Source organism: Streptomyces sp. AP-93 (assembly GCF_022808175.1).
Lineage (GTDB): Bacteria > Actinomycetota > Actinomycetes > Streptomycetales > Streptomycetaceae > Streptomyces.
The window spans coordinates 1-451,284 of record NZ_JALGBX010000002.1 but is presented as its reverse complement, the minus strand read 5'-3'; the positions used below and the strand labels follow the sequence as shown (position 1 = coordinate 451,284).

Genomic DNA, 451,284 nt, shown 5'->3' with positions numbered 1-451,284 from the left:
GGCGACGCGTTCCGCAAGCGCTACCGCGAGATGGACATCCTGCTCGTCGACGACATCCAGTTCCTCGCGAGCAAGGAGTCGACGCAGGAGGAGTTCTTCCACACCTTCAATACGCTCCACAACGCCAACAAGCAGATCGTGCTCTCCTCCGACCGGCCGCCCAAGCAGCTCGTCACCCTGGAGGACCGGCTCCGCAACCGCTTCGAGTGGGGTCTGATCACCGACGTCCAGCCGCCCGAGCTGGAGACCCGTATCGCGATCCTGCGCAAGAAGGCCGTCCAGGAGCAGCTCAACGCCCCGCCGGAGGTACTGGAGTTCATCGCCTCCCGCATCTCGCGCAACATCCGCGAGCTGGAGGGGGCGCTGATCCGGGTCACGGCCTTCGCGAGCCTGAACCGGCAGCCGGTGGACCTGGGCCTGACCGAGGACGTACTGAAGAACCTGATCCCCGGCGGCGAGGACAGCGCGCCCGAGATCACGGCGACGGACATCATGGCCGCCACCGCCGACTACTTCGGGCTGACCGTGGACGACCTGTGCGGCTCCTCGCGCAGCCGCGTGCTGGTCACCGCCCGGCAGATCGCCATGTACCTGTGCCGGGAGCTCACGGACCTCTCGCTGCCCAAGATCGGGGCGCAGTTCGGCGGCCGCGACCACACCACCGTCATGCACGCGGACCGCAAGATCCGCGCTCTGATGGCGGAACGCCGCTCCATCTACAACCAGGTGACCGAGCTCACCAACCGCATCAAGAACGGCTGACGCCGGCTCTGTGTACGTGCCGACCGGGCGCCGTCGAGGCCCCTTCAAACGCTGTGAGAGGGCGCTCCCGGGTTACTTCGGGGGCGCCCTTCTTCGTGCGTGCGCCCCTGACCTGTTCGAATACGCCCCCTCGGGGGCAACTCATCCACAGATTGGGCGACTTTCTTCCGTCCACAGCCTGGGGACGGCCCGCGCCACCCACAAGACTGTCCACAGGGCCCAGGTGTGAGGCACCATCAGGGCTGGTCAGACCCCTGTGGAATTGTGCGCAACGACTATCCACAGGCTGTGGACGAAAATCTCGTCCACAGGTCCGTCCACCGCGTTGTCCACCGGCGGTCCACAGCTTCCCGGGTCCTGTGCACAGGATCAGACGACTTCCCCACACCGTTGTCCACTGTTCGGCAACGAGGAACCCTCCGTCACCGCCCCGAGTGAAAGCGGTCACACCGAAGTCGACGTTTGGGCTGTGGAGTACTCGGGAAAACCTGGGGACGCACCTGTGGACTAGTGAGGGTCATCTGGGGATGGCCTGTGCAGAACTTTTTGTTCTCCACAGAGACACCCGGTTGTCCACCGGTGTCACCCACAGGGTGTGGGGATAAAAAACACGGGGTGACCTGCAAAAACACTGTTATCCACCGTTTCCACAGGCCCTACTACTACCCCCATAGAGAGTTAGCCCGGTTTCGGTTTTCAAGCAGGTCCTGTGCACAACTCGGTGGATCGCCCTCCCCGACACCTCGCTCCCGACTTGACCGCCGGCAGCGACGACTGTCGGCGCCGTACGTCAGACTGGTCCCCGGCATCGGTCGAGGCATCGACGAGCCGACGACGAAGGCCGGCAGGACGAGCGAGCAACAGCAGGAGGCGGTTTCCGGTGAAGATCCGGGTGGAGCGCGACGTACTCGCGGAGGCGGTGGCCTGGGCTGCCCGTAGCCTCCCGGCCCGGCCGCCGGTGCCCGTTCTCGCGGGCCTGCTGCTGAAGGCCGAGGAGGGCAAGCTGTCCCTCTCCGGCTTCGACTACGAGGTCTCGGCCCGGGTCTCCGTCGAGGCGGACGTCGAGGAGGACGGCACCGTCCTGGTCTCCGGCCGGCTGCTCGCCGACATCTGCCGGGCCCTCCCCAACCGCCCGGTGGAGATTTCCACAGACGGTGTACGGGCGACCGTGGTCTGCGGCTCCTCCCGCTTCACACTCCACACCCTGCCTGTGGAGGAATACCCGGCGCTGCCGACGATGCCCACCGCGACCGGCACCGTGCCCGGCGAGGTCTTCGCCTCCGCCGCGGCCCAGGTCGCCATCGCCGCCGGCCGCGACGACACGCTGCCCGTGCTGACCGGTGTCCGCATCGAGATCGAGGGCGACAAGGTCACCCTGGCCTCCACCGACCGCTACCGCTTCGCGGTCCGCGAGTTCCTGTGGAAGCCCGAGGACCCGGAGGCCTCGGCCGTGGCCCTGGTGCCCGCCAAGACCCTCCTGGACACCGCCAAGTCGCTCACCAGCGGCGACACGGTCACCATCGCGCTGTCGGGCTCCGGCCAGGGCGAGGGCCTCATCGGCTTCGAGGGCGCCGGCCGGCGGACCACCACCCGCCTCCTCGAGGGCGACCTGCCGAAGTACCGCACGCTCTTCCCGACCGAGTTCAACTCCGTCGCCGTGATCGAGACCGCCCCGTTCGTCGAGGCCGTCAAGCGCGTGGCCCTCGTCGCCGAGCGCAACACCCCGGTCCGCCTCAGCTTCGAGCAGGGCGTGCTGATCCTGGAGGCCGGTTCCTCCGACGACGCACAGGCTGTGGAGCGCGTCGACGCGAAGCTGGAGGGCGACGACATCTCGATCGCCTTCAACCCGACCTTCCTGCTGGACGGCCTGAGCGCGATCGACTCGCCGGCCGCGCAGCTGAGCTTCACCACGTCCACCAAGCCGGCGCTGCTCAGCGGCCGCCCGGCGGTCGACGCCGAAGCCGACGAGGCGTACAAGTACCTGATCATGCCGGTCCGCCTCTCCGGCTGAGCCCGGACACGACGCGGCAAGCCCCTCGGGCCCGTCCCCGCTCCCCGCGGGACCGGGCCCGAGGGCGTTCCGCCTCCCGCCCGCGAAGCCCCGTAGCGGCTCCACAGGAGCCCCAGCGGCCGCGCAGGAGCCCGTACGGAGCCTCGTGCGCGGCCCGCCGCGCGCCCCGGCGCCGACACCCGGAGTGCCCGTGGCGCCGGGCGGCACGGCCCGGCGTAGGCTCGGCACGGGGGGATGTCCCCGGGCAGGGGAGCACCCCGGCACAGACGGCCACAACGCTTAAGGAACCACCTGATGGAGCTTGGTCTCGTCGGTCTCGGCAAGATGGGCGGCAACATGCGCGAGCGCATCCGCCGCGCCGGCCACACCGTCATCGGATACGACCGCAACCCGGACCTCGCCGATGTCCACAGCCTGTCGGAACTTGTGGACAGCCTGCAGGCCCCCCGCGTGGTGTGGGTCATGGTCCCGGCCGGCGCGGCGACCCAGTCCACCGTGGACGAGCTCGCCGGCCTGCTCTCGCCCGGCGACATCGTCGTCGACGGCGGCAACTCCCGCTGGACCGACGACGAGAAGCACGGCGCCGAGCTGGCCGCCAAGGGCATCGGCTTCGTGGACTGCGGCGTCTCGGGCGGCGTCTGGGGCCTGGAGAACGGCTACGCGCTGATGTACGGCGGCGACAAGGAGCACGTCGCGGCCGTACAGCCCGTCTTCGACGCCCTCAAGCCCGAGGGTGAGTTCGGTGCCGTGCACGCCGGCAAGATCGGCGCCGGCCACTTCGCGAAGATGGTCCACAACGGCATCGAGTACGCCATGATGCAGGCTTACGCCGAGGGCTGGGAGCTCCTGGAGAAGGTCGACTCGGTCACCGACGTCCGCGAGGTGTTCCGGTCCTGGCAGGAGGGCACGGTCATCCGTTCCTGGCTGCTGGACCTGGCCGTGAACGCGCTGGACGAGGACGAGCACCTGCAGCAGCTGCGCGGTTTCGCGCAGGACTCCGGTGAGGGCCGCTGGACGGTCGAGGCCGCGATCGACAACGCCGTGCCGCTGCCCGCGATCACGGCCTCGCTCTTCGCGCGCTTCGCGTCGCGCCAGGACGACTCCCCGCAGATGAAGATGATCGCCGCGCTGCGCAACCAGTTCGGCGGCCACGCGGTCGAGAAGAAGTAATCCACAACCGCTCCACAGGTCCACAGCTTGCAGGTCGCAGGCCCACAGCCTGTGGAGCGGAGCACGGCAGAGCAGCAGGAAGCCGGGGGAGGTCGGCGCCGTATGCACGTTTCGCATCTCTCGTTGGCCGACTTCCGCTCGTACGCCCGGGCCGAGGTTCCCCTCGACCCGGGCGTCACCGCTTTCGTGGGCCCCAACGGGCAGGGCAAGACCAATCTCGTCGAGGCCATCGGCTACCTCGCGACCCTCGGCAGCCACCGCGTCTCCGCGGACGCCCCGCTCGTGCGGATGGGCGCCGAGCGCGCCGTCATCAGGGCCGCCGTCACCCAGGGCGAGCGGCAGCAGCTCGTGGAGCTGGAGCTGAATCCGGGCCGCGCCAACCGGGCCCGGATCAACAGGTCCTCGCAGGTCAGGCCGCGGGACGTACTGGGCATCGTGCGCACGGTGCTGTTCGCCCCCGAGGACCTGGCCCTGGTCAAGGGTGATCCCGGCGAGCGGCGCCGCTTCCTCGACGAGCTCGTCACGGCCCGCTCGCCGCGCATGGCGGCCGTCCGCTCGGACTACGAGCGGGTGCTCAAGCAGCGCAACACCCTGCTGAAGTCGGCGGCGATGGCCCGCCGGCACGGCGGCCGCTCCATGGACCTGTCCACCCTCGACGTGTGGGACCAGCACCTGGCGCGCACGGGCGCGGAACTGCTGGCCCACCGGCTCGACCTGCTCGCGACCCTGCTGCCGCTGGCGGACAAGGCGTACGAGCAGCTCGCGCCCGGCGGCGGACCGCTGGGCGCGGCCTACAAGTCCTCCGCGGGCGAGCAGGTGGACAGCGGCGAGGCCCGCACCCGGGAGGCGCTGTACGAGGTCCTCCTCGGCGCGCTGGCCGAGGTGCGCAAGGGCGAGATCGAGCGCGGGGTGACCCTGGTCGGCCCGCACCGCGACGACGTGGTGCTGCGCCTCGGGGAGCTGCCGGCCAAGGGGTACGCGAGCCACGGCGAGTCCTGGTCCTACGCACTGGCCCTGCGGCTGGCCTCCTACGAGCTGCTGCGCTCGGAGGGCAGCGAGCCGGTGCTGATCCTCGACGACGTGTTCGCGGAGCTGGACGCGCGGCGCCGGGAGCGGCTGGCGGAGCTGGTGGCGCCGGGCGAGCAGGTGCTGGTGACGGCGGCGGTCGACGACGACGTGCCCGGGGTGCTGGCCGGGACCCGGTTCGCGGTGTCCGGCGGGGAGGTGACCCGGCTGTGAGCGGCACGGAGCAGGAACAGCCCCCGCAGGACCCGCCGCGCAAGGCGGCCGAACCCTCCGGCGTGGACCTGGCGCGCCAGGCGCTGGCGGCGGCGCGCGAGCAGGCGCGGGCCCGCGGCAACGCGGCGCAGCACAAGAAGGGCCGCCACCAGCCGGGCCTGCGCTCGGGCGCCCGCGCGGACGGCCGGGACCCGATGCCGCTGATGGCGGCGCTGGACCGGCTGCGCACGGAGCGCGGCTGGGAGATGCCGATGGCGGTGGCGGGCGTGATGGAGCGCTGGCCGGAGATCGTCGGCCAGGACATCGCGACGCACTGCGTGCCCGACCGGTACGAGGACCGCGAGCTGGTGGTGCGCTGCGATTCCTCGGCGTGGGCGGCGCAGCTGAAGCTGCTGGCTCCGCAGCTGGTGGCCCGGCTCAACGCGGACCTCGGGCAGGGCACCGTCCGGCTGATCAAGGTCCACGGCCCCGGCGGCGGTCCGAAGCGGTACGGCCCCTGGCGGGCGCCGGGGAGCACCGGCCCGGGGGACACCTACGGGTGAGTGCGTACGCCTGACCCGACGTGTCGGACCGCGCGCGGGCGGCCTGCGACGTGTCCGACCGCGCGCGGGCGGCCTCGCAGGCGTGCCCGCGCGGTGACCCGTACGGGTGAGTAGGGATCCGGCGGCCACCCGCATGGACGGCTCTGCGGGTGGTGTCCCTCACGGTAGCGGGAGGTTGACAGCCCGAAGCGCTCAATGCCCGTGTGAGCCTCTTTGAGCCCCTCCCCGGATATGGGGAGTCGGAGAGAGGAGTTTCCGGGCGGCACATGCGGACTCAGGTACCGGCAAACGCCCATTCATGGGGGTGATACCGGTAGACTGAACGAGAATCCCGCGCACGCGCGGGATCCAGTCGAGTAAAGCTGACCACCGCTGACAACGCAGATCGACGCAGCCGCTCCCGCTTGCATGCATGCCGGCCCGGAGTATGGCCTGTGCTGTGCCAGAAAGGGCGCTTCGTGGCCGATTCCGGCAACCCCAACGACAACCAGTCCACAGTCGGCCAGAACGGCGAGGTCACCTCCTCGTACGACGCCAGTGCCATCCAGGTCCTCGAGGGCCTGGACGCGGTCCGCAAGCGGCCCGGCATGTACATCGGCTCGACCGGTGAGCGCGGGCTCCACCACCTCGTCTACGAGGTGGTCGACAACTCGGTCGACGAGGCCCTGGCAGGGCACGCGGACACCATCGACGTGACGATCCTCGCCGACGGCGGCGTGCGCGTGGTCGACAACGGCCGCGGTATCCCGGTCGGCATCGTGCCGTCCGAGGGGAAGCCGGCCGTCGAGGTCGTGCTGACGGTCCTGCACGCGGGCGGCAAGTTCGGCGGCGGCGGCTACGCCGTCTCCGGCGGTCTGCACGGCGTCGGCGTCTCCGTCGTGAACGCCCTGTCGACCAAGGTCGCGGTCGAGGTCAAGACCGACGGTTACCGCTGGACCCAGGACTACAAGCTCGGTGTCCCGACGGCGGCCCTGCTGAAGAACGAGGAGACGTCCGAGACGGGCACCTCGGTCACCTTCTGGGCCGACGGCGACATCTTCGAGACCACCGAGTACTCCTTCGAGACGCTCTCGCGCCGCTTCCAGGAGATGGCCTTCCTCAACAAGGGCCTGACCCTCTCGCTGACGGACGAGCGCGAGTCGGCGAAGGCCACGATGGGCGCGGACACCGCCGATGAGACCGACGACCAGCAGGCGCGCACGGTCAAGTACCACTACGAGGGCGGCATCGTCGACTTCGTGAAGTACCTGAACGCGCGCAAGGGCGAGCTGATCCACCCCACCGTCATCGACGTCGAGGCCGAGGACAAGGAGCGCATGCTCTCGGTCGAGATCGCGATGCAGTGGAACTCGCAGTACACCGAGGGGGTCTACTCCTTCGCGAACACGATCCACACGCACGAGGGCGGTACCCACGAAGAGGGCTTCCGTGCGGCGATGACCGGCCTGGTCAACCGCTACGCGCGGGAGAAGAAGTTCCTGCGCGAGAAGGACGACAACCTCGCCGGCGAGGACATCCGCGAGGGTCTGACGGCGATCATCTCGGTGAAGCTTGGCGAGCCGCAGTTCGAGGGCCAGACGAAGACCAAGCTGGGCAACACGGAGGCGAAGACCTTCGTGCAGAAGGTCGTGCACGAGCACCTCAACGACTGGTTCGACCGCAACCCGAACGAGGCCGCGGACATCATCCGCAAGTCGATCCAGGCGGCCACGGCGCGCGTCGCGGCCCGCAAGGCCCGCGACCTCACCCGTCGCAAGGGTCTGCTGGAGAGCGCCTCGCTGCCGGGCAAGCTGTCGGACTGCCAGTCCAACGACCCGACCAAGTGCGAGATCTTCATCGTCGAGGGCGACTCGGCCGGCGGCTCGGCCAAGTCCGGCCGGAACCCGATGTACCAGGCCATCCTGCCGATCCGCGGCAAGATCCTGAACGTCGAGAAGGCCCGCATCGACAAGATCCTCCAGAACACCGAGGTCCAGGCGCTGATCAGCGCCTTCGGCACGGGTGTGCACGAGGACTTCGACATCGAAAAGCTCCGCTATCACAAGATCATCCTGATGGCGGACGCCGACGTCGACGGCCAGCACATCAACACCCTGCTGCTGACCTTCCTGTTCCGCTTCATGCGGCCGCTGGTCGAGGCCGGTCACGTGTACCTGTCGCGCCCGCCGCTGTACAAGATCAAGTGGGGCCGCGACGACTTCGAGTACGCGTACTCGGACCGCGAGCGCGACGCCCTGGTCGAGCTCGGCAAGCAGAACGGCAAGCGGATCAAGGAAGACTCGATCCAGCGCTTCAAGGGTCTGGGCGAGATGAACGCCGAGGAACTGCGCATCACCACGATGGACGTGGACCACCGCGTGCTCGGCCAGGTCACCCTGGACGACGCCGCGCAGGCCGACGACCTGTTCTCGGTGCTCATGGGTGAGGACGTCGAAGCCCGGCGCTCCTTCATCCAGCGCAACGCCAAGGACGTTCGCTTCCTCGACATCTGAGTCGGCTCAGCTGACCGCCTGAAAGGACCTTTGACCAGCAATGGCCGACGAAACCACGCCCACCGCCGCGGAATCCGCGGAGGAGCAGCCCGTCGTACGCATCGAGCCCGTCGGGCTCGAGACGGAGATGCAGCGCTCCTACCTCGACTACGCGATGTCCGTCATCGTCTCCCGCGCGCTGCCCGACGTACGGGACGGCCTCAAGCCGGTCCACCGTCGCGTGCTGTACGCGATGTACGACGGCGGCTACCGGCCCGAGAAGGGCTTCTACAAGTGCGCCCGCGTCGTCGGTGACGTCATGGGTACGTACCACCCGCACGGTGACTCCTCGATCTACGACGCCCTGGTCCGCCTGGCCCAGCCGTGGTCGCTGCGCATGCCGCTCGTGGACTCCAACGGCAACTTCGGCTCCCCGGGCAACGACCCGGCGGCCGCGATGCGCTACACCGAGTGCAAGCTCATGCCGCTGGCCATGGAGATGCTCCGGGACATCGACGAGGAGACCGTCGACTTCACGGACAACTACGACGGCCGCAACCAGGAGCCGACCGTCCTGCCGGCACGGTTCCCGAACCTGCTGATCAACGGCTCGGCGGGCATCGCGGTCGGCATGGCCACCAACATCCCGCCGCACAACCTGCGCGAGGTCGCGGCCGGCGCCCAGTGGGCGCTGGAGCACCCGGAGGCCTCGCACGAGGAGCTCCAGGACGCGCTCCTCGAGCGGATCAAGGGCCCGGACTTCCCGTCGGGCGCCCTGGTCGTGGGCCGCAAGGGCATCGAGGAGGCGTACCGGACCGGTCGCGGCTCCATCACGATGCGCGCGGTGGTCGAGGTCGAGGAGATCCAGAACCGCCAGTGCCTGGTGGTCACGGAGCTTCCGTACCAGACCAACCCCGACAACCTGGCGCAGAAGATCGCCGACCTGGTGAAGGACGGCAAGGTCGGCGGCATCGCCGACGTCCGCGACGAGACCTCGTCCCGGACCGGCCAGCGCCTGGTGATCGTCCTCAAGCGCGACGCCGTCGCCAAGGTCGTGCTGAACAACCTGTACAAGCACACCGACCTGCAGACGAACTTCGGCGCGAACATGCTGGCGCTGGTGGACGGCGTGCCGCGCACGCTGTCGATCGACGCCTTCATCCGCCACTGGGTGACGCACCAGATCGAGGTCATCGTCCGGCGCACGAAGTTCCGCCTGCGCAAGGCGGAGGAGCGCGCCCACATCCTGCGCGGTCTGCTCAAGGCGCTGGACGCGATCGACGAGGTCATCGCGCTGATCCGGCGCAGCAACACGGTCGAGATCGCCCGCGAGGGCCTGATGGGCCTGCTGTCGATCGACGAGATCCAGGCGAACGCGATCCTGGAGATGCAGCTCCGCCGCCTCGCGGCCCTGGAGCGGCAGAAGATCGTCGCCGAGCACGACGAGCTCCAGGCCAAGATCAACGAGTACAACGCGATCCTGGCCTCCGAGGAGCGCCAGCGTCAGATCGTCAGCGAGGAACTGGCGGCCATCGTCGAGAAGTTCGGCGACGACCGGCGTTCCAAGCTGGTGCCCTTCGACGGCGACATGTCCATGGAGGACCTGATCGCCGAAGAGGACATCGTCGTCACGATCACCCACGGCGGGTACGTCAAGCGCACCAAGACCGAGGACTACCGCTCGCAGAAGCGCGGCGGCAAGGGCGTGCGCGGCACGAAGCTGAAGCAGGACGACCTCGTCGACCACTTCTTCGTGTCCACCACGCACCACTGGCTGCTGTTCTTCACGAACAAGGGCCGGGTCTACCGGTCCAAGGCGTACGAGCTCCCGGACGCCGGCCGCGACGCCCGCGGGCAGCACGTGGCGAACCTGCTGGCCTTCCAGCCGGACGAGAAGATCGCCCAGATCCTCGCGATCCGCGACTACGAGGCCGCCCCGTACCTGATCCTGGCCACCAAGGGCGGCCTGGTGAAGAAGACGGCGCTCAAGGACTACGACTCTCCCCGTTCGGGTGGCGTCATCGCCATCAACCTGCGGGAGACCGAAGACGGCAGCGACGACGAGCTGATCGGCGCCGAGCTGGTGTCCGCCGAGGACGACCTGCTGCTCATCAGCAAGAAGGCGCAGTCGATCCGCTTCACGGCGACCGACGACGCGCTGCGCCCGATGGGCCGCGCCACCTCGGGCGTGAAGGGCATGAGTTTCCGCGGAGGGGACGAACTGCTCTCCATGAGCGTGGTCCGGCCCGGTACGTTCGTCTTCACCGCGACCGACGGCGGCTACGCCAAGCGCACGCCGGTCGACGAGTACCGCGTCCAGGGCCGTGGTGGCCTGGGCATCAAGGCCGCGAAGATCGTGGAAGACCGCGGCTCGCTCGTCGGGGCGCTCGTGGTGGACGAAACGGACGAGATTCTCGCCATCACGCTCAGCGGTGGTGTGATTCGTACGCGCGTCAACGAAGTACGGGAGACCGGCCGTGACACCATGGGCGTCCAGCTGATCAACCTGGGTAAGCGGGATGCCGTCGTCGGCATCGCCCGCAACGCGGAGGCCGGTCAGGAAACTGACGAGGCCGACGACAGCGAGAACGAGATCGGGACCGAGGCGGCTGTCGAAGGACAGGCCGCCGAGGCCGCCGAGGGCACGGAGCCCTCGGCTGGGGAGCACGAGGAGTAAGCGTGAGCGGAGCCACGGGCGCCGGACCGGCCAACACTGGAGCGAACGGTGCTCGTGGCCCCGCCGCGGACTCTCAGGGGGGAACCGTGACGGACACCCGAGGACCGCAGTCGCCTCAGTCGCCTCAGACTCAGGCCGGGGCCGGGGCCGGCCCTCAGCCGCCGTACCACCCGCCGCAGGCGTACTCGGTGCCCCAGGGCCCCGGGGCGCCGCGGGGGGCGGGCGACCCCGGTGCGCAGCGCAAGCCGCGCACGGGGGCCCGTATGGCACCCAGGACGCGCAAGGCGCGGCTCCGGGTGGCCAAGGCCGACCCCTGGTCGGTGATGAAGGTCAGCTTCCTGCTGTCGATCGCGCTGGGCGTCTGCACGATCGTGGCGTCGGTGGTGCTGTGGATGGTCATGGACGCCATGGGCATCTTCTCCAGCGTCGGCGGCACCATCAGTGAGGCGACCGGCTCGAACGAGAGCAACGGCTTCGACCTCCAGAGCTTCCTGTCGCTGCCGCGCGTTCTGATCTTCACGTCGGTGATCTCGGTCATCGACGTGGTGCTCATGACGGCGCTGGCGACTCTGGGCGCGTTCATCTACAACCTGTCGGCGGGCTTCGTCGGCGGTGTGGAGCTGACGCTCGCCGAGGACGAGTAGGCCTCCGAGGACGGGGCGGATGACCTGCGCAGACGGGCCGCCGCCATCGATTTTGGAGTCACCGGGTCTGTGCGCTAACCTTCAGAAGTCAGCGCGCAGCGCGGATGGGGCTATAGCTCAGTTGGTTAGAGCGCATCCCTGATAAGGATGAGGCCACAGGTTCAAATCCTGTTAGCCCCACAGTGTCGAAGACCCCCAGGCCCATGGCCTGGGGGTCTTTGTCGTTGGGCCAGTTGGTGGAGGAACAGGTCACCGATCGGTATCGGTCGGTGTGTATTGTTGGGCGCCAGAAGTCTCCTACGTCAACGAAAGACGAGGTCGCGCGGTGAAGAAGCTGCTCCTGGTCGCACTGGCCGCCATCGGCGGGCTCCTCGTGTACCGCCAGATCCAGGCGGACCGCGCCGAGCAGGACCTGTGGACGGAGGCAACCGACTCCGTGCCTTCTGGTTCCGGTGTGTGAGACCCGAGGTTGATCCCAGAGCCCCGACTGCCGCTGCGGTCGGGGCTTTGTGCTGCTCTGTGACGAATTATTGCGATATGCAAAGAACTTGCTTGCGCTGGCAAACTCGGGGTGGGTGCGTGTGATGGGTGGGGTACGTCGGGTACGGACGACCGCTGCGGCGGCGCTGGCCGCCCTGGCCGCCCTCGGGCTGGTCGCGGCGCTGCCGGGGGCCGCGGCCGCGGCGGGGACGCCGCAGCCGGTGCCCGCCTACCGCGGCGCGGACGGGGCGCAGGCGGTGGCGGGGAAGCCCTCCACGGCCGGGGCCCCGGAGCTGAAGGCCGGCGCGGTCTACAAGGACTCGATGGCGCCGGGGGAGCGGTACTACCGGCTCAACCTCGACGACAGTTCGACCGTGTACGTCTCCGCCGTGCTCCAGCCCCCGGGCAGCGCCAAGGTCAGCTACAGCGACGGCCTGACGGTGGACGTCCTCACCATCGAGAACCGCTCCTGCATGAGCGGCCCGGGGCGAGCGGACTTCGGTTACGACCCAGTGCCCCTCAGCGCCGTGGGAGCCCGCGTGATGCAGGAGGACGCCGGCTGTCAGACGGGCGGCACCTACTACGTCAAGGTCACGCGCGAGACGGCCAAGGACGGGGACCGGGCGGCCTGGCCCCTGGAACTGCGGGTCCAGCGCGAACCGAAGCTCGGAGGCAGCAACGCGCCCGTCGCCGCCCCCAGCGTCTGGCCCTCCGCCTCCCCGACCCTGCCCGGCAGCGACGCGGCTCCGCGCTCCGGCGGCACCGGCTTCAACGACGCACGGGCGCTGGGCAGCGGAGTCTGGAGCGACGCGCTGCGGCCCGGCCAGACCCTCTTCTACCGGGTGCCGCTCGACTGGGGGCAGCAGCTGGGCCTCGCGGCCGAGCTCTCCGCCGGCACGCTGACGAAGGACTCCGGGTACGCCTCGCCCGGGCTCTCCGTCGCGCTGTACAGCCCGTACCGGTCCCTGATCGACGGCGAGGACGCCTCGTACGACGGGAAGCAGGCGGGGCTCACCCTGCCGCGGACACCGCCGGTGGCCTACGAGAACCGCTTCGCCTCCGACCGGAAGGTCGGCTCGGTCCGGGTGGCCGGCTGGTACTACGTCGCGGTGACCATGGCGGGGAAGGTCGGGGATTTCACCCAGGAAGCGGTTCCCGTCCCGCTGACCCTGCGCACACAGATCATCGGCGATCCGGGCAAGGCCCCGGCCTACGCGGAGGACCTCGCGGCCGCGGGGTTCGGGGTGGGGGCCGAGGACCGTACGGCGGCCAAGGACGGCACCACGGCCGTGGAGGCCGATGCCGCCGCCGCGAACCGGTCGGTGATGAGGGTGGTCGCGAGCGCCGGCTTCGGCATGGGGACGCTGCTGCTGCTCGTCCTGGGCGGTTGGATCCTGCTGGCCCGGCGGCGTTCCGCCTAGGACGGGCGCCCTAGATCTGGGTCAGGGCCCAGATGCCGACGGCGAAGCACAGTACGGCGGCGAGCAGGATCCCGGCGGTGACCTTCGCGGGCGGGGGCGCGAGGGTGGTCGCGCGGGGTACGGCGGGAGGAGCCGGCTGCGGCTGCGCGTACGGATGCGGGGCCGTCTGCGGCTGCGGCTGCGTCTGCGGAGTCGGGCCGACGGCGGCCAGGGGCGGCGGGAGGTGGAAGCTGCCCGTCTCCGAGGGACCGAACACGCCGAGGGGAGCGGTGACGGGCGTGGGGGCGTCGGCTGGCTGCGCGGGCACGGTGGTCGGTGCCGTCGGCGGGGTCTCGTACGCGGGTTCCTGGAGTGCCCGGGGCGTGAAACCGGTCGGCACCGGGCCCAGTTGGTCGAACACCTCGACCGGATCCCCGTCCGGGCCGGGCGGCGGCAGCAGTTCCACGGCCTCGGCGAGGGCCCTGCGCGCCCCGGTGGCCGTCTGGAACCTGCTCCGGGGGTCCGGCTGGAGCAGGGCGGCCAGGACGTCCCACAGCGGCGCGGGAACGCCCTGGGGGGCATCGGGGGTGCCGTGGGTGAAGAACTGCTCCACGAGGGCCTGGGAGTCGGGCTTGGCACCCTGGAGGAGATAGAGGCCGACCAGTCCGACGGCGAACAGGTCTGCGGTGAAGTCAGGTTCGGAGCCGAGGAGTTGTTCGGGCGCGAGATAGCCCGGCGTGCCGACCACGTAGGCGGTCTCGGTCAGCCGGGGCTCGCCCTTGCGCATGGCGATGCCGAAGTCGGACAGCCGCAGGTGCGGCCGCCCGGTTCCAGTGGCCTCCATCAGGATGTTGGCCGGTTTGATGTCGCGGTGGACGACACCCTCCGCGTGCACCGCCGCCAGCCCCGACAGGAGCTGGTCGAGCAGGGTGCACACGAACCGGGGCGGCAGGGCCCCGTAGTCCCCGATCACATGGGCGAGGGATCCGCCGGCGACGAGGTCCATGGTGAAGAGGACCTTGTCGTCGTCCGCCGCCCAGCTGGCCGGGGCCAGTACGTGCGGGTGATCGATCCGCAGCGCCTGCTCGCGGACGAACCGCAGCAGGGTGTGGGCATCGCTCTGCAGGAGGACCTTCGCTGCGACGTAACGGCGGCGCCGGTGGTCCCAGGCACGCCATACGGCGCCTGCGCCGCCACGTCCGATCGGGTCGATCAGTTCGTACCGGCCGGCGAAGATCTCACCCATTGCTGCGCCCGTCCCCCGTCGTCAGCTGTGTCCGTCGCGTGCTTCGCGATCGTCGCGTGTCAGTTCTGATGCGCCTCGTAGTGCGCGACGGCGTCGGAGGTGCGGCCCGCTCCGTACACCCGGAGGAACTCTGCCAGTTCCGGGTGGGTCGGGGCGAGGGTGTCCGCCGCGTCGATGATGTCGCCGGCGGCGGAGACCGAGCGCAGCAGCGACTGGATCTCGCGCACGACGCGCTTGACGGTGGGTGCGCCGGAACCGGTGGCGGCCTGGCTGGTGCTGTTGCTGAGGACGGAACCTCCCTGGGTCTTCTTGATCTCGTCCATCCGGTCGGTGGCCTCTCCCGCGCTGACGCTCCCGTCGGCCACCTGGCCGGCGAGGTCCTGGAGGGCCTGAACCCGCTGGACCACGGCGGGGTTTCCGATCTTGGCCCGCTGGCCGCTCATCAGCTGGGACAGCATCGGCGCCGACAGCCCGAGGACGGCAGCGAGGCGGGCCTGGTTCAAACCGAGGTCATCTATGAGCCGGCGGAAGAGCGCGCCGAGCGGCTCCCCGTACCAACTCCGCTGGAGTTCCCTGGCTCTGGCGGTCGCCTCTTGCTGTACTGCGTCCACTCTTACTACTCCCCTTCGCTGGTGCGAACCTCGCGAGCATCTTACGGAGAGTGGTCGCGGGGCGGGAGTCCCTATCATTTTGCGGGATGAGGGGGTACACCCGGTACTCTGTCCTACGGAACGGTCACTCCCTCCCGGAGCACGGCCGTGCCCGCATCCGGGGCCTTAGCTCAGTTGGTAGAGCGCTGCCTTTGCAAGGCAGATGTCAGGAGTTCGAATCTCCTAGGCTCCACAATAGAAATGCCCTCTGACCTGCGGAAACGCAGTGTCGGGGGGCATTTTTCGTCGTCCGGAGCCGGTCAGCCGGTCAGTCGGTCAGCCGGTCAGTCGGTGACGAGGTCGTCCGGGGCGGAGCGGGCGATCTCGGCCAGGGTGTCCAGGGCCTGGGTGAGGACGTCGGCGTGCGGGGAGGCGAGCCCCAGACGGATCGCGTTGGGGGCGTTGTTGCGGCCGACGGCGAACGCGGCGGCGGGAGCCACTCCGATGCCGTGGCGCGCGGCGGCCGCGACGAAGGTGTCCGCGCGCCACGGGCGGGGCAGCTGCCACCAGCAGTGGAACGAGCACGGGTCGCTCTGCACCTCGAAACCGGCGAGATGGCGGGCCGCGAGCTCCTGCCGTACGGCGGCTTCCCGCTGCTTGGCCTTGACGAGCGCCTGCACGGCGCCGTCCTGCTGCCAGCGGTGGGCGGACTCCAGGGCGAACCGCATGGGGGTCCAGCCGCCCGAGCGCAGCGACGTACCGAGGTCGCCCGTCAGGGAGCCGGGGGCCACCACGAACCCGAGGGTCAGCCCGGGCGCGATGCGCTTGGACAGGCTGTCGACGAGAACGGTGCCCTCGGGGGCCAGCGCGGCGAGCGGGGGCAGTTCGTCGCGGAGGAAGGCCCAGACGGTGTCCTCGATCGCGGGGATCCCCAGCCGCAGCAGTACCTCGGCCAGCCGGGCCACGCGCTCCGGGGGCATGGTGAGCGAGAGCGGGTTGTGCAGAGTGGGCTGTACGTACACGGCATTCAGCGGCCCGTTGCGGTGGGCCTCCTCGACGGCCTCGGGGATCAGCCCGGAACCGTCCATGGCCAGCGGCACGAGAGTGATGCCGAGCCGGGCCGCGACGGCCTTGACGATGGGATAGGTCAGCGCCTCGACCCCGAGCCGGCCGCCCGGCGGCACCAGGGCGGTGATGACGGCCGCGATGGCCTGGCGGCCGTTGCCGGCGAAGAGCACCCGCTCCGGTTCGGGGCGCCAGCCGCCGCGGGCCAGCAGGTCGGCGGCCGACTCCCGGAAGGCCGGGAGGCCGGCGGCGCCGATCGGCCGCAGCGCGTCCCCGAGGACGTCGGGCCGCATCAGCCCGGCGAGGCCCTCGGCCAGCAGCGCCGTCTGCTCGGGCACCACCGGGTAATTGAGTTCCAGGTCGATCCGGCTGCCGGCGGGTTCGGTGAGTGCGGGGGCGGCGGGGACGTGGGACGACTCCGCGCGGACGAAGGTGCCACGGCCCACTTCGCCGAGCGTGAGGCCCCGGCGGGCGAGCTCGCGGTAGACGCGGGCGGCGGTGGAGCCGGCGATGCCGTACTGCTGGGCGAACTCGCGCTGCGGGGGCAGTTGGTCGCCAGGCCGGAGGATTCCGGTCCGGATCTGGTCGGCCACCGCGTCGGCGACGCTCCGGTAGTCCTTCACGGCGCATTCCCCTCATTGGATTGCGCCCGATCCAATCACAGAATTGCACCGAGTGCAATATTGAGGATTGCCTCGGTGTGCTCGGAGCAATATGATCCGAGCATTGCTCCGAGCCTGGTCGGAGAACACGGCATCGAATGAGGGTTTCCATGGTTGAACTGAGCGGGGTTCTCGGCGTGATGGTGGTGGCTCTCGGGATGGTGCTCACCCCCGGCCCGAACATGATCTATCTCGTCTCGCGCAGCATCACGCAGGGCAAGCGCGCCGGGGTCACCTCCCTCGGCGGCGTGGCCCTGGGCTTCATGGTGTACCTGCTGGCCGCGAACCTGGGTCTGTCCGTCGTCTTCATCGCCGTACCCGAGCTGTACTTCGCCGTGAAGCTGGCGGGCGCGGCCTACCTCGCCTACCTCGCCTGGAACGCGCTCAAGCCGGGCGGCCTCTCCGTCTTCTCCCCGCAGGAGGTCCCGCACGACTCCCCGCGCAAACTGTTCACGATGGGCCTGATGACGAACCTGCTCAACCCGAAGATCGCCATCATGTACCTCTCGCTCATCCCCCAGTTCATCGACCTGGACAAGGGTCACGTCCTTCTGCAGGGCATCGTGCTCGGCTCGATCCAGATCGTGGTCAGCGTCGCGGTCAACCTCGGCATCGTCCTGGCGGCCGGCACCATCGCCGGCTTCCTGGCCCGCCGCCCGTCCTGGCTCAAGGTGCAGCGCTACATGATGGGTTCGGTCCTCGGCACCCTCGCCTTCACCCTGGCCCTCGACACCTCGGGCCCGGCCTGACCGGGCGGGGCGGTGTGCGGAGCGGGCCCGTAGGCAGAGCAGAGCAGAGCGGGCCGGTCGCGCATGCGCGACCGGCCCGCTCCCGCCGTTCCCCGACCTCAGCTCGGCAGCTCCCGGGCCTTGCGGTACGGCGAGAAGAAGACCAGCAGCCAGCTGACCGACAGCACCGCCGCGCCGGCCCACAGGGCCGAGCGGACGCCCACGGTTTCACCGAGGACGCCGGCCAGGACGGAAGCGATGGCCAGCGAGCCTGTCAGCAGGAACCGGAAGGTGGCGTTCATCCGGCCGAGGAGGTGCGTGGGGGTGGCCTGCTGCCTGAACGTCACCTTGAGCACGTTGTCCGTGCCGACCTTGAAGGTCATCAGCAGGTACGCGCCGCCCGCCGCCCAGAGCATCGGCCCGCGGTCGATGAGCGGGATGACGAACCCGGCAGGGGCGACACACAGGCCGGTGACCCACATGGCACGCCCCTCGCCCAGCCGGCGGCTGATGGCACGGGCCGAGACCGAGCCGATGAAGACCCCCGCGCCGGCCATGGCGAGGAACAGGCCCAGCGCGTACTCCGGCAGCCCCAACTCCCGTACGAAGAGCACCGGCAGCACGGTCACGATCATCTGGAGGGCCAGGTTGGTGAGCGCACCTTCCAGCGCCAGCGGGCGCAGCAGCGGGTGGCCCAGGACGAACCGGGTCCCCTCCAGGATCTCCCGTCCCAGGTGGGTGTCCGGACGTCGCACGGGGCGCGGCTCGGGGGTGCGCACCCCCAGCAGGCAGACCGCCGACCACAGGAAGGTGACGGCGTTCACGGCGAGGGCGAGGGGGGCCGTGAGGAGCTGCACCAGGTAACCGCCGACGCTGCGTCCTGACACCTGGTTGACCGCCTGCATGGCCACCAGCTTGGCGTTGGCCTCGGCCAGCTGGTCCCGCCCCACCACGTGCGGGAGGTAGCTCTGGTTCGCGACGTCGAAGAAGACCGTCGCGAACCCCGAGACCAGCACCACCACGTACAACTGCCCGATGGTGAGTACGTCCAGCCACCAGGCCACCGGCACCGACCCGAACATCGCCGCCCGGACGAGGTCCGCCGTGATCTGCAGCCGCCGCTTGCGCATCCGGTCCGTCCAGGCACCGGCGGGAAGTCCGATCAGCAGAAACGCGACCGTGCCCAGCGCGGCCAGTGCGCCCACTTGGCCGGGCGAGGCGTCGAGCACCGTCACGGCGAGCAGCGGGACCGCGAGATAGCTGATCTGCGTGCCCAGGACGCTCACCGCGGATGCGGCGAAGACGTAGCGGAAGGGCTTGAGGCGGAAGACCGAAGGGGCGGACACGACGGGTGCGTCCTGCCTCGTGCCTTCCTCGCCGGGGGCGGTGGTGGTCATGGCGAAGGTCCTTCAGCTGGTCCGGGGGGTGGGGGGAGGTGGCGGGAAGGGGCGACTCACACGGTGAGGAAGTGGATCTTCTGCTCCGCCTCGAGGCAGCGGGCCTCCGCGTCGGCCGCGTCCCGGCCGCTCGACAGGACGTAGCCCGAGCTGCAGTCGGCGAGGGTGTTCAGCGGCGGCACCACGTCGCCGGGGTTCTTCGCGACGACGGCCCCCGTCTCCAGGGCGCTGATCTCGGCCAGCAGCGGAAGGTAGACCCCTTCCAGCTCTCCCGGGGCCAGTCGCGTGACCACCGCCGGGTTGTCCTCGTCCACCACGACCTCCCGGATCTCCCCGGGCGCGGGGGTGAAGAAGCGGATGGCCGCCCCGCCCACCGGCTCCGGGCAGCTCGCGGGCAGCTCCTCGATGCCGAGCGGCACGGTCAGCATCATCCGGGCCAGGTCGGTTCCGAAGGCGCGCCGCACCAGCTCCGGCAGGGCGTGCCCGCCGAGGCGTGCGTGGGACTCCAGGACCCGCGGGCCCTTGGGGGTCAGCACGAACTCGCTGTGCGAGGGCCCTTCGGTCAGACCCACGGCGTCGAGCAGTCCTACGGTCAGCTCGCGCAGCTCCCCCATGTACGGCTCCGCGATCCGGCTCGGCGTGGACACGGCCCACTCCACGTGCCGTTCGTTCACCTGGTACTCGGAGCAGCCGATGGGCACGTGCCGGCCCTCGTGCGAGAAGGAGTCCACGGAGACCACCGGTCCGTCCAGGTATTCCTCGGCGAGCGCGGAAGTCAGCCCGTCGGCGGCCATCACCGCCCAGGCCGCCAGGACTTCGGCCTCGCCGTCGGCCCGGTGGATGTGGCGGCTGGCCGCCCCGTCCACCGGCTTGAGGACGATCGGACCGTCCAGCTCACGCTGGAAGGCCACGGCCCGCTCCGCGTCCCGCACCACCTCGTACCGCACCGGACTGAGCCCGTGCCGCTCCAGGGCCTGCCGCGTCAGGGCCTTGTCCTTGAGGGTGCGGGCCGTCGCCTCGCTCACGCCGGTCAGACCGAGCGCGTCCACCACATGGCCCACGCTGATGCCGGCGGGCTCGGAGGTGGTGATCACCCGGTCGAAGGGCCGTTCCTCGTGCAGGGGCAGCAGGACGTCCAGGACCGCCGGGCCGTCGGTGATCGGGGCGTGCACGATGAGCTCGCAGTGCTGCGCGATGGACGGCTCGTACATGCCCTCCTCGTGGACGAGCACCACGTCGATGCCCAGTTCCTTGGCTCCGGCGATGGGCGCGGGTCGGCCGCCGACCCAGGCCACACGGAATTTCCCGGTCACAGTGTCCTCAGTTCTCGTGTCTCGTGTCTCGTGCGGAACTCGTGCGAAATGAAGGAGGGTCGCGCGGACGGTTCAGGAGAGACCGAGGGTTTCCGCCATGATCCGGGCGACCAGGTCGTAGCCGTGGTCGGTGTAGTGGGCCCGGTCCACGTAGACCCAGTCCTGCTGCGTGACGGCGGCGGCCACCACGGGGTTCAGGTCGAAGAAGCGGATGCCGAGCTTCTCGCAGCCGACGCTCAGCTTCTCCGCGAAGGCACGGGCCACGGCCGGGGTGGAGATGTCCCCGTAGAGGGCCTCCCAGGTACCGAGCTTGGAGATGCGGTCGATCTCGTCGAAGAGCAGCTGCTCCTGGGGGGAGTGCTGCTCGCGCATCCACAGGGCCATCGGCTGGAGCACGTACGTGAGCCGCGCCTCGGGCGCCAGCAGCCGCCAGGTCTCCAGGTGGCGCAGGGTCAGCTCGGCGGCGGCGTCGATGACCTGGGAGACGTCGCGGCGGACGTCGTCGTGGGTGGAGATGGTGGCGCGGCGCGGGGCGGAGCGGAAGCCCATGCGCTTGTTCGCCTTGCGGTTCTCCGCCCGCAGCTCCTCCATCTTCTCGAAGTACTCGCCGCAGAACCAGAAGGCGCCGTGGTCGCCCTGCTGCCACTCGGGGAGCCGGCCGACGGTCAGGTCGTTGAGTCCGGAGAAGACGACGACCTCGTCGATCTCCGGGAGGAGGTGCCGGTGGAGCGTGAACAGGAGCATTTCCTGCGTGGAGTTGTAGCAGCGGCCGCCGAAGTTCAGCCACGGCGCGGACGGCGCGTGCTCGGTCCACAGCCGCGAGGCCAGGGTGTGCGCGTCGCTCGTGGCGCCTATGCCCATGACGGTGGAGCTGCCGGAGATGATGCGCACCGGACCGCTCGTGGGGATGTTCCCGGCCGCGGAGGCCGTCGCGCCGTCCGGGCCGTGGGAGATGCGGAAGCCGGCCCGGTCGGTGTTGATGACGTCGGAGCGGTAGTCGGCCCGGTGGAAGTACATGAGGTACGGCAGGTAGCGAGCCTCGCCCCGGTCGTCGAAGCGTCCGTACTCCTGGGACTGGGGGGTCAGTTCGTCACGATGCAGTGCCATGGGGAGAGGTCCTTGTTCGGGGGCGTACGAAGGGTGCGTACGAAGGGAAGGAGGGGGGAGCGGACGGGAGGGGCCGGATCCCACGCGGTGACGCGGTGAGGCGGTCAGCGGTCCAGTCCGCAGGGCACCTGGAGGGGCTGTGCCTCCGCGGGCTCGGGTACGCATTCCAGGGAGACGCGGGAGGCCGTGGCGATGATCGCCTCGCGCACTTCCCGCGTGCTGCCGCCGCGGAAGCGGAACCGGGCGCCCACGTGCTCGTAGCCGCCCACCTTCGGCAGTACCTGTCCGGGCTGCGGTACGACCTGCGCGTACGCGAAGGCCCCGTCGGCATCCGGAATCCGGGCGGCGACGATCCTGCAGGGCGCGGGGACCGGCGAGGGCACCAGGAGCCAGCCGCCGAACCTCCCGTCGGGAAGTTCGGGCAGGACCGGGTCGTTGCCCAGCTGGATGGCGGCCGCGGCCGCCATCAGGTCGACTCCGTGCACTTCGCGCCAGATGAAGGGGATCTCGGCCCCGCCGACCCGCCAGCCCGCTTCCAGGAAGGTCACCCGTACCGACCCGTCCTCCTCGGTGCCGACGAACACCTCCAGGTGGAAGACCCAGGGGTGGCGGCCGCCGAGGGCCTTGGCGGCGGCGGCGGTGAAGGCGCCGATCGGCTCCAGCAGGGCCGGGTCGTCCTCCTCCACGGAACCGAGGGCCGCGCCCGTGGTGAATTCCGCGCAGGTGTTGACGTACCGGGAGGCCCGCCACGGACCCAGCGCGGTCCCGGTCCACAAGCCGTCCACGTGGTAGATGGCGTCGCCGCAGAACGTCTGGACGATCCTGTCCTCCGGCTCCTGGGCGTCCAGCACCACCAGGTCGTCCGGGGACCGGAGCGTGAGCACTCCGCGGCTGGCGGTGCCGCGCCGGGGCTTGACCACCAGAGGCCAGCCGTGGTCCTGGGCGAACCCCTTGACCGCCGCGGCGTCCGGGGCGTCGGCGAAGGCCGGGGTGCGCAGCCCCGCCGCGGCGACCGCCTCCGTCATGATCAGCTTGTCGCGGAAGCGTGCCAGGCCCGTCATGTCCTGCCCCGGGCAGCCGAGCTGCGCGCGCAGCTGGGCCGCCGTCTCCAGGTCGCCCTCGTTCAGCGCGACGACCAGGTCCGGGGTGCCGAACCTGACGGTCAGGGTGTCCGCCGCCCGCCGTACCTCGCGCAGGTCGTCGGTGGCCCGCACCGTGACGGTGCCGGCCGCGGAGACGGGAACCGACGCGCGGCCCAGGCCGGTCGTCACGTAGGTGACGCGGTGGGCACGGTGGTCGATGTAGTCCTCGTACCGGGCGTAGTGGTCACGCCAGCGGTGGATGACGAGGATGTGGGGAAGGGGAGCGGTCATCACGCTTCCGATGTCTGGGGCCTTCAGCAGGCGACGGCGAGTGGTGCGGGGACGGCTCCGGTGGCCGGGGTCCGGGGACCCGGCCACCGGAGGGCTGGTGAGGCCGGTCAGGCGGTGCGGAAGCGGATGCGCTCGTTGACCGCGTCGCACTTGGCCACGGCGTCGTCGGCGTCGGTGCCGGAGGCGATCACGTAGCCCGAGACGCAGTCGATGACCGTGAGCAGCGGAGGAACCTCCTCGCCGGGGTTCTTCGCGATGAAGGCCGCGACCTCCTTGTCCGCGAACTCGTCCAGGTGCGGCAGGAACACCTGCGGCACCTCGCCCTCCGGCTGACGCCGCAGTTCGATGTCGAGGTCCTCGTCCAGCTCGATGGCGGAGATGGTCCCCGGTTCCGGAGTGAAGAAGCGCACCGCGGCGCCCCCGATGGGCTCCGGGGAGGTCTCCGGCAGGGTGTCGATGCCCAGGGGCACCGTGAGGAACCAGCGGTTGAGGTCGCAGCCGAACGCGCGGCGGACCAGCTCGGGGGCACCGCTGCCGGCCAGCCGGGCGTGCGACTCCAGCACCCGCGGGCCCTTGGGGGTCAGCACGAACTCGCTGTGCGAGGGACCCTCGGTGAGGCCCACGGCGTCCAGCAGTCCGACCGTGAGCTCGCGCAGCGCGGCGAGGTGCGGGACGGCGACCCGGCTGGGGGTGGACACCTCCCACTCCACGAAGCGCTCGTTCATCCGGTACTCGGAGTAGCCGATGGGCACGTGGCGGCCTTCGAAGGAGAACGAGTCCACGGAGACCACGGGGCCCTCCAGGAACTCCTCCGCGATGACCGTGGTGATCCCGGCCTCGGCCAGCCGGTCCCAGGCCGCGGCCGCCTCTTCGGGCGTCGAGGCGGGGTGGATGTGCAGGCTGGCCACACCGTCGGTGGGCTTGAGCACGATGGGCTCGCCCACCTCGGCCGCGAACGCGGCCGCCTCCTCGGCGGACTGCACCGAGCGGTAGCGGACCGGGCTCAGCCCGTGCTTGTCGAGGAGCTCGCGGGTGAGCACCTTGTCCTTGAGCGCGCGGGCCGTGGCCTCCGTCACCCCGGGCAGGCCCAGGGCGTCGACCACGTAGCCGGTGGACTCGGCGGCGAACTCGGTGGTGGTGATCACCCGGTCGAAGGGGCGCTCCTCGTGCAGCGGCCTCAGGACCGCCAGGATCGCGGGACCATCGGTGATCGGCGCGTGCACGATGCGCTCGCAGTGCGCACCGACGGCCGGGTCGTAGGCGCCTTCCTCGTGGACGAGCACCACATCGATGCCCAGTTCCTTCGCGCCCGTCACAGGTGCCGGACGACCGCCGACGACGGCTATGCGGAACATCTCTTGTTACTCCTTAACGTCCGAGCCGCGGCGCGGACTTGTGTGTCCAGGGGGGGCGGCTGCGTCTCAGCTGGCGTAGCAGCGGCGCAGCCAGCGGGCGGTGGAGGCGAGGGCGGGGGTGAAGGCGCGCCGCCGGTGGACCACCCGGTAGTTGTCGAAGACGAGGAAGTCGCCGGGATCCAGGGTGATGGCCGAACCGCGTACCTGCCCCAGTGCCTGGTGCAGGGAGCGGAGGTGCTGCTCGGCCTCCGCGGAGATGCCGCGGGTGGTTCCCGCGTCATAGCGCACGCGGTGGCGCCCGGTGGCGTCCCGCTCGAGCAGCGGGGCCTCGTCCAGTAGCTCGGGAGACTCGGGGAAGTCGTTGGAGTCCGGGGCACCGACCACGAAACCGCGCCCCTCCAGCGCGCGCAGCACGGCCGGGTCCAGCAGCCGCACCATTTCTTCCGCGGCCGCTATCTCCGTCGGTACGCGTTCCTCGTTGCGGGCCGTGTAGAACGTCAGGTACTGGGGGACGTAGCCCCGCGGGTCCATGCCCGGCTCCCCGAAGGGCAGGTGCGGGTTGTCCGTGTGCCAGAAGAACTCGGAGTCCGCGCCCCAGGAGCTGGTCGTTCCCGAAGCGGCCGGATTGGGGACGACGTTGCGCATGAGCCGCCCCAGGTTCTCGTAGTTCACCGCGTACGGGGTCATCCCGAGCAACTGGATGAGCCCGAAGTGGACGGCGTTGACGAGGGACAGGGCGGGTTCGTCCCCGTACCCGCTCACCGGGGTGGCGGGAAGGTCCTGTCGGGGGAGGTTGCTCAGCGTCAGCGCGTGTGCACGGCTGACCCGGAAGGACTCCAGGGCGTCCAGGATCTGTCCCGGCAGGTGCTGCCGGAGGACGTACGCTCCTATGGAGGACAGGATGGCCTGGTTGTCGTCCGAGTCGAGGACGGAGGAATGCGTCCGCGCCCCGATCTCTTTGCCCAGGACGTCCCGGGTTCCGTCATCGAGTCGGAAGCGGGTGATCCGGAGGGCGTCCGATGCCGACTCCTCGGTAGGAGGATGAATCATGTTCTCTTTCCGCTCGGGTCGTAGTCGGTGTCGACGCGCTCACCTACGGACCGGAGCGACCGTCCAGTAGGACTCGGCGTCCCGTTGGATACGGCGCTGCATCGGGTCGCGCAGCAGGCGCTGAACGGCACCGACCGGGGTGACGATCAGGTAGTAGGCAAGGAAGAGCAGCGGTTTCTTCATGGATCCGTCTCTCGTGGGGTACGCCGCGGATCGGCGTCGGGAGCTGTGGTGAAGGACCGCCGGGTCAGTCGAGGGGGATGTCCTCGCGCCAGTCGCCGGCCTCCTGCCACTGCGGCTGATCGGCCTTGCTCAGCAGGAACGACCCCATGGCCAGGTAGTCGATGTTGGTGCGCATGAAGCAGGTGTAGGCATCGGCCGGGCTGCTGACGATCGGCTCGCCCCGCACGTTGAAGGACGTGTTGACCAGCACCGCGCAGCCGGTGGCCGCCTTGAAGGCCGTCAGCAGTCGGTGGTAGGGCTCGTTGTTGTGGGCCGACACCGTCTGGACCCGGGCCGAGCAGTCCACGTGGGTGACCGCCGGGATGGTGGAGCGCGGCACCTTCAGGAGGTCCAGGCCGGACGCTCCGTCCAGCTGCGCGTCGGCGTCCGGGATGCGCAGGGCCTGCGCCACGGGCGCGACCACCAGCATGTACGGGCTCTCCTGCTCCAGGTCGAAGTAGTCCTTGACGTCGGTGTCCAGGACGGAGGGCGCGAAGGGGCGGAAGGACTCCCGGAACTTGATCTTCAGGTTCATCGCGGACTGCATCTTCGGTGACCTCGGGTCCCCGAGGATCGACCGAGCTCCCAACGCCCGGGGCCCGAACTCCATGCGACCCTGGAACCAGCCGACGATCTTCTCGTCGCCCAGCACCTCGGCGACGCTCTCGGCCAGCTTCTCCGGGGTGAGGCGCTGATGGGGGATCCCCTCGCGCTCCAGGTACGCCGCGATCTCCTCGTCGTCGTACCCCGGGCCGAGCAGCGAACCGCTCATGCCGTCCCGGCCGCCGCCCAAGTGGGCTCGCTCCGCGCCGGATTCGTGGGCCACGGCCAGTGCGGCACCCAGGGCCCCTCCCGCGTCACCCGCGGCCGGCTGGATCCACACCTCGTCGAAGATGCCCTCCTGGATGATCTTGCCGTTGGCCACGCAGTTGAGCGCCACACCGCCGGCCAGGCACAGCCGGGACTCGTTCGTGCGCTCGCGGGCCGTGCGGGCCAGCTTGATCACCACGTCCTCGGTGACCTTCTGCACCGAGGCGGCGAGGTCGAACTCCCTCTCGGTCAGCGGGCCTTCGGCGTCGCGGCGCGGACCGCCGAAGAGCTTCTCGAAGCCCCGGCCGGTCATGACCTCGCCGCGCAGGTACTCGAAGTAGCGCATGTCGAGGCGGAAGGAGCCGTCGGGCTTGATGTCGATCAGCCGTTCCCGTATGACCTGCTCGTAGCGGGGCACTCCGTAGGGTGCGAGCCCCATGAGCTTGTACTCGCCGGAGTCCACCTTGAACCCGCAGAAGTAGGTGAAGGCCGAGTACAGCAGGCCGAGCGAGTGCGGGAAGCGGATCTCGGCCAGGGAGTCCAGCCGGTTGCCCTGCCCGTGCCACAGGGTGGTGGTGGCCCATTCGCCGACCCCGTCGATGCACAGCACGGCGGCCGACTCGTACGGACTGGGGAAGAAGGCCGAGGCCGCGTGCGACTCGTGGTGCTGCCGCGCCCGGATCTCCGGTACGCGGCCCAGCCCGAGATCCTCCAGGCGTCGGCGCACCTCGCCGGTGGCGTCGCGCTTCCACTCCTGCCACTCCGGCATCGTCCGGGCGAAGGAGGAGTAGGCGCGGGGGGCGGCCGCCGTGAAGGTGGAGAGCACCCGCCGGTACTTCAGGGCCGGGTCCTCGTAGTACGCGACGGCGGAGACGTCGTCGAGGGTCGCGCCGGCCTCTTCGAGGCAGTAGGCGATCGCCCGGGCGGGGAAGTCGGAGTCGTGACGGCGGCGGCTGAATCGTTCCTCTTGTGCCGCCGCCACGGGGACCCCGTCCGCGACCAGGGCCGCGGCGCTGTCGTGGTAGTAGGCGGAGAGGCCCAGAACCAGATCGGTCATACGGAAAAGCTCCTTAGCGCATGAAGCGTCTGTCGGGGGCGGAGGCGCTCTGGGCGCGCCGCTGTGCCTGCCGGGCGCGGAATCCGGAGGGCGGCGTGAGGGACCGGAATCCCGTGCGCACGCGGGCCCACACCTCCGGCGCCAATGTGGCCGGCACGGTGGACATCAGGGTGTCCACGGCGTCTGCGGCCCAGGCGGAATGACCGGTGGAGACGTTGTCGATGGTGTTGTGGATGTCCACGAAGCGGGTGCTGAACCGGTGCGTCTTGAGGGCGATCCGGGCCCTGCGGTACGAGCCGCCCACCCCGGACAGCTCCATCGCCAGGTTCAGGCCCAGGACCTCGGGCAGGAAGGTGCGCGGGAACCGGCCGATGGCGAGCCAGTAGACGGGCAGTTCGAAGGAGGAGTCCTGGAAGCCGGACCACTGGGCGAACTCCCTGGACCCGGAGGGCGGCACGTCCACGTCCATCTCCGCCAGCACCTGCCGGTAGATGAGGGGGTGGTTCAGGTGCGGCTCGCCGTTGCCGAGCTCGTCCCAGTACGTCTCGAAGAGCGAGAAGCCGATCTCGGAGGACGCCTCTTCGTAATCGGTGAACCCCTGCAGCCAGGCCCCGTCGATCAGGGTCAGGGGAGCCAACTGTGCGGTGGAGTGGATCAGTTCCTGACGGGACGGTACGGGGACCTCGTGCCCCTCCGCGAACTCCGCCCCGTGCCGGTCGTGCTCGGCGGCGAGCCACGGCCGCAGCCCCTCGGCCGGCCACGCCTCGGGCAGGTGCATCCCGCTGCGCCCGATGCCGAGCCCGGAGCGGGCCAGCCAGCCCCGCACGTACCGCTGCGCCCAGTGGTGCAGGGCCGGGGTGGCGGTGCGCTGCTGGAGCATCCAGTACGCCTCGCGGATGTCTCCCGGGACTCGGCCCTGCTCCTCGGGCTCGGACGCAAGGGACGGCAGGTTGGGCGCGGGCAGGGCCGGTAGGGAACGGCTCGTCCGGGCGGCGTCGTCGTCGCCCGCGCCCTCGGCGGCGTGCTCCCGCGGTGGCAGCGAGTCGATCCAGCGGCTGATGACCTCCAGGTCCTCGGGTGAGAACACCCGGAACATGGGTCCCCGCTCCCCGACCAGACCGCCGACGAGCGAACTCGCCTCGGAACGGCCGGGCTTGACCATCCGGCTGCGGGCCAGGACGCTCAGGAACGGCCCGGCATCGGTCAGGCAGTCGGTGAGCCAGTGGGAGAGCGGCTTGCCCTCCATGGGGAAGTCGTGGTGGTAGACGGCACCCTCGCGGGCCCGCAGCCGCATCAGCTCGGCCATCCCGTGGGCGGGATCGAGGGAGGCCTCAAGGCGGGTGTAGAGGTGTGCGCCCCACGCCTGGAGCGCGCCCAGCGCCCAGCGGAAGCCGTCGGCGACGCGGCCGGCCCGGTCTCCCCCGGTCTCGGCCCCGGCCTCGGCCCCGCTCTCGGCCTCGTCTTCGCCCACGGCGCCCAGGGCGTCGATGGCGGCGAGGGCCTGCTCGGTCGCGGTGGGACCGCCGGGCTCCCTGGCGGTGCTCGGGTCGATCAATTCCCAGGCCGCGTCGTGCGGATGGGCCTGCTTGACCAGGGCGAGTGCGGGCAGCAGTCCCACTGCGCGCAGGCAGAGGTCGGCGCCGAGGATCTCGGGCCGGAAGTCCTCCGGACGGCGCCCGAGGGTCAGCAGCACCGACGGGACGAAGAAGGCGTCCTCCTCGATGCGCTGGTCCTGGGTGAGCCTGGCTGCGGGCACGGCGTACTCCGCCAGCCGCAACCGCCGCAGCAGGGCGAGGTAGGCGGAGCCGCGCGAGGCGTGCGGGTGGCCCGCGCCCACGTCGGAGGCGTACAGGCTGAGCGTGCGCAGGGTCGGCAGGCTCTCGAAGTTGCCGGGGGCGCTGAGCCACTGGAGCCAGGCCCCGGACAGCAGGGCGAGCGGAGCGTTCGACAGCGCCGCCCGCCGCACCAGGGCCTGCCGGTCGCCGGCGGTGGTGGCACGGTCCAGCAGGCCGGTGAAGCGGGTGGTCTCCCGGGCGGCCCACTGGGAAGCGTGGGCACGGAGCTCGTCGAGGCTTTCGAGCAGCCCGCACTCCGGCTCGAACCGGGCCAGTTCGGTGCGGAGTTCGTCCAGGAGCGGGCCGCCCGGCAGCAGGCACTCCGGGTCGGCTGCCCGGGTGTAGACGGCGCGAGCGATCGGTGAGGTGGCGTGCACCTTCTGGATTCCTTTACAGATAATGTCGGCCGGTCGTCCCCGGCGAGTTCCGCGGCTCCGAAAAGACGGTCGGCACTCAGAACATCGGGTAAATGGAGGCGTCGTTCTTCTTCCGGCGCTTGCGCCCGAAGAGCTTTTCCTTAATCGTTCGCCACAAGGACATGACAGAGCTCACCCCCTTTCGATGATTTTCGGCCAGAGCGAAGGTGGCCGCAGGCTTAATGTGACCGGAATCTGGATTGTCAGGCGGGGAAAATGGATCCCCGGTGCGTCTTGTGCTGGGCGGCCTGGGCCACCGGGCGCACCACCAGGCGATCGACGTTCACGTGCTGCGGCAGGGCCACGGTGAGCGCCACGCACTCGGCGACGTCCTCGGCGCGCAGCGGCCGGTCCACACCGGCGTAGACGGCGGCCGCCTTCTCCGCGTCGCCGTGGAACCGGTTGAGGGCGAACTCCTCGGTCTGGACCATCCCGGGGGCGATCTCGACGACCCGGACCGGGGTGCCGCACAGTTCGAGGCGCAGGGTCTCGGTGAGCGCGTGCTCGGCGGCCTTGGCGGCGCTGTATCCGGCGCCACCCTCATAGCTGACGAACGCCGCCGTCGAGGTGATGTTGACGATGGTTCCGCCGTCGGACGAGGCGAGCAGCAAGGGCAGCAGGGTCCGGGTCACGTGGAGGGTGCCCAGCACGTTCACGGAGAACATCCACTGCCAGGACTCTCCGGTGGCCTCGGCCGTCGGCTCGGCGCCCAGCGCCCCGCCTGCGACGTTGACCAGCAGGTCACAGTGGTCCAGAGCCGCGAAGGCGGTGCGCACTGCCGCGGGGTCGGTGATGTCGCAGGCCACTGCCGTGCCACCGGTCTCCTCGGCCAGCCCGGCCAGCCGTTCGGCGCGACGGGCGACCAGGACGACGTGGTAGCCGTCCTTGGCCAGCCGCTGCGCGGTGGCCTTCCCGATTCCGCTGCTGGCACCGGTGACGACCGCTGTGCGGGTCATTGCGTTCCTTCTGAGGGGGTTCGAACCGAGGGGTTCGAAGGGCTGGAAGAGGGTGGGAGGGAGGTGCGGGGCTGCCTAACCCCAGGCGGAGTCGCTGTACGGGGCGATCGCCTTGTGGGAGACGTTGTGGGAGGCCTTGTGCGGGGCCGAGTGGGCTGCATCCGCGGCCACGAGGCCGGAAGCGGAACCGAGCAGGGCGAAAATCAGGGCAGAGATGGCGCCGGTCAACGTCTTATCTTCTTCCACCAGTGAGACGACTTCGGGAATGAGGAAATTCCTCTATGCCCCGAAAAGGTTGCGGCTTCCCTGGGCACCCCTTGAGACTTCCACCCCGGTCGCGCCGTCGACAATGAATAACGGCAAGATCTAGATGCAGTGCAGAAAAATGCAAGGGGACGTTATGTGTATAAGTGCTGATGAAGGGTCATTGAACGGGCACGCGGACATCTGCGACCGTGGCGTGAACGCGTACCGAGACGCGCTCCGAGGTGGTCGCGCGTCGGGTGAAATGCCGTCCTGCATCGTGGAGATGGGACTGATCCGCCCCTCACCGGAGACCGGGCAGTGCGTGGCGGTCCCGCCCGACGTGGCCCTCTTCGGCATCACCCAGCCGATCGAGCGCACGATCCTCGACAACCAGCACCGGCTGGCGGCGATGCGGGTCTCGCTGTCCCGGCTGGAAGGCGTTTACCTGGAGGCCCAGGAAGGCGATGCCCTCGTCCGGCGGCTCATCGGAGCCGATGTCATCAGTACAGCCTTGGAACAGGCCGTCAGCAACTGTGTCAGCGAGCTGCTGACCATGCAGCCCGGCGGCGGACGCGCCCCCGCACTGCTGGCGGAGGCGTTGCCCCGGGACCTCAAGCTCGCCGCCCGGGGAGTGCGCCAGCGCACGCTCTACCAGCACTCGGTCCGCACTCACGGCCCGACGCTGTCCTACGTGGAACAGATCACGGCTGCCGGAGCCGAGGTCCGCACGTCGGAGGAGCTGTTCGAGCGGCTGATCGTGTGTGACCGCACGGTCGCGTTCATCCCCAGCGTCCTCAGCCGGAGCACCGAAGCCCTCGTGGTCCGCCACCCCGGCATCGTGCAGTACCTGGTCAGGTCCTTCTCGCACGAGTGGGCCCGAGCCGAACCGATGCTCATGCACCCCGGCTCCCCCCTGGACATCCTGACCGAGGGGATCCGCCTCTCCGTCTTGCGCCTTCTCGTCACCGGGTTGCCCGACAAGGCCATCGCGAGCCAGCTCGGCATCAGCCTCCGCTCGGTGGCCAACCACGTGAAGAGGACCTCTGAGGTCCTGGGCAGCCGCAGCCGGGTCGAGATGGGCTACCTGCTCGCCGTCCGCGGGATCGTGGAGCCGCCGAGGGGCACGGGGGTCGACGCAAGGCCGGGGGAGGACGTGGTCTGACTCCCGTTCCGGTCCGTCGGCCGACGACGTCGGTGAACTGCCCCCGGAGCAGGTCGCACGAATGCTGGAGGCAGACTTGGACCGGGTCTGCGGAGAGCGGGCCTGCCGGTCGTCCGGGACCGGAGTCAGATCCAGGAACAGTGAGATCCAGGAACAGCACCTCAGGGGCGTTCGGGCGTGCGACGGCGCCCGCGCACGAAACCACCTTGCCGCACCGACTCGGGAAACAGGCGATTCGATCACCATGAAGAACGGCCACACCGCGCTGACGATGCAGGACGCGATCCTCACCCTGCAGAAGTACTGGAGCGACAACGGCTGCATGATCACGCAGCCGTTGAACACGGAGGTGGGGGCCGGAACGGCCAACCCGTCCACGGCGCTGCGGGTGATCGGGCCCGAGCCCTGGAGCGTCGCCTACGTCGAGCCCAGCGTGCGGCCTGACGACTCGCGCTACGGCGAGAACCCGAACCGGCTCCAGACCCACACCCAGTTCCAGGTGATCCTCAAGCCCGACCCGGGCAATCCGCAGGAGCTGTACCTGGGCAGCCTCCAGGCGCTCGGCGTCGACCTGAGCGCGCACGACGTGCGGTTCGTGGAGGACAACTGGGCCTCGCCCGCGCTCGGTGCCTGGGGGCTGGGCTGGGAGGTCTGGCTGGACGGCATGGAGATCACCCAGTTCACCTACTTCCAGCAGGTCGGCGGGGTCACCCTGTCCCCGGTGTCGGTGGAGATCACCTACGGCCTCGAGCGCATCCTGATGAACCTCCAGGGCGTGTCCCACTTCAAGGACATCCTCTACGCGCCGGGCATCACCTACGGCGAGGTGTTCGGCCAGAACGAGTACGAGATGAGCCGCCACTACCTCGACGACGCCGACGTCGACACCAACCACAAGCTCTTCGAGGCGTACGCGTCCGAGGCCCGGCGCATGATCGACCTCGAGCTGCCCATCCCGGCCTATACGTACGTGCTCAAGTGCAGCCACACCTTCAACGTGCTCGACGCGCGCGGCGCGCTCAGCACCACGGAGCGGGCCAAGGCCTTCTCCCTGATGCGCGGGCTCACCCACGAGTCGGCCAAGCTGTGGGCGCAGCGCCGCGCGGTACTGGAGTACCCGCTCGGAGTGGCGGCCGCGCCGGCCGCCGCCGTGCGGGCCGCGCTGCCCACGGTGTCCAGCACCGAGACGCTGCTGTTCGAGATCGGCATGGAGGAGCTGCCGCACGCCGATGTCCGCACCACCACCGACGCGGTGCGCGAGGCGGTCACGGCCAAGCTGGCCGCCACCCGGCTGGGGCACGGCCCGATCACCGCGATGGCGACGCCGCGCCGCATCGTGATCACGGTCGACGGCGTGGAGCCGCGCGAGCCGGACACCGCCAAGACCGTGCGCGGCCCCAAGGCCGCCGCCGCCTACAAGGACGGCGCGCCCACCCCCGCCCTGCTGGGCTTCGCCCGCAGCCAGGGCGTCGACCCGGCGGACCTGCGGGTCCTCGACGTCAGCGGTGTCGAGTACGTGGTGCTCACCCGCGAAGAGCCGGGCCGACCGGCGGTCCAGGTGCTCAGCGAACTGCTGGCCGAGGTCGTGTCCGGGCTGCGCGCCGGCCGCAACATGCGGTGGAACGACCCGACCCTGTCGTTCTCCCGCCCCGTCCGCTGGCTGCTCGCCCTGCTCGGCAGCACGCCCCTGCCGGTCGCCGTCTCCGCGCTCGCCTCGGGCAACACCACCCGGGTCCACCGCACGGCCCCCGACCCGGTCGTCCAGGTGGCGTCCGCCGAGGGCTACGCGCACCTCCTCAAGATGCACGGCATCCTGCTGGACCGCGAGGCCCGCCGCGACGTGGTGGTGCGCGGAGCCCACGAGTCGGCGGCAGAGGTCGGCGGATCCATCGACGTGGCCGGTGAAGCCGGACTGATCGACGAGATCACCGACATCGTGGAGTTCCCGCACCCGGTCCGGGGATCCTTCGACGAGAGCTACCTCGACCTGCCCGCCAGCGTCCTGACCACCGTGATGCGCAAGCACCAGCGCTACCTGCCGGTGCTGGACGCGGGCGGGCGCCTCATGCCCCACTTCATCACCTTCGCCAACGGCACGTGCGACGACGACGTGGTGCGTTCGGGCAACGAGGCGGTGCTGCGGGCCCGTTACGAGGACGCCGCCTTCTTCTTCCGCGCCGACCTGAAGGTCTCCCCCCAGGAGCTCCGCGGCCGGCTGGACAAGCTGACCTTCGAGGACCGGCTCGGCACGGTCGCCGACCGCGCCGACCGCATCGCCGCCCTCGCCCTCGGCCTGGCCGCGAAGGCGGGGCTCGACGAGGACGCGCTCGCCACGGTGCGCCGCGCCGGTGCGCTGGCGAAGTTCGACCTGGCTTCCCAGATGGTCGTCGAGTTCTCCGGCCTGGCCGGAGTGATGGCCGAGGAGTACGCACGCCACGCCGGGGAGTCCGCGGAGGTCGCGCGAGCCCTGGCCGAGATGGAGCTGCCGCGTTCCGCCGGCGGCGCGCTGCCCGCCGGTGACGCGGGCGCCATACTGTCGCTCGCCGACCGGTTCGACCTGGTGACGGGCATGTTCGTGATCGGCGCCGCGCCGACCGGAAGCTCCGATCCGTTCGGTGTGCGCAGGGCCGCCATCGGTCTGCTCAACGTGCTGCGGAGCACTCCCGCGCTGGCCGGCGTCCGCGTGAACGAGGCGCTTCGCGCGGCGGCCGAACGCTTTGCCGCCCAGGGCGTCGAGGTGCCCGCCGAGCGGCTCACGGAGGCCGCCGAGCTGATCACCCGTCGCTACGAGCAGCAGCTCACCGACGCCGGACACGAGCACCGCCTGGTCCAGGCCGTCCTGGTGTGGGCCGATCGCCCCGCCCACGGCGACCGCACCCTGGCCACGCTGGAGCGTCACGTCGGCACCGAGGCGTTCGACGGGCTCACCGCCGCACTCCAGCGCGTGGTGCGCATCCTCCCCGCAGACGCTGCGGAAGGCGGCGCGGACGCGGTGGACCGTTCCCCGCTGACCGCTCCCGCCGAGCTGCGCCTCGCCGAGAGCGCGCAGGCCGTCCGCGCGTCCCTGACCGGCCGCGAGGACGACCTCGCCGCGCTGATCGAGGTCTCCGCCCCGCTGGTCGTCGCGATCAACGCCTTCTTCGACGACGTCCTGGTGATGGACCCCGACCCGGCGGTCCGTGCGGCCCGGCTGGCCCTGCTGGACGACGTGGCGCGACTGGCCCGTACGACCCTGGACTGGCGCGCGCTGTAACCGGCTCTCGACAGCCGTGAGCTGAGGCCCCCTGCCCGGAGCACACGCCGGGCAGGGGGCCTTTCGCGTTAATCTCTGCCCGGTTGGGCGGTATGACGATCATTCAGCAAGGCCGATGTTGAGGAGATCCCGGATGACTGTGGATGCGAAGACCACCGAGAAGGCCCTGCGGCTCCGGGCGTTGGGTGAGGGCGTACTCGTCCTGCCCAATGCCTGGGACGCGGGCAGCGCGGCCGTGATCGAGTCGGCCGGGGCGGCGGCCATCGCCACCACCAGTGGGGGCGTGGCCTGGTCGATCGGGCGCGGGGACGGGCAGCACGCGACGGGGCCGGAGATGCTGGCGGCGGCCGCGCGGATCGTGGCGGCCGTGGACGTCCCGGTAACCGTGGACATCGAGGGCGGCTACGAGGACGTCGCGGCCACCGTGCGCGAGGTGGTGGCGGTGGGCGCCGTCGGGATCAACCTGGAGGACTCGAAGGCGGCCGACGGTACGATCCACACCGCCTCGGAGCAGGCCGAACGGATCAGCGCCGCCCGTGCGGCGGCCGTCGCGGCCGGGCTGCCGGAGCTGGTGATCAACGCCCGTACCGACGTCTTCCTGTTCGGGATCGGTGAGGAGTCCGGCCGTCTCGCCGACGTACTGGCACGGGTGGAGGCGTACGCCGCCGCCGGGGCCGACGGGATCTTCGTGCCGGGGCTGCTGGACCTGGACGCCCTGAGCGAGATCGCGCGGGGTCCGCTGCCGGTCAACGCCATGGCCGGGCCGGGCGGTCCGTCCGTCGCCGAGCTGGCGAAGGCCGGGGTGCGCCGGGTCAGTGTCGGGACCGGCGTGGCCCAGGCGGCGTATACGGCGGCCCGCGCCGCGGCGGTGGAGGTGCTGGAGCAGGGGACGTACGGGGCGCTCGACGGGGCGGTCGACTACGGCACGCTCAACGGCCTCTTCGTGAAGTAGGGCCCTGACCGCGCCCTGCCCCGATGTTTCACGTGAAACATCGGGGCGGGCGTCACCGGCGCCGGCCGGTCCGCAGCAGCGTCGCGGCCACCACGAGCGCCGTGACCATCAGGCCGGTCCCGATGCCGAAGGCCAGGTGGTAGCCGGAGGTCAGGGCGGCGGCGCGCTCGCGGCCGGTGGAGAGCAGGGAGTCGGTGCGGGCGGCCGCCAGGGTGGAGAGGACGGCGACGCCGAGGGCCATGCCGATCTGCTGGGTGGTGTTGAACAGGCCGGAGGCGAGGCCCGCGTCCCGCTCGTCGGCGCCGGACATGCCGAGTGCGGTGAGGGCGGGCAGGGCCAGGCCGAAGCCGGCGGCGAGCAGCATCACGGGGAGCAGGTCGGTGACGTAGTCGGCGTGGACCGGGAGCCGGGTCAGCAGGCCGAGGGCGGCGACGAGCAGGGACAGTCCGGCCAGGAGGACGCCCCGTTCGCCGAAGCGGGCGTTCAGCGGGGCCGAGGCGAAGAGGGAGACCCCGCCGATGACCACGGCCGCCGGGAGCATCGCCAGGCCGGTCTCGGCGGCTCCGTAGCCGAGCACGTTCTGGAGGTACAGGGCGACCAGGACCTGGAAGGAGAACAGCGCGGCCACCATCAGCATCTGGACCAGGTTCGCGCCGACCACGGTCCGCGAACGGAAGATCCGCAGCGGTACCAGCGGGGTGCGGGCCTTGGCCTGGCGTGCGGTGAAGCCGGCGAGCAGGGCGACCGAGAGCGTGCCGAGGCCGAGGGTGTGCGCGGAGATCCAGCCGTAGCGCTCCGCCTCGACGACGGTGAAGATGCCGAGCATCGGGCCGGCGGTGACCAGGAGGGCGCCGATGACGTCGGCCCCGGCGCGCAGACCCGGCCCGGCATCAGCGCGGTCGGCGGGGAGCGCGGGCAGGGCGAGCGCGAGGGCGGCGAGTCCTATGGGCAGGTTGATGAAGAAGATCCAGTGCCAGTCGAGGGCATCGGTCAGGACGCCGCCGAGCACCTGGCCCAGGGAGGCTCCGGCCGCGCCGGTGAACGAGAAGACGGCGATGGCCTTGGCCCGCTCGCGGGGTTCGGTGAACAGCGTGATCAGGATGCCCAGGCTGACGGCCGCGGCCATGGCGCTGCCGAGGCCCTGCAGGAACCGGGCGGCGATCAGTACCTCGGGGGAGCCGGCGAACCCGGCGAGCAGGGAGGCTCCGGTGAAGACGCCGGTCCCGGCCAGGAACATCCGCTTGCGGCCGATGAGGTCGCCGAGCCGGCCGGCGAGGAGCAGCAGGCTGCCGAAGGCGATCAGGTAGGCGTTGACGACCCAGCTGAGTCCCGCGGGGGTGAAGCCGAGGTCGTTCTGGATGGCCGGCATCGCGACGGTGACGATGCTGCCGTCGAGGACGGTCATCAGGACGCCGGTGGACAGCACCCCGAGGGCGGTCCACCGGGAGCGCAGCCCGCGCGGTGCGGCCGGGGAGGAGGCGGCGGAAGCGATGGGAGAGGCGATGGGAGGGGCGGCGGGAGCGGAAGTGGCAGGCATCTGTGTCCCCAGTCGGTGAGCGGTGAGCGGTGGGCTGACTTGGTAAGACCGTATCAGATAGTTCTGTTGCAGACGATCTGTTGGGGACTGAATTGCTAGACTGGCGGACATGACAGCCATGGCGCCCGCACAGAACGAGCCGGACCTCTCCTTCCTCCTGGACCACACCAGCCACGTCCTGCGCACCCGGATGGCGGCGGCGCTCGACCGGATCGGGCTCACGGCACGGATGCACTGCGTGCTCGTGCACGCCCTGGGGGAGGAACGGACGCAGATCCAGCTCGCCGAGATCGGTGGGATGGACAAGACGACGATGGTCGTCACCGTCGACGCCCTGGAGAAGGCCGGCCTGGCCGAGCGGCGGCAGTCCAGCACCGACCGCCGGGCCCGCGTCATCGTCGTCACCGAGCAGGGCGCGGCCCTGGCGCAGGAGAGCAGCCGCATCGTCGACCAGGTCCACGCGGACGCCCTGGCCTCCCTCCCGGACGCGGACCGCGAGGCCGTGCTGCGCGTGCTGAACCTGCTGGTGAAGGGCGATCTGGCAACCCCGTCGGAGAGCCCGAGGCCGGCTCGCAGGGCCCGCCAGTAGCAGCGCCCCGGTGTCCACTGGTGTCCACCGGGGCGCTCACTGGTGTCCACCCGTATCCCCCGGATGGCCCTGTCACAGGGCCGTCCGGCGCCTTCTGACAGAGAGTGGGGACAAGGCACTCAGCCAAGGGGGGCACCACCATGCCGGAGGCGTACGCACATGGGACTGTTCGACTTCATGAGGTCCGACAAGAAGAAGGAACAAGCCGAGAAGGCCGCGGAGAAGGCGGCTGAGCAGGTGCAGCAGCAGGCCGCAGCCGCTCCGGCAACCCCGCCGGCGATGCCCGCCGACACCGGGACCAAGTACACCGACTCGGCAGCGGCGACCAAGGCGGCCGCCGAGCGCATGGCGGCGGCGGCGCCGCCCAAGGCCGCACCGATGCCGCCCAAGGCCGCACCGGCACCCCCCGTCGCGCGGCCCGCCCCGCACACGCCCACGCCGGCCTCCGCCGCGCACAAGGCGGTGCCCGCGGCCCCGATGCCGAAGCCCGCGCCCAGGGCGCAGCGCACGTACACCGTCCGCTCGGGCGACTCGCTCTCCGCGATCGCCCGCCGCGAACTCGGCAACGAGGGCCGCTGGCGCGAGCTCTACGCGATGAACAAGGGCGTCATCGGCTCGAACCCCGACATGATCCACCCGGGGATGAAGCTCAACCTCCCCAGCTAGCGGAACGAAGCACGAAAGCACGAAGCACGAAAGCACGAAGCACGAGAGTGGGGCCCGGATCCTTTCCAGGATCCGGGCCCCACTCTCATCGCGTGTTCCTCAGCGGTGCTTGCGCTTCGCGTCCTCCGCGTCGATCCGCTCCTGCGCGGCCTCGGCCTCCTCTTCCAGGCCGGACACGAAATCCGACGTCCCGGCGTCGCGCTCCTTCGCCGCCAGCTCGTCGTCGAAGGAGGCGGGCGCCTCCTGCTCCCGCGCCGACAGCTCGGTGGCGGCCGGCGGCTCGACGAGCCAGTCCGGGTTCGACTGCCGGTCCCACCAGCGCCACGCGGCATAGGCTCCGCCGGCCAGGACGCCGACCACCGCCACGCCCTTGAACAGGCGGCCGCAGCGCGCACGCCGCTCGTGGCGCCGTACGAGCTTGTGGACCTCCTTGGCCGATACCTGGCCGCGCAGCGCCGCCAGCGCCGCCGTCGACCGGGAAGCGGCCTCCTCGGCCACCGGCTGGGCCGCCGCGAGGGCGCTCTCCAGACGCGGCTGCGTGTACTCCGCCGCGTGCCGGGCGGCCAGGCGGGTCTGCTTCACGGCCTTGGACGCGGCCCGGTCCACATTCGGCGGCACGTGGGAGCGTGCTGATTTGATCATGGGCTGTACGTGGCAGTCGTACGTCTGGCGGGCTTGTTTGGCAGCCTCGCCGGCCGCGTGCGACACCTTCGGTGCGAGCCGTTCATTGGCTTCGTGGGCGTAATGCACCGCAGCGTCCTTGGCGGATTCCGCGTACGGCGCCACCACTTCCGCTGCGTGCCGCGCCGTATCCCTGGCACTTGATGCTGCCAGGCGCACGCTTTCCTTGCGGGTCACAGGATCCTCCTCCTCGGTGGCGGACACAGTTCACCTTTCCACCCTTTGTCGGATCATGCCTCCCATAACGCCGCCCGGCATGCGTGACAGGGCATACGGGTGGACGATTTCCGTCCGGTGCAGCTCTCCGTGCGAGGATCTGAAACCGACAGTGATGACGAGAGGAAGGCAGATCCGTGGCCGAGAAGCTCTACGCCACCCTGAAGACCAACCACGGCGACATCGAGATCGAGCTTCTGCCGAACTTCGCTCCGAAGACCGTGCGCAACTTCGTGGAACTCGCCACCGGCGAGCGCGAGTGGACGCGTCCCACCGACGGTCAGAAGACCACGGACCCGCTCTACGACGGGACCGTCTTCCACCGCGTCATCAGCGGGTTCATGATCCAGGGCGGCGACCCGCTGGGCAACGGCACCGGCGGCCCCGGCTACCAGTTCGCCGACGAGTTCCACCCCGACCTGGCCTTCACCAAGCCCTACCTGCTCGCGATGGCGAACGCCGGCCCGGGCACCAACGGCTCGCAGTTCTTCATCACCGTCGCCCCCACCGCCTGGCTGACGCGCAAGCACACCATCTTCGGCGAGATCAGCGACAAGGCCAGCCGGAAGATCGTCGACACCATCGCCGCAGGTCCCACCAATCCGCGCACCGAGCGGCCCCTCGACGACGTGATCATCCATTCCGTCGTCATCGAGAAGCGCTGAGCGCAGGGGAACCTTTCGGCCCCGCCCGTCCGTCCTCGATACGTACCGGACGGGCGCGGCGGATCCGCCGCCTCGCCGCCGACCGAGGGGACCGATGGACACCGACCGTCTTCCGGGCTGCTACCGGCACCCGGACCGTGAGACCGGGATCAGCTGTACGCGCTGTGAGCGGCCGATCTGCCCCGAGTGCATGATCAGCGCCTCGGTCGGCTTCCAGTGCCCCGAGTGCGTCCGCGGGGGCTCGGGAACGGGCCACGGGCCCGCGGCCAACGCTCCGCGGACGATCGCGGGCGGGGTGGTGGCCGCGGATCCGCACCTGGTCACCAAGATCCTGATCGGGATCAACGCGGCCGTGTTCCTCGCGGCCCAGATCTTTCCAGGGCTGGTGATCCAGGCGGAGCTGCTGGGCCGGTACCGGGAGCAGGTGGGCTGGCCGCTCGAAGGCGTCTCCACCGGCGAGTACTACCGACTGCTGACCTCGACGTTCCTGCACACCGCGCTGTGGCACGTCTTCGGCAACATGCTCGCCCTGTGGTTCATCGGCGGGCCGCTGGAGCAGGCCCTCGGCCGGGCCCGCTACCTCGCCGTGTACCTGCTGTCGGCCCTGGGCGGCAGCGCCGTGGTCTACCTGCTGACCGAGCCGAACGTCGCGACCCTCGGCGCCTCGGGCGCCGTCTTCGGCCTGCTCGGTGCCACGGTGGTGCTGTTCCGCCGGATGCAGTACGAAATGCGCCCGCTGATCACCATGGCGGTGTTCATGCTCGTACTGACCTTCGTGCCGGGGCTGAACGTGTCCTGGCAGGCCCATATCGGTGGCCTCGTCACCGGTGTGCTGGTCGCCTCGGGCTTCCTGTGGCCCGCCAAGGACATGGGCGCGCGGAATCGCAAATTCGTCCAGTGGGGCACCTGTGTGGCGGTGTTCCTGCTGGCCACAGCCCTGATCGTGATCCGCACGGCTGAACTTTCCGTACTCAACTGATCACACCGGCGTCAACTCTCCACAGAGTTATCCACAGATCTTCTGTCTTTTCCTCAGGTGTGGATGACGCTGTGGATAACTCATGGGGAGAGCTTGCGGAGCCGGGCTACTTCCACTGCGTAGAGACGCCGAATCCTGCCGCAATGAAGCCGAATCCGACCACAATGTTCCAATTTCCGAGAGCTTCGATCGGAAGCTGGGTCTCGGACAGATAGAAAACGACGATCCATGCGAGGCCGACCAAGAAGAACGCCAGCATGACCGGGGCGACCCAGTTGCGGTTCGTCAGCTTGATCGACTGCGGCGTCCGCGAGGGGGGCGGCGTGTAGTCGTCCTTCTTGCGGATACGTGACTTCGGCACGAGGGGCTCTCCTGTCGATGGGCTGGGGACCTTGCCTGCCCCGGGCGTCCGTTAGCGTAGTGGACCTGTGGCGTTGAAGGAGAAGGGTACGTTGAGCAATTCCGACGACTCCTCCGCGGGTCCCCGTCGCCGTGCCAGACCGGTCCGGCTGCTCACGGCCGCCGTTTTCGCCCTGGCCGGCTTGATCTTCGTCACCAGCTTCAACACCTCCAAGGGTACGAACATCCGGACGGACGCCTCGCTCCTCAAGCTGTCCGACCTGATCCAGGAGCGCAGCCAGAGCAATCTGGAGCTGGAGAAGAGCACCGCCACCGCACGCGACCAGGTCGACGCCCTCGCCGAGCGCGACGACGGGAGCACCAAGGCCGAGGACGCCAGGCTGGCCGCCCTGCGCGCCGCCTCCGGCACCGAGGAGATCGCCGGCAAGGCCGTCACGGTCACCCTGAACGACGCGCCCCCGAACGCCACGGCCCGCATCCCCAACGTGCCCGAGCCGCAGCCCAACGACCTGGTGATCCACCAGCAGGACCTCCAGGCCGTGGTCAACGCCCTCTGGCAGGGCGGCGCCGAGGGCATCCAGGTCATGGACCAGCGCCTGATCTCCACCAGCGCCGTGCGCTGCGTGGGCAACACCCTGATCCTCCAGGGCCGGGTGTACTCGCCCCCGTACAAGGTGTCGGCGGTCGGCGACCCCGGCGCGCTGAAGAAGGCCCTCGCGGCCTCCCCGGCGCTGCAGAACTACCAGCTGTACGTGAACGCGTACGGGCTCGGCTGGAAAGTGGACGAGCACAAGGCGCTGACACTGCCGGGCTACTCCGGCACAGTGGACCTCCACTATGCGAAGCCGCTGGAGTCCGCCACCCCGTGACCGTGACGTCGACGTGCCGCGCCTGCTGGTACGGACGTTCAGCGAGGTGTGCCTGACCGCGGGCTCGCTCATCGTGCTCTTCGTGGTCTACGTCCTGCTGTGGACCGGGGTCAAGGCCGACCAGGCCATGGACGGGGAGATGGCCCGCATGCGCGACCGCTGGTCCGCGGCGCCCGCGGCCGCCCCGCAGCCCGCCCCCGCTCCCTCGGGACCACCGTCGGCGGCCCCGGCCGCACCGGAGAGCGCCGCGTACCCGCCGGGCCGGGCCTTCGCCGAGATGTACGTCCCGCGCTTCGGCCCGCGCTGGAACAAGCCCGTCCTGGAGGGCACGGGCACCGAGCTGCTGAAGAAGGGCCTGGGCCACTACGCCGGCACGGCCCGGCTCGGCTCCACCGGGAACTTCGCGGTGGCCGGCCACCGGCGCACGTACGGGGACCCCTTCAAGGACATCCCCAAGCTGCGCCCCGGCGACCTGGTGATCCTCAAGGACGCCACCGGCTGGTACACGTACACCGTCCGCGCCGAAGCGCTGCGCACCCTCCCCACGGAGGTCGGCGTGGTCGATCCGGTGCCGAGCCGCTCGCCCTTCACCGGGCCGGGCAAGTACCTGACGCTGACCACCTGCGACCCGGAATGGGGCCACAGCCACCGGCTCGTGGTCTGGGCCGAACTGACCGGTATGCGGACCCTCGCACAGGGCTCACCGGAGGGTTTGGCAAGGTGACCCTCCGCGCCGGGCGGGTGGCTTTAGGCTGTGGACGTACCGCCCCTGCGGTGCGTTGAACGATCGTGGACGAAAAGGACACAGGCGGCATGTACGGCTGGATCTGGCGGCATTTGCCGGGTAACGCGTGGGTACGCGTGGTGATCTCCCTCGTGCTGGTGCTCGCGGTGGTGTTCGTGCTGTTCCAGTACGTCTTCCCGTGGGCCGAGCCGCTGCTTCCGTTCAACGATGTGACGGTGGACGAGGGATCGGGAGCGACTCCGTGAGCGCGCGCATTCTGGTTGTCGACAACTACGACAGCTTTGTCTTCAACCTGGTCCAGTACCTCTATCAGCTCGGCGCCGAGTGCGAGGTGCTGCGCAACGACGAGGTCGAGCTCGCCCACGCCCAGGACGGCTTCGACGGCGTCCTGCTGTCCCCGGGTCCGGGCACGCCCGAAGAGGCCGGCATCTGCGTGGACATGGTCCGCCACTGCGCGGACACGGGCGTACCGGTCTTCGGCGTCTGCCTCGGCATGCAGTCGATGGCCGTGGCCTACGGAGGCGTCGTCGGCCGGGCTCCGGAACTGCTGCACGGCAAGACCTCACCGGTGGTCCACGAGGGCCTCGGCGTCTTCGAGGGACTTCCCTCGCCCTTCACCGCGACCCGCTACCACTCCCTCGCGGCCGAGCCGCCGACCCTCCCGGACACGCTGGAGGTCACCGCGCGGACCGAGGACGGGATCATCATGGGTCTGCGTCACCGCGAGCACGACGTCGAGGGCGTGCAGTTCCACCCCGAGTCCGTGCTGACCGAGTGGGGCCACCGGATGCTCGCGAACTGGCTGGTGCGCTGCGGTGACGCGGGCGCGGTGGAGCGCTCGGTGGGGCTCGCCCCGGTGGTGGGCAAGGCCGTCGCGTGACGGCGCTCGCGCCGTCCGCGCCCACCGAGGGCCGGGCAGCGCGACGCAGGGCAGCGCAGGAGGCCGCGAAGCGCACGCGCGCGCGGGGCGGGGGCAGGGGCCGGCGGCGCAGGCGGCCGGCCTCGGGCGGACCGGTGGTGGTCGTCAGCAGGCTCGCCGGGGAACTGTTCATCACGCTGGGCCTGGTGATGCTGCTCTTCGTCGGCTACCAGCTCTGGTACACCAACTTCCTCGCGGGCCGGACGGCCGATGACGCGGCCGGCTCCCTGCTCGAGAACTGGGACCGCGATCCGGCCGGGGCGGCCGCCCCGCCGGTCGCGGCGGCATTCGAGCCGGGCCAGGGCTTCGCGATCCTGTACATCCCGAAGCTGGACGTGAAGGTGCCGGTCGCGGAGGGGACGAACAAGGCGAAGGTCCTCGACAAGGGCATGGTCGGCCACTACTCCGAGGCGCCGCTCGCGACCGGGATGCCGGCCGACCGCCAGGGCAACTTCGCGCTGGCGGGCCACCGGAACACGCACGGGGAACCGTTCCGCTACATCAACCGGCTGGTGCCGGGGGACAAGATCGTGGTGGAGACCCGGGACGCGTACTACACGTACGAGACGAGCGCGCAGCTCGCGCAGACCCCGCCGTCGAACGTGGCGGTGATCAAGCCGGTGCCGGCCGGATCGGGATTCACTGCCCCGGGCCGGTACATCACGCTGACCACCTGTACCCCGGAGTTCACCAGCACCTACCGGCTGATCGTATGGGGCAGGATGACAGCTGAACGCCCCCGCAGTCAGGGTGCTCCGCCCGAGCTGACCAGCCCGTAGAGGATCCGCAGTGTCACGTGCCGCACCGCCCCCGCACCGCAGCGCCGTCGCGGGGTTCCTGAGTCTGCTGGGCGAGGTCCTGATCACAGTGGGCCTGGTGCTCGGGCTGTTCGTGGCGTACTCGCTGTGGTGGACGAACGTCCTGGCCGACCGGGACGCCTCCGCGCGCGGGGACGCGGTGCGCGCGCAGTGGGACCGGGCGGCGCCCTCGCAGGCGGCCGCGGCGCCGGGCGCGCTGGACACCCAGGGCGGGATCGGCTTCCTGCACGTGCCGGCGATGAAGAACGGCGAGGTGCTGGTCAAGCGGGGCACCGCCTCGGAGGTCCTGAACGACGGTGTCGCCGGCTACTACACGGAGCCGGTCAAGTCGGCGCTGCCGTGGGACCCGGCGGGCAATTTCGCGCTGGCGGCCCACCGCGACGGGCACGGGGCCAAGTTCCACAACATCGACAAGCTGAAGAACGGCGACGCGCTCGTCTTCGAGACCCGCGACACCTGGTACGTGTACAAGGTCTTCGCGGAACTGAGCCAGACCTCGAAGTACAACGTGGACTCGATCAGCCCGGTCCCCAAGGAGTCGGGCCGCACGGCGCCGGGCCGCTACATCACCCTGACGACCTGCACGCCCGTGTACACCTCGAAGTACCGCTACATCGTGTGGGGCGAGCTGGTCCGCACGGAGAAGGTCGACGCGAAGCGGAGCCTTCCGGCGGAGCTGCGCTGACGGTGTGGATAACTCTCGTTTGAAAGCGACAGGCTGTCGCTTTCAAAATCAGCGCAGTACCTGGAGCCGTACACCGGCACTCCAGGCCTCCAGAAGGCCCCTGTGGACGGCTGTTACGCCTCCCAGAGCGGCGATGGCCAAGGACTCGCGCGTGAAGGCGCAGGTGGCCACGTAGAGGGCCACGTCGGCCTGACGTAGGACCTTGGAAGCGCCGAGGAACTTCTGCATCTCACCGCTGAGGACGTGGCGGAACGGGGCGAAGTTCTTGCACTGGACGGCGACCACCCGCCCGTCGGCGGTGCGGGCGGTGATGTCGACCCCGCGGTCGCCGCCGTGCCGGCCGTACAGCTCGACGTCGGTGCACCCGTCGCGGCGCAGCAGGCCGGCGACGTGCTGTTCGAACTCCTTCCAGGTCATGGCGTCGATCGTGCCGATGACTCCGGTGAGGGCCTTCACGTCCTGGCCCCGCTGGAGGCGGCTGAGCTGGAGGTCGTGCTCGACGAGCCGCTGCTGGATCTGCTGGACGTCCTCCCGGAGGGAGATCAGCTCGTGGCGCTGTTCGCCGGAGGTCTCGATGAGGACGTTCAGCATCGGCACGACGGTCTTGCCGAGTACGTCGGTGATGCGACTGTCGATCCGCTCGTCGAACTCGTCTCGGCGCAGCCTGTGGATGGAGTTGTCCACAGGACGCGTGCGGACCTCGTACTCCGAGTCGAGGAGGTGCGTACGGACCTGACGTGCGACTTCGCTGTCCCTGAGGAGCATTCCGACGTTGAGGACGGTCCGTCGGCTGTAGATCGTGAGGCTGCGTCGTTTTGAGAGTGACAAGTTGTCACTCTCAAAATCCCGCAGTTCGGAACCTCGGAGCACGGCCATCCCGTTGCCCGCGAGCTCATCCCGATGACGCTGAACGAGTTGGCGGATCGCTGTCTCCGCGACCTCGTAGAACGTTGCCACCATCGCAGTCGTCACATGCAGCCCGTCCGGCAGGAGGGACAGCGCCTTCACCTTGTCCAGGGCTTCCGTCCGCTCCAGGACGCTCGTGCGCAAAGTCCTGGACTCCAGCAGCACCGATTCGTTGATCACGACCTGTCCCTTCCCGGGCGGGCTCTGCTGCCCGTCCCCGTCCGGGCTAACGGATTTCGTACATATGAAGACACGTACGAAAAATGGGTCGGGCCCCTCTCGTGGAGAGGGGCCCGACCCGTTGGTGCCCGTTGGTGCTCGTTGCTGCGCGGTCAGCCGCCCAGGCCTCCGAAGAAGCCGCCGTCGCCGTCGTTGCCGTCGTTGCCGTCGTTGCCGCCGTTCTGCTGGTTCTCGGGCACCGTGTTCACGTTGATCACCATGCCGACGGTCGCCGGGCTGCCGACAGCGGGGTCCGTGCTCAGGATCCTCGCCTTGCCGTCCGAGGAGCCCGACAGGACGGATCCGAAGACCAGGCCCTTGGCGGCCAGCAGATCCCTGGCCTGGTTGACGGTCCTGCCGACCAGGTTCGGGACCTGGAGCTGCTCGACCGGCTTGGCGACCGAGATGTTGACCGTCGAGCCGACGTCGACCTGGCTGTTGATGCCGGGGTCCTGGCCGACGACCGTACGGGGGGCCGTGCCCGGGGGCGCGTCGACCTCCGTGACGCTGCCGAGCTTCAGCTTGAGGGCCTGCAGGGCCTTCGACGCGTCGCCCTGGCTCTTGCCGGTCAGGTCCGGGACGGTCACCTTGGAGATTTCCTTGGCCACCGTCAGCGCGATGGTGCTGCCCGCCTCGACCTGGCCGCCGCTCTTCGGGTCCTGTCCCAGGACGGTGCCGGGCGACGCCTCGGACTCCTCCAGCGTCTTCGTGACCTGGAAGCCCTTGTCCTTGAGGGTCTTCTCCGCGGTGTCGAACGGCAGGCGGAGGACGTCCGGTACGGCGACCTTGGGCGCGCCGGTGGAGATCTTCACCTTGATGACGGAGTTCTTGTCGACCTTGAGGCCCTCGGCCGGGGACTGCTCGCAGACGCTGCCCTTGGGGGCGGTCTCGCAGGGCATCTCCCCGTCCTGCTGGACGACGAGACCGACGTTGTCCGCGTTGGCCTTGGCCGCATCGAGGGTCTCGCCGATGAGCTTGGGGACCTCGGGCCGGTTGTCGGCGGTGGTGCTGAAGATGGAGCGCCCGATCAGGATCGCCCCGACCAGGACGAGGATGCCGGCGGTGACCAGCAGGATCGTCGAGGCCTTGCTCTTCTTCTGCGGACGGCGGCCGCGGCCGCCCTGGTCGTAGCCGCCCTGGTCCGCGTATCCGTTGGTCCCGTATCCGCCGTCGCCCGGGGGCATCGGCGGGAGCATGGAGGTCTGGTTCGGGTCGGCGGTGCGCAGGGCGGTGGTGGGCTGGTCGTAGCCCTGGTGTCCGTAGCCGTGCCCCTGGTCGGGGTAGCCGTAGCCGGCGGCGCCCATGGAGGCGGTGGCGGCGACGGGCTGCCCGTCGAGGCAGGCCTCGATGTCGGCGCGCATCTCGTCGGCGGACTGGTAGCGGTAGTCGGCGTCCTTGACCAGCGCCTTCAACACGATCGCGTCCATCTCGGGCGTGATCTCGGAGTCGAAGTTCGACGGGGGCTGGGGCTCTTCCCGTACGTGCTGGTAGGCGACGGCGACCGGGGAGTCGCCGATGAACGGCGGCCGGACGGCGAGGAGCTCGTACAGCAGGCAGCCGGCCGAGTAGAGGTCGGAGCGCGCGTCGACCTGCTCGCCCCTGGCCTGCTCGGGGGAGAGGTACTGGGCGGTGCCGATGACTGCGGCGGTCTGCGTCATGGTCATGCCGGAGTCGCCCATGGCGCGGGCGATGCCGAAGTCCATGACCTTGACCTGGCCGGAGCGGGTCAGCATGACGTTGGCGGGCTTGATGTCGCGGTGCACGATGCCGGCGCGGTGCGAGTACTCCAGCGCCTGGAGGATGCCGATGCACATCTCCAGGGTGCGCTCGGGCAGCAGCTTGCGGCCGGAGTGCAGGAGCTCGCGCAGGGTCGAGCCGTCGACGTACTCCATCACGATGTACGGGATGGAGATGTTGTCGACGTAGTCCTCGCCGGTGTCGTACACGGCGACGATCGCCGGGTGGTTGAGCGATGCGGCCGACTGGGCCTCGCGGCGGAACCTGGCCTGGAAGGACGGGTCGCGGGCGAGGTCGGCACGCAGGGTCTTGACGGCGACGGTACGGCCGAGCCGGGTGTCGTGGGCGAGGTAGACCTCGGCCATGCCACCGCGGCCGAGCACGTGGCTCAGCTCGTACCGGCCGCCGAGGCGACGCGGCTCTTCCATAACGTTGCAGCCCTCTCCGTCAGTCCCGACCGCACCGGTGTGTGGTCCGGCGGTGTGCTGTTCGCGCAAAGGCTACCGGCCGATCGTCGGTGATCGGTTCGTGACCACAGGCTGATACCGGACCGGTACCGTACGCTCGGATCCAGGCGGGAACAGTGACCCGGATCACCTCTGCGGTGCCCCTTGCGGCTCTCGCGTGGCCTTCGGCCCCGCCCGTCACCCCTTGTTGCTCTTGAGTACGGCTTCCATGACGGCCTTGGCCACGGGGGCGGCGAGACCGGCACCGCTGATGTCCTCGCGGTCCGCGCCGCTGTCCTCGATGACGACGGCGACGGCGACCGGCGAGCTGCCGTCCGGGTTCTCCACGTAGGAGATGAACCAGGCGTACGGGCGCTTCTTGTTGCCCTCGCCGTGCTGGGCGGTGCCGGTCTTGCCGCCGACGACGGTGTTCTTGATCCGGGCGGTCCTGCCGGTGCCGTTCTCGACGACGTTGACCATCATGTCCCGGACCTTCTTCGCGTTCTCGGCGGAGAGGGGACGGCTCATTTCCTGCGGCTCGTGCTTCTCGACGATGTCGAGGCCGGGCGATTCCAGCTGGCTGACCATGTACGGCTTCATCAGCTTGCCGTTGTTGGCGATGGCGGCGGTGACCATGGCCATCTGCAGCGGGGTGGCCGCGGTGTTGAACTGACCGATGGAGCTCAGCGCGTTGCCGTCCTTGCCCATGGTCTTGTCGTAGACGCTGGCGAAGGCGCGGACCGGGGTGTCGATCTTGTCGTTGTTGAAGCCGAACTTCTCGGCGGTCTTCACCATGTTGTCCCGCCCCACCTTGTCGCCCATGTTGGCGAAGACGGAGTTGCAGGAGACCTGCATGGCGTAGTTGAGGGTGGCCTTCCCGCAGTTCGGGGCGTGGTTGACCATCTCGGTCCTGGTGCCCGGGAGGATGTACGGGTCCTCGGTGTCGGTCGGCGCGTTGACGTCCGTGACGACGCCGTGCTCCAGGGCCGCGGCGGCCGTGACCACCTTGAAGGTGGAGCCGGGCGGGTAGGTCTCGCGCAGGGCGCGGTTGACCAGCTTCTTGTCCTCGCTGTCCTTGAGCTCGACCCAGGCCTTCTCGTCGGTCTTGGAGTTGCCGGCGAAGGACGTGGGGTCGTACGAGGGGGTGCTGACCAGGGCGAGGATCGCGCCGGTGCGCGGGTCGATCGCCGCGACGGCGCCCTTCTTGGTGCCGAGCTGCTTGAAGGCGGCCTGCTGCGCGGCGGCGTTGAGCGTCGTGACGACGTTGCCGCCCTGCTTCTTCTCGCCGGTGAACATGCCGATGGTGCGGTCGAAGAAGAGCCGGTCGTCGTTGCCGGTGAGGATGCCGTCCTCGAGGGACTCGAGCTGCGTGGAACCGAAGGCCTGCGAGGCGTAGCCGGTCACGGGGGACCAGAGCGGACCGTCCATGTAGGTCCGCTTGAACTTGTAGTCGCTGCCGTCGGTGACGGCCGAGCCGGTGATCGGCTTGCCCTCGACGATGATGTTGCCGCGCTCGGTGGCGTACTGGGCGATCTGGACCCGGCGGTTCTCCTTGCGGGTGCTCAGATCCTCGGCCTGGACGTACTGGATCCAGTTGGTCCGCACGAGCAGTGCCAGGACGAGCAGCCCGCAGAAGATCGAGATGCGGCGCAGGGGCTTGTTCATGACGGGCGGACCACCTGGGTCATCTCGGAGTCGGGGGACGGTGCCGGGGCCGGGGCAGGGCGGCGTGCGGTGTCGCTGATCCGGATGAGGATGGCGATGAGGATCCAGTTCGCGAGGACGGACGAGCCGCCGGACGCGAGGAAGGGCATGGTCATGCCGGTCAGGGGGATGAGCCCCATGACTCCGCCGGCGACCACGAAGACCTGGAGGGCGAAGGCGCCGGAGAGGCCGATCGCGAAGAGCTTGCCGAAGGGGTCGCGGGCGGCGAGGGCGGTGCGCACGCCCCGCTCGATGATCAGGCCGTAGAGCAGCAGCATGGCCATGACCCCGGCGAGCCCGAGCTCTTCGCCGACGGTGGAGAAGATGAAGTCGGAGTTGGCGGCGAAGCCGATGAGGTCGGAGTTGCCCTGTCCCCAGCCGGTGCCGAGGACTCCGCCGGAGCCGAAGCTCATGATCGACTGGGCGATCTGCTCGCAGGCTCCGGCGTCGAGGCCCCTGCGCTGCCAGCAGCCGAAGGGGTCCAGCCAGGCGCTGACCCGGGCTCCGACGTGGCTGGAGAAGCCGGCGACCACGACGGCGCCGCCGACCGACATCAGCAGGCCGATGATGATCCAGCTGGTCCGCTCGGTGGCCACGTACAGCATGATCACGAACATGCCGAAGAACAGCAGCGAGGAGCCGAGGTCGTTCTCGAAGATCAGGATGAGCAGGCTCACCGCCCAGATCACCAGGATCGGACCGAGGTCGCGGCCGCGCGGCAGGTAGAGGCCCATGAACCGGCGGGAGGCCAGGGCCAGGGCGTCGCGCTTGACCATCAGGTAGCCGGCGAAGAAGACCGCGAGGACGATCTTCGCGAACTCTCCCGGCTGGATGGAGAATCCGGCGACGCGGATCCAGATCTTGGCGCCGAAGACGTTGGCGCCGAGGCCGGGGACGAGCGGCAGGAGGAGCAGGACCAGGGCCGCGATCATCGAGATGTACGTGAACCGCTGCAGGATGCGGTGGTCCTTGAGGACCAGCAGGACACCGGCGAAGAGGGCGATCGCGAGGGCCGTGTACAGCATCTGGCGGGGGGCCGACTCGGAGAAGGCGCCGAAGGAGCGCTTCGCGAGGTTCTGCAGGCGCTCGGACTGGTCCAGCCGCCAGATCAGGACGAGGCCCAGCCCGTTGAGGAGCGTGGCGATCGGCAGCAGCAGCGGGTCGGCGTACTTGGCGTAGCGCCGTACGACGAAGTGGGCGATGCCCGCCAGGACGGCGAGGCCGAGCCCGTAGGTGAGCATGCCCGGGGGCAGCTTTCCGTCGATCGACAGGCCTGCGTTGGCGTAGGCGAAGATCGGGATGACCACGGCGAAGACGAGCAGCAGGAGCTCGGTGTTCCGCCGGCTCGGCAGCTCGATGGCGCCGATGGTGGTCGTGTTGGTGACAACGCTCATGGTGTGGCGGGCCCCCTGTGCCCGCGTATGTCTACTGCTTCTCGCACTGGCCGACGACCTGCTGCTCGGCGGCAGTCAGGACGGGGCCGGGTGTTTGGTTGCCCTGGGCCTCGGCGGCACGCCGCTCCTCGTCCTTCTTGCACGCGGAGGCCTGGGTGCCGAGCTCGTCGATCTTCGTACGGGCCGAGTCGAGGCTGGTCTCGCTGATCGTGTCCACGACCTGCTTGCGCTTGAAGGACGGCAGGTACTTCAGTTCGATGTCGGGGCGGTCGGTCTCCACCTTGGAGAGCTCCATCGGCCCCAGTTTCTGGCTGATCCCGCGGAAGAGCGCGACGTGGTCGTCCTTGACCCCGACGTAGAACTGCGTCTGGGTCCAGCGGTAGCCCGCGTACAGGCCGCCGCCGATGACACCGAGGACCACGAGCAGCATCAGCGTGCGCGTGGTCCACTTGCGGCCCTTGCCGCGGCGCCTGCGGGGGTGGTCGTACGTGTCCTCGTACCCGGAGTCGCCGTCGTACGGGTCGGGGTCGCCGAAGCTGCCGTACGCGTCGGCTCCGCCGCCCTGTCCCTGGGCGCCGTAACCGCCGTAACCCGAATCCTCGCCGCTGCCGGGGGGGCCGAAGGCGCCGGCCTGCGGGGGGGCCTGGCGGCCGAGCCCGGAGGCGCGGCCGGCCGGTGTCTGCATGGCGTTGCCGCCGTCGAAGAGCTGGTGGTGCTGGTTCTCGGCGACCGCGCCGACGACGACCGGGGTGTCGTTGACCTGCGCGGCCAGGGTGTCGTTGCTGTCCGTGTCGAGGACGTCGGCCACGATGCAGGTGATGTTGTCGGGGCCGCCGCCGCGCAGCGCGAGCTGGATGAGCGAGGCCACGGTCTCGCGGGGGCCGTGGTAGTCGGCGAGGGTCTCTTCGAGGGTCTGGTGCGAGACCACGCCGGAGAGGCCGTCGGAGCAGATCAGGTAGCGGTCGCCGACCCGGACCTCGCGGATGGAGAGGTCGGGCTCGACGATGTCGCCGCTGCCCAGGGCTCTCATCAGCAGGGAGCGCTGGGGGTGGGTGGTGGCTTCCTCTTCGGTGATCCGGCCCTCGTCGACGAGGCGCTGCACCCAGGTGTGGTCCTGGGTGATCTGCGTGAGGACGCCGTCGCGGAGCAGGTAGGCGCGGGAGTCGCCGACGTGGACCAGGCCGAGGCGCTGGCCCGTCCACAGCAGGGCGGTGAGCGTGGTGCCCATGCCCTCGAGCTGGGGGTCCTCCTCGACCATGACGCGCAACTGGTCGTTGGCGCGTTGTACCGCCGTGCTGAGCGCGGTGAGCATGTCGGAGCCCGGGACGTCGTCGTCGAGCTGGACGAGGGCGGAGATCACCTCGGAGCTGGCGACTTCACCGGCCGCCTGGCCGCCCATGCCGTCGGCGATCGCGAGGAGACGGGGACCGGCGTAACCGGAGTCCTCGTTGCCCTCGCGGATCATGCCCTTGTGCGATCCGGCGGCGAACCGCAGGGACAGACTCATGCGCACCTGCCCTGTCGACGCCTCGGGGTACAACCGGTCTCGAGCCACACTGCCCACCCTCCGGCCTGGAGCGCGCTCGGGTCCGTGTCCCCGGTGGGACGGACCGCTGCGGCTCGCTCGCTCCGCTCGCTCATTCTCGTACTACTTCCGCAGCTCGATGACGGTCTTGCCGATGCGGATCGGGGCGCCCGGCGGAATGGGCGTCGGGGTGGTCAGCCGGGTCCGGTCGAGATACGTGCCGTTGGTGGACCCGAGATCCTCGACGATCCACTGGCCGTCACGGTCGGGGTAGATCCTGGCATGCCTGCTGGAGGCGTAGTCGTCGTCCAGCACGATCGTGGAGTCGTGGGCGCGGCCCAAGGTGATCGTCTGGCCGGCGAGGGCCACCGTGGTGCCCGTGAGCGTGCCCTCGGAGACGACGAGTTTGGTCGGCGCACCGCGGCGCTGGCGCTGCTGCGGTGGGGCCGCCGGCTGGCGGCCCTGCTGCGTCGGGGCGCCGGAGGCGCCCCCGCCGCGTCGGGACCCGCGCTGCGTGACTCTCGTACCGAAGAGATCGCTGCGGATGACCTGGACGGCCACGATGACGAACAGCCACAGAACGGCCAGGAAACCCAACCGCATGACCGTCAGGGTCAGCTCTGACATTGCCCCCGCTTACCCTTCGGCTTGCCGGTAAATGATGGTGGTGGAGCCCACGACGATCCGCGAACCGTCGCGGAGCGTAGCGCGGGTGGTGTGCTGCCCGTCCACCACGATGCCGTTGGTGGACCCGAGATCCTGGATCGTCGAGGGCGTTCCGGTCCGGATCTCACAGTGCCGGCGCGATACGCCGGGGTCGTCGATCCGCACGTCGGCTTCGGTGCTTCGGCCGAGTACGAGCGTCGGGCGCGAGATCTGGTGGCGGGTGCCGTTGATCTCGATCCAGTGGCGCCGGACGGCGCCGCCGGTGGGTACGGGGGCCGGTCCGCCAGGTCCGGCCAGTCCGCCGGGGCCCGGCCGGCGCGCACCGGGGCCGCCCGGGGGCGGTCCGGCGGGCATGGGCGGCGCGGCGGTCGGAGGGTATCCGTAGCCGCCGGGCTGGGCCGGGGGGTGGCCCTGCCCCTGGCCTGGACCGTGCTGGCCGGGGGACTGGGAGGTGCTGGAGGCGAGCGTGCGGCTGCGGACCCGGTAGAGCCCGGTGTCCAGGTCGTCGGCCTTCTCCAGCTGGACCTTGATGGGGCCCATGAAGCTGTAGCGCTGCTGCTTGGCGTAGTCGCGGACGAGGCCCGCGAGCTCGTCGCCGAGCTGGCCCGAATAGGGGCTCAGGCGCTCGTAGTCGCCCGCGCTCAGCTCCACGATGAAGTCGTTGGGGACGACGGTGCGCTCGCGGTTCCAGATGGTGGCGTTGTTGTCGCACTCGCGCTGGAGGGCGCCCGCGATCTCCACCGGCTGGACCTCGGACTTGAACACCTTGGCGAAGGTGCCGTTCACCAGACCTTCGAGTCGCTGCTCGAACCGCTTCAGGACTCCCATGGGGCACCTCCTCCGTCGTTGTCGCCCTGTACTGCTTACTGATCGTATCCACGCATGGCGGATTCGGGTGGTTCCCCATCGGTCACGTGCGCATGAGTGTTGGTCCTCACAAGCGATCGTAGGGGCGCCCCGAGGACAGTGTCCCGCACCGGCGGGCGAGTACGGGAGGGGCGGTCGTCGGCGGGAGCCGGGAGAGCACGAAAAGCGATGTGAATCCACCCCATCCGACGTGCTAATGTTCCGATGTCGCCAGGGGAACGGCCCGCAAGGGAAGAACCGCTGGTAGCCACTTGCGCGAGTGGCGGAACGGCAGACGCGCTGGCTTCAGGTGCCAGTGTCCTTCGGGACGTGGGGGTTCAAATCCCCCCTCGCGCACAGATGGAAGAGCCCCCGCTCCGGAGAGATCCGGAGCGGGGGCTCTTTCGTTGTGTCCGGGGTGTGGGCAGGGGGTTTGGGCGGGGCGTGACGAGGGTCTCGGGTGGCCGTGCGGGCCGGGAGGATCCGGAGCCGCTTCCGGGCCGTGCCCGACGCCTTCGGCCGGGAGGGGAGTCCGGTCTGAGTCCGGTCGTGGACCGAGCCCCGCCCCGCGGTCCGGCGCGGAAGCGTGATCGTGCGCGAATTCAAGACCGATAAAGAGCCGGGCAATTCACGGGGCGGCGGACTCCGGCCGGGTTGTCGCCGGGTTGTCGTCGGGTCGTCGTCGGTTTTTCGTCGGGGGGTAAACGCGGAGGGGGAGCGCAGTATCCTGGCGGAATGCGTATCGGAGAGCTGGCGCGGAGTACCGGAGTTTCGGTAGCGACGGTCAAGTACTACACCCGTGAAGGGCTGTTGCCGTCCGGCGAGCGGACGAGTCCGAACCAGGTGAGCTACTCCGAGGGGCACGCGCACCGGCTGCGGCTGATCCGGGCGATGCTGGAGGTCGGCGGCCTGTCGATCGCCGCCGTCCGCGAGGTGCTCGGCGAGGTCGACTCCCCCCACCGCACGGTCCACGGCATGCTCGGCGTCGCCCAGTCCGCGGTCTCCCGCGCCGTGGCCGAGCCGAGCCCGGAGGACGACTGGGCGGGTGCCGAACGTGCCGTGGAGGACCTGGTGCGGCGGCACGGCTGGGTGGTCAAGCCCGCGAACCCCGGCTGGAAGGCGCTGGTCCAGATCGTCGTGACCTACCGCGACCTGGACCGGGGCGATCTGCTGGCCCTGCTCGACGCGTACGCGGCCGCGGCCGGACCTCTGGCCGACGCCGAGCTGGCCGTCCTCGCACGGGTGCCCAGTACGGACGGCAAGGTCGAGGGCGTCGTCCTCGGCACCCTCCTCGGCGACGCGGCCATGTCGGCCCTGCGCCGGATCGCTCAGGAGGATGCCTCCGGGCGGATGTCCGCCCGGGCGGGGGATCAGCCGCTGTAGGCGTCGGCCGCTGTAGGCGTCGGCCGCTGTGGCGAGTGCCGGTGTGGCGAGAGCCGGGGCCGCCGGGGTCAGGTGGTGCACGTGGGCGGGCGGTACGTTCCACAGCACCGTCTCGGTGCGGAACCGGTGGCGCCGCAGCGTGCGTTCCAGCACGGCCTGGGTTCCCAGCGTGCGTGCGCGGGTCTCGCCGGAGGTGAGCGCCCGGCGCAGCGGCGGGATGCCGGCGTACGCGAAGAAGGAAAGGGTGCCGCCCGGATTCAGCGCGCCGAGCAGCTGCCCGAGGATCTCCTCCACGACGGCGGCCCGGAAGTTCGCGAAGGGCAGGCCGCACACGATCGTGTCGTACGAGCCCAGTTCGTGGTCCTGGACCAGTCCGGGCCGCAGGCCTATGCGCGGGTCGCCCCGGTAGGCGTGCCGCAGCAGATCGGCGAACCGCGGGTTGGGCTCGATCAGGTCGAGGGTGTCGAGGGGGCCCAGCGCCGGCTGGATGTGGCGGGTCACGGCGCCCGTGCCGGGGCCGACTTCGAGCACGGTCGCGGCCGGCCGGGGCCGGGGATCACGTAGCGGGTGAGGGCCCGGGCCAGTAAGGGACTGCTGGGAACGATGGCTCCCGTGTCCCGACGGGTCCGGGCGAACTCCCTGAGGAACAGCATCACGTCGGTCATGTGTGCCCGCCTAGGCTGATAGGTGATAGTGAATCTATCGATAGCTTAGGTTACTGTCGTGGGGAAGGCGCGCTCGGCAGACGCCGAACCGACGCTAATGACCCGCTGACCTGGGGTCATCACTCACCTTTGACCCGGCGGATGCCTCGAAAGAGGTAGCGCCGGCCGCCCGGACCCTCGTGGCCGGAGCCGACGGATGGAGGGAAGGCAGTGGACATCGCCTCACTCGTGACCTGGGTCGACGTCACCTCCGGCCTCGCGGGGAACCTGTCGGGCGCGGCCTGCTGGGCGTACGCGGTCCTGGCGCTGACGACCCTGCCGCCGCTGCTGCCGAACAACGTGCTGCTGATCACCAGTGGTGTGCTCGCGGCGCGCGGGGAGATGTCGATCGTGCTGGTCGTGCTGTCGGTGGGGGGCAGCGCGCTCCTCGGCGACCTGCTGATACACCGGTGCGGCCGGCTCCTCGGGGACCGGGCGCGCCTGGGCGCCGTGGTGGCGCGCGGGCGGCGAGGCGAGCTCTTCGAGTGGATGTCCGGGCAGGTGCACCGGCGCGGCATTCCCTTCCTCGTCGGCGTGCGCTTCCTGCCGAGCGGGCGGTTGCTGGGCGGGCTCTCGGCGGGCGCCGCGGGCTACCCTCTCGGCAGGTTCGCCGCCGGGGCCGCGCTCGCGGAGCTGGTGTGGACCGCCTGCTCCGTGGGGGTCGGCTATTTCGGCGGCGCCGTCAGCGACGACCCGGTCCGCTCGGTGGCCGTGGGTCTCGGGCTGTCGCTGGCCTTGGGCGTGGCCGCCTCGCTCGCGCAGCGGCGCACCACTGGCCGGCTCGCCGTTCCCGTGGGGAGTGCGGCCCGGACCGTGCCGGCCCGGACCGTGCCGGCCCGGACCGTGCCGGCCCGGACCGTGCCGGCCCGGGCCGTCCCGGCCTCGGATGCGCCGAAAGGGGTATAGGGAACGATCCGAATGCGTATTCCGCGCAATTACCGGCTCTGGAAGAGTCTGAACCGAACCTGCGCGGGGTCGAAACAATTCGGCAAGCCTGAGCAAGAGCGATACCAGCCAGGGGGAGAAAATTGTTTGCCGGCATCGGATCATTCGCCGCGCGGCGTCGCACATGGGTCACCGCCACCGCCACCGCCACCGATACCGCCGCTACCGCCGACGCGGTCCACGTCGCCGAGGCCGGGCGATGACCACGGACCGGCCCGCCGGTGCGTCCATGTCCGGGCGCGCCGCCACTGCGAAGGGTTCCGAGGAGCCGGAGGCGGACATGGCCGCCGGCTCCCTCGGCCCGACGCCGAAGACCGCCCCGGAGGGCAGGGTCCCCCGACCTCCCTCCGGGGCCGCCCACGGGCCCTCGACCGGGCCGGCTTCGGCTGGCCCGGCGACCCCGCAGGCAGTGCCGCGCCCCGGCCCCGGACATCCCCCGGTCCGGGGACGGGGCGTGGTGCTGGCCCTGACAGGGGGCCCGGAGGCCCCGGTCGAGGCGGATCGGGGGGAGGCCGATCGGGGGGAGCGTGCCCCGGCCGAGGCGGACCGGGGGGAGCGTGCCCGCGTGGAGCGTGCCCGGGCGCAGCACGCCGGTGCCGTCGCCGCCTGCGTCACCGCCGTCCTGGCGGCCCTGTTCGGCGACTGGGGGAGCTGGTCAGCGCCCCTGGGCGACGGCCTGCCCGGGTTTCCGCTGCCCTGGGGGGTGAAGGCGGGCCCGCCCGTGCTCCTGGTCTCGCTGGCCGGCGTCTTCGTCGGCTGGGCCGGCGCCCCCTCCTTCGCCCGGACCTGGGCGCACACCGCGGCCGGGCTCGCCGCCGCCACCGGCCTCCTGGCGCTGCCGCGGTCCGGCTGGGGGGCGGACGGCGTCCGGGCCGCGCTCGCGGAGGCCGCGCACGCGGGGCTCTTCGGCGTGGCCCTGGGGTGGGTACCGGCCCTGGCCGCCCTCGCCGTCACCCTCGGCGGGCCCGCGGTGCGTCCGGCACCGCGTTGAAGAGGCTGCGCCGGGAGACTTTCGTTGTGGGGGGCGCGACTAAAGAGGGCAGCCCGGTGGCGGGATGGTGTCTAGGGTCGGCCGGGTGGATGTGACGGCGAGGCTGCGTGCGGGATGGGACTGGGTGAAGGGGCCCGAGCCCTGGACCCGGCGGATGCTGGCGGGGGATCTCGCGCTGGCCGGGGTGCTGGTGCTGCTCGGGGTGGGGGTCGAGGAGCTCGACAAGGGCTCCACGGCCCGGATGCTGGCCAGCGCCGTGTCCGTGGTGGTGCTGACCCTGCTGCGGCGGCGGCTCCCGGTGCTCACGCTGGTGGTGGGCTCGGCCGTGGGCGCGTACCTTCCGGGGGCGTTCCTCGTGGTGATCCCGCTCGGCTGGTCGGCGGGGCGGCGCATCGTCGGCGTCGGGCGGGCGCTCGGCGCTTTCACCGCGGCTTTCGCCGCGGTGGTCGGCCTCTCCGTGGTCAAGGAGTGGTCGCAGGGACAGCCGGTGCTGATCGTCGTCTTCGGCACGCTGATGTTCCTGGCCATGGTGGTCATGCCCGGTCTGGCCAGCCGCTACTGGTCCCAGCGCAGCACGCTGCTGCGCGCCCTCCAGGAGCGCAACACCCAACTGCTGCGCGAGCGGGCGATGGTCGCGGGCCAGGCCCGACTGCGCGAACGCCAGCGCATCGCCCAGGACATGCACGACAGCCTCGGTCACCAGCTCGCGCTGATCTCGGTGCACACCGGTGCGCTGGAGGTCGATCCCGTCCTGACCGACCGGCAGCGGGAGGCGGTGGGCGTCCTGCGCCAGGCCTCGGTCGCTGCCATGCACGAGCTGCGCGAGGTCGTCGGGATCCTGCGGGACGGGGTGGAGGCGCCGCTGCCGGTCGAGGAGGCGCAGCCCGCCGCGCGCGGGGTGGCGGGCATCGCCGGGATCGTGGAGTCGGCGCGGAGCGCGGGGACGGACGTACGGCTCACCACCGCGGGGCAGCCCAGGCCGCTGGTCGCGGCGTGTGACCACGCGGCGTACCGGATCGCGCAGGAGGCGCTGACCAACGCCTACAAGCACGCGCCGGGCGCGCCCATCACGGTGGAACTGCGGTACGAGGACGACTCCTTGGTGGTGGAGATCGCCAACGGTCCGGCCGCCGGTCCGGGTGCCGGTGAGGTGGTGTCCGGCGGGCAGGGTCTGACCGGGCTGCGCGAGCGGGCCCGGCTGGTCGGCGGGATGGTCTACGCGGGGGCCGCGGAGGGCGGCGGGTTCCGGGTGGCCGGGGTGCTCCCGTACGGGACCGAGCCGGCCGGGGCGCAGCAGGCCTGGGCGGAGGAGGTCGCCGACGACTTCGGACAGCGGGGGCGGGGCGGCGGGCAGGGTCCGATCGACTGGGACGCGGTCGACCGGAAGCTGCTGAGCGGGAGCGGACGGGCCGGGGGCGTGACGCTGGGCTGCGGGATCGCGGTCGCGGCCATGGTGGTCCTGGTGATCGTGATCGGGGCCGCGGTGGCGTTGCTGGTGGGCTCGGTCGGCGACGCGATGCTCGGCAAGGACGAGTACGACGCCGTCCACGTGGGCGAAGCGGAGGACGCGGTGCGGTCGAGGCTGCCCAGTGGGGACAGCGTCCTGACCGAGGGGCTCGACCGGAAGGGGCCGCCGCGTCCGCAGGGCGCGACGTGTCTGGCCTTCCTGGCGGACGACGACACCGACCTGGGCAGCGACAGCGTTTTCCGGTTCTGCTTCAAGGACGGCAAGCTCGTCGACAAGCAGGCGTACCAGGCCAAGCAGTAGGAGCTCGGGTGACAGCCAAGGTGATCCGCGTGGTGATCGCTGATGACGAACCGCTGATCCGGGCCGGGATCAGGATGATCCTGACCTCGGCGGCGGACATCAAGGTCGTCGCCGAGGCGGCGAACGGCCGGGAGGCGGTGGAACTGGCCCGGGCGCACGGCCCGGACGTGATGCTGCTGGACATCCAGATGCCGGTGATGGACGGGCTGACGGCGCTTGCCGAGCTCGGGCGGGCGGCGCCGGAGGTGCGGGCGCTGATCCTGACCACCTTCGGGGAGAAGGAGAACGTGCTGCGGGCGCTGAGCGGCGGCGGCGCGGGGTTCCTGCTGAAGGACTCGGCGCCGGGCGAACTCATCGGCGCGGTGCGGGCGGCCGCGATGGGTGACGCGTACCTGTCCCCGGCGGCGACCCGGCACGTGGTGGACCAGCTCGCGTCCGGCCGGACGTCCGGCCGCGATGCGGAAGCGCGGCGCCGGGTGGCCGAACTGAGCGAGCGGGAGCGAGGGGTACTGGCCCTGCTGGGGGAGGGGCTGTCGAACGCGGAGGCGGGGCGGCGGCTGCACATGAGCGAGGCCACGGTGAAGACGTACGTGAGCCGGATCCTGGCGAAACTGGAATGCGAGAACCGGGTACAGGCGGCCCTGCTGGCCAGGGACGCCGGGCTCTAGGTACGGTCGGGCCGAAATCCGATGGCGATCAGGGGGCGGGGCGCATGACGGCGGTAGCGCAGGAGCGTGGCGTGGGACCGGAGTCGACGGTACGGATCCCGGTGGTCGAGGGGTTCGCTCCGCGGTACTCGGCGGGGTCGGCGGCGCGGGCCGCCGGTTCGCCGGCCGGTTCGCCCGCCGGCTCTCCCCGGGAGGCGGGCAAGGCGCTGCGGACACGGGTGCCCCGGGCGGCGCACGCGCGGTTCGAGGCCCCGGCCGACCGGCCGGACGCGGTGCGGGCGGTGGAGGAGTCCAACGTCGGTCGGGTCGCCGAGCTCACGCCGATACGGGTCGGCCGGATGGCCGCCAACCCCTTCACCTTCCTGCGCGGGGCGGCCGGGCTCATGGCCCACGACCTCTCCGGCGGTCCCGTGACCGGGATCGGCGCGCAGATCTGCGGGGACGCCCACGCGGCCAACTTCGGCCTGTACGGGGACGCGCGCGGCCGGCTGGTCATCGACCTCAACGACTTCGACGAGACCGTCTTCGGCCCGTGGGAGTGGGACCTCAAGCGGCTGGCCACCTCGCTGGTCCTGGCGGGCCGGGTGGCCGGTGCGGACGAGGCCACCTGCCGGGCGGCCGCGCACGACGCGGCGGGCGCCTACCGGCGCACGATGCGCCTGCTGGCCAAGCTGCCGGCCCTCGACGCGTGGAACGCCATCGCGGACGAGGAACTGGTCTCGCACACCGACGCCCGTGACCTGCTGGGCACGCTGGAACGGGTCTCGGAGAAGGCCCGCAACAACACCTCCGCCCGGTTCGCCGCCAGGTCCACCGAGCTCACGCCCGATGGGGGCCGGGCCTTCGTGGACGCGCTGCCCGTGCTGCGCCGGGTCGGCGACGGGGAGGCGGCGGCCGTGGCGGCCGCGCTGGGCCCGTACCTGGAGACCCTGCAGGGCGACCGGCTGCCGCTGCTGGCCCGGTACGCGATCCACGACGTGGCCTTCCGGGTGGTCGGCACGGGCAGTGTCGGTACCCGCTCGTACGTGGTGCTGCTGCTCGACCACCGGGGTGAGGCGCTGGTCCTCCAGGTGAAGGAGGCCCGTCCCTCGGCGCTGCTGCCGCACCTGCCCGGGCTCGGCTTCGTGTCCCCGCCGGAGGAGCACGAGGGCCGCCGGGTGGTGGCCGGGCAGAAGCGGATGCAGGTGGTCTCCGACATCCTGCTGGGCTGGACGACGGTGGAGGGGCGACCCTTCCAGGTCCGCCAGTTCCGCAACCGCAAGGGCAGCGTGGACCCGGCGGCGCTGTCCGCCGACCAGTTCGACGACTACGGGCGGATGACCGGAGCCCTGCTGGCGCGGGCCCACGCGCACAGCGCGGACCCGCGGCTGCTGTCCGGGTACTGCGGCAAGAGCGACGAGCTGGACGCGGCCATCGCCGGCTTCGCCGTGGCCTACGCCGACCGGAGCGAGGCCGACCACGCGGTACTGGTGGCGGCGGTGCGGTCGGGGCGGATCGCGGCGACAACGGGAGTCTGAGCAGCCGGGGTCTGAGCGGCCGGACCCGGGACCCGGGCCCGCAGCCGGATGTTTCACGTGAAACCGGTGGATGTTTCACGTGAAACACCCGGGCCCCAGGGCCTTAGGCTGGCCGGGTGAGCGAGCAGACAGTTCCCGAAGCGTCCGAGCCCGGCTCCGGCGAAGGCCCCGGCCCCGCTGCCGACGAGCGGCCCGAGGCGCGCCTGGAGCGCGCCGTGCGGGCCGCCGAGCAGGCGCTGATCGAGTTCGAGATCGCGGTGGAGACCTTCCGGGTGGAGGTGGAGAACTTCTCCCGCCTCCACCACCAGAAGCTCGGACCGATGTACTCGCGCCTCGATGAGCTGGACGCCCTGATCGCCGAGGCGAAGGCGGCGAGGACCGGGGACCCGGAGGACCTGCGACGGGCGCGCGATGCCCGCTCGCTGGTGATGCCGATGCCCGGGGTGGACGAGCTGTTCCACGACTGGCTGGACTCGGACGGGATGTCCGACGACGCCTCGGCGATGCTCACGGACCGCGCGGTGCGGCCGCCGGAGCGGGTGCGCCCCTCGGAGGAGGTGCGCCGCCTCTACCGCGAGCTGGTCCGCCAGGCGCATCCCGACCTCGCCCAGGACGAGGCCGAGCGCGAGCGGCGCGATGAGTTCATCGCTCGGGTCAACGCGGCCTACGGGCGCGGTGAGGAGCAGGCGCTGCGCGAGCTGGCGCAGGAGTGGGCGGCGGGCCCGGCGCCGGCCGAGCCGCGGCTGAGCGAGAGCGAGGAGCTGTACGAGCGCCTGGAGTGGCTCTCGCGCCGCAAGGAGCTGCTGTCGGTGGTGGCCCGGGACCTGGAGGAGAGCGCGATCGGGTCGATGCTGAGGATGGCCCCGGAGGACCCGGACCGGCTGCTGGAGGAGATCGCCGAGCAGCTGCTCGGCGACGTCGAGAAGCGTGAGGCGGAGCTGGCGGCGCTCGCCGCAGAGTGAGGCCGCGGCTGGGCCCGAGGCCGGGACCCGAGGCTGGGGCTGCGGCGGACGGGCCGGCCGGCCGGGTCGGATAGGTTGGCTCAGCTATCCGTGACGAGAGAAGGCGACAGACATGAACTCCGGACCGCTTCCCTCGGTGGCCGCCTCCGCACTGCCCTCCGAAGCCTTTGTCCTCGACGTTCGCGAGAACGACGAATGGGCGGCCGGCCATGCCGAGGGTGCGCTGCACATCCCGATGAGCGAGTTCGTGGCGCGCATCGGTGAGCTGACCGAGAAGATCGAGGACGAGCGCCCGGTCTACGTGATGTGCCGGGTCGGCGGGCGCTCCGCCCAGGTGGCCCAGTACCTGCGGGGCCAGGACATCGACGCCGTGAACGTGGCCGGCGGCATGCAGGACTGGGAGGCCGCGGGCCGCCCGGTCGTCACCGACGCGGGCGCCCCGGGCTTCGTCGTCTGAGACGGGCCCCGTGCGGCGCCGGGCCTAGGCGAGGGGGTGGGCGGCCAGCAGGTCGCCCAGCGCCTCCTCGTGGGCCGCGGCCGGGCCGAGCTGGAGCTCCAGCTGCTTGGCCCAGGCGTGGTAGCGGTGCAGCGGGTAGTCGGTGTCGGCGCCGAAGCCGCCGTGCAGGTGCTGTGCGGTCTGCACGACGCGGCGTACGCCCTCGGAGGCCCAGATCTTGGCCACGGCAACATCACCGGCGCTCGGCAGCGGTCCGCCCGCTCCGCCCGTGGAGGCGTCGAGCCGCCAGGCGGCCTGCCAGAGGGTGACCTCCATGGCACGCAGGTCGATGTAGCGGTCGGCGGCCTGGACGGCGACGGCCTGGAAGCTGGCCACCGGGAAGCCGAACTGCTCGCGCTTGCTCGTGTACCGGCTGGTCATCGTGAGCACGTTCTCGCCGAGGCCGAGCGCGAGCGCACAGGTCCCCGTGGCCAGGAGCTGGCGCAGGTGGTCCCAGGCGCCGGGAGCTTCGATCAGGTGCGCGGCCGGGACCCGTACGCCGTCGAGGGTGAGCTCGGCGAGCCGCTCCCCGCTGGTGGAGTACTGCTCCGCGAGGGAGAGGCCCTCGGCGCCCCGGGGGACGAACGCGAGGACCGCCTCGCCCTCCCCGGTGTGGGCCGGTACGGCGGTCCAGTCGGCGCCGTGCGCCCAGGCGACGGCCGTCTGGAGGCCCTCCAGGACCCAGGTGTCCCCGTCCCGCCGTGCGGTGACGGCCAGTTCGGCCGGGTCGTGGCCGCTGCGGCCGTGCGCGGCGACGGTGAGGACGACGCTGCCGCGCCCGGCGCCGGGCAGCAGGGCGCCGGTCAGCTCGGGGCTGCCGTGGGCCTGGACGGCCATGGCGGTGGCGCAGTGCTCCAGCAGCGGCACCCGTGCCAGTACCCTCGCGGCCTCGCGCAGGACCAGGCACAGGGCGATGGCGTCGAGTCCGGAGCCGCCGTGCTCCTGGTTGAGGACCAGGCTCAGCAGGTCGGATTCGGCGAGCTTGGCCCACAGCTCGCGGTCGAAGTCCTCGGCCACCGCCCTCGGCGTGAGTGCGGGGCTGGGCACGCCGTCGGGGGCCACGTCCGCGAACACGGCCTTGGCCGCCTCGACGGCGGCCTGCTGCTCCTCGGTGAAGGTGAAGTCCACTGCCTGTCCTCCCGCGTACCCGGATCGCGCTCTGCCTGACGGTGCGTCAAGATAGAACACGTTCCTAAAAAAGCACAGCCTGAAAATTTGACAGGGGGGGGGCGGCAGGGGGCGGCAGGAGGGGCGCCGGGAGCATCCCGGCTCAGCGGTCGAAGTCGATCTCCACGTCCTCCGACACCGGGTGCGACTGGCAGGCCAGCACGAACCCGGCCTCCGTCTCCTGCTCCTCCAGCGCGAAGTTGCGGTCCATCCGCACCTCGCCCGAGACGACGAACGCCCGGCAGGTGCCGCACACCCCGCCCTTGCAGGCGTACGGGGCGTCCGCGCGGGCCCGGAGCACCGCGTCGAGCAGGGACTCGCCGTCGCGCACGGGCCAGGTGCCCGAGCGGCCGTCGAGCCGCGCGGTGACCCGGGCGCTGGTGGTGTCGGCCGAAGCGGTGCGGACGGGCGGGGCGGTGTCCTCGACGTGGAAGACCTCCTCGTGGACCCGGGTGCGGAGCACGCCGAGCGAGCGCAGTGCCTTCTCCGCGCCGGTCACCAGACCGTAGGGCCCGCACAGGAACCAGCCCGTCACCTCGGCGACCGGCAGCAGGGCGGGCAGCAGCTCCGTCAGCCGCTCCTCGCCGAGCCGGCCCGAGGGCAGCCCGGCCTCCTGCTCCTCCCGGGACAGCACGGTGACGAGCTGGAACCGGTCGGGATAGCGGTCCTTGAGGTCGGCGACCTCCTCCAGGAACATCGTCGAGGCCGCGCTGCGGTCGCTGCGCACCAGGCAGAACCGGGCGTCGGGGCGGGCGGCGAGGAGGGTGGCGGCGATGGACAGCACCGGGGTGATGCCGCTGCCGCCGACGATCGCGGCGTAGTGCGCGGCGGGCGGCGCCGCCGCGAGGTCCAGGACGAACCGGCCGGCCGGGACCATCACGTCCAGGACGTCCCCGGCGGCGATCTCCTTGTGGGCGAAGGAGGAGAACTCCCCGCCCTCCACCAGCCGCACCCCGACCCGCAGCGTGCCGGGGCCGGGCGCGTCCGCGGCCGGGGCGGGGGAGCAGATCGAGTAGGTGCGCCGCACTTCGGCGGTCCCGGCCGCGGTGGAGCCGCCGCGGCGCAGGGTGAGGTGCTGACCGGGTGCGTGCCGGTATTCGGCGCGCAGCTCCGGCGGGACGGCCAGGGTCAGGGCCACGGAGTCCTCGGTGAGCCGGTCGACCGCCGTGACCGTCAAGGTGTGGAACGCGCCGTGGCGTGCGGGGCGCGCCGACGCGGCGGACGCCGGGCCGGCAGGCGACACCGGCGTGGGCGACGGCGGTGACACGGCCATCTACAGCTCCTTGAAGTGGTCGAACGGTTCACGGCAGGCGGTGCAGCGGCGCAGCGCCTTGCATGCGGTGGAGGAGAACCGGCTGAGCAGCTCGGTGTCGGTCGATCCGCAGTTCGGGCAGCGGACGGACAGGGTGAGCGGAACCGGTCCGCCGGCGGCGTGCGGCCGCGGCGGGGCGATGCCGAACTCGGCCAGTTTGCGGCGGCCTTCGGCGCTGATGTCGTCGGTGGACCAGGCGGGGGCCAGCACGGTCCGCACCCGGACCTCCGCTATGCCGTGATCGGTCAGGACCCGCTCGATGTCGGCGGACATGGCCTCGATGGCCGGGCAGCCGGTGTAGGTGGGGGTCAGGGTGACCTCCACGTGGCCGTCCTCGTGCATCCGCACGCCGCGCATCACACCGAGCTCGGCGAGGGTGAGCACGGGCAGTTCGGGGTCGGGGACGGAGCCGGCCAGCGCGGCCAGCTCCACCTCCAGCCGGGTCCTGTCGGTGCCGGTACCGGCGGCGCCGGCACTGGTGCCGGTCACCACGATGCCCCCGGGTGGCTGCGGTGCAGGTGCTGCATCTCCGCGAGCAGGCGGCCGAACGACTCGGTGTGCAGTCCCTGCCGGCCGGCTCCCGCGGCCCAGGCGCCGTGCCGCGGCCCCTGGGGCAGCTCCAGTCCGGCCCGCTCCAGTACGCCGCCCAGCGCGGCCAGCCAACGGCCTTCGAGCGCGGCCCAGTCGATCCCGTCGATTCCGTCGAGCCCGTCCACCGGCCGGAACATCTCCCCGGTGTACTTCCACAGCCCGTCCAGACCGGCCTGCATCCGGCGCCGGCTCTCCTCGGTGCCGTCGCCGAGCCGCAGCGTCCACTGCTCGGCGTGGTCGCGGTGGTAGGCGGTCTCCTTGACCGCCTTGGCGGCGAGCGGCGCGAACGGGCCGTCGCCGAGCGCCAGTTCCCCGTAGAGCTCGTGCTGGTAGAGCGAGAAGTAGAGCTGGCGCGCGATGGTGTGGGCGAAGTCGCCGTTCGGCTGCTCGACCAGCTGGAGGTTGCGGAAGGACCGCTCCTCGCGGAGGTAGGCCAGCTCGTCCTCGTCGCCGGCCGTCGACAGCAGGACGCGGGCCTGGCCGAGCAGGTCGAGGGCGATGTTGGCGAGCGCGACCTCCTCCTCCAGGACGGGGGCGTGGCCCGCCCACTCGGCGAGGCGGTGCGAAAGGATCAGCGCGTCGTCGCCGAGGGCCAGGGCCGCCGCCACGGCGGACGTCCCCGATGCGGTGCTTGCCTCGGTGCTCGTCACAGGTGCTGCACCCCCTCGGGGATCTCGTAGAAGGTGGGGTGCCGGTACGGCTTGTCGGCGGACGGGGCGAAGAACGGGTCCCGCTCGTCCGGGGAGGAGGCGGTGATCTCCGTGGAGGGCACCACCCAGATGGAGATGCCCTCGCCGCGCCGGGTGTAGAGATCGCGGGCGTTGCGCAGGGCCATCTCCGCGTCGGGGGCGTGCAGGCTGCCCGCGTGTGTGTGCGAGAGGCCGCGCCGCGAGCGGACGAACACCTCCCACAGGGGCCAGTTCTGCGTCATACCCGAGCCTCGCTTCCGATGGTCGCCGCGGCGGCCGTGGCCGCCGCCTGCTTCTCCGCGTACGCCGCGGCCGCGTCGCGCACCCAGGCGCCTTCCTCGTGTGCCGCGCGGCGCTGTCCGATCCGCTCTTCGTTGCACGGGCCGTTGCCCTTGAGCACCTCCCAGAACTCCGTCCAGTCGATGGCTCCGAAGTCGTGGTGCCCGCGCTCCTCGTTCCACTTCAGGTCCGGGTCGGGCAGGGTCAGCCCCAGCGACTCGGCCTGCGGGACGGCGATGTCCACGAAGCGCTGGCGCAGGTCGTCGTTGGTGTGGCGCTTGATCCGCCAGGCCATCGACTGCGCCGAGTGCGCCGACTCGCCGTCCGGCGGGCCGAACATCATCAGCGAGGGCCACCACCAGCGGTCGACGGCGTCCTGCGCCATCGCGTGCTGGGCCTCGGTGCCCCGGGAGAGGGCGAGGAGCAGCTCGTACCCCTGGCGCTGGTGGAAGGACTCCTCCTTGCAGATCCGGACCATGGCCCGCGCGTAGGGCCCGTAGGAGCAGCGGCAGATCGGGACCTGGTTGGTGATCGCCGCGCCGTCCACGAGCCAGCCGATCGCGCCGACGTCGGCCCAGGTCAGCGTGGGGTAGTTGAAGATCGAGGAGTACTTCTGCTTCCCGGCGTGGAGCTTGTCGAGGAGCTCGTCGCGGCTGGTGCCCAGCGTCTCGGCGGCGCTGTACAGGTACAGACCGTGGCCGGCCTCGTCCTGCACCTTCGCCATCAGGATCGCCTTGCGGCGCAGGGAGGGCGCGCGGGTGATCCAGTTCGCCTCGGGCTGCATGCCGATGATCTCGGAGTGGGCGTGCTGGGCCATCTGGCGGACCAGGGAGGCGCGGTACTCGTCGGGCATCCAGTCGCGCGGTTCCACCCGCTCGTCGGCCGCCACGGCCGCGTCGAAGGCCGCAGCGAGCTGCGCGCCGAGGTCGGCGGTCACGCCGATCCCCGCGTCCCGCCCTGCGTCCTGCCCTGCGTCCCGCCCCGCTTCCGGGGTCACTGCCACCATCACGGCCCCCTGTCAGAGGTCTTTTCCCGCCTCGTCCCGCCCGACCGACCGATCGTTCGGTTCATGCTCTTCAATGGTGGGACGAGGGCCCGTAGGGTGTCAACCTCTGTGGTCAACCCTGTGGACACCGGATGATCGGGGCGGGATGGATTCGAACGAGCGCGAGCCCCTAGAGGGAGCGGCTCCACCCCCGTCCAGGGCGCCCGGAATCGCCGGCCTGTCCACCCCGTACCGGGTCGTCACGGCCCTCGCGCTCGGCGCGGTGGCGGTGGCCGCCTGCTGGCACCTGGCCCTCGTCTTCCTGCACGTGGCCCCGTCCAACACGGTCAGCAAGCAGCACGCGCGCATGATCGACGGCTGGATCTACCCCGAGTTCGAACAGAACTGGAAGCTCTTCGCCCCCAACCCGCTCCAGCAGAACATCGCGGTGGAGGTGCGAGCGGAGGTGCGGACGGACGAGGGCCTGCTGGTGACCGGCAACTGGCGCGGGCTCTCCGCCGAGGACGGCGCGGCCATCCGCCACAGCCTGCTGCCGAGCCACACCGAGCAGAACGAGCTCCGCCGGGCCTGGGACTTCTTCACCACCTCCCACGACGAGGACAACAAGTCCACCGGCGAGCGCGGCGAACTCTCCGAGCAGTACCTGCGCCGGATCGCCCTGGACCGGCTGGACCCGCGCACGCCGGCCGACACGTCCGTGGGCAAGGGCGGGCGCTTGGCAGAGGGCCGGATCGTACGGATCCAGCTGCGCGGGGCGACGACGGAGGTCCGCGCGCCCAAGTGGTCCGACGAGAAGGCCGACACCCAGACGTACTACCGGGAGCTGCCGTGGTGGACGGTGTGACGGGGGCCGGTGTGAAGGGGCTCAGAGCCTCCGCCGGCCGGGCGCTCGCCCAGGTCAGCGGGCAGGCGCTGGGGCCCTACCAGAGCGCCGTGGTCCGCATCGGCTTCGCGGGCACCTGGCTCTTCTTCCTGCTGCGCGAGTTCCCGCACCGCCACGAGCTGTACGGGCCGGACGGGCCGTGGAGCTGGGAGCTGGCGCAGCGGCTGATCGACACGAACCGCGCCTTCACGGTGCTGATGTGGTCGGACTCGGCGCTCTGGTTCGAGATCGTCTACGCCGTGGCCGCGCTGTCGTCCGCCCTGCTGATGCTGGGCTGGCGCACCCGGGCGACCTCCGTGGTGTTCATGGTCGGCGTGCTGTCCCTGCAGAACCGCAGCGTCTTCATGGGCGACGGCGGGGACAACGTCATCCACCTGATGGCGATCTACCTCGTGCTGACCCGGTGCGCGCAGGTGTGGTCGCTGGACGCCCGCCGTGCCCGGCGGCTCGGCGCGGCCTCGGCCGGGCGGGCGGGGCCGGTGCTGTGGGGCGTGCTCGGCGCGGTGTTCGCGTACGGGGCCGCGACCGGGCGGTTCAGCACCGGCTGGCTGGTGGTCTTCACCTCCCTGTGGGTGCTCGCCGCGCTGTGGTGGATGGTCGACCGCTACGAGCCGGAAGGGGAGGGGCGGGCGGTCCTCGACGTCCTGGCCAACCTGCTGCACAACGCGGGCATGCTGGTGATCATGGCGGAGGTCTGCCTGATCTACGCGACGGCCGGGTGGTACAAGATCCAGGGTTCGCGGTGGCAGGACGGCACGGCGCTGTACTACCCGCTGAACCTGGACTACTTCACCCCGTGGCCCGGGGTCTCGGCCTTCCTCGCGAGCAGCGGCACGCTGGTCATGCTGCTGTCCTACGGGACGGTCGCGGTCCAGGTGGCCTTTCCGTTCACGCTGTTCAACCGGCGGATCAAGAACGTGCTGCTGGTGATGATGATGCTGGAGCATGCGGGGATCGCGGTGCTGCTGGGTCTGCCGTTCTTTTCGTTGGCGATGATCGCCGCTGACGCGGTGTTCCTGCCTACCGGGTTTCTGGTCTGGGTCGGTGGGTGGGTCGCTGCGCGGCGGGTTCGTGGTGGGCGGCGCGTTCCGGACCCGGAGTCTTACGCGGATCGGGATCCGGAACCGGAGCCGGAGCCGGCGCTCCCCAGCACGGTTCCGCGCTGAGGCTCGGCCCTGCGGGGGCGTGTCCCCTACCCGCCCTTCGCCCGTTCCCCGGGCTCTGCCCGGACCCCGGTCCTCAAACGCCGGCGGGGCTGGAGATGCCCCCCGGGCGCTCTGCCCGGACCCCGGTCCTCAAGCGCCGGACGGGCTGGAGGGGCTCCGCCCCGGACCCCGGTCCTCAAACGCCGGACGGCTGGATTGGCGGCGGGGTGGGGACCGTAGGCTCGGCGGTATGAGTGAGCAGCGTGGGGACTCCGGTGAGGGCGAGCGGGACTGGCGGGAGGCCGCCGAGCGGGAGGACCTCGTGCTCCTCGACGGGTTTCACGCGCTGAAGCACGCCCTGCGGTTCGGGGCGGACGTGCGGATCGCCGTCGCCGACGACCCGGAAGCCGTACGGGGCCTCGCGCACGAGCTGGCCCGGGACGTGGAGGCGGACGTCGCCCGGCTGGTGCGGCGGGCACCGCTCAAGGGGCTGCTGGCGCGGGTGCACCCCACCGGGGTGGCGGCCCTCGCGGTCCGGCCCGGCCGGGCCGAGGGACGGGCCCGGCTCGACGCACGGCCCAGGACGGCCCCGATCGTGCTCCTCGACAATCCCCGCAACCTGGGCAACGTCGGCGCCGTCGTCCGGCTCGCCGCCGGCTTCGGCGCCACCGGCGTCGTCACCCGGGGGGATCTGGACCCCTGGCACCCCAACGTGGTCCGGGCCGGCGCGGGCCTGCACTACGCCACCACCGTGGACCGGGTGGAGCTCGACGCGCTGCCGCCCGGCCCGCTGTACGCCCTCGACCCGGAGGGCGAGGACATCCGCGCCCTCACCCTCCCGGACGAGGCCCTGCTCGCCTTCGGCTCCGAACGCCACGGCATCTCGCCCGAGCTGCGCGCCCGCGCCGATCACCTGGTGTCCCTGCCGATGCGCCCGCAGGTCTCCAGCTACAACCTGGCCACCAGCGTGGCCATGACCCTCTTCCACTGGGGCGGGCCGAAGCCCTAGGACATCAGCCCTGGCGGCGGACCTCCACCACGCGGAAGCGGTTCGACACGAAGGCGCCGTCGCACAGCGCGGCGTTCGCCGCCGGGTTGCCGCCGGAGCCGTGGAAGTCGGAGAAGGCCGCGGTCTGGTTCACATAGACCCCGCCCGTCAGGTTCAGCGAGAGCTGCGCCGACTCCTCCATGCAGACCTCCTCGATGGCCCGCTCGGTGTCCGCGGACGTGGTGTACGCCCCGACCGTCATGGCGCCCTTCTCGCGGACGGTGCGCCGCAGCAGTTCCAGGGCGTCCGCCGTGGAGTCGACCGCCACCGCGAAGGAGACCGGGCCGAAGCACTCGGAGAGGTAGGGGGCGGAGTCGTCGGGCTTGGACGAGTCCAGCTTGACCATCACCGGCGTGCGCACGACCGCGCCCGGGAACTCCGGGTTCGTCACCTCGCGCGAGGCCAGCGCGACCTCGCCGAGCCCGGCCGCGGCCTCCAGACGGGCCTTGACGTCCGGGTTGACCAGCGCGCCGAGCAGGGCGTTGGCCCGCACGTCGTCGCCGAGCAGGCCGCCGACCGCGCCCGCGAGGTCGGAGACGACCTCGTCGTACGTCTTGTGCCCGGCGTCCGTCTCGATGCCGTCGCGCGGGATCAGCAGGTTCTGCGGGGTGGTGCACATCTGGCCGCTGTAGAGGGACAGGGAGAACGCCAGGTTGGACAGCATCCCCTTGTAGTTGTCGGTGGAGTCCAGGACGACGGTGTTGACGCCGGCCTTCTCCGTGTAGACCTGCGCCTGGCGGGCGTTGGTCTCCAGCCAGTCGCCGAACTCGGTGGACCCGGTGTAGTCGATGACCTTGATCTCGGGGCGGACGGCGAGCTCCTTGGCGATGCCCTCGCCCGGACGCTCCACGGCCAGCGCGACCAGGTTCGGGTCGAAGCCGGCGTCGGCGAGGACCTCGCGGGCCACCTGGACGGTCAGCGCCAGCGGGAGCACGGCGCGCGGGTGCGGCTTGACCAGCACGGGGTTGCCCGTGGCCAGGGAGGCGAAGATGCCCGGGTAGCCGTTCCAGGTGGGGAAGGTGTTGCAGCCGATCATCAGGGAGATGCCGCGCGGCACGGCCGTGAAGGTCTTGCCCAGTTCGAGGGGGTCCTTCTTGCCCTGGGGCTTGGACCAGTCGGCCTGCCCGGGGACGCGGGTCTGCTCCTCGTACGCGTAGGCGATCGCCTCCAGGCCGCGGTCCTGTGCGTGCGGGCCGCCCGCCTGGAACGCCATCATGAAGGCCTGGCCGCTGGTGTGCATGACGGCGTGCGCGAACTCGTGCGTCCGCGCCGAGATCCGGGCCAGGATCTCGATGCAGACCAGGGCGCGCGCCTCCGGTCCCGCGTCCCGCCAGGCGCCCATGCCGGCCCGCATCGCGGGCAGCAGCACCTCCGGGTCCACGTGCGGGTACTCGACGCCGAGCTCCAGGCCGTAGGGGGAGGTCTCCGCGCCCGTCCAGCCGTCGGTGCCGGGCTGCCCGAGGTCGAGCCGGGTGCCGCGCAGCGCCTCGAAGGCGGCGAGGCCGTCGGCCGGCGCGGTCTCCCCGTACGCCTTGGGGTGCTCGGGGTGCGGGGACCAGTAGGCGCGGCTGCGGATCGTGGCCAGCGCCTGGTCCAGGGTGGGCCGGTGCTTGGCGGACAGCTGGGGGACGGTGAGCTCGGCGGCCATCAGGGACCAACTCCTCTTTGAGCCGGGCGGGATCAGGCGATCGGGGCGGGCAAGAAGGGATGAACAAGAGCAGACTGGAGTTAGAGTAACCGAACGATCGGTCGGGACAAGAGGGCCCGGCAGGCCTGTGGACAAGTCGGTGCGGGAGGATCTGGGCATGACAGCAATCGAGCGGTCCCGCACAGTGGCGGTCGTCGGCGCCGGCACCATGGGGCAGGGCATCGCCCAAGTCGCCCTTCTCGCAGGTCACCGCGTGCTGATCTACGACATCAACGCCCCGCTCGCCGCCGACGCGGCCGGATTCGTCCAGGACCGCGTCGAGCGGATGGCCGCCAAGGGCCGGCTGGACCGCGCCGAGGCCGAGGACGCGATCGGCCGGATCGCATCGGCGGCCGCGCTGGCGGAGCTGGCCGGCGCGGCCCTCGTGGTGGAGGCGGTCGTCGAGGACGTCACCGTCAAGCGGGCACTTTTCGCGGCGCTCGAAGAGGTGGTCTCCCCGGAGGCGCTGCTGGCCACCAACACCTCCTCCCTCTCGGTCACCGAGCTCGCCGCCGGACTCGCGCACCCCGGCCGCTTCCTGGGCCTGCACTTCTTCAACCCGGCCCCGCTGCTCCCGCTGGTCGAGGTGGTCTCCGGGTTCGCGACGGACCCGGCCGCCGCCAGCCGCGCGTACGCCACCGTCCTGGGCTGGGGGAAGACGCCGGTGCGCTGCGCCGACACCCCGGGCTTCATCGTCAACCGGATCGCCCGGCCCTTCTACGCCGAGGCCTTCGCGGTGTACGAGGAGCAGGGCGCCGACCCGGCCACCATCGACGCCGTGCTCCGCGAGAGCGGCGGCTTCAAGATGGGCCCCTTCGCGCTGACCGACCTGATCGGCCAGGACGTCAACGAGGCCGTCACTCGTTCGGTGTGGGAGTCCTTCTTCCGCAGCCCCAAGTTCACCCCTTCCCTCGCGCAGCGCCGGCTGGTCCAGTCCGGCCGCCTCGGCCGCAAGTCGGGGCACGGCTGGTACCCGTACGGCCCGGACGCGAAGGCCCCGGCCCCGCACACCGCCGGCCCCGAGGACGCGCCCGCGAAGGTGACCGTCGTCGGTGACCTCGGACCGGCCTCGGGCCTCCTCGACCTCCTGGAGGAGGCCGGGATCGAGGTCACGGCCGTCGAGCACGGGGGCCCGTACATCCAGCTCCCCGGCGAGGGGCAGCTCGTGCTCGCCGACGGCAAGACGGCGATCGAGTTCGCCGACGTCGTCTACTTCGACCTCGCCTTCGACTACCGCGGCGCCACCCGGATCGCGCTCTCCGTCAGCGAGGACACCAGCGAGCGGACGCTCGCCGAGGCCGTCGGACTGTTCCAGAAGCTCGGAAAGAAGGTCTCCGTCATCGGCGACGTCCCGGGCATGATCGTCGCCCGGACGGTCGCGATGCTGATCGACCTCACCGCCGACGCCGTCGCACGCGGGGTGGCGGGCGCCGAGGACATCGACACGGCCATGCGGCTCGGGGTCAACTACCCGGCGGGCCCCGCCGAATGGCACGACCGGCTCGGCCGCGACTGGGCGTACGACCTGCTGCACCACCTCGACGAGCGCTGCCCCGGCGGCCGGTACGCGCCGTCGCTGGCGCTGTACAAGCTGGGCTACGCGGCGGGCGAGGGCGAGGACGAGGGCGCTGACGAGGGCGCTGAGGAGGACCTCGACGGCGGGGGCCTCGACGACGAGGCGGGGGAGACGGAATGACCACGGCCAAGCGGGACACGTACACCCCCGAGACGCTCCTGTCCGTCGCCGTCCAGGTCTTCAACGAGCGCGGCTACGACGGCACCTCGATGGAGCACCTCTCCAAGGCGGCCGGCATCTCGAAGTCCTCGATCTACCACCACGTCGCCGGCAAGGAGGAACTGCTCCACCGCGCCGTCAGCCGGGCCCTGGACGAGCTCTTCGCGGTCCTGGCGGAGCCGGGGGCGATACGGGGCCGCGCGGTCGAACGCGTCGAGTACGTCACGCGCCGCACGGTCGAGGTCCTCGTCGCCGAGCTCCCCTACGTGACCCTGCTGCTGCGGGTCCGCGGCAACACCCGCACCGAGCGCTGGGCCCTGGAGCGCCGCCGCGAGTTCGACCACCAGGTCGCGGAGCTTCTGAAGGACGCCGCCGCCGAGGGTGACCTGCGTGCGGACGTGGACATCCGGCTGGCCACCCGCCTGCTCTTCGGCATGGTCAACTCCCTGGTCGAGTGGTACCGCCCGCACCCGGGCACCACCCCCGACCAGCTCGCGGACGCCGTGGTCAGCATGGCCCTGGACGGCCTGCGCACGCAGCGCTGAGGGTCCGCGGGCCGGGTCAGCGCGGGCGCGCCCGGTACAGGTCGCGGAGCAGGGCGATCTCGGCCCCGTGGTGCAGCAGCTCCTGGTTGACCCACCACACGACGTCGACGAAGGCGTCCTCCGGATCGCTGCCGTGGGGATAGCTGGAGTACCCGACCGTGTCCAGCGCGCCGTCGTCCACGGTGAGCAGTGCCGTGCGCCAGGCCGCGGCGGCCGCGTCGAAGGCGGCGACCGCCTCCACGGCGCCGCCCGGCACCGGGTGGACGTCCCGGGTCAGCGAGCGGCTGCCGGCCACGTGGTCGGCGCGCAGGGCGATCATCTCGCCGAGGTGGCTGAGCCGCCACGCGATCGTGGTGACCGGCGGCGGCCAGGGGTGCGGGTAGGCCGCGGCGTCGCGCCCCCAGGGGCCCGCGCCGGCCAGCAGGGTCGCGCGCGGCCCGGGCCCGGCCGCGCGGGCGCGCACGGACCAGCAGTCCGCCACCGGCTCCCAGAAGTACTCCTCGTCGGTCATCGGGCCGACCTCGGTGTCCGAACCGTCCCCGCTGTCCATGACGGGCCCCGCCATGCGGGCCGTGAGGCGCTCGCGGGCGAAGTCGAACTGATCGAGCAGGGGGACGATGCGGGGCGGGATCACGGGGACTCTCCGGTGCTGGACGGCTCGTCCCGGGGCGGGGGGACGTCTCGACGACCCGCCAGACTGCCATGGCCGGCGGCCTTCCGCGCCTCGATTTCCGTCCGGCCGCGCAGCCGCCACAGCAGGACGGCGCCGGCCGCGACGGCCAGGGTCAGCGCGCCGTAGCCGTAGAGGAGCGTCAGGTCCGGGCGGTGGGCCAGGCCCACGCGGAGGCCCAGGAAGAGGGGTCCCGCGGTGTACACGGCGTCCCACCGCAGATGGTGGGCCACCCAGCGCACGAGCAGGAACGCCCAGAAGCCGAGCACGGCCCACGCGGTGAGGTACGGCCACGGCGAGCCCGGCAGGGGTTCCAGGGGCGTACCCGCTCCGGCGCCCGCCCAGCGGTGGGCCGCGTAGCCCAGGACCACCACGAGGGCGGTCATGGCCGAGGCCCAGCACAGGGAGCGCAGCGGCTCGGGCAGGCGCTGCGCGCGAGGGGGCGCCGGGGCGGTGTCGGGCGTGGTGCTGGTGTTCATGTCCGGGCAGACGCACCCCCGGGGCCTCCGGTTGTCAGACGTGAGGAGGAGGTCCCCGGCCGGAAGGGCTAGAGGCCCCTCGGGGGCGGACTTCAGTCCTGCCTCGGTCCTGCCTCGGTCCTGCCTCAGTCTTCGGTGATCGTGGGGCCGGCGGTCTGGTCGCGGGCCAGGAGGTCCGTTTCCTCGAAGACCAGCAGAGTGCGCGTGGAGAGGACCTCCGGGATGGACTGGAGGCGGGTCAGGACCAGCTCGCGCAGGGTGCGGTTGTCCGGGGTGTGGACCAGGAGCAGGACGTCGAAATCGCCGCTGACCAGGGCGATGTGGGCCGCGCCGGGGAGCTCGCGGAGCTGTTCGCGGACCGTGCGCCAGGAGTTCTGGACGATCTTCAGCGTGATATAGGCGGAGGCGCCCTGACCTGCGCGTTCGTGGTTGACGCGGGCGGTGAAGCCGCGGATCACCCCGTCGTCGATGAGCCGGTTGATCCGGGCGTAGGCATTGGCCCGGGACACGTGGACCTGCTCGGCGACGGAGCGTATCGAGGCGCGGCCGTCCGCCTGGAGCAGCCGCACGATCGACCGGTCGATCGGGTCGAGGGGGCGGGGCGGTGCCGTCGGCGGCCCGGGGGATACCGGCGGTACGGGTGCGCCCCCGAGTGCGCCCCCCGCCGGGGAAGCCGCCCCGGAACCCGTTCCGGCCATTTGTTCATCCGTCATCGCCCGATGCCTGCCTCTCCTGGACGTCCTGCACCCATACCAGGGCGTCGGCGCCACTTTGTCCACAGCCTGGCGCCGCCTGTAGCCAAATTGCCCGGACAACCGAACAATCGGTAGGTGAGGGGCCTCACACCCGAGGCCTCCCTGCCCGCTTCCCACGAGGAGGTGTACGCCGCCATGACGGTCCAAGAGCTGCCCGGTGCCGGTGCGTCCCACCGCTCCACCCCGCCGCCCGCCTGGAGGCCCCGTACGGATGCCGCCCCGCTGCTCCCGGACCCCGAGCCGTACCGCGTGCTGGGCACCCCGGCCGCCGACCGGCTCGACCCCGAGCTGATGCGCCGGTGCTACGCCGAGCTGGTGCGCGGCCGCCGCTACAACGCCCAGGCCACCGCCCTCACCAAGCAGGGCCGTCTGGCCGTATATCCCTCCACCGTCGGCCAGGAGGCGTGCGAGATCGCCGCCGCCATGGTCCTGGAGGAGCAGGACTGGCTCTTCCCGAGCTACCGCGACACCCTCGCGGCCGTGGCGCGCGGACTGGATCCCGTACAGGCCCTGACGCTGCTGCGCGGCGACTGGCACACCGGGTACGACCCGCGCGAGCACCGGATAGCCCCTCTCTCGACTCCCCTGGCCACCCAGCTGCCGCACGCGGTCGGCCTGGCGCACGCCGCCCGGCTGCGCGGTGACGACGTGGTCGCCCTCGCCATGGTGGGCGACGGCGGCACCAGCGAGGGCGATTTCCACGAGGCCATGAACTTCGCCGCCGTCTGGCAGGCGCCGGTCGTCTTCCTCGTGCAGAACAACGGCTTCGCGATCTCCGTCCCGCTGGCCAAGCAGACCGCCGCCCCGACCCTGGCCCACAAGGCCGTGGGGTACGGGATGCCCGGCCGCCTCGTCGACGGCAACGACATCGCCGCCATGCACGAGGTGCTGTCCGAGGCGGTCCGGCGGGCCCGGTCCGGCGGTGGACCGACCATGATCGAGGCCGTCACGTACCGGATCGAGGCCCACACCAACGCCGACGACGCCACCCGCTACCGGGGTGACGCCGAGGTCGAGGCCTGGAAGGCGCACGACCCGGTCGAGCTGCTGGAGCGCGAGCTGACCGCGCGCGGGCTGCTGGACGAGGCGGGCATCAAGGCCGCCAAGGACGCGGCCGAGGCGATGGCGGCGGCGCTCCGCGACGGGATGAACGCGGAGCCCGTGCTCGACCCGATGGACCTCTTCGCACACGTCTACGCGGAGCAGACCGGCCGGCTGCGCGAACAGGCGGCCATGCTCCGTGCCGAGCTGGACGCGGCCGAGCAGGAAGAGAAGGACGGATCATGACCACGGTGGCGGTGAAGCCTGCGACCACGAAGCCGGCGACCATGGCCCAGGCCCTGAACCGGGCGATGCGCGACGCGATGGCCGAGGACCCGGCGGTCCACGTCATGGGCGAGGACGTCGGGGCGCTCGGCGGGGTCTTCCGCATCACGGACGGCCTCGCGAAGGAGTTCGGCGAGGACCGCTGCACGGACACCCCGCTCGCCGAGGCCGGGATCCTCGGCGCGGCCGTCGGCATGGCCATGTACGGGCTGCGGCCGGTCGTGGAGATGCAGTTCGACGCCTTCGCGTACCCGGCCTTCGAGCAGCTGATCTCGCACGTGGCGAAGATGCGCAACCGCACGCGGGGCGCGATGCCGCTGCCGATCACCATCCGGGTGCCGTACGGCGGCGGAATCGGCGGGGTGGAGCACCACTGCGACTCCTCCGAGGCGTACTACGTGGCCACGCCCGGCCTCACCGTCGTGACCCCGGCGACGGTCGAGGACGCGTACGGACTGCTGCGCGCCTCGATAGCCAGCGACGACCCGGTGATCTTCCTGGAGCCGAAGCGGCTGTACTGGTCCAAGTCCGACTGGTCGCCCGAGGCGCCCGCGGCGGTCCCCGGGATCGGCACGGCGCTCGTCCGGCGGACCGGCACCAGCGCGACGCTGATCACCTACGGGCCCTCCCTGCCGGTGTGCCTGGAAGCGGCCGAGGCGGCCCGCGAGGAGGGCTGGGACCTGGAGGTCGTGGACCTGCGCTCGCTGGTCCCCTTCGACGAGGAGACCGTCGTGGCCTCCGTACGCCGGACCGGCCGCGCGGTGGTGGTCCACGAGTCCGGCGGCTTCGGCGGACCGGGCGCGGAGATCGCCGCCCGGGTCACGGAGCGGTGTTTCCACCACCTGGAAGCGCCCGTGCTGCGCGTCACCGGCTTCGACATCCCGTATCCGCCGCCGATGCTGGAGAAGCACCACCTGCCCGGCGTGGACCGGATCCTGGACACCGTGGCCCGTCTGCAGTGGGAGAACTGATGCCGCAGGTCATGGAGTTCAAGCTGCCGGACCTGGGAGAAGGACTCACCGAGGCGGAGATCGTCCGCTGGCTGGTGGCGGTCGGCGACGTCGTCGCCATCGACCAGCCGGTCGTCGAGGTCGAGACGGCCAAGGCGATGGTGGAGGTGCCCTGCCCGTACGGGGGCGTGGTCACCGCCCGCTTCGGCGAGGAGGGGACCGAACTGCCCGTCGGCGCCCCGCTGATCACGGTGGCGGTGGGCGTGGAGTGCGGGCCGGCCGATGCCGTCGCCCCCGAGGGGGCCGCGGACTCCGCGAACGCGCCCCGGCCCTTGATCGGTTACGGCTCGGACGACTCGCGCCCGGCGCGTCGGCGACGGGTGCGACCCGTCACCGCCGCGGTGTCGGCGCCGGTGGCTCCGGCCGTACCGGTGGTTCCGGCCGTACCGGTGGTTCCGGCAGCGCCGGTGGCTCCGGCCGTACCGGTGGCTCCGGGCGGGCCCGTGCCGGTGATCTCGCCGCTCGTGCGGAGGCTGGCGCGGGACGGCGGGGTCGACCTGCGCGGGCTGTCGGGGTCGGGGCCGGACGGGCTGATCATGCGGGCGGACGTCGAGGCGGCGTTGGCGGCCCTGCGTGCGGCGCAGGCTGCTGCCGTTCCGGTGGCAGCTCCGGCCGCTCCGGCCGCGCCGGCGGCCCAGGGTGACCGTGTGCCGCTCAAGGGTGTGCGGGGCGCGGTCGCGGACAAGCTGTCGCGCAGCCGGCGCGAGATCCCGGACGCCACCTGCTGGGTCGACGCGGACGCCACCGAGCTGATGGCGGCCCGGGCCGCGATGAACGCCGCGGGCGGCCCCAAGATCTCGGTGCTCGCGCTGCTCGCCCGGATCTGCACGGCGGCCCTGGCCCGCCACCCGGAGCTCAACTCCACGGTGGACCTGGCGGCGAACGAGATCGTCCGGCTCCCGGCCGTGCACCTGGGCTTCGCCGCGCAGACGGAGCGGGGGCTGATGGTCCCGGTGGTCCGGGACGCGCAGGCGCGCAGCGCGGAGTCGCTGTCGGCCGAGTTCGCCCGGCTCACGGAGCTGGCCCGGGCGGGCAAGCTGGCCCCGGCCGACCTCACCGGCGGCACCTTCACCCTGAACAACTACGGGGTGTTCGGGGTCGACGGCTCCACGCCGATCATCAACCACCCCGAGGCGGCGATGCTCGGTGTGGGCCGGATCATCCCGAAGCCGTGGGTGCACCAGGGGGAGCTGGCGGTCCGGCAGGTCGTTCAGCTGTCGCTGACCTTCGATCACCGGGTGTGTGACGGTGGCACGGCGGGCGGCTTCTTGCGGTACGTCGCGGACTGCGTCGAGTCGCCTTCGGTGCTGCTGCGCAGCCTGTAGCTCCGCGGGTGGGGCGGGGGCCGGTGCGGGTGGTCTGCCCTGGGGGCGGAGTCCGCGCAGCGACCCTTGCCGCTGCGCGGGGCGAAGTCCCCTACCCGCCCTTCGCCCGTTCCCCGGGCTCTGCCCGGACCCCGGTCCTCAAGCGCCGGACGGGCTGGAGGGGGGTGCCGGGCTGCGCCCGGACCCCCCTGGGGCTCCGCCCCAGACCCCGCGCCTCAAACGCCGGCGAGGCTGGAATTGCCCTACGGGCAATCCAGCCCGCCAGGCCGAAAGGCCGGGCGGGGAGCAGCTCCGCGCAGCGGCAACCGTGGGCAACCGCGCGGGCGGTGGGTCAGGTGGTCAGGAGCAGCTTGCCCACGTGGGTGCTCGACTCCATGACTCGGTGGGCCTCGGACGCCTCGCTCATGGGGTACGTCGCGTGGACCACCGGGTGGATGCGGCCCGTCGCGACCAGGGGCCACACGTGTTCCCGTACGGCCGCGACGATCGCCGCCTTCTCCTCCAGGGGCCGTGCCCGGAGCGTGGTGGCGGTGATCGCCGCACGCTTCGCCAGCAGGGCGGCCAGGTTCAGTTCCGCCTTGACCCCGCCCTGGAGCCCGATGATCGCGAGGCGGCCGTTCACGGCCAGCGCGTCCACGTTCCGGGTCAGGTACTTCGCGCCCATGATGTCCAGGATCACGTCCGCCCCGGCGCCGTCCGTGGCCGCCCGGAGCTCTTCCACGAAGTCCTGCTCGCGGTAGTCGATCAGGATGTCCGCGCCCAGCTCGGCGCAGCGCGCCAGCTTCTCCTTGCCGCCCGCCGTGACCGCGACCCGTGCGCCCACGGCCTTCGCGAGCTGGATCGCCATCGTCCCGATGCCGCTCGATCCGCCGTGCACCAGCAGGGTCTCGCCCGGGCGCAGGCCGGCCACCATGAACACGTTCGACCAGACCGTGGAGACGACTTCAGGGAGGGCCGCAGCCGTTACCAGGTCCACTCCCGCCGGGACCGGCAGGAGCTGGCCCGCCGGGACGGCCACCCGCTGCGCGTACCCGCCGCCGGAGAGCAGCGCGCACACCTCGTCGCCGACCGACCAGCCGGACACCCCGGGCCCGATCGCGGAGATCCGCCCGGAGCACTCCAGGCCGGGATGGGGGGAGGCGCCGGGCGGAGGGTTGTAGAAACCCTGCCGCTGCAGGACGTCGGCGCGGTTCACGGCGCTCGCCGCCACCTCGACGATGACCTCGCCGTCGCCGGCCACCGGGTCGGGTGCTTCGGCCCACACCAGGGCCTCGGGGCCGCCGGGCTTTTCGATGGTGATCGCATGCATGGCCGGAGGCTACCGCCCGGGCAGTGCCCTCCGGCGCCGGACCAAGCTAAGAGATGCTCCGCAATTCGCGGGCTCCGGTTCGCTACGATCGGTAGCGGCCGAGAAGACGGCCAGTGTGAGTCAACCGCGTGAGGGGCTGACCACCGGCTTGCCGGTGCAGCGCCTGCGGCAGCCCGTTGAACTGCGGGCCTCTGCTCACCGAATTCCGGAACGGCCCCGAGCAACCCCGGATGAGCCACCGCCAGGTGATCACGTCGGAGCGCCCGGACCAGCTGACCGGATGCAGTCCGTACATCCTTCGGGGATTGCGGATCAAGTCTTAGTCCGCCGATCCCAGTACCACGGGCGGCGAACTCGGCGGGACCGCGCGGACGATGGTGATCACGCGGTCCGTCAGCTGGAGGGGGCTCGCGTGCGGATCGTCGTACGGGAGCAGGCGGTGGCCGCGCAGGACGCTGACGACCAGGTCGTCGGTGTCCCGGACCGATTTGCCGACCTCCGCGCGGTTCACCGGACGCTCGATCAGATCGAGTCCGCTGCCCTGCTGGATGAGGTTTTCCATCACGGTGCCCGCGCTCGGGCTGAGCACCGAGAGCCCGAGCAGCCGGCCCGCCGCGCTCGCGCTGGTGATGACCGCGTCCGCGCCCGACTGCTTCAGCAGCGGTGCGTTCTCCTCTTCCCGGACGGCCGCCACGATCTTCGCGCCGCGGTTGAGCTGGCGGGCGGTCAGGGTGACCAGGACCGCCGTGTCGTCGCGCTGGGTGGCGATGACGATCTGACGGGCCTTCTGGATCTCGGCGCGCAGCAGGACTTCGGAACGCGTGGCATCGCCGACGACCCCGGTGAATCCCTCCGCGTTGGCGATGTCGATCACCTTGGCGCTCGGGTCGACGATGACGACCTGCTCCTTGCTGAGGCCGGTGGCCAGCAGGGTCTGGAGGGCGGAGCGGCCCTTCGTGCCGAAGCCGACGACGACCGTGTGCTCACGCAAGTTCTTCCTCCAGCGGCTGAGCCGCCACTCTTCCCTGGTGCGTTCGGTGAGGACTTCCAGGGTGGTGCCGACCAGGATGATCAGGAACAGCACGCGCAGCGGGGTGATCAGCAGGATGTTGACCAGCCGCGCGCTGTCGCTGTACGGGACGATGTCGCCGTAGCCGGTCGTCGACAGGGTGACGGTCGCGTAGTAGACGCAGTCGAGGAAGTCGAGCTTCTCGTTGGCGTTGTCGTGGTAGCCGTCGCGGTCGATCCACACGATCAGGACCGTCAGGAACATCACGAACAGCGCCATCAGCAGGCGCCGGGAGACCTGGCGGAGCGGTTTCTCGACGATGCGCTTGGGCAGTTTGATGCGGCGCGAGACGAGTTTCTCGTCGGCGCCGCGTGCCATCGCGTCGGATCCGTGAAGTTTCACGTGAAACATCCCCCCGAGGCCCACGGGAGATCGATGATCTCCAACTCCTGTCCGGAACGCGCCCCGTTCGGGGGTACGACGGCCAGCGCGTCCGCGGCGGCCACGCCGCGCAGCATCGCGGGTCCGTTGTAGCGCAGCGGTACGGCGTGGTCCTCGGTCAGCAGGACCGGTACGAGCCGGGTGTCGTGCGGGTGGCCCGGTACGTCGCCCTCCACCGGCACCACGTACCGGGGGCGCGGACGCCGTCCGGCGAGGGCGCGCAGCAGCGGCTCGGCGAGGGTGAGCAGCCCGGAGACGGCGGCCAGCGGGTTGCCGGGCAGGCCCACCAGGTGGCGGCCGTCCGGGTGCTCGCCCAGGCGGGCCAGCAGCATCGGGTGCCCGGGGCGTACGGCGACCCCGTCGACGAGCAGTTCGGCGCCGGCCTTGGCGAGCACGGGGTGGACGTGGTCGACGGGGCCGGAGGCGGTGCCGCCGGTGGTGATGACCACGTCGGCGGCGGAGCCGGTGACGGCCGCCAGCAGCGCTTCGGCGCCGGCCGGGTCGTCGCCGAGCCGCCGGACGGCGATGACCTCGGCGCCGAGCCGGGTCAGCCATGGGCCCAGCATCGGGCTCAGGGCGTCACGGATGAGGCCGTCGTGCGGGGGGCCCTCGGTGAGCAGTTCGTCGCCGAGGACCAGGATCTCCACGCGCGGCCGGGGGCGGGTGGTGAGCTCGTCGTACCCGGCGGCCGCCGCGAGGCCGAGGACGGCCGGGGTCACGAGGGACCCGGCGGGCAGCAACAGGTCGCCGGAGCGGCACTCCTGGCCGCGCGGGCGGATGTCCTGGCCGGTGGCGACGGGCCGTTCGGCGTACAGCAGGGTGCCGGCCTCGCGGGAGTGCTCGCTGCGGATCACGGCGGTGGTGTCCGCGGGGATCCGTGCGCCGGTGGCGATCCGTACGGCCTCGCCGTCCGCGAGGGGTGCGGGGCGGTCGCTCCCGGCCAAGGCGCTCTCGCCGGGGCGGATGGTCCAGGGGCCGGGCCCGGCGACGGCCCAGCCGTCCATGGCGGAGGTGTCGAAGGACGGCAGGTCGCCCAGGGCGTCGAGGGGTAGGGCCAGCACCTCGCCGAGGGCGGCCGCCAGGGGGACCCGGTGGGTACGGCCGCGGACGGCCGAACCGGCGCGGGTCGCGGTCTCCCGGGCCCGGAGCCAGGTCGCGGCGCGGTGGCCGCCGCCGCTACCGCCGCCGCTGGTGGCTTCGGCGCGGGGGTCGCGGCTGACCAGCGCGAGGGCCTGGTCGAGGGCGCGGTCGGCGTCGGTGCCGGGGCCGGTGCCGGGGTCGGCGGTCATTCGGAGCCGGTCGCTTCGGGACCGGTGGCCTCGGCTTCCGCGGCCCAGCGCAGGGCCAGCTCGGCGGCCTTGCGGGAGGCCTCGGCCACGGCCTGCGCGGGGTCGGCGCCGGTGGCTTCGGCGTGGGCGGCCGCGTAGCCGACGAGGAAGGTCGTCAGCGGGGCGGCGGGCCGGGCGACGCCGTGCGCGGCGTCACGGGCGAGGTCGAGCAGGGTCTTGGTGTCGACGGCGACGTCGATGCCCAGCTCGTTCTTGACGGCGGTGATCCATTGCTCCAGCACGGTTCCATGCTCTCTGATTCGGGCGCGGGCGGCGGCGAGATCGTCCCAGGTGTCGCAGTCGAAGGAGGCGAGTGGCGCGGCCGCGGTGACCGGGGCGAGGTCGAGTTCGGCGGTGAGGGCGCGCAGGGGGAGGCCGTGCACGGAGCCGTGTTCGGTGGCCAGCAGGGCGATTTCCCTGCGCAGGGGCTCGGCGCGGTACGCGGCGACCAGGGGCTGGTCGCGGCCGTCCGGGTCCCGGAGCAGGGCTCCTTCCCGGGCGGGGTGCTCGGGCGCGTCGAGGGCCTCGAGTAGGGAGTGGACCGTTTGCCGGTCCAGGAACGGCAGATCGGCGGAGAGTACGAGGACCAGCGGGGCGGTGGTGTGCCGCAGCCCGGCGTCCAGCGCGGCGAGGGGGCCGCCGCCGGGGGGGTCCTCCCGGGCCCAGTGCACGGGCCGGGCCGTCGGCCTGCGGCCGGCTACGACGACGGTGGTGGCGGCGTCTGCGCAGGCGTCCAGGACGCGGTCGAGGAGGGGGCGGCCGCCGACCAGGAGGCCGGGCTTGTCGGCTCCGCCCAGTCGGCTTGCGGCGCCGCCGGCCAGGACGATGGCGTCGTAGGTCATTCCCCGAGTATGAGGGGGGTTGGGGGCGGATGGGCTTCGGCGTTTACCGGGTTCTTAACCCGCTGGCCCGCGGCCCGGCCGCGGGTGCTCCGCGAGGCGGGGCGAAGCCCCCGCAGCCACTCTGGCCGCTACGCGGGGCGAGGCCCCCGCAGCCACTCTTGCCGCTGCGCGGGGCGAAGTCCCCTACCCGCCCTTCGCCCGTTCCCCGGGCTCTGCCCGGACCCCGGTCCTCAAACGCCGGACGGGCTGGTGGGGGGTACCGGGCTGCGCCCGGACCCCCTGGGGCTCCGCCCCGGACCCCGCGCCTCAAACGCCGGCGGGGCTGGGGGATGCCACCGGGCGCTGCCCGGACCCCGGTCCTCAAGCGCCGGACGGGCTGGAGGGGGTGCCGGGCTGTGCCCGGACCCCCTGGGGCTCCGCCCCGGACCCCGGTCCTCAGACGCCGGACGGCTGGATGTGCGGGCGGGCTGGAAGGCCCCGGGCCCCGGTCCGCGAGAGCCGCACGGCTGGGTGTGGCCGGCGCAGGTTTGGGCGTGCGGGTCATGTCAGTGCACGTGCAGGGCACACCGGCCACAATCCAGCCTCGCCGGCGTTTGAGGCGCGGGGGTCCGGGGGCTGGTCCCCGGCAACGGCGCCGCAGGTTCGGCATGGTGCCGCTGGTTCCGCGCGGCCCCGCTGGTTCCGGAACGGTGTCGCAGGTTGTGCGTGGCGTCGGGCGGGTGGCGCATGGGGGCGGGGCCGCCCCGGGGATGGGGGCGGCCCCGGAAGGGTGGGTGGGGTGGGGGGTTAGAGGTAGGGGCCCGAGCGGATGGCGCCGTGGGGGCCGTCCTCGTCGTCCTCGTGGGAGGAGCCCGGCGGGAGGGCGCGGCGCATCTGTTCCAGCTGGGCCCGCGCCGCCATCTGCTGCGCGAACAGGGCCGTCTGGATGCCGTGGAACAGGCCTTCCAGCCAGCCCACCAACTGGGCTTGGGCGATGCGCAGTTCCGCTTCGGAGGGGATGGCCTCTTCCGTGAAGGGGAGGGAGAGCCGTTCCAGTTCCTCCACCAGCTCGGGAGCCAGGCCGTCTTCCAGTTCCTTCACCGACGCTGCGTGAATGTCCTTGAGACGGACCCGGCTGGCCTCGTCCAGAGGTGCGGCGCGTACCTCTTCCAGGAGTTGCTTGATCATGCTGCCGATCCGCATGACCTTGGCGGGCTGTTCGACCATCTCCGTCACCGGGACCTCGCGCGACTCGTCATCGGCGCCGCCGACCGGCATCCCGTCCTGCCCCACGATCAGGCCGTGCGGGGGGCTGTCCTGCGACCGTTCACTCCTCGGCATCTCCATGCCGTCATTCTCTCGCACACCTTCGTATTCACACGGTGTGCCCCCGCACGGGCGTGATCCACCCTGTGCGGGGGCACCAACTGGGGTACCAATTGGGACAGCAACGGGGACAGCAGCGGGCGCCGGAGCGTCAGACCTCGCGGCGGGCCAGTGCTCCGCTCGAACGGGTGACCAGGGCCGCCAGCAGCGCCGCGCCCACCGGGACCACGATCAGCAGCCCGCCCAGCGTGGTCCACGGCACCGCGATCGGGATGTAGGGGACGGCCTCGGAGGCCGCCTCGTAGCCGTTCTCGATGCCCGAGCGGACCAGGTCGGCCGCCGCACGCTGCTCGGTGAGCCGGAGCCCGACCGCGGGCAGGATGCCCGCCGCCGAGCCGAGGAGCACGCCCATCAGGGCGACCACCCCGCACTGGAAGCCGCTGAGCGTGCGCCGCACCCGCGGGGGTGCGCCGACCGCCGCCAGGGTCTTCAGGTCGCCCTCGGCGTCCGCCTGGGCCAGTCCGGTGGCGATGCCGGCCGCGCCGATGGTGACCAGGCCCGCGAAGATGGTCAGGACGAGCATGGCCAGGCTGTCGTCGCCCTCGTAGCCCTTCTCGATCCGTACGCTCGTGTCCAGGCCCAGCTTGTCCAGGGCCCCGTCGAGCCGCTGGCGCTGCTCGGAGCTCGCGTCTCCGTCGAGGGTGAAGTACGAGCCGAAGGGGACGCTGGTGATGCCGGCGCTCTTCGCGGCCGAGGGCGGCAGCACCAGAGCCAGGCCGTAGCCCTTCGTCGAGTCGGGCACCTGGTACGCGGCGAAGACCTTGTCCTTGCCGGGCGGCGGCTCATCGGGAGCGGAGCCGGGGGCGGGCTCGCCCCGGCCCGTGATCAGCCGGACGGTGACCTTGTCGTCGCGCACGTTCTGCTTCTTGAAGGAGACGGCCTTGCCCGCCTTCAGCGCGGCCGCGGCGCCCGGATCCCCGACGCCCAGGACGGACATCAGCTTCTCGTCGGCGACGACCACGGAGTACTGGACGCCGAAGCGGTCGTACTGGCACCGCCAGTCGCTCCGCAGTTCCTTCCGCTCGGCCAGGGAGAACGACTCCGGTCCGTTCACGGCCGAGTAGAGGGGGCAGCGCTGCTCCTTCGGGATGATGACCTCGGCCTGCCCGCACTCCGCGTCGTCCCCGTACGGGGAGCAGCCCGGCTTGCCGACGACGAGGCGGTCCACGTCGGCCCGTACGGCCACCGGGAGTTCCTTCGACAGCGTCTCGCGCATCGCGGGCACGTCCCGGTACGCGGTGTACTCGTTGGTCTCGATCAGACCGGCGTCGTACGGGAGCTGGGCGACGTACTCGTGCCGGTACTGGATCTCCTTGCTGTGCTGGTACGTGGCCACGGCGACGGTCCCGGCGACAGCGGCCAGTACGGCGGCCACGGCGGGCGCGGTACGCCCCCGGTTGCGGACGGCGTCGCGCAGCGCGAGGCGGGGCGACAGCGGCAGCCACCGGCCGGCCCGGCCGAACAGGCCGACCAGGGTGGGGGTCAGGGCGACGACGCCGAGCTCGGCGATGGCGCTGCCGCCCGCGACGACGGTGACGCCCATCTTGGAGACGGAGCCGAACAGGGCGATGGCGGCGCCGGCCGCGATGGCGATCAGGCCGAGGACGGGCAGCACCCGGTTGGCCCGGCGCACGCCGCGGCGGCCGGTGAGCGAGGCCAGCACGGTCTGCCGGGAGGCGTTGACGGCGGGGACGATGGCGGCCAGCAGCCCGGTCAGGACGGCGAGCAGGCCGATGGCGAGGAGCTCCAGCGGGCGGACGTCGAAGCTGCCGAACCGCTTGCCGATCGTGTCCTCCAGGACCGGGCGGAGCCCGACGGTGAGGGCGATGCCGAGCGCGGTGCCGGTGACGGCTGCCGCGGCGCCGATGACGAGGCCGCCGGAGAGCACGATGGCCCGGATGTGCCGCCGGTCACCGCCGTTGGCGCCGACCAGGCCGAGCTGGCGGCGCGAGCGCCGGGCGCCGACCGCGAAGGCGGGTCCGGCCAGCAGGCAGATCTCCAGCATGGCGAGGCCGACGACGGTGGAGACGATGGCGAGTTCGGTGGCTCCGATGGTGGCACCGGGCCGCCACATGTCCCTGGGCTGCTCGGTGTAGAGCGGCACTTCGGAGTCGGCCGGCGGGTCGAGCAGCACGACGCGCGATTCGACGAGGAGGTGCTGCTTGGCGTTGGCCTCCTTGACCATGTTCCACGTGAAACCTTCGCCGCCGACCTTCACCAGGTACGCGTCCCGGGGTTCCAGCCCGTTGCCGCCGGCCGCCTTCCGGTCCCGGTCGAGCGGGGCCAGCAGGGTGCCCGGCAGGGCCAGGAGCTGGGAGTTGTGCAGGTTGTCGGGCAGCTCGTAGACACCGACGATCTTGTACGAGGTGGTCGACTCGCGCGGGGTCACGCTGGAGCCGAGGAAGTACCCGGACTCCTCCAGGAAGGCGCCGGTGGCGAGGATCTCGCCGGGAGCCTTCGGCAGCCGTCCGCGCTCCAGCGTCCACAGGCCCTTGACCAGCGGGCTCGCCGGGTCCACCTCGCGGAGCTCGGCATCCAGGATCCCGTGGCGGGTGCGGACCTTGGCGTAGGCGGTGCTGTCCTTGACGGACTGGGCTCCGGCCGGGAGTTCGGGCGCGGTGGCGGCCTCGTCCCGGCCGCCCGCGCTCGGTTCGTACTTGTCGAAGCCGCCGACCGGGGCGTAGCTCTGCGCGTCGGGGCTCTGGTAGATGGCCGCGCCCATGTGGGTCGAGGACACCTTGGCGTCCGCGGCGCCGAGCACCCGCCCGACGCGCTGCTCGGGGGAGAGCTCCGAGCTGCGCACGGTGAGGTCGACGGCGCTCACGCCGACGATCGGCAGGGCGATCATGGCCAGGACGAGGGCGCTGCGGCCCTTGGAGCGCCAGGCGTCGCGGCGGGCTATCCGGATCGCCGCGATCCAGGAGTGGTACGAGGAGATCACTGAGCGGCCGCCTGCCCGGAGAGCAGGGAGTCGGCCTGGCTGCGCAGGGTCTCGTCGACGACGCTGCCGTCGCGCAGGAAGACCACGCGGTCGGCCCACGCGGCGAAGCGCGGCTCGTGGGTGACCAGGATCCCGGCCGCGCCGGCGTCGCAGCGCGAGCGCAGCAGGGCGAGTACGGATTCGCCGGTCTCGGAGTCCAGGGCGCCGGTCGGCTCGTCGGCGAGGACGAGGCGGCGGTCGCCGACCAGTGCGCGGGCGATGGCCACGCGCTGCTGCTGGCCGCCGGACATCTCGTCGGGGAAGCGGTCGGCGAGCTGCCCGAGGTTCATCTCCTCCAGGGCAGCCAGCGCGGAGACGCGGGCCTTGCGGGCGGAGACGCCGTCGAGTTCGAGCGGCAGGGCGACGTTCTCGGCGGCGGTGAGCGCCGGGATCAGGTTGTAGTCCTGGAAGACGTACCCGATGCTGCGGCGGCGCAGGGCGGCCAGCTGCTTGCGGCTCGCGGTGGTGATGTCGGTGCCCTCGACGATCACCTTGCCGCTGCTCGGGGTGTCGAGTCCGCCGGCGAGGGTCAGCAGCGTGGACTTGCCGGACCCGGAGGGGCCCATGACGGCGACGAGTTCGCCGGGGTACACGGAGAGGTCGATCCCGCGCAGGGCGTGCACCTCGGTGGCGCCGCTGCCGTGGATGCGGACGAGCTGGTCCAGCTGCAATACGGGCTGGTCGGGCATGAAGGGTTCCCCCCTGGGACGTGGAGCGGTGGTTCAGACCCGCCGCGTACGGGCGGTACGGGAAAGAGACCGGTCGGTGGTCGTGGGCTTGGGCGTGGGCGTGGTGGGGACGGTGGTGCCCTCGGGTGGTTCGGCCTCGGCCGGCGCGCGCTCCCCGCGCGCGGACAGCCGTACGAGCCGGGACTCGCAGTGGTCGAGCCAGCGGGCCTCGGCCTCGGTCTGGAAGATCAGCTGTTCCAGGACCAGCAGCCAGGCGATGTCGTCGCGCTCGCTGCCGCGCCCGCTCTCGATGGCGGCGAGCGCCTGCGCCTTGAGCCGGGTGTAGTCCTGCATGGCCTGGACGGTGGCGTGCCGCTGGGCCTGGATGACGGCGCGGATGTCCACACCGGGCGCGCCGACGGCCATGGCGAGCTTGATGGCGAGCTCGTCCCGGGGCGGGTTGGCCCGGTCGACGGGACGCTCGTACCACTCGCGCAGTTCGCCCCGCCCGGTCTCGGTGATGGCGTACAGGGTGTGCCCGGCCGTGTCCTCACCGCCGGGGGCGACGAGGCCGTCGCGCTCCAGGCGGGCGAGTGTGGTGTACACCTGCCCGACGTTGAGCGGCCAGGTGGAACCGGTGCGGGACTCGAATTCGGTGCGCAGCTGGGAGCCGTACCGGGGGCCCCGTTCCAGCAGGGCGAGGAGGCCATGGCGGATCGACATACTCAGTATGTATACCGAGTATGTGCCGCTCCGCAACCATCCTGGGGCCTACGCCGCAAGGGGGACCCGGGGCGGGAGCGGGGGGCGGGGCCGGGGCTACATGCCCCGGCGCAGCCGCATTCCCATGAATCCGAGACCCAGTCCCATCAGGGCGAATCCCGTTCCGAGCGGCAGTATGTGCGCGGCCAGATCGGCGGCCCGCTCGTTCGGCTCGGTGCCGAGCGCGCCGACCACCGGGGCCTCGGAGGGGGTCGCGGGAACCGCCGGGACCTGCTCGGTGCGCGGACGCGCCGGGACGGGACGCGCGGCGAGCACGGTCTCGGGATTGGCGGGCTCGCCCACCGGCCGCCCGGGCCGCTCCCGCCCGGCCCCGGCGGAACTTCCGGCGAGGTCCTCGAAGGCCCGGTCCGCCGCGTCGGCCACGTCCGCATCCGCGGGTGCGGCGGCGGCGACGGAAGCGGCAGAAGCGGCGGCGACGGAACCGGGGGCGACGGCGGAACCGGGGGTGAAGACGTAAGCGGAGGCGAGCGGAAGGTCGCGGGCGAAGGTCGAAGCGGAAGCCGAAGCGGAGGCCGGGGCGGACGCGGAGGCCGCCGCGTGTGCGGGCGCCGTGATCAGCAGCGTGGCGGTCGCCAACGCTGCCCCGGCGGTCCAGCGCAGCGCGCGGGCGTAGGTCACGGACTCAGATTTACATAACCGGACAAAACCGGCATCCCGGACAGGTCGTTCGGGATGCCGGCCCGCTCAGAAGGTCGGATTCTTCACGGATCCGGACCCGCACAGGCTCCGGTAGCCGGCGTCGTTGAACGCCGCGACCTCCACGCCGACCCGGTCGATCCCGCGCTTGTCCTGGAGGGTGGTCTCCCAGGTCTGGCTCTTGCCGGCCCCGCGCTTGTTGAAGCGCCAGGGCCATTCGTGCGAGCCGCCCTGGTGGTCCAGCGTGTAGAGGTGGACCCCCGCGACGCGGGCGTCGTCCGCGGTGTCCACGGACGTGAGCTTGATGTGGATGAGGGTGGAGCGGTTCAGCCAGGTCCAGTCGGCGCTGCCGTAGGCGCCGGTGGTCTCGCAGCTGGACGAGGCGCCGGCCGCCGAGGCGGGCGCGACGGCGAGCGCGCCCACCGCCAGTGCGGCGGCGGTGAGGACGCGTACGAGGTTGCGCGCGGGGTGGTGCAAGAGGACTCCCGGAGGTGCGGCGGGTGTGTCCTGCGCGTATGTATCAGAACCGCCGCCCGACGGGCGAACCCCGCTTCACTCCTCCGTGGCGCACCCCTCAGTGCCGGACCACTCCCCGATCACTCCGGGTTGCCGGTCGAGATGTACAGGGTGAAGGTGGTGTCCTTCGGGTCGATCGCGTCGCCGCCGGCGGGGTACTGCTCCACGACGGTCCCCTCGCCGTAGACCGCCTCGTCCCTGGGCTTCGGGTCGTACTTCCAGCCGCCGGCCCGGATGCACGCCTTCACCGAGACCTCGTTGATGTACCGGAAGTCCGGCGCCACCACCTTGGTCGCGTCGGTGTCCTTCCGGGGCTCCTTGCACTTGGACTCTTCGATCGTCCGCGAGAGGTCCGGCCCCTTGTGCCCGGCCTTCGCCGGGGCGGACGCCGAAGTGGAGGCGCTCGGGTTGGTCGGCCCGCCCTTGTCCTTGTCGTCTCCGCCCAGGTCCAGCGCGGCGATCAGCCCGCCGATGGCCACCAGTGCCACGACGACGGCCCCCACCACGACCGGGGTGTTCTTCTTCTTCCCGCCGACACCGCCGACACCGCCGACACCGCCGACACCCCCGACACCGCCGGCCCCGCCCGAGGCCGGACCCTGCCCGCCCTGCGCCGAGACCGCGTACGGCGGCGGCGTCGCGGCCGAGTACGGCGCCGGGGTCGGCGCCTGCTGGTGCATCGGCTGGTGCAGGGGCTGCTGCTGCGGGTACCCGTACGCCCCGGACTGCGGTCCCGGCGGCGGCGTCGGCGCGTACGCGGACGGCACCGGGGTGTGCGGCGCCTGGTACGGCTGCTGCACCGAGTGCGGCGGGGCCTGCAGGGCGGAGTCCACCGGCGGGAACACGGCCGAGCCGAGCCCGGCGCCGCTGTTCGTCGGGTGCGCGCCCGGGACGATGACCGGTGCCCCGGTGTGCCCGGCGCCCGCCACCCGCGCGACCTCGTCGAGCATGGCGGCGGCGGTGGGGAAACGCTCGTTCGGGTTCTTCTTCAGGGCCCGCGCCACCAGCGCGTCCATCGCCGGGGTGACCGAGCGGTTGATGGAGGAGGGCGCGACCGGCTCCTCCTGCACGTGCGCGTACGCCATGCCCAGGGCCGAGTCGGCGGCGAAGGGGACCCGCCCGGTCAGCAGCTCGAAGAGCATGATGCCCACCGAGTACAGGTCGGAGCGGGCGTCCACGGCCCGCCCGAGCGCCTGCTCGGGGGAGAGGTACTGCGGGGTGCCGACGACCATGCCGGTCTGCGTCATGGAGGTGACCCCCGACTGCATGGCCCGCGCGATGCCGAAGTCCATGACCTTCACCACTCCGCGCCGCGTCATCATGACGTTGCCCGGCTTGATGTCGCGGTGGACCAGCCCCATCTCGTGGCTGCTCTCCAGAGCCGCCAGCACGTCGGCCGTCACCTTCAGGGCCTTGTCGGCCGGCATGGCCCCGTACTGCCTGATGTCGCCGTCCAGGACGGAGCCGAGCGGCTGCCCCTCGACGTACTCCATGACGATGTACGGCATGACGGCGCCGTCGGCCATCGAGGGGTTCGCGAAGGAGACGACGCCCTCACCGGTGTCGAAGACCGAGACGATGTTGGTGTGCGACAGTTTCGCTACAGCCTGAGCCTCGCGGCGGAAGCGTTCGCGGAAGGACTGCTCGCGCCCGAGCTCGCTGTGCAGGGTCTTGATGGCGACCTGACGGTCGAGCGCCGAGTCGTAGGCGAGGTAAACGGAGGCCATGCCTCCCTCGCCGAGCAAGTCCCTTAGCTGGTAACGGCCACCGGCCAGAGAGCCGCCCGCGTACTGGCCCTGAGTGCCGTCCTGGCTCATGACTGTTGCTTCCCCTCGGGATGTGTCCCCACGCCTCTGGCCGGGCGCATGTCGGCCTCAGTCTGCCGGAGGGCAAGCACACGTCAAGCCAGGTTCCCGTTCCGTGACCACAAGGCCACAGGGGGTCCACAGGCGGGCCGAGGCGCGTGCTTGTCCGAACGGTGAGCGGTTCTGAGGCTGTAGCGTTCGTCGGAGCACACGACGAGGACCTACCGCTGAGCGGCGGCCGAGACAGACGACGGTGAGGACTGATGGCACCCGAACCCGAGGGGAGCGGCGCCGGGATGGCGGAAGGTCCCGAGCACTGGGGCGCGGGCGGCCTGGTGGGTGACGGCCGTTACCGGCTGACCCACCGTCTGGGCCGAGGCGGCATGGCCGAGGTCTTCGCCGCGGAGGACGTCCGGCTGGGCCGGACCGTCGCCGTCAAACTGCTGCGCCCGGATCTGGCCGAGGACCCGGTGTCCAAGGCCCGCTTCACGCGCGAGGCACAGTCGGTCGCCGGCCTGAACCACCATGCCGTGGTCGCCGTGTACGACTCGGGTGAGGACCGTGTCGGGCCGAACGTCGTCCCCTACATCGTCATGGAACTGGTCGAGGGCCGCACCATCCGCGACCTGCTGATCAGTGCCGAGGCCCCGGGCCCCGACCAGGCGCTGATCATCACCTCCGGCGTGCTCGAAGCGCTCGCGTACTCGCACCAGCACGGCATCGTGCACCGTGACATCAAGCCCGCCAACGTGATCATCACGGATACCGGCGCGGTCAAGGTGATGGACTTCGGCATCGCGCGTGCCCTGCACGGCGCGCAGTCGACGATGACCCAGACCGGCATGGTCATGGGCACGCCGCAGTACCTCTCGCCCGAACAGGCCCTCGGCAAGGCCGTGGACCACCGCTCCGACCTGTACGCGACGGGCTGCCTGCTCTACGAACTCCTCTCGCTGCGGCCCCCGTTCACCGGGGAGACCCCGCTGTCGGTGGTCTACCAGCACGTGCAGGACGCGCCGATCCCGCCCTCGCAGCTGCCGGAGGGCGGCAACATCCCGCAGGAGCTCGACGGGCTCGTCATGCGCTCCCTCGCGAAAGACCCGGACGACCGGTTCCAGAGCGCCGAGGAGATGCGCGGGCTGGTCCAGTACGCCCTGCAGATGCTGCACGACCAGGGGCCCAACACCGGCACCTGGAACACCGGCCCGGTCACCATGGCGCTGCCGCACGGCCGCGGCCCCGCGCAGACCACGGCGATGGCGACGCCCGGCCAGGGCCAGCCCCCGTACGGCTCGCACTCCAACACCTCGCAGTTCCAGCAGCCGATGGTGCCGCCGCTGAACCCGGACGACGGCTCCGCCTACCCCGGCGGGGGCGGGAACCACGGCGGGAACGGCGGGAACGGCGGGTACAACGGCTCCGGCGGCTACGACGGGTACGACGACCGCTCCGGCGGTGGCGGCAACTGGAAGCTGTGGCTGTTCGCGGTCCTCGCCGTCCTGGCGGTCGCGGGCGGTGTGGCGTACGCGGTCAACGGCCTCGGCGACAAGAAGGAACCCAGTACGAGCGTGACCCCGCCGGCGTCTTCCGCGTCTTCCTCGGCCGGTACGACGCCGGAGGCCTCGACGCCGGAGACCTCGACGTCCAAGTCGGCGCCGGAGAGCTCGTACTCCTACACGCCGCCCCCGAGCCGCAGCAAGACCCCGACGCCGAGCTACTCGTACTCGCCGACGCCGACGCCCACTCCGACGCCCACCCCGACGCCGACGCCCACCCCGACGCCCACGCCGAGCCCGTCGAAGCCGACGCCGCCGACGCAGAGTCCGTCGAAGTCGCCGCCCGAGGACGGCGGGGTCGGGGAGCCCGGCGAGTAGTAGCCCTGAGTCATGAAGAACGGCCCGGCGGTCCCTCTCGAGGAGGTGGCCGCCGGGCCGTTCTTCATGGGACCAAAGTCCCAAGGGGGTTGCTCAGAGCGCGTGCTGGTACTGCCGGTCCAGATTGCCCGCGAGGGTGTGGACCGTGACGAGGTGCGGCTCGATCCGCATGTAGACGGGGTCGAAGACCGCGCCGTCCACGAAGTGCGGACCGGGGCCGAACAGTTCCAGTTCGGCGGTGGTGGGTTCGACCAGGTTCGCGGTGCCGGTGAACTGCACCGACCACAACTGGGACTCGCCGGAATTGAAGTTGTCGGCTCCGTACGAGACCACGCTGCCGTTGCAGGCTTGGTGATATCCGAAACCGGCGTGCATTCTCAGGACGACCTTGCCGTTCACCACGATGTGGCGCGCGACGGCGAGGAAGGGCAGCGCGCGCATGCTGGTGGCGGCTCGGCCGTACGGCACGCGGCGCAGCAGTTCGATTGCGTGGAGTTCCTCTGGGGACATGTCATCCACTGTCCGGTACCGACACCGTGCCGGAAAAGAGGAGCCCGCCCCGCACATCGGGGACGTTGGTCCCGAATTAAACAGCGCGCCCCGTGGAATCGTGCGACCACGGGGCGTAACGCTGTGTAGCGAATGCGGGGCGTGCGGGCGGTTAGCGCCCCTTCTCGGCCTGCAGGCGGGCCACGTACGCGGCGGCCTGGGACCGGCGCTCCATGCCGAGCTTGGACAGCAGGCTGGAGACGTAGTTCTTGATGGTCTTCTCGGCCAGGTGCAGCCGCTCGCCGATCACGCGGTTCGTCAGGCCCTCGCCGATGAGGTCGAGGATCTTGCGCTCCTGGTCGGTGAGGTTGGAGAGCCGGTCGTCGCCCTTGCCGTTCTTGCCGTCGCGCAGCCGCTCCAGCACCCGGGCCGTGGCGACGGGGTCCAGCAGGGACTTGCCGGCCGCCACGTCACGCACCGCGTTGAGCAGCTCGTTCCCGCGGATCGCCTTGAGCACGTAGCCCGAGGCGCCGGCCATGATCGCGTCGAACAGTGCTTCGTCATCGGCGAACGAGGTGAGCATCAGGCACTTGATGTCCTCGTTCTGGGAGCGCACCTCGCGGCACACCTCCACACCACTGCCGTCGGGCAGCCGGACGTCGAGGACGGCCACGTCGGGGCGGGTGGCGGGGATGCGGACCAGCGCGTCGGCGGCCGTACCGGCCTCACCCACGACCTCGATGTCCGATTCCATCGACAACAGCTCGTGAACACCCCTACGCACCACTTCGTGGTCGTCCAGGAGGAATACCTTGATTTTTCCGTTTTCGCGCACGAACTCAGTTTCACACACTCACCCCTTCCCTGCCGGAGACGAGCGGGATAACGTGCCGTTGTTCCGGCCCCCTGCAAGGCTGTGACCAGTGGTTGTTCCCGGTTCCGCCGATTTACTTGGAAATCCAAGCAAAATCGCAGGTCAAACGGGGTTTCGCAGTTATGCGACGCACTGGGTAACGTGCATTGCGCAGGGCACTCGCCGGGGCACCTGTCACGCCTGAATCCCAGACCCGAAGCGCACCCACCCCGTGCGCGGGCAGAGATCCAGGTGAGCCGCACTGGTCCCCGGAGAACCCGGGTGCCGGACCGACGGAGGAGCAATCGTGACCGTGGAGAGCACTGCCGCGCGCAAGCCGCGCCGCAGCGGCACCAAGCGGCCGGCCGGCGCGGCAAACGCCGCCAAGCCCGCCGCTGCCACCGCGAAGACGCATGACGCCGAGCCTCAGCTGGTACAGCTGCTGACGCCCGAGGGGGTGCGCGTCGACGTCGCGGAGAATCCGGACGTCGCGGAATTCGCGCCCTTCGTCGCCGACATCACCACCGATGACCTGCGCGGTCTCTACCGCGACATGGTCATGACCCGCCGTTTCGACGGCGAGGCGACCGCCCTCCAGCGCCAGGGCGAGCTGGGCCTGTGGGCCTCGCTCCTCGGCCAGGAGGCCGCCCAGATCGGCTCCGGCCGGGCCCTGCGCGACGACGACTACGTCTTCCCGACGTACCGCGAGCACGGTGTCGCCTGGTGCCGCGGGGTCGACCCGACCAATCTCCTCGGCATGTTCCGCGGTGTGAACCACGGTGGCTGGGACCCGACCACCAACAACTTCCACCTGTACACGATCGTCATCGGCTCCCAGACGCTGCACGCGACCGGGTACGCGATGGGCGTGGCCAAGGACGGCGCCGACTCGGCCGTCATCGCCTACTTCGGCGACGGCGCGTCCAGCCAGGGCGACGTGGCGGAGGCCTTCACCTTCTCGGCGGTCTACAACTCGCCCGTGGTGTTCTTCTGCCAGAACAACCAGTGGGCCATCTCCGAGCCCACCGAGCGCCAGATGCGCGTGCCGCTCTACCAGCGCGCGCAGGGCTTCGGCTTCCCGGGCGTCCGGGTGGACGGCAACGACGTACTGGCCTGCCTCGCGGTGACCCGCTGGGCACTGGAGCGGGCCCGCCGGGGAGAGGGGCCCACCCTGGTGGAGGCCTTCACGTACCGGATGGGTGCGCACACCACCTCCGACGACCCGACGAAGTACCGGCGCGACGAGGAGACGGCGGCCTGGGAGGCCAAGGACCCGATCCTGCGCCTGAAGGCCCACCTGCTGGCCACCGGAGGCGCCGACGAGGCGTACTTCGAGCAGCTTGAGGTGGAGAGCGAGGCGCTCGGCAAGCGGGTGCGCGAGGTCGTGCGCTCGATGCCCGACCCCGACACGATGGCGATCTTCGAGAACGTCTACGCGGACGGGCACGCGCTCGTCGACGAGGAGCGCGCGCAGTTCGCCGCCTACCTCGCGTCCTTCGAAGGCGGGGAGTGACCGTCATGGCCGTACAGAAGCTCACCATCGCGAAGGCGCTCAACGACTCCCTGCGCAAGGCCCTGGAAGAGGACCCCAAGGTCCTGATCATGGGCGAGGACGTCGGCAAGCTCGGCGGCGTCTTCCGCATCACCGACGGACTGCAGAAGGACTTCGGCGAGGAGCGGGTCATCGACACCCCGCTCGCCGAGTCCGGCATCGTCGGCACCGCGATCGGCCTGGCCCTGCGCGGGTACCGGCCGGTCGTGGAGATCCAGTTCGACGGGTTCGTCTTCCCGGCGTACGACCAGATCGTCACGCAGCTCGCGAAGATGCACGCGCGGTCGCTCGGCACGATCAAGATGCCGGTCGTCATCCGTATCCCCTACGCGGGCGGCATCGGCGCGGTCGAGCACCACTCGGAGTCCCCGGAGGCGCTGTTCGCGCACGTCCCCGGCCTGAAGGTGGTCTCGCCGTCCAACGCGAGCGACGCCTACTGGATGCTCCAGCAGGCCATCCTCAGCGACGACCCGGTGATCTTCTTCGAGCCGAAGCGCCGCTACTGGGACAAGGGAGAGGTCGACGTCGAGGCCATCCCCGACGCGCTGCACGGCTCGCGGGTGGCCCGTACGGGTACCGACATCACCCTGGCGGCCTACGGGCCCATGGTGAAGGTCTGCCTGGAGGCCGCCGCGGCCGCCGCCGAGGAGGGCAAGTCGGTGGAGGTCGTCGACCTGCGCTCGATGTCCCCGGTCGACTTCGACGGGATCCAGGCGTCGGTGGAGAAGACCCGCCGGCTCGTGGTGGTCCACGAGGCGCCGGTGTTCCTCGGTGTGGGTTCGGAGATCGCCGCTCGCATCACGGAGCGGTGCTTCTACCAACTGGAGGCGCCCGTGCTGCGCGTCGGCGGCTACCACGCCCCGTACCCGCCGGCCCGCCTGGAGGACGAGTACCTGCCGGGCCTGGACAGGGTGCTCGACGCAGTCGACCGCTCGCTGGCGTACTGAGGAGAGCCCTGCGATGACGATCCGCGAATTCAAGATGCCCGATGTGGGCGAGGGCCTCACCGAGGCCGAGATCCTCAAGTGGTACGTCCAGCCGGGTGACACCGTCACCGACGGCCAGGTCGTCTGCGAGGTGGAGACGGCGAAGGCGGCCGTCGAGCTGCCGATCCCCTTCGACGGGGTCGTGCACGCGCTCCTCTTCGAGGAGGGCGTCACGGTCGATGTCGGCCAGGTCATCATCTCGGTCCAGACGGCCCCCGGCGAGGAGGCTCCGGCAGCGGCCGAGGCCGTCGCCGCCGCTCCGGCCGCCGCCGAGGCGGAGCCCGAGGCCCCGGCGGCCCGCCAGCCCGTCCTGGTCGGCTACGGAGTCTCCACCGCCTCTACGAAGCGCCGCCCGCGCAAGGCTGCGCCGCAGCCCGCGGTCGCCGCGCAGAACGGCACGGGCGTGGCCCAGGCGGCCCCGGCGGCCAAGGCCGCCCCGGCCGTCGTGGTCCCGGCGCAGACCGGCGCGGACAAGGCGCTGGCGAAGCCGCCGGTGCGCAAGCTCGCCAAGGACCTCGGCATCGACCTGGCGGCGGTGATCCCCACCGGCGACGGCGGGGTCGTGACCCGCGAGGACGTGCACGCGGCGGCCGCGGCGGCGATCGCCCCGCAGACCGTGGCTCCGGTTCCGGCTGCCGTAACGGCTCCGGATCCGGCGCAGGCTCCCGTACAGGCCCCGGCCGAGGTGCCCGTGGCCGGGTCCGCGACCGCCCGGGAGACCCGTATCCCGGTCAAGGGCGTCCGCAAGGTCACCGCCCAGGCCATGGTCGGCTCCGCCTTCACCGCGCCGCACGTCACCGAGTTCATCACCTTCGACGTGACCCGCACGATGAAGCTGGTCCAGGAGCTCAAGGAGGACCCGGACCTCGCGGGGCTCCGGATCAACCCGCTGCTCCTGATCGCCAAGGCCGTCCTCGTGGCGATCCGCCGCAACCCGGACGTCAACGCGTCCTGGGACGAGGCGGCCCAGGAGATCGTGCTCAAGCACTACGTCAACCTGGGCATCGCGGCGGCCACCCCCCGCGGGCTGATCGTCCCGAACATCAAGGACGCCCACGCCAAGACGCTCGGCGAGCTGTCGCAGGCCCTGTCCGGGCTGGTCGCCACGGCCCGCGAGGGCAAGACCTCCCCGGCCGACATGCAGCACGGCACGATCACCATCACCAACGTCGGCGTCTTCGGCGTCGACACCGGTACGCCCATCCTGAACCCCGGAGAGTCCGCGATCCTCGCGGTCGGCGCGATCAAGCTCCAGCCGTGGGTCCACAAGGGCAAGGTCAAGGCCCGCCACGTCACCACGCTGGCGCTGTCCTTCGACCACCGCCTCGTCGACGGCGAACTCGGCTCCCGCTTCCTCGCGGACATCGCCGCCGTCCTGGAGCACCCCCGCCGTCTGATCACCTGGTCCTGACGGCCCGGCGGACCGGCCTCCGGGAATTCCACCCGGAGGCCGGAAATCCGTACCAAACTGCCCCTGACGTGCAGAAAGTCTTTGAAGAACGTCTCCGTCCGGTGTGATCATCGGCCCATGCACTTCCGCGCTGCCACCGCAGACCCCACCGACCTGGACCGCGCCCTCGCCTACCCGGCCGACGGCCCCGTCCCCGCCCTCACCCCCGAGAAGATCCGCGAAGAGCTCGCCGCGGGCCGGATGCGCCCCGAGTGGACCTGGATCGCCGAGGACGAGAACGGCGAGGTCCTGGCCCGCGCCCTGTGGTGGGGCCGCGCCGACAGCGAGCGCCCGATCGCGCTCGACTGCCTCCAGGTACGGAGCACCGCGGCGGACCCGGCCGCCGTCGCCGCCGGGCTGCTCGCCGCCGGGCACGAGGCCTTCGGTACGTTCCCCGACTACAACATCTCGCTGCCGCGCGACTGGCGCACCTCCCCCGACGGCCTGGCCGACGCGGTCGCCTGGCGCCGGAAGGCGGCTGCCTCCTCCGGCCTGGTCCGCGAGATCGAGCGGCTCCGCTTCGAGTGGACCCCGGCCGCCGCAACCGCCGGGCCCACCGGCCGGCTGGTCTTCCGCGAAGGCACCGACGAGGAGTTCCTCGACGCCTTCGTCCGCCTCTCGTCCGGCAGCCTGGACCTGCACACCCAGAACGAGCTGCGCACCATCGACGCCGAGGAACTGGCGCGCGACGACATCGAGTTCTACACCGACTGCCCGGGCGAGCGCTCCTGGTGGCGCCTGGCCCACCTGCCCGACGGCACGCTCGCCGGAATGGCGATCCCCTCCGCGACCCCGTACCACCGCAACGTCGGCTACCTCGGCGTCGTCCCCGAACAGCGCGGCCAGGGCCTGATCGACGAGATCCTCGCCGAGATCACCCGCTTCCACGCCTCCGAGGGAGCCGACCGCATCACCGCCACCACGGACACCGTGAACGCCCCGATGGCAGCCGCCTTCACCCGCGCCGGGTACGAGGTCACGGAGATCCGCCTGGTCCTGGAGGCGGCCCAGGGGGCCTGAACGCGAGGGTTCCGGGAACCGCGGGCCACGGCGGGCTACTGATCACGGGCCACGGGCCGCGGGCGAGGATGGAGCCATGCTGCACGAGATCGATGACATCGAGGCCGAGCGGTCCAGGCTGTCGCACCGGCCGGTATTCGATTCCGCGCCACCCGTCCTCGCCCGCATGGACCTCGTCGTGGACGGGCACCCGGTGCGGTTCGCGAGCAGGCTGCGGGAGGTCCTGGACGCCGCCCTGCACATCGCCGCCACGGAGTCCTTCGACGGAGACGACGACCTGCCCGTCGACACCGTGCCCGGCTGGTTCGCCGGCGTCTGCCGGGGCGGCGGCCTCCCGGAGCCTTTCGCGGCCCGCGGGCGCGACGGGTACGCGGTGCGGACCGGCGGCTCGCCCTGGGACCTGCAGAACTGGCTCTCGCGCTTCGACCCCGACCTGGAGGTCAGGGGCTGGTCCTGGTGGGACCTGACGGCCTCGCCCTCGGGGGACGGGGTCCTGCGGCTCTGGGTGGACACCTGGGGCGAGCCCTCCTTCGCCTGGGAGGAGCTGAGGTGGCTCGCGTACACGGCCGGAGCGCGCTGGGTGCTGGATCCGGTGGTCGAGAAGCGGGAGGTCTGGGCGGGCGCGGCTTCCGTGGCCGAGGACGACGGGACCGGGCTGGTCTTCGACTGGTCCCCCGGCGACACCACCGTCCGCTGGAGCGGCCCCGCCGGGGACGTCGAGAAGGCGTACGCGCTGCCGCCGCGCTCCGTCCTGTCCTGGCAGGAAGGCGGCCACAGCGTGGTGCTCGTCGTGGAGGCGCTGGACTGCGCGCCCTTCACCCCGTCGGACAACGCGGTGGTCTACGGGGCCGACGGCTCGGAGCGGCTGCGGCTGCGCCCGCCGCGCGAGCTGACGTACGAGGCGAGCGACATGCACGGCTTCTACGATGCCTTCGCGCAGGGCGGGCGGCCGCTCCTGATCATGGTCACGCGCAACGCCGGTGATTTCCACGGCCGCATCGACCTGGAGACCGGGGAGATCGTCGACACCAACACCTGGCGCTGACCTGCCCGGCTGCACGCGGCCCGGGACGTCTTGTGGCATGCGCAGGCCCGCCGGAGCCGGAAGTGACTGCGCACGCGGGCTCCCGGGGGTACCCTCCCCGCCGGGAGAGGGGTGGGACCGGGTGTCCTTCGCGGAGTTGCAGGTGTGTGCCGTCGAGGCGGCCGACGTCACGGGTGGCGTGTGCGTGGTGCGGTGCATCGGCGGTGTGGCGCGGTCCGGGCAGGTGTTCGCGGCCGGCGGGCTGCGGACCAGGCTGCGGGGGATCGAGCGGTACGGGCGCACGGTCGGGTCCTTCGACGCGGGGCACGTGGCGAAGGTGCGGCTCACGGGGCCCGTGGTCGCGCTGCTCGCCAGCGGGCAGGTGCTGACGTACGTACCGCCGGACGGGCACGCGCTGGCCGACCTGGAGGATTGGCTGGCCACGGAGCCCCCGTTGCTGGAGGAGCCGCATTCGGAGACGCTGCGGTGCCTGGCCACGGTCTCGATGCAGAACGAGGAGCTGCCCGAGGGGGTGCGGCTGCGCTGGGCCCGGGTCGCGCTGGCCGCCCTCGACCGGCTGGGCCGGCCGGAGGAACGGCCGTACGTACACGCCTACTTGATCCGGTACCTCGGGCCGGGCGAGGACGGGGATCCCGACCGGGACCCCGCCGCCCTGTGCCGGGACGTGCTGGCCCGCTTCGAGCTGACCCCGGCGCAGGCGGCCGCGCAGGCCCGGGTCTGGCGGGACCTGCCGCGCCCCGACATCCTCCGGCTGCGCCGCATCAAGAACCTGCTCGGCTGCACGGAACCGGCCCGGCCGTACCTCGCGGCGACCGACCCCCTGGCGGCGGCGGTGGACGCCTGGGCGGCGGTGCGGCCGGGGCTTCCGTAGGGCGTGGCTTCCGTAGGACGTGGTGCGCGGTCGGCTTCAGCGCGGTGGGCTTCAGCGCGCCGCGCTGCCGAGCACCTTGGCCGGGGTGAGGCGGATGACGACCCGGACGTCCTCGGCCGGGGCGTTCGCATACTCCGCGCCCGCGCCCGGTCCCTCGTACTCCTCCGCGAGGCGGACGGCGACGGCCCGGCCGGTGTCCTCGGTGATGGTGGCGGTGCCGCGGATCTCGGCGTAGAGGTCGGTGTTGGCCAGGTCGAAGACGGTGAGGCCGATCCGGGCGTCCCGTACGACGTTGCGCTCCTTGCGGCGGCCGCGCACGGTGGAGATCAGGATCTCGTCGCCGTCCCGGGTCACCCACACCACCGAACTCTGCGGACTGCCATCGGGGTTGAGGGTGGCGAGCACCGCGGGGTGCGGGGCGTCGAGGAGCTTTCGGACGGTGTCGTTGAGCACAAGAGTCATGGGGGAACGGTAATCGGGGCGCCCGCCCGCCCCCTAGCGACTTTTGCGCGGGTGCGGCGACTGGGGCAGGTCGGCCGGCCCGGCTCCCGGCCGGCGCGGCTCCCGGCCGGCCCGGCTTCCCCGCCGGGCTACGGTCACCCCAGGAGAAGGGCGCTCCATGCGCTCACGGGCGCTCCGCGCGCCCACGACCACTTGGGGGGAAGCCGTGTCCGCAACGGCTGCTGCGCACGCACGAACAGACCGGCTGGCACGCATACCGGAGGTCGACGCCCTGCGCGGTTTCGCGCTGCTGGGCATCCTGCTGGTCAACGCGCTGATGATGGCCGGACCGTACGGCCCCGGCGGCGCCGTCGACCCGGGCGCCTCCGCGCTCGACCGGACCGTCGAAGGCATCATCCAGACCTTCGCGGTCGGCAAGTTCTACCTGATGTTCTCGTTCCTCTTCGGCTACAGCTTCACCCTCCAGCAGGACTCCGCCGCCCGCGAGGGCGCGAGCGCCGTTCCCCGGATGCTCCGCCGCTCGCTCGGCCTGCTCGTCCTGGGCCTCCTGCACGCCGTACTCCTGTACACCGGCGACATCCTCATGACCTACGCGCTGCTCGGCCTGATCCTGATCGCCGCACGCACCTGCTCGCCCGGCACAGCCCTGCGCGCGGCCCGGATCGTGTACGGATGCACGAGCGCCTTCCTGCTCCTCCTGGGGCTGGGCTCCCTGTTCATGTCGGACGCCGAGGCGGCCGGACTGAACGAACTCCCCGCGGAGTTCGCCGCACTGGTCGCCGACTACCGCGGCGACCCGGCGTCCGTCGTGCGGGCCAACCTCGGCCAGCTGCCCGACGCGCTCCTCGCCGTACCGCTGATGGGCGGCTTCGTCCTGACGGCCTTCCTGGCCGGCCTGTACTGCGGCAAGCGCCGCCTCCTCGCCGACACGGGACGGCACGCGGCCCGGATGCGCCGCATCTGCGTGCTCGGCGTCGCCGTGGGCCTGCCCGGCAGCCTCTTCATGGCTCTCGCCGCCGGCGGCGCGCTCGGTCCCCGGTGGTTCCTCTTCGGCTCGGTCGTGGGCATGGTCACGGCCCCCGCGCTCACCGCCGCGTACGTCTGCGGCATGCTCCTCTTCATGAAGACGGCCCCGGGCGGGCGCGTGGCCCTGCTCCTCGCCCCCGCCGGCCGGATGGCCCTGACGAACTACCTGAGCCAGTCCCTCGTCATGGCCCTCGTCTTCACCGCCTACGGCCTCGCCCTGTACGACCGCCTCGGCGCGGCCGTCGTCGCCCTCGGCGCGCTCGCCCTGTACGGGGCCCAACTGGCCCTCAGCAAGCACCTGATGGCCCGGCACCGGTACGGCCCGGTGGAATGGCTGCTGCGCGTGGTCACCCTCGCCCGGCTCCCGCGGAGCCGTGACGAGCGCCGCAACCCGGTGGCGTCCTGAGCGGTGATCGACAAAGCTGGGCGCATGGTTTCGGTAGTGCAGAACGTGGCGATCGACTGTGCGGATGCCTATGGGCTGGCCCGCTTCTGGAGCGGCGTGACGGGCCGCCCGCTGGATCCGGACGCCAAGCCTGGTGACCCGGCGACCCAGGTACTGCTGGCGCAGGGCCCGGCGCTGTACTTCAACGAGGTGCCCGAGGCCAAGACGGTCAAGAACCGGATCCATCTGTGCCTGCGCCCCGAAGTCTCGCGCGAGCTGGAGGTGGACCGGCTGCTGGACCTCGGCGCCGTCCTGGTCGCCGACCGCCGCGAATCCGACGGCTCGGGCTGGGCCGTCCTCGCCGACCCCGAGGGCAACGAGTTCTGCGTCCTGCGCAGCGAGTCCGACAAGGCCGCGATGGAATCCCGGCCGTGAGCTGAGGGCTGGCGCCGTCAGCGCCGCAGATCGAGCAGCATCACGTCACGCAGGTCCGCGTCCGCGTCGGTGCCCGCGTCGGCGCCCGCGTTCCCGCCCGCGTCGGCGCCCGCCCCCGGGGGCCGGGCCTCGCCGATCTTGCGGTACCCCCACGCCCGGTAGGCGGCCGAGGCCGCCCCGGCCTCCTGGTGGACCTTCAGGAGCACCCGCTCGGCCGTGATGCCGTCGAGCAGCGCCGTGTGCAGCCGCCGCGCGACACCCTGTCCGCGCCACGGCCCGCGCACGGCGAGTTCGATGAGCCCGAAGGTGCGGCGGCCGTCCTCGCGCCGCATGGCGGCGGACACGGGCTCGGTGAGTTCGTCCCACCACACCGCGTCGGGCGCGAGCGTCCAGCCGTAGGCCATGCCGGCCGGCTCGCCGCCGGGGGTACGGGCCAAGGCCGCGCGGAAGGCGGGCTTGCGCGTCTGCACGGCGAAGCGGCGGAAGGCGGCGGCGACGTCCTCGTCGGTCTCGTGGTACGGAGCCTCCGCGAACGCCTCGGCGTAGACCAGCCGGAACGCGTCCGCGGCCCGCACCGCGGCCGGGCCGTCCATGCGCTCCGTCGTGATGATCCCCTGCTGCGTCACGTGGCTCCTTCGGGTGCCCGCCAGGGGATGTTGCGCCAGGGGCTCGCCGGGTCGGTGGTCAGGGTGAGGTGGGTGGCCAGCACGCCCGTGTACCACTCGCCGAACTCCTCCTCGTCGAAGTGCAGGCAGCGCCCCAGGGCGTACCCGGCGGAGAACTCCTCCCAGGAGCGGTACATGGCCCTCGCCGTCTCTCCGGCGTGCAGTACGCCGTGTTCCGCGTCGGCGAGTGTTCCGTAGCGGGTCCCGAGGCCCCAGCGGGCCATCTGCGAGGCCCGGCCCTGGTCCCAGCCCTCCACGGAGCGGACCCAGCCGTCCTCGGGCAGCAGCCCGTCGGCGCGGAAGCGCTGCTCGTAGCGGGCGATCCGGCCGATCAGCCGCTGCACGCCCGTCACCTCGCCCTCCACCTCGGCGGTGGGGCGGGGCGCGGCGACGGTGACGCCGTCGGGGGTGAGCTGCGGTTCGGCGGCCCGTTCGGCGCTGCGGCGCAGGGTGGAGGCGGCGGCGTGCCGCCAGTGCTCCACGTCCACGGGGCCGGCGAAGTCGGAGGCGAGGACGCGGCGCACGCGCAGTGCGAACTCCCAGACGGGGCTGACCATCTCGGTGGCCAGCAGGCGCCGCAGCGTGTCGTGCCACTCTTCGGCGCCGGTGATTCCCCAGCCCTTGCGCAGGCGTTCGCGCTCCCGGGTGTACCCGTTGCCGTGGTAGGCCAGGGCGTTCCAGAACTCCCCGTTGGAAACCGCGAGATGGGCTCCGACGGCGAGCCCGTGCGCGACCGGCCCGTGCAGGGGGCCGCCGACGTGGAGGGCGTGCACGGCTCCGGGGGCGAGGCCCCAGGCCGGGGCCACGGCGTCCCAGTGGGCGCGCCAGCGGGCGAGGTCGGCGGGGGTGGTGGTGAGGTAGGCCTCGGACGGGGTGCCGGGGTTCACGGCGAGGTGGGGCGGGTCGGCGGAGTCCCAGGCGTTCGCGAACCAGGCGAGCGACCTGGGCAGGTACACGGTCTGCGGGTCGGGTACGGGGAGCATCCCGCGGGTGTGGACGACGAGGCAGCGCCGGTCGGGGGTGGGGTGGAAGCGCGCCGTCGTGGGCTCGGCGTCGACCCGCGCCCGGGACTGCGGCAGGAACAGCTCGCTCCGGGCGAGGGCGTCCAGGTACCCCGACCAGTCCCCGCGCGCCTTGGCCTCGTACAGCTCGCGCTCGATGGAACTCGGCGCCGTCCACCCATCCATGTGGATCACCCTAACGGGGGATCCCATGCCCTCAGTGGGCGGCCGCCAGCGTGAGGTGGGCCGCCGGGCGAGGTGCCAGCCTGTGGGGCTGGTCCTTTTCCCAGCGGCCTCCTCCCGAACCCGTCGTGCGACGTTAATCGCAACGGGCTCTCCAGTGACTGCCGTGAACTTCGGATCGGCGGCCAACGTGGATGTCTTCGTGGCAGGTTGAGCAGACCACGAGGGTCTTGCGTCGTTTCCTGGCCATGAGGACGGCCCAGTTGGGTTGTTCCTGCCCGAGCCGGTCGAGGTCTGCGAGCCTGCGGATCTGATGGACCTGGATTTCTTCGGTCCGACCGCACAGCTCGCAGAACCCGGCCAGCAGCCTTGTCGTCAACTCGCGTCGGCGGGGCCTGGGCCGGACAGGATCGTGGTCCGTGAGGACCGCGAACTTCTGCCGTTTGAGTGGAATGCCACCGAACTGCGCGACCAGCGGTTTCCTGCTCGGGGCGCGGGCGATGCTGGCCTGGAGGCACTTGCGGAGCCCGGCCGGGGTGTCGATGGTGACCTTGTACTTGCGGGCCATCTTCGACATGGTCGAGCGGTGCTTGTTCGCCAGGGAGCACAGCAGCGAGGACTGCATGACCCAGTGCAACCGGTTCAGTCGGACGACGTCGCCGGCCAGCAGGTAGTACTGAACGATTCCGCGGTACTTGGCGCCGTAGATGCTGACGATGGTGTAGTCGTCGTAGTTCAGCATCGAGGTCTGCCGCGAGGGTCTCCCGCGTGCCAGGTATGGAGCGCATTTCGCCTTGATCACATCTTTGGGAACGTGCAGTGCAACGGTTCCGTTGACCGCCCGGCGCTTTCGCCGGGGGCCGTTTCGCCGTTCCGATCTGCGGTCGTCCCTGCGGATGGTGATCTCGTAGCCGAGAAATCGTGCCGCGCCTGTTCTGGCGTGGGTGATCAGCGTCTTCTCCTGGGACAGTTCCAGCTTGAGGTCTTCTCGCAGGAACTGGGCCAGGCGCTGTCTGATCTCTTCGGCTTCGGCTTTGGGTCCGGTGAACCCGATCAGGGTGTCGTCGGCGTATCTCACGTAGCGAAGGCGGCGGTATCCCGGGTCGGTCATGTCCTGGCTCGGGAGACTGTGGAGCTGCTTTCGCAGAGCACGCACTGCAGTGTGGTCACCGCGTGTACGTGCCCGTTGGACAGCCGCTTCGACCCGGCGGTATTCAGGGTTCCTCTCCCTGAGTTTCCCTCGGGTGTATTCCGGGATGAGGATTGTTTCGATGAAGGTGTCCAACTTGTGCAGGTAGATGTTGGACAGGATGGGCGAGAGAACCCCGCCCTGTGGTGCGCCGCTGAGTGCGGCGTTCCATGTCCAGTCTTCCAGGTATCCGGCTTGGAGCATGTTTTGCACGAGCCGCAGGAACCGGTTGTCTTGGATTTTCTCGCTCAGGGTGTCGAGCATCACCTGATGGTCAAGCGAGTCGAAACACTGGGCGATGTCGCCCTCGATGAACCAGGCTGTCCCGGTCCAGGTTTTTGCCACGTCACGTAATGCTGTGTGGCATCCCCGTCCGGGGCGGAAACCGTGGGATCGGTCGGAGAACCGGGGCTCGTAGTACGCCTCCAGGAGGAGGCGCATCACTTCGCCGACCAGCTTGTCCGTCCAGGACGGCAGGCCCAGCGGCCTCGTCTTCCCGTTCTTCTTCGGGATGTAGGTCCGCTTCACCGGCTGGAATCGGAAACGCTCGTGGCGCAGCGCATCAATGATGCGTCCGATCTTGGCCAGCGACATGCCGTCTGCGGTTTCCCCTGAGCCCCCGGGTGTCATCGCCCCCTTGTTGGAGTAGATGCGCCCATGGGCCAATAGATACAACTGCGGGTTGAACATCTGTCGATACAGTTCATTGCATGGCAGGTTCCGCCTGCCGCGTTCACGGAGGATCTCAAGAACCGCTTCGGCGTTCTGCATTTCGCATACCTCCCGGTCTCGTTGATCCCATGTGTCACCTGTGTCCCTTCGCCCTGCTTCCGGCTCTCCCGGACTCCGAGACAGGTCGTTACTCCTGTGACTACTACGGACACTCCGTCACCGTGGGGCTCGCGCCCTTTAGGTGATCCCTTGGTTCATCTGAATGTACGTTCTAGCGCGACTTAGGCGCCCCACTCATCTCCTTGAATCCCCTCACTGGGGATCGCCCTGCTCCCTGGAGTTGTGCCAGCAGGCAGATATTACCGGCACAGAGAACAGCGTCGGTGTCAGATAACTTTCCGACGGATGCGTCTTTTAATCGACTGGAGATTAGGGTTCAGGCAATCCAGCTTTCGCCATATCGCACGGGTCTCGCGATGCACCGTCCCTGATATCTGGACCCGGTCACCGCTTTCCTGACATGCTACGGTCCCCTTTGCCTTTCGACTCCGGGTGAGTCATTCGACCCAGGGATATCCTCCAAATCCCTCCCGGCTGAGCCGGGGATACATTCAGACGCCTCCAAGGCGCACTCCGCCCACACGGTCTTGCCGACGACCAGGTCCGTGCATCCCCAGTGCGCGGAGAGGGCTTTGACGATGTGCAGCCCGCGCCCGAACTGGTCGTGGTCGGCGAGTGCCGCTCGCGGTTCGGGGCGGCGCTCTCCTTTCGGATCGGTGACCTCGATCCGGAGCACTGCTCCGGTGAGGCGGACCTCGACCCGGAAGTACCGGTCCCAGACGGACCCGTGCAGCAACGCGTTGGTGGCCAGCTCGCTGGTCAGCAGCGCCGCGTCCGCCGCGAGCTCGGGCTGCCCCCACGCCACGGCGAGCCACGCGGTGTGCCGGCGGGCGGTGGGTACGGAGTCCTGGCGGGGCGGGTAGTTCCGTACGTCGTGACGTTCCATGACCGTGCACCTCCGGTACGGGCGGTGGCATGCCGGTGCCGTCTTGTGGGCAGCCCGGTGCGCTTCCGCCAACTGACTCTGTGCGGTGAGTAGTTCGTTACTGACCGTAGGGCGGTGCGCGCTCCAGGTGCAAGTGATTCAGGGAACATGGTCCCTGAATAGGTGACGGGGTCGACTTCCGTCGGAAGGTGGCGCGAGACTTACGCCGTGAACCGTGGAATGCGAGAGCCCGAGGGCAACCGGGTGTCAACGGTGTTGGGGCGCAGGCTGGGTGGCGAGCTGTACAAGCTGCGTATGGCAGCAGGCAGAACCCAGGCCCAGGCGGCTGGGGAGATCACCGCGACACCGACGAAGATCGTGAAGATGGAGAGCGGCTGGGTGCCCATGCGGGACCCGGACATCCGAGTGCTGTGCGAGTTCTACGGGGTGACGGACGCGGGGTTCGTGAGCGGTCTGCTGGACTTGGCCCGGCTTGACCGTGAACGCCGAAAGGTCAAGGGCTGGTGGCACCACGTCCCCCGGGTGGGCGGACTCGGCGAGTACGTGGCGATGGAAGAGGTCGCGACCTACATCCGCACCTGGCAGCTGGCACTGGTGCCAGGGCTCCTGCAGACCGCGGACTATGTGCGGGCTCTCGGTGTTACGTCCGACTGGACAAACCCCGACGAGATCGAGGTGCTGGTGCAGTCGAGGCTGAAGCGGCAAGCACGGCTCTGGGGTGAGAAGCCGGCGGGGTTCCACGCGGTGCTCTGGGAGGCTGCTCTGCGTCAGCAGATCGGTGGCCCCGACGTCATGCGAGCACAACTCGACCACCTCGTGGAGATGGCACGACTGCCCCACGTCCACGTCCAGGTGTTGCCCTTCCGAGCAGGGGCACACCATGCCGCCGGCGGCGCGTTCAACGTCCTGTCGTTCGCCGAACCCGGGGCGCTGGACGTGGGCTATGCCGAGGGCATCGCGTCTACTGTGTGGGCAGAGGGGGCGGAAGCCAGCGAGAAGTACACCCGGACGTTCGAGCGCCTGACACGCATGAGTCTCGCTCCGCAGGCTTCCATCGACCTGATCGAAGCGATCAGTAAAGGTACGTAGACACGTGATGAACTTCGAATTCAAGAAGTCCAGTTACAGCGAGGGCCAGGTCAACTCGGAGTGCGTTGAGGTGGCGACCAACGTGGCCGGAACGGTCGCCGTCCGGGACAGCAAGCAGGACGACGGGCCGGTCATCCGGGTCACCGCCACCGCGTGGGCCGCCTTCGCGGCGCAGGCGGGCGAGTGACCGGACTCCTCCTGGATCCATCGCCGCTTGGCAGCCAAAGCCATCGACAAGAGGTGCGTGCGTACATGGAGAGCTTCGAGTTCGTGAAGTCCAGTTACAGCGACGACCAGGCCGATTCGGAGTGCGTCGAGGTGGCGACCAACGTGGCCGGAACGGTCGCCGTCCGGGACAGCAAGCAGGGGGACGGGCCGGTCATCCGGGTCACCGCCACCGCGTGGGCCGACTTCGCGGCGGCGCAGGCGGGATGACGATCCGCACCGATCGGCTGACGCTGCTGCCGCTGGAGGCCTCGCACGCCGAGGAGATGGCCGGGGTGCTGGGTGATCCGGAGCTGCACCGCTTCATCGGCGGGGCTCCGCTCGCCGTGACGGAGCTGCGCGCTCGCTACGAACGGCTGGCCGCCGGTTCGCCGGATCCCGACGTCTCCTGGTGGAACTGGGTGGTCCGGCTCGACGCCGAGGACTGCCTGACCGGTACGGTCCAGGCGACGGTGTCCGGGGAGGTTGTCGAGATCGCCTGGGTCGTCGGTACGCCCTGGCAGCGCCGCGGCATCGCCACCGAGGCGACCCGGGCGATGGTCGAGTGGCTCGGGGAGCATGCCGTCGTGCGCACGGTCATCGCGCACATCCACCCCGCCAACGTGGCCTCCGCCGCCGTCGCCAACGGGGCGGGACTCGTCCCCACGGACCGGTGGCAGGACGGCGAGATCCGCTGGGAGGGGCCCGCCTGACGGGGCATCGCCCGAGGGTGACGGTGGACACGCAGGTCAAGGGCGTACGTAGGCCGGTTGCGCGGCGTGTCCGCGCGGTCGGTGCGGGGGCTCGGGTTGCGGGGGCTGACGGGGTGTCGGTGAGTGGGCTGGGACACGTCCCATGTCACGTCCCACGTCATGTCACGCCCCGGCACGTCCCATGTCGGGGTTCCTCGACAGGAGAGATCCGTTGCACCGCATCACGCGCTACACCGTCCCCGCCGCCCTCTGCCTGACCCTGCTGACCGCGTCCCCCGGTCTGGCGTCGTCGTCGGCGAAGCCGCAGTCCGCCGCCGCGTTCGTGGCGGCCGCGCCGGCCGGGAAGGCCATCCCCGGTACGGAGGCCCTGCTCGCGCAGGTGCAGTCGTTGGGCGGGGTCGGCGGGCTGCTCAAACCCGTCACCGATCTGCTGGCCGCCGTCCTGAAGTCCCCCGACGGCAAGCTCCCGGAAGCGGACCTGGCCGCCTTCAAGGAGAAGATCGACGCCGCGATCGCCGAGCTGAAGAAGAGCCTGCCCGCCGCCCCGGCCGTGCCGGTACCGGTTCCGCCGGTGGACGCCATCCCGGTGGACCCGCCGAAGCTCCCGGTCGAGGTGCCGAAGCTGCCCGTGGACGCTCCGAAGCTCCCGGTGGAGGCTCCGAAGCTGCCCGTCGAAGCTCCGAAGCTCCCGGTGGAGGCTCCGAAGCTGCCCGTCGAAGCTCCGAAGCTCCCGGTGGAGGCTCCCGCCCTCCCGGTGGAGGCTCCCAAGCTGCCCGTCGAAGCCCCGAAGCTCCCGGTGGAGGCCCCGGCCCTCCCGGTGGAGGCTCCGAAGCTTCCCGTGGAAGCCCCGAAGCTCCCGGTGGAAGCCCCGGCCCTCCCGGTGGAGGCTCCCAACGTGGACGCCCCCAAGCTCCCCGTCGACGCCCCGAAGCTTCCGGTAGCGGCCCCTGCCGTCCCCGTGGACGCTCCGAAGCTGTCCGTGGCGCTCCCCGTCTCCGCCCACAAGGCCAAGGCCAAGCCCGCCGCCGGCCCGCTCGACCTGGCCACCGGTGCCATCGACAAGCTCAAGGGCTCCGTCGACGGGCTCACCAAGGCCGCCGGTCCCTGCGGCTGCTCCACCGACGCCAAGGCCAAGGCCACCGACGTGGTGACCGACCTGGTCGCCGCCCTCGTCGCCCTGCTCACCGGCCTCGGCCTCCCGGGCCTGCCCCCGCTCCCGGTCCCGGCCCCGCCGATCCCGGTCCCGGTCCCGCTGCCCGTCCAGTAGCTGCTGCCGCACCCCCGGCCCCGGCGCTGCCCGCCCGTGAGCGGCAGGGCCCCGCCGGGGTGATCGCGGCCGAGCAAGGCCCGCCCCCACCCCGGCGCTCGCGGTGGAGCGCGGCCCGCATCCGGCCCGGCACTGCTCGCCCTTGGGCGGCCGCGCTTCCACCCCCGGAGCTCGCCGCCGAGCGGCAGCACCCCCGAGCGGGCGGCGCCGCCGGGGCTCGCCGAGCAGGGCGGCGTCCCCGACCCGGGGGGCCCGTTCACCGAGCGGCCAGCGCCCCCGTGTGCCGCCGCGCGACCGTACGGACCCCCTTGACGTGCCCTGCGCGCAGGTGGACGCTCCCGGGGCTCGGATCCGTACGGTGCGTTTGGGGGGCCGGAATGCCGGAGCAGTCGGAGGGGCGTGTCCAGACGGCGGGGGAACTGCGGGCGCTGCTCGCGGCGCGCGGGGCGCGGTGGTCCGTGAGCGAGCACCTCGCCGACGGGGATCCCGTGCCGAGGCCCGCCCTCGGCCTGGGTGCGAGCACGGCGGAGGCAGCGGAGCTGACCCCCGCCGAGGCCGCGCCGCCGGTGGACCTGCGGAGCCTCGTGGGCCGGGTCAGCGGCAATCCGCACCTCACCCGGCGCAGGAGGGCGCACGGGCTGCTCCCGGGAACGCACCCCCTCGCCGCTGCGCGCCCCTCCGCCGTGGACTGGCGGAGCCGGTGGGGGTGGCCCTGGCTCACCAAGGTGAAGGACCAGAACCCGTGCAGCGCCTGCTGGGCGTTCGGGGCGGCGGGCCTGGTGGAGTCGATGGCCCGCATCGAGCACCACGTGTGGGCCGAGCGGTCCGAGGGGGACGTCCACGAGGGGATGAAGGCCCCCTGTGGGCAGACGGGCAGCCCCGAGGCCGCCCTCGACTGGATCCGGACCAACGGCGGACTCGCGGACCCGGGCTGCCGGCCGTACTCGCCGCCGCCCCCCGGCACCCCCGTCGACCGCCGGGAGGCCTGGCGGGCCGAGTACACCCCGAGCTGGGACCGCTCGGGCCGGACCGTCCGCATCACCGGGGGGCACGTCCTGCTCGGCGACGTGGAGCAGCAGAAGGTCTGGCTGGACACGGTGGGCCCGCTGACGGCCTGCTTCGACGTGTACGAGGATTTCTTCGGCCTCGGCTCCGGCGTCTACCACCGCACCGGCGGCCACCTGGCGGGCGGCCACTGCGTCCTGATCACCGGCTACGACGACGCGGCCGGCTGCTGGCTGTTCAAGAACTCCTGGGGGACCGGGTACCACGTGGGCGGCTACGGCCGGATCGCGTACGGGGAGGCGCGGATCGACGACTGGGCGAAGTGCGGGCTGCAGGACACCAACATCGACCCGTGGAGCAAGCGCCGCCTGCACACCGGCAACATCTACGAGAGCGGCAACGGCCGCGCCCACCGCAACTTCGAGATGGCGGCCCTCAGTGGAGCAGGCGGAGCAGGCGGAGCCGACGGGGGGTCCCTGAGTCACTGGTGGCGCGAGGGCGAGGCGCCGTTCGCCTGGATCCGCGCCCAGAGCTTCGCCTCCGACGCCTCCGGCCAGCCCGCCTTCACGGGGACCACGTACAACCGGAACATGGAGTCCCTGCACGTCACCACCGGCGGCCGGCTCCGCCACTGGTACTACGAGCACTTCGCCGGCGCCTGGCGCGACGGCGGCGCCTTCGGCCCCGGCGACGCGGCGGTCGGCTCGACCCCGGCCTTCATCCAGAGCGACTACGGTGCGCCCGGCAACTTCGAGGTGGTCGTCCGTACCGCCGACGGCCGTCTGGGCCACTGGTGGCGGATCAACGGCGCCCCCTGGACGTGGAACGACGGCGGCCGGTTCGCCTCCGGCATCGCGCACTTCGGCCCGGCCCTGGTCCAGACCCGCTCCCGCCACCTCGACCTGGTCGCCACCCGCACCGACGGCCGGATGCAGCTGTGGTGGCGCGACGACCCGAACGGGTTCGTCTGGCGGCCCGGCGAGATCTTCGGTTCCGGCATCACCTCCGCGCCCTGCCTGATCGAGGGGCAGCACGGGGCGGCCGACGAGGACACCGCCGGGAACTACGAGTTGTGCGTGACGGGCGGCGGCGGCCGCGTCGAGCACTGGTGGCGCGGCAACGCGGGCGGCGCCGCCTGGCAGCGCTCGGCCGTCTTCGGCCACGACGTGCTGGCGGTCACCGGGATGCTCCAGGGCAGCTTCGGGTTCAACCTGGAGGTGATCGTCCTGCGCACCGACCGCCTGCTCCAGCACTACTGGCGCGACGGCTCCGGCTGGCACGAGGGGGCGGTGATCGGCCCGGCCTAGGCCGCCATGGGAGAGGAGTGGCCCGCGTGGAGGTGCGCGAGGTGGTGCTCGCGCCCGGTGAGCCGTACGAGTTGCGGCCAGGATCCGCTTCGCGCAGGTCCGGCCGCCGTATCCGGACGAGGCCGCGTACGACGAGTTCGTGCTGGACGTCACGGTGCGGTGAGGGTCCACATGGTGAACCCGCTGGTGGTCCACATCGTGGACGACGCCCAGGTTGCACCTCTGTTGTATCTATGCTGTGCGCATGTCACCCGCCCGTACCGCCGGTACCAACCTGACCGCTGCCGAACGCGTCTACCAGCACGTCAAGCAGGCCGTGCTCGACCGCCGCTACGAGGGTGGGGTGCTGCTGACCGAGGGCGAGCTCGCGGTCGCCGTCGGGGTCTCGCGCACACCGGTCCGCGAGGCGCTGCTGCGGCTGGAGACCGAGGGACTGCTCAAGCTGTACCCGAAGAAGGGCGCCCTCGTCCTCGCGGTCTCCGCCCAGGAGATCGCCGACGTGATCGAAACCCGGCTGCTGGTCGAGGAGTTCACCGTCCGGCAGGCCGTACCCGCCCCGGCCGGGCTGCTGGAGCGGCTCGCGGAACTGGTCGAGGAGCAGCGCCGGCTCGGTGACGCGGGCGAGCTCGGGGCGATGATGGCCGTCGACCGGGCCTTCCACGCGGAGATCGTGCGCAGCGCCGGCAACCAGATCCTCTGCCGCCTCTACGACCAACTGCGCGACCGCCAGCTCCGCATGGGCGTGGCCCTGCTGCACGCGCACCCCGAGCGGGTGGAGCGGACGCTGGCCGAGCACCGGGAGATCCTCGACGCCCTGCGCGCGGGCGACGCCGACACGGCCGCCGCGGCGGTACGGGCCCACGTGAGCCGGGTCGGGGAACTGGTGCGGGGACCCGCCCGATGAGCTCCGCGAGTTCCGCAAGTTCCGCGAGTTCCGCGGGCTCCGCGTCCATCGCCTCCCCTGGCGCCTCCCCCGTCGCCTTCAAGGACCCGCCGGGCGGCCGCAAGGCGGTGCTCGTCTGGTCGATCGGCGTCGCCGTCTACTTCGTGGCGGTCATCTTCCGCACCAGCCTCGGCGTCGCCGGGCTGGAGGCCGCCGACCGCTTCCACGTCAACGCCTCGGCGCTGTCCACCTTCTCCCTGCTCCAGCTCCTGGTCTACGCGGGCATGCAGATACCCGTCGGCCTGATGGTGGACCGGCTCGGCACCAAGAAGGTGCTCACGCTCGGCGCCGTGCTCTTCACCGCCGGCCAGATCGGCTTCGCGCTCTCCCCCTCCTACGGGATGGCACTGGCGGCCCGCGCCCTGCTGGGCTGCGGGGACGCCATGACCTTCATCTCCGTGCTGCGGCTCGGCACCCGCTGGTTCCCGGCCCGCCGGGGCCCGCTGATGGCGCAGCTGGCCGGCCTGGTCGGGATGGCGGGCAACCTGATCTCCACGCTGGTGCTGGCTCCCGTGCTGCACGGGGTCGGCTGGGTACCGGCGTTCGCGGGCAGCGCGGTGGCGGGGCTGGTGGTCCTGGTCCCGCTGGTGCTGTTCCTGCGCGACCACCCGGAGGGACACGAGCCCGCGCCCTCGGCAGCCTCCGGCGCGGGGGGATTCGTACGGCGCCAGATCGCCGACTCCTGGCGGGAGCCGGGCACCAAGCTCGGCCTGTGGGTGCACTTCACGACGCAGTTCCCGGCGATGGTGTTCCTGCTGCTGTGGGGGATGCCCTTCCTCGTCGAGGCCCAGGGGCTCTCGCGGACCACCGCGGGCGGCCTGCTGACCCTGGTGGTCGCCTCGAACATGGCGCTCGGCCTGGTCTACGGCCAGATCGTCGGCCGGAGACAGTCCTCCCGGATCCCGCTCGCCCTGGGCACGGTCGCCCTCACCGCACTGCTGTGGGGCTCGGTCCTGGCCTACCCGGGGGACCACGCGCCGATGTGGCTGCTGATCGCGCTCTGCATGGTGCTGGGCACGTGCGGGCCGGCGTCGATGATCGGCTTCGACTTCGCCCGGCCCGCCAACCCGGCGGAACGTCAGGGCACCGCCTCCGGAATCACCAACATGGGCGGTTTCGTCGCCTCGATGACGACCCTGCTGGTGGTGGGCCTGCTGCTCGACGCCACCGGGGACAACTACCGCATCGCGTTCTCGTCGGTCTTCGTCCTGGAACTCCTGGGCATCGCCCAGATCCTGCGCCTGCGCGGCCGCGCCCTGGCCCGCGAACACGAGCGGGTGGCTGCGTGCATCGCCCCGGTCACCCCGCCGGCCCCGGTTCCGGCCGCCACCGCCGTGGCCGCCGCCGGGGCCGGCGCCCCCGTCGGCACCCCTGCCGACCCGCGGCCGGCCCGGTGACATCCGGTGCCGGCCCGGCATGCGCGCAGGCCCCGTACCGCCGTACCGGGGAGGACGGGTCCGGGTGGGACAGACCCCCGTCCTTTCCCACCCGTACGCCCGTCCACTCCGCGGAGTCGGGTTCAGGCCAACGCGTGCCGAGCCTATGAGGGCTCCGCGCGGCCGCGTGTGCAGTGCGCGCAGGGAGCGTTGACAATCCGCGCAGCGGGTTTGACGGCCGGCTAGGCCGTGGCGCCGGGCGCGGCGCCGGGCGTGGCACCCGCCGCGGCCTCCTCCGCCACCGCGCGGCGGAACTCGCTGGGACTGGCCCCGTACGTATCGCGGAACAGCCGGCTGAACACCGAGGCGTTGGTGAATCCCCAGCGCAGGGCCACGGTGTGGACGGGGACGGCCGGCTGCCCGGGATCGGCGAGGTCCTCGCGGCAGCGCTCCAGCCGGCGCCGGCGGATCGTGGCCGCGACGCTCTCCCCGCGCTCCCGGAAGAGCAGCTGGAGCCGGCGCAGCGACATGCTGTGCCGGTCGGCGACCACGGACGGGCTCAGCTCGGGATCGCCGAGGTTGTGCCCGATGAAGGTGTCGATCCGGGTCAGCAGCGCCCGGGTCCGGCTCTCCTCGGACAGCTCGTCCTCGGCGCCGATCCGCCCGGCGAGGCAGGCTCCGGCCAGGTCGAGGGCGACGGAGCCCAGCTGCTCCAGCTCGGCGGGCGCGCACTCCTCCCCGTGCGCGGCCAGGGAGCGCATGTACTGCGCGAGGATCGCCCCCATGCCCCGGTCGGCGGGGATCCGCTCGGCGAGCACCCGGTCCACCCGGTCCGGCCGCAGCGGGAGCGCGGTGCGGGGGAGCGAGAGGATCACGGCCCGGACCGGCTCGGTGCCCGGGACGCCCGACTCGAAGGGGTGCGAGGTGTCCCACAGCACCAGGTCCCCCGAGAAGGGCCCCGAGTCGTGCCGGTTCTGCGCGATCCACATGGACCCGCTGGTCACCAGCCCCAACTGGTACTGCTCGGGGTCGCTGCTGCGGACGTGCGCCGCCGTGCGCCGGGCGCGCAGCGGGGCGTAGCCGAACTGCGACACCTGCACGCAGCCCAGGTCGAGCACGGCGGCCTCCGCCTGGAAGTCGCCCGCGTGCTCACTCCTGATCGACGTGGACACCAGCTGCTGTGCCACCACGTCGGAAAACCAGTCGAACCGGTCCGCTGCCGGTACGGCAGCGGACGAAATCACCGACCACACCAGGGGTTCTCCGGCCTACGGAGTCACGGAGCCACGGAGTCACGGAGTCAGGCCGTCAGGGAGTCACGGAGAAGTTGGCCAGGATGGCCTCGGCCAGCGCCGGGTCGCCCTCCACCTTCACCCGGTCGGCCACGGTGTGCGCACGCACCCGGCCGGCCGCGAGGCGTACGTACGTCTCCCAGTCCAGGGTCAGCGTCACCGCGGGCCCCAGCGAGGGGGCCTTGTCGATGGTGCCGCGGCCCTCCGCGTCGACCCGTACGGTCCGCATGAACTCCAGCGCCCCGTGCACGTCGATGACCACGGCCGAGTTCGCGGGCGCGCCCGCCTTCTTCGCGACCACCTTCGGCAGCCCGGCGAGCAGGACGTCCCGGGCCACGTAGGCCCCCGGCGAGTCCCAGTTCCCGGGTGCGCCCAGCGCCGCCCGCAGGTCCTGCTCGTGGATCCACACGTCGAACGCGCGCAGCCGCAGCGAGTGCTCCAGCGTCGCCGGCTCGCCCAGCGGGCCGCGGATCACCGTGTCCGGTTCCCGCTTCTCGTTCCGCAGCTGCCGGGAGCGGCGGATGATCGTGTACTCCAGCTCGGAGGTCATCTCGGGCGCGGTGTGGTGCCGCCGCACGTCGACCTGCACTTCCATGTACCGGGAGAACTCGTCGACCACGTGCCGCAGGTCCCGCGGCAGGGTGTGGATCGGCCGCGGGTCGCCCAGCTGCTCGCACTCGATGCCGATGACGTGGGACACGACATCGCGCACGGACCAGTTCGGGCAGGGCGTCGCCCGGCTCCACTCGCCTTCCGTCAGCGGAAGGACCAGCTCGGATATCGCCTCGATGGAGTGGGTCCACGCGTCGGCATAGGGCTGAAGGCTGGGATGCGGATGGACGGTCAACGGGACCCCTCGCGTGCTGTTCATTGGCCTGTTGGGCGCGTTGGCGCATTGGCGCGTTCTGGAAGCTTGTGCAATGGCTTCAAAACTACGCTGCCGGTGAGCACCCCGGCAGTGCTTTCGTGTGACGATCGTAGGCCCGAGTTGACGGCTTGAAAGCCAGGACGGTGGTACTGTGCGCGCTTCCCTGATCCAAATCGCGGTGAATGAGGGGGAGTCGGTGGTTTCCCGCCGCTCCCGCGTCGCTGACCTCGTGCGCGAACAGTCCGGCTCGGACCTCGTCGTCCTGCCGGAGTTGTGGACCGTGGGCGCCTTCGCCTACGAGCAGTTCGAGACAGAGGCCGAGCCGCTGGACGGGCCGACCTACGGGGCCATGGCCGCGGCCGCCCGCGACGCCGGGGTCTGGCTGCACGCCGGCTCCTTCGTGGAGCGCGCGGGCGACGGCTCCCTCTACAACACCGCGCTCGTCCTCTCCCCGACGGGCGAGCTCGCCGCCACGTACCGCAAGATCCACCGCTTCGGCTTCGACCAGGGCGAGGCCGTCCTGATGTCCGCGGGCGAGACCCTGACCACGGTCGCCCTGCCGGAGCAGACCCTCGGCCTGGCCACCTGCTACGACCTGCGCTTCCCGGAGCTGTTCCGCGGCCTGGTCGACGCCGGGGCGACGACGCTGGTCGTCTCCGCGGGCTGGCCGGCCCGCCGCCGGGGCCACTGGACGCTGTTGAACCGGGCCCGCGCCGTCGAGGACCAGTCGTACGTCCTCGCGTGCGGGACGGCAGGCACCAACGGGGGCGTGGAACAGGCCGGCCACAGCCTGGTCGTGGACCCGTGGGGCGAGGTCCTCGCGGAGGCGGGCCCGGGGGAGGAGGTCCTGACGGTGGACCTCGACCCGAAGAAGGTCGCCGAGACCCGCGAGCAGTTCCCGGCCCTGAAGGACCGCCGCCTCGGCCTCTGAGCCCGCCTCTGAGCCCGCCTCTGAGCCCGCCGAAGGGCCCGTGGCCCGTGCGTGCCGAGGCCCTCGTACGCCTACTCCGTGGACATCCCCGGCTCCCGGTACGGCGAGGACGGCTTCGCCAAGGCGGACCTCGGGCTGTACGCCGGCGCGGGCCCGCTCAAGGACTGTGGCCGCGGCGACTGCGACTGAGCGGGACCCTACGACTCATCCGGGCCCTCCCGCTCCTTCTCCGCCATCCGGATCACGCACACCGCGACGGCGACGAGCAGCGAGGCGTCGGCGTCCTCGCGGACCACGTCGACGGCGTACGTCTCGCGGATCCGGTACCACTGGCGGGAAATCAGCGCGAGCAGTTCCCCTTCGTACTCGACCTTGAACTCCCGGTCCAGGATCCGCCCGCTGACATCGAGCTCGGTGCCCTCGCCCAGCACCACCGAGTAGTGGTTGCGCAGCAGCGAGAACCGCTTCTTGCGGATCACCGCGAGCCGCCGCTCGTCGCGCTCCAGCGTCATCGCGTCGCGCAGGGCGAAGAGCTTCTCCCGCAGCGTGATGAGGATCCGCCCGTCGGGATCCTTCAATTCCAGGGTGTCCCGGAACCGCAGGGCCTTGCCGTCCACGAGGAAGGCGTGCCGGCCGTCCTCGTCCTCGATCCAGTAGTCGTCCCCGATGGCCAGCATTTTGTCCCGTACCAGGTATTTCACGCCCTCATCGCTGCCCGCGATAGGTTCCGGTCATGCCACTCCTCTACGTGACCGACCTGGCGTACCCGGCGCGCGGCCGCCGCTACGGCGACGAGGACGTCTTCCTCACCGCACGCCTGCGGAAGCACTTCCCCCTCGCCCTGTGCCACCCCCTCGACGCGGAGGCCCTGCTCCCCGCCTTCGACACCGTGGTCATCCGCAACAGCGGCCCGGTCCTCCACCACCAGGAGGCCTACGACTCCTTCCGCGCGGCCGCCCTCGCCGCCGGGACCCGCGTCTACAACCCCCTGACGGGCCGCGGCGACATGGCGGGCAAGCAGTACCTCGTCGACCTCACCGCCTCCGGCCACCCGGTCATCCCCACGATCGACGACCCGGCGCACCTCCCGCTCCTCCCCGCGTCCCCCTCGTACGCGGTGAAGCCGAAACTGGGCGCGGACTCCATAGGCCTGACCTTCACCCCGCACCCGGACTGCGCCCCGGGGGAGTTCCTGATCCAGCCGCGCATCGACTTCTCCTACGAAGTCTCCTTCTACTTCGTGGACGACACCTTCCAGTACGCCCTGTACGCCCCCGACCCGGCCCGCCGCTGGGAACTGGTCCCCTACGACCCCACCCCCGCGGACCTCTCCTTCGCCCGCACCTTCATCGCCTGGAACACCCTCACCCACGGCATCCAGCGCGTGGACGCCTGCCGCGCCCCCTCGGGCGAGCTCCTCCTGGTCGAACTGGAGGACCTCAACCCGTACCTCTCCCTGGACCTCCTCCCGCCGCAGACCCAGAACACCTTCATCGCCTCCCTCGTCCGCTCCCTGCGCGACTTCGGAGCCTGACGCCGTCCCGCGGGGGCGGGGGAACCGGCCGGCAAGGGGTGGGCGCGAGGCCCCCGCGTCAGGTGTGACGCACACCACACCCTCTCCGAGGGTCTGCGTCGGCGGTGGGACGACACCGTCGTCCCGCCGCCGACCCAGAACGAAGGAAGGCATGACCGAGCTCCCCGCGCGGCAGTTCTCGCTGCCACCACCGCGCTCGCGACGACCGGCGGTCTGCTGTCGGGCGCGACCGTCGCCGCGGCTGCCGCCACGGCGACCGTGACCTGCAAGTCGCCCGTCTTCACACGGCAGTTCTACGCGAACACGACCTTCTCCGGTACGCCGAAGAAGACCGACTGCGACTCGAAGATCGATCAGAGCTGGGGCACCGGCACCCCCGCCACCGGGCTGCCCAGCGACAATTTCGCCGTGCGCTGGACGGTGACCCGGGACTTCGGTTCCGGCGGCGCGTTCTCGATCCCCGTCGAGACCCGGGACGGACTGCGCGTCTACCTCGACGGCGCGCGCAAGGTCGACATCTGGAAGAACGTCTCGACGACCCAGAAGCAGACCGTCAACGTCACCATCCCGTCCGGGACGCACACCCTCCGCTTCGATTTCGTCAACTGGACCGGCATGGCGAACGTCAAGGCGGACTACCTGCCGCGCACGTCCGCGACCGTCGACAAGGTCAAGCCCCTCGTGCCGACGGGGACCTCCCTGTCGTACTCCACCTCCACGTACCAGGCGAAGTTCGGCTGGACGGCGAACAAGGAGATGGACCTCGCGGGCTACCGCGTGTACCGCCGGCTCCAGGGCGGCACCTACGGCAGCACGCCGCTGGCGACGACGACCGCCACCTCGTACACGGACACCACGCTTCCGGAGAACGGCGCGGTCTACGCCTACGAGGTCCGCGCGTACGACAAGGCGGGCAACGAGTCCGCGGGTACGGCGGACAAGTACGTCACCACCGTCGACGCGAGCGCTCCCGCGGCGCCGAAGGGGGTCGAGAACGCCTGGAAGCCCGGCTACTCCGAGAAGGTCGGCCTCTCCTGGTACGGGAACACCGAGGCGGACCTCGCCGGGTACCGCGTGTACCGCTCCACCACCGGCCGGCCGGTCGCGCTCACGGCGGCGAACCGGGTGAGCGGCGACCAGCCGCTCGGCGGCGGCTGGTTCGAGCAGCCGCTGCCGCAGACCGGGGACACGTACTTCTACGTCGTCACGGCGGTCGACACGCACGGCAACGAGTCGGCGGCCTCGGGCACGGCGGAGTTCTACACGCGGGACACGACGGGTCCCGTGGACACCGCGTACCACGCGAAGGCGGTCGAGGACGAGCGCGGGGTCACGCTGACCTGGGACAAGTCGGCGGTCACCAGCGCGGACTTCGCCGGGTACACGGTCCTGCGCTACGACAGGCCGCGCACGCAGCCCGGGCGCACGGTCGCGGTGGTCGGCAAGAACATCCGGGGCACGTCCTTCACGGACACGGCCCCGCCGCCGGGCGCCACGTACTACTACTCGGTCGTGGCCGTGGACGGCGCGGGCAACGGAGGACCCCCCTCCGACGAGATGGCGGTCACCGTCGCCGGAAACAGCACCCCGCCGCCCCCGGTGACGGGTACGACCGCCACCGCCAAGGAGAACGGCGTCTCGCTGAGCTGGGACGCCAGCGGTGACCCCGGGCTCGACCACTACCGCATCCTGCGCGGCACGCTGGTCGACGGCCAGTGGGTGTACGCGCCCCTCCAGGACGCCTGGACCCTCAGGCCGTGGGAGTTCACGCAGACCCACCACCTCGACCGTACGGTCGCCGACGGCGAGCAGGTCCGCTACGGCGTCGTCGCCGTCGACCAGTACGGCAACCAGCTCACCCCCGAGACCGGCGCCTCCCTCCAGGACGTCACCGAGCTCGACCTGCGCCCCGACTCCGGCGCCGCCCCGGCCGTGGGCGACAACACGCTCGGCAACCTGCACGGCGACGTGTACGGCTCGGTCCGCTGGTGGGGTGGCGACACGGGCGCCAACGGCAGCAAGGTGACCGGCTACACCGTGTACCGCTGGAACCGCTCGACCCGCGTCTTCGACAAGGTCGACGTCCAGCCGCGCGGTAACGACACCAGCTGGTCGTACGTGGACACCACCCTGCCCAAGGGGACCACCACGTACTACCGCGTGACCGCCACCCTCGCCGACGGCACGGAGACGGCCGCCCGCGAGACGGCGATCGCCTCGCTGGACTAGAGCTTGCTGGTGTCGAGGTCGATCCCGAACGGCTCCGGGAGGCGGACCGAGGTCCCGAAGGGGTGAGGGCCGTCGACCTCGGTGTAGCCGAGGCGCCCGGGCTCGGAGAACAGGGTGACGGTCTTCTCCATCCGGTCGACCAGGAGGTAGAGCGGGGCACCGTACTCCGCGTACCGCTTGCGCTTCACGACGCGGTCGGTGTCAGCGTTGGACTCGGAGGTCACTTCGACGATCAGCAGTGTCTGGTCGGGTACGAGGGCGTCGCCACCCTTGGCGAGGCCCTCCGGGACGACCGCGATGTCGGGAACATACCAATTGGGGGATCGGGGAAGGTCCAGGTTGCCGGACCCGGTCACGCACCCGAGTTCGCGGACCCGTCGATAGAGCTGGTACCGGATGTGCTCCGCGGCATGTTCGTGGTCCCACGTCGGTGGTGTCACGGCGTCCCCGCCCCCCTGGATGACGCCCTCGACGATCTCGACGCGGTCGCCCTGCATGTGCTGGATGGCGTACTTCAGCGCGCGCTCGGGATCGATGCCCTCGCCGTAGTGGTGCGCGGTGGTCATACCGGAAGCCTCCTTGGACGCCTGTGGCCAGCTTCCCACGGGAGTTCCTCGTCCCGCGTCACCTCTGGGGGTACGCCTACGCGGGGGTGGCACCCTTGGTGCATGAATTCTGCCGCGCCCGCACCCCGTCGCGCCCGAGTCCGTGCCCCCGAGCTGATCGGCAAGGGTGGCTGGCTCAATACCGGTGGGAAGGATCTGACCCTCGCCGACCTGCGGGGACGGATCGTCATCGCCGATTTTTGGACCTTCTGCTGTGTGAACTGCCTGCACGTGCTCGACGAGTTGCGCGAGCTGGAGGAGAAGCACCGCGACACCGTCGTCATCGTCGGCGTGCACTCGCCGAAGTTCGTGCACGAGGCCGAGCACTCCGCCGTCGTCGACGCCGTCGAGCGGTACGGGGTGCACCACCCCGTGCTCGACGATCCCGAGCTCGCGACCTGGAAGCAGTACGCCGTCCGCGCCTGGCCCACGCTCGTGGTGATCGACCCCGAGGGGTACGTCGTCGCGCAGCACGCCGGGGAGGGGCACGCGCACGCCATCGCGAAGCTCGTGGAGGAGCTGGAGGCCGAGCACGAGGCCAAGGGGACGCTGCGGCGCGGGGACGGGCCGTACGTGGCGCCCGAGCCGGTGGCGGGGGACCTGCGGTTCCCCGGGAAGGCGCTCGTGCTGCCCTCCGGGAACCTGCTCGTCTCCGATACGACCCGGCACCAGCTGGTGGAGCTGGCCCCCGACGGGGAGAGCGTCGTACGGCGCATCGGTGGCGGGGAGCGCGGCTTCGGGCCGGAGTCGTTCAGTGAGCCGCAGGGGCTGGCGCTGCTGCCCGACGGGTCCGTGGTCGTCGCCGACACCGTCAATCACGCGCTGCGGCGGTTCGACCCCGTGACCGGGGCCGTGGAGACCGTCGCCGGGACCGGGCGGCAGTGGTGGCAGGGGTCCGCGACCTCGGGGCCGGCCCTCGACGTCGACCTGTCCTCGCCGTGGGACGTGGCCTGGTGGCAGGGCAAGGTGTGGATCGCCATGGCGGGCGTCCATCAGCTGTGGACCTGGGACCCGGAGAGCGGCGCCGTGGAGGTCGCCGCCGGGACGACCAACGAGGGGCTGCACGACGGGCCGGCCGCCGAGGCCTGGTTCGCACAGCCGTCCGGGCTGGCGGCCACGGAGGACCGGCTGTGGATCGCCGACTCCGAGACCAGTGCGCTCAGGTACGCCGAGGTGACCGACGGCGGCTATGCCGTCCGCACCGCCGTCGGATCCGGCCTCTTCGACTTCGGCCACCGGGACGGCGACGCCGCCCAGGCGCTGCTCCAGCACCCGCTCGGCGTCACCGCGCTGCCCGACGGGTCGGTCGCGGTGTGCGACACCTACAACCACGCCCTGCGGCGCTACGACCCCGCCACCGGGCAGGTCACCACCCTCGCCACCGACCTGCGCGAGCCCAGCGATGCCGTGCTCGCCGGGGACGACATCGTGGTCGTGGAGTCCGCCCGGCACCGCCTGACCCGGCTGCGGCTTCCCGAGGAGGCCGTACGGGTCGACGCGGTCGCCCACCGCACGCAGCGCACCGCCACCGAGGTGGCCCCCGGCACGCTCCGGCTCGACATCGTCTTCCGGGCGCCGAGCGGCCAGAAGCTCGACACCCGCTACGGGCCCTCCACCCGCCTGCTGGTCTCCTCGACGCCGCCCGGGCTGCTGACGGCGGGGGAGGGGGCCGGGACCGACCTGTTCCGGGAGCTCGCACTGAACCCGGAGCTGACCGACGGCGTCCTGCACGTCTCCGCGATGGCCGCCTCCTGCGACGACGACCCCGAGAACGAGTACCCGGCCTGCCACGTCCACCAGCAGGACTGGGGGGTGCCGGTGAAGGTCACCCCGCAGGGCGTCTCCCGGCTCCCCCTCGTCCTCGCGGGAATGGACGAATAGCATTCACTTGCGAATTCACCACCCGTGCGACTCGGCCATTTTCCCGTAGTGCGCGCGGGGCGCGATCTGGATACCTGTTCGATGGCCGTGGATCATATATAAGGACCGCAAGGAACCCTCTTTCGAGGGACGGTGCGGCCCGAAATGGAGCACTAGGATCGTCGCCGCCGTCCGCACGTGAAATTTCACGGGCGGATGGGCACGCACGGGCGCGACCCGGTCGCGCGCGTGCGGCAGTGGGTGTCGGGCCGGCGCGTTGGGGCCGGTCAGCAGCGAGAGGTGGTTCACCGGTGGCCATGTACGAGAACGGCGCGCCTGCGCATTCGATCGCGGAGGCGGTGTGGGTGAAAGCCCGGGCGAGCGATGCTTTCAACAACTGCGTTGAAATTTCACGGATCGGTGACGGAGGGGTCGCCTTAAGGAACTCGCGCTACCCCGAGGGTCCGGCCCTGGTGTTCACGCGTTCGGAAATCCTGGCGTTTCTGGATGGTGCGGTGAAGGGTGAGTTCGACGGGATGACTGTCTGAAAATGCTTGGCCCGGGCTTGTGGTGGCTGCATGTGCCCCTGACGATTGCCGCGAGACGGAAATCCGCCTCCGGATATCTAGGAGCACGTGTGGCCGCCAAGGCCTTTGGCATCGTTCACGCCGTCGGTTCCAGCGCGCCGGCCCCGGTGGCGGGCGCCTCGGCGCAGGTGCCCCGGCAGCTGCTCGGGGCCGCTCTGCGCACCCACCGCAAGGCCGCGGGCTGGACCTTGGTCCAAGTCGCCGCCCACGGGGTGGTCAGCTCGCCCTCCGTGCTGAGCCGCATCGAGAACGGCATGGACAACGCCGCCATCAGCCGGGAGCGGGTGGAGCGGCTGCTCGACTTCTACCAGGTCCGGGACCGGGTCCTGCGTGATGCGGCGGTCCGGCACCTGGAGGAAACCCTCAACGGGCGGCAGCGGTGGTGGTCGGACTACCGCGATGTGGTGGACCAGACGCTGGGCGACCTGCTGAACGTGGAGAGCACCGCCCGGGAGATCACCTCCTTCGAAGCGGTCCACATCCCCGGTCTGCTCCAGATCCCTTCCTACGCCGAAGCCGTCATGAAGGTTCCCTACCTCGGGGGCGAGGTCGACGCCGCGAAGGTCAAGCGGCGGATGGACGTCCGTCGGCGGCGCCAGCAGGTCCTGGACGAGGACGATGTCCCCGAGTACTCGGCGATCATCGACGAATCCGTGCTGCGGCGCTGGGTCGGTGACAAGACGGTGATGAGGGAGCAGCTCAGGAAGCTGTACTCCTTCGCGGAGAACCGCTCACGGGTGCACATCCGCATCCTGCCCGCCCGGAACTGGAAGGACGCCTCGCCGGTCACCACGTCGATGTCGCTGTTCAAGTTCCCCGATGGGGCAGGGGACGACATGGTCTACGCCGAGGCGTCCAACCTCGGTGCGCGGTGGCTGAAGGCCGAGGAGATCGACCTCCACCGGGCTTCCCTGGAGCAGGTGATGAAGTACAGCCTCGGGAAAGCCGAGAGCCTTGCCTTCCTCCAGCTGCTCATCGACCAGCTGCTCATCGACGAGTGTGCGGACTGACCGACTACGGGATGCGTGCCACGCCGCCGTATCCGATCCATTCCCGGGTCGACTGGCGGGGGGAGAGCTCGGCGTCGGGATACCACTCGGACACCTCCACGGGTGCCTCGTGGCGGAGCATCTCGAAGCCGTCGAAGAAGCGGCCGACCTCCTGCAGCGAGCGGACCTGCCCCCACGCGCCTCCCACCGTCTCCCGCATGAACGCGGTGACCCGCTCGCGCAGGACGGGGTCGTCGCTGGCGAGCTGCGAGATGACCAGGTAGCTGCCGGCGGGCAGGTGCCGGGCGACCTCGCGGACGAGCTGCCAGGGGTCGTCGGAGTCCGGGAGGCAGTCGAGCACGGAGACGAAGAGGGCGGCGACCGGCTCGCCGCCCTCCAGGAGCCGCTCGATCTCGGAGGTCCCGAAGATGCCCTCGGTGTCGCGGATGTCGGCCTCTATGACCGCGGTGGTGGCCAGGTCCTCTTCGAGAAGGAGCCGCCCGTGGGCGTGGACGATCGGATCGCGATCGATGTAGAGGACGCGTGCCGAGGGGTCCGCCCGCTGGGCGGTCTCGTGGACGTTGGGGCGGGTGGGGAGCCCGGAGCCGTGGTCGAGGAAGCGTCGGACGCCTCGTTCGGCGGAGAGGTAGCGCACCGCGCGCGTCAGGAAGGCCCGGTTGATCCGGACCACCTCCCTGGTGGAGGGCGCGATGCGCAGCAGGTCCGCGCAGGCTTCCCGGTCGGCCGGGTAATTGTCCGTACCGCCGAGGAGGTGGTCGTACATTCTGGCAACGCTCGGTTTGCTGAGATCGAGTTGGATGGCCTGCTCCCCGCATTGCGCTGCCCCCGCACACCGCTGGACCGGTGGCGGATCACCTTTGCGCAGGCCCGACATGCTAGGAGCAATAGCCTCTCGGGACTACCCGGCCGTGACACAAATCGGCCGGGGAAGCGGAGTTTGCATATGCCGTTGGAATGCGGCGGCGGCGGGGGCCTCCACGGGCGGGCCGGACCCGGTCGGGGAAGATGGCGCGATCTGATCGGCGGTGGTCACGGGTTCGAGCGTGAGCCGGCGCGGTGGGTACGGGTGGGCCGGGCCGGCCCGGTCGGGAACCGGCCCGGCCCCGGCCGTCAGGTGCGGCGGATCCGCTGGTACGTGACCGAGGTCCGGTCGGCCCACACCGCGGGCGCGCACATCCAGAGCGCCTCGGGGGGTGCCCCGAACCAGACCACGCCGGTCACCGTCGCGAACGTCAGGGCGGAACTCCAGCGCACGACCACCGAAAGGGTGGAGGCGATCGCGGTTTGGGCGGTGAGGTGGATCGGAATGCTAATGTCTGGCGGCACTGGAAGACGGGAAATCAGCTTCCGGTAAAAACGTTCGATCAACTCGTACTCCTCTACACGGGATGGGCGGTTGGCTCGGACGGCGGGGCCCTGAGGAGTCGACCCTCGGGGCCCTTTTCGTGCGCTCCGGTCCGCAGACAATCACGCGCGGCGGGTAGTCGCCACGGTGTGACTCCACGTGAAAACAAAGGGTGCGGTTCCGCTTCATTTCGCCGAGGGGCATTCCGCGCTCAGAAGATATAAGGATGGGGAGCCGATATGATCGCCAGCCGGTCCCGAACCGGTCGGAAATCTTCGACAATCTTCGACCGGGGCTCCCGGCAAGGCGGCGGCCCGTGCAAGCGGAGCCGGTTCCGGCTTTTCGATGTTCACTCGATCGGTGCAACCCGGGCTGTCGCCACCACGCGCCGGTGCACATCCACGGGCCCGCGCCCCCGGACGTCGCTCCAGGCCGGAGACGGTGCGGGGCCGGAGCGGAATGGAATCGGCCGGAGAGCATCGAACTCCAGCCGTGTCAAGGTTCCTTGACAGCTCCTCATGTGTCAAGGAGCCTTGACAGTCGCTTCGTTGATGAAAGGGGCCGGACATGCGCTGGGTTGACGAGGGAGGCCGCCACGAGGGACACCTCGCCGCGGTGCTCGCGGACGGGAGCGAGCCGGGGCCCGCGGCCGACGGGAACACCCTGTGGTGGGTCTACAACGGCGCCGACGCCCCCCGCGCCATCGGTGTGCGGGGCGCATGCTCGTGCGGCTGGCGCGGCGGTCCGGTCCACCCGATCGACTTCGGCGACGACATGGCGACCGAGGGGTACGAGGAGCGAACCGGCCCGTACGCGGACTGGGACTTCCACGTCACGCAGGTGGAGGGGGTCGTGCCGCCCGACGTGGACGAGCTGCTGGCTTCGCTGCGGCAGCGCATCGGGGAGCTGAGCGCGAGCGGGCAGGCCCTCACCGCGCTGAGGGTCGCGGCCCGCGTCGAGAGGACGGGCCGCGAGACCGGCGTGGAAGCGGTGCGCTCCGGGCGCCGCCAGCTGGTGCGGTGGGAGGCGATCGGCAAGGCGTACGGGATCAGCCGCCAGGCCGCGCAGCAGCGCTTCGCCCGCCACGTCCAGGACTAGGCCGTCTCTTTCGGATCTTGCCTGGCCCGGACCTCGCCGCGCACCGGAAGGGCCGGGCCCCGGCCTTGGAACCGCCGTCGGACCCGGCCCCTTCGCCCTAGTTCTCCAGGAACGCCAGCATGACGTTGGCCAGCAGGTACGGGTCGTCCGCGCCGCACAGTTCGCGGGCGCTGTGCATCGAGAGGATGGCCACGCCGATGTCGACCGTCTGAATGCCGTGCCGGGCCGCGGTGATCGGGCCGATCGTCGTGCCGCACGGCATCGAGTTGTTGGAGACGAAGGTCTGCCACGGGACGCCGGCGCGCTCGCAGGCGCTCACGAACACCGCGCGGCCGCTGCCGTCGGTCGCGTAGCGCTGGTTGACGTTGACCTTCAGGATCGGGCCGCCGTTGGCGCGCGGGTGGTGCGAGGGGTCGTGCCGCTCCGCGTAGTTGGGGTGCACGGCGTGGCCGGTGTCCGAGGAGAGGCAGATGGCACCGGCGAAGGCCCGCGCGCGGTCCTCGTAGGAACCGCCGCGCGAGAAGACTGAACGTTCCAGCACGTTGCCCAGCAGGGGCCCGTCCGCGCCGGTGTCCGACTGCGAGCCGTTCTCCTCGTGGTCGAAGGCGGCCAGGACGGGGATGTGGTCGAGCGTGCCGGCCGTGGAGGCCGCGACGAGGGCCGCGACGGCCGCGTGGACCGACAGCAGGTTGTCCATGCGGGGGCCCGCGAGGAGCTCGCGGTCGCGGCCCAGGTAGGCCGGGGGCTCGATCGAATGGACCATCAGGTCCCAGCCGGCCACGGAGCCGCGGTCGAGGCCTTCCTCGTCCTCCAGGAAGGCGATCAGGTCGCCTTCGTGGACGTCGCCGAGGCCCCAGATCGGCTGCATGTGCCGCTGCTTGTCCAGCTTGAGCCCGTCGGTGTTCACCGACCGGTCCAGGTGCACGGCGAGTTGGGGTACGCGCATCAGCGCACGGTCGATGTTGACGAGCCGTTCGGTGCCGTCGAGCAGGGTGAGGCGTCCGGCCAGGCCCAGGTCGCGGTCGAGCCAGGTGTTGAGCAGGGTGCCGCCGTAGATCTCCACGGCGATCTGCCGCCAGCCCTGGGCGCCGGTGTCGGGCAGCGGCTTGACCCGGAGGTTGGGGGAGTCGGTGTGCGCGCCGATGATCCGGAACGGGGTGTGCGCGGCGGCGCCTTCGGGCACGTACCAGGCGATGATCGCGCCCCCGCGGAGTACGAACTTGCCTCCCGTGCTCGCGTCCCAAGCGTCGGTCTCGGCCAACTGCCTGAATCCGGCCTTCTCCAGCCGCTCGGCCGCATTGGCCACGGCGTGGTACTGCGACGGACTCGCCGCCAGGAAGGTCATCAGGTCGTCGGTGTGGCCGCGGTCGAAGCGGGCGGCGGCGGGAGAGCTCATATGGTTCACCTTAACGACGGTCGTGTTCGTCATGGCCGGACTCGGCGGATAGCCGGAGGAGGGCCGCGGGGGGTGTGTCCCGGGGCACCCGGTGCTCGTCAGCCCGGCGGACGGTCGAAGCGGCGCTGCAGCTGTCTGCGCTCGCCCCGGCGGATGCGCGGGAGCATTTCCGGGGTCTGCGCGGAGCGCTGCGCGCGCCTCTTGCGTCCGGCGCAGAAGATACAGGCCTCACCGGGAGGGGCGTCGGGATCGATGGGTGCGCCGGGGTGCTCGGAGCAGCCGGAGGCGTTGCGCGGCCGGGACAGCTCGCGGGCCACGATGAAGGCGCGGTGCAGGTCGTCGGCCATCGCGACGAAGTCCTCGGGGGGCGAGGACAGGCTCAGGTGGAAGCGCCGCTCCTCGACCGTGCGCAGGCAGCCGTGCAGCGCCTGGAGGTCGTACGGGGGCTCGGGCACGGGGTAACCGAGCCGCCGCTGCTCCGCGGCGGGCGGGGCGGCGGACGCGGCCCGGGCGCCCTGCGCGCGCAGTCCGAGGCGGCGCCGGTCGTTGCAGATCAGGCAGCGTCCCCAGCCGTCGGGCGCCTCGGGGTCCAGCGCGCCGTTGGGGTGCTCCGGGCAGCCGGTGTAGCTCTTGGCGGGGGCGAGCCCGGCGGCGGTCTGGAAGGCGGTGTAGAGGGCGTCGGCCACCGATTCGTACTCGGTGGGGTGGGCGCCCTCGTAGAGCTCCTTGAGGTGGTCTCCGAGGCTGCCCACGGCGGACTGCAGCTCCTTGAGGGCATAGGGGCGCCCGGTCGGGACCGAGTACCCCCTGCTGCCGCGCTGCTGCTCCTGTGGACTCATACCCACGAGCGTCCCACGAACCACCGACATCCCGGGAACCCCGCAGCCCACAGGCGGTACGGGGCTGCGCAGGGGAGCCGGAGCCGCGCGCACGCCGACGGCCGGGCCCCCGTGCGGAGGGCCCGGCCGTCGGCGCGTACGTACACCGCGTACAGCTGGGGGGAGGCGGGGACGGGCCTTAGAAGGCGGCCTCGTCGAGCTCCATCAGGGTGTTGTCGACGGACTCGGCGAGCGCGCGGGCCACCGAGACGCCCGGCAGGATCTGGGAGGCGAAGAACTTCGCCGCCGCGATCTTGCCGGTGTAGAACGCCACGTCCTTGGCGGAGGCGGCCGGCAGCTTCTCGGCGGCCACGGCCGCGCCCTTGAGGAGCAGGTAGCCGACGACCACGTCACCGGAGGCCATCAGCAGCCGGGTGGTGTTCTGGCCGACCTTGTAGATGTTTTTGACGTCCTCGCCGGTGGCGGTGAGGTCCACGATCATCTGGCCGACGATGGCCTCCAGGTCGACGGCCGCCTTGGCGAGCGCGTCGCGGGCCGGGGCGAGGTCCTCGCCGCCGGGGCCCTCGGCCAGGAACTTCTTCATCGTCTCGGAGAGGACGTTGAGGGAAGCACCCTGGTCGCGGACGATCTTCCGGAAGAAGAAGTCCTGGCCCTGGATGGCCGTGGTGCCCTCGTAGAGGGTGTCGATCTTGGCGTCGCGGATGTACTGCTCGATCGGGTATTCCTGCAGGTAGCCCGAGCCGCCGAAGGTCTGGAGCGACTGCGCGAGCTGTTCGTAGGACCTCTCGGAGCCGTAGCCCTTCACGATCGGCAGGAGCAGGTCGTTGAGGCCCACGAGGGAGGCGGTGTCCTCGCCGGCGGCCTGCCCCAGCTGGATCTCGTCCTGGATCGAGGCGGTGTACAGCACCAGGGCGCGCATGCCCTCGGCGTACGCCTTCTGCGTCATGAGCGAGCGGCGCACGTCGGGGTGGTGCGTGATGGTGACCTTGGGGGCCGCCTTGTCCATGAACTCGGCCAGGTCCGGACCCTGCACGCGCTCCTTGGCGTACTCCAGCGCGTTCAGGTAGCCGGTCGACAGGGTCGCGATGGCCTTCGTGCCGACCATCATCCGGGCGAACTCGATGATCATGAACATCTGGCGGATGCCGTCGTGCTTGTCACCGATCAGCCAGCCCTTGGCGGGGTGCTGGTCGCCGAAGGTCATCTCGCACGTGTTGGACGCCTTGAGGCCCATCTTGTGCTCGACGTTCGTCGCGTAGACGCCGTTGCGCTCGCCCAGCTCGCCGGTCTCCCGGTCGAAGTGGAACTTCGGGACCAGGAAGAGGGAGAGGCCCTTCGTGCCCGGGCCGTGGCCCTCGGGGCGCGCGAGGACGTAGTGGAGGATGTTCTCCTCCATGTCGTGCTCGCCGGAGGTGATGAAGCGCTTCACGCCCTCGATGTGCCAGGAGCCGTCGTCCTGCAGGACCGCCTTGGTGCGGCCGGCGCCGACGTCCGAGCCGGCGTCCGGCTCGGTGAGGACCATCGTGGAGCCCCAGCGCTTCTCGACGGCGAGCGCGGCTATCTTCTTCTGGACCTCGTTGCCCTCTTCGAAGAGGACGCCGGCGAACGCCGGGCCGGAGGAGTACATCCAGACGGCCGGGTTCGCGCCCAGGATCGTCTCGGCGAAGGCCCAGATCAGGGAGCGGGGCGAGGTGGTGCCGCCGATCTCCTCGGGCAGGCCCAGGCGCCAGTACTCGGAGTCCATGAAGGCCTTGTAGCTCTTCTTGAAGGACGCCGGGACGGGCGCGGTGTTCGTGGCCGGGTCGAAGACGGGCGGGTTGCGGTCGGCGTCCTCGAAGGAGGCGGCCAGCTCGTTCTCTGAGAGCTTGGCGATCTCGCTGAGGATCGTCTTGGCGGTCTCGGTGTCCATCTCACCGAACGGGCCAGTGCCGTACACGTTGTCGCGGCCGAGTACCTCGAAGAGGTTGAACTCGATGTCGCGGAGATTCGACTTGTAGTGCCCCATGGCGACGGCTCCGTTAAGGCTCGGTGAGAGTGGTTCCTCGTGCATACCAATCGGTAACGTAATGATGCTACCCACGGGTAATAACGGCAACCCTTCCGTGGTGACTGTGACCAGGGTCAAGTTCGAGCTCGCACCGGACGCTCCGGCTCCCGGGCCCCTGGACCACTCCCCATTGCAGCCCCGGCGCGTCGAGCAGGGCTAGGCCCCGGCCGGATTCGCCGTCCCCCGCCGGAGCTCGAAGCCCACTGACCGGAACTCGACGTCCCGCCGGGCCACCGCCTCGGTAGGCTTCGGGCCATGTACGGCTACGACCAGAACGTGAGCGCGGGGCAGCAGGGCGGCTACGCCCAGCCCCAGCAGGGCTACGCGCAGCAGCAGCCTCAGCAGCCGCTGTACCCCGAGCCCTCGCCGCCCTCCCTCGCGGACGCGGTACGCGCCTTCACGACCGGGTCGCTGTCCGCCGAGGACTTCCAGCAGATCTTCGCCTCCTCGAAGGTCTACTGCCCGCGCGGCGACACCCCGGGATTCCTCGCGCTGCACAACACGCAGCAGCCGGTCATCCCGATGTTCACCACGCTCAAGGAGCTGCGCCGGTACGCCGGCAAGGAGTCCAAGTACTTCGTGATCACCGGCGCCGAGGTGATCGACCTGCTGCCCACCGGCTACGGCTTCGTCCTCGACATGGAGGGCGACCACCGGATGGTCTTCGACGCGAAGGCGGTCGAGCAGATGGTCGACTTCGCCATGCGCCGCATGTACGGCTAGAAGCCGACGGTCGGGCCGGTAGGGGGCGGACATGCTGCGCGTGCACTTCGAGGCCGAGGACCTGCTCAACGTCACCTTCGCGAGCGAGCCCCAGCCCCTGGTGGAGCTGGCCCTCGCGCTGGTCGCCGCGCAGCGTACGGACCAGCAGGCGGTTTTCGGCCGCTGGCGGAGCCTCGCCGCGCGGGAGCTGCCGGGGCGGGTGCGGCCGCTGTTCGACCTGCTGCGCCCCGACGGCGACAACCCGCAGTTCGTGGAGCCGTACGTGCGCAGCCTGGAGGAGGGCCTCGCCGTCATCCGGGACCGGGTCCCCTTCCTCACGCCGGAGGGGCTGGCCCGCGCCGCCGTCCGCGCGCCCGGGTCTCCGTCCTGGCTGCGCGCCCTGTGGGGGCAGGACCGGGAGGCCCGGGAGCAGCTCGACTCCGCGCTCCGGTCCGCGTACGACGTCCTCATCGCCCCGCACTGGCCGCGGATCCGGCAGTCCTTCCAGGCGGACGTGGCCTGGCGGACCCGGCTGCTGGCCGCGCACGGGATCAAGGCCTGCCTGGCGAGCACGCACCCGGAGGCCGACTGGTCGGGCCTGGTCTTCGAGGTGGGCCGGCCGCCGGACTACGAGGTACGGCTCGGCGGGCGCGGGCTGGTGCTGATGCCCTCGCCGTTCTGGACGGGCCGCCCGCTGCTGGACGATCAGCCGGACGGGACGTACGTACTCCTCTACCCGGCGCTGACCCCCCTGCCGCTGGTGTCCCCGGACCGGGCGGACGGCGCGCTTGACGCGCTGCTGGGGCGGACCCGGGCGGCCGTGCTCCAGCTGCTGATCGAGCAGCGGACCACCTCCGAGCTGGCCCGCGACCTCCACATCAGCCTCCCGTCGGTCTCGGAGCACACCCGCACCCTGCGCGCGGCGGGCCTGATCACCACGGCGCGGGACGGCAAGGCGGTCCTGCACTCCGCGACGGCCCTGGGCGTGGACCTCCTCCACAGCGGCGCCTGAGCGCAGCTTTCGGCGGTACCCGAAAGGATCGCGGCGGCGGCCGGGAGTCCCGAACATCAGTGCTGCGGGGGGAAGCCCGCTCCTACTGACAGGGGGACCGTGATGGCACGTACGTCCTTACGCACGAAGCTCGGATCAGTGGCGGCCGCGGGGGTGATGGCGCTGGGTACGGGGGTCCTGGCGGCAGCACCGGCCGAGGCCGTCGCGACCTACTGCCCGAGCGGGTACGCCTGCATCTACTGGGGCACCACCGAGGGCAGCGGGATCCGCGACATGTGGAAGTACGCGGGCGTCTACAAGATCTACTCCTACGAGGGCACGCACCTCGTCAAGAACAACCAGACCCACGGCTGGAAGATCTGGCTGTGCCACAACACCAACGGCACCGACTGTGACGGCGTGTGGCCGGGTCAGTCGATCCCGCTCAACATGACCCCGTACAACTCGGTCTCGATCCAGCCGTAGGCCCTTCGAGCCGTAGGCCTTCGGGCCCTGCCCGAAGGGATCGCGGCCGGCGGCCGCGACTCCCGAACACCGGGACTGCGGGGGATGCGCGGGGGGTCCCCCACAACCCCACTCGATTTCGATCTCGATCGATCCGGATTTCGACCTGAGGAGCCAGCCATGATTCGTACGCGCAAGACTTCGGCCACGCGTGCAGGGCTTCGTGCGAAGGCGGCCGCCGTCCTGGCGACCGTGGCCCTGACCATGGGCGTGGGCGTCCTCGCCGCGGCTCCGGCCGAGGCGGCGCCGGCCCACTGGTGCCGGTTCCACCCGACCTGCGACTGACGGGCCGCGCGCCGAGCGCGCAGCAGAGGGAACCTGAGACCCCGGGGAATTCCCCCGGGGTCTTCTCTGTTCTGTCGAGTGGCAGAAAGTTCGGGTTTCAACTAAACTCGACGCCAGAAGGAGGTTCCGACCATGCCTGCAGTGACTGTGGAGAACCCGTTGACGCTCCCGCGCGTCGGGGAGCCGGCCCAGGAGACGACCGCCCGCAAGGTGCTGGCCGTCACGACCGCCCCGGGTGGCTTCGAGGGTGAGGGATTCCCGGTGCGCCGTGCGTTCGCCGGGATCAACTACCAGTACCTCGACCCGTTCATCATGATGGACCAGATGGGCGAGGTGGAGTACGCCCCGGGCGAGCCCAAGGGCACCCCGTGGCACCCCCACCGCGGCTTCGAGACCGTCACCTACCTGATCGACGGAACCTTCGTCCACCAGGACAGCAACGGCGGCGGCGGAGTCATCAACGGCGGCGACACCCAGTGGATGACCGCCGGCAGCGGCCTGCTGCACATCGAGGCTCCGCCGGAGTCGCTCGTGGTGTCCGGCGGGCTCTTCCACGGCCTCCAGCTGTGGGTGAACCTCCCCGCCTCCGACAAGATGATGCCCCCGCGCTACCAGGACATCGGCGGCGGCCAGGTCCAGCTGCTCTCCACCCCGGACGGCGGCGCCCTGCTCCGCGTGATCGCCGGCGAGCTGGACGGCCACCAGGGCCCCGGCATCACCCACACCCCGATCACGATGATCCACGCGACGGTCGCACCCGGCGCGCAGATCACCCTCCCGTGGCGCGAGGACTTCAACGCCCTGGCGTACGTACTGGCCGGGCGCGGCTCGGTCGGCGAGGACCGGCGGCCCATCCACACCGGGCAGACCGCGGTCTTCGGCGAGGGCGGCTCGCTGACCCTGCGGGCCGACGAGGGCCAGGACTCCAACGCCCCCGCGCTGGAGATAGTCCTGCTCGGCGGGCAGCCGATCCGGGAGCCGATGGCGCACTACGGGCCGTTCGTGATGAACAGCAAGCACGAGCTGCAGCAGGCGTTCGACGACTTCCAGGCCGGCCGGCTGGGCCGGATCCCCACCACCGAGCGGACCGGCCTCGGCCACCGCGGAACGGGCGAGGCCGCGGAGGACTGACCCCGCCCCCCGGGGTGACGCCACCCCGGTGGCGTCCGAGCCCCGAGCCCCCCGTACGGCGAAGCCCCAGGCCACCGGCCCGGGGCTTCGCCGTGTAGTGCCCCGGCACGTCAGCGCGTCAGCGCCGGAGGGACTCAGCGCCGAAGCGCCTCTGCCGGTTCGATGCGGGCGGCGCGCCAGGCGGGGTAGAGGCCGGCGAGGACTCCGGTGAGGAGGCCGAGGAGGGGTGCGGTGGCGACGGTGGCGGGGTGGATGACGGGGGTCCAGTCGCGGATGACGGCGATGCTGACGACGGTGAGGGTGCCCAGGGAGGTGCCGACGAGTCCGCCGAGTGCGCCCAGGGCGCCTGATTCGGCGAGGAATTGGGTGGTGATGTGGCGGCCGCGGGCGCCGAGTGCGCGGCGCAGGCCGATTTCGCCGGTGCGTTCCAGGACGGCGACGAGGGTGGTGTTGGCGATGCCGACGGCTCCGATGACCAGGCAGATCCCGGCCAGGATGAGAAAGAGCTGCTGAAGGTCGGAGGTGACTCCGGAGCGCAGGGTGCGGGGGTCTGGTGGTGGGACGGCTTTGAGGTATTCGGGGTGGTCGGGGCGTAGTGCGGTGGGGGCGAGTTGGGCGACCTGTTGGGCGGCGCCGATGTCGGTGGCGATGAGCATGGTGGTGCCGCTGCTCTCGGGTGGGCCCCAGATTTCCTCGGCGGTGGTGCGGGGGATCGTGACGGTGAGGAGGAGGTCGGATTTGCGTTTGACGTCGTTGATGATTCCGATCACGGCGAAGGGCTCGGAGCCGATGAAGACGGCCGGCCGGGTGTCGAGGGTGGTGATGCCCAGGCGTGCGGCGACGGAGGAGCCGAGGACGGCGACGCGTTGCTTGGTGCTGGAGTGGTATTCGTCGTAGAGGCGGCCCTGGGCCATGGTGGGGGCGGCGGCCTGTAGTGCGCCGGGTGAGGCGGCGATGACGCCGGTGTTGTCGCCCTCGCCGGTGGTGCCGCCGACGGGGGCGGAGCGGACGCCGCCGTCGGTGTCGTCGAGGCGGACGGTGTAGAAGACGCCGGCGTGTTGGACTCCGCCCAGGCGTCCGACGCGTTCGTCGGCGTCGGCGGGGAATCCGGGGCCGGCGAAGTTGTTCTTCTCCTGGGCGATGTCCTCGATGGTCACTTCGGTGGCGGTGAGGAGGTTGAAGCGGGCGTCGATCTGGGAGGAGGTGGTGGCGGTGAGGCCGAGGACGGCGACGAAGGTGCCGACGCCGAGGACGGTTCCGAGGGCTGTCAGTGCCGAGCGGGCCGGGCGTTGCAGGATCCCGGCGAAGGCCTCGGAGACGTTGTCGCGTGCGGTGAAGCGGGAGGGCTCGACACGGACGGCGGCGCCGGACGGTCGTCCGCGCACGAGCCGGCGGAGCTGGGGCAGGCGGGGCAGGTTCATGCGGGGGCCTGTTCGCGCAGTATGCCGTCGCGGATCGCCACACTCCGGCCGCCGTGCGCGGCGACTTCCTGGTCGTGGGTGATGACGAGGACGGTCATTCCGTCGGCGTGGAGTTCGTCGAGGAGGGCCAGGACGGTGTCGGCGTTGACGGAGTCGAGGTTCCCGGTGGGTTCGTCGCACAGGAGCAGGGATGGGCGGGCGACCAGGGCCCGTGCGATGGCCACGCGTTGGCGTTCGCCGCCGGACAGGCGGGAGGGCAGCGCGTCGAGGCGGTGGGCGAGCCCGACCCGGGTGAGGGCCTCACGGGCGCGGGCAGGACGCTCCTTGCGGGGGACACCGTTGTAGAGCATGGCGAGGGCGACGTTCTCCAGGGCCGAGCGGTGTGGCAGGAGGTGGAAGGACTGGAAGACGAATCCGATGCGGCGCCCGCGCAGGGCGGTCCGGTCGCTGTCGCCGAGCGCGCCGGTGTCGATGCCGTCGATGAGGTAGTGGCCCTCGGTCGGTGCGTCGAGCAGACCCGCGATGTTGAGGAACGTCGACTTGCCGGAACCCGAGGGGCCGACCACGGTGACGAACTCCCCGCGCTGGATGGTGAGATCACACGGCTTGAACGCGGCCACCGGCGGGGGGCCCGGGTAAGTGAGACCCACTTTCCGGAACTCGATGACGGGCGGCACGGCCTCGGCTACGGCCTCGGCCACGGTCATGAACCGCCGCCGTTCTTACCGCCGTCGGCCTTGCCGCTGGTCTGTTTGTTCGGGACGCCCGGGTTGACTCCGATGACGACCGAGTCGCCGTCCGCGAGGGCGCCGTCGCCGGTGGGCCGGATCTCCACGTAGCCGTCGCCGGTCGTCCCGGGCCTTATCTCGACCCGGCGCTGGGCTCCCGTACCGTCCACGACGGTGACACTGGTACGGCCGTCGGTCCCGGCGGAGACGGCGGTCACCGGAACGACCAGCGCGTTCCCGTCGGTCGCGGCGGCCTCCACGGTCAGCCGTACGTCCTGGCCCGCGAGTTTGGAGTCCAGCGCGGCGACGGGCCGTACGAGCATCTCGTACCCGCTCGGACCGCCGGGAGCAGGAGCCTGCTGGCCCTGCCCGTCCCCCTGGCCGCCGTTCGGCGCGGCGGGTGGCGCCGACGCGGTGTCCGCGACCGACAGCACCTCGGCGGCCACCGTGACCCCGCTGGTCTCGGAGAGGATCTCGACCTTCTGCCCGGCGCGGACCAGGCCCTTCTGGTGCTCGGCGAGCTGGCCCCGTACGACCAGCGCGCCCGCGGACAGGGTCATCGCGGCGCCGCTGACCGGCGAGCCCGGGCGGACGCTGACCGTGTCGGCGCGGGCGGGGAAGGACTCCAGGAAGACGACCTCGCCGGCCGGGACCATGGGTCCGGCCGCCGCGCGGGCCTCGGTGAGGCGCTCGCGGGCCTTGGTCAGGTCCTCCTGGGCGCGCGCCACGGACCGGGCAGCGTCCTGACCGGACCCCTTGCCACCGGTACTCCCCGAACCCGAGGTGCCCTTGGAGCCCTCGGCGCCCGAGGAACCCGTACTCCCCGTACCGCCCGAGGAACCCGTGTTCGCGGCCTTCGCAGCGGCCTTGGCGTCCTCCACGGAGCGCTCGGCCGAAGTGACCGCGTCCTCGGCGGACTTCACGGCCTCACCCCGGTCGGCGACGGCGGGCAACGGGTCGTAGCCGATCGACTTGTAGAAGGAGGCCAGCGCCGCCTTCGTACCGGCGCCGAAGATGCCCGACCGGTCGGATCCCGTTCCGTGGCCGAGCCCGGCGAGGGCCTTCTGGAGCTGCTTCACGTCGTCACCGGTGGCACCCGGCTTCAGGTCCCGGTACACCGGCAGCGCGCCGGGCAGGGCGAAGACGGGACGGCCGGACACCTCCAGGAGCACCTTGCCCGCCCGGACGGGATCGCCCGGACGAACGGCGACCTTGGTCACCACGGGAGGGCCGGAACCCTCCCCGCCCGCCACCGCCGGGGTGACCTGGACGGCCTGGGCGGAGGTGACCGTGCCGCGCACGATGACGGTGTCACGCAGCACGCGCTTCTCCACCCGCGCGACGAGCACGTCCAACGGCGGCGGACCGGCCTCGGCAGCGGTCTGCGCCGGCGACTTGATCACCAGCGAGGCGGCGACACCGGCGGCGGACAGCAGTACGGCCCCCACCGCGACGGCCGCCACCCACGTGCGACGCCGGGACAGACCGGCGGAGGGCTCAGCGCCTTCGGACTCCCCGGCGGGCTCTGCGGGGCTTATCTCCGCCATGGGCCCTGTGGCCCCCGTGTCCCCCGTCATCCGGTGGCGCCCTGCCCGCTGGTCACCGACTGAGGCCGGCCACCGCACTTCTTCAAGGCGTTGCCCCCCTCCGGTGACTCCTTCAGGCCGAGCTCTTCCATGTCGTGCTGGGCAGTCTTCGGATCGGGATCGGGGAAGTTCGCCACCCCGTTCGCCCGCATGCAAGCGGTGAACGTCTTCGCCGCGGCGAGCTCTTCGGGGGTCGCCGGCGGAACCGACCGGCGGCTCTCGCAGGCGGCTTCGGCTTCCTTGACCTTGGTCAGATCCGCCTTGCTCGAATCCACGACCGGAATACCGGAATCCGTTTCCTTCATCGGCAGCCCCTTTTCCTTGAGGCACTGGAAAAAGTCGGCCTGCTTCGGATCGACCGCTCCCTTGGACCGCCCGGATTGCGGAGCAGAAGTGGAGGGCGAAACGGAGGGTGAAGCGGAGGGCGAACCCGAGCAGCCGGACAGCAGAAGAACGGTCGAAAGCAAAGCTGGGGCGGCCACAAATCGGGCTCGTCGGAATGGCACAGCAGTCCTCCTGAGGCATCGCGTATCACCGACACCCTAAGTGACAAACGCGATCGCGTTACCTGTACTCGAGTGCAGGTGGGAATCACGCCATGGCGTGATCGCGCACCTGCACTCAAGGGCAGTTGTAAACGCCCGCCATGGCGTGATCCACTCGTTGACGGTCAGGGCCCGGCCTGCAATGGCCTAGACCTCGACCATCGAAAGTCACAACGCCTTTAATGAAAGAGATGACTGATGAAGCTTCGTAATTCCCTGCGCGCCGTCGCGGCTGCCGGCCTGATTCTCGGCACCATCGGCGTCAGCGCCGGTACGGCCTCGGCCGCCGGCAAGGACGGCTGGCTCACGTCCGGGGAGTTCGGCCTGTTCTGCTTCCAGAACCAGCAGAACTCGGTCTTCGACCTCTACATCTCTGACACGAACTTCGCCGACGACTCCTTCAAGGGTTCGCAGAGCTGCGCCGGATCCACCACGAACGACAACACCGAGTCCTACTCGAACCAGGACTCCTTGCGGTGGAGCGTGCACACCGACTGGAACGGTGGGGGCACCGACGGCTTCATCCCGGCCGGCTACAAGGGCAACGCCAGCTCGACCTTCAAGAACACCATCTCCTCCGCCTACATCGCCTAGGCACATCCGCCTAGACCTCGCAAGCGACACGGCAGCTCCGCGCGTATACGCCGCGCGGAGCTGCCGTGCTCCGCATCCTAGCCGTCCCCGCATCGGAGTTTTATGTTTGCGCCGCGTCCCGTACCTACTGCCCTGACGGTGTCCACAGCCGTGCTGACGCTCCTTCTGACCGGGTGCTCACAGTCGGGCGGCGGCGACTCCGGCGAGGAACCCTCGATCGGCGCCGTGCCGGTGCTGCTCGAAAGCAAGACCCTCGCCTTCCCCCTGGCCTCCTACGAGCCGAACGCCCAGCAGAGCGGGCTGCTCGACGAGGCGCAGGACGTACTCATCGACCAGTGCATGCGACGCTACGGGTTCCGCTACGAGCTGCGGCGGTCGGCCGGCTCGGCGGCCACCGGCGACGAAGGCCGACGGTACGGACTCTCCGATGCCGCCGAGGCGGCCCAGTACGGCTACACGAACCCGGAGATCGGCCGCACCCAGAAGCCGCCGCAGAAACCCATGGGGCCCAACGAGAAGCTGGTGCTGGGCGGCCTGGAGGTAGACCCCTCCCTGCCGGTCCCGATGAACCAGGAAGAAGCGGAGAAGTCCGATGTGGCGGCCACGGTCGTCGGCGGGCAGAAGGTCCCGGCCGGCGGCTGCCGGCGCGAAAGCTTCCTCAAGCTGTACGCGCCGTCCAAGGACTCGGTGGACATCATGGTCTCGCAGAACTTCCGCTTCGACGGCTACGCCCGCTCCCAGGAGGACAGCCGGGTCCGCAAGGCCATCAAGTCGTGGAGCGAGTGCATGGGGAAGGCCGGGTACACCGTGGACAGCCCGATGGGCCCGCCACCCGGCATCGACGACTCCAACTTCAGCGGCCCGAAGGCGATTGCCATCGCCAAGCAGGACGTGCAGTGCAAGAAGGAGACCAACCTGGTGGGTATCTGGTACACGGTGGAGACCGCCTACCAGAAGCGGCTGGTCGAGCAGAACGCCGAGACCCTGGACCGGGCGAAGAAGCAGCTCGACGAGCGCATCAAGCTCGCCGCCTCACTGATCGCCGCGTCCTGACCCGTGGGGAAGCGAGCAGCCCGGCCGACCCCTGTCGCGGTACGGCGCCGTAGGAGTAAACGCGCCCTGGCGGCCGCAGTCGTGGCGGCGGCGGCCTGCGCCGGGGCGGGGGCGGTCATCGTGCTCCGGCCGATACCGTCCGAGCCGCCGGCGCAGCAAGCGCTGGTGGAGCCGAGCGGGAGCCAGGCGCCGACACCCACGGCCTTACCGTCCCCCACGCCCTCACCGTCCCCCTCGGCCTCGCCGCCGCCGTCACCTTCTCCGTCGGCAACTCCCGGCACCGCCGTGCCGGATACCGGCCCGGGCACCTTCAAGGTCGTGCAGGCCCAGGGCAAGGCCCAGGGGCAGGGGCGGATCCGGCGCTACCGGGTGGAGATCGAGGACGGGATCCAGCTGAACGGGCCGCAGACCGCGCGAGCAGTGGCCGACGTCCTCGGGCATCCGCGCGGCTGGACGAGGAACAAGGCGTACGGATTCCAGCTCGTTTCCTCGGGGCCCGTGGAGTTCACGGTCAAAGTGGCCACGCCCGGGACCACCGACCGTCTGTGCGATGTGACCACGCCGGAGAGCCGCGGCAACGTGAACTGCCGGACAGGACACACGGTGGTGGTCAACCTGAAGCGCTGGGTGCAGGGTTCCCCGCAGTTCGACGGGCCGGTCGAGGAGTACCGGGCACTCATCATCAACCATGAAGTGGGCCACGAAATAGGCCGCGGGCACGAGGGCTGCGCCGGTCCCGGCGCACTCGCACCCGCGATGATGCAGCAGATCAAGGGGCTGGGTTCCTGCCGGTCAAACGCGTGGCCGTACGACACGAACGGCCGCTATGTCCGAGGGCCGTCCGTGCCGTGATCATCTCCGCATCCGTGTCCGGTGGGGCAGGTGGCGATCCGGTGATGCACTGCGAGTACGCACGTCTGGACGCGGGATAGGCCGCCCAGTTTGCCGCGGATGTTCTCCAGATGAAATTTCACCGTACGAACAGCCATCTCGAGACTCTCCGCGAGCCCATCATTCGAGGGGCCCCACGCCATCAAATAGAACACCTGGAGTTCCCGATCGGAGAGATCGAATATGCGGGGTAATCCCTGACGTATCCATCCCGTTTCCTTGTCGCACTGGTCCCGTTCGTTGAGTTGGCAGAAAGTGCAATGTGGACTCAAGTAATCTGCACCTTCCGCAAACAAGGAACCCCAGGAATTTACTTCAGCTTAACCTTCCGATATAGGTCGACACATTGGTTATTTTCCACATTACTGACGGGTTGTCACCGTCGGTTCCTCTGAAAGGAAAAGGGGCGGCGCTCCTACCGGTCCCGGGGCGCGTCCGCACCCAGCAGTCCGATCAGCCGCGAGCTGCTGTCGGCGCCGAAGCCCGCGGCGACCCCGCGGCGGTACAGGTCGGCGTGCGCGGCCAGGATCCCGGTGTCCACACCGGAGTCGGCGGCGGTGTGGAGGATGTGCTCCACGCTCGCCGCGCACATGGCGAGGCGCTCGTACGTGCCCTCGTGCGCGTCCGCGTCGATCAGCGGGGCGCCTCCCTCGTAGAAGCCGCGCATGCTGTCGGCCGTGTAGCCGGCGTACGGCACGATGTCCGCGGCCGTCAGGCCGTTGGCCCGGGCGACGGCGAGGGCCTGGTACCAGCCGGTGTACGCGGTCCAGAACATGATCATGTTGAGCTGGTAGTAGAGCTGCGCGTACCCGGGGTCGGAGCCCCGGTAGTCGGTGGCGGCGAGCACGTCGAGCGCCTCGCGGTGAGCCGCGTAGACCTCCTCGGGGCCGCTGACGAAGATCGAGGACCCCTCCTGGCCGATGCCGCCGGGCGGTACGTTCACCCCGCCGGTGAGGTACTCGGCCCCGCGCTCCTGCACCCAGCGGGCGGCCGCCCGGGCCTTGTCGGGCACGTCGGAGGAGAGGTTGGCCAGGACCCGGCCGCCGAGGTCGGCGTCCCCGAGGGCGGTGTACAGGGCGTCCACGTCGATGAGGCTGAGCACGGTCAGCCCGCTCGCCGCGACCGCCTCGGCGGCGCTGCCGGCCCGCCGCGCGCCGCGCGCCACGAGCTCGGTGTCCTTGCCGGGGCTGCGGTTCCAGACGGTGACCTCGTACCCGGCGTCCAGGTAGGCGGCGGCCATGGCCTGACCCATGGGGCCGAGTCCGATGACGGTGACGGTGGGGCTGGCGGTGACCTGGTTCATGGCAGAGCTCTCCTCGGTGTGCCGGTCATCCATCACTAGAACGAACGCTCTATCCAGCGCTCGGAACGAACGTAGCACGCACTGGAACGAACGCTCTATCTAGATCCCGGGGTAGGGTTTCCTCCATGGCAGCAGCAGAGGTGAAGACGGCGGACGGACTCGGGACGCGGGAGCGGCTGGTGCGCACCGCCTCGCGCCTCCTCCAGCACGGCGGGTACGAGAACACGCCGGTCAAGCAGCTCGTCCGCGAGGCGGAAGCCACCCTGGGCTCGCTCTACCACTTCTTCCCGGGAGGCAAGCAGGAGCTCGCGGTCGCCGCGATCCACTTCGGCGACGAGGAGTTCGCCGAGATGCTCCGCTCCGGGCTGTCCGCCCACGCGGACCCGGTGCGCGCCGTGGAGGCCGTCGCGGAGCTGCTCGCCGGGGCGCTGGAGGAATCCGACTGGCGCGACGGCTGCCCCGTGACGGCCACGGCCCTGGAGTCGGTCGGCCGCCTGCCGGAGCTCCAGGCGGCCTGCGCCCGGGCCTTCGCGAACTGGCAGGAGCTCGTCGCCGCGAAGCTCCTGGCCTGCGGCCACCCGGAGGCGGAGGCACGCGACCTGGCGGTCACCGTGATCAACACCCTGGAGGGCGCCGAGATGACCTCCCAGGTCACCCGGGACCGCACCCCCCTCCTCCTGGCGGGCCGGCACCTCGCGCGCCTGGTCTCCTCGTACGCCTCCGGAACCGCGCAGGGGGGATCGGAGTGATCGTGGTGCTGTCCTGCTGCCTGAGGAAGGAGAGCGCGGCCTGGTTCCGGCGGCCCAGGGCGTAGCCGGCCGCGGCTGTCGCTCGTCCCTGCCTCTGCACCGCCCTTCGGCCTTGCTCCGCCGGGTCTTTCGTCGGCAATCGGGTCGCCGGTTCTCCCTTTGCGGCACTCGCGCCGCCGATTGCCCTGGTTTGTCGGCTATATCTGGATCATCTGGTCTGGATCTGGTGTGACGACCGGCGGGCCGGCCGACCGCCCGTCCCCGCGTGGAGAGCAGGAGCAGCCCGTGAGTACGTACGACCTGTCGGCGGCGCGTCGGCGCAGCGCCGAGCTGGAGGAGCGGATCGCCGCCGATCCGGGGAGCTTCCGGGTCCTGACCGGGGACCGGCCGACCGGGCGGCTGCACCTGGGGCACTGGTTCGGGACCCTGCAGGGCCGGGTACGGCTCCAGGACCTGGGCGTGGACACCTTCGTGATCGTGGCCGACTACCAGGTGCTCACCGACCGGGACGTGGCCGACCGCCTCGGCGAGCACGTCGAGGAGCTCGTGCTCGACTACCTGGCCGCCGGGATCGACCCCGAACGCTCCACGGTCTTCGCGCACAGCGCGCTGCCCGCCCTCAACCAGCTCCTGCTGCCCTTCCTCTCGCTGGTGTCGGTGGCGGAACTGCGCCGCAATCCCACCGTCAAGGACGAGATCGCGCACTCCCGGCAGGCGTCGGTGAGCGGGCTGATGTTCACCTATCCGGTGCACCAGGCCGCCGACATCCTCTTCTGCAAGGCCGGCGTGGTGCCCGTGGGGCAGGACCAGCTCCCGCACCTGGAGGTCACCCGCACCATCGCCCGCCGCTTCAACGAGCGCTACGGGGCGAACGGGCCGGTCTTCCCCGAGCCCGACGCCCTGCTGTCCGCCGCGCCGCTGCTGCTCGGTACGGACGGCACCAAGATGAGCAAGTCCCGGGGCAACGCGATCGCCCTGTCGGCCACCGCCGACGAGACCGCCCGCCTCCTCAAGGGCGCCAAGACCGACGCGGTCCGCCGCATCACCTACGACCCGGCCGCCCGCCCCGAGGTCTCCAGCCTCGTCCTGCTCGCCGCGCTGTGCCAGGGCCGCGACCCGGAGTCGGTCGCGGAGGAGATCGGCGACGGCGGCGCGGCCCAGCTGAAGAAGGCCGTCACCGAGGCCGTCAACGAACACCTCGCCCCGCTGCGGGCGCGCCGTACGGAGCTGGCGGCCGACCGGGGCCACGTACGGGACGTCCTGCGGCGCGGCAACGAGCGCGCGAACGCGGTCGCCGAAGCCACCCTGGCCGAGGTCCGCACCGCGATGGGGACCACGTATTGATCAGGCGGCCTGATCAGGCGGCCTGATCAGGCGGTTTCCGCCGTGTACCGGGACCGCAGCTCCGAGACCACCCCGAAGAAGGCCGCGGTCAGCGGTACGGCCAGCAGCATCCCGAGGATGCCGGCGACGCTCGCTCCGGCCGTGATCGCCAGCATGACCACCGCCGGGTGCATCTGCACCGTGCGGCTCTGCACCATGGGCTGGAGGATGTACCCCTCGATCATCTGGACCGCCAGCACCACGCCCAGCGCCCACAGGCCGATCACCCAGCCGCGGTCGGCGAGGGCGACGAGGACCGCCACGGCGCCGGAGAGGAAGGCGCCGAGGTAGGGGATGTAGGCGGTCACGAACACCAGGGCGGCCAGCCCCACCGCGCCGGGGACCTGCAGGATCAGCAGACCCGCGCCGATCAGCACGGCGTCGACCAGGGCCACGAAGGTGGTCCCGCGCATGAAGCCCTCGACGGCCTCGTACGCGCGCCGCCCCATCGCTTCCATCAGGTCGCCCGAGCGGTTCGGCACCATCGAGCGCAGCGTGCTGACGGCACGGTCGGAGTCGCGGAGGAAGAAGAAGATCAGCACCATGGCCAGCAGGGCCGTCGCGAGCATCGTCGCGACCACGCTGAGCCCGGTGACCACGCCCGAGGCGGCCGTTCCGCCGAACTTGGTGAGCAGGTCCTTGGAGTTCTTGGCCACGTCCTCCAGGGAGGTGCCGAGCGCCCCGAAGTGCTTCGCGAGGTCCGCGCCGGCCTTCCGCAGGGAGTCGATGATCTGGTCGCCGGTCTCGATGAGCGCGAGGACGACGATGTAGCCGGCCCCGCCGACCACGGCGGCCACGGTCAGGCAGGTGAGGGCCGCGGCGAGCGAGCGGTTGACCTTCATGCGGACCAGCCGCCGGTGCATCGGCCCGAGCAGGGCCGTGCCGAGCACGGCGAGCAGGACCGGCGTGACCACCGTCCGGAAGACGGTGCAGAGCCACACGACGAGCGCGAGGACGGCGGTGGCGAGGAGGACGACGACACACCAGGCGGCGAGGCGGCGTACGGGCTCGGGCAGCAGGGGAGTTGTCGGCACGGCTCATCCAAACACGTCGGGGGCCCGCCGTCCGGAGGTCAGTCCAGCGGGTCGGTCTCGGGTTTGGAACGTTCGTTCAGTACGAACCACGTGGACTTGCCCTCGCCGCGCGGGTCGACGCCCCAGTCGTCCGCGAGCATCTCCAGCAGCAGGACGCCCCGCCCGCTCGACGCCATCTCCCCGGGGTGCCGCTTGTGCGGCAGCTCGTCGGAGGCGTCCGCGACCTCCACCCGCAGCCGGCGGGAGCCGAGCTCGCCGACCGCCTCGGCGATCAGCAGGGCGTCCCCGTCCGTGTGGACCAGTACGTTCGTCAGCATCTCGGAGACCATCAGCACCGCCGCGTCGACCTGCTCCGGGTCCGCCCAGTCGTGCAGCAGCTCCCGGATCTGCTGGCGGACCCCCGCGACCCGCTCCGGCTCCGCCTGGGCGACGGTCGTCATGGTGCGCCGGGCCGGCCGCGACGGGTGCAGCAGCGGGGTCTCGCAGCCGCAGCCCTCGCCCTCGCGGCAGAGCAGGACCACGGCGATGTCGTCCTCGCGCCGGTCGGCCAGCGGACCGGTGGTGTGGTGCGAGGACGGGCCGTGCACCGCCTGGACCAGCAGGTCGGCCAGCCGCTCCAGGTGGCGGGGCTCCGGGTCCTGGGGGTCGGGGACCTGCGACTCCAGGATGGCCCGCAGCCGGGCCCAGCCCGTGTCGAGGTCGTGCCCGCCCGTCTCGATGAGCCCGTCGGTGCAGAGCATCATCGTCTCGCCGGGTTCCAGGGTGAACCGCGTCGTCGGGTAGTCGGTGTCCGGCACGATGCCGAGCGGCAGCCCGCCCGCCGTGGGCCGCATCAGGACCGTGCCGTCGGCCATCCGCACCGCCGGGTCGGGGTGCCCGGCGCGGGCCACCTCCAGCAGGCCGGTCTGCGGATCGCACTCCACGTAGAGGCAGGTCGCGAAGCGCGGGCTCTGGAAATCGGAGTCCCCGCCGCCCATGCCCCCGCCGCCTCCGCCCGTGCCCGGGCGGCCCGTGTCCGACCCGGTGTCCTGCTCCGAGCACAGGCCCGCCAGGAAGCGGGAGGCGCGCGAGAGCACCGCGTCGGGCCGGTGGCCCTCGGAGGCGTACGCGCGCACCGCGATCCGGAGCTGGCCCATGAGCCCGGCCGCCCGCACGTCGTGGCCCTGGACGTCGCCGATGACCAGCGCGAACCGTCCCGACGGCAGCGGGATCATGTCGTACCAGTCGCCGCCGACCTGGAGCCCGCCGCCGGTCGGCACGTAGCGCGCGGCGAGGGTCATCCCGGGGATCTCGGGGCCGAGCTGGGGCATCATCGACCGCTGGAGGCCGGTGGTGAGCTCTCGCTCGGATTCGGCCACCCCGGCGCGCTGGAGGGCCTGCGCGAGCATCCGGGCCACCGTCGTCAGGACGGAGCGCTCGTCGGGCGAGAAGGACACCGGGTGTTTGAACGCGGCCATCCAGGCGCCCATGGTGCGCCCCGCGACGATCAGCGGCAGGAAGGCCCAGGAGATCCGGTCGAAGCGCTGGGCGAGCGGCCAGGTGGTGGGGAAGCGCCGCTTGTAGTCGTCGGGGCTCGGGAGGTAGATCGCCCGCCCGGTACGGACGACCTCCGCGGCCGGGTAGTCGGTCTGCAGCGGCATGTCCGCGAAGGGGCCCTCGTCCCCGGGATCGTGCCCGTGGTGCCCGATGATCGACAGCCGGTCGCCGGACACGCCGAAGACGGCCAGACCGTCGGGGATGAACCCGGGCATGGACAGCGAGGCCGCCACCCGCAGGACCTCGGCGGTGGAGCGGGCCTCGGCCAGCGCCCGCCCGGCGTCGAGCAGGAACGCCTCGCGCGAGCGGCGCCAGTCACCGGTGATGGGGGTGTGCACGGCCGTGGTGCCGGGCTGGGCTTCGGCTATCTCCTGGATCGTGCCGATCAGCTCGTAGTCGAGGCGGCCGTCCGGGGCGCGGTTCTCCAGCGGCTTCGAGCGGCTGCGCACGGTGCGCAGCACGCGCCCGTCCTCGTCCATGATCCGCAGCCGGGCCTCGGCGAGGGTGCCCTCGGCGACCGCGAGGTTCACGATGCCGTTGATCTCGTTCCAGTCCACCGGGTGGAAGCGCGAGCGCACGGCGACCTCGGGCAGCTGGGCGGGCTCGGCGGGCAGCCCGAGCAGCCGGGCGGCCTCGCTGTCGAGGGTGACCGTCCCGGAGGCGTTGTCCCATCGCCACAAACCGGTCGCGATGGCGGCCAGGACGTCCTCTGTGCGCACCTGGTCATCTTTACAGGTCATCCGCCTGGCGTGCCTGTTCACACCCCCGGCGGGCTGGCCCGCACGGGCTCCCGCCCCGGACGGTAACCTTGGGACGGTTGAATCCACCCTGGTATCACGTAGAACTGGATGACTGATGCATCGGTACAGGTCCCACACGTGCGGCGAGCTTCGTGCCTCCGACGTCGCCTCCGACGTCCGGCTGAGCGGCTGGCTGCACAATCGTCGAGACCTGGGCGGCATCCTCTTCATCGATCTGCGTGACCACTACGGCATCACGCAGCTCGTCGCCCGTCCCGGCACGGCCGCGAACGAGGCGCTGAGCAGCGTCACCAAGGAGACCGTCGTCCGCATCGACGGCAAGGTCGTCTCCCGCGGCGCGGACAACGTCAACCCCGAGCTCGCCACCGGCGACATCGAGGTCGAGGTCACCGCGGTCGAGGTGCTCGGCGCCGCCGCCCCGCTGCCCTTCACCATCAACACCGACGACGGGGTGAACGAGGAGCGCCGCCTGGAGTACCGCTTCCTCGACCTGCGCCGCGAGCGCATGCACCGCAACATCATGCTGCGCTCGGCCGTCATCGCCTCCATCCGCTCCAAGATGGTGGCCCTCGGCTTCAACGAGATGGCGACCCCGATCCTCACCGCGACCTCCCCCGAGGGCGCCCGTGACTTCGTCGTTCCGTCCCGCCTGAACCCGGGCAAGTTCTACGCGCTCCCGCAGGCGCCGCAGCAGTTCAAGCAGCTGCTGATGATCTCCGGCTTCGACCGGTACTTCCAGATCGCGCCCTGCTTCCGCGACGAGGACGCCCGCGCCGACCGCTCGCCGGGCGAGTTCTACCAGCTCGACGTCGAGATGTCCTTCGTCGAGCAGGAGGACGTCTTCCAGCCCATCGAGCGGCTGATGACGGAGATCTTCACCGAGTTCGGCAAGGGCCGCCCGGTCACCTCGCCGTTCCCGCGGATCCCCTTCCGCGAGTCGATGATGAAGTACGGCAACGACAAGCCCGACCTGCGTTCCAAGCTGGAGCTCGTCGACATTACCGACGTGTTCGAGGGCTCGGAGTTCAAGGCGTTCGCCGGCAAGCACGTGCGCGCCCTGGCCGTCCCGGACACCGCCGCCCAGCCGCGCAAGTTCTTCGACGGCCTCGGCGAGTACGCGATCTCGCTCGGCGCCAAGGGCCTGGCCTGGGTCCGCGTGGGCGAGGACGGTGCGCTGACCGGCCCGATCGCCAAGTTCCTCACCGAGGAGAATGTCAAGGTCCTCACCGAGCGCCTGGGGCTTGCCGCAGGTCACGCCGTGTTCTTCGGCGCGGGCGAGTTCGACGAGGTCTCCAAGATCATGGCGGGCGTCCGCGTCGAGGCCTCCAAGCGCGCCGGGCAGTTCGAGGAGGACGTCTTCCGCTTCTGCTGGATCGTCGACTTCCCGATGTTCGAGGCGGACGAGGAGACCGGCAAGATCGACTTCTCCCACAACCCGTTCTCCATGCCGCAGGGCGGCATGAAGGACCTGGAGGAGAAGGACCCGCTCGACATCCTGGCGTGGCAGTACGACATCGTCTGCAACGGCATCGAGCTGTCCTCCGGCGCCATCCGCAACCACGAGCCCGAGGTCATGCTGAAGGCCTTCGCGATCGCCGGTTACGAGGCCGAGACCGTCGAGCGCGAGTTCGCGGGCATGCTGCGCGCCTTCCGCCTCGGCGCCCCGCCGCACGGTGGCATCGCCCCGGGCGTGGACCGCATCGTGATGCTGCTCGCCGACGAGCCGAACATCCGCGAGACCATCGCCTTCCCGCTCAACGGCAACGCGCAGGACCTGATGATGGGCGCGCCCACCATCCTGGAGGAGTCCCGCCTGCGCGAGCTGAACATCGCGCTGCGCAAGCCGGTGGAGACGAAGACGAGCGAGCCGGTCGACAAGGCAGTCAAGCCTCACCAGTAGGCCGTAGTACGAAAGAAGGGCCCGGGATCCGTTACGGATCCCGGGCCCTTCTTCTGTGTTTCTAGAACTTCTCCAGCAGGCCCTTGAGGAGGGCGGCCGAGGTCACTTCGGCCGGTGCGGGGCCGGCGTGGAAGAAGCCGGCGTTGTCGGCGTCCAGCTTGCGCAGGAAGTCGAAGGCCTTGGCGTCGTGCTCGCCGAAGGCGACGAACTGCCAGTGGATGCCGGGGGCGGTGGCGGCCGCGTCGGCGATCGCCTGGCGGGCGGGGCGGACGTTGTCGGGCGCGCCGTCCGTCTGGAACACGACCAGGGCCGGGCCCTCGCCGCCGTCCTTCTGGTAGCGCTCCACGACGGCCTCCACGGCCACGTGGTAGCTGGTGCGGCCCATCCGGCCGAGCTCCGCGTGGCGGGCCTCGACCCAGGCCTCGTCGTACGCGTCGAGGGTGAGGTCGGCGGTGCCGTCCACGTCCGTGGAGAAGAAGACCGTGTGGACGGTGGCGTTCTCGTCGAGGTGCGCGGCGAGGGCGAGGGCGTGGTCGGCGAGGTGCTGGACGCTGCCGTCCTTGTAGAACGGGCGCATCGAGCCCGACCGGTCGACCACGAGGAACACGGTGGCGCGGGCGCCGGCCTTGCCCTTGGCGCGCAGGGCCTGCCCGGCGGCCTTGTACGCGGCCGCCAGCGGGGGCGCCTGCCGCTTGAGGGCGGCGAGGGAGTGGGCGGGGCCGCCTGCGGCGGCATCGGCGGTGAGGAGCTCGGCCTCGGCGGTGTCCTCGGCCTCGGCCTCGGCCTCGGCCGCAGCAGGCTCCACCTCGGCGGTGTCCTGCGCCTGCGGCGCCTCGGCATCGGCCGCGAGGGGCTCCGCCTCGGCAGCGGGCTGCGGCTCCGGCTCGGTCTCGGTGTCCGCTTCCGGGGCCGCTACGTCGGCCTGCGGCTCGGTGTGCGCCTCGGGCGTGGGCTCCTCCTCGGGCGCTGCGGCCAGGGCCGGGTCGGCCTCGGACTCGGCGGCGAGGGGCTCGGACTCGGCCGGCTCCGCCGGGGCGGCGACAGCGGCTGCGTCCGCCTCGGGCTCGGCCTCCGCCTCGGCGGCCGGAGCGGCGAGCGGCTCGGCTTCGGCCTCCGCCACCTCGGCGGCGGCCTCGGGCGCGGTGGCGTCCGCCTCGGCCGCGAGGGGCTCCGGCGTTGCCTCGACGGCCTGTTCGGCCTCGGGCTCGGCTGCGGCCTCGGCCACAACCTCGGGCTCGGCCTCCGCCTCGGCTGTGACCTCGGGCTCGGCTGCGGCTTCGGCCACATGCTCGGGCTCGGTCACAGCCTCGGCGACCGGGGTCTCCTCCTCGGCGACCGGTTCCGCTTCGGCGGCGACGGGCTCCGCTTCGGCGGCCGGGGCCGTCGGGGTGGACGGCGCCGCGGGGGCTGCCGGCGAACCTCCGGCGGGGGAACTCCGGCGGGCCTCCGGGACCGTGGGGTCCGGGTTGGGGGCCGGGGCCGGGGCCGTGAGCACCGTGCCCGGTTCGAGGTCCCGGGGGGTGGACTGCGGGGGAACAGTGGGGTTGTCGAAGGAGGCGGCGACCAGCTCGGCCGCCGCGTCCAGGGGGGTGCGTTCGGTCTGGCTCGGGAGGGCCGCCGAAGGGGTGCCGGTCGTCTCCGGAACCGAATCAGAGGTCCGTCCGAACACCTTGCGCAACAAGCTCCGAATACCCATGGGCCAGGCCTTTCGCATGAGTGCGTGCGTCATTTGTCCGTGAGGCGCGGTAGATCCCTGCCCAGAGTGGACACGTAAGGTTATCGGCCCCTTGGCCGGAACTTCGGGAGGGGCACCTTTCGTGGCGCCCACTGCTCAAACACACCCCTTCCGCCTCCGAACTGCCGCCCCGACGTGCCGGATTCACCGGGCGTTCACCCAGCGGCCGCCGCTTCGGCGCAACCCGCCCATAGCGTCACCGACGGATTGTTCCGACACGTTGTCGGGGACCGTGCATCTACGGAGGACACTCGTGCGCAAGCTCCTGCCGCTCATCGGCACTTCTCACGGGGGCGGCCGTTCCGCTCTCACCTGCCGCTACCGCTGCGGCGACGCCTGCTTCCACGAGGTGCCGAACACCAGCGACAACGAGTACGCCGGCGATGTCATAGCCCGCGCCTACTCCCGCCGCGCGATGCTCCGCTCCGCCGCCGTCGTCACGGTCGCCTCGGCCGCCGGTACCGCCATCACGCTGAGCGGCAACGGCTCCTCCGCCTCCGCGGACCCGACGGTCGAGGCGCAGCGCGCCGGCGCCGCCGGGGTCAACGCCGCGGGCGCCCGCGGTCTGCGCTTCACGCCGGTCGCGCCGAACACCGCCGACCAGGTCACGGTCCCGGAGGGCCACGAGCAGAACGTGGTCATCCGCTGGGGCGACCCGATCGTCAAGGGTGCGCCGGGCTTCAACCCGGACAACCAGACCGCCGCCGCGCAGGCCGGTCAGTTCGGCTACAACAACGACTTCCTGAGCCTGCTCCCGCTCGGCGGCGACTACGAGCGCCAGCAGCTGCTCGTGGCCAACCACGAGTACACGGACGAGCAGCTCATGTTCAAGGCGTACGACGCGGCCAACCCGACCCGCGAGCAGGTCGAGATCGCCTGGGCCGCGCACGGCCTGTCCGTGGTCGCGGTCCAGGAGGACCACCGCAGCGGCAAGCTGACGGCCATCAGCCGCCACCGCCTCAACCGCCGCCTGACCGCCACCAGCGAGTTCAAGCTGACCGGCCCGGCCGCCGGCTCCGAGCTGGTGAAGACCTCGGTCGACGCCACCGGCACCAAGGTGCTCGGCACCCTCAACAACTGCGCCGGCGGCACCACCCCGTGGGGCACCACCCTCCACGGCGAGGAGAACTTCAACCAGTACTTCGGCAACGCCGGCCTGGTCACCGAGCCCACCCAGGCCGCCCGCCTGAAGCGCTACGGCGTGACCGCCGGCGCCACCGAGCGCAAGTGGGAGCGGTTCGACAAGCGCTTCGACGTCGCGCAGGAGCCCAACGAGTCCCACCGCCACGGCTGGGTCGTCGAGCTGGACCCGTACGACGTGAACTCCGTCCCGCGCAAGCGCACCGCGCTCGGCCGCTTCAAGCACGAGGCCGCGCAGCCCCGCCTGACCGAGGACGGCCGCCCGGTCGTCTACATGGGCGACGACGAGCGCTTCGACTACTTCTACAAGTTCGTCTCGTCGAAGCAGATGAAGAAGGGCAGCTCGCGCGCGGCGAAGGAGCACAACCTCACGCTGCTCGACGAGGGCACCCTCTACGTCGCCAAGCTCACCGGCGACACCCCGGCCGCCGAGATCGACGGCTCCGGCAAGCTCCCCACCGACGGCGAGTTCGACGGTTCCGGCGTGTGGATCAAGCTGGCCACCGGCAACGTCTCGCATGTCGAGGGCATGACCGCCGAGGAGGTCTACGTCTTCACGCGTCAGGCCGCCGACAAGGTGGGCGCCACCAAGATGGACCGCCCCGAGGACGTCGAGCCGTCCCCGCGCACCGGCCGCGTCTACATCGCACTGACCAACAACAAGGACCGCGGCGCCGCCGGCAAGGCCCCCGCCGACGAGGCCAACCCGCGCAACGGCAACAAGCACGGCCAGATCCTGGAGCTCGCCGAGAACTTCGACGACCCGGCCGGCGACGGGTTCGCCTGGCGGCTCTTCCTGGTCGCCGGTGACCCGAACGACCCGGCGACCTACTTCGCGGGCTTCCCGAAGGACAAGGTCAGCCCGATCTCCTGCCCGGACAACGTGGCCTTCGACCCGCACGGCAACCTGTGGATCTCCACGGACGGCAACCAGCTCGGCTCGCACGACGGCCTGTTCGGTGTCGCGACCGCCGGGGAGCGCCGCGGTGAGCTGAAGCAGTTCCTGACCGTTCCGCGCGGCGCCGAGACCTGTGGCCCGATCATCCAGGACAAGCGCGTTCTGGTCGCCGTCCAGCACCCGGGTGAGCTCGACGGGGCGTCCGTCGAGAACCCGCAGTCGGTGTGGCCCGACGGACCCGGCAAGATCGTCCGCCCGGCGGTCGTCTCGGTCTGGCGCAAGGACGGCAAGAACATCGGAGTCTGACGTCTGAGCCGAGGTGAGTTGACCTGCGCGGGGGCGGTGGATGTTTCACGTGAAACATCCACCGCCCCCGCTCAACTTCCTTCCGGCAGGCGCCCGACCGGCAGCAGGAGCGTGGTCACCGCGCCCCCGTCGGGGGCGTTGGAGAAGCGCAGCTCGATCTCCAGGACCTCCGCCTGTCCGGCGGCGATGGTCAGGCCGAGCCCGTGGCCCCGTCCGCGTCCCGGATCTCCGGTGCGGAAGCGCCGCGGGCCCTGCGCGATCAGTTCGGCGGGATAGCCGGGCCCGTGGTCCCGTACGGTCACCAGCGGGCCGGTGACGGTCACTTCGATCGGCGGCTGCCCGTGCTTGTGGGCGTTGACCAGCAGGTTGGCCAGGATCCGGTCCAGCCGGCGCCGGTCGGTGAGCACCACCGCGTCCCGCTCGATCCGTACCGCGACGGGCAGCCTGGTGCTCGCCGCCGCCCGCTCCACGGCGCGGCCGAGCTCCACCCGGGCCAGGTCGGCGCGTTCGACGCCCGAGTCCAGCCGGGAGATCTCCAGCAGGTCCTCGGTGAGCAGGTGCAGAGCCTTGAGGCGGTCGTTGATCATCTCCTTGGGCCGGCCCTCGGGGAGCAGCGCGGCCGCGGCCAGGGATCCGGTGAGCGGGGTGCGCAGCTCGTGCGCGACGTCCGCCGTGAACCGCTTCTCCGCCTCCAGCCGGGCCTGGAGCGAGGCCGCCATCGAGTCGAGGGCCTGTGCCACGTCCCGGACCTCGTCGCGGGAGCGCGGCCGCGGCCCGTCCCCGCCGGCCGGGAAGCCGACGCGTGCGTCGAGGTCCCCGGCGCTGATCCGCCGGGCCACTGCGGCCGTGGTGGCGAGCCGGCGGCTGATGCGGCCCGCGAGGAAGAGACCGGCGAGGGCCACCACTCCGGCGGCGAGGAGGGCGGAGAGCAGGATGGCGGCGTCGGTCTCCCGGAGCCGCGTGCGGGTGCTCTCGTAGGGGACCCAGACGGCGAGGGGCTTGCCGTCGGCGGGTCCGGCCGCCCACATCACGGGTTTGCCGTCCTGGGTGCCGGTCATGCTGCCCGTCAGTCCGCGCGCGACCAGCTCGCGCAGCGGGGCCGGGAGGCCCGGAGGGTCGAGGGCGCTGTTCCCGTCGCCGTGCGCGGTGCCGTACTCGTACTGGCTCAGGGCGTAGTCCAGCTCGCGGTCCACGTCCTTGCGGACCTCGCCGACGAGCTGGCGGGCGACCACGTTGTGCACGAGGATGCCGAGCGCTGCCGCGACGGCGCAGCACACCGCCGTGGTGGTCATGGCGATCTTCCAGCGCAGGCTGCTCGTCCGGAGCATCGGGATCGCGCCTCCTCAGCCCGTGCCGGAGCCCGTGCCCGGGGTCGGGGCGGGGCAGGGGGAGGCGTCGCCCTGGTTGGGGCACTCGTCGAGGGTGAGCTGGTCGAGGTTCATGATCCCGGCCTCCGGGTCCCACACGTAGTCGGAGATGGAGACCTTCTTCGGGTTCGAGGTCGGCTCGCGGACCGCCAGGTGCTCGGCGGCGACCTCCACGCCCTCCAGGACGCCGCGCCGGGACAGGATGCGGGCGATCGTCCCGTCGTCCTGGACGGTGTAGACGCGCAGCTCGCTGACCCGGCCGTCGATGTCGAGGGCGGTGATCAGCTCGTCCGTGCCGTTGCCCGTCACATCGGCCAGGACCGCGGGCCGGACGGGACAGTCGGGGCCGCCGTCCACAGCCTGTGTGCAGAGCGCGATGCGCTGGATCGCCCGGGGGTCGACGAGCCGGCCGGTGCCGGCGTCCGCGGTGGTGGCGGCGGTGATGTCGGCCCGTACGACGTCCACGGCGTTCACGCCCCGCATGGACAGGTCGGGGACCTTGGCGAGACCCGGCACGGCGGTGGCCGTGCCGGGCTGCTGGCCGGGGGCCGGGGGGTCGGGGCGGATGTTCTTCCACAGGGTGCGGGGGGCGTGGGCCGTGCCGAGGTCGCCGTCGCTCTGGAGGCCCTCCACGTCGGCGCAGCCCGTGGTGGCCGCCAGGGTGGCCGTGGCGGCCGTGAGGAGGATCGCCCGGCTGCGCCGGCGGAGGCTCATGTCCCGATGCTCCCTCGTGAGGGCGGGGTGGGCCCGGGGGCGGGGCCATTGGGGGGACGCGGCGCCGCCGCTGCCAGGGGCTCCGCCCCCGGACCCCCGCGCCTCAAACGCCGGCGGGGCTGGGTTTGGGTCCGGCCCGGTGGGTGCGCGCGGCGCTGCTTGCCAGGGGCTCCGCCCCCGGGCCCCCGCGCCTCAAACGCCGGCGGGGCTGGATCTATCACGCGGGGCTGGATTTGGGCGGGGCGGGTGGTGCCGTGCGGCGCCGTTGCCGGGGGCCAGCCCCCGGACCCCCGCGCCTCAAACGCCGGCGGGGCTGGATTCGGTTTACCGGGAGCCGCCGGTGGGGTCCGCGATGGCTCTGGCTGCTGCCAGTTCCTGGCGGACCGGGGAGAGGACGGAGGATTCGTCTACCTCGGGGGGTGGGGTGGGGCGGAGCAGGGTGGGGGTGTCGACTCGGCGGACGCCGTGGGCCAGGGCTCGGAGGTCTTCGGCGATCGCCTCGACCTCCCGGGAGCCGGGGCGCTGCGCGCCGTGGTTGACGCGGACGCGGGCGGCCGTCGTCGCGTCGACGATCCGCTCGACGGCGACCACCAGCGGCCACCACGCGGCGGCCCGTTCCCCGGTCGGCGGCGGCTCGGTCAGCGCCCGCTGGAACTCGCTGCGTACGCCGGACAGGTCCCGGTAGATGCGGCGGCGGGCCTGCAGCCGGGCGGTGCGGGCCGCCCGTTGGCCCGCATCGGTGTCGGGGTTGGAGCCGAACGCGCGCTCCACGTACCGGGCGGCGTCGTCCACCGTGTCGGCGAGCCGGTCGCCGATCCGGGTGTGCCAGCTCTCGGGCCAGAGCATGTACCCGGCGATCAGGGTGATGGCGCAGCCGATCAGGCTGTCGAGCAGCCGCGGCCGGACCAGGTCGAAGCCCTGGTGGTTGAGCAGGTCGGAGAGGAGCAGGATGACCGGGGTGATCGCCGCGGTCTGGAAGGCGTAGCCCTTGACCGAGAAGACGGGGATGAGGGCTGCCAGGACCACCATGACGGGCACGTCCCACCACCCCCGCGGCACCTCCGAGAGCACCGCGGCCGCGACGACGAGCCCGCCCGCGGTGCCCAGCGCGCGCAGCACGGCCCGGGAGAACACCGAGCCGAAGTCGGGCTTGAGGACGAAGGTGACGGTGAGGGCGACCCAGTAGGAGCGCTCGATCTCCACCACCGAGACGAGGGACTGCGCCAGCCCGATGCACAGCGCGAGCCGCAGCCCGTACCGCCAGGAGGCCTCGGAGAACATCATGTCGCGCACCACCCGGCGGGCCCGGACCCGCAGCGCGGCGGGCCGGCCGAGGCGGTCGTCGACGTCTGGCATGTCCGGCTCGGCCAGCGGCACGATCGTCGCGGCGTGCCGCAGGGCCGCGTCGATGGCCCGCTCCGACTGGCCGTCGGGCGCGGGCAGGTCCAGTACGGGAATGTCCGTGCGGCCCTCCTCGACGGCCGTCGCCAGGTCCCGTACGGCCGCCGGGATCGCCGGGGAGAGGGGTCTGCGGCGCAGGTGCGCGGCGGGCGCGGCCTCGACGAGCGGGATCAGCACGTTCAGCTGGGCCAGCATCCGCACGAGCGAGGGACTGTGGCCGTGCACCCGGGTCCGGCGGCCCAGCACCAGGTCGTAGGCGTGGTTCAGGGACTGGGTGACCTGCTGGCGGCGCGCTTCGTATTCGGGGCCCGGTCCGCCCGCGGCCTCCAGGGTGTCGGCCAGGGCCCGGTAGGCGGCGGCTACGGCGGCCCGCTCCGGCAGCCGGCCGCGCAGCGGCCAGCCCAGCAGGGTCAGCAGCAGGACGAACAGCCCGCCGGCGCTCAGCAGCAGGGGGGCCGTCCACCAGGGACTGGGCATCGGCAGGCCGGCGCCGACGACGGCGTTCAGCAGGAGCAGCAGTCCGGAGACGGAGGCGACCGTGCCGATGGAGGAGATCATCCCGGAGACCAGGGCGATCAGGGTGAGGACGCCGACCGCGACCCAGCCGTGCCCGAAGACCAGGGTGCCCAGCGCGACGCCCACGGCCCCGAAGAGCTGGGGCACGGCGATGTTCAGGATCCGCATCCGGTAGGCGTCCGCGGTGTCGCCGATGACCCCGGACAGGGCGCCCATCGAGACGAGCGCGCCGTACTCGGGCTCGTCGACGGCGAAGCCGACGGCCAGCGGCAGGGCCATGGCAATGGCCGCGCGCAGCGCGGCGGCCCAGGGGATCGGCGCGGAACTCGGCCGCAGCCCTTTCAGTAGCCAGGCGGGCGGGGCCAGTGGACCGAACCGTCCGGCGCTCTGCCCGGCCCGTGCTGTCCGCCCGGCTCGCCCGGCCGGTATGTCTTCGGTGCGTTCGGTGCTCATTCCCGCTTCCGTGCCGCCGCTCGTGAATCGGTTCTTCTGTGTTGCTCTATGGATTCTTCTACGGATTTGCGTGCCAATCCGCCCGTTCAGAGCTTATGGGGTGCCGCGGCGCAGTCGGCCCGTCACCCAGGCGGCCAGCGCGGCGGCCAGTCCGGCGGCCAGCACCACCCAGGCGGTGGTCCGCAGGAACGCGGTGAGCGCGTCGTACACCGCTTCGGCGGCCGCCCGGTCGATGTCGGCCGGCAGGTCGTCCAGGGTGAGGCGGCGGCACAGGACGACGGCCGCCCACAGCAGGACGGCCCCGATGGCCAGTCCCAGCCCGGTGGCCATCACGGCCCGGCGGCGCCGGACGGCGACGGCGATGGCCGTCGCGGCCAGCACCAGGGTGAGCACGGGGAGCCAGACCCCGGCGATCTGCAGCATGCGGAAGCCCTTCCGGAGCGCGCCGAGGTTGTCGTACTCCATGACCTTCACCGAGACGTGGGTCTCGGGGATGCGGTCGGCGAACGGCACCCCGTTGTCGACGAGATCGGCCTTCACCCGGGCGATCACGGGTGCGAGGTCGATGGTCACGGCGTTGCCGTCGCCGGTGGTGAGTGCGTGGAAGAAGGCGCCGTGGGCGGCGCGGTTCGCGGCGTCCCAGGCGGTTTGGTAGGCCGGGGTGCCGACGAAGGAGCGCAGGGCCTCGCCGAGCAGGGCGTCGACCCCGCCCTGGAAGGGGCCGGCGTCGATCTGTCCGGAGAGGGCCCGGCCGGCCTGGGTGACGACGAGGTTCTGCACGGCGGGATCCGAGGCGAGCGGGGACATGGCCGCGGTGTAGCGGTCGGCGCTGCCGAGCTCGCGATCGGCCCAGTACGCGACGGCGCTCGCGGGCACCAGCAGGGCCACGAGCGCGATGAGTACCGCCGAGAGGAAGGTCCGCACGTCACCAGGGAAAGGGGGCCGGGCGCACGGCGCGAGCCGGGTTGCTGCGGCCGGGTGGTGCGCGCCGGGCCGTGCGGGCCGGGCGTGTCTCTCTTGCCCAATCTAATCTGGACATCTAATATCCAGGTTATGAAGATGAGTGAGGGCGTCGAATGGGCCCTGCACAGCTGCCTCAACCTGGCCTGGAGCGGTGACGGCCGGGCGGTCTCGGCAGCCCGGCTGGCGGCCTGGCACGAGCTGCCCGCCGCGTACCTCAACAAGCAGCTCCAGGCCCTGGCCCGGGCGGGCATCGTCACCTCCACGCCCGGCCCGCGGGGCGGCTTCCGCCTCGCCCGCCCGCTCGACTCCATCTCGCTCATGGACGTGGTCGCCGCCGTCGAAGGGCCGGACGAGGCCTTCCGGTGTGCGGAGATCCGGCAGCAGGGACCCGGCGGCGGCGATGAACCGCCCGCGGCCGACTGCGCCATCGCCCACGCGATGGGCCGGGCCGAACTGGCCTGGCGCCGCGCACTGGCCGCCCAGAACCTCGACGAGATCCGGCAGCAGGCCGAACGGCAGGCCCCCGAAGCCCCCGAGCGGCTCCGCGCCTGGCTCGCCGCCGCCCGCTAGGCCGTCCCCACCCTTCGGACAACTGACCCAGGAGCTTGGAATGACGCGCAGCATCACCAACCCGGCAGAACTCCACGACCCCACCGGCTACGGCTACAGCCACATCGTCTCCGCGCCCGGAGAGCAGGTCTTCATAGCCGGCCAGTACGGCTCCGACCCGGCCGGCCACGTCGTCTCCGACGCGTTCGACGCCCAGGTCGGGCAGGCCTTCGCCAACCTGCGCACCGCCCTGGAGGCCGTGGGCCTGGGCCTCGGCAACGTGGTCCGCATCGGGACGTACGTCGTCGGGCACGACCAGGAGAAGCTGCAGGTGCTGCTGAAGCACCTGCACGCCGCCTGGGGCACCGAACTGCCCGCCCAGACGCTGATCGGCGTGGCCGCGCTGGCCCTGCCGGACATGCTCTTCGAGATCGACGCCGTGGCGGTGCGGGCGGCCCCCGGCGCGTAGCCGCCCGACTGCTCCGGTTGCCGGTCCCGGGTTGCGGGTGTGCCCTGGAGGATGGAGAGAGGAGCCCGTCATGGCACATGCGGCACCCACCGCCCCCCGGGGGCACCGGCAGCCGGCGTCCGGTACGGCGGCCCACACGAGCAGGTCGGCCCTCGCGCGACCGCTGCTCATGGGACTGGTCTACGGCGTCTACGCCGCCTTCATGAAGCGTCAGATGGGGCCCGTCGACGCGGGCAACGTCTTCTACGGGATCCTGTGCGGCGCGATCTTCGCCGCCTGCCTGGTGGCCCTGGCCCGGATCGGCCCGCGGCTGGCGCAGGAGCCGCACGCGGCGGCGTACGGGATCTTCGCGGGCATCTCCTTCGGCTACCTGTACAGCCTGGCCGGCGAATCCATCCTGAAGAGCTCGGGCCTGGGCCTGCTCGTCGGCGCGGGCGTCGGCGCCGCGGCCTTCTACCGCTACCACACGCGCAACGCCTCGTAGGCCGTCCGGGGTCGCCCGCGTACGCCGGAGCCCCGGCCCCCGCCGCGTGCGGGGGCCGGGGCTCCGGCATACGTCACTGCTGGGGCCAACTCGGCCGAGCGGTACTTTCGGCGGACCAAAAGCGGACAAAAGGCCGAGGTGGGTGGGCGGGTGGGTGACCGAGACTGAACGAGGCGCCGGTTCCCGCGCTCCGTGGTCGAACCTCACGTGACCACTCTCCGTTGCCGAGGGCGCGGGAACCGGTGCCTCCCCATGTCGTGATGCCGGCCCTGCGCGATGCCCTACACGGCCGTGTCGTCTCCGGCAGGGGGCTCGGCCGTGGTCTGGGCGGTCTTGGCGGACTCGGGTTCCTGCTGGCGTGCGGGCGGGGCCGGCGGGGAGAAGCGGGCGGCCTCGGCGCGGAGCATGGCGTTCAGGGCGAGGTACGGGTCGAAGGGCATGGCGGAACCTCACGGGGTTTCGGGGGTGTGGGGGGACGCGCGCCGAGGGCACTCGGGGGAGTGGGTGTGCCGGGTGTGCCGGGTGATCCGGGTGTGCCCGGTGAGCCCCGGCTAGCCGGCCGTGCCGGGCGCGCGGTGCTGCTGCTCGGCCTCTCGGCCCCGTCAGCAGCGCAGGACCACACTCCGGGCCGCCCGCAGGGATGCCGCGGGTGCGAGCGCCCCCGTCGGGTCCGGGACCGGCTCCGACGGGCCGGACCGGGGATGTTTCACGTGAAACACCGGCCGCTGCAGTCCCCGTACGCCGGGGACGCCGCGCGCGGGCACCCGTACCGCCACACGTACTTCCGGATCGCCGGCCGGATCGGCCGGTGCCTCGGTGGGTTCGGCCGGGGCGGTGGGAGCGGGGCGGGAGCCTTCGGCCGCCGCGGAGGACGAACCGGATCCGCCGAAGCCGAAGAGGCACATCAGCACGACGCAGAGCACCGTCAGGGCAGCCGTCATCGGGGCCCTGTCCGGTGCCGTCGGCGCACGCCGTGTCCCGCTCATGCGGAGGGTGTGCCCCGACACGCGGGCGGACTCTCCACCGGGACCGCAGCGTCCCCCGACCGGGGGACGAAGACACCCCCCACGGCTGTCAGGTGGCCGCAGGGGGTGTCCGTCTTTCGGGGGACACCGCCGGTCAGCGCAGGCTGCGGCGGTGGCCGGTGAGGCGGGCCAGGACGGCCGTTTCGCCGCTGACCAGCCGGAGTTGGGCCCGGCCGGACGGCCCGCCCCGTCCGGAGATCCCGGGGGAGACCCGGGTGACGGTGAACACGGCCGTACGCCGGTCGGCGCGCGCGACCTCGATCGTCTGCCCACGCCGGAGTTCGCCGAGCCGGGGGAGGTCTGCGGAGACCACGGCGGTGCCGGCCGCGCCCGGTGCCGGGCTCACGGAGTCCCACACGGCGCTGTCCGGGACGGGGGGCTTGGCGTCGGCGGCGCCGGGCTGGAGATCCGCCGCGTACGGCCCGCCCCCTGGCGGGGTATCGCCCGCTGGCGGGGTACCGCCCGCCAGCGGCAGGTCCGTTCCGAGGGCCGGGATGAGCAGGCGCAGCGGCAGCGAGGCCGGCAGGGCCGTGACACCCGACCGTCCGGGCCGCCGGGAGCCCTTGCCGGTGGTGTGCCCGCCGGAGTGCTCCAGCTGCCGGGCCAGCCTGCGCGGGCCGGACAGCCCCAGGACCCGCGAGGGCAGGGCGTCGCCCGCGGTCGGGGCGGCCGGCCGGCCGCCTTCGCTCGTGCGCAACACCCCTAGGCCGGTGCACAGCAGAGCCACCGTCAGTACGCCGACCACCCACTTGGCGCGGGGCATGGGAATCCCTCCTGGTCCGGCTCGGGCGGCCGGTCCCGAGAGCAGTGGACCCTTCCCCGGCCCCCGGAGGGGCGCGTAACACGGCGAACTGACGGCAAGTCATCATCGTGCGGCCCTCCCTCGGGGACGTCTTCGCAGATGGCGGCCGGTGGGCGGGGGCGGGACCGGGTGTGCGGGGTGTGCGCCCGAACGGGTGAGAACGTCAAGGGCGGACCTCGGGCGTGTCGGAACCGTGGCACGTTCTGCCACATGCGAAAACCTGTCAAGCGGGCCGATGTGCCGGGCCGTCGGCCTGAGTTGCGGGGGTGGTCCGGGCGGCTTGTCCTTGGATCATGAATGATCCATACGCATATGCCCTGGTCATGGGGTCCCCTTACCTTCCGAACCTTTCGGACCTTCCGACCCGGTCCGCCTCGGACGGCCCGGCCGCGGCCGGGGCCGATGCAGTCGCCCCGGCCCCCGCCGATGCCCCGGTTGCCGATGCCGCCTTCGCCGGCGTCCGGCCGTTGCCCAGGAAGCGTTCCGAGGCGGCCTCCCGCAGGGCGTCCGCCAGACCGTCCACCACGCGCCGCTCCCGCCAGGGCCGCCCGGCCGCGCTCACACCCGCTCCGCCGTCCGGGCGGGCTGCCGGGCGGGAGGCAGGACGGGCGCCGCAGCCCGGGTGAGGTACCCGGCGCCGAGCGGCGGGCCGTCCAGCTCGGTCGTGGCGGCCGCGGGCTGGAGCTCCGACAGGCGCCGCAGCAGGCGCGGGGCCAGCTCGGGGCCGACCGCCCGGGCCAGTGCCGAGGCTTCGGTGGGGTGTGCGTGCACCCAGCCGATGTGGCGCAGCCCCGACCAGCCCGGTTCCTCGGCGGCCTCCGCCAGGGCGCGGGCGGCCGGGGCCAGCGGCAGCAGGCTGACCGTCGCCGGAGCGCCCGGCTCCGGCTCCCCGGCCGGATCCCCCGCCGGGGCCGCCCGTACGGACTCGGCGACGGCGAGCCGGGTGAAGGCGGGCCGGGGCAGCTCCGCGTGGTCGGCCAGGTCGCTGACGGTCGGGGCCAGGCAGTGCACCCCGGCCGGGAACCCGTCCCGTACGGCCGCGGCGGCGACCGTACGCCCGGCCGGACCCGCGTCTCCGACGGTGACCAGGTGGAATGCCGTACGCCTCCCCCCTCCGGAGGCGAGGGGCAGCAGCGCGGCCGCGGTGGCGGCGGGCTGCTCCACGCACCAGACGGCGTCGAAGAGGCCGGCGGGTGCGGTGGACCGTGCGGACGGCGCCGACCGGGCGGGTGCGGCGCCGGCCAGGACCTCGGCGCCCCGGCGCGCGTCGAGCCGGGCCGCGAGGAGGTCCACGTACTCGGGATACAGCCCGGTCAGCTCGAGCTGACGGGCCAGCAGGAGCCTGCTCTGCCGCACGTCGGTGCCGGTGAGCAGGGTCAGGTGGTGGCCGCGGCCGAGCAGCTCGGCGGCGAGCCGGATGCCGGTGGGGCTGGCGGCCCCGGCGAGGGCGATGTGCACGGCGGACTCGTTTCGAAGGAGGTGGGCGCGTGCGTCTACGCGGTGGTGGTGCTTCCGGGGACTCCGGAGGCCCCGGGGGCCCGGGCGGCCCCGACGGGCTCGACGGTCCCGACGGCCCGGCCGGGCTCGGCGGCCCGGGTGGCCCGGGTGGCCCCGGCGGTCTCGGCGGCGGCCGGGACGGGCGGCAGCGGTGTGGTGACGGTGACCTCGCCCGGGATCGCGACCCGGGCGAGGAAGGCCCCGCGCTCGGGACCGGCGCCGATGACGGAGAAACAGACGGAGTCGCCCGCGCCGACCAGGCCGTTGACCACGTCGGTGTAGAAGAGCACCGGGGTTGCGGAGGTGACGAGGTTGCCCAGTTCGCGGGCGTGCGCGGGGGCCTTGCGGGTGTCCAGACCGGCGAGCTGGTGGTAGTTCTCGACCAGGGCCGGGCCGGCCTGGTGCGTGTAGATCCGCCGGACCTCGTCCACGAACCCGGGGCGGTGGGCGTCCATGGTCTCCTGGTTCAGCATCATGCCGCGCGAGTAATAGCGGGCCAGCTCCGGTCCGTTGAGTCCGAATGCGGAGAGCTCGGCGGACCCGGGAAAGCCCGGCGGGTGGGCGGCGCCGCCGCCGGGGTAATGGATGAGCGGATCGCTGAATCCGGGCTCGCCCCCGAAATCGAGGGAATCGCGCGAATAGAAACCGAGCCCGCCCTCGAAGCTTTCGTCCCGCTCGAATACGAGCGCGGTCGCGGCATCGGAGAACAGCGCCCCGGAACACCACAGGGTGTGCGCGAAGGGATGTTCCCCGTCCGCGCCGCTGTACTGGGAAATGATGCCGTTCTCGTCGATTCCGATGGGGCTCGCGGCGTTGTACGAGACCACGAGCGCGCGGCGGGCCCCCGTCCGGGCCAGGTGCGCGGCGACGCGGGACAGCCCGCCGCAGCCGGCGCCGAGCTGGAAGGGGGGCACGCTGTCCGGGATGCGCAGGCGCCGCAGCAGGTTGAAGGCGTCCTGGTCGAGCATGATCTCGTACGGGGTGCAGGTGGCGACGAAGACGGCGTCGATGTCCTCGGGCTCGGCGAGCGCGGAGCGCAGGGCCGCGGCGGCGACGTCGACGACGGTGTCGAGCGAGGCGAAACGCTCCCGGTCCCAGCTCTTGGAGGTGACCCCGAGTATGCGCTCGATATCCGTGCCGCTGATTTCCTCGCCGGCCCGCTTGCGGTGCGGGATGTGCGCGAGCCGGGCCCATTCTTCTACGGAGATGACCTCGCCGATCTGGGCGCCGATACCGGAAATCCGATAGGGGAACGGGTACGCGTAGGCGGCGGGTGCGGGGGCATTGGCCGTTTCCGAGGCAGACATGCTTCTCCGGTCCGTGGAATCCGATGGGGACGGCTCCAGCGAACACCAGGGAGCGGACGGGGAGAAGGGAATGCGGGGGGTGCAGTGGTGAAAGCGTTGAATGCGGAGTCCGGCCCGGGACGGGCGTCGTGAGCGGGCGGCGGGTGGCCAACGCCTGGCTGGGGGACCTGCTGGCCGAGGCCGGGTGGAGCGGGGCGGAGCTGGCGCGGGCCGTCAACGCCCTCGGGACCCTGCACGGGCTGGCCCTGCGCTACGACCGGACCGCCGTCGCGCACTGGCTGTCCGGCACCCGGCCGCGCCGGCCCGTGCCCGAGCTGATAGCCGCGGCGCTGACGGAGCGCTGCGGGCGGCTGGTCACCGTGGCGGAGGCCGGCCTCGGCGCGGACTCGCAGGGGCCCGGCGTACGGCCCGGCCCGGGGGCGCCGGCGGCCGCAGACGGGGGTGAGGGGCTGCTCCGGCTCGCGCTCCAGGCCAGGGCCGACGTCGATCCGCACAGCAGGCCGCCGCTGCTGCGCAGCCCGTACCAGCCGGCGCCGGTCCCGGACCCGGTGTGGGCCCAGGACCCGGGGGAGGGCCGCCGCGGGGAGGCCGCCGCGGGTGCGCGTACGGGCACCCGTACGGGTACGGGTACGGGCATGCCGGAGCTCGCCGCGCGGCGGCATCTCGCGGCCCACGCGGAGCAGTTGAGGGCCCTCGCGGGGAGCTTCTCGGGCCTCTACCTCACCCACGGCGGCGTCCACACCCGCGCCGCCCTGGCCGCCTGGCTGGCCCAGGACGCGGGCGCCTTCGCGGCCCGCCGGACGGACGGCCCGGGTTCCGCCGCACGCGGCCGGGGGGTGCCCGGCCGGGGGGTGCCCGGGCCCGGGTGCGGGGCCGCCGACGTGTGGCGTGGGTACGCCCAACTCGCCCACCTGCTCGCGGAGATGACAGCTGACTCCGGCTACCACGGACTCGCGCAGGAGTACCACGGCATCGCCCTCGGACTGGCCCGGCAGGCCGACGACCGGCGGATGTACGCGATCACCCTGCGCGCGATGAGCGCACACGCAGGCCGGCTCGGGCAGCCCGCCCACGCGGTGCGGCTCGCCCGGACGGCGGTGGAGACCGCGCCCGCCGACGGCGAGCCCGGCACGCTGGCGTTCCTCCTGGTCCAGCGTGCGGCCGCGCACGCCCACGCCGGCCAACGGGCCGCCGCCGCCGCGGATCTGGCCGCCGCCGACCGGTTGCACGGGCTGCACGCGGCGCAGCCGCCCGACGGGCCCTTCGACTCGTACGCCCGCGCCGATCTCGACTTCGCACGGGCCCGGACCCACCTCGCCCTCGGCGAGTTCCCGGCGGCGGCCGACGCCCTGGAGCGCTCCCTGCGCGGCCGCGCGGCCGGCCAGCACCGGGCCACCGCACTCACGCACGCCGCGCTCGCCGAGACGCTGCTGCGCCTCGGGCACCTCACCCGGGCCTGCGAGCACTGGCGGGCGTTCCTCACGGCCGCCCCGGCGGTGCAGTCGCGCGCGGTGCGCGAGGCGCTCGGCCGGCTGCTGCGCGACCTGACCCCGTACCGGCGCACGAGGGAGGCGGTCCCGATCGTCGCGATGGCCCGGGCGCTGGCGGAGAGGCTGCCGTGAGCGGGGTGCGGGAGCGCGGCGGGCCGCTCAGCGCGGGGTGGCGGCGGTCCGGCGGTAGCGCACCTCGTGCACCGGGAAGCCGTCCGACTCGTCGACGAGGACTCCGCCGTCGGGGCGGAACCCGGCGCGCTCGTAGAAGCGGCGTGCCCGGGCGTTGCCTTCGAGCACCCACAGCCGCACCGCGGGGTAGGGCGCCCGGCGCAGCACCTCGGCCAGCAGGGCGCGGCCGACGCCGGTGCCGATGACGTCGGGCCGCGCGTACAGGGTGTACAGCTCGCCCTCGTCCGGCGCCACACCTTCGGGATCCGTGCCCCGTGCGGGGCCGAAGGCGGCCCAGCCGAGGACCGCGCCGTCCGGGCCCTCGGCCACCAGGTTGGTCACGGCACCGGCCGGATCGGCGAAGGCGGCTCGCCGCTGCTCCGCGTACGCGGCGACGCTGAGGCCGTCCAGGTAGGACTGCGGCATCAGTCCGGCGTAGGCGTGCCGCCAGCTGCTCACGCGCACGGCGGCGACGGCGTCGATGTCGGGCCCGGTCATCTCGCGTACGGAACAGCGGGGCTCATCCCTGCCGGTGGTGTCGTCCATGCGGGGGAGTGTGCCAGTGCGGTCCGGCGCCGGGCACCGGGATTTCAGGGCCGGGGACGGGGCTGTCGAGCAGCCCGGGTCTGTCGAGCAGCCCGGGGCCGTCGAGCCGCCCGGGGGCCGTCGAGCCGCCCCGGGCAGGGAAAGCGGCCTTCGTCACGGTGACCGCCTCCCCCTCAGGGTGGACCGAGACCGGCCGAAAGGACGAGGCCGGACGAGGGGCCGGGCGGCCATTCTTAAAGGGGAAGCAAAACCCCCAGGCCGGACTGTCCCGAGCAACCGGCCCCGTACCCCGCGAAGGAGCGCCATGCCGGCCACCGCCCCCACCCTGAAGTCCCTCGTCCGGCGCGTATGGCGGGGCCTGAACCGTCCCGCGGTCGCCGTCCTCCTGGAGTCGGAGAACCTCCTCGTGCACACCCCCGGGGCGGGCGCGGTCTGGCCCCGCGGCAGCAGGCAGGCCGTCGCCTGGTACGTGGTGGGCCCGGCCGGCGACGTGGTGGACGTCGAGCTGGTGACGATGGACGGGACGCAGTCCCGGACGAAGGCCGTCCTCGCCACCGGCATCGAAACCCACCACACCGGCGTCACGGTGACGGTCCCCGACCTCGCCCCGGGCCGCTACCTCGTCCTGGTCACCTCCACCACGGGCACCCTCGACGCCTACAGCCAGCCGGTGACCCTCAGCGCTTGAGGTCCCGCAGGGCCGTGTTGAGTTCCAGGACGTTGACGCGCGGTTCGCCCATGAAGCCGAGGGTGCGGCCCTCGGTGTGGGCCTTCACCAGCTTGGCCACCTCGGCGACCGGGAGGCCGTTGCGCTGGGCGACGCGGGCCGTCTGGAGTTCCGCGTAGGCCGGGGAGATGTCCGGGTCGAGGCCCGAGCCGGAGGAGGTCACCGCGTCCGCCGGGATCTGGGCGAGCCGCGGGGAGTAGCCCGGGACGGTGTTGTCGAGCAGGACCTTGGCCTTGGCCTCCTGCACCGACTTCAGCAGCTCCGGGCTGTCCGCCGCCTTGTTGGTGGCGCCGGAGACCAGCAGCTCGTACTGGGTGTTGACGGTGTTCTCGGCGAGTCCCGCCGCCGGGCGGCCCTGGAACCAGCGCAGGTCGTCCCCGTACGACTGGCCGATCAGGGAGGAGCCGACGACCTTGCCGCTCGCGTCCTTGATCTCGGAGCCGTTGGCCTTGTGGCCGAAGGCGGCCTGGGCGATGCCGGTGACGGCGAGCGGGTAGAGGACCCCGCACAGCACGGTCAGGACGAGGAGGGCGCGCAGCCCGGCGCCGAGCAGGCGGGCGGTGTTGCCTACGGAGTTGTTCATGAGGTCACTACGTTCCTAAGTCAGCAGAGCCCTGAGTAAGCAGAGCCCTAAGTCAGCAGAGCCCTGGTTCAGCGCAGGCCGGGGATGAGGGAGACGACCATGTCGATGAGCTTGATGCCGATGAACGGGGCGATGAGGCCGCCGAGTCCGTAGAGCGTGAGGTTGCGGCGGAGCATCTTGTCGGCGCTGGTGGGCCGGTACTGGACGCCCTTCAGGGCGAGCGGGACCAGGGCGATGATCACCAGCGCGTTGAAGATGACGGCGGAGAGGATCGCGGAGTCGGGGGAGTGCAGGCCCATGATGTTGAGCTTGTCCAGGCCCGGGTAGACCGCCGCGAACATGGCGGGGATGATCGCGAAGTACTTGGCGACGTCGTTGGCGATCGAGAACGTCGTCAGGGCTCCCCGCGTGATCAGCAGCTGCTTGCCGATCTCCACGATTTCGATGAGTTTGGTGGGGTTGGAGTCCAGGTCCACCATGTTCCCGGCTTCCTTGGCGGCCGAGGTGCCGGTGTTCATCGCGACGCCGACGTCGGCCTGGGCGAGGGCCGGGGCGTCGTTCGTGCCGTCGCCGGTCATGGCGACGAGCTTTCCGCCGGCCTGTTCCCGCTTGATGAGGGCCATCTTGTCCTCGGGGGTGGCCTCGGCGAGGAAGTCGTCGACGCCCGCCTCGTCGGCGATGGCCTTGGCGGTCAGCGGGTTGTCGCCGGTGATCATGATGGTCTTGATGCCCATGCGCCGCAGCTCGTCGAAGCGTTCGCGCATGCCCTCCTTGACCACGTCCTTGAGGTGGATGACGCCCAGGACGCGGGCGCCCTTGGCGTCCTCCAGCGCGACGAGCAGCGGGGTGCCGCCGGCGCCGGAGATCTCGTCCACCTTGGCCCGCGCGTCCGGGGCGACCGTACCGCCCTGCTCGTCGACCCAGGCGATGATCGAACCGGCCGCGCCCTTACGGACCTTGCGGCCGTCCACGTCCACGCCCGACATGCGGGTCTGTGCGGTGAAGGGGATCCATTCGGCGCCGGTCAGCTCGCCCTGGTGGCGTTCGCGCAGGCCGTACTTCTCCTTCGCGAGGACCACGATGGAGCGGCCCTCGGGGGTCTCGTCGGCCAGCGAGGACAGCTGGGCGGCATCGGCCAGTTCGGCGGCGATGGCGCCGGTGACGGGCACGAACTCGGAGGCCTGGCGGTTGCCGAGGGTGATCGTGCCGGTCTTGTCGAGGAGCAGGGTCGAGACGTCGCCCGCGGCTTCCACGGCCCGCCCCGACATGGCCAAGACGTTGCGCTGGACCAGGCGGTCCATGCCCGCGATGCCGATGGCGGAGAGCAGGGCGCCGATGGTGGTGGGGATGAGGCAGACCAGCAGCGCGGTCAGCACGATCATCGACTGCTTGGCGCCCGCGTACATCGCGAACGGCTGGAGGGTGACGACGGCGAGCAGGAAGACGATGGTGAGGGACGCCAGGAGGATGTTCAGCGCGATCTCGTTCGGCGTCTTCTGCCGGGAGGCGCCCTCGACCAGGTTGATCATGCGGTCGATGAAGGTCTCGCCGGGCTTCGTCGTGATCTTGACGACGATCCGGTCGGAGAGCACCTTGGTACCGCCTGTGACGGCGGAGCGGTCGCCGCCCGACTCGCGGATGACCGGGGCCGATTCGCCGGTGATGGCGGACTCGTCGACCGAGGCGACGCCTTCGACCACGTCACCGTCGCCGGGGATGATGTCGCCGGCCTCGCAGACCACGAGGTCGCCGATGCGCAGCTCCGTGCCCGGGACCTGTTCCTCGACGGCGCCGTTCATGCGGCGGGCGACGGTGTCGGTCTTGGCCTTGCGCAGGGTGTCGGCCTGGGCTTTCCCGCGGCCCTCCGCGACCGCTTCGGCGAGGTTGGCGAAGATGGTCGTCAGCCACAGCCAGACGGTGATCGCCCAGCCGAAGAGGTTGCCCGGGTCGGAGATCGCCAGCGCGGTGGTCAGTACGGAGCCGATCAGGACGACGAACATGACCGGCGACTTGATCATGACGCGCGGGTCGAGCTTGCGGACGGCGTCCGGGAAGGACTTCAGCAGCTGCTTCGGGTCGAAGATGCCGCCGCCGATCTTGGCCTTTTCGGGCTTGTGACCGCTGGGCAGGTCCCCGTGCGGGGCTCGGGTGGGGGTGGCGGTGCTCATGAGGCGAGCCCTTCGGCGAGCGGGCCCAGCGCCAGGGCCGGGAAGTAGGTGAGGCCCGTGACGATGATGATCGTGCCGACGAGCAGGAAGGTGAACAGCGGCTTCTCGGTGCGCAGGGTGCCCGCGGTGGCCGGGACCGGCTGCTGTTCGGCGAGCGAGCCGGCCAGGGCCAGGACGAAGACCATGGGCAGGAAGCGGCCGAGCAGCATGGCCAGACCGGTGGTGGTGTTGAACCACTGGGTGTTGGCGTTCAGGCCCGCGAAGGCCGAGCCGTTGTTGTTGCCGGCCGAGGTGTAGGCGTAGAGGATCTCGGAGAAGCCGTGCGCGCCGCCGTTGGACATGGAGTGCCCGGGGGTGGGCAGGGCCATGGCCAGGGCCGTGAAGCCGAGCACCAGGGCCGGGGTGATGAGGATGTAGCAGGCCGCGAACTTGATCTGGCGGGTGCCGATCTTCTTGCCCAGGTACTCGGGGGTGCGGCCGACCATCAGGCCGGCGATGAACACCGCGATGATCGCCATGATCAGCATGCCGTAGAGGCCGGAGCCGACACCACCGGGCGCGATCTCGCCGAGCTGCATGCCCAGTAGCTGGATCCCGCCGCCGAGGCCGGTGTAGGAGGAGTGGAAGGAGTTGACGGAGCCGGTCGAGGTCAGCGTCGTGGCGACCGAGAAGATCGCGGAGGCGCCGATCCCGAAGCGGGCTTCCTTGCCCTCCATCGCACCGCCCGCGGCCTGCAGCGCCGGGCCGTGGTGGCCGAATTCCGTCCACATCATCAGGGCGGTGAAACCGAGCCAGATGGTGACCATCGTGGCGAGGATCGCGTAGCCCTGGCGTACCGAGCCGATCATCCGGCCGAAGGTGCGGGTGAGGGAGAAGGGGATGAGGAGGATCAGGAAGATCTCGAAGAGGTTCGAGAAGGGGGTCGGGTTCTCGAAGGGGTGGGCGGAGTTGGCGTTGAAGTAGCCGCCGCCGTTCGTCCCGAGTTCCTTGATGGCCTCCTGCGAGGCGACCGCCCCGCCGTTCCACTGCTGGTTCCCTCCCATGAACTGCCCGACCTCGTGGATGCCGGAGAAGTTCTGGATGACCCCGCAGGCCACCAGTACGACCGCGGCGATCACCGCCAGCGGGAGCAGGATGCGGACGGTGCCGCGGACCAGGTCCGACCAGAAGTTGCCGAGTTCGCCCGTGCGGGAGCGTGCGAAGCCCCGTACGAGGGCCACCGCCACGGCCATGCCCACGGCGGCGGAGAGGAAGTTCTGCACCGCCAGGCCACCGGTCTGCACGAGCGGGCCCATGGCCTGCTCACCGGCGTACGACTGCCAGTTCGTGTTCGACACGAAGGAGGCGGCCGTGTTGAAGGCCTGGTCCGGCTTGATGGAGACGAAGCCGAGCGAGCCGGGCAGGTGGCCCTGCAGGCGCTGGAGCAGGTAGAGGAAGAGGACGCTCACCGCGGAGAAGGCGAGGACCGAGCGCAGGTACGCCGGCCAGCGCATCTCGGCGTTCGGGTTGGCGCCGACCGCCTTGTAGATCCACTTCTCGGGGGCGTAGTGCTTCTTCGAGGAGTAGACGTGGGTCATGTAATCGCCCAGGGGGCGATAGGCGAGGGCCAGGGCCGCGACGAGCGCGAGCAGCTGGAGCACCCCGGCGAGGACGGGACTCATCGGCGCTAGAACCTCTCCGGGAAGACGAGGGCGACGACGAGGTAACCCAACAGCGCGACGGCGACCAGCAGGCCGATGACGTTTTCGGCGTTCACAGCTTGGCCACCCCCTTGGCGACGAGGACCACCAGCGCGAAGACCGCGATCGTGATGACGACGAAGGCCAGATCGGCCATCGTGAGCTCCCGGAGGGTTCGAGGACGGGCGGTTTTAGGACACCTCTGAGTGGAACGCCTTTTCGGCTGCTCACAGGCTTCCTTGATGGGGCCCATACGCCCGTTGGCGCGGCCTTGACGGGTCCCTAACGCGGGTGGACGTGCCGTGCGCTCAGAGTAAGTGGATGTGTATGGATATGCCCGGTATGTAGCGGTACTCGCCGAGGGGGTGAAGGGCCAAATTCCGTATGTTGGAAATCTGTTTCCGGCATGCGGTACTCGCGTTATGCTCCGGTCGTCGTCCGCACCCGGAAAGCGAACCCCTGCCAGGAGGAATGCCATGTCCGAGAGCCGTGCCGAGAGCCGTGTCGAGACCCGTGCCGAGTCCGGTGCCGAGACCCGTGTCGCCCTGATCACCGGTTCCTCCTCCGGGATCGGCGCCGGCATCGCCCGCAGGCTGGCCGCGGCCGGCATCCGCGTGGTCCTGAACTCGGCGCGCAGCGAGAGCGCGGGCAAGGCGCTCGCCGCCGAACTGCCCGACGCGGTCTACGTGCGCGGCGACGTCGCGGACGCCGACGACGCGCGGCGGATCGTCCGGACGGCGATCGACACGTACGGACGGCTCGACATCCTGGTCAACAACGCGGGCGTCACCCGGTTCATCCCCCTGGGCGACCTGGACGCGGCCGACGCCGACGCGTGGCGCGAGATCTTCGAGGTCAACGTCATCGGCACCTGGCAGATGATCACCGCCGCCACCCCCCACCTGCGGGCGTCCGGGGCGGACGGCTCCGGCGCGGGCCCGGTCGTCATCAACATCTCCTCGGTCTCCGCGACCCGCGCGCTGGGCAGCTCCATCCCCTACGCCGTCAGCAAGGCCTCGGTCAACCACATGACCCGGCTGCTGGCCTCCCAGCTCGGACCCGCCGTCCGGGTGAACGCGATCGCCCCCGGCCTGATCGACACCCCCTGGTACGAGGGCGAGGACCAGGTCTGGGAGAGCTCGCGGGAGTGGATCACGCAGAACACCCCGCTGCGCCGCGTGGGCACCCCCGAGGACGTGGCCGAGGCCGCGCTCTACCTGGTCGACGCCGCCTACACGACCGGCGACGTGCTCACCGTCGACGGCGGCCGGCACGTCGTCTGACGCACCCGGCCCGCCATCCCCACCGGATTCCACATCGTGGACAACTACCCTCGGAATATGAACGCAGAAGCCGACGCACGCGACGCCGCCACACCGGCCACCTCCGCAAAGGCCAAGGTGAAGGCCGACGACCGCAGTCACGTCTTCCACTCCTGGTCGGCCCAAGAGCTCATCGACCCGCTCGCCGTGGCCGGTGCCGAGGGTTCCTACTTCTGGGACTACGACGGCAACCGCTTCCTCGACTTCTCCAGCGCCCTCGTCTACACGAACATCGGCTACCAGCACCCGAAGGTGGCCGCGGCCATCGCCGAGCAGGCCGGCAAGCTCTGCACCGTCGCCCCCGGCTTCGCCGTCGACGTGCGCTCCGAGGCCGCCCGGCTGATCGCCGAGCGCACCCCGGGCGACCTCGACAAGATCTTCTTCACCAACGCGGGCGCCGAGGCCGTGGAGAACGCCGTCCGGATGGCCCGGGTGCACACCGGCCGCCCCAAGGTCATGTCCGCGTACCGCTCGTACCACGGCGCCACCTCCACCGCGATCAACCTGACCGGGGACGCGCGCCGCTTCGGCAACGACACCGCCACCGCCGGCGTCGTGCACTTCTGGGGCCCGTTCGCCTACCGCTCGCCCTTCTACGCGGCCACCCCCGCCGAGGAGTGCGAGCGCGCGCTGCGCCACCTGGAGGACACCATCGTCTTCGAGGGCCCGCAGTCCATCGCCGCGATCATCCTGGAGACCGTCGGCGGCGCCCCCGGCGTGCTCGTGCACCCCGACGGCTACCTGGCCGGCGTCCGCGCGCTCTGCGACCGCTTCGGCATCGTCTTCATCCTCGACGAGATCATGGTCGGCTTCGGCCGCACCGGTACGTGGTTCGCCTCCGAGCATTGGGACGTCACCCCCGACCTGATCTGCTTCGCCAAGGGCGTGACCAGCGGATACGTCCCCCTCGGCGGGGTTGCCATCTCGGCCGCCATCGCGGAGACCTTCGCCCGCCGGCCCTACCCGGGCGGGCTGACGTACTCCGGGCACGTGCTGGCCTGCGCGGCCGCCGTCGCGACGATCAACGTCATGGAGGAGGAGGGCATCGTCGAGCAGTCCGCCCGCACCGGCGCAGAGCTGCTCGGGCCGGGCCTCGCAGCCATCGCCGAGCGCCACCCGTCCGTCGGGGAGGTCCGGGGGCTCGGCACGTTCTGGGCCCTGGAGCTCGTACGGAACAAGGAGACGCGCGAGCCGCTGGTCCCGTACAACGCCGCGGGCGCGGACAACGCGCCGATGGCCGAGTTCGGGGCGGCCCTGAAGAAGGCCGGCCTGTGGCCGCTGCTCGCCGGGAACCGGATCCACCTCGCGCCGCCCTGCAACGTGTCGGCCGAGGACGTGGAGAAGGGGCTGCGGATCATCGACGAGGCCCTGACGGTGGCCGACGCGCACACGGTCTGACCTGCGCAGATCGTACGGTTGCCCAAGCCGTGGGTGCCTGTTCTCAGAGGATTCGCTCCCTTACGAACGGCATGGAGACGTGCTGGAATCAACAGGCACCTACGGACCGGGATGCACGTCAGTCCCGGGGCGGTCCACGCGGGGAATCGGCGTGACCGAACGGCGGGGGGCGGGCTGCGCGTCCGCCGGACGCCGGGCGTACGGGATCCAGACGACCGGACTCCGTGTTCCCGAGTACCCGAAGGAAGACAGCGCATGAGCAAGCACATCCTCGCCCAGAACCAGTACGGCAAGGCCGAGAACCGCATCGTCAAGGTCACCCGCAAGGGCAGCGACGGTTCCTGGCACGAGATCCGCGACCTCAACGTCTCCGTCGCGCTGCGCGGCGAGTTCCGCGACGTCCACCTCACCGGTGACAACGCCAACTGCCTCCCCACGGACACCACCAAGAACACGGTGTACGCCTTCTCCAAGGAGCACGGCGTCGCCTCCCCCGAGGCCTTCGGCATCCTGCTCGCCAAGCACTTCGTCTCCTCCCAGGCCCCGATCCGCGAGGCGCAGATCCGCGTCGAGGAGTACGCCTGGGAGCGGATCCCGGTCCCGACGCGCAAGGAGCAGCACTCCTTCGCCCTCAAGGGCACCGAGGTGCGCACCGCGCAGATCACGTACAGCGAGACCACCGGTCTCCAGGTGATCTCGGGTCTGAAGGACCTGACCGTGATGAACTCGACCAACTCCGAGTTTCACGGCTTCATCAAGGACAAGTACACGACGCTGCAGGAGGCGTACGACCGCATCCTGGCGACCAAGGTCACCGCGCGCTGGGCGCACTCGGCGCTCGCCGCCGACGACGCCGAGTACGACTGGGACCAGTCGTACAAGAAGGTCCGCAAGAACATGCTGGAAGCCTTCGCGGAGACCTACTCGTACTCCCTGCAGCAGACCCTGAACCAGATGGCCGAGCGCGTGCTCGACAACTGCCCCAAGGTCAACGAGGTGCGCCTCAACCTCCCCAACAAGCACCACTTCCTCGTCGACCTGGAGCCCTTCGGCCTCAAGAACGACAACGAGGTCTACTTCGCGGCCGACCGCATGTACGGCCTCATCGAGGGCACCGTGCACCGCGACGGCGTGCAGCCGGTGATCGCGACGAGCGACTGGATCGTGGCCTAGCGCCCGCTCCGCACCGACGGTAGACGGTAGTTCGGCCCGGACCGCGTCGCGGGGTCCGGGCCGTTCCTCGTTCTCACGCGGGGGAGTCCTCCCGGGCTCCCTCCCGGGCCTCCGGGGAGTCCTCCGGCTGCCCCACGAGCAGGTTCCAGCGCCCGGAGCGCCCCGTCAGCGTCGTCACCGACGCCGGCCGCACGTCGAGGCGCCAGAAGGCCGCCGCGGGCAGCTCCAGGGCCCACACCACGGCCGCCCGTACGACGCCTTGCCCGACCACCGCCCGGTGCGTGCCCGGCGCCAGCGCGCCCAGGTGTGCGCCGACCCGCGCGATCAGGGCCTCCACCGACTCCCCGCCGCCCGGGGGCGCGTACGAGGTGTCGGTCATCCACCGCCGCAGCCCCTCGGGGTCCTCCCGGGCCACGTCGTCCATGGCCCGCCCGGCCCAGGCGCCGTGATCCTGGCCGCGCAGCCCTTCGTGCCCCGGGCTGGGATCCCCGTACGGGAAGCGGTGCAGGCGCCCCGCCTCGTCCAAGGGGAGACTCACGAGCCGGACTCGTACGGTGGTGGGGTGCACCGTCCGATTGTCCCGGGGTTTCGCATCGCGTTCAACCGTCGGCCACCTGTCCAGCGCGGACATGACAATCCCTCAAGCGAGCGTCTTCCTCTCAGGGCAAAACCCTTATGAAGGAAGAACATTGACCCTACGTTCGGCCGCCCGCGCCTCCGCACTCGTGCTCTGCACAGCACTCGCCGCGTCCGCCGCGCTCCCGGCACAAGCCTCCTCGGCACACGCCTCCTCGATCAGCGGCATCCGGCCCAAGGCGGAGACCGCGCCGCTGTACGACGACGAGGCCGGCGGCGACGCCAACGCGGACGACCCGTCGATCTGGCGCAACGCCGCCGACCCGGGCCGCAGCCTGGTGATCGCGACCGCCAAGCAGGGCGGCCTGCGGGTCTACGACCTGGAGGCCCGGCAGGTGCAGTCGCTGCCCGCCCCGGCCGGACCGGGCGCCGACGACGCTCCCGGCCGCTTCAACAACGTCGACCTGCTCAACGGCCTGCGGCTGGGCGGCGGTCGCGCCGACGTCGCGGTGGTCAGCGACCGGGGCAACGACCGCCTGCGGATCTACCGGATCGACCGGAACCGGCCCGGCGGCCCGCTCACCGACGTCACCGACCCGGCGGCGCGCCCGGTCTTCTCCGCCGACCAGGCCGAGATCAACGAGCAGAAGACCGCGTACGGCCTGGCCACCTGGACGGACCGGAAGACCGGCCGGTCCTACGCGGTGGTCAGTCAGCGCAACCGCACCCGGATCGCCCTGCTGGAGCTGGTCGCCACCCCCGCCGGCACGGTCGACTACCGCCAGGTGCGCACGCTCGACCTGCCGGCCTCCTTCCGCCTGCCGAACGGCGCCGCCTGGACGCCCTGCGGCGAGCCGGGCGAGCTGCCGCAGGTCGAGGGCATGGTCGTCGACCCCGCGGACGGCACCCTGTACGCGGGGCAGGAGGACGTCGGCATCTGGCGCATCGACGCGGGCCTCACCGGCACGCCGAAGCTGATCGACAAGGTGCGCGAGTACGGCGTCCCCGGCACCTACGACGAGGAGACCGAGGAGTGCGCGCCCGGCGCCGATCCCGGCTACGGCGGCAAGCGCCTGACGGCCGACGTCGAGGGCCTGACCCTGGTCACCGAAGCCGACGGCGACGGCTACCTGCTCGCCTCCAGCCAGGGCGACGACACCTTCGTCGCCTACGACCGCGAGCGCGAGGACCGCAACGAGTTCGAGGGCGCCTTCCGGATCACCGCGGCCTCCGCCGCCCTGGACGGCTCCGAGGTCTGCGACGGAGCCGCCGCCCTCAACGCCCCCCTCGGCACGCGCTACCCCCGCGGCCTGCTCGTCGTCCAGGACGGCCGGGAAACCCCCGGCGACGGCGACCGCGAGGCGACCGGCTTCAAGTTCATCGACCTCGGCGAGGTGGTCGACGCCATCGACTGACTCCATCGACTGGCGGGACGGCGGGTAGGACGGCGGGCGACGGGTGGGACGGAGCCCTCCTGAGACGACTCTGTAAGGCCGCCATAAAGAGCGGTACGGTGGCGGACGACAAGACGACGGTATGACGGAAGTCCGGTTGAGAATCCGGCACGGTCGCGCCACTGTGAATCCTCCCGGAGGGGGAGGAAAGTCAGACCCGCCACCGTCGTCGCAAGCACCACTGACCGGGACGCGTGTTCCCTCTGGAGGCTCTGCCATGGCCGACTCCGCCGTGCCCACGACTGCCACCCCCCTGGCCGTCGCACCCATCTCCCTCTCCACCCTGGCCCCTTGGGCGCTGTTCGCCGGTGTCCTGATGCTGGTCCTGCTCTACCTCGTCGGCGCCGAGCAGGGCGCCACCGCGATCTTCGAAGGCGACACCATCCACGAGTGGATGCACGACGGTCGCCACCTCCTCGGCTTCCCCTGCCACTGATCCACCGATCCGCAAGGGACCGAGAACTCCATGAACAATCCCCTTTCCCCCCGCGTGCTCCTCGTCCGGGGCATGCTCGCCGGCCTGCTGGCCGGTGTCGCCGCGTTCCTCGTCGCGTACTTCCTCGGTGAATCCCAGGTCGACGCGGCGATCGCCATCGAGGAAGCCGGAGCCCACGACCACCACGGCGAGGCGGCCCCGGTCAGCCGGGCCCTCCAGGCCACGGCCGGGCTGGGCACCGGCACCCTGCTCTACGGGATCGCGCTCGGCGGCATCGCCGCGCTCGTCTACTGCTACGCCCTGGGCCGGATCGGCCGCTTCGGCCCCCGGGCCACGGCGCTGCTCGTCTCCGGCGGTCTGTTCGTCACCGTCACCCTGGTGCCGTTCTTCAAGTACCCCGCCAATCCGCCCGCCGTCGGGGACCCCGAGACCTCGGCCCAGCGGACCACCCTCTACGTCCTGATGCTCGCGCTCGGCCTGCTGCTCGCGGCGGCCGCGCTGATCCTGGGCCGGCGCCTCGCGCCGCGCCTGGGCAACTGGAACGCCTCGGTCGCCGCCTCGCTCGCCTTCGTGGCGGCCGTCGGCATCGCCTACGCGCTCCTGCCCGGCATCAACGAGGTCCCGGAAGGCTTCCCGGCGGCGCTCGTCTGGCAGTTCCGGCTCGCCTCGCTCGCCATTCAAGCCGCGATGTGGACCACTTTCGGCCTGGCTTTCGGATTTCTTGCCGAACGGGCCCTTGCCCCCGCCCTTTCGCCCAAGGAGGCTGTACAGCCTGCGAGTTGACGTCTTGCGTGCAAGTGACTGAGAGGCTGGTGACGGCGCGGTGACGACGGCGACCCGAGAGCTCGGGGACCACCGAAGACCCAAAGGCCGTCGGAAGGGGCCGTACCGTCCGCACCGGCCGCACTGGCCGAACCGGCAGCAGCGGCGCGAGGTGCGGGAGTGGCGGGGCTGGACGGGCGCCGCCCCGTTCTGGCTGAACGCGGTGCTCCTGCTGCTGACCCCCTTCACCACCGTCACGCTCCTCGCGCAGGTCGGCATCATCGCGGGCCTGACCGCCATCGCCGGTCTGGCCCGCCACCTCTGGTCGGGTGACTACGGCCATGCGGCGATCCACTCCGCCGCCGCACTCATGGGTGCGGCGGCGGTGGCGGTCGTGGTGGTCTGACCGGGGGCTAGCCCCCGGACGGCTGTCCCGGCTGCCGGATGTCATGGCGGCAGACGCTCAACCATCCTCGTTTCATGACCACTTACCGCAGCAAGACCGTACTCGTCGCCCTCTGCGCCACGGCCGTGGCGGCCACGCTGACCGGCACCGCAGGCGCCACGGCCACCGCCGCCACCACCAGCCGCGCCACCGCGCCCGCCCCCCTGGCCTGGGCGGCGTGCACCCACGAGGGCCACCTCGACGGCCAGCAGTGCGCGAAGCTGTCCGTCCCCCTCGACTACGCCGACCCGGCCGGCCCGCAGGTCGAACTCGCCGTGTCCCGCCTGCCCAGCACCCGTCCCGCCGCCCGGCGGGGGACGCTGGCCGTGGTCCCGGGCGGGCCGGGCGGCTCGGGCGTGCAGCGGCTCTCGCAGAAGGGGGCGGCGCTGGCCGGGCAGTTGGACGGTGCCTACGACATCGTCGCGTTCGACCCGCGCGGAGTCGGCGGCAGCGTCACCGCCGCGTGCGGCCTGGACGCGGCCGACCGGCGCCTGACGACCTTGCGCTCCTGGCCCGCCGCCGACGGGGGGATCGCGGAGAACGCCGACCGCTCCCGCAGGGTGGCCGAGGCCTGCGCCGCGAACGGCGGTGCGGAGCTGCGCAGTTTCACCACCGCCAACCAGGCGCGCGACATGGACCGCTTCCGGGAGGCCCTCGGCGAGCGGAAGCTGTCCGTCTGGGCCGTCTCCTACGGGACCTACGTGACGGCGGTGTACGCGCAGAAGTTCCCGGGGCGCACCGACCGCCTGGTGCTGGACAGCAGCGGTGATCCCGACCCGAAGCGGGTCGCGCGCGGCTGGCTGGCGAACATGGCCCAGGGCGCCGACGACCGCTTCCCCGACTTCGCGGCCTGGGCGGCGGACCCGGCGCGGGCGAAGGAGGGGCTGCGGCTCGCCGAACGCCCCGACGAGGTGCGCCCGTTGTTCCTGGCGCTGGCGGCGGAGCTGGACCGTTCCCCGAAGCCCTCGAACGTGCCCGGGCTGCCGCTGACCGGCACGATGCTGCGCCAGGCCCTGCAGACCGCCCTCTACGGCGACGCCCAGTTCCCCGCCTTCGCCCGCCTGGTGCGCGCGGCTCAGGACCCCAAGGCCGTCCCGGAGCTGCCCAAGGAGCTCGCCGGGGTGCTGCCCGACACGGACGCGGCGCTGATGGTGGGGGTCATCTGCAACGACGTGGAATGGCCGAGGAACGTCTCCGGGTACGAGCGGGCGGTGGCCGCGGACCGGGCCGCGCACCCGCTGACGGCCGGGATGCCGGCGAACATCACCCCGTGCGCCTTCTGGAAGGACGCCCCCGCCGAACGACCCACCCGCATCACCGACCGGGGCCCCTCGAACATCCTGATGGTCCAGAACCTCCGCGACCCGGCGACCCCGTACGCCGCCTCGCTGAAGATGCGCGAAGCCCTCGGCCCGCGCGCCCGGCTGCTCACCGTCGACCACGGCGGCCACGGGGTCTACCTGGGCAACGGCAACGCCTGCTCCGACCGCACGGTCACCGCGTACCTCACGACGGGGGAGCGTCCCCTCCGGGACTCCGCGTGCCTGTCCTGAAGATCCGGTCCAGGTGGTGGCGCAGCACCGCGACGGCCGACTCGGGCCCCCGCTGGCCGACCAGGATGCTGGTGCCCATGGTCGCCGCCATGGCGAGCAGGCTGATCGCCTCCGTGCGCGCGTCGGCGTCCGGGTCGGCCAGGCCGGATTCCTGGGCCTGGCCGATCAGCCCGGCCACCGCGTCCTCGGCGGCGTCGGGGTTGTCGATGAACGGCTGGGCGGCGAGGGCCTCGTCGGTCACGGACAGGATCGAGTATGAGCTGTAGAGGAGGTGGAAGGTGCGGCTCTCCTCGTCGGTCGGCAGGGAGGCCAGCAGCAGCGCCTCGATCGTCGCGCGCGGGCCGGGGTTCGGGCCGGCGGCGGCGAGGCGGGCGCCCACCCGGGCGGTGAAGCGGTCGGTCAGGTGCTGGAGCCCGTAGAAGAGCAGCTTCTCCTTGGTCTGGAAGTAGTACTGGACCAGGCGCAGGGAGACCCCCGCCTCGGCCGCCACGTCGCGCATGCCGACCGCGTGCAGTCCGCGCCGTCCGGCGACGCGGATGAGTGCCTCGGCGATCTGGGTGCGCCGTTCCTCGTGGTCCACGCGTTTCGGCATGTTCTGGTGTCTCCGCCCGTGGGTGCTCGTCGGTGCTCGTGGGTGCTCGTGGGTGATGAGCCCGCGGCTCGTTTTCATGGTACCGCCGTATCAACATCATGGTACGGTCGTATCACGAAAGAACGGATTCCTCGATCCTCCAGGAGGTCCCCCCGTGCCCGAGACCCCTACACCTGAGAGCGTGCCCCGTGTACGCCGCGACATCGGCCGCTACGTGAGCGACGAGCTGCGGAGCCGCTACTTCGCAGCCTGCGACGCCCTCTACGCGAAGGGGGCGCCCGCCCGCTCCGAGACGGACGTGGAGACGAGCTTCGGGACCACGCACGTCTACCGCTACGGTCCCGCGGACCCGGCGGCGGAGTCCCGTACGCCCGTCGTCCTGATCCACGGTTCGGGCGGCTGCTCGGCCCAGTGGTACCCCAACACCGCCGCGCTCAGCGCCGACCGGCCCGTCTACGCGCTCGACACCCCCGGCGACCCGGGCCGCAGTGTCCACCGCGAGCCGATGTGGCAGCCCGAGCGCGCGGCCCAGTGGATGGACGAGGCCCTCGACGCGCTCGGCCTGGACCGGGTCCACCTGGTCGGCTCCTCCTACGGCGGCTGGCTGGTCATCAACCAGGCGCACCTGCGCCCCGGCCGGCTCGCCTCGGTCACCGCCCTGGACCCGGGCGGCCTGGAGAAGGTGGGCCTGCGCTTCTTCGTGTGGATCTTCGCCAGCCTCTTCGCGACCTACGCTCCCAAGGCGCTGCGCCCCCGCCTGGCCAAGTGGCTGGAGCAGCCGGTCCTGGTCGTCCCCGAGCTGCGCGCGATGATCCAGGCGAGCGTCCGCGCCTTTCGGATCCGCCGCCCCGCGCCGCTGCCGCTCTCGGACGCGGAACTGGGCACGATCCGCACGCCGTTCTACCTGATCATGGGAAAGCGGAGCCTGCTCGTGCACCCGAAGCGCCAGCTGGAGCGGGTGCCGCGGGTGATCCCCGGAGCCCGCGCCGAGATCGTCTCCGCGACCGGGCACGGCCCGCAGATCGACCACCCCGAGCTGGTCAACGCCCGGATGCTCAGCTTCTTCGAGGACGTCGACTCCCTCGACCCGGCCGCGCGCGAAGCCGCGTAGCAGGGTGTCGGCTCAGCCCGCGGCGGTCCGGAAGCGGAGCCGGTACTCCGTCGGTGTGGTGTCGAGCGTGCGCCGGAACGCCCGTACCAGGGTGTCGGCGGTGCCGAACCCGCAGGTGGAGGCGATCCGTTCGAGCGTGGCATCGGTGGCTTCGAGCTGGCCCCGCGCCAGCTCCACACGGGCGGACTCGATGTAGGCGGCCGGGGTCATGCCCAGCTCGGACGTGAAGATCCGGGCCAACTGCCGCTCGCTGACGTGCGCGTACGCGGCGATGTCGGCCAGGCTGAGCCGGCCGCCGAGGTGCCGCCGAATGAAATGCCGCAGGTCCTCGCCGCGCCGTGTCGCGGAGACGGGCTCCAGCGGGACGCTGAACTGGCTCTGTCCGCCCGGCCGCTTCAGGTACATCACCAGCTGCCGGGCCACGCGCAGGGCGACCCCCTCGCCGAAATCCTCGGCGACCAGGGCGAGCGAGAGGTCCAGGCAGGCGCTGATCCCGGCGCCGGTCCACACCTCGCCCTCCCGGATGAAGACCGGGTCGGCGTCCACCTCGACCGCCGGGTGCTCGGCGGCGAGCTGCCCCGCCGTGGACCAGTGCGTGGTGGCCCGCTTGCCGTCGAGCAGCCCGGCCGCGGCCAGCAGGTGCGCCCCCACGCAGACGGAGGCGACCCGGCGCGCGCGCCCGGCGAGCGTCCGCACCCAGCCGACCACCTCCGGGTCGGTGAGGGCGCGGACGCGGCGCTCGGCGTCCACCTCGACCGCGCCGGGCACCAGGAGCGTGTCGATCCTCCGCGCGGCGGCCTCACCGAAGGTCAGGTCCGGCAGGATGCGCACCCCGGCCGAGGTGGTGACGGGATCGAGGGTCCGCGCGGCCAGGACCACCCGGTAGCCGGCCGCGTCGTCGGTCTCCCGCGGGACGAGGGAGAACACCTCGGGCGGTCCGGTGACGTCCAGCAGGTCGACGCCCTCGAAGAGCACGATCACGATCAGTCGTGCGACGGGCCCCAGGGGCGCGGAATCGAGGTCCAGCCGGTGTCCATTGGTCTCCATCGGTCTCCATCGGTCTCCATCGGTCTCCATCGGCGCTCACGAGCAGATGTGTTCAACGCTAACACAAATGGTAAGTGTTGATTACGAAACCCTGCGATGTCATGCGCCCCAGCCCCCGTCTCCCCAGGCCGGATCTGTTAGCGCTGCTACCATCGACGCCATGTCAACGGCCCGAGAGCGCATCCTGGAAGCCACCGCGGAGCTGCTCGCCACCAAGGACGCACCGGCGATCTCCACCCGGGCCATCTGCGACCGGGCCAAGGTCGGCATGCCCGAGATCTACCGCCAGTTCGGTGACAAGGAGGGGCTGCTCACCGCGGTGGCCGACCTCGGCTTCGAGCGCTTCCTCGCCAACAAGAGGCGCAATCCGCAGACCGGTGATCCGGTGGCGGACCTGCGCACGGCCTGGGACAGCCACGTGGCGTTCGCCCTCGGCAACCCCCACCTCTACCGGCTGATGTTCACCCCGGCGGGAGCGGCCAAGCCGCAGGCGATCGCCGAAGCGCAGGCCCTGCTCCTGACGGCCGTGGAACGGTGCCGCGACGCCGGCCGGCTGCGGACGGCCCCGGCGCTGGCCGGCCGGTCGATCCTCTCCGCGAACGTGGGCGTGTGCCTGATGGCACTGTCCTTCCCCGAGCTGTACGGGGGCCTGGACATCTCCCAGTCGGTACGGGACGCGGTGATCGGGAAGGTCACCGGCGACGAGCGGGAGGACACGAGGATCGGCGCCGCGACCGTCCTCGCCCAGGCCCTGGTCGACACCCTCACCGGAGCGACCCCGCCGTGACATCGTGGTCCCATGGCCATCGAAATCCGCCCGGCTTCGGTCTTCGAGGACGTCCGGACCCTGATCGGTCCGAAGTCGCCCGGGGCCAACGTCTGCTGGTGCCTGAGCTACCGGATCCCGTCCAAGCTCAACAACGAGCTCCGCGGACCGGCCCGCGGTGCGTACGTCGCCGAGCTGTGCCGGGCCGGGACCCCTTTGGGCGTGCTCGCCTACGACGGTGACGAGCCGGTCGGCTGGGCCGCCGTCGCACCGCGCTCCGACACCTCCTTCGCGCGCAGCCGGAAGATCCCGTACGTCGACGACCTGCCGGTCTGGTCGCTGTGGTGCATCCGCGTACGCCCCGGTCACCGGAAGAAGGGGGTCTCGCACGCCCTCATCGCCGGTGCGGTCGAGTTCGCCCGGTCCCACGGCGCACCGGCGATCGAGGCGTACCCGATCGACAGCGGTGGTGCCCGGGTCGACCTGACCATGGCGTACGCCGGGATCCGGAAGAACTTCGAGCGTGCCGGATTCACCCACGCCGCCGACACCACCTCGGTACTGGCCGGTCATCCCCGGGTCCTGATGCGGCTCGACCTGCGCTGAAGGCGTCCGGCGCCGCACGCCGCTACGCCCGGCCGCCGCGGATGAAGCCGCCGACCAGCTCGACGAACTCGTCCTCCTTCTCGAAGAAGACGACGTGCCCGGCCTCGATCTCGGCGTACGTGCTGTGCGCGATCGCGGCGTGCAGTTCACGGCTGTTCTCCACCGGGATCGTGATGTCCAGGGTGGCGCCGATGACGAGCGTCTCGGCCTCGATGAACGGCAGCAGACCGCGGATGTCGACACGGGTGTCGAGGTCGACGTGGCGCAGGGTGCCGGGGGTGGGGGGCATGTTCGGGATCAGGAGCTCCACCTGCTCGCGGCCGATCGCGTTGAGGAAGCCCCGGCTGAAGCCGGTCATGGCCACGGAGCGGCCGAAGGCGGCCGGGTCGGATGCGCCGAGCTGCTTCCACAGGGTGAAGAGGTTGCGCAGGTACTCGTCCCCCTCGGTGTGGGCCCAGCCGGCCACCAGGATCAGCCGGCGCACGAGGTCGGGTCGCAGCGCGGCGACGGCGGCGGACACGGGCGCGCCCATGGAGAAGCCGAGCAGGTCCACCGGCCCGGTGCCCGCGTCCTCGATGACGGCGATGACCTGCGCGGCCAGCCCCTCCACGGTCAGCGGGCCGCCGTCGTCCGTGGTGCGGTCCGTGCCGGAGAGATCGGGGGTGATCACGGTGTGGCCGGCGGTGAAACGGGGCAGCGTCTGCCCCCAGTTCACGGCGGAACCGCCCGAGCCAGTGCCGTGGACGAGGACGAGCGCCGGGCCGGTGCCCGTGCCGGTGCCGGTGCGGTCGTAGGAGACCTCGGCGTCGGCCACGCGGACGGTGGCGCTCACGGTGGTGCTCACGGTGGTCTCGGTGCTCAGCGTCGTGGACATGGCTGCTCCTCCTGGTGCGTCGGGCGCCGGGGGCGTCTCCCCTCCGGCTCCGCCCACACTGCCGCCGCGCGGCCGGGGGCGGGAGAGACCCCTCGAACCTGGGACCGGCGATCCCTGGATACGGGGCACACCGCGGGACACACCGTGCCGCAGGGGTCCGGCAGGATGATCCACATGACGATCGATCGCCGTGAGCTCGCCGACTTCCTCCGCCGTTCGCGCGAGCGGGTGCGCCCGCAGGACGCGGGCCTCACCGCCGGGCCCCGGCGGCGTACGCCCGGGCTGCGACGCGAGGAAGTGGCCCAGCTCGCGGGCATGTCGGCCGACTACTACATCCGGCTGGAGCAGGCCCGCGGCCCGCAGCCCTCACCGCAGATGCTGTCCGCCCTGGCCCGCGCCCTGCGCCTCGGCGACGACGCCCGCGACCACCTCCACCTGCTCGCAGGGCACCGCCCGCCCGCCGCGCGGCTCGCCGGCGACCAGGTCGGCGCGGGCCTGCTGCACCTGCTGGACGCGTTGCCCGGAACTCCGGCGCAGGTCCTGAGCGACCTGGGCGACGTACTGGCCCAGAACGAGCTGGCCCGCACCCTCCTGGGCGGCGTGTGCACGGTGTCCGAGCACGGCCGCAACGTCGTCTGGCGCTGGTTCGCCGACCCGTCCGCGCGGGACGCGTACCCGGCCGGGGAACACGAGCAGTACAGCCGCCTCCACGTGGCGGACCTGCGGGCGGCCGTCGGGCGGCGCTCCTCGGACCCGGCCGCCACCCGTCTGGTGGAGCGGCTGCGGGAGGCCAGCGAGGAGTTCACCGCCCTGTGGGAACTGCACGAGGTCGCCGTCCGCCGCCACACCCGCATGCGGGTGATCCACCCGGTCGTCGGCCCCGTGGACCTCGACTGCCAGGTGCTCCTCGCCCCGGAGGGCGACCAGCGCCTCCTGCTCCTGACGCCGCCGCCCGGCACGGACGCGGCAGACCGCCTGAACCTCCTCCGGGTCGTCGGCACCGAACAGTTCGCGCAGCCCGGCTGACCCGCCATCCTCGTAAACCATCTTTCTCCGCACATCATCCCAAAGTGCACCCCACCGGGTCTGGTGTTGAGATGAGGCGATGCCCGGCGTCGACCCCCGCAGAACGGAGCGAGAGATGGCCAACCTCCCCTTTGAGAGCCTCCCATTTGAGGACGTGACCGACTTCGAGAACGCCGACCGCGGATTCATCGGCGCACTCGTGCCCGCCGTGGTCAAGGGCGCCGAGGGCCGCACCGTCTGGGACAACGACGCCTACGGCTTCCTGAAGGCCGACTGCCCCGACACCGCGAACCCCAGCCTGTGGCGGCAGGCGCAGCTCAGCTCCAGACAGGGCCTGTACGAGGTCGCCGACGGCATCTACCAGGTGCGGGGCCTCGACCTCTCGAACATGACCCTCGTCGAGGGAGAGCGCGGGGTCATCGTCATCGACCCGCTCATATCCGCCGAGACCGCCGCCGCCGCGCTCGCGCTGTACCGCGAACACCGGGGGGAGCGCCCGGTCACCGGCATGATCTACACGCACTCGCACGGCGACCACTTCGGCGGCGCCCGCGGCGTGCTCCCGCGCGGCGCGGAGGAGGGCGTGCCGATCCTCGCCCCCCAGGGCTTCCTGGAGCACGCGGTCAGCGAGAACGTGTACGCCGGGAACGCCATGACCCGCCGCGCCGTCTTCATGTACGGGGACCGGCTGCCCAAGGCCCCCGACGGCCAGATCGGCGCCGGCCTGGGCATGACCACCTCCACCGGCACCATCACCCTCATCCCGCCCACCGTGGACATCACCTCCACGGGGCAGGAGGAGACGGTCGACGGCGTGCGGATCGTCTTCCAGCTCACCCCCGGCACCGAGGCGCCGGCCGAGATGAACTTCCTCTTCCCGGACAGGCGGGCGCTGTGCCTGGCGGAGAACGCCACGCACAACATGCACAACATCCTGACCCTGCGCGGCGCCGTGGTCCGCGACTCCCGGATCTGGTCGCGCTACCTCGACGAGGCGATCGACTACTTCGGCGACGGCTACGACGTGGCCTTCGCCTCCCACCACTGGCCCACCTGGGGCCGGGAGAACGTCGTCGCGTTCCTCTCCGCCCAGCGCGACCTGTACGCGTACATGCACGACCAGACCCTGCGCCTGCTCAACGACGGCCTCACGGGACCCGAGATAGCCGAGGAACTGCAACTGCCGCCCGCCCTGGAGAACTCCTGGCACGCGCGCGGCTATTACGGCTCCCTCTCCCACAACGTCAAGGCGATCTACCAGCGCTACCTCGGCTGGTTCAACGGCAACGTCGCGACCCTCTGGGAGCACCCGCCCGTCGAACTCGCCGAGCGCTACGTCGAGTCGATGGGCGGCCGCGAGGAGACCTTGACGAAGGCCCGCGCCTACGCCGACTCCGGCGACCTCCGCTTCGCGGCCACCCTCCTCAACCACCTGGTCTTCGCCGCGCCGGGCCGTACGGACGCCAAGGAGACCCTCGCGGCCGTGTACGAGAAGCTCGGCTACGGCGCGGAGAACGGCCCCTGGCGCAACTTCTACCTGACCTCCGCCATGGAACTGCGTCAGGGCGAGAACGCGGCCCTGCTCGACACGGCCAACCCCGAGATGGCGATGGCCCTGACCACCGAGATGCTCATCGACTCGATCGCCGTCCGGATCGACGGTCCCCGGGCCTGGGACGAGGACCTCACCATCGACCTCGTCCTCACCGACGAGGGCCGCCGCCACCGTCTCACCCTCCACAACGGCGCCCTCACCCACCGCACCGTCACCGAACCCCGCACCGAGGCGGGCCTGACCCTCACGCTCACCAAACCCCAGCTGCTGGCCGTCCTGGCGGGCCGGGCCCCGGACACGATCTCCACCACCGGATCCCCGGCCCTCCTCAGCCGCCTGTTCTCCTACGTGACGAAGCCCGATCCCGCCTTCCCGATCGTCACGCCCTGATGTCCTGAGGCCCTTCGGCCCTGAGGCCCCGGCGGTACGGGATCAGGCCGCGCGGCAGAGGTCCGTGGGGCCGGCCGGGGCCGAGGCGCGGGCCACGGTCGCGGGAACGGGGGCGGGGACGGCGGTACGGGCGGCGGCCGCCGTCTGCGAGCGGTGCTGCGCGAAGACGACGAGGCGCAGCACCGCGAACCGCGCGGCACCGGCGAGCGCGGAGGCGGACAGGTAGACGACCTGTTCGCGCAGGGCACTGGGCGACGTGTCGAGCTGCCGCAGCACGAGCATCGCCGCGCAGGTCACCGCGTACGCGGCGGCCGCGGATCCGGCCGACTGCGCATGCTGGCGCCGGGTCGCCCGCCCGCCGGCGCCGAAGGTGAAGCGGGCGTGCAGTTCGGTGGCGAGGAGCGTGGAGACCACGGTGATCAGGGCGTTGGCCAGGATCCAGGGAATCCAGGAGGCGAGGGCCGCGACGGCGAAGCTGGAGGCCGTCCCCACCCCTCCGCCGAGGAGCACGAAGCGGGAGAAGGCGGTGAAGGCGCCGGACGCCCCCTGCTTCCGGCTCTGCACTGTCTCCATGATCCAACCCCTCCGACGGCGACTTCGTGAACGTGCGTGCGGACTGTGGGCCGCGGGCCACGTGGCGCGCCGCCGTGGTGCCATGATGGCACATCAATGGCACCACGGCGAGGCTTTTATGGCGCTACCCGCGCGGCCGGTGGCGCCATGAGGGTGTCGGCGTCTGGGAAGGTCGCCCGTACGGCCCAGCGAAGGAGGGTGGCGGCGACCCCGCCGCTGTGTGGCCCACGTCACAGGATGTTCCTGTCAGGAATCGGTTCGCTGTCCCGCTCAAGTCACCGAGAGCCCAGCGAACCGACAGGAGCAACACATGAAGCACCGCATCCTCGTCCTCGGTGCCGGCTACGCCGGGGCCCACGTGGCCGGGAACCTGGCCCGTCGGCTGTCGCCGGAGGACACCGAGATCACCGTGGTCAACGCCGTGCCGTACTTCGTCGAGCGGCTCCGGCTGCACCAGGTCGCGGCCGGCCAGGACATCGAGACCCGGAAGCTCGCCGACGTCTTCGCGGGCACGGCGATCCGGCTGCGCCTGGCCCGGGTCACCTCCATCGACCCCGGCCGCCAGGTCGTCGCCGTGGCCGACGCGGACGGCGATGGGGAACTCGGCTACGACACCCTCCTCTACGCGCTCGGCAGCCACGGAGACGACCGCGGTGTCCCCGGCGCCGCCGAGCACGCCTTCGACGTGTCCGCCCGGCCCTCGGCGCTGCGCCTGCGCGAGCGCCTGGCCGGACTCGGGGAAGGCGGGAACGTGCTGGTCGTCGGCGACGGGCTGACCGGCATCGAGGCCGCCACCGAGATCGCCGAATCCCGGCCCGGACTGTCGGTGACGCTGGTCGCCCGCGGAGAGCTGGGAGCCCAGCTCTCCGCCGGAGCCCGCACCCACCTGCGCCAGGCCTGCGACCGGCTGGGCATCACCGTCCTGGAGCACACCGGCGTCGACGCCGTCGAAGCGACGCGGGTGCTGTGCGCCGACGGCACCGCCCTGACGTCCGAGGCCACCGTGTGGACGGCCGGGTTCGCGGTCGACCCCATCGCCGCCGCGGCCGGGCTGGAGGTCACCGAGAACGGCCGGATCCTCGTCGACCGCACCATGCGCTCGCTCTCGCACCCGAACGTCTACGCAGCCGGCGACAGCGTCTTCACGATCGGCGAGAACGGCCGGCCGCTGCCGATGTCCTGCGCCTCGGCCGGTTACACCGGCATGCAGGCCGTGAAGGCCATCGTGGGACGTCTGACGGGCAGCAAGGTCGGACACGTCAAGCTCGACTACCTCGGCAACCACATCAGCCTCGGGCGGCGGGACGGAATCATGCAGCTGGTCGACCACGAAGCGCGGGTGAAGCCGAAGTTCATGGGCGGCCGGGGGGCCGCGCGGATCAAGGAGGGCATCCTCAAGGTCTCGCTGTGGGCCAACTCCCACCCGACGTTCTGCATCCCCAAGCGCCGGCGCCGCCTGACCGCCGCACCGGCCGGGCCCACGGAGAACCACGCCCCGTACGAGCCGAAAGCCCCCGCGCACAAGGCGGTTGCGTAGCCGCCTAGGGTGACTCGCATGGACAGTACGGGCGTTGACCGCTTCGACACCAGCCGGTTCGAGGCCAGCCGGAACCGGCTGGCCTCGCTGGCCTACCGTCTGCTGGGCTCCGCCGCCGATGCCCAGGACGCCGTGCAGGACGCGTTCTTGCACTGGCAGGCCGCCGACCGGCAGCGGATCAAGGTGCCGGAAGCCTGGCTGACCAAGGTCGTGACGAACCTGTGCCTCGACCGGCTCCGCTCGGCACAGGCCCGCCGCGAACGCACCGTCGGCGCCTGGTTCCCCGAACTGCTCCTCGAGGGCGACCCGATGCTCGGCCCGGCCGACACCTTCGAGCAGCGCGAATCGGTCTCCCTGGCCGTGCTGACCGTCATGGAGCGCCTGTCACCCGTCGAGCGGGCCGTCTACATCCTGCGCGAGGCGTTCTCGTACGGCCACGCGGAGATCGCCGAGATCCTCGACATCACCGAGTCCGCGAGCCAGCAGCACCTGCACCGTGCCCGGACCCGCGTCACCGCCACGCGCCGCCGCGGCGCCGGCGACGTCGACCCGGCGTCCGCCCGCAGGATCGTCGAGGAGTTCCTCGCCGCTGCCACCTCGGGCCGCACCGAACGGCTGGTGTCACTGCTCACCGACGACGTGATCGCACTCTCCGACGGCGCCGGCCTGGCCGAGAAGCTGCTGCGGTACGACACTCCGCAGCGCGTGGCCGCCGTCATGCGGGGCGGCTTCAAGTCCACCCCCGCGAAGCAGCGGCTCGCCGGCGGCGCGACGGCCCTCCACTACGCGGTCGTCAACGACGCCCCCGCCGTCCTCTTCGTCCTCGGCGACCAGGTCCTGGGCGCCGTGACCTTCGAGGTCACCGACGACAAGATCGCAGCGGTGCGCGGCATCGCCGCCCCCGCCCGCCTCGTCCGCCTCGCCGAAGCCTGGCGGCGGCACGCGCCGGGGACGCCGCTGATCGCCGAGTGGTGACATCGGGCGGGCCTGGTCAGCGGGGCCGGCGGGAGTGGATCAGTGCCCGCCCGCCCAATGCCGTGCCGGCCAGCCCGAGCAGCAGGGCCACGTAGGCGCCACCCAGCCCGTTGCCGGTGCCGAGTCCACCGTCGGCGGTGGCCGCGACCAGCCCGCCGAGGACGGTGGCGACCAGCCCCGCGACGACGGCCGCCGCGGCTCCGAGTGAGCCGTTGGCGGTGCCGGGACGACCGGCGGGCCGGGTCACCGCCAGCACGGCGACGATCACGGCGGCCAGACCCAACAGCCCGCCGGTGGTGGCTCCGAGCCTCCCCAGGCCGAACTCGGTGACACCGGCGGCGAACAGGCGGTGAGCGGACATCAGGATGCTCCTTCTCTTCCCACGAATGGATGTGGTGGGAGCATGTCGGCCCGGGCCCCGGGACGTCGTCCGGCAGCCGCAGACACTTCGCGCTACCGCGCCCGCGGCAGGTGCCGCGGAGCTACTGCGTGCGTGGTAGCCGTCCGCTCGTCCGGGAGCGGGATCCGCCCGCGGAGGCCACGGGCTACGGTGCGCGCATGAGCAAAGGACGGTTCCGCGTACGGGCCGGTGTCAGGGACTGGCTGATCGCCCTGGGCGTGGCGGCGGCGCTGCTGGTCACCGGTCTGTCGGGGCAGCACTCCGCCACGGGCCTCGGCCTGCTCGGCTACGCGCTGTTGGCGGTCGGCGGCCTGGCGCTGGCCGCGGGCCGCCGGGCGCCGGTCGCCGTCCTCGCCGTCACCGGGCTCTGCGCGGTGGGCTACCAGGCGGCGGGCTTCGACGTGGCCGCCGTCGCGTTCCTCTTCGCGGTGTACGCGGCCATGCGGGCGGGACACCGCATCGTCACGGTGGCGGTGAGCGTGGCCGTGCTCGCCGCCCTCCCCCTCGCGGCCCTCGTCTCGGGCCCGCACGACACGGGCGAGGCGTTCGCGCAGGCCCGGGGCGCCCTCCAGATCGCCTGGCTCATCGCGGCCGCAGCCGCCGGTGAAGCCCTCCGGCAGGCCGAGCAGCGGGCCGACGAAGCCGAGCGCACCCGCGAGGAGGCCGCGCGGCGTCGCGCCGACGAGGAGCGGCTGCACATCGCGCGGGAGCTGCACGATTCGCTCACCCATCAGATCTCGGTCATCAAGGTGCAGTCCGAAGCCGCCGTCCACGTGGCCCGCAAGCGCGGCGAAGAGGTCCCGGAGGCCCTCCTCGCCATCCGGGAGGCCGGCCGGGAGGCGTCCCGGGAGCTCCGGGCCACCCTGGAGGCCCTGCGCGACGACGACACCACCCCACCGCACGGCCTCGATCACATCCCCGAACTGGTGGAACGGGCCGGCAGGACCGCCGGTGTCCGCGCGACCCTGACGATCCGGGGCCGGCAGCACGACGTACCCGCCGCGGTGGGCCGTACGGTCTACCGGATCGTCCAGGAGTCCCTCACCAACATCGCCCGTCACGCGGACGCCACCACGGCATCGATCCACATCGACTACCGTCCGGACGCCGTCGCCCTCCGGGTCGACGACAACGGCAAGGCCACGCCGGACTCCGTCCCGGTGCCCGGCATCGGACTGCTCGGGATGCGCGAACGCGTCACCGCCCTCGGTGGTCGCCTCCGGGCCGCACCGCGTGAGGCGGGCGGTTTCACCGTCCGGGCCGAACTCCCCGTGGAGCGCGCCTCGTGATCCGTGTCCTGCTGGTCGACGACCAGGCGCTCATCCGCAGCGGATTCCGCGCGTTCCTCGACCTCGAGGACGACATCGAGGTCGTGGCCGAAGCCGCCAACGGCCGGGAAGGCCTGGCGCTCGCCAGGGAACTCCTGCCCGACGTCGCCCTCATCGACATCCAGATGCCGGTCCTCGACGGCATCGAGACGACCCGGCGCATCGCGGCCGACCCGGCACTGACCGGCGTCCGCGTCGTCATCCTCACCAACTACGGCCTGGACGAGTACGTCTTCGACGCCCTGTCCGCAGGCGCCGCCGGATTCCTCGTCAAGGACATCCTTCCGGAGGACTTCCTGCACGCCGTCCGCGTGGCCGCGCGCGGTGACGCCCTCCTCGCACCCTCCATCACCCGCAAACTGATCAACCGATACGTCACCCAGCCGCTCCCCACCGACAACGGCACGGCCTTGGAGGACCTGACGGTCCGCGAACGCGAAGCGGTCGTCCTGGTCGCGCACGGCCTGTCCAACGACGAGATCGCGGCCCACATGGTGATCAGCCCACTGACCGCGAAGACCCACGTCAACCGGGCGATGACCAAACTCCACGCCCGCGACCGCGCCCAGCTCGTGATCCTCGCCTACGAATCCGGCCTGGTGGTTCCGAGCAGCCGGCCGCCCCACATCGGGTAGGCGGTCCTGGACCGTCAGCCCCCGCCGGGGGTGCCGTGCGGGGAACGGCATCGGGGCGCACAGTGGGAGAGGGCTCTTTCACCGGGAGGTTCCGTGCACCGGGTGCGGACGCGCTGGAAGCCCGGGCAGGTCACGGGACGCCTGGGTCGTCACTCCCTGAACACGGGCCCCGGCCCGAATGCGCGTCCCCACCCCGGGTAGGTGCATGGCATGTCCGGTCACCACGTCGACGGCACCCTGTCCCTGCTGCTCCACGGCTACGCGTGGGCCCCGGATCTGCGCCGGGCCCATGACGGCGCGCCGCTGGTCCACACCCGTCTGACGGGGCGGCCCGCGGTACTGCTGCACGGTCCGGAGGCCGTCGCCCTCTTCTACGACGAGTCCCGCGTCGAGCGGCACGGCGCGCTGCCGTCGCCGGTGCTCGACACCCTGTTCGGCAGGGGAGCGGTGCACACCCTGGACGGGCCGGACCACCGGGAGCGCAAAGAGCTGCTGACGTCGCTGCTGATGTCACCCGTGGCGATCGGCGGCCTGACCGCGCGGGTGGAAAGCGGCTGGCGCGAGGCCGTGTCCCGCTGGGACGGCCGTGAGGTGGTGCTGTTCGACGAGGTGGCGGCTCTGCTCGCGGGGGCGGTCTGCGACTGGGCCGGTCTGCCGGTCACACCGGACGCGGCCCGCGAGATCGCCGAGGACTGCGTGGCCATGGTGGACGGGTTCGCGACCGCCGGGCCGCGCCACGTACGCGGCCGCCGCGCCCGGCGCCGGCAGGAGCAGGCCCTCATGGCCGCCGTGAACCGCGTCCGCGCGGACGACCCGCGCTTGGTCGCCGGGACGGTGCTGGAGACGGTCGCCCTGCACCGTGGGCCGGACGGCACCCTGCTCGATCCGCACACGGCGGCCGTCGAGCTCCTCAACATCATCCGTCCGACCGTCGCCGTCACCTGGTACGTCACCTTCGCCGCACACGCCCTCCACCGCAATCCCGGCCTGCGGGACCAGCTGCGCACCGACGGTCCCGCCCGCGCCCGCGCGTTCGCCCACGAAGTCCGCCGCTTCTACCCCTTCGTGCCCTTCATCGCAGGCCTGGCCGCCCGCGACCTCACCTTCGCCGGCGACCAGGTCCCGGCCGGAACGCTGCTCCTCCTCGACGTGTACGGGCACCATCACGACCCCGCGCTGTGGGAGCAGCCCTACCACTTCGTCCCCGAGCGCTTCCTCCACCGCGAACCGGGCCCCGGCGAACTGATCCCCCAGGGCGGCGGCGACGCCCGCACCGGCCATCGGTGCCCGGGTGAGGACATCACCCTCGCCCTGCTCGCGGCTCTTTCCTCCGCCCTCGCCCACACGGACCCCGCCGTACCGCAACAGGACCTGTCCATCCCCCTGAGCCGGATCCCCACCCGGCCCCGCAGCGGCTTCGTCATCGAGGCCGCGCCCCAGGTGAGCAGTCGGCACGCCTCACGCTCGTGATGTCCGCGGACCGGGAGCCGCGCCAGACCCCCGGTCCCCGGCGTGGCCTGAGCCATGGGGGAGCCGCCGCTGACCTGCGTAAGGCCGGCTGAGGCGGCGGACCGATTGCCGTCAGTCGTTCTCGCGGCGCGCCGCGGCCGCGGTTGCCGTGCGGCACCACCGGATCGCGAGCAGCAGCAGGCAGACCACGGTGAGGACCCACACCGCCGCGAAGGCCCAGATCAGGGCCGGGGCCGAGGTGGCCACGGCCCGTACGAAGAGCGCCGCGCAGGCGACGCCGAGGAGCGCGGTGTACAGGCCCAGCCCTCGGGGGCGGTGCCAGTCCCGCGGGACCGCCCAGGGGCGGATGCCGCGGCGCAGGGTGCGCAGCCGACGGTCCAGGAGCTGGTCGGCGCGCAGGTCCTGTTCGATGTCGCCCAGGATCTTCAGTTCCTGCTGCGAGAGTTCAGGGCCGTCCATCGCGGGGCCCCCTCTCCTGATGGGGTGCTGCCTTCGCCTTCTGCCGTGCGCTTACCCGTGCCGTGCCCGCGCACGCCCCGCGCCCGCAGGTCAGGAGCGGCGGGGCCGGCAGGGCCAGGGGGCCAGTGGGGCCGACGGGGCCGGTCAGGCCGCGGAACCCGCGGGGCCGGCGATGCTGAACACCGCGCCGTCGGGGTCCCGCAGGGTGACCTCGTGGGGGAAGGGACCGGAGTCCGGCCCGAACACGGTACTGGCACCCCTTGCGAGGGCCGCCTTCACCGCGGCTCCGAGGTCGGGCACCCGGAAGTGGACCTGCCAGCGCGGCCGCAGATGCGGGTCCGGAGCCTGCGCGAGCGTCCCGCCGTGCAGGCGCGCCACCGTCCGGCCCGCGTGGCGCAGCAGGATGCGCTCGCTCTCCTCCGCGTACGCGACCTCGCAGCAGCCGGCGTGCTCACAGGCCCACTCCAGGACCTCGCCGTAGAAGATGGCGGCGTCGAAGGCGTTCCTGGTGCGCAGTTCGAGCCAGGCCGGAGCGGCGTCCCCGCCCATACCCCAGTCGGGGATGGCGTCGCCCTGCCAGATCCCGAAGACGGCCCCGTCGCGGTCCGAGGCGAGCGCCGCCCGCCCGGTGCCGAAGGCCAAGGGGCCCACGGCGACGGTTCCGCTGCGTTCGAGGACGCGTGCCGCCGTGACGTCGGCATCGTCCACGGCGAAGTACGGAGTCCAGACCACGGGGGTCGAGAGCTCCGGGGGCAGGGAGCCGAGGCCGGCCACCGGAATCCCGTCGGCGAAGCCGACGGAGAACGCCTCTCCGAGCCGGACGGGTCCGAATTCCCAGCCGAGAACCGCCCCGTAGAACTGCTGCGCGGCGGCGAGATCGCGGGACAGCAGGCTGACCCAGCAGGGTGCGCCGAACGTTTCGTGACTCGATGTCGACACGACGTCTACCCCATCCGCTGGTGCGCCCCGGAAGCCCTTCCCACGGTACTCGGGGGCGCTCCCCGGACGGTAGGCAGGCGCGCGGGGCGTGGCCCGTCCGTGAAGCCGTGTCCCCGGCGTGAGGGAGGGAAGACTGAGGTGGAGGGGGGAATCGAACGAGGAGGGGTGGGCCATGGACACCAGTGGTCGGATTCCCCGCGTGGTGGTGGGCGTCGACGGATCCCCGGCGTCGTACGAGGCGCTCCGGTGGGCGGTGCGGTACGCACGCCTGATCGCGGCGACCGTGGACGCCGTGGCGGCCTACGAGCTGCCCGGCGCGATCGGCTGGTCGGCTCCGGCGGTGGACGCCGAGTTCGACGAAGCGCAGAGCAGGCTGGCCATGACCCGCGAGATCGAGAAGGTGCTCCTCCAGGTCGGCGAGGTGCCGATGGAACAGCACCTGGTGCGCGGCGGCGCCGCGAGCGCGCTGATCGCGGCATCGGCCGGCGCCAAGCTGCTGGTCGTGGGCAGCAGGGGCCTGGGAGGGTTCGCGAGCCTGCTGCTCGGTTCCGTCAGCCAGCAGTGCGCTGCGCACGCGTCCTGCCCGGTCGTCATCGTGCGCCCGGACGCGACGCGTGACGACGAGTCCACCGACCGTGCCTGACCGGCCTGCCACCGGTCCCGGCCCCGCTCCCTCATGAACAACCGGAAGCACCATGACGAATCAGAACCCGAACCCGAACCCGAACCCGAACCCGAACCCGAACCCGAACCCGAACCCGACTCCGAATCTGAAGACCGGTCCGCCCACCCACCCGTTCCCCAGGGATCCCGCGGATCCGCATCCAGCGCCTCCGACGCACCCGTGGCCCGGCGATCCCGAGGCACCCCGGCCGGCACCCTCGCCCGTTCCGGGCCCGGAGCCGGAGCCGGAGCCCGACAGGCCGGCGTCCCCGCCCCTCCAGGGACTTCGGAGGTGACCATGCCCGCCAGGAAGGGGCTCGCGGAGTACCGGCGGCGGCGTGACTTCTCGAAGACCAAGGAGCCCAAGGGGGCAGCGGCACCGCCCGTGAGCCTGACGCGCCGGACGCGCGGGACGAGCGCCCCTCGTTCGTCGTGCAGATCCACGACGCGACCGCCCTGCACTTCGACTTCCGGCTGGAGGTGGACGGCGTACTGAAATCCTGGGCGGTGCCCAAGGGCCCGTCCAGCGACCCGCACGACAAGCGGCTGGCCATGCCCACCGAGGACCATCCGCTCGAGTACCGGGAGTTCGAGGGCGTCATCGCCGAGGGCGAGTACGGCGCGGGCAGCGTGATCATCTGGGACGAGGGCACCTACCGCAACCTCTCGGCCGGCCGGGACGGCACCCGGATCCCGTTCGAAGAGGCGCTGGCAGCCGGCCACGCGAGCTTCTGGCTGGACGGCCGCAAGCTGCACGGTGGCTACGCCCTCACCCGCTTCCGCAACGCCGACGGCGAACGCGAAGCGTGGCTGCTGGTCAAGCACGCCGACGAACGCGCCTCCGCGAAGGGCACGCCGGACCCCTGGCGAGCCCGGTCGACGCGCTCCCGGCGCACCCTGAGGCAGATGGCCGAGGCAGCCGGCGGGCAGCCGTGAACAGCCTCCTGGACCGGCCGCCCGACCGCCCGGCCGCCCGAGCCGCAGCAGGACCTGCTCCGCCGAACGCCGAACGCCCCGCCGGGAGGAAACGATGCCCACGACGAACAGCATCCGGGCGGGCAGCCGCACCATCAAGGTCAGCCGCCCGGAGAAGGTCCTGTTCCCGGGGGACGGCATCACCAAGGCCGACCTCGTCGCCTACTACCGCACGGTGGCCCGCCGGATGGTGCCCCACCTGCGGGCGCGCCCGCTGATGCTGGAGCGCCATCCGGACGGCGTCGACGGCCAGGGCTTCCTCCAGAAGGAGATCCCGGGCCATTTCCCCCCGTACGGGAAGCAGCCCGGTGGCTGCACGAGCTGCTGGACGAGCTGCGACTGCCCTCGCTGCCGATGACCACGGGCTCGCGCGGCGTCCACGTCATCGTGGCGCTGGACCGGGGCGCGTCCTTCGACGACGTACGCGCCTTCGCACACGACCTCGCCGACCTGCTCGTCACCCGGCATCCCGACCGGCTCACCACCGCGCCACGCAAACAGGCCCGCGGGGACCGGCTCTACCTGGACGTCCAGCGCAACGCGTACGCGCAGACCGCCGTCGCGCCCTACGCCGTCCGGGCCCGGCCCGGAGCCCCGTCGCAGCGCCACTGAGCTGGGACGACCTCGACGACCCGGACCTGCACGCGCGCCGCTGGACCATCGCCGACGCGGAGGGCCTCCTGAAGGCAGACCCGTGGGCCGGCGCCCCGCGCGGCCGTTCCCTGACCGCAGCCGTCCACCGGCTCGCCGAACTGTGACGCGGGTTTGGCGACGGGCCGGGCGGAAAGAAGCCGGGCACGGAAGGTGGAGGGCCCGGATGGGGTGCTGCACCCGCCTCCCGGCCACCTTCACGGCATCGGGAGGAGTCGCGAGGACGGGAGACGGCGATGGGCGATCTGGTGTGGGTGCCGCAGTCCTGCACGCTGCCGACCGAGGAGAGGCCGCTGCGGGTCGCGGAGTGGGACACGCTGCTGGCCGAGCGGATGACCTCGCTGTCCCGCCCGGCGCTGCGCCTGAGCCTTTCCCTGGCCGCGGGCCCCGACGTCGAGGAGGCCGTACGTGACCTGCTGGAGCGGGAGAGCGGCTGCTGCTCCTTCTTCGCCTTCACGGTCAGCCCCGGCGAGGACGTGATCGGGCTGGACATCGAGGTCGGGCCCGAGCACGAGTCGGTCCTGGACGCCCTGGTGGCCCGGGCAGCGCTGCCGTAGCTGCTCCTGCGCGGCCGAGGGCTCGGGGGAGGGCCCGGGGGAGGGCGACGCATACGGCTGCCGGGCAGCCGGCGGACCGTAGAAGGCCCGGCGCGGGCCGCCGCTAGGGTCCCGGTATGACCGTCGCTCGTTCCCTCGCCCTGTTCGCCGTCGCCGCCCTCTTCGAGATCGGCGGGGCCTGGCTCGTCTGGCAGGGCATCCGCGAGCACAAGGGCTGGATCTGGATCGGCGCCGGCGTCATCGCGCTCGGCCTGTACGGGGTCGTGGCCACCTTCCAGTCCGACGACGACTTCGGCCGCGTCCTCGCCGCCTACGGCGGGATCTTCGTCGCCGGATCCATCGCCTGGGGCATGGTCGCCGACGGCTACCGCCCCGACCGCTACGACGTCATCGGCGCCCTGGTCTGCCTCGCCGGCATGGCCGTGATCATGTACGCGCCCCGCAGCCACTGACGACGCGATCACTCACCACGGGTTTCCCGGCGGAGGCTGCGGTCACCGCGCGGTGAGGAACCGCGTCACGATGCCGGAGGTCTCCTCCGGATGGGTCAGCAGCCCGCCGTGAGCGGCCCCGGCCACCTCCGCGAACCGCCCGTCCGGCAGGGCGCCGGCCGCCGTGCGGCCCGTGTGCGGCGGGAAGTACAGGTCGTGCTCGAACGCCACCACCAGCGCCGGCACCCGGATCCCGGCGAGCGCCGCCATCCGGTCCGGGTCGCGCAGCCACCCCCACGACGCGGCGGCCTGGCCCGCCTCCCCGTCGTGGGAGGTCCACACCGACTCCTGACCGCCCAGCAGCTCCCGCCAGACGGCCACCTGCTCGGCGTCGTCGCGCAGCACCAGTGGCGGCAGCGTGCTCAGCAGCGTCTGCAGCGCCGCGTACGCGGGCGGCAGGTGCCCCAGCAACCCGACCAGCTCCGCCTCCGCCTCCACCACCGCGTCGAGCAGCCCCCGCAGCGGCCCGGCCCCGCCCATGAGCACCAGCGAGCCGACCAGGTCCGGCCGCGTGCGGGCGAGGAGTTCCGCGGTGAAACTGCCCAGCGAGTACCCGACCACCGCCGCGCCGGCGATGCCCAGGTGGTCCATCAGCCCCGCGAGGTCACCGGCCAGATCGGCCATCGCGTACGGCGCCGGCGGCGCGTCCGACGGCGCCACGCCCCGCGCCGCGTAGGTCACCACCTCGAACCCCGCCGCGACCAACTCGTCGCGCAGTCCGCACAACTCCCACGTCACCGGCGGCATCCCCGTCCCGCCCGACAGGACGACGGGCCGGCCCCGCCCCCTCCGCTCGTACGCGATCCGCACCCCGCCCACGACCACCGACTCCACGTACGTCGCCCCCTGATCCGCCGCCCGGTTACCCGGGCAGGATGCCCGCCGGCGGCAGAGGAGTCCATAGTTTCGTGAATTCAGCATTCGCTGTACTGTCGAAGCGTGCTCACCGTCGCCCCTGACATCGAGGTGCTGGCCCGCTTCGGCCGCGCGCTCGCCGACCCGATCCGCTGCCGCATCCTCCTCGCGCTGCGCGAGGCGCCGGCCTACCCCTCCGACCTCGCCGACGCGATCGGCGTCTCCCGGACCCGTCTGTCCAACCACCTGGCCTGCCTGCGTGACTGCGGCCTGGTCGTCGCCGTCCCGGACGGGCGCCGCACGCGCTACGAGCTTGCCGACGCACGCCTCGGCCACGCCCTCGACGACCTGCGCTCCGCCGTCGTGGCCGTCGAGAACGACAAGACCTGCCCGGACGCGGAGACGAAGGACTGCTGCTGATGGCCTCCATATCCATCGGGCCCTCGCCGGCCCGCCGCGACGCGCTCGCGAAGCGAATACGTCTCCTCGTCGCCGCGACGATCACCTACAACGTCATCGAGGCGGCCGTCGCGCTCACCGCCGGGACGCTCGCCTCCTCCACCGCCCTGATCGGCTTCGGCCTCGACTCCGTCATCGAAGTGTCCTCCGCCACCGCCGTCGCCTGGCAGTTCTCCGCCCGCGACCACGCGGTACGGGACGCCCGCGAGAAGCGGACCCTGCGGATCATCGCGGTCTCGTTCTTCGCCCTCGCCGCCTACGTCACCTTCGACGCCGTCCGCGCACTCACCGGAACCGGCGAAGCGCAGGCCTCGGTCCCCGGCATCGTCATCGCCGCGCTCTCCCTCGCGGTGATGCCGTTCCTGTCCGCGGCCCAGCGCAAGGCCGGCCGCGAGCTCGGCTCCGCCAGCGCGGTCGCCGACTCCAAGTAAACCTTGCTCTGCACGTACCTGTCCGCCGTCCTCCTCGTGGGCCTGGTCCTCAACGCCACCCTCGGCTGGACGTGGGCCGACCCGCTCGCCGCCCTCGTCATCGCCGCCATCGCTCTCAAGGAAGGCCGCGACGCCTGGCAGGGCAAGGGCTGCTGCGCCACACCCGCGGCAACGGCCGCACCATCCGTCACTGCCACCACGGACCCCTGCGGCTGCCGCCCCGGCTGCGCCTGCTGCGACGACTGAACCGACCGCCACACCAGTCGGCGCTCCGACGGGGCGGCGCCGTGGTTCAGGTCAGGACTGCGGCGGCTTGCCCTGGTCGGGATCCGAGCCCAGTTGCTGCTTGAGCTTCTCCTGGGCGGTGTCCACCTGGGAGCTGTACTTTCCCTGGGTCTTCTCGTCGACGAAGTCGCCGGCTTTGTCGATGCCCTGGCCGGCCTGGGCCTCGTGGCCCTTCAGCATCTGCTTGAGCTTGTCCATCATGGACATGGGGCGTCCTTCCCTCGGGCGGGGTCTCTCGCACTGCCAGGATCAACCACAGCCCCCGAAGCCGCATCCGGGACCTCGACCGTTGAACAGCGCCGCTGCGATCTCGCCGGCGCCTCCGGTGTCGTGGACGACCCGTACCCCTGGCACGCACGCACGCTCGACCGGGTCCCGCCCGACAGCAGCATCGCGGTCACCGGGAGCGGCCCGACGGCGGTCGACATCGTCGTGTCGCTCGCCGCACGCGGGCACACCGGCCCGATCACGCTGCTGCCCCGCAGCGGTGTGCCGCCCCACGTCTGGCAGCGCCCGGTCGCCCACCGGCCGTGACACGTGACCGCCGAGCGGGTGGCGGCGCTGCACCAAGAACACGGTGCCGTCACCTTCGAGAACCTCATCGGGCTGCCACGCACCGAACTGGCCGACGGGGTAGAGGACTTCGAACCCTCCGCGGCCGAACTGCTGGGGGCCGAGACCGAGGATCCGGTCCGGCGCCTGCGGCCGCAACCGGCCGCCGTCGACGCCCCCCGGGCATCCGCAAGATCGAGGCGGCGGACGGGGAGTTCCGGGTACAAGACGACGACGCCAGCGCACCCAGCGCCCCCAGGCCCTCGTACAGGCCCTCGTGGTCTCCACCTCGGGCTACTTCTTCTACCTGTGCCTGCGCGTCGGCGGCCCCATCCTGCTGCCGATGCTCGTCCACGGCCTCTGGGACACCAGCCTGGTCTCCCACCTCGTCGGCGACGAACCCCAGGCATCCCCGGGCATGGTCCTCGTCATCCTCCTCCAGGTCGCCCTCATCGTCGTGCTGCTCGTCAAGCACCGCACGATCGACCCCGCCCCCCTGGCCGAGGCCGAGGCCCGAACGGCTTAGCCGCCTGGCTGTCGCCGTGCTGTGCCTCCCCGGCGTACGGCGGTGCGCGCGGCTCGTACCGGACGGTGGCCGGTAACCGACGCCGCATGCCCGGCAGTACGGGAGCATGCGCGGTACCCGTACCCCGCCCCTGAAGGAGAGACCGTCATGTCCCGCACACCCACCTTCGTGGTCGGCAGCGATCACGAGGCGCGAGCCACCCACGGTCACGACGCCACCCGGTACGTGCAGATCGGATCGCTGACCAAGGTCGTGACCGGCACCGTCCTCGTGCGCCTGGTGCACGAGGGGGTCCTGGGCCTCGACGACCCGGTGGAGCGGTGGCTCCCGGCCGTGCCGGGCACCGGCATCACCCTGCGCAACCTTGCCGACCACACCTCGGGCCTGCCCCGGCTGCCGCCGCACGTACGGGGCCGGGACCCGTACCGCTCCTTCGACCAGCCCGCGCTCGTCTCCGTACTGCGCGATCTCGACCGCGTCGTCACCGCACCGGCGGGACAGGAAGAGGAGTACTCGAACCTCGGATACGCGGTGCTGGGGGCCGCGCTCTGCGCGGCGGCGGGGCTGTCCTACGAGGAACTGGTCCGCGACCTCGTCCTCGATCCCCTGGGCGTCGGGGAGATGACGGCGTACCCGCCGGACGAAGGACGGCTGCTGGCGACCAGCCGCTGGGGACGCCCGGTCAAGCCGTGGACGATGTCGGGGGCCATCCTCCCGGCCGGGGGCCTGTGGGCCACTCCCACGGCCGCCGCCCGGCTGGTCGCCGGACTGCTCGTCGACCGGGTTCTCGGTGAGCCGGCCCCCTCCTGGCAACGGACCGGCGGAGTGACCTGGCACAACGGGGCCACACGCGGCGCCTCCGTGTTCGCGGGTGTGCTCACCGACGGCCGCTGGGTACTCGTCCACCGTCTCGGCGGTTCGCCCACGGCCACTGACCGGATGGGGGGCGAACTCCTCGCCCGGCGCAAGCGGTGACCAGAGGTAGGCGCGCATCGGGGGCCCACGAGGCGCGCGGCGGTAGCCGGACCGCCGATCGGCAGCCTGCCGCGCGGCACAGGGCTGCGCGGGGTACTCGACCGCGCGTGCGCGCAGGCCGGGTTCCAGCCCCGCATCGCCTTCGAGGCAGCCGCTCCGTTGTTCCTTGCGCAGCTCGCCGCCCGCGGTCTCGGCGTGGCGGTGGTTCCGGCTCTCCCCGCGGGCGCGGCGTCGGCCCTCGGGCTGCGGACACTGGAGATCACCGAGCCGCCGCTACGCGGCCGGGTCGCTCTGGCCTGGCGGGCGGACGGCCCCTCCGATCCCGGCTGGTTGACCGGCCATGACCGGTCAGAGCCGGAACAGCACTCCGTGCCAGGTCCAGCCCGCGTCGAGGACCGCCTGGCGCAGGGGGTCCTTCATCTCCCGGGTCTCGAAGCGGAGCGTCTCGACCCGGCGCTCGCGCCCGTCGGGCCCCGTCTCCTTCCCCCATACCCGGTACACCGCGTTCGCCGGCCCGCGGGAGCGCTGCCCGAGGACGTGCTCGCTCAGCGAGACCTCCCACTGCTCGTCGATGGCCCGCACCTCGTGCTTCGCCGCGTCCAGGCGCATTCGGGTCCAGAGCCGCACGCGCAGCTCCGGGAGCCGGCACTCGGCCACCAGGTCGCCCTCCTTCGGGGTCCCGTTGCGTACGGCGAAGGGGACGCCCGGCCCGTTGAGCGCCAGGAGCGCCGACCGGACCTCCAGGGGCGTACGCGGTGCGACACCCTCGTCGGGGCGCCGGGTGCCGAAGTAGTGGTCCAGGAGGCCCATGGCTACGCTCCCGCCCCGGTGTCCGGGCGAACCGTGCGCACGAACTCCTGGAAGTCCCCCAGGACCTCGTCGTGCTGGGCCGCCGTGGCGGTCAGGGCCAGCCGGATCACCGCCCGCCTGCGCGGGTCCCGGACATCCGAGAAGCTCAGGAACACCTGCGACTGGACGAGGTCGTGCCGCATGTCGCCGACGACGGCCGAGAAGATCAGCCGCTGGGTCAGGGCGGGCGCGTCCGCGGACCCGACCTCGCGGCGGTGGGCCACCACGACCGGCCGGACGGCCTCGCGCAGGCGCTGCGCCGACTCGTCGGCGAGTTCGGCCAGGGTCGCCGAATCCTGCGGGACCTCGCCGGCGACGGTGATGTTGGCGGTGAACCCGCGGTCCGGGTGTGGATGCACTGCGGCGAAGGCCACCCCGGGGACGTCGACGCCGTCCGGGGGCGCCGCCGGGAGCCAGCCGTCCGGTAGGCGGAACTCGATCGGTATCGGCAGTGTCATGGGCATCGTGGGCCCTCCTTACGCAGGGAAGTACATCAGAAGACCCAGCCGCCGACGGTGTCCTTGACCGAGCCGGCGGCATTGCCGAGCGCGTCGACTCCGTCCCCGACCACGTCGCCCACCGCCTCGGCCGCGTCGCCGACGCTCTTGGACACCTTGTCCGGGTCGACCGTGAACTCGAGACCTACGGATCCGCCCAGGGCGGGGGAGAGTCCTACCTTGCCGCCGACCTTGTACACGCCGTCGTCGTTCTTCTCGAAGCCCCATTTGGCCTCCGCGCCAGGACCGGCCCACCCCTCGGCCGTGGCGCCGAAGCCGATGCCGGCGACCTCGCCGCCTCCGGCGACGGAGGCCTTCGCCCCGGCGAACGCCTTCGCGTTGACGACGACGCCGTCCTTGCCCGCCTTGAGGCCGGCGCTCGCCTCTGCGCCGGCGAAGCCCTCGGCCCGCCCGTAGACGCCGGCGTAGGGACCGTACTCGGCCCGCCCCTCGGCGAGCCCGCGGAGTCCCACGGACGCCTCGGCCTTGGCATTGAGGCCCGCGTCGGTGAAACCGAAGTTCGCGGTGGCCCGGGCGCCTCCGTAGGCGTCTGCGACCCCGGAGAGCTTCCAGTCCCCGTTGGTCGTCGACCCTTCGGCGTTGACGTGGAAGAGGTCGGCGGCGGCCTTGACCGAGCCCTCCTTGCCGTACTTGGGGCCGGTGACCTTGAACTCGGCGCCGGGTCCCTTCGCCGAGGCCGTGCCCTCGGACGTCCATCCGTCGGTCTTCGTCGCGGCCTCGTCCGCCTTTGCTGCCCCGGCCTTCGCCAGGTCCCCCTCGGGGTGGGCGTTGAACCCGTTGAAGGTGGCGTCGTCGCCCTTGCCGAAGGCGTCCTTGTTGCTGTCCACAACGGCGGCGCTCAAGGCGGTCTTGACGGTCTGGTCGGCCTCGGAGACGGCCTTCACGCGGTCGTCGATGTGCTGCTGCCATGTCGCGACAGATTCGCGAATGATGGTCTGACCGTCGGGATCGTGGTGGTACGCGCTGCGCTCGGCGGGTGTGAGCCTGGAGTAGTCGAAGCCGATCCGCCCCTGCTCGGACACGGTCATGCCGGCGGCTATCGCGTCGTCGCGAGCGCTCTCGAGCTTCTGCTTGAGATCGGTGAACATGTCGTGGGCGTCCCGCAGCAGGCTCGCGATCGCCTTGGCCTGGCTCTGGGCCGCGGCGTACTCGTACCGGGTGGCCGCGAATTTCGTCTGGGCGGCGCCGGCGCTCACGCCGGCCCAGCCCGGGCCCATGGTGATCTTCTGGACGGTGTCGCCGTAGCGGATCTCGACCTTGTTCAACTCGCCGGCCATTGCCTCCCACTTGGAGGCGGCCGTCGTCAGCAGGCCCAGGTCCGTGGTCATGACTTCGTGGTAGGTCAGCACCGCAGCCCCTACAGGTTGTTCAGTTTGGACTGGGACAGAAGCTGGTTGCCCACGCCGGTGTCATTGCGTACGAAGAGACCCGAGGCGCCGCGCAGCGCGTTCTTCTCGGCTGCCAGACGGCCCATCAGGGTTCTCACTTGCTGGTCCCACGTGTCCGCGACCGTCTTCAGGCCGGCGGCGGTCTCCCAGCCGCCGAAGCCCTTGTGCGCGGAGCTGGTGGAGTCGTCCGCGTGCTCCGCGGCCTTCTTGGTGTTGGGCTCCAGCTCGTTCTCGATGGTGCCCGCCGCCGCCTTCTTCTGCTCCGGCGTCGAGGCGAAGTCCGGTTTCCCGCCGCCCGGTCCTGACGGCTCCGGCGGGATGCCGTTCAGCTGCGTACGCACCTGCTGGTCCGCGCCGCCCGCAGGCACACGCCCCCACTCCTGAGCAGAATCCGCGGCCATGGCGCCCCCCCCGTGTCGGCAGATTGTGATCATAGGATGAGTGCCGTCCGGCTCTGCAACCCCCCTCGCGCCGAACGAAAGGGGGACACGGACTGTCCACTCCCCCTCCACCCCAACTCCCCACGGGAGCCACGAACGAGGTCGGGACGCCCCGTTCGCCGAGCATTGAGTGGCTGTACCGGCCTCGGAGGCGCAGGGATCCGTGTCGCCCCGGCAGTGCTGCACGGGTACTCGGCCACCCTCGACACCGAGGCGGCTCCGGGGTCGCCTTGTCGGTCGGCTCGGGTGAGGGGGCAGGGCGGAATTCGTGCGGCGCTTGCTCGGCCGTGTCTTCCTGCTGGGACGCCGGGCACGCCCTCGCCGCCTGGGTGTTTCCTCAGATGAGCCTCAAGGTCGCGTCACGATCACGCATCGCCGCAGGTCGAAGACGCACTGAAGGTCCGCTTTCGGCGTGAACATGATCATTGTCGACTGTTAGGTTCCCGGCTCATGCACCGCCGCGACCTGGCGGGAGCAAGCATGAAGTGACCTGGGGGAATGATGAAGAGAACTTCTCGAAGCCCGGCAGCTACCACATCACCATGAACCAGGGAATCTACCTGGGTGGCGGGGACCGTGAGGCCGCCTACACACTGTCCATCAAGGTGAAGCAGGGCACCGCCGGTTCCATGACCGACTTCCAGCGCGTCGTCTTCTCCTTCAACGCCGACGACTGGACCTGCGACGCCTACGACACCGGAAAGACGTGCTCGGGCTGATGCGGAGCCGCATGAGTGCGAAGGCCGCCCGCCGGGTCATCGGCGTGGCGGCCCTCGCCGTACTCCTGGTCGCCGATCTCGTGCTGTCCGACCGATCCACCCAGAACCGGGACGCCGGCCGGGTGGAGCAGGCAGCCGAGCGGGCCCCGGAGATCTGCCCCGAGAAGGCGACAGAGAGTCTGCGCTGCCACCGGCTGTCGACGGGCGTCTGGGCAGTCGTCTATCCGCCGGTCGAAGCCCCCAGGCAGAGCACCGCCCCCGCGGCGCCCGCAACTGCCGCCGGTGAGCCGGTGCTGTGGGACGCCGGCGGCCCCGGTATCCGACCCCTGGACGCGGCGACGGCCCGCCGGTCCCTTCCGGCCTGGCTGCACGGCAGCACCGTGGTCGCTCTGGTCGAGCCGTGGGTCACGAACACCGTCCTGGAGACCTGCCTGAAGACGGTCGAGGAGATCGCTGCCGGCGATGCCATCAGCGACGAACGGCGTGACGACTGGTCGCGGCGGTACCAGCGGGATTGTCCACTGGAGGAGTTCCGCCTCGATCCTCGTGAGTACGCCGAATCCTTCCGCGAACTCCAAGCCAAGGAAGGTGTGTTCCGGGGGGTCTACGCGCAGTCGTTCGGAGCGGTACGCGCCACCGGCGTGTTCACCGAACTGGCACGCAACCACGGCTGGGCCGTCCTGGACGCCCCCGCTCCGCCCCCGGGAACGACCGCCCCGGCGCTGCTCGGCGACCGGGCGGCAGCAGTGGAGAAGGGCCTGCTGCCCCTCACGGAATGCGGATCGGCCCCGCCGTCCGACCCGGCAGCGGCAGCCGCCTGCACGCAGCGGCTGCACGCCCTCCTCGTGGACATGGGCGCGGGTGCCAAGCGTCCGACGGGCCCGAACGCCGACGACTACGCCCGAATGACGGGTCTGCTGTCCCTGTCGGCCGACTTGGAGGGGAACGCGGCCCGGCTCAAGGGCCTGATGGCCGCCTGGCCGAAGTTTTCCGACGCCGACCAGGACCTCCTGGACAAGGGCAGCTTCCACTTCACCCGACGGTATGGAGACGGGCAGGTGCTCGGCGAGTTCGTCGGCTACCTGGCCAACGTCTGCCCTGCCTATCCCGGCTGGGGACACGGCACGGGTGCCCCCGCGGACAAGCCGCTCGCCGCCGCGCTGACGCGCATGCACTACCCGTGCTCGGCTGCGGCCCCGGTCGACGGGACCAACTGGAACCTGCCGAAGCCGGCGGACATGCCCCGCCTCCTCGTGGCGGCCAACGCCGAGGATCCGGTGACCCCGCCCACGGCCGCCCAGGCCTGGCGCACGGCGCACCCGTCGGCGGAATACGTCGAATACCGCTACGGGGGTCACATCAAAGCCCCCGACGAGGCGGATGCGCGCATCGCCCGCTGGATCACCGGACTCGGCAGCTGACCCGCACCCGCCGCCGGTCCCGTCCCCTACGCACACCGCGTCGGGGACGGGTGGACGGTCAGCCCGGACCACGGGCGCCTCATTCTGATGTTGCTTCTGCTCTGTCCGGCGCCATACCGCAAGCGCGACCCTCCGGGACGTTCCGAACCTGGCGGTCAATGGCGGGTCAATGGCGGGGCTCGGGCAGGCAGCGCTTGTCGATCTTGTAGATGTACGTGTCGTGCGGGTTGACCATCTGGGTTCAGTGGGCTTGCGCGGTCGGGCCGAGGAGGGCCGGTGGCGGGATTGCCGTAGGGGACGTTGATGTCGGCCTCGGTGAGCCGGTCGTCGGGGTGGGTGATCAGGTGTCCGCCGATGTTGAGTTCGGTGTCGACCTCGAAGACCTCTGCTGGTTCGACTTCGGCCTCGAAGGTGTCGCGTGCACTGAGTGCGTACTTGACGTTCTTGTGGGTGATGACCTGGCCGCGGTCGAGCAGGGGAGCGGCGGGGGTGCGTGGTGTCATCGTGCTGGTGCTCCGGGAATCGGCGAGGAGGGGAAGCAGCGAGGAAGGAAAGCAGCGAGGAGGGGAAGCAGCGAGGTACGCGCCGCTCAGCGAGCGGTCCGCGGTGTGGGGGCGAGGGGCCGGCCCAGCCCGTGGGCGGTGGCGATCTCGTACGCGAATGTCGCCGCGGCATGGTCCAGCATCGGGAATCCGGTGGAGATGTAGCAGGTCGGGCCGGCGGTGCCCCGCGGCGCGGCCAGTGCCTGGTGCAGGTAGGTGACCCCGTCCGGCTGCAGCAGGTCGCGCTGCTGCCAGCGCTTGAGGTCGCCGAGGCAGAAGCACAGCGGGCTGCCGACGAGGAAGGAAACGGGGGCGCCGGGAACGTCGTCGGCGAGCTCGCGGAGGTTGTCGGCGTCGGCACCGACGCTGGCGACGAAGCGCAGACCGTACGCATCGATGTCGGCGCCGCCGAGCACCGGCCGGCGGGCGTCGGTCGCCAGGACGACGCTGTCACAGCGGGCGAGCAGCTCCGTGAGCGAGGAGCACGGCACGACGGCGGGCCCTGACTCCAGCCGGCACAGCTCCAGCATCCGCTCGACCGCCCCGGGCCCCGGGTCGAAGGCCGCGCAGCTGTCGATCAGCCCGGCGCGCTGGAAGGCGAGGGCGGTGTAGAACCCGACGCGGCCGGCTCCGACGATGCCCAGCCGCGGAGCCGGCGCCTCACCTGGGCTGGAGGCCTGCCGGCCCAGGAGGATCCCGACGGCTGTGCGCAGGCTCGACAGCGCGGCCACGTCGAGGACGCCCATCACGTAGTGGTCCCGGGGATGGATGAGCAGGCACTTGCCCACGGAGATCTTGTCGGGGACCTCGGTCCGCGCCTCGTTGGTGCCGATCACCTTGACGGTCATCTGCTGCCCGTCGCTGTAGGGCATGACCCTCAGATCGCCGGGGACGCCGTCGAAGTAGAACAGGTCCTTGTCCCCGAAGGACGTCGCGCCACCGTCGGCGTCCGCAACGCTGGTCAGCATCTTCCCGGTGCGAGCCGTCAGCTCGCCGATGTGGTCGACGAGGATCCGGTGCACCAACGTTTCGTCCAACGAAGAGGGCCCAGATCTGTGACCTGGGCCCTCTTGGCGGAGCGAATGACGGGAATCGAACCCGCGCTAGTACGTCAGAGGCGGTTGATGAAGAGACCGGCGTCGACGGTGTGGTCGACGGTGCCGGGTGCGCCGGTGGTCACTTCGGTGGTGGCGAACTGGCCGGTGGGCGCGGTGTCGGGGACGGCGTCGGAGTTGAGGTCACCCGGGGCTCCGACGGCTTGCACCGGCGACCAGACCAGGCCGCTCGCGGCAGGCGGGCGACGGGAGTTGATCACGCTCGTGTCGGCGGTGGACTTGTCGAAGCGGACCTTGTACTTGGTGTTGGGGCGGACGCCGTGCTCGGGGCCGAAGTAGTAGGCGCCGTCGGCGCCGGTGCGTACGGTGGCCAGCAGGCTGCCGTCCTCGGCCAGGAGCTGGACGGTGACTCCGGGGATGCCGGGCTCGTCGTCGTCGACGCTCTGGGCGCCGCCCTTGTTGCGGTCGTACCAGACGCGGCTGCCGATCTGGACGGCCGGCTCGTCGCAGAGGACTTCGAGGTCGCCGAGGCCGTTGGCCTTGCCGAAGCCGCCGTCGAGCGGGTCGTTGAGCTTCTGGAGGGTGAAGCCCTGTTCGCCGGGGTTGGCGCCGCGGCTTCCGGTCAGGCGGTCGAAGTAGGCGGTGCCGCCGGTGAAGAACTGACTGGCCGGGTCCATGGCGGTGGAGGCGATCCGCTGCTCGCGGAGGTGGAGGCCGATGGCGCCCTGGGCGGTCTCCAAGTGGGCGTTGGGCACGAAGTCGCCGGGGTAGAACTCGACGACGTTGGCGGGCTGGCCGCCGTTGGGGCGCGTGGGGGCGTTGTTCGGGCAGGCGCCCGTGCCCTCCCACTCGAAGGTGCCGTTGGGCTTACGGCAGGCGCGGTTGAGGTCGCCGCCGGAGTCGGTGATGCCGCTGTTGGTGTAGGAGGGGTTGGCGTTGGGCATTTCGTGCCCGCCCATGTCCGCGAACCGGTCGCGGAAGCCGAGGACCATGTCGCCGTTGCTCTCGATGGCGATGTCACTGAGCTCGGGCTCGGGGTGGGCGACGAGCTGCTGGGGGAAGGTGGAGGCGCCGGCCGTCCACGGGAACCAGCGGTTGAAGCCGGGGACGCCGACGTTGACCTCGCCGCGGGGGAAGGTGAGCGGCTGCTGGAGGATCGGCGCGGGGGCGAAGGTCGCGGTGACGGGGTTGTACGTCCACACGACCGCCCTGAGGTTGGCGGCGGCTTGGGAGGACTCCGCGGAGCAGACGCCGCCGACGTAGACGACCCCGTCGCGCACGCCGAGGCCGAAGGGCCGCCAGTCGCCGGCCGCCTGGCAGCCCGGGTTGGGGATGGCCACGGACGTCAACGGCGCGGCGGCCGTCGGCTGGGTGGCGTTGTACGTGTACAGCCTGCGGTCGGCCAGGTTGACGGCGAACAGCTGGCGGTTGTCCTCGGAGATGTCGATGTCGCCGAGCGATTCCTTGCCGACGACGCCCACGAAGGGGCCGTCGAAGCGGACCGAGTCCTGGTGCGCGGTGGTGCCGGCGTTCGGGACGGTGGTGAAGAGGGTGGTGGCTCCGCCGTCCCGGGGGGTGACGTAGATGGCGCCCTGCCCCGAGGGGCCGTAGACGGTGTGCCGTTTGGCGTGGGCGCCGGTGAAGATGCGGCGCTGCTGCTTGTGGTAGGCCACACCGTAGGTGTTGCCGGTGTCGGTGCGGGTGGCGAGGGCGGTGGTGTTGCCGGGGTTGCTGTCACCGCGTTCGCGGAACGGGAAGGTGACCGTGGTGCGGACGCCACCGGACTTGGTGGCGGCGACCTGGCAGACCGTACTCAGACGGGCGTCGTCCTCGCACCAGTCATCCGGGTTGCGCACGCCCATGGTCAGTTCGGCGTCTCCGTCGAGCACGTCGATGATGGCGGCGTTCGACGCGAGGCCGCCCGCGGCGCCGAAGGTGGGCTGGAGGAAGGAGCCGTTGGGCATCTTCATGCGTACGTAGTACTTGCCGCCGGTGAGGACGGTGTTGGGCGGGAAGACCGCGTATCCGTCGGGGCCGGTGACCGCGGTGACCACGTTGCCCTCGTAGTCGGTCAGCTCGACGGTGATGCCGGCTGCCGGGAGCTCGGAGGCGGGATCGTGGCGGCCGTTGGTGTTGGAGTCGCGGATGACTTTGATGCGGGCCGTGCCGTCCGCCGGGTCCGCTCCGGCCGCGGGTTGCTGTAGGACTCCGGTGGTCAGGGCAAGACCGGCGGCCAGCGCCACCATGGCCTTCCTCAGGGCTTTCACAGCTCTTCCTCCATGTCACACACAGTCGTGATGAACACGTTGCGTGACCATGATCTTGGGGTGTTGATCTTTCCCGATAGGCCCCGTCGGCAGATTCGCACTTTTGAGTGACTTGCCGCTGGACGGGGTGAGATGTGCAGAACGGATTCAGCGGTGACCTGCGAAAACGCTACTGCCGAGGGGCTTTTCGGGGCTGAAGCCCGGAAGGATGAGGAAAGCCCCGGACGCGGTGGCCGTGACGAAACGCATCAGGTCGTCGCCGTCGTCCAGGCGCCGCTGGGTGGCGGTGAACGTGCGCAACCGCCGCTGGAAGCCGACGAACAGCAGCCCTTGGTCCACGGGGCCGTTGCGGTAGCTGTAACCCCGGCGCAGCATCCGGCCGCTGCCCGTGGCGTTCGGATTGGCCCGCCGTGCGTGCGCCATGGCAGGCACCAGGTAGCGGCCGCGCGCCGACTTCGCCGCCAGATCGAGCCGATCGGCCGGAGCCCCGCCGCTCAGTGGTGCGCCATCTGCCTTGCGCCGCCCGATCACCTCCTCCTGCCGGGCCGGGGACTGGGCGAGGAACTCGGGTACGTCGATGCGCAGCCTCCGTACGACGGCGATCGTGGCGTCGGCCAACGGGGCGGGCTCGGGCAGCCACACCTCCCGCTCCAAGTCGGCGCGGGTGCCGGGGTTCTCGATGCCGTCCGGGAAGCCCAGCAGATTGCGGACCGCTCCTGCGCCCGGCGGCCGGAATCCGGTCTGCGACCAGCGCTGCGAGGCGCCCGCGGAGGTCAGTTGGGCACTCAGGCGCGTATCGGCGAGAACCGCGGCTACGGGGTCGCTCGCACACGTCTGCACCAGCAGGTCGCCACCCCATGCCCGCGCGGTCCGCTCCTCGCCGGCGAAGGCTGGCAACTCCAGCCCGCCGGCCACGTCCTGACGGGCGAGGGCGAGGAGTCGCGGTCCCGCGCCGACCGTCACGGTCAGGTCCCCGGCCTCCAGCCCGAGGGCGATCCGGGGCTTCCCGGTCAGCTCCAGGACGGCTTCGCCCAGGCGTGCGGCCACCCGGGCGGGGTCGGCTTCCCGGGGGAGGTCGTACACCGACACCACGGCGTGGGTCTGCGGTTGCACCGGGCGGTCGACCCCGGCCTGGCGCGGGCCCGAGGCCAACACCGCGCCGGGCGGCTGCCCGTCTGCCGGTCGCGGACCAAAGGCGGGGGGCGTCGGGGCGCCGGACCGGCACCCGCTCAGTGAGACGACGGCCGGTAGCGCGCCCAGCAACGCACGTCGAACCACCGAAGGGTTGTCACTCTGCGTGGTCATGTGAGTACTCTACGCACGACTGATCGGCCGCCGGTCCGCTGCGGCCGGCCCCGCCTGCCCGGATGAGGACGTCACGCCGTGTCCGCTCCCCACCTGCGACTCCGCTTCCTTGCCGTGCTGTTGGCATGCGCCGCGACGGCCGCCTGCAGTCCGCGCGCAGCCGGGCCCGCCGACGATGCCCCCCGCGCCCCGGCCACGATCCGTGTCCCCACCGAGGCGCCGACCATCACCGCCGCCCTGGAGCGGGCACGCCCCCACGATCTGGTCCTGGTCTCCCCGGGCCGCTACCGCGAGACCGTCCACATCCGTACCGGACAGGTCACGCTGCGCGGCACCGACCGCAACCGTGTCGTCATCGACGGCGAAGGCCGGCGCGGCAACGGCGTCGTGGTCACCGCCCCCGGCGTGACCGTGGAGAACCTCACCGTCCGCAGCCACCTCCAGAACGGCGTCCTCGTCACCGGGCTGCAGAACGGAGGCGAAGGCATCGGCCGCGGCAGCGACGGCTATGACCGCCTCGACCCGGCGGCGAACCCTCCCCTGAACGGCTTTCGCGTCCGCTACGTCACCGCCGCCAACAACGGCCTCTACGGCATCTACGCCTTCAACGCCCGCCGCGGCACCATCGAGCACAACTACGCCTCCGGAAGCGCCGATTCCGGCCTGTACGTCGGCCAGTGCAAGCCCTGCGAGATCCTGGTCCGCGGCAACATCGCCGAGCGCAACGCCGTCGGCTACGAGAACACCAACGCCAGCGGCCCCCTGTGGGTCGTCGGCAACCGCTTCACCGGCAACCGGGTCGGGATGACCGTGGGCTCCGACTACCTCGAGGCCCTCACCCCTCAGACCGGTGCGACCATTGTCGGCAACCTCATCGCCGACAATGCCGCCCCGGACACCCCCGAACAGGCCGACGGCGGTTTCGGCATCGGCCTGGGCATCGCCGGCGGTCGCAGCAACACCATCCAGCGCAACCGCATCACGGGCCACCCCCGCGCCGGCCTGATCCTCTCCTCGTCCGAGGACATGCCCCCGATGGACAACAGGGCCACGGGCAACGTCTTCGCCGCCAACGCCCTCGACGCCGCATACCTCGCCTCGGCGCACGCCCCCGGCAGCGGGAACTGCTTCGACGGCCTCCTGGGGCGCACTCTCCCCGAGGACCTGGCGGACACCATGGACTGCCCCGGTACGGGCAGACCCACCCCAGGCCCCCAGACGGCAGTGCACACCCCGCCCGCCCCGGTCGGCCTGCCCTTCCTCGATGTCCCTCTTCCCCCTGCCCAACCGCAGTGCCCGCAGGCAGCCACGGCTCCCGCCGCTCCCGCCACCGGCAGCCCGGAGCCCGTCGACCCGGCGACCGTTCGGCTGCCCGCCGCGACCTTGCTCGCCGCGTACAGCCGGGACGGCCGATGACCCGGGTCCGCGCTGCGGTGGCAGCCGCGCTGACCTGCTGGCTCGCCCTGACCTCCTGCTCCGGACCGGGACGGCCCGACGCCGAGGACGGCGCCCCCCGGCCCCTCACCGCCGAGGAGGCCGACCGCGTGGCGCTGGCCCGCTTCGCGACGTACCGGCGCGGCACGGGAAACGTCACCATGACCATCCCGTCCCGGGGCCGGACCGTCACCCTCACCGGCCGCATCGACTGGCGCCGCCACCTCGGCTACGCCGAAATCCGCGCAGACTCCGAGTCGTCGGCCCGAGAGCTCATCCAGTGGAACTTCACCAGCGTCACCACGCGCCCCGACTGGCCCGGCGGCCTCCCGAAACGGCCCCCCGCGACTGGCTGGGAGACGCACCGCCTCACCCCGCACGGCTCCCCGCTCGACGCAGCCCTTCTCCTGCTGCTCAACTTGGGCACCGACCGCCCCGACAACGCCCAACTCCTCGCCCGTAGCAGCGCGCGCCTGGTCAGGCAGGACCACGTTGCCAAGGCCCCGGTCATCGTCGTTGCCGGTCCCGCCGCCCCGACCGCCGGGGCCGACCGGTCCGAACTCGGCAACACCCGCTACTGGATCGACGACGACGGCCGCCTGCTCCGCTTCAGCGCGCGGGCCGGCGGGGAGAGCGCGTGGATGACCGCGGAACTTCCCCAGAGCCCTGCGGACCCGCTCCCGTCACCGCCGCCCGCACTCACCCAGGCCGCACTCGCCCCACCGAGCTCTCCACCCGCCACGCCTAGTTGAACCCCGCTCCGGCAACGACGAAGGCGCTCGCGGTCCAGCCCGTCGTGGTGGCGCGCCCCCGCCGGCCTGTGATCGACCGGCGGGGCGGCAAGCACCGGTACTACTTCTCGATGACGTACTCCGAACGAATGTGGAGACCACTGCGGGGGTCGAACGTCCACCCGACCCATTCAGCGGTTCCCCGGTCCTTCAGGCACCGCTCCCAGTTCGGGCCGTCGAACGGTGCGTACCAGTCCTCCCAGCGATCGGAGAGGTCGGTGAACGCGTAGTTCGGCGGGAACTTGTCGACCGTGCCATGTCACGCTCGACCGCGCCGTCCAGCCACTTGTTGGCGGCGTCCCAGAGCTTCTGACCGCTGTAGTGGACCGCCGCGTGGTACTCGCGGCTGCTCACTCGGATGGCCTTCGTGTCAGCCTCGGTCAGCTTCGCCTCCAGCGCTGCGCGGATCTTCTCGGGCAGTGTGCAGAGCATTGCGCCCCGGTCGTTGCGTGGGACCAGACGCAATTCCTCCGCCGTCAGCTCGGCCTCGTCCGCCAGGGCGACGGTGCGCTGGTCATGGGTCAGCCCTTCATCGGGGTCGCGTGCGCGATGATCTTGCCAGAGCTTTGCAGCGAAGGGTAGTCGAGTGACTGCATACCGTAGCCATCGGTGCCGTCGGGAAATCTCCTGCGCGAAAGGGCCTCCGGCCAGCGCAGCACGGGTGGGGCGCGGACCCGTCGGCTTGACGTTGTGGGGCCTGGTGACCGCCTCGGGGACGCCGACCTGAAGCACTGGCCACCCGCCCTGCCAGGCCCTTCGCGTGTGCAAGGGGATTCAGCCGCGCTCTTCCTCTTCGGACTCCATGCGCCGGATTCCCTCGTGGGTGAGGGTGACCATCGCCGGGATGTTGCCCGGTTCCCAGTCGACGGTGATCAGGCCTTCGCCCGCCAGGTAGGTGCAGGCGGCGGCCAGGTCCTGTTCCGGTACGTCGAGGTCGCGCCGCAGCTGTGCTCCGGTGATACCGAGGAGGCGATTGCCTTCGACGGCTTCGTACAGGACCCGGAGCACCTGGTCGCGGTAGGTCTTGCGTTCGCGCAGTGTGGCCATGACCGCGTCCTCTCGTGTGCGGGAGTGGGCTCCGGGGCCGTCGGGGCTCTCAGGTTTCGTCGGAGTGGGCGCCGGTGCCGGCGGGGGTCCGGCTGGCTGCCAGCCAGGTGCGGGCGGGGCCGGCGGGCGCTGCGGTGTCCACGGTGAGGTGGAGGCGGGTGTCGCCGTCGAGGCCGGGATAGCTGCGCTGTTCCGCTGCGGCGAAGCGGTGACGAAGCGCGTCCGCGACTGCTCGGGCGGCTTCGGGTGTGTGCGCGATGATCCGCACTTCGGCGCTTCCGAGTGACGGCAGTGTCTGGGTCTCGATGTACTTCACGTGGGCGTGATTCCCTTCGTGGCGGGCGAGAGGCCGGCGAGCGGGGGCGCCGTGGCGCCCCGCCCGCTGCCCCCGGTCGGAGGAAGGTCTGTTCCTCACCGGTCGGCACCCGTGTGGTGGGCTCGACGACTGGTGTCGTCCGGCAGACCGGGAGGTCTCGGCAGGGGGTCGCTGAAGTGGTAGGCCTCGATCCGGGCATCGTGTTGGGCGTTGAGCAGGTGGATCAGGCGCATTCCGATGCCGGTCGCGAGGATGGTCAGGGCGATGAGGACGATGGTCTCCACGTGGCTCATCTCCAGCCGTTCCCGGGCAGTGGCAGGGTGCGTCGGTCCATGGGGTTCCCGAAGGGGGACATGCAGGCCCCGCCTTCGCTCTCCCAGCCGGCTTCCTGGCGCTGGGCGTCGCGGATGCCGCGCCCGATGGCGGCTTCGTTGGCCATCAGGACGCTCGCGGTGAGGTCGCTGCCGGGGATCGCGGCGGCGGCCATCAGCCGGGCCGCGGCGGCGGGCTCGGTCTCGGGCGGGATGACGAGGAGGTCCCAGCGCCCCACGGTGTAGGAGAGCAGGATGAGCTTGTCGGGGTCCTGTTCGGTGAACCAGGCCACGTGCAGCGTGCGCCCGTCCGAGGGCACCGTGTGCGGTACGGCGGGCCAGCGGATGGGGTTCACGGTGACGCGGGTGATGCGCCCCCAGGGTTCCTCCAGGGCGGCGGCGAGCGGTGGAAGCTCGGCCTCGAGGTCGCGGGAATGGGGCCACCAGGCCCCGTCCAGCTGGCCGGCGAGCATGGTCTTCGGGGTGAGGGACAAGCGGGCCGGGAGGGCCGGGAGCTCTGCGGCGAGGCCGCGGGGCGCGGTCCGGTCGCGGGTCGTGGTCATGATGGGACCTGCCCCCGGACTGCCCGTCGGCAGCCCGGATTTTAGGCAATCGCCAGGAATGACACCTGCGTGAAAGCCGGTGCGCGAAGTACTCCAGGTGCTTTGACTGTACGCCTGTTCGGTGGACTCTGACCGGCGTGACCAGCCATTTTCCGGCGGCCGGCGGAGCGGGCGGCGGGACCATCGTGGAACGCCGGCGGCACCATCGTGGAACGCCGGCGGCACCGTGCACGTCGCCGACCTGCGATGACGCGCGGCCGCACCCCGTGGACGCGGACCGAGCTGCCCGCGCGGATCAGCGTATTGACCAGGCGGCGCTGCCGACCCGACAGCCTGAATCCCGGGCCGCCGGGTGGACCGTACACTCGGCCCATGGGTCGCACACGTTCCTCGAGGCAGTGCCTGCAGCAGGCCGCCTCCGGGATGCGCCCGGCCGCCGGAGTTCCGACCGTCGTCGACCCGGCCGGCACGGCCTTCGCCGCGGTGCCCGAGACCCGCCGTACCGCCCTGCACGGCCACGGCTAGCGCTTCGCGCCTCCGGCTCCGGCTCCTCCGCTCCACATCACCACAGCAGCTTCCCGGCATGCCGCCGGCGCTGCCGCCTGGCTACGGCCGCATGCCCGGGCCCGCGCCCCCTCGAAGGGACCATTGTGAAGCTGAGCGAATTGCTGGCCGGGCAGGAGCACCACGTTCTCCAGGGTGATCCGGACACGACACTGATCACCGCGGGAACCACCTTCGACGCCGACCGGGTGACGCCGGGCTCGCTCTTCATCGCCGTACCCGGACACCGGGAAGGCGGCCCCGGCGCCGTCTCACCCGCCCTGGCCAGGGGTGCCGCCGCCGTACTCGTCGACGGCGGTGAAGGCGACCTGCCGGCCACGGCGTGGCCCCTGGGCACCTGCGCCGTCCGGGTACCCGACACGCGGAGGGCCGCCGCGGTGGTGGCCTCCCGTTACTTCGGCGAGCCCGGGCGGCAGATGGACATGGTGGCGATCACCGGCACCAACGGGAAGACCTCGGTCTCGTACATGGTCGAGTCCGTCCTGCGGATCGCCGAAGGCTCCAGAGTCGGTGTGATCGGAACCGCCGGAAGCAGGATCGGCGACGAGCCGATCCCCATGCCGCCATCGGTGCTGACCACGCCGGAATCACCCGACCTGCAATACCTGCTGGGGTACATGCGCGACCGCGGGGCCGCCGGCGTGGTGCTGGAGGCCACCTCGATGGCGCTGCTGACGCACCGGGTGGACCGTACGTTCATCGACGTCGGGGTCTTCACCAACCTGACGCAGGACCATCTGGACGACCACGGAACGATGGCGGACTACCGGGACGCCAAGCTGCGGCTCTTCCAGGGCCTGTGCCGGCGTGCGGTGGTCAACGCCGACGACCCGGTGGGCGCGTCCATCGTGGCGATGATGCCGGGTGCGGTGACCACGTACGCCCTGGACCGTCCGGCCGACTACCGGGCCACCGACCTCGTGGTGAGCGCCTCGGGTACGCGGTTCACCCTCCACCACGACGGACGTGCCTACCCGACATCGATCCCCGTCCCCGGCCGGTTCTCGGTGGCCAACGCGCTGGCCACCGTGGCAGCCTGCCACGTGCTGGGGCACGAGCTGGCCCCCCTGGTCGACGCGCTCGACCGGATGCCGCCGGTCCCGGGCCGGATGGAACGCTTCCGGACCCCGCTGGGCACGTCGGTGATCGTGGACTACGCGCACTCGCCGGACTCCCTGGACAAGGTCCTCACCACCATCCGAGGCTTCGCCCGCGGCCGGGTGATCACGGTCTTCGGCTGCGGCGGGGACCGCGACACCACCAAGCGGGCCGAGATGGGCCGGATCGCCGGGACCCATTCCGACCTCTGCGTCTTGACCTCGGACAACCCCCGCAACGAGGACCCCGAGGCCATCCTGGACCAGGTTTCCTCCGGCCTCACGGCGACCGGCACCCCCTTCCGGCGCTACGCCGACCGCCGCCAGGCCATCGCCTTCGCCCTGTCCGCGGCGGGCCCCGACGACACGGTCCTGATCGCCGGCAAGGGCAGCGAGCCGCACCAGATCGTCGGCGAGGAACTGCTCCCCTTCAGCGACATGGCCACGGTGCGTGAACTGGCCCAGACCTAGGCCGCGCCCGCGCCCGCTGCCGTTCCGAGCGGGACGGCAGCGGAGGCGCAGACGGCAGCCCGACCGCGCGGGCCACGCGCTGCGGAGGTCCAGCCCGTTGTTCAGGGCGTCTCGTCGTGCAGGTCCTCTTCGCGCAGCAGATCGTCCTCGCGGCGGCGCGAGGTGTCCTTCTGCCCCTGCTTCTGGCCCTGCTCGCGAGACGACTTGCCCGGCTGCGGGTGCGCCGGGTCGCCGGGGCGATGGTGAACCTGCGCCTCGCGGCCCTTGCCCGGCTCCTTGGACTTGTCCTGCGTACCGCCCATGACGGCGACTCCTCTTGATGCGTGGGGTACGGGATTGATTCCTCCGAATCACGCTGACACGCACAGTGATGGCCTGCATCATTTCGCATACGAAGCGTGGCGCACGGGTGGCGCCCGTACTCGATGCTGCCGAGCGAGAGCACGGATTGCTACCGGTATCCGGCCGCCGGTGACTACGGGTCGACGAGGAGACAGTCGGTGATCAGGACGCCCCCAACAGCCGTCTGCACACCCCGCTCACCACCGCCGAAGCCCAATCTGACGCGCCATTGGGGTACTTGTGGCACGGGAATGGCACGCGGCCCCGAGGGAACGAGAGAACAAATAGGCCCCAGGTCTGTGACCTGGGGCTCTATGACGTGTGGGGCGTCCATATGGCATCTGACCTGCGGGAACAGCCTGTCGAGGGAGTTGCCTCTAGGGTCCGCCCGTACCCGTCTTGACCGCTGTTCGCCGCTCCGAAGGGCACGGATAGGGCACGCGTCCGTTGGTCTGGGTCGTGAGGCGCGTCCCTGTCTCCCCGGTTGCGCCTTTCCTCCCGAGAGCGTGAGGCAAGGCGCAAGGTGATCTGGGTAGGAGACTGCTTGCGTGTTCCCTCCTGGTTCCGTGAGGGGAGGCGCAAGGAGATGGTCATGGAATTGCTGTCGGTGAAAGAGGCTGCGGCCATGCTCGGGGTGGATGATTCCCGTGTCCGTCAGTTGCTGCATGACGGGAAGCTGCAAGGGCAGCGAGTCGGTGGTCGTTGGCTGGTTGCCGGGGACAGCGTCCGGGATCGCAAGGACCGGGGCCCTCGTTCGCGGAGACCGCTGTCGGCCCGCAATGCATGGGGCGTTCTGGCGGTGCTGGACGGCCATCAGCCGGTGAGCCTGTCTGATGCGGAGAAGTCCCGGGTGAGGACGCGGTTGCGGAACCTCCTTGCCCACGGGCAACTGTCTCCGGCCCTGCTCCAGGAGCTTCTTGCCGCCCGCGCCGAGGTTCGCTCGTACCGTGTTCATTCAGGCGTACTGCCGGTTCTGCTCGCCGCTCAGGATGTGGTGAGGGGAGGAGTGAGCGCCGCGGCGCAGGTGGGGGCGGACTACATCGCTCTCGGCCGCGCGGAGATCTACGTACATCCCGACAGGGTCGACAGACTGGAAGCCGAGTTCGGCATGGTCCGTGATGAAGGGCGGGGCAATGTCGCGGTCCGAATTCCCCCGGCGGAGATGTGGTCGTTCCTGACCTCAAGGTCTGACACACCCGGGCAGGGTCACGACGTCCCTGCCTCAGTAGTGGCGGCCGACTTGCTGGACCTCCATGAGAGCCGAGCCGACGCTGCCGCAGCTGGGTTGCTTGATTCTCTGCTGACTCGCTACGCGCAGCCTCGGAAGGTGTGATCATGGCGGCTGATTTGCCCGACGTACGACTGGAGTCGGACCTGTTCACCGGCCGCTGGTGGAATTGTGGGGCGTGCTGTTCGACCTTGCGGAGCAGGTGCCGGATGCCTGGTCGCTGATCGGTGGGCAGATGGTGCTCCTGCATGGCCTGGAGCACGGTCGGACCCCACCGGCGGCGAGCGCCGACCTGGATGTCCTGGCTGACGTGCAGTCGGACCAGCAGAGCTTGCGTCGTTTGGTTGCGGTGCTGGAACGGCTCGGATTCTCCCCTGCCGGCAGGTCGCCGCAGGGCCATCTGTTGCACCGCCATCAGCGCGGTGTGGAGCCGCAGCGGTTGGTGGTGGATCTGCTGGTGCCTGACAACCTCGGCCCCCGTGCAGACCTCACAACGACGCCGCCCGGCCGCACTCTGGAGGTGCCGGGCGGCCGGCAGGCTGCGCAGAGAACCGAGGCTCTGAGCGTGCAACTGAGGTCGCGGACCGGTCGGATCCGACGCCCCAGCCTGTTGGGTGCGATCGTGGCGAAGGCTGCAGCGGTGAGCATCAAGACCGCTTCACCGGAGCGCCACTACCGCGATCTGGCGTTCTTGCTCTCCTGAATAGGTCTAGGCAACGCGAAAGCCCCAGGTCGTTGACCTGGGGCTTTGCTGTGGAGCGGATGACGGGAATCGAACCCGCGCTATAAGCTTGGGAATCACTCGATACTTGGATGTCGGCATGGCCTTTGACCTGGGGAAACGTCCACAGGTGGCCCCGTTCTGGCCGCCTCGTCAGGGCCATTGTTGACCGCTCTCTACCGCCCTTACTGGCACGTTGTGGCCCGTTGTGGCACGCAGTGCTGCGGTGTGGCGTTCACCTCATGTGGATGGACCAGACGTGCTGAGCAGCTCCTCGACGGCCTTGCGCATGTTCTCGTCTTGGACGAACCCTCGCCAGCCACCGTTGGAGCGCAGTCGCTGGTCACGGGCGGGCACGTCGCGCAGGAGGTGTGCGGCGGGTCGGGCCGCGTGCCCGATCCGGGCCAGGTACCGCACTGCGGGAAGCATGACGGGCAGGTAGGTCCCCTCGGCCAGATCTCGCACGACCGCCGCCAGAACGGGGACGGTGTTGACGGTATCGCCGGTGGCAGCCCAGAGGGCGTGCGCGGCCTCGACGCGGGTCCAGGGGTCGGCATCGACGGTCGTCGCCCTGAGTAGGGCCGCATGGGGTGCGGCATGCGCTCCGAGACTGGCGAGCCTGCGCAGGTCCGGATGCCGGAAGCTTCGCTCGGCGACGCTGCGGCCGAGCAGTTCCTGGGCTGGTCCGGGTTCGCCGCAGACCTTCCAGTACGCCCACGCCGCACGTTCCCGATGCGATCCGTTGCCGCGCGTTCGGATCAGGAGCAGGTCCCGCGCTTCGTTCCCCGCCGTTCCGATTCCTGCCAGGGCCGTTGCCGCCGCGGTCCAGGTCCGGTCGTCCTCCAGCAGCATGAGCAGCCGTGGAACCGCCGCCTCGGCCACGGCGCCCCATCCGGCCAGTACTTCGCAGAGCCGGTTGAGGAGAAGGCTGTCGGTGGCCGTATCGAGCCGGTCGCAGATCGCCGGAAGGAGCAGCTCGGCGTAGTCCGAGAGGTCAGTCAGAGCCTCGGGGAGCGAGGGGAGGTGGGAATGGTGCCAGTCGGTCGAGGGGTAGTGGGCGGAATTCGACGCAAAGCCGGATCGTGTGCCGACGATCAGCTCGGCCAGGCCGGGCAGGCAGCGCGGATCGTTCATCCGGGCCAGAGCCCACAAGGCGGCCTCGCCGACGGTCTCCCGTCTCCGTGTGGTGCGGGCTCCGGTGTCGGACACCAGTGTGGCGAGATCGTCGGCGTGGGCGGCGGCTGCCGGGCCGAGGCAGGCCAGCAGCTCGGCAGCCCGGAAGCGGGCCTCGGGGGCGGGATCGTTCAGCCGTGCGACGAGACGTGGAACGAGTTCAGCGGCCGGTGAGCGCCACCGGGACAGCAGTCCGCCCGCCTGGGCCAGGGCGCCGATCCGCTGCTCGTCGTCGTGATGGTCTGCCAGCAGGCCGAGCGTGAAGGTGGGGCCGGGCCCGGTGATCAGTCCTGCAGTCCAGCGCTGGACACCCTGCACTCCGGTTGCTATCGCGCTGGTGTGGCGCCACAGCTCGACGCTCGGGTCCCGGACCGCTTCGAGCACGAGGTCCAGCCGTCGTGTGGCCAGGCCCGGATCGCGTGGGGCGAGCGCGTGCACGGCCGCCAGGCGGATCTGGGCTTGTGGAGCGTCGAGCAGCTCATGGAGCAGGTCGAAGACCCCTGCGTCGCGCACGCCGGCCGGTGCACGCAAAGCAGCCTGACCCAAGGCGAGAATCAGCTCAAGGCGGCTCGACGGATCTCCCTCCGCCTCCCAGGACCGCAGCAGCGCAGGCAGAACCAGTTCGCCAGGGCTGTCGCAGGCCCCGACCACGTCGGCTGCGGCTCGCCGGATTTCCGGCTCGGGGTCGTTCAACAGCCGCAACAGTTCGGGCAGGGCCCGTTCCCATGCCGGTGCCCAGTCCGGATCAAGGAACCGGACTTCGACCCGCCCGGCTTCCGCTGCCAGCATCCCCACAAGTTCCAGCATCGCGCAGCGGCTCGATACCTGTGGTGTCGCAGCCAGGCGCAGTACGAAGGGGAGTGCGGCCGAGGCGGCGGAGCAGACCCAGCCGCCCTGGTGGAACAGCAGGTTGAGCAACTCGGATGCCGCTTCGTCGGCATCGCCCGCATCCGGACCGGCGCACCGGCGAAGCAGGTCCGGAACACCCTCGGCAGAACCGTAGTTGTGTTGTAGCCCACCCCAGTTGACCGCATCCACGCCCACCCACATGCCGCGACCCTACCGGCCCGGCCAACCACGATGCTCAGGTCGTCCATGCAGGCCCAGAGAGGTCCAGACAACGAAGAAGGCCCAGGTCGCTGACCTGGGCCTTCCCTTCTTGCAAGACCGGATGACGGGAATCGAACCGACCGTGGTTTTGGCGGGCTGCGGCCCAGCGACCCTTGCCCATCAGCACCTCCGGCACCTGTTCGGGCCGCGATCGCTCTGCCGAGTGGCGCCATAGCGTCAAATGCCGACGACGGTTTATGCTCGGGCCGTGCGAGCTATGAGCGACCCCCTGAACGACGCCGAGAAGACCGACCTGGACGAGGCCCTCAAGGCCGTCCGTAGAGCCGAGCAGGCCCTCGTGCGGGCGCAGGCACACCTCAACCGCACGGCGGGCCGTATCGGCTCCGCCGACCGCTATGGGCAGAAGGCCGCGGTAGGCCGCCGCGTCGGCTGGTCCCGCCAGCACGTCACCACCCTCGCCAACGCGTACCGGGCGGGCGAACTGGACCAGGAGAAGAGGACCGGAGCCGCATGAGCACCGCGCCCCAGCCGTCCGCCATCCCGCAGCCCCCCACCCAGCCCGAGGCAATTCGCGCCGCCCTCGCTCAGGTCGCCCCGCACTTGATTGCCGACTTCGACCGCGACCGCGCGGCCGGCACCGCCCGCGCCCGCGCCGAGGTATCCGCCGTTCCTCTCCGTACCTTCACCCAGGCATGGGCCGTCGAGGTGGCCATCGCCCGGCACCCGGAGGTCGCCGCCCGGCTCCGCGCGCTCGAGGCCCGTGCAGGCGAAGTCACCGACCTCGGCGAGGCCCGGGACATCGCTGCCGAGATCAGCCGCATCCGCAACACCGCCGCCGCCGAGGCAGGCATCCGTACGGCTGGCGGGGCCGCCCGGTGACCGACGACTGTTGGGTGTGGGAGTACGCCCCACGCCGAGGACGAGGCCGGCTACCCGAAGACCGTCCGCGACGAGGTGAAGGCCGTCGCCGACCAGATCATTGAACTCGCCAACCTTCGGCATCGACCCGTCCGAACTCGGCGAACCCACCCCCGGTACGGCTCGCCGCCACATGCTCCCCTCGGGCGGATGGTTCGAGACCCAGGCGCTCCCCGGATGAGGCCACGCCTCCTCGCCGTGGTCCTGGTCGTACCGCCACCGCACCTGCTCTGACATTCCGCATGGAGTTCTGGCGGTAGGCCTGCGCCGCGGCGATGTGCTCGCCCTTCCGCCAAGCAGGGCTTCGACCGGGCGCAATGACGGCGTGGCAGTCGACGTGATGCCGGGTGGCAGTGGTGGGGAGCGTTTGGCGGGTGATCACTGGAAACCCGTCGCCCTTCCTCTCCCTCAGGAGCGATGGCATGTCACAGGTACGAGCCAACGGTGTCGATCTCTACTACGAGCTCGTCGGCGAGGGTGACCCGCTCGTATGCGTCCACGGGTCGTGGAACGACCACACCAGCTGGAAGCCCGCCATCGAGGCCGACATGCGAGCCTCGTTCACCGTGGTCGTCTATGACCGCCGCGGCCATGGCGGCAGTGAATCCGTGCCGGGCCAGGGCACGCGGCGCCAGGACGAGGACGATCTCGCCGCGCTGATCGAGGAGCTCGGGCTCGCCCCCGTGCACGCCGCCGGCAATTCGTTCGGCGCGTCGATCGTGCTCGCGCTGGCCGCACGTCGCCCCGAGCTGTTCCGCAGCCTCACGCTGCACGAGCCGCCGCTCATCGCCGTCGTGGCGGACGACCCCGCCTCCATGGCGGAGCTTCAGCCGACGATGCTCTCCGTCGACGCCGCCATGGACCACCTGCGCAAGGGTGAGAACGAGCAGGGCGCGCGGCTGTTCGTGGAGGAGGTCGCGCTGGGCCCCGGCATGTGGGACCAGCTACCGGAGGAATTCCGCCGGACGTTCGTCAACCACGCCCCCACGTGGCTGGACGAACAGACGGACCCCGGCTGGGCGGCGCTGGACCTCGACGCACTCGTCGCCTGCACCATGCCGGTGCTGCTGAGCGGCGGGTCCGAGAGTCCGGTCGTCTTCTCGACGGTGCTCGACCGGCTGGCCACGGCCATGCCCCAGGCGAAGCGGCAGACGATCGAGGGGGCGGGGCACATTCCCCACATCACGCACCCGCGCGAGTATGTCGACGCGCTGACCACGTTCACCGGCGGAGCTTGATGTCGGGCCAACCGCCATGCTGGGGGCGCGAATCCATGCAGCCACACAAGTGGGTGAAGTGGGTCTCATGAACCGCGTTCCGCGATGTGAGACGGCGCTTCGCCGACGCGGTGCGAGTGGTGCACCAGAAGGTCTTCGGCCAGGGCATTCCCGAGAGTCGGGGGCCGGCGGAGGGCACGGCAAGGCCGGAAAGGTCTAGACAACCAGGAAGGCCCAGGTCGTTGACCTGGGCCTTCCTGTCGAGCGTCTTCCGGAGCCTCTGCCCGCTCCGGTTCTGACCGCTGTTGACCGCTCCTAAGGGCACGGTTGGGGCACGCCCCCATGATGGTGGCCACGAGCGCGCTGAGTCGCCCGGAATGCCTACGAGTCGGCGCCGCGGGTCGGCGGCTGTCGCCCCCGGATTGCTTCCGCAACCGGTCAGCCGCATGGGCTCGTCGACCGGGCCATGGGGTCCCAGCCTTCTTGGTCGCCGAGTCCGCGCAGCCAGAAGGCCTGGCCGGCCTCGGCCTCCACCAGAAGCTGTGCGGGTCGCCTGTCATCCGTGGTCGGTCGTCATCCGGACTGTCAACTGCCCGTCATTACCCCTGACGTAATCGTTTTCTCTGGCGCCCTCGAAGAAGCTTGATCCATCGAAGCGATCAAGTGATCACGAACGGGGAACGACATGAACATGCGGCGGTACACGCGCACCGGAGTGTTCGCGGCGGCCACTCTCCTCGCAGGCCTCACCATCGGTGCCGCGCCGGCCACCGCCACCGCCGAGGGCGGCGAGTGCGCCGAGGTCCGCGAGAAGGTAGACCGGCTCGAAGGGCGGATCACCCCGAACGCCTGCGCCTTCATGAAGCGGCAGATCGTCTTCGGCGAGGCCCCCAGCCTCCAGACCTACCTGGACATCTTCGACGAGGAGGCCAGCCTCTGGGAGGCCGGCGGCAAGCCCCAGCGCGGCCACGAAGTGATCGGCGCCTCGATCGGCAACTCACTCCGCCTTGTGCCGGACCTCCGCTACCGCGGCACGAACGTGGTCGCCGACGGCGCCGTGATGATGTTCGGCCAGCAGAACACGGTCACCCTCAAGGGCCACAAGGTCAGCTACCCGCAGATCGCCCGCAACGTCCTCGGCGATGACGGCAAGACCATCCAGGCCCGCCGCTACTACGACCGCTACGAGCTGTTCCAGGTCTTGCCCGAGTCTCAGCGGCCCCGCCCCCTCTTCGCCGGCATCGCCGACCCGGCCGGCCCCGGCCCGCGCGGAGCGGCCCCCGACCGGTTCCACGCCCAGGAAATCCCCGCCCGCCTCGCCGCCTGGAACAGCGGGGACGCTGCCGCGCTGGCCGCCCGTACCGGCAACGCCAAGCTGGCCGGGCCCGGCCTGGACCGGTCGCTGACCACCCAGGAGGGCAAGACCGCCTACCTGCAGCGGCTGTTCGAGAACACTGACGTCGAGTTCAAGGCGGGCCAGGTCGCCTTCGGCCGCACCACCACCTACATCGAGTGGCATGGCACGATGACCGACCCCAACGGCACCGACCCCAACGGCACCGACCCCAAGGGCACCGACATCCCCTTCGGGATCGTCGAGCGCATGGGCCCGAAGGGCGAGTGGGAGCTCTACTTCGACACCCTGCCGGTGATCGCGGACGAGGACGAGATCCGCGGCCTGTTCAAGGCGCTCGCGAGCTAGGGCGGTCGTGCACCGGCCGCTCCCTGAGTAGCCCTCGCCCGGACGGTGGTGTACAGGCTGCTGACCAGCGCGGATCAGCGCAGCCCGTGTGCGACGGCGGTGTCCTGCGGGCCGAGTCCGCTGGCGGTGAGGGCGGTGAGGGCCAGGCCGGTGGCCGTCGGGCTGGAGTAGGGCTCGTCCGGGATACGGGGCCAGCCGCCGTCGGCCCGCTGGGAAGCCAGGAGTGCCGGGGTGGCGGTGCGGCTGGCACGGTGCGGGGCAATCGCCGACCCGGTCTCGGCGGCGCCGTAGGACGGCGGGAGGTACCAGTCGGAGGGGCCCGGTCCGCCCGGTCGGCTCCGGCCAGCCAGCAGCGACTCGGCGAGCAATCTGGAGCACCATCAGGGCAGTTATGGCACGCGAATGGCATGCGGGCCGGGAGAGGTCCAGACAACGAAGAAGGCCCAGGTCGCTGACCTGGGCCTTCTTGCAAGAGCGGATGACGGGAATCGAACCCGCGCTATAAGCTTGGGAATCTACGACGCCGGCACAGCGATAGTCCGTCTGACCTGTGCTTTTCCCCTGCGCAGTGGGTCGCTACTGCGGTCACTCCGAACCCGTGATGACCGCTGTTTACCCCTCTGAAGGGCACGGATGGGGCACGCCCTCGCCGGACACATGGCCCGGGAGCTCCCTGGGCGACTTACGCCCCCTGCAAGTCCGGTCCTCCGGCGGTGGCGCACGCCGGTGTTGCGCGAGCAAGCGGGCCACGCTGCAGATGCCCAAGCAACCCCCACGTGCGTACAGGGCTGCCTCACCCGGGTCGTTCGTCCGGCGAGAGTCTCATCGGAGCAGACTCACAGAACCGGTGTGACTGGTGGGGGTGTGCCGAACTGGTTTCCTCGGTCAGGCGGGGGCAGGCCAAGAAGTGCACCGGCCGGGCTGTGATCGTGCCAAGAGACCTGCGGTTGATCCAGGCAGCGGACATTCGCGAGTGGCGTACCCACGACGTGGTCGACGTGGGCGGGCACAGGATTGGCGCGCTGGAGGCCATCTACGTGGACACCAGCACCGACGAGCCGGCCATGGCCACCGTGCTGGTGGGGCTGCCCACCCGGCACCGGCTGGTCTTCGTTCCACTGGACGGCGCGATCGTCGGGCCGGGCTACGTCAGGTCGACTACGACAAGGCGCTGGTGAAGAAGAGCCCTTCGATCGGCACGGACGACGTCCTGCCCGCCGAGGAAGAGGCAGCCATCTTCCAGCACTACGGCCTCACCCACCGGCCCGGTGCGGGCGGGGAGCGGAAGCTCGCCCGCCGCTGAGCCCCCACTCGCCCGAGGAGGTGTCCACGTCGTGAAGGTTTTCTTGATCCTGGTTATCGTGGCGATGGTGCTGGGCATGCACCGGCGGCGTTCCGGACGCCGCCGACTCCGCTGAGAAGGGTGCGCTCCGGCGGCCGGGTGACCTTCTGCACCTGGCCTGTGCTGCGGGGATAGCGGTGGGTGACCGTTCGGGATGCGCGGGAGCGGGGACGCTGTTTCGCTGGTGGCATCCGCTCCCCCCCCAGATCTCAGGAGTGATCATGAGCGTTGCAGGCGAGTCCGGCAGCCGTGCCCAGCAGATGCGTGACCAGGTCAAGAAGATCGAGCAGGCCGCGGAGCGTGCCACCGACCCGGCGGAGCGTCAGCGGCTGAAGGAGAAGGCCCGCCGGATCGAGGAGCAGAGCAAGAAGGAGAGCGAGCGGGGCAGCGAGGGCATCGACCCCATGTGACCACCCAGCACATCTACCGGCCGGTGGCTGCCCGCGCGATCCTCTGTGCGCGAGGGAGACATCGGCCGGTGTTTTGTGGCCCAAGTGCCGGGGATTAGTCGCAGGTCCGGGCCGGTGGTCAGGTGCTGAGCAGGCAGTCGAAGAAGGATCGGTACTGGCGCAGGGGCAGGCGCAGGTCCTCGGCCGCGACCGCCTCGCCGCGGTGCCACTGGCGGAGCTGTTGCGGGGGCCCGAGCATGCCTGTGTCGACCGCTGCTGTCCGCTCTGAAGGGCACGGTTGGGGCACGAGTGCGGACGCCCGTCCACAACCCCGAAGCGGCCCACCGGACGGCGGCAACACGCCCAGAGGGAGCGGCGGGGCCAGCCGCCAGGGCTGGATCAGATGCCGGACAGCGTCGTCGCCAGTGACTGGAACCAGGCGCCGTGGGAGAACGGCTCGGGCGGGCCCACCTCCATGCCGAGTTCGGCCGCTGCCAGTGCGTAGTCCCCCTCGTCCAAGGGGAGGGCGAGCAGCTCGTGGAGTTCGCCCACGAGCCGCGCGACCACTTGGGGGTGGGTGGTGTCGGCGTAGTCGGCGACGGCGGCGTCGTGATCGGGGAACTCGTCGACGATGTCCTGCGAGAACCAGCCCCCGAGCAGTTGCGCGGTCTCCGGGAAGCGCGCGTGCCACTCCCAGTGCGTCTGCGGGGACGACGGTTCCGGCACGTAGCCTTCCTCGATGCTCTGCTTCAGGTGGTCGGCCAGCACCATCAGCCAGTCGCCGATCTCCGACTGGGGCATCCCGGTGTCCGGGATCGCGTAGAACTCGCCCAGGCCCTGCCGGATCCGGCCCGGAGGGTTGCGGCTGTACTCGCGCAGCTGGCGCTCCGCCTCCGCGATGGCCGAGGGGCGGGTGTGCCAGGTGTGCCGGAGGTACGCCTCCAGTGCGCGGCTGCGCCGCTCCGGGGTGTCGTCGGCGGGCTGCCCCAGGTAGGCGCGCATCACCTGCTCCAGCTCGCCGTACCGGCGGTCGTGTTCGAGAGGCTTCATTGACATGTGCGTGCGGCCCCTACAGGTAGAACGGGACGGTCGTGCGGACGACGAAGCCGTGCGGGCTCGACGGTTCGCGGCGCAGCACGACGCGGGCCGCCCGGACGTCGACGGGCCCGTGCCCGGCCAGCAGGTCGGCTTCCAGCTGGACCCTGCCCACGGGCTCCTCGCGGGAGGGCCAGGCGGCCTCGACGGTGAGGCGGGCCCGGGTGTTCTGGGCGAGCCAGCGGTGGATGGCCTGCTCGTTGGCGGTCACCACCTGCTGGGTGGCCCACTGGGCGGTCTCGCGGTCGGGATAGGAGGCGGAACGGGTGAGCACAGGGGCATCCTCTCAAATCGCCTGGTCAGGTGCTGCGCGCGTAGGGATCGGCAGCCGGATCAGTAGTCGGCGAAGTTCCAGAACATGCCCACTTCGGTGTCCGCGACGACGATCAGGCCGTAGTCCTCGGAGTAGACGCTCAACGGGCTGTAGCCCCAGTTCCGCGTCGTGAAGTCGAGGGTGCCGGGGACGCGTCCGGGCCTGTTGACGTTGGTGTGATACGTCGCGGTGTCCCCGTACCGCGCGAGGATCGTGCGTGCCATGGCCCGCAGTTCTTCTTCGCTCTCCGTGAAGCGCTTGAGGCTGGACAGGGTGCAGCCGTCGTCGGTGAGGGCCAGGAGCAGGTTCTCGGCACTGGCCCGGTCGATCTCCCGGAGACGCGGTGCGATGAACTCCGGGGGGTGGGCTGGGAAGTGGTACGAGGGGGACCGCTCGTACCGGCCTTGCGCCGCATCGTCGAGAGCGGCCCAGCCCCGCGGGTCGGGGACCCCGTCCATCAGCGCGATGACATCGAGGACCCAGTCCTCGTGGCGGCGTGGGCCCGTGGCGTCGTAGGGGTTCGCGTCTTCGAAGAGATGGCGGACCGCGGCTTCCCAGGATCGCTGGTCGACGGGCATGTGGTGGCGGCCTTTCCCTGCGGAGTGCTACGGCTTGTAGGGCATCGACGTCATGACGGTGAACGGCGGGGTGCGACTGCTGTCGTACCGGATGCGGGTGTCGATACCGTTCACGTCGACTCCCGTGGCGTTCAGGCCGCCCTGCTTGTACCCGGACAGCGGATCGTTCGGATCCACGGGCTGCTTGCTCACACTGCGTCCGCTGGTTTCACCGTTGGGCGCCGTTGCGTAGAACGGCTTGACGTCGCCGTCGGTCGGCGGCGGCGGACCCTTGATCCACGCCTCGATACGAGCCTTGTTCTGGTTGAGGTTGTACTCGGTCAGATCCTCCGCCCGCCGGTGGTCAGGGAAGGAGGAGGAGCTGCCGATCCCCGGCCTGCCGTGTGGCCAGGTCGGTGTTGTGCGGGCGTTCTGGTCCTGCTGGTCGCGCAGTCGCTGCGCCAGCTGCTCGTCCGTCTTGCCGACGTGCTTGTCCAGCGAGTGGCCGTCCGCCGAGTACTCGTTGGCGCCGAGGTTCAGGTCGTAGTTCCCGTTCGAGTCGATCTTCAGCCAGATCTGCGAGTCCTTGAACTCTTCCAGGGACCGCATGCCGAAGCCGTGCGCACGGGCGACGCCGGCCTCGAACTTGGGGGCGCTCAGGTACGCCTCGTCCAGCGGCGCTTTCAGCGCCTCCATGCGGGTGGTCAGGCCCCCGAGGATGCCGGTGTACGTGTCGACGATCCGGTTCAGCTTGGCCGTATCGATGTTCAGTACGGTCTTGACGTCGAACGAGAGGATCAGGCCCACCCCCTTGCCGAGGGTGGAGGTGACGGTGCCGAGGATGTCCTTGGGGTTCTTGGGCTTGGTCAGGTCTTCGGCGATCTCCTTGGCGGCCTTCAGCATGGCGCGCTCGAGCTCGTCATTGACGTCGCGGTTAAGGTCGACGGCGGCTTCCGCGTACTCGCGCAGGATGGTGGCCATATTGTCGGCCGTGTCCTTCAGCACGGACAGCACGGGCTGGCTGTTCGTGGGGAAGCGGGGCGTGCGGGGGCCGGAGTCGGTGGTGTGCGCCCACTGGTAGCCGTGCCGCGACTGTCCCCATGACGTGCCGCCCCACAGGGCGCTGCAGAAGGTCCGCATGGCGGCTTCCCAGTCGGCCTGCTGGTGGTTGGTGATGGTGCCGACGGCCTGGGTGAGCTGGTCCGCCACCACCGTCGCCGTGACGGAGACGTCCATCCAGCTGTGGCACAGGGAGTTGAGGTAGTGCTGCTGTGGGAAGGGGTGGACGTCCGCCACCCTGCCGGCGCGGAACACGTGCTTGCACAGCGGCTGGAGGAGGTCCCGGACGACTTCGGGTATGGCTTCCATCAGGCCGCGCAGGATGTCGTCGCCGCCGTCGTCGTCACCCCATTTGATGTCGGGCAGCGGGTCGAAGTTCGGGGCCCTGTCTATGACCGTGGGCCGCGGGCGTTGTTCGGCGGTCTTCCCCGGCTGGGGATGGGCTGCCGCGTCCGCCTTGGTGTACGCGTTGGCCGTCTCGGTGAACCCGACGGCGACGCCGCCGACGCTGAGCACGGAACGGCCCCAGACCTCCAGCCAGCGGTCGCCGATCTTCTTGTACGCCTGGGCGAACCTCTGGGCCTCGGTGCCGGCGCCTCCGGCGTCGGGGTACTGGCCCAGCTCGTCCAGCAGTTTGTTGGCACCGCGCACCAGGAGGTCCTGCTGCGAGGCGACCCGTCCGGAGACCGACCAGAGGTCGCTCGGCTTGACGTCGATGGAGCCGCTCCCGCCCGGCGACGGGGCGGGGGACGGCGTGGGTGAGGGCGAGGGGCCGGCCATCAGGCGCCGCTTCCCCAGCCTTCGAGTACGGACCTGTTGGCCGCGGCGTAGTTGAGGTGCCCCTTGAACACGACCTCGTGGAGCCAGGCCTGGGCGGCCTTCAGGTCGTCGGCGGAGCGGCTCCACCGGTCCAGCTCGTCGATGAAGGCCTCCCGCGCCTCGCCGTCCCAGCCCAGGACGGCTTTGGTGGCCCGCCCGTACAGCGTGTCGAGCTTGTCGTTGAGGACGCGGAGGATCTCCTCCAGGTCTCCCGAAAGGCGTTGCAGGGTCGCGAAGTCGACGGTGATCCGGTCTTCGTCCGGCATGGTGCTGATCCCCCGTGGTTCAGATGTCCAGAAGTCGGCTCGTCGGCCGGCCGGCGTCCGGCGCGGGCGCCGGTTCGGGCACGGTGAGCGAACGGGCCGCGGCGGACACGTCCTCTCCCTCCTGCGACCGCCGGAACGAGGCCAGGACCTCGAGCTCCTGCTCGGTGAAGCCGTCGCGCGAGGCGCGCATGGCCGCTTCGAGGAGGACCACCACCTTGCGGATGCGCACGGCGTCCTCGGCGACGCCACGGTGCAAGGAGCGGTACGCGGTGGCAGTAGGCCCCTGCCAGCCTGCGGCGATCTTGTCGACGACCCCGTCCATGCTGCGGATCTGCTGCTCCAGATAACGCTGCATCTCGTCGAGGTCGTTCGCCAGCCCGGTGAGGCCGTCCTCCGAGACGCCCAGATCGGCGTTCTGCATCCTGAACCCCCACCCGTCGCGCCATTCGTAAGACTGTCTCCACGTACAGGTGTTCACTTTAACGGGCGGGTTCTATGTCGACCGATGGCAGGAGTCGTGGAGGTCCGGGACAACGAAGAAGGCCCAGGTCGCTGACCTGGGCCTTCTTGGAAGAGCGGATGACGGGAATCGAACCCGCGCTATAAGCTTGGGAATCACCCGGCACTTGCATGCCTTTATGGCCGCTGACCTGGGATATCGTCCATGCGGAGCGTCGTCTGGCAGATCGCCGAAGACCTCCTGTTGACCGCTACTTACCACCGCTACTGGCACGTTGTGGCACGGCCACCGAGTCAGCGTGGCCCACGCCTTGCGCCAGGCTGCCATCACTGCCGGCTCCGGTCCTCGTTGAGGACGTCGAGGGAAGGGCAGGGCCACATGGAAAGCATCGAGCAAGCACGCGAGCGGATCACCGCACGCCGGCGTGAGCTGCTCACCGAGCTCGCGGACACCGATCGTGCTCTTGCGAGGCTTGATACCGCCGTCATCGTCTCCCCCTGGTGGAGGGCGCCCAGCGGCCCGGGGAAACGGGGCACCGCCTACCACCGCGACAACCCCGCGAAACCGTACCGGAAGTGCCTGCCCGGAAACCCCCAGCGGATTTCCCTGTACGAGGCCGGGCTGGCAGGACTGAATCCCTGTCGGGCTTGCTACTCGTGATCGCAGCCTCACCGCCACCTGAAGTCGGCGAGGCCGCGGTGAATCCGGTGCGCGTCGCAGGGCTGCGGGAGACTGGTGCCCCCTACAGAGAGGGGCACTCGGTGTCGATGGACCGACGGCCGATGGATCTTGCGGCGTACGTGGAGCGCACACGGAGCGGTCCGTGCTTCGTCTGTGCCTTCCTCGCCGGGAACCCGGGCTACTCGCACGAGACGGTATTGGAGGATGCCGATCACGTAGCGTTCCTGGACAGGTGGCCCACTGTGCCAGGCAAGGTTCTCGTTGCACCGAAGGCGCACGTCGAGCACGCCGTGCGCGACCTGGGCAAGGAGGCTTACACCCGGCTCATGCTTTTCGTCCGGGAGATCGCCCTTGCCGTCGAGGCCGTCTACGAGCCGGAGCGGACGTACCTCTACTCGCTCGGCAGCCAGCAGGGCAATGCGCATCTGCACTGGCACGTGGCCCCCCTGCCGGCCGGCATCCCGTACTCGGAGCAGCAGTTCCACGCTCTGATGACGGAGAACGGTGTCCTGCCACTTCCGCCGGACCAGGCGGCCGAGACGGCCGCACGCCTGCGCGAGGCGCTCATCGCCAGAGGGACCGCCAAGGAGGGGTAACCGCTGTTTCGGGAAGGCCAATTACCAACCCAGTGTGGAGCCGCACATGGCGCAGATCACCGAAAGCGCGTCCCGCGATGCAGGTCGGCCGGGGACGCGTGTGGTGCGGGAAGGGGCTTCCGGTCGGGGGTCTTGCGAGTCCAGGCGCGCGAGGCGCTGCAAGGGTGAGAGGTCTAGACAACGAAGAAGGCCCAGGTCGCTGACCTGGGCCTTCTTGCAAGAGCGGATGACGGGAATCGAACCCGCGCTATAAGCTTGGGAAGCAACGCCGATCGGGCTGCCGATATGACTTCTGACCTGCGGATACACCCCTTGGTGGAGCCTGTCACGAGGTTCCGTCTACGCCCTTGGTGACCCCTGTTTACCGCCCTGAAGGGCACGGATGGGGCACGCGCTCGGGGGCAGCGAGGACGAGAGGTTGTTTGGGGCTTCGCAGTCCGTGGCTTCTTGGGGACAATTGCGACCGATCGCATCGGCCTGGCAGCGCACCACCGCTCCTGAGCAGTAAGCGGCCATGATGAACTCCATCGACGTGTGGAACCCGTACGCCTCGTCGATCTCGAACAGCACCTCAGCTATGCCGGGCTTGGCGTCCGGTTTGAAGGTCGGGCGCACCATTGTGGGGAGGCGGCCCCCAGACGACGTCTCGGTCCTTCCCTGGGTGTCGGGCTACTTGCCACTAGTTCCTCTGGTCTCTTCGTGAGGGGCGTATGCAGTGGGCGTATGCCCCTCGCCGTTTCCAGGGGTGCCGCCTGAATCTCAAGAGATCGCTAAACAACGGACTCTTCGCCCTCTAGGATGCTCATCCGATGAGCGCGATGGGGGGCTTGATGACAACGCAATCATTTTCCGAAAGCAACGTGGCTGATGAGCGCGAACGGGTGCTGGACGCCGTGTTGGGGCCAGTCAGCGAGGCGTACTACGCCGAGCGCGTCCGATCAGGCAGCGGAGCGCGAGCCAGGGCGCAGGCAGCCCAGTCCACTGTCACGTTGTTCGCGGGCGGCATCGTGGCGGCGCTGACTTTCACCCAGCTCGCTAACCGGCCGTTGAGTACTCAGTTGGCAGGTGTCGGAGCGGTGGCCATGTGGTTGCTCGCTGCCGTCCTCTATCTGCGTGCAGTGGCGCAGCCGGTCGGGGCCCTGGCCGGGCCGAGCCATGCGCGCGATCGCCTGGACCTGCTCAACGCCGTGCTGAAGAGGGCTGACGACGAAGCCGCTCAGGTCGACAAGCGACAGAAGCATGCGAACTGGGTGGTCATGGGAGCGTTGGCCGTCAGCGTGTTTACGATCGGGCTCGCGGCCATCGGAGGTCCGAAGGAGGAGAAAGCCTCCGGATCGGTTGTCGTCTCGCCTGCGTACGCGCAGAGTGTCCGGGCGTTGTGTGCCAATAAGGGCGAGCGAATCAGTGGCCGGATCGACAAGGCCTCGCTCGGCACTCCATTCGTGAGCATCACGGTCGCCTCCAAGGAATGTGGTGGCAGGACGGACAAGGAAACCGAGCTGGTGATACCCAAGTCGGCCATCCAAGCAATTGCAATGGAAGGGGAATGACCACCGACATGGGTGCGGTCTTCCATCTCTTGTGCTTCACGCCGCTTGTACAACGCGAATCCGCGCTTGAGGCCGTGCGATCCGTGCACGCCAAAGGCGATCGAATAGACGGCATCTTCGTGTTGGGCTCCTGCGCCGACGAGCCACGACACGTGACGTCTTCCGAGACTGATGAATTCATCGACACGGTGATGTTGGAGTGCCTGGAGGCCGGCGCAGACGTTTTACCTCCGGTGGTGACCGTGCCGGGACGGCACGACATCCGCCAGCTTGGACCCGGCCACGGCATGCTCACCAAAGCGCTCACCCGCTATTGGGGTGACACCGAGCGAGGGCTGTGGCGGGGTGATGAGGAAGACATCGTAGAGGCCGTTCGTGATGTCTCGTTGGGTGGCTTCGTCGCGTGGTCCGAACGGCACGCGAACTTTTCGCAGTGGCGATCGGGCGTTCTGCCAGGCGAGGGATCCGTGAGGCTCGGAACGAGCCCGAGCACCCTCGGCATCGTTGTCGCGAATACCGTCTTCCGCATGGGGGTACCCGACGGCACCGCCGAACTGGCCACCTGCACCTTGGGACAACTGGACAGCGCGGTCGGTGGAGAGTACCTCCAGTGGGCCGGCGCGAACGACCTCACGTTCGTGGTTGCGGGGCACTCCGCCGTCGTCCCGGCGTCACTCACACCTGTGCTGCCGAAAACTGTGCTGATCGCTCCCGACGGGGAGTCCGCCCGGTCCGGTTCGGCTGCGCGGTGGCTGGTCACTTCTCACGGTACGACGCGCCAGCACAGGCTTCTGCGCGTGGAGATTGCGGCTGCTGGGGTGCCGAGGGTCCGTGACCTCGCGGCACCCCCCGCTGAGCAGCCGGTCCCCCTGCCGAGCATCAGGCACGCTCGAAACCGCATCGCGATGGCGCGCCAGACCACACAGGAGACATATGACGAGCAGACCGCGGTGGAGGAGTTCTACCAGCAGATCGGCACGGGGCGAATGATCCTGGTAGCCGTCTCGGGCATCCACGGCGAGAGCGGCGGCCCCATCGACACCGACACGCTCACCCGGCAGCTGACACAGGCTGTGTACGGTGTTGTGCCCGATCCAGCGCCCACCATTTCCGAGATCTGGAGCACCGCTCTCGCCGAATTGGGCTCGCGAACGGTTGACCAACACGTCGCCGAACTGCGCGGCGCGGATCAGGAGTCCACGACGGCCGCACGTCGTATCCTGCAGGCCCCTTGGTGGCGCATCTACGACTTCACGGCGACCGACATCTTCTCGTCGGTCATCGAAACCGACCTGCAGACCGCAGAGACCAACATATTCGTCAACGCCTTGGTGCGGAAACCCGCAGCTGGCAACGCTACGGTCGAGGCGGTGGCCATGCACGGCAACCCCACTGCGCCCGAAGCCCTCAACTTCACCATTCCCGCGGATGACGACCTCACGCCACGCGCTCTGTGGTTTCGCAGGCTGAAAGCGGAACTATTGACCCATCCCACGGTCTTCATGGCCGCCACCCCCAGCAGCCGGTCGCTGTGGAACGCTCTCGCCCTGACTCAGCCGCAGACCGAGGCGGAGCACTTTCCCCGTTTCCTCATCACAGGACCGGGTGCTGACGCGGACCGCGCTCGGATACGACAGGCCGGTCTGACATACATTCAGGTCCCCCCGCACGAGTTTGCCCTGCAGCAACTGCGGCCGGGACTGGAGATACTCCAGCAGGGCAAGAGACGACTGGCGGATATTCGGGTCGGTGCACGACGGGGCTCCGGAATTAAACTTGTCTCGTCCCTCGTAGACAACGCGCCGGCGGGCAGTGTGGAGTTCCTTAAGGGCCAGGACCCGACGTGGGGTGACGTCAAGGACGGCTTTGCCGTGAAGCTCTCGATCGCCGACCGCATCCGTGTCAGTGCGCAGCCAGCAGAGGACGGAAGGCACAGGGTCGTCCTGGTGGAGGGCCGGGCCGGCTCCGGCAAGACCACAGCCCTCATGCAGTATGCATACGAGCTCCATCAGGCAGGGCGAACCGTGGCCTGGATCGACCGGGAGGCAACCGATCCACTGGCGAACCTGAAGGCCCAGGCCCTCACGATGTCGGCGGACGCGATTTTCGTGGACGATGTCGACATCTTCGGACGCCTGGGTGCCTCACTACTCAGGGAGCTCAGTAACGGTGGCAGAGCGCTGGTTGTCGCGGCGATCCGTACGACCCGCTCCGACGAACTGGACGTCACCTTCCAGTCCCGGCGGGTGTCGGCGGACGAGCCCTTGAAGGACGAGGACCTGGGGCACATCGTCGACGTGCTGCACGCGCACGGACTGCCGGGGATACTCAAGCGGCAGAGACTGCGGCCCGAGAAGATCGACAAACTGCGGGAGCTGTGCGACCGCAGTCTGCTCGTAGCCATGATCCAGGTGGTCACGGGTAAGCGCTTCGAAGAGAAGGTCGCCAGTGAGTACCACGAACTGGATCCCGAGCAAGTCTCGGTCTACGCGACCGTCTGCGTCTTCGAATCCGCCATCGTCTTCAAGAAACGTGGCATCGAGCAGGAGGACCTGCTTCAGATAGTCTCCGGGCGGGGCGCCCCCAAACCATCACTGAACCGGGCGATCAACCGGCTCGTGGACAGGCGGTTTCTCACCCTTGCCCCCGACGGGACCGTACGGTGCCGTCAGCGCACCATCGCGGACACCGTGGTCGAGACGGTCCTCAAGAAGAACCCGATTCAGCTGGCCAGTGTCGTCGAGTACCTGCTGAGGTTCTACGCGCAGTACGGGGCCGACATCCGCGACAACGACGACCCCTACCGCAGGATCCTGATCCGGCTACTTAACCACTCCCTCATGGTGTCACTCCGGCTCAAGCCCACACAGGTCCGGGATATCTACAGCACTGTGCACGAATTGCTGCAGGACAACTTCCACTATTGGTTGCAGCGAGGCGAGTACGAGCTCGAACGGGGTGATCTCGGCATAGCCGAGAACCATCTGGAAACCGCCCAGGGATGTGAAGGAGGAGCGTCCGATCATTTCGTCCTCACCGCGTGGAGCGCGATACGACTGCGCCGGTCCGCGCAGAGCCCTGCCGACGGCAGCCTGCGTGACCGTGCGTTTGAGGCCATAAGTGTGCTGGAGGATGTCACACGGCTCCGTGGCGGCGCCTCTCCACACTCCTTCTCAGTGATCGCGCGACGGGGTACCGAGTGGGTAGAGGCGTGTGAGGTGTCGCTGTCCGTGGGCCAAGTCGACGACACTCTCCGTCGGATCCTTGCAGTCGTCGCGGCAGGTCGACGGTTCTGCAAGGACAACCATGAATTCATGCGCGTCGCCGATGAGTTCGAGCCAAAGTTGAACCGACTCTTGGAGCGCAACAAGGGCATTCCGCTGTAGTGCTCGACAGAGACGCCCTCGATTGCCACCAGGGGCTCGTCTCACTGCGACGGGCAGGTCGCGCGCCGCCTGCGCGCCAGTGAAGTCGCCGTTCCCGTGGCGGTGGTCGGAGGTGCGTGCTCCGGGGTGGCCCGCGCGATCGCAACCTGGCTCCTGTCCAGCCTTCTCACCGGGAATGACCGGCGTTAGTGCGAGTTACGCCCCGGTGGGCACGGTCTGGGAGTCAGGCAGCGAACCGGGCTGCCCGCTCGCGGAGTTCCTGGGCCTCCGGCACCCCGCTGTACCGCCGCAGGCGGACCCGCATGTCCTGGAGGGCGGCCTGGACCTTCACGGAGCGGATGCCGTCCGCGCAGTCGAGGAAGTCACGCCAGGTGGCCATGGCGCCGTCGACGTCGCCTTGGCGGAGGCGTACGCCGCCCAGGTCGGCCAGGACGATGGCGCGGGTGCGGCGGCGGTCGAGGCCGTGGATGTCCAGGGCGAGGTGGAGGTGTTCCTCTGCGGCGTCGAGGTCTCCGAGGCGGGAGAGGATCATGCCGGACTCGTGGGCCCAGCGGCCGGGGGAGTAGTGCGCGGCCCAGGAGTCTCCGCCTGCGGCTGCCGGCTTGCCGATGGCAGCCTCGGACATGGCGAGGTGCTTGGTGGCCATGCGGCGGTCGTCGTCCTGTGCGGCGGCGTTGGCGAGGGTGGCTTCGTAGTAGGCGACGGCGCGTGGGTTGTCGAGGTTGCGTCCGTACTCCACGCAGGCTTCGCCGAGCTGGACGGCCTCGGCCCGGTAGCCGAGGTCGACGCACTGGACGGCGAGGCCTCGGAGTGCTGTGGCGGACAGCTCGGGGTCGCCGGCTTCGGCGGCCAGGCGGAAGGAGTGTGCGTAGTAGCGCTGGGCGAGCCCGCGCAGTTCGGGGGTGTCGCCTTCGTCCTGGGCCATCCAGCCGGCGAGGTGGACGAGCTGGGAGGTGGCGGCGAACAGGTCCCGGCCCGTGGCCTCCGTGAAGCGCCCTTCGAGCCAGGGGGCGACGTCCTGGGTGAGGTATCGGACGGCCAGGTGGCGGGCGTGGCCGCCGCCGAGTTCGGAGGCCGAGTCGCCGAGGGACTTCACCATGTGGCGCACGGCTGCGACCTCGCCTTGGCCGACTCGAACGGCGCCAGCGGAAGCGGTCTTGGTCCGGCGGGTGATGCTGTCCATGTCGGGCAGGCCGAGTGCGGACAGCGCGTATCCGCTGGAGGCGAGGATGAACTCCCGACGTTCCACGTCGCTCCTTCCCAGGTGCAGGACTGATGCAACGGTATCCGCGTGGGGTGCCGCAGGCATGGGCTCCGGAAGGTTGATCGCCTCGGGGGCCAACCCCAGCACCTGCGCGATGTAGGGCCACCAGTGGTCGGGAGTCCGCTCTCCCTCGATCCAGCGCCGGGCGTGCTGGCGCTGCAGGCGCCTCGGATCACCGCTTTCCGCCAGGCCAAGGGCGCGCGCCAACTCGGAGGGTCCCCAACCTCGTTCCTGGCACGCCTGCTTGATCAGATCCGCGACGGCCGGGTTCCTCGGCACCCCGTCACCCTCCCCACCTGGATTACGCGGGATTACGCAGGACTACATCCTGAGCCCTGTCCCGCGAGGGCGGACCGCCGTTGACTGAACATCACCCCGCAGATCTCCGAATGGCTCGAACAGTCACTGTTCAGGGCCTGTTGGCGCCTGCCCGGACCGGTGAGAGGAACTGATGGTGGCGATGACCGCTGACAGCGCACGGACCCGTACGATCCCGCCCTCCCAAGTGGTCGGCGCCGCTCGGCACCCCGCCGTCCGAGAGGCGGGACGGTGAGCCGGGCTCCGTTATCCGACCCGCTGGGGACGGTCCTGAGCTGGGTGTGGGCGCTCGGCACGGCTGCCGGCCTCGCGGTGGTCGGAGTCATGGCCCAGGCCGAGTACGCCTCCGCGCAGGCGCCGTTGGCGCATCCGGCGCTCAGCGCCGACGACGTCCCTCCGGCCGACAGCGCCGGATAGACCCTCCGGCCCCGGCCTGTCCTCCCCGGCCGGGGCCGGAGCCCAGCCGCTCTCCCGCCGGCACGCAGGCCCTTCGGACTGCCTAGTCGGCGTACGTGCTCTGCATCACCAGTGAAGGGAAGCCGATGTCCAGCCAGCACAGCAGCGACGCGCACCCCCTCCTCACGTCGGTCGCGTTCAGCGGTCCCGACAACACGGGGAAGACCAAGCAGATCGGAATCCTCGCCCGGCGCATGGGCCCGGCCGCCACGTCCGCGGGCCCGCTCGACCACTACGACCCGCGCTGGGGGACGATCAAGGCCGAGGGAATGGCCCGCTGGTGGTTCGAGACCGGTGCGGTTCAGGAGGTCGCCGACGTCCTTGCCACCTCCTACCTGGAGCGCTCCCGGCACCCGTTCTCCGCGCCGGTACGCCTGCTGGACCGGGGCATCCCCATGCTGGAGGCATCCGTCGCCGCGACGGTCGCCGTACGGGAGGACCTCGGCCCCGCCGAGGCCGCCGACCGTGCCCGGCTTCTCCTGGCTCCGTACGAAGCCGATCTGCGGGCCGCTGAGGAGAGCGAGTACGCCCTCGTCCTCCTGCACTGCGACGACCCCGAGGAAGGCACCCGCCGGAGCCTCGCCCACGAGGTGACCGTCACCGACGCCTACGCGGCCTACCAGCGCCACCTGCACGAGCAGATCGGCCGGCTCGTCGCCGACGGCCGCTTCCCGATGTCGATCCGCATCGGTGACCGGCCGACCCTCGCCATCCAGGACGAAGTCCGCCAGCTCCTGGCGCCCCTGCACCCGAACGTGCCCAGCCGTGCCCTGTCCGGCGTACACGTCACCGCGCTGGGCGGCATGTCCGAGAGCGGCAAGAGCACAGCCGGCGAGTACCTGCGCACCCACCACGGCCACGCCCGCCTCAAGATCGGTCACCTCATCGAGGACGCGGCCGGCCGGGCCGGCATCCCCGACCCCTACCGGCTGGGCTCGGTCGTGCAGGCCGAGCTGATCGTGGACGCGCTGGACCGCTACTGCCAGGCCCACCACTTCCTCGACTCCGTCACCATCGAGTCGCTGCACGACTTCGACTCCACCGCCGAACTCGCCCGGATGCTCGGAACCCAGCTCACCATCGCCTACCTGGAGGCCTCCGAGGCCACGCGCACACGGCGGGGCCTCGCCGGGGCCCAGGACGTCGCCGACCGTGACGTCGTCAAGAGCGCACGAGGCGCGGACAAGATCGCCTCCATTGCCCACGAGGTCATCGGCAACGACGGGCCGCGGCTGGAACTGGAACGCCGCCTGGACCGCATCGCGCTCGACCGCCGCTGGCCGGAGCACCAGCCCAGCACCATGCCGGTCAACGCCCTCGGACTCCCCGTGCACCTGGAGTCGTACCTGGCCGCGTTCCTCGACCGCACCACCGGAGCGCGTCCACTGATCGACCTGCTGGCCGTCACTGGCAGCGGCGCCCGGGGCAAGTACCAGCACGGCTGGAGCGACCTCGACGTGTTCGTCGTAGCCGATGCTTCCTCCCTCGACGGGATGCGTCAGATCCTCGCGGAGCTGGAGGCCGAACTCGGCGGGGTGAAGCTCGGCCTGACCGTGCTGACCCGAGCCGAGTGCAGGGCCGGCGCCGTGACCTCTCGGCTCCTCCATGTCCTCGCGCTCATCGGCAGCGGGGCCCTGGTCCCGCTGTGGTCCGCCCCCGGCCTGACTCTGCCCGCCCCGGACGCCGCCACCGACGTGGACGTGAGCCTCCGCGACGGGATCCAGGCAGCCGTAGAAATCCGACGCCAGCTCCTCAAGGGGGCACCCGACCTCCGCGACCTCTACAAGGTCACCGCGCTGCTCGCGAAGATCCAGCTCCGCTTCACCGGGATCGAGTGCCCCTCCGACGGCGACGCCCTCACGGTGCTCCTCGACGCCAAGCGGCAGGACACGAACATGGTCACCACCGCCCGTACCGATCGCTCGGCCGCCGAAGCGCTCGCGGCCATGGTCCTCCAGACCTGGTTGGACACCCTGCCGGGGACGGCGCGGTGAGCGCGGCCGGCCGGCTGCCCCTGGCCCCAGCGGCCACCTTCCACAAGGCGGCGGCAAGCCGCGAGCAGGGTGCCACCGAGGCGAAGGGATGGGCACAGCTCGCTCCCCGCATCGAGGTCCCGGCCCTTCACGGACAGATCTTTCTTCCGGACAGGCAGCTCCTCGCCTACGAGGACGTCTTCGCCACCGGCCGGTGCGAGCTGCTGATGGGTGACGTCATTGCCCTGGCCGACCGGGACCCGGCTGAGCGACCCCGCCTGAACCACTTGGTGGACGGCGTCTGCGCCGACCTGCGGGCGGCGGCCGAGGAGACCGGGAAGCGCGTGCCGCTGGCCGACTGCGTTCCGGACCTCTACCTCGACCGGATCCGCCCCGGAGGCCGGCTGGACCGCTGGCACCTGCGCCGCGACCTACCGATCGCCCTGCCCCACACCGAAACGACCCTCACCCTCCGGGAGCTGGCCGACTTCACCCTCACCGCCAACGGCAGGCAGCTGACGCTCAACGCCGCCGACATCATCGACAGCCTCCGCCACGCCTTGGCCCCCGACCGCCGCTGGCTGGCCGGTCTGACACAGGGCGACCCGACGGAGCCCAACGTCGCCGATCCGCTGTGCTGGCTCGACTTCGAGTTCGCCGGCCGCAACACCGCTGTCGGCGAAGCCGCCAACCTGCTCTGGTACTTGATGGCCCTGGGCGGCTGGCTCGTCCCCGACTACCAACCCGATGTGTACGCCCGCACCCTCCGCCTCGCCCTTCCGCCACAGACCCGCCCCCGCATCGAACACCTGGAACTCAACCAGCGCAGCCGGCACATCGATGTCCGGTACTCCTGGAACACCGGCCCCGGCCGCAGTGCGGCCATCATCCGGGCCCTGGACGGTCTCCGGGGAGAGGGCGGCACCGCCCTGGAGGAGATCCACGCCTTCCTCGCCCTCCGCATCCTCGGCGTCATTCCGGCAGCCCGGCTGACCGGACATGACCTCCTGCTCGTGCTGATCAAGCTCGCCGAAAGCCAGGACCCGCTCACGACCCTCGACGCGTTCTTCACCACCACAGGCACCTCACCCCAACCCCGGTGAACGGAGCAGCCATGTCCCTGCCCCTGCTTGAGATCCCCCTGCAGGCCCGGCCGCTCCAGGGCCGAAACGCCCTGGTGACCGGCGGTGCCACCGGCATCGGCGCCGAGATCGGTCGGGCCCTCGCCGCCGCCGGAGCCACTGTCGCCGTCAACCACCTCGGCCAGGACGCCGACGCCCATGCCCTCCTCGGCGCCTTCGAGCGCGACGGAAGCCCCGGCATCGCGGTGAACGCCGACCTGACCGACCCCACCGCCGTACAGACCATGGCCGACCTCGTCCGCGCCGAGATCGGCCCCGTGGACATCCTCGTCAACAACGCCGGCTCCTACCCCCGCGTCCCCTGGCAGGACACCGACGAAGCCGCCTGGAACTACTCCCTCGACGTGAACCTCACCGCCCACTACCGCACCTGTCACGCCCTGACCCCCGGCATGATCGAACGCCGCTGGGGCCGGATCGTGAACATCGGCAGCGTCAACGCCCGAGCCGGCCGCACCAACCTCGTCGCCTACAGCACCGCCAAGGCGGGCCTGCTGGGCCTGACCCGTTCCCTGGCCCGCGAGCTCGGCCCGTACGGCATCTGCGTCAACACCGTCCTGCCCGGCGCCATCGAGGTGGAAGCCGAGACCGCCATCCCCGCCCATCACCGGGCCCGCCCGGAAGACCAGATCAACCGCCAGTGCGTCCCGCGACGCGGACGCCCCGAAGACGTGGCGGCCCTGGTGGCGTTCCTCGTCGGCCCGTCCGCGTCGTTCATCACTGGGCAATCCGTCCACGTCGACGGCGGCTGGCTGCTGCACTGAGACGCCAACAAGCAAGGAGACAGACCGAAATGAAGGAACGAGTCCGAGCCGTTCTCGTCACCGCGGACGACACGATGCTGGTCATCCGCCGCACCAAGCCCGGAATCCCCGTGTACTGGGTGCTACCCGGCGGCGGGGTCGAGGAGAGCGACGAGTCCCGGGAGGCCGCTCTCCACCGGGAGATCCATGAGGAGATCGCGGGGAAGGCCGACATCGTCCGCCTCCTGCACACGATGGAGTCCGATGAGGAGCGTCAGCTCTTCTACCTCGCCCGCATCGCGACGTGGTCCTTCGAGGACCGCACCGGCCCCGAGTTCAGCGCCGAGGGACGTGGCGAATACGCGCTGGAGGAGATCCCGCTGACCGTGGAGGGGCTGGACGGCATCGACCTCAAGCCGGAGGAGATTGCCCACGTCCTGCGGGACGCCATTGGTGCCGACACGCTCGGGGCCGGAGTCGGGGTCTAGCCGTACGACCATGCGGACATGCCACCGGGGCCAACGCTGAGTTGCGTTGGCCCCGGTGACATCGACGGATACGTCCTGTTCCTTCAGGGAACATTCCGACCGTTCCTTCGGGGAACACGTGCTGTGTTCCCCGAAGGAACATGCCAGCCTTCGGGCTACCGCCTGCTTCGACGGGGTGGTTGTTGTAGCGAGGGACTGAGGGCAGTTGCGCTCGAACCTAGGCGGGCGGTGCTCGCGGTATCGGGGTGAGCGGGACTTTCACCTGCTACGCCGACGTGGCGTTGCAGCCTCCAGGTCAGGATGTTGCTGATCGAGGTTGCGGTGTCGAGTTCTTGTCGTCGGGTGACTTCGGTGAGTAGGACGGTCGGGTCGTGGCCGGCCTTCTGTACGTCGGTGAGGGTGGCGGCCAAGGCGGGCCAGCTGGGCTCGGTGAGGATCTGCTCGGCCAGGTCGGGGAGAGCTTGGCGGACGAGGGCGGCCTGTTGCTGCTGCACCGTGATGGTCAGGCGGAGGCCCCGCTGGTGGATCACGGTCAGGGGCTGGATGGCAACGGCTTGGTAGACGGCGTGCAGGTGTCTGGCTGCTTGGCGGACGGCTTCTGCTTGCTGGTCGTGGTGGCGGGTGTGGTGCCAGTGCTGGGCTGCAACGACTGCCAGGAGGAGGGCGTCGAGGAGGATCGCGAGGAGGGCTCCGTCCTTTGGTGCGGGTTCGCGAACGATCGCCTTGATTGCGCGTCGTGTGGCCTGGGCCTGCTGGTGGCGGGCGCGGATCCGGGAGCGGCTGGCCCGCTCGAAGGCGGTGGCTGCCTGGGCCAGCTGCGGCTTGTAGCTGGCGGGGACGATGAAGGGGAGGGCGTCGAGGGTTTCGGCGAGCACGGTGATGTGCGCCTGCCCTACGGCGTCGTCGGCCTGGTCGAGAACGTCCGGGATCTGGGCTGCGGCGTTGGCGACCTGCTGCCATGCCGAACGTCGGCGGCCGGAGTGCCAGCTTGTGGGTGCAGGGTCGGTGGTTGCGAGGCGTTCGCTGATCTTGGGGTAGGAGAGGTCGGGGCCGAGGGTGGAACCTGAGAACCACACGGGTTCGCCCTTGGCGTTGGTGTCGTTGGGGAGGGCGACTTTGTAGCCGCGGATGTCGCCGGAGGGGAAGTGCTGGATGTCCACGAGCACCTTGGCGCCGCGGAGAATGGTGAAGAACTCCTCGGTGCTGGTGGCTGCCGCCGCAGCGGTGCGGACGTTGGTGCGCAGGCGCTCGCGGGGGGTGGTGGCGTTTCCGGTGCGGCGGGCTTTTTCCTGCTCGGCGCGGGTGGGGCGTTTGGCAGCGGTGCGGTCGCCACGGACGACCTGGTGCAGGCCGTACTCCTTCTCGATGGCGGCGCATTCCTTGTCGGCGTGCAGGTAGTCGTTCCAGTTCCGGGGCTCGCGGAGGTCGCCCCGGACCTTGGTGGCGACGATGTGGATGTGGTCCTCTGCGTGGCGGACGGCGACCCAGCGGCAGGCGTCGGGGTCGCCGGCGGGGGCGATGCCGGTGGCGTTGAGGATCCGTCGGGCGGTCGTCGCCCACTGCTCGTCGGTGAGGGCCGGGTCTTCGGGTGCCGTTCGTACCGAGCAGTGCCACACGTGCTTGGCGGGTGCACGGTCGCCTGCCTGTTTCACGCGCAGGTCGAGGACGGTGGCGAGCTGGGCGAGTGTGGCGGTCTCGTCGCGGCCGGGGTCGGGGGTGAAGTCGTCCCACGAGGCGACCAGGTGGGGGTCGGTGTGCTCGTTGGCGCGGCCGGGCCCGTAGAGGTAGCGCAGGACGCCGTGGGTGTCGGCGCCCGCCTTGCCGATCTTCGTGATCAATCAGGCCGCCGCCTTCGATGTGGCTGCGTGGTCCGCCGCCACATCGATCGATGTGGCGGCGTCACGGGCCAGGCCGAGGATGCGTCCGGCTTCCACGAGGAGAGCTGTGTCCCCAGGGTGTGGACGGCCGCCGGAGTTCAGCTTGGCGGTGATCTGGTTGATGTTCTTGCCGATGGCGGCGACCTGGAACCGCAAGGTGGCGAGCTCGTCGATCAGGTCGTCGTGGAAGGTCCGCTGGCCGGGCAGTACAAGATCACCGGCAAGGTGGGCCATGACGACGGCGCCGACGTAGTGTGCGCCGGCCAGGTTCAGGCGGCGGGCTTCGGCGAGGATCTCGGTGTGCTCGTCGGCGCTGTAACGGACATCGACACGCAGCTTGCGCTGCGCTTTCTGGCGGGCGCGGCGGCGGGCGACCCGGTACAGCGCGGCCTCGTCGGTGGCCCGTACGACGACGGGCGGGCCGGCGTCGGCGGCACCGGCCACCTCCTGCCCCGGTGCGCCCTCGCGCCGGGGTTCTGCCTCCGCCACCCCCGGGGCGGAGGCTGTGTTGGACCGGCCCTTGGACGGTCCAACGCCATACCTTGCTGCCTGGTCTGGGGCTGGGGTGCGGGTCTCATGCTGCTGGTGGACGGTGGGGCCGGGGATGTGTCGGTCGGGCATGCCGGGCCTTTCCTCGAAAGGTGGGGTTGCTTCAGCGAGCGGAGTGGGGGGAGGTGCCTGTGCCCACCCGCAGCGTCGGTGCGGGTGGGTAGGCCGGATCACTGGACGGCGGCGGCGTTCAGGTCCAGCTCGGCCTGGATGATGTCTTTGGCCTTCTCGGCAAGGTCCTTGTTGATGGTGAAGCCCTTGTCGCGGACGGCGTCCTCGATGCGACGGCGGGAGGCGTTGCCGGCCCGGCCATGCTGAGCAGTGCGGCCTATCTCGACGGCCTGCTCCAAGGTGGCGCTGGGCTTGATTCCCGCGCGCTTGGTCGGGGTGTCGATTTCCGCCTCTTGTTTCCGCGCGGGATCGGCCCCATCCAGGCCCGCCGCCAAGGGGGTTGGCGCAGCGGAGGCGGGTGCCGGCGCCTGGCGAGGTTCGGGCACGGCGGCGGACTTGTGGCGCGTGAGGGCTTGCGTGTCCGCGGTGTTGTGGCGGGTGGCGGGTTGGCGTTGGACGAGCAGGTAGAAGTGGACCGCGCCTGCCAGTGCGAGCGGGGCGATGGCGGAGATGGCGCCGACGGTGATGTCGTCCAGTGGGAGCCCGGTGTGGCGGGCTTGCTGGTTGAGGCGGATCGCGTGGAGCACGTTGGCCCAGATGCTGGTGGCGGTGGCGAGTGCGACCAGCGTGGCCACATAGAGGCGGGCGCGCAGGGGTCCGGCGTGCAGGACCAGGAGCGCGCCGATGCCCAGGGCGATGAAGCCGTCCACGAGGAGGGGAAAAATGTAGGTGAGGGCTGGGTGGACGTGGCTGGCGGCGGCCATCTGGCGCAGGGCGTCGTAGGACAGTGCGAAGGCACCGAGGGACATGAGGGCGACCCCGGTACGGATCGCCAGGGCCAGTCGGGGGCGAGCCGGGGATGGGGTGGGGGAGGACGAGATGGCGTGCGAGGGCAAGCGTGAAGCTCCAGGGAGGGGTGGCGGGGTTCGCAGGGGTGGTGGCCGTGATGGGTGTGGACTCGTCCCACTCGTCCCCGTGCTGGTCAGGGCAGGTACGGGTGATCGCATGATGTCGAGTCGACTCGTTGCACGGGTCGGAGACCGTGCGCGGGGGCGGTAGGCGAGACGAGTTGGTACGAGTCGGTACGGGTGCCCACCGGTCCCATCACGAGGACCGGTGGGCGGGCAGGTGCGGGCCTTGCCTGGGGCGGTGTGGCGAGGTGAGCGGCCTGCTGATGTCGAGTCGACTCGTTGCGGCGCCTTGACTCGTCCCAGTGCTGACCTGCGCGGGGACGAGTGGGACGGGACGCGGAGGGTCAGGCGCCGGTAGCGGGCTGGGCCTCGGCTGCAGGCTTGTCCGGCGGGCAGTACCGGCTCCAGGCATCCGCGAACTGCGTCGGAGTGAAGCCCTTGGCCTGGTTCCCGTCCGGGAAGCGGCGGTTGGCCGAGCGGATGCCGTAGTCGTCGAGCAGGATCTGCAGGCCGCGCGGGGTGAGTCCCCTGGGGCTGTGCTCGGACCACGGCGCCTCAGGGTCGGCGTTGAGCAGGTCCAGCAGGCGGCTGGTCCGCAGAGCCGGCGGATTGCCTTCGCTCGCGAAGGCGAGGCGGATGTCCGTGAGGATGCGGATCTTCAGTCCCCCGTCCTCGTCGCGACCGGACTCGTAGTCCGTCATCACCTTGCACGCGGCACGGGCCATCCTGGGCCATTCGCCGCCCGCGAGGTCGGCGACACTGATCAGCGGCTCCCAGGTGTCCGCCGCGCGGTCTTCGACAGGAAGCTTGGGTACAAGGGCCCTGGCCTCGTCATGCAGGCTGCCGAGCCAGCCCACCAGCCGCTCGCGAAGTTCCTGGACCATCAAGTCGTCCCGGCCGTATCGCCAAGGAGTTGCCTCCTCGTTTTCGGTACGGCGGCGCATACGGATGACCACGGACCGGTCCATGATCGTGTCGGGCAGGTCTCCGATGCCGGCTAGGGCGGCCATGGCGTAGGTGGAGAACTGCTGTACCTCGTGGTTGGGGCCGGACACCCGCAGGGTGGGCCGGTTGCGCATGTGGCCCGCGTTGAGGAGGCCACGCATCTCCTCGTTCTTCTCGGCGACCTTCGCCGACCCGAAGATCGTGTCGACCTCGTCCACCATCAGGGTCGGCGGGTTGCCACCGTCGATCGAGCGGAAGATCGCCGCAGCTGAAGCGCTGACAGTGATCAGCGGATCGTGCACGGACGCGTGGAGGACTTCCAGCAGCCGCGACTTCCCGCACTTCTTCGCCGGCCCGACCACCGCCAGGCGCGGTGCGTGTTGCCACGCCGTCTGCAAGTGGGTCGCAGCTGCCCACAGGGTGGTGGCGGTCAGTGCTTCTTCGCTCGGCATGACCACGTAGCGGCGGATCGTGGCTCGAAGCTCGTTCAAGAGTTGCTCCCCGATCGGTGCCTCGCCAGGATGCTGCGGGTCCATCGGTGGATCGCTCGGACGGCCAGGTACAGCGACGGGCGGCCATATTGCCTTTGCCGGTGTCTCATCGATGGCAGGGGGCGTCGGCTTCAAGAGGGCGGCTCCTTTGCTGGTGGCTGCACTGCTAGGCCACCTTGCGGAAATTGGGCAGGAAACCCGGCGAGGCCGGGGGTGTGGACAACACAGCCACACCCCATGCGGAAAAGTCCAGGGTTCACTCTGCTTTCTCTCAAAACTTGTGCCCGGCACATGGTGGTGGTTCCGGAATCCCAGATGAGGAATCGGGCCGCAAAGTCGGTGATGGTCGGCCTATCGCTCACAGCAGACGGGAAACTGTTCCCATATGGCTGCGGCACAAGCTACAACACACCAATGCCTCCACGCTCACTTGAAATCGGCCCTGCCGGACGGGCCGCAGCCCGCGCCATCGAACGCACCCGCGTCGCGCGCGGCTACTCGCAGCGCCAGCTCGCAGCCCGCGTCCTCGCGCTCGGCCGGCCCATGACCTTCACCGCGCTCTCTCGCATCGAACGCACCGTGCGGCGCTGCGATATCGACGACCTGGTCGCCATAGCCGCTGCCCTTGGAACGCCGCCACAGGCGCTCCTCGCCGACTGGCCCACAGAGCTCCTGTCGGCTGGCGAGGCCGCAACATAGCCGACGATCCCCGGTCAGCCAAACCGGGGATTCTCCGGACCATTGGTGTTCCCGGTGCACCTTCTCGCTCCGGCCCGTGTCAGAACTCTTTCCATTTTGCGATAGGAAGCTCTTGCGTCGATCTTCGATACCCCCTGCCCGAAAAGACCTCGCTGCCATCCAGGGGATAGGTGAGGCGGGAGGGAATGCCGCGTCCAGTGAAACCCCTACCGTGAAGGGAGCCAATTCCGCCGACCGTCTGCTCACGGTCGACGAGGCCGCGGGGCGCCTTGGAACCGGTGTGCGCTTCATTCGACGCCTCATCTCCGAGCGCCGCATCGAGTACGTCAAATTGGGCAAGCACGTCCGCATAGCCGACAGCGTCCTGACCGCCTACGTGGCGGTGCGCACGGTCGCGCCCGTCCGCACCCGGCGGGCGGGCTACGGGACGGCTGCCTGATGCCTCCAGCCCGTAAGCGAGTTCCCCGCCGTAGCTTCGGCGCGATCCGGAAACTGCCCTCGGGGCGCTACCAGGCCCGCTACCCAGGCGCGACCGGCATCCTCCGTGCGGCCCCTCAGACGTACGAGACCAAGCGCGACGCCGAGGTTTTCCTCGCTCAGATCCAGGCCGACCAGTCACGCGGTGACTGGATCGACCCGACGGTCGGCGAGGTGCTGTTCGCCGAATACGCCCGGCGCTGGATCGACGAACGCGGCATCGCCCCCACCACCGACGAGCTGTACCGGCGGCTGCTGCGCATCCACCTGGAGCCTGCCTTCGGCAGCCAGTACGTCAACACCATCAGCCCTGCCAAGGTGCGGACTTGGCGTGCGGAACGGCGTACGGCGACCGGTGCGACCACCACGGCGAAGTCTTACCGGCTGCTGAAGGCGATCATGCAGACCGCCGTCGAGGACGAGTTGATCCGTCGGAACCCCTGCTCCATCCGCGGCGCGGGCCGCGAGGACGCCGATGAGAGGCCAGTCGCCACCATCGACCAGGTCTTCGCGCTCGCCGAGGTCATAGGTATCCGCTGGCGACTGATGGTGCTGCTGGGCGCCTTCGCCTCCATGAGACCCGAGGAGCTGGCCGAGCTGCGCCGCGGCGACATCGACCTCGACACCGGATCCGTACGCGTCCGACGTGCGGCTCCGGAGCTGAACACCGGACGCCGGGTGATCGGAGACCCCAAGTCCCGAGCGGGCAAGCGGGAGATCATGCTGCCCGGCTTCGTCCTCCTCGACGTACGCCGGCACCTGGACTGGTACGCCCAGCCCGGACCCGAGGGTCTGGTGTTCGTGGGGGAGAAGGGCGCCGCCCTGCGCGGCACCACCTTCGGCCGCAAGTGGCGCAAGGCCCGCGACGTGGTCGGCATGCCGAAGGAGTTCCGCTTCTACGACCTCCGCCACACCGGAAACACCCTCGCGGCGGACACCGGCGCCAAGCTGAAGGACCTCATGGTCCGCGCGGGCCAGTCGTCCGAGCGGGCCCAGCTGATCTATCAGCACTCCACCAAGGCGCACCAGCGCACGCTCGCAGACAACATCGACGCCGACGTCCGCCGCCAGCGTGGGGAGCCACCCGAGAGCAGGGCGAGATCTGCAGCAGTCCGTGTGCTGGTTCCCCGCCCGCCGATGGGACCGCAGTCCAGGCGAACGATGTGATCCGTCCGGCTCGTCGGTTTGGTTCCTTGCCAGGCCGGCGAGTCGCTTTGGGTGACTGGCCGATGCCCCTCGTCAATGGCCCTCGGTCGGTACGTCGAAAAGGCGCACGGTTCTCCGTGCCCGAGGGGCTAGAGGTTGGGCGGTGATGATGTCCTCGGTGCCCTCATCCGTGGAGGTAACAGATGTGATCAGGGAACCTGGCATGGTCACCTCGGCAGCTCCGAGCGGTACGGGATGCCCACAGATGTCGAGGCTGAACTCCGGCTCGCTCAGGGACAGCTCTACCCGCTCGCCGACCGCCAACAGCGCGGCAGCGACTGGGGGGAGATCTGCGGGGCGCGGGAAGGTCCACTGGGACAGTGAGGGCGGCACCTCGGCGGTCTGCCCGGCGAGAAGCTGGTGTGCCAGGAGGATGTTCGCCCAGTCGCCCGGGGAGACGGACTCGGGAACACCGAAAGGGGTGCCCGTTCGCCGTTGGACCTCGCAGAGCTTCTCCATGAGTGCGATCTCGTCGTCCAGGGCACTGCTGCTGATCGTTTTGCTGCTCACATCACCGCAGGGCACAGATGGTCCGACGGGCTTGTTATGCAGGTACAGCTGGAACCGGTGGGGCGGCCGTGCCTGCCGAGCGAACCGGAGCAGGGACAACCTGTCGCTGGGCTGCATGTCGGGTACGGGTGACAGAGACAGGTTCGTGCGCGCGGTTCGATCGTGCTGATCCAGCCGGAGGACGATCTTCAGCGATCCCGTGCGGTCGGTTCCAGTGGCAACGGCTCCACGCCTTCCCCTGTGGCCCACCTGGAGGTCTACGGTCAACGAGGCCAGCCGACGGCCGTCCTCGTCCTCGATCACGGCCCGTGCGGGGATGCTGAGGCCCGGTACTTGCCTCGGCCCGAAACGAAGCAGTGCAGAGGCGTGCGGGGGCTCGTTGTGAATGCCAAGGCCTGCAGGAAGATCAAGGACGACACGCGCGAGATGGTCTCCGGTCAGCTCCACGGGATCGCCGAAGTCCAGGAATTGATCCCAGGCCGCACGCGCGTCGCGCCCCTCAGGGGTGTCTGGGAACGCGGCTTTGAGGCTGAGGGTCGTCGGTCGGTCTGTCTCGGCGCCCGGGTAGGCCGGCTCCATGGAGATGCTCTCCCCATTGGGCCCGGCTGTCACGGAGAAGCGGTAGTGAGGCTCGGTCTCGTTGAGTCGCGTAACGGTCTCCCCGACGCGGGCGACGGCGTCTGCCCCGTCTGACACGGCAACAAGCTGCCCGGTAGCGAGTTGGCGCATGATCTCGTGCGTGGTCCAGAAGCCTTCGTGGAGGTAGTAATTCGCGAAGGCCGGCTGCTCCAGTTCCCTTGCCCTCAGCCAGTTCAAGCCGTACCAGGACAGTGGGAACGGATGCCGGGAACGCAGTCCTTCGAACCAGTCCAACTCCGCGGGACTCTGGTCGATCGGCACCACCAGTGTCCAGCTTGTTGGCCCGTGCTCAGCGGCACGGGCCAAGGAATTCTCGACCTTCCGGCGGCGGGAGTGATCCAGCCTTCCCGTGAACGACTTCATCTCATAGATCGCCAGCGTGCCGTCATCTCGACGGAACAGGGCGTCACGCCCGCCATCGCCCCCCGACCCATCGATCCGAAGCACATCCTGGTTGAGCAGGCTCAGCAGCACGGCCACCGCCGTCTCGTAGGAATCTGCCTGCTGCGCCACCTGTTCCCAGCGCGATGCTCCACTCGCCATGCAACCCTCCTGCTTCCAGTCTGCCGCGCCTCCGCAGTCTCCGGGGGCAGGATTGTCAGGCAACGTCCTCGCTCTCTGGAGGGGCGAGCCGAATGCAGGGGACGTTCAACCTGACGCACCGTTAGGGCAGTTATGGCACGCGAATGGCACGCGGGCCGGGAGAGGTCCAGACAACGAAGAAGGCCCAGGTCGTTGACCTGGGCCTTCTTGCAAGAGCGGATGACGGGAATCGAACCCGCGCTATAAGCTTGGGAAGCTCATGTTCTACCATTAAACTACATCCGCGCAGTGATCCAGTTGCCTGGAGCGCTATCGTTTCTCACCCTACCCCATGATCGACCCCTGGTGAATTCGCCCCGGGAGTGGTGTCGCGTGCGGGGTGTACGGAGGGTCGTGGGGGCGGGAGTTGGGGCGTACCTTGTGTGTGCGGAGCGGCGGCTGGAGTGGGTCTTGTTCATCCCCTAATGTGGCGATTCATCGCAGTACGGCTGGTTGGGGAAAGGGACTCGATGGAGCACACCGTCGTCCGTTGTGCCGAAGGGCACGTGTTCAGCACCGCTTCGTTCCCGCTGCAGCACCTCGGTGCCGGCCGGATCGGGCCGGGACGGCTGCTGCGGTGTCCGCGCTGTGCGCGGCTGCGGCATGCCGTGCCCGTGGGAGCGGCGCCGAAGCGGTAGACAAGAGGGAGACACCGGCGCGCGGGGTTCCGTCTCGATTGGGGCGGCCCGCGCGCTCTGCGTATCCTCGGGACGTGCTTCTCTCTGATAAAGACATCCGGGCCGAGATCGACAGCGGACGGGTTCGCATCGACCCCTTCGACGAGTCGATGGTGCAGCCCTCCAGCATCGATGTACGTCTCGACCGGTTCTTCCGGGTCTTCGAGAATCACCGGTACGCGCACATCGACCCCGCGGTCGAGCAGTCCGACCTGACCCGGATGGTCGAGCCGGAGGGTGACGAGGCGTTCATCCTTCACCCGGGTGAGTTCGTACTCGCGTCGACCTACGAGGTCATCTCGCTGCCCGACGACATCGCCTCCAGACTGGAGGGGAAGTCCAGTCTTGGGCGGCTGGGGCTGGTGACCCATTCGACGGCCGGGTTCATCGACCCGGGGTTCTCCGGGCACGTGACGCTGGAGCTGTCGAACCTCGCCACGCTGCCGATCAAGCTCTGGCCGGGTATGAAGATCGGACAGCTGTGTCTGTTCCGGCTCAGCTCGCCCGCGGAGTTCCCGTACGGGAGCGAGCGGTACGGATCGCGGTACCAGGGCCAGCGCGGCCCGACGGCCTCGCGGTCCTTCCAGAACTTCCACCGGACCCAGGTGAGGCACGAGGCATGAGTGACGGAGTGAGTGGCGGAGTGAGTGCCGGAGTGAGTGGCGGAGTGCGCGAGAACCTCGATTACGAGGGGTTCGGGCGGGCCGTGCGCGAGCTGGCGCAGACCATCGCCGACGACGGGTACGAGCCCGACATCATCCTGAGCATCGCCCGGGGCGGCGTCTTCGTCGCGGGCGGTCTGGCGTACGCGCTCGACTGCAAGAACATCCACCTGGTGAACGTGGAGTTCTACACCGGGGTGGGCACCACCTTGGAGATGCCGGTCATGCTGGCGCCCGTGCCCGAGGCGATCGACTTCACCGACAAGAAGGTGCTGATCGCCGACGACGTCGCCGATACCGGGAAGACGCTCAAGCTCGTCCACGACTTCTGTCTCGGACACGTCGCCGAGGTCCGGTCCGCCGTGATCTACGAGAAGTCCCACTCGCTCGTGAAGTGCGAGTACGTGTGGAAGAAGACCGACGAGTGGGTCAACTTCCCCTGGTCGGTCGAACCACCCGTCGTGAAGCGTGAGGGACAGGTCCTCGACGCCTGACCTCCGCCACGTGAAAGAGGGGCCCGTCGCGCGGTGCGCGGCGGGCCCCTCCGTGTTTGTGTGCGTGCGCTAGATCGTGCCCAGCTTGATGATCGACAGGAGGGCGATCAGCTGGATCGCCGACGCGCCCAGGGCCTTCGGCCACGGCAGGTCGTGCGATTTGCTGATCAGGGAGGTGAAGAGCGCGCCGGCCGCCACCCAGGTGGCCCAGCCCAGGATCTGGACGAGCATGTTGTCGCCGCCCAGGAACATGGCGAACAGCAGGCGCGGTACGTCCGTCAGGCTCATGACCAGCATCGACAGGCCCACCGTGGGCTGCCACGATCCGTCGCCGCCCAGCTGGCGGGCCAGCGTGTGCGTGACGGCGCCGAGGACCAGGCCGCAGATCACGAAGGCCACGCCCGCCGAGAGCACGATCGGGAAGGCGTTGGGGAGGGTGGCGTTGATGACGTCGTTGCGGGTGTCGTCGAGGCCGAAGACCGCGAGCAGCCCGTAGAGGAAGGTCACGATCAGCGCCGGCCCCCAGACGGCGTAGTCGCGCATCTGCAGGAAGGTCTGGCCCGGGCGCGTCACGATGCCCCGGAGCAGTTCCTTCCACGGCAGCCGCGGACCGATGGGGGCGGCGGCCTGTGCCGCGCCCGCCTGGTAGGTCCCGCCCTGGGTGTACGCGTACGGGTCCTCGCCGATGGAGAAGGCCTGGGTGTAGCCCGGGGAGTCGCTCGGACCGCCGGCTCCCTGGCCCGGACCCGGGCTGGGGGGATGGCCGTAGCCGTATCCCTGGCCATGGCCCTGGCCGGCGTTGCCGCCGTGCGGGTCGAAGTATTCGGGCTCGCCGTGGCCCCCGGGAGCGGCCTGCTGCGGCCACTGCTGGGGTGCGTAGGGCTGCTGGCCGTACGGTGCGGGCGCCTGGGGCGCCTGCTGAGAACCGTACGGCTGCTGCCGCGGGGGTTGTTGCGGGGTGCGGTTGTTGTCCCGGCCGCGTCCGATCCTGAATCCAGCCACGTGATCGAAAGTACCCGCTCCCGGGCGGTCCGGTGGCCGGGCCGGGGGAAGAAGCCCCCTTTGCGGCTGAGCTGTGACATCCCCTAGGGGGTACCTGGAGAGCCGTCTCGGGGTGGGTTCGAGGTGGGGTCGGGGTGGGTTACGTGGCTGCGCGGCAGTCTGCTGATTCCTGTTACATCTCCGACGGAATACGGACATACCGGCTCCGTAACTTCGTAGACGTAGCCACCGCCACGAAGCACGAACGAGCACGAGAAGAGCCCCGTCATGCGCAGTCCGCACCGTCGCACCACCCTCCGTACCGCCGCCGTCGTGGCCGGTGCGGCCGCCGTCCTCGCCCTTCCGGTGGGGTCCGCCTTCGCGGATTCCCCGGCAGTACCGGACCCGCAGGTCCTGCCCGGCGTCGAGCAGCCGTCCGTGGACCCGCAGCAGCCGCAGGTGGACCCGAGTGTCCCGCCGACCACGCCGCCGACCACGCCGCCGACCACGCCGCCCACCACGCCGCCGACCACGCCGCCCGTGAAGCCTTCGCTCCGGGACTACGTCACGACCGTGAAGCTGGCCGACGGATCGGTCGCCAAGATCTACAAGTTCGGCGACGGCCACTTCGAGGCCGACATCTTCTCCGGCGGCACCAAGCTGGACACCCTGGTCAGCAAGGGCGGCAAGCCTGCCCACGGCCAGAACAACGGGCTGCACGTGGTCCTCCAGCCGAACGGCACCGTCACCTCGTGGATCGAGGGCGCGACCAAGCCGGTCGAGAAGCCGAAGCCGGTGGAGAAGAAGGAGAAGGCGGAGAACTCCGTGCAGGTCGCCATGCCCGACGGGCGCAACGCGCGGCTGATCGACGGCCCGAAGGGCAAGCGCGTCGAGCTCTCGATGCCGAACGGGAACCTCCTCGGGACGCTCGACCTGAAGCACCCGACCGCGACGAACGACGGCTGGACGTACAAGCTCGTCCAGGACGGGAAGCGCGTGAAGTTCGTCGTCATCGACGGCAAGAGCGGTGGCAACAGCTGGGTCTACGACTTCGCCAGCGGCAAGCTGATCGAGACGTACAAGGTCGCCAGGCCCGCCAAGCCAGTCGACAAGGTCGAGAAGGTCGAGAAGGTCGACAAGGTCGAGAAGAAGGCCGTCGAGCGGGTCGTGCCCAAGGGCGGAGTGAAGGCGGGCGCCGAAGGCATGGTCCCGGTGGCGGCGGAGGCCGACGGGCAGACTCCGCTGCTGCTGGCCGCCGGCGGGGGCATGGCCGCGGTGGGTGCGGCCGGGCTGGGCTTCGCGGTGCTGCGTCGCAGCCGGAGCGAGCGGTCCTGACCGCGCTCTGCCGGTGAGGGCGGCCGGGCGGGGGCTCGGCCGGTGCGTGGGGCTTTCCCCCACCCCCCCTTCCCGAAACCGGGGCTCCGCCCCGGACCCCGTACGGCGGAACGGCCCGCCCCCACAGGGGACGGGCCGTTCCGGCGTTCAGCGTTCGGTGCCGCGCGGGCTACTTCGCCTCGGCGTCGGTCTCCGGCTCCGGCTCCGGCTCCGGCTTCCCCGTGTCCTTCGCCGCCGGCTCCGCCGGGGTCTCCGCCTTCGGCTCGGGCGCCTTGACCTCAGCCTCAACCACCGGCTCCGGCTCCGGCTCAGGCTCCGGCTCCTCGAGCGGCTCCGGCGTCTTCACCGAGTCCAGCAGCAGCTGCGCCACGTCGACCACCGTGACGTGTTCCTTCGCCTGGCCGTCGTTCTTCTTGCCGTTGATCGAGTCGGTGAGCATGACGAGGCAGAAGGGGCAGGCGGTGGAGACGATGTCCGGGTTCAGGGACAGGGCCTCGTCGACGCGCTCGTTGTTGATGCGCTTGCCGATCCGCTCCTCCATCCACATCCGCGCCCCACCCGCGCCACAGCAGAAGCCGCGCTCCTTGTGGCGGTGCATCTCCTGCTGACGCAGGCCCGGCACGGCCGACATGATCTCGCGCGGCGGCGTGTAGACCTTGTTGTGCCGGCCCAGGTAGCACGGGTCGTGGTACGTGATCAGCCCGTCGACCGGGGTCACCGGCGTGAGGCGGCCCTCGTCGATCAGGTGCTGGAGCAGCTGCGTGTGGTGGATGACCTCGTACTCGCCGCCGAGCTGCGGGTACTCGTTCGCGATGGTGTTGAAGCAGTGCGGGCAGGTGGAGACGATCCGCTTCGCCGACTTCGGCTTCTTGGTCTCCGGGTCCGCTTCGCCGTCCTCGTTGAGGGACTCGCCGAACGCCATGTTCAGCATCGCGACGTTCTCCTGAGCCAGCTGCTGGAAGAGCGGCTCGTTGCCCAGGCGGCGCGGGGAGTCACCCGTGCACTTCTCGTCGCCGCCCATGATCGCGAACTTGACGCCCGCGATGTTCAGCAGCTCGGCGAAGGCCTTCGTGGTCTTCTTCGCCCGGTCCTCGAGGGCGCCGGCGCAGCCGACCCAGTAGAGGTAGTCGAACTCGGAGAGGTCCTCCGCGTCCTTGCCGATGATCGGGACCTCGAAGTCCACCTCCTTGGTCCACTCGACGCGCTGCTTCTTTGCGAGGCCCCAGGGGTTGCCCTTCTTCTCCAGGTTCTTGAGCATCGTGCCCGCCTCCGACGGGAACGCGCTCTCGATCATCACCTGGTAGCGCCGCATGTCGACGATGTGGTCGATGTGCTCGATGTCCACCGGGCACTGCTCGACGCACGCGCCGCAGCTCGTGCAGGACCACAGGACGTCGGGGTCGATGACCCCGTTCTCCTCGGCCGTGCCGATCAGCGGGCGCTCCGCCTCGGCCAGCGCGGCCGCGGGGACGTTGGCCAGCTGCTCCGGCGTCGCCTTCTCGTTGCCCTCCATGTCCTTGCCGCCGCCGGCCAGCAGGTACGGGGCCTTGGCGTGCGCGTGGTCGCGCAGCGACATGATCAGGAGCTTGGGGGAGAGGGGCTTGCCCGTGTTCCAGGCCGGGCACTGCGACTGGCAGCGGCCGCACTCCGTACACGTGGAGAAGTCGAGGATGCCCTTCCACGAGAACTGCTCGACCTGCGAGACGCCGAAGACGTCGTCCTCGCCCGGGTCTTCGAAGTCGATGACCTTGCCGCCGCTGGTCATGGGCTGGAGCGCGCCCAGCGCGACCGCGCCGTCGGCGTTGCGCTTGAACCAGATGTTCGGGAAGCCGAGGAAGCGGTGCCAGGCCACACCCATGTTGGTGTTCAGCGAGACCACGATCATCCAGATCAGCGAGGTGCCGATCTTGATCATCGCGGTGAAGTAGATGGCGTTCTGCAGAGCGCCGAGCGACATGCCCTTGAAGGCCAGCACCAGCGGGTACGACACGAAGTACGCCGGCTCGTACGAGTCCACGTGGTGGATCGCGCCCTCCAGGCCGCGCAGGCACAGGATCGCGAGGCCGATGGTCAGGATGACGTACTCGACGAAGTACGCCTGCCAGGCCTTCGAGCCCGTGAAGCGCGACTTGCGGCCGGCCCGCGAGGGCAGCGACGCGAGGCGGATCCCCATCAGGATGAGGATGCCGACCACGGTCATCAGGCCGATGAACTCGATGTAGAGCTCGAACGGCAGGAAGCCGCCGATGATCGGCATCATCCAGTCGGCCTGGAAGAGCTGGCCGTAGGCCTGCGCCAGCGTCGGCGGCAGCGTCAGAAAGCCGATCGCGACGAACCAGTGCGCGAAGCCGACGATGCCCCAGCGGTTCATCCGGCTGTGGCCGAGGAACTCCCGGGCAAGGGTGAGCGTTCGGGACTTCGGGTCGTCCGTACGGCTGCCGGCCGGTACGGGCTGTCCGAGCTTCACGAAACGGTAGATCTGCGCCACGGCTCGGGCGAGCAGCGCGACGCCGACCACGGTCAGGACCAGCGACACGATGATCGCGGCGAGTTGCATGGGAGGGCTCCTCGGGCGGCACTTACTAAGCGGTAACTTATTCAGTCAAGGCTTGAGGTTACCCAGTCCCGACGCCGCAATGTAGCCGAGCGCGCGGTGATCTGCGTCGCTCGCCCCCCGCTGCGACGGGCTGCGTCCGCGTCGCGTCCGCGCCGCTTCGCCGCCCGCTCCCCGCCTCAGGGCCGCCCGTGCCGCCAGGCCGCCCGCGGGGTCTGCGCGAGGATCGCCAGGTCCATTCCCAGCCAGTGGTTCTCCACATAGTGCCGGTCCAGCAGGTCCATCTCCTCCCACGGTAGTTCCGAACGTGCGCTCACCTGCCACAGCCCGGTCATCCCGGGCCGTACGAGGAGCCGCTCGGGCCGGTCCGACGGGCTGTTTCCGGGGCGCGGCCCGACCAGCGACATCTCGCCCCGCACCACGTTGAGCAGCTGCGGCAGCCGGTCCAGCGCGCACCGCTCCAGCGCCGCCCCGGCCCGCCCCTTGCCCACGCGCAGCCGCCACGCCCGGTAGGGCCGCCCGGCCAGGCCCGCCGCGGGTTCGCGTACGAGGACGCCCGCGCCCTGGGTCGCGTACAGCAGGGCGGCGGTCAGCAGCAGCGGTACGAGGAGCACCCCGATCAGGAGCGCCGCTCCGGCGAGGTCGAGCACCCGCTTGGCCGATGGCCCGGCCGGCCATGGCCCTGGCCGGGCGGGGAGGCGTCGCAGCAGCAGAGGCATGCCAGCACGGTGCCGTACGCCTCCGGCGGTGTGGGGGTGCCGCGCGGCCGTGGTGCCCCGTTCGGGTGCGGCGCCGCCGCTGGGGCTCCGCCCCAGACCCCGCGCCTCAAACGCCGGCGGGGCTGGATTGTGCCTGCGGCCGCGGAGCGGCGTATGCGGTGAGCGCGAGTGGTTGCGCGTAAGTGCAGCCTAAAGGTTGAGTCTCCTCGACTCACCTCTGTTGACACCGGCGGAGGGGTGCGGCACTCTTGAGTCTGTTCCACTCAAGTCAGCTGGAGGAATCAAAATGGCACGTGCGGTCGGCATCGACCTGGGCACCACTAACTCCGTCGTCAGCGTTCTGGAAGGCGGCGAGCCCACCGTCATCACCAACGCCGAGGGCGCCAGGACCACGCCGTCCGTCGTCGCCTTCGCCAAGAACGGTGAGGTCCTCGTCGGCGAGGTGGCCAAGCGCCAGGCGGTCACGAACGTGGACCGGACCATCCGCTCCGTCAAGCGCCACATGGGCACTGACTGGAAGATCAACCTGGATGGCAAGGACTTCAACCCGCAGCAGATGAGCGCCTTCATCCTGCAGAAGCTGAAGCGCGACGCCGAGGCGTACCTGGGCGAGAAGGTCACGGACGCGGTCATCACCGTCCCGGCCTACTTCAACGACTCCGAGCGCCAGGCGACGAAGGAGGCCGGCGAGATCGCGGGCCTCAACGTCCTGCGCATCGTCAACGAGCCGACTGCCGCCGCCCTGGCCTACGGCCTCGACAAGGACGACCAGACCATTCTCGTCTTCGACCTCGGTGGCGGCACGTTCGACGTGTCCCTCCTGGAGATCGGCGACGGCGTCGTCGAGGTGAAGGCCACCAACGGTGACAACCACCTCGGTGGCGACGACTGGGACCAGCGCGTCGTCGACTACCTGGTGAAGCAGTTCCAGAACGGTCACGGCGTCGACCTGGCCAAGGACAAGATGGCGCTCCAGCGTCTGCGCGAGGCCGCCGAGAAGGCGAAGATCGAGCTGTCCTCCTCCACGGAGACCTCGATCAACCTGCCCTACATCACGGCTTCCGCCGAGGGCCCGCTGCACCTGGACGAGAAGCTCACGCGCTCGCAGTTCCAGCAGCTCACCGCGGACCTGCTCGACCGCTGCAAGGCCCCGTTCCACAACGTCATCAAGGACGCGGGCATCAACCTGTCCGAGATCGACCACGTGGTCCTGGTCGGCGGCTCCACCCGCATGCCGGCCGTCGCCGAGCTCGTCAAGGAGCTCACCGGCGGTCAGGACGCCAACAAGGGCGTCAACCCGGACGAGGTCGTCGCCCTCGGCGCGACCCTCCAGGCGGGCGTGCTCAAGGGTGAGGTCAAGGACGTCCTGCTCCTCGACGTGACCCCGCTGTCCCTGGGTATCGAAACCAAGGGCGGCATCATGACCAAGCTCATCGAGCGCAACACCACGATCCCGACCAAGCGGTCCGAGATCTTCACGACGGCCGAGGACAACCAGCCGTCCGTGCAGATCCAGGTCTACCAGGGCGAGCGCGAGATCGCGGCGTACAACAAGAAGCTCGGCATGTTCGAGCTGACCGGCCTGCCGCCGGCCCCGCGTGGCGTCCCGCAGATCGAGGTCTCCTTCGACATCGACGCGAACGGCATCATGCACGTCACGGCCAAGGACCTCGGCACGGGCAAGGAGCAGAAGATGACCGTCACCGGCGGCTCTTCCCTCGCCAAGGACGAGGTCGACCGCATGCGCCAGGAGGCGGAGCAGTACGCGGACGAGGACTCCCGCCGCAAGGAGGCGGCCGAGTCCCGCAACCAGGGCGAGCAGCTCGTCTACCAGACGGAGAAGTTCGTCAAGGACAACGAGGACAAGGTCCCGGCCGACGTCAAGGAAGAGGTCGAGGCCTCCATCGCCGAGCTGAAGGAAAAGCTCAAGGGCGAGGACGCTGCCGAGATCCGCACCGCGACCGAGAAGCTCGGTGCCGTCAGCCAGAAGCTCGGCCAGGCGATCTACGCCGACGCCGGTGCCCAGGCCGCCGGTGGCGCGCCGACCGGTGACGCCGGCCACGCCGACGCCAACGACGACGTCGTCGACGCCGAGATCGTCGACGACGAGAAGCCGAAGGGTGGCGCGGCCTGATGTCGGAGGAGACCCCGGGCTTCGACGAGAAGCCCGAAGTCCCCGCCGACGCCGCGCCTGACGACGCCGCCGAGCCGAAGGCCGCAGCTTCCTCCAAGGAGGAGGCCGCGGCCCCGGCCGGGGACTCCGCAGCAGCAGCACTGGATGTCGCTCTCCTGGCCCAGCTGGACCAGGCCCGTACCGCGCTCGGCGAGCGCACCGCGGACCTCCAGCGGCTCCAGGCGGAGTACCAGAACTACCGCCGCCGGGTGGAGCGGGACCGGATCGCCGTCAAGGAGATCGCGGTCGCGTCCCTCCTGACGGAGCTCCTCCCGACCCTGGACGACATCGGCCGGGCGCGGGAACATGGCGAGCTGGTCGGCGGCTTCAAGTCGGTGGCCGAATCGCTGGAGACCGCCGCGGCCAAGATGGGTCTGCAGCAGTTCGGCAAGGAGGGCGAGCCCTTCGACCCGACGATCCACGAGGCCCTGATGCACTCGTACGCGCCGGATGTCACCGAGGACACCTGCGTGGCGATCCTGCAGCCGGGGTACCGCATCGGCGAGCGTACGATCCGTCCCGCGCGGGTCGCGGTGGCCGAGCCCCAGCCGGGCGCGGCGCCGAAGTCCGAGGCGGCGGAGGCCGGGTCCCCGGCGGACCCGTCGGCCGCGTCGGACCCGTCGGACAAGGACGCGGATGCCCCCGAAAAGGGCTGAAGCTGCGGCGCCCTTTGCACGACGTGTAGGACAAGAAGTGGCGCGAGAGGAGGGACACCGGGGATGAGCACGAAGGACTTCGTCGAGAAGGACTACTACAAGGTCCTCGGTGTCCCGAAGGACGCCACCGAGGCCGAGATCAAGAAGGCGTACCGGAAGCTCGCCCGCGAGTTCCACCCGGACGCCAACAAGGGCGACGTCTCGGCCGAGGAGCGCTTCAAGGAGATCTCCGAGGCGAACGACATCCTCGGCGACGCCAAGAAGCGCAAGGAGTACGACGAGGCCCGCGCCCTGTTCGGCAACGGGGGCTTCCGCCCCGGTCCGGGCGGGGGCGGCGGCTCGTTCAACTTCGACCTCGGCGACCTCTTCGGGGGCCAGCAGCAGGGCGGCGCGGGCGGCGGCTTCGGCGGCGGCGGCCTGGGCGATGTCTTCGGCGGCCTGTTCAACCGCGGCGGCGCCGGCGCGGGTGCGGGCACCCGTACCCAGCCGCGCCGCGGCCAGGACATCGAATCGGAGGTCACCCTCTCCTTCACGGAGGCGGTGGACGGGGCCACGGTCCCGCTCCGGATGTCCTCGCAGGCGCCCTGCAAGGCCTGTTCGGGCACCGGCGACAAGAACGGCACGCCCCGCGTGTGCCCGACCTGCGTCGGCACCGGCCAGGTCTCGCGCGGCAGCGGCGGCGGCTTCTCGCTGACCGACCCCTGCGCGGACTGCAAGGGCCGCGGCCTCATCGCCGAGACCCCGTGCGACATCTGCAAGGGCAGCGGGCGGGCCCGCAGTTCCCGGACCATGCAGGTCCGGATCCCGGCGGGGGTCTCCGACTCCCAGCGGATCCGGCTGCGCGGCAAGGGAGCTCCGGGCGAGCGCGGCGGCCCGGCCGGTGACCTGTACGTGGTCGTGCACGTGGACGCGCACCCGGTCTTCGGCCGCAAGGACGACAACCTCACGGTGACCGTTCCGGTGACCTTCGCGGAGGCGGCGCTGGGGGCCGACATCAAGGTTCCGACCTTGAACGGCCCCTCGGTGACGCTGAAGCTGCCCCCGGGCACCCCGGGCGGCCGCACGATGCGGGCCCGCGGCAAGGGAGCGCTCCGCAAGGACGGCACCCGCGGCGACCTGCTGGTGACGGTGGAGGTCGCCGTCCCGACCGAGCTGAACGACAAGGCCCGCGAGGCCATGGAGCTGTACCGCGAGGCGACGGAGTCCGAGGACCCGCGTTCCGCGCTGTTCGAGTCCGCGAAGGGAGCATGACATGGACGGCCGCCGTAGGAGCCAGTACCAGCTCACCGATGAGACCCCGGTCTACGTGATCTCGGTGGCCGCCCAGCTCTCGGGCCTGCATCCGCAGACCCTGCGCCAGTACGACCGCCTCGGCCTGGTCTCCCCGGGCCGTACGGCCGGGCGCGGCCGGCGCTACTCGGCCCGTGACATCGAACTGCTCCGCACGGTGCAGGCGCTGTCCCAGGAAGAGGGCATCAACCTGGCCGGCATCAAGCGGATCATCGAGCTGGAGAATCAGGTCGCCGCGCTCCAGCAGCGCGTGGCCGAGCTCTCGACGGCCGTCGACGGCGCCGCCGCGGTCCTCCAGCAGCGCGAGGCGCAGGTGCACGCCTCGTACCGGCGCGACCTGGTCCCGTACCAGCCCCCGCAGCCGGGCAGCGCCCTGGTCGTCTGGCGGCCGGCGCCCAAGCGCCCGCTGGACTGACGGCGCCTGGACCGACGACGCCCTGACCGCGAGAAGGCCCCGATCCGCCGGATCGGGGCCTTCTCGTCGTTCCGGCGCCCCCGGTACCCCCCCCGTCAGGGGCTCCAGGGCGGTCCAGGACCTCCTGCCGGGCCCGCGGCGGCGGTCCGGGGCCCGCGGCGGCTACTTGTCGTCGAGGATGCCCGACTGGGCGATGAGGAAGCCGAGCTGGGCCCGGCTGCCGCTGCCCAGGGCGGAGGCGAGCTTGGCGATGTGCGCGCGGCAGGTCCGTACGTTCATCCCCAGCCGGCGCGCGATGGCCTCGTCCACGTGTCCCTCGATGAGGAGCTGGGCGATGGAGCGCTGGACGCCGGAGATCCCGGCGGGCGTGTGCTCGTAGGTCACCTCGTCGCCCAACGGAACGGCTCGGCGCCACAGTTGCTCGAACACCTTGATGAGGTACCCCACGACTCCGGGGTGGCGCAGCTCCAGCGCCACGCCCCGGGCGTCGCCGGCCGGGATGAATGCCACGGTGCGGTCGAAGATGATGAGGCGCTCGATCAGTTCCTCGAGGGTGCGGATCTCGACCTTCCCGGTGGAGATGCGGTCCGCATAGGCGAGCGTGCCCTGGCTGTGCCGCGCGGTGTGCTGGTAGAGCGTGCGGATGCTCACCCCGCGGTTGGTCACGTTGGTGCCGCGCTCCAGGGCTTCGGACAGGGCGAAGGGGGGACGGGCGCCGCCCGGCTGGACCGTGAGGACCTCGGTGTGGCACTCGGCGGTGGCCAGGTCGAGCGCGGCGTTGATCTGTTCCAGGCCTTCGAGCGGCGTGATGGCGTGGGAGTTCGCGGGACTCCGGGCGCTGATGGCGAGGAACGGCTCGAATGCGTCAGTGAGGTCGACGGCGCTGCGGCGGCGCTCCTGGATCTCCTGTTCGAGCGGGTGGAGGCGTTGTGCGAGTGCGACGGAGGGGGGAACCGCGCGGAGCTGGTTCGCGTCATCGGGGTCGGGTCGCAGCAGGCCGAATTCGAGCAGGCAGGGGGCGTTGCCGACCTCGCTGCGCGGCACGCGGCCGGTGCTCAGCGCCGCCGCGTACAGCCGTGTTCCCTCGGTGCACATACAGGTGACCGGGTGGGGATGTGTCGGGTTCGTGTCGGTATTGGGCAAATCTCCACCCCCCAGGGTCCTGAACATGTAAGAACATGATGCATCGTCCCTGTGGCACTGACGTGCCTGAATGAGCCATCGTCTGACACGCGGGGGAGAGGATTCCATCAAGTGAGGACGAAGCCGACCATGTTCAAGAGAATGCTTCGCTCGGCGCTTGCCGTTGTTTTCTCCGCCGTGGCGGTCTTTGGGGCAGCCAGTGCCGTCAACGGGGACGCGGGAAGCGCTCGAGCCGATTCGGGTCCGAGTTCGGCACCGGCGGGCAAGTCGGACATCAGTTGGGACACCATGCCCACCCGGGTCTCCTGATGACCCCCGACGACCACGGCTTCCGCCGTGAAATGGCATCGGCATACCGCTCAGGCTGGCAGTTCATCGATCTCACCAGTGCCATTCCTTACGCCGGTGACTCGCTGAGGGTCACCCTCTTCGGCCAGCCGATCATCGTGGTGCGGGAAGAGGACGAGGACGTCCGTGCCTACCGCTGTCTGCGCCGTCCCCGAGGCGCACCGCAGCCCGTCCGCTGCGAGATCCGGTACGGCATGGTCTTCGTCAATCTGGATCAGCGTGATCATCAACTTTTCGAGCCCGAATCCGCCGCCACCCCCCGCAGTGCCTGAAGCGATTCCCCTGTCGTCGCAGATCGCTCAGGCACTACCCCCACACAGCGACGCCATCGTGGACCTGACCACGATGGCGTCGCTGTGATGTCCGTGTCCAGTGGTTGAACCGGACATCGTTGAACCGGACACCGTTGAACCGGACATCACTCAACCGGACTGCACTCAACCGGACAGCGTCGGCTACGCGCGCCCCATGGCCCGGTCGAGGGTGATCTCCACGACCACCCGGTCCGGGTTCGGCGAGGGCATCCGCCCGTACCGCTCCGCGTAGCGCCGTACCGCCTCCGCGACCGAGGCCTCGTCCGTACGGACCACCGCGCGGCCCTCCAGGGTCGCCCAGCGCCGCCCCTCCAGCTGGCACACCGCCACCCGGGCCCCGTCCTGCGGGTCGCCCTGCGACGCCAGCACGTTGCGGACCTTCTTGCTGCCCTTGTTGCTGATCACCCGTGCCAGCCCGGCTTCCGGGTCGTAGGTCACGCCCACCGGGACCACGTGCGGGCTGCCGTCGGGACGGTGCGTGGTCAGCGTGCAGACGTGCCGCTCCCGCCAGAAGGCGAGGTACTCGGCCGTCGGGTTGAGTACGTCATGAGCCGTGGCGGTGCCGGACGTGTGGGAAGGCGACATGCGCGAAGGGTACGTCCCGCGACCTTGAGTGGAATAGACTCAACTTTGTGCAGGTTGCCCATGTGAAGCACGAGAGCTGTACGAGCTGTACGGAAGGGAGAAGGCGCACGTGGATGCCGAGCTGACCAACAGGAGCCGGGACGCGCTGAACGCGGCCACCACCAGGGCCGTCAAGGACGGGCACGCGGACCTCACGCCCGCGCACCTGCTGCTGGCGCTGCTCGCCGGCGAGGACAACGAGAACATCACCGATCTACTCGCCGCGACCGACGCCGACCAGGCAGCCGTACGTGCCGGAGCGGACCGCCTGCTCGCCGCCCTGCCCAGCGTCACGGGCTCCACCGTCGCGCCCCCGCAGCCCACCCGCGAGCTGCTCGCCGTACTGGCGGAGGCCGACGCGCAGGCCGGGAAGCTCGGCGACGAGTACCTCTCCACCGAACACCTGCTCATCGCCGTCGCCGCCAAGGGCGGCGCCGCCGGAGAGCTCCTTTCCGCCCAGGGCGCGACCGCGAAGAAGCTGCGCGACGCCTTCGAGAAAGCAAGAGGAGGGCGGCGGGTGACCACCCCCGACCCCGAGGGCCAGTACAAGGCCCTGGAGAAGTTCGGCACCGATTTCACGGCGGCCGCCCGCGCGGGCAAGCTCGACCCGGTCATCGGCCGCGACCACGAGATCCGCCGCGTCGTCCAGGTGCTCTCGCGCCGTACGAAGAACAACCCGGTGCTCATCGGCGAGCCCGGCGTCGGCAAGACCGCCGTCGTCGAGGGCCTGGCCCAGCGCATCGTCAAGGGCGACGTCCCCGAGTCCCTGAAGAACAAGCGGCTGGTCTCCCTGGACCTCGGCGCGATGGTGGCCGGTGCCAAGTACCGCGGCGAGTTCGAGGAGCGGCTCAAGACGGTCCTCGCGGAGATCAAGTCCAGCGACGGCCAGATCATCACCTTCATCGACGAGCTGCACACGGTCGTCGGCGCGGGCGCCGGCGGGGACTCCTCCATGGACGCGGGCAACATGCTCAAGCCCATGCTGGCCCGCGGCGAGCTGCGGATGGTCGGCGCGACCACCCTCGACGAGTACCGCGAGCGGATCGAGAAGGACCCGGCGCTGGAGCGGCGCTTCCAGCAGGTGCTGGTGGCCGAACCCTCCGTCGAGGACACCATCGCGATCCTGCGCGGGCTCAAGGGCCGCTACGAGGCCCACCACAAGGTCGTCATCAACGACAGCGCGCTCGTCGCCGCGGCCACCCTTTCCGACCGCTACATCACCTCCCGGTTCCTGCCCGACAAGGCCATCGACCTCGTCGACGAGTCCATGTCCCGGCTCCGCATGGAGATCGACTCCTCGCCGCTGGAGATCGACGAGCTCCAGCGCTCGGTCGACCGGCTGCGCATGGAGGAGCTGGCCCTGAACAACGAGTCCGACCCGGCCTCGCGCGAGCGACTCGACAAGATCCGCAAGGACCTCGCGGACAAGGAGGAGGACCTGCGGGGCCTCACCGCCCGCTGGGAGAAGGAGAAGCAGTCCCTCAACCGGGTCGGCGAGCTCAAGGAGCGCCTGGACGACCTGCGCGGCCAGGCCGAGCGCGCCCAGCGCGACGGCGACTTCGACACCGCCTCCAAGCTCCTCTACGGAGAGATTCCGGCCCTGGAGCACGAGCTCGCGGAGGCCACCGAGGCCGAGGCCGAGGTGTCGAAGGACACCATGGTCAAGGACGAGGTCGGCCCGGACGACATCGCGGACGTGGTCGGCGCCTGGACCGGCATCCCGGCCGGCCGCCTCCTGGAGGGCGAGACCCAGAAGCTGCTGCGCATGGAGGAGGAGCTGGGCCGGCGCCTGATCGGCCAGGGCGAGGCCGTGCGCACCGTCTCCGACGCCGTACGCCGCACCCGGGCGGGCATCGCGGACCCGGACCGGCCGACCGGCTCGTTCCTGTTCCTCGGGCCGACGGGCGTGGGCAAGACGGAGCTGGCCAAGGCGCTCGCGGACTTCCTCTTCGACGACGAGCGGGCCATGATCCGCATCGACATGTCGGAGTACGGCGAGAAGCACAGCGTGGCGCGCCTCGTCGGCGCCCCGCCCGGCTACGTGGGCTACGAGGAGGGCGGCCAGCTGACGGAGGCCGTCCGCCGCCGCCCGTACTCCGTGGTCCTCCTGGACGAGGTCGAGAAGGCCCACCCCGAGGTCTTCGACATCCTGCTCCAGGTCCTCGACGACGGGCGCCTCACGGACGGCCAGGGCCGCACCGTGGACTTCCGCAACACCATCCTGATCCTGACCTCGAACCTGGGCAGCCAGTTCTTGATGGATCCGTCCACAGGTGTGGACGAGAAGAAGGCCCGGGTCCTGGACGTGGTGCGGGCCTCCTTCAAGCCGGAGTTCCTCAACCGCCTCGACGACCTGGTGGTCTTCTCCGCCCTGAGCGGGGCCGAGCTGGCCCACATCGCCGAGCTCCAGATCGGCCGCCTGGCCAAGCGGCTCGCCGAGCGCCGCCTCAACCTGGACGTCACCTCTGAAGCCCTGGCCTGGCTGGCGGACAAGGGCAACGATCCGGCGTACGGCGCCCGCCCCCTGCGCCGCCTCATCCAGACGGCCATCGGCGACCGCCTGGCCAAGGAGATCCTCGCGGGCGAGGTCCGCGACGGAGACACCGTCCGGGTGTCCGTGGCGGGCGACGACCTGCTGGTCGGCAAGGCGCTCTGACGGCTGGCCGGCACGCCTTGAATGGCCATCCATCCCCCTTATGGGCGCCCTACGCCTGTCCGCCCGGAGCGGATCGTGACTGTGGGGGTGGACACGGGGTAGGCGCGATGGGGGAGGATGGCCGCATCCGCACGAAGGGAAGTCACACGGTGAGCATCGACCCGGCCTCGATTCCGAACTTCGGAGGGCAGCAGCCCGATCCGCAGGCCACAGGACCGGCGGGCCCCGTCGTCCCCGACCAGGACCTCGTGAAGCAGCTCCTGGAGCAGATGGAGCTCAAGTACGTCGTCGACGACGAGGGTGACCTCGCGGCGCCGTGGGAGGACTTCCGCACGTACTTCATGTTCCGCGGCGAGGACGAGCAGCAGGTCTTCTCCGTGCGGACCTTCTACGACCGCCCGCACAAGATCGACGAGAAGCCCCAGCTCCTCGAGTCGATCGACGACTGGAACCGCCGCACGCTGTGGCCCAAGGTCTACAGCCACACGCACGACGACGGCTCCGTCCGCCTGATCGGCGAGGCGCAGATGCTGATCGGCACCGGCGTGAACCTGGAGCACTTCGTGTCCTCCACGGTCAGCTGGGTCCGCGCGTCGATCGAGTTCGACAAGTGGCTCGTCGAGCAGTTCGGCCTGGAGAAGGACGTCGACTCCGCGGACAAGAAGTCCGACGAGGACGGCGAGGGCGGCTCCGAGACCAACTAGGTCCCGGTCCGGCCCCTCATGGCGCCACCCTCACGGCGCCACCCCGGACGCGAGCAGCAGGTACGGCCCGTATCCGTACGAGAGCCCGGCCAGCACCCCGGTCACCACGACCGCGGTGCGCGGCCGGGCTTTCGCCATGAGGGCCGCCGCCGGCAGCAGCAGCGGGAACGCGGGCATCAGGAAGCGCGGCTTCGATTCGAAGAAGCCCGCGCCGCCGTAGGTCATCGCCAGCAGCACGCCCGTGTACACGAGCAGCGGCAGCGGGATCCCGCGGTCGGCCGCGAGCAGCCCGGCGAGCACCAGCGCGGCCGTCAGCAGGACCACCGTCACGGTCGTGGCGAGCTCCACCTGCCCGATGCCGGACAGCGCGTGCCGTGCCGAGCGCAGCGCGCCCGCGCCGAAGTCGAAGCGCGAGCCCCAGCCGCTCTGGACGGCGAAGTAGCCGCCGAGCGGATCCCCCCGGCGCACGCCGACGAGCAGGACGTACGAGGCCCAGCCCGCGGGAGCGGCCAGCCCGGCGGCCCACACCGCCGCGGGCGCGCGGCCCCGCCGCCGCCAGATCTCGTACGCTGCGGCCGCCGTCACCGCGGCGGCGACCGCGATCCCGGTGGGCCGGGTCAGCCCCGCGAGCACGGCGAGCCCCGCCGCCCACCCCCAGCGGCCGCGCAGCAGGGCGTACAGGGCCCAGGCGGCGAAGGCGGCCAGCAGGGCTTCGGTGTAGGCGAGGGTCAGCATGAGGGCGTGCGGCAGCGAGGCCCACAGCGCGACGAGCAGCACCCCGGCGCGGGCCCCGAGCAGGTGCGCCCCGACCCGGTGCACCCCCACGGCGGCCGCGCCCGCGGCGATCCAGGCGACGGCGAGCGCGGCGACGGCCGGGGAGCCGGGCAGCACGGCGGCGGCGCAGCGGATCAGGGCGGGGTAGAGCGGGAAGAACGCGGAGTCGCTCTGGACCGAGCCGATGCCGGGATAGATCTGGGTCCGCCCGTAGCCGTACTCGGCGACCCGCAGGTACCAGACGGAGTCCCAGGACTCCCCGAGCACCCGTACGGGGCTGCGCCCGGTCCACCAGGCCGCCACGGCGACCGCGAGCACCCCGGCCCCGCGCACGGCGGCGTACACCCCGAGCGCGAGGACGGCGCCCGGGATCCCGGCCCGGGGGCCGCTGCGCGTGCCGGTCCGTTCGCCGTCCGCCAGCGTCTCCGGCTCCGTCGCCATGTATCCCGACCTTCCTGGTCGCGCGTGAGTACGCTCATCCGATGATGAGAGCTTCCGGCACCTTCAAGGTCGTCAGCTTCACCCCCACGGCGCTCACCCCGGTGCCCCAGGTGGAAACAGGTCTCCCGGTCGGAGTCGCCACTATGGAGAAACACTACGAGGGCGAGACCCTCACGGGCCGCTCGGCCACCCTCTTCACGGCCGCCTTCGACGAGGGGTCGGGCATCGGCAGCTATGTGGCCATGGAGTCCTTCGAGGGCGCCCTGGCCGGCCGCGAGGGCGCCTTCAACTTCGTCCACTCGGCCGCCACGGACGGCGGCCCCCACCGCGCCGCGGAACACTTCGCGATCGTCCCGGGCAGCGGCACGGCCGCCCTGGCGGGGATCACCGGCTCCGGCGGCCTGCGCGTCGCGGAGGACGGCACCCACCACATCTGGTTCGACTACGACCTTCCGTAGCCGGCCGGGCCCGGCCTCCCGCGGTCCGGCTCGGGCGCTCACCATCGCTGAAGACGGGAAGCAGCCTCTCGCAGGACGTCGTCCCGCTTGCAGAAGGCGAAGCGGACCTGGCTGCGACCGGCGGCCCGGTCGTCGTAGAAGACGGAGTTGGGGATGGCGACGACACCGCAGCGCTCGGGGAGGGCTCGGCAGAAGGCGTAGGCGTCCTTCTCGCCGAAGGGGGTGATGTCGGTCGTGATGAAGTACGTGCCCTGGGGCTGGTAGACCTCGAACCCGGCCGCGCGCAAGCCGTCGCCGAGCAGGTCGCGCTTGCGTTGCAGGTCGGTGCGGAAGCCGTCGAAGTACGCGTCCGGCAGGCGGAGCGCCTCGGCGATCGCGTACTGGAACGGGCCGGCGCTGACGTACGTCAGGTACTGCTTGGCGGTCCGGACCGCGGAGACGAGAGGGCCGTCCGCCATGACCCACCCGACCTTCCATCCGGTGAAGGAGAAGGTCTTGCCGGCGGAGGAGATGGAGACGGTGCGCTCGCGCATGCCGGGGAACGTCGCCATCGGGACGTGGGTGGCGCCGTCGAAGGTCAGGTGCTCGTACACCTCGTCGGTGACGACGAGCAGGTCGTGTTCGACGGCGAGCGCGGCGATGGCGCTCTGCTCTTCGGTGGTGAGGACCATGCCGGTCGGGTTGTGAGGCGTGTTCAGGAGCAGGAGGCGGGTCCGTGGGGTGATCTTGGATCGCAGTTCGTCCAGGTCCGGGCGGAAGGACGGGGCGCGCAGGGTGAGCGGTACGCGCTTCGCGCCGGCCATGGCGATGCAGGCGGCGTAGGAGTCGTAGAAGGGTTCGAAGGCGATCACCTCGTCGTCGGGCTCCAGCAACGCGAGCATGGTCGCGGCGATCGCCTCCGTCGCCCCCGCGGTGACCAGGACCTCCGTGTCCGGGTCGAAACCCAGGTCGTAGAAGCGGCGCTGGTGGTCTGCGATCGCCTGGCGCAGCTCCGGGACGCCCGGGCCCGGCGGGTACTGGTTGCCGCGGCCGTCGCGCAGCGCTCGTACGGCAGCCTCACGTACAGACTCCGGGCCGTCCGTGTCCGGGAAGCCCTGGCCCAGGTTGATCGCGCCCGTCGCCGTCGCCAGCGCCGACATCTCCGCGAAGATCGTCGTCCCGAGTCCGTCCAGCCTTCGGTTCAGCAGTGGTCTGGCGCTCATGTCTCCACCGTTCTCACTCGGGTACCCGTCGATTCTCCGGAGACCATCCTCACTCATCGCCGGTCGTGGCTTCGCGTGGTTGTGCCGACGGCTCCCGGAGAACGCCGGCCTTGGCCGAGATGTCACGCAGGAGCGCGTCCCGTAGGGCGTGCAGCGTTTCGGTCTTGGACATCAGGAGTCGTGCCACGGCGTGCGGGGGCTCGGCCATCGTGTGGAAGTCGGTGCGCGTGAACTGATCGGGCCAGGTGACCTCCAGGCGCTTGAGGGTCTTGGCGGAGATCTCGCGGCCGTTCTGGTCCTGCGTCAACTGCGTGATCTCGCTGCTCCGGCTTCTGAGTTCGTGAAGCAGCCACAGGCTGTCGGCGTCCTCGATGGGCCGTACCGCCACGACATTTCTGAGAGGTGTCGCCGGGCGGCGCGTCACGGCGATGTGCGCGCCGTCGGGACGGGTACTCAGCATGAAGGTGCCGGGAGGGTGTGCCTCGCAGGTGTCCACGGGGCTTCGCAGGCGAAACCTCTCCACGTGGGGGACGGGGAGGTCGAAGAGGTCGCTCGGAGCGATTGCATCGACGGTGGGTGCCGTCGGCGCGACGGGGAGCGAGCGTTCGGAGCCTTTGCCCGTCTTCGGTCTGGCGACCTCGGCGAGCGTTCGTGTGTGCCAGGGGGGATCTGCCGACGCCCAGTCGTCGTGGAGGGCGTCGGCCAGTTCCACGGCCTTTCGCGCGGTGTCCTCGTAGAGGGAGGTCATCTCCTCGATGAGGGCGAAGGCCCGGTGGTACGCGGTGACGACGTCCGGCGGGGGCAGCGGAAACAGCATGCGGCGCAGGGTGTCGAGGCTGACGGTGGGCTCGACGTGCGCCGTCACGTCCTCGGCGATCCGGGCCTTCGCCGTGGGCGTCTGCAGCCAGATGCGCAGCCACCGCACGATGTGCGGATCAGAGCGGATGATGCCGATCGACCTGGCCGCCGTCCACCCCGCGTGCTCGGCGGTGACCAGCGCGGAATCGCCCACCCGTCTGACGAGTACGACGGCCAGGTCGCCCTCCTTGAGGGTGGCCCGGGTGGTCGGGTACGTGCCCGGCGCACACGTAGGGGTCCGGGGCGAGAGGATGCTGCCGTCCTGGACGAACGTCGAGCTGACGACTCCGGGAGTCCGATCGGCGGGCCCGTCGTCGAGGAAGCCGGAGGTGGTGAAAACGTCCCTACGGGCCTCCTCGATCTTGATGGAGGTCGTCGGCCAGACCGCCGTCGGCGGAGCGCCCTGGTGGGCGTCGGCGTCCATCAGATCTCCTCCAGGATGTCGAGCAGCTGGATTTCCAGTTGATCCATCTGCTCGAACTTATTCACCAGTTCGAGCTTGAGCTGCTCGATCCGGCTCCGTGTGTCCCGTGTGGGACCCGGCGGCTCCACGGCGTAAGAAGTCGGCATCAGGCCGTACTCGCGGTCGGCGATCTCCGTGGTGGAACAGCTTCGGGACCAGCCGGCGGCGTCGTTGTACGGCGTGGCCGCGGCGCCGTTCTCGGGGAGGCCGCGCCAGGCAGCGAGGGTGGTCAGGATCAAGGCCGTGTTCTTGTCGCCCAGCCTCCGCGCTCTCGAATCCGGGACCGGTTCGAAGGCGCGCCGCGCGTTGATGAAGAGCACCTGCCGGCGGCGGTCCAGGACGCCCCAGCCCGGGCGCGCGCTCTTGTCCCTGTTGAGCACCCACAGGCAGGCGGTGGCCTGGGTGTGACCGAACACGCGGGGCGGCAGGGCGATCACGCATTCGACGAGATCGTCACGCAGGAGGCGCTCCCGAAGCCTTCGGGTGACGGGCTGTCGACTGTTGGCCACGTTGTCGGCCATCAGGAAGGCGGCGCGTCCGGCCGGAGCCAGTGCGTGCGCGATGTGCTGGATCCACGCGGAGTTGGCGGATCCGCGGGATGGTGGTTCCTCCGGCCATCGGGGATCGACGGGGACCGGGGGCGCCGCCGGCCGGCGGGCGTTCTGCTCCGTCCTGTCCTCCGGCACCCAGTCACGCTGGTTGAAGGGGAGGTTGGCCAGGACGATGTCGTGGGGCTCGGGTTCGGGCTCTGCGAGGCTGTCCCCGGGCGGGAAGACGTGGGCGGTGATCCCCCGCACGGCGAAGTTCATGCGGGCCACCTGCGAGGTGTGGGCGTGCTGCTCCTTGCCCCGCAAGGACATGGCCGGGGCCAGCCCGACGCGGTCGTGGACGTAGCGGTGGCTCTCGACGAGCAGTCCCCCCGAACCACAGACCGGGTCCAGCACTCTGTGCCCGTCGCGGGGGACGGCCGCACCGACCATGAGGCCTGCCATGTCCTTCGGCGTGAAGTAGTGGCTGCCCTCGGCCTGGTCCGCGGAGAGGTCCCGCAGGCACTGATCGAGCAGGGGGCCGACCCGCTGGGTGGAGCCGATGATCTGGACGAGCGCGTGCAGCGCTCCCTCGGAACCCTGGGGCGGAACGGGCATCAGGTTCCTGGTGCCCGTATCGACGCCCTGGACGTCGGGTGCGGGAAGCCAGTGGGCCAGACACGTGCCCACGGCGGCGCGGATTCCCGAATCGCGCCCTGCCGGCTGACCCAGCAACCACGACCAGGTCGGCACGCCGGTGCCGGGAGCGGCGTGCGCCCTCCGGCTCAGGTAGAGCAGCCCGAGGACCAGACGGGTCGCGTCGGAGGCGTTCATCAGCCGCGAGAGGTGGGCGCGGTGTCGACGTACCTCCACGAGCACCTCGTCGAGCGAGGAGGGGTCCTCGGCCTGCACGCGCCCTCGGAGGGCACCCGTGTCGCTCACGAGCCCACCACACCCAGGGCGCCCATGACCACGATGAGGAGCGTCAGGGAGCCGGCGAAGGTCAATGCTCCGGTCTTGAAGGCCGCCGTGCGACGCCCTCCTTCGACGATGGTCACGAAGCTGCCGGCCAGAGCGGCGACGAGCGCCGCGAGGACCGCGATGATCACGTACATCAGCGTCAGCTGCACGTGGTTCCTTCCTGAGGCTGGAGGGATCTCCCGATGGATGAGTGGGCCGTTGATCACCGGCTTCACAGGAAGGACGGTAGGAGACGCAGGCCTCGCGCCGGAGGGTGCACGCTGTTTGGGAATTCCTAGGCGCGCGCCCGGAGTTCACGCACTTTTATGGAGTGCACGTCGTTTGGGACGCGAGGCGGTGAGGTCGCGTCGGTGTCGGGGAAGCTCTGGACTTGCTCAAGTGTGCTTTGGGCCGGGTACGGCGGGGGCATCCCCCCAGCACGCGGGACGAAGGGGATCCCGCACCCCGGGGTACCGGGGCGGCAGAGAGGGGTCGGGGGATGATCCTCGGAGTAGTGATCTTCGTGGTGGTGGCCGTGGTGATCGTCGCGCTGGTGGTCAAGGCCAGCCGTGCCGGCGGCTGGAGCAGCAGCAGTGGCAGCAGTGACAGCAGCGGTGGCGGGGGCTGGTGGGCCGGGGGCGACTCGGGAGGTTCCTCCTCGTGCAGCTCCTCCTCGTCCTCCTGCGGCGGCGGCGGAGGATGCGGTTCCAGCTGACACGGGGCAGCATGGATCCATGGCTTACGCCGCTTCCGCCGTCCGGCCACCTTCGCACCGCGTCCCGCATGGGTGAGGCGCCCGCCGGGCACAACTTCCGTCGGGCGTCTTCTTGTTCGGACGTCACGGCCGCGCATTACGGCGTACGGGCGGCATGTCGTTGAACACGTGAACTGTGTAGCCCCCGAGGGGATGTAAACCCCTGCAACTTGGGTAAAAACGCTGTGAGTGCCGTGCCTTTCATGATTCCCTCGGTTGAGTAGACCAGTCCTCGGACCTCCCTGGACTTCCTGTGGACCCGTGCCGGTGTCCCCCCACCCGTTGACTACCGCTGGCGGGCCCCGGCCCATCTCCCTCGCGCGTTTGCGGAGCCGACTCATGCTCACGACCCTCCAGACCACCTATACCGACACGCGTGCCGCTGATCTCGCCTGGGCCCTGGGTCGGGAGCGGCTGCCCGCCCTGGCCGTACTGAACCTCGAACTGGGTGGCGCGAAAGTCGAGTTGCGCCTGCTCGGGGCCTCCCACCAGGTGCTCCTGGAGGAGGGCGACGTGCTCTGCTCCGAGACCGTCGCCTGCATGCCGGGCAGCAGCACCCCGCTTCCGCTCGGCGTGGCCAAGCGCGTCGGCGACTGGGAGTACGAGTTCGCCGCGCGGGTCGAGAACCTCTCGCGCGGCTCCTTCGCCGGCCGGGCGCAGGAACTGCTCGCGCTGGTCGCGGACCACCCGAACGGGCTCGCCGGCACCTTCCCCGGCAGCCCGCACGCCTTCACCGCCATGCTCGCGCAGCGCTACGAGGGGCAGGTGCGCTGGCGGACCTGGCACGCCTACCCGCAGGAAGGGCAGTTGGTGGCCACCCGCACCCGGGTCGGCGTACGGACGACCGGTCCGGCGGCGGCGACGGCGACGGGCGCGGGCGCCTCCGCGACGGCCGCCGCGGAGGCGGCCGTGGAGTCGCCGGCGCTGATTTAGGGGTGCCGGGGTCGCGGGGTCGCGGAGTTGCCGGACGGTTACGCCAACTGCCCGAACCAGTGCGCCACTTACACCCATGTGGGTGACCGGATGCGAGCAGGCGGTGACGTACGGTTCGCTTCATGATCGACCGTTCCACCCCGCGCGGGGTGCTTCGCACCCGGTGGCGCCGCCCCCCGGCTCCGGAGCCGGGGGGTGTGGCCCGCGTCCCGGCCGCCCTGCCCGTACGGCCCAGGACCGGCCGACTCCTCGTCCTGGCCACCGTCTTCGTCTGCGCCGCCTGCGGGCTCGTATACGAACTGGAGCTGCTCGCCCTCGGCTCGTACCTGATCGGCGACTCCGTCACCCAGGCGTCGGTCGTGCTGTCCGTCATGGTCTTCGCCATGGGCGTCGGATCCCTGCTGGCCAAGGCCCTGCGCGCCCGCCCCGCCTTCGGCTTCGCGCTCGTGGAAGCGGGCCTCGCCCTGCTCGGCGGGCTCTCCGCCATGGCGCTCTACGCCAGCTTCGCGTGGCTGGGGGAGTCCCGGCCCGCGCTCGTCGCCTTCTCCTTCGCCATCGGCGTCCTCATCGGCGCCGAGATCCCGCTCCTGATGGTCCTCATCCAGCGCATCCGCAGACAGGACGCGGGCGGCGCCGTCGCCGACCTCTTCGCCGCCGACTACGTCGGCGCCCTCGTCGGCGGCCTCGCCTTCCCCTTCCTGCTGCTGCCCGTCCTCGGCCAGCTCACCGGCGCGATGCTCACCGGAACCGTCAACGTCATCGCCGGAGGCGGCCTCGTCCTGTGGCTGTTCCGCCGGGACCTGAGCCGCCGCGCCCGCTGGCTGCTCGTCGCCGTCAACGTCACCGTCCTCAGCGTCCTGGGCTGCGCCACCGTCCTCGCCGACGACTTCGAACGCGTCGCCCGCCGCGCCGTCTACGGCGGCGAGGTCCGCGTCGCCGTCCAGACCGGCGTCCAGGAACTCGTCCTCACCGGCCCCCCGACCGGCTCACCGCGCTCCCTCGACCTCTTCCTCGACGGCCGCCTTCGGGTCAGCGGCTACGACGAGTACCGCTACCACGAGGCCCTCGTGCACCCCGCGATGACCGGCCCGCACACCCGCGTCCTGGTCCTCGGCGGCGGCGACGGCCTCGCCGCCCGCGAGGTGCTGCGCTACCGCGACGTCACCTCCGTCACCGTCGTCGAGCTCGACCCCGGAGTCGTGCGGCTCGCCCGGACCGACCCGATGCTCTCCGCGCTGAACGGGCGGGCGTACGAGGACCCGCGCGTCGGCGTCGTCACCGAGGACGCCTTCCGCTGGCTGCGCGCACCCGCCGCCCGGAACCGCTTCGACGTCATCGTCTCCGACCTGCCCGACCCCGGGATCACCCCCAGCACGAAGCTGTACTCGCAGGAGTTCTACGGGCTGGCCTCGCGGGCCCTGCGCCCCGGCGGGCGGCTCGCCGTCCACGCGGGGCCGCCCGGCACCAGGCCCCGTACCTACTGGACCGTGGAAGCCACCCTGCGCGCGGCCGGCCTGCGCACCGCCCCCTACAGCGCGGGCGGCCGCCTCTCGGGCTTCGCCGCCGGCCCCGACCGGGTGCTCGGCGCCGCCTCCGCATCCACCGCGACGCTCCCGCAGGACTGGGGCTTCGTCCTGGCGGCCCGCGAGGGCGTGCCCCGGCTGCGGGTGGACCGGGAGACGCCCGCCCTGCGCTCCCTGTCCACGCAGTCCCTGGCCGACGCGGCCCGGGACACGGAGCGCACCCGGGTGGCGGGCCTCCCGCCTTCGACGCTGCCGCACCCGAGGTACTCGTAGCCGGGGTCTCGCGCAGCCGGGGTACTCGCGTAGCCGGGGTACTCGGAGCAGGGGTACGCGTGGCCCGGGTACTCGTGGCCGGGCGGTCGCGTCGGTAGGCTCGTCCGCATGGAGCATCAGGTGTTCGTACCGGTCCCCTCCGCCGACGTCCGCGCCGTGCTGCGCGACCCCGCCCGGCTGGCGCGATGCGTGCCGGGGCTCCAGCAGGACGCCGATACCGCGGCCGGGCCGCTGTCCGGCCGGCTGAGGGTGCGGGTCGGCGGGCACACCGTCACCTACCGCGGCACCCTCTCCGTCACCGAGCAGGACCCGGACCGCTTCACCCTTGCCGGAGAGGGCACCGAGGTGCGGGGGAGCGGGACCGTGAAGCTCTCCCTCGCGCTGCGCCTGACCGAGGCGGACGGCGGCACCCGGCTGGAGTTCACCGCCGAGTCCGCCGCCGACGGCCGGGCCGCCGCCTTCGCCCCCGACGCGGCCGCCACGGCCGCACACCGCCTCCTGGACCGGGCCGCCGGGCACCTCGCGGCCCTCGCGGTCGACGGCGCAGCCGGGCCGGCGGACGCGGCGGCGGACGCGGATGCCGACGTGGATGCGGACGCGGACGCCGGCGCCGATGTGGACCAGGACCCCGGCCCCGGCTTCACCGAGGTCACCGCATCCGTGTTCGACACCGAGGTCCCGCCGCCCTCCCTGGACCCGTTCCTGGAGGGCACCTACGAAGGCATGGCCGACCTCGGTGACCTCGGCGGCCCCCCGCGCCCGCCGGCCGAGGCCGCGCACGCCCGCCGCACGATGATCGGCCGCAGTGCGGAGGAGGTCGACCACGCGCCGCCGCGCGGCCGCTACGCCCCGGTCCCGGCCCCCACCTCCGCCTCCGCGAGCGCGAGCCTCCGCTGGATCGCCCCGGCCGCGGCCGTGGCCCTGGCCTCGGCGGTCCTCCTGGGCCGCGCCCTGCGCCGCCGCCGCTGACCCGGGGAACTCGCCCGCTTCCCCGCGCGGCCCTGATCACCCCGCCGGGCTGACTAAGGTCATGGCATGAGTACGCAACTGCGCGCCGGCGGCGCCGAGGTGACCATCGACCAGGAGAACGGCTGCCGGATCAGCAGTCTGCGCATCGACGGGACGGAGCTGCTGCGGCAGGGGGACCACTACGGGTCCTTCCCCATGGTCCCGTGGTGCGGCCGCACCAGGGACGGGCAGTTCCAGGACGGCGCGACCCTGCACCAGCTTCCGCTCAACCACCCGCCGCACGCCATCCACGGCTTCGGCCGTGACGCCGCCTGGCGCCGCGCCCGGGCCACCGCCACCGAGGCCGCCTTCACGTACCCGCTCGCCGCCCCGTGGCCCTACGAGGGCCTGGTCACCCAGATCTTCGAGCTCGGCGAGAACGCGCTGACCCTGACGATGGGCATCGAGACCTACCAGGACTCCTTCCCGGCGCAGGCCGGCTGGCACCCCTGGTTCCTGCGCAACCTCGCCCCCGGCGGGGCGGACGTCCGCATCGACTTCGAAGCCGCCTGGCAGGAGGAGCGCGGCGCCGACCACCTCCCCACCGGCAACCGCATCGACCCCAAGCCCGGCCCCTGGGACGACTGCTTCGGCATGCCGTACGGGGTGGACGTCACCCTCACGTGGCCCGACGCCCTGGAACTGAAGGTCACCAGCCGCTCCGAATGGGTGGTCGTCTACGACGAGCAGCCCGAGGCCGTCTGCGTGGAACCGCAGTCGGGCCCGCCGAACGGCCTGAACAGCCTCCCGCAGCTGGTCACCCCCGTGGACCCGCTGGAGATCTCCACGACGTGGACGTGGCGGCGGCTCGGGTAGTGCCCAATTAAGCTCGGGGCCATGAGTGACGTACGCGATGCGCTTCTGCAGCAGATCAAGGACAAGGCCGTCGTGCACGGCAAGGTGGTCCTCTCCTCCGGCCGCGAGGCCGACTACTACATCGACCTCCGCCGGATCACCCTGGACGGCGAAGCCGCCCCGCTGGTCGGACAGGTCATGCTCGACCTCACCGCCGACCTGGAGTTCGACTGCGTCGGCGGCCTGACGCTGGGCGCCGACCCGGTCGCCACCTCGATGCTGCACGCCTCCGCCGCGCGCGGCGGGCGCCTGGACGCCTTCGTCGTCCGCAAGGCGCAGAAGGCGCACGGCATGCAGCGCCGTATCGAGGGCACCGACGTGAAGGGCAAGCGCTGCCTGGTGGTCGAGGACACCTCGACCACCGGCGGTTCCCCGCTGACCGCCGTCGAGGCGGTCCGCGAGGCCGGCGGCGAGGTCGTCGCCGTCGCGACGATCGTCGACCGCGGCGCGGCCGACGCCATCGCGGCCGCGGGCCTGCCCTACCTCACGGGCTACCAGCTCGGGGACCTCGGTTTGTCCTAATCCCCCCAACTGCGCGGACAGTGGGTCGTGCTTCCGCACAACTGGTGACTTAGGTCCCCGGAAGTCCGGAAGTAGGCCCTGACCTGCGACTTTTCGGCCGGGTGGAGTGTTTCACGTGAAACACTCCACCCGGATCGGGCCGCTCGGTGCCGTCACGGAGGTGGAGTGTGCCCGCGAGTCTGGAAAGATGGGGACGACGGCAACGTCGCCCCCAGGTCAGGGCCCGCAATAAGCACACTCCCCGCACATCCAAGGAGCGGACAGATGCCCATCGCAACCCCCGAGGTCTACAACGAGATGCTCGACCGGGCGAAGGCAGGCAAGTTTGCCTACCCGGCGATCAACGTGACCTCGACCCAGACCCTGCACGCTGCACTGCGCGGCTTCGCGGAGGCCGAGAGCGACGGCATCATCCAGATCTCCACTGGTGGTGCGGAGTTCCTGGGTGGCCAGTACAACAAGGACATGGTCACCGGCGCCGCCGCCCTGGCGGAGTTCGCGCACATCGTGGCCGCCAAGTACGACATCACCGTCGCGCTGCACACGGACCACTGCCCCAAGGACAAGCTGGACGGCTACGTCCGCCCGCTGCTCGAGATCTCCGCCGAGCGCGTGGCCCGCGGCCTCAACCCGCTCTTCCAGTCGCACATGTGGGACGGTTCCGCCGAGACCCTGGCCGACAACCTGGCCATCGGCCAGGAGCTGCTCGCCAAGGCCGCCGCCGCGAAGATCATCCTTGAGGTCGAGATCACCCCGACCGGTGGCGAGGAAGACGGCGTCAGCCACGAGATCAACGACGAGCTGTACACCACCGTCGACGACGCGCTGCGCACCGCCGAGGCCCTGGGCCTGGGCGAGAAGGGCCGCTACCTGCTGGCCGCCTCCTTCGGCAACGTGCACGGCGTCTACAAGCCGGGCAACGTCGTCCTGCGCCCCGAGCTCCTCAAGGACCTCCAGGCCGGCGTCGGCGAGAAGTACGGCAAGTCCTCCCCGTTCGACTTCGTCTTCCACGGCGGCTCGGGCTCCACGGCCGAGGAGATCGCCACCGCGCTGGAGAACGGCGTCGTGAAGATGAACCTCGACACCGACACCCAGTACGCCTTCACCCGTCCGGTCGTGGACCACATGTTCCGCAACTACGACGCGGTCCTGAAGGTCGACGGCGAGGTCGGCACCAAGTCGAAGTACGACCCCCGCACGTGGGGCAAGGCCGCCGAGGCCGGCATGGCCGCGCGCGTCACCGAGGCCTGCGCGAACCTGCGTTCCACGGGCACCAAGCTCAAGTAGCAGCGGCTCACGCGGCAGCTCGCGTAGCAGCTCCCGCAGCAGCTCGCGTAGCAGCGGCTTCCCGGAAGGGCCCGGTTCCACCGTCCACGGACGGCGGGGCCGGGCCCTTCCCGCGTGTCCGCATCCCCCATCCCCCAGACTGGGGCCATGTCTCTTCACCAGAACCTCCTCGGGGGCCCCGCCCCCACCCACCTCCCCGACGAGCCGGGCATCGCGGCCATCGCCGCGGGCACCCCCGCCGTCGAGGTGGCCGCAGCGCACCCGACCTCCTCCCTGGCCTGGGCCCTCCTCGCCGACGAGGCCTTCGCGGCCGGCCGCACGGTCGAGTCGTACGCGTACGCCCGTACGGGCTACCACCGCGGCCTGGACGCGCTGCGCCGCGCAGGCTGGAAGGGCCACGGCCCGGTGCCGTGGGAGCACGAGCCGAACCGCGGCTTCCTGCGCGCCCTCAACGCCCTGGCCCGCGCGGCCGGCGAGATCGGCGAGAAGGAGGAGTACGAGCGCTGCTCGACCTTCCTGCGCGACTCCTCCGAGACGGCCGCGGACGTCCTCGCGGTCTGAGGCCCGAGGCCTGAGGCTGAGGCCCGAGGCCTGAGAACCGACGCCTTCGGCGCCCGGCACGGGCGGGTTCCCGCATGGGGCCCGCCCGGTCGCGGAAGGTGACGTGCGCCACTGACTATTGAAGCCCTGCGGCACGACGGTCTTATGATGCGGACAGGGGACCGGAGCTCCACTCACCTCACCGGAAGGAGCGGACCGCTACCCGGAAGCACGTATCGAGGAGACAGCGATGTCGCACGCCCTTGATGCCTCCGGAGACGGCGGTTCGGACACCCCGAACCTCGACTTCGCCGGCACGACTCCCTACGAGGACTACGTCCAGGCCGACGTCCTCACCCACCTCCAGCACCTGCGCTCGGACGACCCGGGCGAGATGGTCTTCCTGGTCACCACCCAGGTCATGGAGCTGTGGTTCACGGTCATCGTCCACGAGTGGGAAACCGCCGCGCAGGCGCTCCGCGAGGACGAGCTCCCCGTCGCGATGGATGCGCTGAAACGATCCCTCCGCGAGCTGGAGGCCCTCAATTCCTCCTGGCGCCCCCTCGCCCAGCTGACCCCGGGCCAGTTCAACGCGTACCGCGCCGCCCTCGGCGAGGGCTCCGGCTTCCAGTCGGCGATGTACCGCCGGATGGAGTTCCTGCTCGGCGACAAGGCCGCCTCCATGCTGGTCCCGCACCGCGGCGCCCCGCGCGTCCACGCGGAGCTGGAGAAGGCCCTCCAGGAGCCCAGCCTCTACGACGAGGTGCTGCGCCTCCTCGCCCGCCGCGGCCTCCCGGTCCCGCCGTCCGTCCTGGACCGCGACCTCTCCCAGCGCTACGAGCCCTCGCCCGGGGTCGAAGCCGTCTGGACGGCGCTGTACGCGGCCCCGGACGCCCACCCGGACCTGCACCGCCTCGGCGAGGTCCTCACCGACGTCGCCGAGCTGGTCTGGCGCTGGCGCAACGACCACCTGGTCGCCACCCGGCGCGCGATGGGCGCCAAGACGGGCACGGGCGGCTCGGCCGGCGTGACCTGGCTGGAGAAGCGGGCGACGAAGAACGTCTTCCCGGAGCTGTGGACGGCGCGCAGCCATGTCTGACCTGAATGCGGCCCCCGGCTCCGACCTGCCGGCCCGCGCCGAAGCCCTGGACGCGGCCGACCCCCTCGGCAAGCTCCGCGACCGCTTCACCCTCCCCGAGGACGTGGTCTACCTCGACGGCAACAGCCTCGGCGCGCTCCCCGCAGGGGTGGCCGCCCGGCTCGCCGAGGTCGTCACGGAGCAGTGGGGCACCCGCCTGATCCGCTCCTGGACCGAGGGCGAAGCCAACTGGTGGAACGCCCCCGAGCGCATCGGCGACCGGATAGCCCCGCTGGTCGGCGCCGCCGCCGGCCAGGTGGTCGTCGGCGACTCCACCAGCGTCAACCTCTTCAAGGCCCTGGTCGCCGCAGCCCGGATGGCCGCGCCCGGCCGGACCGAGCTGCTCGTGGACGCCGCCACCTTCCCCACCGACGGCTACATCGCCCAGTCGGCGGCCCGGATGACGGGCCTGCGCGTCGTCCCGGTCGACCCGGCCGCCGCCGCGGAGGCGATGGGCCCGGACACCGCCGTGGTCCTCCTCAACCACGCCGACTACTGCACCGGCCGCCTGCACGACCTCCCGGCGCTCACCGCGGCGGCGCACGCCGCCGGGGCGCTCGTCGTCTGGGACCTGTGCCACACGGCCGGGGCGCTGCCCGTCGGCCTCGACGCGCACGGAGTGGACCTCGCGGTCGGCTGTACGTACAAGTACCTCAACGGCGGCCCCGGCGCGCCCGCCTACCTGTACGTCGCCACCCGCCACCAGTCCGCCTTCGACTCCCCGCTGCCGGGCTGGAACGGCCACGCGGACCCGTTCGCGATGACCCCCTCCTACGAGGCCGCGCCGGGCGTGGCGCGGGCGCGCGTCGGCACCCCGGACATCCTGTCCATGCTCGCGCTGGAGGCCGCCCTGGACGCCTGGGACGGGGTCGCGGTCGAGGACGTCCGCGCGAAGTCCCTCGCGCTGACCGACTTCTTCCTCGAGTGCGTGGCGGCGTACGTCCCGGCGGGCAAGGTCGAGCTGGTCACCCCCACCGGGCACGAAGAGCGCGCCAGCCAGGTGTCGCTGCGCACGGAGAACGCGGACGGGGTCATGCGCGAGCTCATCTCGCGGGGGGTGATCGGGGACTTCCGCGCCCCCGATGTCCTGCGCTTCGGATTCACCCCGCTGTACGTCGGCTTCGCGGATGCGGAGCGTGCGGCGCGTGCACTGGGTCACATTTTCGGGTGAACCGGTAGCGAAACGTCACATCACCGCGCGGGCGGGGCTACGGCCCCGCCCGCGCCGGTATCTCCACGGCCCGCCACCGAGGGGGCCGTTCAGGCCTGATACGGTCCCGCTCTGCCGGAACACCGGAACACCAGTCCCCCTTGTCCCATGCGATACCGGAGGTTGAGCCGATGACGGACCCCGCAGTCGAACGGGACGCCGCCGAGGCCGCCTCGGCCTTCTCCCATCCGCCCGTGGCTCCCGACGCGACGGCCGCCTACGGTGAACACCCCGACCAGGTCGTCGACTTCTACACCCCTCGCGGGGAGCGGGCGCAGCCGGGTGTCGCGCGTTCCGCGCCGCTGGTCGTCATCCTGCACGGCGGAGCGTGGCGCGCCCCGTACGACCGGCAGCACATCACCCCCCTCGCGGATCTCCTGGCCCGCCGGGGTTTCGCCGTCGCCAACGTCGAGTACCGCCGCGGCCAGTCCCGGGCATCGCAGCCCCTGCCGCACCAGGATGCCGAGGGCCCCGTGGCCGGCCGCTGGCCCGAGACCTTCGACGACGTGGCCGCCGCCCTCGACGCCCTGCCCGGCCTGGCCGCCGTCAGCCTGCCGGAGGCGGACCCGCGCCGCACGGTGCTGACCGGCCACTCGGCCGGAGGCCACCTCGCGCTGTGGGCCGCGGCCCGCCACGTGCTCCCGTACGACGCCCCGGCCGGCTGGAGGCTGCCTTCGCCGCCGCTGCTGCGCGGCGTGGTGGCGCTGGCCCCGATCGCGGACTTCACGGTGGCGGAGGAGCTCGGGGTGTGCGGGGGAGCCTCGGCGCAACTGCTGGGCGGAGCAGCCGTCTTCGCGGCACGCCGCCCGTACGCGGACCCGGCGGCGCTGCTCCCGACGGGCATCGCGACGGCGGTGGTCCAGGGGCGGAGCGACATCCAGGTCCCGGAGGCGGTGGCGGAGGCCTACGTGGCGGCGGCCGCGCTGGCGGGGGAGATGGTGGGACTGACCCTGCTGGACGGGGTCGGCCACTTCCCGCTCATCGATCTGGCGGCGGACGCGTGCGCGGTGGTGGCGGAGGAGATCTCACAGCTGGCCTGGTAGGGCCGGGTGCCCCAGGTGCCCCAGGTGCCCCAGGTGCCCCAGGTGCCCCAGGTGCCCCAGGTGCCCCAGGTGCCCCAGGTGCCCCGGGTGCCCCGGGTACGCCGGAGGGGCGGCCGCGCTGGGCCGCCCCTCCGGGTTCGGTGCAGGTACCGCCGCTGCTTACAGGAACGAGTTGATCTCGATCGTCTCGGTGCGGCCGGGGCCGACGCCGATCGCGGAGATCGGGGCGCCCGACATCTCCTCGAGGGCCTTGACGTACGCCTGGGCGTTCTTCGGGAGGTCCGCGAAGGTCTTGGCCTTGGTGATGTCCTCGGACCAGCCGGGGAGGTTTTCGTAGATCGGCTTCGCGTGGTGGAAGTCCGACTGCGAGTACGGGAGCTCCTCGACGCGCTTGCCGTCGATCTCGTACGCGACGCAGACCGGGATCTCTTCCCAGCCGGTCAGCACGTCCAGCTTGGTGAGGAAGAAGTCCGTCAGGCCGTTGACGCGGGTCGCGTAGCGGGCGATCGGGGCGTCGAACCAGCCGCAGCGGCGGTCGCGGCCGGTGGTCACGCCACGCTCGCCGCCGATGCGGCGCAGGGCCTCGCCGTCCGCGTCGAACAGCTCGGTCGGGAACGGGCCGGAGCCGACGCGGGTCGTGTACGCCTTCAGGATGCCGATGACGCGGCTGATCTTCGTCGGGCCGACACCCGCACCGGTGCAGGCGCCACCGGCGGTCGGGTTCGACGAGGTGACGAAGGGGTACGTGCCGTGGTCGACGTCGAGCAGCGTGCCCTGGCCGCCCTCGAAGAGCACGACCTTGTCCTCGTCGAGCGCGTTGTTGATGATCAGGGTGGTGTCGGCGACGTACGGCTTGATCTGCTCCGCGTACTGGAGCATCTCTTCGACGATCTGGGCCGGGTCGATCGCGCGGCGGTTGTACAGCTTCGCGAGGAGCTGGTTCTTGCCCTCCAGCGCCGCTTCGACCTTCTGGGTGAGGATCGACTCGTCGTAGAGGTCCTGGACGCGGATGCCGACGCGGTTGATCTTGTCCGCGTACGTCGGGCCGATGCCGCGGCCGGTCGTACCGATCTTGCGCTTGCCGAGGAAGCGCTCGCCGACCTTGTCGAGGGTGACGTTGTACGGCGTGATCAGGTGCGCGTTGCCGCTGAGCAGCAGCTTTGACGTATCGATGCCGCGCTCGTTCAGGCCGCGCAGCTCGGAGAGCAGGACGGCCGGGTCGACGACGACACCGTTGCCGATGACCGGGGTGCATCCGGGGGAGAGGATGCCGGAAGGGAGAAGGTGCAGCGCGTACTTCTGGTCGCCTACGACGACCGTGTGGCCGGCGTTGTTGCCACCCTGGTAACGCACTACATAGTCAACGGATCCACCGAGCAGGTCGGTGGCCTTTCCCTTGCCCTCGTCACCCCACTGAGCTCCGAGCAGCACAAGAGCGGGCACAGGCGTACACCTCTTCCGGATGGGGCATGTCCAAGGTCAGGGGGCGTACGACGATGTACACCGCAGGCTGAGCCGTCGGACCGGTGCCCCGGAATAGACGAAGGCCCTGGCGCAATAGCGCAAGGGCCTCTTGCACAAAGATGCTACCCGAGGAAGGACCGAGGTGTCGGCTCCAGAGCCCACCATGAGCCATGCGGGCGCGCCGGTAGGCGGCCTGCTCGTGCTCGTCGACCCGGTCGCCCGCCGTCTTGACGGCGAGTCGGTGCGAATCGCGAAAGATGTTCTGTCAGCGGGAGCCGCGGCGAAAATTTGTCTCCCGGACTCGCAGGAGGAGTTTGCGCGGGCCCTCGCCCGCCGGGGTCATCGGCGGCCGGTGATCGTGGGCGACGACCGCGCGCTCGTACGGGCCGTCGGGCTGCTGCACCGTGAGCGGGCACTGTCCGAGGGGGCCGTTTCGCTGATTCCGGTGGGGCCGGCGGGGTCGCTGGTACTGGCGCTGCAGCTCGGCGTGCCGCTGTCGGCCGTGTCGGCCGCGCGGGCGGTCCTGGACGGGGCCGTCGGCATGAGGGACCTGCTGGTCGACGACAGCGACGGGGTGGTGCTGGGCGGGATCGGCATCCCGCCGCCGCCCGTGGGGGCCGGGGCCGGGTCCCGGCCGGGGTCCGGGGGTGTGCCGCGGCCGGCCGGGCCGTCGGTGTGGAACGCGTACCGCTCGCTGGTCCGTACGTTCGTCCGCCCGCCGGCGGGGGCCTCTTCCGCCACGGGATCCGGCGGGGGCCACCGGCTGCGGGTGGAGGCCGACGGGGTGGTCCTGGCGGACGTGGACCGGATGGTGGAGGACCTCACCGTGTCGGCTCGGGAGGGAGACGGGCTGGCGGACGTCCTGGTCCGGATGGGGGCGGTCACGGCACCGGGCCCCGGTGCCGGCTCGGACGCGGAATCGGACTCGGAATCGGGCTCCGCCTCCGATTCCGCCTCCGCCTCCGGCTCCGGTTCCGGGTCCGGCCGGGTGGTGCGGGCGCGGGCGTCGGCCGTCACGGTCTCCGGGGCGGATTTCCGCTACCGGTCGGACGTCGGAATCACCGGTCCGGTCCGCCGCCGTACGTGGACCCTGCACCCGGGGGCGTGGGGGCTGACACTGCCACTGCAGCGCTGACGAGGGGGAGGGAGAGCAGGCCGTGTCCGGCATCGTGGATGTGGGTGAGGTGCCCGAACCCGAACCCGAACCCGTATCCGTACCCGTACCCGAATCCGTACCCGGACCCGTGCGGGGTCCGGCGGACGGCCCGGGCGGTATCGGGCCGCCCGGGGAGGCGGCCGTCCGGGATGCGCTCCGAGACTGGCGGCAGGACGCCGTGCTGGTCTGCCTGCTGCCCGTGCTCTGCTGGCCCGCGCTGATCGGGGCACTCGTCACCCGCCCCGCGCCCTTGCGGGCGGTGCTGCTGGGGCTGCTGTCCCTGGCGTTGCTCGTCGGGCTCCGGGAGCTGTACGTGATCCAGCGCGTGCGGGGCCTCCTGCGAGCCCCGGGGCTGCGCTGGACCGCGTACGACGCCGAGGTGCTGCGCGGGCGCGGCCTGCCTCCGCTGCTGGCCCTGGGCGGCGACGGCGCCGGCCGGGTACTGACCCTGGGGCCCCTGGGACGGCGGGTGCTGGCGCCCGGGGCGGAGCGGACCGTGTGGCTGGCCGGGGACCCGGGGCCGGGGGCCGTGGTGTGGGCGCCGCACGCCCGGGAGCTGGGCCGGGCGCGCGGGCGGTGGCGGCGGGGCGCGCTCAGGCGGAGGCGGCCGCTTCGATGAGGTCGCAGACCGGGCCGGGCTGGGAGGCGAGGGAAGCGTGGCTCGCGTCGAGCTCGATGGTCTTGCGGGGGTTCATGCGGGCGGCCATGCGGCGCTCGTTGTCGGGGTGGATCATGCGGTCGGCGGTGGAGACCTGGTACCAGGACGGCTTCGCGCGCCAGGCCGGCGCGGTGACGGCGTCGCCGAAGGTGGAGGCGAGGGGAGCCTTCTGGGTCACGGCCATGACCAGGGCTTCCTCGGCAGTGAGGTCCTGGGCGAAGCTCTCGTGGAACTTGTCCTGCACGACCCACAGATAGCCGTCGGAGTCCGGGAGGATGTTCTCGAACGCCGCCGGCGGCTTCTCCTGGCTGATCCCGCCGGGGCTCTCGCCCGCGTCGGGCGCGAAGGCGGCGACGTAGACCAGACCGGTGACGTTGGGCAGGTCCCCGGCCTCGGTGATGACGGCTCCGCCGTAGGAGTGGCCGACGAGGAGCACCGGCCCGTCGATCTGCCGGACCATCTTGCGGGTCCGCTCGGCGTCGTCGGCGAGGGAGGTCAGCGGATTCTCGACGGCGTGCAGGTCGGTGTACCCGCGGCGGTGGAGCTCGCCGATGACCTTGGCCCAGTGGGCGGCGCCGCCCCAGAAGCCGTGGACGAGGACGATGGCGGGGGTGTGGACGGGGCTGTCTGCCATGAGGTTCTGCTCCTGAGTCCGGTTCTCCTGCGTCCCGCGCCGGGTCGCAGGCCCCCCGACCCACGCTAGGCGGACGGCCTACCGGCCGCCATGGCGCCGCTGCTGGTCCGACGGGGATACGAAGCTTCGGGGTCGCGCGGTGCGTGCGCCGGCGATCCATCAGGCCCAGGAGTTCCGCCCCGCGGGGGAGTCGGGGCCGAGGCCGGCCGCGCCCTCGCGGAGGGTCTTCTCCCAGAGGGTCAGGATCTGGTCCCGGCGGGTGAAGGTCCCGCTCCCGATACCGCCGCAGGGCTGATCCGCAGGGCCCCGCCCAGCTCCGCCGAGGTCATCGCGCCGCCATCCGCTGCATCCCCGCCTCGGTCAGCTGCGCGGCGAACCGCTCGACGAAGCGGGAGACCGCTTCCCCGTCCCCAACGGCACCGGCAAGTCCACCGCGACCCGGGTCCTGCTCGGTCTGCTGCGCGCCGACTCCGGCGCCGCCGGCCGCTCGGCGGCGATCCGTTGGCCGACGCCGTCGAACTGCACCGCCGCATCGCCTACGTACAACCGGCAGAAGGTCGCCCTCGTCGCCGCCTTCGCCGCAGACGTGGAGCTGCTCACCCTCGACGAGCCCACCTCCGGCCTCGACCCGCTGATGGAGGAGGTCTTCCAGAGCTGCGCCGCCGAGGCCCGGGCCGCCGGCCGCACCATCCTGCTCAGCTCGCACATCCTCAGCGAGGTCGAGACCCTCTGCGACCGGGTCAGCATCATCCGCAGGGGCCGTACGGTCGAGACCGGCAGCCTGGCCGAACTGCGTGTCGCCCTGGAGGCGCTTCGTGGACGCCCGGCAGGTGCGCGAGCCCGTCGGGCGGTCGCTGGTCGACGTACGGGTCAGGTGGCGCCAACTGGGCGCCGTACTACGGTCCCTGACCGCCTCGGGGTGCGGTCCCTTACCGCGACGCCGCCGATCCTCGAAGAGCTCTTCCTGCGGCACTACGCCCGGGGCGACGAGGCGGGTGAGCTGCGATGAAGCGCCGTCAACTGGACGGTACCGGAGCCCTGCTGTGCCTCGTCCTGCGCCGCGACCGCGTCATGCGAACGGCTCGCTCCGCGCCCTCTACGGCCCCGCCTTCGGCGACTCGGTCGGCGCACTCACCGCCTGGCGGAGCGGGGTCTTCGCCGGGCTACTCGCAGGGGCCATGAGCTGGTTCAGCGTGATCCGGCACACCCGCGAGAAGGAGGAGACGGGCCGTCAGGAGCTGTTGTCGGCGGCGATGGTGGGGCGCCGGGCCCCGCTGCTGGCGGCCCTGCTGGCGGCCCTGCTGGCGGCCCTCGCCGCCAACGCCCTGGTCGCCCTCCTCGTCACGGCGGGCTCACCGCGCGGGGCGCGGGCGGAGCGCTCGCCCTCGGGCTCGGGATCGGCGCCACCGGGATGCTGTTCGCGCCGGCGGCCGCCGTCACGGCGCAGCTCACCGAGAGTGCGCGGCTCGCCGGGGCCTCGCCGGGGCGCTGCTCTGCGCGGCTTTCGTCCTGCGCGCCGCGGGCTCGGCGGACGGTTCGTCGGCGCTGACCTGGATCTCGCCGCCGGGCCGGCTGGAGCACCTGCGGGTCTTCGCAGCCGAACGCCGGTGGGTGTTCACCCTGTTCGCGGCGGCCTTCGCCGCCCAGACGGCCGCGGCCGGCCGCCGCGACCTCGGCATGAGCTTCCTGGCGGTCCGCCCGGGCCCGGCCGAGGGCCGGCTCGGCAGTACACGGGCGCTGGCGCGGCGGCAGCGGGGCGGGCTGCTCGGCTGGAGCCTCGGATTCCTGGGCGCCGAGGAGTCGGGACAGTGCGCGGAGCCCGTGCTGGCGAACGCCGTCGGCCGCCTGCGCTGGGCCGCCGGTCATCTGGCCGTCGCCTTCCGTGGCTCGGCGCTGATCCTGCTGCTGGGCGGACTCGGCCTGGGCCTCGGCCATGGCGCGGGCCTCGCGCAGACCGTCGGGAGCTCTCTCGCGCAACTCCCCGCGGTGTGGGCGATCGGGGCCGTCGCGGCCCTCCTGTACGGCGTGGTCCCCCCGGCTCCGAGGCCCTGACCTGGACTTCTCTGCTGATGTTGGCCGTGTTGGCGGCGGCTCTCCTGGTCGCTGCGCTGGCCGTTCTGCGGCATCGGGAGCTGGCGGCCTGGGCCCCGGCCCCCTCGGTCCGCTCCCGTCCGAAAAGTTGTCCACAGCTGTGGACAACTTTTCGCAACCGGCCTAAGCGGGGGTCACCAGCCGGGTCTCGAACGCGAACACCGCCGCCTGTGTGCGGTCCCGCAGTCCCAGCTTCACCAGGATCCGGCTCACGTGCGTCTTGATGGTGGACTCGGCGATGATCAGGCGATCCGCTATCTCCGCGTTGGACAACCCCTGTGCGATCAGCACCAGCACCTCGGTCTCCCGCTCCGTCAGCTCCGCGACCCCCGCGGACCCCGCCTGTGTGCGGGGCTCCGACAGCTTCGAGAACTCCGTGATCAGCCGCTTGGTCACGGAAGGGGCCAGCAACGCCTCTCCGGCGGCCACCACCCTCACCCCGTCGGCCAGTTGGCGGGCCGAGGCGTCCTTGAGGAGGAACCCGGACGCGCCGGCCCGCAGGGCCTGGTACACGTACTCGTCGAGGTCGAAGGTCGTCAGGACCAGCACCTTCGCGTCCGTGTCGGCGGCGACGATCTCCCGGGTCGCCTCCAGGCCGTTCATCTCCGGCATCCGGATGTCCATCAGCACCACATCCGGCTTCAGCGCCGCCACCTGGGCGATGGCCTCCCGCCCGTTCACCGCCTCCCCGGCCACTTCGATGCCGTCCATCGCGTTCAGCAGGACGGAGAATCCCTCACGGACCATCATCTGGTCGTCGACGATGAGCACTCTGATCGTCATGCCGGATCCTTCTCCGGTACCGGGCGGCTGCCGGCCACGGGTATGAACACCGCCACCTCGAACCCGCCGGAGGCCCGCTCCCCGACGGTCATCTCCCCTTCCAGCATGGCCACCCGCTCGCGCATCCCGGTGATCCCCTGCCCGGCCCCCTGCGAAGGCCTCACATCCCCGGTGCCGGCCTCGTTGACGACGCGCAGGCCCAGCCCGCCCAGCACGTACGAGACCTCGACCCCGGCACTGGCGCCCGGCGCGTGCCGCAGGGTGTTGCTCAGGGCCTCCTGGATGATCCGGTAGGCCGACAGCTCCACACCCGGCGGCAGCTCGCGCACCGCGCCCGTCACGGTCTTTTCCACGGTCAGCCCGGCCTCCCGCACATTGGCCAGCAGCCCGTCCAGCGACGCCAGCGTCGGCTGCGGGGCGTCCGGTGCCTCGTAGTCCGCGGAGCGGACGACACCCAGCACCCGGCGCAGCTCGGTCAGGGCCGCGACCGCGTTCTCCCGGATGGTGACGAAGGCGGCCTCCAGCTCCGGCGGCGGATTCTTCACCCGGTAGGGCGCGGCCTCCGCCTGGATGGCCACCACCGACATGTGGTGGGCGACCACGTCGTGGAGCTCCCGCGCGATCGTGGTCCGCTCCTCCAGCAGGGTGCGCCGGTCCCGCTCGACGGCGGTGACCTCCTGCTGCGCGGTGACCTCCTGCTCCGCCTGTTTGCGGATGTTGCGGATGCTGACGGTGAGCAGGGCGATCGCGGAGGCGAAGGCCATCGGGCCGATGTTGAGGGTCTGGCCTCTGCCGAGCACGATGGATATCCCGCTGCCGAGCAGCACGGTCAGCAGCCACATCCAGCCGGCGACCCGCGGACTGGTCCGCATGGCCACCAGGGCCACCGTCGCCAGGTACGAGGCGAACGTGACTGGTATCCAAGGCCAGTTGGCATCGGACTGACTGGGGAGGGAGAAGACCAGGGTGACCGCCATCGCCGCCCAGAACGCTGCCACCGGCCGCACCAGGGTCAGTACTACGGGGATGCCCGCCAGCAGTCCCATCACCAGGGAAACGGCCTGGGACAACCCGCTCGTGACGGTGGCGAAGACCACGACGAGGAAGGCCATCGCGCAGACGGCCGCGTGCGGCAGGTGTGCGGCCTCCACCCGTATCCGCTTCGGGAGCCGCCGGACCAGCGGCCCGTCCGTGCGCATCGGGGGCAGCGGGCGGTAGGCGAACGCGTCGGTGATCAGAGCCTGGCGCAGGCTCTGGATGAAGCCCGAAGCCAGCCGGATCTCTGGTGTCCGGGGGGTCGCCCCGTGGGTCGTCTCGGTCATGCTCCCCACGGTAGGTGGGCCCCCGCCTGCTCCGCGTCGCCGCTGAAGGGGATTTCCCGGGGTCCCCCTCAAGTACTACCAGGGCCGCTTCAGTAGCCCGTCGGACGGATCAGACCCGTCTCGTACGCGAACACCGCCGCCTGTGTGCGGTCCCGCAGGCCCAGCTTCACCAGGATCCGGCCCACGTGCGTCTTGACCGTCTGCTCGGCCAGGATCAGGTGCCCGGCGATCTCCGCGTTCGACATGCCCTGGGCGACCAGCGACAGGACTTCCGTCTCCCGCTCCGTCAGCTCGTCGATCCGCGCCTTCGAGGGCGCCCTCGGAGCCCCCAGCCGGGAGAACTCGGTGATCAGCCGCTTCGTGATGTTCGGCGCGAGGAGCGCCTCCCCGGCCGCGATCACGCGGACCGCCTCCGCCAGCTGATCGGCGGAGGCGTCCTTGAGGAGGAACCCCGAAGCGCCGGCGCGCAGCGCCTCGTACACGTACTCGTCGAGGTCGAAGGTGGTCAGCACCAGCACCTTCACCGCGGAGCCCGGGGCGGCGGTGATGAGGGAGGTGGCCTCGATACCGCCCATCCCGGGCATCCGGATGTCCATCAGGACCACGTCCGGCGCCAGTTCGGCGACCTTGGCCACGGCCTCGGCGCCGTCGACGGCCTGACCGACGACCTCGATGTCGGGCTGGGCGTCGAGTAGCACGGTGAAGCCCTGGCGGACCATCATCTGGTCGTCGGCGATCATCACCTTGATCGGGGCAGCAGTCATTGGGTACCTCCGAGGAAAGGCCCGCCCTTCAGGGCGGGTAGGAATCGGACTCCTGCGGAGCGTGGCAGCGGGCTGGGATTCGCTGCCAGGGCGGATCGCAGTGCCCTGACCGGCAGGTTTGAGCGTCACACATAACATCACTAGCTTGTGATGGTGATCCCACGCCTGGTGAAGCGGGCGTTCAAGTACCGCTTCCAGCCGAACGATGCGCAGGCGGCCGAGCTGTCGCGCACGTTCGGTTGCGTGCGGAAGGTCTACAACCTGGCGCTCGCCGCCCGTACGGAAGCGTGGGCGCGGCAGGAGCGGGTCAACTACAACGCGACCTCTGCGATGTTGACGGCGTGGAAGAAGACCGAGGGACTGGCCTACCTCTCCGAGGTCTCCTCCGTTCCGCTCCAGCAGGGCCTTCGGCATCTGCAAGGCGCGTTCGCCAATTTCTTCGCCAAGCGGGGCAAGTACCCGCGCTTCAAGTCGCGGAAGAAGTCGCGGAGGTCCGCCGAGTACACGTCCAGCGCGTTCCGCTATCGGGACGGTGCGCTGACACTGGCGAAGATGGACGAGCCACTGCGCATCGTGTGGTCGCGATCGCTGCCAGAGGGCGCCGTGCCGTCCACGGTGACCGTGTCGCAGGACGCTGCCGGGCGTTGGTCCGTCTCCATGCTGTGCGACGACATCCCCGCGCCCATGCCCGAGACCACGCAGGCCGTCGGGATCGACGCCGGTATCACCAGCCTGGTGACGCTCTCCACCGGGGAGAAGGTCACCAGCCCGAAGTTTGAGCGCACGGACCGTGCCCGTCTGGCGAAGGCTCAGCGGAACCTGTCCCGCAAGGCCAAGGGCGACGGCGTTAACCGGGCCAAGGCCCGGCGCAAGGTCGCCAAGATCCATGCCCGGATCGCCGACCGCAGGCGTGACCACCTGCACAAACTGACCACTCGGCTCGTTCGTGAAAACCAAACGATCGTGATCGAGGACCTGACCGTACGCAACATGGTCAAGAACCACACCCTGGCCCGCGCCATCTCGGGCAGGATGCCGCTCCACATCCGTGAGTGGACGTGCGGCTGCGGCGTGACCCACGACCGCGACGTGAACGCGGCGACGAACATTCTGGCGGCCGGGCTGGCCGTGTCTGTCTGTGGAGCCGGTGTAAGACCTCAACGGAGCACTCCGGGCGGGCAGTCGGCGACGAAGCAGAAAGCCCCACGGCGCGAGCCGTAGGAACCCCCCTTCCGTCAGGGAGGGGAGGATGTCAAGAGTCCTTCTTGATCGTCTCGGAGGCGGGGGAAGGCCCGCCGCCCGGGGGCACGGGATCCATCGGCAGCACGGCGCTCACCTCGTACCCTCCGTCGGGGCGGGGGCCGGCGGCCAGCTCGCCACCCAGCATGCCCGCTCGCTCCCGCATCCCCAGCAGCCCGTGCCCCGCCCCCATGCTCGGCGGTACCGGCCCGGTGGGAACGGTGTTGGCGATGCACAGGTGCACATCGCGGGGCCCGTAGGCGATGCCGACCTCCACGCGGGAGCCGGGGGCATGGCGCAGGCAGTTGCTCAGCGCCTCCTGCACGATCCGGTAGGCCGTGAGCTCCACCCCCGGCGACAACGGGCGGCGGATGCCCGCGATCTCGGTGGTCACATCCAGCCCGGCGGCCCGCACGTTCTCCACGAGGCCTTCCAACTCGGCCAGCGTGGGCTGCGGATGGTGCGGACCGGTGGCCTCGTCCGGGTTCTCGGAACGCAGCACCCCCAGGACGCGGCGCAGCTCCGTCAGGGCCTCCACGGCATTCGCGCGGATCCCGGCCAGGTTCTCCTTGAGTTCCTCCGACGGGTTCTCGACCAGATAAGGGGCCACCTGCGCCTGGATGGAGATCACCGACATGTGGTGCGCGACGACGTCGTGCAGCTCGCGGGCGATCCGGCTGCGCTCCTCCAGCAGGGTGCGCCGCGCCCGCTCCTCCTCGGTGAGGGTCTCCTGCTCGACGAGCTTCGTGCGGGTCAGCCGGGTCGCGCGCAGGGCGTAGCCGAGGAGGCCGGTGAAGGAGAACAAGAGGATGGCCCCGGGGGTGCCGGTGCCGCTGTGCTCGGGCCTGAAGAGGCCTTCGGCCAGCCCGGTGCAGGCAACGACGACGGTGACCGCCCCGACGGTCACCCGGGGCGGTACCCGCAGGGACACCAGCAGCAGCACCGGGGCGAAGGCGAACAGCCCGGCGGGCATCCACGGCCAGTTCTGGCCCTGCCCGACATGGCCGTGGATCTCCCCGGCGATCAGTCCCGCCGCGGTCAGGCCGATCCAGTACCCGGCCATCGGCCACCGCATCGCGATCACGATGGACCCGGCGACCATGGTCGCCAGCAGCGGCCGGACGGAGCCGTTGACCCCGTAGTGGTTGCTGAGCTGCTCCGTGGTGACGGCGAAGAAGGCAGCTGCCAGATAGAGGAGCACCACGTGCGGGAGCCAGGCCAGCCAGCGCGGCCTCGACATCCGCGGGAGGGGATCGGCCTTCAGGTCCAGCAGCCCGCGGGCCACGCTCCGCACCACGGCCGAGGCCCGGGCGGGGGAACCTCCCGGCTCCCCGCCGGCCGCGGTCGCAGCCGGGTCCCCAGCCGGGGTCGCGTGCTGTGCCCGGACCGGGGCCGGAGTCGGGGGCTCGCTCTGCTCGTTCACGTCGTCCAGCCTAGGCATGGAGGGTCTCCTTGGCGGGAGCCGCCGGGCCGGTGACTGTGCTCTCAGCGGCCGGAGTTGAGTCGGTGCGGGCGACGAGGGAGGCGGTCCCCCGGGGCAGGGCGGCGGACGAGGCGACGATCCGGGAAGGGGTGACCGGCGTCCGGGCAGATCCGCGCCGGGTCCGGCCACGGGGGCGGTCGCCGGCCTGTTCGTAGGTGTGGAAGGCGGCCCAGCAGACCGCCAGCGCGGCCGCGAACGCGGGCAGCCAGAGCAGCCGGACGGCTATCCACTCCGCGGAGGCGGGCACGGTGTGCAGGCCGGGCAGATCGGTGGAGACCAGCAGTCCCAGGGCGGTGACGGCCATCATCGCGGTCTGGTGCCACAGGAAGATCGTCATGGCGGACAGGTTCACCAGAGCCACCTTCGCCCAGGCCCGCGGCCGGCTCATCACCCGGGCCAGCGGCCCCCGCAGCAGCAGCGCCAGCCCGCACTGGGCCAGGCCGAACGCCACGGCGGCCAGCGTCGGCGGGTTCAGGTTCGAGATCGCGGCTCCGGGGACTCCGACCATCGAAGCGGGGTATCCGCCCCAGAGGATCAGTGCGGCCGTGGCGGCGATCCCGCCGCCCAGCAGGAGCGCGGCCGGGGTGCGCCGGGCGAAGGCGCCCCGGGACCAGGCGGCGCCCAGGGTGTAGGGCACCAGCCAGCCGGCGGCCACATTGACCCAGCCGATCCATTCGGGCCCGCCGAATCCGAAGCGCCAGACATCGACGGAGGCCACCAAGGCCAGCGGCCACAGCGGGCTCAGCCGGGCGACGAGCGGGGTCGCGGCGGTGAGCGCGGCGAAGACGAGGAGGAACCACAGGGGGGACAGGACGAGCTTGAGGAGGGTCCGGACCGTGTCCGTCCCGACGCCGCCGAGCAGCATGCCGCCGGCGGCGACGCTCCAGAGGACCAGGACTGCGGCGACCGGCCGGAACAGCCTGCCGAGACGCTGACGGACCCACTGCCCGTAAGGGACTCCGCGGCCGCGCGCCGACTCGTACCCCTGGGCCGCGACGTGGCCGCCGACCAGGAAGAAGACGGCAAGGGTCTGGAACACCCAGGAGACCGGGGCCAGTCCGCTCATGTGGGCCAGCGGGCTGGTGGTGCTGAGGCCGCCGTCGGCACTGGTCAGTGCGGTGACCAGCCAGTGGCCCAGCACCACGCCGAGGATGGCGAAGGCCCGGAGGGCGTCCACGGCCCGGTCCCGGTGGGCGGGGGTTGCGGAGTCGATGCGGTCCGCGAGAACGGACCACCGGGTCTGCGATTCACGCACGCGCACGGGAGACCTCCGGAGCAGTGAGAGCGGACGGGGTGAGGGCGGCGGTGAGGGCGGCGGTGAGGGACGAGGGGGACACGGAGGCAGAGGCGGCGGGAGCGGCGCCCGGGACGGGCCGGGCCTGCGGGGAGGAGCCGAGCACGATCCCGGCCAGGCCGTTCAGGGACTCGGTGCCCGGCTTGAGGTAGTCGCTGTGGCCGCCGGAGCCGGCCGCGAAGGGCAGGGCTCCGAAGGCCGGGTCCACGGGATCGGCGGCGAAACCGATCCCGCCGACGCGGACGTGCGGGACACCGGAGATCCAGTCGTCGCCACCCCGGCCGGCCCAGACCCGGGCCCGGGTCGGCAGGTCCGCGGCGGAGTCGGCCCCCGTGCCCGGACTGCCGAACAGCGCGATGTCGGTGACCTCGGGGCCGGTCCCCGTACGGGCGCAGACGACGGACCCGTAGGAGTGGCAGAGGAGCGAGAGGCGGGCCTCCGGGGCGGCAAGCCGGGCCAATCCGGGAAGGAAGAAGCCCAGTTCGGCGGCGGCCTCGTCGGCGCGGCCGGTGGTCAGGACGGCCGGGCTGACCGTGCCGGGGGTGTCGTACCCGAGCCAGGCGACCACGGCGGAGCGGGGGTGCTCGGCGCGGAGGCGCTGCTGAAGGGCGACGGCTCCGGCGCGGAACCTCTGGTAGGTGTCCAGCGTCGTGTCCGACCCGGGGACCAGGACCGCGACCCGGTCGGCGGTCCCCAGATCCCCGAACACCTCTATCGCCCGGCCCTTGCCGCGCCCGTCGAAGACGAGGAAGTGGGCATCGCCGCCCGCCTCCATCGCGCGGAGCTTCGCCGCGCGGCCGTGGCGGCCGGCGTTCTCGGCCGTACGGGCCGCCTCGGCGAGGTTGGCGAGGTGGGCGGCGTACCGGTCGGGGAGGGCGGCGCTCTCGCCGAGGACCGCCGGGGCCGGTGCGGGGACGTCCGGGGAAGCGGCGGCGGAAACGGGGAACACCACGGCCGCGGCGACGAGCCCGGCCAGCAGCGTGCGGCGCAGACGGCCACGGCTGCGGCCGTCGGGACGTGCGGTGGGGCGCGGTCGGCGGCTCATGGGTCCGTTCCTTCGCTCGTGCCAGAGGGGCGGTGCTGCGTTCATCTCTGGTCACGAAGTTAGGAATCAGGAGCCCTCGTCAGCGTCACACTGGAGAGCCCACTTCCCACGTAGCTCTCAGGTATGACAGGGGCTACTCAGGGGCCACGCCAGGACCTGCCAGGCCCCGCCAGTTGGGCGTCAGGCCCAGCTGTCCGGCCGCCGGACACGCCGAGTTGGGACGCGCGCCCGCTCAGTCCGCCGCCCGCGATTCGGCCAGGGGAACGGCCGCCGATTCGGCGAGCGGCTCCACGAGAGGTTCGACGAAACCTGCACGCCAGCGCGGGGCCGGGTCCTGCCCGGGGCTGGTCCAGTACTCCCGCGCTCCGGCGATCCGCCCGTCCCGTACGGTCCACAGGGAGACGGCGCGGTAGACGACGTGGTCCTGGGGTATCTCCACCTCGGTCACGACGAGATCGCCGTCCGCGAGGATCCGGAGCACGTCGACGGATCTCTCGTCCGCGTAGTCGTCATCGCTGATGACGGCGATGAAGTTGTCGCGACCGACGATGCGTTCGCTGCTCACGGGCCACTCGATCACCGCGTCCTCGGCGATCAGCGGGGCCACTGCGTCCCAGTCGCGTGCCTCGATCCGCTCCCACAGTCGTGCCACTACCTTCAACGGCTCCATGTGCCGCAGTGTGCGGGGGGACCGCGGAATGCAACAAGCTTTGCTTGCAGGCTTATTGACTTCGAAATAATCAGCTTCGGCGGTACGTGAGCGGAGCGGCGGTGCTGCCGTCGAGCTCCCGCACCAGGTTTCCGTTGGGGAGTAGCCGCAGTGTGCTCCGGCCGCCCGGCGAACACGACGGCGGCGCACCGGATATCACGGTGGAGGGGTCGAGCCCGACGCTGTCGGTGGTGGCGGAGTGCAGCGGCGCGGTCCAGGCGCAGCTGAGTCCGGGGGCCTGGAGGGTCAGGGACATGACGTTGGAGCCGGTCGTTCCGGGGCTGAGGGTGAGCTGCCAGCTCTGGCCGCCGTAGAGGGACCGCCAGGTGCCGGCGTAGGCCTCGGGGAGCGTGGCCGGAGTGACGTAAGGGGCGGGAGTGGTGCCCGTCGCGTCCGCGGTGCCCCGCGGGCCGGAGGAGCCGGCCGGGGCGGCGCCGTGGCCGGAGCGGGGCGAACCGTCGCCGGATCCACTCATGACGGTGTACACCGTGCCGCCCGCCGCGACGGCGACCACCGCGGCGACGGCGACGAGCAGGGCAGTGGACACGGCCGCGGGCCGCGAGCGGCCGCCGACGGCGGCGGGGCCGGGGCCGGGGCTGGGGTCATAGAAGATCCCGGAACCCGAGCCGGAGTGCGTCCCGGGCACGGGGGTGAGCGTCGGGGCGGGCTCAGGGCTCAGGGCGGACGGGCCCGGTGCCAACGCGGTGCGCTGGGCGGGCGCGGTCACGGGCTCGGGCCTGTCCGGACCGGCGTCCACACGGTCCAGCAGGGCTATGGCGTGCTGCCCGAGCCGTGCGACGAGCGGCGCGGGCAGCCAGGGCTCCGGGGCGTCCCTCCGCCCCGCGCCGAGCCGTTCGAGGATCTCGGCGGGGGCGGGCCGGGCGGCCGGGTCCTTGTGCAGGCAATCGCGTACGACGTCACGCAGCTCGGCCGGTACGCCGGCCAGGTCCGGTTCCGCTTCGGTGACGCGCATCAGGAGCGCGGCGATGCCTCCGGGCTGGTCCGGGTCCCCGAAGGGCAGTCGGCCGGTGGCGGCGTAGGCGAGTACCGAGCCGAGGCCGAACACGTCGCAGGCCGGGGTCACGGGGGTGCCGTTGATCTGTTCGGGGGCGAGGAAGCCGGGGGAACCGAGGAGTTCGCCGGTCCGCGTGAGGGCGGGGTCGGCGGTGGCCCCCAGGGCCCGGGCGATGCCGAAGTCGATGACGCGGGGGCCGCCGGCGGTGAGCAGGATGTTGCCGGGCTTCAGGTCCCGGTGGACGAGTCCGGCACGGTGGATGTCCTGGAGGGCGTACGAGAGCCCCTCGCCCAGGACCCGTACGGAGCCGGCCGGCAACGGGCCGAAGTCGCGGCCCACGGCTTGGCGCAGGCTCGGCCCGGCGATGTAGGCGGTGGCCAGCCAGGGGATCTCGGCGTCGGGGTCGGCGTCGAGGACGGCGACGGTCCAGTCCCCGCCGACGAGGCGGGCGGCGTCGGCCTCGCGGCGGAAGCGGGTGCGGAAGTCGGGGTGGGCGGCGAGGTGGGGGTGGATCAGCTTCACGGCGGCGGTGCGGGTGCCTGTGCGGGTGCCTGCGCGGGGGCGGGTCCGGGTGCCGGTGCCCGTGCCGGTACCCGTGCCCGTGCCGGGGGCGTGCTCCTCGGCGCGGCCGAGGTAGACCTGGCCCATTCCACCGGTTCCGAGACGGGCGAGCAGGCGGTAGGGACCGATGTGCTCCGCATCGCGCGAGTGCAGTTGTTCCATGACAGGTGGTCCTCCCCCTGGGACTCGCCGGAGCCCGACAATAGTGGGGTCGGGGCGGGATGCCGGTTGTGGGGGTCGGGTTGCCGCCGGCCGGGCGTGGGGGCGGGGCCACCGCGCTCCGGACGCACCCGATGCGGAGATTCCACCGGGTGTACGGGCGGAGCGTGTTGGGACCCTGCGCGCCGATGCGGGCCGCTCCGCAGGGGGTCGGCCGGGACGGTGTACCGGACCTGCCCGGGCACCCTTGCACCCGGCAGCGCGGCGCCCCGGCGCCCGGGCACCCTTGCACGCGGCACCCCGGCGCCCTGGCACCCCGGCAGCGCGGTGGGCTGCGGGGGCAAGGGCAACGGCAAGGGCCGAGGCGGCATCTGCCGCTCGCTCGGATTCCGGTTCGTCGTCGAATGCGACGGGACGTTCGCGGACCGGGTCCTGCCGGCCAACCACTGGGTCATCGACCCCCGCACCACCCCGCCGGGACTGCTCCCGGCGGGGCACGCCTAGGCGGCCGGGGCGTCGGGTGGGGGCGGCAGGGTGTCCAGGGCGGCCGACAGGCGTTCCAGGACCCGGACCGTTTCGGCGAAGCCGTCTTCGCCGAGGGCCTCCGCGAGACGGGCGGCCAGGGACGCGTGGCCCGGGCCGATCCTGGCGACGGCGGCGCGGCCGGCATCCGTGGGGCGCAGCAGCTTCGCTCGGCGGTGGGCCGGGTTCGGGACGTACTCGGCGAGGCCCTTGGCGGCCAGCAGATCGGCGATGCGCTGCACGCTCTGCCGGGTGATGCCCATGGCCCGGGCGATGCCGGCGACGGGGAGCGGCTCGCGGAGCACGGCTCCGAGCACCTGCCACCAGGCCGCGGTCAGCCCTGCCGGGCGGGCCAGCTCCTCCGATACGGAGAGGAACTGGCCGTTGAGCCGGAACACCCCGAGGGCGGTGCGGCTCAGGAGGTCCTGCCGCGTGCGGAGGGCGTTCTCCCGCGGCCCCCTGCCGCGCGCCGCCGGAGCTGCTCCGCCGGCGTCCGGGAGTACCCCGGCGGGCGGCTCCGTACCCCGGGACGGGACCGCGTCCGCGGATCCGGCCGCACCACCGGGCGCACCATCGGCCGCACCATCGGGCGCGGCAGGCGCGGGCGGCGCGGTGTCCTGGGCCGCCGGGTTCCGGGCCGCCGCGTTCCGGGCCGCGCCCTCGGGGCCCGGGGCGGATGCCGGGCCCGCGTGGGGCGCCGGGTCTGCCGGGGAGGCCTGCTCGGTGGCCCGGGGCGTGGGCTGGTCAGGCATGGTTCGGGTCCGCCGCCATCAGGACCGGGTACGCGCTCGCGTCCGAGTCGTGGAACAGGCGGTACCAGGCGTCGAGCACGTGCGGCTCGTACACCCCGAGGCGGGCGAAGACCTCGCGGGCGAACGCCACCGGTTCCGTCGGGCCCGCCGAGATCAGGTCGCCGTCGGTGACCGCGTCGGCCTCCACGTAGTGCGCGGCGCCCCCGTAGCCCGGCTGGCCGCCGAGGTAGAAGGGGGCCGCGCTGGTGTGCGTACGTCCGTCCAGGACTCCGGCGCGGGCCAGGCCGGCCGTGGCTCCGCAGATCGCGGCGACCGGGACGCCCGCCGCCAGGAACTCCTCGGCCTTCGCCGCGAAGGGAGCCAGCTCGTCGCCCGTGTCCCACAGCCCGGCGCCGGTCAGGATGAGGAGGGCGGACTCCTCGGGGCGCAGGTCCGCCAGGGCCAGGTCGGGCTGGATGCGGAGGCCGCCCATCGTGGTGACGGGCCGTCCGGCGGCGACGCCGACCGTGCGGACCTCGTAGCCGTGCTGGGTCAGGTGCGCGGTGGTGTGGCCCGTCTCCCAGTCGGCGTAGGTGTCGTACACCGCAACGTGGACCGTGGGGCGGGACTCCGCCGGGCGCTCCGCCGGGCTCTCCGCTCCGGTCTCCGTCGCCGGCGCCTGGGTCCCCGCTGGAGTCTTCGTCTGCGTCTTCGTCTGCGTCTTCGTCTGGGTCTCGCTCATCGTGCTCGCCCTCCGGTGTCGCTGTTGCTGTCGCCGTTGCCGTCGCCGTGCTTCTGATCGTCCGGACCGGTCTCGACCCGTCTCGTGCTGCCTGTTCAGGCCCGTCCGGTCAGTTCCTCTATGACAGTAGGCTGCCATCTTGACAGCTTGCTGTCAATGCCTCCCCAGACAGACTGCCGAGACCCGCCCCCCACCCGCATACAGACCGCCGATATCCCTCCCCACCTGCACACTTCTACGGTTGCGGCCATGACCCCTCACGTCACCTCGGGCGCCACCGTCAAGGCCGCCGACCGCGCTCACGTCTTCCACTCCTGGTCCGCCCAGGCCCTGATCGACCCGCTGGCCGTGGCCAAGGCCGAGGGGTCGCACTTCTGGGACTACGACGGCAAGCGCTTCCTCGACTTCGCCTCCCAGCTGGTCAACACCAACATCGGCCACCAGCACCCCAAGGTCGTCGCCGCGATCCAGGAGCAGGCCGCCAAGCTCTGCACCCTCGCCCCGGGTTTCGCCGTCGACGTCCGCTCCGAGGCCGCACGCCTCATCGCGCAGCGGACCCCCGGCGACCTCGACAAGATCTTCTTCACCAACGGCGGCGCCGAGGCCGTGGAGAACGCCGTCCGCATGGCCCGGCTGCACACCGGCCGGCAGAAGGTGATGTCCACCTACCGCTCGTACCACGGCGCCACCTCCGCCGCGATCAACCTGACGGGTGACCCGCGCCGCTGGCCCTCCGACACGGCCGCCGCCGGCGTCGTGCACTTCTGGGGACCGTTCCTCTACCGCTCGCCCTTCCACGCGACCACCGAGGCCGAGGAGTGCGCGCGCGCCCTCACCCACCTCGCCGACACCATCGCCTTCGAGGGCCCGGCGACGATCGCCGCGATCATCCTGGAGTCGGTCCCCGGCACGGCCGGGATCATGACCCCGCCCCCCGGCTACCTGGCCGGCGTGCGCGAGCTCTGCGACCGCTACGGGATCGTCTTCATCCTGGACGAGGTCATGTCGGGGTTCGGCCGGACCGGCAAGTGGTTCGCCGCCGAGCACTTCGACGTCACCCCCGACCTGATCACCTTCGCCAAGGGCGTCAACAGCGGCTACGTCCCGCTCGGCGGCGTCGCGATCTCGGGCGCGATCGCCGAGACCTTCGCCACGCGCCCCTACCCGGGCGGCCTGACCTACTCCGGTCACCCCCTCGCCTGCGCCGCCGCCGTCGCGACGATGAACGCCATGGAGGAGGAGGGCATCGTCGAGCACTCCGCCCACCTCGGCGAGAACGTGATCGGCCCGGCCCTCGCCGAGATCGCGGAGCGCCACCCCTCGGTCGGGGAGGTGCGCGGTCTGGGCACCTTCTGGGCCCTGGAACTCGTACGGGACAAGGAGACGCGCGAGCCGCTCGTGCCCTACAACGCGGCGGGCGCCGACAACGCGCCGATGGCCGAGTTCGCCGCGGCCTGCAAGGCGTCGGGGCTGTGGCCGTTCGTCAATATGAACCGCACCCACGTCGTCCCTCCGTGCAACATCACGGAAGCGGACGCGAAGGAGGGCCTGGCCCTGCTGGACGACGCGCTGACCGTCGCCGACCGGCACGTTTCGGCCTGACCGAGGCCTCATCGGTGCCCGACCGGGCTTCACCCGGCCTGACGGGCACCCCCGGGACCGGGGCCGGGGCTGAGCCCGGGACGGGCCGCGAACAGGCCGCGAACAGGCTCCGAGCAGGCTCCGAGCAGGCTCGGAGCAGCGAGGACGACCCTGCGCGGGTGCCCCGAGCGGGCCCCGCGCAGGGGTGAATGATCAAGAAGATAAGCGCGGCCCGTCCGCATAACGGGCGCTAAATCCACATAGCGGCCACAAAACCGATCGGTTTCAGCCGCGCTGCCTGGCCTAAGGTGTCCCAAGCCCACAGATGGAGACGGACCCCTATGCCAGGCAGCGGCGCTGTCACCCGCAACACACTTCGCCAGCAGATCGCGGACGCGCTGCGTGACGAGGTGCTTGCGGGGCGCCTGGCGGCCGGCAGCGAATTCACCGTCAAACAGATCGCCGAGCAGTACGAAGTCTCCGCGACCCCCGTCCGCGAAGCCCTCGTCGATCTCTCCGCGCAAGGCCTGCTCGACTCCGTCCAGCACCGCGGCTTCCGCGTCCGAGTCTTCTCCGTGGACGATTTCCGGGGCATGATCGAGGCTCGTACGTTGATCGTGGAAGGCATCTTCCGCAGGCTCGTGGAACGCGGCACCGCCCCCGGCTCCGGGGAACGGCTGGTCTCGGTGCGCCGCCGGGCGGAGGAGGCGCGGCGGGCGGCGCTGAACGGCTCGCTCGAAGTGCTGATCGGCTACGACCTGCGCTTCTGGAGGGAGCTGAGCGGGCTGGTCGGCAACATCTACATCTCCGAGTTCCTGCACCGGATCCGGGTGCAGTGCTGGGTTTTCGCCGTGCCCTATCTGAAGGCGGAGCCGGACCTGCGCTCCGGCCTGTGGGCCGGCCACAACGAACTGATGGACGCGGTGACCCGCGCGGACGCCGAGGAGGTACGACGCCTCGTGCACGCGTACAACCAGCACGGACTCGACTGGGCCGACGGCCTGAAGGCGGTCGGCGCATGAGCGGCGAGAGCGCCGTGAGCGCCGACGGCGACTGGGAACTCATTGTGGACGCCGACGCCGACGCCGACGCCGACGCCGACGCCGACGCCGACGCCGACGCCGACGCCGACGGCAGCCAGGCCGAGGCGGTGGTAGCAGCGGCCGCCGACGAGTCGCGGATCCGGCTGATCAGCGCCGGCGACGGCCGCCAAGGCAAGGGCGCCGCGCTGCGCGCCGGAGCTCCTTGACCCGGTCGCGGATCGTCCAGTCCGAGCACCCGGGACCGGCGATCCGTTCGTACCCCGCGCCGAAGACGAGTAGGACCGCATGCGACGATCCATCAGTGGATGAACCCGACGACAAGAGCATCGACGTCACCGAGCCGCCGGGGCCCCTTAAGGAGTGGACGCGGCGGACCGCCCGGCGCTTCGGCCCTGCGCTGGGTGCGTACGGGGCAGCGAAGCTGACCGGCTTCGCCGTCTTCATGTACCTGCTGGACGCCTCCGGAGACTTCCGGACCAAACCAGCCCGGTTTGGCGGCGGCGCCCACCCGTGGGACGTCCTGCAGAGCTGGGACGGCTGGTGGTATCAGCAGGTGGCGGCGAACGGCTACCATCCACAGCTCATTCCGCTGACCGGCCAATGGATCACCTACGAGCAGAATTCCGCCGCGTTCTTCCCCCTGTACCCAGGGCTTATGCGTGTGGTCTCCGACTGTACCGGCCTCGGTCTGTACGGCGCCGGAATGCTGGTTTCGATCGTCGCCTCGTTCGTCGCCGCAGCCGGAATCTACGCCTTGACCGCGAAGCTGACCGACCGTAGGGCCGGCGTGATCGCTGCGGCGCTCTGGGGAGTCTTCCCTGGGTCGGGCGCGGAGTGGGCGGTCTATTCCGACTCACTTTTCGTCGCGCTGGCAGTCTGGGCCTGCTACATGGTGCTGACCCATCGTTGGCTGCAGGCCGGCGTGATCACCCTCGTCGCGGGCCTCAACCGGCCGACCGCCTCTGCCCTGATCGCCGCGCTCGGTGTGGCCGCCCTGATCGCCGTGTACCGGCGCCGCGACGGCATCCTCGGCCCGGTCGGAGCCATCGTCATCGCGCCACTCGGCATGGTCGGGTACATCACCTGGGTCGGCTGGCGGATGGGCGACCTGACCGGCTACTTCACCTTGCAGCGGGGCGCCTGGCTGCACTACTTCGACTACGGGAAGCACACCCTGCGCGTGCTGCGCGGGGTGCTCTTCGGTCACGGCGACTACCTGTTCGCGTTCGGGACCGAGGACCTGATCGCCGTCCTCCTGGTCTTCGCCCTGCCCGTCCTGCTGGTCCTGCTCGTCCGGCTGCGGCTGCCCGTCTTCCTGATCGTCTACACCGTGGTCACCATCGTGCTGGTCCTCGGCAGCCAGCAGATGTTCGGCAACACCTCCCGCTACCTGCTCCCTGCCTTCCCGCTGCTCATCCCGATCGCCGTCGCCCTCAGTAGGGTGAGCCGGACGTCCGCGCTGACTGTCCTCGGCATGGCCGCCGTCACCTCCGGCTGGTACGCCGGCTACGTCATCTTCGAACTCGGTGTGCCGTAGCGGTCGGTACGGCACCGGCAAGGGCGACCGTCGACTTCTACCCCACCTCACCGCCGTGTTCGTCACCGTGCGCTGCCTGATCCAGCAGGCCCGCAACCGCTACCGGTGGGACACTTGACCTTGACCCATTCGCTTCTGGCGTTATCGGGGCCGGTGGCGATGAACGTGGCGATCTCGCTCCACCAGCGGTCGACGGTGGTGGCGAGGGTGCGGACTTCGGGGATGTCGGCGTCCGCGCACCAGGTGAGGAACTTCCACCGAGCGTGGCCGAGCTGGTGTCGGCTCGCGCCGGTGCGGGCCAGGGTGAGGAGGTTGCGCAGGCTTTCCTTCCTCGGCGATCCAAGCGGTCAGCAGCGTCTGGCCGATCTTCCCCTCGGCCAGCAGCGGGTTCCACATCTTCGCGAACTGCTCGTCGGTGAGATCCTCCCGGTTGCGCAGCAGGCGCCGTCGGGCTGTCCCACTCCGGGTCGGTGGCGCGCCGGCGTCGGCCGCGGATCTCGGCGGTGGTGCGCCGCCGGACCAGTGACAGCACCTTGTTCGCGAGCTGCACGACGTGAGAACGTCCTTGACCTGGCCGAGCAGCCCGCCGTCGCCGAGTGCGTCGACGAATCCGGTGTGCCACCCGGCCCGCGCCAGCTGCCACTTGCCCGTTTCGGTGTTCTGCTCCCAGCGGGGCCTGCCGCGGCGGGTCTCGGCGATCCCCAGCAAAGCCACCTCGGGCAGCGGAGCTTCGGTGACCTCGCGCGCCGCCTCGCGGCAGGCTTCATCACGGTCGGCGCGGACGAGTGCAGATCGCGGGCAGTCTGAACGACGGTGTGGGTATCCCGGACCCGGTACCCGGCGGTGGACCGCAGCCGGGCGGTCAGCCGCTTGCCGGCCGGTATCAGCGGGATCTGCTCGGTGAACGACTTCGGGGGGACAGCCGGACTCCACCAGCGGCGCCTGTGCCAGAAGAACTCCAACTCAAGCTCTCCATATGGGAGATCCCGTGGCCGGGCCGTCGCCGGCCCCTTCGCCCTGGGCGTGAAGACCCCGCAGGCCGGGCAGGCCGGGCCGGGGCGTCCGTCGTGGCTAGAAAAACGGGCGTCCTGCGTCCGGGGCCGGCACCAGCTCGATCCAGCACCGCCTGTGACGGACAGCCAGGACATCGGCCGGTACGCACCGCTCACGTCCGAAGACCCCGCGTGACGTGAGTGCTCAGGCGGCGCCGCCACGCACGGCTGTTCCAGCAGCGATTTCAGGACATGCAGTCGCACCGGACCTGTCTCAAAGGACAGTGACCGAACGAAGGTTCGCCCTGTTTAATCGATCTTGCATGATCATTTGCGTTGATGCTCGGCCGCCTCGCACTGGCAGTCGAGATGCCCCAAAAGAGAGGCCTTTCATTCATGACTCACCGTAGCCGCACCATCCTTCGTCGCGCTGCCGTCACGGGCTTGTCCCTGGTGGCCTTCGGTGGCGCGTCGCTCGCCGCAGCAGGTTCCGCATCCGCCGCCGGCGGCAATGGCGTGATGGAGAGCGGCGAGTTCGGGGAGTACTACAACTCCGACCGCGCAGGCTGCGTCTGGGACCTCATCACTGCCGACGCGAACTTCGGGGACAACTGGTTCGTAGGAAGCGGCTGCGCCGGACTCGGCCAGGACATCGACAACAACACCGCCTCGTACTGGAACAGGCAGACGGTCACGTGGGACGTGTACACCGGCACCTCCCGCGGTGGCGTCAAGGGGTGGATCCCCGGTGGTGCCTACGGCAACTACTCGGCGACCTTCAAGAACCAGGTCTCTTCGGCGTACCCCCGCTAATCCTGACCAGCCGCTGATCGCCTGTCGATTGAACGCAGGTCGTTCTGCCTAGATGTATGAACGCATGCGAACGCCGCTCTGCCCGAAAGCGCCGGGCAGAGCGGCGTTCGCCGCATGGTACCGCGCCATAACGGAGTCACGTTGCCCAGCCCCCGCCCCACTCCCCGTCCCGTCGGAATCATCGCGGGCTGCAGCACTCTGCTCCTCACCGCACTCGCCCTGGTCGGATGCTCCGGTTCAACAGCCTCCAGCGAAAAGGGCGCTGAACCGTCCGTCACCGCAGCACCCACCATGCTGGACACCACCGGACTCCGCTTCCCCCTGGACAGCTACCACCCCACAGCGGAACAGCGGAAGACCTTGGAGCGGGCCCAGGAGATCCTGGTCGACCGATGCATGGAGCGCTACGGATTCCGCTACCCAGGTCAGCCGGCGGAATCCCCAAGTGGCGATGCCGAGAACGCCCGGCGCTACGGAATCTCCAGCGCCTCCCGCGCAGCCAGTCACGGCTATGCGGATGGCTCGCGTGAGGCTCCGGGGAAGTCGCCGATGGACGACTTGGGGTCCGACGAAAAGCTCGTCCTGTTGGGGCAAGAGCGCCTGGACCCGACGAAGTTGCCCAAGAGCCAGGAAGAGGCCGAGAAGTCGGACGAAGGGACGACCTCGATCGGCGGTCGCAAGGTGCCGGCCGGCGGCTGTCTGCACGAGGCCACCCTCAAGCTCTTCAGGCCGACCAAGGACATCATCGATCTGATGTTCGTACAGAACTTGATGTTCGACGCGTATCGTCGTTCACAGCAGGACTCCCATGTCGTCAAAGCTGCCAAGTCCTGGTCCGACTGCATGGCCCACCAAGGCCTCCGGACTGACGAACCGGTCAGCCCAATGGAGGACCTTGGCTTCAAGGCGAGTGAGTTTGCGAGCCCCAAGGCCATCAGCGCGGCCAAGAAGGACATCGCCTGCAAGGCGGAAGTGAACCTCGTCGGTATCTGGTTCTCCGTCGAGACCAGCGATCAGAACCGGCTGATAGACCAGAACGCCGAGACCCTGAAGAGGGCCAAGGTGCAGCTCGAGGACCGACTGAGGCTCGCGAACTTGATCATCAAGTGATGCGACCGCCGGTATTCGATCGTTGCCCCCTCTGGGGGACCCATGCCGAAATTCTGCCCGACCTGCCTTGTCGCAGACATTGACGACGCCGACCCCATGGCTCCCATCCTGAGAGTGCTCGGGCTCACGAGACTTCAGCTCTGCCTTCTCGCTGCCACCTTCCACCTGCAACAACACTCCGTTGGGCGCGGCGGTTGCGTCGCGCTGCGGCTCCCCGCGGGGGCGGCCGCGGCCGCCGGAGTCGAGCCCTGCTTGACCACCTTGGCCCGAGCCCGCGCGGACTGCTGGACGGTCTCGCCCCCTTCCTGCCGACGGTCCAGCGATACGCGCAGGGGGCCGCTCGTACCCTCGTTTGCACCCTTCTCGGGCCTTCGAACGTAAGCGGTGCGTGCCGGCCGGCGTCATGGCTGTCCGTCACAGGCGGTGCTGGGACGAGCTGGTGTCGGCCTTACCACTCGGTCCTGCACGGGGACAACGCCGGCAACAGCCCGCGCGCCCTGATCGAGTACGCCTCCCGCTCCCTCTTCGGCGACCCCGAGACGGCCGGCAAGCTCTCCCTGAACACCACCGAGCAGAACGCCTTCTACGGCTGGCCCCTGCTCGCCTTCGGCGTGGCCGTGTGCGTGTGGCTGTGGCGGAGCAAGGCCGTACGGGCCCTCGCGCTCCTGCTGTCCCTCGGGCCGTGGGTGCCTGTACCCCGCACGGAGATCGTGTTGCCGGGCCCCTGGCGCCTGATGATCAAGCTGCCGCCCTTCGAGTCGGTGATCGAGGGGCGCGTCGCGATGGTGTGCGCGCCCGTCCTGGGCATCCTGCTGGCCCTCGCGCTCGACCGGATCCTGCGGCTGCGCACCCGCGAGCTGCGCACGCTGGGCCTGCTGGGGGCGGCGGCCGCGCTGATCCCGGTCCTGCCGCTGCCGCTGACCGTACGGGACCGCGCGCCGGTCCCCGCCTTCATCACCTCCGGGGACTGGGAGGGCTACGTCAAGGACGGGGAAGCACTCGTTCCGGTACCGCTGCCGGACCCGGGCCAGGCGGACGCGCTGCACTGGCAGGTCGAGGCGGACTTCGGCTTCCGGCTGGCCGGCGGCTACTTCAACGGCCCGTGGGGACCCGACCGGATCGGTATCTACGGGGCCACTCCGCGGCACCTCTCGAACCTCCTGCGCGACGTCCGCTACGGCGGCCGGCCGCCCGAGGTCGACGCGGGCTGGCGGGCGCAGGCCCGCCAGGACCTGGAGTACTGGAAGGCCGGCGCGGTGGTCCTGCCCCGCCAGGACCGGGACACGGAACTGCGGGAACTGATCACCGGGCTGCTGGGCCGGGAGCCGGAGCAGGTGCGCGACGTGTGGGTCTGGAGGGTGGGCCCGGGGCAGCCGTCTTAGACGGGATCCGGCCCGGATCCGCGTCTCTCGCTCCTTCGGTTCTGCTCACCCCTTCGCTGAGCGTGTCCGGCGCACTACGCTGGCCCGATCGGCGACAACGACTGATCGGAGGCCGAGTGGCCTGTGACCTGTGGCTGGTCCCCCTTGTCGACGTGCTGTGCCACAGCCCCGACAACCCCTTCGCAGAAGAGATCGCCTCGTACGACAAGGCGCTGGGCGAGGCCGGACTGCCGTCCGTGCCGGTGTTCGCGTACATGCCGGGGCTGTCCGGGGACGTCGCCCCGGTGGCCGGTTTCGACTACGACGCCCTGCACTTCCTGCGGCGGGCGTACCTGCTGCAGATCTGCGGGCTGCCGGTGACACCGGTGGACGAGCTGGGCGGGGACTACGAGCAACTGCTGGAGATGTTCGAGCCGACGGCGCAGCAGTCGCACCTGGTGTGGCACTACGACCACGCGGGGGCCTACGTCCCCGTGGACTTCGCCTACCCGCTGGCCAACGAAGAGCTGCTGGCCGGGGGCGGGCCGCTGGGGTCCGCGCAGGGCCTGCTGCGCGAGCTGGCACTGGTGGCTCCCGCGATCGGGATAGACCCCCTGAACCCGCCGCTGGCTCCGGCGCCGCCGGGGCGGCCGACGTCGCTGGAGGAGCCCGCCGGGCCGATCCCGTACGACGACAGCCCCTTCGCGCGGGAGCGGCACGTATGGCTGGGCCTGCACGCGGCGGCCACCCGGAGCCTCGGCCAGGGCTCGATGATCATCTTCAGCTGACGCGGACGATCGGTACGGAGTACGGAACGGGGCCGGCTCCGCCGTGCGGAGCCGGCCCCGTCCCGTCAGCGCGGCTGCTCCGGCGGCCTCTGGCGGGGCATGTTCGGGCGGGTGCCCGGGGGGAGCGGGAAGCGGGCCGGCGGGACGTACGCGTCCGAGCGGGATCCGCCCGCGCCCAGGGACTGCATGACCAGCGGGGCGGGGCCGGAGCTGAACTCGACCATCCACTCCGCGGTCTCCGACCGCACGAGCTCGGTCACGTCCTCCGAGAAGCGGCGCAGCACGGTCAGACACCGCTCCGCGGCCTCGCTGGCGGTGCCCTCGGTCGGGCCCAGGATCTCGCGCACGTTCTCCGTGGCCCAGTCGAACTGCAGGGTCTGCAGTCGCCGCTGCACGGCCTGCGCCGTCGCCACGTCCCGCATCCAGCCCGAGGTCAGGCCGAAGAACCGGTCGCAGGCCATGCAGGCCGCGCCCAGGAGCAGTGCGAGATAGCCGTACGAGGCCGCCCCGGACACCGAGCCGGTCAGCTCCAGCAGCGACATCGCGGCGCCCGTGACCGCGCCGGCGGCTGCCCCGATCCGCAGGATCCGGGCCCCCCGGCGCTTCCACGCCCGGTCCGACAGGTACCACTCGGCGGTGCGCAGCGCGTCGGCCTCGACCCGTCGGTAGAGCTCGTCGAGCCGCTCGGCGGGCTCGCCCCAGTCCCCGAGAGGGAACGGCCGGCCGGTAAGGTCGCCGTCCTCAGCGGGATCCCGGGGTGGCCCCTCGGGCTGCATCTCCGGCTGACTCACCCGGGCACTCCCTCTGCCTGCGCTGAACGTGTGGTGGTGCGCGTGTGCGCAATGGTGCGCATGCTCTTCCTACCTTCGAATGAGACGCGGTGGGCGACGATTCCCGGGATTTCCGCCCGCAAGGAGGGCGCCATCAGGTACGCGCACGCCCCGTCGCTCACTCGAAAGAGTTGGTCCTCACGGCGTAGGGCGCGGCGCCCGGGGAGCACGTAGGCTCGGATTGACCAAGCCGACGGCGCTTGGCCCGACGCTACGGAGTGAGTGACCTGTGATTCCCGGTGGTGGCATGCCCGACATGCAGCAGCTGCTCCAGCAGGCCCAGAAGATGCAGCAGGACCTTGCCGTGGCGCAGGACGAGCTGGCGCGCACCGAGGTTGAGGGCCAGGCCGGCGGCGGCCTGGTCAAGGCGACCGTCACCGGTTCCGGTGAACTGCGCGCACTGGTGATCGACCCGAAGGCCGTGGACCCCGAGGACACCGAGACGCTCGCCGACCTGGTGGTCGCGGCGGTCCAGGCGGCCAACGAGAATGCGCAGACGCTGCAGCAGCAGAAGCTGGGCCCGCTGGCACAGGGGCTGGGCGGCGGCAGCGGTATCCCCGGCCTTCCCTTCTAGTCCCGTCCCGAGCCTCCCCGGCTCGGTAGCCCTCCCGTACCGAAAGAAGGCAGTCCGTTGTACGAAGGCGTGGTCCAGGACCTGATCGACGAACTGGGCAGGCTGCCCGGCGTCGGGCCCAAGAGCGCGCAGCGGATCGCCTTCCACATCCTGCAGGCCGAGCCCACCGATGTCCGCCGCCTCGCGCACGCGCTGCTGGAGGTCAAGGACAAGGTCCGGTTCTGCGCGGTGTGCGGGAACGTGGCGCAGGAGGAGCGGTGCAACATCTGCCGCGATCCGCGCCGCGACCTGACGGTCATCTGCGTGGTCGAGGAGTCGAAGGACGTCGTCGCGATCGAGCGGACCCGCGAGTTCCGGGGCCGGTACCACGTCCTCGGCGGCGCGATCAGCCCGATCGAGGGCGTCGGCCCGGACGACCTGCGCATCCGGGAGCTGCTGGCGCGGCTCGCGGACGGCTCGGTCACCGAGCTGATCATCGCGACCGACCCGAACCTGGAGGGCGAGGCGACCGCCACCTACCTCGCCCGCATGATGAAGCCCATGGGCCTCAAGGTCACCCGCCTGGCCAGCGGGCTCCCCGTCGGGGGAGATCTGGAGTACGCGGACGAGGTCACGCTCGGGCGGGCCTTTGAAGGAAGGCGACTTCTCGATGTCTGACGCAACGCTGCACGCCCTGGGACTGGATCCGGACGACTTCGCGGCTTCGATCGCGGACCAGATCGAGTCCTTCATCGTCGCGGTCACCGAGGTGGCCAAGGGCGAGGACCCGGACAGCGCGGTGCCCTTCCTCCTCCTGGAGGTGTCCCAGCTGCTGCTGGCGGGCGGCCGGCTGGGCGCGTACCAGGACGTGCTGCCCGACGAGCGCTACGAGCCCGACCTGGGCCCGGAGCCCGACGTGGACGACCTGCGCGAGCGGTTCGCGGTCATGCTGGAGCCGGTCGACGTCTACTCGGAGGTCTTCGACCCCTACGAGCCGCGCAAGGCCCCGGTCCCGCACCGGATCTCCGACGACCTGGCGGACGTGGTCGCCGACCTGCGGCACGGCCTCATCCACCACCAGTCGGGCCGGATCACCGAGGCGCTGTGGTGGTGGCAGTTCTCGTACTTCACCAACTGGGGCCCGACGGCATCGGCCACGCTGCGCGCCCTCCAGTCACTGATCGCACACGTCCGCCTCGACCAGCCGCTGGCGGCCCTGGACGGGCTGGACACGGACGAGGACATCACGGAGGACGACCTCGCGGAGCAGGCCGGGAAGGTCATGGCCGAGGAGCTCGGCAGTCTGGGCCGCCGCCCGAGCCCCGCCTGATCCGGACACCCAGCGCCCCCTCATGCGGGAGCGGGAACGCCCGCCTCCGGCGCCAGGAGGGCGTGCAGGGCCGCCGGGTCCACGAAGGGGGCCAGGGCGCAGGGCCGCGACTGCCACAGCAGCGGCCAGGTGTTTCCGTCCAGGGCGGGTACGCCGACGTAGGCGACGGTCCGCTGCCCGGCCCCGAAGCGCTGCACGCCGAGCGGCCAGGCGTACGTCCTGGAGGTCCCGGGCGGCAGCAGGAAGTACATCCACCGGAACCCGCTGGCCTCGCACACGATCGGCCCCGCCCGCCCGCCGGTCGCCTCGATCAGCCGCGCGGCCACCGCCTCCCCGCGTACGCCCTGAATGCGTACGGCGTCGAAGTGGATTCCGGTGCGGCGCAGCTGGTGGCCGAGGAGGGGGACCCAATCGGGCCTACGTGTCCGGTTCATGCCCGCAGCCTGGCGCGCCGGGTCTACGCTCGACAGTGACCGAGCGGATACAAAGCGTGCTGTAGCCACCGGAGGTGGCCGCTGTGTCAGTCCCGAACCCCGCTGTACCTCCCGCCTGGCGCTACGCCGGGGACCAGCTCAAACGCTGGCGGCTCAAGGCGGGCGTGACCCGCGAGGAACTGGGCCTGGCCGCCCGGTACTCCCCGGACACCATCAAGGCGATGGAACAGGGGGTGCGGATGCCGACGCCGCAACTGCTGGACGCGGCCGACGCGTTGTTCCGGGCGGAGGGCCTGCTGAGCGCCGCCAAGGAGTATCTGAGCCGGGACAAGTTCCCTGTGCGGGCTCACGGGTTCATTGAGCTGGAGCGGGGACGCGCGGCATGTGGTCATACGAGGTGTCCCTGATCCCCGGCTTGTTGCAGACTGAGGCGTATGCGCGGGCGCTGTTCGCCAACCACTGGCCGCCGGTGGACGACGAGACGGTTGACGAGCGTACGGCTGCCCGACTGGAGCGGCAGCACCTCCTGGCGAGGAAGCCGCCGGTGGCGTTCAGCTTCGTCCTGTACGAGGCCGCTCTGCGGGCGCCGTTGGGCGGCCGCCAGGCCCATCGTGAGCAGCTCCAGCATCTGCTGGACGTGGGTACATTGCGGAATGTATCCCTTCAAGTCCTGCCATTCGAGCGCGCTCTCTCGGTGGGAACCATTGGGCCCATGGTGCTTCTGGAGAGCCAGGAGCGCGACCGTTTCGCCTACTCCACTGGGCAGTCGATCAGTCAACTGACCGCCGATCCGGATGTGGTGAGTTCCCACGCCGGGCGACTTAGCATGATCCGCGCGGAGGCCCTCAACGCGGAGGAGTCGGCCGTCTTCATCAAGCGGATGGTGGATGAGCTATGAGCGCCAACCTGAAGTGGTTCAAGTCCAGCTACAGCGACGACGAGGGTGACAACTGCGTCGAGGTCGCCGCCTGCCCCGTCGCCGTTCACGTCCGGGACTCCAAGATCGTCGCCGGACCGGAACTGGCGTTCGCCGGCTCCTCCTGGGGGGCGTTCCTCGCGTATGCCGTCGACGGGGTGAGCTCCGAGCTCTGAGCTCCGAGCTCTCTCTTGGTTTTGGGTTGGGTGGTTGGTTAAAACCCAACCACCCAACCCAACGTCCGTTTCTGACAGCCGAGATGACTATTCGTGACCGGCTTGACACGGGGCGTGGTGGAGGGTCTAGCGTTCGGCATATAAAGCGACCCCGACAGGTGCTACCAACACCGTGCCGGGGTCTGACCTTCAAGATCTACAGAGGATCTCGTGGCTGTTGCCGATTTTAGTCCTGTCATGCCCGCCGCCGCGCACCCGATGGCCAATCCCGGCTTCGGAAAGCGCGAGGCGCCCGACCAACTGGCCCGCACGGCCGATGATTTCGGACATCTGCCCAAGCGTGAGGCCATGGTCGCCGGGTACATCGACCAGTTGCCCGAGGGCGCCGCGATGGACCACAAGACGCTGGCCGCGCACATCCCCGGGATCGGGCAGGCCGGGATGCGCGGCTCGCTCCAGATCCTCTCCGTCGCCGGCCATTTGCGGCGGCTCAAGGAGCGCGTGGTCCGCGAGGACAGCTCGCGCTGGGTGACCCGTACGTACTTCTCCCGGACCGCGCGGGACGAGGACTGGTGGCGCGCCTACTGCCGCTCGGTCGACGCCCGGCTGGTGCCACTGGCCGCCGGCCCGGGGCGCGTGGAGGGCGCCGAAGCCCCCGCGCCCGCGCCGGAGGGCGACGCGGGGGCCGCCGAGGGCGCGCAGGCCAGGGACACGCAGATCGAGGACGCGCAGGCCGAGGACGCCCCGGCCGCCGCGGAGGTCCGGCCCGTGGAGCAGACCACCGCCTACCGGACCCTCGCCAAGCTCAAGGACACCGACCCCGCCGCGCTCCTGTCCGCCGCCGACTGCGCTTCGCTGGCGCCGCTGGCAGCGGAGTGGCTGGAGCGCGGGTGCGACGTACGGCAGCTCACGTACGCCCTGACCCAGGGACTTCCCACGCCGCTGCACAACCCGGCGGCGCTCATCCGCAAACGCCTGGAGAACAAGATGCCCCCGAAGCGCACCCCCGAGCCCGAGACCGTCGTGCAGTCGATGCTGATGTGCCTGTTCTGCGACGAGACCGAGCAGACGTCGAAGATCGTCGACGGCGTCTGTGCGGAATGTCGGATCGACGACGGCAGTGACGGAGGCGAGGTCTCGGACGCGGCCTGGGAGGCGGCTTTTGCGCAGTACCGCCCGATCCCGGACACCTTCCGTGCTCGCCCCGAACAGCCCGCCAGCTCGGAGGTCCCGGCCCTCGCGGACGGCCTCCGCGCGGCCGCAGGCCTCCCGCCCAAGCGCCGCGTATGAGCGTGCAGGAGGTGCCTGCCAGGGCACCATGGAGGGGAGGAGGCGACGCCATGACCCCCACTGGTGCCCAGGCCCAGATGTCCACCGAGGAATTCGAAGAACTCGCCCGCAACGCGCCCGAACTGGTGCGGCTGGAGTTCATCCAGGGAAGGGTGCAGGTCAAGCCGGTGCCGGACGGGAATCACCAGACGATCGTCATGTGGCTGCTGAAGCAGTGCATGCAGCAGCGTCCGGACTTGGAGCTGTACGCGGAGCAGGGGCTCAAGGTCGAGGCGTACCGCAATGGCCGGGCGCGCGCCGACGCCGTGCTCGTGCCGGAAGAGCATTTGGTCGGCCGGGGGGACTGGATCAATCCGACCGGCGTGCTCATGGCGGTCGAGGTCACCTCGCACGATCGGGACACCGATGCACGGGACCGGGTGGAGAAGCCCGAGGGTTACGCGCAGGCGGGGATTCCCGTCTACCTGCTCATCGACCGGGAGAGTCTGTCCGTCGTCGTGCACGCCGAGCCTGAGGGCGGTCGGTATCGCGCGATCACCACCCGGCCCTTCGGGGCGGTGATCGCCTTGCCCGAACCGGTCAAGATCACGCTGGAGACCGAGAAGCTCAAGGAGTACGCCAACTGACCGTGATCGTAAGATGAACAGAACGTCTCATGATGTGGTACGGCGCGGTCGTATTCCGGGCGCTCGCTAGACTGCGTCACTGACCGCAGTAACGGAAATGAGCGAGGAGCGCACGTGGGCCTTGTCGTGCAGAAGTACGGAGGCTCCTCCGTAGCCGATGCCGAAGGCATCAAGCGTGTTGCCAAGCGGATCGTGGATGCCAAGCAGAACGGCCACCAAGTGGTCGTCGTGGTTTCCGCGATGGGCGACACGACGGACGAGCTGATCGATCTCGCCGAGCAGGTGTCCCCGATGCCTGCCGGGCGTGAATTCGACATGCTGCTGACCGCCGGAGAGCGGATCTCCATGGCCCTGCTGGCCATGGCGATCAAAAACCTGGGCCACGAGGCCCAGTCGTTCACCGGTAGCCAGGCAGGCGTCATCACCGACTCGGTCCACAACAAAGCGCGCATCATCGATGTCACGCCGGGCCGTATCCGCACCGCGCTGGACGAGGGCAACATCGCCATCGTCGCCGGCTTCCAGGGTGTGTCGGCGGACAGCAAGGACATCACCACCCTCGGCCGGGGCGGCTCGGACACGACCGCCGTCGCGCTCGCCGCGGCGCTGGACGCCGAGGTCTGCGAGATCTACACCGACGTCGACGGCGTCTTCACCGCGGACCCCCGCGTCGTGAAGAAGGCCCGGAAGATCGACTGGATCAACTCCGAGGACATGCTGGAGCTCGCGGCCTCCGGCTCCAAGGTGCTGCTGCACCGCTGCGTCGAGTACGCGCGCCGCTACAACATCCCGATCCACGTCCGCTCGTCCTTCTCGGGACTGCCGGGCACCTGGGTCAGCAACGAGAATCCGCAAGGGGACGAGCCGGTGGAGCACGCCATCATCTCCGGAGTCGCTCACGACGTCTCCGAAGCCAAGATCACGGTCGTCGGCGTCCCGGACAAGCCGGGTGAGGCCGCGGCCATCTTCCGCGCCATCGCGGACGCCGAGATCAACATCGACATGATCGTGCAGAACGTGTCCGCCGCCTCCACGGGCCTGACGGACATCTCCTTCACCCTCCCCAAGGCCGAGGGCCACAAGGCCATCGACGCCCTGGAGAAGGCGAAGGGCACCATCGGCTTCGAGTCCCTGCGCTACGACGACCAGATCGGCAAGATCTCCCTGGTCGGCGCGGGCATGAAGACCAACCCGGGCGTCACCGCCTCGTTCTTCCAGGCGCTGTCCGACGCGGGCGTCAACATCGAGCTCATCTCCACCTCGGAGATCCGCATCTCGGTCGTGACCCGCCAGGACGACGTCAACGAGGCCGTCCGCGCCGTGCACACGGCCTTCGGGCTCGACTCCGACAACGGTGACGAAGCCGTCGTCTACGGAGGCACGGGGCGTTGAACCCGTCCGCGGCCCGGTCCGCCCCGGCTCCGGCACTCGCCGTGGTCGGGGCGACCGGAGCCGTCGGCTCCGTCCTGCTCCAGATGCTGTCCCAGCGGGCCGACGTCTGGGGCGACGTACGCCTGATCGCCTCCTCGCGCTCGGCCGGCCGCAGGCTGACCGTGCGCGGTACGGAGACCGAGGTGCTCGCCCTCACCGAAGACGCCTTCGACGGCCTCGGGGCGGGCGACATCGCGCTCTTCCTGACCCCGGCCGAGGTCTCGGCCCGGTGGGCCCCCGTCGTCACCGCGCGCGGAACCGTCGTGGTGGACCAGTCCGCGGCCTTCCGCGAGGACCCCGACGTACCGCTCGTGGTGCCCGAGGTGAACGGGCACGCGGCCCGGATCCGGCCGCGGGGGATCGTCGCCGGGCCCGACTGCGTGACCGCAGCGATGATCGCGGCGCTGGGCGCGCTGCACGCCGAGTACGCACTGGCCGAGCTGGCCGTCTCCACGTACCAGGCCGCGAGCGCGGCAGGCCGGGCCGGCTCGGAGGCGCTGCGCCGCCAGCTGTCGCTCGTCGCCGGCACTTCCCTGGGCGAGCATCCGGGGGACGTGCGCCGGGCCGTGGGCGAGGACACCGGGCCCTTCGCGGGTCCGCTCGCGCTCAACGTGGTGCCGTGGTCCGGAGAGCTGCGCGAGGACGGCTGGTCCTCGCACGAGCTGGCCGTACGGGCGCAGACCCGCCGGATCCTCGACCTGGCCGAGCTGCCGGTGTCCGTGACCTGCGTACAGGTGCCCGTACTGACCGGCCACTCGCTGACCGTACGGGCCCGCTTCGAGGGCGTCGTCGAGGCGGCGCACGCCCGGGAGATCCTGGAATCGGCGCCCGGGGTGGTCCTCGTGGACGATCCGGCCGCGGGGGAGTTCCCGACCCCTTCGGACGCCGCGGGAACGGATCCGGCCTGGGTGGGACGGGTGCGGCGCTCGCTCGACGACCCGCGTGGGCTGGAGTTCTTCGTCTGCGCGGACAACCTCCGTCAGGGTGCTGCGCTCAATGCCACACAAAATGCGGAGCTCATCGCGGCTGATTTTGGCTCTTTCAGTTTGTAGGATCATCGTTAATCCCTTGATCGAGTGGATGGCCCGACGGCTGTCGTCGTACGACGACGCGCGCCGGGTGAGCGGCTACGCAAGAAGACGATGAGAATCCCGCCGATGAATCTGCCGTGCGCGTACAACCCTGACGGGGGGACGCGTGTCCAACTGGCGTGGCAGAAGCATTGCTCGAACTCCCCGTCATTGCGGCGCGCACCGGGACGCTCCCGATCCCGTCGCGTCTGCGATCCCGCACGCCCGGTGGGATCCCGGTGATCGTTCCCGTTCCGCCCGCCGCGACGGCGTCCGGGGCCCCCGTGCTGCCCGGGGTGCCCACCGCGCCCGGCGCCCGCGCGTCCGTACCGGCCAAGGAAGGCCGGGTGCCCGGGCCGCGCGACAGCGCGGAGGACCTCGGGAGCCCGGAGACGGCCGAGACGGCCGAGGAGGCTGAGACCGCGCCGGTGGCCGAGGCGGCCGTGGTGGCCGAAGTGACCGCGGTGGCCGAAGTGGTCGCGGGGACCACCGTCGACCACCTCACGGAGACCTACCAGGCCCACTACCGCTCCCTCCTGGGCCTCGCCGCGCTGCTCCTCGACGACACCGCCTCCTGCGAGGACGTCGTCCAGGAGGCCTTCATCCGCGTCCACTCGGCCCGCAAGCGGGTCCGGGACCGGGACAAGACGCTGGCCTACCTGCGCCAGACCGTCGTCAACCTTTCGCGCTCCGCCCTGCGCCGCCGCATCCTCGGCCTGAAGCTTCTGTCGAAGCCGATGCCGGACATGGCGAGCGCCGAGGAAGGCGCGTACGACCTGCTGGAACGGGACGATCTCATCAAGTCGATGCGCGGGCTCCAGCGACGCCAGCGCGAGGTGCTGGTGCTGCGCTACTTCGCGGACATGACGGAAGTCCAGGTCGCCGAGACCCTCGGCATATCGCTCGGTTCGGTCAAGGCGTACGGATCGCGGGGCATTGCCGCGCTGCGGGTGGCGATGGAGGCTGCGCAAGCATGAACGAGGACCGCAAGACGAACGAAGACGAAGCCCGCAGCCTGTCCGGCCTGTCCGGCGGCTCCGCCTCCGGGGGCCCGGAGGCCCTGCTGGAGCTCGTGCGCGGCAAGTCCGCCGTCTCCGAGCCCGTGGTCGAGGAGGACGCGCTGCGCGATCTGCTGCAGGGGGTCGTCGGGGGGCTCGAACCCTCCGGTGACGCGCTGGAGCGGCTGCGGTACGCGGTCCCCGCGCGCCGGGTCCGCAACCGGCGGATCCTCGTCGCCGCGGCGGCGGCCGTGGTCGTGCTGGGCGGCTCGGTCCCGGTGGGCCTGCACCTGACCTCCGGGACGGGCGGGGGCTCCGACCGTTCCACCATGGCGGGCCACGGTCAGCAGGGTGGGGACTCGAAGGACGGGTCGAGCCTGCACCAGAACGGCTCGGGCTCCCGTCCGAAGCCCAAGCGGTCCTCCGACAAGGACAAGGACAAAGACAAGGACAAGAAGGACGCGGAGAACGGTGGCGCGAGCGCCTCGCCGACCCCGGCGGACGGTGGCGGCCCGAGCACCGGCGGGCCGGACGTCACCCCGCCCCGCGCCTCGTCCGGCACCACCGGCACCGTCGGCGGCGGTCTGATCCCCCCGCCCGCGTCCTCGGACGTGCCCAACTGCACCCAGAGCCAGATCGGCGTGTCGGGCAGCACCCGGGCCCCGTCGGCCGGTGGCAAGGTCTACGGCAGTTTCAGGGTCACCAACGTGTCGTCGCGCGGCTGTACCGTCCGCGGCCCGGAGACCTTGACGGCCGGCCCGGCGAGCGAGGGCGGAGCCGCGGTGGCGGTCGTCAGCCACGTCACGGGCGATCCGGCGACCGGGCTGCTGCCCGACCCGTCGGTGGAGACCATGCGGCTGGTGCTCGCGCCGAACGCGGCGTACGAGGTCCGCTTCGCGTGGGTGCCGCCGGAGGGGGGCTGTCCCGGCGCGGACGGCTCCGGGGAGGGCACCCCGCCGGAGGGCGGTACCGGGGACGCTCCGGATGCCGAGGCGGGCACCGACACGGGCCAGACCCAGGCGGAGAACCCGCCGCTCGGTGCCGTGGTGTCCCACACGCCCCATACGTCGGGGACGGACGGCCCGACGACGCAGACGACCATCGCCGAGGCGTGCGGCGGAACGGTCTACCGGACGGGCGTCATCCCCGTCAGGTAGACCGGGGCGCGAGCGAGGGCGCACCCGGGGGCACAACCCCCGGTGCAACCCGGGGCGCAGCCCAGGGCTGAACCCCGGACGCTACGCCGAGCCGGTCCCGGCCGGGGCCGGCTCCGCCGGGTCCCGCTCGGCCGCCGGGGTCGCGGCGCCGACCCCGGCCCCGGCCTCGCCCTCGCCCTCGCCCTCGCCCTCGCCCTCGCCCTCGGCGAGGATGCCCGCCTCCGTGTCGCGCAGGGTCTCCACCTCGCGCCGGTACAGCCGGAACCACATGAAGAGCACGAACGCGGCGAAGACGAACCACTCGCCGGTGTAGCCGAGGTTCTGGAAGGCCTTCAGGTCCAGCCCGGTGTTGGCCGGAGCCTGCGCCGGTACCGGAGTCATCCCGTCGGCGGGCATCTGCACGGTCAGCCAGGCGTCGTGCAGGCCGTACGGCACGATGTTGACGAGCGAGGCGGCCCCGATGACGCCGAGCTGCCCGGCCGGCAGCCCGCCCGCGGAGTAGACGCCCTTGCTGGTGGAGTTCTCCGAGGCCTGGAGCGCGCCCGTCACCTCGACCCGGCCGGCCGGCGGGGCCGGGGCCCGGCTCGCGTCGGCTGTTCCGGGCAGCCAGCCCCGGACCACGGGTACGGCCTTGCCGGTGTCGGTCTTGAGCAGGGTCAGGACGTAGAAGCCGGACTTCCCGTCGAGCCGCCGCTCGGGGACGAGGAGCTGGTCGGCGTACTCCCCGGAGACCGAGGCGAGCCGTCCCGAGGTCTGCTTGTCCACCGGGAGCAGCGATTCCAGCGGCGCGGCCGTCTGTTCGGCGGGGCGTGCGCTGGTCGCCTCCTTGTGGGTGTCGAAGCGGTCCTCGAACCGGCCGAGCTGCCAGGTCCCCATGAACAGGCAGAAGGGAACGCCGAGCGCGACGAAGACGTTGATCCCCCACCAGCGCGGGGTCAGGAGAAACCGGTGCACCCCACCACCGTACGGGGGGTGCACCGGATCACCGGTGGCGGGGCCCGGCGCCGGGCGGCCGACGGCCTAGCGCGGCAGGTGCTTCAGCGCGAAGTCGATCTCCATCCGGACCTGCTTGATCCGCTCCTCCACGACGAGAGAGCCGTGCCCGGCGTCGTAGCGGTACACCTCGTGCTCCGCCCCGCGGGCCGTTAGCCGGTCCACATAGTTCTCGATCTGCTTGATGGGGCAGCGCGGGTCGTTGAGGCCCGCCGCGATGTGCACGGGCGCCTTCACCGCGTCCACGTACGTCAGTGGCGAGGAGGCCTCGAAGCGCTCCGGGACCTCCTCCGGAGTGCCGCCGAAGAGGGTGCGGTCCAGGGACTTCAGCGCCTCCATCTCGTCGTGGTACGCCGTCACGTAGTCGGCGACCGGTACGGCCGCCAGCCCCACCGCCCAGGCCTCCGGCCGGGTGCCGAGGCCCAGCAGCGTCAGGTAGCCGCCCCAGGAGCCGCCGGACAGCACCAGGCGCGCCGGGTCCGCGAGCCCGGAGGCCACCGCCCATTCCCGTACGGCGTCGACGTCCTCCAGCTCGATCAGGCCGACCCGGTGCTTGAGGGCGTCGGTCCACTCGCGCCCGTAGCCGGTCGAACCGCGGTAGTTGACCCGGACCACCGCGAAACCGTGGTCGAGCCAGGCCGCGGGGGTCGCGGCGAAGGCGTCGCTGTCGTGCCAGGTGGGCCCGCCGTGGATCTCGAAGACGGTCGGGAAGGGGCCGTCGCCGTGCCCGACGGGCCGCTGGGCGAGGGCGTGGATCCGCCCGCCCGGCCCTTCCACCCACACGTCCTCGACCGGTACGGAGCCCGGCGGCCGGAAACCGGGAGGGTCGAGCACGACCCCGCCCGCGGTCGACCGGATGACGGAGGGCTCGGCCGCGGAGGACCACTGGTACTCCACCGACCCGTCGGGCCGTGCCGTGGCACCCGACACCGTCCCCGGCGGGGTGTCCAGCCGCAGCAGCTCCCGCGCGGCCAGGTCGTAGCGGAACAGCTCGCTGCGCGCCTCGAAGCCGTGCTCGATCAGCAGCCCCGACCCGTCCGGGTACCACTCGGCGCCGACGTCGCCCGGCAGGTCGACGGCCAGCTCCTCCTCGGTGCCCGCGGCCACGTCCCACACCATCGGCTCCCACCGGCCGCGCCGCTGGTGGCCGACGAGCAGCCGGGTGTCTCCCGCGACGGGCGCGAAGCCGAGCACCATGAGGCCCAGCTCCTCGGTGCCGCCCTTGGAGTCGTCCAGCTCGGCGACGGTCCCGCCGTCCAGGGTGATCACCCGCAGGGCCGAGTGCATCGCGTCGCCGTGCTCGGTGTGCTCGACGGCGAGCAGGGTCCCGTCCCGGGACAGGTCGCCGACCCCGGCCGACTCGCGGTGCCGGTAGACGACGGCCGGCTCCGACCCGTCGGGCCGGACCACGTGGATCGTGGTCCCGTCCTCGTCGGTGGAGCGCCCCACGACGGCCGTCCCGTCCCGCCCGATGGCCAGCCCGGCGGGGTAGGAGGCCTCCAGCCCGGGGGTGGCCGGCTCGTCGGGGCCGCCCGCGAAGGGCTGGCGGACCCAGGTGCCGAACTCGTCGCCGTCGGTGTCGGAGAACCACCAGAGCCACGCGCCGTCGGGGGAGAGGGTGCCGTCGGTGGTCCCGTTGGGCCGGTCGGTAGCCTGCCGCTGGGCGCCGGTGGCGCGGTCCCAGGCGTACAGCTCGTAGGTCCCGGTGGCGTTGGAGACGAAGAGCGAGCGGTCGGGCGCGTCCTCGGCCCATTCGGGCAGTCCCACGCGCGGGGCCCGGAAGCGCTTCTCCCAGTCGGGCATGGCCGTGTCGTTGATGGCGGCGGTGTCGGCGGTGTCGGCGGCGTCGGCGGTGGCGGCGGTGGCGTCAGTCATGCACCCCATGTAACCGGATCGGCCGCGGCCCGTCCCCCGAGATGCCGACGGGGCCGAACGGGCGCAGGGTGGTGTGCGTACGCGGTCCCGCGTACGAGCTGCGTAGAGCTGCGAGCGAAGGAGTGGCGGTCATGGCGAAGAAGGCACGTACCGGCAAGCCGGCCCACCAGGATTCAGAGCGTGCGATGGCGAAGAACACGGCGGCCGAGGCGCGCGCCAAGGCCGCCGTCCGCGATGTGCAGTCGGTTTCCGCGAAGACCCGGGGCATGCAGCAGAAGGCCCAGGCCAAGCGAGGTTGAGCCCCGTAGGCTGACGCGATGCGGATGATCGTCCGGGGTGCCCGGCTGCTGCACGGCGAAGGTCTGCACGACGTCGAGGTCGCGGAGGACGGGCGGATCGCGCGCGTCCTCCCGTACGACGACCAGAAGGAGCCGCCGGCGACGGGGGTGCTGATCGAGGCGCACGGCGGCCTGCTCAGCGCGCCCTTCGTCGAGCCGCACATCCACCTGGACACGGCCCTGACGGCCGGGGATCCGCGCCCCAACGCCTCCGGGACGCTCTGGGAGGGCATCGCCTGCTGGAGCGAGCGCAAGAAGACCCTGACCCGCGAGGACGTCATCGCGCGGGCCACCGAGGTGCTGCGCTGGCAGGCGGCGCAGGGCGTGCTGCACGTGCGCACGCACTGTGATGTCACCGACCCGGCGCTGACCGCGCTCGACGCGCTGCTGGAGGTGCGCGACCGGGTCCGGGACGTGATGACCCTGCAGATCGTCGCCTTCCCGCAGGAGGGCATCGTCTCCTTCCCCGGCGGCGAGGCGCTGCTGCGCGAGGCGGTCCGGCGCGGTGCCGACGTGGTCGGCGCGATCCCGCACTTCGAGGACACCCGGGAGGACGGGGTGGCCTCGCTGGCCGTCGCCTTCCGGCTCGCCGAGGAGGAGGGGCTGCGGGTGGACGCGCACTGCGACGAGATCGACGACGAACAGTCCCGGTTCGTGGAAGTGCTGGCCGCGCACGCCCTGCGCTCGGGGCTCCGCGGTCACGTGACGGCCTCGCACACGACGGCCATGGGCTCCTACGGCGGCGCGTACAGCTTCAAACTCCAGCGCCTGCTGTCGCGTTCCGGGATCAACCTCGTCTCGAACCCCTTCGCCAACCTGGGCCTGCAGGGCCGCTTCGACGCCTACCCCAAGCGGCGCGGCCTCACCCAGGTCAAGGAGATGCTGGCGGCGGGGGTGAACGTGGCCTTCGGCCACGACGACGTGATGGACCCCTGGAACGCGCTCGGCACCGGAAACCCGCTGCAGACCGCCCTCGTCGGGATCTACGCCGCCCAGCTCACGGGGGCGGACGAGATCCCGGTGGCCTTCGAGATGGTGACCGAGCGCGCGGCGCGCGTCCTGGGCCTCTCGCCCTCGGAGTACGGGGTCCGCCAGGGCAACCCGGCCTCCTTCGTGCTGCTGCCGGCCGAATCGCCCACCGAGGCCGTCCGCCGCCAGGTCCGCCCCCGCTACGTCGTCTCGCGCGGCACCGTCCTCGCCGAGACCCCGGCGGCTCCGCCCCGCCTGCTGGCCTGGCCGGGGGACGAGGGCCCCTCGGAGGTGGACTTCCGCGTCCGCCTACTGTGACCGTCCATGACCCTTGTGACATGGACTCTTGACACTCCGTCGGGCCGGGCCGCGCTGGAGATCGCCTCCGAGTACACGGACGCGGCGCTGCTGAACCACTCCGTCCGGTCGTACGCCTTCGGGGCCGAGTACGCGGACCGGCACGGGCTCCCGTACGACCGCGAACTCTTCTACGTCAGCGCGCTGGTGCACGATCTCGGGCTGACCGCGCCCTTCGACAGCCACACCCTGCCCTTCGAGGAGGCGGGCGGCCACGTCGCGCGCGTGCTGACGGCGGGGCTGGGCTGGCCGGCGGAGCGGCGGGCGCGCGCCGAGGAGATCATCGTGCGGCACATGCGCGAGGACGTCACGGCCGCCGAGGACGTGGAGAGCCACCTGCTCCAGATCGGTACGACCGCGGACGTCTCCGGGGTCGGCGTCGGCGACGCCGACCCCGTCTTCACGGCCGCGCTGCTCACGGAGTACCCGCGCCTCGGCTTCGGCGACGCCTTCTTCGCACTGGTCGCCGATCAGGCCGCGCGCAAGCCGCAGTGCGCGGCGGCGGCCTACGTGGCGAGCGGTGCGAAGGAGCGCATCGCGGCGAATCCGCTCGACCGGCGGGGCTGAGGCGAGGCGCCGGGAGGCGTGGGGGCCGGCGGGATCAGAAGATCCCCAGGGCGTTGTCCAGGGACCAGACCTGCCAGCCCATCGCGAAGAAGGCGACCCCGGAGATCAGGGCCATCATCAGGTTCTGCCCCTGCTCGCCCCAGTCGTGGATCATCAGGATCAGGTAGACCAGGTTGAGCAGCAGGCCGGCGAGCAGGGCTATCGGGGTCAGGAACCCGACGATGAGGCCGAGGCCCAGGGCCAGTTCGGCGTAGGCGACGAGGTAGGCCATGAAACGCGGGTAGGGCTTCACGACGACGTCGAAGCCGCGCGTCACGAACCCCCAGCGGTGTTTCTCGGCCACGCCGGCCGCCCAGCGGATGCCGCCTCCGCCGAACCAGTCCTTCTTGTCCTTGTGCCGCCAGCTCTCCAGCCACCACAGCCCGAGCCCGATCCGCAGAACGGCGACCCATTCGGGCCCGCCGAGCCAGATGGTCTGCATCCTCGGTTCCTTCCCTCGTTCCCTCGCAATGATCTGACGATGTGTCAGTTTCGAGGGAAGGGGAGTGCTGTGGCAAGGGGTTGGCCCACGGGGTTCAGCGGCACACGACGGAGACGGCCTGGACCTGGTTGTTGCCGAAGCCCCCGCGGTTCCACGGCTGCCGGAGCGGCTGCGTGCGTCCCGAGGCGTCGGTGGCGCGGACCAGGAGGGTGTGACTGCCCGGGACCGCCGTCCATTCGGCGTGCCAGCCCTGCCAGGCGTACGGGTGCCCGCCCCGCGGCAGCACCTCGGCGTCGGCCCAGCTGCCGCCGGCCCCGTCGGGGCCCCGGCCGGGGCCCCCGTCGGCGCCCCCGTCGGTGCTCAACTCCACGCGCACGATGGGCCCGTAGCCCGACCAGGCGCGCCCGGCGAGCCGCAGGGGGCCGGGGCGGACGACCCGGGTGCGGGACATGAAGTCGGGGAATCCGGGCGGGATCATCAGGGCGCGCGGGGCGATCCGGGTGACGGGCTCGCCGGCCTCGTCGGCGCTCTGCTTGTAGCGGTAGGCCGTGGCCTGTTGGTAGCCGCCGAACGCCGTGTCGACGAGCTCGATGTCGCGCAGCCATTTCACGTGTGCCATCCCGTACCAGCCCGGGACGATCAGCCGCAGCGGATGCCCGTGCTGGGGCGGCAGGGGCCCGCCGTTCATCGTGTGGGCGAGCAGCACGTCCTCGTCGACGGGCAGCGGCAGGCTGCGCCGGTAGTCCTGCTCGACGCCCCGCTCCACCCCGTGGTCGGCGCCCGTGAACACCGCCTCCACGGCGCCCGGCGCCACCCCGGCCTCCGCGAGCACCGCGCGCAGCGGCACCCCCGTCCAGTCGGCCGTCCCCACCGCCTCCACCAGCCAGGGCTGGCTGACGGGCCGCGGGGACAGCCGGGCCCGCCCGTTGCCGGCGCACTCCATGGTGACCCGGCGGGTCACGCGGGGCAGGGACCGCAGGTCGCGCAGGCTCAGCTCCAGGGGGGTGCGCAGGCATCCGCGCAGGGTGAGGCGCCAGGTGTCTGCGGAGTCGTCCGCGCCCGCGTCCGTGCCTGCGTCCGTGCCGCCGGTGTCGGGGATGTCGTAGTGCACGAGTACGTAGTGCAGCCCGGCCGGGGTGACCTCGTACCGCAGGGCCTCGAGCGGAAGCCCGTGGTTGCGCGCGGCGAGCGCCAGCTCGTCCTGGCCGATGCCCTCCCCGGGGGCGGCGATCCGGCCCGGGGGGCTGATCCCGGTGAGGGGGCGCTCCTCCATGGGCTCATGGTCCCGCGGCTGCGTCGGACCGGCTACTCCGCGTGCGGATCACTTGATCAGGCGGTATGAATTGATCTGTCCCTTATGTGATCGGAGTGACGCGTGGACGACTATCCACTGCTCAACCTGTTCTGGACCATGCTGTGGCTCTTCCTGTGGGTCATGTGGTTCTTCCTGCTCTTCAAGGTGATCACTGACATCTTCAGGGACCACGAGCTGAACGGCTGGGCCAAGGCCGGCTGGCTGATCCTGGTGCTGCTGCTGCCCTACATCGGCGTCTTCATCTACCTCATCGTCCGCGGCCGGAGCATGGCCAAGCGGGATGTGAAGCAGGCGAAGGAGCAGGAACAGGCCTTCCAGGACTACGTCCAGAAGGCCGCGGGTCCCCGCAGCAGCCCGGCGGAGGAACTCGCGAAGCTGTCCTCCCTCAAGGAGAAGGGCCACCTGACGCAGGAGGAGTTCGACAAGGCCAAGGACAAGCTCCTGGCCTGAGGACCTCCCTACCCGCCGGACGGGGGCCGGACCGCGCGATCGCGGTCCGGCCCCCGTCCGGGCGTTGCGTTCCGGGTCAGGCCGCGGCCGTGGCCGGGTCCGCGTCCGCCAGCAGGTCGATCAGGGACGAGCGGGCCCGGGCCACGCGGGAGCGGACGGTGCCTATCGGGCAGCCGAGCATGAGCGCCGCCTCCGCGTACGGCAGACCCATGAGCTGGGTGAGGACGAAGACCTCGCGGCGCTCGGCGGGGATCGCCCCCAGGAGCTCCGCGAGCGCGACGCCGTCCTCGAAGCCGGGTACGCCGCGGGGCTGGCTCTGCTCGGCCGCGGTCTGCCAGTCGTCTCTGTCGGCGATCTTGGGGCGGGCCGCCTTGTGGCGCAGGCTGTCCACCACGGTGCGCCGCGCGATGGAGAGCAGCCAGGTACGGGCGGAGGAGCGGCCCTCGAAGCGGTGCAGGCTGCCGAGGGCGCGCAGGAAGGTTTCCTGGGTCAGGTCCTCGGCGGACTGGGGGTCCGCGCTGAGGTAGGCGACGTAGCGGCGCACGTCGCGGTGCAGGGCGCGCACGAACCGGTCCACCGCGACGGGGTCGCCGTCACGGGCGGCCAGCGCGAGGAGGGTGACGGCCTCGTCGGGGCCGGCGGCGCGGCGGGTGGGGGTGGCGGGGGCGCTGGGGGTGGCGGGGGTCGGGCGGGTGAGCAGGGCAGGAGTCATCGCCTGGTGTCCTTCTGGGGAATCCGGCCGGATTCGATGCCGCGTCGCGGGCGACAGGGGTGGCCGAAGTGACCACGGTGATCGCAGGTACCGCACTGCCGGCGCGCCCGGAGAGCTCGGAGCCCGGAGCGCTGCCATCGCGAGGCCGGTGAACGGGGGGTACGGCATGCCGGACGGCATGACCGATGCCCGAGGCGCGGTACGGGTGCGGGTACTGGACCCGTGGCGCGTCGGGGAGCCGGCTGTCAGACGACAGCGGTCCCGTGAGGTGGACCCCGTGAGGTGAGGGCGTCGGCGAGCAGCAGCCTGCGGGGCGTCCGGACCCGGTGGTTGCGGGGAAGGCGGACGCGGGGCCGGTGCGCGGGCGCGGGAAGCCGGAAGAGCAGGCGCAGCGGTACGAGGAACCGGGCGGCGACGGCACGCAGGACGCGGAAGGCGCCGCGTTCCCCGTACGCGAGCCAGAGGCCGCAGACCAGGGCCGCCAGGAGGTGGCCCGCGAGCATGCCCGCCGGTGACACGGAGCCCATGGCGTGCACGGTCGGCGTCGGCAGGGCCGCCGCCATCGACGCGGAGCCGTCGGCCATCCCGTGCACGGCGTGCGTCCCGTGCGTTCCGGCCATGGCGTGCGCGTCCTGCATGACGTGCCGGGCGGTGCTGCCGGTGCCCGCCGCGGGCCCGGTCGTCTGCGGGCGCAGCACGGAGGGGGCGCAGAGCAGGTACTGGGCCCAGCGGCGGCCCAGGGAGGTCAAGGAGGCGCCCGGTTCCGGTGGCCGCGCTGCCGCGGCCTGGGCGAGCGAGAACCCGCCGTGCAGGACGGCTTGGACGCCGACGGTCGCGGAGACGACGGCCGCGAGACCGCGCTCCCGCCCGGCGAGGAACCAGCCGGTCGCCGAGGTTGCGGCGAAGGCCGCGGCCATCCCCCACCAGGGGACGGCGGTTCCCGACATGAGGATGTGTCCGAGGGACGAGAGCAGCACGCAGGTGGCCGCGAACATCGCGGCCCGTACGGCTCGGCAACATCGACCCGGTGTCATGGCCGGGCCATCGTCGCACCGGCCGGGCGGGGGGCGACAGAGGGCATCAGGCTTTCTTCGTCCGGAAATCGAGCCCTGCCCGTGTTGTGGCGCACGCCACAACAGGCCCTGGGAACCCGGGCGTTCACCGGGCCGACTCCTGTTCCCGGAAGTGATGGCGGCGGGAACGGGGTGGGCGAGCGGTGGCGGACCGGAGGCGGTCGGTGAAGACGCCCGGGGCGGCCACGGGCCGGACGGGCGGGCTGACGGGCGGATCGGCGGGCGGGCCGGCGGGCGGATCGGCAGGCGGGCCGGCGGGCGGATTGGCGGGTGGGCCGGCGGGTGGCCCGGCCGGCGGACTCACGGCTCTCCTCACCGGCGCCATGGCCTTCTCGATGCTCCAGCTCTTCCTCCTCGGTGCGCTCGGTCCGCACCTGGTGGGGGAGCTGGGGATCTCGCCCTCCCTGCTCGGCTGGACCACCACGGCCGGGTTCGGCACGGCGGCCGTGCTGTCGCCGCACGGCGGCCGGCTGGTGGACCGGATCGGGCCGCGCCGTTCCCTCGTACTCCTGCTGTCGGTGTCCGCGGCGGCGCTCGCGCTGATCGGCGCCGCGCCCGGACCCGGGTTCCTGCTCGCCGCCGTCGCGCTGGGCGGACTGCCGCAGGCCCTGGCCAATCCGGCGACCAACAAGGCGATCCTCGCCGCCGTGCCTCCCGGCCGCCGGGGGCCGGTGACCGGCATGAAGCAGTCGGGCGTCCAGCTGGGTGCCTTCGCCGCCGGGCTGCCGCTCACGGCACTGGCCGGCGGCATCGGCTGGCGCGGGGCGGTGTGGACGGCCGCCGCCACCGCCGCGCTGGCGGCGGTGTGGGCGCTGCGCGCCCTGCCCGCCGACCCGCGGGCCGCTCCGGCCGGACCCCGGGCCTCCCTCGTTCCCAGGGGTGCCATCGCCTGGCTGGCGGTGTTCTCCCTGTTCCTGGGCTGCGGGATCGCCTCGGTCAACACGTACGTGGCCCTCTTCGGCGCGCAACGGCTCGGCATGGGCCCCACCGAGGCCGGCGCGCTGGTCGCGGTGCTCGGCGTCGCGGGCATCGCCGGGCGGGTCGGCTGGTCGAAGGCGGCCCGGCCGGGGCGCGCCGAGTGGCTGCCGGGAGGCCTCGCGGCCGGCGGGGTGGGAGCGGCCGTCCTGCTGATCGCGGCGCCGGGCGCGGGTCCGCTGGTGTGGGTGGCCGCCGTGGCCGTCGGGGTGTTCGCGGTATCGGCCAACGCCGTCTCGATGGTCCTGGTGATGCAGCGCTCCGCCCCCGGCCGGGCCGGCCAGGATGCAGCCCTCGTGGCCGCCGGCTTCTTCACCGGCTTCGCCGTCGGCCCCCTCCTCTTCGGTCCCCTCGCGAACGCCGGCCGCTACGGGACGGGCTGGCTGCTGGTGGCGGCGGAGTTCGGGGTGGCGTGTGGTGTCGGTGTGGCCTGGGCGGTGCGGGAGCGGGTGCGGGTGCGGGAGCGGGAGCAGGGGTGAGGGCGGGAGCGGGGGTGAGGCGTACGGGAGCGACGCGAAGGCCCCCGGGGTCGGTGGGTGTGACAAACCGCTCAGGCGGGCGAGTCGGGGGTGTGCAGGTGACGGGCGACTGGGCGGGACGGGCGTTGGCGGAGGTCCTCGACCAGGTGGCCGCCACGGCGGCCGAGGTCGGGGAGGGGCGGTTCCCGCTGTACGCGGACCCGGATTCGGGGCAGTGGACGACGACCGGCCGGGGTTCCTGGGCCGGTGGGTTCTGGGCCGGGCTGCTGTGGCTGAGGGCCCGGCACACAGGCGCCGCAGGCGACCGGGCCGCTGCCTCCGCGTGCACCGCGCGGCTGGCCGGCTGGGTGGACGCCGACACTTCCACGCGCGGGCTGATCCTCTGGTACGGGACTGCTCTGGCCGTCGAGGACGCCGGCGCGCAGGCGTTGCGTGCGCGGGCGGCCGGAGCCTGCCTTGCGGCGGTGGACGGGGAACTCGGGCTGCTGCCCTGGGGATCGGCGTTCGGCGGTCCCCGCCTGCTGGCCCGGGTGGACGGGCTGCCGGGCACGATTCCGCTGCTCGCCTCCGTCGGCCCGGCGGCCGCGGCCTCACACCTCCAGCGGCACCTGACCCTGTGCCTGCCCGGCTCCGGGACGCAGGTCTGCCGCGCCCGTGACCTCGTACCGGCCTGGTCCTACGAGGCGGAGAAGGGCTGGCTGGCGTGTGCGGATCCGGCGCCGGGCTGGAGCCGGGGACCGGCCTGGCTGCTGCTCGCGCTGGCCGACGCACTGCACCGCCCCGCCGTCGCCGCGTGCTTGCCGGGGCAGCAACCGCAGGCACTGGCCGAGCGCCTCGCCGCCGCGTGGACAGGGCCGGGTACACCCCTCGTACCGTCTGCGGACGCGGCCCGGCCGGACGGCCCCGCGGACACCTCGGCCGCGGCCGTGACGGCCGTCGCGCTCCTGAAGCTGTCCCTGCTCCCCGGCCCCCGGGCCGCGGCGTACGCGCGGCGCGCGGCGGAGATCCTCGAGCACCTGGTCGAGCACCACCTCTCCCGGGGCCGACTGCTGAACGGCTGCTACGACGCGGACAAGGGGCTCGCCGTCCGCCACGAACTGGTGTGGGGCGACTTCTTCCTGGCCCTGGGACTGGCCGGACTGGCCGGGTCGGCAGACCTTCGCACCGTCTGACGGGCGTGTTCATGGTGGCGGCGCCCTTCCTGTGACGCCTACGCCTTGTATCCCCCCAACACCCGCCGGGCCACCGCAGTGATGTGCAGTTCGTCCGGGCCGTCCAGGATCCTGGCCGTGCGGCCGGTGCGGTAGAGGGCGGGCAGGGGGGTGTCGGGGCCGAGGCCGGCCGCGCCGTGGATCTGGATGGCCGCGTCGGTCACCTGCTGGAGCGTGCGGGCCGCGGCCACCTTGGCCAGGCCCACCTCCACGTGCGCGTCCTGCCCGGCGCTGATCCGGGCCACGGCCTCGTGGACGAGCGGCCGGGTGCCGCGCAGCGCCAGGAGCGACTCGAAGACGTGGCCCTGCACCAGCTGGTGGCTTCCGAGCGGACCGCGCGACCCGGTACGGGAGTTCACGCGTTCGCACATGAGGTCGAACGCGCGCTGCGCCTGGCCGAGCCAGCGCAGGCAGCGCAGGGTGCGGCCCAGCTGGAGCCGTTCCCCGGCGATGGCGAGGGCCCCGCCGCGTTCGCCGAGGAGGTGGTCGGCGTCCACGCGCACCCGGTCGAACTCGATCTCCCACTGTCCGGCCGCACCCAGCACCGGCAGCTCCCGCACCACCCTGAAGCCCGGCGCCGAAGTGGGAACGACGAGCAACGACAGCCCCGTACGGTCTCCCGGCTGCCCGTCGGTGCGGGCCAGGACGGTGACCAGACCGGCCTCGGCGGCGTGCGAGGTGAACCACTTGCGGCCGCTCAGGGTCCAGCTGCCGTCCGGCTGCTGCGTCGCGCGCGTGGAGGTGAGGTGCGGGTCGGTGCCCGGGGTCTCGGGGTCGGTCATGGCGTAGCAGGCGCGCAGTTCGCCGGCCGTCAGCCGGCGCGGGTACAGCGCGCGTATCCGGTCGCCGCCGTGCCGCCACAGCATCGTCGCATCGAGGAGCGGCGCCGACCCCAGCGCGGCCGGTCCGTGGTCACTCGCCCCCTCGGCCTCGGCGAGCCGTGCGTAGCGTGCCAGATCGAGTCCTTGGCCGCCCAGTTCCGCGGGGAGCGGGAGGGCCCAGAGGCCCGCCTCCTTCGCCCCGGCCTGGAGCTCCCGCAGCGCAGCCGCCGCGGCGGGGCCGCCCGCGTCCAGCACGGGCTCGCGGGGCATCACGTGCTTCCGTACGAACTCCGCCACCCGGTCCCTCAACTCCGCGTCCGTGCCCGTCGGTTCGCTCGGGCGGCCCGCCGCACTCCCTCCGCTTTCCGTCACTCGGTTCTCCACCACTTTCCTCCAGCCCTCCGGGAACCCGTGGGAACGGCAGTGCGACTGCCTTCCCGTGGAACTGGTCGGGCGGGCCCGCCCCTTGGTTCCCGCGTACGGGACCACCTGCGGCGCCGGCCGATCGCCGGGGCCGGGAGAAGAGGAGAGGCATGGCGTCACCCGCCGTCACCCAGACCGCTCGGCCGCTCGACGGGCTGCGCTTCACCACCTCGGGACCGCCCGCGCTCGCCGGCCCGGTGGCCGAGCACCTGAGGGTGCTGGGAGCCGTCGCCGCGGAGGCCGGGGCGGGCGAGGCCACCGGGCCGGCCGCGGGGGGCGACACCGGCACGGCTCGCGTCACCTTGGTGGACGGGGCCTTCGGGGGTGCCTTCGGGAACGTCTTCGGGGACGCCTCTGGGGGCACCTTCGGGGTCGCCTTGGGGAGCAACTTCGGGGTCGCCTCCGGGGGTGCCTTCGGGGACGCCTCCGGGAGCGACTTCGGGACCGCCTCCGGGGGCACCTTCGGGAGCGCCTCCGGGAACGACTTCGGGGAGGCTCTCGGGCGTGCCCCGGGCCACGCCTCCGGGAGCGGCCTCCCCGCCTGCGCGACCGCCACGGTCGCCTGGTCATCGCCCGGGGCGGGCCTGACGGGCATCACCGACGAGGCCACCGCTCAAGCCGCGACCGGCATCATGGCGGTCCACGGCCGACGCGACGGCCTGCCGCGGGGGCTCGCCGTCGACTACGCCACCGCCGCGACGGCCGTCCTCACCACGCAGGGGCTGCTCGCCGCCCTGCTGGCCCGGGCCAGGGGGTGCGAGGGCGCCGCCGCGCAGCCGCACACGTACGTGGACCGGGCCGGGCTGCTCGTCGTGTCCCAGTACCTCGCCGCGAGCGGCGCCGACGAGGGCGAAGCCGCCGAACTCGCCCCCGGCGGCCCGCCCTTCACCGCGGCCGACGGCACGCTCTTCGAGCTGGAGACCCTGGACCCGGGTGCCTGGGCCGGTTTCTGGCGGGCTCTGGAGGCCCCCTCCGACGCGGTACGGGCCGGCTGGCGGCCCTTCCAGTTCCGGTACGCCACCGCGTGCGCGCCCTTCCCCCAGGCGCTGCACGCCACCGCCCGGGTCCACGGCTGGCAGCGGATCCGCGAGGCGGCGGCCGCCTCGGGAGCCGAGGTCTGCCGGCTGCGGAGCCTGGCGGAGCGGGCCGCCGAACAGGACGGAGCCGCCCCCTGGACCCTGGCCCCGTACGGCCCCGGCGGCCGTGCCCGCCCGAAAGCGGCGCACCCGACGCCGGCGCACCCCACCCCGGGGCACCCCACCCCCGCGCACCCCACCCCGGGGCCCCTCGCCGGCATGACCGTCCTGGAAGCCGGCCGTCGCGTGCAGGCGCCGCTCGCCGCCCATCTGCTGGGGCTGCTCGGCGCCGAGGTGATCCGGATCGAGCCGCCGGGCGGCGACCCGCTGCGCGGCATGCCGCCCGCCTGCTCGGGGATCTCCGCCCGCTGGCTGGCCCTGAACCGGGGCAAGCGTGCCGTGGAGATCGACATCAAGTCGCCCGGCGACCGGCTGCGGCTGGCCGAACTGGCGGCCGGAGCCGACGTGTTCCTGCACAACTGGGCCCCGGGGAAGGCCGCAGAGCTGGGCCTGGACTCCGCCGACCTCGCGCGGGCGAACCCGGCGCTCGTGTACGCGTACACCGGCGGCTGGGGCACCGGCCGCATCGCCGATCCGCCGATGGGCACGGACTTCATGGTCCAGGCCCGCACCGGCGTAGGCGAGGCCGCCCGCCCCGAGGGCGAGGTGCCCGCGCCCTCCCTGATGACCCTGCTCGACGTGCTGGGCGGGCTGCTCGGCGCCGAGGCCGTCCTCGCCGGGCTGCTGCTGCGCGAGCGCACGGGACGCGGGGTCCGGGTGGACTCCTCGCTGCTCGGCGCCGCCGACCTGCTCACCGCCCCGGCCCTGCACCGCGCCCGGCGCGGGGAACGCGGCCGCCGGCCCGCGGGCTTCCGTACGCCCCTGCGCACCGCCGACGGCTGGATCGCCCCGGCCGACGCGGACGCCCGCGCGGCGGCGGCCGTCGTCCAGGGCCTCGCGGAGCCGTCCGTGCCGTCCGTGCCGTCCGTGCCGTCCAGGCCCTCCATGCCGTCCGTGCCCTCCGTGCCGTCCACCGAGGACGCCCTGCGAGCGCTGCGGGCGCGCGGCCTCGCCGCGACCGCCGTCACCACCGACCTCGCCGACCTGCACCACGACCCGCGCTTCGGCGGCTCGATCAGCCGCGACGCGCACGGTGCCCCCGCCGTTCCCGACCCCTGGAGCTTCGTATGACCGTCGCACTGCACGATCTGCTGCCCGTGGGCCTGCGCCGCTCGTGGGCGGTCGACGGAACCTGTCCCGACCTCGACCTCTACAGCCTCTTCCGGGCCCGCCAGATCGCCGATCTGCACCACACCGCGGTCATCGACGCCAAGGGCAAGCTCTGTTACACGGCCCTCGACCGCAAGGTGCGCGCTCTGGCCACCGGCCTCGCGGAGCTCGGCGTACGGCCCGGCGACGTGGTCGGTGTCCAGCTGCCCAACGGCCGCAACGCGGTCATCGCCGACCTGGCCCTGGCCGCCCTCGGAGCGGTGGCCCTGCCCTTCCCCGTGGGCCGGGGCGGCGAGGAGGCCCGCTGTCTGCTGCGCCGCGCCGAGGCCGTGGCGGTGATCGCCGCCGTGGAGCACCGCAGCCACCGCCATGCCGCCGCACTGCGGGACCTGGCCCCCGAACTGCCCGCGCTGCGCCATGTCATCGCGGTCGGCGGACCGGCGGGCACGGAGCCCGAAGGAACGACTCGGCTCGCGGAGCTGCTGCGCTCCGACCCGGCCGCCTTCGTACCCGCCCGGCCCCACCCCGACAGCGCCGCCCGCATCCTGGTGTCCTCGGGCTCGGAGGCGGAGCCGAAGATGATCGCCTACTCCCACAACGCCCTGGCCGGCGGCCGTGGCAACTTCCTCGCGTCGCTGATGCCCGACGGGACACCGCCGCGCTGCCTGTTCCTCGTACCGCTCGCGTCCGCCTTCGGCTCCAGCGGCACCGCGGTCACCCTCGCCCGGCACGGCGGAACCCTGATCGTCCTCGACCACTTCACCCCGGAGGCGGCCCTCGCGGCGGTGCGCGAGCACCGGCCCACCCACGTCCTCGGGGTACCCACGATGATCCGCATGATGCTCGACCGGCTGGAGGCGGAGGCATCCGGGGGTGGCGCCGACCCGCTCCCCGCCCCCACCGCCCTGATCCTCGGCGGCGCCCCCCTCGACGAGACCACGGCAGAGAGCGCGAGCCGCGCCTTCGGCTGCCCGGTCGTCAACCTCTACGGCTCGGCCGACGGGGTGAACTGCCACACCGGACTGGGCGCCGCGGCCCCGGAATCCGAGGGCACGGGCATCGCCGCCGGCCGCCCCGATCCCCGGGTCGCCGAGATCCGCATCGCCGACACCGAGACGCACGAGCGGCTCCCCGACGGCGCGATCGGGGAGATCATCGCGCGCGGCCCCATGACCCCCATGTGCTACGTCGCCTCCCCGGACCTGGACGCCCGGTACCGCACGCCCGAGGGCTGGGTCCGTACCGGCGACCTCGGCTTCATCGACGGGGACGGGGTCCTCCACGTCGTCGGCCGCCTCAAGGACATCGTCATCCGCGGCGGCGCCAACATCAGCCCCGCCGAGGTGGAACGGGAGCTCTCCTACGATCCCCTCGTCCGCGACGTCGTCTGTGTCGGGGTCCCCGACGAGGTGATGGGCGAGCGCCTCGCCGCCTGCGTCGTCCCCCGCGGCGCGCAGCTCCCCACCCTCGGCTCCCTTGCCGGGCACCTGGAGCTCCGCGGCCTGGAGCGCCGCAAGCACCCCGAGCACCTGCTGCTGCTGGCGGAGCTCCCGCTCACCCCGGCCGGCAAACCCGACCGCGCGGCGCTGCGCGCCCGCCTCGCGAACGCAGGGCCCGGCGCGCGGGCCACCCCGGCCTTCCCCGGGCCCGCCCCGGCCGCTGCGGCACCCGCCGGGGTGGGCGCGTAGACGAGGGCGGGGCGGCCCTCATCGGACCGCCCCGCCCTCCCGGGCTACCGGGGGCGCCGGCCCCGTCCCGCCGGCACCTTGCTCCGTGCCGGCCGGCGGAGCCACCCGCGCCGGTCCCGTCCCGCCGACGCCCCGCTCTGCGCTACCCGGCGGAGCCGCTCGCTCCGCGCTAGCCGGCGGAGCCGCCCGCCTTGCCCATGGCCTTCTTCAGCTCGGCCCCCGCGTTGCGGTAGACCGGCAGCAAGTCCAGGTCGTTCCCGGGGTAGTTGACGATTCCTACCTGTCGCGCGCCGGAGTCGGGCAGGACGGTGCCGGTCGACATGTGCGCGTTGTCCAGGACCAGCACCGGCTTCTTCGCCGACAGGTCGGCCAGCTGCGCCGGGGTCACCGCCTCGGGGCCGTAGGTGCCCACCGTGGTGGCGCCCGCCAGCTTCGCGGACCAGGCGGTGAACACCTGGCTCACGACCGCCGGGCTCTTCCCGCCGGGCCAGGCGGCCCGGACGTCCTTCGCGACCCTCCCGTACTCGGCGTCGAAGTCCGCCGTCCACTTCGCGGCGGCGGCCTGTGTGCCGAACAGCGCACCCAGTCGCGCGACTTCGGCCTTGACCTTGTCGGCGTCGTTGTCGAGGTTCACCTCCACCAGCTCCGCCTTCGACCCGGCGGCCTCCTTGATCTTCGCGGCGTACGGCTCGAACGGCGCGTACAGCACGAAGTCGGCCCCGGCCACGGCGGCGAGGTCGGAGGGCTTGGGGTCGTAGTCCGGCGCGTGGTGCACGGACTGCGGCACGATCACCTTGACGTCCTGCGCGCCCGCGGCCTTGGCGAAGGCGCCCTCCCAGGTGGTCGTCACGACGACGGTCGGCCGGGAGGGCGCGCCGCCCTTGGCGGTGTCGCCACCACGCCCGCTCTCGTCGGTGTCGCTGTCGCCGCAGCCGGTCACCAGGGCCAGTGCCAGGCCCAGTGCCGTGCTCAGTGCGAGGAGGGAAGTGCTGCGGACGCGGGTTCGCGGCGCCATGAGCGGATTCTCCGTTCGGGTACGAGGTGCACCGCGAGGACGAGCGCCCCCGCGGTCAGGACGAGGACGGGCCCGGGGGGCCAGTCCAGCCGGAGGGCGATGAGGAAGCCGGTCAGGTTCACGAAGACGCCGATGGCCACCGCCCACCCGGTGATCGATTTCAGCGAGGTGCCCAGCCGGCGCGCGGCCAGAGCGGGCAGCAGGGTCAGGGCATCGACGAGCAGGGCGCCGGTGAGCTTGATGGCTCCGGCGACCGCGACCGCGACGAGCACCAGCAGGACGGTGGTCAGCGCCCGCACCGGCACGCCCGAACACTGCGCGAGCTCACGGTCGTACAGCAGCAGCGCCACCTCGCGCCGCCGCCACCAGAACAGGCCGGGTACGAGGACGGCCAGCACGCCGAGCACCACGAGATCGGCGCCGCCGACGGACAGGATCGAGCCCCACAGCAGTGCGAACGCGCCCGAGGCGTTGACCCCCGAGACCGCGAGGAGCAGCAGCGCGGCGGCGATCGCCAGGCTCATCAGCAGCCCCATCGCCCCGGACAGCCCGTCCGGGGTCCGGGCCAGCGGGGCGACCCCGGCTCCGGCCAGCGCGCAGGCCACCAGCGCGCACAACATGGGGTCCAGGCCGGTGAGCAGGCCGACGGCGATGCCCAGCAGTGCGACGTGCATCATCGCGAAGCGCACGGGCATGATGTCCAGCCCGACGATGACCACCCCGATGACGGGCAGTCCGACGGCGGCCAGCAGCAGGGCGAAGCCCGCCCGCTGCACGGGGGCCAGTTGCAGCAGCGTGCCGAGGTCGGCGGACGCGAGGGCGGCGCTCACCGGACCTCCCGCAGCCGGCCGGCGGCCATCTCCAGGACCCGGTCGCAGCGTTCCGCGAGCGCCCGGTCGTGCGTGACGACGACGAGCGTCACGGGCAGCGCGGTCAGCACGTCGGCGGCCTCGTCCTGGCCCGCGAAGTCCAGGGCCGCGGTCGGTTCGTCGGCGAGCAGTACGCCGGCTCCGGCGGCCACGCAGCCGATCGCCCGGGCCAGGTACATCCGCTGCAACTGCCCGCCGGACAGGGTGTGCAGCGGCCGCCCGGTCAGCGGCCCCACCCCCAGCCGGTCGGCGGCCTCGGCGGCCGCGCGGGGGTCGCCGCCGCTGGCGAGGAGTTCGCCGCCCAGGAGCGGGAAGCGTCCGGCGGCGGGCTTCTGCGGGATCCACGCGCACGCCCGCCGCCGCCAGGCGGGGTCGCCCGCACGGCCGCCGACCAGGATCTTCCCGCTGACCTGCGGGTGCAGTCCGAGCACGGCGCGCAGCAGGGTGGTCTTGCCCGATCCGTTGGTTCCGGTCAGCGCGACGCGCTCGCCGGCGGCGATCTCCAGGTCGACGCCGGTCACGGCTTCGACGCGCCCGTGCCGGCAGCCCACCCCCTCCATCCGCACGTCCAGCCCGCCCATCCCACGCCCCTCCGCTGTCACCGACCGTCTCTCCGCGTGGAGTTGGTCGGCCGGAAGGGGCCTGCGGTTCCGGCGATCCGTGATCTGCCGGCGGCGGGCGGGCGCGGAGGGGCGAGCGGTGGTGGGTTCGCGCCGTCCAGCAGGGCGGGACCGGCCATTCCGCGCAGGTGTTCCCTTTTCTACAAGCGTCCCGGCGCGCCCCCCGGCCATGATCACGCCGCCACCTCCCGTGGTGATCAACACGCCTGTGATCAAAGGGAGTCGAGCCATGCCCGAGAACGTCCCCACCCCGCGCCGCACCCTCCGCAGTACCACCCTCCGCAGCACCACCGTCCGCAGCACCCCCCTCCGCAGTGCTGCCCGCCGGAGCGCGCTCTGGCACCGCGCCCTGGCGACCGCCGTCGTCCTGGCCGCGACCGGGACCGTCCTCGCCGCCGCCCCGCAGCCCGCCCAGGCCGCGCTGCCGGCGCAGTCGATAGCCGACCCCGTGCACTACTGGAACGACGTGCTGCAGAACGTCTTCCGCCGGGTCGGCGGCGGGCCCGTCCCGATGGCCCGCGCCGCCGCGATGATGAACGCGGCGATCTACGACGCGGAGTCCTCGTACCAGCTGAAGTGGAAGGGCAAGATCACTTCGGAGCCGTACATCCAGGCGGTGAGCTACGTGGGCTGGGCCGAGGGCCCGGACGAGGAGGAGCGCGTCATCGGCCGTACGGCGTACAACATCCTCCTCGGCCTCTACGGCAACAAGCAGAGCCGCTACGCGGACCAGACGCAGTACCTCGACGCGCGCTTCCGCGAGCGGTTCGCCGCCGAGCCCACCTCCGGCGACTTCCTCGACCTCTCCGTGGTCGGCACCATGGTCAAGCAGATGACGGACGCCCGCACCGGCGACGGCTCCGACAACCCCCAGGTCTACGTGGGGGACAACAAGCCGGGCGCCTGGCGGCCGACGGGCTACCCGGACATGCCCGACGCCTCCTGCGACGAGGACAGCGACGCGATCAGCCCGTTCTACGGCCAGGTCAAGCCGTTCTCGCTGACCTCCGGCTCGCAGTTCCGCCCCACCACCCTGGCCCGGTACGGCTCGTACGAGGCCCTGGTGGCGAGCGACGAGTACAAGCGCCAGGTCGAGACCGTTCGCACGGCCGGCGCCGACAAGCCGACCGCGGCCACCCCGGTGATCAACCGGACCCCGGACCAGCTCGCCGCGGCCTGGTTCTGGGCCAACGACAACAACGGCACCTACAAGCCGCCGGGCCACATGCTCCAGGCCACCCGCGAGGTCGCCAAGGCCCGCGGCCTGGGGGTCTACGCCAACGCCCGCCTCTTCGCCCTCGTCTCCCTCGCCATGGCCGACACCGGAATCGCGGTCCGCGATGCCAAGTTCGCCACCCCCATCGACCTGTGGCGGCCCGTCTCGGCGGTCCGCGAGGGCGGCCTCGACCCCCAGTGGAAGCCGCTGCTGAAGAGCCCGACGGGCGTCAACGTCAGCCCCTGCTTCCCCGCGTACGTCTCCGGCCACGCCTCCTTCGGCGGCGCCTGGGCCGGGGTCATGAAGCGCTACTTCGGCAGCGACAACATCTCCTTCGACCTCACCACAGACGAACCGCAGGCCCCGGTCAAGACCCGCCACTTCACCAGCTTCAGCGCGGCCGGCAAGGAGGACGCCGACAGCCGCATCTGGCTCGGCGTCCACTACCCGTGGGACGCCACGGACGGCCTCGCCCTGGGCGAGAAGATCGCGAACCAGGTCTTCACCACCAAGCTCCGCACCCTCTGACCCGGCCCGACGGGCAGAACCCCGCCGCACCCGGCCGGATGACGTAAGCCTTTCGTCATCCGGCCGGGGCTGGTCCCGGCCCGTGCCCGCGCGTTGAATGCCCATGACGGCCGGACGGCCGACCGCGAGGAAGGCACGACCAGTGACGCAGAACGCGACGCCGAACCAGCCGCAGCACCCGACTCAGAGCGATCCGGAGCACCCGGCGAAGGGACGGGGCGGACGCCGCCGCCGGCTCCTGGCCGTACTGGCCCTCCCGGCGGCCCTCCTGCTGGGCCTCGGCCTGTACTGGTTCCAGCCGTGGAAGCTCTGGCAGGACGCCACGGTCCACGAATCCCTCCCGGCGGCGGCCCCCTCCGCGGCCGCGCCCTCGCCCACCGGCTCGCCCGCCGCCGGAGCGGCGCAGGGCACCGCGCCCGCCACCCCGCAGACCCTCGCCCAGGGCGCGCTGATCAGTCACGAGCACGCCACCACGGGCACCGCGAAGCTCATCCGGCTCCCCGACGGCTCCCACACCCTGCGCCTGGAGAACCTCGACACCAGCAACGGCCCGGACCTGCGGGTCTGGCTGACGGACGCCCCGGTGAAGGAGGGCACGGTGGGCTGGCGCGTCTTCGACGACGGCAAGTACGTCAGCCTGGGCAAGCTCAAGGGCAACAAGGGCGACCAGAACTACGCGATCCCGGCCGACGTGAACCCGTCCGACTACGGCAGCATCAGCATCTGGTGCGACCGCTTCGACGTCTCCTTCGGCGCGGCGGCCCTCACGACGGCGTGACCTCGCGGCCGCCCGGATGCCGCCGTGTCACGCTTGTCCCCGGACCAAGGGCGCGGCACGGGCGCGCCGGGATCGGGGGAACACCGTGGCGGGACCACACGCACCGGCGAGTCACCTCTCGGGGTACGCCGAGTTGCTCGTCGACGCCTGCGCCGCGGGCCGCCGACTGACCGGCGCGGAGCTGGAGTCACGCCGTGCGGAGGGGGAGCGGGCGGCGGAGGCCGGGCTGCCGCTGCGCGCGCTGATACGCGATCACCTGGCCGCGGCGCAGCTCGTACGGCCCCTCCCGGCATCCGGCCCGCTCCTCGCGGCCGTCGAGCAGGCGGTGGACGCCTTCGTCGAGGGCTACGAACGCGCCCAGCACCAGGCCGTCCGCCAGGAGGAGGCGGCACGCCGGGAGTTCATCGACGACCTCCTCTACGGCGGCAGCGACCTGGGCCGGCTGGCGGAGCGTGCCGGGCGCTTCGGGCTGCGCCTCTCGCAGTCGCACGGCGTCGCCGTGGCCACCGGCCCCGAGACGTACGGTGACGGCTATCCCATGGCGCGCGGGATCGAGTCGGCGGTCCTCGCCCGGTTCCCGGGCCGGCAGGTCCTGCTGACCACGAAGGACGGACGGCTGATCTGTGTGGCCCCGGGGGACCAGCCCGAGGTCCTGGAGTACTTCGCGAAGCGGGCGCACGCGGCCACCGACGGCGGCCGGGTCGGGATCGGCCGCTCGCACCCGGGCGCGGGCGGGGTCGTCCACTCCTACGAGGAGGCCCTGAACGCACTCGACCTCGCCCGGCGGATGGACCTGGACGGGCCGGTGCTGCACGCCGTCGACCTGCTCGTCTTCCCGGTGCTGACCCGGGACCGGCAGGCCATGGCCGATCTGGTCGAGAGCACCCTCGGCCCCCTGCGCACCTCCCGCGGCGGCGCCCAGCCGCTCCTGGACACGCTCACCGCCTACTTCGACAGCGGCTGCGTGTCCACCGAGGCGGCCCGGCGCCTCTCGCTCAGCGTGCGCGCGCTGACGTACCGGCTGGACCGCATCCACACCCTGACCCGGGCCGACCCGGCCGACCCGCTGAACCGCTACACGCTCCAGACGGCGGTGATCGGAGCCCGCCTGCTGGGCTGGCCGGGCAGCGAGGCGTGACCTGCGCCTCGTGCGTTAAAAAGACGTAAAGATTGCCGACACCGGGCAATGCGCGGATCGCTCCCCAGATGACACGATGCTGGTGTCCGACGGAAATGCCACTCGGGCGGGGAGGTGCGTTCATGGCTTTGTTTCTTGGTCTCGGCATTGCGGGGATCGTGCTGCTGGCCCTCTCCCTGGTCCTCGACGGCGTGCTGGAAGGCGTCTTCGACGGCGCGCTCAGCGGACTGTTCGACGGCTGGCTGTCCCTTCCGGTGCTCGCGGGCTTCGTTTCGATGCTCGGGTTCACCGCGGCGATCGTGCTCGGGACCACCGGGTTCGGGCCGGGCCCGGCGACCGTCGCGGGCGCCCTCGCGGGAGCCTGCGCGGGCTGGGCGACGTACCGCCTGAGCCGCGGCCTGATGCGGGACCGCAGCGGGACCGCCCCGCACCAGGACTCCCTCCTCGGCTCGACCGGAACCGTGGTCACCGCGATCCCGGCCTCCGGCTACGGCGAGGTCCTCCTGCGCCTGGCCGGCCAGCCCGTGAAGTACGCGGCCACCGCCGACGGCCCGCTGGCCCGCGGCGCGGAGGTGTGGGTGACAGCGGCTCCGTCGTCCACCTCCGTCAGCGTCCGCGCCGTCGAGCACTGAAGAACCGGACCCGTTCACCCCATCCATCACCGATCTGCCCCCACGGGGGAGGCAGGGGGGATTCGTCATGAGCCCAGTCGTCATCGCGGTCGTGGGAGTCTTCGTGCTCCTCGTCCTGCTCGCCCTGGTCGTCGTCACGCGCTACAAGGTCGCCGGGCCCAGTGAGGCGTTCCTGATCACCGGCCGGCGCGGCAAGAGCTCCACCGACCCGGAGACCGGGCGGATCTCCACCGACAACAGCGGCCAGAAGGTCGTGGTCGGCGGCGGCGTCTTCGTCGTCCCCTTCGTCCAGCAGCGCTACACCCTGGATCTCTCCAGCCGGCACATCCCCGTCGCCGTACGCGGCGCGGTCACCCTGCGCGGCATCAAGGCGAACCTCGAAGGCGTCGCGATCGTCAAGGTGGGCGGCAACGAGGACGCCATCCGGGCCGCCGCCCAGCGCTTCCTCCAGCAGCAGAACGGCATCGTCGGCTTCACCCAGGAAGTCCTGTCCGGCGCCCTGCGCGCCATCGTCGGCCGCATGTCGGTGGAGGACATCATCCGCGACCGTGCCGCCTTCGCGGGGCAGGTCGCCGAGGAGGCGGAGGCCAGCCTGTCCGGGCAGGGCCTGGTCCTGGACGCCTTCCAGATCCAGGACATCACCACCGAGGGCTCCTACCTCGAAGACCTCGGCCGTCCCGAGGCCGCCCGCGCCAAGCAGGAAGCCGACATCGCCGAGGCCAACTCCCGCCGCGCCGCCGAACAGGCCCGCCTGAAGGCCGAGGAGGAGATCGCGGTCGCCGAGCGCACCCTGTACCTGCGCCAGGCGGAGATCAAGGCCGAGACCGACGCGGCAGCCGCCCAGGCCAACGCCGCCGGTCCGCTCGCCGAGGCCGACCGTCAGCAGCAGATCCTCGCCGAGCAGGAGAAGGTCGCCGAGCGGCAGGCCGCCCTGACCGACCGCCAGCTCGACACCCAGGTCCGCAAGCCCGCCGACGCCCGCCGCTACGAGGCCGAGCAGGAGGCGGAGGCCAAGCGCGTGGCCCGCGTCAAGCAGGCCGAAGCCGAACGTCTCGCGGCCATCGCCGCCGCCCAGGGCGAGGCCGAGCGCGCCCGCCTCACGGGTGAGGGCGAGAAGCAGCGCCGCTCCGCCCTGGCCGAGGCCGAGGCCATCGAGGGCGCCAAGCGCGGTGAGGCCGAGCGCGCCCGCCGTGCCGCCATCGCCGAGGCCGTGCGCCTGGAAGGCGACGCGGAGGCCGCGGCCATCCTGGCCAAGGGCTCGGCCGAGGCCGAGGCCATGCAGAAGAAGGCCGAGGCCTTCGAGGCGTACGGCGACGCGGCGATGATCCAGATGATGGTCGAGGCACTCCCGCAGGTCGTGGCCAAGGCCGCGGAACCCCTCTCCGCCATCGACAAGATGACCGTCATCTCCACCGACGGCGCGAGCAAGCTCTCCCGCACCGTCACCGACAACGTCGCCCAGGGCATGGAGCTCCTGAGCTCCACCACGGGCGTCGACCTGGCCCAGCTCCTGAGCGGCTTCACCGCTCCGAAGGCTTCCGCCGTACCGGAGACGCCCGCCCCCAACGGGAAGATCGAGATCACCGGCTGAACGCTTGCGACACCACCGTGAGGCCCGCTGCCGAGAAGCGGGCCTCACGGCCCGGGCCGCAGCTGCCCGAGCCGCCGCCGCCCCGGCGCGGGAGAATGGATCCGTGGCGTACGACGAAGGTCTGGCCCAGAGGATCCGGGAGCGTCTGGGCGAGCGGCCGGCTCACCGGCCCGCCCTCACCGAGAAGCGGATGTTCGGCGGCCTCAGCTTCCTGCTGCACGGCAACATGACCGTGGGCGTGGTCGGCGACGAGCTCATCGCCCGCGTCGGTCCGGACAGGGCCGAGAGCGCGCTCGCCCGCCCGGAGGCCCGCCCCATGGACTTCACCGGCCGCCCGATGCGCGGCTGGGTGACGGTCAGCGGGCCGGCCCTGGCCGAGGACCCGGTCCTGGAGTACTGGATCACGACGGCGCTGGCGTTCGCCGGCACCCTCCCGCCCAAGTGAGGGCGGTCCTCACCCGAACAGGCCGGGCCGATCGACGCGAGAACCTTCAGTGACCTGCGAGAAGTCCGCCGCTGAGGGTTCCGTGCAGGCGGGCGCTGTGCTCGTTCAGGCCCGTGATCTCGACGCTCTTGCCACGTTGGCGGTACTTGTCCTCGACGGCGTCGAGCGCGGCGACGGAGGACGCGTCCCGGACGTGGGCGCCGGAGAGGTCGATGACGACCTTGTCCGGGTCCCCGGCGTAGTCGAACTGTCCGACGAGTTCGTTGGAAGAGGCGAAGAACAGTTCGCCGGTGACCGAGTAGACCACCATGCCTCCGCCGGGGTCGGTCACGGCGGTGACGTTCGCCAGGTGCGCGACGCGCTTGGCGAAGATGACCACCGCGGTGACCGACCCGGCGACGACGCCGACGGCGAGGTTGTGGGTGGCGACCACACAGGCCACGGTCAGCACCATGACGGTGATCTCGCCGGCCGGCATGCGCCTGAGCGTCTTCGGGGCGATGGAGTGCCAGTCGAAGGTCGCGAAGCAGACCATCACCATGACGGCGACGAGCGCGGCCATCGGGATCCGGGACACGACGGGCTTCACGTTGATCATCGTCTGGCCGATCAAGGCGCAGCCGCCCATGCCGCCGAAGAACCCGGTGACGATGTTCGCGATGCCCTGCGACCGCGTGTCGGTGATCTCGTCCACCAGCTTCGCCGTCATCAGCGACTCCATCAGCCCGACCACCGCCATGGCCAGCGCGTACGGGGCGATGAGCGCCAGCGTGTCCAGGGTGAACGGCACGTCCGGCAGACCGGGCACCGGCACCGAGGACGGCAGGGCGCCCTTGTCCCCGACGGTCGGCACCGCGATCCCCGCGGCGACGGTGATCGCCGTGAGGATGACGATGGACACCAGCGGCGCCGGAACCGCCTTGGTGACCTTGGGGAAGAACACCATCAGTGCGAGCCCGCCTGCGAGCAGCGGGTAGACGGCCCACGGCACGTCCCGCATCTCGGGGACCTGGGCCATGAAGACGAGGATGGCCAGGGAGTTGACGAAGCCGACCATCACCGCACGCGGTACGAACCGGATCAGCTTCGCCACCCCGAGCGCCACGGCACCCGTGGCGGCGGAGATCATCGCCGGTCGCCCGCCGACGCACGCGATGACGACGGCCATGGTGAACGAGGAGAACAGCCCGATCGCCGGATCCACCCCGGCGATGACCGAGAACGAGATCGCCTCGGGGATCAGCGCGAGCGCGACCACCAGGCCGCCGAGCACCTCGGTCCGGAACACCTTCGGCGAGAGCCAGACTGGCCGCGCCGGCCGGCGAAGGCCGCGCGGGCGCGAGGGCCTGGAGACGGAGGTCGCCCGGACTCCTGGGGGAGCCGACCACGATGCTCTCCCAGGTCCCCCCCCAAACGATCTCCGCAGACGCAGAAAGGGCCTGACCCGCGATGCGGATCAAGCCCTTGACCTGGTCTTACGAAGTCGGGGTGGCGGGATTTGAACCCACGACCTCTTCGTCCCGAACGAGGTCCGGCCGGTCCTGCCACCTCGGACAAGGGCATTTACGCAGGTCACGCTAACAGTGTCGGCAGGTATGGGGCTGTGTCAGCGGGTCTCGGGGAGCGGTTCGGCTCCCCAACGGCTCCCACAGTTCGCGGGTCTGGCATTGGCTACTGACGCGATGCCGAGGGCTTCGCTCCTCCTGGGCCGGGACCAGGTGAACGGCGCCTGTCGACCAAGCGGTCCCGGCCGATACCGAGAGCCGGAGCCCGGTGGCTGGTCGCAGATGCCCGCTAGGGGAGTAAGGCTCCCAGCTGGCTCACGTGGACCGGGATGGCATCCTGGGAGCCAGTAGCATTGCGGGGAGCTCGATAACCCCCGTTATCGAGAGCCCGTGGCAGTTCCATGGAAGAGCGGCCGTAGTTTTTGGATACGCGGGAGGCGGTACCTGCCGACGGGGCAGTCAGGGTGTCCTGCGAACAGGATCTTGAAGGGGGGGGCGCCGTGGTTCACCGTAGGGTTTCCGTGCCGGGCTCATCTCACCCCTTTGTGGCTGTGCCGTACGTCTCCATGTCCGAGATCGCAACGCTCGCGCGGGTGAAGCGTCCCGTGGTCTCGACGTGGCGGCGACGGTACTCGCATTTCCCGGCACCCGTCGCGGGAAATGCCGGCCGGCCCTTGTTCGACGGCGGGCAAGTGGCGGAGTGGCTGATCTCCTCGGGTCTGGGAAACACCGACCATGCGGAGCTTCGTTCTGATGTGGCCCTCTTCGGCATCGTGGCACTGACGGACCGATTCAGTGGGTGGCAGCTCATTGAGGTCCTGGGCAGCCTGCTGTGCCTGCGCAGGCTCGACGGCCGCCCACTGGCCGGTCCTGACGTCGGCGCTGACGACGACGATGACCGGACGCTGTGGGCCGCGGTGATGCACCGAGCTGAGCGGATGGACGCCGAGGACGAGTTCGTCTTGCGCGAGCTGCGCTCAGTCGACGCTGCCGCCGCCCCGCTCGTCCGGTTCGCAGAGGACCTGGCTGACGCCGCCTACAACGAGCGAGGCGCGTACGAACGGCTGCTGGCTGCCCGCGCCCGGCTCGGCGTGGACGCTCTCGCCGCAGATGCCGTGTCCCCCGAGCTTCTGAGCCTGATCACCCAGCTCGCGGACCTGCGTGTCCGCCTGGAACGCGACCAATCGATAACCCTCGCCGACCCGCACGCACGCGCCGGCGACCTGCTTGCCGCGCTGCTGCGCGAGGCCGACGACTGCGAGAACATCACCGCCTTGGCCGCCGAGCCGGACGAGCGCCTGGCCCGCATCGCCCGTCGCCGCTTGCTGCTCGCGGGCGTCGACGAGCTCGCACTCGACGTGCAGACCGGCAACGACCTCGAGGAACGCCTCGCGGACCCCGACCTCATCGTGACTCAGCTCCCGTACCGCCCCGGTGAGGACCGCTCGGCCCTCGCCGCCCTTGAGGGCATCGAGCGCGTGGCCGACCTTCTCGCCTCCGGCTCCACGGCCCTCGTGCTGGGCCCCGCCGACGCCCTCGTCGACGCTCTGCGGGGCACGGAGGAGTCCCAGCTGCGGTCGGAGCTGCTGCGCAGAAATATCGTCGAGGCCGTCATCGCTCTGCCCGGCGGCGTGCTTCCCTACCGTCCCGGCTACCGTCCGGCTCTTTGGGTACTCACCCGCGACCCCGTCTCGGCAGCGGACGGCAAGGTCTTACTCGCCGACATCAGCGCCGTCTCCTTGACCGAAGACGTATGCGCCCGGCTGGCTGAAGACGTACTCCTCTGGCGCGCCGAAGGCTTCCGCGCACTCGACGGCCACGACCCCCGCTACGGACGCGCGGTGGACGTCGCTGTCCTGGACCGTTCCTTCGGCGGCCCGCTGACCCCGCCCGCGCCGCCTGCCTCCGCGATCTGGTCGCGCACGACGACAGAGCGTCCCGCACTTATCGCTGAAGCCGAGGCCTGCCTGGAGCGTGCGGCCGACGAGGCCGGGTCGTACGAGGACACGCACGGTCCGTACCGCGGGCGCGTGCTGCGCCGCGTCGGCCGGATGCCCCGGCGGACCACTCTCGGCGCGCTCATCGCCGAGGGCAGGGTGAGCAGGCTCAAGGGCCACCGGATCGACGAGGACCATCTCGTCCGGGACGGCCATCACACCGTGCTCGGCCCCGAGGAGATCACCGGGGCCGGCGCCGTCGGGGCGCGGCGCATGGACCGGCTGGTGCTGGCCACCGCGTACGACCGCGTGGCGCTCACCGAGCCGGGGGATGTCGTCTACACCCTTGCGCCGCGACTCGGCCTGTACGTCGACCACGACGGCTTCAGCGTGGTCGCCTTCCCGGCCCGCGTGCTCCGCGTCAACCGCGCCGCCGAACGCCCACTGACCCCGCGCGTGCTGGCAGCCCTGCTCGGCGTCGCCCGCAACACCGGCCGCAGCCCGAGCGCCGTGCGGGCCGCCCGCCGTATCGAGGACTACCAGTTGCCCGACCTCGACCCGAAGGACGTCGAGCGTTTCGACGCCCTGCTGGCCGAGATCCAGCGCCGGGAGCGGCTGTTGCGCGCGCAGGCAGACGCGCTCGCCGAGGCCAGGAGCCTGACGGTCGCCGGCCTCGCGGACGGCACCCTCACTCTCGACCGAAACGTGAACCAACCACCCTACGCAATGCATACCTTGACCATGGACGAGCTGTCGTCGAGCAGTCACGCAGGAAGAAGGAACGATGCCCCCGCGTAAGCGAGCCGCCGCCGGACAGGGCGAACTGCCCGGCGTCTCCAGCACCAAGGAGATCCAGGACATCCTGTGGAAGGCCGCGGACAAGCTCCGCGGTTCCATGGACGCCGCGCAGTACAAGGAGTTCGTGCTCGGCCTGGTCTTCCTGAAGTACGTCTCCGACGCCTTCACCGAGCGCCGCGAGGAGCTGGCCGCCGACCCCGAGCTGGCGGCCATCCCGGAGCACCGGCGGGCGGCGTTCCTGGAGGAGAAGGACGAGTACACCGAGAAGAACGTCTTCTGGGTGCCCCCGACCGCCCGCTGGGCACACATCGCGGAGAACGCGTCGAGCGCGGAGGGTGGCGTTGGCAAGCTCCTCGATGAGGCCATGGACGAGGTGATGAAGGCCAATAAGACCCTCACCGGCGTCCTCCCCAAGATCTTCAACCGCGACAACGTCGACCAGAAGCGCCTGAAGGAACTGGTCGACCTCATCAGCGATGCCCGCTTCACTGGGCACGGCGACCGACCGGCGCAGGACGTGCTCGGCGAGGTCTACGAGTACTTCCTGGAGAAGTTCGCCAGGGCGGAAGGCAAGCGCGCCGGCGAGTTCTACACCCCGGCGAGCGTGGTGCGGCTGCTGGTGGAGGTCCTGGAGCCGTACGAGGGCCGGGTGTACGACCCGGCCTGCGGCTCGGGCGGCATGTTCGTGCAGAGCGGAAAGTTCGTCGCGAATCGGCGCGGCAAGGACCACACGCACGACATCGCGGTATACGGCCAGGAGGCCAACGAGCGCACCTGGCGGCTGGCGAAGATGAACCTCGCCATCCACGGCATGGACCCGAAGGGTGTCGGCGAACGGTGGGCGGACACCTTCGCCGACGACAAACTGCCTGACCTCAAGGCCGACTTCGTCATGGCCAACCCGCCGTTCAACATGTCCGACTGGGCAAGGAAGTCGGACGACCCCCGCTGGCGGTACGGCGCACCGCCGCAGTCCAACGCCAACTACGCCTGGCTCCAGCACATCATCTCCAAGCTAGGTGACCGGGGCAGCGCGGGCGTCGTCCTGTCGAACGGTTCTATGTCTTCGAAGCAGTCAGGCGAGGGCGAGATCCGCGCAGCGTTGGTTGCGTCGGACCTAGTGGCGTGCATGATTGCGCTGCCGGGCAACCTATTCCGCACGACGGCGATCCCAGCGTGTTTGTGGTTCCTCGCTAAGGACAAGTCCCCGCAGGGTGCGAAGGCCTTGAAGGACCGCCGCAGCCAGGTGCTGTTCATCGATGCGCGTGCGATGGGCACGTTGGTTGATCGGACAGAGCGCATCCTGACGGACGAAGACTTGGAGAAGATCTCCGACACGTATCACGCGTGGCGGGGAACCGAATCTTCGAAAGAAAAGGGTATTTCGTACGAGGACATGGCTGGCTTCTCCTACAGTGCGACACTGGAGGAGATTGAGAAGCATGACTACGCTCTCACGCCTGGGCGGTACGTCGGGACAGCGGCGGTGCAGGACGATCCGGACGCGGAGCCTCTGGATGAACGCGTTGAGCGACTCACGAAGAAGTTGTTCGCACAGCTCGATGAGTCCTCACGGTTGGATGCGGTTGTGCGCGAGGAGCTTGGACGGATCGGATGAGCATGCAGAAATTGGAAGATCTGTGCGAACTCATCGTCGACTGCAAGAACCGCACACCTCCCGCAGCGCCTGAGGGGGAAGGGGTCGCGTTCTCCATCGGAACCCCTGACATCTTGGATGGGCGAATCCGACTTCAGAGCGCGAAGCGCGTCACGCAGGAAACGTACGAGACTTGGACGGCTCGGGCAGTACCGCGCGCCGACGATATTATTCTCACCCGAGAAGCGCCTGTTGGTCGTGTCGGCCGCGTCGAAGACGGGATGGTTCTCTGCCTTGGGCAGAGGACGATGCTACTTCGCCCCGACCCCAGCCGTACGGACGCGAGGTTTCTTCACTATTTCTTGCTGAGCGATGACGTCCAGGCGACACTTCATGGCCATGCTTCGGGTTCGACCGTTCCGCATCTTCGGGTTGCCCAGGTCCGCACACTCCCGGTTCCTTCCGTTCCGGACCTCGCGGTTCAGCGAGCTATTGGCCAGCTACTGGGGGCTCTGGACGAAAAGATCGCAGTCAATGAACGTGTCGCAGCCATGGGTCGTGAGCTGGGCCTGACACTTTTCGCTCAGGCCATCCAAAGCGGCGAACCAGTCGAGGTCATGGTCGAATCGGTAGCGACTGCACTTACTCGTGGTGTTGCCCCTAAGTACACGGATTCCTCGGATGAGCTCGTAGTGCTCAATCAAAAATGTGTCCGCGACGGACGCGTGAACCTGGAGCCGTCTCGTCTAACCCTGCGGGAGAAAGTTAAGACGGCAAAGTTGTTGCATCGTAATGACGTGCTTGTGAATTCGACGGGAGTTGGCACACTCGGCCGAGTCGCTCGATGGACCTCGGTCCTTGAAGCGACCGTCGACTCCCACATCACGATCGTTCGCTTTGACGAGCAACAGGTCGATCCTGTGTGTGCCGGATTTGCGATGCTGCTTGCCCAGCCGGATATCGAGGCGATGGGGGAAGGGAGCACTGGTCAGACTGAACTCCGGCGCGTTCAAGTAGGCGGGCTGGAAATCACCCTTCCTAGCCCTGCAGGGCAGAAGGAAATTCGCGCCAAGCTAGACGCCTTGGAAGGGCGAGCAGACAAGGCTCTTGCCGAGTCGCTGACCCTTGCCGCTCTCCGCAACGCCCTCCTTCCCCAACTCATGTCTGGCACGCTTCGTGTCCGCGAAGCTGAACGCATCGTGGAGGACGCTGTATGACCACCGTCAACGACGCTGCCAAGCTCGACGGCAAGATGACCGAGTCCACCTGGGAACATCTCGCTATGGACGAGCTCGGCCAGCTCGCCTGGGAGATCGAAGAGGGCAAAGCCATCGCCCCCGGCTCCGGGCATCGCAAGGATTGGGACGACCTGATCCTGCACGACCAGCTCCAGGCGGCCATCGAGCGGCTGAACCCCGAGCTGTCGGCCACCGCCGTCCACGAGGCGCTCCGCATCGCCACCGACCCCGCCTCCACCGAGGCCTACCCGGAGAACAAGCAGGCGCACGCCCACCTCACCGCCGGCGTCCGGCTCACCTACACCGACGAGTTCGGCGCCGAGCAAACCCCGACCGTCCGGCTCGTCGACTTCAACGACCCCGACGCGAACACCTACCTCGCCGTCAACCAGGTCACCGTCCGGGACACCGACGGCCGCCACCGCCGCTTCGACGTCGTCCTCTACGTCAACGGCCTGCCTCTCGCCGCCATCGAGCTGAAGAGCGCATCCGCCGAGAATGCCACCCTCAAGGACGCGCACGCCCAGCTCCAGACCTACGTCGCCGAGTTCCCCATCGCGTTCCGCTACAACGTCCTGAGCCTGGTCTCGGACGGCATCACCGCGAAGTACGGCACCGTCTTCACCCCGTACGAGCACTTCGCACCGTGGAACGTCGACCACGACGGCGACCGCGTCGACACCAACGCCCCCGACTACGACGGCCTGGAGGCGCTGAACCTCGCCCTCCACGGCCTGTTCACCCAGTCCCGCTTTCTCTCCCTCACCCGCAACTTCGTCAACTTCACGCCCACCGGCAAGCGCATCGCGAAGCCCCACCAGTACTTCGCGGTGACCAAGGCCGTCGAGGCGATCGTCACCGCCTCCCAGAGCAACGGCCAGGCGGGCGTCGTCTGGCACACCCAGGGCGCCGGTAAGTCCGAGGAGATGGTGGAGACCTCCGCTCTGGTCTCCCGCCATCCCGCCCTGAACAACCCCACCGTCGTCGTCGTCACAGACCGCAACGACCTCGACGACCAGCTCTACGACACCTTCCGGGACAGCCAGACCCTCCTCGGCCAGGAGCCCCGCCAGGTCAACACCCGCGAAGAGCTCCGTACCGAGCTGAAGAGCCGTACCGTCGGCGGCATCATCTTCACCACGCTGCAGAAGTTCGGTCTCAGCCAGGAGGAGAAGGACTCGGGCGCGGGCCACCCTCTTCTCTCCGAGCGCCGCAACATCCTGGTCGTCGTCGACGAAGCGCACCGCTCGCACTACGACAGCCTCGACGGCTACGCCCGCCACCTGCGCGACGCGCTCCCGTACGCCACGCTCATCGCCTTCACGGGCACCCCGATCTCGAAGGCCGACGCCGACACCCGCGCGGTGTTCGGCGAGTACATCGACATCTACGACCTCAAGCGGGCCGTCGACGACGAGGCCACCGTCCGCGTCTACCACGAGCCCCGCGTCATCGACGTGTCCCTGCCGCCCGACGTCGACCCGTCCACCATCGACGAGCAGGCCAACGCCCTCACCGAGGGCATGGACGACGCCGAGCGCCGCCGCGCCGTGCAGTACGCCGCCACCATGAACACGGTCTACGGCGCGCCCGACCGCATAGCGACGCTCGCAGACGACCTGATCTCCCACTGGGAGAAGCGTCGCGAGCTGATGAAGCCGGACATCGGCGGCCCCGGCAAGGCGATGATCGTCTGTGCGACGCGAGAGATCTGCGTCCGGGTGTACGACGCGCTGGCCGAGCGCCGCCCCGACTGGGCGAGCGACGAGGTCGACCAGGGCGTCATGAAGATCGTCTTCCACGGAGACCGCACCGACGAGGAGCACCTGCGCAAGCACGCCCTGCTCAAGTCCCAGCAGAAGACCGTCCAGGCCCGGGCCAAGAACCCGGAGGACGCGCTCGAACTGCTCATCGTGCACTCGATGCTGCTCACCGGCTACGACGCACCGCCCATCCACACGCTCTACATGGACCGCCCCATGCGGGGCGCCAACCTGATGCAGGCCCTGGCCCGCGTCAACCGCCGCTTCCGCGGGAAGCAGGACGGTCTCCTCGTCGGATACGCGCCGCTCACCGACAACCTCTCCAAGGCCCTGGAGGAGTACTCCCGCCAGGACCGGCAGGACAAGACGCTGGGTGCGGACATCTGCCGGGCCATCACCGAGGTCAAGAACGAACTCGCCACCATCAGGGGCCTGCTGGCCGGCTCGCGCTGGCGGGAACTGCTCGCAGACACCGCCCACCCCGAGCCGCGTAAGCGAGCCCTGCGCCTGACCTCCAACTTCCTGCGCGACCCGAAGACCCCGGGCAACAAGGTGGAACCCGGTACCAAGCCGCTGTCCGTCCGGTTCAAGGACAGCGCCGCCCGCCTGGACCGCTTCTACCGGATCTGCGCGATGAGCAAGGAGATCGCCGAGCGCTGCGAGGACTTGGAGGACTGGCGGCGCGACATCGCCTTCTTCAGCGAGGTGCGCGCCTGGATGATCAAGCTCGATGCCGCCGACCGCGAGGCCACCGGTCAGCCGGTGACCGCCGAGATCCGCCGCTACCTCGAAGCGCTCGCCGCCTCGGTCGTCGACGCGGACGAGATCACCGACCTGTACGAAGAGGCCGGGATCGGGCGGCTGGACATTACCCGCCTCAACGACGCCCAGCTGCGGAAGCTGGAGAACTCCGAGACCCCGCACCTGGTCGCCGAGGCGTTGCGCCGCATGATCGAGCAGAAGATGCGCGAGGTGACGAAGCACAACGTCGTCCGGCACGAGAGTTTCTCCGAGCGGCTGAACGACCTGATGACGCGCTACATGCTCCAACAGCTCACCAGCGCCCAGGCGATTGCCGAACTCGCGGCGCTGGCACGGCAGGTGTCGGACGAGGCCCGTCGCGGTGAGCGCTTCGACCCACCGCTCAACCACGCCGAGCTGGCCTTCTACGACGCGGTCGCCCATCGCGACATGGCCGAGCTGATGGAGGGCGGCGACGACAAGCTCGCGCAGATCGCCCGGGCCCTCGTTGCGGACGTCCGCAAGAACCTGTCCGTCGACTGGCTCTCCCGCGAGCCGGTGCGCGCCAAGCTGCGCACCCGCATCCGCCGGGTCCTGGCCATGTTCGACTACCCGCCCGAGGAGGAGCTGGAGGCCATCGACCTAGTCCTCAAGCAGATGGAGACCTTCGCGGCCCAGTGGGCGCCCGGCGCCAAGTAGTCCTCAGCAGGCGGGCCGTCATGCGGCCTGCCCGCCTGTTGAGGTCGGCGATCAGTCCCGCACGTGCGAGTTGAACGGAGGTGCCGTCGTCGCGGCAGCCCGCCGTCCCGGCCAAGTGCGCTCAAGGCACGCGAGACGCAAGCAGCGGTGCGGCCGCTCGGCGAGGAAGCGTGCGACCCAGGGGAGGAAACCGGGTCCGCACAGGAGGAGTTCGCCGCGTAGTTCACCTCGACACCCCGAGGTGCGCATCTCGCTCTGCGGCTCGCAGTGCGGGTCCTGGAGGAGTGGGGGCATCCGCCTGCCTCGGACGTCTCCTGCACCGTCGCCCTGTTGGTGGCGGAACTCGCCGCCAATGCCGTACGCCACGGGCGTGTGCCAGGGCTCGACTTCCGGCTTCGCCTGACCTCTGATGCGCGGCGGCGTCTGATCCGTATCGAGGCGGGGGACGCGTCCTCGGACTGGCCCCCGGCCCCTGCGCCTGCGCCGTCCCCCGACGATGAGGCGGTGCGCGGCCTGCTTCTCGTGGACGTGCTGGCCACCCGCTGGGGTGTGACGCCCCGTGTTCCGATCGGCAAGGTCGTCTGGTCGGAAGTGGCGGTGGAGCCCTGAGGCCTTCGACTGAACTCAACCCTGTTCCATGTCGACCGGTGGCCGATAAGAGGGGTTATCGGTGAATCAATAGGTCGAAGCCATCCAGTCTTCCTACTGTTCCTTTACACCGAGCCCCCACGAAGCGGCGGGCCGGACACCGGAGCAGAGGAGCTGACCGTGACGGCACACCCCGCGCAGAGCACTCACGCTGAAGAATCCGCACCGTCGGCAGAAGCCGAGGACCCGCAGACGCTCTTCGGCCTCCTGGAGACCCGCCTCGCCGCCTCGGTGCTCTCCGACGCGACGAAGGCGATGCTCCGGGAGGCGCTGGGAGACGTCGAAGGGGCCGCCGCGGCCGCCGCGCCTCGCCGCGTCTATCTGGACTCCGTCTCCGTCGCCGGCTTCCGGGGCATCGGCCCCAAGGCGTGGCTCTCCCTCGCCCCCAAGCCCGGCGTCACCCTTGTCGTCGGACGCAACGGCTCCGGCAAGTCCAGCTTCGCCGATGCCATCGAGACGGCGTTCACCGGGAAGAGCGCCCGGTGGGACGGGCTCAACCCCGTGTACCGCAGCAACTGGCGCAACCTGCACAACGGTGCGGCGCCGAAGATCGAAGTCAAGCTGTGTGAGGAAGGAGACACCAAACCCAGCACCCTGACCTGCACCTGGGCGGGGGACGATGTCACGCTGCCCGACATCGAGTTCAAGCGTCCGGGGCACGGGCGCGGCGCCTTCGGCGAGGCGGGCTGGCAGCAGCCGCTGACCGACTACCGCCCGTTCCTGTCGTACTCCGACCTCGACCGGATGATCAGCGGGAAGCCCAGTCAGATGTACGACGCGGTCGCCAAGATCCTCGGTCTGGGCAAGCTGACTGGCGCCGACGACCTGCTCCAGCTCCTGGAGAAGGAGCTGAACACCGCGCTGAAGAGCGCTGAAGCGGAGCTGCCGGGGCTGGTCGAGATGCTGTCCGGTCTGGAGGACCCCCGGGCGGACGCGGCGATCGCGGCTCTCGGCCGGACCGGAGCCCCCGACTTCGACGCGCTGACCGTGCTGGTGGAGGGCCTGCCCACCGCCGACGCCGGCCACCTCGACGGGCTGCGCGCCGCCGCTGCCCTGACCGGACCCGACCTCGACGAGGTCGGCCCGGCGGTGGACCGTCTGCGCGAGGCCGTCGCCGTCCTGGGCGACGTGCGCGCATCGGGCGCCGAGGACGCTCACCAGCGCGCCGAACTGCTGGCCAAGGCCCTGGACCACAGCCGCCGTCACCCCGGCGAGGAAGCCTGTCCCGTCTGCGGCTCGGCCCGGCTGCTGGACGACGCCTGGGCAGAGCGTGCGGCCGACCAGATCGCCGCTCTTCGGCAGGAGGCCGCCGCCGCCGAGGAAGCGCGGAGCGCCCTGCGCCGCTCTGTGGATGCCGTGCGGTACCTCGTTACCCAGGCCCCCAACTGGCTTCCGGCCGCGCTGGTCGATCCGTGGGAGGAGTGGACGGCCTGTCGCGGGATCGCCGATCCCGAGCAGCTCGCCGGGCGGGCCGAGAACAGCGCCCTCGTCCTGGCCGACGCCTGTGCCGTCCTCAGGGAGGAGGCGGTCCTGGAACTGGAGAAGCTGGACGAGGGCTGGCGCCGGTGCGTCGCGCGGCTCGCGGGCTGGCTCGACCGGGCGCGTACCGCCCATGCCGGAAAGCCCCGGCTGCGTCAGGTGAAGGCGGCCCGCAAGTGGCTCAAGGACGTCGGCGGGGAGCTGCGGGAGGAGCGGCTGCGGCCCTTCGCCGACCACACGCAGAGGATTTGGGAGCAGCTGCGGCAGCAGAGCAACGTCGACCTGCGGTCCGTGCGCCTGAACGGCACCGAGAAGGCCTCCGTGCGCAAGCTCGTGATGGACGTGTGGGTGGACGGTACGGAGGCGTCGGCCCTCGGGGTCATGAGCCAGGGGGAGCTGCACTCCCTCGCGCTGTCACTCTTCCTGCCCCGCGCCGCCGCGCCGGACAGCCCGTTCGGCTTCGTGGTGATCGACGACCCGGTGCAGTCCATGGACCCGGCGAAGGTCCACGGCCTCGCGAAGGTCCTGCACGACCTCGGCCAGACCCGGCAGGTCGTGGTCTTCACCCACGACACCAGGCTGCAGCGTGCCTTCCACGACCAGGAGCTCGCCGTGACGGTGCTCCAGGTCGAGCGGGGTGACCGGTCCATCGTCAAGGTCGAGCGGGAGACCGATCCGGTCGCTCAGGCGCTGAAGGACGCGCGGGCCCTCGCGAGCACGACGGACCTCCCGGCCGTGGCGATGACCCATGTCCTGCCCGGCATCTGCCGGACCGTGCTGGAGCGCGCGTTCACCGAGGCCGCCTGGCTGCGTATGCACCGGGCCGGCATCGCGGAACACGAAGCACAGGCCGCGATCACCGACGCGAACACGCTGAGGGAGATCGCCGCTCTGGGGCTGTTCGGTGACGCGTCCAGGGCGGGGGACATCTACCGGGAGCTGAGCAGGCGCTGCGGGCCGCAGGCCGTGGGACTCGTCAGGCAGTGCCAGGAGGGTGCGCATCCCACGGGCGCTTCCATGCCGGCCCCGCACCGGTTCGTGGACGCCATCGCAGTCATTGCCGAGAACGTACGGAAGCCGGAGGACTCGACGCCGTGAACACCACCATCCCCCTGTTGCTCGCGACCGCCGACCGGCTCCTCACCGACCCGCCCGCCGCGATGGCGGCGGGCAGGTACCGGGGAGCCGCCTTCGCCCTCCGGACCGCACTGGAGATCGCGGTCTCCGACGCGCTGCTGGCCGCGACGCCCGCAGTCCGGGCCAGGTCCACGCGAGCGAAGCTCCTCTGCCTGCGCTGCTGCACCGAAGCCGAGACTGCCCGACGGGCCAAGGCCGTATGGAAGCTTCTCTGCTTGGGCTGCCACTACCACCACTACGAGATCGGCCCTACCGCAAGCCAGTTGGAGCTCTGGCGGAGCGAAGTCAATCTCGTTGTAGCCCGATTGGGGAATTGATCAGTCTTTGCAGACCAGCCCACCGGCGGCTTCACCCTCCCCCGAATGCCGGCTCAGCGGGCCCGGAACCCGATGCTCATCACTGCCGTCGAGCGGGCTGCTGCCTCCACCGCGCTGGGCTGCCCCCCGTGGGAGCTCGGGCCGTGCGCCGAGTGCGGCCAGCTGATGCGCAGGTACGGGCGGGACGCCGCCATGTTCTGTGGCGTGTGCCGCGCCGTCCTCAACGACCGATAGCTCCGAAGCCGCAGCGGAGGGCAACTGCGACCACGGAACGACGAAGGACTCGACCGGGACGCGGTCGGGTCCTTCGTTTGCCCTCGTGGGCGAGTGCTGAAGATGCGAGATTCAAACTCGTGAGGGGTCGCCCCCAACACGCTTTCCAAATGTTCGTACGCCCGTCCGGCGGGGGTCGTACCCGTCCTCACCAGCAACGGAGTGCTTGAGCCGGTGCCGTTCGGCCGCCCCCGGACAGGGGTGAACGAGACCAGAACTGAGACCAGTCGGGGCGGTCAGTCGGATGCTCAGTGGGCATCGATGTAGCGTCCGGCGGGTTCCGGTTCGCTGCCCGGGGCGGGGCTGCCCGCCTCGCTCTGTGGGGTGGTATTTGGCTCAGCTGAGAACCAGGAGGCCGCCCAGGCGGTGTTGTGTGGCGACACGGCACCAGCTGCGTTGAGCATCGCTTCCTGTTGGAATCGTCTCCCTACGGAGGACTTCGCATGACGAACGAGACGGGTACTACACGTTTCACGGGCAACGGCAGCGGCAGCGAGATCCGGGAATCTGCACACTCTGTCATCTCGGTGGATCTTGGGGAGGGATCCGGCGTCGTGACCATCTCGTCGTTGGAGTACGAGCGTATCCAGGCGGCTGCCGAGCTCTGTGTCTACGCCGAGCGGCAGGGACTACGGCTGGTACGGGCCGATGGTCCGAACGGACATCTTGTGCCGCAGGCGCTGGTGCTCGCCGACGTGCTTCTGCTCCCGCCTGGCCGCCACCCGAGGGATGTGCTGCGCGACATCGGCGCCGGCTCGGGACTGGGATGTTGATCTGGATCGACCCAGTGGCGCTGGCCGGGTAGCGAATACGGGGAGACCATGCACGGTCTCATTGCGGTTCGGGTCGAGGGGAAGAGTGCCGAATCCGAACACGTCAATTCTGCGCTGATCGTGGGCGGCAGCCTGAGTGTGAGCCAGGGGGATCAATGCATCGGTGGGCTCCTTTGAACGAGCGGCAGTTGGAGCTCCTGCGAAGGCTGCAGGGCGGCGAAGGCCTCGGTTCAGACCCCGGACTGCGACGGACAGCCTACGCACTGCGGGACCGGGGGCTGCTCGCAGTTTCCCGTCAACAGGGCGAGCCGGTATGGACGCAGGTGACAGAGGCTGGTGCCTTCTACCTGAAGCACGGCTACCACCCGGATGATCCGAAGCATGCCGCAGCCGAATGGAAGGAAGAGGCAGGGACGAGGCTGCTGTCCTACGCGGATCGACCGGTCGCGCGGGCGCGACGGGCCAAGGCGGAACAGTTGGTCGAGCGGCTGGTCGCCGAGCACAGGGTGGTCTTTCCCGACCTTGGTGAGGACGAGGTGGGTGAGTGGCGGAGGGTGATCGACTATGCCAAGCGTCACGGGCTCGTACCTCCGGGCCGGCGCATTGAAAAGCAGCGGCTGTGGAATCGGGGGCGTGACTTACAGATATCCCTGGAGGAAGGACCGCACCCCAACGAGAAGAGCCAGCGGCCGGGGGAGGCCCCTGCAGTCCGAGTGCCGACACAGATTCGCAAGCCGCATCGTGCTCTGGCCGCGTTCATGGAGGACGACGCCTGGCTGCGCATGCCTTCTGCACCGCGGGCTCGCTCGCTCCGGATCCTTCAGGCTCTGTGCTCCGAGGCTGACCGACGTGGACACCAGGTCACCGGACCAGCCGCCCGAGGGCGCGCCCAGCGTTCCCCCACACACGGACAATGAGCCGCGCGTCGGGAAGGGTACGTGGAGCTGACTGTCGACGGTTTCTCTTGCCGAATGACGATCAAGCGGGAGTACCCGGAGTCGCTGGATCCGGAGCGATCGGTCGTCCTGATGATCGAGCTGCCGTACAGCCGCTCGGGGCGCCGGAGTAAGTGGGCCGATCGCAAGCGCTGGAAACTGGAGGACGTCCTCGGAACCGTCCTCCAAGAGATCGAACTGCGAGCCGTCGACGACGGGCGGCGGAAGGCGGACGAGGAGCGGGCTGCGGCTGAGCGCAAGGCGCTATGGACAGCGGCCATGGATGAGGCCCGGGACAGGGCCGTCGAAGCGCAGCTCGCAGAAGTCCTGCGCGAGCAGTCGGAAGCCTGGCGGGATTCCCGGCTCCTGCATGAGTACTGCCACGCGCTGGAGAGGCGCCTTGCTGAGGCGGGGCCGGAGGGGAGCGGGCTGGCAGATGCTCGACGGTGGCTTGACTGGGCCCGCCGATACGCGCGATCCCTTGACCCACTCGTTGTCCTGCCCGGCATGCCGAAGACACGTGGGTTGGAGGCCGAAGACCTCAAGCCGTTCCTCAGGGGCTGGAGTCCATACGGGCCGAGCCGACAAGGGGGTTCCTGAGCGGCGCCCGTGTGCCGAGAGGAGCGATCCGGCCGCCCGGGCCGGAACTGATCAAAAAAGGACTGTCCGGCAGCTATCGCCGAGGTGTGCAGTGGGGAGCAGGACAGCAGAGATCGGCAGCATCGGGGCCTGGCGATCCGAAGGGGGAGCTCATGACGGTCAACGTGGTTCTGGTGTCGGGAGAACAATCGGAGCTGATTGATGCTGCCGTGGCACTCGGGGACCGCTACACCAAACGGCTGGGGCTGCTGACCCCACCCGCATACCAGCAGGCCGCGGACGAGGGCGGCCTGCTCGTAGCCTTGGAGGGCGAGCGGGTCATCGGCTACGCGCTCTTCGGACTGCCGAAGCGGAGCCCGTACGTGAGGCTGGCTCACCTATGCGTGGCTGAGGAGCATCGCGGCAAGCGCGTAGCGCGCCAACTGGTGCAGACCATCCGGGAGCGTCAGTCCCACCGCCTCGCCATCAAGGTGAGGTGCCGACGCGACTACGAGCTCAGCGGTATGTGGACCAGCCTGGGCTTTGTGCCCCGTGGTGAGGGGCTGGGGCGGGGCCTGAAACGGAAGACCCTGGACTCCTGGTGGCTGGACCTCGGGCATCAGGACCTGTTCTCGGAGGCTGAGAGCGAAGCTCTGCTGGTGGTGACCGTGGACCGTACGGTGTTCGCCGGCCTGAGCGGACGCGGGTCCCAACGGGAGGTCGAGGAGGCCCGCGCTCTGGAGGCCGGCTGGCTCACCGATCTCGTCGAACTGGCATTCACGCCACAGCTCCTGCATGACGTGCACGACATGGCCGACAGCGCCGCGAGGCAGCACCGACGCGCCGACCTGTCGAGCCTTCGGCAGATCACCCCGGACCCGGAGGCGGTGGCAGCCCGGTACGCGGAACTCATGGCCGCCGTGGCCGGCACACTCCCTGACGTACCGGCCGATGCGCGAACCCGTGCACGGCTGCGGTACGTGGCCGAGACCTCCTGCACCGGCCTGCAGCTGCTGGTGACGCGGGACCCAGGGCTTGCGGATATGGCTGATGTCGCCTGGGACGTCGCTGGAGTCAGGGTGGTGGCGCCCTCCGCCGTCACCCTCCATGTCGATGAGCTGAGGCACGCGCAGGTCTACCGGCCCAGGGACCTGATGGGCACCGTGTTCTCGGCGGAAGAGGTCGCTGTCGGCAGCGAGGCAGATCTGGTTCCCTTCTTCGAGCAAGGGGAGTGCGAGGGCGCGCCTGTTTTCGAGCGGCGTCTGCAGAGCTTTGGCCCTGGCACGATCCTGTGGCGACGGGAGCTGCTACGGGACGGAGAGGGGCAGCCAGTTGGTCTGTACGTATGGGCTCTCGACGGCAGAACCCTGAACGTTCCCGTTCTGCGCACGGCCGGCCATGTTCTGGAAGAGACACTGGCCCGGCAGTTGCTCTTCATGCTGAAGCGCCTCGGCCGTGAGCGCGGGGCACAGGTCATCCGGATCACCGACCCGTACCCGTCGGCGGCGGCCAAGGCGGCGGCGGGCGCGGACGGATTCGCCGCTCATACAGACGGCCTCACCGCCCTGCTCGTGGATGTCTGCGGCGCCGCCTCGGAGGTGTCCGGCGCCGCCGCTGACATTGCGCAGCGCTCGGCTCTCACGGTGCCCGACCTGCCCGCTGGCCTGTCTGCCGAGGTAGCGAGTGTCGCTGAGCGCGCTTGGTGGCCGGCGAAGGTCATGGATTCCGGACTGCCGTCGTTCATCGTGCCCATCGAGCCCCGCTGGTCTGCCGACCTGTTCGACTTCCCCACCATGCTGTTGCCGAGGGACGAGGTCCTCGGAATCAGCCGCGAGCACGTCTACTACCGCTCCCCTGGCCACCGGAACGAGAGCGTTCCGGGCCGCCTTCTCTGGTACGTAAGCCGGGGCAACCCCGGTGAGCAAGGACAGATGGTGATCGGTTGCTCCCGCCTGGATGAGGTGGTGATCGATGATCCCGACACCCTCCACTCGCAATTCGAACACCTGGGCGTATATGGTCGGGGAGAAGTTCGGAAGGCGGCCGAACCCTACGGCAGGGCAATGGCGTTGAGGTTCTCGGACACCGAGCTCTTCCCCGAGCCAGTGTCCTACAGGCGCCTGTGTGTGCTGGCTGAGGATCTGGGGCTAGCGTTGTCGCTGCAACAGCTGTCGAAGATCAACGGCACGCTGTTCCAGGCGGTCTACGAAGAGGGGCACCGAAAGACGTGAACGATCCGGAACGCGCGATGCTGCTGTCCGTCCACCCTCGGTTCGCGACCGCCATCCTCGCCGGGAGTAAGACGGTGGAAGTGCGGCGGCAGCGTATCGCCGCGCCTCCCGGCATCCCCGTCCTCCTGTACGCCACCGCGCCGACGATGGCCATCGTCGGCGCAGCCCGCATCGCTTCGGTCCAGGTGGCGTCTCCCCGCGAGGTGTGGTCGACCAGCCGCACGCAGGCGGGCATCAGTCGGCGTGAGTACGACGCGTACATGAGTGGTGCGAGCCGGGCCAGTGGCCTCACGCTGGCTGATCCGGTGACCTTCCGGGAACCGGTCCCGCTCACGGCCCTCCGGGCGGTGGGTTCCTTTCATCCGCCGCAGAGTTACCGCTACGTCAAGCAGATCGATCTCCGTCAGATGGCCGAGGCCGCACCGAACGGCATCGACGTCGCTCTGCGCGACATGCTCGGCAATATGGTCCCTGCCTGAGTGTCGCAATGGGCACAACACCAGCCCCATGCAGGCTTGTTGGGTGCACTGATGCGCCTTGGGCTCTAGCTTGGCTCTGTCAGAGTCGAGGCCGGGTGTGTCCAGTGGTGAACGGCTAGATAGACCCTGACGCGGCGAGAGCTCGCGTGACCGTCCGTATGGGGATGCGTTCCTGCTCCAGGCGGAGATGTGGCCGATGGGTGCCGAGGCGTAGCTCTCGGTCCACCTCGGCTTCGTCCGAGGTGAGGTAGGCGGGTGTCTCGGCTGTCTGGGTCTTCTCCTCACCCCAGTGCGCCCTGTGGGCGAGAAGAGTTTCGCGGTCCATCAGGAAAGACCGGGTGTGGGGGAAGTGGCGGCGGACCTGGCTGAGGATCGCAAAGCCGTGGGTGTCGATGTCGCCCCAGTAGCGGAGGTCGACGTCGGCGAGCCAAGGCAGGTACCGCAGGAGTGCGGCGGCGTAGCCGGCGCCGAGGATGGCGATGGCGCCGGGGACGTCGGGCAGGGACAGGTAGGTGATCTCGTTTTCGAGAACGAAGACGGTGCGGGTGCCCGGGGGCGGTGCGGTGAGCTCGTTCGCGCGGACGGTGATCTCACTAAACGGGCCTGGCTGGTTGCCGAGGTAGCGCAAGCGTACGTAGGGCGGCTTGGTGAGGAAGCCGTAGCGCGCGGCGAAGTCTCCTTTCGGAGCACTGGTGTGGATGCGGTCGGTGGGCAGGGCGTGGCCGAGGAGTTCGCCGAGGATGCCCTTGTTGGTCTCGATGAACTTGGTGTCGACGCCGGGGACGTCAACCTGTCGGAGGTAGATCGGGCCGCTTTCGTGGTCCCGGATCCAGTGCACGGTATCGACGAGCTGCTGCCAGTGGGTATGGGCCTGGAGCACTTTCATCGGGTGGGTGGCCATCCACTGGGCGAGGTGGGGGTCCTGCAGGGCGGTGCAGGTATGGAGGTCGTCGAACAGGTCGACCTGCGCGCTGACTCCGAGGAGGAACCAGAGGTCTTGGCGGGTGTCGACCCAGACCCGCTCGGGGATGGTGTTCGCCGGAGTGTTGTTGCGGCCCCCGATGGTCTTCGTCTGGATCCGCAGATGGGGATGCCGGCCAACTGCCCATGATTCCGCCCACACCCGTGCCTGTTCGTAGTGCCCGGTGGCGTCGGCCGCGATGGGGCCCTTGAGTGGAATGCCGATGGGCTCGAAGAGAAGGTTCTGCGCGGCTGCGGCGAGGTAGAGCCCGGTGGTCCACCTGCGGCGAAGTACGGCGACGACCTGGTCGGGACCGGTCCACTGCGGCAGGGTCACGACCGGGCCTCCGGCTGAGAAGCCGCATGGTGAATCGCTGCCTTCTGCTCGCGGTACTCCTCGATGGTGAGCGTGGTCAGCCGTGATTGGATCTCGTCGGACTTGTAGACGTAGCCGACGCGGCTGACGTGAGGCTCGATCACGTGGAGCTTCTGCAGCGGGGTGACGACGAGGAGCTGGAGCCCGAGCCGGTGGAACAGACCGAGGCCGAAGTGGGCGGCGTCGTCGTCGCCGCGCCCAAACGCTTCGTCGATGACGACGAACCGGAACGTCCTCGCGTTCTTCGCCTCGGGGTCGATGCGGAACTGGTAGGCCAGGGAGGCGGCCAGGATGGTGTAGGCGAGCTTCTCCTTCTGGCCGCCGGACTTGCCGCTGGAGTCCGAGTAGACCTCGTACTCGGTGTCGTCGGCACGGCTGCACTCGCTGGCGGAGAAGGTGAACCACCGGCGGACGTCGGTGACACGGGATGTCCACTCCGCGTCCCTCTCAGCCTCCCCGGAGCGGCCCTTGAACCGGTCGATGAGGCGCTTGACCTGTAGGAACTTCTCCTCGGTGTACGCGTTGTCGGTCTCGGTGGCGAGCGCGTCGGCAGTGCATTCGAGCAGGTCGCGCCGGAAGTCCCGGATCTCGACGTTGACGGTGGGCACGGCGTTGAGGCGGACGTAACGGCCGGGGCCGTAGTCGATCTCCTTCAGCGATTCGTTGATGATGCCGATGCGTTCGCGGATCTCCTGTTCCTGGGCGCGCAGGCGGGCCTGGAAGGAGGCGATGTCGCGGATGACGTTCGTGCGCAGGTAGTGCTGGAACTGGGCCTCGAACCTGGGTAGATCGTCACTGACCAGCTGGTCGTGGAGCGCGCGGTAGTTCTTGGCGGAGCCGAGGGTGTTGTCAAGGTCGTTCGCGTCCTGCTGGTAGGTGGCGCGGAAGGACGTCATCATCGCCGTGGCGTCGCTGGCGGCATTCTGGAGGGCCCGCTGCTGGCTCTCGACGGTGCGGCTGATCTTCGCGAACGACTGGGTCTCCGCCGTCTGCAGCAGTTCCAGGTACCGCCCCTCCGGAGCTGAAGGGGGCAGGAAGGCCGTCAGCGCGCCCGAGTGCCCTGCCAGGGCGGTGAGGTCGGACTGTTCGAGAATCGCGGAGGTCGCCGAAAGCTGGGCCGTCACCTTGCTGCGCTCGTTCCGGATGCCGCCGAGCTTCTCCCCGCCGGCGCGAACGGCGGCTCGACCGAGCTCGATCTCGGTGTCCGTCCGAAGGAGTTCCGCAGTGAGCTTGTCGAGGCCGACCTCGGCCACGAGGTCCCTCTTCTGATGCTCCACTTGTTCGAGCTCGGCAACCGACGTGTGCCAGTCGATATCGTTGTAGGAGGAGATGCTTCCGAGGAGCGTCAAGGCCTCACCCACCCCGGCTCGTTCCTTCTGCCGCTGCGCGACCTCGCTGGTCCGCGCGGTGATGGCTGCGCTCTTCTTGGTGAGTTGGGCGGCCTTGGCGAGGAGCGCGTCCAGCTTCGCCTGGTTGGACCAGCCGAGGACCCAGGAGCTCCGGTCGTCGATGCGGGAGGCGTCGTTCTTCTCGTGCCGGCCGCCACCACCCTTGATCAGGCCCTGCCGCGTCACCGCGGGCCGGGCGGAGCGGGTGAAGGCGTCCAGGTCGGCCGCGCACACGTAGTCAGCGCGTGTGTTCAGCTGTGTGGCGAGCCAGCAGCGCGCCCAGCTGTCGTGCCGGAGTTCGAGTTTGCCGGTCAGCAGGTCCCGGTCCTGCGGCAGCTCTGCGGCCGGTACCTGGGCGGGCACCTTGTAGTACACCAGGCGCAGTCCGAGGTGCCGTCCGTTCACCCACTCCGAGACCCGGGTGTACTGGGCTTCGGGGACGAGGAGGGACAGTGCGAAGCCGCGCAGGACACGTTCGGCTGCTCCGGCCCAGACGGCTTCGTCGTCGCGGACCTGGATCAGTTCTCCCGCGAAGGGGAGCTCCTCGACGGTGACGCCTGCGGCGGCCGAGAGGTTCTGCCGCAGTTGAAGGAGCTTGGCGGGGATGCTGGAGCGCTGGCTCTGCAGGCTGGCGATCTCCTGCCGGATTTCACCCGTCTCCTTGTTGTTGTGGTGGCGATCCACAGCCAAGGCGTCGAGTTCTTCGCGTTCCTGCTGTTCCAGCCGCGTGGCATGCGCACGAGCCTCGGCGACCTGGCCGGAGCGTTCACGGAACGACACCGCGTCGCCGACCGGCTCCAGGCCGGCCGTACCGAGCCAGCCCGTGTATTCGCCGGCTCGGCCGCGGCGCCGGTCACGCTCGCCACATAGTTCCCCGATCCTGGCGTCCAGTCGGACGAGCTTCTCCCCGCCGGCTCCGTCGATCTGGCGTTGAAGGGTGTCGGCACTCTGACGGAGCCGCTCAAGGTCCGTCTCGCGCCGGTCCTGCTGTGTGGCGAGCTCCTCGATGCGGCCGACCAGTTCGGCGTCGCGTTTCCCCAGGGTGTCACGCCGATGCTGGGCGAAGAAGACAGGGAGGACGTCGCGGCGCTGCTTGAGCGCGTCAATGTCACGTTGGATCTCGTCGCACCTGTTGCAGGCCTGCACGATCGGCCCGAGAACGTCGATCATCGCTTTCGCACGCACGACCTCGTTGTGGCTGGCGGTCAGCGCGTTGAAGTGCGCGACGATCTTGTCGACCTCGGTCTTGGCGTCGAACGGTTCGAGCATCCGCTCGCGGACGAACTCGTCCAGGCTCCCCACGGCCTTCATCGACACCGTCTGATGGAACAGGTCCAGCGCCTGGTCGCTGGGGATGCCGAGGCTGCGGCGCAGGGTCTTCGCGTAGGGCGGGTAGCTGTTGTGGATCGTCGCGCCGTTGCGCCGCAGACGCTGGCGCAGGTCGTTGATGTCGCTCCCGAAGTCGGTGAAGTCCGCGCCGATGGACATCGAGGTATCGGCGGTGACGTAGAACCGGTCCGGCTGCCCCGTGTTGGCGTCGGGAACCCAGAACACCTGGGCGAGGGTGACGTGGAGTCCGAGGGTGTAGTTGGTGAACACGCCGAGGATCACGCTGTGGGAGGAGGAGCCGCGAAGAGGGATGGGGCGGGTGCTGTTCGTCGCCTCGACCCGCTCGGTCTTGTAGTGGCCGAGCACGTACGAGCGCAGGTTCCGCTCCTTCGCGTCGGCGCCGGCGGCCTTGTTGTAGGCGATCTTGTTGGCCGGCAGCAGCAGGGTGGTCATCGCGTCCACCAACGTGGACTTGCCGGAACCGACTCCACCTGTCAGCAGCGCGCTGCGGCCGTCGATCCCGAAGCCCCAGATGGTCCGGTGGAACGTGCCCCAGTTGAGTACCTCCAGACTGGCCAGCCGGAAGCCCGGGCCGACACCGAGAGCGCCATCGGCGGGCCCCTGCTGCCGGGGGATGAGGGACGCTGCCGGGGTGGTGATGCTCATGCGTCGCCCTCCGGCGTGATGGTGTCGCGGTAGGTGGAAAGCAGGTCGTTGAAATCGCTGAGGACCTGGGCGTCGACGAGGGCCTTGATGTGCCGCCGGACCTCGTACATGCCGGGCTGCTTGGTCTGGCGCAGTGCTTTCAGGTCGCACAGCTTCTTGATGTGGCTGTCGATCTGATCGACCAGCTGTGCCTCGTTGCTGCGCGGCGGCAGGAAGCCGCGGACCAATTCGACGAGGTCGTCGCGGGACAGCAGCAGGCGGGTGTCGCCCGAGGTGGCGTCGCTCTCCGCGAGACGCCCGCGGAGGAGGACCAGCATCAGGCTGACAGCGAAGGAGAGCCGGTGACGGGTCACCAGCCGAGGCATCGTGACACCGTCGTCGCGTGCCTCCGGGTCGAGCTGCCGGGTGTAGGCGTAGCCCTCCGCGAGGTCGACCACGAGGTCTAGGCCGATCACCCGGAGGTAGTCGCCGATCGCTGTTTGATGCGCGGTGATCTGCTCCCAGACCGCCGGCGCATCACTCTGGTACAGCACACCCGCTTTCAGCAGGTGCACGACGGGCACGGACAGTGCGTCGCTCACGCCTGTTCCACCTCTCCGGCGGCCGTGCCGCCCTCGTTGAGCACGAACGTCACCTGCGGCACCGTGGCCACGGTGTGTCCCGGTGCATTCACGCGCTCGTAGACCACCTCGCGGCTGTGCTCGGGGTCGATCACCACATCCAGCCCAGGGCGCTGCAGTTGGAAGTACGTCAAGAGTTCAGCAAGCCCCAGCGTCAGCGGGAAACGATCGACGATCGCTGCCAGGTTCGCCTGACGGCTCGGGCTCTCTTCGAGCAGTGCCAGCACCTGTCCGGCCAGCACCTCGCCGTCCACGTGCAGGCCGGCGAACAGCTCGGAGACATCCACGTCCACCCCGTCGTCGGACGACTCCTCCACCGCGCTGTCCAGCTCCGCCCGCTCGACCGGCATGTACAGGCGCCGCTCCATCGGCAGGACGAGGTCCACATGCGGGACCTCCAGTTCCATTCCCGGAAGGTCGCGGCGGGCGTCCAGCGCTGTGACGTGGCGCTGGATGGAGCGTGCCAGGACCAGGACCCGGCGGTCCTCCTCCCGCCCCCGTTCGGCCAGGAACCGGCGCAGCTGCTCGGTGAGCTGCCGGACGGTGTCCTGGGTGCTCTCGGCCGCTTCGAGCCACGCCCGCGGAATCTTGAGGAGGTTCTTGTTGGTCTTGCCGTCCAGTTGCGGCAGCTGGTTCACCTCTTCCAGGAGATCCAGCAGCTCCTCCTGACGGCGAGGCGACAGGAGGTAGTCGAAGAACGCCTGGAAGCTCTGGCCCTGGTCCGACTCGGCGATCATCTCCCGGTCCATGAGGAAAGAGGCCAGCAGCTCGCCCTTGCCGCCCTCGGCACCCGCCACGTCCTGGCGGAAGCGCCGGTCCAGCTCCCGCAGGTTCCCCTCGACCTCCCGGAAATCCCGCAGCAGGTCGATCGCCATGCCCTCCACCTGCTGGTACCGGTCCAGCAGGGCGACCGGCGTCAGCACATCGAGCTCACCCGCACGCAGCCGCGCGATCTGGGTATCGATCTGATCCCGTTCACGGCTGAGTTCGTCGATGCGTGCCTGCGGATCCATCTCCGTACCGAAGGCCATCTGTCGCAGCAGGTCGACGATGGTGCCAAGACGGGACTCGGTACCGATGAACGAGCGCGCGGGCAGGGCCCGGACCCACGCGACGGCCTTCTCCAAAGCGCTGGTCGCATCGAAATGCGGCTCGTCTTCACCGGGCGGGTAGTACTTGCGCAGCCAGCCGTTGTTGGTCCACTCCGTCAAATACTCCGAAGCAGCCCGCGGGTACGAGCCGAGTGCCCGCTCGTTGAGGTCATACAGCTGATCGTCCAAGCGGGAGACCAGGACGCCCTCGGACACCCCCCGCTCGTTCTCGTCGACGAACACCGTGCCGCAGAACGCCAGGACCAGCGGCGCGTTGCCGGCCCGCAGCAGCTGCCACGCCGGGTGCTTGAAAAGGCCAGATACTTCGTCGAAGTCCACGCATCCCTACCCCGGCCAGATGGATTCAGTGCCATGCCCGGCTCGAACCCGGCTGGCTGCGCTCACCGTAGTAGGGAGCACTGACAAAGCCGGATAAGCGCACACATTTTCGATTTCCGCCGCCGCCGTCGGCTTCATTGCGTCAGCGAGCTGATTGAGAGTGATCGCGATAGCTGTCGCCCGGTCGCGCCTTCTGTCACTGGGCGGGAGGCTCGCAGCCTCGCTGGGCATCCCGGCTCCTCTGACACGTACAGGGTCTTCGCGCTGACGGTGCCAAGGAATGCGGAGTGCTCGTGGCTGCACGACATCGTGATCGACGGGAGTAGGTGGACCAGGTAGGTGTCAGCGATTTCCTGGCCGAAGATGCAGGCGATCACGGTGTCGATGATTAGCGGGAGATGGTGGCTGTGCTGCTCGAAGGAGCCGATCGGGAGCACGGCAAGGCGAGGCTGCTGGCCCTGGGCATCCGTACTTGTGGCAGACGGCAGCAGGTTCACGGCACTCCTTAAAGGTCCGCTCCAGGTCGGCTCTTCCTCATCGCATCGAACTCCTTGATCAGCACCGAAACCTTCCCCAGTTTGCGCCAGGACCCCAGGTGGGGAGTGCGGGAGCGGACATGGAGAACGGCTGAACCGACCAGCGCCGACGGGGAGAATTGGCTCATGCCGGGAAGAGGAAGCGGCACCTCGGCGAGCGCGGGGCCTTCTCGAATACTGCGTGTGCCCGAGTGCGCGGTAGCGTCCCCGGTGAGACCAATCGTGGAGGGGACGGTCACCGGATGCCGCGCAACACGGACACCACCTATAGGCAGGAACAGCTCGGCCTGATCCTCGACTTCGCCGGAGTGCTCACAGCCAGCCCGCTCGCTGTCCACCGTGCGTGGTGCGTGTCCGAAGGGCTGGCCCCGGAGGCCTGGCGCAACACCCTCAACGACCACCCCGAGGGTCGGCGCCTGTACACGGCCTTGGAGGTAGGGGAGATAGGGCAGGCAGAGTGGAACGAGGGGACTGCCCCCCTGCTGGGTGCGCACGTAGACCCGGTGAACCTGATGGGCCGAGCGTGGGCCGGGGTACCTGCGGCTCGCCGGATGGCGGCCCTTGCCCGTGCGGCACGGGCTGCGGGTCATCGGGTCGCACTGCTGTCCAACAGCTTCGGCCTGGACCCGTTCAACCCGTACGAACACGTCGGAATCTGGGACCTGTTCGATGTGCACGTCGTCTCCGAGCTGGTCGGCATGGCCAAGCCCGACCCGGCGATCTACCGGCTGACCCTGGACCGCATCGGCCTGCCTCCCGAGCAGTGCGTGTTCGTGGACGATCACGCGGTGAACCTTCCGCCGGCCGCAGAGCTGGGCATCACCACCGTCCACGCCACCGATGAGGACGAGGCCGTAGCGGAGCTTGAGGCCCTTCTGGGGGTCAGCGCGGTTCTTGCCGCGTGACCCCAACTTCCGGCTGATCAAAGGCTGTCGGCCCCGCCACTCCTGCCAGTACCGTCCGTATGAGGCCAATCACACGGAGGTGCTGGAACATGCAGTGGTCGGAGTACACCACCTCTGAGCGGTTGAAGACGCTGCGCGGCGGGATGACCCAAGAGCAGTTAGCGGAAGCCGCCGCCGTGTCCGTGGGCGTGGTCCGCAAGCTGGAACGTGGCGGTACCGCGTCGCTCCCGTCGCTGCTGTCCATAGCCGACGCCCTCGGCACGGACATCGCCGTACTTCTCGGCCAGCAGGCACCCCGCCGGTCCATGGACCGCGACGAGCGGGCCGCGCTTCGGATGGTGTCCGCGGCCACCCATGACGCCGCCATCGGCATCCCCGCCGACGTCGAGCCAGGCACCGTTGAGGAGCTGCGCGCCGCCGTCCGCCGGGCGGACGAGGCCTACTGGGCAGGCCGGTACACCGAGCTTGGGACGCTCCTGGGCCAGCTCCTCCCCGAGGCGAAGGCCCGGTTCGATGCCGCCGACCACGCTGAGCGGGAGGCCGCTGGCGGTGTCTTGATCGACACGTTCCAGACGGCGGGTATGGCCGCCAACGTGCTGGGCTCCCGCGATCTGGCCTACGCGGCGCTGACGTACGGTCGCCAAATCGCGGTGCAGGCCGGGGACGACCTCCGCGACGCCCACCTGGCCGCCACGACGGCGTGGGTCAACCTGCGCGACGGCCGCACCACGCAGGGCTTCGCCCTTGCCGCGGCGCAGGCCGACCGCATCGAGCCCAAGATGAGCGAGCACGACCCCGACCGACTGAGCGTGTACGGGCAGCTCGTCACGAACGCCGCCGTGGCCGCATCGCGAGGCGGTGCGAGCGCGGACAGCGCCCGCGAGTACCTCTCCCAGGCCCACGCCGTGGCTGCCCGCATCGGGGATGAACATGCCCGCGGCGACCACGCCCAGCCGTACGGGCCCATGTACGCCGCCACGCAGGCCATGAGCATCGCCGTGGCACTCGGCGACACCTCCGGCGCGCTGCGCCTCATGGACACCGTCCGCTTGGACGACACCGTGCCACTGGCCACTCGCGCCCGCTACGGCTTGGACGTCGCCCTCACCCACGTGGAGTGCCGCCGCTGGGACGCTGCCGCCGACACCCTCGAAGCCGTCTGCACGATGGCCCCCGGCTGGGTGCGCCACCAGATGCTCCCCGGCGTCATCATCGGCCGGCTCGCCGGAGTCTCCGTCGGGCGTCTCCGCGGTCTCGCCAACGTCGCCGGGGTCCCCCTCGGGGTGCGCTGACCCGCGGTCCAACTACCACGCCCCGTAGCAGTCGGCAGGCCGCCACCTGCCCGACTACTACGGGGCGTTGCACATGCTCGACCGCCGGTCCCCACGCTGCCACGCCCCGTGGTACCGGAACCCGGCACGGACTGTCGGCGCTGCCACGGGCCGTGTCTGGGCCCGCGTACCTCTACGCAGCAGCCTTATGGGCATGCCGAACAACCCGATCGGCGGCCTCGGGCACGTACCCGTCGCCGTCTACACCTGCTCTGCCACCGCCACTGCCGTCCGAGACGGCGAGAAGCGCGGTCGCCACTACGCCGACGCCCGCCACTGGCATGTTGCCGGAGCGTGGTTCGATACCGACCCTGTGGTGCTGCTCGACGAGCGGCCCGGTTGGCAGGCCATAACGACCGCCCTGTCCACCGGGATGATCCGGGGAATCATCGTCAGCTCACTCTCCCATGTCGCTGCCGACACCGCCCAGTTCGCCGGCCTCGGTGTCCTCATCCGAGACCGGGGCGGGTTCCTCGTGCACACCGCTGACGTCGTGCCCCGCCGCACCCTCGGCCAGCTGCAGCGGCGCCGCGATGTCGCCGACGCCTCCTCGGGGTGGTCCCCGTGGGAAGACACGCCACAGGCGGACACCCCATGAACACCGGGCGCCTCTGGTCGACCGCGGCCGGCGACATCGAGCCCGCCCGATGAAGCAGCAATTAGCGGTCCTGGCCTACGTCATCGCTGTCACCGCCGTGGTCCTCGCCCTGGCCATCGCCGGAACCCCGGACTACTGAGACATCGGAGGAGCGACATGACCCGCACTGCGAACCGTGGCTTCAACCACCGGCAGGCGATGAGCGAAGAGTGGTTCCGTACCCGGGTTCTTCCCCGCGTATCCGGCCTGCGGTTCCTCCCCTACCAGGTGCGGCAGATGAGCCGCGAGCACCTTCCCACGATGTTGCGCGACGAGGGCCGGAAGAGCATGGCCCGTATCGCTCGGGATCTGGTGATGGTCTCCGCGCGGTGGCGCTGCCTGCCGTTCCACTACTTCCGCTACGGCGGGTACCGGCGCGAGGTTTCTTCCGAGCGGGCGTGTGCGTACCTGCCGGAGACCGCCTTGTTCCACCGCCTCCTGCCCCGCGTGAACCGGGACACCATCGACCTGGACGACAAGGTGGTCTGCAAGAAGATCCTCGCTTCCGCCGGCATCCCGCAGTCCCCACTGATCGCGAGCGGAAACGGCCGTGCAGGCGTCACCTCCGATGGCGAGGAGGTTCCGCTGGAGGCCGTCCTCGATCACGCTTCCGGCTTCGGGCGCGTGGTGTTCAAGCCCTCCCGCTACTCCAGCGGCGGCTCTGGAGTCGTGATCGTGCGGCCCGGCGAGGACGAGTTCGACCTCGCCGCCTACGCGCAGCGGTGGGGCACCTGGCTGGTCGAGCACCACGTACCGCAGCACCACGACCTGGACGTGCTGAATCCCTACGCGCTCAACACCTTCCGTGTCATCACCCTGCTGACGGACGGCACCGCCGAGGTGCTGTACATGATGCTGAAGCTCGGCGGCGTCGACAGCACGACCGACAACTCGGCCGACGGCGGCTTGCAGATCCGGGTGCACCCCAACGGGGAACTGGACCGCCACGGCTACGACCGGTACCTCAACGCCCAGACGTGCCACCAGGTCAGCACCGTGCCGTTCGCCGGCCACAGGATCGCCCACATCGGAGAGGTCCGTGAGCTGGCCACCCGCTGCGCCCGCCTGTTCCCGCAGGTGCCCTTCATCGGCTGGGACATCGCGGTCACTCCTGGTGGGCCGGTGGTCATCGAGGGGAACAGCAGCCCTTCGCTCGCACACATCCAGCGCACCCATGGCGGTGTCGCTCCGGATCTCGTCCCGGCGCTCCGCGCCGTGATGGATCGCCCGATCATCTGACAAAGGAGTTCTCGTGGAAGACCTGAAGATGCAGGCCCGCGCCGCAGCCGCCGGCCTCCTCGACACCCTCCAGTCCATGCCCGAGGTCCAGGCGCTCTACGTCCTCTCCTCCTCGGCCGTCGCGCCCAACAACGTCACACGATTCAGCACCGACTCCGATTTCGACCTCGCCGTCGTCCTCGACGTCCCGCTCAAGGAGGACGAGTGGAGGCCGTCACCGGCGGACACGTACGCCCTGGTCCGCGAACGGCTCCCCGCCTGGGTCCCCGAGTTCAGCTTCTACCTGCCGGTTCCCTGGGGGCGCATGGAGGTCAACGTCCACCAGCTCCTGTTCCAGTACGAGGCCGACCCGCGCACGACGTGGAACAGCGACAAGTGCGACGCCTACGCGAACAAGGGCGAACCGCTGCTCGACCGCGAGAACGCCTTCGAGGCGCTGATCTTCCGCAAGACGAAAGAGCAGCTCTGGCGGCTGGAGGGCGAGACCCGCCGGCTCCACAACCGGATCACCTGGGACGTGCGCGAGATCCCCCTGCGCATGGCGCGTCGCGTCGGGACACCCACCGGCCACTTCGTCTTGTCGGGCGCCTTGGACGAGATCGTGGACTGGCTGTACGCCCGCTCGGGCCGGCTGCTGCCGAACATGAAGTGGAAGCTCCACTCCCTCGGCGCACTGGGCCTGATCAGCACCGAGCAGGAAAACCTTCTGATCGAGGCCCAGCAGTGCGACCCCCTGTCGATGGTCGACCTGGAGCGCCGGTGCGAGGCCCTGGAGGCGTTCTGCCGCTCGGCCGGAATGGACCTGAGCACCCGGGCCATCGAGACCGTGCGCAAGGCGTACCAGCGGGCCAACCACCACATTCTCGGGGAACACGCATCGGTCTTCGTTGACCGTCCCTTCCCCCGATTCGTCTCCTGAGGTGAGTACGACGATTCCAATTAGACGCTGTTGTCAGCGCGTCAGTACGCTGCGTGATCCGCTCACCCAGGAGGAACGATGGCGATCAAGGTCCACAACACACTGACCGGACGGACGGAGGATTTCCGCCCCGAGCGGGAGACCGAGGTGCGGATGTTCGTGTGCGGACCTACCGTCTACGGCCCCAGCCACGTCGGGCACGCGAAGACGTACACGCAGTTCGACTTCATCGCCGCGTACCTGGAAGCGAGCGGCTACAAGGTCACCTACCTCCAGAACATCACCGACGTGGACGACAAGATCATCCGGCGTTCCCGGGAGGAGAACGTGCCTCCGGAGGACATCGCGGCCCTGTTCGAGAAGCAGTACCTGGAGGACATGGCCGCGCTGGGGAACACCCGCGTCGACATCCACGCACGGGCGCACGACCACATCGACGCGATCGTGGACCAGGTCAAGAGGCTCATCGCCCGCGGCCACGCCTACCAGCTCGATGACGGCTGGTACTTCGACCTCGCCTCGTTCCCTGGATACGGCAAGCTCTCCGGCCGCACCGATCTGCGCCCCGAGGACTCGGTCTCGCGGATCGACGACCACTCCAAGAAGCGCAGCCCGGGCGACTTCGCTCTGTGGAAGGGACGCAAGGACGGTGAACCGTTCTGGGACACCGAACTGGGGCCGGGCCGACCGGGCTGGCACATCGAGGACACCGCGATCACGGAGACGTTCTTCGGGCCCTCCTACGACCTGCACGGCGGCGCCGTCGACCTCATCTTCCCCCACCACGAAGCCGAGGTGGCCCAGATGGAGGCCGCCTCCGGCATCGAGCCCCTGGCCCGCTACTGGATGCACACCGGTCTCCTGCGCGTCGACGGCGACAAGATGTCGAAGAGCACCGGGAACTTCCTCACCATCCGCGACGCGCTCGCCCGCACGGACTCCCGCACCCTGCGGTACGCGTTCCTCTCCCAGCACTACCGCTCCTCCATGGAGCTGAACGACTCCACGCTGGAGCAGGCCCGTGCGGCACGCCGCCGGATCGAGAACTTCGCCCGGACCATCGACCCCGCGCACACAGACAGCCCGGCGAACACCTCACGTGCCGACGCCACCTGGAAGGAGATGCGGGAGCACCTGGACGACGACTTCGACACCCCAGGCGCCCTGGCCGTCCTCTTCCAGTTCATCCGCGAGCAGAACCGCACGCAGGAACCGTCCGGGCCGGCCTCCCTGCGGCTGATCCAGGACGTCAACGACCTCTTCGGAACCTTCGACATCGCCAGCGCCGACCAGGGCGACACCGCTGTCGACGACCTCGTCAAGGAACGCGACCGGCTCCGCGCAGCGAGGAACTTCGCCGAGGCCGACGCGATCCGCGACCAGCTCATCAAGCAGGGCATCACCCTCGAAGACTCGCCCGAAGGCACCCGCTGGTGGAAGGAAAAGACCCAATGACCTGGAAGACCCGGTTACCCCTTCTCGCAGAGAGCGTCATCCCCCTCAGCCTCTGCGGTGCCCTGATGGACCACGTGAAGAGCGAGACCGCCCAGCCGCGCACCTTCCAGGGCGTCGTCGACGAGACGCTGCGCAAGAGCGAGTACGTGGAGATCCCGCGGGCGCTGGAGGAAGCGGTCATCGCCCACTGCGTCCCCTACATCCGCGACCACTTCCAGGCCGTTCCGAAGCGGATACCGACCCAGCCGGCGGTCGTGTACCGCTACGGTCCCGGCGTCGGGTTCGTGGCGCACCACGACGAGGTCACCGACGTCGAGCGCGAGCGGGCCCGGACCAACGGACAGCCCGTCGTCGGCGGCGACCTCACCCTGCTCGTCTGGCTCAACACACGGGACTCCTACTCCGGGGGCGAGCTGTTCTTCGAGAGCCCGGCCCAGGAGATCAAGCCTCCGTGCGGCACCCTGGTCGCCTTCCCGGCCACCCGCGACCACATCCACGGCGTACGGCCGATCACGCGGGGAGAGCGCATCACCCTCGTCATCCGCACCAACGCCGAGAGCCTTTAGGGACGGGAGCGTTCCCGGCTGCCGAAGTGGGCATTGCATCGACAGGTGGTCATACCCCGTCGGGGGTCAGCGCCGAACTGCGCTGGCCCCCGACGGGGATTGCTATTTCTGGTCCGGCGAGATGCGCTCGGGCCCAGGGGGCACTTTAGGCGCGGCCGGGACATGATTGGCTGCCTACTGGGCGATCTGCCGCAGCCAGGTGTCGCAGGTGGTCCTCACTGCAGATTCCGTGTCTGCCACGTCGATGCCACTTTGGGCAGGGCAGTCATCTCTTGGCCGAGGGCGGCGAGGATCTGCGCTTCCTTGGCCGGGTCCACTCCGTGCTCGTCCCACCGCGGGTGTTCGACCGGCCGGCCATCTGCCTGCATCCACGCCCAGGTGTCGGCAATGGTGTCGGCGAGCGGACGGCAGCGGAGCCCAGCCGCCGCGGCACGAGAGGCATCGACGGACCACACCCCGGGGTGGGTGCGCCACAGCGGAAGCTCCGTCCACTGCTTCACACCGTGCGCGGTGAGCGTCGCCGCATCGGCCCACACCGGGCTGCCGGTGCTACCGGTGACGGCCAGGCACTCAGCGATGAAGCCAGCCCAGCTGATTCCCTCGGGGTGGGCGATGTTGAACGCCTGGCCGGGGCGATCGGTGCCAGCGGCCTGATCGACGGCGAAGGCCGCGACGTCCCGTACGTCCACGGGCTGGATCATCTGAGTGGCCGGCGCCGGGGCGACGATCGGCCCGCCGCGCTGGGCACGCGTGAGCCACCAGGGGAGGCGGCCGACATACTCGCCCGGTCCCAAGATCACTCCGGGCCGCAGGAACACCGCGTCGTCCCCGAAGGCGGCGCGCACAGCAGCCTCTCCGCCAGCCTTCTGGAACCCGTACTTCGTTGGACTGCCATCGGCGCCTGTGTGCCCGAACGACTCATCGGCGTCCGACGGGCACTCCAACAGCGGGGAGTCCTCGGTGAGTGGGTGGTGCGGCCACCCCTCATAGACGGAGACCGTGGAGACGTGCACCCACCGGGCTGCGGCCGGCCGCAGGAGGTCGGTGGCGAGGAGCACGTCACGGGGCGGGAACTCGCTGCTGGACGTGTCGATCACGGCATCCCACGGTCCTCGGGAGGCCAACCGCTTCAGATCATCGGCACTCGTCCGGTCACCCCGGACGGTATCTGAACCCTCGACCGCGCCGGAGCGGCCCCGGTTGAACGTCGTTACCTCCCAGCCGCGTCGAAGCGCGTCGTCAACGATCGCCCGACCAAGGAACCAGGTGCCGCCCATCACCAAAATCCGCATGGGGGCGACCCTGCCACGAACGACAACGCGACACCATCCCGCCTCTGATCTTGTGTGGCCGAGCCTGGCGGTAATTCGGATCGGCGAGGTCCCGACCGTTGCTACCGTCGATTCGAAATCCCCATCCCACTCGCTGGATAAAAAGGATCTTCCTCATGCATGACGCCCGCGCCCTGATTGAAATGGGTGCCGAAGCAGTTCGTCGGCTCGCTCGTCGCGGTTACTCCCTGGACCTGTCCCGGCTGGAAGACCTCCAGTCCCGGCGCAACCAGAGCATCCGCTCAGCCGACGAGCTGCGGGCGGAGGCCAAGCGGGTGGCCAGCGAGGTCCAGCAGACGGCCAAGCAGGGCGGCGACATCTCCAAGCTGAAGGAGCGCGCCCGCGAGCTGAAGGACCAGATCCGGGACATCGAGACCGAGCAGGAGCAGGTCCAGCAGGAGCTGAGCGAGCTCCTCCTGACCATCCCGAACCTGCCTGACGACGCGGCCCCGGACGGCGACTCGGAGGAGTTCGCGGTCGAGGTCCGACGTGTCGGTACCCCGCCGGCCTTCTCCTTCGAGCCGAAGGACCACGTCGACCTCGGCGAGGGCACCGGCATCCTCGACTTCGCCCGCGCCACGAAGCTGTCGGGCCCCCGCTTCGCGGTCTCCCGCGGCGCCGGCGCCGCGCTGGAGCGCGCCCTGGCGACGCTCTTCCTCGACATTCACACCCGTCGCCACGGGTACGTCGAGCACGCGGTCCCGTACCTGGTCACCCGCAAGACGATGACCGGCACCGGGCAGCTGCCGAAGTTCGAGGAGGACCTGTTCAAGACCGGCGTCGCCGACCGTGAGCTGTTCCTCATCCCGACGGCCGAGGTACCGCTGACCAACCTCTACGCCGAAGAGATCATCCCGCCGGCCGACCTGCCGCTGGCCCTGACCGCGCACACGCCGTGCTTCCGGTCCGAGGCGGGCTCGTACGGTCGTGACACACGCGGTCTGATCCGCCAGCACCAGTTCGCCAAGGTCGAGATCGTCCAGATGGTCGACCCCGCGGACGCGGACGCCACGCTGGAGACGATGGTCGGCCACGCCGAGGCGTGCCTGAAGGAGCTCGGCCTCGCCTACCGCGTCGTCAAGCTGGCCGCCGGTGACACGGGCTTCTCCGCCCAGCTCACGTACGACATCGAGGTCTGGATCCCGAGCCAGAACACGTACCGCGAGATCTCCTCGGTCTCGAACTTCGGCACCTTCCAGGCCCGTCGCGCGAACATCCGCACCCGAGGCGAGGACGGCAAGCCCAAGCTCGTCGCCACCCTCAACGGCTCAGGACTGCCCATCGGCCGCACCGTGGCCGCGCTCCTCGAGCAGTGCCAGCAGCAGGACGGCTCCCTCGTCCTTCCCGAGTCCCTCTTCCCGTACCTCGGCTTCCGCCGTATCTCGGCGGACGGAACACCGGAGGCATAGCGCGCTCGTCGGACGGGTGTGGTCGCGCGGAGATGGCCGGGGCCCCAGGCGTCGACGTAGCAACTTTCTCGGGCTGCACTGCGCAGAGCGGACGGCGGCTGGGAGGCTCTCCCAGCCGCCGTCCGAGTTCCCTGCATGGGCGCCTTGTCCCTGTGATCAGTCGTGCGGGAGGAACCTGTCGGCTCCCGCAGCGACGATGACGCCCAACCGGTCGTACTCGATCAGGTCTTCGTCGGTCATGAGGGCGGCGAGGGTTCGGTGGTGCTTGACGGCGTACCCGAGCAGGAGCTCTGCCAGTGTGGTCGCGGCTGCCTCTGCCTCTGCCTCCGCTTGGGCTTCGGGGTTGTCGACGTGGACGCCTGCGGCCTGGAGTTCTTCGATGGTGGCGTTGCGGACGATGGCCTGCTCCTCCTCGGTGAAGAGGCGTCCGTCGAGGTGGCGGAAGACGAGGGAATCCGCCGGGCGCTTGAAATCTGTGTCGAACAGCAGGGCCATGACGTCAGGGCGAGGGGTGACTGCGGGCATGGAGGTGCTCCTCAAGTGGGTTGGTTAGGTACCTGTATCGATGGTCTGGAGAATCCCCGGTTTGGCTGACCGGGGATCGTCGGCTATATCTGTCGGCCCTGTCGTGCGCACACGAGCGGGTTTGTATGTGCGCTTCGCCCCGGCTATCGCCCTGGTAGCGGCGCACCGCGTCGGCTGGTCGGACTGTCATGTATGGAGGGCCCGGACTGGCGGAGGGCGGAGCGCGAGGCGCCGAGTGCGGCGCTCGGAGCTCATCGGCGGGGACGGTTCGGCGGGGTCGCGGGCACGGTGGGCGGCTGCGTGCCGTGCCCAGGCTGGCCGATCCACGATGCCGTGGTGCGCCGGCGGGCGGCTTCGGCGCGGGGGTTTGAGCTGGGGTTGCGACTGGTGTGCTGGAGGCGGGTGATCAGGACGCGGGCCGGTTGGCGGGCTGTGCCCAGTTCGCGCTGGGCTGCGGCCTCCTTCAGGAGCTGGTGGGGTTGGTGGCCGCCGGCTTCCGCGTCGGCCAGGAGTGCGGCGAGGGCGGGCCAACTGGGGTCGGTGAGGATCCGTTCGGCCTGGTCGGGGACGGCGGCGCGTACGTCGTGTGCGAGGGTGCGGCGGGTTTCCTCCCTCGGCTGACGCTGTTCGAGTACGACGAGCGTGGGTGTGAGGGCTTGCTCGGCGGCTGCCTGCAGGTGGTGGAGGGCCTGGCGGGCGGCGTCGGCCTGGTGAGTGTGGCCCTTGGCCTCGTGCCAGCGGCCGGCGATGATTCCGGCCCACAGGAGGGCTGCGATGAGGGCTGCGAGGGCGCTGCCGTCGGGGCCGGTGGCGGTGTGGACGATGTCGCGGGCCGCATGGCGGATGGCGTGGGCGGCACGGTCTTCCGCCCGGACCTGGGAGCGCTGGGCGCGCGCGAACGCCTTCGATGCCGCCTGGAGTCCGGCGCGGAGGTGGGTGGGGGCTTTCTGGGCGGTTGCTTCAAGGAGTTCGCCGAGGGCAGTGATGTGGGCCTGGGCGTGGGTGTCGTCGGTGAGGTCGGTGCGGAAGGTATCGAGGGCTTCGGTGGCCTGGTGCCAGGCGGTGGCGGGCTGGTTGCGGCGGGCGGTGGGGTGTTCTTCCGGCTGGCCGCCTTCGAGGCGGTCGCGGAGTTTGGGGAGGGTGAGGTCAGGGGCGATCTTCCCGCCAGGGTGGAAGACCTGTTCGCCGTCCTTGTTGAGGTCACCGGGGCGGCCTGCGGCGTAGCCAAGGAGGTCTCCGGAGGGGCCGCGCCGGGCCTGGACCGCGATCCCGTCGGCTTCCAGGTAGGCGAGGAGTTCCTCGGCCGTGCGGGCGTGGGGGATGGCGGCGCGGATGCGGTCCTGGAGCCATTCACGGCTGGTCTGCTCCCAACCGAGGCGCTGGGCCTTGTGCATCTCGGCCTGGCTGGGGGCGCGGGTCCCGGTGCGGTCGCCCTTCTTCAAGCGGCGCAGGCCGTAGTCCTTCTCGATCTGCCGGCAGGCGTCGCCGACGCGGATGCCGCTGTCGTGGAGCTTGGGCCGGCGGCCGTCCTCGCGGACGGTGGTGGCGAGGATGTGGATGTGGTTGTCGGCGTGGCGTACGGCGATCCAGCGGCAGGCCAGGTCGTCGCCTTCAGGGGCGATGCCGGCCGCGGCGACGATGCGCTGGGCGATCTCGCCCCACTCGGCGTCGGAGAGGTGGCGGTCCTCGGGGGCGGTGCGGACGGGGCAGTGCCAGACGTGGTCGGTGATCGTCCTGCCGAACTCGCTGTTGCGGAGCCGGACGGGTTCGTCGAGGTAGCGGGCGAGCTGGGTGAGGGTGGCGTTCTCGTCGCGGCCGGGGTCGGGCATGGCGAGCATGGCAAAGCCGGCCACGATGTGCGGGTCCGTGTGCTCGTCGTGGCGGCCGGGGCCGTAGAGGTAGGCGAGCAGTCCGCGGGTGTTGGCGCCGGAGGGCTTGATGGCAGCTATCACGGCTGTCGGACCTCCCTCGGGTCGGCGGGCTCGCGCAGGGTCTCGGCGATCAGGACGAGGAGGTCGTGGAGGTCGTCGAGGCGCTGGCGTATGTCGGGCGGGGTGAGGTCGCTGTTCAGGGCGCGGGCGATCTGGTTGATGTTGACGCCGATGCGGTTGCACTGGCGCAGGACCTGGGCGCGGAAGACGTGCGTGCGGCGCCGGTCCTCGGACAGGGGCAGGTTGGCGGTGAACCGCCCGTTGATGAAGGCGAGGACGATGTCGGCGGCGAAGCCGGATTCGCCCTTGTAGCCGTGCTTGGCGGCGGCTTCTTGGAGGCGGGGGCGTTCGTCGTCGGTGAAGCGCAGCGGGCCGACGCGGTCGCCGCGCTTGTTGCCGGTGAAGCGGCGGATCGTGGGCTGGACGCTCTTGACCGTCGGCTCGCCGGCGGCAGGCGCGGTGCTGCGTTCGGCCTGGAGGGTCTCGCGCTGGACAGCGTGGAGCGTGTCCTGGTCGGGGCTGCCCTCGGACCCGACCTCACGGTCCGGCGCCCCCTGGCGCTGGGCCGTCTCCGCCACCCCCGGGGCGGAGATCCACGAAGACCGGCCTTGAGTCGGACTCGGGGTACTACTGGCTCCGCCAGGGGCAGTCATCCCGAACGCGCGTCGCCAACGGTCTGTCAGCCTAGGCGACTTCGTGCTCGCTGTGCCGGTGTCATCGGGGGCAGGGGCGAGGTGGTGCGGGTCGTGCACGGGGTCTCCATCTCGGGGCGTGGCTAGGGGAGGCTTGCGGCTTCGGAATCAGGGGTGGGAATGCTGGGCGCGGCCGGGAATGGGGCCTTGGGCTGGTTCTTGAACGTGCGGACGATCCGTCCGACGTCGTCGCTGGCGACGGTGTAGCCGGCGGCGCGTACAGCGTTCTCCACCCGGTCGCGGGAGACGCTTCCGGTCTCCTCGTACAGGCGGCGAGTGAAGCCGAGGATGGCCTCCTCGGTGGCGCGGGGTTTGCGGTCCTCCTGCCCCTTCCCGGGCGCCCGTTTTCGCGTGCGCCTGCCCGGGGCGCTGCCAGAGGTGAGGCCCGTGGGCGGTGGGCTGCCGTCGGGCGGGCGGACCCCGGACTCCGCCCGTGAGGGCGGCCCGGTAGCCGCGCGGGCGGGTTGCGGGCGGGGCGTGTCCGCTGCCCGTGGTGCCGTTTGCGGGCGGGCAGCTTGGTGGGCATCTTCGCTGCCCGCATCCGACGGTTGCGACGGGTGTGTGTGGCGCCTGGCTTTCTGTTCTCCCGGGGAAGCGACGGGCGGGCGGCTGGGCCCGAAGTCGCGGGCAGGGTGGGGGGTCGGGGGGTGCCAGCGTGGTGGCAGGGTGAGGGAGGCGAGGGCGAGGGCTTGTTTGCGGGTGGCGAGCTTGCGCAGCAGCAGCTCGTCCTGGAGCGGGTCGCCGTCGACGTCGGCGCGTTCCAGGGCCTGGTGCAGGCGATCGGCCAGGCGTCGCCCGCGTCGCTTTCCGTGCTGCTGGTCGGTCATCGTCGCGGCGCGGAGGATCAAAGTGACGGCTTTACTTAGGGCGCGCTCGCGGATGAGTCGGGCGGCGTCCGCGTCCTGGTCGGCGATGCCCAACCGGGCCAGGATGCGTTCGCGTGCTTGCCGGACCAGGACCGCGGCCAGGCTGTGCGAGGCGGCCTGGGGTGTGCGGTGGCGCAGTTCGATGCCCATGGCCAGGTGCCACAGCATCGCTGCCATGACTGGGCCTACGAAGGCGCGCACGGTGCCGCCGACGAGCCCGAACTCGGCGTAGGCGGGGATGATCTGCACTGCGGTGATCACCCAGACCAGGACGCCGGGCACGCCCGGCGCCCGCGTCGGACCGTTCAGGTTCTGGCGTGCCATCAGCGCGGTGGCGAACAGGGCCAGCTCGGCGGTGGCGAACATGAAGGCGCGCTCGACGGTGCTGCCCATGGCCAGATAGTTGGCGGCGAACCGCCAGCTGGTGTCGGCGCTGTAGGCGGTGCAGCCGACCGCGGCCAGCGCGGCGATGGTGACGGCGGGGGATCGGGTCTTGCGGCTGCCGCCGTTTCGGTGCGTGCCTTGCTTTGTAAGTCGCCTGATCAGCAGTGCGGAGCAGGCCAGTGCGAGGGCGATGCCCGCGAGGGACGTGGCGTTCCAGTGCCCGAGTGAGTGCAGGGCGGGTGGTGTCATGCAGGGATCTCCGGAGACCCGCCCGCGCTATGCGGGCGCGCGCGGGCGGTGTGGTGAGGGCGATGAGGTGGGAGGGCGGCGCCGGTGGCGGAGTGGCCGGGGCTACGAGGCCAGGGGGACGCGGTAGCGCGGACGAACCGGAGCGGGAACCGCGTGTGGGCAGGTGGCTCAGCGCCTGGCGGAGCGAGCGGGCCCCGTACGGGGGACGCCGATGGTGCCCGCCACGGGGGCAGGGCGCGGTGCAGCCGCCTGCCGGGCGGGGGTTGCGGCGGCGAGATCGAAGCGGCCCGGGTGGGGTACGGCGCGTGGGGTGTTTCCCCGCGCGGCGCCGTCGGGGCCTGTGCGTCGCATGCGGCAGGGGGTGCCTGTGTGGGCGTGGCACCACGGGCACGGGACGCTGAGAGCGTCGGGCAGTCCCGCGGCGGTGTCGGCTTCCCGGCCGGCACGAGTGGGCCGGTAGGGCGCGAGCTGGGCACGTGCCGCTGGAGGGATGACGGATCCGACGGAGCGCAGGCGGGCCTCGACGTCGGGGTGCGGGCCGGCGGTGAGCTCGTGGAGGGTGGACGGCGCGGCCGCGCCGACCGCTACGGCGCGCCGGTTGCCGCGCAGTTCGGACAGCCACTCGGGCAGGTTGTCCGGGTCGGCGACTGGTAGGGGATCAGTGTGCCGCTCCAGGCGGTCGCGGCGGTAGGCGTCCCACCGGCGGGCGACATCCACCGGCAGGATCCGAAATCCGGAGGTGCGGGTGTGTGCCCTTACCGCTTCGCGGACGTCCCAGCCTTCGGCGGTGAAGGGCACCTCGGCCAAGATCTCGTGCCACTGGGCGATCTGGTCACGGGCAGTGCCGCTGTCCGTGTGGGCGGTGCGCGTGTCGAGGTGTCCGACGTAGGCGAGCAGGATGGCGATCTCTCGGAGGTCCAGGGTAGTTATTCCGTTCCGGTAGGGGTGTCGTGGGCTTCGAGTTCGGTGAGGGCGTCGAGCAGGGCGGTGGTGTGCTGTTCGGCGCGGGTCCTTCCGGTCGCAGGACCGGTGGAGGCGCCGCCTGGCAGGGAGCGCAGGTGCGGGCGGCCAGGAGCGGGAGTGTGTTCGCGGGTGATCCACTCGCGCCAGTCGGCGGACCAGGCGGCGGCGGTGCGCGGTCCCCAGACCGCCCGGTAGTTGCGCCACTTCTCGTCAGCCGCTCGCAGGGCGGGCTCGCCGAGGCGGTCGAGGTGGCCCTGTTGCCGCAGCCACGTCTGGGTGGCGTCGTCGATGTGCCACTGGGCGGCGGGGATGAGCGGAGAGCTGCTGCTCTTACTACCGTTCATCTTTGGTTCTCTACTGTTCTGGGGGTCGGATTCCGGTCCCCTGCCGGGTTGGAATCCGGTCCCCCCAGGGGTTGGATTCCGGTCCCCAGGGCCGGTTTCAGGCCCCCCTTCAAGTGGCTTCGACGGGCCGGATTCCGGCCCGGTGGGGGCCGGATCCCGGTCCCTCGCTGTGGCCTGCTCGGCGAGGAACCGGGCCGCATCGGGGAGGTGGTAGTACCTCTCGCCGCGAGGGCCCTTGCGATCCTCGATCCACACCAGCTCGCCGCTGGCGATCAGCTTGTCGAGGGCGTCCCGCACGGCGCTGCGGGACGCGTTGGCCCGCTTCATGAGGGCGGGGACCGAGGCGTACGCGATGCAGCGGCCATCGACGCATCGGTCGGCGATCAGCACGAGGATCAGGCGGGCGGTGCCCTTGCTGCGGCTGTGGTCCCACACCCATGCGCGGGCGTCGTGACTCATCGGGTGGCGGCTCCTTGGTGCGGGCGGGCAGGGGGTAGCCCGCTTCGGGTGGGGGAGGGGAGGGTGCGGTGTGACGGTTGCGGCCTGCGGGCGTGCGGCGCTGGCAGCTTCGCTCCCCGGCCTTGGAGTGCCGGGGCTTGCCGTGTCCCCCGGGGATCAGCGTTCGGGGTGCATGGACAAGACAGCCACATTGGTTCGCGCAAGTCCAGCATTCCACCGACAAAGCAAACAGCTCACGGCGAACATGTCCCTGTGGGTGTGTAAAAACGGTAGACCCGAATCCCCGGTTGACCAAATAGCTCGGGAAATTGGCGGGACGAATAGGGCAAGTCGCGACGCTTCGGCAATGTCTCCGCGCACCCCCGCCGTTACCTCTAGGTCCTCCATCTATGCAGGTTGGAAAGGTGCAGCCTGCGGGCGGTCCCCCAGTCGACGAACCTGACGGGCCATTATTTGGTCAACCGGGGATCCGCTGCTATGTTTCGCAATTTTTCGGCGGCAGGGTAGGGAACCTGACAACAAAGCGGCGGAATGTAGCAGCAGATCCCCGGTTACCCAAACCGGGGATCCCAAGTTACAAAATATGCATGCCCCCAACACCTCTGGAAATCGGTCCGGCCGGGAATCGAGTCGCCCGTGCCATCGAGCGAACCCGCACCGCCCGCGGTGTCGCCCAGCGCCAGCTGGCAGCCCGTGCCACCGCGCTGGGCCACCCCATGACCGTCACGACGATTTCCCGCATCGAGCGCCGACGCCGCCGCTGCGACGTCGACGACCTCGTCGCGATCGCCGCCGCCCTCGGCGTCTCCCCGCTCGTGCTGCTCCAGCCCGCCGCGTAGCCGCACGAGCCCGGCCTGCGGCGTGCCAGTGTCGCCGCCGACCACTCCGCACAGGCCATCTGCCCACTCCAGAACCGTGGTCGAACCCTCGACCTACTCCGCCGTACCTGATGAGGATCCTTCTTGCGTCAATCGCCCATGGCCGCAGCCTGCTCCGACTCCTCCGCCCTCCCCCGACTGTTCCGCCCCGAGGAGATAGCCGATGCCCTCGGCTGTTCCGCCTGGTGGGTCAAGGACCGGGCCAGCCGGGGACGCATCCCGTTCACCCGGGTCGGACGTTCGTACCGCTTCACCGCTGAACACCTCGCGGAGATCATCCGCCTGTACGAAGTGCGGCCGGCGATCGCACCCGAACCAGTCGCACCCTCCGTCCGCACGGTGCCGTCGCGCACGGCAGCCCCATCCGCCCGCCTCCGCGCCCGTCGACCCCGCCGCGCACGCCAGGACGACTTCGACACCACCGCGTAGCTGACGACGAACCAAGAGGGGAGGGAACAGTGGGCTTCGCGGAGAAGCGCAGCAACTACTGGCGCGGTCGTTACAAGACGGCGCCCGGAAAGCACAACACGGTCGTCGACTCGACCGGGGCGACCATCAAGTTCGCCACCAAGCGAGAGGCCAAGCGGGCCGCCGATGAGGCGGAGATCGGCTTCCGGCGCGGCGATGTACGTGACCCGTCATTGGGCCAGGAGACGTTCGGCGAGTACGCGAGCCGCTGGTACGACGCCCAAGACCTGGCCGCGTCCACGATGCAGAACTACCGCCGCCACATCGAGGAGCACCTGCTCCCCGACTTCGAGGACAAGGCCCTCGCCGGCATTCTCCGTACCGACGTCGCGTTGTGGGAGAAGAAGGAACGTGCCTCCTACGCCGCCTCCAGCGTCAAGACCTGGCGGGCCACGCTCCACCTCATCCTCGCCGACGCCGTCGACGAGGGACTCATCGACGCGAACCCCGCCGCCAAGCGCCGGGGGAGGGGCAAGCGGGCCGGCCGCTCCGCCGACCGCGGTCCGGAAAAGGTCGTCACGGACGCGCTCGGCGCCCTCCTGATTGCCGAGCGGGCCGCCTTGCTCTCCGGCCGGGACGACGAGTTCGTCGCGGTGACCCTCAAGGCGTACACAGGCATGCGCTGGGGCGAAATCGTCGGCCTGGAGACCGAGTTCGCCCGCCGGGGCTCGGTGCGTGTGGAGTGGCAGCTGTACGAGCTCGACTCGGGTGTGATGGTCCGCTGCCCGCCCAAGGACGACAGCTACCGCACCATCGACGCCCCCGACTGGCTCTCGGCCCTCGTGGCCGACCACGTCGCCCGTACCAAGCCCAAGCCGTGCCCGTGCCATGGCAGGACGTACGTCTTCCAAGGCCAGGGCACCGCACGCACTGGAGGCCACCAGGGCGCGAAGCTGGTCGACGTAGCCCGCCGCGCCGGCGTCTCCACGGGCACGGTGTCCAACGTCCTGAATCACCCCGACCGCGTGCGCGAGGCCACCCGTACCTGCGTCGAACTCGCCATCGCCGAGCTGGGCTTCGTACGCGGCGGTGCGCCCTCGGAACACGCCGCCCACTGGCGCCGCAACGGCTTCGCCACCTGGCTCTTCCACCCGGCGACGACGGGCTGGTACCCGAAGAAGGCGCCGCAGGAGCCCCGTCCCGTTCCGCTCCTTGGTGACCCGTTCCCGGGCATACCGGTCCGGGGCCGCAACGCCCAGGGTCGCGCCGACGCCTGCTGGACGGCCATCGCCAGGGGCCTCACGCCGCACGGCCTGCGCCATTCCCACCGCACGCTCATGGAGGACCTCGGCACGGAGAAGGTCCTCATGGACGAGCGCATGGGTCACATCGACGGCTCGGTCTCCGCGCGCTACGCCCATGTGACAGGCGGCATGCGTAAGCGCCTCATGCTCGGCGTTACCGAGCAGTGGGAGGCAGCCCTGGACGCCCGCCGAGGGATGGCCCCCGGGTCCCCCGTACGCATACTCGATGCACTTCTGCGGGTGCGTAAGGCTGTCGGGTAGCTGGCCGGAGGAGGTCCGGCGCCCTGCCTGGTGGGCGCGGTGCCTAGCGAGGCCGATTCTTGGGCGGGACGGGCCCAGGAATGACGTCGAGTCCCAGGTGTTCCTTGAAAAGGTGCACCAGGTTGGCGCCGTCGAGGAGTTCCAGTCGTCCGTGGTCGTTGGCGAATGCCTCGCTGGCCCGACCGAACCAGGACGTGGTCACCAAGATGCCTTTGGCCGCCCGCTTGTGCTCGACCACTCCCGCGAGAGCGGACACCGTCTCAAACGGAACGACGTTCTTGGTGCGCTTCGCCTGGATGATGCACAACCCCCTCATTACGGGATCGGTGTTCATGGCGATCGCGTCCACGCCCTCGTCCTTCGAAGGCTGGGTGTTCACGCTCTCCAGACCGATCGCCTCGAACAACTGTCGAACGAGATGCTCGAACTCGGTGGGCGTGAGGTCCATCAACACGGGTCGGCTGTCCAGCCCCGCTACTACGTCCAGGCTGTCCATGAGTCGGAACTTTCTCAGGTCGAAGGTGACCAGGGGGCGGACCGGCTCCAGCTCATAGGGATTGGGCGAGATCAGTGAGCGGAGCCGCTTCAGGCAAGCCCGGGGATCCACCTGGGTTAGGACGAGCTTGCCGAACTCCTCGCGGTCCGTCTGGAGGGTGATCAGACACGGATGCACCTCCCGGCCCGTGGCGCGATCGATGGTCGCCACGTGCCCGTTCAGGGCGATGGAGCTGATCACGCCCTCGGTATCGGCGACGAACAGTTCGTGCACGGTGCGCAGGGCAGTCTGCGCGAGGACGGAGGCGTACAGCTCCTTGCGCTCCTTCTCGGGGCGCGGAACAGGTGTGAGCTCATCCCGTGACTTCACATACCGGTACGCCCGGGCAGTCGGGACCACGTCCTCCAAGGGCAGGTCGACCTGTACGAGGAGGTCACCGGTGTCTGCCTGATACGAGACCTGGTGCGCCTTGGGAAAGCCATGAGGGTACGACGAGGCTGCGAGGACCTGATCGATGAACCACTCGACGGCTTCGACTTCCCTGTCACGGTAGGCGCTGTGGCGTTCCTCGACGGCTGCGTTCCACCCATCGATCCGAGCGGCTTCCTCCCGGTTCTGCTGGTCGTGCCGAACGCGAGCTTTTTCAAGCTTCGCCATGCGCTTCTGTTCCTCGCGGGCGTGATCCTGCAGCGCTTGGTCGAACCGCTTACGCGCCTCTTCCATGCTGGCGTCATACGCTCGACGTCCGAAGCCGAGAGCGCCCAACAGGCCTCGCGGCGACTCCGGTTCGAAGTCCGACCACCGAGGCTCGCGTGTTGGCTTGGTACGTCCGGTGGGGGCGAAGGCGGATGGGATGAATTCCTGAGTGAGTGCGTCGAAGGTCAGCGGTCGACCTTCCAGGACTGCCGCACGCAGCAACGTCGCCAGCTGCTCGGCGTCGTTCTCGGCCACGCTGGTCCGGTCGATGGCTTCCTGAGCGCGGGCGGCCTCGTACGCGAGCTTCTCCTCGCGGGCCCTCCGCTTGGCCTCCAGCTCGGCGGCCTTCCGGGCCCGCTCGTGCTCTTTGGCTTGGCGTGCGAGCTCTCGGGCGTATGGGTCGTTCCCATGTGCTCCAGTGCGGCTGGCCACCGCTACCCCCCAGGTCAGTGCGTATGTATCTGCTTGAAATTCCCCACCGTATACCGCACCTAATCTGCCGTATCGATCACCCATAGATCGCCAGAACGGCGGTAGTTCCTCGGAAGACCGGCGGTGTCCTTGAGCGACCTGGCTCAATGACTGCATGGAGATCGGGGAGTGCTGGGCCTATCGGGCCAAGCCGAAGGAACTGGGCGGCGCCCTGCGCCAGGTGGAGATCGTCCGGGTGGGCGCCGCCGGCAGGTCAGGAATCCATGTGCGGTTCCTGGACGGTGATGAGGCCGGACTGCAGGAGTGGGTCAGCGCTGGGAGTCTGCTCGTGCTCTGGGCTGACGCTGACGCCTTCCGTGCGGATGACACGGCGGAGCTCTCCTTGGCCGAGGCGTCGAGGGAGGTACGGGGGAGCGCCGAGTTCGAGGCGGCGCGGATGATCCTGGGCTTCGTCCGTCCCAAGGGGCGGCTGCGCCTGCGCAAGGCGGTGGCGGATGCGGGTGTGCTGGAGCTCGGCCACCTCGACGAGACGGCGCCGCTGGTCGGCATGGACCCCGCTGGGCTTCGCGGCGACGCCATGGTCCACGAGGACCGCAACGGCCTTTGTCTGGTCGGCTGGCCAGTCGCCGAGCGCATCGCACGGCAGGTGGCCAAGCAGCTGGCCGAGGAAGTCCTGCCGGAGGTGGACCGGCGGCAGCAGGTCGTGGACGAGGAGCGCGGCCGGCCCTCCTGGCAGTCGTACCACCGCCGGGACGACCGCAAGCTGGACGCGGAGGCGGGTGCCCTGCGTACGGTCCGGGAGTGGTGCGGGGAGGAGAAGGCCGAGCGCTACGACGAGCTCGTCGCCCTACGAGCCGAGGTACTGCGCCTCGGCGAACTGGTCGAGCAGGCGGTGAAGGCGCTCCGTGACCGTGGGCACGGCGTCATCGCCTCCACCATTGAGCGCGGGCTTGGGGTCCATATCTCCAGCCTTGGTCCTGACGTACGTCGTTGAAGCCGTCACGCCACCGCTCGGGTTCCGGCTTGGGCGGTGTGGGCTCCACCGGTGGCTTCACCTTCTCCGGGCGGTGCGGGTGCCAGCCGTCGAGGAACGGCCGCAGCTCGTCCCCGGTGGGTTCCGCGTGGAAGTTCCGGGCACCGAGCCCCTTCCCGTTCAAGGTCGGGTCCAGGCGGGCGGCCTCCGCTCTGCCCCACGCCGACCACTCTCGGAGCTGCTCGGCCTCGATGGGGTCCTCCGTCTGCGCGGCGGCCTCATCCAGCGCGGTGCAGAAGGTCCGGATCTCTCCTGCGGCTCGCCACTGTTCCAGCGCGGTGCCAAAGTGCTCGGCCCGGGCCGCGTCCACTGCCTTGATCGAAGCCACGCCGACCGCGGCCTCCCACTCTCGCTGCGCGCGCTCCTGCCGCTCGGCCTCCAGCCGACGGTTCTCAGCTGCCTGCCGTTCCCGCTCGTCCTGCTGGCGCCGCTGTTCGGCCTCCCGCTCCAGCCGGGCCCGTTCCTGCTCATCGGCCCGGGTCCTGAGCGCCCGGAGTACCGAACCGATCTGGTCCTCAAGCGGCTTCTTCGCGCTGTCGGCCCACTCCTTCTTCCAGCCGTAGTTGTAGCCCTGTTGCTGGGCAACGACCATCTCCAGCTCCCCGGACGGCTCGAACCGCTGCGCCGGAACGACCCGCTGCCAGTCGTACGTGCGGCGGCCCGCTGGCTTGGGCACGTACCGGACCTCCTTCTGTCGTTCCTTGAAGGTGATCTCGTACGTACGGCCATGGATCGTGAGCAGGGGCTTCGGCTGCCTGCGCTTCTTGGACACCGCGATCTCCCCGTGCAGGGGGAGGGCCTGCTCGGCGATGAGGCGGAGCAGCGACAGCACGCGCAGAAGTACGCCGTCGGAGATCTCGAAGGCGCTGTGGTCCGCGGTCACGGCAGCGAGGACATTGTCCACGTCGGTGATCACGCGACTGCGCGCCAGGCGGATCCGGTTCCACTCCGTGTCGTCCTCGCCGGTCACCCGGAGCAGCCCCAGGAAGAAGTCCCCCTTGGTCCGACCGCTGTACTTCAGGTGGTACCCAGTCGGCGCACACTGGCGAGCCGCGTCGAATGCCCTTCGGTAGCGGGCCCGCGCGGCCTCGTCCGGGTTGGGGACTCGGAGGAAGCGGCCGGCCTGCTGCACCTCGGTGATCAGAGCCCGTCCGATATCGGCCGGAGAGGGCCGTGGTGCTCTGGCGACGCGCTGTACCGGGAGTTTCTGCTCCACAGCGGACTTCTCCTCGACGCGGTCGGACTCAGCCTTCTTGGGTCCGGGCGTCGTCACCGGGTGGGTCTTCCGTGGTGCCGGCTCAGGCCGGTCGGGGTGATGGCCGTGCTGGAGGTAGAAGCGCCCGACCTCCGTGATCTCTGCTCGCCACCTCCCGCCCTCCTTGGGCATGGCGATGTGCCCCCGCTCCTTCAGGGCTCGGGCGGTGAGGGCGATTTCGGGGGTGTCCGACGTGACAGGTTCGGCGCCCTTGCTGATCCGGGTCAGGAGGGCGAGCTGCCGATCGTTGAGGGGTGACCAACGGTGCATGTGATCGTCGTACCGTCGCCGCTCCCGTGGGCACAAGCTCTGCGGTGGGCTTTGTGGATCTGGTTCTCGGTCGTCCTGATGTCCCGAACGGCGTAGTCAGCCCATCGAACTCGTTGATCACTCTTAGTAGTGGATATCGGTGTACCGGCGAGCCCATGACTCCCCGGGAGGAGTTCCGTACGTAACAAGGACACTCCGTCGGAAGGCACCGGATATGGCCGGCCACCTCGCACTCCGCGTCACGACAGCCGTCGCCGCAGCAGTCACGCTCGCGCTCTTACCCCCGGCCCAGGCACACGCGGGTGCCATCGGGTCCACCCCTGTGGCCTCCTTCGACTATCAGGTCGGGGGTGTCACCATGAGCGTTCCCACGGGCTGCATGTTCACCCACATCATCCGCGGCGAAGGCAAGAAGATCACCTACCAGAATGCCGGGGTCGACTGCGGATTCGTCGGCGCCCTCAATGCGGGCTTCTGTAACTGGCGCATCGACTTCACGTACGCCGACACCGAGAACAAGACGTACAAGACCTCGCGCGGTAAGACCCACACCGAGTGCGAGATCCATCCCATGCGGGACAACGCGCCCCAGACCCTGCCCCGTTACGGCCGGGCGTGCGCGCACATCCACGTCAATGGTGTCCGCCGGGTCAGCCAGTGCCACCACATCACGAAGTGAGCCGCACGTGACGCCTCAGCCCCCCACCGAAGCCCCCGCCTGGGAAGCCAAGCGCCGCCGAGCAGGCGGCGTCGCCTTCCTCGTCGGAACCGTCGCGGCCCTCGGCTTCTTCGCGTTCTTCCCCGGGCTCCCCCATGTCATCGACTGGGGCGCGATTCTCGTATCCCTGGCCGTCGGCGCACTCGCCCGGTGGTCGTGCCGCGCTTGGATGGCAAAGAGCCGGCCGCCCTCCGCGTAGCGACTCACGGTCGCTGCCTGACGGTCCTCGCGGGAGCCGGATTCCGAGATCGGCTCCCCGATGGCTCCCAAGACAGGCCCGTAAACCACTCAAGGGCCTGACCCGCGATGCGGATCAAGCCCTTGACCTGGTCTTACGAAGTCGGGGTGGCGGGATTTGAACCCACGACCTCTTCGTCCCGAACGAAGCGCGCTGCCAAGCTGCGCTACACCCCGATGTCCACCCTTGCAGCGCTTGCTGCCCTGGCGACATCGATTACTTTAGCGGACCCTCGGCCGGAGACGAAATCCGGTTTTCGCGCGGCGGGCGGTAGCGGTCCGCCACGACCAGGGCGAGGCCGAGGGCGTAGAAGGCGACGCCGAGGATCACCGCGTTCAGCGCGACCCTCGCGTAGCCGTACTGGGCGGCGTCGATGAAGGGGTACGTGTACCGGGTCGGGACGCCGGGGGAGAGGAGGGCGCCGCGGATCAGCGCGAAGACCACGTAGAGCAGGGGGTACGCGAGCCACTGCGCGGCGTAGCGCGGGCGCAGGGTGCGGGGGGCGGTCAGGAAGAGGAAGTCCAGGACGGCGCCGATGGGGGTGACCGTGTGGAGGAGCTGGTTGGAGACGGACTTCGCGCCGGACAGCTTGTCCAGGTCCTCGAGCACGTTGAAGGGGCTCGACGGGTTGGCCAGGACCAGGTGGAAGACCAGCCCGGTGATCAGGATGAAGAGGAGGACACCGCCCCGCCAGAAGGGGGCCACGTCCGGCTCGCGCCGGTGGACGCGGTAGGCGGAGAGTCCGAAGGTGACCGCGACCAGGATGTTCGTCCAGATCGTGAAGAAGCTGAGGACGACCGGCACGCTGCCGTACGCGCACTCGATGACCAGGCCGGTGACGGCCGCGGCCGCTATCAGCGCGCGGAAGGCGACCGTCGTGAGGCGGAGTGCGCCGGGTGTGATCATCCTGTCAACGTACCCGGCGCGACCGCCCGCATTAGGCCTTCGGGGTCAGTGTCAGCAGTGTGGCTTCGGGCGGGCACGCGAAGCGCACCGGGGTGAAGCGGTTGGTCCCGCAGCCCGCCGATACGTGGAGGTATGCGCGCTGCCCCTGCGTCTCGTGCGTCGAGAGGCCCTTCACCCGCTTCGTGTCCAGGTCGCAGTTGGTGACGAGCGCCCCGTAGAAGGGGATGCACAGCTGCCCGCCGTGCGTGTGGCCGGCCAGGATCAGCGGGTACCGGTCGGCGGTGAAGGCCTCGAGGACGCGCAGGTACGGGGCGTGGACGACGGCCATCGAGAAGTCCGCGTCCGCCTCCGGCCCGCCCGCGACCTTCGCGTACCGGTCGCGCTTGATGTGCGGGTCGTCCAGGCCGGTGAAGGCGAGCTCCAGCCCGTCGAGCTTGAGCCGGCCCCGGGTGTTGGTGAGGTTCAGCCAGCCGGCCGCGTCGAAGGCGTCCCGCATCCCCTCCCACGGGTTGTGGACGGCCCCGACGACCGGCGCGTTGCCGTTCAGCCCGTGCCGGCCCTGGGTCTTCTCGATCAGGTAGCGCCCGGGATTGCGCATCCGGGGGCCGTAGTAGTCGTTCGACCCGAAGACGTACACGCCGGGGAAGTCCATCAGCGGGCCGAGCGCGTCGAGCACCTCCGGCACGCCCTCCGTGTCGGAGAGGTTGTCGCCCGTGTTCACCACGAAGTCGGGGCGCAGTCCGGCGAGCGACTGCAGCCAGGCGCGCTTCTTGCGCTGCCCGCCGACCATGTGGATGTCCGAGACCTGCAGGACGCGCAACGGGCGCATCCCCGGGGGGAGCACGGGGACCGTGACCCGGCGCAGGCGGAAGGACCGGGCTTCGAAACCGGCGGCATAGGCCAGACCGGCGGCCCCCGCCGCGGCGATCCCGGCGGTGACCTTCAGAGGTACTCCGTAACGCGCACGCATGCCCATATGTTCGCAGACCCGGCAAGCACGCCGGGAAACCGGCGGGCGCCCGAGCCCCCGCACCTGGCAGACTCGGGGCATGACCACGCTCAAGGCCAAGCTCCAGGAAGACCTCACCACCGCCATCCGTGCGCGCAACGAGCTCGCCTCGTCCACGCTGCGCCTGACCCTCTCCGCCATCACCAACCAGGAAGTCGCGGGCAAGGAAGCCCGGGTGCTCTCCGACGAGGAAGTCCTCAAGGTGATCGCCAAGGAGGCAAAGAAGCGCCGCGAGGCCGCGGACGCCTTCGCGCAGGGTGGCCGTCCCGAGCAGGCCGCGCGGGAGACCGCCGAGGGCGAGTTCCTCGACACCTACCTCCCCAAGCAGCTCGGCGAGGCCGAGCTCGACGCGATCGTGGCGCAGGCCGTCGAGGAGGCCAAGGCGGCGGGCGCCGAGGGGCCGCGGGCCATGGGCGCCGTGATGAAGATCGTGAACCCGAAGGTCGCGGGTCTGGCGGAGGGCGGGCGCGTCGCCGCCGCAGTCAAGAAGCACCTGTCCTAGTACGGGATCCGCGCAAGGGAAACACGGAGGGCCCCCACCGATCCGGATGCGGATCTGGTGGGGGCCCTCCCTCGCTTTTCGCTACGGGGCCTACGGGACCTAAGGCGCCCACGGGTCCTAGTCGCGGCCGCCGATGAAGCCCGGCGGGAAGGTGATCCCGCCGAGCGGGTCGTTCCCGCCCGTGCCGCCGTTGGTCCCGCCGTTGGTCCCGCCGGTGGTTCCGGCGGTCTGCCCGCCGGGCCGTCCGTCACCGGGCTTGCCGTCGCGGCCCGGCTTGCCGGGCTTGTTGGGCTTGCCGCTGGGCTTGCCGCCGGGGGACGGGCTCGGGGTGTCGGGGATGTGCACCGTGACGAAGCCCGGGGCCTCGCGGCCGGAGAGCGCGCCGGAGACCGCCTGCTTCCAGATCGGGCCGGGCAGGCCGCCACCGAAGACCTTGTCGTAGTACTGGCCGCCGATGGTGATGTTCTCCATCGACACCTGCTTGGCTCCGCCGGAGCCGACCCAGGTCGCGCCGGACATGTTCGGGGTGTAGCCGACGAACCAGGCGTTGTGGCGCTCGTCGGTGGTACCCGTCTTGCCCGCGTTCTCCCGGTCCTTCAGACCCGACTGCTGGCCCGTACCGGAGTCGACCACGCCGAGCAGCAGCGTGTTGATGGTGTCGGCGGTCCTCTCGGTCATCGTGCGGCCGCACTTGGACTTCGGGACCGTCAGCGCCTTGCCGTGCGAGTCGGTGATCGACTCGATGGTGACCGGGGTGCAGTACACGCCGCGGTTGGCGAAGGTGGCGTAGGCGTTGGCCATGGTCAGCGGGGACATGCCCTCGGTGCCGAGCGCGATGGCCGGGACCTCGGGGAGCTTGGCGCCGTTGGCCGGGATGACGCCGAGCTTGCTGGTCATCTCCGTCAGGGGGCAGAGGCCGATCTCGGAGATCATCTCGATGAAGTAGGTGTTGACCGACTTGGCCATCGCCTCCTTCAGCCCGTACGGGCCGACCTCGGACTCCGACTCGTTGGGCACACGGTCCTTGCTCGTGTTGACCCAGGGCTTGTCGCCGCAGGTCTGCACCGGGCTCGGATACTCCATCTCGAACGGGGACGCGTACATCTTCGTCGGCGGCATGCCGCGCTCGATGGCCGCGGCCGCGACGAACGGCTTGAAGGTGGAGCCGGTCGGGAAGCCGAAGTTCGAGCCGCCCATCTTCTTGTCCACCGAGAAGTTGATCTGGGTCTCGTTCTTGCCGAAGCCGTACGGCTTGGACTGCCCCATGGCGAGGACCCGCCCGGTGCCGGGCTGGACGAGGGTGACGGCCGTGGCGACCTTGTCGTCCTGGTCCACGTGGTCCTTGATGGACTCGTTGACGGAGTCCTGCGACTGCGGGTCCAGGGTGGTGCGGACCGTCAGGCCGCCCTTGTTCCAGACCTTCGCCCGCTCCTCGCGGGTCTTTCCGAAGGCGGTGTCGTCGAGGAAGGTGTTGCGCACGAAGTCGCAGAAGAAGCCCGCGCCCTTGACGGCGGTGATGCAGCCGTTCTTGGGCTTGGTGACCTTCAGCTGGACCGGCTTCGCCTTCGCCGCGTCCGCCTCGGCCTGGGAGATGTCCTTCACGTCCGCCATGCGCTGGAGGACGATGTTGCGGCGCTTCATCGCCTCCTGCGAGTCGTTCAGCGGGTCGTACCGGCTCGGTGACTGGACCACGCCCGCCAGCAGCGCCGACTCTTCCAGGGTCAGGTCCTTGGCGGCCTTGCTGAAGTAGCGATGGGCGGCGGATTCGATTCCGTACGCCTGCTGCCCGAAGTACGTGATGTTGAGGTAGTTCTCGAGGATCTTCTGCTTCCCGAGTTCCTCCTCGACCTGGATCGAGTACTTCAGCTCGCGGATCTTGCGTCCGAGGCTCTTCTCCTGGGCCTCGCGCACCTTCGTCTCGTCGTTGCCGGCTTCTTCGACGAACACGTTCTTCACGTACTGCTGCGTCAGCGTCGACGCGCCCTGCGCCGCGCCGCCCTCCTGGGCATTGCGGTTGACCGCACGCAGGATGCCCTTGAGGTCGATCGCGCCGTGCTCGTAGAAACGCGAGTCCTCGATCGCGACGATGGCCTTCTGCATGTACGGGGAGATGGCCGTGATCGGGACCACCTGCCGGTCACGCGAATAGACCGTGGCGATCAAGCCACCCTCGGCGTCCAGAATCGTGGTGCGCTGGCTCAACGGTGGTGTCTTGAGATTGGCCGGGATCTCATCGAACCCTTCGACCGTGCCCTTGGCCGCGAGCCCCAGGGCGCCGGCCCCCGGGATCGCGATCCCCGCGAGTACAACTCCGGAGAGAACGGACACACCGAGGAACTTGGCGGCCTGCTGTGGCCCCGTGAGCCCGCCGCCCGAGCGCTTCTTTCCCATAGAGGGCAGCCTACGTTCTCATTCGCCGGACACGCGCGAATGCCTTGGCCTAAGCTGTCCTCAACTGTCACAGCAGTGCGGTGGGACATCAACCCCCCGGCTTGTTTTTCACCCTTCCCGAATGGGGTGGACGCATGTCCGAATCTCGCCTCCTGTGATCAGCATGCCCCGTCGATTTCACCCAAATCGCCGGAATGGTCGGGCATGTCGCAGGATCACTCCGTCGGGTGATCTGCCGCTTACCCATAGTCCGTTCGGACCATTCAAGATTGGGCCCGTCGGGGGTGTTGCACTGTGCCCGCCTTCCGTAACGTCCTCAACTGGCAGCGGTGAATATGCCGCTACCGCCGTGGGGGAGCCTCGATTCGGGAGAGGACGGCGCCGGGATGGGCTGGGTTACCGACTGGAGTGCGCAGGCAGCCTGCCGCACTACCGATCCGGATGAACTGTTCGTTCAAGGAGCGGCACAGAACAGGGCCAAGGCGGTGTGTACCGGATGTCCGGTGCGGACCGAGTGCCTGGCCGACGCGCTCGACAATCGTGTCGAGTTCGGAGTGTGGGGCGGAATGACCGAGCGGGAACGACGTGCGCTGTTGCGCCGGCGTCCCACCGTCACCTCGTGGCGGCGCTTGCTCGAAACCGCCCGCACGGAGTACGAGCGCAGTACGGGCATCCTCACCATGGATGCCGATGACGAGATCGGCGTTCCGTACGAGACGTACGCGGCAGCCGGGTAGACCACCTGGTCACCACGTCGTAGGAACGCCTACGCTCCGGCCGGAACCCCGGCCGCGAGTCGCTCTCCGATGGCCCGCAGCCCGGCGAGGTCGTGTACGTCGCCGGGCAGGGCGGCCACTTCGGCCACCGCCACTTCGGGGTGCAGCGAGGTGAAGCGGTCACGCGTGCGCTGTTCGCGCGCGATGATCTGCATGCGCTCCGCGTGCAGGCGGAGCAGTCCTGCCGTGATCACATCCACGTCGGCGTCTGCGGCGGCGGCCACGTGGGCGTCCGCGCCGGTGTCTACGGTGTCGGCGCCGGTCTCTCGCTCGGTGCGGTCGTCGGTGTCGGCCTCCGGGCCGGTCTCCGGGGCGGTCTCCCTGTCGGTCTCCGTGGAGTCACGAAGTCCAGCTTTCCCGGACTCCTGATCCACAATGCCGCCTTCTTCAAGATTCTCCGCAGCGGCCAACGCCCGCTCTGCGGAGAGCTGTTCGGCGCCGCTGCCGTGCACCCGGTTCAGTACGAGCCCGGCCAGCGGCATCCGTTCCGCGGCCAGCCGCTCGACGAAGTACGCGGCCTCGCGCAGCGCGTCCGGTTCGGGCGCGGAGACCACGAGGAAGGCCGTACCGGGAGCCTGGAGGAGCTGGAAGGTCGCATCCGCGCGGGTGCGGAAGCCGCCGAACATCGTGTCCATGGCGGCCACGAAGGTCTGTACGTCCTTCAGCAGCGAGGCACCCATCAGCTTGCTCAGCGTGCCCGTCATCATCGACATGCCGACATTGAGGAACTTCATCCCCGCCCGGCCGCCCACCTTCGCCGGTGCCATCAGCACCCGGATGAACTTCCCGTCCAGGAAGGACCCCAGGCGACCCGGCGCGTCCAGGAAGTCCAGCGCGGAGCGGCTCGGCGGGGTGTCCACCACGATCAGGTCCCAGTCGTCCCGGGCCCGCAGCTGCCCCAGCTTCTCCATCGCCATGTACTCCTGCGTGCCCGCGAAGCCGGCCGACAGGGACTGGTAGAAGGGGTTGGCGAGGATGGCCGCGGCGCGCTCGGGGTCGGAGTGGCCCTCGACGATCTCGTCGAAGGTCCGCTTCATGTCGAGCATCATGGCGTGCAGTTCGCCGCCGTTCCCGTTCTCGGACACCCCGGAGACCCTGCGCGGGGTGTTGTCGAGCGAGTCGATACCCATCGACTGGGCCAGCCTGCGCGCCGGGTCGATGGTCAGGACGACCACCTTGCGCCCGCGTTCGGCCGCCCGTACCCCGAGCGCCGCGGCGGTGGTGGTCTTGCCGACCCCGCCCGCACCGCAGCACACGATGATCCGGGTCTGCGGATCGTCCAGCAGCCGGTCGACGTCCAGCTCCGCGGGAGCGTCCATCGTCCCCACCCTCGTCCCCACCCTCGTCCCGGCCTCGCTCATGCCTCGCCCACCTGCTTCCGCAGCTCCGCGGCGAGCCCGTAGAGCCCGGCCAGGTCCATCCCCGCGCCGAGCATGGGGAGTTCGTACGTCGGCACGTGCAGCCCCGCCAGTACGGTGCGCTGGGCGCGCTCCAGCTCCACCCGGCTCGCGTGCTCCGAGGCCTGCGCGAGGAGCGGACGCACCAGCCGTTCGGCCGGCCCGCCGCGCCGGGCGCTGCCGAGGCCGGCCCGGGACAGCGCCCCGGCGACGCCGGAGCGGTGCTCGCCGGAGGCGGCGCGCAGGGCGTCCCCGTCGAGGTGGTGCGGCCGGACCATGTTGACGACGACCCGCCCCACCGGCAGGCCCGCCCCCTGGAGTTCGGCGATCCCGTCGGCGGTCTCCTGCACGGGCATCTCCTCCAGCAGGGTGACCAAGTGCACGGCGGTCTCGGGGGACTTGAGCACCTTCATGACGGCCTGCGCCTGGTTGTGGATCGGCCCGAACCGGGCCAGGCCTGCCACCTCGTCGTTGACGTTGAGGAAGCGGGTGATCCGCCCGGTCGGCGGAGCGTCCATGATCACGTGGTCGTAGACGAACCGGCCGGCCTTGTCCTTGCGCCGGACCGCCTCGCACGCCTTCCCCGTCAGGAGCACGTCCCGCAGCCCCGGCGCGATGGTCGTCGCGAAGTCGATGGCGCCGAGCTTCTTGAGGGCGCGGCCGGCCGAGCCGAGCTTGTAGAACATCTGGAGGTAGTCGAGGAGCGCCCGCTCCGCGTCGATGGCGAGCGCGTAGACCTCCCCGCCGCCCGAGGCGACGGCGATCTTCCGGTCCTCGTAGGGGAGTGCCTCCGCCCCGAAGACCTGGGCGAGGCCCTGCCTGCCCTCGACCTCCACCAGAAGAGTCCGCTTGCCCTCGCGTGCGAGGGCGAGCGCGAGTGCCGCGGCGACCGTGGTCTTGCCGGTGCCGCCCTTGCCGCTGACCACCTGGAGCCTGCTCACAGCGCCCGAGCCTAATTCCTCCCGGGCGGCGGCGGTGGTGGCGGGGCCCCGTACGGCAGGCACTACGCTCGCTCCCATGACCAAGAAGTTCGAATACGCGACCGTCCCGCTGCTGGTCCACGCCACCAAGCAGATCCTGGACACCTGGGGCGAGGACGGCTGGGAGCTCGTCCAGGTCGTTCCCGGGCCGAACAACCCCGAGCAGCTCGTGGCCTACCTGAAGCGGGAGAAGGCGGCATGAGCGGAGTCGTCGAGGCGAAGCTGGCCGAACTCGGCCTGACCCTCCCCGAGGTCGTCCCGCCGCTGGCCACGTACCAGCCGGCCGTCCGGTCGGGTGCCTACGTGTACACCGCGGGTCAGCTCCCGATGGTCAAGGGCAACCTGCCGGTCACCGGCAAGGTCGGCGCCGAGGTCTCGGCGGAGCAGGCCAAGGAACTGGCCGCGACCTGCGCGCTGAACGCGCTGGCCGCGGTGAAGTCCGTCGTCGGCGACCTCGACAAGATCGCGCGCGTCGTGAAGGTGGTGGGCTTCATCGCCTCCGCCCCCGACTTCACGGCCCAGCCGGGCGTGTTGAACGGCGCGAGCGAGCTGCTGGGCGCCGTCCTCGGCGACAAGGGCGTCCACGCCCGCAGCGCGGTCGGCGTGGCGGTCCTCCCGCTGGACGCCCCCGTCGAGATCGAGATCCAGGTCGAGCTGGTCCCGGGAGCCTGATCCCAGCGCCGCCCCGAGGGGCCGGACGTCTGCCCCGGAGGGGCTGGAGCCTGCCCGTAGGGCGGCTCCAGCCCCTCCGGCGTCTCTTCAGCCGTCCGGCGTTTGAGGACCGGGGTCTGGGGCGGAGCCCCAGAAGGGTCCGGGCAGCGCCCGGGGAACGGTGGAAGGGCGGGTAGGGGAGTCCGCCCCGCGCAGCGACACATCCGCAGCCCCCCGCAGCGTGTGCAACAAGGGCACCCCTCGAACATCGGCCCGGATGCCCGTAGCATCCCGCCATGCCGAATGGTCAGTACGGTCAGCAAGAGACCTCCGCCGGAGGTCAGTGGTACCCGCCGGAGTGGCCCGACCGGATCCGCGCCCTCGCGGACGGCGCCCTCACCCCGGTGGAACCCAGGCGCGCCGCCACCGTGATGCTGCTGCGCGACACCCCCGACGGCCCCGCCGTGCACATGCTGCGCCGCCGCGCCGAGATGGCCTTCGCCGGAGGCGCGTACGCGTACCCCGGCGGCGGCGTGGACCCTCGCGACGAGGACCACCTCATCGGCTGGGCCGGCCCGAGCCGCGCCGAGTGGGCCGAGCGGATGGGCACCGACCCCGCCACCGCCCAGGCGATCGTCTGCGGAGCCGTCCGCGAGACCTTCGAGGAGGCCGGGGTCCTCCTCGCGGGCGAGTCCGCGGACACCGTCGTCGGCGACACCACCGGCGAGGACTGGGAGGCCGCCCGCGCGGCCCTGGTGGCGCGTGAGCTGTCCTTCGCCGAGTTCCTCGACCGCAGGGGCCTCGTCCTGCGCTCCGACCTGCTCGGCGCGTGGGCCCGCTGGATCACCCCGGAGTTCGAGCCGCGCCGGTACGACACCTGGTTCTTCGTCGCGGCCCTCCCCGAAGGGCAGCGCACCCGCAACGCCTCCACCGAGGCCGACCGCACGGTCTGGATCCGCCCCGCCGACGCCGCCGCCGGCTACGACAAGGGCGAGCTGCTGATGATGCCGCCCACCATCACCACCCTGCGCTCCCTGGAGCCGTACGGGAGCCCCGCCGAGGCCCTCGCCGCGGCCGGCGCCCAGGACCTGACTCCGGTCCTCGCCAAGGCCACCCTCACGGACGGGGAGCTTGTGCTCAGCTGGCCCGGCCATGACGAGTTCACCAAGCGCGTCCGCCTCACGGCCCCCGGCACCGCGGGCCCGGGCCCCGCGCACCCCGGAGGGGCCCCCGCATGACCGATGCCGCCGCCCTGCCCGGCCAGCCCCGCGGAATGGTCGCCTCCGGACCCGCCACCGCCCGCGCGGTGAACATCCTGGCGCCGAACGCCTCCCCGATGACCCTCGACGGCACCAACACCTGGCTCGTCTCCGAGCCCGGCTCCGACCTGGCCGTGGTGATCGACCCCGGCCCGCTGGACGACGTACACCTGCGCGCGGTCGTCGCCGCCGCCGAGGAGGCGGGCAAGCGGGTCGCGCTCACCCTCCTCACCCACGGACACCCCGACCACGCGGAGGGCGCGGCCCGCTTCGCCGAGCTGACCCGGACGAAGGTCCGCGCGCTGGACCCGGCCCTGCGCCTGGGCGACGAGGGCCTGGCCGCCGGGGACGTCATCCGCACGGGCGGTCTGGAACTGCGCGTGGTCCCGACGCCCGGCCACACCGCGGACTCGCTCTGCTTCCACTTGCCGGCCGACCGGGCGGTCCTGACCGGCGACACGATCCTGGGGCGGGGCACGACGGTCGTCGCGCACCCCGACGGGCGCCTGGGCGACTACCTGGACTCCCTGCGCAGGCTGCGCTCGCTGACGGTCGACGACGGGGTCCACACGGTGCTCCCGGGGCACGGACCGGTCCTGGACGACGCGCAGGGCGCGGTGGAGTTCTACCTCGCCCACCGGGCCCACCGCCTCGCACAGATCGAGACGGCGGTCGAGAACGGCCTGACCACCCCCGAGGCGGTCGTCGCCCACGTCTACGCGGACGTGGACCGGTCGCTGTGGCCGGCCGCGGAATGGTCCGTACGCGCGCAGCTGGAGTACCTGACGGAGCACGGGCTGATCCCCGGAGCCCCGGACTGAGCGGGCCGCGGGCGGCGCGGCCGGGCACGATCCGGAAGAGGCCCTAGCCCGCCGGACGGGGCGTCTTCGTCCCGTGCCGGGCCGCGTACTCGTCCGCGAGCCACGGCCCGAGGTCCTCGACGTAGGCGCGCAGCACGGCCGGGTCCGCGACCGGTTCCAGTGCGGCGGCGGCCGCGGCGCGCATCTGGTCGGCGCGCTCGGGGTAGTACTGCCCGAACACCTCCGCCGACTCGGTGAGGTCGCTGGTCCAGCCGCCCCACCGCGGCATGACGAGGGTGAACCCGGTCCGTACGAGGTGCCGCGAGACGCCGCGGCACAGCTTGCGGTACTCCTCCGGGGTGGACGCCTCCCTGATCCGGTCGCGCACCTTGGGCAGCAGCTCGGCGAGGTCGCCGTTGGTCTCGCGGGCGAGCAGGCCGTCGGGGCGGTAGCGGGGCAGGTGCTCGGCCAGGTCCGCGCCGAGCAGCGGGGTGCACAGGCAGGCGAGGAACCAGCCCAGGTCGTAACGTTCCTGCTCGCTCAGCAGCCGGTCCTTGCCGCACAGCAGGACCCCGACCCCGTCGATCTCCGCGAACTCCTCGTCGATGCCGCGCGCCAGTGCCTCGGTGGTGTCGCGGTCCTCCTCGCCGGGCGCGTGGTGCAGGGCGATCAGCAGGTCGAGGTCGGACCGCCCGGGCCGGGCGGTCCCGCGCGGCAGGGACCCGTACAGGTAGGCGCTGTGCAGCCGCTGCCCGTACGCCTCCCCGATCCGCTCCCGCACGGCGGCGACGAGTCCCCGGAACTCGGCCTGCACCTGCCCGAGCGACCCTTCGCGCTCGAAGTACCCGTACGCGTCGACACCTCTGTGCTCCATGGGTCTACTGTGCCTCCGTAACGGCCGCGTGCCGCCGGCCAAAACGCCGTGTACTCCCATCCGGGCGCTGGGCAGTCCCGGCGCGGCCAAATCCAGCCACGCCGGCGTTTGAGGCGCGGGGGCGCGGGGGCAGAGCCCCCGGAACGGCGCCGCACGAACACGAAAAGGGGCCCCGCCCGACCGGGCAGGACCCCTCACACGGCTATGACCAGCGTCAGCGGGACCGCTTCGCGAGCCGCTCCACGTCCAGCAGGATCACCGCGCGAGCCTCGAGGCGGAGCCATCCGCGTCCCGCGAAGTCGGCCAGTGCCTTGTTCACGGTCTCGCGCGACGCGCCGACGAGCTGGGCCAGCTCCTCCTGCGTGAGGTCGTGCACGACGTGGATGCCCTCCTCCGACTGCACGCCGAAGCGGCGCGACAGGTCGAGGAGCGCACGGGCCACACGGCCCGGAACGTCGGAGAAGACCAGGTCGGACATCTGGTCGTTGGTCTTGCGCAGGCGCCGCGCGACGGCGCGCAGCAGCGCGGTCGCCACCTCGGGCCGGGCGTTCAGCCAGGGCTGGAGGTCTCCGTGACCCAGACCCAGCAGCTTGACCTCGGTCAGCGCGGTGGCGGTGGCGGTGCGCGGGCCCGGGTCGAACAGCGACAGCTCGCCGATCAGCTCACCGGGGCCGAGGACGGCCAGCATGTTCTCGCGGCCGTCGGGGGAGGTGCGGTGAAGCTTCACCTTGCCCTCGGTGACGACGTAGAGCCGGTCACCGGGGTCGCCCTCGTGGAACAGGGCGTCACCACGTGCGAGGGTCACCTCGCCCATGGAGGCGCGGAGCTCCGCGGCCTGCTCGTCATCGAGCGCCGCGAAGAGCGGGGCACGCCGCAGTACGTCGTCCACGAGTCTCTCTCCTATGTCGACCAGCCGGGGGATCGCTCCCCCATTTTGCCGGACGGCTCAAACAGTGCGATCAATCACGTTCATCACAAGGATGCCGGACGTACGGGTGTGCTGTGCGGCGAGAGGCCGATCGGGGTGGTGTTACCTGAGGTCCGGGGCGGTCGTCGCCGCCGTGTCCCGGACCTGCAGGGTGTCCAACAGGCCGGTGAGAGCACAGGCCAAGGGGTCCGGGGGAGTGACGACCACAGTGAATTCAGCCGTGGGCGAACACGTCCTGGTGGGAGCCCTCCCGGAGCAGTCACCCCCGCTTCAGGGCAAAACTTCGGCCAAGAAACCCCGGCCGGGCGGAGCTCACGTCCGGCCACGGGCGGAGGGCTGTGCGGCGTAGCCTTCGGGGATGGCAGAGAGCAAGGTCAAGAAGGCCGGGGCGAAGCCGGAGAGCCATCTGGCGATGGTGCGGCGGGCACGCAGGATCAACCGCGAGCTGGCGGAGGTCTACCCGTACGCGCACCCGGAGCTCGACTTCCGCAACCCCTTCGAGCTGCTGGTCGCCACCGTCCTGTCCGCGCAGACCACCGACCTGCGCGTGAACCAGACGACCCCGGCCCTCTTCGCCGCGTACCCGACGCCCGAGGACATGGCCGGAGCCGATCCGGAGGCGCTGGAGGAGATCATCCGGCCGACCGGGTTCTTCCGGGCGAAGGCCAAGTCCCTGCTCGGCCTCTCACAGGCGCTGCGCGACAACTTCGGCGGAGAGGTGCCGGGCCGGATCGAGGACCTGGTGACGCTCCCCGGGGTGGGCCGCAAGACGGCCAACGTGGTCCTCGGCAACGCCTTCGGCGTCCCCGGGATCACCGTCGACACCCACTTCGGCCGGCTGGTGCGGCGCTGGAAGTGGACCGAGCAGGAGGACCCCGAGAAGGTCGAGGCGGAGATCTGCGCGATCTTCCCGAAGAGCGAGTGGACGATGCTCTCGCACCGGGTCGTCTTCCACGGCCGCCGGATCTGCCATTCCCGCAAGCCCGCCTGCGGGGCCTGCCCGATCGCACCACTCTGCCCGGCCTACGGGGAGGGCGAGACCGATCCGGAGAAGGCGGCGAAGCTCCTGAAGTACGAGAAGGGCGGCCAGCCCGGCCAGCGCCTGAGCCCGCCCCCGGACTACCCGGGCCTCCCGGCACCGGCCAGGCCCGGCCCGGCGGACGGCTGAGCCCCGCCAGATCCAGGCCTGCAGCCCCGCCCAATCCAGCCCCGCCGGCGTTTGAGGCGCGGGGTCCGGGGCGGAGCCCCGGCGGCGGAGCCGCACCCGCAAGGAACGAATCGGTACCCGCACCGCGTTTGGCGGAAGGTGGGGAAACGCAGAAGCACGGACAGGGGTGCCGATGACAGAGGCCACGCAGAACCGCCGGGCGGACACCGCCGGGCCCGGCGCAGCCAGCGCGCACGGGGCCCCGTACGACACCCAGCGCGGCCGGCGCCCGCGCGGAAGCACAGAGCTCCGCACCCACGGCCTGCCCGACTGGCTGGACCCCGTCGTCGAAGCGGCCCGCACGGTCCGGCCCACCCAGCTCAGCCGGTTCCTGCCGCCGGAGGACGGCCGCGGCCGCCAGTCCGCCGTACTGATCCTCTTCGGCGACGGCCCCCGCGGCCCCGAGCTGCTGCTGATGGAACGCGCCGGCACCCTGCGCTCGCACCCCGGCCAGCCCTCCTTCCCCGGCGGCGCCCTCGACCCCGAGGACGGCGACCCGCACACCACCGGCCCGCTGCGCGCCGCGCTGCGCGAGGCCGAGGAGGAGACCGGGCTGGATCCCGCCGGGGTCCAGCTCTTCGGGGTGCTGCCGCCGCTCTACATCCCGGTCAGCGAGTTCGTCGTGACCCCGGTGCTCGGCTGGTGGCGCGCCCCCAGCCCGGTCGGCGTGGTCGACCCGGCCGAGACCGCCCGCGTCTTCACGGTGCCCGTGGCCGATCTCACGGATCCCGAGCACCGGGTCACCGTCGTGCACCCCGGCGGCTTCCAGGGCCCGGCCTTCACCGTGGAATCGGCTCTGGTCTGGGGTTTCACCGCCGGGGTGATCGACCGGATCCTGCACTTCGCCGGCTGGGAGCGCCCCTGGGACCGGTCCCGGGAAGTCCCGCTCGACTGGCGCGCATGAGACGGTGAGCCCTGTGAACGTGCTGGACATCCTGTTGCTGCTCGCCGCCGTATGGTTCGCGATCGTCGGCTACCGCCAGGGGTTCGTCGTCGGCATCCTGTCGGTGATCGGCTTCCTCGGCGGTGGTCTCGTCGCCGTGTCCCTGCTGCCGCTGATCTGGGACCGGGTCACCGACAACGGCACCCAGGTGTCCACCACGGTCGTCATCATCGCCGTGGTCGTGATCATCATCTGTGCCTCGATCGGCCAGGCGCTGACCACCCATCTGGGCAACAAGCTCCGGCGCCACATCACGTGGTCCCCGGCCCGCGCGCTGGACGCGACGGGCGGCGCCCTGGTGAACGTGGTCGCGATGCTGCTGGTGGCCTGGCTGATCGGGTCCATGGTCGCCGGCACGTCGATTCCCACGCTGGGCAAGGAAGTCCGCAACTCCAAGGTGCTCTTCGGCGTCTCGCGGGTCCTTCCCGCGCAGGCGAACACCTGGTTCTCGGACTTCAGCTCCACCCTGGCCCGCAACGGCTTCCCGCAGGTCTTCAGCCCGTTCTCCAACGAGCCGATCACCGAGGTCAAGCCGCCGGACCCGCTGCTCGCGCGCAGCTCCGTCGCCGACTACGCCAAGCAGTCGATCGTGAAGGTCGTCGGCACGGCGCCCGCGTGCAGCAAGGTGCTGGAGGGCACCGGCTTCGTCTTCGCGCCGGGCAAGGTGATGACCAACGCGCACGTGGTCGGCGGGGTCGGCGAACCGACCGTGCAGGTCGGCGGCGAGGGCAAGCTCTACGACGGCAAGGTCGTGCTCTACGACTGGGAGCGCGACATCGCCGTCCTGGACGTGCCCAAGCTGAAGGCGCCGGCGCTGGAGTTCACCGACAAGGACGCGGCGAGCGGCAGCGACGCCATCGTCGCGGGCTTCCCGGAGAACGGCGCGTACGACGTCCGCTCGGCACGCGTCCGCGGCCGGATCAACGCCAACGGCCCGGACATCTACCACCGCGGAACCGTGCGACGGGACGTCTACTCCCTGTACGCGACGGTCCGCCAGGGCAACTCCGGCGGCCCGCTGCTGACGCCCGAGGGCAAGGTGTACGGGGTCGTCTTCGCGAAGTCCCTCGACGACCCCAACACCGGTTACGCCCTGACCACGGACGAGATCCGCGACGACATCCGGATCGGCCAGACGGCGAACCGGCGGGTCGACAGCCAGGGCTGCGCCATCTGAGCCCTACGGGAGCCTTGAGGGGCTCCCGTAGCGCTGCCGGCCGGGCCCGTGCCCTGACGGCCTTCGGAACCCCTGCCGGGCCCCTGCCTACGTACGCTGGTGCCTGAGCCGGGCGGAGACCCAGCGGGCCCGCCGGCGCAGAATGCGCGGAATCCCGAGTCGGGGGTCGTCGTGGCCTTCGCGGCCCTGCCCCCTGTGCGTGCCCGGCGTGACCGTCGAGCGGCGTTCGTGTGCGGTGTCACCGTAGTCGTGCGTCCAGCCCATACTCCGAGCTGTGCCCGGGGCCCAAGGTCGGTAATCGTGTTCCGGGCGGCCAATTGGCCTATGCGCCAGGCAATTGAATGCTTGTCATATAAGCGACGGTCCGGCTCGGCGGTCCGGCTCAGCGGTCCGGCTCGGGATCCTTCAGCCAGTTGACCAGCTCGGTCGAGAACGCCGCCGGGTCCTCCTCGTGCGGGAAGTGCCCGAGTCCGTCGAAGAGCCGCCAGCGGTACGGGGCTTCGACGTACTGCCCGGACCCCGCCGCACTCCGCGTCCGCATCACCGGATCGAGCGAGCCGTGCAGGTGCAGTGTCGGCACCCGCACCGGCCGCTTCATGCGCCGGTTGAACTGCAGGCCGTCGGGCCGGGCCATGGACCGCATCATCCAGCGGTACGGCTCGACCGAGCAGTGCGCGGTGGAGGGGATGCACATCGCACGCTGGTAGACCGCGATGTCGTCCTCCTCGGGAAGCCGCGGGCCCGACCAGTCCCGGATCAGTTCGCCGACGAGCGCCCCGTCGTCGGCGACGAGCTGACGCTCGGGCACGAACGGCCGCTGGAAGCCCCAGATGTGCGAACTGGCACGGGTCTGCCCGAAGTCGGACAGCATCGCGGAGCGCCAGCGGCGCGGGTGCGGCATCGAGGACACCACCAGCCGGCGCACCAGCTTCGGCCGCATCACCGCCGCCGTCCAGGCGAGGTAACCGCCCAGGTCGTGCCCGACGAGGGCGGCGTCGGGCTCGCCGAGGGACCGTACGACCCCGGTGATGTCGAGCGCCAGGTTGGCCGGGTCGTAGCCGCGCGGGGTGCGGTCGCTGCCGCCCACCCCGCGCAGGTCCATCGCGACCGCCCGGTAGCCCGCGTCGGCGATGGCGGTCATCTGGTGCCGCCACGTCCACCAGAACTGAGGGAACCCGTGCAGGAGCAGCACCAGCGGGCCGTCACCCAGCTCGGCGACGTGGAACCGCGCCCCGTTGGCCGCGACGTCCCGGTGCGTCACTTCTCGCCCGCCGGGGATGGCGATCCGGACCGCCGAGGCGGCGGTGGGGGGCGTACCGGACGTACCGGACGTGCCGGATGTACCGGTCGTGCCGGAATCCGACGAGGGGGCTGTCATGAGGACGAGCGTGCCACACCCACGGCGTTGTCACTGACCGACCGGGCGTGGGGCTTGACGGTGCCGACGAGGGCCGCCGTCTCCTTGACCGAGGCGATGGTCTTCACCGGCGGCTTGATCTTCTTGAACTTCGCCATGGCGATCAGCCCGATCACGCCCGCGAGCAGCCAGAACGCCACACCGACGATCAGGAGGGACCAGGCCAGCCCGAGCCCGAGGTTGTGGATGCCGTACGCCGCGGCGAAGCTCAGCACCGGCAGCGAGAAGAGGAGGAGCGCGCCCGCCACGATGGCGGCGCCGCTGCCGATGCCCGCGCGCTTGACGTCCTGCTTGATCTCCACCTTGGCGAGGGCGATCTCGTCGTGCACCAGGGCGGACATCTCGGCGGTGGCCGAGGCGACCAGCTGGCCGAGTGTGCGCTCGGCTCCTGGGGCCCCTTGGTCCACTGCGCTCATCGCTCTCTCCCTCTGTCGTCCGACTGCGACGGCTGTCCTGTCGTCAGGTCAGATCATGCCGGACGGCCGCCGTCGGCGCTGGACCCGCCCGCGGCTTCGGCCGCCGCTTCCCGCGCACGGGCCGCGGTCTCCTCGGCCCTGCGCAGGTGCTCCGCCGCCTTGGCCTCGTGGATCTTCGCCATCCGCAGGTGGTAGTCCGGCTTGTCCTGCTCGTAGATGTCGGGGATGCCGTCGAGGTCCTCGTCGCGCTCCTCGTCCTCGATGAGCGCCTTGTACTTCCGGTTGCGCATCTTGAGCAGGACGCACGCGACGACCGCGGCGATGAGCGAGCCGATCAGGACGGCGGCCTTGATCTCGTCGGTGAGGACGGGGTCGTCCGTGAAGGCCAGTTCCCCGATCAGCAGCGAGACCGTGAAGCCGATGCCGGCGAGCGAGGCGACGGCGAGGACGTCCGGCCAGGCGAGGTCGTCGTTGAGTTCCGCCTTGGTGAAGCGGGCGGCCAGCCAGGTGCCGCCGAAGATGCCGAGGGTCTTGCCGAGGACGAGGCCGAGCACCACGCCGAGGGGCTCCGGCCGGGTGAAGACCTGTCCGATGGACTCGTCGGAGAGGGAGACGCCGGCCGAGAACAGGGCGAAGAGCGGGACGGCCAGACCGGCCGAGACGGGCCGGACCATGTGCTCGATGTGCTCGCCGGGGGAGTGCTGCTCGCCTTCCTTGCGGTGGCAGCGCAGCATCAGGCCCATGGCGACACCGGCGATGGTGGCGTGCACGCCGCTGTTGTACATCAGGCCCCAGATGACCAGGGCGAGCGGGACGTAGACGTACCAGCCGCGCACGTTCACCCGGAGCAGGAACCAGAAGAGGAGCAGGCCGGCGACGGCGCCGCCGAGCGCCAGGAAGTTGATCTCGCTGGTGAAGAACACCGCGATGATCATGATGGCGAACAGGTCGTCGACGACGGCCAGCGTCAGCAGGAACGCGCGCAGGGCGGACGGCAGCGAGGTGCCGATGACGGCGAGGACGGCGAGCGCGAAGGCGATGTCGGTGGCGGTCGGGACCGCCCAGCCGTCCGTCGAGCCATTGCCGAGCACGTTGGTCAGTACGTAGACCAGCGCGGGTACGGCCATGCCGCAGATCGCGGCGATCACCGGGAGCGCGGCCGCCTTGGCGTCGCGCAGGTCGCCCGCGACGAGCTCGCGCTTGAGCTCGATGCCGGCGACGAAGAAGAAGATGGCGAGCAGGCCGTCGGCCGCCCAGTGCTGGAGCGAAAGGTCCAGGCCGAGGGAGGCGGGCCCGATGTGGAAGGAGCGGACGCTGTCGTAGCTCGCCGCGATGGCGGGCACGTTCGCCCAGATGAGGGCGGCGATCGCGGCCACGAGGAGGAGGACGCCGCCGACCGTCTCGGCGCGCAGGGCGTCGGCCACGAAGCGGCGCTCGGGCAGCGAGAGGCGGCCGAGGAGCTTGCGGTTCTGGCTGTCGGTGGGGCTGGGCGCGGCCACGGGGGGCACCTCCGGGGTGGGTTGGACGGCATGGCGAAACACGTTGCCGACCAGACTTCCCGGCGCACCCTGTGGAGTAGTTCTTTAACCATCTAATACTTTACAGGGTGTACGCGTGGGCGTATCCGGTGATCGTCACTTTATGTGCGAAAGGGGCATCCGGCGCGGCGCGCCGGATGCCCCTTTCACCGTGTCGTACGGCTAAGACGGGCGCCGTCAGTCCTCGCTGCCCGCGGCCGGCAGCTTGCTCTGGATCAGGTCCATGACCGAGGAGTCCGCGAGCGTGGTGACGTCACCGACCGCGCGGTTCTCGGCCACGTCGCGCAGCAGGCGGCGCATGATCTTGCCCGAGCGGGTCTTCGGCAGCTCCTGCACCGGCAGGATCCGCTTCGGCTTGGCGATCGGGCCGAGCGTGGCACCGACGTGGTTGCGCAGCTCGCCGACCAGCGTGTCCGTCTCGGAGGCGCTGCCGCGCAGGATCACGAAGGCCACGATGGCCTGGCCGGTGGTCTCGTCGTTCGCGCCGACGACCGCCGCCTCGGCGACCGAGGGGTGCGAGACGAGCGCCGACTCCACCTCGGTGGTCGAGATGTTGTGGCCGGACACCAGCATCACGTCGTCCACCCGGCCGAGCAGCCAGATGTCGCCGTCCTCGTCCTTCTTGGCGCCGTCGCCCGCGAAGTACTTGCCCTCGAAGCGCGACCAGTACGTGTCGACGTACCGCTGGTCGTCGCCCCAGATGGTACGCAGCATCGACGGCCACGGCTCGGTGAGGACCAGATAGCCGCCTCCGCCGTTCGGGACCTCGTTCGCCTCGTCGTCCACGACGGTGGCGGCGATTCCGGGCAGCGCGCGCTGCGCCGAACCGGGCTTGGTCTCGGTGACGCCGGGCAGCGGGGAGATCATCATCGCGCCGGTCTCGGTCTGCCACCACGTGTCCACGATCGGGCAGCGGTCGCCGCCGATGTGCTTGCGGTACCAGATCCAGGCCTCGGGGTTGATCGGCTCGCCGACCGAGCCCAGGACGCGCAGGCTCGACAGGTCGAACTTCGCGGGGATGTCGTCGCCCCACTTCATGAACGTACGGATCGCCGTCGGCGCGGTGTAGAGGATGGTGACGCCGTACTTCTGCACGACCTCCCAGAACCGGCCCTGGTGCGGGGTGTCCGGCGTGCCCTCGTACATGACCTGGGTGGCGCCGTTGGCGAGCGGCCCGTAGACGATGTAGGAGTGCCCGGTCACCCAGCCGATGTCGGCGGTGCACCAGTAGACGTCGCTCTCCGGCTTCAGGTCGAACACCGCGTGGTGAGTGTACGAGGCCTGCGTGAGGTAGCCGCCGGAGGTGTGCAGGATGCCCTTGGGCTTACCCGTGGTCCCCGAGGTGTACAGGATGAAGAGCGGGTGCTCCGCGTCGAAGGCCTGCGGCGCGTGCTCGGCGCTCTGGCGGTCGACGATCTCGTGCCACCAGACGTCGCGGCCCTCGGTGAAGGCGGTGTCCTGGCCGGTGCGGCGCACCACGAGGACGTGCTCGACCTGCGGGCACTTGGCGACGGCCTCGTCGATGGCGGGCTTCAGCGCGGAGGGCTTGCCCCGGCGGTAGCCGCCGTCGGAGGTGATGACCAGCTTCGCGTCGGCGTCCTGGATGCGGGAGGCGACGGCGTCGGCGGAGAAACCGCCGAAGACCACGGAGTGCGCGGCGCCGACGCGGGCACACGCCAGCATCGCGACGACCGCCTCGGGAATCATCGGCAGGTAGACGGCGACCCGGTCGCCGGCCTCCACACCCAGCTCGGTCAGGGCGTTCGCGGCCTTGGAGACCTCGTCCTTGAGCTCGGCGTAGGTGATCGAGCGGCTGTCGCCGGGCTCGCCCTCGAAGTGGATGGCCACGCGGTCGCCGTTGCCGGCCTCGACGTGACGGTCCACGCAGTTGTACGCGACGTTCAGCTTGCCGTCCGCGAACCACTTCGCGAAGGGCGGGTTGCTCCAGTCGAGCGTTTCGGTGGGCTCGGTGTCCCAGCTCAGCCGCCGCGCCTGCTCGGCCCAGAAGCCCAGCCGGTCCGCGTCGGCCTGTGCGTACGCAGCCTCAGTCACATTGGCGGCGGCGGCCAGATCGGCGGGCGGTGCGAACCGCCGCTCCTCCTTGAGCAGATTGGCCAGGCTTTCATTGCTCACGACGCATCTCCCTTTCCCAGGGTGTCCGTTGTGTCCCCGGTTGTGTCCCCGGGCATAGCTCATCAGTCAATGGCCCGGGTGACAAGAGGTTGCCGGGAATTGGTGTAGACCTATTACCCGGCCGGGCCGACGCACGAGTGGCCCCCTCCCGCCGCAGGGTGCGGGAAGGGGCCACCGAGTGGCACGGATACGGGAGGGTATCGGTTCAAAGCTCCCGCTCAAACGGGTTCTACCCGTTCGGTCGTTTGGCCGTTCAGCCGCGCAGCGCGCCCGCGCCGACGGTGTCGAAGACCCGGCAGTCGAAGAAGTCCTCCCCCTCCGACAGCAGGTACGCCTGCGCCTCGCCGACGTGGAAGTACATCCCGTGCAGCTCCAAGGTGCCCTCGGCGAGGCGCCGGGCCACCGATTCGTGCGCCCTCAGGTGCTCCAGCTGCTGCACCACATTGGTCAGGCACAACTGCTCCACGGCGTCCGCCGGCAGCCTCCCGGAGATCCGCGCCCAGGCGTGATGGCGGCTGGCCATCCGCTCCAGGCTCGGCAGCCCGTGCCGCAGCCACCGCCGCAACGGGGTCATCGGCACCCCGGGCGCGGAGCTGAGCAGCGCCTGCATGGCCCCGCACCCCGAATGCCCGCACACGGTGATGCTGTCCACCTTCAGGACGTCCACGGCGTACTCGATGGCCGCCGCGACCGAATCGTCCGTGGACTCGGCCCCCGGGAGCGGGACGAGATTGCCGACGTTGCGCACCGTGAACAGGTCCCCGGGGCCGCTGGCCGTGATCATGCTGGTCACCAGGCGGGAGTCCGCGCAGGTGAGGAAGAGCTGGGAGGGCCGCTGCCCCTCCCGGGCCAGCCGTGCCAGCTCCTCGCGGACGTGCGGAGCCGTGTCCCGCTGGAAGGCGCTGATCCCGTTGGCCAGTTGACCGGCGCCGCGCCCGCGAACCGTCACCGGTGCGGCGGGCGCGAGGGGCGCGGAGAGCGGGGCCGCGCTCGCGGCCTCCGGCGCGGTACGGGAATCCGTGGCCCGGTGGTCGCAGTGGTTCTGCCACGGCGTCCAGGGCCGGCAGCACTGGTGATCCCCGCGCTGCGCACCCCGGTGGGCCCGATCCGCGAGCTGGGCCCACTCGGCCCGCGCCGGCTGCTGCGTCTCCTCGGATCCGGAGATCCTGGCCCCGGAGCGGCCGGTCACCTCCAGCGAGCCCCCGTGTGCCAGATGGGAGTCCCGCCAGTCCTGCAGGGTTTCGTAGGCGGCGTGGTCCATGAACGAGCCGTCCAGTTCGATGACGGCGTGCCCGTTGCCCGGGATCTGGTTCAGCACCCGGCTCAGCCGCGGTACCGCGAGGAAGGTCAACTGGCCCCGCGCCCACACCCGGTGGACCCCGCCGTCGAGCCGCTCGACGGTGATCCGGGTCCGGGCCAGGCGGTGCAGGGCCAGGGCGACGGCCATCGCGATGCCGATGGCGACGCCCTCCAGCACTCCGCCGAGCACCACGGCCACGATGGTCGTGGCGTAGACCAGGAACTCGCGGTGCCGGGTCACGGTGCGCAGGTGCGTGGCGCTCACCATCTGCACGCCGACCGCCATCACCAGCGCGGCGAGCGCGGCGAGCGGGATCAGGTCGAGGACCGGCACGAGCAGTCCGGCGGCGAGCAGGACCCAGAGGCCGTGCAGCATGGACGACCTCCGGCTGACCGCACCGGACTTGACGTTGGCCACGCTGCGGACCGCGACGCCCGTGATGGGCAGTCCGCCCAGCGCGCCCGAGACGATGTTCGCCGCGCCCTGGCCGCGCAGTTCGCGGTTGAGGTCGGCCCTGGCCGGGCGCTTGCCCGTGGTCCGCTCGGAGGCGATCAGCTTGTCGGTGGCCACCGCCGAGAGCAGCGACTCCACACTGCCGACCAGGGTGATGGTCAGCACGGCGGCGATGATGCCGAGGACCGGCCCCTCGGGCATCTCGGGCAGTGCGTGGCTGCGCCAGGACGGCAGGTCCACGCGCGGCAGGGAGAGCCCGGCGAGGGCCGCGAAGGCCGTCGCGGCGGCGACGGCGGCGAGCGCGGCCGGCACCTTGCGCAGGGCCTGCCCGAACCGGCCGGGCAGCCGGGGCCAGCCGAGCAGTACGACCAGCGTCAGCACGCTGATGCCGAGCGCGACGGGGTGCAGGTCGGCCAACTGCGCGGGCAGCCCCTGGACGTTGGCCACGGCGGAGCTCTGCGGGGTGCCGCCGAGCACGATGTGCAGTTGCGCCAGGGCGATCGTCACGCCGATGCCCGCGAGCATGCCGTGCACGATGGCCGGGCTGACCATCAGCGCGGACCGGGCGGTCCGCAGCGCGGCCAGGCCGAGCTGGCAGCAGCCCGCGAGGACCGTGATGGCGCAGGTGGTACGCCATCCGTAGTGCTGGATCAACTCGGCGGTGACGACGGTGAGTCCGGCCGCGGGGCCGCTCACCTGGAGGGGTGCTCCGCCGAAGCGTCCGGCCACGATGCCGCCGACCGCCGCGGCGACGAGTCCCGCCTGGAGCGGGGCTCCGGTGGCCAGGGCGATGCCGAGGGAGAGCGGCAGGGCGATCAGGAAGACGGCGATGGAGGCGGAGAGGTCGGCGGAGAAGCCGGCGGATGAGCCTCTCGCGACGGGTGGGGGGGACGTGGTGGTGGGGGTGCTTGTCATGGGTCCCGTCTCCTCGGGGGAGGGGTGAAGCGGCGGGATTCTCAACACTCGGTAAACGAACGGTAATGGAGAGTAAAGCCCGGTGGTAGGTAATACGGGCAAATGGCCTAGGAATTAGCGCTCGCGAGTGAATAGGCATTTAGTCCGGCTTGTCACACCTTCCTAAAAACGGACCGCATGGGACGTTGCGGCGCGGAAGTCCTGCGACGGAACTGCGAGGGAAGAGGTGCGGCGGATGACTGCCACCACGAGGAGGGGCGCCACGAAGAGCGGCGCCACGAAGAAGGCCGCGTCGAAGCGGATCGGCGGCGGTCTGGTGGCCACGGCGCTGGTCCTGACAGTGGCCGGGTGCAGCGCCTCCGAGCCCGCCGATCGTCCGGCCCCCGGAGCCCACGCGGCCAAGAAGGGCGCGGCCGCGCCGGAAGGACCGGCGCCGGGCAGCGTCAAGCGGCTCATCGGGGACGGCTCGACCTCGTACACGGGCCTGCAGCCGAACGTACAGAAGGCCGAGAAGCTGAAGCCCGGCGAAAAGCCGCCGCAGTTCGTCGTCTATTCGTGGGACGGGGCGGGAGAGGACAGCCAGAGGCTCTTCTCGCATTTCCGTGAGGTGGGCAAGAAGTACAACGCCCGTATGACGTACTTCCTCAGCGGCGTGTACATGCTCCCCGAGGAAAAGCGTTCCCTCTACACCGCGCCCCAGCACTCCCCGGGCCGCTCCGACATCGGCTTCGGCGACCCCCAGGGCATCAAGGACACCGCTCTCCAGGTGCGCGAGGCCTGGCTGGAGGGCAACGAGATCGGCACCCACTTCAACGGCCACTTCTGCGGACCGGAGGGCGGCGTCGGGACCTGGTCCGTCGAGGAGTGGAAGAGCGAGATCAACCAGGCGAAGTCGTTCGTCAAGAACTGGAAGACGAACTCGCCGGCCCTCAAGGGCATGGAGGCGCTCCCGTTCGACTACGACAAGGAGATGATCGGGGCCCGCACCCCCTGCCTCGAAGGCCAGAAGAACTTCATGCTGGCGGCGAAGGAGATGGGCGGCTTCCGCTACGACTCCAGCGGCATCAGCAAGCAGATCTGGCCGAAGAAGACGGACGGCCTCTGGGACATCCCGCTCCAGCTGGTCCCCATGCCGGGCCGCGCCTTCGAAACGCTCAGCATGGACTACAACTACCTGGTCAACCAGTCCGGTACGACCACGCAGGGCGATCCCTCGCAGCACGCGTACTGGGGCGAGCAGATGCGCGACGGCCTGGTCAAAGCCTTCGAGCGGACCTACCAGGGCAACCGCGCGCCGCTGATCATCGGCAACCACTTCGAATCCTGGAACGGCGGCACCTACATGCGTGCCGTCGAGGACTCCATCAAGACCATGTGCACGCAGAAGGAGGTCCGCTGCGTGCCCTTCCGCGAGCTGGTGGACTGGCTGGACGCCCAGGACCCGAAGGCCCTGGAGTGGATGCGCACCCTCGATGTCGGCGAGGCGCCCAAGGCGGGCTGGAACACCTTCCTGACGGCGGGGCCGCCGGCCAAGCCGGCCGCCCCCGCCGGGGTCAAGCCGGCTGAGGAGCCGGCAGAAGAGAGTCAGAACGAGGAGTGAGCAGCTCCCGTAGGACGAAACCGGGGTCGACCTGATCCGCCAGGTCGACCCCGGTCTTCGCGTTGCCCCAGCTCTCCGCGTTGCGCAGGTGGAAGTGGACCATCTGCTCGGTGTACCGCTCCCAGTCGCGGTGCGCGTAGGAGTCGTCCGCGGCGTCCTGGAGCGCCTGCAGGGCCAGCCGGTTGGTGGCCTCCAGCAGCTCGAAGGCGGCCGGACGGCCCTTCTCCATCGCCCGCACCCAGTCCGACTGCCCGACGGTGACCAGCAGGTCCTCGCCGGCCGCGTCCTGGAGGAACTCGATGTCCTCCGGACCCTGCACCTTGTTGCCGACGACCTTCAGCGTGATCCCGAAGTCCCGCGCGTACTCCTTGTACTGGCGGTAGACGGAGATGCCCTTGCGGGTCGGTTCGGCGACCAGGAAGGTCACGTCGAAGCGGGTGAACATGCCGGAGGCGAAGGAGTCCGAACCGGCCGTCATGTCGACGACGACGTACTCGTCCGGGCCGTCGGCGAGGTGGTTGAGGCAGAGCTCGACCGCGCCGACCTTGGAGTGGTAGCAGGCCACGCCCAGGTCGGACTCGGTGAACGGCCCCGTCGCCATCAGCCGGACGGGCTCGCCGTCGAGGGTGAGGGTGCGCGCGCAGGCGTCGTAGACGGGGTTGTCCTCGTCGACCCGCAGCAGCCGGGAGCCGGCGCCGGGCGGAGTGGTCTTGATCATCGTGTCGGCGGAGGCGATGCGGGGGTTGGAGCCCCGCAGGTAGTCCTTGATGAGGGGCAGGTGCGCGCCCAGTGCGGGAAGCGAGGCCGCGTCGTCCTCGCTGAGCCCGAGCGCGGTGCCCAGGTGCTGGTTGATGTCGGCGTCCACCGCGACGACACGGGCTTCATTGGAGGCGAGGTGGCGGATGAAAAGGGAGGACAGCGTGGTCTTGCCGCTGCCGCCCTTCCCCACGAAAGCGATCTTCATGTTCACGAAGGGTAGTGGGTCGGTGGCTTTGTGTTGTATGCCTGAGTGAAGAAGACCACTCCAAGGAGGGGTCGGTGCTATGGGGGAGCAGTGCGTAGGCTCCTTACTTATGAGTAGCGCCTCTGCTTCCGCCGCCTCTTCCGCTTCCTCCGCCTCGGGCTCCGCCTCGGGCTCCGCCTCGGGCTCCGCCTCGGCCTCGTCCGGAGCCGCCGCCGACCCGCTCGCCCCGCTGGCCGGCCTGCCGGGCGTCGCCGAGTCCGTGGATTCCGTCCGCAAGGCCGTGGACCGGGTCTACGGCCACCGCGTCATGCGCCGCCGCGCCGGGGAGATCACCTCGGAGGCCGCGCTGCGCGGGGCCCGCGGGAGCGCGGCGCTGTCCGGGGCGGACTGGGCGCTGGAGGAGGTCCGCCGCCGGACCGATTTCGGCTCGGAGCCCCAGGCGCGCACGGTGGGTGCCGCCCTGCGTCTGACGGCGGAGGCGGGCCAGCTGCTGAGCATCTGGCGCCAGTCGCCGCTACGGGTCCTGGCGCGGCTCCACCTGGTGGCCTCGGGTTCCACGGCCGACGGCGACGTGGTCGGCCGGCCCCGGCTGGCCGGTGAGCCGGTGGACGAGCCGCTGATCGACCTGCCCCTGCCCGACGCGCAGGAGGTGGCGGGCCGGCTGGACGGGCTCTCCCGCCTGATCATCGCGGGCGGCTCCGCTCCGGCGCTGATCACGGCGGCGGTGGTGCACGGCGAGCTGCTCGCCCTGCGTCCGTTCGGCTCGTACAACGGCCTGGTCGCGCGGACGGCGGAGCGGATCGTACTGATCAACAGCGGCCTGGACCCGAAGGCGATCTGTCCGGCGGAGGTCGGCCACGCGGAACAGGGCCGGGAGGCTTACGTGGAGGCCTTCGAGGGCTACGTCTCCGGGACGGCGGAGGGGATGTCGGCCTGGATCGCGCACTGCGGCCGTGCGATCGAGCTCGGGGTCCGCGAGTCGACGGCGGTCTGTGAGGCGCTCCAGCGCGGCGCGGCCTGACGGGGCCGGACATGGGTTGCGGCGACACCGTACTGCTCTGGTGTCGCCGCTGGCACTTACGCCCAGTTACCAAGCGTCCTCGATGATTGCCCATCAGGTCGGGAGCTTTGCCCGTCACCTGGTGCGGCTGGCCCGTAATCGACGGGTCGACGTCGCGTGGGTGCTCGGCGTTCATGCTTCGGTCCGTGGGCCATACTGCGTTTTAAAGATGATCCTCTCGGATGTTCTTTGGTCTCGCGGGCCTTGACTCCTTTGTACTCCGCTTCGGGGTGGAGCGAAACCCCTGGCCGCATTTCTTTGCTTTCCGGGGCGATTCCGGATGTATCGGACATCCGGAATCCGAGCAGGTCAGCGGGATGCTGCGGCAGCCAGTGCGCGCCGTCGGCTCGCGTACCAGACCAGTCCGGCGGTGGCCGCGGCCGCGCCCACCGCGGCTGCGGCGACCAGCGCCGGCCGTGCGGGCATCGACAGTCCCGGCAGCCGCTGCTTCAGCCGTACCGGCCGGTTGAACACCAGCACCGGCCACTCGCGCGCCACCGCCTCCCGCCGCAGTGCCCGGTCGGGGTTGACCGCGTGCGGATGTCCGACCGCCTCCAGCATCGGGATGTCGGTGGCCGAGTCGCTGTACGCGTAGCAGCGCGCGAGGTCGTACCCCTCGGACTCCGCGAGTTCCCGTACGGCCTCCGCCTTGGTCGGGCCGTAGGCGTAGTACTCGATCTCGCCGGTGAAGCAGCCGTCCTCGCCCACGACCATCCGCGTGGCGACGACCCGGTCGGCGCCGAGCATCTCGCCGATGGGCTCGACGACCTCGGCTCCGGACGTGGACACGATCACCACGTCGCGGCCCGCGGTGTGGTGGGCCTCGATGAGGGAGGCGGCCTCGTCGTAGATCAGCGGGTCGATGAGGTCGTGCAAGGTCTCGGCGACGATCTCCCGGACCTGCTGCACGTTCCACCCCTTGCAGAGGGCGGACAGGTACTCCCGCATCCGTTCCATCTGATCGTGGTCGGCGCCGCCGGCCAGAAAGATGAACTGCGTGTAGGCAGTGCGCAGCACGGCCCTTCGGTTGATCAGGCCGCCCTGGTAGAAGGACTTGCTGAACGTCAGAGTGCTCGACTTCGCAATGACCGTCTTGTCCAGGTCGAAGAAGGCTGCGGTGCGAGGCAAGGAGTGCGGCAAGGGCTGATTTTCCACGACCCGAGCATATGCGCCCACCATTCGGCGTAAAGTGCGGCGCGTGGGTTTGCCTGAGAAGCCTCTCGGGTACACCATGGAAGTCACGGATCGTTCGCGACCGTGCTAACCCGGTCTGGCTCCTCCCCCCCCGAGTCGGACCGTGGGGACGACCCCCGCTCTCCCCCCCGGCGGGGGTCGTCGCATGTCCGGACGCGGTTCGCGTCCCTGCTTTCGACCCCAAGTGATCATTCCTCGGTCCTCCTCGTCTTCGAGGGGCCCGCGCGTCGAAGGCCCTCACCTCCACGAACTCGTCACGGTGCGTAGTCGTTCCGGCGCGCTCCGGAACTCACCTGTTGGGGTGAGTGAGTTATTCACAATGAGGCGGCTGTCCACGGTTTTAGAGCAAGATCCACTTCTTTTCCCCGATCCCGTCACGGTGATTCCGGCCGCGAAGTCCGCGGCGCTGGATTTGCGGTGAGAAGGAGGCGGAGATCGTGGCTGGATCGAAGTCGTGTGAAGTCCGGGATCTCGCGGTGGCGGGCGGGGGCGGGCTGAATCCCGGGGCCGGCGGGCCTGCGGCCGCAGGTGGACGGCCGCTGATCATCACCGAGGATCCCCTGCTGCTCGACGACCTGCTGCGGCTGTGCGCCGCCGCGGGGGCAGAGCCGCATGTGCACCACGCGGTGCCCGAGCAAAGCGGAGCCGATCGTGAGAAGGGCGACGGGAGTGACGGGGGCGCGTCGGGCGCCTCGGGTGTTGCAGGTGTTGCAGGTGTCGCGGGGGTCGGCTGGGAATCGGCGCCGCTCGTGCTGGTCGGCGACGATGCCGCCCGGCGGGTGCGCGGCGCACCCCGCAGGGACGGGGTCTTCCTCGTCGGCAGGGATCTGGACGACCCCCACGTGTGGCAGCGAGCGGTGGAGATCGGCGCCGAGGAGGTGCTGACCCTCCCCGATGCCGAGAGCCGGCTCGTCGACCGGATCGCCGATGTGGTGGAGGGGGCCGGGCGGCCCGCCCTCACGGTCGGGGTGATCGGGGGCAGCGGCGGAGCCGGAGCCTCCACCCTCGCCTGCGCCCTGGCCCTGCGGGCCGCCAGGGCCGGCGAGCGGACCATCCTCATCGACGGCGACCCCCTCGGAGGCGGGATGGACGTCCTCCTCGGAGGCGAAGCCGCCGAAGGACTGCGCTGGCCCGATTTCGCCGCCTCGCGCGGCCGGGTCGGCGCCGGAGCCCTGGCCGAATCCCTGCCCGAGCTGCACGCCCTGCGGGTGCTCAGCTGGGACCGCGGAGACCGGGTCGTGGTGCCGCCCGCGGCGATGCGCTCGGTGGTGGCCGCCGCGCGGCGCCGGGGCGGCGTCGTCGTGGTCGACCTGCCGCGCCGGGTCGACGAAGCCGTGGCCGAGGTGCTCGCGCAGCTGGACCTGGTACTGATGGTGGTGCGGGGCGAGTTGCGGGCGGTGGCCGCCGCCGGCCGGGTGTCCGCCGGAGTCCGCATGGTGGCCCGCGACGTCCGCGTGGTCGTACGGGGCCCGGCGCCCGGCGGACTCGACGCGGAGGCCGTCGCCGGACTGCTGGGGGTGCCGCTGGCCGGCGAAGTGCCGGTCGAGGTGGGGCTCCCGGGCCGGGTGGCCGAGGGCGAGCCCCCGGGAGCGCACGGCCGGGGCGCCCTCGCCCGCTTCTGCGACGGCTTCTGGCAGCGCGCGCTCGGCTCCGCCCAGGGGGTGTCGGCATGAGCGCCGTACTCCTCGACGCGGTGCGCCAGCGGCTCGCCGAGAGCGGGGCGGAGCCCACCCCGGCGCGGGTGGCGGCGGCCCTGCGCGCACAGGGCCGGCTGCTGGGCGACGCGGAAGTGCTCGGCGTCGCCGCGGAACTGAGGTCCGAACTGGTCGGCGCGGGCCCGCTGGAGGCGCTCCTCGCCGACGCCGAGGTCACCGACGTCCTGGTGGCGGCTCCCGACCGGGTGTGGGTGGACCGCGGCGGCGGGCTGGAGCTGACCGGGGTGACCTTCGCCGACGCGGCCGCCGTGCGCAGGCTCGCCCAGCGGCTCGCCGCCGTCGCCGGACGCAGGCTCGACGACGCCCGGCCCTGGGTGGACGCCCGGATGCCCGACGGCACCCGGTTGCACGCCGTACTGCCTCCGGTGGCCGTGGGCTCGGCATGCCTGTCCCTGCGGGTGGTGCGGCCGCGCGCCTTCACGCTGGAGGAGCTGGTCGCGGCGGGGACCCTGCCGCCCGGCGGGCAGCGGCTGCTGGGGGACATGGTGCGGGCCCGCCTGTCCTTCCTGGTCTCGGGAGGGACCGGCACCGGCAAGACCACCCTGCTCAGCGCCCTGCTCGGGCTGGTCGGCCCCGGGGAGCGGATCGTGCTCGCCGAGGACTCGGCCGAGCTGCGGCCCGACCATCCGCACGTGGTGCGGCTGGAGACCCGGCCGGCCAACCAGGAGGGCGCCGGCCAGGTCAGCCTCGCCGACCTGGTCCGCCAGGCGTTGCGGATGAGGCCGGACCGGCTCGTCGTCGGCGAGGTCCGGGGCGCCGAGGTCGCGGATCTGCTGGCCGCCCTCAACACGGGTCACGAAGGCGGCTGTGGCACGGTCCACGCGAATGCCGCCGCTCATGTACCGGCCCGGCTGGAGGCCCTCGGGACGGCCGCCGGGCTCGACCGGGCCGCGCTGCACAGCCAGTTGGCGGCGGCCCTGACCCTGGTGGTCCACCTCGTACGGGACCGGGCCGGCCGCCGCCGGGTCGCCGAGGTGCACGTCCTGGAGCGGGACCCGGCCGGGCTCGTGGTCACCGTGCCGGCGCTGCGCTGGGGCGCCCGGGGGTTCGTACGGGACCGGGGCTGGGAGCGGCTGCGCCCGCTGCTCGCGGGTGCCCGGTGAGCGCCGCGGCGGTGGCGGCGCTCCCGGTGTCCGCCGGGGTGCTGTGCGCCGGAGCGGCCGCCTGGGCGCTGGCCGGGGCCGACCGGGTGCCCCGGCGGGCCAGGGCGGTACTGGCCGGGGCGGGGCCGCCGGTACCGGCAGGGCCCGCGCCCTGGGAGCGGCTGGTGGCCGGAGTCCGGGTCCGGGCAGCGCGCAGCCGGGAGTGGGCCTGCCTCGCGGCCGGGCTGGCGCTCGCACTGCTGGGCGGGTCGGTGATCCCGCTGCTGGCCGGGGCGGCGGCGGTGCCGCTGGTGCGCCGGTGGCTGCGGGCCGGGGAGCGGGCGCGGTCCCGGACGGCGCGGGCCGCCGAAGTGGTGGCCCTGTGCGGAGCGGTGGTGGGCGAGCTGCGCGCCGGTGCGCAGCCCGGCCGGGCGCTGACCGAGGCGATGCGCCGGACGGTGTCGGGTCCCGGCGGTCCGGGACCCGCGGAGGCCGGGGTCCTGGCGGCTGCGGCCTTCGGCGGGGACGTGGCCGCAGCACTGCGGCAGGCGGCACGGGAGCCCGGCGCGGAAGGGCTGGCGGCGATGGCGGCCTGCTGGCGGGTCTCGGTGGACGGCGGAGCCGGGCTGGCCGCCGGACTGGACCGCCTGGAAGGAGCCCTGCGGGCCGAGCGGGACCGCGAGGAATCCCTGCGCGCCCAGCTCACGGGAGCGAGATCGACGACTGCGGTCCTCGCCCTGCTCCCGGGGGTCGGTCTGCTGATCGGCACCGGGCTGGGGGCCGACCCGCTGCGGGTGCTCCTGCACACGCCGGTGGGGTGGGGCTGCCTGCTGGTGGGCTCGGTGCTGGAGGCTCTCGGGCTGCTGTGGTGCCGGCGGATCGTACGGGTGGGGGAGCGGTGATGGACGGCTTCGCGATCCACAGGCTGGGGACGGTCCTGTGCCTCGCGGCGGGGGCGCTGTGGGCGGCGTCCGCGGTGGCGGCGCGCATCCGGGAGCGGGCGGCCCGGCGCCGGCTCACCCGGCTGCTCGCGGTGGGGGCGGCGCGCAGGCGGCCGCCGGCCGGGCCCCGGCTGCGGGCGGCGGTGATGCCCTGGGCCGGGCCGGCCGGAGCGCTGGCGGCGGCCTGGTTGCTGCTCGGCGGGCCGGCGGGCGCGGCGGCCGGCTGCGCGGCGGGCTTCGCGGTCCGCAGGTGGCTCACGCGGCGACGGCCGGCCGCGGGGGTGGACCTCGGGGAGGCGGAGCGCCAGCTTCCGTTCGCCGCGGACCTGTTGGCCGCGTGCTTGGCGGCCGGAGCCGGTCCGGTGGACGCCGCCGAGGCGGTCGGGGAGTCCCTGGGCGGCCCGGTGGGCGACCGGCTGGCGATGGCCGGGGCGGAGCTGCGGCTCGGCGGCGAACCGGGCTCCGCGTGGGGGAGGTTGGCGGAGATACCGGGAGCACGCGCCCTGGCCGAATGCCTGGAGCGATCCGCGCGTACGGGGGCGCCCGCCGCGGAACCGGTATCCCGGCTCGCGTCGACGCTCCGGGCGGACCGCGCTCGCCGGGCGGGAGCCCGGGCGCAGCGGGCGGCGGTCCTCGTCACCGCGCCGGTGGGCCTGTGCTTCCTTCCCGCCTTCCTCGCACTGGGAGTGGCACCGGTGGTGATCGGAATGGCCTCCGGCCTCCTCTCCGGCAGCTGAAGAGCCATCCGAAGGGCCGCGCGAAGGGCCGCGAAGGCCAGGCGCAGGGCCAGGTACAGGGCCACGTGCAGGGCCATGTGCAGGACTACTTGAGGGGTCATCTGAAGATCCGCCTGAAGGGCCGGCCGAATTGGCCATCTGAAATGACCATCTGCCATCTGAGATCTGAGATCACGTCAAAAAGCTGAATCAACTGGAGGTTGTCATGTCGATCATCTGGATTCGCGTGCGGGCGGCTGTCGCGGCAATCGCGGGCCTGGCGAGGCCGGCGGGACTGAAGGGGCGTGGGGGCGACGCGGGGATGTCCACATCCGAATACGCCATGGGCACAATCGCGGCCTGTGCGTTCGCGGCCGTTCTGTACAAGGTGGTGACGAGTGAACTGGTCTCGACGGCACTCCAGTCGACCATCGGGAAGGCACTCGATGCGCCGTTCTGACCGCGGATATGTGACGGCGGAAGCGGCCCTGGTGATTCCGGCGCTGGTGCTGTTCGCGGCGCTGCTGGTGTGGGCGCTGATGGCGGCAGCCGCGCAGATCCGGTGTGTGGACGCCGCTCGGGCCGGTGCCCGGGCGGCGGCCCGGTCGGAACCGCCGGGAGCGGCGGTTGCGGCAGCCGTGGCCGCCGCCCCGCCCGGGGCGCGGGTGGAGCTCTCGCGGACGGGTGACCTGTGGCGGGTCCGCGTCTCGGCTCCCGCCCCGGGCCCGGCCGCGATGCCGGTCCGCCTCACCGCCCTGGCCGCCGCCCTGGCCGAGGACACCGTGGGGCCGCCGCCGTGACCGGGACGTGTGCGGGCGCGCGGGACCGGGGGTCGGCCACGGTGTGGGCGGTCGTGGTGGTGACCGTGCTGGTGGCGGTGTTCGGCGGGGTGCTCCTGCTCGGGCAGGCGGTGGTCTCCCGGCACCGTGCCGCGGCCGCCGCCGACCTGGCCGCCCTCGCGGCGGCCGCGAGCTGGGCCCACGGTCCGGAGGCCGCCTGCGCCACGGCGGTACGGGTGGCGGTGGCGCAGGGCGCGCGGGTCACCGAGTGCGTGGTGACGGGCGAGGTCGCGGAGGTCACCGCCCGCGCCCCGACGGGCCCCTTCGGACCGGAGCTGAGGTCCCGCGCGGGCCCGCCGTTGCCCGCGGAGCCCCGGTGAGGGGGCCTCCACAAGGCCGGGTCCCACGAACCCGCGGCCGGGCCGGGCGCAGACACCCGGGCAGGCGGCCTGGCAGGGGCCCGGGTGCCGGGGCGGCGGGCCAAGCACGGGCCCGGGTGCCTGGTCGGTCGGGCGCGGGAGGGACCGGGGTGCCTGGGCGGTCGGGACTGGGCGGGGCGGGGGTACCCGAGCGGCCGACCTAGATGAATGAGTCCAAGGGATCGCCTGCGGACATGAGACGAGGGCGTCCAACGTCGATGTGTGACGAACGACCTGGACACCCTCGCAACGGCACTCTATGCCCGGATCGACGACGAGTTGAAGGCTTCGCC

The 451,284-nt window shown here is 71.0% G+C and carries 422 protein-coding genes, 5 tRNA genes, 10 pseudogenes and 1 riboswitch (1 of these 438 only partly in view); of the genes and pseudogenes, 247 read left to right on the top strand and 190 right to left on the bottom strand.

All coding sequences use genetic code 11. The features are described 5' to 3' along the window. From dnaA to MTF69_RS05240, 11 genes are all read left to right on the top strand, one after another. Positions 1-762, top strand: partial view of a chromosomal replication initiator protein DnaA gene (gene dnaA, locus MTF69_RS05290; protein WP_308401365.1) — the final stretch only. It extends 1,047 nt beyond the left edge of the window; 762 of the gene's 1,809 nt are visible here — the last part of the coding sequence; its start codon lies off the left edge, out of view; its stop codon occupies positions 760-762. 880 nt (positions 763-1,642) lie between these two features. After that, on the top strand, positions 1,643-2,773 hold the full coding sequence (dnaN, locus tag MTF69_RS05285) for a DNA polymerase III subunit beta (RefSeq protein WP_243331110.1): 1,131 nt from the start codon (positions 1,643-1,645) through the stop codon (positions 2,771-2,773). 294 nt (positions 2,774-3,067) lie between these two features. Next, entirely contained in the window at positions 3,068-3,943 is an 876-nt protein-coding gene (gene gnd, locus MTF69_RS05280; protein ID WP_243331108.1) for a phosphogluconate dehydrogenase (NAD(+)-dependent, decarboxylating), read from the top strand. Positions 3,944-4,045: 102 nt separating this feature from the next. Further along, positions 4,046-5,182, top strand: coding sequence for a DNA replication/repair protein RecF (recF, locus tag MTF69_RS05275; protein ID WP_243331105.1), 1,137 nt, complete (start codon positions 4,046-4,048; stop codon positions 5,180-5,182). Beyond that, positions 5,179-5,724: a DUF721 domain-containing protein gene (locus tag MTF69_RS05270; protein WP_243331104.1), complete on the top strand. Its 546-nt coding sequence runs from the start codon at positions 5,179-5,181 to the stop codon at positions 5,722-5,724. Before recF ends, MTF69_RS05270 begins: the two co-directional genes overlap by 4 nt. Before the next feature lie 434 nt (positions 5,725-6,158). Then, positions 6,159-8,216, top strand: coding sequence for a DNA topoisomerase (ATP-hydrolyzing) subunit B (gyrB, locus tag MTF69_RS05265; RefSeq protein ID WP_308401364.1), 2,058 nt, complete (start codon positions 6,159-6,161; stop codon positions 8,214-8,216). Positions 8,217-8,256: 40 nt separating this feature from the next. Further along, positions 8,257-10,872 carry a DNA gyrase subunit A gene (gyrA, locus tag MTF69_RS05260; protein WP_243331101.1) on the top strand — a complete coding sequence of 872 codons (2,616 nt, stop codon included), beginning with the start codon at positions 8,257-8,259 and terminating at the stop codon, positions 10,870-10,872. A gap of 2 nt (positions 10,873-10,874) precedes the next feature. Then, positions 10,875-11,516 carry a DUF3566 domain-containing protein gene (locus MTF69_RS05255; RefSeq protein ID WP_243331100.1) on the top strand — a complete coding sequence of 214 codons (642 nt, stop codon included), beginning with the start codon at positions 10,875-10,877 and terminating at the stop codon, positions 11,514-11,516. Positions 11,517-11,622: 106 nt separating this feature from the next. Then, positions 11,623-11,696 (top strand) — tRNA-Ile (locus MTF69_RS05250). 145 nt (positions 11,697-11,841) lie between these two features. Further along, positions 11,842-11,976, top strand: a complete 135-nt coding sequence (locus MTF69_RS05245; RefSeq protein WP_208809277.1) for a DLW-39 family protein — start codon at positions 11,842-11,844, stop codon at positions 11,974-11,976. A 124-nt stretch (positions 11,977-12,100) separates the two neighbouring features. Further along, positions 12,101-13,417 carry a hypothetical protein gene (locus tag MTF69_RS05240; protein WP_243331098.1) on the top strand — a complete coding sequence of 439 codons (1,317 nt, stop codon included), beginning with the start codon at positions 12,101-12,103 and terminating at the stop codon, positions 13,415-13,417. Positions 13,418-13,427: 10 nt separating this feature from the next. Here MTF69_RS05240 and MTF69_RS05235 read toward each other — a convergent pair whose 3' ends face one another. Then, entirely contained in the window at positions 13,428-14,642 is a 1,215-nt protein-coding gene (locus MTF69_RS05235; RefSeq protein WP_243331096.1) for a serine/threonine-protein kinase, read from the bottom strand. 59 nt (positions 14,643-14,701) lie between these two features. Then, on the bottom strand, positions 14,702-15,253 hold the full coding sequence (locus tag MTF69_RS05230; RefSeq protein WP_243331094.1) for a DNA-binding protein: 552 nt from the start codon (positions 15,251-15,253) through the stop codon (positions 14,702-14,704). Between the two features lie 159 nt (positions 15,254-15,412). Between MTF69_RS05230 and MTF69_RS05225 the strand changes: the two genes are divergently transcribed. Continuing rightward, positions 15,413-15,485: transfer RNA gene (locus MTF69_RS05225), tRNA-Ala, on the top strand. Between the two features lie 91 nt (positions 15,486-15,576). Here the strand turns inward: MTF69_RS05225 and MTF69_RS05220 are convergent. Further along, complete coding sequence (locus tag MTF69_RS05220) at positions 15,577-16,920, bottom strand: PLP-dependent aminotransferase family protein (protein WP_243331092.1); 1,344 nt, start codon at positions 16,918-16,920, stop codon at positions 15,577-15,579. A 149-nt stretch (positions 16,921-17,069) separates the two neighbouring features. Between MTF69_RS05220 and MTF69_RS05215 the strand changes: the two genes are divergently transcribed. Next, positions 17,070-17,708 carry a LysE family translocator gene (locus MTF69_RS05215; RefSeq protein WP_243331090.1) on the top strand — a complete coding sequence of 213 codons (639 nt, stop codon included), beginning with the start codon at positions 17,070-17,072 and terminating at the stop codon, positions 17,706-17,708. 98 nt (positions 17,709-17,806) lie between these two features. Here the strand turns inward: MTF69_RS05215 and MTF69_RS05210 are convergent, their stop codons facing one another. The 11 genes from MTF69_RS05210 to MTF69_RS05160 all read right to left on the bottom strand — a co-directional run bounded on the left by MTF69_RS05210 (position 17,807) and on the right by MTF69_RS05160 (position 30,806). Then, positions 17,807-19,084 (bottom strand): MFS transporter, encoded by a 1,278-nt coding sequence (locus MTF69_RS05210; protein WP_243331087.1) that lies wholly within the window; start codon positions 19,082-19,084, stop codon positions 17,807-17,809. A gap of 56 nt (positions 19,085-19,140) precedes the next feature. Further along, positions 19,141-20,397: an ATP-grasp domain-containing protein gene (locus MTF69_RS05205; RefSeq protein ID WP_243331085.1), complete on the bottom strand. Its 1,257-nt coding sequence runs from the start codon at positions 20,395-20,397 to the stop codon at positions 19,141-19,143. Between the two features lie 72 nt (positions 20,398-20,469). Further along, on the bottom strand, positions 20,470-21,504 hold the full coding sequence (locus MTF69_RS05200) for an Inducer of phenazine A (protein ID WP_243331084.1): 1,035 nt from the start codon (positions 21,502-21,504) through the stop codon (positions 20,470-20,472). A 104-nt stretch (positions 21,505-21,608) separates the two neighbouring features. Further along, a complete protein-coding gene (locus tag MTF69_RS05195) occupies positions 21,609-22,877 on the bottom strand; it encodes an acetyl-CoA carboxylase biotin carboxylase subunit family protein (RefSeq protein WP_243331082.1) in 1,269 nt (422 codons plus the stop codon). Positions 22,878-22,984: 107 nt separating this feature from the next. Beyond that, complete coding sequence (locus tag MTF69_RS05190) at positions 22,985-24,232, bottom strand: ATP-grasp domain-containing protein (RefSeq protein ID WP_243331080.1); 1,248 nt, start codon at positions 24,230-24,232, stop codon at positions 22,985-22,987. 66 nt (positions 24,233-24,298) lie between these two features. Then, entirely contained in the window at positions 24,299-25,282 is a 984-nt protein-coding gene (locus MTF69_RS05185) for a TauD/TfdA family dioxygenase (RefSeq protein WP_243331077.1), read from the bottom strand. Between the two features lie 39 nt (positions 25,283-25,321). Next, positions 25,322-25,465, bottom strand: coding sequence for a hypothetical protein (locus tag MTF69_RS05180; RefSeq protein ID WP_176710384.1), 144 nt, complete (start codon positions 25,463-25,465; stop codon positions 25,322-25,324). A gap of 64 nt (positions 25,466-25,529) precedes the next feature. Continuing rightward, positions 25,530-27,371, bottom strand: coding sequence for a carbamoyltransferase (locus MTF69_RS05175; RefSeq protein WP_243331075.1), 1,842 nt, complete (start codon positions 27,369-27,371; stop codon positions 25,530-25,532). 13 nt (positions 27,372-27,384) lie between these two features. Further along, complete coding sequence (locus MTF69_RS05170; RefSeq protein ID WP_243331073.1) at positions 27,385-29,583, bottom strand: iron-containing redox enzyme family protein; 2,199 nt, start codon at positions 29,581-29,583, stop codon at positions 27,385-27,387. Between the two features lie 242 nt (positions 29,584-29,825). Continuing rightward, on the bottom strand, positions 29,826-30,578 hold the full coding sequence (locus MTF69_RS05165; RefSeq protein ID WP_243331071.1) for an SDR family oxidoreductase: 753 nt from the start codon (positions 30,576-30,578) through the stop codon (positions 29,826-29,828). Positions 30,579-30,653: 75 nt separating this feature from the next. After that, entirely contained in the window at positions 30,654-30,806 is a 153-nt protein-coding gene (locus MTF69_RS05160) for a hypothetical protein (protein WP_243331069.1), read from the bottom strand. Positions 30,807-31,107: 301 nt separating this feature from the next. On the opposite strand from MTF69_RS05160, the gene MTF69_RS05155 reads away from it, so the two are divergent. The 3 genes from MTF69_RS05155 (at position 31,108) to MTF69_RS05145 (ending at position 36,191) form a co-directional block, all read left to right on the top strand. Continuing rightward, positions 31,108-31,986: a LuxR C-terminal-related transcriptional regulator gene (locus tag MTF69_RS05155; RefSeq protein WP_243331067.1), complete on the top strand. Its 879-nt coding sequence runs from the start codon at positions 31,108-31,110 to the stop codon at positions 31,984-31,986. A 244-nt stretch (positions 31,987-32,230) separates the two neighbouring features. Further along, positions 32,231-35,239 (top strand): glycine--tRNA ligase, encoded by a 3,009-nt coding sequence (locus MTF69_RS05150; protein ID WP_243331064.1) that lies wholly within the window; start codon positions 32,231-32,233, stop codon positions 35,237-35,239. A 133-nt stretch (positions 35,240-35,372) separates the two neighbouring features. Continuing rightward, on the top strand, positions 35,373-36,191 hold the full coding sequence (locus tag MTF69_RS05145) for an isocitrate lyase/phosphoenolpyruvate mutase family protein (protein WP_243331062.1): 819 nt from the start codon (positions 35,373-35,375) through the stop codon (positions 36,189-36,191). Between the two features lie 52 nt (positions 36,192-36,243). On the opposite strand, the gene MTF69_RS05140 is transcribed toward MTF69_RS05145, so the two are convergent. Next, positions 36,244-37,728 carry an MFS transporter gene (locus MTF69_RS05140; RefSeq protein WP_243331060.1) on the bottom strand — a complete coding sequence of 495 codons (1,485 nt, stop codon included), beginning with the start codon at positions 37,726-37,728 and terminating at the stop codon, positions 36,244-36,246. A gap of 109 nt (positions 37,729-37,837) precedes the next feature. Between MTF69_RS05140 and MTF69_RS05135 the strand changes: the two genes are divergently transcribed. Continuing rightward, positions 37,838-38,317, top strand: coding sequence for a MarR family winged helix-turn-helix transcriptional regulator (locus MTF69_RS05135; RefSeq protein WP_243331059.1), 480 nt, complete (start codon positions 37,838-37,840; stop codon positions 38,315-38,317). 159 nt (positions 38,318-38,476) lie between these two features. After that, the gene (locus tag MTF69_RS05130; RefSeq protein ID WP_243331058.1) at positions 38,477-38,983 is read left to right on the top strand and encodes a LysM peptidoglycan-binding domain-containing protein; all 507 of its coding nucleotides are present in this window, start codon (positions 38,477-38,479) and stop codon (positions 38,981-38,983) included. Positions 38,984-39,082: 99 nt separating this feature from the next. Here the strand turns inward: MTF69_RS05130 and MTF69_RS05125 are convergent, their stop codons facing one another. Continuing rightward, positions 39,083-39,841, bottom strand: a complete 759-nt coding sequence (locus tag MTF69_RS05125) for a DUF5324 family protein (protein ID WP_243331055.1) — start codon at positions 39,839-39,841, stop codon at positions 39,083-39,085. Positions 39,842-40,017: 176 nt separating this feature from the next. Between MTF69_RS05125 and MTF69_RS05120 the strand changes: the two genes are divergently transcribed. Together MTF69_RS05120 and MTF69_RS05115 are read left to right on the top strand one after the other, a co-directional pair. Beyond that, positions 40,018-40,545, top strand: a complete 528-nt coding sequence (locus MTF69_RS05120) for a peptidylprolyl isomerase (RefSeq protein ID WP_243331053.1) — start codon at positions 40,018-40,020, stop codon at positions 40,543-40,545. 94 nt (positions 40,546-40,639) lie between these two features. Then, positions 40,640-41,524 (top strand): rhomboid family intramembrane serine protease, encoded by an 885-nt coding sequence (locus tag MTF69_RS05115; protein ID WP_243331051.1) that lies wholly within the window; start codon positions 40,640-40,642, stop codon positions 41,522-41,524. Positions 41,525-41,630: 106 nt separating this feature from the next. On the opposite strand, the gene crgA is transcribed toward MTF69_RS05115, so the two are convergent. After that, complete coding sequence (gene crgA, locus MTF69_RS05110; protein WP_243331050.1) at positions 41,631-41,885, bottom strand: cell division protein CrgA; 255 nt, start codon at positions 41,883-41,885, stop codon at positions 41,631-41,633. Between the two features lie 91 nt (positions 41,886-41,976). Between crgA and MTF69_RS05105 the strand changes: the two genes are divergently transcribed. The 6 genes and pseudogenes from MTF69_RS05105 to MTF69_RS05080 all read left to right on the top strand — a co-directional run bounded on the left by MTF69_RS05105 (position 41,977) and on the right by MTF69_RS05080 (position 45,920). Continuing rightward, on the top strand, positions 41,977-42,753 hold the full coding sequence (locus tag MTF69_RS05105) for a DUF881 domain-containing protein (RefSeq protein ID WP_243331049.1): 777 nt from the start codon (positions 41,977-41,979) through the stop codon (positions 42,751-42,753). A 13-nt stretch (positions 42,754-42,766) separates the two neighbouring features. Beyond that, on the top strand, positions 42,767-43,477 hold the full coding sequence (locus MTF69_RS05100) for a class E sortase (RefSeq protein ID WP_374322104.1): 711 nt from the start codon (positions 42,767-42,769) through the stop codon (positions 43,475-43,477). Positions 43,478-43,542: 65 nt separating this feature from the next. Continuing rightward, positions 43,543-43,743, top strand: a complete 201-nt coding sequence (locus MTF69_RS05095) for a hypothetical protein (protein ID WP_215021282.1) — start codon at positions 43,543-43,545, stop codon at positions 43,741-43,743. Continuing rightward, on the top strand, positions 43,740-44,378 hold the full coding sequence (locus MTF69_RS05090) for an aminodeoxychorismate/anthranilate synthase component II (RefSeq protein WP_243331047.1): 639 nt from the start codon (positions 43,740-43,742) through the stop codon (positions 44,376-44,378). The genes MTF69_RS05095 and MTF69_RS05090 overlap by 4 nt, the downstream gene beginning before the upstream one ends. A gap of 137 nt (positions 44,379-44,515) precedes the next feature. After that, positions 44,516-45,196: pseudogene (locus MTF69_RS05085) on the top strand (class E sortase); the annotation flags it as partial. A gap of 10 nt (positions 45,197-45,206) precedes the next feature. After that, positions 45,207-45,920 carry a class E sortase gene (locus MTF69_RS05080; RefSeq protein ID WP_243331046.1) on the top strand — a complete coding sequence of 238 codons (714 nt, stop codon included), beginning with the start codon at positions 45,207-45,209 and terminating at the stop codon, positions 45,918-45,920. 48 nt (positions 45,921-45,968) lie between these two features. Here MTF69_RS05080 and MTF69_RS05075 read toward each other — a convergent pair whose 3' ends face one another. The 7 genes from MTF69_RS05075 to MTF69_RS05045 form a co-directional block, all read right to left on the bottom strand. Then, the gene (locus MTF69_RS05075) at positions 45,969-47,006 is read right to left on the bottom strand and encodes a restriction endonuclease (RefSeq protein WP_243331045.1); all 1,038 of its coding nucleotides are present in this window, start codon (positions 47,004-47,006) and stop codon (positions 45,969-45,971) included. A 152-nt stretch (positions 47,007-47,158) separates the two neighbouring features. Then, positions 47,159-49,210, bottom strand: a complete 2,052-nt coding sequence (gene pknB, locus MTF69_RS05070) for a Stk1 family PASTA domain-containing Ser/Thr kinase (protein ID WP_243331044.1) — start codon at positions 49,208-49,210, stop codon at positions 47,159-47,161. Between the two features lie 216 nt (positions 49,211-49,426). Then, a complete protein-coding gene (locus MTF69_RS05065) occupies positions 49,427-50,893 on the bottom strand; it encodes a penicillin-binding protein 2 (RefSeq protein ID WP_243331043.1) in 1,467 nt (488 codons plus the stop codon). Further along, positions 50,890-52,326, bottom strand: a complete 1,437-nt coding sequence (locus tag MTF69_RS05060; protein ID WP_243331042.1) for an FtsW/RodA/SpoVE family cell cycle protein — start codon at positions 52,324-52,326, stop codon at positions 50,890-50,892. Before MTF69_RS05060 ends, MTF69_RS05065 begins: the two co-directional genes overlap by 4 nt. Positions 52,327-52,357: 31 nt before the next feature. Then, the gene (locus tag MTF69_RS05055) at positions 52,358-53,833 is read right to left on the bottom strand and encodes a PP2C family serine/threonine-protein phosphatase (protein ID WP_243331040.1); all 1,476 of its coding nucleotides are present in this window, start codon (positions 53,831-53,833) and stop codon (positions 52,358-52,360) included. Positions 53,834-53,974: 141 nt separating this feature from the next. Continuing rightward, positions 53,975-54,478 carry an FHA domain-containing protein gene (locus tag MTF69_RS05050; RefSeq protein WP_243331039.1) on the bottom strand — a complete coding sequence of 168 codons (504 nt, stop codon included), beginning with the start codon at positions 54,476-54,478 and terminating at the stop codon, positions 53,975-53,977. Positions 54,479-54,487: 9 nt separating this feature from the next. Then, positions 54,488-55,345: a DUF3662 and FHA domain-containing protein gene (locus tag MTF69_RS05045; protein WP_243331037.1), complete on the bottom strand. Its 858-nt coding sequence runs from the start codon at positions 55,343-55,345 to the stop codon at positions 54,488-54,490. A 292-nt stretch (positions 55,346-55,637) separates the two neighbouring features. Between MTF69_RS05045 and MTF69_RS05040 the strand changes: the two genes are divergently transcribed. Next, positions 55,638-55,720 (top strand) — tRNA-Leu (locus MTF69_RS05040). Positions 55,721-56,098: 378 nt separating this feature from the next. Further along, positions 56,099-56,746: a MerR family transcriptional regulator gene (locus MTF69_RS05035; RefSeq protein ID WP_243331036.1), complete on the top strand. Its 648-nt coding sequence runs from the start codon at positions 56,099-56,101 to the stop codon at positions 56,744-56,746. Between the two features lie 300 nt (positions 56,747-57,046). On the opposite strand, the pseudogene MTF69_RS43665 reads toward MTF69_RS05035, so the two are convergent. Beyond that, positions 57,047-57,247, bottom strand: a pseudogene (locus MTF69_RS43665) (hypothetical protein); the annotation flags it as partial. 374 nt (positions 57,248-57,621) lie between these two features. Here MTF69_RS43665 and MTF69_RS05025 point away from each other — a divergent pair. The 7 genes from MTF69_RS05025 (at position 57,622) to MTF69_RS04995 (ending at position 64,758) form a co-directional block, all read left to right on the top strand. Next, positions 57,622-58,356 (top strand): DedA family protein, encoded by a 735-nt coding sequence (locus tag MTF69_RS05025; protein ID WP_243331032.1) that lies wholly within the window; start codon positions 57,622-57,624, stop codon positions 58,354-58,356. 604 nt (positions 58,357-58,960) lie between these two features. Next, positions 58,961-59,386, top strand: coding sequence for a hypothetical protein (locus tag MTF69_RS05020; RefSeq protein WP_243331031.1), 426 nt, complete (start codon positions 58,961-58,963; stop codon positions 59,384-59,386). Positions 59,387-59,450: 64 nt separating this feature from the next. Continuing rightward, on the top strand, positions 59,451-61,154 hold the full coding sequence (locus MTF69_RS05015; protein WP_243331030.1) for a sensor histidine kinase: 1,704 nt from the start codon (positions 59,451-59,453) through the stop codon (positions 61,152-61,154). Between the two features lie 20 nt (positions 61,155-61,174). Further along, positions 61,175-61,822 (top strand): response regulator transcription factor, encoded by a 648-nt coding sequence (locus MTF69_RS05010; protein WP_243331365.1) that lies wholly within the window; start codon positions 61,175-61,177, stop codon positions 61,820-61,822. 44 nt (positions 61,823-61,866) lie between these two features. Next, entirely contained in the window at positions 61,867-63,339 is a 1,473-nt protein-coding gene (locus MTF69_RS05005) for a DUF2252 domain-containing protein (protein WP_243331029.1), read from the top strand. 116 nt (positions 63,340-63,455) lie between these two features. After that, positions 63,456-64,301 (top strand): J domain-containing protein, encoded by an 846-nt coding sequence (locus MTF69_RS05000; protein WP_374322097.1) that lies wholly within the window; start codon positions 63,456-63,458, stop codon positions 64,299-64,301. 112 nt (positions 64,302-64,413) lie between these two features. Beyond that, entirely contained in the window at positions 64,414-64,758 is a 345-nt protein-coding gene (locus MTF69_RS04995) for a rhodanese-like domain-containing protein (RefSeq protein ID WP_112446690.1), read from the top strand. Between the two features lie 24 nt (positions 64,759-64,782). Here MTF69_RS04995 and MTF69_RS04990 read toward each other — a convergent pair whose 3' ends face one another. The 6 genes from MTF69_RS04990 to paaA all read right to left on the bottom strand — a co-directional run bounded on the left by MTF69_RS04990 (position 64,783) and on the right by paaA (position 69,841). Continuing rightward, entirely contained in the window at positions 64,783-65,925 is a 1,143-nt protein-coding gene (locus MTF69_RS04990) for an acyl-CoA dehydrogenase family protein (protein ID WP_243331028.1), read from the bottom strand. 142 nt (positions 65,926-66,067) lie between these two features. Beyond that, positions 66,068-67,237 carry a 2Fe-2S iron-sulfur cluster-binding protein gene (locus tag MTF69_RS04985; protein ID WP_243331027.1) on the bottom strand — a complete coding sequence of 390 codons (1,170 nt, stop codon included), beginning with the start codon at positions 67,235-67,237 and terminating at the stop codon, positions 66,068-66,070. Continuing rightward, positions 67,238-67,765 (bottom strand): 1,2-phenylacetyl-CoA epoxidase subunit PaaD, encoded by a 528-nt coding sequence (gene paaD, locus MTF69_RS04980; RefSeq protein WP_243331026.1) that lies wholly within the window; start codon positions 67,763-67,765, stop codon positions 67,238-67,240. It abuts the gene before it with no gap. Beyond that, the gene (gene paaC, locus MTF69_RS04975) at positions 67,762-68,517 is read right to left on the bottom strand and encodes a 1,2-phenylacetyl-CoA epoxidase subunit PaaC (RefSeq protein ID WP_243331025.1); all 756 of its coding nucleotides are present in this window, start codon (positions 68,515-68,517) and stop codon (positions 67,762-67,764) included. Before paaC ends, paaD begins: the two co-directional genes overlap by 4 nt. Continuing rightward, positions 68,514-68,798 (bottom strand): 1,2-phenylacetyl-CoA epoxidase subunit PaaB, encoded by a 285-nt coding sequence (gene paaB, locus MTF69_RS04970; protein WP_243331024.1) that lies wholly within the window; start codon positions 68,796-68,798, stop codon positions 68,514-68,516. Before paaB ends, paaC begins: the two co-directional genes overlap by 4 nt. Then, on the bottom strand, positions 68,795-69,841 hold the full coding sequence (gene paaA, locus MTF69_RS04965; protein WP_243331023.1) for a 1,2-phenylacetyl-CoA epoxidase subunit PaaA: 1,047 nt from the start codon (positions 69,839-69,841) through the stop codon (positions 68,795-68,797). Before paaA ends, paaB begins: the two co-directional genes overlap by 4 nt. A 145-nt stretch (positions 69,842-69,986) precedes the next feature. Between paaA and MTF69_RS04960 the strand changes: the two genes are divergently transcribed. The 3 genes from MTF69_RS04960 to MTF69_RS04950 all read left to right on the top strand — a co-directional run bounded on the left by MTF69_RS04960 (position 69,987) and on the right by MTF69_RS04950 (position 72,878). Beyond that, entirely contained in the window at positions 69,987-70,685 is a 699-nt protein-coding gene (locus MTF69_RS04960) for a DUF5819 family protein (protein WP_243331022.1), read from the top strand. Positions 70,686-70,696: 11 nt separating this feature from the next. Next, complete coding sequence (locus tag MTF69_RS04955) at positions 70,697-71,890, top strand: HTTM domain-containing protein (protein WP_243331021.1); 1,194 nt, start codon at positions 70,697-70,699, stop codon at positions 71,888-71,890. Positions 71,891-72,119: 229 nt separating this feature from the next. Then, a complete protein-coding gene (locus tag MTF69_RS04950; protein WP_243331020.1) occupies positions 72,120-72,878 on the top strand; it encodes an RNA methyltransferase in 759 nt (252 codons plus the stop codon). A gap of 4 nt (positions 72,879-72,882) precedes the next feature. On the opposite strand, the gene paaN is transcribed toward MTF69_RS04950, so the two are convergent. Beyond that, positions 72,883-74,565, bottom strand: coding sequence for a phenylacetic acid degradation protein PaaN (paaN, locus tag MTF69_RS04945; protein ID WP_243331019.1), 1,683 nt, complete (start codon positions 74,563-74,565; stop codon positions 72,883-72,885). Positions 74,566-74,722: 157 nt separating this feature from the next. Here paaN and MTF69_RS04940 point away from each other — a divergent pair, with 157 nt between their 5' ends. Together MTF69_RS04940 and MTF69_RS04935 are read left to right on the top strand one after the other, a co-directional pair. Beyond that, entirely contained in the window at positions 74,723-76,300 is a 1,578-nt protein-coding gene (locus MTF69_RS04940) for a 3-hydroxyacyl-CoA dehydrogenase (protein WP_243331018.1), read from the top strand. Next, entirely contained in the window at positions 76,297-76,884 is a 588-nt protein-coding gene (locus MTF69_RS04935; protein ID WP_243331017.1) for a TetR/AcrR family transcriptional regulator, read from the top strand. Before MTF69_RS04940 ends, MTF69_RS04935 begins: the two co-directional genes overlap by 4 nt. Before the next feature lie 16 nt (positions 76,885-76,900). On the opposite strand, the gene MTF69_RS04930 is transcribed toward MTF69_RS04935, so the two are convergent. The 3 genes from MTF69_RS04930 to MTF69_RS04920 all read right to left on the bottom strand — a co-directional run bounded on the left by MTF69_RS04930 (position 76,901) and on the right by MTF69_RS04920 (position 78,746). Further along, the gene (locus MTF69_RS04930; protein WP_243331016.1) at positions 76,901-77,518 is read right to left on the bottom strand and encodes a DinB family protein; all 618 of its coding nucleotides are present in this window, start codon (positions 77,516-77,518) and stop codon (positions 76,901-76,903) included. Beyond that, positions 77,515-78,033 (bottom strand): hypothetical protein, encoded by a 519-nt coding sequence (locus MTF69_RS04925; RefSeq protein WP_243331014.1) that lies wholly within the window; start codon positions 78,031-78,033, stop codon positions 77,515-77,517. Before MTF69_RS04925 ends, MTF69_RS04930 begins: the two co-directional genes overlap by 4 nt. A gap of 125 nt (positions 78,034-78,158) precedes the next feature. Further along, on the bottom strand, positions 78,159-78,746 hold the full coding sequence (locus MTF69_RS04920; RefSeq protein ID WP_243331012.1) for an Lrp/AsnC family transcriptional regulator: 588 nt from the start codon (positions 78,744-78,746) through the stop codon (positions 78,159-78,161). A 177-nt stretch (positions 78,747-78,923) separates the two neighbouring features. Here MTF69_RS04920 and pdhA (MTF69_RS04915) point away from each other — a divergent pair, with 177 nt between their 5' ends. The 3 genes from pdhA (MTF69_RS04915) to MTF69_RS04905 are packed head-to-tail and all read left to right on the top strand — an operon-like array spanning position 78,924 to position 82,449. Beyond that, a complete protein-coding gene (gene pdhA, locus MTF69_RS04915; protein ID WP_243331363.1) occupies positions 78,924-80,075 on the top strand; it encodes a pyruvate dehydrogenase (acetyl-transferring) E1 component subunit alpha in 1,152 nt (383 codons plus the stop codon). Next, positions 80,072-81,085, top strand: a complete 1,014-nt coding sequence (locus MTF69_RS04910) for an alpha-ketoacid dehydrogenase subunit beta (RefSeq protein ID WP_243331010.1) — start codon at positions 80,072-80,074, stop codon at positions 81,083-81,085. The genes pdhA (MTF69_RS04915) and MTF69_RS04910 overlap by 4 nt, the downstream gene beginning before the upstream one ends. Beyond that, entirely contained in the window at positions 81,085-82,449 is a 1,365-nt protein-coding gene (locus tag MTF69_RS04905; RefSeq protein ID WP_243331008.1) for a dihydrolipoamide acetyltransferase family protein, read from the top strand. The genes MTF69_RS04910 and MTF69_RS04905 overlap by 1 nt, the downstream gene beginning before the upstream one ends. Positions 82,450-82,780: 331 nt before the next feature. On the opposite strand, the gene MTF69_RS04900 is transcribed toward MTF69_RS04905, so the two are convergent. From MTF69_RS04900 to MTF69_RS04850, 11 genes are all read right to left on the bottom strand, one after another. Further along, the gene (locus MTF69_RS04900; RefSeq protein ID WP_243331006.1) at positions 82,781-83,758 is read right to left on the bottom strand and encodes an NAD(P)H-quinone oxidoreductase; all 978 of its coding nucleotides are present in this window, start codon (positions 83,756-83,758) and stop codon (positions 82,781-82,783) included. Between the two features lie 319 nt (positions 83,759-84,077). Beyond that, entirely contained in the window at positions 84,078-85,178 is a 1,101-nt protein-coding gene (locus MTF69_RS04895) for a TrkA family potassium uptake protein (RefSeq protein ID WP_243331004.1), read from the bottom strand. Continuing rightward, positions 85,166-86,497 (bottom strand): molybdopterin molybdotransferase MoeA, encoded by a 1,332-nt coding sequence (locus MTF69_RS04890; protein WP_243331002.1) that lies wholly within the window; start codon positions 86,495-86,497, stop codon positions 85,166-85,168. The genes MTF69_RS04895 and MTF69_RS04890 overlap by 13 nt, the downstream gene beginning before the upstream one ends. Further along, on the bottom strand, positions 86,494-87,378 hold the full coding sequence (locus MTF69_RS04885) for an NTP transferase domain-containing protein (RefSeq protein WP_243331001.1): 885 nt from the start codon (positions 87,376-87,378) through the stop codon (positions 86,494-86,496). The genes MTF69_RS04890 and MTF69_RS04885 overlap by 4 nt, the downstream gene beginning before the upstream one ends. 786 nt (positions 87,379-88,164) lie before the next feature. Continuing rightward, complete coding sequence (locus MTF69_RS04880; RefSeq protein ID WP_243330999.1) at positions 88,165-88,704, bottom strand: bacterial proteasome activator family protein; 540 nt, start codon at positions 88,702-88,704, stop codon at positions 88,165-88,167. Positions 88,705-88,834: 130 nt separating this feature from the next. Continuing rightward, positions 88,835-91,684, bottom strand: coding sequence for an ABC transporter permease (locus MTF69_RS04875; protein ID WP_243330997.1), 2,850 nt, complete (start codon positions 91,682-91,684; stop codon positions 88,835-88,837). Continuing rightward, a complete protein-coding gene (locus MTF69_RS04870) occupies positions 91,681-92,412 on the bottom strand; it encodes an ABC transporter ATP-binding protein (protein WP_243330995.1) in 732 nt (243 codons plus the stop codon). The genes MTF69_RS04875 and MTF69_RS04870 overlap by 4 nt, the downstream gene beginning before the upstream one ends. Positions 92,413-92,445: 33 nt before the next feature. Beyond that, the gene (locus MTF69_RS04865; protein ID WP_243330994.1) at positions 92,446-93,114 is read right to left on the bottom strand and encodes a PadR family transcriptional regulator; all 669 of its coding nucleotides are present in this window, start codon (positions 93,112-93,114) and stop codon (positions 92,446-92,448) included. Between the two features lie 96 nt (positions 93,115-93,210). Next, a complete protein-coding gene (locus MTF69_RS04860; protein WP_243330993.1) occupies positions 93,211-93,792 on the bottom strand; it encodes a hypothetical protein in 582 nt (193 codons plus the stop codon). Between the two features lie 66 nt (positions 93,793-93,858). Then, complete coding sequence (locus MTF69_RS04855; protein WP_243330992.1) at positions 93,859-94,287, bottom strand: hypothetical protein; 429 nt, start codon at positions 94,285-94,287, stop codon at positions 93,859-93,861. A gap of 119 nt (positions 94,288-94,406) precedes the next feature. Next, complete coding sequence (locus MTF69_RS04850) at positions 94,407-96,143, bottom strand: Stk1 family PASTA domain-containing Ser/Thr kinase (RefSeq protein WP_243330991.1); 1,737 nt, start codon at positions 96,141-96,143, stop codon at positions 94,407-94,409. Between the two features lie 251 nt (positions 96,144-96,394). On the opposite strand from MTF69_RS04850, the gene MTF69_RS04845 reads away from it, so the two are divergent. Then, entirely contained in the window at positions 96,395-98,005 is a 1,611-nt protein-coding gene (locus MTF69_RS04845) for a protein kinase (protein WP_243330990.1), read from the top strand. Positions 98,006-98,098: 93 nt separating this feature from the next. Here the strand turns inward: MTF69_RS04845 and MTF69_RS04840 are convergent, their stop codons facing one another. Together MTF69_RS04840 and MTF69_RS04835 are read right to left on the bottom strand one after the other, a co-directional pair. Then, positions 98,099-98,515 (bottom strand): pyridoxamine 5'-phosphate oxidase family protein, encoded by a 417-nt coding sequence (locus MTF69_RS04840; RefSeq protein ID WP_243330989.1) that lies wholly within the window; start codon positions 98,513-98,515, stop codon positions 98,099-98,101. A 151-nt stretch (positions 98,516-98,666) separates the two neighbouring features. After that, complete coding sequence (locus tag MTF69_RS04835; RefSeq protein ID WP_243330988.1) at positions 98,667-99,329, bottom strand: response regulator transcription factor; 663 nt, start codon at positions 99,327-99,329, stop codon at positions 98,667-98,669. 325 nt (positions 99,330-99,654) lie between these two features. On the opposite strand from MTF69_RS04835, the gene pdhA (MTF69_RS04830) reads away from it, so the two are divergent. From pdhA (MTF69_RS04830) to MTF69_RS04805, 6 genes are all read left to right on the top strand, one after another. Continuing rightward, entirely contained in the window at positions 99,655-100,860 is a 1,206-nt protein-coding gene (pdhA, locus tag MTF69_RS04830) for a pyruvate dehydrogenase (acetyl-transferring) E1 component subunit alpha (RefSeq protein ID WP_243330987.1), read from the top strand. Between the two features lie 5 nt (positions 100,861-100,865). Then, complete coding sequence (locus tag MTF69_RS04825) at positions 100,866-101,846, top strand: alpha-ketoacid dehydrogenase subunit beta (RefSeq protein ID WP_243330984.1); 981 nt, start codon at positions 100,866-100,868, stop codon at positions 101,844-101,846. Between the two features lie 13 nt (positions 101,847-101,859). Then, complete coding sequence (locus MTF69_RS04820) at positions 101,860-103,296, top strand: dihydrolipoamide acetyltransferase family protein (protein ID WP_243330982.1); 1,437 nt, start codon at positions 101,860-101,862, stop codon at positions 103,294-103,296. 117 nt (positions 103,297-103,413) lie between these two features. Further along, positions 103,414-104,355, top strand: a complete 942-nt coding sequence (locus tag MTF69_RS04815; RefSeq protein ID WP_243330980.1) for a GNAT family N-acetyltransferase — start codon at positions 103,414-103,416, stop codon at positions 104,353-104,355. A gap of 76 nt (positions 104,356-104,431) precedes the next feature. Continuing rightward, positions 104,432-105,400 (top strand): hypothetical protein, encoded by a 969-nt coding sequence (locus tag MTF69_RS04810; RefSeq protein ID WP_243330978.1) that lies wholly within the window; start codon positions 104,432-104,434, stop codon positions 105,398-105,400. Between the two features lie 121 nt (positions 105,401-105,521). After that, positions 105,522-106,271, top strand: a complete 750-nt coding sequence (locus MTF69_RS04805) for a hypothetical protein (RefSeq protein ID WP_243330976.1) — start codon at positions 105,522-105,524, stop codon at positions 106,269-106,271. A 51-nt stretch (positions 106,272-106,322) separates the two neighbouring features. Here the strand turns inward: MTF69_RS04805 and MTF69_RS04800 are convergent, their stop codons facing one another. Beyond that, complete coding sequence (locus tag MTF69_RS04800) at positions 106,323-106,733, bottom strand: PPOX class F420-dependent oxidoreductase (protein WP_243330974.1); 411 nt, start codon at positions 106,731-106,733, stop codon at positions 106,323-106,325. Between the two features lie 205 nt (positions 106,734-106,938). On the opposite strand from MTF69_RS04800, the gene MTF69_RS04795 reads away from it, so the two are divergent. Both MTF69_RS04795 and MTF69_RS04790 read left to right on the top strand, forming a co-directional pair. Then, positions 106,939-108,165, top strand: a complete 1,227-nt coding sequence (locus tag MTF69_RS04795) for a DUF418 domain-containing protein (protein WP_243330971.1) — start codon at positions 106,939-106,941, stop codon at positions 108,163-108,165. 24 nt (positions 108,166-108,189) lie between these two features. Next, positions 108,190-108,579: a VOC family protein gene (locus tag MTF69_RS04790; RefSeq protein ID WP_243330968.1), complete on the top strand. Its 390-nt coding sequence runs from the start codon at positions 108,190-108,192 to the stop codon at positions 108,577-108,579. A gap of 17 nt (positions 108,580-108,596) precedes the next feature. Here the strand turns inward: MTF69_RS04790 and MTF69_RS04785 are convergent, their stop codons facing one another. From MTF69_RS04785 to MTF69_RS04770, 4 genes are all read right to left on the bottom strand, one after another. Next, positions 108,597-109,205: a GNAT family N-acetyltransferase gene (locus MTF69_RS04785; protein ID WP_374322074.1), complete on the bottom strand. Its 609-nt coding sequence runs from the start codon at positions 109,203-109,205 to the stop codon at positions 108,597-108,599. After that, positions 109,202-110,431 carry a DUF1266 domain-containing protein gene (locus MTF69_RS04780; protein ID WP_243330967.1) on the bottom strand — a complete coding sequence of 410 codons (1,230 nt, stop codon included), beginning with the start codon at positions 110,429-110,431 and terminating at the stop codon, positions 109,202-109,204. The genes MTF69_RS04785 and MTF69_RS04780 overlap by 4 nt, the downstream gene beginning before the upstream one ends. Positions 110,432-110,564: 133 nt before the next feature. Next, a complete protein-coding gene (locus MTF69_RS04775) occupies positions 110,565-112,388 on the bottom strand; it encodes a reverse transcriptase/maturase family protein (protein ID WP_243330964.1) in 1,824 nt (607 codons plus the stop codon). Between the two features lie 424 nt (positions 112,389-112,812). Further along, a complete protein-coding gene (locus MTF69_RS04770) occupies positions 112,813-113,295 on the bottom strand; it encodes an ATP-binding protein (RefSeq protein WP_243330962.1) in 483 nt (160 codons plus the stop codon). 219 nt (positions 113,296-113,514) lie between these two features. Between MTF69_RS04770 and MTF69_RS04765 the strand changes: the two genes are divergently transcribed. The 8 genes from MTF69_RS04765 (at position 113,515) to MTF69_RS04730 (ending at position 121,220) form a co-directional block, all read left to right on the top strand. Beyond that, positions 113,515-114,384 (top strand): helix-turn-helix transcriptional regulator, encoded by an 870-nt coding sequence (locus MTF69_RS04765; RefSeq protein WP_243331360.1) that lies wholly within the window; start codon positions 113,515-113,517, stop codon positions 114,382-114,384. Positions 114,385-114,391: 7 nt separating this feature from the next. Beyond that, positions 114,392-114,571, top strand: coding sequence for a DUF397 domain-containing protein (locus MTF69_RS04760; protein ID WP_279345351.1), 180 nt, complete (start codon positions 114,392-114,394; stop codon positions 114,569-114,571). Between the two features lie 65 nt (positions 114,572-114,636). Next, the gene (locus MTF69_RS04755; RefSeq protein ID WP_243330958.1) at positions 114,637-114,819 is read left to right on the top strand and encodes a DUF397 domain-containing protein; all 183 of its coding nucleotides are present in this window, start codon (positions 114,637-114,639) and stop codon (positions 114,817-114,819) included. Then, the gene (locus MTF69_RS04750; protein WP_243330956.1) at positions 114,816-115,301 is read left to right on the top strand and encodes a GNAT family N-acetyltransferase; all 486 of its coding nucleotides are present in this window, start codon (positions 114,816-114,818) and stop codon (positions 115,299-115,301) included. Before MTF69_RS04755 ends, MTF69_RS04750 begins: the two co-directional genes overlap by 4 nt. 211 nt (positions 115,302-115,512) lie before the next feature. Further along, complete coding sequence (locus tag MTF69_RS04745) at positions 115,513-116,568, top strand: hypothetical protein (protein WP_243330953.1); 1,056 nt, start codon at positions 115,513-115,515, stop codon at positions 116,566-116,568. Positions 116,569-116,945: 377 nt separating this feature from the next. Next, complete coding sequence (locus tag MTF69_RS04740) at positions 116,946-118,880, top strand: C1 family peptidase (RefSeq protein WP_243330952.1); 1,935 nt, start codon at positions 116,946-116,948, stop codon at positions 118,878-118,880. A gap of 244 nt (positions 118,881-119,124) precedes the next feature. Next, positions 119,125-119,784 carry a GntR family transcriptional regulator gene (locus MTF69_RS04735; protein ID WP_243330950.1) on the top strand — a complete coding sequence of 220 codons (660 nt, stop codon included), beginning with the start codon at positions 119,125-119,127 and terminating at the stop codon, positions 119,782-119,784. Further along, entirely contained in the window at positions 119,781-121,220 is a 1,440-nt protein-coding gene (locus MTF69_RS04730) for a nitrate/nitrite transporter (RefSeq protein WP_243330948.1), read from the top strand. The genes MTF69_RS04735 and MTF69_RS04730 overlap by 4 nt, the downstream gene beginning before the upstream one ends. Before the next feature lie 221 nt (positions 121,221-121,441). Here MTF69_RS04730 and MTF69_RS04725 read toward each other — a convergent pair whose 3' ends face one another. Both MTF69_RS04725 and MTF69_RS04720 read right to left on the bottom strand, forming a co-directional pair. Further along, positions 121,442-122,443 (bottom strand): helix-turn-helix domain-containing protein, encoded by a 1,002-nt coding sequence (locus MTF69_RS04725; protein ID WP_243330946.1) that lies wholly within the window; start codon positions 122,441-122,443, stop codon positions 121,442-121,444. 64 nt (positions 122,444-122,507) lie between these two features. Then, the gene (locus MTF69_RS04720; RefSeq protein ID WP_243330944.1) at positions 122,508-123,338 is read right to left on the bottom strand and encodes a maleylpyruvate isomerase family mycothiol-dependent enzyme; all 831 of its coding nucleotides are present in this window, start codon (positions 123,336-123,338) and stop codon (positions 122,508-122,510) included. A gap of 172 nt (positions 123,339-123,510) precedes the next feature. On the opposite strand from MTF69_RS04720, the gene MTF69_RS04715 reads away from it, so the two are divergent. Continuing rightward, positions 123,511-124,290 (top strand): carbon-nitrogen family hydrolase, encoded by a 780-nt coding sequence (locus MTF69_RS04715; RefSeq protein ID WP_243330942.1) that lies wholly within the window; start codon positions 123,511-123,513, stop codon positions 124,288-124,290. 51 nt (positions 124,291-124,341) lie between these two features. Further along, positions 124,342-124,479 carry a hypothetical protein gene (locus MTF69_RS04710; protein ID WP_243330939.1) on the top strand — a complete coding sequence of 46 codons (138 nt, stop codon included), beginning with the start codon at positions 124,342-124,344 and terminating at the stop codon, positions 124,477-124,479. A gap of 8 nt (positions 124,480-124,487) precedes the next feature. On the opposite strand, the gene MTF69_RS04705 is transcribed toward MTF69_RS04710, so the two are convergent. After that, positions 124,488-124,991 carry an LURP-one-related/scramblase family protein gene (locus tag MTF69_RS04705; RefSeq protein WP_243330936.1) on the bottom strand — a complete coding sequence of 168 codons (504 nt, stop codon included), beginning with the start codon at positions 124,989-124,991 and terminating at the stop codon, positions 124,488-124,490. 32 nt (positions 124,992-125,023) lie between these two features. Here MTF69_RS04705 and MTF69_RS04700 point away from each other — a divergent pair, with 32 nt between their 5' ends. Further along, entirely contained in the window at positions 125,024-125,824 is an 801-nt protein-coding gene (locus MTF69_RS04700) for a hypothetical protein (protein ID WP_243330935.1), read from the top strand. A 258-nt stretch (positions 125,825-126,082) separates the two neighbouring features. Further along, positions 126,083-128,053: a fibronectin type III domain-containing protein gene (locus tag MTF69_RS04695; RefSeq protein ID WP_243330933.1), complete on the top strand. Its 1,971-nt coding sequence runs from the start codon at positions 126,083-126,085 to the stop codon at positions 128,051-128,053. Here the strand turns inward: MTF69_RS04695 and MTF69_RS04690 are convergent. After that, positions 128,050-128,619, bottom strand: a complete 570-nt coding sequence (locus tag MTF69_RS04690; protein ID WP_243330931.1) for a Uma2 family endonuclease — start codon at positions 128,617-128,619, stop codon at positions 128,050-128,052. The genes MTF69_RS04695 and MTF69_RS04690 overlap by 4 nt on opposite strands. Positions 128,620-128,721: 102 nt before the next feature. Between MTF69_RS04690 and MTF69_RS04685 the strand changes: the two genes are divergently transcribed. The 3 genes from MTF69_RS04685 to MTF69_RS04675 all read left to right on the top strand — a co-directional run bounded on the left by MTF69_RS04685 (position 128,722) and on the right by MTF69_RS04675 (position 132,115). Continuing rightward, a complete protein-coding gene (locus tag MTF69_RS04685) occupies positions 128,722-130,539 on the top strand; it encodes an NHL domain-containing thioredoxin family protein (protein WP_243330930.1) in 1,818 nt (605 codons plus the stop codon). Positions 130,540-130,835: 296 nt separating this feature from the next. Further along, positions 130,836-131,066, top strand: a complete 231-nt coding sequence (locus tag MTF69_RS04680) for a DUF397 domain-containing protein (protein WP_243331358.1) — start codon at positions 130,836-130,838, stop codon at positions 131,064-131,066. 89 nt (positions 131,067-131,155) lie between these two features. Further along, positions 131,156-132,115 carry a helix-turn-helix transcriptional regulator gene (locus tag MTF69_RS04675; protein WP_243330928.1) on the top strand — a complete coding sequence of 320 codons (960 nt, stop codon included), beginning with the start codon at positions 131,156-131,158 and terminating at the stop codon, positions 132,113-132,115. Positions 132,116-132,119: 4 nt separating this feature from the next. Here MTF69_RS04675 and MTF69_RS04670 read toward each other — a convergent pair whose 3' ends face one another. Continuing rightward, on the bottom strand, positions 132,120-132,989 hold the full coding sequence (locus MTF69_RS04670) for an SAM-dependent methyltransferase (RefSeq protein ID WP_279345349.1): 870 nt from the start codon (positions 132,987-132,989) through the stop codon (positions 132,120-132,122). Positions 132,990-133,225: 236 nt separating this feature from the next. Further along, the gene (locus MTF69_RS04665; protein WP_243330924.1) at positions 133,226-133,483 is read right to left on the bottom strand and encodes a hypothetical protein; all 258 of its coding nucleotides are present in this window, start codon (positions 133,481-133,483) and stop codon (positions 133,226-133,228) included. 544 nt (positions 133,484-134,027) lie between these two features. Here MTF69_RS04665 and MTF69_RS04660 point away from each other — a divergent pair. After that, on the top strand, positions 134,028-134,558 hold the full coding sequence (locus tag MTF69_RS04660) for a hypothetical protein (protein ID WP_243330922.1): 531 nt from the start codon (positions 134,028-134,030) through the stop codon (positions 134,556-134,558). A gap of 97 nt (positions 134,559-134,655) precedes the next feature. Here MTF69_RS04660 and MTF69_RS04655 read toward each other — a convergent pair whose 3' ends face one another. The 3 genes from MTF69_RS04655 to MTF69_RS04645 form a co-directional block, all read right to left on the bottom strand. Then, positions 134,656-135,954 (bottom strand): M18 family aminopeptidase, encoded by a 1,299-nt coding sequence (locus MTF69_RS04655; protein WP_243330920.1) that lies wholly within the window; start codon positions 135,952-135,954, stop codon positions 134,656-134,658. Between the two features lie 98 nt (positions 135,955-136,052). After that, positions 136,053-136,793 carry a hypothetical protein gene (locus MTF69_RS04650; protein ID WP_243330918.1) on the bottom strand — a complete coding sequence of 247 codons (741 nt, stop codon included), beginning with the start codon at positions 136,791-136,793 and terminating at the stop codon, positions 136,053-136,055. Between the two features lie 178 nt (positions 136,794-136,971). Next, a complete protein-coding gene (locus tag MTF69_RS04645) occupies positions 136,972-138,798 on the bottom strand; it encodes an acyl-CoA dehydrogenase (protein WP_243331355.1) in 1,827 nt (608 codons plus the stop codon). A gap of 297 nt (positions 138,799-139,095) precedes the next feature. On the opposite strand from MTF69_RS04645, the gene MTF69_RS04640 reads away from it, so the two are divergent. From MTF69_RS04640 to MTF69_RS04620, 5 genes are all read left to right on the top strand, one after another. Beyond that, entirely contained in the window at positions 139,096-139,563 is a 468-nt protein-coding gene (locus tag MTF69_RS04640; protein WP_243330916.1) for an SseB family protein, read from the top strand. 31 nt (positions 139,564-139,594) lie between these two features. After that, positions 139,595-140,554, top strand: a complete 960-nt coding sequence (locus MTF69_RS04635; protein ID WP_243330915.1) for a helix-turn-helix transcriptional regulator — start codon at positions 139,595-139,597, stop codon at positions 140,552-140,554. A gap of 102 nt (positions 140,555-140,656) precedes the next feature. Further along, a complete protein-coding gene (locus tag MTF69_RS04630; RefSeq protein WP_243330913.1) occupies positions 140,657-141,019 on the top strand; it encodes a hypothetical protein in 363 nt (120 codons plus the stop codon). Positions 141,020-141,178: 159 nt separating this feature from the next. Then, a complete protein-coding gene (locus MTF69_RS04625) occupies positions 141,179-141,343 on the top strand; it encodes a hypothetical protein (protein ID WP_243330911.1) in 165 nt (54 codons plus the stop codon). A gap of 132 nt (positions 141,344-141,475) precedes the next feature. Beyond that, the gene (locus MTF69_RS04620; protein WP_243330910.1) at positions 141,476-142,474 is read left to right on the top strand and encodes a pirin family protein; all 999 of its coding nucleotides are present in this window, start codon (positions 141,476-141,478) and stop codon (positions 142,472-142,474) included. Positions 142,475-142,608: 134 nt separating this feature from the next. Here MTF69_RS04620 and MTF69_RS04615 read toward each other — a convergent pair whose 3' ends face one another. From MTF69_RS04615 to MTF69_RS04600, 4 genes are read right to left on the bottom strand one after another with little or no spacing between them, the layout of a single operon-like run. Beyond that, on the bottom strand, positions 142,609-143,895 hold the full coding sequence (locus MTF69_RS04615; RefSeq protein WP_243330909.1) for an ABC transporter permease: 1,287 nt from the start codon (positions 143,893-143,895) through the stop codon (positions 142,609-142,611). Then, positions 143,892-144,602 (bottom strand): ABC transporter ATP-binding protein, encoded by a 711-nt coding sequence (locus MTF69_RS04610; protein ID WP_243330908.1) that lies wholly within the window; start codon positions 144,600-144,602, stop codon positions 143,892-143,894. Before MTF69_RS04610 ends, MTF69_RS04615 begins: the two co-directional genes overlap by 4 nt. Beyond that, positions 144,599-146,170: a peptidoglycan-binding domain-containing protein gene (locus MTF69_RS04605; protein WP_243330907.1), complete on the bottom strand. Its 1,572-nt coding sequence runs from the start codon at positions 146,168-146,170 to the stop codon at positions 144,599-144,601. Before MTF69_RS04605 ends, MTF69_RS04610 begins: the two co-directional genes overlap by 4 nt. A 26-nt stretch (positions 146,171-146,196) precedes the next feature. Continuing rightward, a complete protein-coding gene (locus tag MTF69_RS04600) occupies positions 146,197-146,691 on the bottom strand; it encodes a hypothetical protein (RefSeq protein WP_243330906.1) in 495 nt (164 codons plus the stop codon). A gap of 261 nt (positions 146,692-146,952) precedes the next feature. Between MTF69_RS04600 and MTF69_RS04595 the strand changes: the two genes are divergently transcribed. The 3 genes from MTF69_RS04595 (at position 146,953) to MTF69_RS04585 (ending at position 149,253) form a co-directional block, all read left to right on the top strand. After that, positions 146,953-147,348 (top strand): hypothetical protein, encoded by a 396-nt coding sequence (locus MTF69_RS04595; RefSeq protein WP_243330905.1) that lies wholly within the window; start codon positions 146,953-146,955, stop codon positions 147,346-147,348. 150 nt (positions 147,349-147,498) lie between these two features. Next, positions 147,499-148,401: a hypothetical protein gene (locus tag MTF69_RS04590; protein ID WP_243330904.1), complete on the top strand. Its 903-nt coding sequence runs from the start codon at positions 147,499-147,501 to the stop codon at positions 148,399-148,401. 285 nt (positions 148,402-148,686) lie between these two features. Further along, positions 148,687-149,253, top strand: a complete 567-nt coding sequence (locus tag MTF69_RS04585) for a DUF3152 domain-containing protein (protein ID WP_243330903.1) — start codon at positions 148,687-148,689, stop codon at positions 149,251-149,253. Here the strand turns inward: MTF69_RS04585 and MTF69_RS43660 are convergent. Together MTF69_RS43660 and MTF69_RS04580 are read right to left on the bottom strand one after the other, a co-directional pair. After that, positions 149,226-149,564: a response regulator transcription factor gene (locus MTF69_RS43660; protein ID WP_374322054.1), complete on the bottom strand. Its 339-nt coding sequence runs from the start codon at positions 149,562-149,564 to the stop codon at positions 149,226-149,228. The two genes, MTF69_RS04585 and MTF69_RS43660, sit on opposite strands and share 28 nt — an antisense overlap. 143 nt (positions 149,565-149,707) lie before the next feature. Beyond that, positions 149,708-150,595 carry an NAD(P)-dependent oxidoreductase gene (locus tag MTF69_RS04580; RefSeq protein WP_243330902.1) on the bottom strand — a complete coding sequence of 296 codons (888 nt, stop codon included), beginning with the start codon at positions 150,593-150,595 and terminating at the stop codon, positions 149,708-149,710. Positions 150,596-150,720: 125 nt separating this feature from the next. Between MTF69_RS04580 and MTF69_RS04575 the strand changes: the two genes are divergently transcribed. Together MTF69_RS04575 and trpS are read left to right on the top strand one after the other, a co-directional pair. Then, on the top strand, positions 150,721-151,344 hold the full coding sequence (locus MTF69_RS04575) for a TetR/AcrR family transcriptional regulator (protein ID WP_243330901.1): 624 nt from the start codon (positions 150,721-150,723) through the stop codon (positions 151,342-151,344). A 285-nt stretch (positions 151,345-151,629) separates the two neighbouring features. Further along, complete coding sequence (trpS, locus tag MTF69_RS04570; RefSeq protein WP_243330899.1) at positions 151,630-152,688, top strand: tryptophan--tRNA ligase; 1,059 nt, start codon at positions 151,630-151,632, stop codon at positions 152,686-152,688. Between the two features lie 26 nt (positions 152,689-152,714). Here trpS and MTF69_RS04565 read toward each other — a convergent pair whose 3' ends face one another. Both MTF69_RS04565 and MTF69_RS04560 read right to left on the bottom strand, forming a co-directional pair. Then, on the bottom strand, positions 152,715-153,761 hold the full coding sequence (locus tag MTF69_RS04565) for an AI-2E family transporter (RefSeq protein WP_243330898.1): 1,047 nt from the start codon (positions 153,759-153,761) through the stop codon (positions 152,715-152,717). Positions 153,762-153,799: 38 nt separating this feature from the next. Continuing rightward, entirely contained in the window at positions 153,800-156,016 is a 2,217-nt protein-coding gene (locus MTF69_RS04560) for a SpoIIE family protein phosphatase (RefSeq protein ID WP_243330895.1), read from the bottom strand. Positions 156,017-156,152: 136 nt separating this feature from the next. Between MTF69_RS04560 and aspS the strand changes: the two genes are divergently transcribed. Next, a complete protein-coding gene (gene aspS / locus MTF69_RS04555) occupies positions 156,153-157,958 on the top strand; it encodes an aspartate--tRNA ligase (protein WP_243330894.1) in 1,806 nt (601 codons plus the stop codon). 61 nt (positions 157,959-158,019) lie between these two features. Here the strand turns inward: aspS and MTF69_RS04550 are convergent, their stop codons facing one another. Continuing rightward, positions 158,020-159,654, bottom strand: a complete 1,635-nt coding sequence (locus MTF69_RS04550) for a VWA domain-containing protein (protein WP_243330893.1) — start codon at positions 159,652-159,654, stop codon at positions 158,020-158,022. A 292-nt stretch (positions 159,655-159,946) separates the two neighbouring features. Here MTF69_RS04550 and MTF69_RS04545 point away from each other — a divergent pair, with 292 nt between their 5' ends. Further along, on the top strand, positions 159,947-162,037 hold the full coding sequence (locus tag MTF69_RS04545; protein ID WP_243330892.1) for a PhoX family phosphatase: 2,091 nt from the start codon (positions 159,947-159,949) through the stop codon (positions 162,035-162,037). Positions 162,038-162,108: 71 nt separating this feature from the next. Here the strand turns inward: MTF69_RS04545 and MTF69_RS04540 are convergent, their stop codons facing one another. From MTF69_RS04540 to MTF69_RS04525, 4 genes are all read right to left on the bottom strand, one after another. Further along, positions 162,109-163,365 (bottom strand): HAMP domain-containing sensor histidine kinase, encoded by a 1,257-nt coding sequence (locus MTF69_RS04540; RefSeq protein WP_243330891.1) that lies wholly within the window; start codon positions 163,363-163,365, stop codon positions 162,109-162,111. Positions 163,366-163,380: 15 nt separating this feature from the next. After that, positions 163,381-164,118: a hypothetical protein gene (locus MTF69_RS42765; protein WP_279345348.1), complete on the bottom strand. Its 738-nt coding sequence runs from the start codon at positions 164,116-164,118 to the stop codon at positions 163,381-163,383. A 324-nt stretch (positions 164,119-164,442) separates the two neighbouring features. Continuing rightward, positions 164,443-166,488 carry an FUSC family protein gene (locus MTF69_RS04530; RefSeq protein ID WP_243330890.1) on the bottom strand — a complete coding sequence of 682 codons (2,046 nt, stop codon included), beginning with the start codon at positions 166,486-166,488 and terminating at the stop codon, positions 164,443-164,445. Positions 166,489-166,581: 93 nt separating this feature from the next. Further along, on the bottom strand, positions 166,582-167,412 hold the full coding sequence (locus MTF69_RS04525; RefSeq protein WP_243330889.1) for a hypothetical protein: 831 nt from the start codon (positions 167,410-167,412) through the stop codon (positions 166,582-166,584). A 135-nt stretch (positions 167,413-167,547) separates the two neighbouring features. Here MTF69_RS04525 and MTF69_RS04520 point away from each other — a divergent pair, with 135 nt between their 5' ends. The 3 genes from MTF69_RS04520 to MTF69_RS04510 all read left to right on the top strand — a co-directional run bounded on the left by MTF69_RS04520 (position 167,548) and on the right by MTF69_RS04510 (position 168,953). Then, complete coding sequence (locus MTF69_RS04520) at positions 167,548-168,021, top strand: Rrf2 family transcriptional regulator (protein WP_243331353.1); 474 nt, start codon at positions 167,548-167,550, stop codon at positions 168,019-168,021. 40 nt (positions 168,022-168,061) lie between these two features. Beyond that, on the top strand, positions 168,062-168,469 hold the full coding sequence (locus MTF69_RS04515; protein ID WP_243330888.1) for a RidA family protein: 408 nt from the start codon (positions 168,062-168,064) through the stop codon (positions 168,467-168,469). A 70-nt stretch (positions 168,470-168,539) separates the two neighbouring features. Beyond that, a complete protein-coding gene (locus MTF69_RS04510) occupies positions 168,540-168,953 on the top strand; it encodes a hypothetical protein (RefSeq protein WP_243330887.1) in 414 nt (137 codons plus the stop codon). A 281-nt stretch (positions 168,954-169,234) separates the two neighbouring features. On the opposite strand, the gene MTF69_RS04505 is transcribed toward MTF69_RS04510, so the two are convergent. The 5 genes from MTF69_RS04505 to MTF69_RS04485 form a co-directional block, all read right to left on the bottom strand. After that, positions 169,235-169,393 carry a hypothetical protein gene (locus MTF69_RS04505; protein WP_243330886.1) on the bottom strand — a complete coding sequence of 53 codons (159 nt, stop codon included), beginning with the start codon at positions 169,391-169,393 and terminating at the stop codon, positions 169,235-169,237. Positions 169,394-169,555: 162 nt separating this feature from the next. Next, positions 169,556-169,894, bottom strand: a complete 339-nt coding sequence (locus MTF69_RS04500; protein ID WP_243330885.1) for a hypothetical protein — start codon at positions 169,892-169,894, stop codon at positions 169,556-169,558. 178 nt (positions 169,895-170,072) lie between these two features. Further along, the gene (locus MTF69_RS04495; RefSeq protein WP_243330882.1) at positions 170,073-170,741 is read right to left on the bottom strand and encodes a class F sortase; all 669 of its coding nucleotides are present in this window, start codon (positions 170,739-170,741) and stop codon (positions 170,073-170,075) included. A gap of 597 nt (positions 170,742-171,338) precedes the next feature. Then, positions 171,339-172,238, bottom strand: coding sequence for a hypothetical protein (locus tag MTF69_RS04490; RefSeq protein WP_243330880.1), 900 nt, complete (start codon positions 172,236-172,238; stop codon positions 171,339-171,341). 35 nt (positions 172,239-172,273) lie between these two features. Continuing rightward, positions 172,274-173,584, bottom strand: coding sequence for a 3-oxoacyl-[acyl-carrier-protein] synthase III C-terminal domain-containing protein (locus tag MTF69_RS04485; RefSeq protein ID WP_243330878.1), 1,311 nt, complete (start codon positions 173,582-173,584; stop codon positions 172,274-172,276). A 128-nt stretch (positions 173,585-173,712) separates the two neighbouring features. Between MTF69_RS04485 and MTF69_RS04480 the strand changes: the two genes are divergently transcribed. Next, positions 173,713-175,206, top strand: a complete 1,494-nt coding sequence (locus tag MTF69_RS04480) for a hypothetical protein (RefSeq protein WP_243330875.1) — start codon at positions 173,713-173,715, stop codon at positions 175,204-175,206. 27 nt (positions 175,207-175,233) lie between these two features. Here MTF69_RS04480 and MTF69_RS04475 read toward each other — a convergent pair whose 3' ends face one another. After that, on the bottom strand, positions 175,234-175,791 hold the full coding sequence (locus tag MTF69_RS04475) for a GNAT family N-acetyltransferase (RefSeq protein ID WP_243330874.1): 558 nt from the start codon (positions 175,789-175,791) through the stop codon (positions 175,234-175,236). 304 nt (positions 175,792-176,095) lie between these two features. On the opposite strand from MTF69_RS04475, the gene MTF69_RS04470 reads away from it, so the two are divergent. Continuing rightward, positions 176,096-176,479: a GPI anchored serine-threonine rich family protein gene (locus MTF69_RS04470; protein WP_243330873.1), complete on the top strand. Its 384-nt coding sequence runs from the start codon at positions 176,096-176,098 to the stop codon at positions 176,477-176,479. Here MTF69_RS04470 and kdpC read toward each other — a convergent pair. The 5 genes from kdpC to MTF69_RS04445 all read right to left on the bottom strand — a co-directional run bounded on the left by kdpC (position 176,469) and on the right by MTF69_RS04445 (position 181,201). Beyond that, positions 176,469-177,101 (bottom strand): potassium-transporting ATPase subunit KdpC, encoded by a 633-nt coding sequence (kdpC, locus tag MTF69_RS04465; RefSeq protein ID WP_243330872.1) that lies wholly within the window; start codon positions 177,099-177,101, stop codon positions 176,469-176,471. The two genes, MTF69_RS04470 and kdpC, sit on opposite strands and share 11 nt — an antisense overlap. Positions 177,102-177,169: 68 nt before the next feature. Then, entirely contained in the window at positions 177,170-179,269 is a 2,100-nt protein-coding gene (gene kdpB / locus MTF69_RS04460; protein WP_243330871.1) for a potassium-transporting ATPase subunit KdpB, read from the bottom strand. Further along, the gene (kdpA, locus tag MTF69_RS04455) at positions 179,266-180,930 is read right to left on the bottom strand and encodes a potassium-transporting ATPase subunit KdpA (RefSeq protein WP_243330870.1); all 1,665 of its coding nucleotides are present in this window, start codon (positions 180,928-180,930) and stop codon (positions 179,266-179,268) included. Before kdpA ends, kdpB begins: the two co-directional genes overlap by 4 nt. A 5-nt stretch (positions 180,931-180,935) precedes the next feature. Then, complete coding sequence (kdpF, locus tag MTF69_RS04450; protein ID WP_243330869.1) at positions 180,936-181,025, bottom strand: K(+)-transporting ATPase subunit F; 90 nt, start codon at positions 181,023-181,025, stop codon at positions 180,936-180,938. Beyond that, positions 181,022-181,201, bottom strand: a complete 180-nt coding sequence (locus MTF69_RS04445) for a hypothetical protein (protein ID WP_243330868.1) — start codon at positions 181,199-181,201, stop codon at positions 181,022-181,024. The genes kdpF and MTF69_RS04445 overlap by 4 nt, the downstream gene beginning before the upstream one ends. A 223-nt stretch (positions 181,202-181,424) precedes the next feature. On the opposite strand from MTF69_RS04445, the gene MTF69_RS04440 reads away from it, so the two are divergent. The 3 genes from MTF69_RS04440 to pucL all read left to right on the top strand — a co-directional run bounded on the left by MTF69_RS04440 (position 181,425) and on the right by pucL (position 184,841). Continuing rightward, on the top strand, positions 181,425-182,231 hold the full coding sequence (locus tag MTF69_RS04440; protein ID WP_243330867.1) for an SDR family NAD(P)-dependent oxidoreductase: 807 nt from the start codon (positions 181,425-181,427) through the stop codon (positions 182,229-182,231). Between the two features lie 57 nt (positions 182,232-182,288). Continuing rightward, the gene (locus tag MTF69_RS04435; RefSeq protein ID WP_243330866.1) at positions 182,289-183,668 is read left to right on the top strand and encodes an aspartate aminotransferase family protein; all 1,380 of its coding nucleotides are present in this window, start codon (positions 182,289-182,291) and stop codon (positions 183,666-183,668) included. Between the two features lie 255 nt (positions 183,669-183,923). Further along, positions 183,924-184,841 (top strand): factor-independent urate hydroxylase, encoded by a 918-nt coding sequence (pucL, locus tag MTF69_RS04430; protein WP_243330865.1) that lies wholly within the window; start codon positions 183,924-183,926, stop codon positions 184,839-184,841. 73 nt (positions 184,842-184,914) lie between these two features. On the opposite strand, the gene MTF69_RS04425 is transcribed toward pucL, so the two are convergent. Next, entirely contained in the window at positions 184,915-185,379 is a 465-nt protein-coding gene (locus MTF69_RS04425) for a histidine phosphatase family protein (RefSeq protein WP_243330864.1), read from the bottom strand. A 151-nt stretch (positions 185,380-185,530) separates the two neighbouring features. On the opposite strand from MTF69_RS04425, the gene MTF69_RS04420 reads away from it, so the two are divergent. From MTF69_RS04420 to MTF69_RS04400, 5 genes are all read left to right on the top strand, one after another. Beyond that, the gene (locus MTF69_RS04420) at positions 185,531-186,832 is read left to right on the top strand and encodes a phytase (protein ID WP_243330863.1); all 1,302 of its coding nucleotides are present in this window, start codon (positions 185,531-185,533) and stop codon (positions 186,830-186,832) included. Between the two features lie 82 nt (positions 186,833-186,914). Further along, positions 186,915-187,051: riboswitch (cobalamin riboswitch) on the top strand. A 37-nt stretch (positions 187,052-187,088) separates the two neighbouring features. Next, entirely contained in the window at positions 187,089-187,307 is a 219-nt protein-coding gene (locus tag MTF69_RS04415; protein ID WP_243330862.1) for a CbtB-domain containing protein, read from the top strand. A 30-nt stretch (positions 187,308-187,337) separates the two neighbouring features. Next, a complete protein-coding gene (locus tag MTF69_RS04410) occupies positions 187,338-188,090 on the top strand; it encodes a CbtA family protein (RefSeq protein ID WP_243330861.1) in 753 nt (250 codons plus the stop codon). 151 nt (positions 188,091-188,241) lie between these two features. Beyond that, a complete protein-coding gene (locus MTF69_RS04405; protein WP_243330860.1) occupies positions 188,242-188,475 on the top strand; it encodes a hypothetical protein in 234 nt (77 codons plus the stop codon). A gap of 74 nt (positions 188,476-188,549) precedes the next feature. Then, complete coding sequence (locus MTF69_RS04400) at positions 188,550-190,067, top strand: alpha/beta hydrolase (RefSeq protein ID WP_243330859.1); 1,518 nt, start codon at positions 188,550-188,552, stop codon at positions 190,065-190,067. Here MTF69_RS04400 and MTF69_RS04395 read toward each other — a convergent pair. After that, positions 190,021-190,659, bottom strand: a complete 639-nt coding sequence (locus MTF69_RS04395; RefSeq protein WP_243330858.1) for a TetR/AcrR family transcriptional regulator — start codon at positions 190,657-190,659, stop codon at positions 190,021-190,023. The two genes, MTF69_RS04400 and MTF69_RS04395, sit on opposite strands and share 47 nt — an antisense overlap. A gap of 181 nt (positions 190,660-190,840) precedes the next feature. On the opposite strand from MTF69_RS04395, the gene MTF69_RS04390 reads away from it, so the two are divergent. Further along, complete coding sequence (locus MTF69_RS04390; RefSeq protein WP_243330857.1) at positions 190,841-191,770, top strand: alpha/beta fold hydrolase; 930 nt, start codon at positions 190,841-190,843, stop codon at positions 191,768-191,770. Between the two features lie 12 nt (positions 191,771-191,782). Here MTF69_RS04390 and MTF69_RS04385 read toward each other — a convergent pair whose 3' ends face one another. Beyond that, positions 191,783-192,775 (bottom strand): GlxA family transcriptional regulator, encoded by a 993-nt coding sequence (locus MTF69_RS04385; protein WP_243331351.1) that lies wholly within the window; start codon positions 192,773-192,775, stop codon positions 191,783-191,785. Positions 192,776-192,977: 202 nt separating this feature from the next. On the opposite strand from MTF69_RS04385, the gene MTF69_RS04380 reads away from it, so the two are divergent. Both MTF69_RS04380 and MTF69_RS04375 read left to right on the top strand, forming a co-directional pair. Next, entirely contained in the window at positions 192,978-193,604 is a 627-nt protein-coding gene (locus tag MTF69_RS04380) for a TetR/AcrR family transcriptional regulator (protein WP_243330856.1), read from the top strand. 12 nt (positions 193,605-193,616) lie between these two features. Next, positions 193,617-194,189, top strand: a complete 573-nt coding sequence (locus tag MTF69_RS04375; protein WP_243330854.1) for a GNAT family N-acetyltransferase — start codon at positions 193,617-193,619, stop codon at positions 194,187-194,189. 22 nt (positions 194,190-194,211) lie between these two features. Here the strand turns inward: MTF69_RS04375 and MTF69_RS04370 are convergent, their stop codons facing one another. Next, on the bottom strand, positions 194,212-195,063 hold the full coding sequence (locus MTF69_RS04370; protein ID WP_243330853.1) for an alpha/beta fold hydrolase: 852 nt from the start codon (positions 195,061-195,063) through the stop codon (positions 194,212-194,214). 165 nt (positions 195,064-195,228) lie between these two features. On the opposite strand from MTF69_RS04370, the gene MTF69_RS04365 reads away from it, so the two are divergent. Beyond that, positions 195,229-196,089: a helix-turn-helix transcriptional regulator gene (locus tag MTF69_RS04365; protein ID WP_243330851.1), complete on the top strand. Its 861-nt coding sequence runs from the start codon at positions 195,229-195,231 to the stop codon at positions 196,087-196,089. Between the two features lie 115 nt (positions 196,090-196,204). Further along, complete coding sequence (locus tag MTF69_RS04360) at positions 196,205-198,034, top strand: alkyl/aryl-sulfatase (protein WP_243330849.1); 1,830 nt, start codon at positions 196,205-196,207, stop codon at positions 198,032-198,034. Positions 198,035-198,076: 42 nt separating this feature from the next. Here the strand turns inward: MTF69_RS04360 and MTF69_RS04355 are convergent, their stop codons facing one another. Continuing rightward, the gene (locus MTF69_RS04355; protein WP_243330846.1) at positions 198,077-198,607 is read right to left on the bottom strand and encodes a hypothetical protein; all 531 of its coding nucleotides are present in this window, start codon (positions 198,605-198,607) and stop codon (positions 198,077-198,079) included. A gap of 310 nt (positions 198,608-198,917) precedes the next feature. On the opposite strand from MTF69_RS04355, the gene MTF69_RS04350 reads away from it, so the two are divergent. Both MTF69_RS04350 and MTF69_RS04345 read left to right on the top strand, forming a co-directional pair. Continuing rightward, positions 198,918-200,144 (top strand): NAD(P)/FAD-dependent oxidoreductase, encoded by a 1,227-nt coding sequence (locus MTF69_RS04350; protein ID WP_243330843.1) that lies wholly within the window; start codon positions 198,918-198,920, stop codon positions 200,142-200,144. Between the two features lie 18 nt (positions 200,145-200,162). After that, entirely contained in the window at positions 200,163-201,119 is a 957-nt protein-coding gene (locus tag MTF69_RS04345; RefSeq protein WP_243330842.1) for a sigma-70 family RNA polymerase sigma factor, read from the top strand. A 16-nt stretch (positions 201,120-201,135) separates the two neighbouring features. On the opposite strand, the gene MTF69_RS04340 is transcribed toward MTF69_RS04345, so the two are convergent. Then, positions 201,136-201,480: a DUF6223 family protein gene (locus tag MTF69_RS04340; RefSeq protein WP_243330840.1), complete on the bottom strand. Its 345-nt coding sequence runs from the start codon at positions 201,478-201,480 to the stop codon at positions 201,136-201,138. A 197-nt stretch (positions 201,481-201,677) separates the two neighbouring features. On the opposite strand from MTF69_RS04340, the gene MTF69_RS04335 reads away from it, so the two are divergent. The 3 genes from MTF69_RS04335 (at position 201,678) to MTF69_RS04325 (ending at position 204,952) form a co-directional block, all read left to right on the top strand. Then, entirely contained in the window at positions 201,678-202,808 is a 1,131-nt protein-coding gene (locus MTF69_RS04335) for a sensor histidine kinase (RefSeq protein ID WP_243330839.1), read from the top strand. Then, positions 202,805-203,482: a response regulator transcription factor gene (locus MTF69_RS04330; RefSeq protein WP_243330837.1), complete on the top strand. Its 678-nt coding sequence runs from the start codon at positions 202,805-202,807 to the stop codon at positions 203,480-203,482. Before MTF69_RS04335 ends, MTF69_RS04330 begins: the two co-directional genes overlap by 4 nt. A 210-nt stretch (positions 203,483-203,692) precedes the next feature. After that, the gene (locus tag MTF69_RS04325) at positions 203,693-204,952 is read left to right on the top strand and encodes a cytochrome P450 (protein WP_243330835.1); all 1,260 of its coding nucleotides are present in this window, start codon (positions 203,693-203,695) and stop codon (positions 204,950-204,952) included. A gap of 111 nt (positions 204,953-205,063) precedes the next feature. Here the strand turns inward: MTF69_RS04325 and MTF69_RS04320 are convergent, their stop codons facing one another. Together MTF69_RS04320 and MTF69_RS04315 are read right to left on the bottom strand one after the other, a co-directional pair. After that, positions 205,064-205,411: a hypothetical protein gene (locus MTF69_RS04320; RefSeq protein ID WP_243330833.1), complete on the bottom strand. Its 348-nt coding sequence runs from the start codon at positions 205,409-205,411 to the stop codon at positions 205,064-205,066. Positions 205,412-205,555: 144 nt separating this feature from the next. Beyond that, positions 205,556-206,350 carry a VOC family protein gene (locus MTF69_RS04315; protein WP_243330830.1) on the bottom strand — a complete coding sequence of 265 codons (795 nt, stop codon included), beginning with the start codon at positions 206,348-206,350 and terminating at the stop codon, positions 205,556-205,558. Between the two features lie 172 nt (positions 206,351-206,522). On the opposite strand from MTF69_RS04315, the gene MTF69_RS04310 reads away from it, so the two are divergent. From MTF69_RS04310 to MTF69_RS04290, 5 genes and pseudogenes are all read left to right on the top strand, one after another. Beyond that, complete coding sequence (locus MTF69_RS04310; RefSeq protein WP_243330827.1) at positions 206,523-206,993, top strand: universal stress protein; 471 nt, start codon at positions 206,523-206,525, stop codon at positions 206,991-206,993. A gap of 452 nt (positions 206,994-207,445) precedes the next feature. Then, positions 207,446-207,949 (top strand): DNA polymerase ligase N-terminal domain-containing protein, encoded by a 504-nt coding sequence (locus tag MTF69_RS04305; protein WP_308401363.1) that lies wholly within the window; start codon positions 207,446-207,448, stop codon positions 207,947-207,949. Between the two features lie 94 nt (positions 207,950-208,043). Next, positions 208,044-208,746 (top strand): annotated as a pseudogene (locus MTF69_RS04300) (DNA polymerase domain-containing protein). 129 nt (positions 208,747-208,875) lie between these two features. Next, a complete protein-coding gene (locus MTF69_RS04295) occupies positions 208,876-209,196 on the top strand; it encodes a hypothetical protein (RefSeq protein ID WP_243330826.1) in 321 nt (106 codons plus the stop codon). A 116-nt stretch (positions 209,197-209,312) separates the two neighbouring features. Next, positions 209,313-209,648 carry a YnfA family protein gene (locus MTF69_RS04290; RefSeq protein WP_243330823.1) on the top strand — a complete coding sequence of 112 codons (336 nt, stop codon included), beginning with the start codon at positions 209,313-209,315 and terminating at the stop codon, positions 209,646-209,648. Between the two features lie 42 nt (positions 209,649-209,690). On the opposite strand, the gene MTF69_RS04285 is transcribed toward MTF69_RS04290, so the two are convergent. Continuing rightward, positions 209,691-210,521, bottom strand: a complete 831-nt coding sequence (locus MTF69_RS04285; RefSeq protein ID WP_243330821.1) for an alpha/beta fold hydrolase — start codon at positions 210,519-210,521, stop codon at positions 209,691-209,693. 105 nt (positions 210,522-210,626) lie between these two features. Here MTF69_RS04285 and MTF69_RS04280 point away from each other — a divergent pair, with 105 nt between their 5' ends. Continuing rightward, positions 210,627-210,962: a helix-turn-helix transcriptional regulator gene (locus MTF69_RS04280; protein ID WP_243330819.1), complete on the top strand. Its 336-nt coding sequence runs from the start codon at positions 210,627-210,629 to the stop codon at positions 210,960-210,962. After that, a pseudogene (locus tag MTF69_RS04275) lies at positions 210,962-211,678 on the top strand (cation transporter). Before MTF69_RS04280 ends, MTF69_RS04275 begins: the two are co-directional and overlap by 1 nt. 51 nt (positions 211,679-211,729) lie before the next feature. Here the strand turns inward: MTF69_RS04275 and MTF69_RS04270 are convergent. Beyond that, positions 211,730-211,924 (bottom strand): antitoxin, encoded by a 195-nt coding sequence (locus MTF69_RS04270; RefSeq protein WP_243330817.1) that lies wholly within the window; start codon positions 211,922-211,924, stop codon positions 211,730-211,732. 123 nt (positions 211,925-212,047) lie between these two features. Between MTF69_RS04270 and MTF69_RS04265 the strand changes: the two genes are divergently transcribed. The 4 genes and pseudogenes from MTF69_RS04265 to MTF69_RS04250 all read left to right on the top strand — a co-directional run. Further along, entirely contained in the window at positions 212,048-212,251 is a 204-nt protein-coding gene (locus tag MTF69_RS04265; RefSeq protein ID WP_243330815.1) for a hypothetical protein, read from the top strand. Between the two features lie 295 nt (positions 212,252-212,546). Then, positions 212,547-212,795 carry a hypothetical protein gene (locus MTF69_RS04260; protein ID WP_243330813.1) on the top strand — a complete coding sequence of 83 codons (249 nt, stop codon included), beginning with the start codon at positions 212,547-212,549 and terminating at the stop codon, positions 212,793-212,795. A 147-nt stretch (positions 212,796-212,942) separates the two neighbouring features. After that, entirely contained in the window at positions 212,943-213,770 is an 828-nt protein-coding gene (locus MTF69_RS04255; RefSeq protein ID WP_243330811.1) for a serine hydrolase, read from the top strand. 24 nt (positions 213,771-213,794) lie between these two features. Next, a pseudogene (locus tag MTF69_RS04250) lies at positions 213,795-214,082 on the top strand (LysR substrate-binding domain-containing protein); the annotation flags it as partial. Positions 214,083-214,118: 36 nt separating this feature from the next. Here MTF69_RS04250 and MTF69_RS04245 read toward each other — a convergent pair. The 4 genes from MTF69_RS04245 to MTF69_RS04230 are packed head-to-tail and all read right to left on the bottom strand — an operon-like array spanning position 214,119 to position 216,893. Then, complete coding sequence (locus MTF69_RS04245; protein WP_243330809.1) at positions 214,119-214,580, bottom strand: hypothetical protein; 462 nt, start codon at positions 214,578-214,580, stop codon at positions 214,119-214,121. Between the two features lie 2 nt (positions 214,581-214,582). Continuing rightward, entirely contained in the window at positions 214,583-215,083 is a 501-nt protein-coding gene (locus MTF69_RS04240) for a hypothetical protein (protein WP_243330807.1), read from the bottom strand. Positions 215,084-215,112: 29 nt separating this feature from the next. Continuing rightward, positions 215,113-216,465: a hypothetical protein gene (locus MTF69_RS04235; RefSeq protein ID WP_243330804.1), complete on the bottom strand. Its 1,353-nt coding sequence runs from the start codon at positions 216,463-216,465 to the stop codon at positions 215,113-215,115. A gap of 29 nt (positions 216,466-216,494) precedes the next feature. Beyond that, a complete protein-coding gene (locus MTF69_RS04230; protein WP_243330802.1) occupies positions 216,495-216,893 on the bottom strand; it encodes a hypothetical protein in 399 nt (132 codons plus the stop codon). Positions 216,894-217,450: 557 nt separating this feature from the next. On the opposite strand from MTF69_RS04230, the gene MTF69_RS04225 reads away from it, so the two are divergent. Next, positions 217,451-217,684, top strand: a complete 234-nt coding sequence (locus MTF69_RS04225; RefSeq protein WP_243330801.1) for a hypothetical protein — start codon at positions 217,451-217,453, stop codon at positions 217,682-217,684. Between the two features lie 11 nt (positions 217,685-217,695). Beyond that, positions 217,696-219,105, top strand: coding sequence for an alpha/beta fold hydrolase (locus MTF69_RS04220; protein ID WP_243330799.1), 1,410 nt, complete (start codon positions 217,696-217,698; stop codon positions 219,103-219,105). A gap of 155 nt (positions 219,106-219,260) precedes the next feature. Here the strand turns inward: MTF69_RS04220 and MTF69_RS04215 are convergent, their stop codons facing one another. The 4 genes from MTF69_RS04215 to MTF69_RS04200 all read right to left on the bottom strand — a co-directional run bounded on the left by MTF69_RS04215 (position 219,261) and on the right by MTF69_RS04200 (position 224,247). After that, on the bottom strand, positions 219,261-219,608 hold the full coding sequence (locus MTF69_RS04215) for a hypothetical protein (protein WP_243330797.1): 348 nt from the start codon (positions 219,606-219,608) through the stop codon (positions 219,261-219,263). 86 nt (positions 219,609-219,694) lie between these two features. Continuing rightward, the gene (locus MTF69_RS04210) at positions 219,695-220,684 is read right to left on the bottom strand and encodes a hypothetical protein (protein ID WP_243330795.1); all 990 of its coding nucleotides are present in this window, start codon (positions 220,682-220,684) and stop codon (positions 219,695-219,697) included. Positions 220,685-220,758: 74 nt separating this feature from the next. After that, positions 220,759-222,969, bottom strand: a complete 2,211-nt coding sequence (locus tag MTF69_RS04205; protein ID WP_243330793.1) for an SdrD B-like domain-containing protein — start codon at positions 222,967-222,969, stop codon at positions 220,759-220,761. Positions 222,970-223,116: 147 nt separating this feature from the next. Further along, positions 223,117-224,247, bottom strand: coding sequence for a Dyp-type peroxidase (locus MTF69_RS04200; protein ID WP_374322196.1), 1,131 nt, complete (start codon positions 224,245-224,247; stop codon positions 223,117-223,119). A 105-nt stretch (positions 224,248-224,352) separates the two neighbouring features. Between MTF69_RS04200 and MTF69_RS04195 the strand changes: the two genes are divergently transcribed. After that, positions 224,353-225,690, top strand: a complete 1,338-nt coding sequence (locus tag MTF69_RS04195) for a right-handed parallel beta-helix repeat-containing protein (RefSeq protein WP_243330790.1) — start codon at positions 224,353-224,355, stop codon at positions 225,688-225,690. Beyond that, positions 225,687-226,460, top strand: a complete 774-nt coding sequence (locus MTF69_RS04190; protein ID WP_243330788.1) for a hypothetical protein — start codon at positions 225,687-225,689, stop codon at positions 226,458-226,460. The genes MTF69_RS04195 and MTF69_RS04190 overlap by 4 nt, the downstream gene beginning before the upstream one ends. An 813-nt stretch (positions 226,461-227,273) precedes the next feature. Here MTF69_RS04190 and MTF69_RS04185 read toward each other — a convergent pair. The 4 genes from MTF69_RS04185 to MTF69_RS04170 all read right to left on the bottom strand — a co-directional run bounded on the left by MTF69_RS04185 (position 227,274) and on the right by MTF69_RS04170 (position 228,736). After that, positions 227,274-227,546 carry a hypothetical protein gene (locus MTF69_RS04185; RefSeq protein WP_243330786.1) on the bottom strand — a complete coding sequence of 91 codons (273 nt, stop codon included), beginning with the start codon at positions 227,544-227,546 and terminating at the stop codon, positions 227,274-227,276. A 49-nt stretch (positions 227,547-227,595) separates the two neighbouring features. Then, positions 227,596-227,862 (bottom strand): hypothetical protein, encoded by a 267-nt coding sequence (locus MTF69_RS04180; RefSeq protein ID WP_243330784.1) that lies wholly within the window; start codon positions 227,860-227,862, stop codon positions 227,596-227,598. 95 nt (positions 227,863-227,957) lie between these two features. Next, positions 227,958-228,155 (bottom strand): hypothetical protein, encoded by a 198-nt coding sequence (locus MTF69_RS04175; protein ID WP_243330782.1) that lies wholly within the window; start codon positions 228,153-228,155, stop codon positions 227,958-227,960. Continuing rightward, complete coding sequence (locus MTF69_RS04170) at positions 228,152-228,736, bottom strand: DUF5994 family protein (protein WP_243330780.1); 585 nt, start codon at positions 228,734-228,736, stop codon at positions 228,152-228,154. The genes MTF69_RS04175 and MTF69_RS04170 overlap by 4 nt, the downstream gene beginning before the upstream one ends. Before the next feature lie 372 nt (positions 228,737-229,108). Between MTF69_RS04170 and MTF69_RS04165 the strand changes: the two genes are divergently transcribed. Both MTF69_RS04165 and MTF69_RS04160 read left to right on the top strand, forming a co-directional pair. After that, entirely contained in the window at positions 229,109-229,261 is a 153-nt protein-coding gene (locus MTF69_RS04165) for a hypothetical protein (protein WP_243330778.1), read from the top strand. A gap of 125 nt (positions 229,262-229,386) precedes the next feature. Beyond that, entirely contained in the window at positions 229,387-230,868 is a 1,482-nt protein-coding gene (locus tag MTF69_RS04160; RefSeq protein WP_243330776.1) for a UDP-N-acetylmuramoyl-L-alanyl-D-glutamate--2,6-diaminopimelate ligase, read from the top strand. A gap of 101 nt (positions 230,869-230,969) precedes the next feature. Here the strand turns inward: MTF69_RS04160 and MTF69_RS04155 are convergent, their stop codons facing one another. Next, positions 230,970-231,170 (bottom strand): hypothetical protein, encoded by a 201-nt coding sequence (locus tag MTF69_RS04155; RefSeq protein ID WP_243330775.1) that lies wholly within the window; start codon positions 231,168-231,170, stop codon positions 230,970-230,972. 632 nt (positions 231,171-231,802) lie between these two features. Here MTF69_RS04155 and MTF69_RS04150 point away from each other — a divergent pair. Both MTF69_RS04150 and MTF69_RS04145 read left to right on the top strand, forming a co-directional pair. Beyond that, positions 231,803-232,543, top strand: coding sequence for a helix-turn-helix domain-containing protein (locus MTF69_RS04150; RefSeq protein ID WP_243330774.1), 741 nt, complete (start codon positions 231,803-231,805; stop codon positions 232,541-232,543). Positions 232,544-232,616: 73 nt separating this feature from the next. Continuing rightward, on the top strand, positions 232,617-233,141 hold the full coding sequence (locus MTF69_RS04145) for a hypothetical protein (protein ID WP_243330772.1): 525 nt from the start codon (positions 232,617-232,619) through the stop codon (positions 233,139-233,141). 258 nt (positions 233,142-233,399) lie between these two features. Here MTF69_RS04145 and MTF69_RS04140 read toward each other — a convergent pair whose 3' ends face one another. Beyond that, positions 233,400-235,382, bottom strand: coding sequence for a HEAT repeat domain-containing protein (locus tag MTF69_RS04140; RefSeq protein ID WP_243330771.1), 1,983 nt, complete (start codon positions 235,380-235,382; stop codon positions 233,400-233,402). Positions 235,383-235,659: 277 nt separating this feature from the next. Here MTF69_RS04140 and MTF69_RS04135 point away from each other — a divergent pair, with 277 nt between their 5' ends. The 4 genes from MTF69_RS04135 to MTF69_RS04120 all read left to right on the top strand — a co-directional run bounded on the left by MTF69_RS04135 (position 235,660) and on the right by MTF69_RS04120 (position 239,240). Next, the gene (locus tag MTF69_RS04135) at positions 235,660-235,917 is read left to right on the top strand and encodes a hypothetical protein (RefSeq protein ID WP_243330770.1); all 258 of its coding nucleotides are present in this window, start codon (positions 235,660-235,662) and stop codon (positions 235,915-235,917) included. Further along, entirely contained in the window at positions 235,914-236,282 is a 369-nt protein-coding gene (locus MTF69_RS04130) for a hypothetical protein (protein ID WP_243330769.1), read from the top strand. The genes MTF69_RS04135 and MTF69_RS04130 overlap by 4 nt, the downstream gene beginning before the upstream one ends. A gap of 461 nt (positions 236,283-236,743) precedes the next feature. Beyond that, positions 236,744-237,559 (top strand): alpha/beta fold hydrolase, encoded by an 816-nt coding sequence (locus MTF69_RS04125; protein WP_243330768.1) that lies wholly within the window; start codon positions 236,744-236,746, stop codon positions 237,557-237,559. 664 nt (positions 237,560-238,223) lie between these two features. Then, on the top strand, positions 238,224-239,240 hold the full coding sequence (locus MTF69_RS04120; RefSeq protein WP_243330767.1) for a hypothetical protein: 1,017 nt from the start codon (positions 238,224-238,226) through the stop codon (positions 239,238-239,240). Positions 239,241-239,314: 74 nt separating this feature from the next. Here MTF69_RS04120 and MTF69_RS04115 read toward each other — a convergent pair whose 3' ends face one another. Beyond that, entirely contained in the window at positions 239,315-239,608 is a 294-nt protein-coding gene (locus MTF69_RS04115) for a hypothetical protein (RefSeq protein WP_243330766.1), read from the bottom strand. 579 nt (positions 239,609-240,187) lie between these two features. On the opposite strand from MTF69_RS04115, the pseudogene MTF69_RS04110 reads away from it, so the two are divergent. Both MTF69_RS04110 and MTF69_RS04105 read left to right on the top strand, forming a co-directional pair. After that, positions 240,188-240,543: pseudogene (locus tag MTF69_RS04110) on the top strand (PRC-barrel domain-containing protein). A gap of 260 nt (positions 240,544-240,803) precedes the next feature. Further along, complete coding sequence (locus MTF69_RS04105) at positions 240,804-240,992, top strand: DUF6381 family protein (protein WP_243330765.1); 189 nt, start codon at positions 240,804-240,806, stop codon at positions 240,990-240,992. Between the two features lie 378 nt (positions 240,993-241,370). Here the strand turns inward: MTF69_RS04105 and MTF69_RS04100 are convergent, their stop codons facing one another. From MTF69_RS04100 to MTF69_RS04075, 6 genes are read right to left on the bottom strand one after another with little or no spacing between them, the layout of a single operon-like run. After that, on the bottom strand, positions 241,371-242,027 hold the full coding sequence (locus tag MTF69_RS04100; protein WP_243330763.1) for a contact-dependent growth inhibition system immunity protein: 657 nt from the start codon (positions 242,025-242,027) through the stop codon (positions 241,371-241,373). A gap of 13 nt (positions 242,028-242,040) precedes the next feature. Beyond that, the gene (locus MTF69_RS04095; protein WP_243330762.1) at positions 242,041-242,340 is read right to left on the bottom strand and encodes an RNase A-like domain-containing protein; all 300 of its coding nucleotides are present in this window, start codon (positions 242,338-242,340) and stop codon (positions 242,041-242,043) included. A 59-nt stretch (positions 242,341-242,399) separates the two neighbouring features. Then, the gene (locus MTF69_RS04090) at positions 242,400-242,957 is read right to left on the bottom strand and encodes a hypothetical protein (RefSeq protein ID WP_243330758.1); all 558 of its coding nucleotides are present in this window, start codon (positions 242,955-242,957) and stop codon (positions 242,400-242,402) included. Positions 242,958-242,984: 27 nt separating this feature from the next. Further along, entirely contained in the window at positions 242,985-244,775 is a 1,791-nt protein-coding gene (locus MTF69_RS04085; protein WP_243330756.1) for an RNase A-like domain-containing protein, read from the bottom strand. Then, positions 244,775-245,080 carry a WXG100 family type VII secretion target gene (locus MTF69_RS04080; RefSeq protein ID WP_243330754.1) on the bottom strand — a complete coding sequence of 102 codons (306 nt, stop codon included), beginning with the start codon at positions 245,078-245,080 and terminating at the stop codon, positions 244,775-244,777. Before MTF69_RS04080 ends, MTF69_RS04085 begins: the two co-directional genes overlap by 1 nt. A gap of 19 nt (positions 245,081-245,099) precedes the next feature. Beyond that, a complete protein-coding gene (locus tag MTF69_RS04075) occupies positions 245,100-245,501 on the bottom strand; it encodes a WXG100 family type VII secretion target (protein ID WP_243330753.1) in 402 nt (133 codons plus the stop codon). 806 nt (positions 245,502-246,307) lie between these two features. Between MTF69_RS04075 and MTF69_RS04070 the strand changes: the two genes are divergently transcribed. From MTF69_RS04070 to MTF69_RS04060, 3 genes are all read left to right on the top strand, one after another. Beyond that, on the top strand, positions 246,308-246,817 hold the full coding sequence (locus MTF69_RS04070; protein WP_308401366.1) for an HIT family protein: 510 nt from the start codon (positions 246,308-246,310) through the stop codon (positions 246,815-246,817). An 809-nt stretch (positions 246,818-247,626) separates the two neighbouring features. Beyond that, positions 247,627-248,367 carry a hypothetical protein gene (locus MTF69_RS04065; RefSeq protein WP_243330749.1) on the top strand — a complete coding sequence of 247 codons (741 nt, stop codon included), beginning with the start codon at positions 247,627-247,629 and terminating at the stop codon, positions 248,365-248,367. Continuing rightward, the gene (locus MTF69_RS04060) at positions 248,364-251,753 is read left to right on the top strand and encodes a hypothetical protein (RefSeq protein WP_243330747.1); all 3,390 of its coding nucleotides are present in this window, start codon (positions 248,364-248,366) and stop codon (positions 251,751-251,753) included. The genes MTF69_RS04065 and MTF69_RS04060 overlap by 4 nt, the downstream gene beginning before the upstream one ends. A gap of 223 nt (positions 251,754-251,976) precedes the next feature. Here the strand turns inward: MTF69_RS04060 and MTF69_RS04055 are convergent, their stop codons facing one another. Beyond that, positions 251,977-253,002, bottom strand: a complete 1,026-nt coding sequence (locus MTF69_RS04055; protein ID WP_243330745.1) for a tetratricopeptide repeat protein — start codon at positions 253,000-253,002, stop codon at positions 251,977-251,979. Positions 253,003-253,566: 564 nt separating this feature from the next. Here MTF69_RS04055 and MTF69_RS04050 point away from each other — a divergent pair. The 5 genes from MTF69_RS04050 to MTF69_RS04030 all read left to right on the top strand — a co-directional run bounded on the left by MTF69_RS04050 (position 253,567) and on the right by MTF69_RS04030 (position 258,137). Continuing rightward, the gene (locus MTF69_RS04050; protein ID WP_243330744.1) at positions 253,567-253,752 is read left to right on the top strand and encodes a hypothetical protein; all 186 of its coding nucleotides are present in this window, start codon (positions 253,567-253,569) and stop codon (positions 253,750-253,752) included. A gap of 125 nt (positions 253,753-253,877) precedes the next feature. After that, entirely contained in the window at positions 253,878-255,785 is a 1,908-nt protein-coding gene (locus MTF69_RS04045) for a nucleotidyltransferase domain-containing protein (RefSeq protein WP_243330741.1), read from the top strand. Next, a complete protein-coding gene (locus MTF69_RS04040; protein ID WP_243330739.1) occupies positions 255,782-256,867 on the top strand; it encodes a hypothetical protein in 1,086 nt (361 codons plus the stop codon). Before MTF69_RS04045 ends, MTF69_RS04040 begins: the two co-directional genes overlap by 4 nt. Before the next feature lie 11 nt (positions 256,868-256,878). After that, the gene (locus MTF69_RS04035) at positions 256,879-257,670 is read left to right on the top strand and encodes an SDR family NAD(P)-dependent oxidoreductase (protein ID WP_243330737.1); all 792 of its coding nucleotides are present in this window, start codon (positions 256,879-256,881) and stop codon (positions 257,668-257,670) included. Positions 257,671-257,699: 29 nt separating this feature from the next. Then, complete coding sequence (locus MTF69_RS04030; RefSeq protein WP_243330735.1) at positions 257,700-258,137, top strand: NUDIX domain-containing protein; 438 nt, start codon at positions 257,700-257,702, stop codon at positions 258,135-258,137. Between the two features lie 155 nt (positions 258,138-258,292). Here MTF69_RS04030 and MTF69_RS04025 read toward each other — a convergent pair whose 3' ends face one another. The 4 genes from MTF69_RS04025 to MTF69_RS04010 all read right to left on the bottom strand — a co-directional run bounded on the left by MTF69_RS04025 (position 258,293) and on the right by MTF69_RS04010 (position 263,021). Then, the gene (locus tag MTF69_RS04025) at positions 258,293-259,975 is read right to left on the bottom strand and encodes a relaxase/mobilization nuclease domain-containing protein (protein ID WP_243330733.1); all 1,683 of its coding nucleotides are present in this window, start codon (positions 259,973-259,975) and stop codon (positions 258,293-258,295) included. Next, positions 259,976-260,503, bottom strand: a complete 528-nt coding sequence (locus MTF69_RS04020; protein ID WP_243330732.1) for a plasmid mobilization relaxosome protein MobC — start codon at positions 260,501-260,503, stop codon at positions 259,976-259,978. Between the two features lie 230 nt (positions 260,504-260,733). Further along, entirely contained in the window at positions 260,734-261,570 is an 837-nt protein-coding gene (locus MTF69_RS04015) for a DUF2637 domain-containing protein (RefSeq protein ID WP_243330730.1), read from the bottom strand. Positions 261,571-261,929: 359 nt separating this feature from the next. Next, positions 261,930-263,021: a DUF3631 domain-containing protein gene (locus MTF69_RS04010; RefSeq protein WP_374322032.1), complete on the bottom strand. Its 1,092-nt coding sequence runs from the start codon at positions 263,019-263,021 to the stop codon at positions 261,930-261,932. Positions 263,022-263,435: 414 nt separating this feature from the next. Here MTF69_RS04010 and MTF69_RS04005 point away from each other — a divergent pair, with 414 nt between their 5' ends. The 3 genes from MTF69_RS04005 to MTF69_RS03995 all read left to right on the top strand — a co-directional run bounded on the left by MTF69_RS04005 (position 263,436) and on the right by MTF69_RS03995 (position 265,364). Further along, positions 263,436-263,720: a helix-turn-helix domain-containing protein gene (locus MTF69_RS04005; protein ID WP_243330728.1), complete on the top strand. Its 285-nt coding sequence runs from the start codon at positions 263,436-263,438 to the stop codon at positions 263,718-263,720. 211 nt (positions 263,721-263,931) lie between these two features. Continuing rightward, positions 263,932-264,159 carry an excisionase family DNA-binding protein gene (locus MTF69_RS04000; protein WP_243330726.1) on the top strand — a complete coding sequence of 76 codons (228 nt, stop codon included), beginning with the start codon at positions 263,932-263,934 and terminating at the stop codon, positions 264,157-264,159. Then, positions 264,159-265,364, top strand: a complete 1,206-nt coding sequence (locus MTF69_RS03995; RefSeq protein ID WP_243330725.1) for a site-specific integrase — start codon at positions 264,159-264,161, stop codon at positions 265,362-265,364. The genes MTF69_RS04000 and MTF69_RS03995 overlap by 1 nt, the downstream gene beginning before the upstream one ends. Positions 265,365-265,436: 72 nt before the next feature. Here the strand turns inward: MTF69_RS03995 and MTF69_RS03990 are convergent, their stop codons facing one another. Both MTF69_RS03990 and MTF69_RS03985 read right to left on the bottom strand, forming a co-directional pair. Further along, a complete protein-coding gene (locus MTF69_RS03990; protein WP_243330724.1) occupies positions 265,437-267,095 on the bottom strand; it encodes a hypothetical protein in 1,659 nt (552 codons plus the stop codon). 214 nt (positions 267,096-267,309) lie between these two features. After that, a tRNA-Gly gene (locus MTF69_RS03985) sits at positions 267,310-267,380 on the bottom strand. A 466-nt stretch (positions 267,381-267,846) separates the two neighbouring features. Here MTF69_RS03985 and dcd point away from each other — a divergent pair. Continuing rightward, positions 267,847-268,434, top strand: coding sequence for a dCTP deaminase (gene dcd / locus MTF69_RS03980; protein ID WP_243330723.1), 588 nt, complete (start codon positions 267,847-267,849; stop codon positions 268,432-268,434). Further along, on the top strand, positions 268,431-268,967 hold the full coding sequence (locus tag MTF69_RS03975; RefSeq protein ID WP_243330722.1) for a phosphoribosyltransferase: 537 nt from the start codon (positions 268,431-268,433) through the stop codon (positions 268,965-268,967). The genes dcd and MTF69_RS03975 overlap by 4 nt, the downstream gene beginning before the upstream one ends. A gap of 69 nt (positions 268,968-269,036) precedes the next feature. On the opposite strand, the gene MTF69_RS03970 is transcribed toward MTF69_RS03975, so the two are convergent. Beyond that, complete coding sequence (locus MTF69_RS03970; RefSeq protein WP_243330721.1) at positions 269,037-269,969, bottom strand: Yip1 family protein; 933 nt, start codon at positions 269,967-269,969, stop codon at positions 269,037-269,039. 267 nt (positions 269,970-270,236) lie between these two features. On the opposite strand from MTF69_RS03970, the gene MTF69_RS03965 reads away from it, so the two are divergent. After that, on the top strand, positions 270,237-271,283 hold the full coding sequence (locus tag MTF69_RS03965; RefSeq protein WP_243330720.1) for a hypothetical protein: 1,047 nt from the start codon (positions 270,237-270,239) through the stop codon (positions 271,281-271,283). 169 nt (positions 271,284-271,452) lie between these two features. Here MTF69_RS03965 and MTF69_RS03960 read toward each other — a convergent pair whose 3' ends face one another. Both MTF69_RS03960 and MTF69_RS03955 read right to left on the bottom strand, forming a co-directional pair. Continuing rightward, positions 271,453-273,840, bottom strand: coding sequence for a (Fe-S)-binding protein (locus MTF69_RS03960; RefSeq protein WP_243330718.1), 2,388 nt, complete (start codon positions 273,838-273,840; stop codon positions 271,453-271,455). A 176-nt stretch (positions 273,841-274,016) separates the two neighbouring features. After that, complete coding sequence (locus MTF69_RS03955) at positions 274,017-274,556, bottom strand: sugar transferase (protein WP_243330716.1); 540 nt, start codon at positions 274,554-274,556, stop codon at positions 274,017-274,019. A gap of 286 nt (positions 274,557-274,842) precedes the next feature. Here MTF69_RS03955 and dnaK point away from each other — a divergent pair, with 286 nt between their 5' ends. The 4 genes from dnaK (at position 274,843) to MTF69_RS03935 (ending at position 279,090) form a co-directional block, all read left to right on the top strand. Then, positions 274,843-276,690: a molecular chaperone DnaK gene (gene dnaK, locus MTF69_RS03950; protein ID WP_243330713.1), complete on the top strand. Its 1,848-nt coding sequence runs from the start codon at positions 274,843-274,845 to the stop codon at positions 276,688-276,690. Next, a complete protein-coding gene (grpE, locus tag MTF69_RS03945) occupies positions 276,690-277,385 on the top strand; it encodes a nucleotide exchange factor GrpE (protein WP_243330711.1) in 696 nt (231 codons plus the stop codon). Before dnaK ends, grpE begins: the two co-directional genes overlap by 1 nt. 63 nt (positions 277,386-277,448) lie before the next feature. Further along, positions 277,449-278,636, top strand: a complete 1,188-nt coding sequence (gene dnaJ / locus MTF69_RS03940) for a molecular chaperone DnaJ (RefSeq protein ID WP_243330710.1) — start codon at positions 277,449-277,451, stop codon at positions 278,634-278,636. Between the two features lies 1 nt (position 278,637). Further along, positions 278,638-279,090, top strand: a complete 453-nt coding sequence (locus MTF69_RS03935; RefSeq protein ID WP_243330706.1) for a heat shock protein transcriptional repressor HspR — start codon at positions 278,638-278,640, stop codon at positions 279,088-279,090. 162 nt (positions 279,091-279,252) lie between these two features. On the opposite strand, the gene MTF69_RS03930 is transcribed toward MTF69_RS03935, so the two are convergent. Next, positions 279,253-280,260: a helix-turn-helix transcriptional regulator gene (locus tag MTF69_RS03930; RefSeq protein ID WP_243330704.1), complete on the bottom strand. Its 1,008-nt coding sequence runs from the start codon at positions 280,258-280,260 to the stop codon at positions 279,253-279,255. A gap of 281 nt (positions 280,261-280,541) precedes the next feature. On the opposite strand from MTF69_RS03930, the gene MTF69_RS03925 reads away from it, so the two are divergent. Continuing rightward, a complete protein-coding gene (locus MTF69_RS03925; RefSeq protein ID WP_243330702.1) occupies positions 280,542-280,853 on the top strand; it encodes a (2Fe-2S)-binding protein in 312 nt (103 codons plus the stop codon). 183 nt (positions 280,854-281,036) lie between these two features. Here MTF69_RS03925 and MTF69_RS03920 read toward each other — a convergent pair whose 3' ends face one another. Further along, positions 281,037-281,480 (bottom strand): pyridoxamine 5'-phosphate oxidase family protein, encoded by a 444-nt coding sequence (locus tag MTF69_RS03920; protein WP_243330700.1) that lies wholly within the window; start codon positions 281,478-281,480, stop codon positions 281,037-281,039. A 109-nt stretch (positions 281,481-281,589) separates the two neighbouring features. Here MTF69_RS03920 and clpB point away from each other — a divergent pair, with 109 nt between their 5' ends. Together clpB and MTF69_RS03910 are read left to right on the top strand one after the other, a co-directional pair. Next, complete coding sequence (gene clpB, locus MTF69_RS03915; RefSeq protein ID WP_243330698.1) at positions 281,590-284,175, top strand: ATP-dependent chaperone ClpB; 2,586 nt, start codon at positions 281,590-281,592, stop codon at positions 284,173-284,175. A 149-nt stretch (positions 284,176-284,324) separates the two neighbouring features. Next, positions 284,325-284,879 (top strand): YbjN domain-containing protein, encoded by a 555-nt coding sequence (locus tag MTF69_RS03910; protein WP_243330695.1) that lies wholly within the window; start codon positions 284,325-284,327, stop codon positions 284,877-284,879. A gap of 30 nt (positions 284,880-284,909) precedes the next feature. Here the strand turns inward: MTF69_RS03910 and MTF69_RS03905 are convergent, their stop codons facing one another. Next, complete coding sequence (locus tag MTF69_RS03905) at positions 284,910-286,094, bottom strand: mannosyltransferase family protein (RefSeq protein ID WP_243330693.1); 1,185 nt, start codon at positions 286,092-286,094, stop codon at positions 284,910-284,912. A 44-nt stretch (positions 286,095-286,138) separates the two neighbouring features. On the opposite strand from MTF69_RS03905, the gene MTF69_RS03900 reads away from it, so the two are divergent. Next, a complete protein-coding gene (locus MTF69_RS03900; RefSeq protein ID WP_243331346.1) occupies positions 286,139-286,552 on the top strand; it encodes a DUF3224 domain-containing protein in 414 nt (137 codons plus the stop codon). Between the two features lie 38 nt (positions 286,553-286,590). Here the strand turns inward: MTF69_RS03900 and MTF69_RS03895 are convergent, their stop codons facing one another. Genes MTF69_RS03895 through MTF69_RS03880 form a run of 4 tightly spaced genes read right to left on the bottom strand, consistent with a single transcriptional unit; the run spans position 286,591 to position 290,732 of the window. After that, positions 286,591-287,754, bottom strand: coding sequence for a pyridoxal phosphate-dependent aminotransferase (locus MTF69_RS03895; RefSeq protein ID WP_243330692.1), 1,164 nt, complete (start codon positions 287,752-287,754; stop codon positions 286,591-286,593). 49 nt (positions 287,755-287,803) lie between these two features. Beyond that, entirely contained in the window at positions 287,804-289,036 is a 1,233-nt protein-coding gene (locus MTF69_RS03890) for a hypothetical protein (RefSeq protein WP_243330690.1), read from the bottom strand. Further along, entirely contained in the window at positions 289,036-290,544 is a 1,509-nt protein-coding gene (locus MTF69_RS03885) for an N-6 DNA methylase (RefSeq protein ID WP_243330688.1), read from the bottom strand. The genes MTF69_RS03890 and MTF69_RS03885 overlap by 1 nt, the downstream gene beginning before the upstream one ends. Next, positions 290,541-290,732, bottom strand: a complete 192-nt coding sequence (locus MTF69_RS03880; RefSeq protein WP_243330687.1) for a hypothetical protein — start codon at positions 290,730-290,732, stop codon at positions 290,541-290,543. Before MTF69_RS03880 ends, MTF69_RS03885 begins: the two co-directional genes overlap by 4 nt. Positions 290,733-291,061: 329 nt before the next feature. Between MTF69_RS03880 and MTF69_RS03875 the strand changes: the two genes are divergently transcribed. The 11 genes from MTF69_RS03875 (at position 291,062) to MTF69_RS03825 (ending at position 301,648) form a co-directional block, all read left to right on the top strand. Further along, positions 291,062-291,277, top strand: coding sequence for a hypothetical protein (locus tag MTF69_RS03875; RefSeq protein WP_243330686.1), 216 nt, complete (start codon positions 291,062-291,064; stop codon positions 291,275-291,277). Between the two features lie 378 nt (positions 291,278-291,655). Then, positions 291,656-292,249 carry a DUF2617 family protein gene (locus MTF69_RS03870; protein ID WP_243330685.1) on the top strand — a complete coding sequence of 198 codons (594 nt, stop codon included), beginning with the start codon at positions 291,656-291,658 and terminating at the stop codon, positions 292,247-292,249. A gap of 122 nt (positions 292,250-292,371) precedes the next feature. Beyond that, on the top strand, positions 292,372-294,045 hold the full coding sequence (locus tag MTF69_RS03865; protein ID WP_243330684.1) for a polyamine aminopropyltransferase: 1,674 nt from the start codon (positions 292,372-292,374) through the stop codon (positions 294,043-294,045). 108 nt (positions 294,046-294,153) lie between these two features. Then, the gene (locus tag MTF69_RS03860) at positions 294,154-295,014 is read left to right on the top strand and encodes a CoxG family protein (protein ID WP_243330683.1); all 861 of its coding nucleotides are present in this window, start codon (positions 294,154-294,156) and stop codon (positions 295,012-295,014) included. A gap of 66 nt (positions 295,015-295,080) precedes the next feature. Continuing rightward, complete coding sequence (locus tag MTF69_RS03855) at positions 295,081-295,869, top strand: aldose 1-epimerase (protein WP_243330682.1); 789 nt, start codon at positions 295,081-295,083, stop codon at positions 295,867-295,869. A gap of 21 nt (positions 295,870-295,890) precedes the next feature. Beyond that, positions 295,891-296,430 carry an orotate phosphoribosyltransferase gene (gene pyrE, locus MTF69_RS03850; RefSeq protein ID WP_243330681.1) on the top strand — a complete coding sequence of 180 codons (540 nt, stop codon included), beginning with the start codon at positions 295,891-295,893 and terminating at the stop codon, positions 296,428-296,430. Between the two features lie 264 nt (positions 296,431-296,694). After that, entirely contained in the window at positions 296,695-297,717 is a 1,023-nt protein-coding gene (gene fbaA, locus MTF69_RS03845; RefSeq protein ID WP_243330679.1) for a class II fructose-bisphosphate aldolase, read from the top strand. 147 nt (positions 297,718-297,864) lie between these two features. After that, entirely contained in the window at positions 297,865-298,278 is a 414-nt protein-coding gene (locus tag MTF69_RS03840; protein ID WP_243330677.1) for a DUF3151 domain-containing protein, read from the top strand. Positions 298,279-298,507: 229 nt separating this feature from the next. Continuing rightward, the gene (locus MTF69_RS03835; RefSeq protein WP_243330674.1) at positions 298,508-299,356 is read left to right on the top strand and encodes a tryptophan 2,3-dioxygenase family protein; all 849 of its coding nucleotides are present in this window, start codon (positions 298,508-298,510) and stop codon (positions 299,354-299,356) included. Continuing rightward, entirely contained in the window at positions 299,349-300,566 is a 1,218-nt protein-coding gene (gene kynU, locus MTF69_RS03830) for a kynureninase (RefSeq protein WP_243330673.1), read from the top strand. The genes MTF69_RS03835 and kynU overlap by 8 nt, the downstream gene beginning before the upstream one ends. Positions 300,567-300,736: 170 nt before the next feature. Further along, complete coding sequence (locus tag MTF69_RS03825; protein WP_243330672.1) at positions 300,737-301,648, top strand: alpha/beta hydrolase; 912 nt, start codon at positions 300,737-300,739, stop codon at positions 301,646-301,648. A 159-nt stretch (positions 301,649-301,807) separates the two neighbouring features. On the opposite strand, the gene MTF69_RS03820 is transcribed toward MTF69_RS03825, so the two are convergent. Next, on the bottom strand, positions 301,808-303,091 hold the full coding sequence (locus MTF69_RS03820) for an adenylosuccinate synthase (RefSeq protein WP_243330671.1): 1,284 nt from the start codon (positions 303,089-303,091) through the stop codon (positions 301,808-301,810). Positions 303,092-303,275: 184 nt separating this feature from the next. Here MTF69_RS03820 and MTF69_RS03815 point away from each other — a divergent pair, with 184 nt between their 5' ends. Both MTF69_RS03815 and MTF69_RS03810 read left to right on the top strand, forming a co-directional pair. Then, positions 303,276-304,247, top strand: a complete 972-nt coding sequence (locus MTF69_RS03815) for a diacylglycerol kinase (protein WP_243331345.1) — start codon at positions 303,276-303,278, stop codon at positions 304,245-304,247. Between the two features lie 22 nt (positions 304,248-304,269). Further along, complete coding sequence (locus tag MTF69_RS03810) at positions 304,270-304,887, top strand: hypothetical protein (RefSeq protein ID WP_243330670.1); 618 nt, start codon at positions 304,270-304,272, stop codon at positions 304,885-304,887. Here MTF69_RS03810 and MTF69_RS03805 read toward each other — a convergent pair. Both MTF69_RS03805 and MTF69_RS03800 read right to left on the bottom strand, forming a co-directional pair. Next, positions 304,862-305,560 carry an alpha/beta hydrolase gene (locus MTF69_RS03805; protein ID WP_243330669.1) on the bottom strand — a complete coding sequence of 233 codons (699 nt, stop codon included), beginning with the start codon at positions 305,558-305,560 and terminating at the stop codon, positions 304,862-304,864. The genes MTF69_RS03810 and MTF69_RS03805 overlap by 26 nt on opposite strands. A 177-nt stretch (positions 305,561-305,737) precedes the next feature. Next, positions 305,738-305,972: pseudogene (locus MTF69_RS03800) on the bottom strand (MarR family transcriptional regulator); the annotation flags it as partial. Here MTF69_RS03800 and MTF69_RS03795 point away from each other — a divergent pair. Continuing rightward, positions 305,925-306,569, top strand: a pseudogene (locus MTF69_RS03795) (ATP-binding cassette domain-containing protein). The pseudogenes MTF69_RS03800 and MTF69_RS03795 overlap by 48 nt on opposite strands. A 19-nt stretch (positions 306,570-306,588) precedes the next feature. Further along, a pseudogene (locus tag MTF69_RS03790) lies at positions 306,589-307,600 on the top strand (ABC transporter permease); the annotation flags it as partial. A 174-nt stretch (positions 307,601-307,774) separates the two neighbouring features. On the opposite strand, the gene MTF69_RS03785 reads toward MTF69_RS03790, so the two are convergent. From MTF69_RS03785 to MTF69_RS03775, 3 genes are all read right to left on the bottom strand, one after another. Beyond that, the gene (locus MTF69_RS03785) at positions 307,775-308,434 is read right to left on the bottom strand and encodes a response regulator transcription factor (protein WP_243330668.1); all 660 of its coding nucleotides are present in this window, start codon (positions 308,432-308,434) and stop codon (positions 307,775-307,777) included. Further along, positions 308,431-309,756, bottom strand: coding sequence for a histidine kinase (locus MTF69_RS03780; RefSeq protein WP_308401361.1), 1,326 nt, complete (start codon positions 309,754-309,756; stop codon positions 308,431-308,433). Before MTF69_RS03780 ends, MTF69_RS03785 begins: the two co-directional genes overlap by 4 nt. 89 nt (positions 309,757-309,845) lie before the next feature. Further along, positions 309,846-310,520: a response regulator transcription factor gene (locus MTF69_RS03775; protein ID WP_243330667.1), complete on the bottom strand. Its 675-nt coding sequence runs from the start codon at positions 310,518-310,520 to the stop codon at positions 309,846-309,848. Positions 310,521-310,670: 150 nt separating this feature from the next. On the opposite strand from MTF69_RS03775, the gene MTF69_RS03770 reads away from it, so the two are divergent. Beyond that, positions 310,671-311,741, top strand: a complete 1,071-nt coding sequence (locus MTF69_RS03770; RefSeq protein ID WP_243330665.1) for a transposase — start codon at positions 310,671-310,673, stop codon at positions 311,739-311,741. 31 nt (positions 311,742-311,772) lie between these two features. On the opposite strand, the gene MTF69_RS03765 is transcribed toward MTF69_RS03770, so the two are convergent. The 5 genes from MTF69_RS03765 to MTF69_RS03745 form a co-directional block, all read right to left on the bottom strand. Continuing rightward, positions 311,773-313,200: a sensor histidine kinase gene (locus MTF69_RS03765; protein WP_243330663.1), complete on the bottom strand. Its 1,428-nt coding sequence runs from the start codon at positions 313,198-313,200 to the stop codon at positions 311,773-311,775. Further along, positions 313,193-314,497: an acyltransferase gene (locus tag MTF69_RS03760; protein ID WP_374322193.1), complete on the bottom strand. Its 1,305-nt coding sequence runs from the start codon at positions 314,495-314,497 to the stop codon at positions 313,193-313,195. Before MTF69_RS03760 ends, MTF69_RS03765 begins: the two co-directional genes overlap by 8 nt. Continuing rightward, complete coding sequence (locus MTF69_RS03755) at positions 314,490-315,581, bottom strand: alpha/beta hydrolase (RefSeq protein ID WP_243330659.1); 1,092 nt, start codon at positions 315,579-315,581, stop codon at positions 314,490-314,492. Before MTF69_RS03755 ends, MTF69_RS03760 begins: the two co-directional genes overlap by 8 nt. Before the next feature lie 232 nt (positions 315,582-315,813). Continuing rightward, positions 315,814-316,251: a nuclear transport factor 2 family protein gene (locus tag MTF69_RS03750; protein WP_243330657.1), complete on the bottom strand. Its 438-nt coding sequence runs from the start codon at positions 316,249-316,251 to the stop codon at positions 315,814-315,816. A 70-nt stretch (positions 316,252-316,321) separates the two neighbouring features. Continuing rightward, entirely contained in the window at positions 316,322-318,028 is a 1,707-nt protein-coding gene (locus MTF69_RS03745; RefSeq protein ID WP_243330655.1) for a serine/threonine-protein kinase, read from the bottom strand. 219 nt (positions 318,029-318,247) lie between these two features. Between MTF69_RS03745 and MTF69_RS03740 the strand changes: the two genes are divergently transcribed. After that, a complete protein-coding gene (locus tag MTF69_RS03740; protein WP_243331382.1) occupies positions 318,248-318,529 on the top strand; it encodes a hypothetical protein in 282 nt (93 codons plus the stop codon). On the opposite strand, the gene MTF69_RS03735 is transcribed toward MTF69_RS03740, so the two are convergent. Continuing rightward, entirely contained in the window at positions 318,526-318,966 is a 441-nt protein-coding gene (locus MTF69_RS03735) for a MarR family winged helix-turn-helix transcriptional regulator (protein WP_243331344.1), read from the bottom strand. The genes MTF69_RS03740 and MTF69_RS03735 overlap by 4 nt on opposite strands. A 325-nt stretch (positions 318,967-319,291) precedes the next feature. Further along, complete coding sequence (locus tag MTF69_RS03730) at positions 319,292-320,020, bottom strand: type 1 glutamine amidotransferase family protein (protein WP_243330653.1); 729 nt, start codon at positions 320,018-320,020, stop codon at positions 319,292-319,294. A gap of 249 nt (positions 320,021-320,269) precedes the next feature. Between MTF69_RS03730 and MTF69_RS03725 the strand changes: the two genes are divergently transcribed. The 5 genes from MTF69_RS03725 to MTF69_RS42760 all read left to right on the top strand — a co-directional run bounded on the left by MTF69_RS03725 (position 320,270) and on the right by MTF69_RS42760 (position 324,299). Next, entirely contained in the window at positions 320,270-321,622 is a 1,353-nt protein-coding gene (locus MTF69_RS03725) for an aspartate aminotransferase family protein (RefSeq protein ID WP_243330652.1), read from the top strand. Between the two features lie 320 nt (positions 321,623-321,942). Then, complete coding sequence (locus MTF69_RS03720) at positions 321,943-322,623, top strand: GntR family transcriptional regulator (RefSeq protein WP_243330650.1); 681 nt, start codon at positions 321,943-321,945, stop codon at positions 322,621-322,623. Beyond that, on the top strand, positions 322,620-322,850 hold the full coding sequence (locus MTF69_RS03715) for a hypothetical protein (protein WP_243330648.1): 231 nt from the start codon (positions 322,620-322,622) through the stop codon (positions 322,848-322,850). Before MTF69_RS03720 ends, MTF69_RS03715 begins: the two co-directional genes overlap by 4 nt. Before the next feature lie 95 nt (positions 322,851-322,945). Continuing rightward, positions 322,946-324,181 carry a hypothetical protein gene (locus tag MTF69_RS03710; protein WP_374322022.1) on the top strand — a complete coding sequence of 412 codons (1,236 nt, stop codon included), beginning with the start codon at positions 322,946-322,948 and terminating at the stop codon, positions 324,179-324,181. Beyond that, entirely contained in the window at positions 324,171-324,299 is a 129-nt protein-coding gene (locus MTF69_RS42760; RefSeq protein ID WP_279345343.1) for a hypothetical protein, read from the top strand. The genes MTF69_RS03710 and MTF69_RS42760 overlap by 11 nt, the downstream gene beginning before the upstream one ends. On the opposite strand, the gene MTF69_RS43655 is transcribed toward MTF69_RS42760, so the two are convergent. Beyond that, complete coding sequence (locus MTF69_RS43655; protein WP_374322191.1) at positions 324,244-324,483, bottom strand: hypothetical protein; 240 nt, start codon at positions 324,481-324,483, stop codon at positions 324,244-324,246. The two genes, MTF69_RS42760 and MTF69_RS43655, sit on opposite strands and share 56 nt — an antisense overlap. A gap of 1,086 nt (positions 324,484-325,569) precedes the next feature. Here MTF69_RS43655 and MTF69_RS03705 point away from each other — a divergent pair. The 4 genes from MTF69_RS03705 to MTF69_RS03690 all read left to right on the top strand — a co-directional run bounded on the left by MTF69_RS03705 (position 325,570) and on the right by MTF69_RS03690 (position 329,245). After that, positions 325,570-325,986: a hypothetical protein gene (locus tag MTF69_RS03705; RefSeq protein ID WP_243330646.1), complete on the top strand. Its 417-nt coding sequence runs from the start codon at positions 325,570-325,572 to the stop codon at positions 325,984-325,986. Positions 325,987-326,277: 291 nt separating this feature from the next. After that, positions 326,278-327,096, top strand: coding sequence for a hypothetical protein (locus MTF69_RS03700; protein WP_243330644.1), 819 nt, complete (start codon positions 326,278-326,280; stop codon positions 327,094-327,096). Positions 327,097-327,290: 194 nt separating this feature from the next. After that, positions 327,291-328,478, top strand: a complete 1,188-nt coding sequence (locus MTF69_RS03695; RefSeq protein WP_243330642.1) for a hypothetical protein — start codon at positions 327,291-327,293, stop codon at positions 328,476-328,478. A 116-nt stretch (positions 328,479-328,594) separates the two neighbouring features. Further along, the gene (locus MTF69_RS03690) at positions 328,595-329,245 is read left to right on the top strand and encodes a hypothetical protein (RefSeq protein WP_243330640.1); all 651 of its coding nucleotides are present in this window, start codon (positions 328,595-328,597) and stop codon (positions 329,243-329,245) included. Between the two features lie 65 nt (positions 329,246-329,310). Here the strand turns inward: MTF69_RS03690 and MTF69_RS03685 are convergent, their stop codons facing one another. Continuing rightward, on the bottom strand, positions 329,311-330,036 hold the full coding sequence (locus tag MTF69_RS03685; protein WP_243330639.1) for an SLATT domain-containing protein: 726 nt from the start codon (positions 330,034-330,036) through the stop codon (positions 329,311-329,313). Positions 330,037-330,304: 268 nt separating this feature from the next. Between MTF69_RS03685 and MTF69_RS03680 the strand changes: the two genes are divergently transcribed. The 3 genes from MTF69_RS03680 to MTF69_RS03670 are packed head-to-tail and all read left to right on the top strand — an operon-like array spanning position 330,305 to position 331,958. Beyond that, the gene (locus tag MTF69_RS03680; protein ID WP_243330638.1) at positions 330,305-330,649 is read left to right on the top strand and encodes a YbaB/EbfC family nucleoid-associated protein; all 345 of its coding nucleotides are present in this window, start codon (positions 330,305-330,307) and stop codon (positions 330,647-330,649) included. 57 nt (positions 330,650-330,706) lie between these two features. Then, the gene (gene recR / locus MTF69_RS03675) at positions 330,707-331,306 is read left to right on the top strand and encodes a recombination mediator RecR (RefSeq protein WP_243330636.1); all 600 of its coding nucleotides are present in this window, start codon (positions 330,707-330,709) and stop codon (positions 331,304-331,306) included. Continuing rightward, positions 331,299-331,958 (top strand): DUF5063 domain-containing protein, encoded by a 660-nt coding sequence (locus tag MTF69_RS03670; RefSeq protein WP_243330634.1) that lies wholly within the window; start codon positions 331,299-331,301, stop codon positions 331,956-331,958. Before recR ends, MTF69_RS03670 begins: the two co-directional genes overlap by 8 nt. A 20-nt stretch (positions 331,959-331,978) precedes the next feature. Here the strand turns inward: MTF69_RS03670 and MTF69_RS03665 are convergent, their stop codons facing one another. Next, entirely contained in the window at positions 331,979-332,392 is a 414-nt protein-coding gene (locus MTF69_RS03665; RefSeq protein ID WP_243330633.1) for a hypothetical protein, read from the bottom strand. An 83-nt stretch (positions 332,393-332,475) separates the two neighbouring features. Between MTF69_RS03665 and MTF69_RS43335 the strand changes: the two genes are divergently transcribed. From MTF69_RS43335 to MTF69_RS03625, 9 genes are all read left to right on the top strand, one after another. Then, a complete protein-coding gene (locus MTF69_RS43335) occupies positions 332,476-332,799 on the top strand; it encodes a helix-turn-helix transcriptional regulator (RefSeq protein WP_308401360.1) in 324 nt (107 codons plus the stop codon). Beyond that, a complete protein-coding gene (locus MTF69_RS03660) occupies positions 332,790-333,290 on the top strand; it encodes a DUF5753 domain-containing protein (protein ID WP_308401359.1) in 501 nt (166 codons plus the stop codon). The genes MTF69_RS43335 and MTF69_RS03660 overlap by 10 nt, the downstream gene beginning before the upstream one ends. Continuing rightward, a complete protein-coding gene (locus MTF69_RS03655) occupies positions 333,287-333,484 on the top strand; it encodes a DUF397 domain-containing protein (RefSeq protein ID WP_243330631.1) in 198 nt (65 codons plus the stop codon). The genes MTF69_RS03660 and MTF69_RS03655 overlap by 4 nt, the downstream gene beginning before the upstream one ends. A gap of 237 nt (positions 333,485-333,721) precedes the next feature. After that, a complete protein-coding gene (locus MTF69_RS03650) occupies positions 333,722-334,774 on the top strand; it encodes a hypothetical protein (RefSeq protein ID WP_243330629.1) in 1,053 nt (350 codons plus the stop codon). A 50-nt stretch (positions 334,775-334,824) separates the two neighbouring features. After that, positions 334,825-335,400: a Uma2 family endonuclease gene (locus MTF69_RS03645; RefSeq protein WP_243330628.1), complete on the top strand. Its 576-nt coding sequence runs from the start codon at positions 334,825-334,827 to the stop codon at positions 335,398-335,400. Between the two features lie 114 nt (positions 335,401-335,514). After that, on the top strand, positions 335,515-336,792 hold the full coding sequence (locus tag MTF69_RS03640) for an aspartate kinase (protein ID WP_243330626.1): 1,278 nt from the start codon (positions 335,515-335,517) through the stop codon (positions 336,790-336,792). After that, positions 336,789-337,883, top strand: coding sequence for an aspartate-semialdehyde dehydrogenase (locus MTF69_RS03635; protein ID WP_243330623.1), 1,095 nt, complete (start codon positions 336,789-336,791; stop codon positions 337,881-337,883). Before MTF69_RS03640 ends, MTF69_RS03635 begins: the two co-directional genes overlap by 4 nt. Before the next feature lie 188 nt (positions 337,884-338,071). Further along, positions 338,072-338,878, top strand: a complete 807-nt coding sequence (locus MTF69_RS03630) for a SigE family RNA polymerase sigma factor (protein WP_374322188.1) — start codon at positions 338,072-338,074, stop codon at positions 338,876-338,878. Next, positions 338,875-340,056 carry a hypothetical protein gene (locus MTF69_RS03625; RefSeq protein ID WP_243330622.1) on the top strand — a complete coding sequence of 394 codons (1,182 nt, stop codon included), beginning with the start codon at positions 338,875-338,877 and terminating at the stop codon, positions 340,054-340,056. The genes MTF69_RS03630 and MTF69_RS03625 overlap by 4 nt, the downstream gene beginning before the upstream one ends. An 81-nt stretch (positions 340,057-340,137) precedes the next feature. Here MTF69_RS03625 and MTF69_RS03620 read toward each other — a convergent pair whose 3' ends face one another. Then, entirely contained in the window at positions 340,138-341,010 is an 873-nt protein-coding gene (locus MTF69_RS03620; protein WP_243330620.1) for an SURF1 family protein, read from the bottom strand. Between the two features lie 66 nt (positions 341,011-341,076). Further along, positions 341,077-342,852 carry a prolyl oligopeptidase family serine peptidase gene (locus MTF69_RS03615; RefSeq protein WP_243331341.1) on the bottom strand — a complete coding sequence of 592 codons (1,776 nt, stop codon included), beginning with the start codon at positions 342,850-342,852 and terminating at the stop codon, positions 341,077-341,079. A gap of 203 nt (positions 342,853-343,055) precedes the next feature. Here MTF69_RS03615 and MTF69_RS03610 point away from each other — a divergent pair, with 203 nt between their 5' ends. The 3 genes from MTF69_RS03610 to MTF69_RS03600 are packed head-to-tail and all read left to right on the top strand — an operon-like array spanning position 343,056 to position 345,155. Beyond that, a complete protein-coding gene (locus tag MTF69_RS03610; protein ID WP_243330618.1) occupies positions 343,056-343,223 on the top strand; it encodes a hypothetical protein in 168 nt (55 codons plus the stop codon). An 18-nt stretch (positions 343,224-343,241) separates the two neighbouring features. Next, positions 343,242-344,549 (top strand): cytosine deaminase, encoded by a 1,308-nt coding sequence (gene codA, locus MTF69_RS03605; RefSeq protein ID WP_243330616.1) that lies wholly within the window; start codon positions 343,242-343,244, stop codon positions 344,547-344,549. Positions 344,550-344,555: 6 nt separating this feature from the next. Further along, positions 344,556-345,155 carry an HD domain-containing protein gene (locus MTF69_RS03600; RefSeq protein WP_243330615.1) on the top strand — a complete coding sequence of 200 codons (600 nt, stop codon included), beginning with the start codon at positions 344,556-344,558 and terminating at the stop codon, positions 345,153-345,155. Positions 345,156-345,189: 34 nt separating this feature from the next. Here the strand turns inward: MTF69_RS03600 and MTF69_RS03595 are convergent, their stop codons facing one another. Next, the gene (locus tag MTF69_RS03595; protein ID WP_243330613.1) at positions 345,190-345,636 is read right to left on the bottom strand and encodes a DoxX family membrane protein; all 447 of its coding nucleotides are present in this window, start codon (positions 345,634-345,636) and stop codon (positions 345,190-345,192) included. A 94-nt stretch (positions 345,637-345,730) separates the two neighbouring features. After that, positions 345,731-346,909, bottom strand: coding sequence for a sulfite oxidase (locus MTF69_RS03590; protein WP_243330611.1), 1,179 nt, complete (start codon positions 346,907-346,909; stop codon positions 345,731-345,733). 102 nt (positions 346,910-347,011) lie between these two features. Between MTF69_RS03590 and MTF69_RS03585 the strand changes: the two genes are divergently transcribed. Continuing rightward, entirely contained in the window at positions 347,012-347,401 is a 390-nt protein-coding gene (locus MTF69_RS03585; protein ID WP_243330608.1) for an SHOCT domain-containing protein, read from the top strand. Positions 347,402-347,477: 76 nt separating this feature from the next. Here MTF69_RS03585 and MTF69_RS03580 read toward each other — a convergent pair whose 3' ends face one another. Both MTF69_RS03580 and MTF69_RS03575 read right to left on the bottom strand, forming a co-directional pair. Further along, positions 347,478-348,113 carry a sigma-70 family RNA polymerase sigma factor gene (locus tag MTF69_RS03580; RefSeq protein WP_243330606.1) on the bottom strand — a complete coding sequence of 212 codons (636 nt, stop codon included), beginning with the start codon at positions 348,111-348,113 and terminating at the stop codon, positions 347,478-347,480. Positions 348,114-348,358: 245 nt separating this feature from the next. Continuing rightward, on the bottom strand, positions 348,359-349,147 hold the full coding sequence (locus tag MTF69_RS03575) for a hypothetical protein (RefSeq protein ID WP_243330604.1): 789 nt from the start codon (positions 349,145-349,147) through the stop codon (positions 348,359-348,361). 203 nt (positions 349,148-349,350) lie between these two features. On the opposite strand from MTF69_RS03575, the gene MTF69_RS03570 reads away from it, so the two are divergent. Next, entirely contained in the window at positions 349,351-350,640 is a 1,290-nt protein-coding gene (locus MTF69_RS03570; protein ID WP_243330602.1) for an MFS transporter, read from the top strand. Positions 350,641-350,738: 98 nt separating this feature from the next. After that, entirely contained in the window at positions 350,739-351,812 is a 1,074-nt protein-coding gene (locus MTF69_RS03565) for a sugar ABC transporter permease (protein WP_243330601.1), read from the top strand. A 38-nt stretch (positions 351,813-351,850) separates the two neighbouring features. Here the strand turns inward: MTF69_RS03565 and MTF69_RS03560 are convergent, their stop codons facing one another. Continuing rightward, entirely contained in the window at positions 351,851-353,044 is a 1,194-nt protein-coding gene (locus MTF69_RS03560; RefSeq protein ID WP_243330598.1) for an acyl-CoA dehydrogenase family protein, read from the bottom strand. Positions 353,045-353,205: 161 nt separating this feature from the next. Here MTF69_RS03560 and MTF69_RS03555 point away from each other — a divergent pair, with 161 nt between their 5' ends. Together MTF69_RS03555 and MTF69_RS03550 are read left to right on the top strand one after the other, a co-directional pair. Further along, positions 353,206-355,362 carry a CoA transferase gene (locus MTF69_RS03555; protein ID WP_243330595.1) on the top strand — a complete coding sequence of 719 codons (2,157 nt, stop codon included), beginning with the start codon at positions 353,206-353,208 and terminating at the stop codon, positions 355,360-355,362. Beyond that, positions 355,359-357,089: a class I adenylate-forming enzyme family protein gene (locus tag MTF69_RS03550; RefSeq protein WP_243330594.1), complete on the top strand. Its 1,731-nt coding sequence runs from the start codon at positions 355,359-355,361 to the stop codon at positions 357,087-357,089. Before MTF69_RS03555 ends, MTF69_RS03550 begins: the two co-directional genes overlap by 4 nt. 169 nt (positions 357,090-357,258) lie before the next feature. Here MTF69_RS03550 and MTF69_RS03545 read toward each other — a convergent pair whose 3' ends face one another. Genes MTF69_RS03545 through MTF69_RS03535 form a run of 3 tightly spaced genes read right to left on the bottom strand, consistent with a single transcriptional unit; the run spans position 357,259 to position 359,554 of the window. Next, entirely contained in the window at positions 357,259-358,104 is an 846-nt protein-coding gene (locus tag MTF69_RS03545; protein WP_243330593.1) for a metal ABC transporter substrate-binding protein, read from the bottom strand. Beyond that, positions 358,059-358,934, bottom strand: coding sequence for a metal ABC transporter permease (locus MTF69_RS03540; protein WP_243330592.1), 876 nt, complete (start codon positions 358,932-358,934; stop codon positions 358,059-358,061). The genes MTF69_RS03545 and MTF69_RS03540 overlap by 46 nt, the downstream gene beginning before the upstream one ends. Beyond that, positions 358,931-359,554, bottom strand: a complete 624-nt coding sequence (locus MTF69_RS03535; protein WP_243330591.1) for a metal ABC transporter ATP-binding protein — start codon at positions 359,552-359,554, stop codon at positions 358,931-358,933. Before MTF69_RS03535 ends, MTF69_RS03540 begins: the two co-directional genes overlap by 4 nt. Before the next feature lie 268 nt (positions 359,555-359,822). Here MTF69_RS03535 and MTF69_RS03530 point away from each other — a divergent pair, with 268 nt between their 5' ends. The 6 genes from MTF69_RS03530 (at position 359,823) to MTF69_RS03505 (ending at position 365,921) form a co-directional block, all read left to right on the top strand. Further along, entirely contained in the window at positions 359,823-361,337 is a 1,515-nt protein-coding gene (locus MTF69_RS03530; protein ID WP_243330590.1) for a vanadium-dependent haloperoxidase, read from the top strand. A gap of 238 nt (positions 361,338-361,575) precedes the next feature. After that, the gene (locus MTF69_RS03525) at positions 361,576-362,115 is read left to right on the top strand and encodes a DM13 domain-containing protein (RefSeq protein WP_243331340.1); all 540 of its coding nucleotides are present in this window, start codon (positions 361,576-361,578) and stop codon (positions 362,113-362,115) included. Positions 362,116-362,200: 85 nt separating this feature from the next. Further along, complete coding sequence (locus MTF69_RS03520) at positions 362,201-363,253, top strand: helix-turn-helix domain-containing protein (protein ID WP_243330589.1); 1,053 nt, start codon at positions 362,201-362,203, stop codon at positions 363,251-363,253. A gap of 122 nt (positions 363,254-363,375) precedes the next feature. Further along, entirely contained in the window at positions 363,376-363,885 is a 510-nt protein-coding gene (locus MTF69_RS03515; RefSeq protein ID WP_243330588.1) for a hypothetical protein, read from the top strand. A 67-nt stretch (positions 363,886-363,952) separates the two neighbouring features. Continuing rightward, entirely contained in the window at positions 363,953-365,476 is a 1,524-nt protein-coding gene (locus MTF69_RS03510) for a flotillin family protein (protein WP_243330587.1), read from the top strand. A 103-nt stretch (positions 365,477-365,579) separates the two neighbouring features. Next, positions 365,580-365,921, top strand: coding sequence for a TfoX/Sxy family protein (locus MTF69_RS03505; protein ID WP_243330586.1), 342 nt, complete (start codon positions 365,580-365,582; stop codon positions 365,919-365,921). Between the two features lie 46 nt (positions 365,922-365,967). Here the strand turns inward: MTF69_RS03505 and MTF69_RS03500 are convergent, their stop codons facing one another. Then, positions 365,968-367,209: a SulP family inorganic anion transporter gene (locus tag MTF69_RS03500; protein WP_243330585.1), complete on the bottom strand. Its 1,242-nt coding sequence runs from the start codon at positions 367,207-367,209 to the stop codon at positions 365,968-365,970. 783 nt (positions 367,210-367,992) lie between these two features. Here MTF69_RS03500 and MTF69_RS03495 point away from each other — a divergent pair. The 13 genes and pseudogenes from MTF69_RS03495 (at position 367,993) to MTF69_RS03435 (ending at position 385,050) form a co-directional block, all read left to right on the top strand. After that, complete coding sequence (locus MTF69_RS03495; RefSeq protein ID WP_243330584.1) at positions 367,993-370,161, top strand: SAM-dependent methyltransferase; 2,169 nt, start codon at positions 367,993-367,995, stop codon at positions 370,159-370,161. Next, positions 370,148-371,779 carry a class I SAM-dependent DNA methyltransferase gene (locus MTF69_RS03490; protein WP_243330583.1) on the top strand — a complete coding sequence of 544 codons (1,632 nt, stop codon included), beginning with the start codon at positions 370,148-370,150 and terminating at the stop codon, positions 371,777-371,779. Before MTF69_RS03495 ends, MTF69_RS03490 begins: the two co-directional genes overlap by 14 nt. Further along, positions 371,776-372,975: a restriction endonuclease subunit S gene (locus MTF69_RS03485; RefSeq protein ID WP_243330582.1), complete on the top strand. Its 1,200-nt coding sequence runs from the start codon at positions 371,776-371,778 to the stop codon at positions 372,973-372,975. Before MTF69_RS03490 ends, MTF69_RS03485 begins: the two co-directional genes overlap by 4 nt. Then, the gene (locus tag MTF69_RS03480) at positions 372,972-376,199 is read left to right on the top strand and encodes a type I restriction endonuclease subunit R (protein WP_243330581.1); all 3,228 of its coding nucleotides are present in this window, start codon (positions 372,972-372,974) and stop codon (positions 376,197-376,199) included. Before MTF69_RS03485 ends, MTF69_RS03480 begins: the two co-directional genes overlap by 4 nt. 243 nt (positions 376,200-376,442) lie before the next feature. Beyond that, positions 376,443-376,808 (top strand): annotated as a pseudogene (locus MTF69_RS03475) (ATP-binding protein); the annotation flags it as partial. 159 nt (positions 376,809-376,967) lie between these two features. Continuing rightward, entirely contained in the window at positions 376,968-379,424 is a 2,457-nt protein-coding gene (locus tag MTF69_RS03470; RefSeq protein WP_243330580.1) for an ATP-binding protein, read from the top strand. Beyond that, on the top strand, positions 379,421-379,780 hold the full coding sequence (locus MTF69_RS03465; RefSeq protein ID WP_243330579.1) for a hypothetical protein: 360 nt from the start codon (positions 379,421-379,423) through the stop codon (positions 379,778-379,780). Before MTF69_RS03470 ends, MTF69_RS03465 begins: the two co-directional genes overlap by 4 nt. A gap of 45 nt (positions 379,781-379,825) precedes the next feature. Continuing rightward, complete coding sequence (locus MTF69_RS03460) at positions 379,826-380,014, top strand: hypothetical protein (protein WP_243330578.1); 189 nt, start codon at positions 379,826-379,828, stop codon at positions 380,012-380,014. A 482-nt stretch (positions 380,015-380,496) separates the two neighbouring features. After that, a complete protein-coding gene (locus tag MTF69_RS03455; protein WP_243330577.1) occupies positions 380,497-380,826 on the top strand; it encodes a hypothetical protein in 330 nt (109 codons plus the stop codon). Between the two features lie 173 nt (positions 380,827-380,999). Then, entirely contained in the window at positions 381,000-381,743 is a 744-nt protein-coding gene (locus MTF69_RS03450) for a hypothetical protein (RefSeq protein ID WP_243330576.1), read from the top strand. A 54-nt stretch (positions 381,744-381,797) separates the two neighbouring features. Then, on the top strand, positions 381,798-382,361 hold the full coding sequence (locus MTF69_RS03445) for a hypothetical protein (protein WP_243330574.1): 564 nt from the start codon (positions 381,798-381,800) through the stop codon (positions 382,359-382,361). 152 nt (positions 382,362-382,513) lie between these two features. Then, a complete protein-coding gene (locus tag MTF69_RS03440; RefSeq protein WP_243330573.1) occupies positions 382,514-384,571 on the top strand; it encodes a GNAT family N-acetyltransferase in 2,058 nt (685 codons plus the stop codon). Next, a complete protein-coding gene (locus tag MTF69_RS03435; RefSeq protein ID WP_243330571.1) occupies positions 384,568-385,050 on the top strand; it encodes an ASCH domain-containing protein in 483 nt (160 codons plus the stop codon). The genes MTF69_RS03440 and MTF69_RS03435 overlap by 4 nt, the downstream gene beginning before the upstream one ends. Positions 385,051-385,165: 115 nt before the next feature. On the opposite strand, the gene MTF69_RS03430 is transcribed toward MTF69_RS03435, so the two are convergent. The 5 genes from MTF69_RS03430 to MTF69_RS03410 form a co-directional block, all read right to left on the bottom strand. After that, a complete protein-coding gene (locus tag MTF69_RS03430) occupies positions 385,166-386,347 on the bottom strand; it encodes a Wadjet anti-phage system protein JetD domain-containing protein (RefSeq protein WP_243330569.1) in 1,182 nt (393 codons plus the stop codon). Next, a complete protein-coding gene (locus MTF69_RS03425) occupies positions 386,344-389,769 on the bottom strand; it encodes an ATP-binding protein (RefSeq protein WP_243330567.1) in 3,426 nt (1,141 codons plus the stop codon). Before MTF69_RS03425 ends, MTF69_RS03430 begins: the two co-directional genes overlap by 4 nt. After that, entirely contained in the window at positions 389,766-390,350 is a 585-nt protein-coding gene (locus MTF69_RS03420) for a DUF4194 domain-containing protein (RefSeq protein WP_243330565.1), read from the bottom strand. The genes MTF69_RS03425 and MTF69_RS03420 overlap by 4 nt, the downstream gene beginning before the upstream one ends. Further along, positions 390,347-391,819 (bottom strand): DUF3375 domain-containing protein, encoded by a 1,473-nt coding sequence (locus MTF69_RS03415; protein ID WP_243330564.1) that lies wholly within the window; start codon positions 391,817-391,819, stop codon positions 390,347-390,349. Before MTF69_RS03415 ends, MTF69_RS03420 begins: the two co-directional genes overlap by 4 nt. Positions 391,820-391,953: 134 nt before the next feature. Continuing rightward, a complete protein-coding gene (locus MTF69_RS03410; protein WP_243330563.1) occupies positions 391,954-392,316 on the bottom strand; it encodes a creatininase family protein in 363 nt (120 codons plus the stop codon). 281 nt (positions 392,317-392,597) lie between these two features. On the opposite strand from MTF69_RS03410, the gene MTF69_RS03405 reads away from it, so the two are divergent. The 7 genes from MTF69_RS03405 (at position 392,598) to MTF69_RS03375 (ending at position 399,407) form a co-directional block, all read left to right on the top strand. Then, on the top strand, positions 392,598-393,260 hold the full coding sequence (locus MTF69_RS03405; protein WP_243330562.1) for an HAD-IA family hydrolase: 663 nt from the start codon (positions 392,598-392,600) through the stop codon (positions 393,258-393,260). Between the two features lie 89 nt (positions 393,261-393,349). Beyond that, positions 393,350-394,552, top strand: a complete 1,203-nt coding sequence (locus MTF69_RS03400; protein ID WP_243330561.1) for a helix-turn-helix domain-containing protein — start codon at positions 393,350-393,352, stop codon at positions 394,550-394,552. A gap of 193 nt (positions 394,553-394,745) precedes the next feature. Further along, positions 394,746-395,189, top strand: a complete 444-nt coding sequence (locus tag MTF69_RS03395; RefSeq protein ID WP_243330560.1) for a hypothetical protein — start codon at positions 394,746-394,748, stop codon at positions 395,187-395,189. 156 nt (positions 395,190-395,345) lie between these two features. Continuing rightward, entirely contained in the window at positions 395,346-396,467 is a 1,122-nt protein-coding gene (locus MTF69_RS03390) for a sugar-transfer associated ATP-grasp domain-containing protein (protein WP_243330559.1), read from the top strand. Positions 396,468-396,480: 13 nt separating this feature from the next. Next, positions 396,481-397,386, top strand: coding sequence for a hypothetical protein (locus MTF69_RS03385; RefSeq protein ID WP_243330558.1), 906 nt, complete (start codon positions 396,481-396,483; stop codon positions 397,384-397,386). A gap of 78 nt (positions 397,387-397,464) precedes the next feature. Next, positions 397,465-398,841 carry a cysteine--tRNA ligase gene (gene cysS, locus MTF69_RS03380; protein WP_243330557.1) on the top strand — a complete coding sequence of 459 codons (1,377 nt, stop codon included), beginning with the start codon at positions 397,465-397,467 and terminating at the stop codon, positions 398,839-398,841. After that, positions 398,838-399,407 (top strand): 2OG-Fe(II) oxygenase, encoded by a 570-nt coding sequence (locus MTF69_RS03375; RefSeq protein ID WP_243330556.1) that lies wholly within the window; start codon positions 398,838-398,840, stop codon positions 399,405-399,407. Before cysS ends, MTF69_RS03375 begins: the two co-directional genes overlap by 4 nt. 215 nt (positions 399,408-399,622) lie before the next feature. On the opposite strand, the gene MTF69_RS03370 is transcribed toward MTF69_RS03375, so the two are convergent. Beyond that, positions 399,623-400,699, bottom strand: coding sequence for an NAD-dependent epimerase/dehydratase family protein (locus MTF69_RS03370; protein WP_243330555.1), 1,077 nt, complete (start codon positions 400,697-400,699; stop codon positions 399,623-399,625). A 155-nt stretch (positions 400,700-400,854) separates the two neighbouring features. Here MTF69_RS03370 and serS point away from each other — a divergent pair, with 155 nt between their 5' ends. Further along, positions 400,855-402,147 carry a serine--tRNA ligase gene (serS, locus tag MTF69_RS03365; RefSeq protein WP_243330553.1) on the top strand — a complete coding sequence of 431 codons (1,293 nt, stop codon included), beginning with the start codon at positions 400,855-400,857 and terminating at the stop codon, positions 402,145-402,147. 156 nt (positions 402,148-402,303) lie between these two features. Here the strand turns inward: serS and MTF69_RS03360 are convergent, their stop codons facing one another. The 6 genes from MTF69_RS03360 to MTF69_RS03335 form a co-directional block, all read right to left on the bottom strand. Next, positions 402,304-402,672: a hypothetical protein gene (locus MTF69_RS03360; RefSeq protein ID WP_243330552.1), complete on the bottom strand. Its 369-nt coding sequence runs from the start codon at positions 402,670-402,672 to the stop codon at positions 402,304-402,306. 251 nt (positions 402,673-402,923) lie between these two features. Further along, positions 402,924-404,624: a relaxase/mobilization nuclease domain-containing protein gene (locus tag MTF69_RS03355; protein WP_243330551.1), complete on the bottom strand. Its 1,701-nt coding sequence runs from the start codon at positions 404,622-404,624 to the stop codon at positions 402,924-402,926. Next, the gene (mobC, locus tag MTF69_RS03350) at positions 404,621-405,181 is read right to left on the bottom strand and encodes a plasmid mobilization relaxosome protein MobC (RefSeq protein WP_243330550.1); all 561 of its coding nucleotides are present in this window, start codon (positions 405,179-405,181) and stop codon (positions 404,621-404,623) included. Before mobC ends, MTF69_RS03355 begins: the two co-directional genes overlap by 4 nt. 197 nt (positions 405,182-405,378) lie before the next feature. Then, positions 405,379-406,794 carry a hypothetical protein gene (locus MTF69_RS03345; RefSeq protein WP_243330548.1) on the bottom strand — a complete coding sequence of 472 codons (1,416 nt, stop codon included), beginning with the start codon at positions 406,792-406,794 and terminating at the stop codon, positions 405,379-405,381. A 168-nt stretch (positions 406,795-406,962) separates the two neighbouring features. Beyond that, complete coding sequence (locus MTF69_RS03340; RefSeq protein WP_243331339.1) at positions 406,963-407,715, bottom strand: hypothetical protein; 753 nt, start codon at positions 407,713-407,715, stop codon at positions 406,963-406,965. A 5-nt stretch (positions 407,716-407,720) separates the two neighbouring features. Then, a complete protein-coding gene (locus MTF69_RS03335) occupies positions 407,721-408,560 on the bottom strand; it encodes a helix-turn-helix domain-containing protein (RefSeq protein ID WP_243330547.1) in 840 nt (279 codons plus the stop codon). Positions 408,561-409,147: 587 nt separating this feature from the next. Between MTF69_RS03335 and MTF69_RS03330 the strand changes: the two genes are divergently transcribed. From MTF69_RS03330 to MTF69_RS03320, 3 genes are all read left to right on the top strand, one after another. Continuing rightward, the gene (locus MTF69_RS03330) at positions 409,148-409,399 is read left to right on the top strand and encodes a helix-turn-helix domain-containing protein (RefSeq protein WP_243330545.1); all 252 of its coding nucleotides are present in this window, start codon (positions 409,148-409,150) and stop codon (positions 409,397-409,399) included. A 138-nt stretch (positions 409,400-409,537) separates the two neighbouring features. After that, positions 409,538-409,867, top strand: coding sequence for a helix-turn-helix domain-containing protein (locus MTF69_RS03325; RefSeq protein WP_243331338.1), 330 nt, complete (start codon positions 409,538-409,540; stop codon positions 409,865-409,867). A gap of 29 nt (positions 409,868-409,896) precedes the next feature. Beyond that, complete coding sequence (locus tag MTF69_RS03320) at positions 409,897-411,411, top strand: LacI family DNA-binding transcriptional regulator (protein ID WP_243330543.1); 1,515 nt, start codon at positions 409,897-409,899, stop codon at positions 411,409-411,411. Between the two features lie 43 nt (positions 411,412-411,454). Here MTF69_RS03320 and MTF69_RS43330 read toward each other — a convergent pair whose 3' ends face one another. Further along, positions 411,455-413,035, bottom strand: a complete 1,581-nt coding sequence (locus MTF69_RS43330) for a restriction endonuclease (RefSeq protein ID WP_243330542.1) — start codon at positions 413,033-413,035, stop codon at positions 411,455-411,457. Positions 413,036-413,189: 154 nt separating this feature from the next. On the opposite strand from MTF69_RS43330, the gene MTF69_RS03310 reads away from it, so the two are divergent. Then, positions 413,190-414,029 carry a PE-PGRS family protein gene (locus MTF69_RS03310; RefSeq protein WP_243330541.1) on the top strand — a complete coding sequence of 280 codons (840 nt, stop codon included), beginning with the start codon at positions 413,190-413,192 and terminating at the stop codon, positions 414,027-414,029. Here MTF69_RS03310 and MTF69_RS03305 read toward each other — a convergent pair. Further along, positions 413,959-415,593 (bottom strand): PE-PGRS family protein, encoded by a 1,635-nt coding sequence (locus tag MTF69_RS03305; protein ID WP_243330540.1) that lies wholly within the window; start codon positions 415,591-415,593, stop codon positions 413,959-413,961. The genes MTF69_RS03310 and MTF69_RS03305 overlap by 71 nt on opposite strands. Before the next feature lie 358 nt (positions 415,594-415,951). Here MTF69_RS03305 and MTF69_RS03300 point away from each other — a divergent pair, with 358 nt between their 5' ends. Further along, entirely contained in the window at positions 415,952-416,272 is a 321-nt protein-coding gene (locus MTF69_RS03300) for a hypothetical protein (protein ID WP_243330539.1), read from the top strand. Positions 416,273-416,279: 7 nt separating this feature from the next. After that, entirely contained in the window at positions 416,280-416,510 is a 231-nt protein-coding gene (locus MTF69_RS03295; protein ID WP_243330538.1) for a hypothetical protein, read from the top strand. Between the two features lie 141 nt (positions 416,511-416,651). Here MTF69_RS03295 and MTF69_RS03290 read toward each other — a convergent pair. The 3 genes from MTF69_RS03290 to MTF69_RS03280 all read right to left on the bottom strand — a co-directional run bounded on the left by MTF69_RS03290 (position 416,652) and on the right by MTF69_RS03280 (position 418,425). Next, positions 416,652-416,725: transfer RNA gene (locus MTF69_RS03290), tRNA-Pro, on the bottom strand. Positions 416,726-416,765: 40 nt separating this feature from the next. Further along, positions 416,766-417,455 (bottom strand): Pr6Pr family membrane protein, encoded by a 690-nt coding sequence (locus MTF69_RS03285; RefSeq protein WP_243330537.1) that lies wholly within the window; start codon positions 417,453-417,455, stop codon positions 416,766-416,768. Positions 417,456-417,486: 31 nt separating this feature from the next. Next, positions 417,487-418,425 carry a metallophosphoesterase gene (locus MTF69_RS03280; RefSeq protein WP_243330536.1) on the bottom strand — a complete coding sequence of 313 codons (939 nt, stop codon included), beginning with the start codon at positions 418,423-418,425 and terminating at the stop codon, positions 417,487-417,489. A 79-nt stretch (positions 418,426-418,504) separates the two neighbouring features. Here MTF69_RS03280 and MTF69_RS03275 point away from each other — a divergent pair, with 79 nt between their 5' ends. Next, positions 418,505-418,966 carry a GatB/YqeY domain-containing protein gene (locus MTF69_RS03275; protein WP_243330535.1) on the top strand — a complete coding sequence of 154 codons (462 nt, stop codon included), beginning with the start codon at positions 418,505-418,507 and terminating at the stop codon, positions 418,964-418,966. Positions 418,967-419,083: 117 nt separating this feature from the next. Here MTF69_RS03275 and MTF69_RS03270 read toward each other — a convergent pair whose 3' ends face one another. Then, complete coding sequence (locus tag MTF69_RS03270; protein ID WP_243330534.1) at positions 419,084-421,357, bottom strand: transglycosylase domain-containing protein; 2,274 nt, start codon at positions 421,355-421,357, stop codon at positions 419,084-419,086. A 386-nt stretch (positions 421,358-421,743) separates the two neighbouring features. Between MTF69_RS03270 and MTF69_RS03265 the strand changes: the two genes are divergently transcribed. Then, entirely contained in the window at positions 421,744-422,094 is a 351-nt protein-coding gene (locus tag MTF69_RS03265; protein WP_243330532.1) for a WhiB family transcriptional regulator, read from the top strand. 29 nt (positions 422,095-422,123) lie between these two features. Here the strand turns inward: MTF69_RS03265 and MTF69_RS03260 are convergent, their stop codons facing one another. Both MTF69_RS03260 and MTF69_RS03255 read right to left on the bottom strand, forming a co-directional pair. After that, positions 422,124-423,452 carry an ArsA family ATPase gene (locus MTF69_RS03260; protein WP_243330531.1) on the bottom strand — a complete coding sequence of 443 codons (1,329 nt, stop codon included), beginning with the start codon at positions 423,450-423,452 and terminating at the stop codon, positions 422,124-422,126. Between the two features lie 38 nt (positions 423,453-423,490). Beyond that, on the bottom strand, positions 423,491-424,471 hold the full coding sequence (locus tag MTF69_RS03255; protein ID WP_243330529.1) for an ArsA-related P-loop ATPase: 981 nt from the start codon (positions 424,469-424,471) through the stop codon (positions 423,491-423,493). A gap of 76 nt (positions 424,472-424,547) precedes the next feature. Here MTF69_RS03255 and MTF69_RS03250 point away from each other — a divergent pair, with 76 nt between their 5' ends. The 4 genes from MTF69_RS03250 (at position 424,548) to MTF69_RS03235 (ending at position 427,241) form a co-directional block, all read left to right on the top strand. Continuing rightward, complete coding sequence (locus tag MTF69_RS03250) at positions 424,548-424,712, top strand: DUF4177 domain-containing protein (protein WP_112447450.1); 165 nt, start codon at positions 424,548-424,550, stop codon at positions 424,710-424,712. Further along, positions 424,709-425,182, top strand: coding sequence for a RidA family protein (locus tag MTF69_RS03245; RefSeq protein WP_243330527.1), 474 nt, complete (start codon positions 424,709-424,711; stop codon positions 425,180-425,182). Before MTF69_RS03250 ends, MTF69_RS03245 begins: the two co-directional genes overlap by 4 nt. Before the next feature lie 275 nt (positions 425,183-425,457). Further along, positions 425,458-426,399 carry an NUDIX hydrolase gene (locus MTF69_RS03240; RefSeq protein WP_243330526.1) on the top strand — a complete coding sequence of 314 codons (942 nt, stop codon included), beginning with the start codon at positions 425,458-425,460 and terminating at the stop codon, positions 426,397-426,399. Further along, positions 426,396-427,241: an MBL fold metallo-hydrolase gene (locus tag MTF69_RS03235; protein WP_243330524.1), complete on the top strand. Its 846-nt coding sequence runs from the start codon at positions 426,396-426,398 to the stop codon at positions 427,239-427,241. Before MTF69_RS03240 ends, MTF69_RS03235 begins: the two co-directional genes overlap by 4 nt. Positions 427,242-427,284: 43 nt before the next feature. Here MTF69_RS03235 and MTF69_RS03230 read toward each other — a convergent pair whose 3' ends face one another. Continuing rightward, on the bottom strand, positions 427,285-428,094 hold the full coding sequence (locus tag MTF69_RS03230) for a nucleotidyltransferase domain-containing protein (RefSeq protein WP_243330522.1): 810 nt from the start codon (positions 428,092-428,094) through the stop codon (positions 427,285-427,287). Between the two features lie 214 nt (positions 428,095-428,308). After that, entirely contained in the window at positions 428,309-428,983 is a 675-nt protein-coding gene (locus tag MTF69_RS03225) for a Crp/Fnr family transcriptional regulator (protein WP_003981529.1), read from the bottom strand. Positions 428,984-429,380: 397 nt separating this feature from the next. Between MTF69_RS03225 and nth the strand changes: the two genes are divergently transcribed. The 3 genes from nth to MTF69_RS03210 all read left to right on the top strand — a co-directional run bounded on the left by nth (position 429,381) and on the right by MTF69_RS03210 (position 432,349). After that, complete coding sequence (gene nth, locus MTF69_RS03220) at positions 429,381-430,190, top strand: endonuclease III (protein WP_243330520.1); 810 nt, start codon at positions 429,381-429,383, stop codon at positions 430,188-430,190. A 172-nt stretch (positions 430,191-430,362) separates the two neighbouring features. Then, positions 430,363-431,133 carry a CoA pyrophosphatase gene (locus MTF69_RS03215; RefSeq protein WP_243330518.1) on the top strand — a complete coding sequence of 257 codons (771 nt, stop codon included), beginning with the start codon at positions 430,363-430,365 and terminating at the stop codon, positions 431,131-431,133. A 13-nt stretch (positions 431,134-431,146) separates the two neighbouring features. Then, the gene (locus tag MTF69_RS03210; RefSeq protein ID WP_243331337.1) at positions 431,147-432,349 is read left to right on the top strand and encodes a MarP family serine protease; all 1,203 of its coding nucleotides are present in this window, start codon (positions 431,147-431,149) and stop codon (positions 432,347-432,349) included. A gap of 382 nt (positions 432,350-432,731) precedes the next feature. Here MTF69_RS03210 and MTF69_RS03205 read toward each other — a convergent pair whose 3' ends face one another. The 5 genes from MTF69_RS03205 to MTF69_RS03185 all read right to left on the bottom strand — a co-directional run bounded on the left by MTF69_RS03205 (position 432,732) and on the right by MTF69_RS03185 (position 440,521). Further along, a complete protein-coding gene (locus MTF69_RS03205) occupies positions 432,732-433,727 on the bottom strand; it encodes an alpha/beta fold hydrolase (RefSeq protein ID WP_243330516.1) in 996 nt (331 codons plus the stop codon). Next, on the bottom strand, positions 433,724-434,182 hold the full coding sequence (locus MTF69_RS03200; protein ID WP_243330514.1) for a phage holin family protein: 459 nt from the start codon (positions 434,180-434,182) through the stop codon (positions 433,724-433,726). The genes MTF69_RS03205 and MTF69_RS03200 overlap by 4 nt, the downstream gene beginning before the upstream one ends. Positions 434,183-434,235: 53 nt before the next feature. Continuing rightward, positions 434,236-435,681 (bottom strand): Na+/H+ antiporter NhaA, encoded by a 1,446-nt coding sequence (nhaA, locus tag MTF69_RS03195; RefSeq protein ID WP_243330512.1) that lies wholly within the window; start codon positions 435,679-435,681, stop codon positions 434,236-434,238. 216 nt (positions 435,682-435,897) lie between these two features. Continuing rightward, a complete protein-coding gene (gene acs, locus MTF69_RS03190; RefSeq protein WP_243330509.1) occupies positions 435,898-437,853 on the bottom strand; it encodes an acetate--CoA ligase in 1,956 nt (651 codons plus the stop codon). Between the two features lie 253 nt (positions 437,854-438,106). Next, positions 438,107-440,521, bottom strand: a complete 2,415-nt coding sequence (locus tag MTF69_RS03185) for a SulP family inorganic anion transporter (RefSeq protein ID WP_243330507.1) — start codon at positions 440,519-440,521, stop codon at positions 438,107-438,109. Between the two features lie 235 nt (positions 440,522-440,756). On the opposite strand from MTF69_RS03185, the gene MTF69_RS03180 reads away from it, so the two are divergent. Beyond that, positions 440,757-442,121 carry a hypothetical protein gene (locus MTF69_RS03180; RefSeq protein ID WP_243330505.1) on the top strand — a complete coding sequence of 455 codons (1,365 nt, stop codon included), beginning with the start codon at positions 440,757-440,759 and terminating at the stop codon, positions 442,119-442,121. Here MTF69_RS03180 and MTF69_RS03175 read toward each other — a convergent pair. Next, positions 442,075-443,085: an ATP-binding protein gene (locus MTF69_RS03175; protein WP_243330503.1), complete on the bottom strand. Its 1,011-nt coding sequence runs from the start codon at positions 443,083-443,085 to the stop codon at positions 442,075-442,077. The two genes, MTF69_RS03180 and MTF69_RS03175, sit on opposite strands and share 47 nt — an antisense overlap. 109 nt (positions 443,086-443,194) lie before the next feature. On the opposite strand from MTF69_RS03175, the gene MTF69_RS03170 reads away from it, so the two are divergent. After that, positions 443,195-444,106: an oxidoreductase gene (locus MTF69_RS03170; RefSeq protein WP_243330501.1), complete on the top strand. Its 912-nt coding sequence runs from the start codon at positions 443,195-443,197 to the stop codon at positions 444,104-444,106. Between the two features lie 348 nt (positions 444,107-444,454). Here MTF69_RS03170 and MTF69_RS03165 read toward each other — a convergent pair whose 3' ends face one another. Beyond that, positions 444,455-445,324: an HAD family phosphatase gene (locus tag MTF69_RS03165; RefSeq protein WP_243330498.1), complete on the bottom strand. Its 870-nt coding sequence runs from the start codon at positions 445,322-445,324 to the stop codon at positions 444,455-444,457. 509 nt (positions 445,325-445,833) lie between these two features. Between MTF69_RS03165 and ssd the strand changes: the two genes are divergently transcribed. The 7 genes from ssd (at position 445,834) to MTF69_RS03130 (ending at position 450,952) form a co-directional block, all read left to right on the top strand. Beyond that, positions 445,834-447,012 (top strand): septum site-determining protein Ssd, encoded by a 1,179-nt coding sequence (gene ssd / locus MTF69_RS03160; protein ID WP_279345363.1) that lies wholly within the window; start codon positions 445,834-445,836, stop codon positions 447,010-447,012. Further along, positions 447,009-448,157 carry a TadA family conjugal transfer-associated ATPase gene (locus tag MTF69_RS03155; RefSeq protein WP_243330496.1) on the top strand — a complete coding sequence of 383 codons (1,149 nt, stop codon included), beginning with the start codon at positions 447,009-447,011 and terminating at the stop codon, positions 448,155-448,157. Before ssd ends, MTF69_RS03155 begins: the two co-directional genes overlap by 4 nt. Next, entirely contained in the window at positions 448,154-449,038 is an 885-nt protein-coding gene (locus MTF69_RS03150; RefSeq protein WP_243330495.1) for a type II secretion system F family protein, read from the top strand. The genes MTF69_RS03155 and MTF69_RS03150 overlap by 4 nt, the downstream gene beginning before the upstream one ends. Next, positions 449,038-449,814: a type II secretion system F family protein gene (locus MTF69_RS03145; RefSeq protein ID WP_243330493.1), complete on the top strand. Its 777-nt coding sequence runs from the start codon at positions 449,038-449,040 to the stop codon at positions 449,812-449,814. Before MTF69_RS03150 ends, MTF69_RS03145 begins: the two co-directional genes overlap by 1 nt. Positions 449,815-450,019: 205 nt before the next feature. Next, positions 450,020-450,253, top strand: a complete 234-nt coding sequence (locus tag MTF69_RS03140; protein WP_243330490.1) for a DUF4244 domain-containing protein — start codon at positions 450,020-450,022, stop codon at positions 450,251-450,253. Continuing rightward, positions 450,240-450,593 carry a TadE family type IV pilus minor pilin gene (locus MTF69_RS03135; RefSeq protein WP_243330488.1) on the top strand — a complete coding sequence of 118 codons (354 nt, stop codon included), beginning with the start codon at positions 450,240-450,242 and terminating at the stop codon, positions 450,591-450,593. The genes MTF69_RS03140 and MTF69_RS03135 overlap by 14 nt, the downstream gene beginning before the upstream one ends. After that, the gene (locus MTF69_RS03130; protein ID WP_243330486.1) at positions 450,590-450,952 is read left to right on the top strand and encodes an Rv3654c family TadE-like protein; all 363 of its coding nucleotides are present in this window, start codon (positions 450,590-450,592) and stop codon (positions 450,950-450,952) included. Before MTF69_RS03135 ends, MTF69_RS03130 begins: the two co-directional genes overlap by 4 nt. Positions 450,953-451,284: the final 332 nt, after the last annotated feature.

Bases quoted from the DNA above. Each gene is read 5' to 3' on its own strand.
- MTF69_RS04120 (WP_243330767.1), top strand. From the start codon at position 238,224: ATGAACATGCGGCGGTACACGCGCACCGGAGTGTTCGCGGCGGCCACT.
- MTF69_RS04645 (WP_243331355.1), bottom strand. From the start codon at position 138,798: ATGGGGCACTACAAGTCGAATCTCCGCGACATCGAGTTCAACCTCTTC.
- MTF69_RS04755 (WP_243330958.1), top strand. From the start codon at position 114,637: ATGGAGAGCTTCGAGTTCGTGAAGTCCAGTTACAGCGACGACCAGGCC.
- MTF69_RS04170 (WP_243330780.1), bottom strand. From the start codon at position 228,736: ATGACCACGACCCGCGACCGGACCGCGCCCCGCGGCCTCGCCGCAGAG.
- pknB (WP_243331044.1), bottom strand. From the start codon at position 49,210: ATGGAAGAGCCGCGTCGCCTCGGCGGCCGGTACGAGCTGAGCCACGTG.
- MTF69_RS04355 (WP_243330846.1), bottom strand. From the start codon at position 198,607: ATGGAGACAGTGCAGAGCCGGAAGCAGGGGGCGTCCGGCGCCTTCACC.
- MTF69_RS03615 (WP_243331341.1), bottom strand. From the start codon at position 342,852: ATGCCCGACTGGGAGAAGCGCTTCCGGGCCCCGCGCGTGGGACTGCCC.
- paaN (WP_243331019.1), bottom strand. From the start codon at position 74,565: ATGGCCGCCGAGCTCACCGTCCCCCAGCTGTCCGCCAAGCACCGGCCC.
- MTF69_RS04320 (WP_243330833.1), bottom strand. From the start codon at position 205,411: ATGGACGGCCCTGAACTCTCGCAGCAGGAACTGAAGATCCTGGGCGAC.
- MTF69_RS04825 (WP_243330984.1), top strand. From the start codon at position 100,866: ATGGCCGTACAGAAGCTCACCATCGCGAAGGCGCTCAACGACTCCCTG.
- MTF69_RS03370 (WP_243330555.1), bottom strand. From the start codon at position 400,699: ATGCGGATTTTGGTGATGGGCGGCACCTGGTTCCTTGGTCGGGCGATC.
- MTF69_RS03765 (WP_243330663.1), bottom strand. From the start codon at position 313,200: ATGCCTAGGCTGGACGACGTGAACGAGCAGAGCGAGCCCCCGACTCCG.
- MTF69_RS03145 (WP_243330493.1), top strand. From the start codon at position 449,038: ATGGACGGCTTCGCGATCCACAGGCTGGGGACGGTCCTGTGCCTCGCG.
- MTF69_RS03805 (WP_243330669.1), bottom strand. From the start codon at position 305,560: ATGGCAGACAGCCCCGTCCACACCCCCGCCATCGTCCTCGTCCACGGC.
- MTF69_RS05055 (WP_243331040.1), bottom strand. From the start codon at position 53,833: ATGAGTCTGTCCCTGCGGTTCGCCGCCGGATCGCACAAGGGCATGATC.
- MTF69_RS03715 (WP_243330648.1), top strand. From the start codon at position 322,620: ATGAGCGGCGAGAGCGCCGTGAGCGCCGACGGCGACTGGGAACTCATT.
- MTF69_RS04765 (WP_243331360.1), top strand. From the start codon at position 113,515: ATGCGAGAGCCCGAGGGCAACCGGGTGTCAACGGTGTTGGGGCGCAGG.
- MTF69_RS03770 (WP_243330665.1), top strand. From the start codon at position 310,671: ATGGTGATCCCACGCCTGGTGAAGCGGGCGTTCAAGTACCGCTTCCAG.
- MTF69_RS04815 (WP_243330980.1), top strand. From the start codon at position 103,414: ATGCACTTCCGCGCTGCCACCGCAGACCCCACCGACCTGGACCGCGCC.
- MTF69_RS03395 (WP_243330560.1), top strand. From the start codon at position 394,746: ATGCCGAACAACCCGATCGGCGGCCTCGGGCACGTACCCGTCGCCGTC.
- MTF69_RS03990 (WP_243330724.1), bottom strand. From the start codon at position 267,095: ATGGCGAGTGGAGCATCGCGCTGGGAACAGGTGGCGCAGCAGGCAGAT.
- MTF69_RS04985 (WP_243331027.1), bottom strand. From the start codon at position 67,237: ATGGCCGTGTCACCGCCGTCGCCCACGCCGGTGTCGCCTGCCGGCCCG.
- MTF69_RS04075 (WP_243330753.1), bottom strand. From the start codon at position 245,501: ATGCAGAACGCCGATCTGGGCGTCTCGGAGGACGGCCTCACCGGGCTG.
- MTF69_RS03965 (WP_243330720.1), top strand. From the start codon at position 270,237: ATGCGCAGTCCGCACCGTCGCACCACCCTCCGTACCGCCGCCGTCGTG.
- MTF69_RS03460 (WP_243330578.1), top strand. From the start codon at position 379,826: ATGCCGGCTCAGCGGGCCCGGAACCCGATGCTCATCACTGCCGTCGAG.
- MTF69_RS04485 (WP_243330878.1), bottom strand. From the start codon at position 173,584: ATGTCTGCCTCGGAAACGGCCAATGCCCCCGCACCCGCCGCCTACGCG.
- MTF69_RS04045 (WP_243330741.1), top strand. From the start codon at position 253,878: ATGTCCAGCCAGCACAGCAGCGACGCGCACCCCCTCCTCACGTCGGTC.
- MTF69_RS04575 (WP_243330901.1), top strand. From the start codon at position 150,721: ATGGCAGCAGCAGAGGTGAAGACGGCGGACGGACTCGGGACGCGGGAG.
- MTF69_RS04910 (WP_243331010.1), top strand. From the start codon at position 80,072: ATGACCACGGTGGCGGTGAAGCCTGCGACCACGAAGCCGGCGACCATG.
- MTF69_RS05130 (WP_243331058.1), top strand. From the start codon at position 38,477: ATGGGACTGTTCGACTTCATGAGGTCCGACAAGAAGAAGGAACAAGCC.
- MTF69_RS03905 (WP_243330693.1), bottom strand. From the start codon at position 286,094: ATGGCGACGGAGCCGGAGACGCTGGCGGACGGCGAACGGACCGGCACG.
- MTF69_RS03720 (WP_243330650.1), top strand. From the start codon at position 321,943: ATGCCAGGCAGCGGCGCTGTCACCCGCAACACACTTCGCCAGCAGATC.
- MTF69_RS03390 (WP_243330559.1), top strand. From the start codon at position 395,346: ATGACCCGCACTGCGAACCGTGGCTTCAACCACCGGCAGGCGATGAGC.
- MTF69_RS03305 (WP_243330540.1), bottom strand. From the start codon at position 415,593: ATGCACCGTTGGTCACCCCTCAACGATCGGCAGCTCGCCCTCCTGACC.
- MTF69_RS04435 (WP_243330866.1), top strand. From the start codon at position 182,289: ATGAACGCAGAAGCCGACGCACGCGACGCCGCCACACCGGCCACCTCC.
- MTF69_RS03490 (WP_243330583.1), top strand. From the start codon at position 370,148: ATGCCCCCGCGTAAGCGAGCCGCCGCCGGACAGGGCGAACTGCCCGGC.
- MTF69_RS03835 (WP_243330674.1), top strand. From the start codon at position 298,508: ATGTCGCACGCCCTTGATGCCTCCGGAGACGGCGGTTCGGACACCCCG.
- MTF69_RS03300 (WP_243330539.1), top strand. From the start codon at position 415,952: ATGAGCGTTCCCACGGGCTGCATGTTCACCCACATCATCCGCGGCGAA.
- MTF69_RS03535 (WP_243330591.1), bottom strand. From the start codon at position 359,554: ATGGGCGGGCTGGACGTGCGGATGGAGGGGGTGGGCTGCCGGCACGGG.
- MTF69_RS04680 (WP_243331358.1), top strand. From the start codon at position 130,836: ATGTACGAGAACGGCGCGCCTGCGCATTCGATCGCGGAGGCGGTGTGG.
- MTF69_RS04740 (WP_243330952.1), top strand. From the start codon at position 116,946: ATGCCGGAGCAGTCGGAGGGGCGTGTCCAGACGGCGGGGGAACTGCGG.
- MTF69_RS04880 (WP_243330999.1), bottom strand. From the start codon at position 88,704: ATGGAGATGCCGAGGAGTGAACGGTCGCAGGACAGCCCCCCGCACGGC.
- MTF69_RS04415 (WP_243330862.1), top strand. From the start codon at position 187,089: ATGGCCGACTCCGCCGTGCCCACGACTGCCACCCCCCTGGCCGTCGCA.
- MTF69_RS03775 (WP_243330667.1), bottom strand. From the start codon at position 310,520: ATGACTGCTGCCCCGATCAAGGTGATGATCGCCGACGACCAGATGATG.
- MTF69_RS03730 (WP_243330653.1), bottom strand. From the start codon at position 320,020: ATGAGCGAGACCCAGACGAAGACGCAGACGAAGACGCAGACGAAGACT.
- MTF69_RS04495 (WP_243330882.1), bottom strand. From the start codon at position 170,741: ATGCCCCGCGCCAAGTGGGTGGTCGGCGTACTGACGGTGGCTCTGCTG.
- MTF69_RS04595 (WP_243330905.1), top strand. From the start codon at position 146,953: ATGAAGCTTCGTAATTCCCTGCGCGCCGTCGCGGCTGCCGGCCTGATT.
- MTF69_RS03625 (WP_243330622.1), top strand. From the start codon at position 338,875: ATGAACGAGGACCGCAAGACGAACGAAGACGAAGCCCGCAGCCTGTCC.
- MTF69_RS03825 (WP_243330672.1), top strand. From the start codon at position 300,737: ATGACGGACCCCGCAGTCGAACGGGACGCCGCCGAGGCCGCCTCGGCC.
- MTF69_RS04360 (WP_243330849.1), top strand. From the start codon at position 196,205: ATGGCCAACCTCCCCTTTGAGAGCCTCCCATTTGAGGACGTGACCGAC.
- MTF69_RS04395 (WP_243330858.1), bottom strand. From the start codon at position 190,659: ATGCCGAAACGCGTGGACCACGAGGAACGGCGCACCCAGATCGCCGAG.
- MTF69_RS04100 (WP_243330763.1), bottom strand. From the start codon at position 242,027: ATGTCAATGAAGCCTCTCGAACACGACCGCCGGTACGGCGAGCTGGAG.
- MTF69_RS03935 (WP_243330706.1), top strand. From the start codon at position 278,638: ATGGACGGCCGCCGTAGGAGCCAGTACCAGCTCACCGATGAGACCCCG.
- MTF69_RS05115 (WP_243331051.1), top strand. From the start codon at position 40,640: ATGGACACCGACCGTCTTCCGGGCTGCTACCGGCACCCGGACCGTGAG.
- MTF69_RS03755 (WP_243330659.1), bottom strand. From the start codon at position 315,581: ATGAGCCGCCGACCGCGCCCCACCGCACGTCCCGACGGCCGCAGCCGT.
- MTF69_RS03785 (WP_243330668.1), bottom strand. From the start codon at position 308,434: ATGACGATCAGAGTGCTCATCGTCGACGACCAGATGATGGTCCGTGAG.
- MTF69_RS04840 (WP_243330989.1), bottom strand. From the start codon at position 98,515: ATGTCCCCAGAGGAACTCCACGCAATCGAACTGCTGCGCCGCGTGCCG.
- MTF69_RS04375 (WP_243330854.1), top strand. From the start codon at position 193,617: ATGGCCATCGAAATCCGCCCGGCTTCGGTCTTCGAGGACGTCCGGACC.
- MTF69_RS04900 (WP_243331006.1), bottom strand. From the start codon at position 83,758: ATGCATGCGATCACCATCGAAAAGCCCGGCGGCCCCGAGGCCCTGGTG.
- MTF69_RS04380 (WP_243330856.1), top strand. From the start codon at position 192,978: ATGTCAACGGCCCGAGAGCGCATCCTGGAAGCCACCGCGGAGCTGCTC.
- MTF69_RS04655 (WP_243330920.1), bottom strand. From the start codon at position 135,954: ATGAGCTCTCCCGCCGCCGCCCGCTTCGACCGCGGCCACACCGACGAC.
- kdpA (WP_243330870.1), bottom strand. From the start codon at position 180,930: ATGAGTCCCGTCCTCGCCGGGGTGCTCCAGCTGCTCGCGCTCGTCGCG.
- pucL (WP_243330865.1), top strand. From the start codon at position 183,924: ATGAGCAAGCACATCCTCGCCCAGAACCAGTACGGCAAGGCCGAGAAC.
- MTF69_RS03550 (WP_243330594.1), top strand. From the start codon at position 355,359: ATGACCGTCGCACTGCACGATCTGCTGCCCGTGGGCCTGCGCCGCTCG.
- MTF69_RS05200 (WP_243331084.1), bottom strand. From the start codon at position 21,504: ATGGCACTGCATCGTGACGAACTGACCCCCCAGTCCCAGGAGTACGGA.
- recF (WP_243331105.1), top strand. From the start codon at position 4,046: ATGCACGTTTCGCATCTCTCGTTGGCCGACTTCCGCTCGTACGCCCGG.
- MTF69_RS04510 (WP_243330887.1), top strand. From the start codon at position 168,540: ATGGCACATGCGGCACCCACCGCCCCCCGGGGGCACCGGCAGCCGGCG.
- MTF69_RS04810 (WP_243330978.1), top strand. From the start codon at position 104,432: ATGCTGCACGAGATCGATGACATCGAGGCCGAGCGGTCCAGGCTGTCG.
- MTF69_RS03870 (WP_243330685.1), top strand. From the start codon at position 291,656: ATGCTCACGACCCTCCAGACCACCTATACCGACACGCGTGCCGCTGAT.
- MTF69_RS05155 (WP_243331067.1), top strand. From the start codon at position 31,108: ATGGGACTGATCCGCCCCTCACCGGAGACCGGGCAGTGCGTGGCGGTC.
- MTF69_RS03515 (WP_243330588.1), top strand. From the start codon at position 363,376: ATGGCTTTGTTTCTTGGTCTCGGCATTGCGGGGATCGTGCTGCTGGCC.
- MTF69_RS03900 (WP_243331346.1), top strand. From the start codon at position 286,139: ATGAGAGCTTCCGGCACCTTCAAGGTCGTCAGCTTCACCCCCACGGCG.
- MTF69_RS04625 (WP_243330911.1), top strand. From the start codon at position 141,179: ATGATTCGTACGCGCAAGACTTCGGCCACGCGTGCAGGGCTTCGTGCG.
- MTF69_RS04580 (WP_243330902.1), bottom strand. From the start codon at position 150,595: ATGAACCAGGTCACCGCCAGCCCCACCGTCACCGTCATCGGACTCGGC.
- MTF69_RS03330 (WP_243330545.1), top strand. From the start codon at position 409,148: ATGCCCCCAACACCTCTGGAAATCGGTCCGGCCGGGAATCGAGTCGCC.
- MTF69_RS03230 (WP_243330522.1), bottom strand. From the start codon at position 428,094: ATGGAGCACAGAGGTGTCGACGCGTACGGGTACTTCGAGCGCGAAGGG.
- MTF69_RS03860 (WP_243330683.1), top strand. From the start codon at position 294,154: ATGGAGCATCAGGTGTTCGTACCGGTCCCCTCCGCCGACGTCCGCGCC.
- MTF69_RS04750 (WP_243330956.1), top strand. From the start codon at position 114,816: ATGACGATCCGCACCGATCGGCTGACGCTGCTGCCGCTGGAGGCCTCG.
- MTF69_RS04295 (WP_243330826.1), top strand. From the start codon at position 208,876: ATGGGCGATCTGGTGTGGGTGCCGCAGTCCTGCACGCTGCCGACCGAG.
- MTF69_RS04140 (WP_243330771.1), bottom strand. From the start codon at position 235,382: ATGTGGGTGGGCGTGGATGCGGTCAACTGGGGTGGGCTACAACACAAC.
- MTF69_RS04735 (WP_243330950.1), top strand. From the start codon at position 119,125: ATGTCACCCGCCCGTACCGCCGGTACCAACCTGACCGCTGCCGAACGC.
- MTF69_RS03205 (WP_243330516.1), bottom strand. From the start codon at position 433,727: ATGACAGCCCCCTCGTCGGATTCCGGCACGACCGGTACATCCGGCACG.
- MTF69_RS42765 (WP_279345348.1), bottom strand. From the start codon at position 164,118: ATGAGCCTCCGCCGGCGCAGCCGGGCGATCCTCCTCACGGCCGCCACG.
- MTF69_RS03610 (WP_243330618.1), top strand. From the start codon at position 343,056: ATGGCGAAGAAGGCACGTACCGGCAAGCCGGCCCACCAGGATTCAGAG.
- MTF69_RS03920 (WP_243330700.1), bottom strand. From the start codon at position 281,480: ATGTCGCCTTCCCACACGTCCGGCACCGCCACGGCTCATGACGTACTC.
- MTF69_RS05065 (WP_243331043.1), bottom strand. From the start codon at position 50,893: ATGAACAAGCCCCTGCGCCGCATCTCGATCTTCTGCGGGCTGCTCGTC.
- MTF69_RS03650 (WP_243330629.1), top strand. From the start codon at position 333,722: ATGCCCGCCGCCGCGCACCCGATGGCCAATCCCGGCTTCGGAAAGCGC.
- MTF69_RS04235 (WP_243330804.1), bottom strand. From the start codon at position 216,465: ATGACCACGGACCTGGGCCTGCTGACGACGGCCGCCTCCAAGTGGGAG.
- MTF69_RS04905 (WP_243331008.1), top strand. From the start codon at position 81,085: ATGCCGCAGGTCATGGAGTTCAAGCTGCCGGACCTGGGAGAAGGACTC.
- MTF69_RS04550 (WP_243330893.1), bottom strand. From the start codon at position 159,654: ATGGGTATTCGGAGCTTGTTGCGCAAGGTGTTCGGACGGACCTCTGAT.
- MTF69_RS04890 (WP_243331002.1), bottom strand. From the start codon at position 86,497: ATGACCGCCGACCCCGGCACCGGCCCCGGCACCGACGCCGACCGCGCC.
- MTF69_RS03265 (WP_243330532.1), top strand. From the start codon at position 421,744: ATGGGCTGGGTTACCGACTGGAGTGCGCAGGCAGCCTGCCGCACTACC.
- MTF69_RS04500 (WP_243330885.1), bottom strand. From the start codon at position 169,894: ATGACGGCTGCCCTGACGGTGCTCTGCGTCGTGCTGATGTGCCTCTTC.
- MTF69_RS05050 (WP_243331039.1), bottom strand. From the start codon at position 54,478: ATGTCAGAGCTGACCCTGACGGTCATGCGGTTGGGTTTCCTGGCCGTT.
- MTF69_RS03855 (WP_243330682.1), top strand. From the start codon at position 295,081: ATGAGTACGCAACTGCGCGCCGGCGGCGCCGAGGTGACCATCGACCAG.
- MTF69_RS03875 (WP_243330686.1), top strand. From the start codon at position 291,062: ATGATCCTCGGAGTAGTGATCTTCGTGGTGGTGGCCGTGGTGATCGTC.
- MTF69_RS03425 (WP_243330567.1), bottom strand. From the start codon at position 389,769: ATGAGCATCACCACCCCGGCAGCGTCCCTCATCCCCCGGCAGCAGGGG.
- gnd (WP_243331108.1), top strand. From the start codon at position 3,068: ATGGAGCTTGGTCTCGTCGGTCTCGGCAAGATGGGCGGCAACATGCGC.
- kdpC (WP_243330872.1), bottom strand. From the start codon at position 177,101: ATGAACAACTCCGTAGGCAACACCGCCCGCCTGCTCGGCGCCGGGCTG.
- MTF69_RS04085 (WP_243330756.1), bottom strand. From the start codon at position 244,775: ATGGCCGGCCCCTCGCCCTCACCCACGCCGTCCCCCGCCCCGTCGCCG.
- MTF69_RS04650 (WP_243330918.1), bottom strand. From the start codon at position 136,793: ATGAGTCCACAGGAGCAGCAGCGCGGCAGCAGGGGGTACTCGGTCCCG.
- MTF69_RS03495 (WP_243330584.1), top strand. From the start codon at position 367,993: ATGTCCGAGATCGCAACGCTCGCGCGGGTGAAGCGTCCCGTGGTCTCG.
- pdhA (WP_243331363.1), top strand. From the start codon at position 78,924: ATGACGGTCCAAGAGCTGCCCGGTGCCGGTGCGTCCCACCGCTCCACC.
- MTF69_RS04030 (WP_243330735.1), top strand. From the start codon at position 257,700: ATGAAGGAACGAGTCCGAGCCGTTCTCGTCACCGCGGACGACACGATG.
- MTF69_RS03645 (WP_243330628.1), top strand. From the start codon at position 334,825: ATGACCCCCACTGGTGCCCAGGCCCAGATGTCCACCGAGGAATTCGAA.
- MTF69_RS04310 (WP_243330827.1), top strand. From the start codon at position 206,523: ATGGACACCAGTGGTCGGATTCCCCGCGTGGTGGTGGGCGTCGACGGA.
- MTF69_RS03360 (WP_243330552.1), bottom strand. From the start codon at position 402,672: ATGCCCGCAGTCACCCCTCGCCCTGACGTCATGGCCCTGCTGTTCGAC.
- MTF69_RS04940 (WP_243331018.1), top strand. From the start codon at position 74,723: ATGACAGCAATCGAGCGGTCCCGCACAGTGGCGGTCGTCGGCGCCGGC.
- grpE (WP_243330711.1), top strand. From the start codon at position 276,690: ATGTCGGAGGAGACCCCGGGCTTCGACGAGAAGCCCGAAGTCCCCGCC.
- MTF69_RS04820 (WP_243330982.1), top strand. From the start codon at position 101,860: ATGACGATCCGCGAATTCAAGATGCCCGATGTGGGCGAGGGCCTCACC.
- MTF69_RS04215 (WP_243330797.1), bottom strand. From the start codon at position 219,608: ATGACACCACGCACCCCCGCCGCTCCCCTGCTCGACCGCGGCCAGGTC.
- MTF69_RS03655 (WP_243330631.1), top strand. From the start codon at position 333,287: ATGAGCGCCAACCTGAAGTGGTTCAAGTCCAGCTACAGCGACGACGAG.
- MTF69_RS03530 (WP_243330590.1), top strand. From the start codon at position 359,823: ATGCCCGAGAACGTCCCCACCCCGCGCCGCACCCTCCGCAGTACCACC.
- MTF69_RS04895 (WP_243331004.1), bottom strand. From the start codon at position 85,178: ATGTTTCACGTGAAACTTCACGGATCCGACGCGATGGCACGCGGCGCC.
- MTF69_RS05145 (WP_243331062.1), top strand. From the start codon at position 35,373: ATGACTGTGGATGCGAAGACCACCGAGAAGGCCCTGCGGCTCCGGGCG.
- MTF69_RS04290 (WP_243330823.1), top strand. From the start codon at position 209,313: ATGACCGTCGCTCGTTCCCTCGCCCTGTTCGCCGTCGCCGCCCTCTTC.
- MTF69_RS03135 (WP_243330488.1), top strand. From the start codon at position 450,240: ATGCGCCGTTCTGACCGCGGATATGTGACGGCGGAAGCGGCCCTGGTG.
- MTF69_RS05180 (WP_176710384.1), bottom strand. From the start codon at position 25,465: ATGAAGAAACCGCTGCTCTTCCTTGCCTACTACCTGATCGTCACCCCG.
- MTF69_RS05045 (WP_243331037.1), bottom strand. From the start codon at position 55,345: ATGGGAGTCCTGAAGCGGTTCGAGCAGCGACTCGAAGGTCTGGTGAAC.
- MTF69_RS04515 (WP_243330888.1), top strand. From the start codon at position 168,062: ATGACGCGCAGCATCACCAACCCGGCAGAACTCCACGACCCCACCGGC.
- MTF69_RS03815 (WP_243331345.1), top strand. From the start codon at position 303,276: ATGAGCCATGCGGGCGCGCCGGTAGGCGGCCTGCTCGTGCTCGTCGAC.
- MTF69_RS03575 (WP_243330604.1), bottom strand. From the start codon at position 349,147: ATGACACCGGGTCGATGTTGCCGAGCCGTACGGGCCGCGATGTTCGCG.
- MTF69_RS03485 (WP_243330582.1), top strand. From the start codon at position 371,776: ATGAGCATGCAGAAATTGGAAGATCTGTGCGAACTCATCGTCGACTGC.
- MTF69_RS03555 (WP_243330595.1), top strand. From the start codon at position 353,206: ATGGCGTCACCCGCCGTCACCCAGACCGCTCGGCCGCTCGACGGGCTG.
- MTF69_RS05035 (WP_243331036.1), top strand. From the start codon at position 56,099: ATGCGTATCGGAGAGCTGGCGCGGAGTACCGGAGTTTCGGTAGCGACG.
- MTF69_RS03140 (WP_243330490.1), top strand. From the start codon at position 450,020: ATGTCGATCATCTGGATTCGCGTGCGGGCGGCTGTCGCGGCAATCGCG.
- MTF69_RS04950 (WP_243331020.1), top strand. From the start codon at position 72,120: ATGAGTGAGCAGCGTGGGGACTCCGGTGAGGGCGAGCGGGACTGGCGG.
- MTF69_RS04475 (WP_243330874.1), bottom strand. From the start codon at position 175,791: ATGGACGACACCACCGGCAGGGATGAGCCCCGCTGTTCCGTACGCGAG.
- MTF69_RS04780 (WP_243330967.1), bottom strand. From the start codon at position 110,431: ATGGATGGGTGGACGGCGCCGAGTTCCATCGAGCGCGAGCTGTACGAG.
- MTF69_RS03260 (WP_243330531.1), bottom strand. From the start codon at position 423,452: ATGGACGCTCCCGCGGAGCTGGACGTCGACCGGCTGCTGGACGATCCG.
- MTF69_RS04920 (WP_243331012.1), bottom strand. From the start codon at position 78,746: ATGACGGATGAACAAATGGCCGGAACGGGTTCCGGGGCGGCTTCCCCG.
- MTF69_RS03270 (WP_243330534.1), bottom strand. From the start codon at position 421,357: ATGGGAAAGAAGCGCTCGGGCGGCGGGCTCACGGGGCCACAGCAGGCC.
- MTF69_RS05165 (WP_243331071.1), bottom strand. From the start codon at position 30,578: ATGACCCGCACAGCGGTCGTCACCGGTGCCAGCAGCGGAATCGGGAAG.
- MTF69_RS03510 (WP_243330587.1), top strand. From the start codon at position 363,953: ATGAGCCCAGTCGTCATCGCGGTCGTGGGAGTCTTCGTGCTCCTCGTC.
- MTF69_RS03250 (WP_112447450.1), top strand. From the start codon at position 424,548: ATGACCAAGAAGTTCGAATACGCGACCGTCCCGCTGCTGGTCCACGCC.
- MTF69_RS04005 (WP_243330728.1), top strand. From the start codon at position 263,436: ATGCCTCCACGCTCACTTGAAATCGGCCCTGCCGGACGGGCCGCAGCC.
- MTF69_RS03960 (WP_243330718.1), bottom strand. From the start codon at position 273,840: ATGCAACTCGCCGCGATCATCGTGTCGCTGGTCCTGACCGTGGTCGGC.
- MTF69_RS04770 (WP_243330962.1), bottom strand. From the start codon at position 113,295: ATGGAACGTCACGACGTACGGAACTACCCGCCCCGCCAGGACTCCGTA.
- dnaK (WP_243330713.1), top strand. From the start codon at position 274,843: ATGGCACGTGCGGTCGGCATCGACCTGGGCACCACTAACTCCGTCGTC.
- gyrA (WP_243331101.1), top strand. From the start codon at position 8,257: ATGGCCGACGAAACCACGCCCACCGCCGCGGAATCCGCGGAGGAGCAG.
- MTF69_RS03890 (WP_243330690.1), bottom strand. From the start codon at position 289,036: ATGGACGCCGACGCCCACCAGGGCGCTCCGCCGACGGCGGTCTGGCCG.
- MTF69_RS04470 (WP_243330873.1), top strand. From the start codon at position 176,096: ATGCCGGCCACCGCCCCCACCCTGAAGTCCCTCGTCCGGCGCGTATGG.
- MTF69_RS03175 (WP_243330503.1), bottom strand. From the start codon at position 443,085: ATGAAGATCGCTTTCGTGGGGAAGGGCGGCAGCGGCAAGACCACGCTG.
- MTF69_RS03995 (WP_243330725.1), top strand. From the start codon at position 264,159: ATGCCTCCAGCCCGTAAGCGAGTTCCCCGCCGTAGCTTCGGCGCGATC.
- MTF69_RS03840 (WP_243330677.1), top strand. From the start codon at position 297,865: ATGTCTCTTCACCAGAACCTCCTCGGGGGCCCCGCCCCCACCCACCTC.
- MTF69_RS04995 (WP_112446690.1), top strand. From the start codon at position 64,414: ATGAACTCCGGACCGCTTCCCTCGGTGGCCGCCTCCGCACTGCCCTCC.
- cysS (WP_243330557.1), top strand. From the start codon at position 397,465: ATGGCGATCAAGGTCCACAACACACTGACCGGACGGACGGAGGATTTC.
- MTF69_RS04605 (WP_243330907.1), bottom strand. From the start codon at position 146,170: ATGGCGGAGATAAGCCCCGCAGAGCCCGCCGGGGAGTCCGAAGGCGCT.
- MTF69_RS03595 (WP_243330613.1), bottom strand. From the start codon at position 345,636: ATGCAGACCATCTGGCTCGGCGGGCCCGAATGGGTCGCCGTTCTGCGG.
- MTF69_RS03400 (WP_243330561.1), top strand. From the start codon at position 393,350: ATGCAGTGGTCGGAGTACACCACCTCTGAGCGGTTGAAGACGCTGCGC.
- MTF69_RS03600 (WP_243330615.1), top strand. From the start codon at position 344,556: ATGACCCTTGTGACATGGACTCTTGACACTCCGTCGGGCCGGGCCGCG.
- MTF69_RS03930 (WP_243330704.1), bottom strand. From the start codon at position 280,260: ATGTTCAGGACCCTGGGGGGTGGAGATTTGCCCAATACCGACACGAAC.
- MTF69_RS03170 (WP_243330501.1), top strand. From the start codon at position 443,195: ATGAGTAGCGCCTCTGCTTCCGCCGCCTCTTCCGCTTCCTCCGCCTCG.
- paaB (WP_243331024.1), bottom strand. From the start codon at position 68,798: ATGACGCAGAACTGGCCCCTGTGGGAGGTGTTCGTCCGCTCGCGGCGC.
- MTF69_RS04190 (WP_243330788.1), top strand. From the start codon at position 225,687: ATGACCCGGGTCCGCGCTGCGGTGGCAGCCGCGCTGACCTGCTGGCTC.
- MTF69_RS04775 (WP_243330964.1), bottom strand. From the start codon at position 112,388: ATGCAGAACGCCGAAGCGGTTCTTGAGATCCTCCGTGAACGCGGCAGG.
- MTF69_RS03750 (WP_243330657.1), bottom strand. From the start codon at position 316,251: ATGGAGCCGTTGAAGGTAGTGGCACGACTGTGGGAGCGGATCGAGGCA.
- MTF69_RS04365 (WP_243330851.1), top strand. From the start codon at position 195,229: ATGATCCACATGACGATCGATCGCCGTGAGCTCGCCGACTTCCTCCGC.
- MTF69_RS03310 (WP_243330541.1), top strand. From the start codon at position 413,190: ATGGAGATCGGGGAGTGCTGGGCCTATCGGGCCAAGCCGAAGGAACTG.
- MTF69_RS03865 (WP_243330684.1), top strand. From the start codon at position 292,372: ATGATCGACCGTTCCACCCCGCGCGGGGTGCTTCGCACCCGGTGGCGC.
- MTF69_RS04790 (WP_243330968.1), top strand. From the start codon at position 108,190: ATGGTTTCGGTAGTGCAGAACGTGGCGATCGACTGTGCGGATGCCTAT.
- MTF69_RS04340 (WP_243330840.1), bottom strand. From the start codon at position 201,480: ATGTCCGCTCACCGCCTGTTCGCCGCCGGTGTCACCGAGTTCGGCCTG.
- MTF69_RS03545 (WP_243330593.1), bottom strand. From the start codon at position 358,104: ATGGCGCCGCGAACCCGCGTCCGCAGCACTTCCCTCCTCGCACTGAGC.
- MTF69_RS04530 (WP_243330890.1), bottom strand. From the start codon at position 166,488: ATGAGCACCGAACGCACCGAAGACATACCGGCCGGGCGAGCCGGGCGG.
- serS (WP_243330553.1), top strand. From the start codon at position 400,855: ATGCATGACGCCCGCGCCCTGATTGAAATGGGTGCCGAAGCAGTTCGT.
- MTF69_RS04245 (WP_243330809.1), bottom strand. From the start codon at position 214,580: ATGGGCCTCCTGGACCACTACTTCGGCACCCGGCGCCCCGACGAGGGT.
- MTF69_RS03455 (WP_243330577.1), top strand. From the start codon at position 380,497: ATGACGAACGAGACGGGTACTACACGTTTCACGGGCAACGGCAGCGGC.
- MTF69_RS03240 (WP_243330526.1), top strand. From the start codon at position 425,458: ATGCCGAATGGTCAGTACGGTCAGCAAGAGACCTCCGCCGGAGGTCAG.
- MTF69_RS04520 (WP_243331353.1), top strand. From the start codon at position 167,548: ATGAGTGAGGGCGTCGAATGGGCCCTGCACAGCTGCCTCAACCTGGCC.
- MTF69_RS04370 (WP_243330853.1), bottom strand. From the start codon at position 195,063: ATGTCCACGACGCTGAGCACCGAGACCACCGTGAGCACCACCGTGAGC.
- MTF69_RS03590 (WP_243330611.1), bottom strand. From the start codon at position 346,909: ATGGAGGAGCGCCCCCTCACCGGGATCAGCCCCCCGGGCCGGATCGCC.
- MTF69_RS03345 (WP_243330548.1), bottom strand. From the start codon at position 406,794: ATGACACCACCCGCCCTGCACTCACTCGGGCACTGGAACGCCACGTCC.
- MTF69_RS04925 (WP_243331014.1), bottom strand. From the start codon at position 78,033: ATGAACACCAGCACCACGCCCGACACCGCCCCGGCGCCCCCTCGCGCG.
- MTF69_RS04440 (WP_243330867.1), top strand. From the start codon at position 181,425: ATGTCCGAGAGCCGTGCCGAGAGCCGTGTCGAGACCCGTGCCGAGTCC.
- MTF69_RS04270 (WP_243330817.1), bottom strand. From the start codon at position 211,924: ATGTCCATGATGGACAAGCTCAAGCAGATGCTGAAGGGCCACGAGGCC.
- MTF69_RS04630 (WP_243330913.1), top strand. From the start codon at position 140,657: ATGGCACGTACGTCCTTACGCACGAAGCTCGGATCAGTGGCGGCCGCG.
- MTF69_RS04105 (WP_243330765.1), top strand. From the start codon at position 240,804: ATGAGCGTTGCAGGCGAGTCCGGCAGCCGTGCCCAGCAGATGCGTGAC.
- MTF69_RS03165 (WP_243330498.1), bottom strand. From the start codon at position 445,324: ATGGTGGGCGCATATGCTCGGGTCGTGGAAAATCAGCCCTTGCCGCAC.
- MTF69_RS04505 (WP_243330886.1), bottom strand. From the start codon at position 169,393: ATGCCCTTCGACCCGTACCTCGCCCTGAACGCCATGCTCCGCGCCGAG.
- MTF69_RS04035 (WP_243330737.1), top strand. From the start codon at position 256,879: ATGTCCCTGCCCCTGCTTGAGATCCCCCTGCAGGCCCGGCCGCTCCAG.
- MTF69_RS03895 (WP_243330692.1), bottom strand. From the start codon at position 287,754: ATGAGCGCCAGACCACTGCTGAACCGAAGGCTGGACGGACTCGGGACG.
- MTF69_RS04850 (WP_243330991.1), bottom strand. From the start codon at position 96,143: ATGAGCCAGGACGGCACTCAGGGCCAGTACGCGGGCGGCTCTCTGGCC.
- MTF69_RS04410 (WP_243330861.1), top strand. From the start codon at position 187,338: ATGAACAATCCCCTTTCCCCCCGCGTGCTCCTCGTCCGGGGCATGCTC.
- MTF69_RS04220 (WP_243330799.1), top strand. From the start codon at position 217,696: ATGAGTGCGAAGGCCGCCCGCCGGGTCATCGGCGTGGCGGCCCTCGCC.
- MTF69_RS04760 (WP_279345351.1), top strand. From the start codon at position 114,392: ATGAACTTCGAATTCAAGAAGTCCAGTTACAGCGAGGGCCAGGTCAAC.
- MTF69_RS05135 (WP_243331059.1), top strand. From the start codon at position 37,838: ATGACAGCCATGGCGCCCGCACAGAACGAGCCGGACCTCTCCTTCCTC.
- MTF69_RS05190 (WP_243331080.1), bottom strand. From the start codon at position 24,232: ATGTTCCGCATAGCCGTCGTCGGCGGTCGTCCGGCACCTGTGACGGGC.
- pyrE (WP_243330681.1), top strand. From the start codon at position 295,891: ATGAGTGACGTACGCGATGCGCTTCTGCAGCAGATCAAGGACAAGGCC.
- MTF69_RS05240 (WP_243331098.1), top strand. From the start codon at position 12,101: ATGGGTGGGGTACGTCGGGTACGGACGACCGCTGCGGCGGCGCTGGCC.
- MTF69_RS03445 (WP_243330574.1), top strand. From the start codon at position 381,798: ATGACGATCAAGCGGGAGTACCCGGAGTCGCTGGATCCGGAGCGATCG.
- MTF69_RS03925 (WP_243330702.1), top strand. From the start codon at position 280,542: ATGACCCCCGACGACCACGGCTTCCGCCGTGAAATGGCATCGGCATAC.
- MTF69_RS03325 (WP_243331338.1), top strand. From the start codon at position 409,538: ATGGCCGCAGCCTGCTCCGACTCCTCCGCCCTCCCCCGACTGTTCCGC.
- MTF69_RS04685 (WP_243330930.1), top strand. From the start codon at position 128,722: ATGAATTCTGCCGCGCCCGCACCCCGTCGCGCCCGAGTCCGTGCCCCC.
- MTF69_RS04445 (WP_243330868.1), bottom strand. From the start codon at position 181,201: ATGGGCCCCATCAAGGAAGCCTGTGAGCAGCCGAAAAGGCGTTCCACT.
- MTF69_RS05175 (WP_243331075.1), bottom strand. From the start codon at position 27,371: ATGACCGATCTGGTTCTGGGCCTCTCCGCCTACTACCACGACAGCGCC.
- dnaJ (WP_243330710.1), top strand. From the start codon at position 277,449: ATGAGCACGAAGGACTTCGTCGAGAAGGACTACTACAAGGTCCTCGGT.
- MTF69_RS04670 (WP_279345349.1), bottom strand. From the start codon at position 132,989: ATGTCGGGCCTGCGCAAAGGTGATCCGCCACCGGTCCAGCGGTGTGCG.
- MTF69_RS04185 (WP_243330786.1), bottom strand. From the start codon at position 227,546: ATGGCCACACTGCGCGAACGCAAGACCTACCGCGACCAGGTGCTCCGG.
- MTF69_RS03235 (WP_243330524.1), top strand. From the start codon at position 426,396: ATGACCGATGCCGCCGCCCTGCCCGGCCAGCCCCGCGGAATGGTCGCC.
- paaA (WP_243331023.1), bottom strand. From the start codon at position 69,841: ATGGTGGCAGTGACCCCGGAAGCGGGGCGGGACGCAGGGCAGGACGCA.
- MTF69_RS04070 (WP_308401366.1), top strand. From the start codon at position 246,308: ATGGACCGACGGCCGATGGATCTTGCGGCGTACGTGGAGCGCACACGG.
- MTF69_RS03725 (WP_243330652.1), top strand. From the start codon at position 320,270: ATGACCCCTCACGTCACCTCGGGCGCCACCGTCAAGGCCGCCGACCGC.
- MTF69_RS04540 (WP_243330891.1), bottom strand. From the start codon at position 163,365: ATGCTCCGGACGAGCAGCCTGCGCTGGAAGATCGCCATGACCACCACG.
- MTF69_RS03200 (WP_243330514.1), bottom strand. From the start codon at position 434,182: ATGAGCGCAGTGGACCAAGGGGCCCCAGGAGCCGAGCGCACACTCGGC.
- MTF69_RS05015 (WP_243331030.1), top strand. From the start codon at position 59,451: ATGGTGTCTAGGGTCGGCCGGGTGGATGTGACGGCGAGGCTGCGTGCG.
- MTF69_RS03245 (WP_243330527.1), top strand. From the start codon at position 424,709: ATGAGCGGAGTCGTCGAGGCGAAGCTGGCCGAACTCGGCCTGACCCTC.
- MTF69_RS03185 (WP_243330507.1), bottom strand. From the start codon at position 440,521: ATGACAAGCACCCCCACCACCACGTCCCCCCCACCCGTCGCGAGAGGC.
- MTF69_RS04610 (WP_243330908.1), bottom strand. From the start codon at position 144,602: ATGACCGTGGCCGAGGCCGTAGCCGAGGCCGTGCCGCCCGTCATCGAG.
- MTF69_RS03405 (WP_243330562.1), top strand. From the start codon at position 392,598: ATGCCGCGCAACACGGACACCACCTATAGGCAGGAACAGCTCGGCCTG.
- aspS (WP_243330894.1), top strand. From the start codon at position 156,153: ATGCATCGGTACAGGTCCCACACGTGCGGCGAGCTTCGTGCCTCCGAC.
- MTF69_RS04400 (WP_243330859.1), top strand. From the start codon at position 188,550: ATGACCACTTACCGCAGCAAGACCGTACTCGTCGCCCTCTGCGCCACG.
- MTF69_RS04125 (WP_243330768.1), top strand. From the start codon at position 236,744: ATGTCACAGGTACGAGCCAACGGTGTCGATCTCTACTACGAGCTCGTC.
- MTF69_RS05210 (WP_243331087.1), bottom strand. From the start codon at position 19,084: ATGACCACCACCGCCCCCGGCGAGGAAGGCACGAGGCAGGACGCACCC.
- MTF69_RS04845 (WP_243330990.1), top strand. From the start codon at position 96,395: ATGGCACCCGAACCCGAGGGGAGCGGCGCCGGGATGGCGGAAGGTCCC.
- MTF69_RS04885 (WP_243331001.1), bottom strand. From the start codon at position 87,378: ATGACCTACGACGCCATCGTCCTGGCCGGCGGCGCCGCAAGCCGACTG.
- MTF69_RS04255 (WP_243330811.1), top strand. From the start codon at position 212,943: ATGTCCCGCACACCCACCTTCGTGGTCGGCAGCGATCACGAGGCGCGA.
- MTF69_RS03705 (WP_243330646.1), top strand. From the start codon at position 325,570: ATGACTCACCGTAGCCGCACCATCCTTCGTCGCGCTGCCGTCACGGGC.
- MTF69_RS04175 (WP_243330782.1), bottom strand. From the start codon at position 228,155: ATGAGCCACGTGGAGACCATCGTCCTCATCGCCCTGACCATCCTCGCG.
- MTF69_RS03440 (WP_243330573.1), top strand. From the start codon at position 382,514: ATGACGGTCAACGTGGTTCTGGTGTCGGGAGAACAATCGGAGCTGATT.
- MTF69_RS03275 (WP_243330535.1), top strand. From the start codon at position 418,505: ATGACCACGCTCAAGGCCAAGCTCCAGGAAGACCTCACCACCGCCATC.
- MTF69_RS03180 (WP_243330505.1), top strand. From the start codon at position 440,757: ATGACTGCCACCACGAGGAGGGGCGCCACGAAGAGCGGCGCCACGAAG.
- MTF69_RS03670 (WP_243330634.1), top strand. From the start codon at position 331,299: ATGTCTGACGCAACGCTGCACGCCCTGGGACTGGATCCGGACGACTTC.
- MTF69_RS04700 (WP_243330935.1), top strand. From the start codon at position 125,024: ATGCCACTCCTCTACGTGACCGACCTGGCGTACCCGGCGCGCGGCCGC.
- MTF69_RS04135 (WP_243330770.1), top strand. From the start codon at position 235,660: ATGAGCGACCCCCTGAACGACGCCGAGAAGACCGACCTGGACGAGGCC.
- MTF69_RS04935 (WP_243331017.1), top strand. From the start codon at position 76,297: ATGACCACGGCCAAGCGGGACACGTACACCCCCGAGACGCTCCTGTCC.
- MTF69_RS04350 (WP_243330843.1), top strand. From the start codon at position 198,918: ATGAAGCACCGCATCCTCGTCCTCGGTGCCGGCTACGCCGGGGCCCAC.
- MTF69_RS05215 (WP_243331090.1), top strand. From the start codon at position 17,070: ATGGTTGAACTGAGCGGGGTTCTCGGCGTGATGGTGGTGGCTCTCGGG.
- MTF69_RS03335 (WP_243330547.1), bottom strand. From the start codon at position 408,560: ATGAGTCACGACGCCCGCGCATGGGTGTGGGACCACAGCCGCAGCAAG.
- MTF69_RS03975 (WP_243330722.1), top strand. From the start codon at position 268,431: ATGAGTGACGGAGTGAGTGGCGGAGTGAGTGCCGGAGTGAGTGGCGGA.
- MTF69_RS04155 (WP_243330775.1), bottom strand. From the start codon at position 231,170: ATGGGCGGTACGCAGGACAAGTCCAAGGAGCCGGGCAAGGGCCGCGAG.
- MTF69_RS04240 (WP_243330807.1), bottom strand. From the start codon at position 215,083: ATGCCCATGACACTGCCGATACCGATCGAGTTCCGCCTACCGGACGGC.
- MTF69_RS05185 (WP_243331077.1), bottom strand. From the start codon at position 25,282: ATGATTCATCCTCCTACCGAGGAGTCGGCATCGGACGCCCTCCGGATC.
- MTF69_RS03480 (WP_243330581.1), top strand. From the start codon at position 372,972: ATGACCACCGTCAACGACGCTGCCAAGCTCGACGGCAAGATGACCGAG.
- MTF69_RS04615 (WP_243330909.1), bottom strand. From the start codon at position 143,895: ATGAACCTGCCCCGCCTGCCCCAGCTCCGCCGGCTCGTGCGCGGACGA.
- MTF69_RS03955 (WP_243330716.1), bottom strand. From the start codon at position 274,556: ATGCCTCTGCTGCTGCGACGCCTCCCCGCCCGGCCAGGGCCATGGCCG.
- MTF69_RS04080 (WP_243330754.1), bottom strand. From the start codon at position 245,080: ATGCCGGACGAAGACCGGATCACCGTCGACTTCGCGACCCTGCAACGC.
- MTF69_RS04090 (WP_243330758.1), bottom strand. From the start codon at position 242,957: ATGCCCGTCGACCAGCGATCCTGGGAAGCCGCGGTCCGCCATCTCTTC.
- fbaA (WP_243330679.1), top strand. From the start codon at position 296,695: ATGCCCATCGCAACCCCCGAGGTCTACAACGAGATGCTCGACCGGGCG.
- MTF69_RS03285 (WP_243330537.1), bottom strand. From the start codon at position 417,455: ATGATCACACCCGGCGCACTCCGCCTCACGACGGTCGCCTTCCGCGCG.
- MTF69_RS04345 (WP_243330842.1), top strand. From the start codon at position 200,163: ATGGACAGTACGGGCGTTGACCGCTTCGACACCAGCCGGTTCGAGGCC.
- MTF69_RS04960 (WP_243331022.1), top strand. From the start codon at position 69,987: ATGGATTCGAACGAGCGCGAGCCCCTAGAGGGAGCGGCTCCACCCCCG.
- MTF69_RS03215 (WP_243330518.1), top strand. From the start codon at position 430,363: ATGACAGAGGCCACGCAGAACCGCCGGGCGGACACCGCCGGGCCCGGC.
- MTF69_RS04325 (WP_243330835.1), top strand. From the start codon at position 203,693: ATGTCCGGTCACCACGTCGACGGCACCCTGTCCCTGCTGCTCCACGGC.
- kdpB (WP_243330871.1), bottom strand. From the start codon at position 179,269: ATGAGCACCGCCACCCCCACCCGAGCCCCGCACGGGGACCTGCCCAGC.
- MTF69_RS05235 (WP_243331096.1), bottom strand. From the start codon at position 14,642: ATGGGTGAGATCTTCGCCGGCCGGTACGAACTGATCGACCCGATCGGA.
- MTF69_RS03375 (WP_243330556.1), top strand. From the start codon at position 398,838: ATGACCTGGAAGACCCGGTTACCCCTTCTCGCAGAGAGCGTCATCCCC.
- MTF69_RS03780 (WP_308401361.1), bottom strand. From the start codon at position 309,756: ATGACCGAGACGACCCACGGGGCGACCCCCCGGACACCAGAGATCCGG.
- MTF69_RS04150 (WP_243330774.1), top strand. From the start codon at position 231,803: ATGGAATTGCTGTCGGTGAAAGAGGCTGCGGCCATGCTCGGGGTGGAT.
- MTF69_RS05140 (WP_243331060.1), bottom strand. From the start codon at position 37,728: ATGCCTGCCACTTCCGCTCCCGCCGCCCCTCCCATCGCCTCTCCCATC.
- MTF69_RS04130 (WP_243330769.1), top strand. From the start codon at position 235,914: ATGAGCACCGCGCCCCAGCCGTCCGCCATCCCGCAGCCCCCCACCCAG.
- MTF69_RS04640 (WP_243330916.1), top strand. From the start codon at position 139,096: ATGTACGGCTACGACCAGAACGTGAGCGCGGGGCAGCAGGGCGGCTAC.
- MTF69_RS04620 (WP_243330910.1), top strand. From the start codon at position 141,476: ATGCCTGCAGTGACTGTGGAGAACCCGTTGACGCTCCCGCGCGTCGGG.
- MTF69_RS05005 (WP_243331029.1), top strand. From the start codon at position 61,867: ATGACGGCGGTAGCGCAGGAGCGTGGCGTGGGACCGGAGTCGACGGTA.
- MTF69_RS04800 (WP_243330974.1), bottom strand. From the start codon at position 106,733: ATGACTCTTGTGCTCAACGACACCGTCCGAAAGCTCCTCGACGCCCCG.
- MTF69_RS03745 (WP_243330655.1), bottom strand. From the start codon at position 318,028: ATGGAACAACTGCACTCGCGCGATGCGGAGCACATCGGTCCCTACCGC.
- MTF69_RS04690 (WP_243330931.1), bottom strand. From the start codon at position 128,619: ATGACCACCGCGCACCACTACGGCGAGGGCATCGATCCCGAGCGCGCG.
- MTF69_RS04060 (WP_243330747.1), top strand. From the start codon at position 248,364: ATGACCACCGACATGGGTGCGGTCTTCCATCTCTTGTGCTTCACGCCG.
- MTF69_RS04870 (WP_243330995.1), bottom strand. From the start codon at position 92,412: ATGCCCGACCAGCCCGTATTGCAGCTGGACCAGCTCGTCCGCATCCAC.
- MTF69_RS03280 (WP_243330536.1), bottom strand. From the start codon at position 418,425: ATGCGTGCGCGTTACGGAGTACCTCTGAAGGTCACCGCCGGGATCGCC.
- MTF69_RS05150 (WP_243331064.1), top strand. From the start codon at position 32,231: ATGAAGAACGGCCACACCGCGCTGACGATGCAGGACGCGATCCTCACC.
- MTF69_RS04335 (WP_243330839.1), top strand. From the start codon at position 201,678: ATGAGCAAAGGACGGTTCCGCGTACGGGCCGGTGTCAGGGACTGGCTG.
- MTF69_RS03580 (WP_243330606.1), bottom strand. From the start codon at position 348,113: ATGACTCCTGCCCTGCTCACCCGCCCGACCCCCGCCACCCCCAGCGCC.
- MTF69_RS04065 (WP_243330749.1), top strand. From the start codon at position 247,627: ATGAGCGCGATGGGGGGCTTGATGACAACGCAATCATTTTCCGAAAGC.
- MTF69_RS03155 (WP_243330496.1), top strand. From the start codon at position 447,009: ATGAGCGCCGTACTCCTCGACGCGGTGCGCCAGCGGCTCGCCGAGAGC.
- MTF69_RS04730 (WP_243330948.1), top strand. From the start codon at position 119,781: ATGAGCTCCGCGAGTTCCGCAAGTTCCGCGAGTTCCGCGGGCTCCGCG.
- nth (WP_243330520.1), top strand. From the start codon at position 429,381: ATGGCAGAGAGCAAGGTCAAGAAGGCCGGGGCGAAGCCGGAGAGCCAT.
- MTF69_RS03665 (WP_243330633.1), bottom strand. From the start codon at position 332,392: ATGAACCGGACACGTAGGCCCGATTGGGTCCCCCTCCTCGGCCACCAG.
- MTF69_RS03700 (WP_243330644.1), top strand. From the start codon at position 326,278: ATGCTGGACACCACCGGACTCCGCTTCCCCCTGGACAGCTACCACCCC.
- MTF69_RS04165 (WP_243330778.1), top strand. From the start codon at position 229,109: ATGGGTCGCACACGTTCCTCGAGGCAGTGCCTGCAGCAGGCCGCCTCC.
- MTF69_RS04865 (WP_243330994.1), bottom strand. From the start codon at position 93,114: ATGTCGATCCGCCATGGCCTCCTCGCCCTGCTGGAACGGGGCCCCCGG.
- MTF69_RS05195 (WP_243331082.1), bottom strand. From the start codon at position 22,877: ATGACCGCTCCCCTTCCCCACATCCTCGTCATCCACCGCTGGCGTGAC.
- MTF69_RS05060 (WP_243331042.1), bottom strand. From the start codon at position 52,326: ATGAGCGTTGTCACCAACACGACCACCATCGGCGCCATCGAGCTGCCG.
- MTF69_RS04660 (WP_243330922.1), top strand. From the start codon at position 134,028: ATGCGCTGGGTTGACGAGGGAGGCCGCCACGAGGGACACCTCGCCGCG.
- codA (WP_243330616.1), top strand. From the start codon at position 343,242: ATGCGGATGATCGTCCGGGGTGCCCGGCTGCTGCACGGCGAAGGTCTG.
- MTF69_RS04635 (WP_243330915.1), top strand. From the start codon at position 139,595: ATGCTGCGCGTGCACTTCGAGGCCGAGGACCTGCTCAACGTCACCTTC.
- kynU (WP_243330673.1), top strand. From the start codon at position 299,349: ATGTCTGACCTGAATGCGGCCCCCGGCTCCGACCTGCCGGCCCGCGCC.